Genomic DNA, 461,373 nt, shown 5'->3' with positions numbered 1-461,373 from the left:
GGGTTGACGGGCGAGGGCGGAGAGCAGGGCACAGAGCCCGGTCAGGGAGGCGCTGTCGCCGTCAATCTCATGATAAGACTGCTCGAACACCAGATTGGCTGACAGCGGGGAGGGGTTTTCGGCACCAAACTTGTTGGAGAGGTAGCCGTGAATGATCATCATCGCCTTGGCGTGGATATGGCCAGCCAGCTCCGCCTTGCGTTCGATATCCGCCACATCGCCATCCCCCAGGTGAACGGTGGCGGTGAGGCGCACCGGTTCGCCAAAATCATAGGGGTGGCCGGCGACCTGAATGACGGAGAGGCCATTGATCTGGCCAATCTCTTCCCCTTCGGTCTGCAACAGGATCTGGCCATCGATGACCCCCTGATCGGACTGTTCGACCAGATAGTTGAGGCGATAATCCTGCTCGGCCAGGGCGTGCACAATATGGTCATGGTCGATGATCTGGGCCTCGAACTCCCGGGCCAGGCTGTCGGCCAGACGCATCAGGGCCGTGAGCTGTACCTCTGAGAGAGAGAGCCACTCCTGATGGTCGCAGAGTCGGCTGGCATGGCGACAGAGTGCGGCCTGGGCTGCCGGGGTAAAGTCGAGCAGCGACCAGCGTTGCCGGATCCAGGCCAGATAGCCGAGAAAGTCGGGCAGTTCATCGTCGATTTCGACCTCGGAAACCAAGTCTGCCCGCAGGAAGATCCGCTCGGACATGTCTCTGTCCAGCATCTGGAACTCGGCCACTTCGAGCCTGTCGCCCACCAGGATCAGCTTGAGCCGAATGGGGGTGGCCTCAGGGGTAAAGAAAGGCGTCAGCGTCTTGCCTTCCTGATAGGCATTCCAGTCCAGCTCGCCCTTGAAGATGGCATTCTTGAGCTTGAACCAGAGATGGGGCTGATCGAGCAGCTCATCGAGTTGCAAGATGAGATAGCCACCATTGGCTTCACGCATCAGACCCGGCTCCAGCAGGTGCTGGTTGGCATAGACAGAGCCTTGCTCAGTCTGATAGTTGATGGAGCCAAACAGCGTGTCCCAGTTGAGATCGCGGCCATAGACCACGGGGGCTTGCTGCTCGTCGTGATGGATAAGCAGGTTGATGAGTACAGGGTGCTGAAATTCGAGGCCGAGGGCGACATGCGCCGCCAAGTCCGAGAGAAAATCGGCTATCTTGGGGTCATTTTTCTGCTTGCGCATGATGCGAGTGACGAGGCGCTCGGCATCCAGATGATGGCCCATCAACTTGAGCAGTTCGCCAACCATTTCGCAAAACTCGACCCCGGAGCCAGGTTGTAGGCGCAGCCAGATAGGCTTGTACGGGTTGTTGAGATTCTCGGTGTAGCAGAGGTCAAACAGATCGCCATCCTTGCCATGGGTATCGGCAATCAGGATGCGGCACACTTGCTCGTAATCTGCGCCGGGGAAGCCGTTGATCAGCATCACCGGGCAATCGCCATCGAAACTGGCCAGGCGTTTGATGGCGGAGATGGCTCTGGGTTGCAAGGCGGCGAAGGGAATGGGTTCAAGTTCGCTCAAGGGAACAAAACGGTCAATCGCAAAAGCGGGTTTCAGTTGTTCTGATTTTAATTCAGCCACTTAAGACATCCGGTCGGAGAGAGGAAGCAATTGTTGCCATTATACACAGTTCAGATATACGTAACAGGAAATGGAATATGTGATTTAACATAATATACATTATGCGCAGTTAGGTTAGGCCCGTTCAGGGGGGCTGCAAACACAGCTATGGCAAGGGCTACCGCTGTGCCTGTTCCCTTTGTGTACTTTGCCAGGATGTCGTACCAAGCCTGTTTGAGTTCGGGATCGGTGGCTCTAACAGCGGCAAGACTTAACAGCACCTCTTGCACGTCGAGGCCGATTTCCTTGGCAATCTTTTTTGCAGTGGCATCAGTGAGTTGCACCTTGCCAGTCGTCAGACTTGAGATGTGCGACTTGGTAAAACCTAGCTCTGCGGCGACTTCCTGATATTGGTTGAGCTTTTTGGCCCTCATGTAGGCCTGAATCAGTGCTTTTGAGTCCATTTGACTGCCTCCTCACTTTTTCTCGTGGGCATATAACACACCGAATAGCACTAAAAGTCACCCGTTGTTAGTTAGATATAGTTCTGATTCAATTCAGTCAATTCATAATAAATCTGACTTACACATGACCCACTCTAGCCCACAACACAGCGATCTGCCTGCACTCAATGAGCGCAAGGTCTATTGGCAGGATGAGCCAACCGGCGACATTTCCGCATGTGTGGCGGGCCAGGTCGAGATGTTCCGCGATCTGCATGAGATGCGCATCTATCTGTCAATGACGTACCCCGATACCGCCTTTGAGCTGGTTGAGGTGACTGAGGACACATGGCAAGACTTCTATGATCAGGGAGTGTTTTTCGATGACTGGTCATAAATCGGTAATGCCGATAAATGGGGTTATCGGCAACAAGACCCTGATCGACTATCTGTCCTTTACCTGGGCACCAGATGAATTGCGCCGGATGACCGACCTTGCCAAGCAAGGTGCGCTGCTCAAGGCGATCCCTCGCTTCGAGACGAACAACAAGACTATCCAGGCGGCGTTCTCTGCCAAGCCGGTTGAGGGCCTGCGCTATCTGTGGAAGCGTCCGGCAGGGTTCAATCCCCTCACCCACTTTGACAAGGTCACCGCCCGACTCTGCGAAAAGGTCGCGGCTATGCCACAACCTATCAAGGCCCCCTCCCCTGTGTGCACGCCGTCCATGACACAGATGATGGAAACGGCGCTTAGCTCCGGTTACACCTCCCGGGCTGACATGCGCAAGGAACTCAAAGCGGTCTGCTCTGCCCTGCTCAACTTCTCCGAGTTTGAGGTGGTGCCAGGTGCCAAGTATTGGGAAGCCTACAACGACATGATCGACAGCTACGGCGTCCAGTTCCTGGATGCGCTCTGCTGCGCTGAGTTAGAGCTGTGGCTGCATGAGCTGAATCAGAAGATCGGCGTCCCTATCCCTGCGCCTCGTTTCACCATGCGCGCTCGTCGCTCTGGTCTGCACGGCTATTCCCATTCCGCAGACTTGCTGTGTGATGGCCTCCCCTGTGGTCTGCTCGCCTGGGGTGCGGCAAACCATGGTTGCATGGTCAGTTTCTCTGGGGTGGGTTGTGCGGCCTTGGATTTCCAAGCTCTGCACAATGTTATCTCTCACGTTCCTGGGGTGCGCATCACTCGGGTGGATCTGGCCCTGGATGATTACAGCGGCGAACACATCACTTACCAGGGCGCGATTGCGGGCGCTGAGGCTGGCGAGTTCCATCCGCAGCGGGGCCGAGCGCCGTCCTGGATGAAGATAGAATCCGGTGAGTTCGTCATTGCTGAGATTGCCAAGGGTATCGCCAAGCGGTTTGGCATGGTGCCCAGCAAGGGGTGCAGCTTATATGTGGGTAGCCGCATCAATGGCAAGTGCTGCCGCATATATGAGAAGGGTAAACAGATGCAATCAGCCGAGCACCCGCACTGGGTTCGCGCTGAGGGCGAATTACACAATAAAGACCGTGTTATCCCGCTCGATGTCCTGGTAAACCCAGACCCCTATTTTGCGGGCATGTATCCGCAGTTTGCTAAATGGCTGGCCGTTGTCCAGGAAGGGGATATAACGCCCGTCCGTGTGACCACATTTAAAAATAAGTTCAAAACGTCCAGGGATAACGCCGTTTTTAATATGTCCAAGATGGCGGGTCGCCTTGTCAATTGGTTAGCAAGTGTTGAGGGGCTGTCCCCTGAGAAGATTGTTAACCAATTAACAGCGCATTTAGGGAAAGATGATATTCCTGCGCGGTTATCAATGCCGCTCCCTCCCGATTTGGACGAGTTGCCACTATTTTCGACCTAAATAAGGTTCTTCAACGAGGTAATAACATGTCTATTCTGTCCGGTGTTCTGGTCACTCGCGTGACTCACGGTTATGGCGTTTCCCGTAAATCTGGCTCGCCTGTTCCTTATGACTTTGCCCAGGTCGAATATCTGGCTCCGGCAAATAACGTCAGCAAGCCTGAGTGTAATATCACCTCCTGGGGTTATGAGGTTCGCCAGTTGGCCCTGCGCAATGATGCCGCCACCATTAAGGAGCTGTCTGACTGCCCTAAATTGGTTGCCGTGGATCTTGTCCTGGAAGCCGACCCCAGCAATCCGACCCGCAACGTGGTCGTGGCGTACCAAGCCAGCAAGAAGCCCCTTTAACCCCTCCGCGCTCAAGGAGGAGGAGCGAGGGCGCGCAGCGACCGACGACGGGAGCGTGATATCATGCTCTGTTTAGAAATAACCGTTGAGGGATATACCAAACTCGCTCAACCGGATAGTTGTCAATATGTGCTTCTGACGCTCCAGGAACACACCAAATTAACGGATATATCCAATTGGTTTCAGTTTGATATATCCGATGTAAGCCTTGCCTTTGGTTCTGGAATTATTATCTGGGCTTTAGGTTTAAAACTGGGCGCTATTGCCCGTGTCATCGTAGGTGCAAAAAGAGGATAGTTGCATGAATAAGATCAATACCCTGTTCCGTAATGGCTGCATCGTTGTAGCTGGTTCTGTGTCAGCGTCTGCGTTCGCAGAGGGTACGAATGCGGATGCCGCCAAAGCGGCGCTGGAATCTGCCAAGGCCGATGTGGATGCCACCTCTCCCCTGGTGCTGATGGTTGTCGCCGGGATCGTCGGTGTCGGTGTGCTGATCAGCCTGTTCCGCAAGGTGTGACCAATGTCCCTGCTCATTGGGACACTCTGGTTTCTGTTCTTTGTCGAGGGCTATCGATCATCGTTCTCGATATGACACAAGGCGGCTTCGGTCGCCTTTTTTAATGGGGGTCGTGTGAGAGTCCTTTATTTGCTGTTCCTGGTGCCGCTGGGGGCGTTTGCGAGCTGTCCGGCTGGCCTCCATTTGCAAAATGTGCCGATAGGTACGGCATTGCCTTATTGCGTTAAATGGGAGTCTTCTACCCTGGGAGGCTGTGAGGTTGCGTGCCCTGATGTCTGTGTTGAGACTCCTGCGACGGGTACGATGGGGCCTATATATTCGAGTGGCGTTGAATGCTCTGTGGGCGGTGACGGTGACGGTGACGGAGATACTGGGGGCAGTCCTGGCGGGGATGGTAGTCTTCCTGGTGATGCCGGTAATATTGCTGGTTGGCAGTATTTTAATCATTATGGTTATCAGACGGTCGGTTATACCCTTTCAAAGATTAACACTAATTTAGGTAAGCAGTATGCGGGTGTTAATTCTATGCTTTCTGGTTTGAAGGATTATTCCAATCATATTGCTGACAGTACATTTAAGACGCAACTAGAATTGTCTGTCGTTAATGATAGACTTAATGAGGTGCTGCCTTATATAAAGGAAACATCCGGTCGAATTGAAGGAACTAATCTTTATTTATCTCGTATTGAACCTCAGTTAGAAATTGCGAATGTACATTTAAAGAAATTGGCTGACGCGGCGGATTCGACGGGCTCTGGTGATGGCGATCTGAGTAAACCCTATTGGGATTCAAAGTTGGGTGAAATGTTTGGCCGTATGGATAGAGATTACTTTGGTGGCATTCAAAATATTGACCGTTCTACAAGTAATTCCGCTCAAAATTTAGCTGCAATAACTTCTCAGCTTGGCACTAATGGCGTTAATGGTCATTTAATGGATATTAAAAACATCCTTGAATCTGGTTCTTCTGGTGGCAGTGGAACGGGTCAAGGGAATGATATTGACTATTCAAAGATGCCAGGTTCAAGTAATAACCCATTGGAAGTGGCTAAGTCAGAATATCAATCTACTTGCCAGGGAACTAACTGCTATTTCGATATTGCTGCTGTTGAGAAGGAATATAAAGACAAGCAAGCAGAGCTTACCGATAAGTACAAGGAAATAAAGGAAGACGCAACCAAGGTATTCGATTACTCCCTCTCTGGCACCGCAGAGGTTCCTAAGTGTTTTGAACTGTACTCTTTCAATGGTCAGACGTATTCCATTTGCCCTGATGCGTCTGGTTATTGGGGAACGCTCGCCGCCTTGCTTTTGTTTATGTTTTACATCGTCGCGCTGATGATCATTTTTAGGAGATAGTCATGGAATGGTTGGGTGAGTTTTTTAATAACTTCTTCTCAGATATATATCAGCTCTTGGTGCAGTTTGCCGCTTGGTTTGCCGTTAAGATGGCTGTTTCATGGCTTGAGTTTAAGCTGTTCATGCTCTCTTTTTCTTGGGACATTGCCAGGGAAATCCTGATTAACATCCAATTCAGTGAATTTATATCAAGCGCATTCAATTCCCTGCCACCCATGATGAAGGGGATTTTATTATATGTGCAATTGGATAAGGGGTTGGCGATTATGACCCAGGCTTTCGTTACCCGCTTTCTGCTTAATATGATGGGGTGGTGATGTATGTCTATCAAGATCCACCACGGGGCACCTGGGTCGTATAAGTCCTCAGGCGCGATCCATACCGATGTGATCCCTGCCATCAAGGAAGGCCGCTACATCATCACCAACGTGCGTGGCTTCACTGCTGAACGTTGCCGAGAGGTGCTAGGTAAGGCCGTGCCTGATGGCTTTGAGGTGCTTTACGTCGAGACGGAATCCCAGACGGGCCGTGATCATTTGGCCCGCTTCTATCACTGGGCACCTAAAGGGGCATTCTTCCTGGTCGATGAGGTGCAACGGGTATTTCCGCCTTCCTGGCGGCAGACCGATTTAGACCGGCTTGATTATCCAGGCGGCACTATTGCGGCTCAAGCTGATGGCAGACCGGAAACAATCGACGTGGCCTTTGATATGCACCGTCATCATAACTGGGACTTTGTATTAACGACCCCGAACATCAAAAAGGTTCACCAGGTAATCCGGGCCGCTGCCGAAACGGCCATTCGTCATACCAATATGGGGCTACTGGGTATTGGTGGCCGTTATAAGACCGTTCTTCACCTTGCTGATAACTCCGGCTCTAGTGCTAATGACGTTCTCCAGGCAAAACCCTTTAATAAGGTGCCCAAACATGTTTTCAAACTTTATGACTCGACTACAACCGGTAAGGTCTCGGATACAATCGCGGGTAGCTCGCTGTTTCGAGATCCTAAAATTCTATTTTTTCTGGCGATTATGGGAGGCTGTTTCTTCTTTGGCTTCATCAAGCCTCGCTATATTGACCCTCCTCGCAATGCCCCTCAAACCGCTTCTCCCGCTGTTTCGGCTTCTGCTGCGGTGGGTGATCAGGCCAATCCTGATGTACGTCCTAGCGGCGTTCCTGTTGCGTCTGGTGGTGGGGTTCTTTCTGTAGGGCCGTTTGCTGGGTATCGGTTGATTATCAACTGCCATGTTCTGACCAAGAGTGATCGAGAGGTCTATAACGTCGAGTATTGCTTTGCCCTGCGCAAGGGGGATGACGAGCAAGCCATCTATGCCGAGGAGTGGCCGCAATACTTTGTCGATTTGAAGCCTATGACGGCTTGTCATGCCGTTATTCAGTACCAGGGACAACCAGTGGATGTGTATTGCGACCCTGACGGCGATGCACTGCGTAAGCGGGTCAATGCTGCCCTCTTCGCCGGCGGCAAAAATAATGAGGCTCCTAGCGATGACCGGACATAACAATAATGATGCCCGGACATAAATTCGGTGACTGCGATATGGTATTTCTTATGTTAAATGGCGATCCCTATTAGGGGTTGTAGGGGGTATTTCTTGTTTATCTTCTTCGTTATTTGCCTCGATATTGCCATCCTGGTAGCCCTTGCGAGCAACCCCAGCTATTCAGCCGAGGTTCGTTGGGCCTGTGTTGCCCTGGTGGCACTGTTTTCGCTGCCTCCCCTACTCTGGCTCTTTGCGAGCTATGGCATCGAGCTGGAGACAAAGTGGCAATGCCGCTGCCGGGCAAAACGTCGCGCTCGCGCTGCTGCCGCTCGCCTCATGAATGGCCGCTGACTTCCAGGGGGCTTGAACGCCTATAAGCTGCCGCAGCCCATCAGCATATGGTGAGCTGCGCGAACCATGATAAACGCCCTGCCGCAGGGCGCTTGCGTCCCGAGGACCTATGCCCCCAGGTGTCCGCCTCCCTGGGGTGATTCACGACATTGAGCATCCCCGCTGCAATACCCCCTTCCCTGCAAAACCGGCTCTTGAGGCGTTCCGGTTCTGAGGGAGTAAAGCGCTTCTAGCGGGACAACGTTTGAAGAGGGGAGCTTGATCTTGATCACGATCGATAATTAATGAAATTGCGATTATGCTGTGTGCGCCACTAGGTAGATAAGGTAGTTATTTTATGTTAAAGAAATCCCTTATATCCATATCATTTCTCTCTCTCATCGTAAGCAATATTCTTCTCATTACTAATTCAACTTATCATTCACTGTCTTCTGAACTGTTAGGGAAATTACCGTTTCAGGACTTACTTTCGAATAGCCCTAGTAGCAATCTAAAATCGTTAGAAGCAAAAAACAAAATCCTTCTTGATAAAAATAAAAAGTTAAATATTTACAACAAGAACGTTAAGATTCGGGCTGCGAAAATAACAAAGATATCGAGAAGGATAGCTATTAGAACAGCCAGAAATATTTCTGTCGATCTAGGGGGATTGGTGGCTGAATCTACACCTTATATCGGTATTGGGTTTATCGTAATGAGTACAGCTCTTGATGTAAAAGATGGTTGCGACACCATCAAAGATGTTAATGAAATCATTGATGGCTTCGATGAAGAGGGAGGTCATGTAGATGAAAGCCAAGTGTGTGGTGTTAAAATACCAAATGCGACAGATTTGTTGCTAAAAGTAAACAATAACATTGGTGGTGCTTTAGACGAGATCCTTAATTAGACATATATCGTTTCCTTGTGCTTGGCTCGATGTTCGCCTAGCCCCCCGTGTAGTAATACGGGGGGAATTCTTTGCACAGAGCCTCCTGACCCCCAGGATCACATCTTTAGTGGTTTGTGCTGTTCTGCAGTGTACCTGGTTAGGATTTATCAAAACTTTCTGCTGACCAAGGAGGTACTGCCCACTACCTGCGCTGTTCTCACTTAAGGGGTTGATTCTCGGATGGAAACCCCAATATCTGTCAGATCAACTACAACCACACTAAGACAGAGATGAGGGAATTGGGATGAGTAACAATAATGAGCAAGGTTACAAGCAGATCATGCCTGCAGATGGCTGGCATTTTAGACATGAAACTGCACAGCAGAATGGTGACTTTGTTATGTATCGTTTAGCCGCGTGGGCCTTGACTCATGACGGTAATGTAATCGGTCTTGTAGCTGCCAATTTTCAAGATCAACAGCCTCAGCGTCTCTTCAGTGTGCCGCCTGTACCTGGTGTCTATAAGCATGCTGATGAGCTGACTAAGTACGAGAAACAGTACCTGCTACGACATCAAGTTACCGCTGTGTCTGTTGAGTGACCTATAAATGAGGGGGCTTTAGCCCCCTCCCCTGTCTAGTTGATGCCTAGCTTCTTCCGCCAGTAGAAGGCTTCCTTCTGCTTCTCAGATAGGTCAGCCTGGATGATGGCCATCGCCTCGATCCTTCTTCTATCGAACATCACGCCATTAGGTGCGACAAGATGTACAGATCTAGTTCTCACCTGACACCGGCCTCAAACCGGTGTCTTGTTTACGCTACGTTATCGCGTACTTCCTTCGGTATCAATTTCAGTCCCTTCTTGAACATGCTGTAGGGCGTCTGCCCTTCCATCATTCGGCCCTGATGAGGCCGCTTGGTGTTGTACTGCTCCAGATAGCTATCCAGGTCTGTCTGCATCTGCCCCACCGACTCATACCAGGTCGTCCTCCCCTTGATACGGAAATGTTCATCCAACAGTGTCCGGTGCAGCCGCTCGATAAAGCCGTTGCTCTGCGGCCTGCGTACTTTGGTGGTCCGGTGTTCAATCCCCTCCAGTTGCAGAAACAGCTCGTAGGGATGATGGTCAGGGCGCCCGCAGAACTCGCGCCCGTTGTCCGACAGGATGGTATAGACCCGTGCCTCATGGGCTTCGAAGAACGGCAGTACCGTTTCATTGAGCACATGAACCGAGGTCACCGGCAGCTTGCTGGTGTAGAGCCGTCCCCAGGCGTGGCGGCTGTAGCAGTCCAGCACGGTTTGCAGATACACCTTGCCAACCCCCTTGAGCGCGCCGACGAAGAAGGTGTCGACCGCCACCAACTCCCCGGTGTAGTGGACCTCTATCTGACGCTCGCGAAACTCGGGGCTGAAACGCTCGAGCAGGCGAATTTGCTCGTCATTGAGCTCAATCGTCTGTTCCCGATGGGTTTTCTCGAGACGCAACAAACGGTCATGTTTGGAGAGCAAATCGTGACGCTGCCATACGCCACGCACACCGCCCGCACTGACATTGATGCCTTGCAGGGCGAGCTCCTGCGCGACCCGAAGCGGGCCGTAAGTAGGGTTCGTTAGCGAGTAGTCGAGGATGGCTTGTTCAATCTCGGGAGCGACCCGGTTGGGATGAGCCCCTTTGCAGCCGGGTAACTTATCGAGCAACCCCTCGGCGCCATAGGTCTGGTAATTACGGCGGATCTCGTAGAACTGCTGGCGGCTGTAGCCGATGAGCTTGCAGGCTTTACTGACGTTATTGAGCTCTTTGGCGAGCTCTAGCAGGCTGAGTTTACGGCGTGCTACTTTCTCGTTGGTGGTCATACGGTGACTCCAGATAACACGGTAGGGGTACCGTTTTGTTATCCGGTTTGAAGCCGTATGACCACTCCCTTTTGTGGGCAACTGTCAGGTGAATACCATCTCCATACAGACAAGACAGTCATTCTTCATCCGCCAGCCTTGCCAGTCCTTGCAGATTGTCGGCAGTTCTCGTCCAGATGCCATGCGCATTAGCCGTCGATAGACAGGTGGGATCTCTTTACCCTTATCCCAATATGTGACCTGCCTCACAGAAACGAAACATAGATTTGCCACCTCTTCCGCGGATAAACCGCATTCAAACCAGCGAAAAATGAAGTTTTTGGTCAACTCTCGTTCCATCCAACTAAATACCTGATAAACCAGCAAAATTGCGTGGGCTGGCTTATCGGCAGGTTTCAGATGGGCATTTAACAAAACCGAGCATTATGCGCAGTCAGTGTTAGGGGCAGAACAAAGGGGCCGGAAGCTCCTAGGTTGGCTAGATGGTTGTTCAAAGTTGTTTGGATTGAATAGCTGAGCTGTATTTTCGGTCATCACGGTCTTTCATTGTAGCTATGAGTTCGAATCTTCGGCCCTCAGCACATGCTTTCACCTGGTGATCGATAACAGTGAGTTCGAGGCTCGTTCCATCAAGATCATGAGTTGCTGTCACGCAGCAGCGGTCCTTTTCTGCCTCCTTAAAAAACCGAATCAGCGTGTCTTGAAGCTCTGCAGGAGCAATGATCTTCAATGTAAAGAGACCTAATGACGGGTATTTCGGAAGAATGCTGAAGTTCTGGCACGTATCACCAAAAGGAACGTCTAGCGTGTCACCATATTGGCTGTTATAGGAACGGGTCATGGCTGAATCCTTGGGGTAAGTGAACATTGGTTAATCGAGCACGGGTTTGCTACATCAGAGAGCAAGCACTTGATGAGCTTCTCTACTTATACATCTGCAACCTGAATAAGTAACTGAATTTAAAAGACTTATTATTTTCCCTAGATGACAAAAAAGGGCCTTATAGGCCCCCTTGATCTTTAACGCCGATAACTGGATTTATCGGAATCAACGCTTGTGGCAGGCCGGTGAGCAGTACTTACACCCGTCTACATTCGTGTAGAACAGGCGAGCCTTGGCTACCGCTTCAGTACATGTGGAATAGGCTCCCACGAGCTGCTTGCTTTTAATGCTGGAGAAATAAGCGCACTCATCATGGTGAACTTCATGTTCGCCGGTTGGCTGAGCGGTGTTGTTGACGTAGTAGTTTCTGTAAATAGCCATGGATTAGATACCCCTAAAATGAGCGATATGCTCCCTACGGAGCTTGGGGCTACTGCTCAAAACACAAGCCACTGATGATAGTTTTTTCAACAAGTTAGAGATAACACCCCTGCCCCGTGGCTGAGTTGAGCATGTGAGGATTGAATTCCCCCCGTATTACTACCTGGGGGGCTAAGACCTGTGAGGCGCTGTGGCGCTACCCCTTCCCCAGTCATCGAAACCCTTGAGCCTATTTTTCAGGGTAAAGGATGGAGGTGGCTACTCTTCCCTGCCACGGCTCGTCTAAACCGAATACCGCTCAGCCGGACATCTCTGTTCGCCCTACCCATCTCATCATCTGCACTCATGGCATCATGCTCTGCAGTATCCATTGCTTGAAATGGTTATCTCTCACGGCTGTGTGCATCCCTACTTGTCACCTTGCAGGCGGTCGAGCTGCTTGCTCACCGCGCTCTCATGGCGCTCACTGTTGGCGGTATGCAAATATTTGGAGGTGGTATCTATGCTGTCGTGGCCCGCGTCGGCTTGCACATGGGAGAGAGGCCGTCCATTGAGATTGATGTCATGGGTGATGCCGGTATGGCGAATGGAGTGCGCGGTCAGTACGCGCATTTCGGCGCTATCTTGGGCAAACCCATCATTTTCGGCCAAGTCGGCCGCCGCGCCTATGAGTGCATCGACCAGATCGCGCAGCTGGCGAATGCCGAGGTTGGCATTGAGCTCGCCCTGTTCGCGGCCATGGGCGGCGGCCTTGTGGCGCACAAAGAGCGGTATCTGCTCGTCGGGAGTGGGCAGAGGGCTCAGGCCCAGGAAGCGCCGATAGCGAGTCAGAGCCTCAAGCAGTGCCTGGGAGACGGCCACGGTGCGCCGTTTTCCACCCTTGCTGCGGGGAATAAAGTAACCCCAGACCCCCGTCTTGGTATCCCGTCGAAACTGGCTCATGACCGGGGTGAAGCCGGGCCGGGCCGCGACTTCAGAAATTCGCAGATAGCAGGCATACATCAGGCAGATCAGAAAGCGGGTCCGTTCGTGTTGATCGGGCTGCTCTTGGGCCAATTTATCGACGGCCTGCATCACATAGGACCATTGCAACTCGCTGAATGCCTGAGCCTGCTCGCCAGCATCGCAGGATGTGGGACGCTTGACCCGCTGCAGCAGCAGGGCCGGATTTCTCTCCATGTACTCCTCCTGGATGAGGAACTGGAAGAAGGCCGACAGGATGGCGAGTTTGGTCTTCATGGCCTGCTCGCTCAGGCGGTAAGGCAACTCGCGGCCCAGTTCACGTTTACCGAGAAAGGGGCGCCATTGAGGATTGGGCAACCGCTCCCCCCACTCCTTGTCGCTGACAAACTGCGCCACATTGCGATAGGCGATCAGGGCTTGGGGCGGCGCCTGACAGTAGTCGAGATAGCGCATCATGATGCGGCGGGTCAGATCCTTCGGACTGACGGCAAGCTCGCTGAAGCACCAGTGCAGGAAGGTGGTGAGCTCGCTGCGATAGGTCTTGTAGTTGTTTTCACTGTGACGCTGTTCGAGCAGCCAGTCGACGGCAAGCTCGTAGACGAGGCCCGCATCTGGCATCTGGTTGAGACTGAGCTGAGCCAGGTGGAGATTTACCTGGGCATTACCCGCCTCCAGATAGGCGAGCCCGTCGAACAGGGGCATGGCGGGTGGGAGTGGGATCGGTATCTGCATGTCTTTGCCTGAATGAAGCGGAAATACAACCAACCCTCGCTGAACAGCCGCTTCTGCGAAGCAGACTGCCACTGATATGCAACTTGGTGATTATAAATGCGCCTTGGTTAGAAAATTCTCGGGGTAAATAGTTTTAAAAATGATGATAAATGCAATGGTGTGCATATTCACGGTTGCGAATGGGCGGACTGGCTGCCACAGGACGGCCGCGTGCTGATCGTCATGGGTGAGCGGCCTGGTTCGGCGGCATGAGGGAGGACACTCCCGTCCTGGCCGAAGGGTGGCTCAGTGTTTACTGCTCGCCACCGGTGACTTTCCCGCCGGTTGGCTACTGGGTGTGACATGGCAGCGAGTCAAATGAGTGAGTCATTAAGCGGCAGGGGCGTTAAGCAAAAGAGAGAGGAAGCGGGCCGCTTCTCGAGCGGGTAGCGGGGGACAAGATGAGCATCCCCCTCCCCCCATCCTGTCAGGCGACGCTCTTGAGCGGCTTCTCCTTGCTCTTCTCCTCTTTCGCCACGACTGGCTGGGCCTTGCCGCCGCGCAATATGTTCTGCAGCAGGTCACGCTGTTCGGCCAGGTAGAAAGCCAGACTCTCCTGCTGGGCGGTATCGAGTGCAATCGGTGCGTCCCCCAGCAGTGACATCAGCTCGTCCGCGGTATCGAGCAGCTTGTCATAGGCATCGGCCTCCTTCTTGCTGGCAAAGGTCATCTTCTCTACTCCCCCACGTGTGACAACGTATTTGATCTCAACGGCCATGGTCTTCTCCTCATCGATGGTAGGGAAAGTATATGTATGAATATACAGTGGTGCAACATGACTTTCCAAAAGCGCCTTCATTGAGTCAATGGGGGGAAAGCCTGGATTCAAAAACCCCTCTCCTGCACCGGTTCAGCCGACGTAAAGCGTCAACGGCATCTGTCCACCATCTGTCCACCAGCAAGGAGAGGTGAACCGCAGCGTCATGGGGTTGGCCATGGGCGCCAGCTCAACATTATTGGGACTGGCACGGAGCTCTCGGCCGAAGGGATGGGCTGGCTATCATGGCTCCTTTCCTGTGTTGGCTTCGATTATCTGCGGAGTCCTGTGGGCTGACCTTGATGGTACTTTCGTGGCACTGATGTGACAGGCAAGACAGCAACCCGGTTTTAGGGTAAATTTCACCAACTCCTTCAACAGGTTAAAACGTATGTCGGATCCCAATAACCTGATCGTCTGTCCGGCCTGTGACTTGCTGATCGAACGTAAGTTATTGCCGCTGCGCCGTCACGCCCATTGCCCCCGTTGCCATCAGCATCTGTATGGTCGCTATGCGTTTCGTCCCTCCCAGTTGATGGCGCTTAGCATCACAGGGTTGCTGCTGCTGCCCTCGGCATTTTTCGAACCCCTGCTCTATTTGCGACTCGCTGGCGAAAACTCCCAGGCGACCCTGCTGCGGGGCATTCATATGCTCTGGCAGGCCAATGAGTATCTGGTTGCATCCCTGGTGTTCTGGTGCGCTGTGCTGGCGCCGACCGGGCTGCTGGTCGGCATCTTTGCCCTCGCCTCCGGGCTGGCCACACGGCTTGGCACCATTTCCCCGACCCTCAAAGCGGTGGCGGTGTTTCGTCACTGGGCCATGCTGGAGGTCTATCTGGTCAGCCTGTTGGTGGCGCTGTTCAAGCTGATCGACATCGCGGATGTGCGCCTGGGCGGTGGCCTGCTCAGCCTGTTTATCCTGATGTTGCTCAACATGACGCTGCTGATCCTGTTCAATCCCGCCCCTTACTGGGAAAAAGTCGAGCTCGATAAGCCCCGCACTGAGGTCAAGCATGATGGGGAGCCTTGAATTCGTGGGCATGCCTGCCAGGCAGTTTTGTGCCGAGGGGGAGCGATGACCAGCGCCCGTGAACTCGGCATGTGCCGCTGCCACCACTGCGGACTGCTGGTGCGCTTCGAGGCGGGTCATCTCTGCCCCCGTTGCCACAGTGCCCTGCATGTGCGCACCCCATACTCCCTGCTCTGGTCATGGGGATTGCTGGCCTTGGCGACCTTTATGCTGTTGCCGGCCAACCTCCTGCCCATTACCCACTTCTACAATAAGGGGTTATTGCAATCGGACACCATTTTCAGCGGTATCATGGCCCTCTATCGCAGTAAGATGTCCGGCATCGCCACCATAGTGCTCACCGCCAGCATCATCGTGCCCATCATGAAGATCCTGGGGCTGGGCTGGATCTGCTGGCAGTTGCAGCGCAAGAAACCGGTGCGCCGTCGTCGTCAGTTGGTGATGTATCGCATCATCGATTTCATTGGCCGCTGGTCCATGTTGGACTTGTTTGTCATCTCGCTCATGGTTGCCCTGGTCGATCGCGGCGTGCTGCTCAATGTGCGGGCAGGCCCGGGGGCCACCGCCTTTGCCTGTGTTGTCTTGCTCACCATGTTGTCGGCCCGCATGCTGGATACCCGGCTGCTGTGGGACAAGGCGGCGCGTTGATGGGTCAGTTTTTCGTTGGATGGTCGTCATTGCGGCCCATAAGGAGTCGGTATGGTCGGGGCTGAACCCGTCATCAAGAAACATCGCTGGTTATCACCGGTCTGGTTGCTGCCCTTCATCGCGCTCTTGCTGGCGGGGGGATTTCTCTATCAGCAGTATCAGAGCAGTGGTCAGCTCATCCGTGTCAACTTTGAGCAGGGCAACGGTATTTTGCCGGGCAAAACCCAACTGCGTTATCAAGGGGTCGCCATTGGCGTGGTGCAGGAGCTGGCCCTGGCCGAGGATGGCCGCAAGATAACGGTGCTTGCCAAAATCGACAGCCGGGCACGGGAGCTGATGCGCAAAGGCACCGGCTTCTGGCTGGTGAGCCCCAAGGCGTCACTGACCGAGATCTCGGGACTCGATACCCTGGTATCGGGTAATTACATCAATGTCATGCCGGGCAAGGAGAGCAATCCTCCCGATGACGAGTTCGATGCCCTCGACGGCCCTCCCCCGGGCTATCAGGCTCAGGGACGCACCCTGCACCTGAGCGCCGATTCCCTCGGTTCAGTCGGCATTGGTGCCAAGCTCTATTTCCGCGGTCTGGAAGTGGGCAGCGTCATCAATACCCGCCTCGATGAGGGAGACAAGCAGGTTGTGCTGGATGTGGTCATCGAGCCGCGCTTCGAGCACCTGATCAAGGCCGATACCCGTTTCTGGAACATCAGTGGCATCAAGGGCAACTTCAGCCTGGCTGGCGTCAGTGTCGAGGCGGGCAGCCTCTCCTCCATCCTGAGTGGCGGCATTGCCTTCGACTCCCCCTCGGACTCCCCCCAGGCTGAGCGCGGTCAGACCTTCAGCCTCTACAAGGGGCTGGCCGAGGCGGCCCGGGGCGAGCGCATCACCTTGTCGGTGGGCGATCTGCCGGTCAAAGAGGGGATGCCCATCCTCTATGAGGGAATAGAGATTGGCCGAGTCGATCCCATTCGTCTGACCGATCATGGTCGGGAAGTCAGCGCCCTGATAAGCCCGGAGCAGGCGTTTCGCATCACTCAGTCCAGCCGTCTGGTGTGGGAGAGCGTCAATCTGTCACTGGCAGGGCTTGAACATGGTGACCGCCTGCTGGCGGGCCCGGCCATCCGCCTCGATTATGTGGCAGGTCCCAGGGCCAGGACCTTGCTATTGAGCGCCGAGAAGGCGCCCAGTGGCCAGGCGCTGACCCTCAAAACCGACGACTTGTCCGGTCTGAGCGAAGGGGCTCCCGTCTGGTACAAAGGGTTGACGGTGGGCAACATTCGCACCCTCACCCTGGATGCCAGCGGCAATGCCCAAGTCAAACTGACCATAGAGGAGCCATACAAGGGGCTGCTCAATCGTGCCCGTTTCTACCGGGCCGCGCCCTTGCAGATCCAGGCCGATCTCAGTGGCATCAAGGTGGAGACCAGCCCAGCCGCCAGCTGGCTCGCCGGCGGTATCAAGCTGGTGCAGGCGAGTCAGGGACCGCGCATTGATCTGCTCTATCCGGATGAGCAACTGGCTCTGCTCGGCTCACCCAAGGCCAAGGCCAAGACCTGGTGGTTGACGGCCAGCCAGGCCGATGGCATCTCCCTCGGCACCCCTGTGCTCTATCTGGGCTTGCAGGCGGGCAAGGTGAGTCAGCTCAAGGTCCGTGAGGGCGAGGTGCGCATAGGCCTTGAGATAGACGCCATCTATGCCCCCCTCATCGGCAACCAGACCCAGTTCTGGAAAAAAGCGGCCATCGACACCCATATCGGCCTGGATGGCGTGCGGATCAAGGCGGGCAATTTGGCCACCCTGCTGCGTGGCGGCATAGAGTTTGCGAATTCTCCCGCAACCCGTGGCAATGGCCAGCTGTTTGAAGACAGGGAACAGGCTCAGGCCCTGGTGCGCCCTCTCGCCCTGATAGCCGATCGCAATCCCGGGCTCGGGGCTGGCTCCGTCATTCGCTATCGCGGGGTCAACATCGGCAAAATTGCCTCGGTCAAATTGGATCCGGCCCTGGGCAAGGTCATTTTCCAGGCTCAGCTCGAGGCACAATATGCCGACCGCTTCCTGCAATCTGGCGCCAGCTTTACCCTGGTGCAGGCCAAGTTGGGCTTTGGTGGCGTGGCCAATCTCGATACCCTGGTGAAGGGATCCTTTATCGAAGCGGCGCCAGGCCAGGGAGCGAGCAAGCAGAGCTTCCCCCTGAATGAGTCCCTGCAATCCGGCCTGATGTTGACCCTCAAGAGCCCGGCCCTCAATGGCTTGGCGGTTGGCAGCCCGCTGCTGTTTCGCAAGATGGTGGTCGGCAGCGTGAGCCAGGTGGCACTCGCCCCCGATGGTAGCGAGGTCAGGGTCAAGGTGCAGGTCGAGCCGGAATACGCCTATCTGGTGCGGGAAAACAGCCGTTTCTGGAATGTGTCCGGGGTCAAGGCCGACATAGGGCTGACCGGTGGCAGCATCCAGGTGGAGACCCTGCAGAGTCTGGTGGCGGGCGGCATTGCCTTCACGACCCCCGAGAAGAACGTGGGGGCTCGCGTGCGCAGCGGCCAGAGCTTCCCTCTCTATGAAAAGGCCGATGAAGAGTGGCTAGGCTGGAGCCCCCGCCTCCTGCCCTGATCGGCTATCAGGATCCAAGCCCGGCCCCAGTGCCGGGCTTTTTATTGGCGGTCTGCGGGTAGCCCTGATCGCCGAGGTGATGGCATCGCCGTCATGGCACTGCCGTTCGGTTGCAGCCACGACTTGTGCTATGATGTCGCCCCTGTTTTTGGGCCAGCGAGATGCCAAGTGCACGACAATACCCTACTTCCTGACGCGTTTTTGACTCACATTGCCGCCATCATGCCCGAACATCTCTCCATGGATGAGTTCGTGGCGAGCTGCCGCCGGCCACTGCGCCGCAGTATCCGGGTCAATACCCTCAAGATCACGGTAGATGCCTTCATGATCCGCATGCAGGGCCGTGGCTGGTTGCTCGATCCCGTCCCCTGGTGCGAGACAGGCTTCTGGCTGACCCGCCCCGATGAAGACACGGTGCCCCTGGGTAACACGGCCGAACACTTGCTCGGACTCTTCTATATCCAGGAGGCGAGCTCCATGTTGCCGGTAACGGCACTCTTTGCGGCGGCCGATGTGAAGGAGGCGGAGTTGCTACTCGACGCGGCGGCGGCCCCCGGCTCCAAGAGTACCCAAATATCGGCGCTGATGGAGAACCGGGGCATGTTGGTGGCCAATGAGTTTTCCAGCAGCCGGGTCAAGGTGCTGGCCGCCAATGTTCAGCGCTGCGGGGTGAGCAACATCGGGCTCAGCCACTTCGATGCCAAGGTATTCGGTCAGTGGTTGCCGGAGACCTTCGACGCCATCTTGCTCGATGCCCCCTGTTCGGGGGAAGGCACGGTGCGCAAGGACGATCAGGCGTTTCGCAATTGGAGTCTGGCCAGCATCAACGACATTGCCGAGGTGCAACGAACCCTGCTCGAGAGTGCCTTCCATGCCTTGAAACCAGGGGGCGTCATTGTCTACTCCACCTGTACCCTCAGCCATGAAGAGAATCAGGATATCTGCCATTTCATGGGCGAGCGCTTCGGGGATGCCCTGAGCGTTGAATCGCTGGCGGATCTTTTCCCCGGCGCAGAGCAGGCCACCACCGCCGAGGGGTACCTGCATGTCTGGCCACAAATATATGATAGTGAAGGATTTTTCGTTGCCAGATTGCGCAAGCATCACTCGGTCGCCAACCCCATGTTCAAGCCGGGTCGTCTGGGCAAGTTCCCGTTCACGCCCATGGACAGTCGGGATGCCGAGACCTTGATCGCCGAACTGGAGCGCGATTATGGCCTGATCCCACAGGGGAGCCTGTTCGTGCGTGATGACGAAATATGGCTGTTCCCCCTGCCCTTCGCTCCCCGGCTGATGAACAAGATCAGGCTGGATCGCATTGGCCTCAAGTTGGCGCAGACCCATAAGAAGGGATATCGACTGACTCACGAATGGGCCCTGGCCCAGGGACATCTGGCCAGCAAGGGGTGGGTCGAGCTCGACAGCGAACAGGCGCGGGAGTTCATGATGGGCCGGGATCTGCATCCGGATGGCGAGAGCGGCCAGGGTGAAGTGATCCTGAGGTATCAGGGTTATGCCCTGGGACTGGGCAAGTGGGTCGGCAGCCGTATCAAGAATGCCCTGCCCCGAGACCTGGTGCGTGACGCAAACCTGTTTGAGTCTTAAAAACCTACACACTGGTTGAAAGTTTTTCCAGATCTTGCAAAGCCATCTGCCTTGGCTACGCTTTATTTTATCTGCGACCAGTTAGCGCACGGCTCTGCAAAGAGCCAATTCCCCTATGCCAGGTACATGGAATTCGTACCTGGCTCTTTTTATTCTGCCCTTTGAGATCTGCCAATCACCCCGATGCTTATTTTTATCGTCCCTTCAAGCCGACTCGGGTTCACACTCGGCCAGCTCGACATGGGGCATCTCGGCCGACACGGGGGCTGACTCATGTTGATAGAGCAGATCGATCGCCTGCTCTATCAGTGAGGCTTGATTGTCTTCGAGGCGCGCACCGAGTTCGGCCAGCCTCTCCGCATGGCGTTGACTGATCCAGCATTGCAGGCGGCTATGGGTCTCCTGCTTTCGCTTCACATGTTGACGCTGACGCTGGGCATTATCCAGGGGCTCAGCCTGCTTATCTTGGTGATTCACTGGTGTGGTCATGGGTAGGTTTAAACTCCAAAAACGTAAATGTTATCTCTCACTTCCGGCTACTGCTTTCATGCGCTCCGGTGATCGTGCCAATGCATGGAGAGGCGTGGCTGGACCTCAATCCGGGAGCTGCAATCTCTTTGCCTGGGTCTCAGATAGTAAGGGCTATGGGGATCAGAAAAAAGTGCCGATGGAAAATGTGGGTTGCCCCATGGACTCCCCTGCCAGATGCCGTTACAACAATCTCACTATCACTGGTTATTTAACATAACAAATGGCGTCACGAAGTGACCATGTAAAGATTCAGAGCAACCCTTGCAGGGCATGATCAGAGAACTTGTTGGCATCGTCGAAGTACTCCTGCAGGGTGCGCATGTCCTTGTGCCTGGTGACCTCAATGATCTTGTTCATGGGTTTGCCCGCGGTCACGGCAGAGGTGATAAAACCCCGCCTCAGGCTGTGGCCACTGACATAGAGATCATCGATGGCCATGCCGGTACGCCGCTTGATCATCAGATTGATGCCTTGCGGACCCAGTGGTTCCTGCATGAGCTGCCCCCAGCGAGTCATGCGCCGAAACAGTGCTCCCTGCTGGATACCACTCATCACCAGCCAGTGGCGCAAAGCCCTGACGGGGCAATATTGCTGACCCGGGATCAAGGCTATCTCGGTTTCGTGCAACTGATGTTTGCTGGGTTTGAGCCGCAGCCTCACCCCCTGACCAACGAAATCGAGATCGTCAACCGCTACCCTGGCCGCTTCCGAACGGCGCAATGCCCCGCTGAACATCAGCAGCAGCAGGGTGTGATCCCGCAAACCGGCCAGGGTGGAGGTGTCGATGGAGTCCAGCACTTGTGCCAATGGTTGCAGGGTCAGGGCACCGGTTTTACGTTTCCGGGTATCCCCAAGCCGTACTATGCCACGCATCATCTCCTTGATTTCGCTGTGTTCGGTCGGCATGGGCTCTATCCCCTTCTGACGAAAAGCATACCGAATACCGGCCAGCCGTCGAACCAGGGTCGCGGGTTTTCTCGGTTCACCATTACGCAGTTCTCCCCTGCCCCGCTCCTTGTCGAGCCAGACCCAGTGCGCCAATACGCCATCAGCCTGATCCGCCAGGAAGTTCATGATGTCCAGATGCGTCGTGGCCAAGGGATCCAGCCCCTGCAACTGGCACCAGTACACGAAGATACGGGTGTCTGCCTGATAGGCGTTGAGGGTGGTTTCGGCCTTGGCGCTGCGCAGGAAGCGGCGTGCCCGACTGTTGAGCCGAGTATCGAAGACGGATTGTAATCCCTGGGGAGCTGCCGTTGGCAAAAGAGAAGAGGTCACTGATAACCATATGATTTCATGTGAAGTTTCAGGGATCTTACAGGATCTTCCAACATCATCAAGTATCGATAATGAATATTATCGATACTCATGGGAAGTGATTAATGAGGGCAACTCCATGGTATCACTCAGCCCCATTTCATCATTGATGCGACCACGAAGTGACCTTTGGTATATGCCCGTTTTCCCCCTGATGGTCAGGGCGATGGCAGCTATTGATATTGAATTGCGGGATAGTTCAACAGTAAGTGAGAGATAACGACCCGCTATTCGCTCTTCAATCTGTGACAATGTAGCTGGTATTTGAAGAAACAGGCCCCGATAGTTGGGGCCTGCTGGTCAGGCTTTTGCCAGGGAGAAAAGCGCGAAGAAGTTGCGACTGGTCACCTGGGCCAGTTCCAACAGGGGGATCTGGCGCAGGTCGGCAATAAACTGAGCCACCTCGACCACGAAGGCAGGTTCATTCTCCCTCCCCCTGTGCGGTACTGGCGCCAGATAGGGCGAATCCGTCTCGACCAATAACCGCTCAAGCGGCAGTGCCTTGACCACCTCTTGCAGAGCCGCCGCACTCTTGAAGGTCACTATCCCCGAGATGGAAATATAAAACCCCATGGCCATGGCGGCCTCGGCCATTTCAAGGGACTCGGTGAAACAGTGCAGTACGCCGCCCACCGAGTCGGCCCCCTCTTCGCGCATGATGCGCAACGTATCATCCTGGGCATCACGGGTATGGATGATCAGCGGTTTATTGAGGGCGCGCGCGACGCGAATGTGCTCCCGAAAAGAGGCTTGCTGCACCTCTTTGTTCTCAGGGCTGTAGAAGTAATCGAGCCCCGTCTCGCCGATAGCAACCACCCGGGGATCCCTGGCCTGCTCTAGCAGCAAGGGGCCGTCGACGCCGGGATCCTGATTGAGAGGGTGTACGCCGCAAGAGGCAAATACCTGTGGATAGGGTGCAATGGCTACCAACATGCCGGGAAATTGCTGCTGGGTCACGCTGACACACAGGAAGTACCCAACTTGGCGGGCCGCTGCCTTGGCCAGCACATCGGCCAAGTCAGTCTGCTTGCTGCCATAGCTCAACCTGTCCAGGTGGCAATGGGAATCTACGAGTAACATCAATACTTTCCTCTGTTCACAGCCAATGGCTGAGCCAGTTCATCAAATGTATGGTCGGGTTGGATAACTGCCCCGGTTGACAGGCCGCTTTGAGTTCGACCAGTCGCTGCTCGGCATCGAGCAACTGTTCGCTGGAGTGGCGCTCGGCAAGCTCGTGACTGAAGGTGGCCAGATCCGGCATCGCCAGCTGCTGATGGCCACAGCCCCCCTGAGTCTTGAGCGCATCACACAGCAGCAGCTGTAACCAGTGCAACCTGACCTGGGTATCTTGGCTCAACTGGCTGCAGAGCCCGCTTATTCTGGTCGGCTCCTGTACGAGCTGCACGAAGCCGCCGAGCAACTCCTGGCGCGCCTTGTCCTGATCCTGCTCCAGGTAATGGAGTACCCGCAGCGGGGCACCCTGGCAGATCCGCACCTGGGCCAGGGTCCCTTGATGACCTTGCTCGGCCAGCCAGTTGAGGGTGTCGGCTTCCGGGGGGATGTGGCAGACATGCTTGTGGCAACGGCTGCGAATGGTCGGCAGCAGGCGGGATACTTGCGAGGCAATCAACAGCAGCAAGCTGTCGCCGGCGGGTTCTTCCAGGGTTTTGAGCAAGGCATTGGCTGCCGCCTCCGTCATCCGCTCGGCGTCTGGAATGATCACCACCTTGCCATGACCCAATTGTGCGGAGCGCTGCAACCGTGCACTCAACTCCCGAACCGCATCCACCCCAATGGTCTTGCTCTCGCTCGGCAGGGCCCCCAGATCCGGGTGATTACCCTTGTCGATCAGTTGGCAGGAGTGACAATGATCGCAGGGTTCGCCCCCTTGGGGTTGATGACACAGATGCAAGCGGGCCAGCCGATCCGCCAGCTGCTCCTTGCCAAGCCCGGCATCCCCTTGCAGCAACCAGGCATGACCCAACCGGCCAGCCTCGGCGCTCTGGCTCAGCGCCCGCCAATGGGGGATCAGCCAGGGATACATAGACGGGCATCCAGGGCCGCCTCGATAGAGGCTTTTACCTTGTCCGGGGTCTGGCTGGCATCGATCACCAAGATGCTGGGATCCTCGGCGGCCAGTTCCAGATAGCGAGCCCGGGTGCGCTCGAAGAAACCGATCTGCTCCAGTTCGATGCGATCCAACTCGCCGCGATGGCGGGCTCGCTGCAGACCCAGAGCCGGATCTATGTCGAGGTAGAGGGTCAGGTCCGGCTTGAAGTCACCGAGGACCGCCTGCTTGATGGCCTTGATAAGGCTTGCCGCGATGCCGCGGCCCCCGCCCTGGTAAGCCTGGGAGGAGAGATCGTGCCTGTCTCCCACCACCCAGATGCCATCGGCCAGGGCCGGCTTGATGCGCGTCTCGACCAGTTGCACCCGGGAGGCATACATCAGCAGTAACTCAGCTTCGATGGTCAAGCGCTCGTCATGGATCTCTTTGACAATGGCCCGCATCCGTTCGGCCAGCGGCGTACCGCCAGGCTCGCGGGTAGATTCGATCTGCCCTGCTCCGTGGCGCTTGAGGTAGTCGGTCACATAGCGGACGGCGGAGCTCTTGCCCGCCCCTTCCAGACCTTCGATCACGATAAATTTGGACATCAGGATTTCTTCAAAATGTATTGGCGAACCGCTTGATTATGCTCTTCGAGGCTCTTGGAGAAGTAATGGGCGCCGCCCCCCTTGGCGACGAAATAGAGATAGTCGCTCGCCTTGGGATTGAGGGCCGCCTCGATGGAGGCCTTGCCCGGCATGGCAATGGGGGTCGGTGGCAGGCCATCGATCACATAGGTGTTATAAGGATTCACATCGGTGAGATCGCTGCGGCGAATGTTGCCGTCATAGCGATCCTTGACCCCGTAGATCACGGTCGGATCGGTCTGCAACTTCATGCCAAGACGCAGCCGGTTGACGAAGACGCCCGCTATCTCCGCCCGCTCTTCCGGCACCCCGGTCTCTTTTTCGATGATCGACGCCATGATCAAGGCCTCGTAAGGGGTCTTGTACGGCAGATTGGGCTGGCGTTTCTCCCAGGCATGTTGCAAGACAGCCTCCATGTCCTGGTGCGCGCGGCGCAGCACGGAGAGATCGCTGGCATGCACCGTATAGGCATAGGTTTCCGGCAGGAACCACCCCTCCAGTTTGCCATTGTCGATGCCGAGCTCATGGGCCAGCTCGGTCTCATCCTGCTCCAGGGTGACTCGTTCCAGATAGGGGGCGCTGGCGAGTTGCTTCTGCCAATCCTCGAAGCGGGAGCCTTCGACGAAGGTAAGGCTCAGGTGAAATTCTTTACCGGAGGCGAACAGGGAGAGGGTCTCCTTGAGGGACTCCCCTTCCTTGATTTCGTAGGTACCGGACTTGATGGCCACCAGTTCAGGGTGACCACGCAGCCAGAGCCGCAGTGCCCAGGGAGTGACCTCTCCCTCGGCCAGTTCGGTGATGAGACCGGCAGCATGGGAACCTTTCTCGACGGTATACAGCCTGGTTGGCCCCTTGTTGGCCAGGGTCTCCACCTGCTGCCATTTGTAATAGACGTAACCGCCAGCACATGCGGCGGTCAAGGCTGCTCCTGCGATCAGGGTGTAAAGCCGCTTAAACTTCAATTAGCAAACGCTCCTGTAAACGGCGCACTAACAGCGGTGCGCTGTACTCTTTATGTTCAATTCGGGTAATGGGGACCACGCCCATCAGGGTGTTGGTCAGCCAGACCTCTTCAGCCTGCCAGAGGGATTCCAGCGGTGCTTCGACAATGCGCAGTTCCACGCCCATCTTGCGCAGGGCCGCCATCACCAGGCGACGCATAATGCCATCGACCCCTCCATGACTGAGATCCGGTGTGAACACCGTCATGCCACGGCGCCAGAACAGATTGGCACTGACACCCTCAACCAGAAATCCCCGGCAATTCAATACTATTCCTTCGACCGCGCCTTGCTTGGCAAGTTCGCTCTTGAGCAACACTTGTTCCAGACGGTTGAGGGTCTTGAGCCCCGCCAGCATCGGACTGTCGCCGATCCGCTGCTGGCAGACGCCGATGGCGATCCCTTGCTGTTGCCAGCCTGCATAGTGGTCAGGATAGGGGGACAGCGAGAGGATACGGGTGGTCTGATGGCAATCGGTGCCATCGTAACCTCGCCCTCCTACACCCCGGGTCAACACTATCTTGGCGACCCCAAGGGCTTGATCGGCGATCAGGGTGTCGAGTTCTGCCGCAAGCTGGTGCCAATCAGGAGCTGTGATGGCGAGCCGTTCACAACCTTGCTGCAACCGGGCCAGGTGCTCGGGCCAGGCCAACGCCCTGCCCTCCCGGATCAGCAGAGTCGTAAAGTGACCATCCCCATAGGCCAGACCCCGATCCCGGGCCGATATTAACGTGTCGGACACACCATTGATGAGCAAGCGGGATCCCTCCGATAAAAAAGGCCCGATACGAAATCGTATCGGGCCTATTGAATATTGCCCTGGCGCGAATTATACGCGTTTGAAGATCAGGGAGCCATTAGTGCCGCCAAATCCAAAGGAATTGGACAAGGCGTACTCGAAGTTCCCCGCCTTGGCCACATGGGGCACCAGATCCAGATCGCACTCATCATCCGGGTTATCCAGATTGATGGTGGGCGGCGCAACCTGATCGCGCAGCGCCAGCACGGTAATGATGGCTTCGATGGCGCCCGCCGCACCCAGCAGATGACCCGTCATCGACTTGGTGGAGCTGATCATCAGCTGCTTGGCGTGTTCACCAAAGACCTGCTTCATGCCGCGCAGCTCGGCCACATCCCCCAAGGGAGTCGAAGTGCCGTGGGCATTGATATAACCGATCGCCTCTGGGGCTATGCCGGCATCCTTGATGGCATTGGTCATGGCGCGAGCGCCACCGTTGCCATCGGCAGGAGGAGCCGTCATGTGGTAGGCGTCACCACTCATGCCAAAACCAACCAGCTCGGCATACATCTTGGCGCCACGGGCCTTGGCATGTTCGTACTCTTCCAGCACCAGTACTCCAGCGCCATCACCCAGCACGAAACCATCGCGGTCCTTGTCCCAAGGGCGGCTCGCCTTCTGAGGTTCGTCATTGCGATTGGAGAGCGCCTTGGCCGCCGCAAAGCCACCCATCCCCATCGGGGTAGAGGCTTTCTCGGTACCGCCCACGACCATGACATCCGCATCGCCATAAGCAATCATCCGACCACCAAAACCGATGGCATGGGTGCCCGTGGTGCAGGCGGTGGTGATGGCAATATTGGGGCCACGCAATCCGCGCATGATGGAGAGATGACCGGACACCATATTGATGATGGTGGACGGCACGAAGAAGGGGCTCAGCTTGCGTGGGCCGCCAGCGATCAGGCTGTTGTGGTTCTGTTCGATAAGACCCAGGCCACCGATGCCAGAGCCGATGGCCACGCCAATGCGTTCGGCATTCTGCTCATTGACCTCGAGCCCCGCATCGTCCAGCGCCTGCATGCCGGCTGCGACACCGTACTGGATGAAGAGGTCCATCTTGCGCGCTTCTTTACGGTTGATGCCGTACTGTTCCGGATCGAACTCTTTGATGAGGCCTGCGAAACGGGTGGCGTAATCGGTAGCATCGAAGTGATCGATGAGGCTGATGCCACTTTGCCCTTGAAGCAGGGCTTGCCAGCTGGATTCGGCGGTGTTACCCACCGGGGAAAGCATCCCCAAGCCGGTCACCACGACTCTGCGTTTTGACACTGAGGTAGTCTCCGAGGTGTTTTTAGGAGGGTAGATATAAAAGAAGCGGCCCTTGGGCCGCTTCTTTTAGTTCAGGAACTTATTCCTGATTAGCGGTGATGTAATCGATAGCCGCTTGAACAGTGGTGATCTTCTCGGCTTCTTCATCCGGGATTTCGGTATCGAATTCTTCTTCCAGCGCCATTACCAGTTCAACGGTATCCAAAGAGTCAGCGCCCAGGTCGTCGACGAAGGAGGCAGCGTTCTTGACGTCGTCTTCTTTAACACCCAGTTGTTCGATGATGATTTTCTTTACGCGTTCTTCGATGTTGCTCATGACCTGAATTTTCCTTTAAAAATACGCTATTGCGTCTGGTTGGGGTAGTTTATGCAATTGACGTTAGTTTGCAAGTAGCTTGCTGCTGGTCAAACCACGAAAAGTGCCAAACTTCGGCGTATTATCGCAAATTTGAGCAGAACTGACGACAAATTGATTACACCATGTACATCCCGCCATTAACATGCAGGGTTTCGCCAGTGATATAAGCGGCGTCATCAGATGCCAAGAATACCACAGCGGCGGCAATTTCTTTCGGATCGCCCAAACGGGCGGCAGGCACCTGGCTCATGATACCGGCACGCTGTTCCTCATTGAGGGCACGGGTCATATCGGTCTCGATAAAACCGGGCGCCACGGCATTCACCGTGATACCACGGGAGCCCACTTCACGGGCAAGGGCCTTGGTAAAACCAACCAGGCCCGCCTTGGCGGCGGCATAGTTGACCTGACCGGCATTACCCATGGTGCCCACGACTGAACCAATGCTGATGATACGACCATAACGCTTTTTCATCATGGCACGCAGCACCGGCTTGCTCAGACGATAGAGGGAGGTGAGGTTGGTGTCGATGATCTCGCTCCACTCATCATCCTTCATTCGCATCAACAGGTTATCACGGGTGATACCGGCGTTGTTGATCAGGATATCGATGTCGCCAAAGCGCGCCTTGATGGCGGCAAAGACGGCCTCGATGGATTCGGGGCTGGTTACATCCAGCGCCAGACCGCAGCCATGCTCACCCAGGTAAGCACTGATGGCCTCGGCGCCGCGCTCGCTGGTCGCGGTCCCTACCACTTTCGCGCCACGGGCCACGAAGGTCTCGGCAATTGCGCGACCAATGCCACGACTGGCACCTGTCACCAACACAACCTTATCGGTAAAACTCATGCTCTACTCCTGTTTACTTGGACTGGGCCAGCGCCTGCTCGAATGAGGCAGCATCATTGGCATGAATGCCTTCTACGCGCTTGTCGATACGTTTGGCGAGGCCGGTCAGTACTTTGCCCGGACCCATTTCGATCTCGAGGGTGACACCATCGTTGGCCATCCGCTCGACCGTCTCGCTCCAACGCACCGGGCTGAACAGCTGACGCACCAGCGCCTGCTTGATGGCAGCCGGATCCTGTTCACAGGTAACGTCGACATTATTAATGACGGCGATACTTGGAACCTTGATCTCGATCCCATCTAGCGCCGCGGCCAGCTTTTCGGCAGCCGGTTTCATCAAGGCGCAGTGTGAAGGTACAGAGACGGGCAGCGGCAGTGCTCGCTTGGCGCCGGACTCTTTCATCAGAATATTGGCCCGTTCAACCGCCTCTTTGTGGCCGGCGATCACGACCTGGCCCGGGGAGTTGAAGTTGACCGGCGACACCACCTGACCCTGAGCGGCCAGTTCGCAGTTGGCGGCAATGGCCTCGTTATCCAGACCGATGATGGCCGCCATGGCGCCCGTCCCTTCCGGCACGGCTTCCTGCATGGCCAGGCCGCGCAGTTCAACCAGCTTGACCGCATCGGTGAAGCCCAGGGCGCCGCTGCACACCAGGGCGGAATACTCCCCCAGGCTGTGACCGGCCATGACGGAGGGGACTGCCCCACCCTGTTGCTGCCACAGGCGCCACAGCGCGACTGACGCCGTCAACAAGGCTGGCTGTGTCTTCCAGGTTTTGCCCAGCTCTTCGACCGGTCCCTGCAGGACCAGTTCGAGCAAGTCATAACCGAGTACCTGACTCGCCTCGGCGAAGGTCTCTTTGATTATTGCATGTTGCTCGGCCAGCTCGGCCAGCATGCCGACAGCCTGGGAGCCTTGTCCCGGGAAAGCGATGGCAAATTGGGTCATCATGAATTCCTTTACGCGAAAACATCAATCGGGCGCGAGCGGTTTATCAACCGGTGTCGCACCCTGCTCTTGCAAGAAAATTAGAAACGGATCAGCGCCGAGCCCCAGGCAAAACCGCCACCGAAGGCTTCGAGCAACACCAGCTGACCGCGTTGAATGCGGCCATCTCTCACTCCTTCATCGAAGGCGATAGGCACGGAGGCGGCCGAGGTGTTGCCGTGTCGGTCCAGGGTCAGTATGACTTTGTCCAGCCCCATGCCAAGCTTCTTGGCGGTGGCGCTGATGATACGGAAGTTGGCTTGATGAGGCACCAGCCAGTCCAGCTCGCTGGGCTCAATATCGTTGGCCGCCAGGGTCTCGGTCACTATCTCGCTCAGGCGCGTCACCGCGACCTTGAACACGTCGTTGCCCTTCATATACATGTAGGCTTCGAGCTCTGCGCCCGTCAGGCCACGGCGTGGTTGCGGCAGCTTGAGCAGATCGCCGTAACGGCCATCGGCATGAAGATGGGTGGAGAGAATGCCAGGAGACTCGCTGGCCCCGACCACCACGGCCCCAGCCCCATCCCCGAAGAGGATGATGGTGCCGCGATCTTGCGGATCGCACATGCGCGACAGCACATCGGCGCCAACGACCAGCACATGGCGCGCCGCCCCTGACTTGATGAACTGATCGGCCACCGCGAGGGCATAGGTGAAGCCTGCGCAGGCGGCGGCAATGTCAAACGCCGGGATCCCCGGTACGTCCAACAGATTTTGCAGCTCGCAGGCGGCGGCCGGGAAGGCATTTTCGGCACTGGTGGTGGCCAGCACTATCATGTCCAGATCCGCGGCCTGGATGCCTGCGGCTTCCAGCGCGCGCAGAGCGGCTTGATGTGAGAGGGTCGCGACAGTCTCGCCTTCACCCGCGATACGACGCTCATGGATGCCGGTGCGTGCCACGATCCACTCATCACTGGTCTCAACCATCTGCTCAAGATCGGCGTTGGTACGCACTGAACTCGGCAGATAGCTGCCAGTACCCAGAATTTTGCTATGCATAGAGTTCTTATAGATCCCTGTCGGAAAAGACAGATTCAAGGCGATCTGCTATTTGCAATGGAAGTTGATGCTTGGCCTCTTGTGCGGCCAGCAGGATCGCAGTACAGAGGGCGCGACGTTCGGCCCGCCCATGACTTTTTACCACAATGCCGCGCAATCCTAACAGACTTGCGCCGTTATACTGGTCGGGGTTCAGGTAAGAAAAACGCCGTTTGAGCATAAAGCCAGCGATCAAGCCAAGAAAGGTGCGCTTTTTACGTGGATAGCCGGCCAGTTGCCCCATCATACGGACCACCCCCTCCGCCGTCTTGAGCGCCACATTGCCCACGAAACCATCGCAGACGATGACGTCCGCCTGGCCGGTGAACAGGCAATCGCCCTCGATAAAGCCGGTAAAGTTGATGGCCGGGCACTGACGTAGCAGCTCGGCGCTATGACGGACCAAATCGTTGCCTTTGATCTCCTCCTCCCCCACGTTGAGCAGCGCGACACGGGGCGTCGCGATACCCTCCACCCGTTCGGCCACCACGGATCCCATGACCGCAAACTGCAGCAGGGTATCGGCATCGCAGCTCACATTGGCGCCCAGATCCAGCATGACGGTGCGCTTGCCCGCCACGGTTGGCAACGCCTTGATCAGCGCCGGTCTGTCCACCCCTGGCAGGGATTTGAGCACACACTTGGCCATGGCCATCAGGGCACCGGTATTGCCGGCACTGACGCAGGCATCGGCCGCACCACTCTTGACCAGATCCAGCACGACCCGCATGGACGAATCTTTGAGGGTACGCAACGCCACGATCGGTTTATCGCCCATCCCAACAACTTGGGAGGCATGCACGAAACGAACGCGGGGATGATTGAGCAGGCCATGTTGGCGCAGAAGCGGAGTGACGCTGGTCTGATTGCCGACCAGGATCAGATTGAGCTGGGGCAGAAGAGACAGTGCCTGCACGGCGGCAGGCACTGTTTCAGAGGGGCCAAAATCTCCCCCCATTATGTCTAGCGCGACGTTGAGCGTAGACAAAGGCAATCCTTAAGCGATTACCTTTTTACCGCGGTAGAAACCATCGGCAGTCACGTGGTGACGACGATGAATTTCACCACTGGTCTGATCAACAGTCAGTGCTGCGCTGGTCAATGCATCGTGGGAACGACGCATGCCACGACGGGAACGGGTTTTACGGTTCTGTTGTACGGCCATGGTAGGCTAACTCCTAGATTCACTTACGTTTAAGCTCTTCAAGAACTGCAAAGGGATTTGGCCGCTCATCAGCAGGTTCGATATCACCCCATGTCATCTCCATGTTTCCCCTGGGACAAGCATCCATCGGATGCATGGCGACCTGAGGCAACGAGAGGATAAGTTCATCCTCCAGGATTTTATGAAGATCTATCTCGCCGTTTTCGTCCAACTCAATGGGCTCATAAGCTTCCGGCAGTTCTTCCTCGTTTGTTTTCTCAAACAGCGGAGTGTAGATAAATTCAGCTTCACAAAGGTGTTGAAATGTATCTCCACAACGCTGGCAAACCAGGTCAACCTCGGCATGGGCAGTGCCTTCCATAACGGTCAACTTCTGGACATCTTTGCCAAAGTGCAGTGTTACATCCACATCACTTCGCAAGCCTGCGGTTGATGCTTCCAATCTGGGCATCTGCGACTTTTCCACTATTCCGACATAGTCGAGTAGCTTCAAGGCATTACGGACTGGATCAACCTTAACGGGCAACTTCACCTTTTGCATAGGGCGCGAATATTATAGGTCCAACAAGGGATAGTCAAAGGAAAAAGTCCTTACCACCGATGATTTTAACGACAAAAGTCCTTAACATGGCAGAACTCATCCCCACCGGCTGCGGATTATGACACAAAAGCTGATACTCGCCTCTACTTCTCGCTATCGGCAGGCTCTGCTCGCCAAGCTAGGCCTCCCTTTCGACTACCAGGCCCCCGCGGTCGATGAGGCTCCCCAGCCCGGAGAATCAGCCCGGCAACTGGTGCTGCGACTGGCCATCGCCAAGGCACAGGCCGTCGCCAATCTGCATGATCAGGGTATGATCATAGGGTCGGATCAGGTGTGTGTCTGCCAGGATAAGATCCTCGGTAAACCCGGCACTGTCGAGGGCGCCGTGGCGCAGCTGCTGGCGGCCCAGGGCCGAAGTGTCACCTTCTATACGGGCCTGGCGGTGATCGATGCGGCCACGGGCCAGTGTCACAGCCTGGTCGAACCCTTCACCGTGCATTTCCGCACCCTCGATGAGGCGGCAATCCGCCGTTATGTCGAGGCCGAGCAGCCACTGGATTGCGCCGGTAGCTTCAAGTGTGAGGGGTTGGGCATAGTGCTGTTTCAGGGACTGGAAGGCCGCGATCCCAATACGCTGATCGGCCTGCCGCTGATCGGTCTGGTTGAACTGCTGGCCTGCCACGGCCTCTCGCTCCCCTGACCCATAGCCATAGCCATACATGCCATCACCGCATTTTGATCATTGATGGCGTTGCAGCCTTGATCATGTCGGTTGCCATGGGTCCTGCTGCATGAAGAAGAGATTCGAGACGACCTGAATGACAAGAGAGCGCCGAAGCGCTCTCTTGTCATAGGTCATGTTGTTGCTCAATCCCGTTACCAAGTGAGCCTAATCGAGGGCTGCACGCAACTGCACCATGGTGTCGGCTATCAGGAGAGGCTCAAACTCGGCCAGACGCGCCTTGTCATGGACACCCCAGGTCACACCGATACTCGCCATGCCAAGCGCCTTGGCCATGCCGAGATCGTGAATGGAATCCCCTATCATCACCGCCTCGTCTACCGCGACGCCCAATTCGGCCAAGATCTGATTCAACATCAGAGGATCGGGTTTGGAGTTCGCCTCATCGGCGCCCCGACTGGCAGCAAACAAGGGTCTTAACCCTGTCTCGTCCAGGACTCTGTCCAGCCCTCGCCGTGACTTGCCGGTGGCGACCGCCAGCAAGATGCCGCGCCCGTGCCAGTCATGGAGCAAGTCGGTGGCGCCAGCAAACAAGGGGCTGGGGGTATCGTCATGGAGGTAATGATAGCGATAACGATCAATCAACCGATCACAGGGCTCACTCCCCTCCTCCAGCCCAAACAGCCCTGCCAGCCCCACGCCCAGACTCAAACCAATGATCTGCTGGATCTGCTGTTGCGTTGGCAATGGCAAGCCGCAGTCGCTGGCAGCCAGCTCGACACAAGCGACAATTCGCCCGATGGAGTCCATCAGGGTGCCATCCCAGTCAAAAATGGCGAGCCGGATAGCCATCAGCGAGCCAATTTATTGAGGAAGCTGTCGAGCTCAGGTGCCAGCGGCGCCTCGATCAATACCTCACGACCATCGACCGGATGGGTGAAGGTGAGCTTCCAGGCATGCAAGAACAGGCGTTTTAGCCCTTGGCTGCGCATTTTCTCGTCAAAGGCCGCTTCACCATATTTATCATCGCACGCGATGGGGTGACCTGCATGCTGGGTATGCACCCGGATCTGGTGGGTACGACCGGTGATCGGGCTGCATTCAACCAGGGTGGCCTCGGCAAACTGTCGCGCGATCCTAAAGCGTGTCTCGGAGGGCTTGCCATCGGCCGTGACCCGCACCACCCGCTCGCCGGATTGCAGATCGTTTTTGCGCAGCGGCGCATTGACCACCTTGACGTGAGGCTGCCATTGGCCACGCACCAGCGCCAGATACTGCTTGCGCATGGTTTTGACGCGCAGTTGTTCATGCAGACTGCGCAGGGCGCTGCGTTTCTTGGCGACCAGCAACACACCGGAGGTATCGCGATCGAGGCGATGCACCAGCTCCAGGAAGCGCGCTTCCGGGCGCAGGGCCCGCAGCCCCTCGATGACGCCAAAGCTCAAGCCACTGCCGCCGTGCACCGCCATGCCGGACGGTTTGTTGAGCACTATCATGGCGTCGTCTTCGAACAGGATCTGACTCTCCAGGCGCTGGATGCTGCCAAGATTGGCCGAAGGCAGTTCGTTTTTCTCGGCAACGCGCACGGGGGGCACCCGCACCTCGTCACCGCAGATGAGTTTGTATTCAGGTTTGATGCGCTTCTTGTTGACGCGCACCTCCCCTTTGCGAAGGATGCGATAGATCAGGCTCTTGGGGACGCCCTTTAACTGAGTCTTGAGAAAATTGTCGATGCGCTGCCCTTCATGCTCAGCTTCGATGGTGAGCAGCTGCACTTGTTGTTGTATCTGTGTCATGGCGCGGATTTTAACACCCCACGGGCCCCTTGGCTCCATGCTTTGTTGAAAAATGGCACCTTGCTATAAAAGCCGTTTAAATGGGATAATAAACAAGGTTTTGTCATTGTGTTCAAGCCTTGTACTAAGTGGCCAAGAATTATGCCACCCAATCCCAAAACGCCGTATCTACAAGAACATGACGGTTCCCGGGGGCGAGGTACAGCGCATGGAGAACGCAAACAAAATCGGCTATTTGTCTCCACACCGGCATCCCTTATTCATCCCTTCTCGAGAAGGCTGAACCAGAGCGCCCTTAGTTTGCGCCTCATGCATACCCCAACCGGGAGGTTGCCCAAGTATGCTGAAGACCCGAGGCCGGCGCCGGCGGGATCCTGTGGAGGAAATCAAAATGACAAAATAATGAGAACTCAATGAAAAGAATGCTAATCAACGCGACTCAGGAAGAGGAGTTGCGCGTAGCGCTGGTTGACGGACAACAGCTCTATGATTTGGATATTGAAAGTCCGGGACACGAGCAGAAGAAAGCGAACATCTACAAGGGCCGAATCACCCGCGTAGAACCCAGTCTCGAAGCTGCTTTTGTCGACTACGGCGCCGAGCGCCACGGTTTCCTGCCGTTAAAGGAGATCGCCCGCAATTATTTCCCCTCCGGTTACTCCTATCAGGGTCGTCCCAACATCAAAGAAGTGGTCCGCGAAGGCCAGGAAGTGATCGTTCAGATCGATAAAGAAGAGCGTGGCACCAAGGGTGCGGCCCTCACTACCTTTATCAGTCTGGCCGGCAGCTACCTGGTGCTGATGCCGAACAACCCCCGCGCCGGTGGCATCTCCCGCCGTATCGAAGGTGATGAGCGTACCGAGCTGAAAGAGGCTTTGTCGGGTCTGACCGTGCCGGAAGGCATGGGCCTGATCGTGCGTACCGCCGGTGTGGGTAAATCCCCCGAGGAACTCTCCTGGGATCTGAACGTCCTGCTCAACCACTGGGACTCCATTCACAAGGCTTCCTTGCAACGTAACGCCCCCGTGCTCATCCATCAGGAAAGCAACGTGATCGTGCGTGCCATTCGTGACTATCTGCGTCGCGATGTCGGCGAGATCCTGATCGACAACCCCGTCATCTTCGAGCGTGCCAAGGCACACATCGAACTGGTTCGTCCCGATTTCCTCAATCGGGTGAAGCTGTATCAAGGTGACGTGGCGCTGTTCAACCACTTCCAGATTGAGAGCCAGATTGAGTCTGCCTTCCAGCGTGAAGTGCGTCTGCCTTCCGGCGGCAGCATCGTCATCGATCCGACCGAGGCGCTGACCTCCATCGATATCAACTCCTCCCGGGCAACCAAGGGCGGCGATATCGAAGAGACGGCGCTGCAAACCAACCTGGAAGCGGCCGACGAGATTGCTCGCCAGCTGCGCCTGCGTGACTTGGGTGGCCTGATTGTCATCGACTTCATCGACATGACCCCGGTTCGCCATCAGCGCGAAGTGGAAAACCGTCTGCGTGAAGCCGTACACCAGGACCGCGCCCGCATCCAGCTGGGCCGCATCTCCCGCTTCGGTCTGCTGGAGATGTCCCGCCAGCGTCTGCGCCCCTCCCTCAACGAGTCCAGCAGCCATATCTGCCCCCGTTGCCAGGGTCAGGGTGTGATCCGTGACAACGAATCACTGGCCCTCTCTATCCTGCGTCTTATCGAAGAAGAGGCGCTCAAGGACAATACCGAACAGGTTCATGCCCAGGTGCCGGTGGATGTTGCCGCTTATCTGCTCAACGAGAAGCGCAGCTCCATCGCCAGCCTCGAGCAGCGTAACGAGGTTCGCCTCTACATCATCCCCAATCAGCATCTGGAAACCCCTCACTACGAAGTGACCCGCATTCGCAAGAATGAGATCGCCGAAGCCGTGAGCTATGAGCTGAAAACCGAAGTGGCCAAGCCTGTCTATCAACCCAAGCAGATCAATGTGGTTGAGCGGGAACAGCCGCTGCTGCAAGGCTTCATCCAGCCAGCCCAGCCAGCCCCTGCAGCCGTTGTCCCTCAGGCTGCTGCACCTGTTGCCGCCCCTGCCGTGGCAGAAGCGGGTCTGGTCAGCAAACTGTTCAAGGCCATTGCCGGCATCTTCGCCAGCAGCCCGGCTGCCACCGACGCCAAACCTGCGGCACCGGCGCAGACCGACGCGCGCAAGGAAGAGCCTCATCGTCATCAGCGTGACGAGCGCCGCCCCCGCCAAGGCCAGGGCAACCGCAATCGCAACGACAACAATGAGCAGCGCCGTGACGCCAAGAGTGGCGAGCAGGGTGACAATCGTGCCCGTCGTCCGCGCAAAGAGCGTGAGCCGCGTCAGGATCAAGCTCGCACTGAGCGTGAACCCCGTGTCGAACGTGAACCACGTACCGAGCGCGAACCGCGTCAGGAACGTGAGCCTCGCCAGCCCCGTGAACCCCGTGCCGAGCGTGAACCACGTCAGGATCGCGAAGCCCGTGTCGAACGTGAACCTCGCCAGCCCCGTGAACCACGTCAGCCCCGTGAGCCTCGTGGTGAGCGTGAACCTCGCCAGCCCCGCGAACCCCGCGCCGAGCTGGAGGTTCAGGCCATCAACGCCACCGAACCGCTGCAGACCCCGGTTGAGACTCCGCAAGAGATCCACCAGGAGAAGGAGCTGATTGTTGCCGAGCGTCGCGAGCGTCGCCAGATGCGCAAGCAGATCCGTGTCGATGCACCTCAGAGCGATCTGCCGGTTGAATCGGTAGATGCAGCCCCCGCCGAGCAGGGTGATGAGCAGGACGGCCAGCGCCGCTCCCGTCGCAACCCCCGTGGCTCACGCAGCGAAGGCCAGCGTCGCAAGCGCATCAACGAAGATGCCCGCAGCCAGCGCGAAGAGGAACAGCCCCAGGTCGAGAGCAATGAGCCTCTGACCCAGCTTGCTCCCCTGAGCCATGATGCCGTTGCCGCCGCGACTCAGGCCTCTGCCGCACTGGTCGAGCACACCGTGATCGACAACGATCACCACCTGCCGGAAGTGCCTTTCGTTGATACCAGCAAGGCGGTGATCAACGAGCCGGCCGCCCCGGTGGTCGAGCAGGCAGCGCCAGTTGCCGTCGTTGAGGCTGCCCCGGTCGAGATGGTCGAGGCCACCCCCGTGGTGATGGCAGAGCCAGCGCCGGTCGAGGTGGCTGAAACCGCCGCCCCTGTCGTCACTGAGGCTTTGGTTGAGGCTCCGGTTGTGACCGAGGCCCCTGCCGAGGTGCATGAGGTGACCGTTCAGCCAGCAGCCCCGGCTATGGTTGAGACCGTTCAGGCTGAAGTGACCGCCGACGCTGTCGCCGCTCAGGTGGAAACCAAGGTGGAAGCTCAGGTGGAAGCCGCGCCAGTGGTTACCCCTGTCGAGGTCGAGGCCCCTGCTGTCGTGGCTGTGGTCGCAGAGCAAGCCCCTGTGGTTGCCCCTGCCGCCCCTGTGGCTCAAGCCAAGCCTGCTGCCAAACCGGCGGTACGCTCCGCCGGTGGTCTGCTGGCCCAGGCTCGCAAGGCATCTGCCCCCATGGCCACCCCGGCCGAGGTGCCTGCCCTGCCGGTTGCCGAGCACGTCGACAGCGCTCCCTTGGTGCGCACCGATGTGAACAGCTCGGGTCGTCACGCGGGTAGCACGGCTGCGGTCAACAAGGCCCATAGCCCGGCTGGCCGCCCATAAGGGTTAGCTAGCCATGAAAAAGAGCCGCAGATGCGGCTCTTTTTTTATGTCCCAACTATCGCCACACTAAGCGTTCTGCGCTATTTCAGCGCCGTCATCACCGCCAGCGGATCTCTGCTATGAAGGATGTCGCTGCATGCGGCAGCAGCAGAGAAGGAGCGCGACGCTCCCCATCAGCCCGCCTCAGGGACATGCAACGCCGCCAAGCCCCTCACAGGCGCAACCGTCTCTTCCCTGATCTGACTGCATTACCACCCTCCCCGTGCCACTCTGCCGGACTCGCGACTGCCCACCCATTGCCAGCTCGCGGCCTGTCTTGATAACCCCACGCCAGCAGAGCCTCAGACCTAGATCCTTAGCTAAGAGCCCAGAGTCACCCTCGTGGCATTCGAGCAAACCCGGACGCCAGAAACGGCAAGAGCCACCTGGGTGGCTCTTGCCAATAGCAGAAAGCGGCTGGCTCAGCTGGCCCAGGTGATGATGTGATCTTCCCATTCACCGGCGTCACGCTCATGGATGACCTTGCCGCGCACCGACTGCCCCGCCTGGTGCATGGCGCTGCGGCTGCCGGTGATGAGCGGGTGCCACGCCGGCAGGCTCTGCCCCTCGGCCAGCAGGCGATAGGCACAGCTCGACGGCAACCACTGGTACTCGTCAATCTTGTCCACCGTGATCTGCAGGCAGTCCGGCTCCTTCTTGAAGCGATTGTGATAGTCGGAGCACTGGCAGCTCTTGGTGTTGAGCAGGTTGCAGGCCACGTTGGTGAACACCAGTTCGTCGGTGTCGGCATCGATCAGCTTGTTGAGGCAGCACTTGCCGCAGCCATCGCACAGGGACTCCCACTCGGCATTGGTCATCTGCTGCAGGGTCTTTTCCTGCCAAAAAGGCGTTGGCTGCATATTATCGACTTGCTGCATGGAAGGGGGCTCGCTAAATAGACCAGGAAAGCGCGTGGTTATACCCCTTTTGGCCCGATTATTCAAGGTGAAGGGTTGTAGTGGTCGAATTATCACGGACATTATTTTGTCATCCGGTTTGAAGCCGTATGACCACTCCCCTTTGAGGGCAACTGTCAGGTGAATACCATCACCATACCTATTAAGCGCCATAAAAAATGCCGACCCTAGGGTCGGCATTTTTATCAGAGATAACGGGCTGACAGGAATTACCAGCCGGTTACTTCGCGCAGGGCCTTGCCGATGTCGGCCAGGGAGCGCACGGTTTTGACACCGGCATCTTCCAGGGCGGCAAATTTCTCTGCTGCCGTGCCTTTACCGCCGGCGATGATGGCGCCAGCATGGCCCATACGCTTGCCAGGAGGCGCGGTGACGCCTGCGATGTAGGAGACGACCGGCTTGGTGACATTGGCCTTGATGTAGGCAGCGGCCTCTTCTTCGGCACTGCCGCCGATCTCGCCGATCATCACGATGGCTTCGGTCTGCGGATCGTTCTGGAACATCTCCAGGATGTCGATGAAGTTGGAGCCCGGGATAGGGTCGCCACCGATACCGACGCAGGTGGACTGGCCGAAGCCTTCGTCCGTGGTCTGCTTGACCGCTTCGTAGGTCAGGGTGCCGGAGCGCGACACGATACCGACTTTGCCCGGCTTGTGGATGTGACCCGGCATGATGCCGATCTTGCACTCACCCGGGGTGATCACCCCCGGGCAGTTCGGACCTATCATGCGCACGCCGGTTTCCTGCAGCTTCACCTTGACGTCCAGCATGTCCAGGGTCGGGATGCCTTCGGTGATGGTGACGATGAGTTTGATGCCGGCATCGATCGCTTCCAGGATGGCGTCTTTGCAGAACGGAGCCGGGACATAGATGACGGAGGCTGTGGCGCCAGTGGCTTCCACGGCATCACGCACAGTGTTGAATACCGGCAGGCCCAGGTGAATGGTGCCACCCTTGCCTGGCGACACGCCGCCGACCATCTGGGTGCCGTAGGCAATCGCCTGTTCGGAGTGGAAAGTACCCTGGCCGCCGGTGAAGCCCTGGCAGATGACCTTGGTATCTTTGTTGATCAGAACGCTCATTATTTGGCCTCCGCTGCTTTAACCACTTGCTGCGCTGCGTCAGTCAGACTCTTGGCGGCGATGATGTTGAGGCCGCTTTCGGCCAGTTTCTGGGCACCCAGTTCGGCATTGTTGCCTTCCAGACGCACCACGACGGGCACCTTGACGCCCACTTCCTTGACCGCGCCTATGATGCCTTCGGCAATCATGTCGCAGCGCACTATGCCGCCGAAGATATTGACCAGTACGGCTTGCACCTTGCTGTCAGACAAAATGATCTTGAAGGCCTCGGTCACGCGCTCCTTGGTGGCGCCACCGCCGACATCCAGGAAGTTGGCCGGGGAACCGCCGTGCAGGTTGACGATGTCCATGGTACCCATGGCCAGACCCGCGCCGTTGACCATGCAGCCGATGTTGCCATCCAGCGCCACATAGTTCAGCTCCCACTGGGCGGCGTGCGCCTCGCGGGGGTCATCCTGGGAGGGATCGTGCATCTCGCGCAGCTTGGGCTGACGGTACATGGCGTTGGCGTCGATGTTGATCTTGCCATCCAGGCAATGGAGGTTGCCCTTGTCGGTGATCACCAGCGGGTTGATCTCCAGCAGCGCGAAGTCGCAATCCTGGAACATCTTGCCCAGACCCATGAAGATCTTGGTGAACTGTTTGATCTGCTCGCCGTTGAGGCCCAGTTTGAAGGCCAGTTCGCGGGCCTGATAAGCCTGCGGGCCTACCAGGGGGTCGATGGCCGCCTTGTGAATGAGCTCAGGGGTCTCGTGGGCAATCTTCTCGATATCCACGCCACCTTCGGTAGAGGCCATGAACACCACGCGGCGGCTGCTGCGATCGACCACGGCGCCCAGGTAGAGCTCCTTGGCGATGTCGGTGCAGGATTCCACCAGGATCTTGGTGACCGGCTGACCATTGGCATCAGTCTGGTAAGTGACCAGATTCTTGCCGAGCCAGTGTTGGGCAAAGGCACGGATCTCATCCTTGCTCTTGGCCAGTTTCACGCCGCCCGCTTTACCGCGGCCACCGGCGTGCACCTGGCACTTGACGACCCACATGTTGCCGCCAATCTTGTCGGCAGCTTCCGCCGCTTCTTGCGGGGTAGCGCAGGCATAACCTTCGGAGACCGGCAGGCCATATTTGGCAAACAGCTGTTTTGCCTGATATTCATGCAAATTCATGATGTTCTATCCGTGTTGTCGTTATATCCGTTGGGGTGTTTCTCAATGCCCCTGCGATAGGGGCCCGGACAGGCCCCTATATTCTTGTGTGATCAGACGTCCAGCAGCAGACGGGTCGGATCTTCCAGCAACTCCTTGATGGAGACCAGGAAGCCCACCGACTCACGACCGTCGACGATACGGTGATCGTAGGAGAGGGCCAGGTACATCATCGGCAGGATTTCCACCTGGCCGTTTACCGCCATCGGGCGATCCTGGATCTTGTGCATCCCCAGGATGGCGCTTTGCGGCGGGTTGATGATCGGCGTGGACATCAGGGAACCGAACACACCACCGTTGGTGATGGTGAAGTTGCCACCGGTCAGCTCATCGACGGTCAGTTTGCCGTCGCGGCCCTTGCCGGCCAGCTCCTTGATGGCTTTTTCGATGTCGGCCAGGCTCATGCTGTCGCAATCGCGCAGTACCGGCGTCACCAGGCCACGGGGGGTGGAGACGGCGATGCTGACATCGAAGTAGTTGTGATAGACGACGTCATCACCGTCGAGCGCCGCATTCACTTCCGGGTAGCGCTTGAGGGATTCGACCACGGCCTTGACGTAGAAGGACATGAAGCCCAGCTTGATGCCGTGTTTCTTCTCGAAGATCTCGCCGTACTGCTTACGCAGCTTCATGATCGGCGCCATGTTGATCTCGTTGAAGGTGGTCAGCATGGCGGTGGTGTTCTTGGCCTCCAGCAGACGCTCGGCGATGCGCTTGCGCAGGCGGGTCATGGGCACACGCTTCTCGGTGCGCGCAGCCAGCGGTGCCACCGCGGCGAGCGGGGCAGCAGCCACCGGTGCGGCAGCAGGCTTGTTACCGCCCTTGATAAAGGCTTCCACGTCTTCCTTGGTGATGCGACCACCCTTGCCGGTGCCGCTGAGTTTGGCGACGTCGATGGCATGTTCGGCCACCAGACGGCGCACCGAGGGGCTCAGATCGTCGCCCGCGGCATCGGCCGAGGCCTCGACCGGCTTCTCTTTGGTCTCTTCGCCCGCCACGGGGGCGGCCTTGAGCATGGCGATCAGCTGGCGGGAGAGCACGGTCGCCCCTTCGGCCTGCAGGATGTCACCGAGAATACCGGCTTCCGGCGCCGGGACTTCCAGGACAACCTTGTCGGTCTCGATGTCGACCAGTACTTCATCACGGGCAACCAGATCCCCTGGGCGCTTGTGCCAGGTGGCGATGGTGGCGTCGGCCACTGATTCCGGCAGGTCCGGTACCTTGATCTCGATAGTCATGTAATCAGTTCCTTGTTACTTCTTGTTCAGGGCTTAGGCCAGAGTAAGGGCATCTTCCACCAAGGCTTTCTGCTGCTTGGCGTGGACAGACATGTAACCGACCGCGGGTGAGGCGGAGGCCGGACGACCGGCGTAACGCAGGGTAGCACCGGCTTGCAGCACGCCATCGTAGTGATGACGGGTGCTGTACCAGGCGCCCTGGTTCTGCGGCTCTTCTTGGCACCAGACAAAATCGGTGACGTGGGCGTAATCGGCGAGGATGGCGCGCACTTCCGCTTCCGGGAAGGGATAGAGCTGTTCGATGCGCACCAGGGCCACGTCTTGCTGCTCGGCCTTGCGACGGGCATCGAGCAGGTCGTAGTAGACCTTGCCGGAGCAGAACACCACCCGTTTGACCCCTTTCGGATCCAGGGCATCGATCTCGCCGATGGCATTCTGGAAGGTCCCCTCTGCCAGCTCTTCGAGCTTGCTGACCGCCAGCGGGTGGCGCAGCAGGGACTTGGGCGACATCACGATCAGCGGACGACGCATGGGACGGATCACCTGGCGACGCAGCATGTGATAGACCTGGGCCGGGTTGGAGGGCACACAGACCTGCATGTTGTGCTCGGCACACATCTGCAAGTAGCGCTCCAGACGGGCGGAGGAGTGCTCCGGGCCTTGGCCCTCGTAGCCGTGGGGCAGCAGCATGGTCAGGCCACACATCCGGCCCCACTTCTGCTCGCCGGAGGAGAGGAACTGATCGATCACCACCTGGGCACCGTTGGCAAAGTCGCCAAACTGCGCTTCCCAGATGGTCAGACCGGTCGGCTCAGTGGTGGCGTAACCGTACTCGAACGCCAGCACAGCCTCTTCGGAGAGTACAGAGTCGTACACCTCGAACGGACCCTGTTCATCACTGATGTTGCACAGCGGGGTATAGGTGCTGGCATCTTTCTGGTTGTGCAGTACCGCATGGCGGTGGAAGAAGGTGCCACGGCCGGAGTCCTGCCCGGTGATGCGGATACGGGAACCCTTGTCGACCAGGCTGGCGTAGGCCAGGGTCTCGGCGAAACCCCAGTCCAGCAGCTTGTCGCCGGCGGCCATGGTGCGTCTGTCTTCATAAATCTTCTCGACCTGACGCTGCAACTGATGCGCCACCGGGTACTGGCTGACCCGCTCACCCAAGGATTTGAGTTCGTCGAGGGGCAGACCGGCGTCATAGGGCATGGCCCAGTCGTGACCCAGATACGGGGACCAGTCGACGGAGTGCAGCTCCATGGGGCGCCACTCTTTGACCACCCGCTCCCCCTTGTCCAGGGCATCGCGGTACTCGTTGACCTGAGCGGTCGCCAGTTCCTGACTGACGATGCCTTCGGCAACCAGCTGATCGGCGTAGATCTTGCGCGGGGTCGGATGCTGCTTGATCTTCTGGTACATCAAGGGCTGAGTCGCACTCGGCTCATCGGCCTCGTTGTGACCGTGACGACGGTAGCAGACCAGCTCGATCACCACGTCGCGCTTGAAGGTGTTGCGGTAATCCAGGGCAATCTGGGTGACCAACACCACGGCTTCCGGATCGTCACCGTTGACGTGCAGCACCGGGGCCTGAACGGCCTTGGCGATGTCGGTGCAATATTCGGTGGAGCGCACGTCACGCATGTTGGAGGTGGTGAAACCCACCTGGTTGTTGATGACGATGCGCACTGTCCCGCCGACACCATAGGCACGGGTCTGGGACATGTTGAAGGTTTCCGCCACCACCCCTTGCCCGGCGATGGCCGAGTCACCGTGGATGGTGATGGGCAAGACGCTTGCGCCATCCTTGTCACCCCGTCTGTCCATGCGGGCACGGACGGAGCCGATGACCACAGGGTTGACGATTTCGAGGTGAGAAGGGTTGAAGGCCAGCGCCAGGTGGACGTTGCCGCCCGGGGTCGCGAAATCGGAGGAGAAGCCCATGTGGTACTTCACATCCCCGGTGCCCCAGGACTCGCCATGCTTGCCGGCGAACTCGTCAAACAGCTCCTGAGCACGCTTGCCGAGCACGTTGATCAGCACGTTGAGGCGGCCACGGTGGGCCATGCCGATGACGGCTTCCTTGCAACCCTGCTCACCGGCGCGACGGATCAGCTCCTTGAGCATGGGTACCATGGCATCGCCCCCTTCCAGGGAGAAACGCTTGGCGCCGGGGAACTTGGCACCCAGGTATTTTTCCAGCCCTTCGGCGGCGGTCAAGTTCTCGAGGATGCGGGTCTTCTCTTCCAGGCTATAGCTGCCCTTCCCTTCGATGGATTCGAGGCGGTCTTGCAGCCAACGCTTCTCTTCGGTGGAGGTGAGGTGCATATAGTCGGCGCCGATGGAGCCGCAATAGGTCTTCTTGAGCGAGGCGACGAGATCGGAGAGCACCATGGTCTCGCGACCGATGGCGTAGGAACCCACATTGAAGGTGGCCCCCATGTCTGCGCCCTGCAGGTTATGGAAAGCCGGATCGAGTTCGGCAACGGTTTCCCGGGCCCAGAGACCGAGGGGATCCAGCTTGGCATTCTGGTGACCACGGAAACGGAAGGCATTGATCAGTTGCAGTACCCGCACCTGTTTGGCATCCACTTGCGGATCGGACACGGCGGCACTGAAACGGGAGGGGTCCTTGGCCAGACGACGGAAATAATCGCGGACCTGAGAGTGGGGTTGTTCGACCGCGTGACCATTGACTTGGGGCAGCGAAGCAAAAATGCTGCGCCACTCGTCGGCGACGGATTCGGGATCGTCCAGGAAGGATTCGTACAAATCCTCTATATAGCTTGCATTCGCACCAGCCAGGTGAGATGACTCCAACCAGGCCTTCATCACGCCGTTATGCATGTCTATCCCTTGTACTTCTTGTCACTGCCGCTTGGCAGTTTTTGTAGGGGTCAAACAGCCACCCTTCCAGGGGTTGAGTGGCCATCCAGAGGTCGGGCCCCTGCCCTTGCGGCGGGGCCCTGGCTTATTACACAGCCCGATTAAGCAACATCGACTTGATGTGACCGATGGCCTTGGTCGGGTTCAAGCCCTTGGGACAAACGCTCACGCAGTTCATGATGCCGTGGCAACGGAAGACGCTGAAGGCATCATCCAGATTGCCCAGACGCTCGGTCGCTGCACTGTCGCGGCTGTCGGCCAACCAGCGGTAGGCGGCGAGCAGGCCAGCGGGGCCGATGAACTTATCCGGGTTCCACCAGAAGGAGGGGCAAGAGGTCGAGCAGCAGGCACAGAGGATGCATTCGTACAGGCCGTCGAGCTTGGCACGCTCTTCAGGGGATTGCAGGTGCTCACGCACGGGCGGCAATTTATCTTCATTGATGAGGAAGGGTTTCACCTTCTCCCACTGGGTGTAGAACTGGGTCATGTCTATCACCAGATCCCGGATCACCGGCAGGCCTGGCAAGGGGCGGATCACCACCTTGCTACCCTTCTTCAGCAGATCCGACAGCGGGGTGATACAGGCAAGACCGTTCTTGCCATTCATGTTGATGCCGTCCGATCCACAGACCCCTTCGCGGCAAGAGCGGCGGAAGGACAAGGTGGGATCCAGCTCTTTCAACTGGATCAGTGCATCGAGCACCATCATGTCGGAACCTTCAGGAATATCAAGACGATAATCCTTCATATGGGGGGCGTTATCAACGTCCGGGTTATAGCGATATACCGAGAATGTGACGTTCATTGTGCTTTGCTCCGCAATCAATATGTCCACGCCTTCGATGAGCGATGGGAATGCCTCCCACCTCTTCACAGACCGGCCAGGCGTGGTTCCGCAATCAGCAGGTCCACGGCTCCGATGAGGGCTGGGAATGCCTCCCACCTCTTCACAGTCCGGCCAGGCATGGCTCCGCAATCAGCAGGCCCACGGCTTCGATGAGAGATGGGAATGCCTCCCATCTCTTCACAGACCGGCCAGGCCTGGCTCCGCAATCAGTAAGTCCGCACCTTGGGTGGGAATGCCTCGCGAGTTTTCGGAGACATATTGACCGCGCGACGGGTCATGGACTCAGTGTCCGGATGGTAGAGGCTGTGGCACAGCCAACCCTCATCGTCACGCTCCGGGAAGTCGAAGCGGCTGTGGGCGCCCCGGCTCTCGGTACGGAAGTTAGCCGCAACCGCAGTGGCAAACGCCGTCTCCATCAGGTTGTCCAGCTCCAGACATTCGATGCGCTGGGTGTTGAACTCCTTGGAGGTGTCATCCAGACGGGCATTTTTGAGACGCTCGCGGATGCGCTTCAGCTCGGCCAGCCCTTCTGCCATGGCATCCCCTTCGCGGAACACCGAGAAGTTGCGCTGCATGCAGTCCTGCAGGTCCTTGCGGATCTGGGCGGGATCTTCGCCATCACGGTTGGCTTCCCAACGATTGAAGCGGGTCAAGGCAGCCTCTAGATCGGCTTCTGACGCCTCGCGGCCATGCTCCATGTCGCCCAGGGTATTGACCAGGTGAATACCGGCTGCGCGGCCGAACACGATGAGATCCAGCAGGGAGTTGCCGCCCAGACGGTTGGCACCGTGTACGGAGACGCAGGCGATTTCACCCACGGCGAACAGACCGACCACGGGCACGTCATTGCCGTCCTTGTCCTGACTCAGACACTGACCATTCACGCTGGTCGGCACGCCGCCCATCATGTAGTGGCAGGTCGGGATGACAGGGACAGGCTCGACGACCGGATCCACGTGGGCGAAGGTACGCGACAGCTCGCAGATGCCTGGCAGACGAGATTCGAGCACCTCTTTGCCGAGGTGATCCAGCTTGAGCTTGACGTGCGGACCCCAGGGGCCATCGCAGCCACGGCCTTCACGGATCTCGATCATGATGGAACGGGCCACCACGTCACGACCGGCCAGGTCTTTGGCGTTGGGGGCATAACGCTCCATGAAGCGCTCACCGTCTTTGTTGAGCAGGTAACCGCCTTCACCGCGGCACCCTTCGGTGACCAGCACCCCTGCCCCGGCGATACCGGTGGGGTGGAACTGCCAGAACTCCATGTCCTGTACACCGACCCCGGCGCGCAGCGCCATGCCGACACCGTCACCGGTGTTGATGTGAGCATTGGTGGTGGACTGGTAGATGCGACCGGCACCGCCAGTGGCGAGCACGGTGGCCTTGGCCTTGAAGTAGACGACTTCGCCGCTCTCCATGTCGATGGCGGTGCAGCCAACGATGTGGCCGTCCTGGTTCTTGACCAAGTCCAGGGCATACCACTCGGAGAAGACGGTGGTCTTGCTCTTCACGTTCTGTTGATAGAGGGTGTGCAGCAGGGCGTGACCGGTACGGTCTGCCGCAGCAGCAGTACGGGCGGCCTGCTCACCACCGAAATTCTTGGACTGGCCACCGAAGGGGCGTTGATAGACACGGCCGTTGTCGAAGCGGGAGAAGGGCAAGCCCATGTTCTCCAGCTCGTAGACAGCTTCCGGGCCCGTCTTGCACATGTATTCGATGGCTTCCTGATCACCGATGTAATCGGAACCTTTGACCGTGTCATACATGTGCCACTGCCAGTTGTCGTCATGGGCGTTGCCCAGCGCAACCGTGATACCGCCCTGGGCGGATACGGTATGAGAGCGAGTCGGGAACACCTTGGACAGCAAGGCACAGCTCTTGCCAGATTGGGCGATTTGCAGCGCGGCGCGCATGCCAGCGCCACCGGCGCCAATCACCACGGCATCAAATTCACGAGTTGGAATAGTCACCTTATACACCCCACAGCACGACGAACGCCGTCATCAGATAGACAAACAAGACCACTACCAGGGCAAATTGCAGCGCGCCCCGCAGACCTACCGGCTTGATATAGTCGGTCAGCACCTGCCACAGACCGATCCAGGCATGGATCAGCACAGAGAACAGGGCCAACAGGGTGAACACCTTGGTGAAGGTACTGGCGAAGAAGCCGACCCAAACGTCATAGGTGATGTCGTTGAAGGCGACGAATCCCACCAGATAGAGGGTGTAAAACGTCATGATGAGAGCGGTGGCGCGGATCAGGATGTAATCGTGAACGCCGCTGCGCCCGAAGGTTGCAGAATTGGTTACCATACCAGTACTCCCGCCAATACCGCCAAAACGCCGGTGATCACGAAGGCCACACGGGCGCTCTGTGAGCCGGATTCCAACTCTTCCCAATAGCCCATATCCATGATCAGGTGACGTATACCAAGCACGATGTGGTAGGCGAGTGCCGTCAGGATCCCCCAGAACACGAGTTTGACCAGGATGTTGTCCAGGATGGACATCACTGTGTCAAAACCCTCGGGAGAGGAAAGGGAAGTACCAAGCATCCACAGCAAGATGGAAAGCGCCACAAAGGTGATCACCCCTGAGACACGATGCAAGATGGAAGCGATGGCGGTGACAGGAAAGCTGATAGTCTGTAGGTCGAGGTTTACAGGTCTCTGTTTATTTTTCACGGCTTTGCCCACTCAGCTCCATTGAGCACGTTAGTTATTGTTTTCACAAACTATTGAGGGCACGGAGTGGCATTTGTTAGGTTTTTGTTACCAAAACAACTCGGAAAAGCCAAAAATAACATTTTCATTATCACATCTGGCTTTGCGAAAGCGTTTCAAACACCGACAGCCATCACCCACGAGGCGCAGTATATCGGCGGGCTTAACCAATGACAATCAAATAGCTACAAAGAAAACCCAAAACCGTAAACCAGATCTCACATCCTGTTTAACAAGGCATTAATGATCATTCAGCAAAATTGACAAGGAGTGGGATCTCTGGTTCAAATAAGGCGCTCCAGCCGCCCCCCGGGGAAGAAAAGGGTGAGAAACCCTTTTGCCTGAGTCATCAATCTCGTAATAGAGTACGACTGGAACTAATTATAAAAGAGCAAAGGAGACGTGCTATGGCTGATAAAATAGCCACCCTACACTTACCCGGAAAAGAGCCGGTCGAACTGCCGATCCTGTCCGGAACCTTGGGACCCGATGTGATTGACGTCAGAAAATTGGGCGCTCAGGGCTATTTCACCTTCGACCCCGGCTTTATGGCCACAGGTTCTTGTAAATCCTCCATTACTTACATCGATGGCGATCAGGGTGTCTTGCTGCACCGTGGTTACCCCATTGCCCAGTTGGCCACCCAAGCTAGCTATCTGGAAGTCTGCTACATACTGCTCTACGGCGAAGCGCCGACCAAGGCCCAGTATGCCGAGTTCGAACGCATGGTCATGCGCCATACCATGGTCCATGAACAGATCGTTTACTTCTTCCGCGGTTTCCGCCGTGATGCCCACCCCATGGCCATCATGTGTGGTGTGGTCGGTGCCCTGTCCGCCTTCTATCATGACGCACTGGACATCAACAACGAACAGCACCGCGAGATCTGCGCCTTCCGCCTGCTCTCCAAGATGCCGACCCTGGCTGCCATGAGTTACAAATACTCGGTCGGCCAGCCCTTCATGCATCCGCGCAACGGCCTCTCCTATGCGGGCAACTTCCTGCATATGATGTTTGGGGTGCCGACCGAAGAGTACAAGGTCAACCCCATCGTCGAGCGCGCCATGGATCGCATCTTTACCCTGCATGCGGATCACGAGCAGAACGCCTCCACCTCTACCGTGCGACTGGCGGGCTCCTCTGGCGCCAACCCCTTCGCCTGTATCTCCGCCGGGATCGCCTCCCTGTGGGGTCCGGCCCACGGTGGTGCCAACGAAGCCTGTCTCAAGATGCTCGAAGAGATTGGCTCCGTGGATCGCATCCCCGAGTTCATCGAGAAGGCCAAGGACAAGAACGATCCTTTCCGCCTCATGGGCTTTGGTCATCGGGTCTACAAGAACCACGATCCCCGTGCCCAGGTCATGCGTCAGACCTGCCACGAGGTACTCGAAGAGCTGCAGATCAAGGATCCGCTGCTGGCCGTGGCCATGGAGCTGGAACGCATTGCGCTGTCCGACCCCTACTTCATCGAGAAGAAGCTCTACCCGAACGTGGACTTCTACTCCGGTATCATCATGAAGGCCATCGGCATCCCGATCACCATGTTCACCGTGATCTTCGCCATGTCCCGTACCATCGGCTGGATTGCCCACTGGAACGAGATGCTGTCTGATCCGGATCAGAAGATTGGCCGCCCGCGTCAGCTCTATGTCGGCGCGTCCGAGCGCGAATTCACTCCTCTGGAGCAGCGCTGATCAGCGCAATCCACATCGGGTGATCAACAAGGCGGTCATTGACCGCCTTTTTTTTTCGCGTTTTAATCCTCGCTTGAATTTGTCAACGAGGCCCTATCCCATGAAATTCCCCGTTCTCGCCGCCGCCCTGATCCTGACCGGTTGCCAACAGGCCCCTGCCCCTCAGGGTGAGGCCCTCTTCGTCAATGCCGCCCTGGTGCCCTGCACCGGAGTCGCCCCCATGCAGTGCATGCAGGTCAAAGAGAGCAAGGATCAGGACTGGACGCTGTTTTACAGCCATATTCAAGGCTTTACCTTCGAGCCCGGCTATCTGTACGAGCTGAAGATTGCCAAGTTCAAGGTCGATAATCCCCCCGCCGATGCCCCCAACATCCGCTACGAGCTGTTGCAGATGGTGAGCAAGCAAGCGGCTGATTGAGCCTCATCGTGCATAAAAAAGGCCGCTTCCGCGGCCTTTTTTCATGCTGACATCCAGGTTATCTGACTCAGCTCTTGCTCTCTTCGTGGGCGGAGAACTCAGCCATGAAGGCTTCGGCCCGCTCGACCATGCGGGTCGAGCCCACGAAGTAAGGGGTACGCTGATGCAGGGCGGTCGGTTGTATGTCCATGATGCGACGGAAACCGTCAGAGGCCTTGCCGCCGGCCTGCTCCACCAGGAAGGCGAGCGGGTTGCACTCATAGAGCAGACGCAGTTTGCCGTTGGGTGAGTTGGTGCCGGACGGATAGATGTAAATGCCACCCTTGAGCAGGTTGCGGTGAAAGTCCGATACCAAGGATCCGATATAGCGGGCGGTATAGGGTCTGTGGGTTGCCTCGTCCAGCTCCTGACAATACTTGAGGTACTTCTTCACGCCGTCCGGGAACTTGATGTAGTTACCCTCGTTGATGGAGTAGATCTTGCCCTCTTGAGGGACGCGCATGTTCTCGTGGGAGAGGCAGAAGCAGCCGATGGAGGGATCATAGGTAAAGCCGTTGACCCCGAACCCCGTGGTATAGACCAACATGGTGGAGGAGCCATAGACCACATAGCCAGCTGCAACCTGTTGATGGCCCGGTTGCAGGAAGTCATTCAGATGCACTGGCGTGCCTGGCTCGCTGACCCGGCGGTAGATGGAGAAGATGGTGCCGACCGAGACATTGACGTCTATGTTGGAGGAGCCATCCAGGGGGTCGATCAGCACCACATATTTGGAGTGCGCCGAGAGGGCCGAATCGAAGGCGACGAAGTCCTCCTCCTCCTCGGACGCCATACCACACACCTCTCCCCTCGCTTCCAAGGCCGCCTTGAAGCGCTCGTTGGCGTAGACATCCAGCTTCTGCTGCTCTTCACCCTGCACATTTTCGGCGCCGACCGACCCCATGATGTCGGCCAGGCCCGCCTTGTTGATCTCCCGGTTGACCACCTTGGCTGCGAGGCGAATGGAGCTGAGCAAGGAGCTGAGTTCGCCGGTCGCGGTCGGATAGTCCGCCTGTTTTTTGACGATGTACTCACCCAGGGTGATCATGTTCTTCATTATGTTTCCTTTGAGCGTTTCCGTTGGCGTTGAAAACGTTTGCAGGGCCGCACAAAAAAAGTGCCGAGCCCGGCATCGTTGTTATGTAACCCAATGTAACGTTGAAAATTTGTTTTTGCAGCGAATTAACTCGTTGAAATTATGTTCAAAACTGCCAATCACATGGCGCTTAATCCCGTTTAAATCACTAATTTCAGGGCAGCATTCCCTAGTTAATTCGCTGTGATACATCTCGAGCCCTTGATGACGACGCTTCTTCGTCACCCAGGCCGCCTCTGCGCCTTCCCCTGCCCGGCTGGCTGGCGACTTGCCGCCGTCCGCCGGATGTGAAGGCCATCGGCATCGGCTCACCCCTTGAGCTTTCACCATGGATATCGCACACTGGGGTCGCTTTGGAAGCATAAAAAAACATAAGGATATTCAATGAAGAAGACCCTCATTGCAGGGGCTGTGCTCGCCCTGTTCTCACTGCCGGCCCTGGCGGCTCAGGTTCCCTCTGGGACCAAGTTGCTCCCCCCTGACCAGCAGACCTTTGTCCGCAACATCGGCGCCGAACCCGCCTCCATCGACCCTCAACTGGTGGAGGAGAGTTCCGGTAGCGAAATCGTCAACGACCTGTTTGAAGGCCTCTATACCGTGGATGCGGATGGCAAGCTCAAACCCGCTGGCGCCCTGGGCTACGACATGGATGCCAGCGGCACCGTCTATACCTTCAAACTCAGACCCGATGCCAAGTGGTCCAACGGTGAACCCGTGACGGCGGCGGATTATGTCTATGGCTGGCAGCGGGCGGCGGATCCCAAGACGGCCTCCAACTATGCCTGGTTCATCGAGCTGACCGGGGTGACAGGCGCGAGCGAGGTGCTGGCAGGCAAGCAGCGTCCGGATACCTTGGGGATCAAGGCCATCGACGAGCATACTTTGCAGATCACCCTCAAGGCCCCGGTGCCCTTCTTCCTCAAGACCCTCTCCCACTACACCACCTTCCCGGCCCCCAAGGCGACCATCGCCAAGTACGGCCAGGAGTGGGTCCAACCGGGCAATATCGTCTCCAACGGCGCTTTCATGCTCAAGGAGTGGACACCCAATGAACGGCTGGTCGCCGAGCGCAATCCCAACTACTGGGATAACGCCAATACGGTGCTCAACAAGGTACTCTATCTGGAGATAGTGGCCGATACCGCCGCCTATAACCGCTATCGGGCTGGCAGCCTGCACTACACCAGCTATCCCCTTGAGCAGTATCCCATTTTGAAGAAGTCGACCCCGGATGAGCTGCTCAACGTGCCTATCCTGGCCAGCTATTACTATGTGTTCAACACCCAGCGCAAACCTTTTGACGATCCCCGGGTGCGCAAGGCGCTCTCTCTGGCCATCGACCGTGACACCATCACCGGCAAGATCCTGGGCCAGGGGCAGATCTCCGCTTACAGCTTCACCCCGCCCATCGTCGACGGCTTCGAACTCAAGAAGTCGACCAGCGAGCTGATGAGCAAGGAGGAGCGGATCAAGGAGGCCAAGACGCTGCTGGCCGAGGCTGGTTATGGCCCGGACAAGCCCCTGAATGTGGATATCCTCTACAACACCAACGAGGGTCACAAGAAGATAGCCCTGGCCATCTCCTCCATGTGGAAGCACAACCTGGGCGTCAAGTCCGAGCTCAACAACATGGAGTGGAAGACCATGGTGTCGACCCTCAACGAGGGGGACTTCACCGTGAGCCGCTACTCCTGGAATGGCGACTACAACGATGCCTCCACCTTCCTCGACATCATGACCTCCAGCAGTTCGGCCAACAGCGGCAAATGGGTCAACAAACAATATGATGCCCTGCTCGCCCAGGCCCATGATTCACAAGATCCGGCCGAGCGTAACCAGCTCTACCAGCAGGCCGAGGTGATCCTCGACCAGGAGGCTCCCATCGCCCCCGTCTACTTCTATGTGAAGTCCCGTCTGCTCAAGTCCTTTGTGAAGGGTTACCCCTACCACAATCCGCAGGACTTGGTCTATTCGAAGGACATGTACCTGGTAGCCCAGTAACGGCTCAACCCCGGGTTGACCCTGATACGACACAGCCCCGCATTGCGGGGCTGTTGTTTTACCGGGCCAGATTAGAGCAAGGGCGCGGCCTTGCGACTGACGATGGGTTTGACCATCAGCTGGGCAACCAGTACCCCGAACAGGGTGAGGCTGCCACCGACCAGATGATAGGGGGTGAGCGTCTCCCCCAGCAGACTGACCGCCAATAGCGCCGTCATGATGGGTAACAGGTTCATGAAGATAGCCGTGCGGTTGGCACCAAGGCGCGAGATACCCTGCATCCAGAGCCAAGGGGAGAGGGCCGAGGTGGGGATGCCTGCGTAGAGGATGAGCCAGAGCGCACGGCTATCGGGCAGGGTGCCGTCGCTTAACAGGAAGAAGGGGGTGAGGAACAGCAAGCTGCACAGCACCTGGCCATAGAGCATGGTCCAGCTATCCAGTCCAAGCTGCCAGCGCTTGAGCAATACACTGTAGAGGGCATAGGTGAGCGCCGACATCAACATGTAGAGGGAACCGGCCTGAACACCCTGATGAAGCAGTTGGGCGGGATTACCCTGCCCCAACAGCACCAACAGACCGAGCAGGGAGATAAGACCACCGAGCAGGGCGCCCCAGCTGGGTCGTTCATGCAACACCCAGGCGCTGAGCAAGACCGTCAGCAGCGGCGTCAACCCCATCATCAGGCCAATCTCGGTCGCCCCCAGAGTCTGGGCCGCGTAGTAGCCAAAGGTCTGGTTGAGCACCATGCCAAGCAGTGCCAGCATGGCAAGCTTGCCAAAACCGGCCTTGATCCGGGCTCGTTGCCGCCAGGCGGAACGAGCGAGAAAAGGGGTCAGGATCAAGGCGGCCACCAACCAGCGGGACCAGGCCATGGCCGCCGGCGACAACAACCCTACCGACAGCTTGCTGACGATACCGTTACCGGCCCAGATGGCCATGCAGGAGAAGGGAAAGAGAACCGCCAATGGAGGCATGATGTGTGACACCCAGTTAAACAGGCGCTCATTTTAGGAAGCCCTGCCCATGGTGCAAGCGCTATTTCATCCGGTGTGGCGGGATCCGGACTCATACAACCGGGCCATCATGGCGACCGTGCGGTCCAGACAAACCTGGCGAGCCAAGGCGGAAACAATCAGACCCTCCGAGGAGGGTCTGGGCTGCGCATCGCAAAAACTGACTGACAACACTGTCAAGCCGCGTCCATGTGCAGACGACCTATCATGGCATTGACCTCGATCACCGTCTGACGATGAGGCAAGTCTGCCTGATTTGGCATCATTAACAGCCCGGACTGGAAGTCGAAGCGGCCACGGCCATGGATATAAATGCGCCCCTTGAAGAAAGTCTTGACGTGCTTTGCCACCATCAGCGGCAGGTATTTTTTAAATACTCTCATCGTTGCAACCTCTATGCAGTTGTACCCGTATGACAGCAGTTTCTGCGAAACGGTTCCCTGAAAAATGAATATTCATCCATGAACAACAAGCTCACACACTGAAAAAACCAAATGTTATCAGATTGTTTCGAGCGGTATTGTATGAGGTCCTGACAACCAGAGCAAGTTGCCTTTGTCCTCTTTCCATTCGATACAAGCCAGCCCCGAGGTCGCAAACATGGGCGCCCCTGCTGCCGGACTCAGCATCTGTACCAGATAACCCACCAGAGGCAGATGGCTCACCATGAGGATGCTGTCATGCTGCTCGGCAAGGGCGGTGAGATAGCTGGCCACCAGGGTGGGATCACCGTAAGGAGTGATGTCACCACTCTCCTCAACCTTGCTCGGGGTTGGCAGCACCTGGCTGATTGCCTGCCAGGTCTGACGCGCCCGCAGGTAGTTGCTGTGAATGACCAACCCGAGGCCCACGTCCAATTGAGGAGCCAGCCAGCGTGCCATGTGCAGTGACTCGGCAATCCCTTGTTCAGTCAGGGGACGCTGTTCATCGGTTTTCGCATTCATGCCAGCCTGGCCATGACGCATGATATAAATCTTCATTACAACCTCACCCTGTCGGGCCTGTTTTAACGGCGGGGGGATCTTACCCCGCTCTGCATGGGGAAACAATTGCGCTACCTCTCAGAAAAGGGTTTGCCCATCCTCTATCCGAGGTCGATAATCATCTTTAAATTCAAATAAATCCAACATGAGTCAGCGCCGATGAGCCCCTACGCCAGCCCGAATGACCACAGGCAATATCACTATCTGGAGCTGGCCAACCGGCTCAAGGTACTCCTCATTTGCGACCCTGAGACCGATAAATCGGCGGCCTCGCTGGCGGTCAATACCGGCCATTTCGACGATCCGAGCGATCGTCAGGGCATGGCCCATTTCCTCGAGCATATGCTGTTTCTTGGTACTCGTACTTATCCCAAACCGGGCGAATACCAGCAGTTCATGAGTCGCCACGGCGGCAGCAACAACGCCTGGACCGGCACCGAGTTCACCAACTTCTTCTTCGACATCGACAATGACTATTTCGAACAAGGGTTGGCGCGCTTTTCCCAGTTTTTCATCTGCCCCACCTTCGCACCCGAATGGGTCGATAAGGAGCGCAACGCCGTCGACTCCGAATATCGGCTCAAGCTGATGGATGATGTGCGTCGCAGCTATCAGGTGCACAAGGAGACGGTCAACCCGGCTCACCCCTTCTCCAAGTTCTCGGTCGGCAATCTCGACACCCTGGCGGATCTGCCTGGGCGCAGTTTGCACAGTGACCTCATAGGGTTCTACGAACAGCACTACAGTGCGGATCGCATGGCTTTGGTGATGCTCTCTCCCGAGTCTATTCCTGACCAATTAACTTGGTGTGAACACTTCTTCGGCCCCATCCTGGATCGCAATCTGGGGATCCCGACCGTGGATGTGCCCCTCTATCGACTCGAGGATCTGGGACTGTGCATCGAACAGACCCCGGTCAAGGAGAGCCGCCGCCTGAGCCTCACGTTCCCCCTGCCACCGGTCGATGCCTATTACGACAAGAAGCCGCTTACCTTCCTGAGTCACCTCATCGGCTACGAGGGGGATGGCAGTCTGCTCTCCCTGCTCAAGGAGAAAGGCTGGGTCAATCAGCTGGCCGCCGGTGGCGGGGTGAGCGGCAGCAACTTCAAGGACTTTGGCATCAACTTCGGCCTGACCCCCATGGGGGTTGAGCATGTGGACGACATCATCACGCTGCTGTTTGGCTACCTCAAGCTCGTCAAGCAAGAGGGGCTGGCCCCCTGGCGATACGAGGAGAAACAGCGGGTGCTCGAATCGGCATTCCGCTTCCAGGAGCGCGGCAAGGCGCAAGACACCGTCTCGGGGCTGGTGCTCAATCTCTTCATCTACCAGCCACAAGACTTGCTCCATGGCGACTACATGATGCGCGAGTATGACGAGACGCTGATCGCCCGCCTGCTCGCCAAGCTGACCCCTCATAACCTGAGGATGACCCTCATTGCCCCCGAGCTTGCCACGGACCGCCTCGCCCGCTGGTATCAGACCCCCTACAAGGTGAGCCAGATACCGGAGGCGGACAAGATCCGCTGGCAGCAGAGCGAACCCGATGCCGCCCTGTGCCTGCCCGAGCCCAATCCCTTCATCGCCACTCGGCTGGAAGCCAGGGTGCCAGCGCTGGCCACCGACTTGCCCACCTGCCTCATCGACAGGCCCGGTTTTCGACTTTGGCACCTCCATGAGCACCAGTTCAGCGTGCCCAAGGGCAACCTCTACATCGCCATCGACAGTGAGCATGCGGTCAAGAGCCCGCGCCACATTGCCATGGCGCGGCTCGCCGTCGAGCTATTGTGCGATCACCTCAACGCCCTCACCTACCCGGCCGAGCTGGCGGGGCTGGGTTACCAGATGTATGCCCATCAAGGGGGCTTCACCATCACCCTGAGTGGTTTCTCCGACAAGCAGGCGCTGTTGCTCGACATGATCCTCGCCAATCGCACCCTGGGCTATCCGGATCCGGCGCGCTTTGCCGCCATCAAGCAGCAGCTCATCCGCAACTGGGAGAATCAGGCCAAGACCAGGCCCATCAATCAGTTGTTCAACCAGCTCACCAGTTTACTGCAGCCCAACAATCCCCCCTTCGAGCAGCTATTGCGCCACCTGCGCGAGGTCGAGATCGATGAGATGCCAGCCTTCGTGCAGCAGCTGTTCAGCCAGGTCCATGTCGAGACCCTGGTACACGGCGACTGGCAGGAGAGCGAAGCCCTGGCCCTGGCCGCTCTGCTCGAGCGCCACCTCGCCCCTTATAGCCAGCCGAGCGCGGAGACCCGCCGCCCCCTGATCTCCATTCAGGACAGGGGCACCCTCATTCGCGAGCATGGTTGCGAACACGAAGACTCGGCACTGCTGGTCTACTACCAGTCCCGCACTACCCGCGCCCGGGATCTGGCCTGTTTCACCCTGGCCAACCACATCATGTCCTCCACCTTCTTCCACGAGCTGCGCACCCGCCAACAACTCGGTTATGTGGTGGGGGCCGGTAATCTGCCCCTCAATCGCCATCCCGGCCTCATCTTTTATATACAGTCGCCGGTGGCCGGGCCCCAGGTGCTGCTCGATGCGGTGGAGGAGTTCATCGATCTCTTCCCGCTGGCCATGCTCGAATTTAGCGAGCAGCAGTGGCAAGAGAGCAAGCGCGGCCTGCAGGCCCAGCTGTCCGAACGCGATGCCAACCTGCGCAGCCGTGGCCAGCGCCTCTGGGTCAGCATCGGCAACAAGGATCTCGGCTTCGATCAGCGCGAACAGGTCTGCGAGGAGGTGGGCAACCTCAGCCGCGCCGATCTGGTGCGCTTTATCACCCAGTTGCGCTCACGTACCTCGGACAGGTTGATCCTCTGCAGCTATGGCCTGGGCCATGAGCACGACGAGCGCATCACCGGCCAGTTCATCGACGATACCAGCGCCTTTCGCCTCAATGCCCTGACCTTCGAGGCCTGATCCCGCTGAGCCGCTGGACGCCCGACCAAGAAAAAGCCGACCCAAGAGGGTCGGCTGGAAATACCACCATAAAGACGACCTGGGTCGCCAAACGTGAACATGAGCGTGAAAATCAGGCACTGGGACGAGTCGGCCTGGGCCATTGCCAGCAGTGATTGAGAAACAGGATCATCTTACTCACAACCTGTACTGCCCCGTTGATCTACATCAAAAGAGCTAAAAAAGAGGGGGCATGGTCCAGGACCTTGCCCCCTCTTCTCGTCAATCTGCCTGCCAGATCACAACGCGGCCATCTCTTCGCAGAGATGACTCAACCACGACGGGTCAGTCGATAAGCCACTTCATCAAAATAGGAGAGCTGACCAGCCATGACCCTGGGGTGATCCTGTTCACTGCGTCTACCCAGCACCTCGACCCTGAACGTTCTTTCAAACAGGGCGCGCACCGCCAGCTCCCCCACCGAGAAAGGAGGTTGCTCCTGCTGTTCGGGTTGATACTCCAGGGTGATGAGCAGCACCTCCCCCCCCGCCACCATCAGGCGCGCCATCAAGTCGGCGTAATCCTGACGCATGGCAGTGGGCAAGGCGATGAGCGCCGCCCTGTCATAGGCGAGTCGATAGCGGTGACCCAAGGATGCCGCGGCGAAGAAGTCACCCTGATGAAGGGCTATCTCGCCACTCAGATGGCGCCGGTAAGGACCCAGCACATCTTGCTGGACGCCAAGCCCCTGCTCCTCAAAGAACTGGCTGACGGCAAGCTCCGACAACTCGAAGCCATGCACGGCATGGCCCTGACGGCTAAGCCAGACCATGTCGGCAGACTTGCCACAGAGCGGCACCAACACAGGTCCCTGCTCGGGGCTGCCCTGCCAGCAATCTTGCAGGAAGGGATTCACATCTGCCTGATGAAATCCGATCCGGTTCTCTTCCCAACGCTTGTGCCAGAATGCGGCTTCCATCACTTCTCTCCTTCTCTCGATAGCGTTTTACTATCACCACTTAGGGCAACGGGTGCAAGCGCCATGGCCGTGCAGATCTTTTTTGCAAGTAAGACGCTTGCGAAATAAAACAACATCCGCAGGCGTTTTTTGACAGTGAGTGACGCACTCTGAAGGCGCTGGGCAATCCACCCATGAGCTTCCATGGCACCCGCCACAATGGATATCAGGCATACGTCTGGGCACTCAACATTGCGGCCTGGCTAGCGGCCTCTATCTGCGCCCTGACGTGCGCAAAGGAGGGCCGTAACGCCAGTTCATCAACCAAGCAGGCTTGCACCAATTGCTGAAGTGGCAACAGCACGGCGGCCTCGACGTTGCTGCGGGCAACCAGCTCCTCGAGCAGGCAACCAAAGGCCCTGATCTCTATCCGCTCCAGCCGGGCAGCCAGCACGCCGCTTTCTCTGTCGTAACAAGAGGCGGCGCCAAAATCCCCGAGCAGCACCCGCCCCTGCTGACCGTGCAACAGGTTGTGACCATAAAGATCCCCGTGCAGGATCCCTCTTTCATGGAGGTGCTGCGCGGCAGAAGCCACGCCCTGCGCCATGGCGATCAGGGCGGCCGGGGTGAGCGACAACCCTGCGGGGTAGACGTCGCGGGTGCAGGAGTCCAGGCTAGGCGGCCCCGCCAGATTGACAAAATCGGGGTCTATCAGTGTCATCACCAACGCCGGTATGCCGGAGGGGTGACTGCCGACTCGGCCCGTTACCCCGATGAGATGGGGATGCCTGCCTGCGGCCAGGGAGACCGCCATCTCGCAGCGAGGCAGGCCATCGCTGGTCACGGCCCCCTTGAACAGCTTGACCGCCACTGCCTTCGTTCCTTCATCCGTATCAAGCTCTGCGCGGTGGATAACGCCAGATGCCCCCTGCCCCAGTTGCTCCCCCAGCGTCAACGCCTGCCAGGGGATCTCGGCGGCGGTTGCCCTGTTGCCAAGCTGGCACTCCCATTCATCGGCAAAGGGATTGCCTGCATAGGCCAGCCAGGCGAGGCGAGGCAAATCGAGCAACCACTCGGGAAACGCCTCCAGCCGGTTGGCGGCGATGCGCAGCAGCTCCAAACGGCGGCAGTTGCCAAGGCTCGCTGGCAGCTCACGCAGCCGGTTGCCCGCCAGCATCAGCTTTTGCAGGGCGGCGCACTGACCCAATGTGTCGGGAAGCCGTTCAATGGCGTTGTCGGTCAGAATAAGCCAGCGCAGTGTGGTGGGCAGTGATTTCGGGGATACCACTTCGATCCGGTTGGCCTTGAAGCCCACCATGGTGAGCGACGGGCAGCGTCCCAACACCTCGGGCAACTCGGTAAAGCGGTTCTCGGAGCAGAAGAGGATACGAAGCCGTTTGCACTCTGCCAGCTCATCGGGCAGTTCGCTCAGCTGGTTGCCGGTCAGATCCAGCACCTCCAAGGTCTCTTTGAGGCTGAGGATCTCGGGGGGGAAAACCGCGAGGTTTTCACAAAGCTTCAGATGGCGGGCGCCGCCAAGCTCACCCGCGCGCAGCTGTTCCAGGGTATACATAGCCGTTTCTCAAATATTGGTGACCCAGCCTGATGGCGCAACGTTGCCCTCAGAGCGCGCCGAACCTGCGTCCAGCGGTCTTAAAGGAGGGCATTATAGAGAATTCGGGGCGCAGATCGCCCCTTTTGTTGCCTTGGTGACGGGGCATGGCGATCAGTAACACCACCCCATTTGATTGACGAAACACCTAGGCTGCAATAAGCGCAGCCCATTGCACCGTTTTCAGAGCGGCTTTTGGGCAAGGTATAAGAAGCCAAATTAGCGGTGCGATTCACGTTGTTCACTTGAATTGTTAGGCTGCGCTTGCCGGGAATATGCACTCAAACTCTTGAAAGACGACAGGCATGTCAGGCTGAGGCGCATAGCCAGTTCCTTGGAGTTCATGATGGTAATAGTCCCAGTGAGCCTTGTACCACCAGTCGAGGGAGCCATCCCCCTCACCTTCAACGCTTGCATGAGTCTCAGTGATCTCATTGAGCGGCAAGATATGCACTTTGATTGTGCGAATAATGCATACGGCCTTACCGTTCCAATCCGTCACGATATTCAGATCGCCAATCTGGGGCAACGCCTCATCGCTGCTTTCAAATGACCACAATGATGGTGATGTTGCGCGTTTTTTACCGGTCAAGACTAGCTGAGCACATTCATTGGCATCCGTCTCGTTGTCGCAGAAATGCCAAGCTGCGGGTGCATCGGTAGAGGATCGTGAAGGCGCGGGCTGGCGAGCAAGATAGTCGTCCCACATGAGCTTTATTGATGGATGCATAAGAGTGTCTTACCTGCTTAACGTCAAGTGAACCGGCAGAGCGGAGCCAGCCTGCCGGCGGAGCGGTTTGCAGTGGGCGTAAAATTGCGAAGCAATGCTCCATTGCAGACTGTCCAGTTGAACGACTGGTTATGCGGCACATTGGCCCACTACGGAGAACCTCAACCAGACGTTTTCGCTACTTTTGCTTTCGGCGTAGCCACTCTGCCGCGACCTCGCCCATTGTCTTGGGCTTTCCATTCTTTACCCAAGCCATAAATTCACGGTCAAATTTAAAACCGGGACCGCATGAATCTATTAAAAATCGGCGTACGTTCTGTGTGTTCCGGTAGGTATTGGTCACCGGAGTTTTAATTGTGATTTGATCACTATGCCAGTCGAAATTGTTCATTCCTAGCTCCTGACTCTCCATGCCGCATAACGTTCAAAATTATCGGACTGCGCGTTTTTTAGCGCAAGTCCGGTGGATTGTAGGGTTGGGCATCGAAGCAGCGGGTATCTGGCTCCATTCCCGGTACGGCTCCCGATGGACAGGCTGTGCCTCCCCTCTCCTCTGACTGGAAAACCAATGCATGCCGCCATGTGCGGGAACGTCCGATGGCGCTACGCTGATCGAGTCAGGTACGCACTCACGATGTCGGCAACTCGGCATCCAACCCCTGTGCCCGAGGCAAATTTTCTCGCAAACGATTGAAAAAAGAAAAGACGCCTCAAGGGCGTCTTTTTGACAGTTTTGCGTTATCGGCAGGGATAGGCGCTAGCCGCTTATTCCCATTCGATGGTTGCGGGCGGCTTGCCGGAAACGTCGTACACCACGCGGGAGATGCCGTTGATCTCGTTGATGATGCGGTTCGACACCAGACCGAGGAAGTCATAGGGCAGATGAGCCCAGTGAGCGGTCATGAAGTCGATGGTCTCGACGGCGCGCAGGGCAATGACCCAGTCATACTTGCGACCATCGCCCATAACGCCGACGGAGCGCACCGGCAGGAACACCGCAAACGCCTGGCTGACCTGGTTGTAGAGGTCGGCCTTGCGCAGCTCTTCGATGAAGATGGCATCGGCTTTGCGCAGCAGTTCGCAGTACTCTTTCTTCACTTCGCCAAGCACGCGCACGCCCAGACCCGGGCCCGGGAACGGATGACGGTAGAGCATGTCATAGGGCAGACCCAGCTCCAGACCGACCCGGCGTACCTCGTCCTTGAACAGCTCGCGCAGCGGCTCGACCAGACCCATCTTCATCTCGGCCGGCAGACCGCCGACGTTGTGGTGAGACTTGATGACGTGGGCCTTGCCGGTGGCGCTGGCGGCGGATTCGATCACATCCGGATAGATGGTGCCCTGGGCCAGCCATTTGGCGTTTTTCAGCTTCTTGGCTTCGTCGTCGAACACTTCCACGAAGACGCGGCCGATGGCCTTGCGCTTGGCTTCCGGCTCGTCAATGCCCTTGAGGGCCCCGAGGAAGCGCGCTTCGGCATCGACCTTGATGATCTTGAGACCAAAATGATCGCCGAACATCTCCATCACCTGGGTGCCTTCGTTCAAACGCAGCAGGCCGTTGTCAACGAACACACAGGTGAGGCGATCGCCGATGGCGCGGTGTACCAGCATGGCCACTACCGAGGAGTCGACGCCGCCGGACAGGCCCAGGATCACTTCATCCTCACCCACCTGCTCGCGGATGCGGGTCACGGCGTCATCGATGATGGTGGCCGGGGTCCAGAGGCATTGGCAACCGCAGATGTCTTTGACGAAATGCTCGAGCAGACGGGCACCCTGACGGGTGTGGGTCACTTCCGGGTGGAACTGGACGCCATAGAAGCGCTTGGCCTCATCGGCCATGGCAGCATGGGGGCAGGTCGCCGTCTGGGCAATGGTGGTGAAACCGGCCGGGATCTCGGTGACTTTGTCGCCGTGGCTCATCCAGACGTCCAGCAGGGCGTGGCCGTTGGGGGCGATGGCGTCTTCGATGTTGCGCAGCAGGGCGCTGCTCTGGCCAGACTGACCCAGCACCTCGACCTGGGCATAGCCAAATTCGCGCTCGGTGGAGGATTGCACCTTGCCACCGAGCTGTTCGGCCATGGTCTGCATGCCGTAGCAAACACCAAACACCGGCACGCCGGCGTTGAAGACATAGTCAGGGGCACGGGGGCTGCCCGCCTCGGTCACGGACTCAGGGCCGCCGGAGAGGATGATGCCGTTGGGATTGAATTCGCGGATCTGCGCTTCGGTGACATCCCAGGCCCACAGCTCGCAGTAGACACCGATCTCACGGACACGGCGGGCGATAAGCTGGGTGTACTGAGAACCGAAATCCAGGATCAGAATACGGTGGGCGTGAATATTGTTAGTCATTTTATTCCTGCATCAGGCTGATGTTGTAACAAAAAGCATGGGGATAAAAAATGGTAGCGAAACGGGGCCGAGGCCCCGTTTTATCAGCCCATCCGGTAGTTGGGGGCTTCTTTGGTGATGGTCACGTCATGGACGTGGGACTCTTTCATCCCGGCGCCGGAGATGCGCACGAACTCGGCCTTGGTGCGCATCTCGTCGATGGTGGCGCAACCAGTCAAGCCCATGGAAGAGCGCAGGCCACCCATCTGCTGATGGATGATCTCCTTGAGGCGCCCCTTGTACGGCACTCGCCCTTCGATCCCTTCCGGCACCAGCTTGTCGGCGGCATTGTCGGTCTGGAAGTAGCGATCGCTTGAGCCCTTGGACATGGCGCCCAGAGAGCCCATGCCGCGGTAGGACTTGAAAGAGCGCCCCTGGTAGAGCTCGATGTCACCGGGCGCCTCTTCGGTACCGGCGAACATGGAACCCACCATGACGCAGCTGGCGCCCGCGGCGATGGCCTTGGCCACGTCACCGGAGAAGCGGATGCCGCCATCGGCAATCACGGGGACACCGGTGCCTTCCAGCGCTTCAACGGCATCGGAGATGGCGGTGATCTGGGGCACTCCGACACCGGTCACGATGCGAGTAGTACAGATGGAGCCAGGACCGATACCGACCTTGACGGCATTGACGCCAGCGGCGACCAGCGCCAGGGCGCCAGCGGCCGTGGCCACGTTGCCACCGATGATCTGCAGCTCGGGATAGGCATCGCGGGTCGCCTTGATGCGATCCAGCACGCCCTGGGAGTGACCGTGGGAGGAGTCAATCAGCAGCACGTCCACACCGGCCTCGACCAGGGCGGCGACGCGCTCTTCGTTACCGGCACCGGCACCGACGGCAGCGCCAACCCGCAGGCGGCCCTTCTCGTCTTTACAGGCGTTGGGTTTGCGTTCGGCTTTCTGGAAGTCCTTGACGGTGATCATGCCCATGAGTTTGAAGTCGGCATTAACCACCAGCACCTTCTCGATGCGGTGTTTTTGCATCAGGGCAACCACCTCTTCACGAGGGGCCCCTTCACGCACCGTCACCAGACGATCTTTTTGGGTCATGACCTGTTCAACGGTCTGGGAGAGATCAATCACGAAGCGCACATCACGGCCGGTGATGATGCCGACCAGCTGGTTGCCGTCAGTCACCACGGGGTAACCGGCGAAACCGTTCTTGTGGCTCAGCTCTTTGATCTGGGCAATGGTCATGTCGGGACGCACGGTCACGGGGTCGGAGACGACACCACTCTCGTACTTTTTGACCTTGCGCACTTCGGCAGCCTGCTGCTCGATGGACATGTTCTTGTGAATGAAGCCGATACCGCCTTCCTGGGCCAGTGCGATAGCCAGACGGGCTTCGGTCACTGTGTCCATGGCAGCGGAAATCATCGGAATATTCAGGGAGATAGCAGACGTTAGCTTGGTACGCAGATCGGCTGTATTAGGAAGAACAGTGGAGTGTGCTGGAACCAACAATACATCGTCGAAGGTCAGCGCTTCTTTGGCAATCCTGAGCATGGCAATATCTCACCGTTGAGGAGTGGGGGTGGAAAATATTGCCGACAAATTTTACTCATGGTTTACCGGTTGGTAAAGAAGTATTTTTTAATTTTTTGTGGCACAGCCCGCTTTTAGCGCGCCAAACAGGCAAAACTCTCACAAATTCAGTCATAAAATGGCCCTTTTTACCTCGAAATAATGTAACGGCGCCATCCATCGGCATGGCCTGACTTTTTCAAGGCTGGCATAGGACACACTCAGTACCCTCCCCCGACACTTTTGGCCACGAGGGGTCGAATGGAGCGCTACTTCGGGTGATCAGTCACGCGCGAGACGGCAACCCAATCACCCCTGGTAACGACCAGGTTTGTGCCAGTTCATCAGCATGGCATTCATGGCCAGGGCGCTCAGGGCCGACCAGAACAGCAAGGGGGCAGGTAGCAGGCTCAAGGAGAGGGCAAACAGCAGCAGATCCAGCAACATCTGGGTCTTGCCTGCATTGATGGCAAACCTGGCCTGCAGCCAGAGGGTCACCACGCCAGTGCCACCGACCGAGGCATTGTGACGGGCGAGTGACAGGACCCCCATGCCGATGAAGGTGCCACCGACCAGGGCGGCAAACAGCGGATGTATATAGGTCACCGTCTGCAAATGGGGCACTATCTGGCTGGCAGCAGCGAGGGCAATATTGACGATCAGCGTCTTCAGGGTGAAGGGGAGCCCCATACGGGCATAGCAAAACAGCATGAAGGGGAGATTGGTCAAGATGAACAACACCCCTATGGGCAAGTCCACCTGATAGGAGAGCAGCAGTGCCATGCCCGCCACGCCGCCGGTGATCATGCCTGCCAGCTTGAGCATGTACAGCCCGATAGCGATGAACATCACCCCCAGTGTCAGACCATACACATCATCTTTGAAGTTATGGACAAGCCCGTTGCGGGTGGCTGCTTGCGGTAATGCCACGTCGTTTGCCATGCCGTTTCCCATAGGACTCCTTGTCATGAATGAATAAGCATCAGTCGCCAGGTAAATCCATGGGTGTCAGGCTGGCGCTGATACTGTGCTTGGATTGCTATCACGCAGCAAAAAGAGCGCCAACCATAACAAGACGCTGGGATTTAAATTAAATTCAGATTATAGAACTACTAAAAGAATATTAACTGGCATTTCCATCTGGTTCATGAATCCCCACCTTGAGCCAGGCAGCATGAACAGGATTTCTCTGATGACAAGCACTCAGATCATGGCCGCGCCGTGAAGCCCGTTATCAGTCACAACCCTTGCCCGATAAGAGTTGGCGGTGAGACTGGGAGGCCCGCATTGGGGGGCAACAGGGGGCCAGGACGCGCATTTCCGGCGCAGATGCCTTGCAGAATCCCCCGATCAGGAGCTGGCAGCACAGTGACCACCCAACAGATTGCACATTTTCGGTGCGCAATAGCACCACAACGGTGCAGCATATCCCCCCAATACGTACCCAGATCCAGGGCCAGTTCATCACCCGGGCGCCCTTTGGGCAGTTGCCATCGGCAAGCCAGCCCCCCATGATGGCAGCCCCAGGCTCTCGCCTGGATAGCCGTGATTTCAATCATTTCAAGGAAGTAAGATGAGAGCACCGGATTATGCAAGACTGTTGTTCCTGGCCGCTATCTGGGGGGCCAGTTTCTTGTTTATGCGTATCGCCGCCCCCGCCTTTGGCTCAATCAACACCGCTTTTTTACGGGTCCTGTTCGGCCTGACGGGGTTGGCCGTCATCTTGTTGTTGATGCGCGCCCCGCTGATCTTTCAAGGCAAGCTCAAACCCGCCATGGTGCTTGGCATCATCAACTCCGGCATCCCCTTTCTGATGTACGCCATCGCCGCGCTCTGGCTGCCCGCTGGCTACTCGGCCATCTTGAATGCGACCACCCCCTTGATGGGGGCCCTGATCGGTTTCTCCTGCTTCAACGAGCAGTTAAGCGGCCGCAAGTGGCTGGGGGTCATGCTGGGATTCCTCGGTATCACCCTGATCACCACCACGGGGGACGTCGCGGTGAGCGAGACCATGATCATCGGTGTGATAGCTTGCCTGATCGCCACCGCCTGCTACGGCTGTGCGGGCTTCCTGACCCGGCGCTGGATCACCGAGCGGGGTGGCCTGGATGCCAGGTTGGTGGCCTTTGGCAGCCAGCTGGGCGCCTGCTTGTTCCTGCTCCCCTTCTTTGGCTATTCGGTGACAGCCAGCCCCGTGGCCGACTGGGCCATGCCCGAGGTGTGGGCCAGCCTGTTGGCCGTCGGCTTTATCTGTACCGCACTCGCCTACCTCATCTATTTCAGGCTGATCGCCGACATTGGACCACTGCGCTCCCTGACGGTGACCTTCCTCATCCCGCCCTTCGGCATATTGTGGGGTTATCTGATACTGGGCGAGACCCTCACCGAGGGCTTCGTGGTTGGCGGTGCCATCGTCTGTCTCTCGGTCTGGCTGGTGGTCAGTCCGGCCAGAGCAGTCCCGCGCCAGGTGCTGGACAAGTAATCATCCGACAGTCAGAGCCCCAGAGGTGCTCGGCTCTGACCCTGAACTGCGCTAAGATGGCGCCATCGTCTCCCTCCCGCGTCCACCATGGACAATGGGACAGCAGAAGGGCCCAGCGTGAGCCAGTCCAATCAACAACAAGTGTTTACCGTCACCCGCCTCAATAGCGCAGTACGCATGATACTGGAGCAGGATCTGGGGCTGGTGTGGCTGACCGGAGAACTCTCCAACCTGGCGATGCCAAGTTCGGGGCACTGGTACTTCTCCTTGAAGGACATCTCGGCCCAGGTACGCTGTGCCATGTTCAAGGGCAACAACCGCCGGGTGCCCTTCCGCCCACAAGATGGCATGCAGGTACTGGTACAGGCCCGGGTCTCCCTCTATGAGCCCCGTGGCGAATATCAGCTGATCATCGAATCCATGCAACCGGCCGGGGATGGCGCCCTGGCCTTGCGCTTCGAGGAGCTCAAACGCCGCCTCGCCGCAGAGGGTCTCTTTGATGCAGCCCGCAAACGTCCGCTCCCCACTAACCCCAAGGCGGTGGGCATCGTCACCTCGGCCACCGGGGCAGCCTTGCACGATATCCTCACCGTGCTGGGACGCCGCGCCCCCGCCCTGCCCATCTTCATCTATCCGACGCAGGTACAGGGCAACCTGGCCAGTGGCCAAATAGTGGCCGCCATCGAGTTGGCCAATCGTCGCGCCGAGGTGGACGTGCTGATCGTCGGCCGTGGTGGCGGCGCCCTGGAAGATCTCTGGTGTTTCAACGAGGAGCGGGTCGCCCGGGCCATTCATGGCTCAGCCATCCCGGTGGTGAGCGCCGTGGGTCACGAGGTCGATATCACCATCAGCGATCTGGTGGCGGACTTGCGTGCCCCCACCCCCTCCGCCGCCGCCGAATTGGTGGCGCCGGATCAGAGCGAGCGCATCAATCAGCTCAATCGCCTCACCCAGCGCCTGAGTCAAGCCATGGCGCGTCAGCAGACCCAGCATGTCCACCACTTCACCCTGCTCACCAAGCGGCTCGAACATCAAGACCCCAAACGCCGCCTCGAGCAACAGTCCCAGCGCCTCGATGAACTGGGTAACCGCTTGCAGCAATTGCTGCGTCAGCGCCTGCATCAGGGGGAGCGACGGCTCAATCAGCTCGCGCAACGGCTCCAAGCCCAGAGCCCAGAGCGACGTCTGGCACAGGGTCGGCGGCGCCATCAACTGGCAGAGGCGCGCTTGCATAGCCTGATGAGTAAACGCCATGAGCAAGCGGAGCATAAATTGGCCATGCTCAGTGCCCGCCTCGATGGGGTCAGCCCCCTCGCCACCCTGGGGCGCGGCTACTCCATCACTCGCAGCCAACGGGGTGAGGTGATAAGCCAGGCCAGCCAGGTCAGCGCCGGGCAATCCCTGATCACTACCCTGGCAGAGGGCAGCTTGCAGGTGCGGGTAGAAGAGGTGCACAACCGATAGCTAAAACGGGGGCGCTTCTCAGTGCCCCCTATTTATCCCCTCCTCTTTCATCGACGCAAACCTGTCACCGAGTGCCCCACGATCTCGACCGGGCGAACGGCCGCAGCGTTGGCGTGGGGGCCCCTCTCCCCCGCTCCCGCGAGGGGATTGAGCTGCAAGTACTCGAACAAGCCGGCCTGCAGATTGACGCTCCAAAAACGCCCCGCCAGGGTCAGCTCAAGCCGCTCCTCGGTCAGCGCGGCCAAGCCATGTTGCTGCCAGGCCTGAAAAAGCGGCAACAGCTGCCCTCGCAAGGGATCGGGCAAGAGGGCCAGGGCCAACCGGCCAGTGTCGAGGGCGCCGCGCAGCAGTGCATCCATGGCGGCATTGGGATTGCGCCCCATGACCATGCCAGGAGCCCGATGTCCATCGGCCAGCGCCTGATGCCAGGGCGCCAGATCCCGCCCATACATCAGGCCATGTCCGTGGACATTGCCCCCCGCCCCGGCCCCAAACGGCAAGATCTCGGCCCCCCTCTTGGCCATCTGGTTATATCGGCTCTGCTCCCTGTCACTGCGTCGCCAATGGCTGCAAGAGAGCCGCTGCCAGCCGCCCTGCTCCAGGGTGTGGGCGCCATAGGCATACATGCTGGCCCGCTGCTGACTGTCGGCCGCCCAGCCCGGTTTGCCCTTGGCCTCGGCCCGATCCAGATGGGTGCCCGCCATGGCAATAAGCTGGTAGAGATCCACTCCATGCACCCCGCTCGCCATCACATCCGCGATGTCCTGACGCCAGATGGCATCATCCTGATCGGGCAGACCGAAGATGAGATCCGCCACGATCACGGCCTCATCGTACCGGGTCAGTTCGGCAAGTCGCTCAAGCAGCCGCGCCCTGTCATCGATGCGGGCCGCCTGTTGGCGCACCTGGGTATCGAAACTCTGTACCCCAAACGAGAAGCGGTTGAACCCGCCCGCCAGCGCCGTGTGCCACTTAGGCTCATCGAATCCGTTCAGCCGCCCTTCCAGGGTCAGTTCTGCATCCTGCGTCAGGGGAAACCCCTGTATGGTCTCGGCCAATCGGGCCAGATCATCGACCGCCATGTCGGTCGGTGTTCCGCCTCCCACGTAGACGGCCGAGAAGGGTGCGCTCAGGGCGAACGGCGTCTTGGCAGCCTGCTGGAGATTGTCACAAAGGGCCGCCATATAACGGCTCATCCGCGCCGGATTGGCGCCATTTTCGAAGAAATTGCAGAAGCTGCAGCGCTTCTTGCAAAAGGGGACATGGATATAGAGGGCGCGCTCCTCGGCCTCCGTCGCGGTTTGCCACCAGGCCTGCCAATCCTTGTCATCCAGAGCCAAGGGCCTGGCGCCGCCCCGGCTAGCATGCGCAGATGTTTTGGCAGTGAACGCAAATTTAAGGGGGTCCGGGCTGGGCAGTCCGGTCATGGTGGGCGTCAGTATCATCGGCGGTGGGATCGGCTAGAAAGGATTGGATGCAAATGATAACTACTATCAACAATATGATAGCTTGCGCCAGATCAACTCCCCGACCAATAACAATACTTGGCTACCCGGGGTTAACGCCATTCATGGATCCAGTTAACAGAATCCTTACTAAAGCCAGGGTAATGTGTGCCGATAGAGTACCAAGCTTGGCGACTGGTCATGCGCGCCAAGTGGCAGACCCCTTCCCCGTATCTGGACTCGGCTACCCATGCAAAACCTCTCGCTCAACTGGAAAATCTTTCTCCCCCTCGCCCTGGTCATCGGTGCCAGTTTCGCCCTCAGCTTCGAGCTCTCCGCCTGGTTGCAGCGCGATCTTGCCCTGCGCCTGGCGGGCGAGAAGGTGGAGAGTACCGCCAACAGCTACATGGATCAGCTCAACGTCATGATGATGACCGGGGTCATCGCCAACCGCGCCATCGTGCAGAGCAAGATAATGAGCGAGGCCGGCATCACCGAGGCCCGCCTGATCCGCGCCCCTGCCGTCAGTTCGCTGTTTGGCCCAGGCCATCCGGATCAGCAGATAGTCGACGAGTGGGACAAGCGGGCCATCGAGCATGGGGAGATGCTGCTCGAGCAAAAAGGCAGCCAGCTCACCCTGATAAAACCCTTCAAGGCTTACCAGGAGTACCGCGGCACCCAGTGCCTCACCTGCCATCAGGTCGCCGAGGGGACCGTCATGGGGGCCGTGCGCATCAGCTATGACCTGAGCCATATCTTTGCCGAGATCCGCCACAACAACTGGCTGCTGAGCGGCTGCCTGGGGGCCGTGTTCAGCCTGGGGTTTGGGCTGCTGTGGTGGGTATTGCAGCGTTACGTCAAACGCCCCGTCTATCGGCTGCAGCGCACCATGATGCAGATGGCCAAGGAGCGGGATCTCTCCCTGCCCCTGGTCAATCACAGTCAGGATGAGCTGGGCCAGATGACTCGTGCGGTCAACGACATGGTGCAGGGCTTTCGCCACAGCCTGGCCGAGGTCGAGGGAGCCACGGCCGAGCTATATCGAGAGTCGAACCAGATCCGCCAGGTCGCGACCCAGACGGAGGGGTCGGCCCGGGTGCAGGAGCAGATGACCACCCAGGTCGCCACCGCGGTGAGCGAGCTGGCCGCCAGCTCCTATGAGGTCCGCGAACATGCTCGCCACAGCGCCGAGCTCTCGACCCTCACCAACGACGATGCCGCCAACACCAGCCGCCTCGCCCGGCACTCCATCACCGACATGGGCGAGATGTCCGCCGACATTGCCCGGGTCGACACGGTGATCCAGCAACTCGATAGCCGCTGCCTCGCCGTGGATGGGGTATTGGAGGTGATCAGGGGGATTGCCGATCAGACCAACTTGCTGGCCCTCAATGCGGCCATTGAGGCCGCCCGGGCCGGTGAACAGGGACGCGGCTTCGCCGTGGTGGCTGACGAAGTCAGGGCGCTCTCCAGCCGCAGCCGCACCGCCAGCCTGGAGATAGCCGGGATGATTGCCGCCCTGCAACAGGAAGCCCAGAGTGCCGTACAGGTCATTGGCGATGCCAGGCTCAAGGCGAATGACAGCATTCAGAAGACGGAAGCCACCCTGGCGGCAATGCAGACCATCATAGATCGCATCGCCAATATCAATGATCTCAATGCCCAGATGGCGCAGTCAGCCCAGGAGCAGGACAGAGTCTGTCAGGAGGTCGATGGCGCCGTGCACGAGATCCGCAGCACATCGAACGATACCCTGAGCCAGGCCCACAGCGCCAATCTCGCCAGCGAGCAGCTAGTCGCCCAGTGCCAGAAGCTCGAAGCCCTGCTCAACACCTACCGCTGGTGATGGGTTAAGCCGGGCCTGTGGTTTGCGCCACGGGCGAGGGACACAAAAAAAGCGCGACCTCGGTCGCGCTCTTCGTTGCAAGCCATCAAGAGGGGGATCAGCGTGCGTTGCGCGTCGCCACTGCCTCTGCCAGGGTGCGCAGCAGGCTTTCGGTATCGTCCCAACCGATGCAGGCATCGGTGATGCTCTGACCGAAGGTGAGCTGGCAGCCTTCCACCAGATCCTGGCGACCCTCCACCAGATGGCTCTCGACCATGACCCCGAATACGGCCTTGCTGCCGGCACGGATCTGGCCCGCCACATCCTCGGCCACCAGCATCTGATTCTTGTACTGCTTGCTGCTGTTGGCATGGCTGAAGTCGATCATCACCTTCTGGGGCAGACCCGCCTTGTCCAATCCCTTCACGACCTCATCCACATGGGCGGCGCTGTAGTTCGGTTCGCGGCCACCGCGCAAGATGATGTGGCAATCCGGGTTGCCGGCGGTGGAGACGATGGCGGAGTGGCCATATTTGGTCACCGACAGGAAGTGGTGTGGCGCACTGGCGGCACCGATGGCGTCGATGGCGACCTTGATGGTGCCGTCTGTGCCGTTCTTGAAGCCCACCGGGCAGGAGAGACCTGAGGCCAGCTCACGGTGCACCTGGGATTCGGTGGTGCGCGCCCCGATGGCGCCCCAGCTCATCAGATCCGCCACATATTGCGGGGTGATCATGTCGAGGAACTCGGAGGCGGTCGGCATGCCCAGATCGTTGAGCTCAAGCAGCAGCTTGCGACCGATGCGCAGGCCGTCGTTGATCTTGAAACTGTTGTCCAGGTGAGGATCGTTGATCAGTCCCTTCCAGCCCACTGTGGTGCGCGGCTTCTCGAAGTAGACCCGCATCACGATTTCCAGCTGATCCTGGTACTTGTCACGCAGGGTCTTGAGGCGCTTGCCGTATTCGATGGCGGCGACCGGATCATGGATGGAGCAAGGACCAATCACCACCAGCAGGCGCTGATCGTCGCCGGTCAGGATGTTGTGGATCCCCTGGCGGGACTCAAATACGGTAGAGACGGCCGCCTCGGTCGCCGGAAACTTCTCAAGCACCGCAACCGGGGGCAATAACTCTTTGATTTCACTGATACGAACGTCGTCGGTTTGATGCTGCATACTTCGGCTTCCTGCTTGGCTAGACATATTACTTGCACCAATCTAGCCCGAGCGGGGCCAGGGTGTAAATAGAAAATTACATCGCATAATAAAATATCTTCAAGCAGATCATTGCATGTTACTGAAATGATGCTAGCCAATCGTTCCCGGTGTGCCCAGCCCATGAAAAAGGCCCGCAAGATGCGGGCCTTTGCTCAAGGTGCCAGGGGCGACAGGCCGCCCGTCAAACCACCTGGCTGATGCTGGCGAGCTTCTCGAAGTAATCGGGGAAGGTCTTGGAGGTGCAACCCGGATCATTGATGGTCACCGCCGTATCTGACAGCGCCACCAGGGAGAAGCACATGGCGATGCGATGATCGTTGTAGGTATCGATGGCCGCATGCTGCAACTGGGCAGCCGGGGTCACTGTGATGAAGTCGTGCCCCTCCTCCACCTCGACGCCCAGCTTGCGCAGCTCGGTCGCCATGGCAAACAGACGATCCGTCTCCTTCACCCGCCAGTTGTAGATGTTGCGGATGGAGGTGGGCCCCTTCGCAAACAGTGCCGTGGTGGCGATGGTCATGGCCGCATCCGGGATCTGGTTCATGTCCATGTCGATGCCATGCAGCGGCGCCTGCTCGGCTTCGATGAAATCGTCGCCCCAGGTGATGCGCGCGCCCATCTTCTCCAGCACGTCGGCAAAGTGGATATCACCCTGAATGCTGTGCTTGCCGATACCGGTGACGCGCACCTTGCCCTTGATGGCGCCCGCGGCCAGGAAGTAGGAGGCGCTGGAGGCATCCCCTTCCACCAGGAAGTCACCCGGGCTGACATAGCTCTGGTTGCCCTTGATGTAGAAGGTCTGATAGTTGTCGTGCTCAATCACCACACCGAACTGCTTCATGATGTGCAGGGTGATGTCGATGTAGGGTTTGGAGACCAGCTCGCCCTTGATGTGAATGCGGGTATCACCGGCGGCCATGGGCGCCGCCATCAGGAAGGCGGTCAGGAACTGGCTGGAGACGGAGCCATCTATGTGAACATCCCCGCCCCACAGGCCCTTGGCATCGATGGCGAGCGGCGGGAAGCCATCGCGCTTGAGGTATTGCACATGGGCACCGGCCTCGCGCAGGGCGTCAACCAGATGGCCGATGGGGCGCTCTTCCATGCGCGGCTCGCCGGTCAGCATGTATTCGCCTGACCCCAGGCACAGCGCCGCGCACAGCGGTCGCATGGCGGTACCGGCGTTGCCGAGAAAGAGCGTGACAGGGTCGCTCACCGCGAAGCTGCGGCCCAAACCTTGCACTTCGCACTCCGTCTTGTCGGCGGATAGCTTGTATTTGACGCCGAGCTGGCCGAGGGCCGCCAGCATGTGGCGAATGTCATCGCTGTCGAGCAGGTTGGTGAGACGGGTGGTGCCCCGTGCCAGGGCTGCCAGCAGCAGGGCTCGATTAGAGACGCTCTTGGAGCCGGGTAAGTTCACGACCCCTTCGACACGGGCGATAGGTTCCAAACGCAACGAATTCATAGCCTTCCTGTACTGATATCAAAAAACACCTGCCCGGACGTTATCAGCCAAGGGGAAGGAGGGCAAGGCTCTTGCTTTCGCCCTGCCATCCCCTGGCGCGCAGGGTGGGTGTCAAAGTGAAACGAGACGGCGCCCCGAGGAGCGCCGTTGCATGAAACTGGCGGTAACAACTGAGTGCGCGGTGGGGCCGCAGGGGCAAGCTGCGGCCTCTGCGGCTCAACCGTGCTGCTTGGCGAAGCGCTCCATGAAGCTGACCAGCGCCTCGACCCCGGCCAGCGGCATGGCGTTATAGAGGCTGGCCCGCATGCCGCCGACGATGCGATGTCCCTTGAGCGCCAGCAAGCCTGCGGCTTCGGATTCGGCAAGGAACAGCTTGTCCAGGGCATCATCCTTGAGCTGGAAGGGCACGTTCATGCGCGAACGGCAGGCAACATCCACCTGGTTGGCGTAGAAGCTGGAGTCATCGATATAGCCATAGAGCAGCTCGGCCTTGGCGCGGTTGCGCGCCTCTATTTCGCCTAGGCCACCCTGATCTTTGAGCCACTCGAACACCAGGGCGGCCAGATACCAGGCGTAGGTGGGCGGGGTGTTGAACATGGAGTCATGCTTGGCGGTCAGGGCATAGTCAAACACCGCGGGTACGTCCGCCCGGGCCTGGGTCAGCAGATCGTCACGGACGATGGCGATGGCCAGACCGGAGGGGCCGATGTTCTTCTGGGCACCGGCATAGATGACCCCGAAGCGGCTGATATCGAGGGAGCGAGACAGTATGGTGGAGGAGAGATCCGCCACCAGCGGCACCGAACCTGTGGCCGGAATGTCAAACATCTCTATGCCATCAATGGTTTCGTTCGGGCAGTAATGGACATAGGCGGCATCGCTGCGAAACGCCGGGGTCGGCAGCAGCTGGCTGACGCCTTGCGCCGTCTTGGCCACACCGGCGTGGGTGAGGATGTCGCCATACTTGTGCGCCTCATCCACGGCACTCTGGGCCCAGACACCGGTCAGCAGATAGTCGGCCTTCTTGTTGGCACCGCCGAGCAGGTTCATGGGCACCGCAGAGAACTGACCGCGACCGCCGCCATGCATGAACAGCACCTTGTAGTTGGCCGGGATGGCGAGCAGTTCGCGCAAGTCGGCCTCGGCCTTCTCGGCAACCGCCATGAAGGGCTTGCCACGATGGGAGAGCTCCATGACAGAGGCACCCAATCCCTGGAAATTACAAAATTCGCGCTGGGCGCGTTCCATGACTTCGACCGGCAACATGGCGGGGCCGGCGCAGAAGTTGTAAACCTGTTTGCTCATGACACTTTCCGTGAGGTGGTAAAGAGTGAAGGACTTCCCCGTTTTTACACGAAACCGCGCCCCTTCGGCAAAGGATTTTTGGGAGCTGGCTCAAGGTTTTGCCCCCCTGCCCTTGCCGATCTCAATACCAGATATCAAGCGGCTGCCGCCTCAGGGTCGGGGCACAGAGCGAGCAGCCAGCCTTAAGGGGCCCTGACACAGACCCCGCCGAGGCGGGGTCTGTGGTTGGGAGAACGCGCTGTTCAAGGGATGAAGCCGGCGCGTCGCCCCAGGCTCACAGCTTGGCGGTCAGCTCGGGCAACAGGGTGAACAAGTCCCCCACCAGGCCGTAGTCGGCGATCTGGAAGATGGGCGCCTCGCCATCCTTGTTGATGGCCACTATCACCTTTGACTCCTTCATGCCCGCCAGATGCTGGATGGCACCCGAGATGCCGACGGCGATGTAGAGCTCGGGGGCCACCACCTTGCCGGTCTGGCCCACCTGCAGATCATTGCCGACAAAACCCGCATCCACGGCGGCGCGCGAGGCCCCCACCGCCCCGCCCAGCTTGTCCGCCAGGGCCTCTATCAGGGCAAACTGCTCTTTCGAGCCGAGCGCCCTGCCCCCGGAGACCACCACCCGGGCGCTGCCGAGTTCGGGACGGCCAGACACCACGGCCTGGCGGGAGATCAAGCGGGTGCGCGTGGCGATGGCAAGAGGCGGCAGGGCCTCAACCGGCGCGCTCGCCTCTCCCGTCGCCGCCATGGGGAAACTGCTGGCGCGCAGGGTCATCAGCTTGATGGGGGCATGGCTCTGCACCCTGGCGATGGCGTTGCCCGCATAGATGGGGCGCAAGAAGCTGTCATCTCCCTCGATGGCGATGACTTCGGAGAGCATCTCGACACCGAGCCGCGCCGCCATGCGGGGCAACAGATCCTTGGCCGCCGTGCCCGATGCCATCAACACATGGTGGTAATCCCGGGCCAGGGTCGCGAGGGGGCTGTCCAGGCCATCGCACCAGTCACAGCCAAGCTCGGCCAGCAATACCCGGGTCACCCCTTGCAGGCGGGCAGCCTCCGTGGCCGCCTGGGTGAGTTTATCCCCAAGCAGCAACAGATGGATGTCGCCCGGCAGGGCCTGCGCGCCCCCCACCAGCTGGATCGTGCTGGCAGCCAGGGGGCCCTCTGCTTGCTGCGCAATGATCAATATGTTCATGGCAGTACCTTCGCCTCATGTTTGAGTTTGTCGATAAGCTCATCCACAGAGCCAACCCGTACCCCGCCGCTGCGCACCGGGGGCGCCATGACCCCCAACTGCCGGTTATGACCGAGCGGATGGATGCCCAGGGTGGCAAAGGGTTCCGTCTCAAGGGGCTTGCGTTTCGCCTTCATGATGTTGGGCAAGGAGGCAAAGCGCGGTTCGTTGAGGCGCAAGTCCACGGTCACCACCGCCGGCAGCGCCATCCCCCATGTCTCCAAGCCGCCATCCACCTCCCGGGTCACCCAGATCTCGTCTCCCTTGCATTCGATGGCCGAAGCAAACGTGGCCAGGGGCCAGTCGCACAGCGCCGCCAGCATCTGGCCGACCTGGTTGTTGTCAGAGTCGATGGACTGCTTGCCGAGCAGCACCAGATCCGGCTGCTCACGCTCGCAGATGACTTGCAGGGCCCGGGCCACGGTCAGGGGATCCAGCCGTTCATCGCTACCATCGGGGGTGACGAAATGCAGGGCGCGATCCGCCCCCAGTGCCAGGGCATGGCGCAACTGTTCACTTGCCGCAGCAGGTCCCAGGGTCACCACCACCAATTCGCTGGCAAGGCCCGCTTCGCGCAACCTGACCCCCTGCTCGACCGCTATCTCGCAAAACGGGTTGATGCCCATCTTGACGTTGGCCAGCTCCACGTCGGAGCCATCACCCTTGACCCGGATCTTGACGTTGTAGTCAACGACCCGTTTGACTGCGACCAGCAGCTTCATTCGGCCACTCCTCATCCTGTTGCTCGGTAGGCTCGCGCCGCTACCATCCATGAATAATTCCATAACGAGAGTTTACAGCTAGGTTTACGTTTACGTAAACTAACACCACCCTAGGCCAAGTCGAGCACGGAGGCAAGATGGAACGAGAAGCAATGGAATACGATGTGGTCATCGTTGGGGGCGGTCCTGCGGGGCTCAGTGCCGCCATCGCCCTCAAGCAGCGGGCGCCCGATTGCAGCGTCTGTCTGCTGGAGAAAGGGGCCGAGATTGGGGCTCATCTGCTCTCTGGAGCCCTGCTCGATCCCCGCGCCCTGCAAGAGCTGCTGCCAGCGCGCTGGCAGGAGGCACCGCTCGGCACCCAGGTCAGCGACGATCAGCTCTGGCTGCTGCAAAGTGACAGCCGTGCCAGTCGCTTGCCCCATTGGGCCCTCCCCCCCAGCATGAGTAATCAGGGTTGTCACATCATCAGTCTGGGTACTCTCTGCCGTTGGCTCGCCAGGGAGGCCGAGTCTCTTGGGGTCGAGATCTATCCGGGGTTTGCCGCCAGCGAGCTCATCATCGAAGAGGGGGTGGTCAAGGGGGTGCTGACCGGCGATCTGGGTCTGGACAAGGCAGGTCGGCCCAAGGGGGATCATGTGCCGGGCATGGCACTGCTGGGGCGCTATACCCTGTTTGCCGAGGGGGCCCGTGGCCACCTTGGCAAGCAGCTGATCAACGCATTCGGGCTGGAAAATCATACCCAGCCGCAACACTATGCCATCGGCTTCAAGGAGCTGTGGCAGGTGCCCCCGGCTCAATCCCGGCCCGGACAGGTGCTGCATGGCAGTGGCTGGCCACTCGGTGGTCAAGGGAGCGAGAGCCGCAGCCATGGCGGCTTCTACCTCTATCATCTGGCGGACAATCAGGTCTCGGTCGGGCTCATTGTCGATCTCAACTACCAGAATCCCTGGCTCAGCCCCTTCGACGAGTTTCAGCGTCTGAAACATCACCCTCTGCTCAAACAGACCCTCCAGGGGGGAGAGCGCATCAGCTATGGTGCCCGCGCCATCACCAAGGGTGGCTGGCACTCCCTGCCGCGCATGCACTTTCCCGGTGGTCTGCTGCTCGGCTGCGACGCCGGCACCCTGGATTTTTCCCGCATCAAGGGGATTCACACCGCCATGAAGAGTGGTCTGCTGGCCGCCGACGCCCTGCTGCCCCATCTGGGTCAAGGAGAGCCAGGGGGGCGGGATATCGCCGACTATGGCGAGGCCCTGGCGGCCAGCTGGCTTGGCGCGGATCTGAAGGGGGCCCGCAACTTCGGCGCCGCCTTGCACGGCGCAGGTCCCTGGCTCGGTGGCGCCTTCAATTGGCTGGAGCAGCGGTTATTCAAGGGGCGATCCCCGTTGCAATGGCTGGACAAGGGTGACGATTACCGCGCCCTCAAGGCGGCCAATCGCTGCCAACCCGTTTCCTACCCAAAACCGGACGGGGTGCTCAGCTTTGACAAGCTCTCATCCGTCTATCTGGCCAACACCAGTCACGATGAAGATCAGCCTTGTCACCTGCGATTGCAGGATGCGCGCATCCCGGTCGAGGTCAATCTGCCCACCTGGGCCGAGCCCGCGCTGCGATACTGCCCGGCCGGAGTGTTCGAGCTGGTGACGGTGGATGAACAACCCCATCTGCAGATAAACAGCGCCAACTGCATCCACTGCAAGACCTGTGATATCAAGGATCCTAGCCAAAACATCATCTGGACTCCCCCTCAGGGTGGCTCTGGACCCAACTACCCCAATATGTGATCCGACCAGGGGTGTTTTCTGGACAAACGGGATGAATATCAGCTGAATAAGCCCTGACAATGACGGCGAGCGCCTGTATAGTTCGCCGCAGTCAGGTTGCCCATCGGCCCCGCTATGCTTCATACGATCCCCTTCTTGGGATCGAAGCCGCATGAACCTGTTCAACCATCCCTGATAACCCAAGACTTTAAGGGGGACAGATGATCACCGCCTACATCCTCAATAACAAGGTGCTCGACATCGTCACGCTCGGCCCTGACGATATCCTGCCCGACAACACCGTCTGGCTCGATGCCTACAAGCCTGACGCGGCGGAGCGAGAATGGTTGACGGGACTCTTTCTGGAAGAGGTCCCCGACAAAGAGGAGCTCGATGACATCGAGGCTTCTGCTCGTTTCTACTGGGACACGGATGGTTTGCATATCCACTCCCTGTTTCCCCAGCGGATCGGCCGTGACACCAAGGGTGTCCATGTCTCCTTTACCCTGCGCAACAATCTGCTGATCAGCATCCGCGAGGACGATATCGGCCTGGTACGGCTGATGCGCCACTATATGCGCCAGGACAGACTGGAGGTGGAAGATGCCCTGGATGTCCTGCTTGAGGTGCAGAACCTCAAGGTCGAATACCTCTCCGATCTCATCGAAGATGGCTACAAGACCCTGGAAAATACCGCCGATCAGATCTTCGAGCCCGATCAGATCAACGCCATGCTCAAGGAGCTGATGGCCCAGGAAGAGGCCAATGGCCAGATCCGCCTCTCCCTGCACGATACCCGGCGTGCCCTGCGCTTCTTGAAGCGCAGCCTGCGCCAGAAGATGACCAATGAGCAGAACAAGTGGATCGACGAGATGTTGCACGACGTGGAGTCTCTGCTGCCCCACACCCAGTTCCTGTTCGACAAGATCAACTTCCAGCTCGAGGCCGCCATGGGGGTGACCAATCTGGAGCAGAACAAGGTGATCAAGATCTTCTCGGTTGCCGCGGTCATCTTCCTGCCACCGACCCTGATCGCCAGTATCTACGGCATGAACTTCGGCCGCATGCCGGAACTGCAGTGGGAATATGGCTATCAAATGTCCCTGGTGCTGATGGTGATGTCGTCCCTCGGCACCGGGCTCTTCTTCAAACGCAAAGGCTGGCTGTAGCGCGCGCCGAACAGGGCGCTATGGTACGAGGGGGCCCAGGGCCCCCTTGGTGTTGATGGACGCCCCTGGCCGCTATCCCCCGGGCTTTTTCACTTTCTCCTCTTGCAAGCCGGGTCTCAGCCCCCATATCTGTTGCATCATTTATCCATTGCGGCCTTCTCCTCCTCCATGACTCTCTATCCCGAACACCGTTACGATGATCACGGTCAGTTGCGCCCGCCGCTCTGGTTCTGGCCCATCAGCCTGCTGCTGACCCGCTCCGTCTGGTTGTTCGTGATGGCCGGCGCCAGCCGTCAGGGGGGAAGTGACATCCTGGCCCTGCTCTACCCGGAGCGCTGGAGCCTCTATGTGAGCCTGCTCACCGATCTGCCCGCGCTCCTGGCCCTGCTGGCCTGTGGCGGCACCTTTGCCAATCCCCAGGGATGGCGCGCTCGCCTGCGGCGCTTGAGTCCCAGCCTGCTGCTCAGTTCGGCCCTGACCGGGCTCATCATCCAATGCCATGCCCTGGTGAGCCTGGGTTGGCAATTTAGCTGGGCCAACGCCCTGGTGCTGATCGCCAGCCTCTGGTGCCTCTGGTATCTGCTCAAGAGTCGTCAACTGCGCGAGTACGCGGCGGACAAGCCCCATATAGCCAATGACTGAGAGCGCGCCATCGAGTCAGGACAGCGGCCTGATCAGCCCCGACAGGACAGATCAGCATAGGGTTGCCCGCCCAGGCGGGTGAGACTAGTTGACCGGCGTCACCCGGATGGCGAGGGTCTGCTGCTGGTTCTCCTGGCGGATCTCAACCCCCGAGGTCGTCCCTATCCCCGTCCCCTGACGCTGCTGGCTGTTGGCCAACCCTCCCACCTCCACCCACTGCCCAGGGGCGACATTCAGCTCCGTATCGCTCTGTCCCTGCTCCGGCAATCCCTGACGCAAACTGGTCTGCTCGCTGGAGAGCCGGATCAGCACGTTGTCACCGACCAGGGTCGCGCTGGCATAGAGGCCATTGACGATGGGCAGCAGCGCCGTGACCTTGCCCCCGCGCCAGCGATAGAGGCTGACCGGCTGATAACTGCCCATCTGCAACAGCACGGGTCGCCCCGACAGACCGCGAACCTGCCAGGCTTGCTGGCCCTGTTCACTGCCTTGCTCCAAGGCGCCTCCCCCCTGCCAATCACCACTGCGACCCTGTCTGGCCCCCAGGGCCGTCCCCTGACTATCGCGCTGCTGGGAGACCCGCCACTCGATGAGCAGCATCTGCGGTGGCTGGTTGAGGCGCGTCACCAGCTGCTCCGCCTCCGCGAGCTGCTCTGGGGTGCCGCTGAGCACCAGCTGGTTACCCATGGCACTCACCCCGAGACTCGGATTGAGCTCACGCAAGGTGTGTATCAACCCCTCCGGCTCAAAGACGGTGATCACCTTCACCTCCCCCCGTACCGGGGCGACTACCAGCACCGCCAGTGACATGGTCAACCAGAGGCTCACTCGCACGTGGCAACGTCTCTGCATAGGGCTCTCCTGCCGTGATGAACGTGATCATAGGCTCACCCCTGAGGGACGCTGTTGCCAATGATGGGATGAAAAAAACCGCCGAGATGCGGCGGTTTCAGCATGACTCAACTCAGCATCTGGCGACAAGCCAGGATGCCCGCGCGATCAGAGCCAGGGAGCGGCAGTGGGCCCCTGTCTGAGGCCCAGCTTCCAGACCCGGCCAAAATGCTTGTAGTGACCGGCGGCCACCCCGGCCTTCTCCCCCATGCCATGGTAGAGATCCAGGTGCCCCTTCTTGACCGCCCCCCCCACGTCCAGCGCAATCAGCAGGCGCAGCTGATGCTTGCCGGTCCAGTTGCCCTCTGTATCCAGCAGCGGCACTTCCGCCAGTATGGGCGTGCCCATCGGCAGCAGGGTCTTGTCGGCCGCCACCGCCGCCATGGGCAACAGCGGAATGCCTGCCGCCCCGACCACATCATTGGTGGGGCGCCGTTCGAAGAAGACATAGGAGGGGTTCTGCTCCACCAGCTCCATGACCCCGGCCTCCGGCTGGGCATTGGCCCAATCTTTGATGGCCTTGAGGGACATCTGCGCCTTGGGCACTTCGCCCCGATCGATCAACACCCGACCGATGCTGACGTAGCCGTGACCATTCTTGCCGCTGTAGCCCAGATATTGCAGGCGATCATCGTCCCCGTAGTGCACGAAGCCAGACCCCTGCACATCCATCAGGAAGTTGTCGATGAGGGATTTGCTGTAGCCCAGCTCCAGCCCACGGTTGGCCAGCGCCCCCTGATGGATCTGGGCCCGGCTCGGGCAGCGTCCGGCGCAGTTGGGCATGGCGTAGATGGGGTATTTGAACTCACTGTCCGGCCGGTGGCGCACTTCCAGTACCGGAGAATAGTAGCCGGTGAACAGCACATTCCCCTGTCGATCGGCGCCGCCAAGCTGGGCCAGGCTGATGCCGTACTGGGTGATCAGGGCCGGGTTGCCACCCTGCGCGACCCAGCGGGAGAGCTGGCGATAGAGCTCGCCGTAACGGCGGGTCATCTTGCCGGAGCGCTCCAGCACCAACCGGCTCTGGGGGCCGAACTTGCTGAAATCCGACCCCTGCTGGCTGTTGACGCGCTCCACCCGCACCAGATCATCTGGCAGGGTACCATCCAGATACTGCTTGCCCAGATTTTCTGGCACCTCGCAGTTCAGAAAGCATCTGGCTTCGGACTTCTTCTGGGGCACCTTGGCAGGTTCAGGGTTGCCCGCACAACCGGCCAACCCAACCACAGCGGCAGTCAGCCAGTACGCGTGTTTTTTCATATATCCTCATCTAACCGAAAAACGCTAACACCATGAAAATGGTGATGAATGCAACCAAAGGCCGCGACGGATACCAGCTTGGCTCCGCCTCTCGCCCACAGCCGCCGCGCTGCCATGTCCGCAGCGCATCAGCAGGCGGCGCTATCATACAAAAACAAAGGCCCTGTTGGCCCCTTAAATTAAACAATACCGCTGATTGATCCAACTGCCAGGGTGCAATGAGGGCGACCGGCAATCGGATGACCTGATGACCCGGTGACAGCAAGATGGAGTGATCGGGTGTACGCAAGTGCCTGGCCATATGGTGGTGACGACAGCCGCCCCCTTGATCTCCCCCTCGATTGGCCCTCAGCAAATGAGCAAACACCGCCTCTGCCGGCGCACAGGGATTTTTCCAAAGGCCCATCATTTGGGTTATAACAGAGGGACAAGGTGTGCGAGGTCATGGATGGAACAGCTCGAGATCTTCCCCCTGCAGAGCCCCTGTATCGGGGTCTGTCAGGCAAACAACAAGGGCTATTGCAAGGGATGCTTTCGCAGCAGGGAAGAGCGTTTCAACTGGCTGACCATGAGTCCGGATCAACAGCAGGATGTGATGCGGCTGTGCCGGGCACGCAAGGCCCGGGTCCTGGCTGCCCTGCGCAAAGCTCAGGAGCCAGAGCAAGCGCCGCAGCAACAAGGCTGGGACTTCTGACCCGAGGCTGCTGCGCAGTGGCGACATCCGTCGCTCTCCATGAGGGCTTCTCTCCCCTCAAATAGACAAGGCGGCCCCAGGGCCGCCTTGTTTATCACGCATCGTTACCGCGGGTGCGGCCGAGCTCTGGGGATCATGCCGTGGCCAAGCTGGCCGGTGCCTCGGTACGCTTGAGCATGGCGTAACTCACCCCGGTCAGCAGGGAACCCGCGGTGATGGCCACAATGTAGAGCCACACATGGCTGATGGCATTGGGGATGAAGAGCACGAACAGGCCACCGTGGGGCGCCACCAGCTCACAGGCAAACAGCATGGAGAGGGCACCGGTCAGGGCACCGCCCACCATGCAGGCCGGGATGACCCGCATCGGATCCTTGGCCGCAAAGGGGATGGCCCCCTCGGAGATGAAGCACAGCCCCAATACGAAGGAGGCCTTGCCCGCTTCCTGTTCGGTCTTGATGAACTTCTTGCTGGCCAGGAAGGTGGCAATCCCCATCCCCAGCGCAGGCACCATGCCCGCCGCCATCACCGCCGCCATGGGGGCATAGGTCTTGGAGGCCAGCAGGCCGACCCCGAAGGCGTAGGCCGCCTTGTTGACCGGGCCGCCCATGTCGAAGCACATCATGGCACCTATGATGACCCCCAGCAGCACGGCATTGGCCGAGCCCATGTTATTGAGGAAGGTGGTCATGGCATTCATGATGTCGGCCACCGGGCCGCCAACCACATAGATCATCACCAGACCGGTAAACAGGCTCGCCACCAGGGGAATGATGAGGATGGGTTTGAGCGCCTCCAGAGTCACCGGCAGACGCACCTTGTCACTCAGGAACTTGGCGCAGTAACCGGCCAGGAAACCGGCGACGATGCCGCCGAGGAAGCCGGCGCCCAGGGAGCTGGCCAGCATACCGCCTATCATGCCAGGTGCCAGACCGGGACGATCGGCGATGGAGTAAGCGATATAGCCCGCCAGCACCGGGATCATCAGGGCAAAGGCCGAGGCGCCGCCTATCTTCATCAGCGCCGCCGCCAGGGTGCCCTCCTCCTTGAACGCTTCAATCCCGAAGATGAAGGAGATGGCGATGATAAGCCCCCCTGCCACCACCATGGGCAGCATGAAGGAGACCCCGGTCAGCAGATGCTTGTAGGGACCGGCCTTATCCTCCTTCTTGACCACTGCACCGCCGCTGTGGCGATACGGCTTGGCCTGCTGCCACGCCTTGTCCAGCTCAGCTTTGGTCTTCTTGAGGGCAGCCCCTGTGCTGGTGTGATAGAGCGGCTTGCCATCGAAGCGGGCCATGTCCACCTCGATGTCGGTGGCGAGGAACACCAGATCGGCAGCGGCTATCTCATCGGCTGTCAGGGCATTTTGCGCACCGACCGAGCCTTGGGTCTCGACCCGGATCTCATAACCGAGTTGTTTGGCGGTATTCTCCAGGGCCTCGGCGGACATAAAGGTATGGGCCACCCCGGTCGGGCAGGCGGTGACGGCAACGATGCGTTTGCCCGCACTGGCTGACGCAGGCGCAACCGCAGCCACTGCACTCGCCACATGGTGATAGGGCTCGGCACGCTCGCGGGCAGCCTCCAGCACGGCGGCGGGATCTTGCAATGCGGCATCCATCTCGGCCCGATAGAGTCGCTTGCCCTCATAGGCGGACAAGTCCACCGGTGCGCTGGCCGCGACGATGACCAGATCGGCCTCGGCAATCTGGGCCGCCGTCGGCGCGCTGTGCGCCGCTATGGTGGAGTGGATGTCACCGACCAGCGTCCAACCGGCCTGTTCTGCCTGTTGGGTGAGTCGTTTGGCGACGAGGAAGCTGGTGGCGATGCCCGCCGGGCAGGCCGTTACCAAGATAGCTTTCATTGGGCATCTCCTGTGGGTGTGTGGTGTGTCGCGTCCTGGGAAGCTGCCTGCCGATCATCCATGGCGGTGTCGTCATCCAGTCGCGTGATGGTTATTTGTTCAAGAAGTGGGGTCAGTTGCTGTTGATCCGCAAAACCGACCGCAACCTGGCTCACCGCCAGGGCCGAGACGGCGGTGGCCAGACCCAGGGTCTGCGCCATGGGCCAGCCCAGGCTCATACCATGGGCAAGGCCTGCTACGAGGGAGTCTCCGGCACCGACTGTGCTGACCACCGGCATCCGTGGCGGCTTGGCCTGCCAGGTTTCAGCTTCGCCAAACCAGATCACCCCTTCGGCGCCATTGGAGATCACCACCTGGCTCACCCCTTGCGCCTGCAAGGCGCGGGCGCACTCGGCCTGCTCAGTGAGGGTGCGAATGGGTCGTCCCGCCCACTGACTGAGCTCCTCCAGATTGGGTTTGATCAGGGTGGGGCCTGCGCTGATCCCGGCGCTCAGGGCTGCGCCGCTGCAGTCGAAGATGACCCGCTTGCCACGCAGCTTGAGGGCGGTAATGAGGTGGGCGACGTGCGCTGTCTCGACGCCCTTGGGCAAACTGCCCGCCAGTACAAACCAGTCAGCCTTTTCGGCCAGCTCATCCAGCAGGAGATCGAGGGTCGCGATGGCCTCGGGGGCGATATCGAGCCCCGGCAAGTTGAGATCCGTGACCCGACCCGAGCGCTCGGAGACCTTGACGTTGATGCGGGTGCTGCCCGGGACCCGCACGAAATGATCTTCCAGCCCCTTCTGGGCAAACAGGTCGACGAAGGCTTGCTGATTATCGGCGCCGAGCCAGCCGGTGAGGGCCACCTCGCGGCCCAGATCCTTGAGCACCATGGCGACGTTGATGCCCTTGCCTGCCGCACGCAGGGAGGCGTCACGCACCAGATTCACTTCGCCAGCCTGCAGCTGGTCGAGGGAGGCGGTGAGATCCAGCGCCGGATTGAGGGTGATGGTGACGATGTTCATCAGTGCGCCCCCTCCCCCAGCCCGGCCTTGATCGCCTCGCCGATGCCACGCAGGGCCGCTTCGGCGTCAGCCCCTTCGGCGCGAAACTCGAGTCGGTGACCGCACTTAACCCCCAGACCGATCACTTTCATCAGGCTCTTGGCGGACACGGCCTCACCGCTGCCATCCAGGTTGGCGACCCGGATATCGGCACCATACTCCTTGGCGACCTTGACCAGCATGGCGCCGGGACGAGCATGGAGGCCATGGGGGTTGATGATGGTGAAGGTGTCTGCCAATCCCTTGGCTGGCCCGTTTTGCAGCAGCGCCAGCCCTTCGCTTCCCGCCAGGGCATCGAGTTGACCGGCCGCGGCCAGGGCCGCCAGGTTGTCGAGCTGGGTCAGGTGAGACTCATCCTTGCCGCACAGCAGCAGCAGGGCTTTCACTTGTGCATCCTGATGGCTGATAGCATGACTCGGCGTGGCCAGCACCCAGCCAGACAGCTGCGCCCTGGCACTGGCCAGCCAGATCCCTTGCCCCAGGGCCCTTGGCTGGCTCGCCATCAGAGCCGTCACCATCTCGGCGCCACCCCAACCGGCGGACTTGGCGCGGGCGGCGGCGCCCAGCAGCAGCTGGTCGGCATCATCGGCAGGGAAATCGGCGAGGGTCAGGAATTGCACCTCGGCCGGTGCGCTCGCCCCCGTCAGTATGTCGATGATGGTGGCGGCATCCTTGGCATCTTTGAGGGCCAGGGCGGCCTGCTCGTCCCCCAGTACATGGGTAAGCTGGCGCAAGATGCCGAGGTGCTCATCGGACTTGGCGGCGATGCCAATGGCCACATAGGCGACCTGGCCCTGATCCCATTCAATACCTGCCGGGAACTGGGCCACCATGACCCCGGTCTGCTTCACCAAATGTCGCGTCTCTGTTGTGCCGTGGGGAATGGCGATGCCGCTGCCAAGGTAGGTGGCGTGCTGGGCTTCACGGGCCAGCATGCCGGCCACATAGCCCGCCTCGACCAGGTCGGCCTGGGTCAGTCGCTCGGCCAGCAGCGCGATGGCCTCCTCCTTGCTAGCGGCGGTCTGGTTCAACAGGATCTGTTCTTGCGCCAACTTCAACATACTCTCTCTCCATCCGCTGAGGCGGCCGAGGCGGCCACCTGGATTGCGCTCAATGATAAGGCTCTGTGATAAGGCTCTGTGATAAGGGTCGGTTGACCCCCGCTTGCCCTGCTCACAATAGACCGGATCGCATCCCACTGGGGGATTTGTCCTCTGTTTGCCTTTGCTTACTGACAAGCTGAATCGTTTCACTTACACTCAGACTGAATCGTTTCAGCTATTTGATCAAGTCCCCGCACTTCACCTTGTTCAATGATATGATCCGGCGCACACTTTTCGGGTCGGAACAGGGTAAGGAGGGCGGGATATTGTTGCCAGAGAGAGCCAAACAAGACAGGGCCAACAAGATGAAACTGGATGAAGTGGCCGCCCTCGCCGGTGTCTCGCGCACCACGGCCAGCTATGTGATCAACGGCAAGGCCGATCAACACCGTATCAGTCAGGCGACCCGTGACAAGGTGATGGCCGTGGTCGAGGCCCATAACTATCGACCCGACAGCCGCGCCGCCTCCTTGCGCGGCGGCCAGACCCGCACCCTGGGTTTCATCCTGCCGGATCTGGAGAACGCCAGTTATGCCAAGCTGGCCAAGCGGCTCGAGCAGGGCGCCCGCGCCCGGGGTTACCAGTTGCTTATCGTCTGTTCGGAAGATGAGCCCGACACCGAAAAGGCGTTGTGCGACATGCTGATCAGCCGTCATGTGGATGCCTTGCTGGTGGCGAGCTGCCTGTCACCGGACGATCCCTGGTATCAGACCAAGCAGGGGAGCGGCACCCAGATCATTGCCATCGACCGGACCATGGCGCCGGGGCGCTTCATCAGCGTCGCCAGCGAGAACCGCAAGGCATGCGAGGAGCTGACCGCCTCCCTGCTGCACCCGGGGCTCGCCCATATCGCCTTGATCACTGCACTGCCAGGGTTGACGATCAGCCAGGAGCGGCGGCTCGGCTTCTTGCAAGCCCTGGAGGGGTGCAACGCCGAGCGTCATCTGTGCGAGGGGCAGCATTTCTCCCGCGCCGAAGGCTATCGGCTGATCAGCGCCCTGCATCATAAACTGGGCGCCCTGCCCCCGGCCCTGGTGACCACCTCCTACATCTTGATGGAAGGGGTGCTCGATTACCTGATAGAGCAAGAGGCGAACATGAGCCAGCTGGCCATGGCTACTTTCGGCGATGATCGCCTGCTCGATTTTCTCCCCTTCGGCATCAATTCGCTGCCCCAGCGCCATGACGAGCTGGCGGGTCTGGCCCTGGAACTCGCCTTCCAGGCCATCACAGGGGAGTACCGCTGCGGCCTGCACCATATCGCCCGCAGCCTGAAACGGCGGCGCTGATCCCTCCCTCTTGAGCAAACCCCAGCGTCAGCCGGGTTTGCTCTCTCGTGATCAGGGCCACGCTCTGTCCCGGACGGCAGGGCCCCATGGCGGTGCCAACTGATCAGTGCACCTCATACCCTCCCCGTGCTGACAACGGCCCTATGGCGGTGCCAACTGATCAGTTCACCTCATACCCTCCCCGTGCTGACAACGGCCCCATTGCCGCCGACTAATTCACCACCCCACTCATCACTGTCAGCATTTATTGCCAGTTCCAGCGCAAGAAAATCACTTATCCAGCTATGGCGGGCTTGTTTCCCCCATTTTGATCCGTTAGCTTGGCAATCTCTTTTTACAAACGACAGGTTTTGAGTACAGATGCGTCTGCTGCGATATTGCTAGCCTTCGGATCGGACCCGAAGGCGCACTGCCCCGTTATGCCCTAGCCGCCCGCGCGGCCTTGTTATCCTCAATATCGGATTGGACTCATGAATACCAAGACTCTCGGATGTACCCTGCTCATCGCCGGTACCACCATAGGCGCCGGCATGCTGGCGCTGCCCCTGGCCTCTTCTTCCCTGGGCGGCCCCGCCACCCTGGCACTGATGCTGGGGCTCTGGGCGCTGATGGCCTTCACCGCCATGCTGCAAGTCGAAGCCAGCCTCAGCACCGGCAAGTGGTACCTTCATCAGCTGGCGGATCAGCTGCTCGGCCCCTGGGGCAAGCGCATCGCCTCCTTCTGCATCCTGATGCTGTTCTACTCCCTGGCCTCCGCCTATATCAGCGGTGGCAGCAGCCTGCTGGTGCAGGCACTGGCCGATGCCGGATTCTCCCTCAGTCAGGGTCAGGCCGCCTGGGCCTTCACCCTGCTGTTTGGCGGCATGGTCTGCGTCGGCACCAAGCAGGTGGATTACCTCAATCGACTGATGTTCACCGTGAAACTGGTGATCATGGTGGCCGTGCTGGCCCTGCTGCTGCCCCGCGCCGAAGGGCAACACCTGCTCTCCATGCCGCTGGGTCAGGGGCTGCTGCTGGCGGGCTTGCCGGTCATCTTCACCTCATTTGGCTTCCACGGCTCCATCCCGAGCGTCATGCTCTACCTGGGCGACTGCCCCAAGCGGCTGCGCCGGGTGTTCGTGTGGGGCTCTGCCTTGCCGCTGATCCTCTATGTCTTGTGGCAAGTTGCCATCCTGGGGCTGCTCGGCCAGCAGAGCCTGCTCGACAGTGGCGGCGCCCTGGACAGCCTGCTGGCCAGCGTCGGCAAGCTGGTCAACTGGCCCCTGTTCAACCAGGCCATGCACCTGTTTGCGGACCTGGCCCTGGCCACCTCTTTCCTCGGGGTGACCCTGGGGCTGTTTGACTTCATGGCCAAGGTGAGCAAACGCGACGATAACGCCAGCGGCCGTCTGCAGACCGGGCTCATCACCTTCGTGCCGCCCCTGTTGTTTGCCCTCTACTTCCCGCAAGGCTTCATCATGGCCCTGGGTTACGCCGCCATCGCCCTGGCCATACTGGCGGTACTGCTGCCGGTGGCCCTGGTGTGGCAGAGCCGCAAGCAAGCTGAGCCGCACCACTACCGCGCGCCGGGCGGCGTGCTGGCCCTCGGTGTTGCCGGTGCCATGGGGATATTGATCGTCGGGGTGCAGCTGAGCGTCAGTTTGGGGCTGTTACCCGCCCTCTAAGTCCTCCCCGTGATGAACTGCCGAAAGCCCCGCCAACCCCGTTGGCGGGGCTTTTTCATCAACGGATTTCATCAACGGAGATAGCCGACAGACAACCCCTGCTCGCCCCGCGACGGGTCTGCCATCCAACCACACTGACAACATAAGTGTTTTAATTTGGTATATATGTACATATGTGTACATTACCGCACAACCCTCCTACACTGAGAACAGTGCGCACCAGACCCTTTGAAAGGGGGTGCAGCAAGGAGGAGATATGACCCAAGCCGCCCAACAAACCCTGAACGATAGTGCCATTGACCCTAGCAAGGCGCTGCCCGTGGTCTTTCGCATCCTGGATAAATGGCAGTGCACGACCGATGAGCAGCTGAAACTGCTGGGTATCTCATCCCGTTCAACATTGAACAAATACAAAGAGTCGAGCGGCGGTATCCGCCTGAGTGTGGATATGCAGGAGCGGATGAGCTACATCCTCAACATCCACAAGAGCCTGCGGGTGCTGTTCAGCGTCGATGACAGTATTTACGGCTGGGTGCGCAAGCCCAGCAGCCACCCCTTCTTTGCCGGGCGCAGCGCCATGGACATCATGAAAGGGGGTCGCGTGGCAGACTTGTATGAAGTCGCCACCCGCTTGCACGCCTGGCGTGGGGGCATGGCCTGATGGAAGCGCCATTGATTGCGTTCAAGGGGCAGCAGGCATACCGGATCATTCCGAGTCGCTATCCCACCATCTGCATCTATGAAGATGTGGCCAACGCCGACGAGCTAGAAGCCGTCTGGGCCATTGAGGCGCTCACCAACGATCGCCTGCGGGAAGAGGCGGGCGACCTGACTCGGGTTGCGAAGGAGGATTGGCTGGTCGGCCTGCATGGGGGCAGCTATGTGATGGCCGCCTTTACCCATCTCAATCCGGAAGGGGCCCGCTTCACCACCGGTGATTTCGGCGGCTACTACTGCGCCCCCCTGCTCGACACCGCCGTCAAGGAGACCGTCTATCACCAGGAGCGGATCTTCGGTTACACCAAGGAGCCCGCCCAGAAGGTGCAGATGCGGGTGCTCCATACCGAATTTTGCGCCAATCTTGCCGACATCAGCGGGGAGGATTTTCTCTCCACCCCCCTCTATCACGCCACCGACTACAGCCACTCCCAGGCCTTTGCCAAGATGCAAAAGGGCAAGGCCATGGACGGCATTCACTATCGCTCGGTGCGTCACAGCGGCCACCACTGCCATGTGCTCTATCGCCCCTGCCTGGTCACCAGGATCCACCAGGCCCAGCATCTGGAGTACCACTGGAACGGCAACGCCATCGCCAACGTGCTGGAGATCAAGCTCTATGGGGAGTGAATAACCCTGCCCAATGCAAAAAGCCCCGCCAGATTGGCGGGGCTTTTCTATATCACGCGACAGCGCAGTGAGCGGTGAGGGAGTCCCCTCGCCTGCTTACTGGTTGTGGCTGGCGCGACGGGGGCGACGAGCCTGGGCTGGCTTGCCAGCACCCGCGCCTTCGGGGCGAGCACCGTTACCGGAACGCTGACCACCATTGCTGGCACCGCCGGAGCGGCCACCGCCATTGCCGGAACGGCCAGCGCCTTGGCGCTGCTGCGGGCGCGGCGCACGGCGCTCTTCGCTCGGATCCCGCGGCTCTTTGCGCAGGGGCGCACCGATACCACGGGCGATGTTGTCGAGGGTCTCGCGGGACGCTTCGAAACCGGCAACCTGCTCGCAGGGAATGTTCTGCTTGGTCAGGCGCTCGATGGCCTTGATCAGCTTGCCTTCATCGGCGGCAACCAGGGAGATGGCATGACCGGTGGCGCCGGCACGACCGGTACGGCCGATACGGTGCACATAGTCTTCCGCAACGTTGGGCAGCTCGAAGTTGACCACTTGCGGCAACTTGTCGATGTCCAGACCACGGGCGGCGATGTCGGTGGCGACCAGCACCTTGACGTTGCCATCCTTGAAACCGGCCAGGGCACGGGTACGGGCGCCCTGGCTCTTGTTACCGTGGATGGCGGCGGCGCTGACGCCGTTCTTGTCCAGGGTCTCGGCGACACGGTTGGCCATGTGCTTGGTACGGGTGAACACCAGTACCTGCTGCCAATCGTTGCTGGTCACCAGGTGGCTCAGCAGACCAATCTTGTTGGCCTTGTCGCAGGGGTGAACCAGCTGCTCGATGCGCTCGGCGGTGCTGTTGCGCGGGGCCACTTCGATCACGGCCGGGTTGTTGAGCAGGCCGGTGGCCAGCTCGCGGATCTCTTCGGCGAAGGTCGCGGAGAACAGCAGGTTCTGACGCTGCTTGGGCATCAGGGCCAGGATCTTGCGGATGTCGCGGATGAAGCCCATGTCGAGCATGCGATCCGCTTCGTCCAGCACCAGGATCTCGACTTCGTCGAACTTCACGGCGCCCTGGTTGTAGAGATCCATCAGGCGACCCGGGCAGGCCACCAGCACGTCCAGACCACGGCGAGTCGCCATCATCTGCGGGTTGATGCTGACGCCACCGAATACCACGTGACTGCGGATCGGCAGGTGTTTGCCGTAGTTGCGCACGCTCTCGCCCACCTGGGCGGCCAGCTCGCGAGTCGGGGTCAGCACCAGGGCGCGGATCCGGTTCGGCGACACTTTGCGCTTGCTCTCGGTCAGACGTTGCAGCATCGGCAGGGTAAAGCCTGCGGTCTTGCCGGTCCCGGTTTGGGCCGCCGCCATCAGGTCACGGCCAGCCAGTACGGCCGGGATCGCTTGTAGCTGAATGGGGGACGGAGTGTCGTAGCCTTGTTCGGCGACGGCACGGAGCAAAGGCTCGGCCAGACCGAGGGAAGTAAAACTCATAGTTACCTGCTAGGGATTTGGGGCGCCGGGGATTTGTGGTGGGGCTCCTCTGCCGAGCCGATGCCATCTCACAAGAACTGGGCCTATTGAGAAAACAACGATTTTCCCCGGGGAGCAGAGCAAAGGGGAAAGAATAGAGGCCGCAGTCTAGCGGAGTTGGCGTCCCGAGACGAGAGAAATGTGACAACTATCGCAACATGATTAAAAAACGAGGCAAATAGCATCGACGGCCCTGCCCTTCTTATCTCTGCCCAGCAGCCCGTGGCACACGCCTGGGGGAGGCACATCAGCGGCATCCCGGCCAACCTGAGTCAACCCCCAACAAAACAGGCAGCCAAGGCTGCCTGTTTCAGATCATGGGGCAACCACCGTCAGCGCAGTTGCGGGGTCGCGGTATGGACACCGGCATTCTGGGCACGGTGGCGCAGCAGGTGATCCATCAACACCAGGGCCAGCATGGCCTCGGCGATGGGCACGGCGCGGATGCCGACACAGGGATCGTGGCGACCCTTGGTGATCATCTCGGTCGCTTCACCCCGGGTATTGATGGTCTTGCCCGGCACAGTGATGCTGGAGGTGGGTTTGAGCGCCATGCTCACCACAATATCCTGACCGGACGAGATACCGCCGAGGATGCCACCGGCATGGTTGCTGGCAAAGCCGGCAGGGGTCATCTCGTCGCGATGCTCGGAGCCTTTTTGCTCCACCACCGCGAAACCGTCACCGATCTCCACACCTTTCACCGCATTGATGCCCATCATGGCATGGGCGATGTCGGCGTCGAGCCGGTCGAACACCGGCTCGCCGAGGCCCACCGGCACATTGATCGCCATCACCTGCACCTTGGCGCCTATGCTGTTGCCCTCTTTTTTCAGGGCACGCATGTACTCATCGAGGGCCTCAAGCTTGCCCGCATCCGGGAAGAAGAAGGGGTTCTGCTCTATCTGCTCCCGATCGAAGGCCTCGGCCTTGATGGGGCCAAGCTGGGAGAGAAAGCCGACGATCTCGATGCCATGGATCTGCTTGAGGTACTTCTTGGCAATGGCGCCCGCAGCGACCCGCATCGCGGTCTCCCGGGCCGAGGAGCGGCCGCCGCCACGGTAGTCGCGCTGGCCGAACTTCTGGTGATAGGTGTAGTCAGCATGACCCGGGCGGAACAGGTCCTGGATATCCGAGTAATCCTTGGAGCGCTGATCGGTGTTCTCGATCAGCAGTCCAATGGAGGTCCCCGTGGTCTTGCCCTCGAACACCCCGGCGAGGATCTTCACCTCGTCCGCTTCGCGGCGCTGAGTGGTGTAGCGGGAGGTGCCAGGCTTGCGCCTGTCCAGATCGACTTGCAGATCCGCTTCGCTTATCTCAAGCCCGGGCGGGCAGCCATCAACCACGGCGCCCAGCGCCGGGCCATGGCTCTCACCGAAGGTGGAGACCCGAAAGAGTTGGCCAAAACTGTTCCCTGCCATCTGTGCTCCTTAGTTCTTGTAAATCGCGAAATGAGGCTGATATTGCTCAAGTTCAGCCTTGGTCATCACGAAGACGCCATGGCCGCCATTCTCGAACTCGACCCAGGTAAAGGGCACTTCGGGGAACTGGGTCTCCAGGTGGATCATGCTGTTGCCTACCTCGACCACCAGCACACCATTGTCTTTGAGGAAATCGGCGGCATGGGCCAGCAGACGCTTGGTCAGCTTGAGGCCATCGGAGCCCGATGCCAGCGCCAGTTCGGGCTCATGACGGAACTCGTCAGGCAAGTCCGACATGTCTTCGGAGTCCACATAAGGCGGATTGGAGACGATGAGATCGTACTTGTCACCGGCCGGCAAGTCCCGGAACAGGTCGGAGCGGATCGGGATGACCTGCTGCTCGAGGCCATGATCGGCGATATTGCGCTCGGCCACGTTGAGGGCGTCGACGCTGATGTCGATGGCGTCCACTTCCGCATGGGGGAACTCGTGGGCCATGATGATGGCGATGCAACCCGAGCCGGTGCACAAGTCCATGATCCGGGTCGGCTCTTCTTTCAAGAAGGGCTCGAAGCGATTGGCCACCAGCTCGGAGATGGGGGAGCGCGGGATCAGCACCCGCTCGTCCACGTAGAACTCCCAACCCGCATACCAGGCCTTGTTGGTCAGGTAGGCCGCAGGGACCCGCTCCTGCACCCGGCGGATGATGAGCTCGGCAATACGATGGCGCTCGGTCGGGGTCAGACGGGAGTGGCGCATGCCCGAGTCCACATCCGGCGGCAGATGCAACGCAGGCAGTACCAGCTGCACGGCCTCATCCCAGGCGTTGTCCGTGCCGTGGCCGTAAAAGATACCGGCGTCGTTGAAACGACTCATGGCCCAGCGCAACATGTCCTGGATGGTGTGCATTTCGGCAACCACCTCGTCGATAAATATCTTGTCCAAATCCACCTCCAAGTCGAGTAATATCCGGCCCGAGCATTCTTATATAGCGAGCAAGACGAGTACCTGATGAAAAAAACGCCTTCACTGACAAGCGATGAAAGCCAGCTGTTCCGCGATGCGATAAAAGGTACCCGGAAAATCAAGCAAGATACCTTAAGGGCCGAGTTGCGCCCGGTCAAGCAGAAACGCGAAATGCGTGAGAGCCGCGAAATGCTTGGGGTTGGCCACTTTTTCAGCGATGAATATCAGCCCCATCTGGACGAAGAGGGGCCGACCCGATATGTGCGTGAAGATGTGTCAAAATTTGAGCTGAAAAAGCTCAAGCGCGGCCTCTATCCGCCGGAGATCTACCTGGATCTGCATGGCATGAATCAGAATCAGGCCAAGCAGGAGCTCGCCGCCCTGCTCAGCCTCTGCCAAAAAGAGAATATTCATGTCGCCTCCGTCATGCACGGCATCGGCAAACACATTCTCAAACAGCGGATCCCGAACTGGCTGGCCCAGCATCCCAATGTGCAGGCCTTCCATCAGGCTCCCCGCGAATGGGGCGGCGACAGCGCCATCCTGGTGCTGCTGGACATCGAAGAGTAACCCCAAAGCCCGCCGTCCTTTGCAAGCCACTCGACGGCTCGGGGCGCTTGCCCATCCCAAACCCGGCCTGTTTCCCCTGCTCTGCCCTCGTTGAACAACAGACGTTCAGCTGCGGCCTGCGGCTTTGGATAAAAAACGCCCCCGATGCCTGATGACGTCGGGGGGCGCAGGAGAGTGATGAGACGGGGACCCCCGCCCAACCCTGAGTGACGGCCCCTAACAGAAACAGGGGCGCTCTACCCCTGTGCCAGATAGTGGGCCACCAGGGCGTTGGCATGGCCATGGCCCATGCCGTGCTCTGTCTTGAGCCAGGTCACCAGCGCCATGTGTTTCTTGTGCTCCTGACCTGCCAACAGGGCCAACCAGTGCGCGACCGGTTGGCCATATTTCTGCTCGATGGCCGGGAAATAGGAGGCAGGCCCCTTTACCTTCTGCGGTTCATCCATGTCATGCTCCTTGATGGCCTGCCAGTCCGGGCAGGCACGGCCGATGCTGGACTCAGGGTTTCGGGGCAAACTGCTCGAACACCTCTTGCCCGGTCAGGGTTGGCGTCTCGTTCTTCAGTGTGTAGAAGTCCGGCTTCTCGTCGATGAAGATCTGGCTGGCAAGCTCGAACCTTTCCTCCTGGAACAGGCCAGCGGGGAGAATGTACTCATCCGTTGGCAACAGGTGATAGAAAAGATGGGTGCCACAGGTCGGGCAGAAGCCGCGCTCCGCCCACTCGGAGGAGCGGTAAGCGACGGGAGTCAACCCCTTGAATATGACGCCAGTGCCGCCATGTACCGCGAACATGGGCCCCCCTGACCAGCGCCGACACATGGCGCAGTGGCACAGGCTGACCTCTTTATGCTGCTCGCTCGACACGACGATCCCGCCACACAGACAGCTGCCTTGCATATCATCCTCCTCATATTCAGCGTGGGCGCCGACAGGGTGCCGCCGCCATTTACGGTCAGATGAGTATCATGCAAATCCCGAACTCGGCAACTGACCATGTTGCGCATCGCCATCCTCGGCACGCCACTCTTTTCCGGCAAAGAGCCCACCCACCCCGGTGACTATAAACACGGCGAATGAATTCCATCCATGCATGCATGCACCCGGTGAATAAGGTTATCGCGACTGTTGCAAGGCGATGCGGTTTCCTTCGCAATCCTGGCATTCGGCCACCCTGATGCCATCACTCACCTGGGTGATGGGATAGAGTATCTTCCCCTCGCACTGCAGCACCCTGGTCATGGTCTGTTCGATATCAGCCACGCTCAGATAGATGCGGGTGCCGTCGAGACTGGGCACATAGCTCTCCCCCTTGGCCAGGGCGCCGGAGCAACCCGCCATGCCCTCACACAGCGGAAATAGCGCCATCTCGTTGCCATCTATATCTGCTCGCTCGAATGCGATGCCAAATACTCGGGAGTAGAAGCCGATGGCTCGCGCCATATCCGTCACCGGTATTTCAAAATGCATGGCGATATTCATGTTTGGCTCCCTCCTTGATATATCCCGCGCCGTCATCACTATTTGTCTTATTTATCAACATAACGCCTCTGCACCAGAGTCAGTACCCTTGTGACAACCTCGCCAACAATCAATCGAGGGAGGCTAATGCCTCCCTCTTAGGACTCAATCTGTGAAGCTAACGCTGCCCTTAACTGGTGGGAAGCAGCGCCCAGGGTCCGCCTTTGTTTGGCTCATCACCCTGGGTCCACCACTTCGCCTGATAGGTGGCGCCCTGATAGCTCACCTTGTCTCCGGCAACATAGACCTTGCTTGCCCCCCAGACGGGCACACCGCCAACCGGTGGCGTGCTGGGGTCTGTCGGCGCGGGGGCCAGCTCACTCACGATGCGCACCTTGGGCCAACCGGCATGGGATCCATAGAAGTTGGTCACGCATTTTTGGTAATCCCCCGGCACCAGTGCCGAATAAGCGGTCTGGAAACCGACCAGCTCGCACTCGAAGGAATAACCACCGGGTCGGTCGGCGTAATATTTCCAGTTGCCGTCCCAGTTGGTATAGAGCACATCGGTGGCGCCATTGAGGTTCAGGCTGCCGTAGGGGGTCTGCTGCCAGCAGGTATTCTTCTCATCGCTCGCGACCGGGATCTCGTAATGGGCCGCCAGCCCTTCCCAGTAACGGATGCGGTTGACTGGCTGACCTTTCGTCTTGTTCTGCTCGCCGCACTCTATACCGCCATTGATAACGTTGATGGTGGTGCCAAAGCCATAGCCGATGCCGGCGGCAACCTCGCGCTGGGAGGGTACCCAGGTTCTGTCGATCACGTGCAGCATGGCCGGTTTGGGGGCTTGCGGGGTCAGGAAGAACCAGATGGCGGACGCCAGGTTCAACCAGGAGTCGGCCACCAGGCCGGGGTTGTTGAGCAACACCGAGGCATCGCCATCAAACATCACCTCGGAGAAGGCGCCGTAGTTGAAGTGATAGGAGAGTTGTTTTGCGCCGCGGCCGAAATAGCCCTGGCCGGTGGCGCAGGGCCACTTCTTGTTCTGCCAGTCATTCTGGCCACAACCCGTGGTGTAGCCGAGTTGTCCCTCGGACCAACCCATTTCACGGACATGGACCAGGGCCTGTTGCCACTCCTCCAGCGCCTGCGGGTTGTCGGAGATGTTCTCCTTGGCGATATGGCCCCCCGTCTCCTGGGAGAAGTGGGCGAAGGCGGTGACGATGGATTTCTTGCAGATGGCATCAGCGTTGCGACCATCCATGTATTCACCGCAAAAAGCCGGGAACTTGCCAACCGCCCGCAGGAAGCGCAGATAGGTATATTCCGGTGCCGCCATCTGGGTTAGAAAGTCCCATTCGGACTCGGGGAAGACACGTTCAACCCGTTTGACGTTATCGGGGTTGCTCGCATCTCGTGGGAAGATCGCATCCACCACAGTGTTGGAGCGGGTGGCCAACGCCTTGGACCAGAGCGCATACATGGGATTGGCCGTCTTGGCCTGCGCCACCGCCGCCACGTCGGCGGCAGCGATCACATAGCCCCCCGCGTTGTCAGGATCCGGCTGGATATTCATGGCGGCATGGCCTGGCAAGGCACAGGCCGCGGCGACGAGCCCCGCGCAATATGTGAGCTTCAACATGGGCAACAATCCTTGTCTCTGGGTGAAATTTCATCCCGAGCATAGGCTGCCTGATAACTAAATTTACAGAGAAAATTAAGAAATGTTACCAATATGTGAGCCATTTCACTCTGTGCTATGCCCCATGGGATCGGCCACTCCCACCGTGCGAGCGCCCTTGTGTCCCCTCCCTCATCCCTTCTGACGGCAGACCGTTGTTTTGATCACCAGAGCGTTGCAGCTGCGGATCACTGTGATGGGGGCGATCAAAAATAGCCCCTGTTTTAGGGTGAAATACCAGGAGCGTTGGGGGTTGGCAGTCAGCTCAGGCACCGCCATCTACGATCAAGCACCTACCGCGCGGATCAGGAAGTTGGGGGTGGCAGTCAGCTCAGAAACCGCCATCTACGAACAAGCACCTACCGCACGGATCAAGATGAAGTCGGGGGTGGCAGTCAGCTCAGGCACCGCCATCTACGATCAAGCACATACCGCACGGATCAAGATGAAGTCGGGGGTGGCAGCCAGCTCAGGCACCGCCATTTACGATCAAGCACGTATCGCGCGGATCAAGATGTTGCGCGGCGTCATGGGTTTAGCGCAGAACTCCCCCACTTCCACCCTGTAGCCCTGCTCTTGCAGGAAGAGAGCGCGATCCAGGGCAAGCCAGATCTCGAGCGGGCGGCGGAACAGGTGGCGAACCAGCTCCATGCGGGCAACATCCCCATAACGTGCCTCCCCCTGACCGAGGAGATCATCGTAATGGATGGCCTCGGGCAGCACTATACCCTTGCGCTCGGCGGCCCAGCGGCAGAAGGCCTCGAAGCTGTCGCTCAGCAGGCTCTTTTGGATATTGGGCACCGGCAGATACTCATCCACCCCCCGCACCTGGCGCTGCAGGCAGTCAAAACCCAGCCGCCACACCACTTCCAGCTCGCGCAGTCGGGCGATGCGGGCGCCACTGGTGACCGTCTCTTGCAGGGGCAGGCGCAGGTCGGCCTTGGTCAGTTGGAGGGCACTCTGTTCGGCGGCTCGGGAGAGAGGACGATAATCGTTGCCCCGGATCAGGTGATAACAGCAAGGGGAGAGGGAGACGCCGCTGGCGCCGCGCTCAACCACCCCTTCGAGCAGATGAGTGTGCAGCTCGCCACAGGCATGCAGCGCCATGGCATGGTGTTCGGGGGCGATCAGCGCGGCCGACTCGGCGGCGAAGGCATCGGCCTCGATAAAGTGCATCCGGGCCCCATCGCGCAGCGCCAGGATGCGTCCCGCCTCACACAGCGGCCCCTGCAGCTCCAGGCTGGTTATCGCGGCACTGCGATGGACAGAGACCAGCCGCCCAAGGTGTCCCTTGCCGGCGCACCACTCCAGATAGGGCCCCTGATGGGGTGGCAGACAACCGGTAAAGGCCTCTATCTGGGCCTGTTTTCGCCCCGGCATGTGCAGCGCCATCCCTTTGCCGCAATCGATGGGCTCGGGTTCGAATCTCACCAGCTCGCTCAAGCGGTGCAACTCGGCCCCCCCCGGGATCCAGGGTGCCAGCAGCGTGGCCAGTGCCCCCATGTCACCATCGAGCCCATTGATCTCCTCGAGACTCAAACCATTGAGCAAGGCGGCCAGATCGGGTGCCTGCCCGGCAAACGCCAGGGTCAGGTGATGATAGGGCTGATATTGCCACCAGGCACGGGAAGCGGTCAGCAGGTGATCGAGGCGTTCGAAGCGTTGGGCCAGCACAGGAATCTCGGGAGTCGGGAGGCGAAAAGAGGGCGCCATTGTAACGGCCTTGCCAGAAATTGCACCCGCCATCATAGGGGCGCGTTCACAACGAAAGAGGGGCCCAGGGCCCCTCTTCTTACTCGCTTAGTGGTTCGCTTAGAACGGCAACTTCATACCTGGGGGCAACTGCATGCCACCGGTGATCTCGCCCATCTTGCTCTTGTTCTGCTCTTCGACCCGGCGCACGGCGTCGTTGCAGGCGGCCGCGACCAGATCTTCGAGCAGCTCCTTGTCATCTTCCATCAAGGAAGGGTCGATCTCGATGCGACGCACGCTGTGGCTGCCGGTCATGGTGACCTTGACCATGCCAGCGCCCGCTTCCCCTGTCACTTCCAGCAGGGCCAGCTGCTCTTGCATCTTCTGCATGCGCTCTTGCATCTGTTGGGCCTGTTTCATCAGGTTACCCATTCCACCTTTACCAAACATATGTCGTCTCTCGCGTTGAAATCCGGCGACCTGGCCGGGCGTTAGGCTCGTCTGTCCTAGATGGGGACGGCCGAGCGGCATTTCAAGCGGGGAGCCGGGCTCCCCGCACCAGATTCAGCGATTGAGGGGCTCAATACTGTCCATATGGAGCTCCGCACCAAACCGCTGACGTAAAAACTGTATGTTGGGATCCTGCTCAAGATCCCGTTTCACCTGCTCGCGCACCCCAAGATAGAGGCGCTGCTCTATCTCAAGGGGCGTCTCACAATCGGGCACTGTCCCAAGCGTCACCTCGACCTGCACCTCGCCACCGAGTGCTGGCCCTATGATGGCGGCAAGCTCCATCAGGGCACGATCGCTGACCAGGTGGCGCTGCTCGGGCTTGAGGGTCAGCAGCACCCGGGATCCCTCTTGCACCATCACCCCATTGATGGCGAGCTGCCGCAGACGACCCCCCATCCGAGTGCGCGCAATCAGCTCGCCCCAGGGATCGCCACAATTATCGAGCAGGCTGGCAGGGAGCAGCTTACTGGGTTCATCCCCCGGCTCCTCTTGCGCTTGATCGCTATCAATGGAGTCCCAGTCGATGGTCTCCAGCACCGGGGCCGTAGCCTCCATCTGTGCCGGTACCGCCCGGCTTGGCTCAAGCACGGTTTGCGCTGCGGCGGGGCGAGCGGGCTGCCCTGCGGCAGGGGGGGAAGCCGCCGCCGCGTCACGGATGATGGGCTGCTGGATACCGGTCGAGGGTCCTTGGGGATCCCAGGGGGGCGCTGCCTCCTCAGGTGTCCGTTGGCTCAGCGCCGGGGCTGGTGCCCTGCCGCGCTCGGCCTGGCGCGGAGGTGTAACAACCCCCTGTTCCCCCTGGGCCAGGTACTCCTGATAATCCTGCTGATTGTCCTCTTCGTCGTCATGGCTCGGCAACTCGTCGTAGGACCAATCGTCCGGAACAGAAGAAGCAGGCGCCACCATGGCCGTCTGGGCGGAGCCAGGCCCGGCCTGCTGCGCCGCAGGTGGGCTAACCGGGGCAGCCGTCTGCCCCGCCCCGGCCTTGGGAGCACTCGGTGTTCTAGCGGTGCGCGGCGCAGCATCGGTATCAGAGGCGCGCAAGCGGCTGCGCAGCATGTTGCGCGTACCGAGCAGGCTCAGGATGCCACCACTGCCATCACTGCCCGTCGCTGCCTCCGGGGGCTGTGCCATGGGTTGCGGCACCGGTTGCGCCATGGACACAGGCTCCGCGTCCTGATTGGCCGCGGGATGAACCATCGCAGGCTCCCCATGGGCCGGAACAGGGATGTCCGGGCTGGCCATCGCCCCCGAGGCGCTGATCTCATCCAAGCCGGGATCCGGGGCCGGATCCTCTGCCACAGGGGCAGGAGATGGCTGATAGCCCATCTGATCCGCCGCCTGCAGCAACGCCTCCTGCTCGGCAAAGAGCGGAGAGAGGGCGGGCTCAAACGATTCATCATCGCCATCCTGCTTGACCAGTGCCGCCGAAGAGGGGCTCAGGTCAGCCTGATGTTCAGTATCGTTCTCGGCGGTGATGCCAGCCTGGCGGAGATCCGCCACAGACTCGGTGGCAGCCTCTGCCTGGTCACCCAGGGGGGTCGATGTTGATTCAGTGCCCTGGGGGGCTAGCGTCGGCGAAGCGGTCACCCCCTGGGACTTTCCCAACCCCAGAGGAGCGGCCCCCTGCCCCGCCTGGCTTGGCAAGGGGGCCAGGCTCGCCGGGTGGAGCTGGGCTCTGCGCGGCGAGAAGGCGAGCATCCGCAGGCAGGTCATCTCGAGGGCGGTGCGACCATCCGGAGCCCATGGCAAGTCCTTGCGCCCCCCCAGCACGATCTGGTAGCAGAGCTGTACCTCTTCCGGGCTCATGGCCCCGGCCAGTTGCAGCAAGGCATCGGCATCCGCCCCCTGCTCCTGCACGCTGGCTGGCAGCAGCTGGGCCATGGCAACGCGATGAAGCAGGGCTTCCAGCTCGGCGTGGAGCTGATCGAAATCGGGCCCCAGGGTGGCGATCTCGGTGATCTTGGCCATGGTGGCCGGGGCATCCTGACGCAGGATGGCCTCCAGCAGCTGGTGCAGATGATGATGGTCTAGGGTACCCAGCATGGTCAGCACGCTCGCGAGCCCCACGCTGCCGTTGCCATGGGCCAGCGCCTGATCGGTCAGGCTCAGGGCATCGCGCATGCTACCATCGGCCGCCTTGGCCAATGCCAGCAAGGCGCGGGGTTCGAACGGCTGCCCCTCCTCCCCCAATACCCACTCCAGCTGCTTGGCGATCTGGCTCTGATCCAGACTCTTCAAGTGGAACTGCAAGCAGCGGGAGAGGATGGTGATCGGCAGCTTCTGCGGATCCGTGGTGGCCAGCAGGAACTTCACATAGGGGGGCGGCTCTTCCAGGGTTTTGAGCAGGGCGTTGAAGCTGTGACGCGACAACATGTGCACCTCATCGATGAGGTAGACCTTGAAGCGGCCGCGGGCCGGACGATATTGCACGTTGTCGAGCAGCTCGCGGGTGTCTTCCACCTTGGTGCGCGACGCCGCATCTATCTCCAGCAGATCGACGAAGTTGCCCTGATCGATCTCTTTGCAGGTGCCGCAGACCCCGCAAGGGGTGCTGCTGATCCCTTGTTCGCAGTTGAGACTCTTGGCCAGGATGCGGGCGATGGTGGTCTTGCCGACGCCACGGGTACCGCTGAGCAGATAGGCATGGTGCAGGCGGCCCTGATCCAGGGCATTGGTCAGGGCGGTCAGCACATGTTGCTGGCCCACCACTTGCTCGAATGTATGGGGGCGCCATTTACGCGCCAGAACCTGATAGCTCATAGAACCTTTGGATGCGGGGAAGACAAGGCATTGAGGCAGAATGCTAACACAAATGGCGGGGGTGCTGTCACGGCGATGGCCCAAGTTGCGGCAAAGCCTGGGATAACTGACTGAAATTCAACCCGATAGACGAGGGAGCAGGCTATCTTGCAGGGTTCAACCTGCCCGCGCCCATGGCGCCTGGCGATCGGGGTTATCCCACAACCCCTCATAAAAACAGGGAGCCCGACTCGGCGCGGCTCCCTGTTTCATGCAAGCGGTTAACGCCGCTTATTCGCCAGCCAGTTCGACCAGCGAGACGACCTTGATACCGGCCGCCGTCAGGCGGGCATCGCCCCCCAAGGAGGGCAGCGAGATGATGAAGGCCGCATCGGCAACTTCACCACCGGCACGGCGGATCAGTTTGACGGTGGCATCGACGGTACCGCCGGTGGCCAGCAGATCGTCCACGACCAGCACCTTGTCACCGGGCACGATGGCATCGGTATGCAATTGCAAGGTATCGGTACCGTACTCCAGCGAGTAGGACTCCTCGATCACGGCGCGGGGCAACTTGCCCGGTTTGCGAACAGGGACAAACCCCAGCCCCATGGCGAAGGCGACCGGTGCACCGAAGATGAAGCCGCGGGCCTCGGTGCCGACAATCTTGGTGATCCCCTGATCGCGATAATGTTCAGCCAGCAGATCGATGGTGGCCTTGAAGGCCTCAGCGTTCTCTATCAGGCTGGTGATGTCGCGAAACAGGATGCCCGGCTTCGGATAGTCGGGGATGGTCTTGATGCTAGCTTCGATAAATTTCAGAATATCCGGATTCATTATTTGACCGCTTATTTTTGACCCGGGTCCGGTACGTGAGACCTGGCCCTCGGGAAAACAAAAAGGCCCATCGTGCAGTTCAAGGTGAGACACCCAAAGTGCAAAAACGACAGGCCAACTCCATAGCATGATTGCCGCAGTAGCTTAGGCACTTCACTTCTCCATTGCAACTGGCTCCAGCACGGGCAGGCGCATTAACCAGCCAAGCAGTATCGCCAGGATGGCGAGCAATAATCCACGCACCCACATCATGGGGGTGAGGGCCAGGGAGATGGCGAAGCTTATCAGGATGAAGATAATGGCGCGCCGCCTCGCATCCCGGCGGATCCCTCTGTGTTCCTGCCAGTCCCGGATGGGCGGGCCAAACCAGGGATGATAGAGCAGCCAGTGGTGAAAACGCGGGGACGAGCGGGCAAACAGGGCCGCCGCCAGCAGCATAAAGGGGGTGCAGGGCAACAGGGGCAATACCAGACCAAGCAGGCCAGTGACAAAACTGAGCCACCCCAGGCAAAACAACAACCAGGATTTCATGCGCGCTCGCCTCGCTACCATGGGATCTTGACTCGAGGGTCCATCCTAGCAGACCCGCCCCCCAGACAGATAGGCCATCCCGCGCGAGGTGGCCCTCTGCCCACGCTGCGCCCTGGCAAGCCCCCTTCACCAGAGCCATCCGCTGACTCGCCGCCCCTGGCTGCTGCTTTTGTGCGCCAGCGAGGCGCCTGCGACCATGTCGAAGCTGACAGCCGCAGGCGTTCCCACTACAATCTGGCGTCCTTTTCAGCCCTTGCCTTCGGAAAACCGGTTATGCGCGTAATTTTGGCCCCCATGCAGGGGGTGCTCGATCACCTGATGCGGGAGGTGCTCACCTCGGTCAACGACTATGACCTCTGCGTCAGCGAATTTGTGCGCGTGGTCGATCAGCTGCTGCCAGCCAAGGTGTTCCATCGGCTCGCTCCCGAGCTCAAGCAGGGGGGCAAGACCCGCGCTGGCACGCCGGTTCGGGTACAGCTGCTGGGTCAGCACCCCGAATGGTTGGCCGAAAACGCACTGCGTGCCGTCAGCCTCGGCTCCCCCGGGGTGGATCTCAACTTCGGCTGCCCCGCGCCCACGGTCAACAAGAGCAAGGGCGGTGCCGTGCTGCTCAAGGAGCCGGAAGCCGTCTACCGCATCGTCAAGGCGGTGCGTGAGGCGGTGCCCGCCCATCTGCCGGTCAGCGCCAAGATAAGACTCGGTTACGATGACAAGGCGCTCTATCTCGAGAATGCCCAGGCGGTCTACCAGGCTGGGGCCAATGAGCTGGCGGTCCACGCCCGCACCAAGCGCGAAGGCTATCGTCCCCCCGCCCACTGGGAGTATGTGGATGCCATCCGCCGCGCCCTGCCCATTCCGGTGACCGCCAACGGCGAGATCTGGGACAGGCAGGATGCCCTCACCTGCGCCCGGGTCTCCGGCTGTGACAGCCTGATGGTCGGACGCGGCGCCATCTCCCTGCCCAATCTGGCCAACGTCATGAAGACAGGTTGCGCTCACATGAGCTGGGCCGAGGCACTGCGGCTCATGGTGAGCTACACGGAGCAGGATCTGGCCGGCGAGAAGGCGGACTACTACCCGAGCCGCATCAAGCAGTGGTTCTCCTACCTCAAACGCGAATATCCCCAGGCCGACGTGCTGTTCACCGATATCCGGGTACTCAAGAGCGCAGAGGAGATCCGCGCTCGTCTGCTGCAAGAGAGCGACCGCCACCCCTGAGCCCTCCCCCTGGAGGTCATTCCCCTCTCCTGCCTGCCCCCACAGGCGGGAATAGGGGCCAGAACCCGTCATTTACTTGACGCATGTCATCTTGACTCTCCTATCGACTCCCTATACTGCCCTGACTCTATAACCGTCTGTTGGGGGCATCCGTGTGTGAAATGACGCAAGCTCAGCTGGCGGGCTGGCGAGATCGCCTGCTTGCCGACTGGGCACGAATTCGAGAGGAGCTGATAGGTCAGCTCAAGGCAAGTCGCCAGGGAGACTGGGCCGAACGGGCCAGCCATTGTGAACGGGATCAGCTGGTGGATTTGACGAGTCGGCTGGATCTGCCGCAAGTAGAACAAAACGTGACGGCGCTCAAGCGGATCGACGCGACCCTCTGCCAGATAGAGTTGGGACTGTTTGGCCTCTGCTCCGATTGCGAGGAGCCGCTAAACCTGACCAAGCTGGAGCAAGATCCCACTCAACAACGTTGTCAGCGCTGCGAACTGCGCTATCGCAAGGGCTTTCACGGCCACGAGTTGTAGGGGCATCACTGCCCGCTGCGGGTCCCAACCCCGCCTGTCGTATCGACCAAAGTGTTCGAACGACACACCCCACCAGCGTCACACAAAACGGGCCCCTGCCAAGACAGGGGCCCGTTTTCTATTCATGCCGATCGCGACAAACCCGGCAGAGGGCGCGAGCAGACTCGGCCATCCCTGCGCCCATCACTGGGCCAGCAGGTGACCGACCAGCTCATGACGCCAGCCTTGCAGCAACATGGGCTTGGGCCCGCGTGCCCGCTCCTCTGCGCTCATCCGCCAGCTCCAGGTAAAGTACTGGTGAATGGTCTTCTTGCTGGCCACCAGCTCAGGGGGAATATTGCTGGCCTTGGCCTTCTCTTCCACCAGCGCCTTGATGCGCTTGAGCTCCGCCTTGTACTGGGGGTAATCCACCAGACGACGGATGGGTTCGGGCCACCCTTCAGGGTCGCTCTGCTGAGCCGATGCGACGATGTCGAGCAGCCGCTTGCCGTGGATCTTGATCTCGATGGGAGAGAGATCCAGCTCGTTGAGCTCGCGCAGTGAGGTCGGACGGCGCTCGGCGACCTTGAACAGGTGCAACTCCTTGACCACGAAATTGAGGGCCAAGTCCCGGCGCACCGCTTCTTTTTGCCGCCAGGCGGCCAGCTCGCGCAAGATGGCCAGCTCGCGCCGACCCAGCTGCCAGCCGTTGATGATGTCGAGGTAGGCCTGATAGGGATCGCTCCCCTGGCTCCGGCGGGCGCAGTGGTTCTGACACTCCTCCTCGAACCAGGCAAACTTGCCGCTCTCGTGCAGCTTGGCCATGACGGTGTCGTAGAGCGGCATCAGATAGAGCACATCCGCCGCCGCGTACTCGAGCTGACGATCGGTCAGGGGACGGGCCAGCCAGTCGGTACGGGCCTGATCCTTGACCAGTTCCACCCCGAGAAAATCCTTGGCCATGGCGCCAAATCCAACGGAGACCCCATAGCCCAGGAAAGCGGTGGCAAGCTGGGTGTCATGGACGCGGTTGGGCAGATGACCGGCCTGGTGCTGAATGAGTTCGAGATCTTCCCCGGCGGCATGGAGGATGGAGATCTGGCCATCCTGGCCCAGACGCTCCCACAGGGGCGCGAGATCCAGGGTCAGGGGATCGAGCAGGGCCAGCTGATGGCCATCAAAGATTTGAAAGAGACCAAGTTGGGGATAATAGGTGCGAGTGCGCACGAATTCGGTATCGATGGCCAGTGGCACCCGGGCCAGAGTGGCGAGGTAGGCTTCCAGCTCGGCTTGCTGTGAAATGAGTTGATATTGCATCTTTGCCTGCATCTTGTCGGTTGGCCCAAAAGAAAAAACCGTGGCGTGACCCACGGTTTCGCATCGCCCTAGATAGGTTACTGCTTGGCGATCTCCTCGTCGCGCAGCACGCGGCGCAGGATCTTGCCCACATTGGTCTTGGGCAGTTCGTCGCGAAATTCTACCAGCTTAGGTACCTTATAGGCAGTAAGATGTTGACGGCAATGGGCAATAACTTCCTCTTCGGTCAAGCCTGGATCCTTTCTGACCACAAATACCTTCACCAGCTCGCCGGACACCTTGTGAGGCACCCCGACCGCCGCCACTTCCAGCACCTTGGGATGAAGCGCCACCACGTCTTCAATCTCGTTGGGATAGACGTTGAAGCCCGACACCAGGATCATGTCCTTCTTGCGATCGACGATCTTGAAGAAACCCTGCTCGTCGCACACGGCAATGTCCCCGGTGCAGAGCCAGCCATCTTGCATCACCTCGGCGGTGGCCTCGGGACGCTGCCAGTAGCCAGTCATCACCTGGGGACCACGGACCTGCATCTCCCCGGGTGTATTCAGGGAATGAATGGGCTCACCGGCATCATTCACCAGACGAATATCGGTGGAGCAGACCGGCAGGCCGATGGAGCCGTTGTAATCGGTCAAGTCGTAGGGACAGACGCTGACCAGCGGGGAGCATTCGGTCAGGCCGTACCCCTCCAGCAGCGGCGTCTCCGTCATGGTCTTCCACTGCTCGGCCACCGCCCGCTGCACCGCCATGCCGCCGCCGATGGTCAGGGTCAGCTTGCTGAAATCCATGCTCTGGAACTCGTCATTGTTGACCAGGGCATTGAACAGGGTGTTGACCCCGGTGATGCAGGTGAAGGGGTACTTCTTGATCTCTTTGACGAACCCCGGGATATCGCGCGGGTTGCTGATCAGCAGGTTGTAACCCCCGAGGCGCATGAACAGCAGGCAGTTCACCGTGAGCGCGAAGACGTGATAGAGCGGCAGAGCCGTGACCACGAACTCCTTGCCCCGCTGCAGCACGGGGCCATAGACCCCGAGGCACTGTTCGACGTTGGCAATCATGTTGCGGTGGGTCAGCATGGCCCCCTTGGAGAGGCCGGTCGTCCCTCCCGTGTACTGCAGGAAGGCGATCTCCTCCCCATGGATCTCGGGCTTGATGTACTGCAGGAAGCGGCCCTTGGCCAGGGCATGGCGCATGGTGCTGGCGTGGGGCAGATTGTATTTCGGCACCAGCTTCTTGACGTATTTCACCACGAAGTTGACCAGGGTCCCCTTGGCCAGCCCCAGGTTGTCCCCCATCCGGGTCAAGATCACATGCTTGATGGGGGTGTCGTAGACCACCTTCTCCAGGGTATGGGCGAAGTTGGAGACGATGACGATGGCCTTGGCACCCGAATCCTTGAGCTGGTGTTCCAGCTCGCGCGGGGTATAGAGGGGGTTGACGTTGACCACTATCATGCCGGCACGCAGTATGCCAAACACCGCAATAGGGTACTGCAACAGGTTCGGCATCATGACCGCGACCCTGTCACCCTTCTCCAGCTTCAATTCGTTTTGCAGGTAGGCGGCGAAGGCGCGGGACTGCTCCTCGAGCCGGCGATAGGTGATGGTCTGGCCCATGTTGACGAAGGCGGGCTGGTCGGCAAACTCGCTCACCGAGGCTTCGAACATCTCGACCAGAGAGCCGTAGATATCGGGATTGATCTCGGCAGGCACGCCGTCCGGGTAGCGTGTTAGCCAGATTTTCTCGGCCGGTGTGACGGTCGGCTCGCCCTGCGGCTGCAACATGGCTTGCTCATGCTCATCCATATCGACTGACCCTGTGGTCAAGTCGGACTGCTGCGGCATGATGTTCTCATGCTCATCTTTATGCTCATGCATAACTCGCACCTGTGCGCTCACTGTGTTGCCTCCATCCCTGTCCACGTTCATTTTTAATCATTCGTTTTGAGCTCGAGCTCTAATGCCGGACATCTTTACATACGACAATAGAAATTAACAGCCACTTAACAAGCGTGAAATGTGAGGGACGAGGCAAACCTGAAAGATTGAAAGCGGGGGATTCTAGCGAATTTGACAGAATTTTTCGATAGCAACAGCGGTTTGCACGGGATTATCCATATGAAAGTGGTGATTTCCCGCCACCCAGCGCCGCTGAATGTCAGCGAAGCATCCCTGGCGGGCTTGCCATTGCGCCGTCAGCTGGGCAAAGCCTTGCTCACCCTGAATGAACAATACAGGGCAGGCAATCGCCGCCATCAGCGCCCTCGCCTGCCCCTCACTCATGCGCAGCGGCGAGAGATCCCGCAATCTGGGATCGCTGCGCCAATGCAGCCTGGCAGCTCGCGCAACGAGTTGCCGGGCACAGATGAGCCGCGCCGCCTCGGGGGAGATATCGGCCACCTTGCAACGGGCCGCCACCGCCTCCTCCAGGCTGGTAAAACCCTGACTGGCTCGCTCCCGAGTACGAGAGCGGTTGAGAATGGCACGTCGGATCTGCTCGGGAACGGCGTCATCGGACTGGCTAAGGGGCCCCAGCCCCTCCAGCATGATCAGCCGCGCGACCCGCTCCGGGAAGACCCCGGCATAGGCCGAGGCGATCAAGGCCCCCAGGGAGTGACCGAGCAGGGTGATCTGTTGCCAGCCTCCCGCATCGATGATCTGGTGCAGATCGTCGAGCCAGTCGATAAAGACATAGGGAGAAGACTTGTGATCCGACTGACCATGGCCCGGCAGATCGACGCAGATGAGATGAAAACCAGCCAGATGGGGGGCAAGAGGCAAAAAACTGGCGGCATTGTCGAGCCAGCCATGCAGTGCCAGCAGCAGAGGCTGTCCCGGCTGGCCGGACTCCAGATAGGCGATCAGGCGCCCATCGGCCAGCCGCAACTGCCCCTCTCTCATCAGATTTCCCAGCGCGGCTCTCTCATCCATGGCGCGGTATCACCAGTGGCGCATCGACCGGCGCGGCCAGAAGGGATCGTAGAAGGGGTCATTGAAGTAGGGATCCATGTAACGAACCTCCACCTCTTTGATGGGGGGCCACAGCTTGCTGCCGGTTACCCTGATCACCGAAAACTCATACTTGTGATCGCCAATCTTGCTCTCCACCGGCTTGTCCAGGGTGCCAAGCACCGTCAGGCTGCGCCCCTTGGCATAGAGGGTCGGATCAACAAAACCCTGCATCACCGCCAGGAAGCGACCAGGGCTCTGCTCCGTCTGCTCGGGCACGCCATTGCTCTTGAGGGGCAGATAGACCACCTCGATGAGGCTGCGTGTCTGCTCGTTATGGACAGCGGCAATGACTCCACTCCAGCGGGCCGGCTTGCCCTCCTGGCCCGTCAGGGCAGGTTGATAGGCAACCAAGTCCCCCTGCGGCTCATAGGCCAGCTCCTTGGGCACTGAACTGCACCCGGCCAGCAGCAGACCGGCCAGGCCCAGCAGCAGGCTCTTTGTAAACAGATGGCATGTGTTCATATCCCTCTCCTTTGCTCTGGTTCGACTGCAAAACCGGCTCACTCCCGTCCGGGCAGCTTCTTCCAGGTGACCTTGTCTCTCAGATATACGGGGGTCGCCTGCTCCGGGGCCACCGCTCTGCCAGCCAGCCAGGCGGCCTTGGCCAGTGGCAACATGTCCTGGGCAGCCGGCAGACGAGCCGCCGGGCAGGGTCTCAGGTCATCGGCCAGGCCGTTCAGGAGATCAGCATAGGTCTCGAATCCTGTACCCGTGCTAAACCAGAGACCGGAAAGGGTCTCTTCTTGCGCCACGGCCTCGGGGGCCGTGACCCGCTCTTCGCCGTCCAATACCATGAGACCATCTTGCAACAGATAGCGGCCGATATAGATCTCCCCCATGCGGGCATCGATGGCGCTGACTACCCGCTCGGCCCCCTCCAGGCGGTGGGCCCCCTGGGCCATGGCCGCCAGGGTCGAGATGCCAATCAGCGGCACCCCGGCCCCAAACGCCAGGCCTTGAGCCACGCCAACCCCGATCCGCACCCCGGTGAAAGAGCCTGGACCACGGCCAAAGGCAATGGCGTCGAGCTCGCTCAGGGTGATCCCGGCCTCATCGAGCAACGCCTGTACCATGGGCAATATCTTTTTGGTGTGATCGCGCGGCGCCTCTTCCCAGCGCGCATAGATGGACTCTCCGACCTGCAAGGCGGCGGAGCAGGCTTCGGTGGCGGTATCGAGGGCCAGGATCTTCAACTCGTTCATTCGCAACTCTTCTCTAAAAGGCATCATTGAAACAGATCGGTCTGGGCCAAGTCCGGGCGCGCCGCCTCGGCCAAACCGCTAAAGAATTCGCCAAGGCAATCCAGGTCCCGGGTGCGCGGTATGGCTGGCAGGCTCTTGATAAAGGTGGCGCCATAGGGCTTGTTGACCATGCGGGGATCACAGATGACCAGGACGCCATGATCACGGCGATCACGTATCAGCCGCCCCACCCCCTGCTTGAGGGCGATCACGGCCTTGGGTAGCTGGATATCGGCGAAGGGATCCCCCCCCTTGAGCTTGCAGTCGTCGACCCGCGCCTTGAGAAGGGGATCGTCGGGGCTCGCAAACGGCAGCTTGTCGATGATAACACAGGAGAGTGCCGCCCCCCTGACGTCTATCCCCTCCCAGAAGCTGCTGGTCGCCACCAGCACGGCGCGACCATTCTCGACAAAGGTCGACAGCAGTCGCTGTTTGTTGTCTTCCCCTTGCAGCAAGACGGTGCGCCCTATCTCCCGGCGCAGCACCTCGGCCACCTGACGCATCACCTGATGGCTGGTGCAGAGGAAGAAGCAGCCCCCCGGCGTCTTGTTGATGAGGGGGATGAGCCGCAGTGCCAGCATCTCGCCCCGACCAAAGGCATTGGGCTCGGGCAGCTGGCGCGGCACGCACAAGCGCGCCTGCTCGCTGTAATCGAAGGGGCTCTCGAGCATAAGCTCACGGCTGCCCGCCAGTCCCAGCTCCGCCTTGAAGTGATCGAATCCCATGTCCACCGTCAAAGTGGCCGAGGTAAAAATCCAGGCCACTTTGGGGCGCATCACCTCGGCGCCAAACCGCTCGGCCACCGACAAGGGGGTCAGATTGAGGGAGAAATGGAGCCGGGTACACTCGTACCAGTAGGAGTAACCGGTCTGGTTGATGGCCAGCACCTCCCCGAGTCGCGTCCTGAGCTCACAGAGTCGCTCGAAGCAGTGATCGAGCTGCTCGCCGCGCCCCAAGGCGAGTTTGAGCACCTCATAGCAGAACTCGATGGCATCATTGAGCCGGGCCAGGGCCTGGCCCCATTGGGGCTGGCGCAGCAGATCCCGGCTGTTGCCCCGCCCGCCATCGACCCCGAAGGCGAGGCGCAGATCCTGACTGGCAATACTGAGCCGATCCGCCGCCTTGCCGAGCTGGGCCATGTCATGGGCCTCCGCCCGGTAGGCAAGCTGGATATCCTGAGCCAGATCCTGGATGGTGCGGCTCGATACCGACTTGCCAAAGTAGTTGGTGGCTATCTCGCCGAGCTGGTGTGCCTCGTCGAACACATAGACCTGAGCTTCCGGCACCAACTCGCCAAATCCCGTGTCTTTCACCGCCATATCGGCGAAGAAGAGATGGTGATTGATCACCACCACTTGCGCATCCATGGCGCGGCGCCGGGCGATCACCAGGTGACAATCGTCGTAATAGGGGCAATCCCGACCGAGGCAGTTGTCATTGGTGCTGGTGATCTGGGGCAAGATTTCGGCGTTCTCCTGCAGGCCGGGAATGTCCCCCACATCGCCGGTATTGGTGGTGCTCGACCAGGATTTGACCCTGACCAGGTCGCTCATCACCTCCGGCTTTTGCAGATGGGATTCGCTCATCAAGCGGTTCATGCGCTCGACACAGAGGTAGTTGCTGCGCCCCTTGAGCAGGGCCACGGGCTGGTGATAATCGAGCGCCCCCGTGATGGTGGGCAAGTCCCGGTAAAAGAGCTGCTCCTGCAGGTTTTTGGAGCCGGTGCTGATCACCACCCGCTTGCCCGATGCCAGGGCAGGTACCAGGTAGGCGTAGGTCTTGCCGGTGCCCGTTCCCGCTTCGACCAGCAGACGGTCGTGGTCCTTGATGGTGTTTGCCACCGCCTCAGCCATCTCCAACTGAGGGGCACGGGCCAGGAAACCGTCGATATGACGGGCAAGAGGGCCGCCTTCTGAGAACAGGGTCTGGATGGTCAAGGAGGTTTCCCGCAAGCAAAGGGGCGATTATAGCCAAAAGCGGGGGCAAGCCAAACGCTCAGACGAACAAGTCGATCTTGTGGTCCGGATCCGGCTTGTGTCCCCCTGGCTCATCGGCATCGCCCTGACTGACTGGCGGTGGCGTCCTGGGACGCGGCGGCTCCTGAGGGGTGCCCTGGCCGCCATCCCGCTCAGTGCCTATCTCGTGGGCACTGTGCTTGTGATCGATGGGGTTCACCTCACGGCGAATGGCATCACTGCCCGGGGTGGCCGGGGCCCTCGGCAAGATGGGGAAGAGCAGATCCTGATTAGGCATGGGATATCCTCCGTACTGACATTGTCTTATTATCGACCAGCGGCGACCTTTCCTTACTTTCTTCTTGAAATTTACAATCCCGGGTTGCAATTTTCGTCAAGGTCGGTAATGTAAACCCGGCGTCAGTTACGACATCTTATTTGTAAAGGATTGTTTACATGAAGTTCACCTCACTGAAGACTCATCACCACCATCATCATCCCGAATAGTCTTTCAGGAGGTTAGCTGCTGGAAGACACTTAACAGGTGACTTCCAAAAGGACCGCAAGATTCATAAACCCTCGGAAGCACACACTTCCGAGGGTTTTTTCGTTTTTGACTAGAAGGAAATCGAGCAATGGAAACACAACGTCTGCGCATCGCCATGCAAAAATCCGGTCGTCTGAGCCAGGACTCCCAGGCCCTGTTCAAGAGCTGCGGCCTCAAGATCAATCTGCGTGAACAGCGCCTCATCGCCCACGTCGAGAACATGCCCATCGACATTCTGCGGGTGCGTGATGATGACATCCCGGGTCTGGTGATGGAGGGGGTGGTTGACCTTGGCATCATAGGTGAGAACGTGCTCGAAGAGGTGCAGCTCATTCGCCAATCCCAGGGCCTGCCCTTCGAGGTCAAGACCCTCAAACAGCTCGATTTCGGCGGTTGCCGTCTCTCCCTGGCCGTGCCGGAAGATGCCAGCTACACAGGTCCCCAAAGCTTGGCTGGCAAACGCATCGCCACCTCCTACCCCGGCCTGCTCAAGCGCTTCTTTGACGAGCAAGGTCTCGCGTTCAAGAGCGTCATGCTGGGGGGCTCGGTGGAAGTCGCCCCCCGCGCGGGTCTCGCCGATGCCATCTGCGATCTCGTCTCCACCGGCGCGACCCTGGAGGCCAACGGCCTGAAAGAGGTGGAGGTCATCTACCGCTCCAAGGCGGCACTGGTGCAGGCCCCCAATCCCTTGAACGCCGCCAAGCAAGCCATCATCGACAAGCTGTTGCCCCGCATCCAGGGCATGCAGCAGGCGCGCGAGAGCAAGTACATCATGCTGCACGCCCCCAAAGATAAGCTCAATGCCATCACCGATCTGCTGCCCGGCGCCGAGCGCCCCACCATCATGCAGCTGGCCGGTGACACCAATCAGGTCGCCCTGCACGTCGTCTCCAGCGAAACTCTGTTCTGGGAGACCATGGAGCAGCTCAAGGCCCTCGGAGCCAGCTCCATTCTGGTGCTGCCCATCGAAAAGATGATGGAATAAGGACAGGCACCATGCAGACCCTCATCTGGAACCAGCTCACCCCCGCCCAGCAAGCCGAGGCCTTGACCCGCCCGGCCCTGGACGATGAAGCCAATGTCGGCGCCGTGGTAACGGACATCATCACCGCGGTCAAAACCCGGGGCGATGACGCCCTGCGCGAACTGAGCAAGCGTTTCGAGCGCGCCCCCCGTGAACAGTTGCGGGTGAGCGAAGCGGAAATCGATGCCGCCTGCGCCCGGCTCGATGACGACATCCGGGCCGCCATACTGGCCGCCGCCACCAACATTCGCACCTTCCACAGCGCCCAGGTGCAGCCTGTGCTGCGGGTAGAGACCCAGCCCGGCGTCCTGTGCGAGCTGCGCACTCAACCCATCAGCCGGGTCGGTCTCTATGTGCCGGGGGGCAGCGCGCCCCTCCCCTCCACCGTGATGATGCTGGCCATTCCCGCCGCCATTGCCGGTTGCCGCGAGGTGGTGCTCTGCACGCCGTCGCCGGCCAGCGACGAGATCCTGTTCGCTGCCCGCGCCTGCGGCGTCGAGAAGGTGTTCGCCATCGGCGGCGCCCAGGCCATCGCCGCCATGGCCTACGGCACTGCGTCCATCCCCAAGGTGGACAAGATCTTCGGCCCGGGCAACAGCTATGTGACCGAGGCCAAGGGCCAGGTCTCCCGGGACTGGCGCGGCGCCGCCATCGACATGCCCGCCGGCCCCTCCGAGGTGCTGGTAATTGCCGACGAGAGCGCCAATGCCGCCTTCATCGCCTCGGATCTGCTCTCCCAGGCCGAACACGGCCCGGACAGCCAGGTGGTACTGGTCACCACCAGCGCCGCCCTGGCCGAGGCCGTCAACATCGAGCTGGCAAGCCAGCTGGCGCAGCTCAGCCGCCGGGACATCGCCGTTCAGGCCCTGGCAAGCAGTCTCACCCTCCTGTGTGACAGCCTGGAGGAGGCCTGTGCCATCTCCAATGCCTACGCCCCTGAGCACCTGATAGTGCAGACCCGCAGCCCCCGGGACCTGCTCGACAAGCTCGAAAACGCGGGATCCATCTTCTTGGGACAATGGACCCCCGAATCGGTGGGGGATTATGCCAGCGGCACCAATCACACCCTGCCCACTTACGGCTATGCCCGCACCTGCTCCAGCCTGGGATTGGCCGACTATCAGCGCCGCTTCACGGTGCAGGAGCTGAGCGAGCAAGGCATTCGCGATCTGGGCCCCATCGTCCAGCGCATTGCCCAGGCAGAAGGGCTCGATGCCCACAAGCAGGCCGTCACCCTGAGGTTGCGTGCCCTGTCTGAGGCTTCCCAAACGAATTTGCCGCAAAAGGATCTGCTATGAGCATCGCCAAGCTGGCTCGCCGTGTGGTGCGCGCCCTCACCCCCTATCAGTCCGCCCGCCGCATCGGCGGCACCGGCCACGTCTGGCTCAATGCCAACGAGGCGCCGCTCTCCCCCGCCTTCACGGTGCAGAGCAACAAGTTCAACCGCTATCCCGAGTGCCAGCCAGCCCAGGTGGTCGATGGCTACGCGGCCTATGCCGGGGTCAACGCCGATCAGGTGCTAGTGAGCCGCGGTGCCGATGAGGCCATCGAGCTGCTCATTCGCACCTTCTGCGAGGCGGGTCAGGATCAGATCCTCATCTGTCCGCCCACCTATGGCATGTACGCCATCAGCGCCGAGACCTGCGGAGTGGGCATCGTCGAACAGCCTCTTACCGCTGATCGTCAGCCGGACTGGCCCGCCATTCGCGATGCCCTCTCCGAGGTCAAGCTGGTGTTCCTCTGCTCCCCCAACAATCCGACCGGGGATCTGGTGGGGCGCGATGGCCTCATCGCGTTGCTCGAAGCCGCCAGAGATAGCGCCATTGTCGTGGTGGACGAGGCCTATATCGAGTTCTGCCCGGACGCCTCTGTGGTGGATCTGTTGGCCCGCTTCCCCAATCTGGTGGTGACCCGCACCCTCTCCAAGGCGTTCGCCCTGGCCGGGATCCGCTGCGGCTTTACCCTCGCCTCCCCGCAAGTGATCGCCCTGCTCGCCAAGGTGATCGCCCCCTACCCCATCCCGGATCCGGTGGCGCAAATTGCCGCCCAGGCCCTGACCCCGGCCGGTCTTGCGCTGATGCAGGCGCGCGTCATTGATCTCAATGAGCAGAAGGCGGCGCTCAAGGGTACACTGACAACCCTGCCCTGCGTGCGCGAGATCTTCGAAGACAAGGGCAACTTCATCCTGGTGCGCTTCCATGATGGCGCGCGCGTCTTCACCGCCATGAAGGCCGCCGGCATCATCTTGCGGGACTTTTCCAACAAGCCGGGCCTGGGAGAGAGCATTCGCATCACGGTCGGTTATCAGGATGAGATGGATGCCGTGCTCAACGTATTGCGGGACGTCACTGCCAACAAGATGTCTGCTAGCAACGGCGCGAACGACACTGCGCCCGCCAGCCGCTTATAAGGATGTAGAGAGATGAAGACCCCATTTTTATTTATCGACCGTGACGGCACCCTGATTGAAGAGCCTGTCACCGACAAGCAGGTGGACAGCCTCGCCAAGCTGCGCTTCGAGCCCATGGTGATCCCGGTGCTGCGCGAGCTGCAGGCCGCAGGTTATGTGCTGGTGATGGTCACCAATCAAGATGGGCTGGGCACGGCCAGCCTGCCCCTTGAAAACTTCCAGCCACCCCAGGATCTGATGATGCACATCTTCGAGTCCCAGGGTGTGAACTGGGAGAAGGTGCTCATCTGCCCCCACTTCCCCACCGATGGCTGCAGCTGCCGCAAACCCCATCTGGGGCTGGTAAAGGAGTATCTCGCCTCGGGCCGCATCGACTTTGCCAACTCCTTTGTGATTGGCGACCGGCAGACCGATATCCAGCTGGCCGAGAACATGGGCATTCGCGGCATTCGCTATCAGCCACGCGATCACAACTGGCTCGCCATCCGCGATCAGCTGCTCAGCAAGGGGCGCACCGCCCTGGTGGAGCGCAACACCAAGGAGACCCGTATCCGGGTTGCACTGGACTTGGACAAGAGCGGCGGCAACCAGATCAGCACCGGCATCGGCTTCTTCGATCACATGCTCGATCAGATAGCGACCCACGCCGGTTTCAGCCTGCAACTGGCGGTGAGCGGCGATCTGCACATTGACGATCACCACACGGTGGAAGATGTCGGATTGGCCCTGGGTCAGGCCCTGCGCGAGGCCCTTGGCAACAAGCGCGGCATAGGCCGTTTTGGCTTCGTGCTCGCCATGGACGAAGTGGAAGCGCTGATCGATGCCCGGCCTCGCCTGCCAACGCAAGATTCCCTGCTCGATACCAAGGTGGAGGTAGAAGCACTGATCGATACTCAGCCTCGCCTGCCGGCCGAAGGTTCCCTGCTCGACGCCAAGGTGAGCGCCGCCCTGGATCTGAGCGGTCGCCCCTACTTCGTGTTCCGCTGCGAATCCGGTTTTGGCCGCGACAGCGTGGGCGAGATGGCCACCGAGATGGTGCCCCACTTCTTCCGCTCCCTGTCGGACGCCATGGCCATCACCCTGCACCTCTCGGTGGATGCCGGTAACAGTCACCACCAGGTGGAGGCGCTGTTCAAGGGCTTCGGCCGCGCCCTGCGCCAGGCCATCCGGGTGGAAGGCACGGATCTCCCCTCCAGCAAGGGGGTGCTCTGATGGGCTCGTGCAACCTGACCGTTATCGATAGCGCCGCGACAGTGCCAAGCAGGGGCCTGCCCACAAGAAGGAGCTGCTGATGAGCACACAAAATCTGGTCATTATCGATACTGGCTGCGCCAATCTGGCCTCGGTGCGCATGGCCTTCGAACGACTCGGGGTCAGCCCCAAGGTGAGTTGCGACGCCCGCGATATCCGCGCCGCCGACAAGTTGATCCTGCCCGGGGTGGGCACGGCGGTAGCGGCCATGAGCAACTTGAACGAGCGCGAGCTGGTGCCTCTCATCCGCGAAGCCCGCCAGCCCCTGCTCGGCTTTTGTCTGGGCATGCAGATGCTGGCACAAGCCTCGGAAGAGACCATGAATGAGAGCGCCGAGCTCCCCTGTCTCGGCATCATTCCCGGCAAGATCAAACTGATGGAGGTAGGCACGCTGCGCCTGCCCCACATGGGCTGGAACCAGATAGCGCACGATGAGACACATCCTCTGCTCAAGGGGATCCCCAATGGCAGCTACTTCTACTTTGTGCACTCCTACGCCCTGGAAGTGACCCAGGCGACCCTGGCCAGCTGCGACTATGGGGTGCCCTTCACCGCCATCGCCCATCAGGACAATGTGTTTGGCGCTCAGTTCCACCCGGAGCGCTCCGGCGCCGTCGGTGCCCGTTTACTGCAAAATTTCCTGGAGCTATGACAAGGATGATTATTCCGGCAATTGATTTGATTAACGGCCAGGTGGTGCGCCTCTATCAGGGCGATTACGACCAGAAGACCGAGTATGCCAGTGCCCCCCAGGCACGCTTCGATGAATATGTCTCCCAGGGCGCGGTACAACTGCATCTGGTCGATCTCGATGGCGCCAAAGACGCCAAGGCCCGTCAGCTCGCCCTCATCGCGCAGCTGCTCTCGGCCACCGAAGCCCCGGTGCAGGTCGGTGGCGGCGTGCGCAGCGAACAGGACGTGGCCGACTTGCTGGCCGCCGGTGCCAATCGGGTGGTGATTGGCTCCACCGCGGTCAAGTCCCCCGAGCTGGTCGCGAGCTGGATGGAAAAATATGGCCCCGAGCAGATAGTGCTCGCCCTGGACGTCAACATAGACTCCCTGGGCAATCGCAAGATAGCGGTGGCGGGTTGGCAAGAGGACAGCGGCATCACCATAGAGGCACTCATCGAGCGATTCCTGCCGGTCGGGCTCAAGCATGTGCTCTGCACCGACATCAGCCGGGACGGCACGCTCAAGGGGTGCAACGTCGAGCTCTACCGGGATCTCTGCGCCCGCTACCCGAGCGTGGCGTTTCAAGCCTCGGGCGGCATCGGCGGCATTGGGGACATAGAGGCGCTCAAGGGGTCCGGGGTCAAGGGCATCATCCTCGGCCGCGCCCTGCTGGAGGCCAAGTTCACCGTGAGCGACGCCATCAATTGCTGGGCAAGTCAGGGCGAAGCCGCTTCGTCACTACAAGGAGGCCACTGATGCTGGCAAGACGTATTATCCCCTGTCTCGACGTCAAAGATGGCGTCGTGGTCAAGGGCGTGCAGTTTCGCCATCACGAGGTGATGGGGGGTATCGTTGAGCTGGCCCGTCGCTATGCCCAGGAGGGCGCCGACGAGCTGGTGTTCTATGACATCACCGCCTCGAGCGATGATCGCGTGGTCGACAAGAGCTGGGTGAGCCGGGTGGCGGAAGTGATCGACATCCCCTTCTGCGTCGCCGGTGGCATCAAGAGCGTCGAGGATGCCAAGCGCATCCTGGAATTTGGCGCCGACAAGGTCTCCATCAACTCCCCTGCCCTGGCCGATCCGACCCTGATCACCCGCCTGGCCGAGCGCTTTGGGGTCCAGTGCGTCGTGGTCGGCATCGACTCCTATTTTGATGAACAGAGCCGCCAATATCAGGTCAAGCAGTTCACCGGCGACGAGAGCCGCACCCGCACAACCGCCTGGAATACCCTCGACTGGGTGAAAGAGGTGCAACAGCGGGGCGCAGGTGAGATAGTGCTCAACGTCATGAATCAGGACGGCATGCGCCAGGGTTATGATCTCGACCAGCTCAAGCTGGTGCGCGCCCAGTGCAAGGTGCCCCTCATCGCCTCGGGCGGCGCCGGTACCATGGCGCATTTTCGCGATGCCTTTATCGACGCCGATGTGGACGGGGCCCTGGCCGCCTCGGTGTTCCACAAAGGTCTCATTCCCATACCCGAATTGAAGCGTTGGCTTAGCACCCAAGGAGTCGCTATCCGTGAATAATCCAGTGATTGATCCCACCCTCATCGACCGGCTCGACTGGGCCAAGTGCGATGAGATGATCCCCGCCATGGTACAGCACGCCGCCAGCGGCCAGTTGCTGATGCAAGGCTTCATGACCCGCGAGGCCCTGGCAAAGACGTTGGCCAGCGGCCAGGTCACCTTCTTTAGCCGCAGCAAGCAGCGTCTCTGGACCAAGGGCGAGAGCTCGGGCCATGTCTTGAAGCTGGTCGCCATCAGCACCGACTGCGACAGCGATTCCCTGCTGATTGCCGCAGACCCGGTCGGTCCTACCTGCCATCTCGGCACCGCGTCCTGCTTCGATGGCCACCCGCTGCCGCCGCTGGGCTTCCTGGCCGAGCTTGAGCAGATCCTGGCGGCGCGCAAGGGCGCCGACCCTGCTACCAGCTACACCGCCAGCCTCTATGCCAAGGGCACCAAGCGCATCGCCCAAAAGGTCGGTGAAGAGGGGGTCGAAGTGGCGCTGGCCGCCATGGCGAAAGATCGGGAAGAGCTGATCAACGAATCCGCCGACTTGCTCTATCACCTGACGGTGCTGCTGCAAAACGAGGGGCTGGGATTGAAGGATGTGGTGGCGCGCCTCTATGAGCGCCACACCCAATAGGCGAGGCGTCACTTTCTCACCTATCGACATAGAAACGGGCCCTCTGGCCCGTTTTTTTATCCATGCTGCCGTTGATGAAACCATTGGCAGGCACGGGCGATTGACCAGCAAGAGGGTCGTGAATGAGAGTCCCCTCTCTCGGGTGCAACCCTCAATTGATGCGGCTCCAGAAGCTCATGTTGACCGAGCTCGTCTCCAACAGCGCCAGGTACTCACCCGCTACCTCGTTATGCAGCCACTGCTGACAGTAGGCTTCAGCCAGCGCCTGACTCGGGGCCATCACCAGATCGGCATAAGTGCCATCGGCGCCGCGCAGCAAACAGTGGACGACAAGCGCCTGTTGCTGCACCAGAAACTCGGCCTCGACCCGCTGCGACAAGGCGATCAACGCCTGCTCTGTTACCCCCTCCTTGAGCCTGAAGGTGGCAAACTCCAGACCGCCCACCCCTTGCATACCGCCATTGACTATCATCGCTGCTCTCTCTTCATATTGGTTAAATGGAGAGGGGAGCATAGGGCAGTGCCACTGACAGCACTGTGTCAGTCCTGTTCACCTTTTTTGCCGTTCGGCAGTCCGTTCAGCATCGGCCTGATCCCGGACAAGGTGACCATATTCCCAGATGTCGTCTCGACGCGCCGCTCGTCAAGATAGTGAGCCAGGCTCACCCAAGGGGGCGGGTTGTCACAGTGCGGCACCGAAATCTGGGCGTGAATGCGATCTATCCTGAAATCCCGATAACCCTGGCGCAGGGAGCACCAGGCCCCCAAGGTCCAGCGGCCCCCCCAATAAAAGAGTCCTAGCGGGTAGATGCGTCTGCGGGTCTGTTGACCCGATGCGGCGCCATAATCGATGCTCAACCAGTCTCCTGCCGCAATGGCGCCGTGCAGCTGATCCCAGCGTCCATACTCATCGCTGGCACGGCGATGATCAGGCACCCGCACGGAATGAGGTTGTGATGCAGGGCGCCCCGCCGGCAAGGCTGCCTCTATCTTGGCCAGCAGGGCCCGAGCCGGATCAGCCAGCCCTTTGCCGGTCAGCACAGTCACCAGATTCACTCCGGTGATCAGCGCATCGAGCTCTGCGGCGCACAGCTGCAAGGGGGGCAGCTCGAACCCCTCACTCAGCCGATAACCAACCCCGACCTCCCCATACACGGGGATACCCGCCAGGGAGAGATCGTCCATATAGCGATAGATGGTTCGCTCCGACACGCAGAGCCGCTCGGCCAGCGCGCTGGCGGTCAGCGGCTGGTGGGCGCGCAGCAAGTTGGTCAATTGAAACAGTCGATCCGATTTTCTCACCGCATGCCTCAGGGACGCCATGATGGGGCGGCCATGATAAGTCGGGATGGCTGCCGATGGCAGCCTCTTCCTGACCCATCCCCCCTAGACAGGGAGTCGCCTCTCAATGAGCTCGCGACGATAATGGCCACTGTCCCTTGCCACTTAGCCCCAGGCTCCATGAACAAATACCAGGTTTTTGCCACCCAGGAAGCACCCGAAGCCTTCACCTTGCTCGACATGGCCGCCGCCGACTTTTTCAGGGACAAGCAGGCACTGCTGTCCCAGGGCTTCGAGGTTATCGGGGAACCCATATTGGCCCCCGATCCCCGGTCGGCGGTGCAATCCCACCAGCTCAACATGGCAGAACCCAGCCGCCCCTATGGTGCCCCCACCGCCCACGGCGCCTTCATCTATTTGCTGCTCCATGCCCCCCGGCTATTTGGCAAGAAAAAACCGCGCCAAGGCTGAGTGCGCGCGCCTTAGCGCAGAGCAACACAACCCCGCAGCCATTCACCCGCAGCCTGAAGTCAACCTGAACAACCGACTCCGTTTGACGCCACAGATGGGGCCTGCCAAGGCGGGCTCCCTGCGGGGATAATGCCGCCATGCTATCCAAATCCAGAGGTTGTATGAGCAAATACCAGTTCTTCCGTCAGGGGCAGGATCCCGCCAGTGTCACCTTCTTGCTGATGTCATCGCCGTCCTTTTTGCCGGAAAAGGAACAACTGCTGGCCCAGGAGTTCGAGGTGGTGGGGGATTACATACAGGCAGACAGTGACCAGGAGGCCCTCGAAAAATTCCGAAGCGGCATGATTGAACCTCTGGAGGAGTACACCAAGGCGACCGAAGCGGGGGGACTCTACTACTTCATCAGCGGCCTGTGGGAGGCGCTGAACAAGTGGGTCAGGGGCACCAAGTCGCCCCGCTGAACCCGCTTGCCGGGGCCATGGCGACAGGGCCCCGTTCATCGCTCTCTTTATACTATCCGCAAACACTCTTCCCCCAGAGTTGGCCGCCGCCTCCTTGCCTCTGCACAAGAGAAACCATCTGGTGTCTCAACCCTGGCCGGTCGAGGTAGCAGTCCCGGCTCGTCAACGCCCCCTCTTTCATCGCCCGCCACCGGCCCCACTCCGCCGGATGTTGCAGCTATCCGGGCCTGACTTGTCGCTATTTACAGACACCCTTTGCAGGCGGCGGTTTTTGGCGCAGTCAATCCTTGTCGCAATCGGGGGGCCTTTGCCTTGAGACTATTGCGTAAACTGCCAAGATAGCGGCAAGCCTCATCGCAGGCAGCAACAGACTGTAAGGAGAGAGAGATGAACAAGTCCCTGTTAGCCGGTCTCGGCATCGGTATAGCCTCGGCAGTGACCCTCTCGGCGGTGGCAAGCGGCTCACTGTTTGAGTCCAAGCCCCAGTTCGCCGAAGTGCTGGCCAGCAAGCCTGTCACCGAGACCATCAAGACGCCTCGCCAGGAGTGTCGCAACGTCACGGTGACCCACCGCAAAGCGGTACAGGATCAGCACAAGATCCTCGGCACCGTGGTCGGCGGCGCCTTGGGGGGCGTACTCGGTCATCAATTTGGCGGTGGCAGCGGCAAGACGGTGGCCACGGTCGCCGGGGCGGCGGCGGGCGGCTACGCCGGTAATCAGGTGCAAGGCAACATGCAAAACAATGACACCTACACCACCACCGAGCAGCGCTGCAAGACGGTGCAAGACAGCAGCACCCGCACCCTGGGCTATGACGTCAGCTACAAGCTGGCCGGTCAGGAAGGGGTGATCCGCATGGATCGCGAGCCGGGAAAAACCATCCCCGTCAAGGATGGCAAGCTGGTCATCGACAGCCAGAGCTAAGCGCAACGCCAGCTCAGGCCCAACAAAAAGCCCATCGATTGATGGGCTTTTTGTTGGGCCTGAGTCATGACATGGGCTGCAATATGACCCTTTATCTCTCAAGGGGGTTATTGGTATTCGATAAGAAACGCCATGGTGCCGTTGGCATCGCCAGGCGTCACCTCGGCTTCGGTCTGAATATAGCGGGCTAAATAGGGCAAGTACCGGGTCGGGCTGCCATCCATGCCGGCAATGAAGTCTATCGGCTGGTTGAAGCTGGCCAGGCGGCTTCCCTGCTGAATCGCTATCTGTATTCCGATCCCCTCAGCCTGGCGGCCGGTATCTGCCAGGCCCATGATGGCCAGGCCATCATCGATGATGGTGGTATTGGGCATCAAACTTGCTTTGATGATATTGGGGGATCTTGCCCCCACCCCGGCACTGCCATCATTGCTGTAGAAAGTATTCTGCCCATCGTTAAGGGTGCCATGAAAGGTTGGGCACTGTTGCAACTCAATGTTGAATGGCACCCAAGGCATCCCACTGCCCACCCCTTTAAAAGCAGCGATATCATGACGCCCCAGCTCAACATAAACATCCGGTGTCATGCAAGATTGAGAGACAATATTGATGGCACCACTGAATGACACCGTTTCCACCGGATAGCGGGTACCATCATCCATGACAAATTCGGTTTTAATCGTCGGCAACATATTGCCACTTATGGTACCCGCTGAAATGGGACCAATTTTAATAAAGTTAATATCAAAGGAGGGATCGAAATTTATGGAGTAGTAACTATTTTCAGCCACATTTCTCGTCACCCTGGTCCATGGAAACGCTGTCCCCGAATACCAGGCGGCTACCCCTATACCCGGCACCCCTGTCTCATAGACTCGTCCGCCGAAGGGAGTACCACTCCAGGAGGAGAGTGGCAGCGGCAGCACCAAAAAGTCATCGACCTCGCTATAGCTGTAAGGCGTCGGTGACGGCTCACAGTCATAGTATGCCCAATGGGTTGCCTTGAAATATTGACGAAAAATAATGGTGCCATCCGGCGTATCGGGCCCCACCGTCAAGTTTCCCCCTTGCAATACCGAGGTGGTATCCACCACCGGATTCTCTGGCCGTACTGTGCACTTGGGGGCCGCCATGGCCGGTTGGACAATGCCCAGATAGAGCGCAAAAAAACCAGCCCCCCCTATTTGAAGGGGCCCTTTGATAACATCTGCATATCCCATGCTGATATTTCCTTTTTTATATGATGAGTACCGACGTCTTAAATAACGCTCTTTTGGTATCTCTATCGGTTAAGGGGTCTCCCATCGCCCTGCCTGTTCACCTCGTTATTTATATTCAATCAGGAAAGAGACAGTGCCATTGGCATCCCCCGGGGTGACAGTCGTCTCCGTCTGTATATAACGGGCAAAATAGTTCACCGTCCGAGAGGGGGAACCATCCGAACCCTGGTAAAAAATGGTGGGCTTGCTGAAGGTCGCGGGCCTACTCTCCTGATAAGCCGCAATCTGGATCCCCACCCCGCTAGCCTGGCTGCCGGTGTCGGCCAAGCCCATGATCGCTTGGGCATCATCGATGATGGCGGTATTGGGGGTGAGGCTCACCGTGATGGAGTTGGGGCTCACAGCACCGACCCCGCTGCTGCCATCGTTGCTGTAGAAGTTGTTCTGACCATCGTTGATGGTGCCATAAAAGGTCGGACAATTTTCCATCCGAAGCTGGAAGGGAACCCAGGGGGTGGCACTACCCTGACCGCTAAAGTTGCTGGCAATATCATGGCTGCCCAGATCGACACTGACATCCGGGGTGGTGCACGACTGGGAGACGATGTTGATGCTGCCGCTCATCGCCGCCCTGATGATGGGGTAATGGGTGCCATCGTCCATGACCATGTCGGCCCGCAGGGTGGGCAACTGCCCCCCCTGTATGGTGCCAGGGCTGATGGGACCCGTCTTGATGAAGCTGATATCAAACTCCGGGATAAACGCCTTTGTAAAGACGGAAAGGGCATTGACATCGGCTGGGTTCTTCGACAAGGGGAAGGCGGTGCCAGAATACCAGGCGACTACCCCTATACCCGGCACCCCTGTCTCATAGACCTGGCCCCCGAAGGGGGAGCCTCCCCAAGAAGAGAGAGGCAATGGCAGGCTCTGGTAATCGTCGTATTCATGCAGGCTATAAGGGGTCGGCGAGCTGGCGCACACGTATCTGACGTTGTAGGAGGGCTTGAAATATTGGCGAAAAATGATGGTGCCATCCGGCGTATCCGGCCCCACCGTCAGGTTGCCGCCTTGCAAAACAGCCGTGTAGTTGATGACCGGGGTTGCCGCATCTATGGTGCACAACGGCGCTGCCTGGGCAAAGAGCGGCACGCCTGTATAGAGCAGCAGCGCAACAGCGCCTCGTTGGATCATCATCTTGAAATTACAGCTTGTCATCTTCATGTTCATCTCTTGTTTGCACCCATCAACGGGTAGCCAATATCATTTTCATCGCTTATAACGGGAGGCACTCGGCCTCGAGACGCGCAATCGCGAAAGGTTGGTCTCCCGTCAGGGAGGGGGTCAATGCATACTCGAGTCGACACTCCTTGTTCTTTCCCTCGCCCCAGCTCAGCACCAAAGAGCCCGCAGACTGCGCCACCCTGGCATAGAGCTGTCCTCCCTGACCGACGGCTCCGACGTAATCTCCTGTTTCATCCCGCACCTTGGCACCAAAGGGCACCGGCTTGCCCTGGTAGCGGGCATTGATCAGCAAGGGAGTTCCTTGCCTGGTCTGGTATTGCGCTTTCACCACGGCTCCCGCCCTGGGAACGACTTTCAGCAGGGTGTTTTCCAGACCGACATCCGCTGCGATGCCATTGGGATCCAACTCGATATTATTGATCTGATAGGCGGTCAAGTTCGGCACCAATGCATATCCATTGCCATCGACCCGCACCCCTGGGTATGACGAGACGGAGGCCCCTTCGGCCCCTTTGGCCTCCACCAAGGCAAAGGTGTTAGCGTTATAAGGCGTCGCAGTAATACCCCCCTCATGGGCAACCAGGGTGCCCGTCAGGCCAATTGTTTCGCTGTTATAGTAATAACCCGAATTGATACTCCCACTGAGGTTGGTAACCGGGGTCCGATATTGGCCGTAAGTTGTGACACTGTTTCGACCTCGGTAATCATGCAGCATTGAAAGGCCATAACTCATTTGGTTATCTTCCCCGGCGGATCCGGAAAGCGTGGCCTGTTGTGCCAAATGACCACTGCTGTCACGAGAGAGATCAAGACGCAACTGAGGTGTATTGGCACCTACTCCTAAGGGCATACTGAAATTCAGCAATACGGTATCTTCAGCATCATTATTCTGGTTGTAACTGCGATTCAGGCTAAGTCCATATGACAAGGTTCGATATTGATTGCTATAACCAGCCTGATACTGTTTATCGGTTTCACTTCGGTTCCAATAGTTTTGTACCGAACTGCTGACATACACATGGCCCCAGCCAACAGGGAGACTCTGGCTGGCCGACACGGTGAAGCGATTTTTTGCTCGAAAAACCTGATCACTTTTACCACCACGATCTATGACGTCTCTCGTCTGCATGGCTGTTTGAAAGTCCATGAAACCGTCCGAGGAGAAACGGTTTGCGGCAATGGCAAGATTGCTGCCCGTTGCCTGAAAATCTTTGCTGTAACTGACTCGATAACTCTGTCCGCTCAGTTCATTGCCCATCACGCCGCCCTCCTCTCCCAATTCCGTCTTGGCATAGGAGATGTCAAAAGAGAACGCGCCTACAGGGGTTCCCATGGCAGAGCCAAGCAAACCGGTGTAATAGTGATCGCTCGCCTGTCCTCCGCTATAGAGGGAGAGATAGTTAGTCAAACCAAACTGGTAAGTCATTTCCAATAACGATGGTGAGCTGATGAGGCTGGTCGAATAATATTTCCCGGCCGTAAATGAATATTTGGCCGTACCAGGACGCAGCAATTCAGATACTGCGTTATAGGGTACCTTGAAATGATGTTCTGAGCCGTCAGCCTCATTGACACTCACATCCAGGTCGCCGCCATAGCCCGTCGGATAGAGGTCATCAATGACAAACTCACCTGGAGACACCGTAGTGTCATAAATGGTCTGGTTATTTTGCCGTATGATGACTCTCGCATTCGTGCGCGCAACCCCTCTCACCTCAGGAGCATAACCTCTTAATGAGGAGGGCAGCATGCTGTCATTACTGGCAACACTGATACCGCGATAAGGCAGGCTGTCAAATATTTGGCCTGTGGTGTTTGATTGCCCTATGGTGATGGTGCCGCCGATGTTTGCTGAATCATGACGAACATAATTACTGATCATGCTGTAATCACTCAGACCATAATCGGCCCAATTATATGATCCTTTATGTCTGAAGTACCAAGATCCTATGTTTAGTCCCGCATCAATACCAGCATAGATGGAATTGTTTCTCACACCATGAGATGCACTACTATAGCCATTAATACCATAGCCCAATAACAGCGCAGGTATACCACTTTCCCATAGGTTCTCGTTGACAGCACCACGAGCCACCTTCAGTAAATAGCGTTGCGGAATACTGATATCCAGGCGCTGCTCATTGCTGTCAAAGTTCACCGCAGAAGCAGGAATAAAATTGGCAATATTGATACATGTCGATCTACCATCCAGTTCATCGAGGAACTCTTTGGGCAATGACTGATAGTCAAAATTTATATTTTTAATGATCGTCAAATCGACGCAGGGGAAACTCTCGCCATTATCCCCGCGTATAACTTCAATCTCTTTCCTCATTGAGACAACATCATTGATGTACAGATCTGCCGTATAATGACCGGGTAGTGCCATAGCTCCCTTGCCAAATTGATGCAGGTCAATACTCTTGCCGCCAATTACATGCAAGAAAGAGGGATCGAATTCTACCTCTTCTGAGTCAGTATTATAATCACGATCTGTATCATCCTGACCCGCCAATACCATTGACGAATAAGCATAAAATAACACCATGGACAATTTCGAGATGCGTGTTTTATAAGATGTCAAGTTTCTCATGAAAGTGACAGTACATATATTCATGTTATCGCCCATAGGAATATGCTAGGTCAAGGGAGTTACAAAATAACGCCTGACTAGAGGAAATAATTAATTCAAGACCGACTCAAAAGGGATGATGGCACCATAGTCATTCACATAGGTTCCCTTGACCTGATTGGCACTGCCTTTAAGCTTGAATAACTTACTACTCTTGGGGGGAATCATATCGCCATCGATAGAGTTACCCGCCAGCGACAGACTCGCAAAAGAGATATAATAGGGGCTGCTATTTTTCGCTTCGACGCCATTTTGTCTCTTCTGCCAGCTAACAAACTTTACCGCCTCGTGGGGTAAACCAGACAAACTGGCAGGACGATAAAATATCTTCAGGCGTGAACGAAATGCCATTTGAAGAGAGTTGTTATCTTTTGCCAACTTTTTCTTTGCTGGGATCTCCAACACGTTCAGCCAAAAGACACTCTCCTTATCCATCGGCAACTGACTGCCAACGTAGCGTAATCGCAAAGTCTGCCCCTTGCCTGGGTCGAGGCGATTTATCGGCGGAGTTAAGATAAATGGGCTCTTGATATCATCAGGCCTGGCATCAATATCGCCCTCATCAACCCAGCTTTGGATCAGCACGGGTATTGCTCCCATATTCTCCAGCTTGACGGATACTTCCTGACGATCAGATTTGTATATTACTCGCGTCCCTTTTATAACGACACTCGCTGAAGTGTTCATGCTAAATGTTGTTAAAAAAAGCATGCAAATCAACCCTATCGAACCGGGATAAATCGTTCTCATATATTCCTCTCAAAAGATACAGAGAGAGGAGGCCTCTCTCTGTAATGAATTATTTGTATTGAATTGAATAGGTAACATTGCTGGTGACAGTACCTGGTGTTGCGCCACCGGCCGGGGTGATATATTCAACCAGGTATGGAAGCACGGCACTGCCGCTGGACGTATCGACCATGGTGGTATTGGTCACCTGGCTGCTATTGCCCACCTGGATCACATCCTGAGATGCACTCGAACCATCACGCAGCTGCAAGCTCACATTGGTGGCTGTACCGCCCATGTTATTGAGCAGGCCGCTCGCCAGGTCAACTGAGGTGCCTGCTTCAAAGAAGGCAGATGCCGTTTGCAATGTGCCAGCACAGTTACTCAGGGCCATATTGAATGCAGTAGTCCCAGTGGTGTCATTTGCCGCAGCCAAAGTGTTTGCACTTACGGTTGGCAGTATTACCGTCGCATCGGCACCTTGACCATCAATACTCACATCGCAAGTGGTCGCAGTTAACTCACCATTGAATGTGATGGTGCCAGTGGATGCCGCATTGGCGATACCTACTTGACCAAACAGTGCAACAGCAGTGGCCGAAACCAGGATTGTTTTCTTCATCATTTTATTGCTCCATAAATACAAGAAAAATTAAACAGTAAAAAAGCCTCAAGTAACAAAAAGGCCCAATATCCACCCGACGGTAAAGCAACTAACCGCCCATAACAGAATGTATAAATCCATGGACTAAATCGTTCATTCAATCTTTGTTGTCAGGCAGTCATCACATGATACAGATCCATGTGAGATCATCCCGTACAATCGATGCACCAATGCGTGCATAATGCGCAAGGTAAACTGCAATTCAGTGCTGCTCTAATTAATAATCATGACGCTATCCGCGTAAAATGGCTAACCAGCTCTCTTTAACGGCTTTACCATTTTTCCTCGCCACTGATTTGGCGACATACCCGTCCAGCCCTTAAAGCACCGACTGAATACGGATACATCAGAAAACCCCAAATGGAATGCAATCTGAGTAATAGATTCATTTCCTTCAAGGGCTCGTACGGCCATCTCATACCGAACTGATTTGAGGAGCTCAGAATAGGACTTCCCTTCTGCTTTCAGCCTGTTTTGTAACGTTCTCACACTGATGTTGAGACTGTTCGCAACGGTATAGATAGATCCACTACCAAAGCGAAGGGTGTTTCTGATGACTTCCTCTGTTTGCTCCCAGATAGTAATCACTTTATCATTTCTTAACTCCTCAACCTTGTGGTTGATATAATCCAACACCTCATGTTTTTCTATCTCAAATCCTCGCTCCAGCCATGTCTGTGGAAAGCAAACGCCATTGAACATACCGCCAAAGTCGATGGGAATGTTTTTCTCCTTGAGATTGTGTGGTGCTGGTTGCTCCAACACTATTCTGCATAGATGACTATCACCTAATGATGACAGCTGGATGTAATTGTATAAATATGTCGATATGGCCTGGCAGATACCGGGGTATTGAATACTGTCCGAGTAATCACAACCAATCGAGATGGCACAGTAACCATCACGCGCACTCTCCTGTGAGATATAAGCGCCAGAGACATAAATGCTGATGTTCTCTTTCAAAAAACTCAGGGCATTGGACAAACTGCTTTGCAGTCTGAATCCAAGGGCCAGGGGGCCGGTGAAATTAACACCTGTAGCTTTCGCCAACCAAAAGCCAAACAAAGGGGCATTAGCCACTTCTGCAGACAGATCCAGTAGTCTGACATAGGCTATAAATGGGATCACTCCCTCTGCTGTATCTTTAAGTAAGTTAGGTTCTATCCCAACCGCATCCAACATTGAGTAGTGATCAATTTTGTAATGACTACACAATGCCTTAAAGTCTCTTAACACTGTCACCTTGATGAACTGCATCGCTATTTTTCTCCATGCACATGCAAAAACCGCGTTGCATTAAAACTATTAAATGCGCAAAGACGCGCTTATAAAGTAAACCACGCTCACTCCGCACTGATTTATTCATGTGCAGAGATAGCGGTGGATTAAGGTGGTTTTCATAGGCTTTACAGAGGTTAACTACTCAAGCGCTTGTCCACTCAATTTCTATGGTGGAAAGTCTAGCAGCAAGGTTGCGAGGCATGCTTGACCAATAGCGAAATTCACATGACCAATGACGGAAAGGGCTTCGAACGACCCACACATAGGCATAACAATATGATTTTAAATGATTTTATGTTGAAGAATTTTAGTTTCACTTGATTTTGTGACAGACAGGAAGAGGCTTGAGTAATGGCTTCAGTTGCATCAGACTAGGCGCATATAGATGCTACCTCTGGATATGCTGATGAAACGGAAATTCATCGTAAGGGCGGAATGTTTATTTCACTTTGAGCACTTCGTCAGATCCCATAACGGGAATCCTGTTACATTGATGAAGCAGGTCGGTTTGACCCCGGCCCAGATCAGAAACCCTGATAACTACATCCCTGTAGTATCGGTAGCAGACCTATTTTCTCTCACCGCCAAAGAGTTAAAAATGCCATTGTTTGGCATGCATTATGCGCTGATTGATTATAGGTCAAGGCTGGGTGCCCTATCCGTGGCCTTAACCACTCGTAAGAGCATGCAGGAAATAATTGCGCTATTAAAAGATAAATTTTATGTGCACAACAATAGTCTTGTATTTGATTTCTCTGATAGTAAAGCGCTTGGGATAATCAGTATCATCAACCTTGCTGACCCAGATGGGCGCATGATGCAACAGCTATCTCTCTGTCAAACGCAGTCATTATATAAATTACTCAATACAAGATTGGGTATACCAAAAAAAGATCTGCACATGAATGTTATGATGTCTTCTCCAGAAGAGTATAGTGATGAACATCATAAACACATTCAGTTTTCATCCGGTTTTAATGGGGTTAGCTTCCCAATGAAATATGCCGACAGCTCTCCAGTTATTTATGAGGAAGATGTCAACTCACTCGTAGATAACGTATTAAGTAAAATGGTGTCATCCTATCCTGATAACTTTGAAACAAAATGCAAGCATACTATGATAGAACTTCTTAAAGCGGGAGAATGTAGTGTTGGGCGATTGGCATCCACACTGGGAATATCTATCAGAAATCTACAGGCGGCGTTAAAAAAACTTAATACCAGCTACACAATTATGTTGAAAGAGTGCCGATTTCAACAGGCCTGCTTCCACCTTTCACAGGGGCAAGAAAACATTACCAATATTGCATTTGAATTAGGATTCTCTGACCCCTCTGCATTTAGTCGGGAGTTTAAAAAGTGGACGGGAATGTCCCCTCAACAATGGAAAAATCAACAATTTCCTGAAGGTTAGATTCATCAGCAGCTTTCCATAGCTAGCCACAACTGAACAAGTAGCAAACACTTGTGCCAATATGCCTTTTAATGGAATCACAGGGTTTACATTCAAAAATGTATACATAACTTAAAACTACATGATTACATTTTAGAGTCAATTTTTTTGTTTCTTAAAATTGTTTTCCCAATAAATAATCGCTCGTCAACTTCCATCTGGGAGATATTCAAAATATTTGCAATATCTGCACGACAAAACCTCCCTTTTATCTGCAGCAGCAAGGGTATTTTGTACTTCATCGGAAGGTTTTTCACACTCTCTTTTACACTTTTTCTATTACTTTCTTGTTTACTACAGTGGCTATCTTCCTGAGCAGATAGTGCCACCATATGCTTGATGGCACACAAACGAAACTCTCGATAATCTTTATCGCTAGTATGATAATACTCTTTGAACAATTGGGTTACAGTACCTTCGACGCGCACTCTGTTGCCAAACCAGAACTCAGCATAGGTATACAGTTCGATAAATATCTGACATATCGACAATTTCAAGACCTGCGATGACATATCCGTCTCCCTGAGCGCTCGTTTAATCAGACAATAGTACTCATCTATCGACCCTCAATCTTAACAAGTTGCGAAATAAAGCTGGCAAGTCGCGAAATTAAAATAAGTTTAATCTCTCAATAAAAAGGGGAGCCAAGGCTCCCCTTTATCAATTAGCTAACTTAACTATTTTTGCGGCCAAAGGGCCACCAGGGTTTGTCGTTGTCTTCTATCTGTACCCGGGTCTGGCGTTGCTCTCCCGCCACGGCGCCGCGCACCTGACGCAGGGTGGCGGTGAACTGTTCAGTCCCCTCGACGAACCAGTCATCCAGGATCAGCACCTTGACCGATTTGCTGCCGCCCTCGCCCGCCGCCCAGCTCACGGAAGGGCTGAGCCAGGGCAGGAAGTCCAGACCCCAGTAAGCACTCTGGCCCTGGAAGGCAAGCTGGGCCCGGGCAGGTTGACTCAGGTCGCCGCTGCGTACCAGCGGGATCTCGGCGAACCACTGCCCCTCGCTGACTCGCATCTCCCCTTGTGCCATGGCGATGGTGGCCGCCATCGCCTTGTCCTTGATGGTGACCAGGGTCTGACTCTGCTCACCCAAGGTGGCGCCGCTGGCATCCTGCAACATCAGGGTGAACTGCTCATCCCCTTCATGCAGGCCATCGCTAAAGACCGGGATGCTGATGCTCTTGCTCTCTTCGTCGCCCGCTAACCAGTTGAGGGTTCCGGAAACCGGGGCCACATCGGTGGCCCCTGCGCTGCCAAACACCAGACGGTAGTCGACGCTGGCCGCCCCATGGCTGCCATCCTTGCGGCTCACGGTCAGGGTCAGGGTCTGCCCCTCCTCCACCTGGGCCACGGCGCTGTCGAGGGCAATGACCCCTGCAGGCGGCTCGGGATAGTCGATGGCAATCAGCACGGGATCGTGATCCGAGGCGCTGAAGGGACCTTCCGACTTGACCAACTGGCCGCTGTACTTGACCCCGTACTCGAAGAAGTTGCTCTCCGCCGAGTTGATGTGCCAATCCTCTATGCCCACCACCTTGCTGGCCAGGGAGGGATTGGCCAGGGCGTGATCCAGATTGCCCAGCTCCCCTTCGTAGCTGTAGGAGTAAGTGTCGGTGCCGTGGAACTGGGTATTGAGGTTGACAAGCCCCGCCCCCTTGCCAAGGGCACTGCCTTGCTCTTCATAAGGCTGCCCCGCCAGGGTGGTGAAGGAGGCGCTCAGGATCTGGCGCGCTTGCGCCGCCGGATCATAATCGGTCAGCACCCGGATGGGATCTTCCAGCCCATAGGCGTTCAGGTCGCCGAGCAGCAGCAGATCCCCCGTCTCAGTGGCCAGCTGCTCGCCGAGCACCTTGGCGGCGGAGACCCGCAGGGCATTGCAGTGGCCCTGACCATCGAGGGGATCGGCGCTGGCGTAATCCGGATAATCCTCAAAGCAGGCCGACCCCTTGGACTTGAGGTGGTTGACCACCAGGGTCAGCGGCACATCCCCCTTGGGGGAGGTGAAGCGTTGCAGCAGGGATTCACGCATGCCCTGGCGAATGCTCACCGGCTTGCCCGCCGCGTCCTGGGTCTCGGCGACTTGTCCCGGCAGCGGGATAAGTTCGGCGCCACCGGCAAGTTGCACCTTGGCCGGTTTGTAGATGAGACCGACGGTGATGGCATCGGTGCCGATAGGCTGGCCATCCGGAGAGGCTACCCAGGCATAGTGATCCGCCTCGTCGGGCAGGGCCCCATTGAGCGCCGCCACCAGATTGGCGATGGCCGAGTGTTCGCCATAGCCGTTGTTCTCTATCTCCATCAACCCCACCACATCGGCGTTGAGGCGGGTGATGGCGCTGACTATCTTGGTGCGCTGCAACTCGAACTCAGGGACCGTCAGAGCGCCGCGGTTGCTGCCGGTCGGGTTGGCATCGCCCCCCACCACGCTGGTGAAGAAGTTGAGCACGTTGAAGCTGGCAATGCGCAGATCGCCGGTCATGGCAAGTTCTGGGGTATCACTCCTGTCCCAGCCGCCATGGTCCACGTCGGCACTGCCAATCTGGTTATCGGCCACCAGACGATACTGGCTGTAGGAGTAACCGATGGCCCCTTCGAGGTTGTTGAGCTTGTCGCCGATGCGCAGATAACCCTGCTCAGGATGGAAGCCCGGGTACCAGGGCAGCACGCCATCCGGCGCCTTGGCATCGGTCTCGACCACCAGCTGGTTGGCAAGGTTGCGCGCGGCCCAGTCGCTCGCCTGCTGACTCATGGCCGGGAACTTCTGGGTCGACTTGATAAGTGGCGCCCCATAGGCCAGCACCAGGTTGTTGCGTTTGCCGTCGTAATCGAAGCTGAAGTTACGGGTCACCACCAGGCTGGAGGCTGGCACCAGCCGCACCCGCATCCCTTCGTGGCGCTCGAGCAGTGTCTGCAGGGATTCGCCCCCATCGGGTAGCAGATCCACCGCCCCTGGCGGCTGGACATTGGCATCGGTCACCACCAGATCGGTTGCACCTATCTGGGTCTGGTTATAGTACTCGGCCACCTTGCCCTGCACACAGACCTCGACCCCGGGCTTGATGGCGGGGTTGCTCTGGGTGCTATGGACGAAGAGGCCATCCGAGGTGCGCTCATCGCCATCCCCTTGCATTTCCTGGATGAAGAAGCCTTTGTAGAGGCCATTGACCACCTGGGTCACCCGGCCACGGGTGGCATAGCTGATATCGGATTCGAAGCGACCGGCGGGCACCAGCGGACTGGTGGCGCCACTGCCCTGAATGGCCGGAATGGGGGTCAACCCATCGACCGGGCAGGCAAAGGCATTGGGGGGTGTGCTGTCGTCGCAGGCCGACTCGCCGTTGCAACCCAGGCCGCTGGCGTCATCCTTGGCAAAGGCGCTGAACTCCAGGGCGGGGTCGAAGGGGGATCCGGCATCCATACGGCCCTGGTTCACCGTGGCCTTGCGGCGCAGGGTCATGTCCAGGGTGCTGACCGAACCCGACTGCCAGGCGCTGCCGGGATCGACCCCAATCTGTCCCAGGCTGTCGGCCAGTTCATCACCACGATAGAGCACCAGGCCGTCGTCACCGTTGAAGGTGAGGTTGCCACTGGTCTGGTTGGCCTTGGCGAGGATATCGGCACTGGCGCTCGGGTGGGCCAGTACCAGACTCGCCCCCGGGGCAAGCTGCCCTTGCAGGGTCAGGCTGTTGGTCGGGCCCTGGGCCAGGGTGCGACCATTGGCATAGAGGGCGAGGCGGTAGTCGGCGAGGTTCAGCGCCGTGCTACCCAGGTTGCTCAGCTCGATGGCCTTGTTGTTACCGGTTCCTTCCAGGTACTCGGTGATGAGCAATTGGGCATGGGTTTGCCCTGACAGGGCCAAACCAACGGCCGCCGCTATCAGTGAATGTCGTCCAGACATAAGCCAGTATTCCTTTTTTATTGGTAAATTTGTTAATGACCCGCCAGGCGGGCAGCACCTTATTTCAGCTGTATTGGCTGAGCCAAATACCGCGCTAATGTGCCAGTTTGGCTCCCTTCATGCCGCGAGCTGGTTAACAATTACAGGATTTTGTTGCGCATCAGTGACAGCGCAGGCGCTGACCGATTGAAATAGCGTTGAATAAATCGACAACCTAAGGAATAAGCGTGATGGATAGCATGGGAGCACAGGCCGGTATCCATGGATACACTGGGCAATGGCCGTCTGTCCATGGATAGAAAGGTGAACTTAAATTCAAATAAAAACAGATAGATACATATTTTCTTTGTGCTTGTAAAGATACCTGCTGACTATTTTCATGGCCATCACAAGCGGGCCGATGTGTATTCCACACCTCCGTTTGATGCGGGAAAATAACCGTCAAACCATGACGCACCATGACCCGGTAAAGGGGACTCCATTTTCAGTGGATATATTGTCGACAACACGCAGGAAAAAACCAGCAGGTCATCCTCCTCCATGGGGGATAAATAATGATTCATGTCGCGCCTTATCCAGCTTGAATGATAATTGCAATCCCCTCCCCCCATATAGGGCCCCGGCGGCTGCATGGCCCTGACGCTTTCCCCTGACAAATAGAGGGGATTTATGCTATATTGCGGCCCCTGTTATGGCGTTCGTCCAAGACGCGCCTCGAATCACTTATCAGGCCCAGCGGGCCTCTCATCATCCGGGACTCCTTGATATGACCATCAATGCCATCTTGCAGGGGCGCGCTGGCGCCAAATGTGAACTGTGCAGTGCCGAACAGGCCCTGACTGCCTATCAGGTTCCCCACTCTCCTGCCCAAGATGATGATCACAGTGCCGCCCTGTGTGCGACCTGCCTTGGCCAGCTGGCAGAGCCTGACACCACAGTCGTCAACCATTGGCGCTGCTTGGGGGACAGCATGTGGAGCCAGGTCCCGGCGGTGCAGGTACTGGCATGGCGCCAGCTCAAGTATCTGGCTGGCCAGGGCGAAGTTTGGGCCCAGGACCTGCTCGACATGATGTACATGGAAGAGGAGACCAGGAGCTGGGCCGAAGCCGGTATCAGCGCGGAAGATGACGATAGTGTCGCGACCGTCGACTCCAACGGCGCCGTGCTGGTCGAGGGGGACGCCGTCACCCTGATCAAGGATCTGGAGGTCAAGGGGGGTGGCTTTACCGCCAAACGCGGCACCCTGGTCAAGGGCATACGCCTGACCAACAATCCCCTGCATATCGAAGGCAAGGTCAATGGCGTGCAGATAGTACTGGTCGCCGCCTACCTGAAAAAAGCCTGATAAACCATACTGTTACACTGAAAATAAGCAGCGCCCTCCGGGCGCTTTTTTATTGTCCTCCTCAGCGAGGATGAGTGGCCAGCGCCATAGCGGTTCGCGACACAGCATCCACATCTTCGGAAAGCCAGCGCCACTTGGCACATAGTTCAGGCTTGACGTGGCGGATATTTGCACTACAGTGTATATACATTGGCGATACGCGAGAAACCAGATGGAACAGGTGCCACGCAAGCGGGCCAGCAAGCCCAAGAAGGACGCCCAATTAATCATCCGCCTCTCGGGCGAGGAGCGGGATCAATTTATCGACCTTTGTGAGCAGCAAGACAGCTCGGCCTCCCGAGAGATCCGCCGCTTCATTCGGCAATATATTCGCTCACAGCAAGACGATAATTAACCCTCATCATCAGTCAAGTCGTCGATGGAGAGACAACCCAGGGCACCCTGTGCCGACATTAAGGAAGAATGGAATATGGCTAAGGCATCCAAGAAAGACATCAAGAAGAAAATTGAAGCTCGTCAGGCCAAGATCGCCAAGCACGAAGGCAAGATCAAGAAGCTGAAGAAAGCCCTGAAATAAGGGCTGCCATGATGAAAAACCGCCTGAGGGCGGTTTTTTCTATTCGGCGTTTCATCGCCCGGACCTCATCTCGCATCACCCCGCCCCAAGGCCAGGTGCCAGACAATATTTGTGTGGCAGACGAGAGTTGGAAGTGCCCAGGTGCGGCCCGGATCGAGCCGCCACCTATCTTGCTGGACTATCCCCTTGGCACAGAGGCATGATGCGTTTTTTACAAGGGATAAATATGAACCTGGACACATGGATGTTGTTCCTGCTTGCCTATCTGCTGGCAACGCTGACCCCGGGCCCCAATGTCTTGCTGGTCGTCAAAAATGGCCTGCAACTCGGTTGGCGCGCGGCGCTGCTCACCATCAGCGCGAATCTGCTCTGTCAGGCCATCCTCATCTTGCTGGTCGCCATGGGCGTTGGCGCCCTGTTGCAGACCCTGCCTCCTCTGTTCCTCGCCCTCAAGCTGGCGGGTGGCGGCTACCTCATCTATCTCGGTTACAAGGCGCTGCGGGCCGCCGGCTCGACTCAACAGGGTGTGGTGCTGACCGGCTCAGCGAGCAGACCCAGACAGCACTTTTCCCTGTGGCGTGAGGCCTTTCTGGTCTCTGCCAGCAACCCCAAGACCATTATTTTCCTCTGTGCTCTGCTGCCCCAGTTCCTCGACCATCAGAGCCCGCTGCCGCTGCAGTTTTCTGTCATGTATCTGACCATCTGCCTCATCGTCAGCCTGGTGCATCTGAGCTATGTCGCCCTGGCCAGACGGGCCGGTCGCTATTTCAACCCGGCCCGCAGTCAACGACTCTTTACCCGCCTTACCGGTGGGATCTTTATCACACTCGGTGGCGCCATCTTGCTGAGCGGGCGGCCTTGAGGTTGTGTCCATCCTCTCTGGTCCTTACCTAGTCCCAGCCTGAACCCGGCAACCACCACAGAACATGTCTCTGGGTATTTCCCAAGACGTCGATCACTGGAGCCATTTCCGTGGCGACGCCTTTGAAAAGTCGCGGTAATGGATGCCCCGGAAGAAGTCAGTTTTTACCGTGTAATGACATCGGGGTTTCACGAAGAGACCATGACTTCCAACGTCTGGCCGACACCAGGACTTCCTGTTCCAGCCATGCTTTATGGGTTATCAGATGAGTCAAGGCTTCTATCAACATCCCACTCGACTGAACGCTAGCGAGTCGCCAGGGGATCTTCCCTCTGCTGCTTTTCTGCCCTTCCAACTGGCGGATCAAGGGGCGAGCGTAGCGGCATGCATATTCCATGAGATCCTCTGGCAACCAGAGTGCTAGAGGCCTGTTCATGGCGACGGCCAGCCCGCTGGCAATATCCACGCCACGCTGATCCAGATCGCCAAAGTGAGCCCAGGCAATAGCAGCAGGCAGTAAAGGGATCACTTGTTTGGCCAACACCGTATTGCGACCCGGCACATAGAGCAGCAACTCCCCCTGTTGCAGGGGGTAATCCACAAAGGCACCTTTGTTCTCCACCGTGATAATCTGCTTACCTTGCCACTCGACGCCTTGCAACCTGGCCAAGGCGCGCTCTGGTAAGGCAATCTCACCCAACATATTCAGGCTTTCATCTGCGCAATAACGGCTGCCATCTTTCCATAACAGAGATAGCGATGAAGCACTGCGAAGCCGGATCACTTCATCATTGAATACCCTTACCCCCAGCGCCTCAGCCCGCGCCAAGTGGGCAGGAGACAAGATGGCTTTACAATCTTGCAACCAGAGCCCACTCAGGGTCGCACTGTTAATACTCGCGGGTAACTGCCCCCCTAACGCCGCCAATACCGCCTCACCCGACCAGGGCGACTCGTCTGCTGTTTGCGCGAGCTTTTCTATCAAGAATTCACGCCCCCGCTCGGTCAACTGACGCCGCTCACCCCGCCCTATCGGCTGCACCCCACCAACAATTCTCAACATCTCATCCAGCTCGCAGCCCGCACGGCTGGTGAGCAAGATCCCCTGCCCCGCCGCCAACGCCAGCAGACGTTCACTCAATGCCCGGATCTCGACGCGCTCGAAAAATGTCATCGGCTTTCCCCTCGTTGCTTGGATATAGGGCGGTGGGCTCACATCAGCCGGGCCTTGCCGGATATCCGGATCGAACTGCCTGGCTCGGCCGGGATCTCGGCATGCAGCCGCGATCTCATGCCCATGTCTTCCCCCTGGATCAGATCAATCATGCCACCGTGGGGCCACCGGAGATCACGCAGGTACCCGGCAAAGGCCGCGGTGGCCGCCCCGGTTGCCGCGTCTTCATAGACACCACCATAGGCAAAGGGGTTACGGGTATGAAACAGCTGATGACTCTCTGCGTGGCTCAACAATATGGTCACCCAACCTTCACGGCGCATCAGGATCTGGCCCTGGGCAAATTCATAGTCCATGGCACTGAGCGCCTCACGGCTGTTCAAGGCCAGCACCAGGTGATCGGCACCGCCATGGATAAGTGCAGGGGGAATGCGCGGATCGAGATCTGCCGCGTGATAGCCAAACAGTGCCAGGGCCTCGCGCACCACATCGGCAGGTGCCGGCTGGCTGCGAGTCAAAGGGGATTGCAAGGCCGCGAGCCATTGCCCCGCCTCATCCTGCCAGCCCGACACCCGGATTGCGGCCTGGCTGAGGCTCAATCCAACATCCCCGGCCCCGAAGCGCCGTGCCAGGGCAACCCCCAGGGCTATGGTGGCATGACCACAGAAGGGTACCTCTGCCTCGGGGGAGAAGTAGCGCACCCGCCACTCCCGCGGTGCGGGGTGTGCTCCCCCGGACGACGGGTGTGCAGAGAGGGGCGCCGCGAATGCGGTTTCCGAGAATCCCACCTCGGCGGCGATACGCTGCATCTCGCTCGCCGCAGGCAAGCTTGCGCCAATCCAGACTCCTGCTGGATTGCCACCTTGCTCGCCATCGGCAAAGGCCGCGATGCGGGTCAACTCAGTGGTGATAACCCCGTCCGCCTGGGTCGGGTGATCGGGTTGCGTCATGACAACTCCTTGTGTCCATTGATACGGGGGAGCGAGCAAGCTGGGATAGCTGCAAAACGGTTCCCAATGGGTAAAAACCAGGCAGGGCCCCTGCTTGCGCGGTAAATAACCCTGCCATTGGCGCCGAACGGGCGCCGCGAAGGGCTACTCCAGGGTCTAGAGTTGGGGAGCCGTGTCTGTATATGTGCGAGTTGGAGAGCCATATGTTTTCTTACACCCTGGATTTCAAGGAGCAGGCCGATCAATTGGCGGCCCCCGAACACGAGATGGCGTTCAGCTGCCCGGTCTGTGCTGGCGACATCATAATACTGTCGGATCAGAGCCGTCATCAGGTGATGTTCGTCAGCCACAGCGTCCACCATAGCAGCCTCTATCTCGACACCGGAATGCGGCGAACCCAGAGTTGATCCCGCAGGTTCAGGGGATCCCCGTGGATCGCATCTGTTTATCGGCCACCTGTTCGAGCCCTTTTTCAGGTGCTAACGTGAGAGAGGCCTGCCACCTCGCACCCAGGATATTACCGCGAACCCAGGCTGTTGCTCATGGCAGTCAAGGCTGCGATGAACCGGCAAGACTCACATTTGAGGGATCCACTATGTCCAGGAATGCTGCTCTGATCGCCACCCTGTCCCTGCTTGGCATGGCCCCGGCTCACGCCATCAACGCAAAATATGCCCAGCAGCTGGAGCGCTCCGGCTGCACCCAGGTGAGCGAGGCCCAGGGCTGCGACATTCACAAGACCAAGGCCGAGAACGCGGCAGACGGGTTTGGTGATGCTCCGGCGGCAGCCACCAGCGCCAGCCCCTACGCCGGCAACTGGGTCGCCACCTTCCCCGAGACGGGCGCCACCGTCGCCACCATCCGCATCGATGACAAGGATCAGGTGTGGGTCAACGACAAGCAGGTCAGCGCCAAGAAATCTGACGGGGCCTTGGTGTTCAAGGAGGGCATGGTCATCTACACCATACAGGGGGATCGTCGCATCCAGGGTGAAGATGGCTGGGTCGATAACGATGCGGGCACCAAGGGGCCGATCGCCGCCAAATAGGCGACATGACGGGAATGTGAAGGGGAGCCTGGGCTCCCCTTCTTGTTTGATCTCTTGCCGGCTTCTTCACCAACCCGGTGAGCGACTACCCTGCGCTTCCTCTTGCCATTCACTTACCCCTTTTTCGGATAGTCGAGCACGGCCGTCAGCGGCGTTTGCGACACAGCGGCCGACCAGGAGGGGGCGTCAAAGGTGAAGCGGGCGACGGCGCAGGTCGGCATCCGGGTGATCTTGCCGGAAAAGCGGTGGGCAAGGTCGGTGAACTCGGGATCGTGACCAAAGAGCATGACGCATCTTAACTCGTCACCCAGCTCCCCCATCACCTCAAGCAGGGTCCTCACATCTGCGCCATAGAGCCGCTCGTCCGTGACTATCTCCTCTGGCCGGTAACCGAGCGTCTCGGCGATGATATGGGCCGTCGACAAGGCCCGGCAGGCGGGGCTCGACAGTATAAGGTCGGGTCGCACCTTATCGTGCGCCAGCCGTCTGCCCATCAGGGGGGCGTCGCGCAGGCCACGCTCGGCGAGCGGCCGTGCCCTGTCAGGCAGCCCCTGCTCTTCCCAGCTCGACTTGCCGTGACGCACCAGGATCAGGGTTCTCTTCATGACGCCTCCCATGACGGCCGACTATCGGCCCCGTGTCACTTGTGGCTAGTGACTGCCAGGGTCTGCATGCCCTGCCCTCAGGCTCTGTCACTGCGCCGTCTCAATCATAGCGAAGCCGCACCGTTCGGGAACATGGGGCAAGCGAACGGGCAGGCTCTCAGCCCTGCCCCATGGCCGATGGCGGGCTCACCTCGTCCATGAAGATGAGGCGAAGGGGCTCTGCCAGCAGTTCGTCCGCCTGGCGGGCGAAGCCTTGGAAATAGTCCGTCTCGCAGTGGGCATCCAGGGCGGCCTGACTGACGAAGGCCTCGCGCATATAGAAGGTGCCGGGTTCGTCTTTGAGCTCGAACAGCACATAATCGAGGTTGCCGGGCTCCCGGCGGGTGGGGCCGATCAACGCGAGCAGCGCTTGGCGCAGGCGCTCGCCCATCCCTGGCTTCGCCGTCAGCACGGCGATGGATACCAATTTGTCTGTTGTCATCTTCATTACACTCCGTTATCAAGGGGCTATTCGAAACACCCCTCACTGCGGCTTGTCACCGCGCGAGGAGCACATGTTTCACCATGAGAGCCAGTGTAATCACGGGGGATTGATTCGAATAGACAGACAATCTGGACAGACTATCCATCCTGCTGAACAACGCCCTTGAACAACAGAGCAGATCGGCAACTGCCCATGAGGGCGCCTATGCCTCCCTGAGATTGGCCAGCGGCACCCAGCCGGAGGCGCCATCTTGACCCCTCACACACCAGAGCCAGCCGTTGATAAACCGATCGCCATTGAGCCAGTCACCCGCTTGCACGCTCAACTCCCTGGCCGTGTAATCTTCCCGAGCGAAAGCTGTGCCATCGTCCATCGACCCTATGATCTGGGCCGGTACCCAGCCTCCTTGTTGCCCGTCGCAATGGCAGAAGAACCAGTCGTGCCACTCCTCTTCCCCTTCATAGCGGTCGCCCACGACGAGCGGGGTCCCCTTGCGAAAGGTGATGGGGTCTGGATACTCGCAGCGGTGGGCACTTATCACCAGAAAGGCCTTGCTCTCACTGTTCATATTGCTCCTTGGACATAGTGGTGTGGTTAACCCATGATTCACCGTCACGGGCCCTCCTTGAAGGGCTGCTTCACCTGGCCCCTTGATCACAGGGCGAGCGACGTCGCCATGTCAGGGGGGCAGATGATCACGGCGAGCGATCACGGCCTGCAAACCAGGGTTCAACGTCAAGGCAATAGGTGGTGAAGGAATGCTCGCCCAGGCGCCCTGGCAAGGGGCAGCAAGAGATCAGCCGAGTGCCTTGAGCGGCAGTCACGCAATAACACAGATACGACTGGAGGCTGGAGGCTGTCAATGCTGAGAGGCAATGTCCGGGGCCTTGCCGTTTCCCGCTGTGCAATGGGCCGGGCTTATGGCCCCCTACAACACCTCGACCTTGACCTTGAGAAGGCCGGATCGGGTGTTGCCTATGCTGCTAAATGCCGCTCTTGAGAGATCGATGATCCGGCCTCTGGGGAAATTGCCCCTGTCATTGACCTTGACCACCACACTCTTGCCGTTGGCAAGGTTGGTCACCCTCACCATGGCGCCGAAGGGCAGCGCCATATGGGCTGCCGTGTTGGCGCTCTTCTTGTAGGGCTCGCCGCTTGCGGTGCGCTTGTTGTGGTAGCGATCGGCATAGTAGGAGGCCAGCCCCGTCTGGGTATAACCCCGCCAGTTGCCCGCACTGCCCGCATCAGGCTGGCTGCTGCAGGCCGCGAGTAGCAGGCAGCACGACAACAGCAACCCTCTTTGCACATTCCACTTCATTCTTGACTCCTCGATCCGATGTCCGGCAGACCTGCCACAGCGACCAACCCTTCATAGCCGGTCAGGCTCCCATCACAGGCCGCCACTGTCGCATACTTCCCATATAAAACGGGAGGCCAGGCCTCCCGTTTTGCGTATTGCTCCGTCAGCCCCTGTCAGGGGAAGAGGTCAGGCGATCAGCTTGTCATCGGCAAAACCGAAGCCCCGCAGCCCCACCACGTGCACGTGCTCGTGCTTGCCCTGCACCTTGCGGATGAGCTTGTAGGTGGTGCCCTTCTCGGGACTGATGTTCTCCGGCGCCGCGATAAGCAGTTGCATGTCCTGGCGCTCGCACAGCTCGAACAGGGTGGCGATGGACTTGCCATCCAGCCGTGCCGCTTCGTCGAGGAACAACAGACGGCAGGGGGCTATGTCCTTGCCGCGCAGACGGCGGGACTCCTCCTCCCAGCTGATCAGCACCATCAACAGGATGGCCTGACCGGTACCGATCGCCTCGCCGGTAGAGAGGGCGCCGCTCTCGGCACGCAGCCAGCCATCGGCACCACGCTGCACCTCGATTTCCAGCTCCAGGTAGTTGCGATAGTCCAGCAGCACGTCCCCCATCACCTGATAGTTGCGCTCCCCCTGCTCCACCTGCGGATTGAGGCGCTGGAACAGCTTGGCCATGGCCTCGGAGAAGCTGAGCTCCTTGTCGGCGAACAAGTCGTTGTGCATGGCGCTCTGATCCGCCAGCGCGGTCAAGAGGCGAGTGTGGGCCTCGCGGATATTGACGTTGAGGCGCACCCCGCGCACCAGGCCGAAGGCGATGTTCTGCAGGCCCTGGTTGAGCACCCGGATGCGGTTCTGCTCCCGGCGTATGATGTTGGTTATCTTGGCCGCCACCTCGTGGGAGGAGAGGGACAGATGGTTCTCCCGCTGCTTGAGCTCGTCGGCCAGACGCGCCAGCTCGATCTCCATCTCTTCGATGGCCTCCACAGGATCGTCCGAGCGGATGATGTCGTTGCGGATGCGATCTTTCAGGTAACGGTAGACCTGCACGTAGAAGGCGACCTTCTGCTCCGTGCTGCGGTTGCCTTCAGAGAGGCGCAGCGCATCGCGCAGAGCCTCGTCGTGGGCCACCGCGACGCGCAGGGCGCCGAGGGCCTTGTCCGACATGGAGCGCAGCTCGTCGCTGTCAAGATATGCCAGCTCGCGCTTGTTGAGGCGCTTCTCGACATCGGTCTCCCGCGCCAGCCGCACCACCCGCGACCAGTTCGCCTTGTGGCTCACCAGGGATTTACGAGCGCCGAAGTAGTCCTTGCCTTCCAGCTTGAGACGACCGCCCAAGGATTCAATCTCGCGCTTGGTCACCTGCAACTGGGCCTCGGCGCTGGTGCGACGGGAGCGGGTGCGGATGAGCAACTCTTCGATCTCTTTCTTGTGGGCGCGGGATTTCTCCTCCATGTCGTCCGACAGGGTGAGCCCCATGGCCCCCAGCTCCTGCTCGAACTCCGCCAGGGTCTGGCCCTTGGCCGAGGCGCTGGAATCGAGCGCGGTGCGCAGCTGCAACGCCTCGGTGTGGCGCAGGGCAATCTGCTTGTGCTGCTCACCGGCGGTGCGGGCGGCCAGCTCGGCGGTTTTGAGTTTCTCTTTGAGCCGCTCGCTCATCTCCGAGGCCTTGCCGAGCAGGTCTTGGGCGTCCTGATAGGCAAAGTGCGGCAGACGGGCCACCAGCTGATCGAGGGCATAGCAGCGACGCTTCTGCTCGGCCAGCAGTTCGCTCGCCTCGTCGAACGCGGCCTGCAGGGCGGCGAGATCCTGGGGATCCTGGCGCAGCACCTGCACCAGGGTTTCCAGTCTTTCCAGCCCCTTGCCGTGCTGGGCGATAAAGGCTTCGGCTGTTTTAAGGGCCTCCACATCGGCGCGGGCCGCCTCGAGACGGGCCGCCAGATCTGTCTCGGCAAAGAGGTGGGCGAAGGGCAGCATCCCCTGCACCAGCTGGATATATCGGGTCAGCTGGGCGGTGGCCGCCTTGGCCTCGGCCAGCTGCTTGTCGCACTCGGCTATGGCCCCTTGCAGGGTGCGCAGCTCGGCCTGTTTGGCCTGCACTTCGGCTTCCGGATCGGGGCGGAAGGCGATATCCAGATGCTGGCCGATAAAGTCGCGAAAATGCCCGTAGAGGCGGTGGTACTTCTGCTGCTCGAAGGCGGCCTTGGCGTAGCCCTCGATAAGATTTTCCCGCTCAAGGTCGAGCTGCTCGATGCGTTTTTCCCGGGCGGCGCGGCCAAACAGCGGCAGCTCGGGGTAGCGGGAGAAGCGCACCTGACGCTTGCTGGTACGCACCAGCACGGCATCCCCCAGTTCGTCCGCTTCCACCAGATCCTCGTCAAAGGAGTCGGGGTTGCCCTGAATGAGGTAGATATCCTCCGGGCAATCTTCCAGCTTCTTCAGCCGCTCTATGGCACCTTCCAGGTCGAGCACCACCAGGGCGCTGCGAGCCGGGCCGTAGAGCGCGGAGTAGTAAGGGGCATCGTCGATGGAGATGTCGTCATAGACATCGGAGAGCAGCACGCCCCCCACCTGCTCGGCGACGCGGGCAAGACGCGGATCCGCCTCACCGGCCCCCAGTTGCAGGTTGCGAATTTGCAGCTCCAGGGCCTGCTTCTGGCCCTGGATGCGGTTGCTCTGCTGCTCGAACTCCCGCTCCTTGTCGAGCACGCTCTGCATGCCGGCCGAGAGCGCCTCGGCGGTGGCCAGCGGCAATCCGCTCTGCTCGCGCAGCTGTTCGAGCTTCTCGAACGACTTGAGCCAGCGCGGGGCCAGCTTGGTCAGCTCCGCGATATCGCGGCCCAGCTGGACGCCCTGATGCTCCAGGCTGGCGCGGCGCTGGTTCGCCTCCGCCTGCTGATCGGCGAGCTCCTCCTGACGGTTGCGCTGGGCTTCAAGAAACAGCTCCAGCTCGTCCTGGCTCGCGATCTGCTGGCCGCAAATCTGGGCCAGCTCGTCACGCAAGCGCAGCAGTGCCTGCTGGCTGTCGCGCTCTTTCTCGAGGCGAGCCAGGGCGGCGCGCAGCCCCTGCCCCTGCGCAATGCGGGCCTTGTCTTCGATATGACGCTTGAGCAGCGCCTGGGCCGTGGGCCAGGCGGCCTCGCGAGCGGTCTCGGGGGCAATGCTGAGCAGCAGCGTCAGCGCGGCCTGATGCTCGGCCACCGCCGCCTTGGCCAGCGCCAGCTGCTGCTCGGCCCCCAGCACTCGGCGGGTTAAGCTCTGCTCGGCGGCGCGGAACTGATGCAGGCTTTCATTCGCCTGCTCCATGGTCAACTCGGGCAGTTCGCACTGCGTGCGGGCATTGTCCAGCGCCTGCACCGCCTGACGGTACTGGATGGCGCGGGTCTGCTGGATATCCAGCGCCTGCTGATAGTCGGCGAGCTGGGTCTTGAGGCTGTCAACCTCCCCCTGGGCCAGCTCCTTGCGCTCTTCCACTTCCAGCAGTTGGCCGTGGATCTCCTCCACAATCGCTTGCTGTTGCTCAAGCTTGTCGACCAGCTCCGCCAGATCGGCGCGATACACATCGATTTTCTTTTGCAAACTGACCGCAGCCATCACCTTGGCCAGGTGCTCGGCGGCGGACTCCAGCTCGTCGGTCAGCAATTTTTCGCGGTGGGTGAGCTGCTCCGCCTCGTCCGCCAGATAGATGGCGCGCTGCTTCTCTTCGGCCAAGAGGCGACGCTTGCCGGCCAGCTCGGCACGGGCCTTCAGGGCCAGCTCGGAGAGACGGCTCTTCTCGGCGGCGCCCCGCACATACTCGGCCGCCACATAGTGGGTGGTCTCGGTAATGAGGTTCTTGAACAGATCCCGCTGCCCCTGGGTCTCCTTAATAGCTTCCAGGGTGCGGCGGTTCTCGTAGATGGCCGCCTCCATGTCCTGGAACGCCTTGCGCACCCCTGAGTTCTCCGGCAGCAGGTATTCCCGCAGGGATCGGCTGATGGACGAAGAGATGCCGCCATACAACGAGGCCTCGATCAGCCGATAGAACTTGCCGCGATCCTTCTGGTCGCGCAGTTTTTTCGGGGTGATGCCGAACTCGAACATGAAGTTGTGATAGTCGGTCACCGTATTGAACTTGGCGACCTTCATGGCCCCAAGTTCGGCGGCGGCCCCCTTCAGATCGGCAAAGGCGCGCACCCGTCCCTTGCCATCCTCGAGTTTCTCCAGCAGCAGATCGGTGGGTTGCAGCTGCTCCGGCACATCCACCAGCGCGAAGGGGGTGATGTTGACCTTGTTGTCGCGATTCGCCACCTGCTCCAGGTGGACGCCGACCCAGATCCGCTGCTCGCGGCTGTTCATCACTTCCAGCAGCGAATAACAGTGACCGCGCTGCAGCTTGCCGTAGAGCCCCTTGTCACGGGAGGCGCTGCTGGAGCCCGCTTCCGTGGTGTTGCGGAAATGGAGCAGGGATTGATCCGGAATGAGGGCCGCGATAAAGGCCGCCATGGTGGTGGACTTGCCCGCCCCGTTGCCGCCGGAGAGGGTGGTCACCAGCTGGTCGAGATCGAAGGTGCGGGCGAAGAAGCCGTTCCAGTTGACCATGGTCAGGGATTTGAATTTGCCTCTCACGCCACACGCTCCATCACACCAATAAGCACCATCACACCGGCAGGCTCCGTCAGAGCCCGGAATTTAGGATTGCAGATCATCTTCCACCTCCAGCTCAAGCTGCTCTTCGTCGAGATCCCCCTCGACATCCTCGAACAACGAATCGCTGCTTGGCATCTCGTCGTCGTGGAAGATGGCCTCTCCCTCCTGGATCATGCGCAGCTGCACGGCGCGGGGATCCTCGTCGGAGCGCACATCGGCGGCGAAGCGAAACACGGTCTCGTTGACCCGGAATTTGTCGCTGTTACCCAGGGAGCTCACCATCCCCAAACGCTTGAGACGGCGCATGGCGGTACGAATTTTTTCCAGCAGCTTCTTCTTGTCCAGATCGGTGCCACCGGAGCGGCTGTTGACCATGCGCAGCAGCTGCTTCTCGTCCGCCAGACTCAGCACCTCCTCCTGCAGTTCGCTCATGGTGAACACCCCCTCCGAGGCGAGGCGGTCCGGGCTCAGGAACAGATAACAGAGCACCTTGCCCACCAGCATATCGAGCTCGGAGAGCACTGTGGTGCCGATGTCGGCACTGGGCCGTGGCCGCAGATAGAAGAAGCCTTCCGGCGCCTTGATGAGCTCGACCTGATAGCGGCCGTAGAAATTCTCCAGCTCGCCGTGAAACTCCACCAGCATGGCGTGCTGTTCGAACTCATCGGCACTGAGGTGGCGACCCGAGCGCAAGGCGGTATCGATGCGCGGAAACAAGGGGTTGGCGATGGCCTCTGCGAGCCGCAGCGGCAAAGGAAACTCAGAATTGATCAATGACATAGGCCTGAACCTTGGATCCAGCTTGGTTAATGGGTTTCCATGCGGGTTGACGGTGCAGCATGTGCTCACCGCTGGCATGGCCCAGGCGCACGGCCTGGTCGATCAGAAGACGCGCCACGTCGAAGTGGGCGTGGGCCGGGAAATCGAGCAGATATTCCCGCAGCACATCGGCCAAGTCCAGCTGATGGCCCTGTTCGGGATAACGGGCAAGATAGCGCTCGATGCGCTCGGCCAGCGCCTGGTTGATGTCCACCATCTCCATGTACTCCATCTCGAGCGGCACTTCACCGGTCACATCGTCATCATGGATGGTGATGGTTTCGTCGCGCAGCTCCAGCAGACGGGGCTCCTCGGCGACTCTGAGCAAGAAGTTGTGCTGCTCGAAGTTGCGGATGGATTCGCGCAGTCGCTGACTGAAGGCACGGTTCTTGTCCATGTCGATGGCGTTGCGGATGAACTTGTGAACATGTCTGTCGTAGCGGGACCAGAGCTCGATGCACTGCTGACCCCAGCTGGTAATGACATCGAGCCGCCCCTGCAGGGCGTGGGTCAGCTCCTCGACGTGGAACAAGTCGTCCCTCCCCTGAGCGGCCTCTTGAATATTGAGCAGCCCCGCCTGCAGGCGGTGGCCGGCGGCGTCCAGGGTGTCTTGCAGCTCGCGCAGGGTCTGGCCCGTCTCGCGCAGCAGCTTTTCACAGTTGTGAATGGCATCGATCCAGTTCTGGGTCAGCAGCGCGGCTATCTCGCTCTTGACCTGATTCTGCTGCTCATCCATGGCGCGCTGGGTCAGGTCGATGCGCCCCAGGGTCTCTTCCAAAGAGAAACTCAGCCTGGGCAGCACCTCGGCATCCCACTGTTCACGGGTATCGAGTTCGAGGGCCGCCTTGCGGGCAGTGTCGAGCTCGGATGCCAGGTGTTCGAGCAGGATGGAGAGCTTGATGCTATCGACCTGACGCTGGTCGAGGAAGAAGTCGACGATGCTCATGCCAAGGCGCGACAGGCGATAGAGGCTCTCGCCGGCCACCATGTCGGTGTTGAAACGCGACAGCAGTTGCTGGCGAATGAGATCGTTGATGGCGTTGTTGGCGCGACCGGTCAGGGTCTCATCCATCTGACCGAAGGCGTTGCTCACATAGCCAAAGGCATCGTGCAGCGCCGCTTCCGACAAGTCCGACTCATCTTCGGACAAGGTCTTTATCGCAATCAGAAAGGCCAACCTGTCGGTGGGCAGGCTCAAGGCCAATCCCTCCTGCCTGACCCATGCCACCGTTTCCGGCAGGGTACGGGATGTACTCATCATGACGTTATCATCTCGTTGTTATATCCGAGGGAGCGACCTGCACCTGGTGCATGGCGCACTCCCTCGCTGTGGTATGGGCCACGGGGCACTGTGGATGACCCCGGGCGGCTAGATCCCGCTAGCATAAAAACTGACATCAACTGGCTGGCTTTTGCGCCATCACATGGATGTAACGGCCGAGGGCGACGAAGGGCTCCTGGCGGCAATAGTGCTGCTCCATGGCCAGCAGATCGTCAAACTTCTCGACCTGATCCTGCTTGTGGCGCATGTAGTCATGAATGACTCGCACCCCGGTCTTGCCGATGATCTTGAGCCCCCCTCGCCCAATCCAGTCATAGACCTGCTCAGGCAACTGTGGATTGGTGGGGGTCAAGGCGGTCTGACGCTTCTTGTTCAGCCCCTGGCGCACATAGTCGAAATTGCCGACCACCAGACTCTGGAACAGCAAGCCATGACGGTTGTAAAAAAGCAGCGACAGTATGCCCCCTGCATGGACGAAAGGAAACAGACCTAACAGGGTCTGACGTGGCTCGGCCAGCCACTCTAACACGGCGTGACAGAGCACCAGATCGAAGCTGCCGCTCACATGGGCCTTGAGATCCTGAATGGGGCACTGGATGAGACGAATTCTGTCTTCCAGCCCCTTCTCGGCGATCTGAACCCGGGCCAGGGCCAGCATCTCCTCGGAGAGATCGCACAATTCCACCTGATGGCCCATGGCCGCCAGCTTCTGGGCGAAATAACCGAAGCCGCCACCGGCATCCAGAATGCGCAAGGGCCGATTGCCGAGTCGGGCCAGGCAGGCTTCGATGTCGCTCCACACCACAGTGGTGCGAATGCGCCCCTTGCTGGAGTCATAAATGTTGCGGGCAAACTTGTCGGCGCGGCCGTCAAAACTCTGATCTTGCTTCAAGACAAACTCAGCCTTGTCGATACAGGCATGGGCCACTCTGGGATGGGCCATACGAAAAAAAGAGGGGTATTCTGTCACATCCCGGATTGCCTGAAAACTCAAGGAAGAGTGTCGTGGCAGCCTGGATCGGGTCACCACACCTTGTTGCAACTCCGGTTTGCTCGACCTGTCGCAGACAAGAGCCCGACCCCTGCACCTCTTGGATGGGGATGCCAGAACTACTCGCGCGAGCAAACCACTCTGAGAAGCGCGGTGGGGAGCCATTTAACGGGAGGGATGATGGATGGCGTCAAGCAGAAGACCCCGGTTGCCCGGGGTCTTATTCAGGTTGCTGGTTCAGGTTACTTGCTGCTCTGGACTGTGGTGTAGCTGTTGATCAGATTGCGATAGTCGGGGATGTGGTTGGCGAACAGGGTACCCAGGCCCTCCACATCATTGCGCCAGTCGCGGTGCAGCTCACAGGCGGCCCCAAACCAGGTCATCAGCTGCGCCCCGGCGGATGACATCCGATCCCAGGCCGAGTGACGGGTGATCTCATTGAAGGTCCCCGAGGCATCGGTGATGACAAACACCTCGTACCCCTCCTCGAGGGCGGACAGGGTCGGGAAGGCCACGCACACCTCGGTGACGATGCCGGCGATGATCAGCTGCTTCTTGCCGGTAGCCTTGACCGCCTTGACGAACTCCTCGTTATCCCAGGCGTTGATCTGTCCTGGGCGGGCAATGTAAGGGGCGTCCGGGAAGGTCTCCTTGAGCTCTGTCATCAGCGGGCCGTTGGGCCCGTTTTCGAAACTGGTGGTCAGTATGGTCGGCAGCTCGAAGTACTTGGCCAGCGCGGCCAGCGCCAGCACGTTGTTGCGAAACTTGTCCGGCTCTATGTCACGCACCAGCGAAGAGAGCCCTGCCTGGTGATCCACCAGCAGTACTGCCGCGTTGTGCTTGTCGAGTTTGACGTAGGGTTTAGCCATGATGGTTCTCCTTGGTTGTTGCGGGTATCAGCGCTGGGAATCCAGCACTTCGTTGTTTTTCGCCACGGCTTGTGCCTTGCCGTAGCTCTCGATCAGCAACTGGTAGGCGGGGAAGATCTTGGTGTAGATAGCCGCCCACTCCATCGCATCTGCCCGGTTCCAGCTGCCTTGCAGCTCGGAAGCCACTGCCGCAGTGTCCATGGGAACCACGCCCGCCTGAACCACGCGAGCCAGGGTGATCTCCTGGGCCATCTTGGAGTAGGTGCCCGAGGCATCGACAACCGCAAACACCTGATAGCCCGCGTTGACCGCGCTGATGGCAGGGAAGGCCATGCAGACGCTGGTGATGGTGCCTGCGATGATCAGTTGCTTCTTGCCGGTGGCGTTGACCGCCGCGACGAAATCGGGGTTGTCCCAGGCGTTGATCTCGCCCTTGCGCGCCACATACTGTGCGTGCGGCGCATTCTCGTGGATCTCCGGTATCAGCGGGCCATTCGGTCCTTGCGGGACAGATGCCGTGGTGATCACCGGAATATTGGCCAGCGTCGCCATGCTGGCGAGGGCGGCCGCGCGCAGGCGCAGTTCCGGCATCGGCATGTCGCCCACTGTCTGGAACAGGCCGCTCTGATGGTCGATCAGCAGCATAGCTACGTCATCTGGGTTGAGGACGGGTCTGGCGCCGTCGAAATTGGCTGGGTTGCTCATGATTTTCTCCATTTGTTGGGGCTGAGGTTCAGCGTCCTATCTGGCCGAAACGGCCACTGTTGTAGTCATTGATGGCCTGCACTATCTCGTCCTGGGTGTTCATCACGAAGGGGCCGTGACCGACGATGGGTTCATCGAGGGGGGCGCCATTGAGCAGCAGCAGCGTCGTATCTTCCTCGACATCGATCACCAGCTGGCTGCCGCGGCGCTCCATGACTGCCAGCTCGGCGGTGCGGACAGGGTGGCGGTTGCCGAGGCGAATGGCGCCTTTGAGCACAAACAGCTCCGTGGTGTGTCCTTCCGGCAGTTCGAGCGTCACCCGGTGATGGGCCTTCAGACGCATGTCCCAGACGTTCATCGGGGTGAAGGTGCGGGCAGGGCCGCGGGTATCGCCGAGCTGCCCGGCGATGATGCGAGCCTCTCCTGCGCCCTCTGGCAGTGCCACCCGAGGGATCTCGTCGGCGGTGATGCCCTGGTAGCCAGGGGCCGTCATCTTCTCTTTGGCGGGCAAGTTCACCCACAGCTGCACCATCTCGAAGGCGCCGCCCGTCCTGGCGAATGCCGGGCTGTGGTACTCCTCGTGGATAAGGCCGGATGCGGCCGTCATCCACTGCACGTCACCCGGGCCTATGGTGCCGCCGCCCCCCGAGGAGTCTCTGTGGGAGACGCCGCCCTCATAGACGATGGTCACGGTTTCGAACCCGCGGTGAGGGTGCTGGCCGACGCCGAGTTGATGGGAGGTGGCCGGGAAATTGGCCGGGCCCGCATGGTCCATCAGCAGAAAGGGGGACATCTCTTCGGCGATGTCGTTGTAGGAGAAGATGCTCCTGACCGGGAAGCCATCGCCGACCCAGTGCCTCTCGTTGCTGCGCTTGATAAATGCCAGTTCTTTCATCTCAATGTCTCCGTTGAATCAATGGAGACAGTGTAGAAAGTAGTCATTTACCGGACTAGATGGTTAAATAAGAAAACACTTTCTAATGAGTTGGAAGATGGACTTCAATCAGGTCGTGGTATTCGTCAAGGTCGTGCAAGCGGGCAGTTTCAGCGCGGCGGCGCGTCTGCTGGGCTTGCCGACCTCCACCGTCAGCCATCGGGTGGCCATGCTGGAGAAGCGTCTGGGCGTCACCCTCTTGCAGCGGACCACCCGCAGGTTGCACCTGACCGATGCCGGACAGATCTATTACGACCACGCCTCGGCCGGCCTGGTGCATGTGCTTGACGCCGAGGCGGCGGTGACCGAGGCGCGGGAAGAGCCCTGCGGGCTGCTGCGCATCACGGCTCCGGTGGATGTCGGCAACCAGATCCTGTCGTCCATCCTGGGGCAGATGCGCAGCCAGTGGCCCAAGGTCGATGTGGAGCTGGTGTTGATGAACCGCTATGTGGATCTGGTCGCCGAGGGGGTCGATGTCGCCATTCGCACCGGCCCTCTCAAGGACTCGACCCTGATCGCCAAGCAGGTGGGCATCGCGCGCTGGGCCCTGTTTGCCAGCCCGGATTACCTCGCCAGCGCCGGGGTGCCAGAAGCACCTCATACGCTGCGGCAGCATGCCTGCCTGCAGTTCACGCCACTGGGCAAGGAGGCCTGGGTACTCCACGACGGGGCCGCCAACAGTGTGACCGTCTCTCTGGGCCAGCAGACACTGATCAACGATGTCGGCCTGATCATGACCATGGTGCAGGCTGGCGGCGGGGTGGCACTGTTGCCCTCCTACCTGTGTCGCCAGGCCTGCGAAGAGGGGAGACTGGTGCCTGTCCTGCCCGAATGGCATGGCAAGGCGGATCCCATCCACATCGTCTACCCACGGCAACGTTTTATGCCTCCCAGATTGCGAGCTTTCATTGATCTGGCGTCGCTGGCGCTAGGCAAGTGGCTCGAATAACCGCTCTCTCCAGCATGCTGTGGCCTGTGCGAGTTCGGCATCATTTGGCAATTTGCCCCGCCCCCCTTACTCTCAGCGTCACTTGCCTCTGTGTCAGGAAAAATTGGAGAACTCCATGTTTGAACTCAAAAAGTGGCTGGGCCAGTTGCTGATGCCGCTCCCCTTCTCTCTCTCCCTCTTGCTGCTGGCTCTCTTGCTGCTCTGGTTCACCCGTTTTCAAAAAAGCGGCAAGCTGCTGGCGACCTGCTCGCTGCTGCTCATCGCCCTGATGGGGATGCGGCCGGTGAGCTATGAGCTGGCCAGAGGCTTGGAGCAGACCTATCCGCCCTTCGACGTGAGCCAACATCCGGGCATCGAGGCCATCGTGGTGCTCGGCAACGGCCATGTCAGCGATCCGGCGGTGCCCGAGCGTTCCTGGCAGAACAACATAGCCCTCGCCCGCACCCTGGAAGGGGTGCGGCTGGCCCAGGCCTACCCAGAAGCCGAGCTCATCTTCTCCGGTTATGTGTCCGGGGATCCGCTGTCCAATGCCGAGGTCAACGCCCGCATGGCGGCGAGCCTCGGGATAGCGAGATCCCGAATGACGTTGTTTGAAAACAACAAAGACACCCATGACGAGGCGGTCAGCATCAGTGCCCACCTTAAGGGCAAGCGGGTCGCGCTGGTGAGCTCGGCCACCCATTTGCCCCGGGCCCTGGCACTCTATCGCCAGCAGGGCCTGAATGCGCTGCCCGCCCCCACCGACTACACCGCCAAGCAGAGCCAGCAGCCTCAGCCGCTCTATAGCTACCTGCCCAAGGGGCGCTACCTGATGTACTCGGAAGCGGCCATCCACGAGTGGATAGGTCGGCTCTGGGCCCGGCTGCGTGGTCAGGTCAACGAGTGAACAGTCGGGAGGAGCTTTCCTGATTTGGATCAGGAAAGGGAAAAAAAATTACGTCATTTGCCGCCGGGTCAGCTATCTTGGGCTCGGTTCAATTCATATAATGACGCGCAATCAAACGCCTAGGAGTATTAAAAGATGAGACAGCACCTGGTAATGGGTAACTGGAAACTGAACGGCACCAAAGCTTCTGTCGAAGCGCTGATCAAGGGTCTGATCCCGGCTGCCGCCGCGCACCCTTCCGTTCAAGTCGCCGTCTGCCCACCGGTTATCTTTTTGGGTCAAGTTGAGCAGCTGACTGCCGGCAGCAAGATTGCTTACGGTGCCCAGAACGCCGATCTGCACGAGTCTGGCGCCTTCACCGGCGAGAACGCCCCCTCCATGCTCAAAGCCTTCGGTTGCACCTACTCCCTGGTCGGCCACAGCGAGCGCCGTACCCTGCACGCCGAGACCGACGACCTGGTGGCTGCCAAGTACGAAGTCATCCAGAAAGCGGGCCTGATCCCCGTACTCTGCATCGGTGAAACCCTGGCGCAGTTCGAAGCCGGCGTGACCAAGAACGTGGTCGAGACTCAGCTCAAAGCGGTCATCGACCGTTGTGGCATCGCCTCCTTCGAAAACGCCGTCGTGGCTTACGAGCCGGTATGGGCCATCGGCACCGGCAAGACTGCCACCCCGGAAATCGCCCAGGCCGTTCACGCCCACATCCGCCAGTACCTGGCCGGATTTGATGGCGCTGTGGCTGCCAAGGTACAGATCCTGTACGGTGGTTCCGTCACTGGCGCGACCGCCAGCGATCTGTTCGGTCAGCCGGACATCGACGGTGGCCTGGTGGGTGGCGCGTCCCTGAAAGTGGACGACTTCTCCCAGATCATTGCTGGCGCTGCCAAGTAATGAGCCCAGAGGGGGCCCCAGGCCCCCTCCTTTGCCGGTTTTCGTATGGCGAACCCTTGGCGGTACCAACAAGCCGATACGAAAGCCGATATAGTCAAACAGGCTTATCCATTCGATAACTTGAGATCCAGAGGCACTCATGACCAAGCAAATCAAACGTATTGGTGTTTTGACCAGTGGTGGCGATGCACCGGGTATGAACGCAGCCATTCGCGCCGTGGTGCGCGCCGGTCTGCACCATGGCCTGGAAGTCTATGGCATCTATGATGGCTACCTCGGTCTGCACCAGAATCGTATCGTCAAACTCGAGCGTCACAGCGTCTCCGACGTGGTGAACCGCGGCGGCACCTTCCTGGGCTCCGCCCGTTTCCCGGCCTTCAAAGATCCCAAGGTACGCGCCGAGGCGATTGAGAATCTCAAGTCCCACGGCATCGACGCCCTGGTGGTGATCGGCGGTGACGGCTCCTACATGGGCGCCAAGAAGCTGACCGAAGAGGGTTTCCCCTGCATAGGTCTGCCGGGCACCATCGACAACGACATCGCCGGCACCGATTTTACCATCGGCTTTGATACCGCCCTGAACGTGGTGGTGGATGCCATTGACCGTCTGCGCGACACCTGCAGCTCCCACCACCGTATCTCTGTGGTCGAGATCATGGGTCGCCACTGTGGCGATCTGGCCATGTCGGCCGCCGTGGCCGGTGGCGCCGAGTACGTGATAGTGCCGGAAGTGGCGTTTGACAAAGAGAAGCTGCTGACCCAGATCCGGGAAGGCGAAGCCAAGGGCAAGAAGCACGCCATCATCACCATCTGTGAGCACGTCACCGACGTCAACGCCCTGGCCAAGGACATTGAAGCCATGACGGGCCGCGAGACCCGCGCCACCATCCTGGGTCACATCCAGCGCGGCGGCTCGCCGACCGCCCGTGATCGCATCATGTCCAGCCGCATGGGCGCCTTCGCCGTTGAGCAGTTGCTGGCCGGTCAAGGTGGCCGCTGCGTCGGTATCCAGGGCAACGAGATGGTGCACCACGACATCATCGACTGCATCGAGAATCTGAAGCGCCCCTTCAATCAGGAGCTGTACGACCTCTCCACCACCCTGTTCTGATGACAGCCGTTATCTGAAAAAAACCCTCCAGCCGGAGGGTTTTTTATGTGTGCTGCGCAGACAATGGCGGTTCATGCAAACCGGCAATCCGGCCCACTCGCCTGCCTCCAGACTCCAAGGTTCACTGGGCCCGTCTCAGGGTGAGATTGAAACGCAGCTCACCTTCGGCGCCCGCTTTGACGGGGGCCACCCCATGAAAACGCAGTCGCGCCTCGCCGCCCAATACCAGCAGATCGCCGCTGCGCAACCTCTGCCGCTGCACCGTATCCCCTCGCGTCAGCCCCCCCAGCTGAAATTCGGCGGCCAATCCCAGAGAGACAGAGACGATCGGATGGGCAAAACTGGCCTCATCCCTGTCCTGATGCAGGGACATGCGCGCCCCGGGGAGGTAACGGTTGATGAGGCAGGCATCGGGTTCAAAATCCGCGAAACCTGCCGCCTGTGCCGCGTCGCTGGCCAGGGTGAGCAGCTCCCTCGGCAAGGGGGGCCAGGGCTGCTGACTGAGGGGGTCGAGGGGACTATAGCGATAGCCACGCCGATCCGACACCCAGCCACAGGGACCGGCATTGGTCATGGCCACCGACATGCTCTGCCCTCCCGGCGTCCTGAGGTGGCGAAAGGGTGCCTGGCTGCTTACCGCCCCAATCCAGGCCAATAACCAGGCTGACCCAGGCCCCAGGCTATCGAGGCCCCCTGGCAGATGCAGGGCGCCAGGGGCCAGCCAGCGAGACTGCGTCTCCTGCTCGAACAGATCGCCCATGGCGTTATCCAGCGTCCTCTGTCTGGCCATGTTTCCTCGTTGGTTTGTGCCGCTGATTGGGAACCAGGCGCTCAGTGCTGCGCTGGCCTCTTATTCCACCGCCTTGATATCGCCGCAGTCGTCGCTCAACCACTGGCTCTGACTGGTGCCGGTGAGTTTTTCCATCTTGCCCTCATGTTCGATGTCGAGGCTAAAGCGGCTGTGATAGGCGGTGGGGCTGATAAAGTTCACCTCACCTTCCCCCTGGGCCTTGGGGTCGCTGCAACTGAAGGTGAACTGCATCAAGGTCTCGCTGCGCTTGCGTAACTGACGCTGGCAGCCCTCGCCTTTCTCGAAAGGCAGCCTATCCTGGGCCACCATCTGCGCACTGAGGCAGTGACGCACTCGCACCCCGGCGGCGTCCAGGCCCTGAATGCCAACACCCTGCTTTGCCAACATCTCCTCCATCATCTTGCGCTGTCCCTCGGGCAGGGCCGCCAACTGTTGTTGCATGGCGGCCATGGCCTGGCCCAACTCGCCGGATCCGGCCTCCATCTTGGTCTGCATTTCCCATAAACCGGGTTTCAGGGTATGGGCCAGGGCCCCACTACTCAGTACCATGGCGGCCACCAGGGTCACCTCTCGAAGCGTCAAAGCCATAAGGCCTCCAGCGTAGGAAGGGCGGCACATTGAGCGCCGCACCGTTTTCAAGGACTTTAAGGATGGCACAGGGCCCGGCGGCAGAGCGGTTAGAAGAGATCCAGTTGCTGGCCGCAGATCCGCTCGAAAGATTCACCGATGAAGGGCAGGATGGCATCGGCAATGGGTTTGAGCTGCTTGTCGATGTAGTGCTCATAGTCGATGGCACTGCGCCTGTATTCGAGGGGTTCCGGGCCTGCGAGCGTCATCAGATAAGCAATGCTGCCGCGATGCTGGTAACGCTGAGGCAAGCCGCGGCGCAGGTTCTCCTCATCGGCGAGGCGCGCCGCCCGCACATGGGGTGGCACATTTTTCTGGTACTCCTCCAGCTTCTGGCGCAGCCGCTTGCGATAGATGAGCAGCTCGTCGTGGCGCCCGCTGCGGGTCTCATCCACCATGGTGCGCACGTAGTCGCAAGGATCCTCATCGTGGAACACCAGCTCGTAGAGCCGGGTCTGGAACTGCTTGGCCAGCATGGTCCAGTCGGTGCGAACCGTCTCCAGCCCCTTGAACACCAGATGCTCCGACTCCCCCTGCCCCACCAGCCCGGCGTAACGCTTCTTGCTGCCCTTCTCCAGGCCGCGGATGGTGGGCATCAGGAAACGGCGGTAGTGGGTCTCGTATTCGATCTCGAGGTGACAGGGCAAATCAAACTCAGCCCTGATCAACTGGGTCCAGTTGTGGTTGATCTCCTGGGCCAGTGAGCGGCCTATCTCGTCCGCCTGGGCCGGGCTCATCTCTTCGGGCAGATGCACGAAGGTGGAGTCGGTATCCCCGTAGATGACGCTGTAGCCCCGCGCCTCTATCCACTCCCGGGTCTGCTGCATGATGCTGTGACCGCGCAGTGTGATGGAGGAGGCGAGCCTGGGATCGTAGAAGCGGCAGCCCCCCGAGCCCAGCACCCCATAAAAGGAGTTCATGATGATCTTGATGGCCTGGGAGAGCGCCTTGTTATTGGCCGCCTTGGCCCTGTCCCGCGCCGCCCACAAGGTGGCGATAAGATCTGGCAGGAAGTGCTTGTCCCGGGAGAAGAAGGCACCGCGATAACCGGGAATGGCGTCATCGGGGGCCTTGAGCCCTTCGATCAGTCCCATGGGATCGATGCAGAAGGTGCGAATGATGCTGGGGTAGAGGCTCTTGAAGTCCAGTACCAGCACCTGGCGATAGAGGCCGGGCTTGGAGTCCATCACATAGCCGCCGGGGCTCGCCAGCCCCCCATCGGCGGGCAGGTTGGGGGCCACATAGCCGCCGCGGTGCAAGCGCGGCAGATAGAGATTGGTGAAGGCCGCCACCGAGCCGCCGACCCGGTCAAGCTCCAGCCCGGTGAGATTGGCTCGCTCGATGGCAAAGGGGATCAGGGCGCAGTGTTCGACTATCTCCCACACCAGCTTGCAATCTTCGAGGTTGTAGCGGGCCAGCGCCTCTTTGTCGGAGTGAAACAGCTCGGTGATCTTCTCACCCCGGTTCGCCACGTCTTCAATGTCTTTGCCACGGCCAAGCAGCTCGCTCGCCACCGCATCCAGGCTGTAACTGGCAAACTGCCAGGTCGCACTCTTGAGGGTGTCGATGCCGTCGAGCACCATGCGCCCCGGCAAGATGACGCTGCCGGTCTGGGGATCGCCCCGGGAGGCGCGCCAGAATGCCAGTTCACGGCCACGGCCGAGCCGCAATCGCCGCTTGTGCAGCTCGGCCCGACGCAGCAGCAGGCGAAAGTCGAAGTTGACCACGTTCCAGCCGAGCACCAGATCCGGGTCATGGCGCGCAAACCAGCTCTCGAGGGCGCCAAGCAGCGCGGGCTCATCCGCCACCCACTCAACCTGGGTCTCCCAGGACGCGGCGTCATCGGGGGCCGTCCCTATCATGATGACCCGGGCATCTTGCTCGCTATAGAGCCCTATGGAGAAGAGGGCGCCGTCCATGGCGCACTCCACATCGAGGGAGACCCAGCTGAGGGTTGGTGTCACGGCCTGGGGCGCGCAGCGTGCCTCGCTGACCGACCAGTGATCACCGCGTTTGACCGTCTTGCCGCCAAAGCGCATGCCCGCCGTGATGAAGCGCTCCATCAAGTAACGCTCGGGCAGGCGAATATCCGATTCGAAGTGCGCCAGGCCACGGATGAGCAGCAGCTCGATGGCCCTGTGATAGGCGCTCAGGGTGGAAAAATAACAGCCAACCACCGCCTCACCGTCGAAGGTGTGCATGGGCAGACGACGAAAGCGGCCACGCACCCCGGCTCCCTTGAACAGGGTCACGGCCTCCTCCATCTTCGCCTGGGGCAGGAAGAAGAGTGGCTCCTGATCTGCCACCACCAGCCGCACCGGCCCCTGCTCACTCCACAGCCAGAACACGATCTCGGTGCCATCGCGCCCGTTGCCGCGCCCGCGCACGTCCCGGCTGTGGCGAGTCAGGATAAAACCGTCGGTGGGAGCGAGAGCTGGGGTCATGGTCGAGGCAAGGGACAAAGGGAAGATAAGCTATTGTACGTTCATACAGTAGTTGCTCGCAATGCTGCTGCATGCAGGGCCAGCCGGGGCTGCCCCCCGCTCGGGATTTGGCTTATAGTGGCTCATTGAGTGGGCTGCGGCGCAGCATGCATGGCTCCCATCCCACTGTGCACCCGGATCTGTGCCCGGCTGGCGATTCGCCCTCGCCTGTCCATGACAAGGAGCTTTCATGCGCGTTTCCCCTTCCCTCATGCTCATCCTGGCCGCCCTCGGCCTGGGTGGTTGCAGCAATACCAGCCCCGGCGCCAGTGTCGGCATGGGGTATGGCAGCTACTATGGCGCGGCCCCCTACCCCTGGTGGTATGACGACTACTTCTACTATTGGGACCGTTACTACCCCTGGTGTTGCAATAACGATGGCGAGTTCGATGACTTGATCCAGCACTGGTGGCAGGATCTGGATGAGGGCAAGCGTGACGACATCAAGAACAAGTTCCAGGATTGGCAGGGCGAACGTGGCAAACCGGATGTGGAGGCGCTGCGCACCGATTTTTCCAATCGCTGGAATGCCCTGAGCCCGGAGCAGAAGAACACCCTGCGCGAGCGCCAGCAGGTGCTGCGCAAGATACACCCGGCCGATGCGGGCAGACTCTCGTTGCCAGACGCCACCGAGGCCGCCCGCAGACTCAATCTGGACGGTGGGGGGCTGGACAAGCCACTCCGGCCGGCGACGCTGCCTGCGACCAGACCCGCTACCCTGCCGGCGACGCGCCCCATGCAGCCGATGACCAGGCCCATGGCTCGCCCCGCCACCATGATGAACATGCCGGTGATCCGGCGCCGCTGATCAGATGACCCACCGTTCAAGGAGAGACCCATGACAGACAAGCTGCAACTGATCGATTCGCGCACCACGGACGTGGGTGGCATACCGGTCGCTCGCGCCATCCCGGTCAAGGAGCGGCGCACCATAGGTCCCTGGTGCTTTCTCGATCACATAGGCCCGGCCCGCTTTGCCCCGGGTGAGCCGGGACTGAACGTCGGCCCCCATCCCCACATTGGGTTGCAGACCTTCACCTGGATGCTGGAGGGGGAGATATTGCACCGCGACAGCCTGGGCAGCGAGCAGGTGATCCGCCCGGGCCAGGTCAATCTGATGACCGCAGGCCAGGGGATAGCCCACACAGAGGAGTCGGTGCCCGGCCACCCCAGCGTGCATGCCGCCCAGCTCTGGATAGCCTTGCCGGAGACCCATCAGACGACCCGGCCCCGCTTCGATCACTACCCGGACTTGCCACGCTGGCAGCAGCATGGGGCTTGGTTCACCCTGCTAATTGGCACCTATCAGGACAGGCAGGCCCCCACCCTCAGCTTCGCCCCCATACTGGGTCTGGATCTGCAGGCCGACGCCCCATGCACCCTGACCCTGCCCCTGGCCCCCGAGTTCGAGCATGGCCTGCTCGCCCTGGCCGGTGAGGTGACTGTGGCAGGCCAGACGCTGGCCGCCGAGCAGCTGGCCTATCTGGCGCCAGGTGCCAGTGAGGTGATCATCTCCCTGAGTGCTGGCGCCCGCTTGCTGCTCATCGGTGGCGAGCCTCTGGCAAAACCGCTGCAGATCTGGTGGAACTTCGTCAGCTTCGACAAGGAGGCTATTCGCATCGCGGCCCAGGATTGGCAGTCAGGGGATCCACGCTTTGGCGAGGTGGCAGGCTATGTCGGGGCCCGACTGACCGCCCCCTCTCTGGCCGGGCTCTGAGCCAGTGCCCATGACGCTCCTCCTTTCCCTTCAGCCCAGCGCCCCTGGTGCGGTGAGCGGGGCCCAGCCCCCCTTGCTGATGGAGCTGGTCGCCGAGATCGATCTCTCGCCCCATCAGCATGAGGGGATCACGGCCCTGCGCAATACCTGCTTTCCCGCCTATGCCCTGCCGCGATCCTATTTCAAGCAGCGACCTCATTTGAGGGGGCTGGTGTGGCAAGGAGATCAGTTGGTCGGCCATGTCGGACTGGATCAGCGCATGATTGCGGTGGGCGATCAGCCCGTGGCGATACTGGGGCTGATCGATCTCTGTGTGGCCCCCCAGCTGCGCGGTCAGGGGCTGGCCAGTGCCATGCTGGCCGAGCTGCAGGTATTCGCGCACAGCAAGGCGCTCGACTACCTGTTTCTCATCGCCGAGGATCCCAGCCTCTATCTGGCCAACGGTTTCGTGCAGATAACCCAGTACTGCAGCTGGCTCAGGATCAACGACTTCAAGAATTACGGTGTCGCGGTGGAGCTGCTGGACGATATATTGATCAAGGCGGTCGGTGACGCGCCCTGGCCGGACAGACCCATCGACCTGTTGGGTTATATGTTCTGACGCCCCCGGCAACCCCATCACCGCATATCAACAAACAGGGCGCCCCGAGGCGCCCTGTTTGACATAGCCAGCCACTGGCTAGTACTCATCTTCCTGCTCGGCCTTGGCTCTGGCCTGGCGGGCCATGGCCTCCTCCTCGGCACTCTCTATCTCGTGCAGAACGGCATCGATGTCGATGATGGCGGTGCTCTCGGCAAACTGACCCGTGAGACGACTCTCCGGCGTCAACTCCCCCTCTTCATAGAGGGCCCACATCTCCTGGGCATAACGGGTCTTGAGCAGCTCCGGGGCGTACATGCCGTAGTAGTTGCGCATGTTCTCCACATCGCGCACCAGCATGGCCTTGGCCTGGTTGTTGGCGGCGGCATCGATCACCTGGGGCAAGTCGATGATGACGGGCCCCTGATCATCGACCAGGACGTTGAACTCGGAGAGATCCCCATGGATCAGACCCGTGCATAGCATGCGCACCACGTAGCCTATCACCTTGTCATGGTCCGCCAGCGCCTGCTCGGGGCTCAGGGCCACGTCGTTGAGACGGGGGGCAACATTGCCCTCATCATCGGTGATGAGCTCCATCAGCAGCACACCATCCAGGCAGACATAGGGCGTCGGCACGCGCACACCGGCGGCGGCCAGCTTGAACAGGGCGTCGACCTCGGTGTTCTGCCACACCTCTTCATGCTGGCGGCGCCCGTAGCGCGAGCCTTTCTCCATCGCACGCTGGCTACGGCTGTTGCGCACCTTGCGCCCTTCCTGATAGACCACGGCCTGTTTGAAGCTGCGTTTGGCCGCTTCTTTATAGACTTTCGCGCAGCGAACGTGTTCGCCGCAACGCACCACATAGACGTCGGCTTCTTTGCCGCTCATCAGCCGACTGATGACCTCGTCGACGAGGCCGTCGTCCACCAGAGGCTGGATTCGATTTGGTATTTTCATGGCCGAACTTTTACCCTATTTGCGCACCCGGCGCCAGTGGTGCCGTGCATTCCTGTCAGTTTTGGGGGGCTTGACTGCATGGCTGCTCACGTCATCGCCGACGCGCGTTCAGATTGCAGCCAAGGCTGGCCCCGTATAACCCCTTTCGCCAGCGCACCCGGTTCAAGGCTCGGGCGGCAATCCCTGGCGAATGCGGCGGATCCCGTTCTCATACAGGCCCTGATGACGGCCGCCATCGGGCTGGGTCTCAAAAATCTTGAGAAACCACATGTACTGTTCGGGGCGCCGGTCTATCTGCTGTTCCACCATATTGTTCATACGCAACACATCGGCCTCCAGATCCGGGGTGGGATAAGGGTCGAAGGGAGGCTCTATCTCGAGGCGATAGCAGCCTTGATCCTCGTCATAACTGCCCAGGATGGGCACAGCTTTGGCACCGGTCAGCTTCACCAACTTGGGCAGGGCTGGCAGGGTTGCCTTGGGGTGGCCGAAGAAGGGTACAAAAATGCTGGCCTCACGGCCATGGTCCTGATCCGGTAAATAGAAAAAACTGTCGCCGCTGCGGATCGCCTTGATGGCGGGCTTGATGCCGACACTGCGTTCGTATACCCGGCCGCCCTTGGCTCGCTCGCGATTGATATACCAGTCAAACAGCGGATCCTTCGGGCTCTTCATCATGGTGCACAGCGGCAAACCACGCAGCGTGAGCAGGCGGCCTATCACATCCACCGCCCAGGTGTGCGGCACCACCAGGATCAAGGGGCGCCCCTGTGCCTGCTGCTCGGCAATGTGTTCCCAACCGCTCACCTGGACCCGGGATGCCAGGTAGCGGTTGCTGCGCCAGGTCAGCTCGCCAAAGCCCATGAAGGTCTTGAGACCGACTCGCACTGATTTGAGCAACAGCGCCTGATGCTGCGCCTCATCAAGGCGCGGAAAGCAGATGTCGAGGTTGGTATTGGCGATATAGGCTTGCTTTTCGGAGGCCCGCAAGATGAGCGGGGCCAAGCCGTTGGCCAGGCCATCGCGCAGCCGGACGGGCAAGAAGGCCAACAGGCTCAGCAAGGCAAGGGCGAGCCAGCTGAGCCAGTGCCTTGGGTGAAGCAGAGCGAGGCGAAATGAGGTGTCGAACACCGGATCTTGAGGGGCCATGTTTCGGCTCTTGTCATCTAAACAAGGAGGTTATTTTAGTTATCTCAACGTATTTTTCTAGCCTGACCAGCGAGAGGATCAGATCCTGTTCAGGTTCCGGACAAGCCTTGCTCTCGACTCACGCCATGAAAAATGGCCCCTAGGGGCCATTGGCTAGCAGAAATACAGCGCCTCTTCCTCAAGAATGAGGGGAGAGACCACGGCGAATGCGTTTGATCCCCGCCTCGTAGAGGCCGTGCTTGTCCACCGGGTGCTCCAGGGTCTCGAAGATCTTGAGGAACCACATGTATTGGCCGGGATGACGCCTGAGCTGCTGCTCCACCGCCTGGTTCATATGCAGGGTGTCAGCTTGCAGATCACCGCTCGGGTAGTCAACGAAGGGGGCCTCTATCTCGAGGCGATAGCAGTGCTGTGCCTCGTCATAGCAGGCAAGCAGCGGCACGGCCTTGGCGCCGGTCAGCTTCACCAGTCTGGGCAAGGCGGGCAGTGTGGCCTTGGCACGACCGAAGAAGGGGACGAAGATACTGGCCTCGCGACCATGATCCTGATCCGGCAGATAGAAGAAGCTGCGCCCCGCTTTGACCGCCTTGATGACCGGCTTGATGCCAGCCTGGCGCTCATAGACCCGACAACCGCTCTTGGCGCGTTCACGATTGATGTGCCAGTCAAACACCGGGTTGCGGGCGCTCTTCATCATGGTGCACATCTCGATGCCACGCTGGGCAAAGTAGTAACCGGCCGCATCCACCGGCCAGCTGTGAGGCACCACCAGGATGACGGGACGCCCCTCGGCCTGCTCCGCCTCGATATGATGCCAACCACTGACCTGGATGCGTTTCATCAGGTAGGCGGGGCTGCGCACCGTGAACTCACCGAAGCCGAGCAGGCTCTTGAGCCCGATACGTACCGATGTTCGCAAGATGACCTGGCGCTCGGCCTCGCTCAACTCGGGAAAACAGATATCGAGGTTGGTATTGGCGATATAGACCTGCTTTTTGGAAACACGCAGCACCAGGGGAGTCAGCCAATCTGCCAGTTTGTCACGCAGGCGCACTGGGACGAAGGCCAGAACGAAGAGCAGGCCAAGTGCCAACCAGCTGAACCAGTAGCGGGGACTGAGCAGGCGAGCTTGAAATGAAGTATCGAAAACAGGATCTGACACAGACATGAAACGGATCAAAGAGTGGGGGGACACTTATTGTAAAGCGACTGACAGGTTATACCAGTTAATTCATCACGATCCCCGATGGTGACGACACTTCCCTGCTATTTGCTGGCCTCAAGAGGCCCTTTTAACCTGCCTCATCGGTCCCCCGATGGCCTTCAGGCGTCCCTGCCCCACCCTCTGACGGGCCAGCCTGCCATCCCGCGTCTCCCCTGCACAGCGTTGGCCTCCCGGGTTGGCGAGATCGGTGTTTAACCGTAAGATGGCAGCCTCTAACGACCATCTCTGGATACCCCATGTCAATCAGCCTGTTCCGCACCCTGTTATTACTGCCATTGACCCTGCTGCTTGGCGCCTGCTCACTGACGCAATACAGCGTCAGTGAGGGCGAGATCAATGACTATCTGAAGAACCAGGTGGCCTTCGAGAAGCAACTCGGCATACCGGGCATCATGTCGAGCAAGATCCGCCTGGACGAGATGCACAGCCGCATCGGCCGCAGCAAGGCCGACAGAGTGGAGCTCGATGCCGCAGGGGATCTGCAGGTCTCCAGCCCGCTGGGTAGCCAGCAGATGAAGATCCGCCTCACCCTGAGCGCACGCCCCGACTACGTGGCCGAGCAGGGTGCCATCTATCTGCGTGACCTTGAGCTGCTCTCGGTCAAGACCGAGCCAGCCGATATTGGCGCGGCCCTGAGCCCGGTGCTGCCGACCTTCAATCAATCCCTCAGCCTCTTCCTGAACCAGACCCCCATCTATCGCCTGGATGGCAATCGCCAGAACGAGGCGCGCATCAAGGACAAGGTGGAAGCACTCAAGGTCGAGCCGGGACGCCTGGTCATCCCCTTCAAATTGTTGTGATTAATTCGGCCGCTCCTTAGAGCGGCTTTTTTCTTCTCATGGCTGAGACCATGTCGCATAATGCACACCATTCTCATTTAGATTGATGAGAAGCGTCACCGCAACATCACAGATAAGAAGAAGGGACACATGAAAAAAACCGCACTGGTACAGGGGATCACCCTGGCGCTGCTGGGCAGTGCTGCCCATGCCGCCGTCAAGGTTGAAGATGCTAGCTTCAATACCGCCGCCAGCATGCTGGCCTACACCGAATTCGAACTCTCCGGCGAGCCCCTGGCCGAAGCCCTGGGACTGGATCTGGATGTGCTGGATCCCAATCGTGCCGATGAGCCGACCCCCTTCGACTTCGCCGCAGGTATCGAATCCTACGAGTATTCCGAAGAGGCGATGTACGCCCTCAACTACCAGTCCGGCATGGGTCCCCACCTGGTCAATGGCCCGCAGAACCAGGCCCGGGGTGGCACTCTGGCCGACCTTGGCAAACGGGTACTGGCCATGGCCGATGCCGTGGGCTTCCCGGCAGATGAAGTGCCACAAGGCATGTATCCCCTCTCCCTGCCCTACTCGTCTGCCAAGCCGCAGTTTGCTGGCGCCGTCAATGCCAGCCCGGTCAATGGCGACGAGCTGACCATCAAGACCGCCAAGGGCGTCGAGAAGAGCGTCAAGACGCAAATACCGGCCTACTTCCGTGATTACACCAGCCTGCGCTGGAGCGGCTCGGACAATCTGCTCAATCCGGCCGCCGTCGGCGGCATCCTGCTCAAGGAAGTGATGTGGTCCCAGGACTTCCTCGGCGGCATGCACGTCGCCGCCACCGATGAAGAGGTCGAGGCCAGCTCCGCCACCCTGGATCAGGATGGCAAACACAAGCTCGGCGTCTCTGCCGCCGATGGCTTCAATGGCATGATGCTGACCGAGCAATCCATCGACAAGCTCGCCATCTTGCAAGGCCAGCTTGGCTATGACGGCAAGCAGTTGGGCGCCGCCATCACCCCGCAATACGATCCTGCCAAGGGCGTTGTCTACTTCCCTCATCAGGTGAAAGTCACCGAGACCGCCAAGCATGACGTCGGCGCCATCGGCAAGCTTGACGTGGTCGATGCGTCGGCCCAGTTGCGCGACAGCTGGATGCTGCTGTGGCCACTGTCTGAATTCTTCGCCTACAGCGATCAGCGCAGCGCCAACGGCAACGGCAATCAGAATCCGGCCTTCCACGCCGTGTTCGATGGTCAACCCTTCGCCGCGGCCCCGGTTGCCAATCAGAGCGGGGATCTGAGCAAGGCCAGCGCCGGTCAGGATGCCTTCTCCCTGGCCCTGAACCTCTCCAACATGGTGTTCAAGAACCTCGATACCCTGCATTTCAATAGCAAGGCAGGCACCCTGGTCGACAGCTGGCAGGGTGGTAAACAGGGTCAGCATGTCACCACCTTCGATGCCGCCTACGCCCTGGTCGCCCTGCAAATCTTCCAGCGCGCCCAGGACGCCCTGCCGGTCGGTTATGCCGCCGGTGACAATGGTGAGTTGAACCTCAAGACCCCCCAAGGCAAAGCAGCCCTGGTACTTGTCCGCAAGCAGGCCGACTTCATCCTGAACCAGCTGATGGGCAAGAACGGCCTGGTCTATGACGGTCTGACCCTCGGTGGCAAGCCTGATGCCGGACAATCCGTGGATGCCCAGTTTGCCGCAGTGCGTGGCCTCAGTGCCGCCTTCCTGGCGACCCAGGACACCAAGTACCGCACTGCCGCCCGTGAACTGTTTATCGCCACCGACAAGGCTTACTTCAATGCCAAGGCGGGTACCTGGCTGGTGGGCAAGCAGGGGGAATATACTCCCTGGACCCAGGCTGCCATCTCGGGGGGATTGCGCTCGGCCATGCTGAACCTGCGCAATACCGGCTCCGAGAAAGCCCCCGCCCTGGAGCTGGCCCAGCTGACCCAGCGTTATGTGAGCTGGTTCCGTGGCACCGTCAACGGCGGCATGCAGATGGCCGAATGGGTGGGTGACTCTGGCGAGAACATCATCCAGGGCGCTGGCAGCGACACCGATGAAGATGGTGTGCCCCAGGTGACTGCCGCCGGTGGTCAGCACGGCACTGCCATGGTGATGGCGGCCAAGGCGCGCATCAGCGAATAGCAGATCCCCTTAGCCGAGTAACGAGAAGGGAGCGCATTGCGCTCCCTTCTCTATTGGGGGTTGTTAACCTCGACCTACTTCTTGGCAAGGGCCTGCAACATCGGCTTGGTCACCAGCACGATACCGTTTTCAGAACGATAAAAACGACGGGCATCTTCATCGGCATTCTCCCCTATCACCATGCCATCGGGCAGCTGACAGCCCTTATCGACCACCACACGGCGCAGACGACAGCCACTGCCTATTTCGACCCCAGGGAAGATGATCGACTGATCCAGGGTACAGAAGGAGTGGACCCGCACGTTGGTAAAGAGCACCGAGTTCAGCACGAAGGAGCCGCTGACGATGGAGCCCCCGGCAAAGATCGAATTGATGGTCATGCCATGCTGACCATTTCTGTCCTGCACGAACTTGGCCGGTGGCGTCATGATCTGGCTGGTCCAGATAGGCCAATTCTGATCATAGATATCGAGATCAGGCACCACTGAGGCCAAGTCCATGTTCGCCTCCCAGAAAGAGTCCAGGGTACCCACGTCACGCCAATAGGGTTTTTGCCCCTCACGCGCCCCGACGCACGACATGCTGAAGGGGTGGGCATAAGCCATCCCCTCGCCGACGATGCGCGGGATCACATCCATGCCGAAGTCGTGCTTGGAGTCCAGGTTGTTGATGTCCTCCTCCAGCAGTTGATAGAGGTACTCGGCATCGAAGATATAGATCCCCATGGAGGCAAGGGAGGTGTCATCGCAACCGGGCATGGCGGGGGGATTGGCCGGTTTTTCCACAAAGTCGAGGATCTTGCGCTGCTCGTCTATGTCCATGACCCCGAAGGCGGATGCCTCGCTGCGCGGTACTTCGATGCAGGCCACGGTCACCTTGGCCTCCAGCCGCACGTGATCGAGCAGCATGGCGGCGTAATCCATCTTGTAGATGTGATCCCCCGCCAGCACCACTATGTATTTGGGGCCGTAATCCCGGATGATGTCGACGTTTTGATAGATGGCATCGGCGGTGCCTCTGTACCAGTGCACCTCATCCACCCGTTGTTGGGCAGGCAGCAGATCGATGAATTCATTCATCTGATAGCGCAGGAAAGACCAACCCGATTGCAGGTGACGCAACAAGCTGTGGGACTTGTACTGGGTGACCACCCCCACTCGCTTTATTCCCGAGTTGATGCAGTTGGACAATACAAAATCGATGATCCTGAACCGGCCACCGAAATGGACTGCCGGCTTGGCGCGATTATCGGTCAATTGCTTGAGACGACTTCCTCGCCCCCCTGCCAAGACCAAGGCCATACTCTGGTTTAACAGCTGCCGTGCCTTGGCAGTATTCATGGGCTCTAACGACATATTCACCTCGACGTCTCTGTCTCTGTTTCCATCCCATACTCCCTCTTTTCGGGGATCGTGAAAGTGGTTTCACTCACATTTACGGGATCCCAATTCCCCTTATGAGAAGGCATATGCTCGAACTTAATACAGCATCCATACTGACTGCATACTTTACTCTAAGCGAACCAAGCGCGGGATCATAGGATGCATTTAAAGCCGTCCAAGAGCATTACACCCTATCCCCTGATGACGGGGCTGATCCTGCTGGCGCAGTGGAGCCTGCTCCCTGCCGATCACCCCTTCTTGTCGACCCTGGCGCTGCTCGCTTGTACCTTGCTTGCCCTTGCCTATGGCCGCTATCGCCGCCATAAGGCCGATGAGGCGAGACGGGTGGCCCTCATCCAGGCGCTCGAGCAAGGCTCGGCGGAGCCACTTCCCCTCTCACCGGAGCGTCAGGCCCTGCAACAGCTCTTCAATCGCCAGCACCTTGAGCAAGAGCAACTGCGTCTACAACTCAGCGATCTCAAGCACCGCACCGAGAAAGACCCCCTCACCCAGCTCGCCAATCGCCAGCGCTTTCGTCACGATATCACCCATCTGTTGCAGGAAGACCAAGGCACCCGCACCGCCATCCTGGTGCTGATCCGGGCTACGGCACTGGAGAGCCTCAATCGCCAGCGCGGATTTGTGTCCGGCGATACCTACCTCAAAGACGTGGCGACCCTCATTCAACAGGCAGCCCAGCGCTGGCCGGAGCACAGAATTTATCGCATCTCAGGTGCCGACTTCGCCGTGCAGATCCATGCCATCAACAACACCCCCCTGCCCCTGCTCGGCCGGGATCTCAAGCTGGCATTCGATCTCTACCAAAACAGCCAGAAGATAGAGAGCGTGGCGTGCTGCGGTATCACCACCATCTGCAGTGGCCAGCGTATCGAGGCCATATTGGCCAGAGCCGATCTGGCTCTGGCTCGTGCCCAGACCCAGGAGATCAATGGCTGGTCCATTCAGTTGGAGGACGAGTATGAGGAGGGGCTGGGACAGCAGCAGTGGCGCCAGGTGCTCGAGCAGATCTTGCAACAGGAGCGCATTTCGCTCTCCTACCAGCCCATCGAGTTGCTCAATGGCAATCATCCGGCCTATTACAGCCTCTACCCCCAGTTTTATGGGGAAGATGGGGCTGTGCTGGCCTCGGATAGCCTCTTTGCCATGGCCCAGCGTCTGGATCTGCTGATGCGCATGAGCCAGCTGATGATCCTGCACCTGATCCGCGAGCACAGAACCCTGGGGGCACAGCAGAGTCGCTGGGGCATCAAACTGTCCCCCCATCTGCTCCATAACAGCGCGTTTCTCATCTGGCTGGAGCGTCAACTCAGCATGGAACCCGATATCAGTGCCCATCTGGTCTTCGAGCTTGATGAGGAGCACCTGTCTCGGCAACTGACCGGGGCTCGCCGGCTGTTTGAGCTGCTACGCCGCTGTGGCAGCCGCTCGGCCATCTGCAACTTCGGCCAGGGAATACGCTCTTTCTCTCTTTTCCAGGAGATCAAACCTGACTATCTGAAGCTGGATCCGGCGCTGCTGCTCGATCTGGAGCAGGACAGTACCAATCAGAAATTTGTGCGCATGATAGTGGAAGTGGCGCACCGCATGGGGAGCCAGGTCATCGCCGAAGGGGTCGAACAGTCGAGTCAGAAACAACTGCTGGCAAGCATGTACGTGGATGGGTTGCAGGGTTACCTCATTGCCCACCCGATGCCCGCGCCAGTCGGCACGGCTCACTGAGTGTGTTTCAAACGCAACAAGGTGAGAATGACATCGTTGAGCTGACGATAGCGCTCCAGCTCTTTCTGATCGTAACGCGTCGCCAGCAGAGTGGGATTGTGGCGATGCTTGAGGTAGCGGTTGATCTGCAATCGGTTGAACCCGGCGACCCGGTAGATCTGACCGAGCAAGGCATTGAGCTCCTCGTTGCTCAACCCGGCGCTGGCAAGATAATCTGCCTCGGCGGGGCTGCGCTGCTGACACACGACCTTGGCAAGACGGCCACTCTCCTGCAAATAGCCGAGCCACTGCTCAACATAGAGCGGCTTGCAGCCAGCCAGCAGATTGAAGAAGCCCACGGCATCGCAGCGGCACTCACTCAGTAGCAGAATGGCCAGATTGTTGTCGGTACACGTGAAGCTGACCGGGCCACTCTGGCTCCAATCCAGCGCCTGCACCCGGATCTCGCCGCACTCCCCCTCCACTCCCGTCACCTCGAATACAAACATGGTGCTTCCCTTGGCAAAACGTTCATGATGAACCATAGGAGGCAGCGCTGCAAAGGCAAAACGCCCATAAAAAAACCTGCGACGGATCGCAGGTTCAATGCAGGTAAGGTGAGGGGGTCGCTAACCTTCAGGCGTCCAGTTCAACCAGTACCTTGGCCAGCTCGATAGGCTCAAGCTCCTGGCCTTCCAGCTCCGCATTCCAGTTCGGTCCGACCAGGACATCATCTTCGTCCAGATCGCCAATCCAGATATCGAGAAACTCTTCCAGATCGATCAGCTCAGGCTCATAGTCGGCCCACTCATCGACACAATGCAGACGGGCATCCCCTTCTGCAGACCAGAGTGGCATCACATCGGCATCTTCAAATTCGGCTGAGCGGCACACCACCCAATCCTCACCGTAGCGCAAGCCCCACAGCTGACCCGACTCACGGACCTCTTCGATAAACAGTTGGAAATTGGCGTCAAGGTTGTCAGTTAGCTTGCTCATGGTGCTCTCTCTTTCGGGCTGCCGGGGCCAGTACTGGCCAGGTTGGGCAAATGGTGTCCCAAAAGCGCAGCGGACTCAAGTCAAATCCCTAAAAAGGGGGGATCCGGGCCCGAACCCCGCCACTGAGGCCAGGTAACGTGCAGATCCACACCCTGATGACGCACGACCGGCCAAGATCCCGCCCCATTGGAGATCAGGTGCGGTACTGACTGACCAGCGCACTCAACTCATCGCTCGACTGTGCCAGCGCGCGTGTCGCCTGCTCCGTCTGGCGGTTCTGGGCCTGGGCTTCCCCCGCCTGTTGGGAGATGGAGACCAGGCGGTGATTTATCTCATCGGCCGCCTTGCTCTGCTCGTTGGCGGCATTGGCTATCTGGGCATTCATCTCGGTGATGGTATCGACCACCCTGGTGATGGCATGGATGGCGCCCCCCGCATCGGTGGCCTGGTCGGCGGTCGCCCGCGACAACTGCTGCAACTGATCAATCCCCCCCGTCACCGTACTCACCCCTGCCTGCAACCGAGATATCATCTGGCGGATCTCGTCAGTCGAGCTGTGGGTGCGATTGGCCAACGTTCGCACCTCATCGGCCACCACCGCAAAGCCTCGGCCCTGCTCACCGGCCCGGGCGGCCTCAATGGCTGCGTTGAGCGCCAACAGATTGGTCTGTTCGGCGATGCCACGGATCACATCCAGCACTGAACCTATCTTCAGGGTCTCCTGCTCCAGGTGAGTGACGGCACGCACCGTCTCCTGCATCTCATCGGCCAATCGGGCTATGGTGCCTATGGTCTGCTCCACCACCTGGCAGCCATCACCGGCCAGGCGTTTGGCCTCATCGGCGGCGACCGCCGCCTGGGCTGCATGATCTCCCACCTCGCGACTGCTCACCGTCATCTGCTCCATGGCGCTCGCCACCCGCAGGGTATCCTGCTCCTGGCTGGTCACTATCTGGCTGGTGCGTTCCACCACCTGACCAAGCTGGCTCGCCCCTTGCCGGTTCTGGCTGGCGATCTGCTGGGTGCGTCCGACCAGCAGGGCCATCTGATTGGCAAAGTCATTGAAATTGGTCGAGAGCTGGGCCAACTCGTCACGGCCCTCGGCCGGGAGACGAAATCGCAGATCCCCCTCTCCCCGCGCTATGTTGCCAAGGGCCGTGACCGACTGGGTCAGCGGCGCCACTATGCTGCGCACTATCAGGCTCACCAGGGCGATGAGCAGCAGGGCCAGCACCAGGCCGATGGCGAGCTGGGTCTTCAGCACCCCCTGATATTGGGCCTCGACGTCGTCCACATAGACGCCGGTGCCGATGATCCAGTCCCAGGGGGCGAAACGCTTGACGTAAGAGATCTTGCGCACCGGCGCATCGACCCCCGGTTTGGGCCAGTAGTAAGCCTGCTCGCCCCCCTCCGGCTGCTGCTTGACCACGTCGACAAAGGCGACGAAGAGCTTGAGTCCCTGCTGATCCTCCACTCCGGAGAGATCCTTGCCGTCCAGCTCGGGCTTCATGGGGTGCATCACCATGGTCGGGTGACTGTCATTGACCCAGAAGTAGTCGTTGTCGCCGTATCGCAGCCCCTTGAGGGCAGCCAGGGCCTGAGCTTTCGCCTGGGCCTCATCGAGCTTACCGCTGCGCACCTGCGCCTCGAAGCTCGCCACCAGGGTGTAAGCGGTTTCAACCTGAGCCCGGGTCTGGCGACTCTTCTCCGCCATCAGGCCATCAAAATAGAGGTGCAGGCTGCTGGCCAGCAGCAACGCCAGGATCAACAATACGCTCAGGGTCACCAGCAACAAGCGCCGGCCTATGGTCCATCGTCTCAACATTCCTTCATCCTTGCCCTGAAAACACTTGATGACCAAGGTATGACGGCTCCGTTGACGCTGTCTATTCATGAGCCAAATGGGGCACCAAAAACATGATCCAGACCAGAGAATGCAAAAAGGCGCCCGCAGGCGCCTAAAGTTTTCCACAACGCAGGATCAACGCTCCCAGTACACCTCTTCCAGACTGTCTTCTTTCTCGGGCAAGCCCCGGGACAGGCGCGGGCTGCTCTGGGCCAGCACCTCGTAGCTCACCCGGTTGGCGTACTTGCACACCTGGGCCAGGGAGGAATAGGTCAGAAACTCGGAGGCATGCTTGGCGGAGTTGGGCACATTCATGCGGTGGTAGGCGTTGGCCACCATGTCGTGCAACACGGCAGACAGGGCACCGTCACCGGCACCATTGGTGTTCTTGATCTTCTCCGGACCGCCCATGTAGGGGGAGATATGGGAGTAGATCCGTGCCGGATTGCGGCAACTGTTCCGAGCCATGGGACGACTGAACTCATACATGTTGAACTCGGGGATCTGGCCCGGCAGCAGGGTATGGGTGGTCTCGCGCTTATGGTCCTCGTCGGTGTAGCTCGCCATGTAGAGGCCGATAGGGCCCGCGGTGCAGAGCACCATGTCGGCCCAATCCAGCGCCTTGTCGGCAGCCATCAGCGGATCGGAGAAACCGGTCAGCGCCTCCCCCTCATCTTCGTTCATGGCGAGCACGGTCACGTTCTCGGCAATAAAGTCACGCCACCATTGGGGGTTTTCATCGATGACGAAGCGGGTGCCCAAGGTCAGCACCACAGGCACATTGGACTCTCGGGCATAACGCACGGCGGCCATGGCGGCCTCTTTCATCGGCGTGCCATCTTCGCCACGCACCAGATAGGCGGTGATCACCAGGGCTGAGGCCCCCTTGATCACCTCCTCCGGGATATGAGCCACGTCCAGGTGATCCATCTTGCCGGCATTGATGCCAAAGCTGCGCTCGCCGCATTCGGTAATGAAGGTGAAGCAGCGCCCGACCGGGCCACTGACCGGCTGCAGGTAATCAAGATTGACCCGCGACGAGGTGTTGCACAGATAACGGTAGGCGTAGCTGCCGATGCGGATGTCCTGGCTCATGACGCCGAGCAGGATAGAGTGGGAATCGGCCAGCACCGAGTAGTTGTGCATGGTATTGCCTATGGTGCCGCCGGCGAATTCGCTCACCACCATGTTGTTGGTCTTGAGTTCCTCATAGACGCGCTCGGCCACATCGTCGCTGATCACCACTGAGTGACCCTTGCTCAGGCCGTAGCGGGTCAGAAAGGCCTCATCAACATGGGCTTCAATGTCCACCAGGGTCTGATCTATCCCCACCACATAAGCCTGACCCAGCTCGGTCATCTGCGGATTCTGGGTGATGAGGGGATCGCGCCTGTCGACCGGAAAATAGTGTTTTGACTTGCGCTGACCGGGAAATTTCATGGCTGTGGCCTTGACTCTGGGATGAACGAGGGGCGGGATTTTAACACAATCCGAAGCGGCGAATAGACGCACATTTAAAATATGAAGTCAGTATAGACAAGGCTTGCAGGGCGAAAACGTTTGCCATGCAGACCTGAAAAACCACCCGGCCATGGGGTGGTCATTAACAATCCGGCCCGTGCGCTGGGCTAACCGACAGTCTCTGTCGGCCGCCAGGAGAAAATGGCTGGCGTCAGGACTAGCGCGCCGAGATCCCCGCCTGCAAGGCCAGCAGACTCAGCAGCGCAAGCGACCCCCAGAACAGCAGCGTGCCGAAGAGTCGTGCCGGATTGGGCGCCTTGGGCTGCTGAATGCCGATGGCATGCAGTATCCGTCCGAGCAGCAGCATGCCCCCGCCCAGATGCAGCCAGAGCGGCGCCGAGCCCGCCAATTCACACAGCGCCAGCAGCAACAGGGTCAGTGGCACATACTCGGCAAAGTTGCCGTGGGCACGAATGGCCGCCAGCATTTGCGGGGCCTCCCCTTCTCCTATCATCACTTTGAACTGGGCACGGCGCTTGACGACCCAGACGGAGAGCAGCAGAAACAGCAAGCCGAGCAGGCCGGCGTAGGTCAGGGTGATGGGTAACAGCATGGGCGTGTCCCTCTGGCGTGGATCGGGTATCAGGATGTGAAAACAGCCAGGCTCTGCCCCTGAATATCAGGGCAGCGCCTGGCCCACTCAGGCCAGCTCGCGGCAGATCAGCGACACCATCATGCGGATGTGGGCCTGATCGCTGTTGAGGGCCGGAATATAGTGGAACTGCTCCCCCCCCGCCTCAAGGAAGACGGCGCGGTTCTCGACCTGGATCTCTTCCAGGGTCTCGAGGCAATCGGCCGAGAAGGCCGGACAGATCACATCGAGCCGCTTGACCCCCTGCTCGGCAAGCTGGGCTATGGTGACGTCGGTGTAAGGCTTGAGCCACTCCTGCTTGCCAAAGCGCGACTGGAAGCTGGCGTTCCACTGCTCAGGCGCAAGACCCAGCGCCTCGGCCAGCAGAGTCGCGGTGCGGCGGCACTGGTGACCATAAGGGTCTCCCTCATCTTCACAGCGCTGGGGGATGCCGTGGAAAGAGATCAACAAGTGCTCACCCTGGCCCTGCTGCTCCCACTGGCGGCGCACGCTCATGGCCAGCGCCTGAATGTATTCCGGGTGGTTGTGATAGTCGCGGATGAGGCGCATCACCGGCAAGTGACGCTCGCCTCTCATCACCTTGGCCCAGCCATCAAACACGGCCGCCGTGGTGCTGGCGCTATATTGGGGGTAAAGCGGCAGTAATATCACCCGGTTGACCCCTTGCGCCTTGAGCGCCTGCCAGCCGTCGCTCAGGGAAGGCTTGCCATAGGTCATCGCCAATACCACGGGCACATCGACGCCTTCGCGCTTGAGCTCTTGTTCAAGGGCCGCGCGCTGACGCTGACTGATGGCCATCAAGGGCGAGCCCTGCTCGGTCCAGATCTGCTGGTAGAGCTTGGCCACCCTGGGGGCGCGAATGGGTAAAATGGCGAGATTGAGCAGGGGCGACCACAGCAGGCGCGGCAGTTCTACCACCCGAGGGTCTTGTAAAAATTGGCGGAGAAAAGCCCTGACGCCGGCGGGGGTCGGAGCGGCTGGGGTGCCCAGATTGACAAGCAGGATCCCGGTTTTGGTGGTCACGTTTGCTTCCTGTCACATGCAAAGAGGGCCCAGTATGGGCCCTATTTATATGGCAATGATCCCGATGGCGGGATCAGGCCAGAATGGCGGCCAGCTGCTGGCTCACCTGATCAACGGGCTGAGTGCCGTCGATCTTGACGTAACGGGTGTGGCCGGCTTCGGCCTCTTTGCCGTAGAAACCGATCAGCGGCGCAGTCTGCTGATGGTACACATCCAGACGCTTGCGCACCGTGGTCTCTTCGTCATCGGCACGGATCACCAGATCCTCGCCGGTCACGTCATCCTTGCCTTCCACTTTCGGCGGGTTGAACACCACGTGGTAGGTTCGGCCGGAGCCGGAGTGCACACGACGGCCGCTCATGCGCTTGACGATCTCTTCGTCCGGCACGGCGAATTCGAGCACGAAATCAACAACGACGCCAGCATCCTTCATGGCTTGTGCCTGAGGAATGGTGCGGGGGAAGCCGTCCAGCAGGAAACCGTTGGCGCAATCAGCCTGAGCAATACGCTCCTTGACCAGACCGATGATGATGTCGTCGGAGACGAGCTGACCTGCATCCATCACAGCCTTGGCCTTGAGGCCCAACTCGGTGCCCGCCTTGATCGCCGCCCGCAGCATGTCGCCGGTGGAGATCTGGGGAATACCGTGTTTTTCCATGATGAACTGAGCCTGGGTGCCTTTACCGGCACCCGGAGCCCCCAACAGAACAATGCGCATACACGCTCCTATTGATTGGTTATTCAAATCTTGAGAAGGCAAAAAACTACACGGTTTCCCGCTTTTTAACAAGCAAACCGCGAGCGAGTGCCGATTTTACCACCAGTATCCCCACACTCCCCTTAGGGTGAGGAGAGGCAGATGGAAACCGGAAGTGAGTGAAAATGCAGCAGCTGTCGTAGCTGTCGTAGCTGTCCGGCACGACAGCTGCCAAGGGATCGGCAAAAAAGAGGCCCACTCGCCAGAGTGGGCCAACTCATCAGGACTGAAGCAACAGCCGGTTGATACGGGAGACGAAGCTGGCCGGATCATTGAGGCCGCCCTGCTCCGCCAGCTGGGCCTGTTCGTGCAGCAGGCTGACCCACTCGCCGAACAGGTTGTCGTCGGTGATGGCGCCCAACTTCTTCACCAGCGCATGGTCGGGGTTGAGCTCCAGGATGTACTTCTGCTCCGGTACCGGCTGGCCGGCGGCGCGCATCAGCTTGATCATCTGGGTGCTCATGCCGCTGTCATCGGTGACGATGCAAGAGGGTGAGTCGGTCAGCCGGTGGGTGACCCGTACCTCTTTCACCGCCTCGCCGAGGCTGCTCTTGACGCGCTCAACCAGACCGGCGTTGGCCTTTTCGGCCTCCTCCTGCGCCTGCTTGGATGCCTCATCTTCCAGATCCCCCAAGTCCAGCTCGCCACGGGTGACGGAGACCAGCTGCTTGCCATCGAACTCGTCGAGGTGGCTCATCAGCCACTCGTCGACCCGCTCCCACATCAGCAGCACTTCGACACCCTTCTTGCGGAAGATCTCGAGGTGCGGGCTGTTCTTGGCAGCGGCGAAGCTGTCGGCGGTGATGTAGTAAATCTTCTGCTGACCTTCCTTCATGCGGCCAACATACTCTTCCAGGGAGACGGTCTGGGCTTCACCCTCGCCCGCCGTGCTGGCAAAGCGCAACAGCTTGGCGATCTCTTCCCGGTTGGCATAATCCTCGGCAGGCCCCTCTTTGAGCACGTTGCCGAACTCGCTCCAGAACTTGGCGTACTTCTCGCTATCGTCCTTGGCCAATTTGTTCAGCATGGTCAGGACGCGCTTGGAGCAAGCCTTGCGCAGGGAGGCGGTGACCTTGTTGTCCTGCAAAATTTCGCGGCTGACGTTGAGCGGCAGATCGTTGGAATCCAGCACCCCTTTGACGAAGCGCAGGTAGGTCGGCATAAACTGCTCGGCGTCATCCATGATGAAGACGCGCTGCACGTAGAGCTTCAGGCCATGCTTCTGCTCGCGGTTGTAAAGATCGAAGGGGGCGCGGGCCGGGATGTAGAGCAGGCTGGTGTACTCCTGGCTGCCTTCCACCCGGTTGTGACCCCACAGCAGCGGATCTTCGAAGTCATGGGCGACGTGCTTGTAGAACTCCTGATACTCCTCGTCCTTGATCTCTTTCGGATTGCGAGTCCAGAGTGCGGTGGCGCGGTTGACCTGCTCCCACTCGCCAGTAGTACCCGCATCGGAGCCGACGATGGTCTCGCCGTCCTCTTCGCTGTCCGGGGTGCCCTCCTTGTACATCTCCACCGGCACGCTGATATGGTCGGAATACTTGGCGACCACGGCGCGCAGGCGCCAGTCGTCCAGGAACTCCTCTTCCTCGGCGCGCAGGTGCAAGATGACGTCGGTACCGCGACCGGCTTTGGTCACGTCGGCGACGGTGAAGGAGCCTTCACCTTCCGATTCCCACTGCACGCCCTGGCTCGGCTCGGTGCCGGCGGCGCGGGAGATCACGGTCACCTTGTCGGCGACGATGAAGGCAGAGTAGAAGCCCACCCCGAACTGGCCGATCAGCTGGGAGTCTTTACCCTGATCGCCGGAGAGGTGCTTGAAGAAGTCGGCGGTGCCGGACTTGGCAATGGTGCCCAGGTGTTCAATCACCTGGTCACGGGTCATGCCGATGCCGTTATCCGAGATGGTCAGAGTCTTGTTCTCTTTGTCCACCACCAGACGCACGCGCAGCTGGCCGTCGTTTTCGAACAAAGAGGCATCGGAAAGCGCCTTGAAGCGCAGCTTGTCCGCCGCATCGGAGGCGTTGGAGATAAGCTCGCGCAGGAACACTTCTTTGTTGGAGTAGAGGCTGTGAGCCATCAGGCTCAGCAGTTGTTTGACTTCGGTTTGAAAGCCGTGGGTTTCGGCATGAACACTTTGGGTCATCGACCAGTCCTCAAAACATCGGTTGAACGGTTACCCAACCTAGATGGGGCTGGCCTTGCAAATATCAAGGGGCGAGTGTGCAATCTTGCTCACTCGCCCCTGGTCGTGGCGGTCACATTGTCGGGTGTCGGCGCGGGTGAGCGCCAAGACCCGGGTCACGCCGAAGCGCTACTTCAGACGCTGGCGCCCCATCAGGGAGTGGGAAAGCGTGGTGCCATCCACCAATTCGAGCTCGCCGCCCACCGGCACGCCGTGGGCGATGCGGCTCACCTCGACCCCGGCGCTGCGCGCCATGTCGGCGATGTACCAGGCGGTGGCATCCCCCTCGATAGTGGGGTTGGTGGCGAGGATCAGCTCGCTGATGGACTCATCCTTCAGGCGGCGCTCAAGGATCTCCAGCCCCAGCTCTTCGGGTCCGATGCCATCGAGGGGGGAGAGATGCCCCATCAAGACAAAGTAGCGACCGGAGAACTGGCCGGTGTGTTCGATGGCGGCCACGTCCGCCGGACTCTCCACCACGCACAGCAGACCACTCTCGGCCCGTTTGGGGCTCTGACAAATCTCGCAGCGCTCCTGCTCGGTAAAGGTGCGGCACTGGCTGCAATGACCAATCTCGGTCAGGGCGCGGGTCAACAGCTGGGCCAGACGCAGGCCACCGCTGCGCTCGCGTTCGAGCAAGGTAAAAGCCATGCGCTGAGCAGACTTGGGGCCGACCCCGGGCAGAACCTGCAAGGCCTTCATCATGTCGTCCAGCAGGGGACTGAATTTCATCTCGCACTCCTCAAGGCGTTTCCTGGCGCAGGACTATACCCGAGGCAGGGACGGGCGTCAGCCCATGAGTGAGACAGCGTGGGGTTGATGGGCAAGGTAGCGTTGGCAGAAGGCACGAAAATCGGCAGCGGGCATCGGCTTGGCGTAGAAGAACCCCTGGATCTCATCGACGCCGAGATCGTAGACCACCGCCAGCTCAGCCGCCGTCTCCACCCCTTCGGCCACCACGGGCACCGCCAGCTTGTGGGCCAGATCCGTGATGCTGCTGACGAACAGCTGTTGGCGGGCGTGGCTGTCGATATCGCATATGAAGGACTTGTCTATCTTGATCTTGTTGAAGTTGAGCTCTTTGAGGTAGGCAAAGGAGGACCAGCCGGTGCCAAAATCATCGAGGGCAATGCGCACCGTCAGCTGCTGCAAAGCGGTCAGAATACGCTGGCTGAGCTCGAGATCGTCCAGGGCTATGGTTTCGGTCAACTCCAAAATCAACTGATCGGCACACAGTGGACTCGTCAGCAGCATGCGCGCCACCCGCGAGGGCAACTCCTCATTGAACATGGAGCTGGAAAGGTTGATGGAGATCTCCAGCTTCATCATCTTGCTGGGCGGCAGTGGTGCCAAGTCCTGGCTGACCTGATTGAAGATCCAGTCGCCGAGGCGCTCTCCCAGGCCATTGTCTTCGGCCAGGCTGATGATGTCCGGCGGGCTGATGAAGCCGTATTGAGGATGTTGCCAGCGAAGCAGGGCCTCGGCGCCGAGCAGGTGACGCCCCTCCCGCTTGATGATGGGTTGATAGTAGAGACTGAGTTGATCACTCCCATCCCCATCCAGATGATCACGCAACTCGGCCGCGAGTTGACGGCTGCGCTCATAACGGCTCAGCATGGCCTGATTGAACAGCTGGCTGCGGACCCCTTGCTGGCGGGCATTGTCCAGTGCAATGTCGGCAAACAGCATGATCTCTTCAACCTGGTGGCTGGCAGTCAGGCCCTGGCTGATCCCCATGCTCACCTTGACTCTGTGGGCCGGATCGGCCTGAAACACCAGTTGCTGCAGGTGAGCCAGCAGGCGATCCGGGTAATCCGGCTCCTGTTCACCGAAGTACGACAGGGCAAACTCGTCACCGCCAATGCGCGCCACGAAGGCCCTGCCTGCGACGAACTCCTCGATGGCCCGGGCCACCGTCATCAGCAGGGCATCCCCCGCCGCATAACCCAGGCTGTCATTGACCTCCTTGAAGTGATTGAGTTCGAGCAGGCAGAGCGTCAGCGGGCGCTCCTGATTGACATCGCGCCGCGCCGCCTGCTCCAGCTCCCGGATAAAGGCGGCGCGATTGGGCAATCGAGTAAGAGGATCATTCCAGGCCAGGAATTGATGGCGGCGGGTTTCCCGGAAAAGCATGTAGAGCATCACCAGGCCCACCAGCAACAGGCCGCTCAGCAACCAGAAATTGCTCTGCTTGGATTGCAATAATGAGACTCGCTGACGAATGGCGCTCGGGCCGGTGAAGTTCTCCACCATGAGGCCGCGAATGTCCGGCATCATCTCCTTGAGTCCCAATGCCAGCTTATCAAGGCCCGCAGACCCCGGATGGGGATCCAGCACATCCTGCTCATGGGCCTTGATCAGCGTGAAGATGCGCCCCACCTTGCTTTGTGCGTCAAAGTGCTGGCGGATGGTACTCGATTCGTCCCCATTGAGAAAAATCTCCAGCCGATTCCAGGCCAGATCGTAACGCTTGTTCAGCTCGCGCTCATCCAGATCCCCGCTCTGGTAGAGGGTGACCCCTTCCTGGAAGCTCTGCATTTCAAACTCCAGCTGGGCCAACGACCAGGCAGAGAGCTGGGTGTAGCGCACCAGCAGGGTGAAGGCGCGATCATTGCTCCAGGCCGACCAGATAGTGACCCCGAGAAAGGCCACCAGGATCAGGGCCAGGGAGGCAAACTTGCCGCGCACCATGCTATTGGGTCTCGCGCTGAGTCATTTGCCGCCCAATCTGACGATGGCAGGGGTGCTTGCCAGGCACAGGGCCAGCGCTGCGAGTCTTGAGCAAGAGGTGCCCATCGTCCTCCTTGCCCCGCGTCGCGAGGGGCCCGCCCCCGGTGTTCATCTGAGGCAGTCTTGCCAAGGCCCTGGCCAAACACTGCACCGCGACCGTGCGCGCGCGGCCGCTCTCGTCACTGAGCATGATGCTCATCTCCTGCTCCTGGTGCCCCTGGCTCGCTCCTTGCCTGCGGCCGTGTCCCGCCCACAGCCCCCCTGCGTGCGACTCTGCTCATCATGCGGTTTCCTCCGATCATGCGGTTTCCTCCGATCATGCGGTTTCCTCCGAGCCTGAACACACCCTATCGATTTGATATTTCAACTTATAGTAAACCATAGTCGAATGGCAATCAGCGTCTCGAATGAGAGAGAACGGCGACCAATAATGCAGCAGACGCCCTCCCCTTGCCCCGCCAGCGTTGCAGTGGGTTCCCCATCTGTGCCAGCATTGGCGGCCCAAGGCCTCAGGGGCCATGTTTCACCGTGCAGCACCAGTAGAGACCCATGACACAGCCAACATTTTACTTCCACGATTACGAGACATTCGGGATAAGCCCGGCCCGGGATCGACCGGCGCAATTTGCCGGAGTGCGCACCGATGCGGATTTCAATCTGATTGGCGATCCCCTGGTCATCTACTGCAAACCGCCTGCCGATTACCTGCCAAGCCCGGAAGCCTGCCTCATCACGGGGATCACGCCGCAAAAGGCGATGAAAGATGGCCTGTGCGAGGCGGACTTCATCGCCCAAATTCACGCCGAATTCGCCAAGCCGGACACCTGCATTCTCGGCTACAACAGCATCCGTTTCGATGACGAGGTGACGCGCTACACCCTGTATCGCAACTTCTATGACCCTTACGCCTATGCCTGGCAAAACGGCAACTCTCGCTGGGACATTCTCGACATGCTGCGCGCCTGCTACGCGCTGCGGCCAGAAGGGATTGAGTGGGCCTTCGATGAGGAGGGCAAACCGAGTTTTCGCCTGGAGAAGCTGACCGAAGCCAATGGCATCAGCCATGCCAATGCTCACGATGCCCTTTCGGATGTGCTGGCCACCATCGCCATGACCAAGAAGGTGAAGGAGGCGCAGCCCAAGCTGTTCGATTACCTGTTTGCCCTGCGCAACAAGAACAAGGTGAAGGCGCTCCTCGATCTGGTCACCATGAAACCCCTGGTGCACGTCTCGGGCATGTTTTCCCCCTGGCAGGGCTGCGTGAGCTGGGTATCCCCCCTGGCGTGGCATCCCCATAACCAGAACGCCGTCATCATGGTCGATTTGACCCGGGATCCCACCCCGCTCATCACACTCAGCAGCGAGGAGATCCGCGAACGGCTCTATACCCGCAAGGATGAGCTGGGAGAGTTGGCAGGCATTCCGGTCAAGCTGGTACACATCAACAAGTGCCCGGTGCTGGCCCCCGCGGCCACCCTGACTCCGGAGCGGGCCGACGCACTGGGGATTGACAGGGAACAGTGTCGCAAGAGCCTTGACCTGCTGCGTGCTCACCCACAAGTGCGCGAGAAGCTGGTCGAGGTCTTCAATCAGGAGTTTGAGGGGAGCCACGACCACGACCCCGACACCCAGCTCTACGCCGGTTTTTTCGGTCAGGGTGACAAAGCGGCCATGGACATGGTGCGCGCCACGGCCCCGGAGCTACTTGGGGAACGGGAGTTTGCCTTCAGCGACAAGCGCCTGCCCGAGTTGTTGTTCCGCTATCGCGCCCGTAACTGGCCACAGACCCTGAGCGAGCCTGAACTTAAACGCTGGCGCCAGCATTGTAGCGACTATTTTGAATCCCAACTGCCGGACTATCTGCCCAGGCTAGAGGCACTGGCGGAGCAGAATCAGGGTAACGAACGGAACTTTATCATCCTGAAGTCCCTCTACCATTACCTTGAAAATCTGTAACTTGTGACTAGTTTCACAGTTAAAGCCCTGTCGCACAGTCCTGCTCACGCCATAATGGCAACAGGCCTTGATGACAGGGCAACCAGATCCAGCCAGAGGGATACCCCATAACAAGATGCGCGCTAACCTGCTTATTGCCAGCCTGTTTGGCCTGACACTGCTGACGCCCACCGTCTTCGCAGCCCCTCGCTTCGAGGTGCCCGAATACCTGTTGCAGCTGCCACGCCAGAGCTATCAGTTGATACAGCAGAGTTTCAGCTCCCTCTACCAGCAGACCAACTTCACGCCCTCCATCACCAACAGTTACTTCAACTATTCGGATCTCTACAAGTTTGTCGGGGTGCCCCTGGCCATCACCCCCCAGGCCGGTTTTCAGCTGGAAGTGTTTGGCCAGCTCTATAACCTCGCCTCTCAAAGTTATGTGCACATGAGCCAGGACATGTCTCTCTATCGCATGCTGCGGGCAGATATGATAGGCAACCCGAACGATCAGATGGCCGTTGGCATGGGTCTGGGTGTCCCGCTCAGCCCCATGCTCACCGTCAAGGCCCTCGCCTCCACCAATCAGATCCCCGGTTACGGTCAAGCCAACTACGCCCTCGGCATCGAGTGGCGCTACTGAGTCGAATACCGCTCAGCAATCAGGCTCCCACGGGAGCCTGATGTCATCCTGGCGCGGGTTCAGGTGTAGCGGATCACTCTCCCCTGACCGGCCTCCAGAATAAGCCTCTCATCCACCCCGCTCGCTTGCCAGAAATCCACGCCCCCTGCCGGCACAGTCACCCTCTCTGGCTTATCGCGCCAGTTGAACAGACAGAGCAACCTGCCTCCCCCGGGCAAGGCGACCCAGCCGCGGCGAAATGCCATGGTGTCGAAGCAAGCGCCGGGGGCGCGCATCGCGCTCAGCGCCAACAGTTTTTGCAGGGCTGCCGCTTGTTGCTGGTCAAGATCCTGTAACCGGTCGCCAGCCAGCACCAGGCCACCGCTGGCCACCAGGGCCGCCAGGTGGAATTCATAGTCATGGGGCTTTGCCTGCTGCCCCGGCAGATCCCGCAGACAGACGCAGTCGGGATCCAGTGCCCACAACCTGTCATTTTGCCAGCCACGGCAGAAGCTCTCCCTGGCTATCTGGCGAAAACGGTGACCACTGCGCTCCACGTCATCGCCCACCCGCATGCCATGCACCAGCCCCAGGCTCGGCCACAGCGGCGCATTGCAGCCAAGCAGGAAGGCTCCCTCCCCGGCACCCGCCAGTATGGCCGTCATGCCACGGCGATAGGCCTGGATGCGGGTCGCGGCCTGGTCAAAGAAACGGCCGCCATGAATGGCCCCCCAGAAGTTGGCATCCAGCTTGAAGTACTGGATCCCCCACTGCTCGCGCAGGGTGCGAAAGAGGTGCTGGAGATGAGCCTGTACCTCGGGATGAGTGCCATCGAGTACATACCAGGGGGTACAACGCCAGCCGCCATAGGTCACCCGCTCGGCAGGGAGCGGTCGCCCATCCTCTCCTTGCACGAACCACTCAGGGTGCTCTTGAAACACCCGGGAGCCTGGCTCGGCGATAAAAGGGGCGACCCAGAGCGCCGGCTCACAGCCGCTGGCGCGGATCTCTGCCGCCAGGGTGGCAACCCCTTGTTCGAACTTGGCAGAAGGTGTCAGCCAGTCTCCCATCCGGGCCTGATAGCCGTCGTCGATCTGCACGTATTTCAACGCAGGGAAGCGCGCGCCCCGCACCGCCAGGTTCTCGCGGATGTCCTCGGCACCCACCTCGCTGTAGTAGTGATACCAGGAGCACCAACCCGTTGGCCGCGCCTGCATCGGCGAAACCAGGGTGCCATGCTCGGCGCAGATCCTGTCGGCCAGCTCCACCAGCAGCCGTTCGCGATCCGGCCCCGTCAGGCAGAGCAGCCCCTCACTCTGCCAATGCTGGCCGGGCCCCAGCGCCCGCCCCTCGGCCCGCATCAAGATCTGCAGGCGACCGTCGGGGTAGAGGCGAAATTCGCCACCAAATTGCATGCAGCTGGTAAAGGCCAGCAGCAGCCACCCCTCGGGATGGGCAACCAGCAAGAGATTATGAATGGTGTGAAAGCCGTCATCCTGGGTGATGCGATAGACATCGGCATCCGGGCAGCGCCCCACCGGCTCGGGCGACTGCCAGCGACCCATCGTCTGGGCCAGCATCTGGAACCCCTCACCATAGATGGCCGCATCCAGCGAGATGCCGAGGGAGCCATCAAACAACAGCCACTCATCGACTGCCGCAGGCTCAGGCCCCAGGTTGTCCAGCCGTACCCGGCACAGGGGCCCCTCCCACTGCCGGGTCTGCAGCATGCTGTCGGATTGGGCCAGATCCGCGGGCAGCGCCCGTAACCGGGCGAGGAGTGATGATGACATGGCGGTTTCCTTGGATAAGTGCAGGGAGTGGCACTCATGGTGCTGCGCCAAAGGTCGTTCAGCATGCGCGGCGTGAGAGCCCAACCCTGCTTGTACCATAAGTGGGTCAGTTGGCCCTGTCCTGCGGCCCCTGCACTCTGCTAAACTGCGACCTCGCTCACAGCTATCCAATGAGGCTCAAGTGCTAGCCCAACGCGCCTTGATCTACCTTCGCGACTTCATGGTCATCATCGCCTGCCTGCTGACAGGCAAAGCCCTGGCGGCCCTGCTGCCCTTCGCCTTCCCCGGCAGCATACTGGGGCTGCTGATCCTGTTCGTGCTGCTCTCCCTGCAAATCGTCAAACTAGGCTGGGTCGAGCAGGGTGCCGGCCTGCTGCTGCGTCATATGGGCGTCCTGTTCGTGCCCGTGGCCGTCGGTCTGGTCGCCTGGCTAGCGCCACTGAGTCAGTCCATCGAACTTATCTTGCTGTGCGTCGTGGTTGGCATCGTGCTGATCCTGGCCGTGGTGGGACGCCTCTATCAGCACATGAATCGACAGATGAATCAAAAAATCAAACAGGGGGTGGACTCATGATCTGGCTGGCCCTGCCCCTGACCCTCGCGCTCTACTTTCTGACCCGGGTCCTCTATCGCCGTCTGCCCTGGCCCATCATCAACCCTGTGCTGATCCCGACCCTGGTGATCATGGGGATCATCCTCGGATTCGACCTCCCCTTCAGCGACTATCAGCAAGGCACCCGCCCCATCACGGCCCTGCTCGAGCCCGCCGTGGTGGCCCTTGCCCTGCCGCTCTATCAACAGGCACGCCAGATCCAGGCCAGGCTCAAGCCCATTCTGATCTGCACCCTGGCCTCGGTCTTGATCTCGGTGTGTACCACCTTAGGGATCGGTTACTGCATGGGGGCAGAGCCGGCCCTGCTGGCGTCGCTGGCCACCAAATCGATCACCACCCCCCTGGCCATGAGCGTCAGCCAATCCTTGGGGGGCATACCGGCCATCGCCGCCGCCGTGGTGGTGGTGGTCGGCATCATAGGTGCCCTCATCGGCTATCCCCTGCTCAAACTGCTGCGCGTTACGGATCCCGAGGCTCAGGGACTCGCCATGGGGGCCTGCGCCCATGCCATCGGCACCGCCGCATCCGCCGAGCAGGGCATTAGCCAGGGTGCCTTCGCCTCCCTCGCCATGGTGATGTGCGGCATTCTGACTGCCGCCGTGGCGCCGCTGCTGTTCGCCCTCTATCACTGGCTGATCCCTTAAATCTGATGGCGGCTTGCCAGGCCGCCATCGCTGTTCCATAACCCCCAATGAGTCGCGGCGGCTCTCCCCCCGTCATTCTGTCCAGACTTGTCTGCCCCACTCTTAGCACGCTTTAGAGGCACGTTAACCCTGGCCGCCGACAAACCACTGGCAAAGCAAACGTTTCCCCTTCCCCGTAACCCTGGCAGCACGAGCAAGCTGTGAGTTAGTTCACACAAATGACCTCAACCACTCCCTACAATGTCCTCCCAATTGGCCCATGAGGACAGATAGATGCATCCCCGCTTTGCCAAGATACTCGACCAGCTGCCGACCTCTCTGAGAGACGCCGTGACCCCCATGCTTGGGGATGACTTTACCGCCAGCTTCAGCCCGGCGCAGATCCAGCAGTTATTAGCAGCCAGCCAGCTGGCCGAGCGCGAGCTGCGCCTGGCCCTGTTGCCGCTGGCCGCCGCCTGTTCGGTGGCTCCCATCTCCCGCTTCTTCGTCGGCGCCATCGCCTGTGGCCTCAGCGGTCACTGGTATCTGGGTGCCAACATGGAGTTTGCAGGGCAAGGGCTGTTCCACTCGGTCCACGCCGAGCAGTCTGCCATCTCCAATGCCTGGTTAGGTGGCGAGACCGGGATCAGCGAGATCACGGTCAACTACACCCCCTGCGGCCACTGCCGCCAGTTCATGAACGAGCTGAGCACCGCCAAGGAGATGAAAGTTTCCCTGCCCGATGCCATCAGCACCCTGCAGGCCTTCCTGCCCCACTCCTTCGGCCCGGCAGATCTCGAGATCAGCGATGCCCTGATGAGCCCCCAGCATCATGATCTGTCCCTCTGCAGTGACGATGCCCTGGTGCTCGCCGCCCTGACCGCCGCCCGCCAGAGTTATGCTCCCTACAGCCAGGGCTACGCCGCCGTCGCACTGGAGTTCAATGACGGACGCATCTTCTGTGGTCGCTATGCCGAGAACGCCGCCTTCAACCCCAGTCTGCCCCCCATGCAGATGGCCTGCGCCCATGCGGTGCTCAATGGCGCCGATCTCGCTGAGGTGCGCCGGGCCGTCCTGGTGGAGAACAGCAAGGGCCAGATCAGCCAGCAAGATGCGGCCAGATCGGTGCTCAAGGCCCTGGGCAAGGTCGAGCTGGAATACCAGGCAGTCTAACCCCCGTCACAACCTGTCAAAAGGGAGCCTGATCCGCTATCAGGCTCCCTTTTTTGGTTCTGCCCCGCAGTATCTGTCAGCATAAAAAAGGGCCCGCTATTGCGGGCCCTTTTCATGTTGTCCGAGGCGGGTGATTACTCTACCGCAGACTCCACATCAGTGAAGTACTCAATCTTGGCGGACTTGCGCAGCCCATCGACCAGAGACTTGTAGCTCGCCTGCGCCTTGCCCTGACCGAGCTGCCCTTGCAGCATGGTCAGCATCTGGGACGCCTCGGCAGGTACGTTGACCTGGTCCAGAGCAACGATGACACGGTCACCATTGGCCTCGGTCACCAGATCCACACTCGGCTTGCCGTCGGTCGGATGGGGCAGACGGAAGGCATCGGCCAGCAGGTTCTGATCCAGATCCTGAGCGAAACGGGCGACACCCTTGTGGGTTTCAGACTTCAAACCCAGCGCCGTCAGTTTGGCACTGATCTCTTCCCCGGCCTTGATCTGCTCGAGCAGACCCTGGGCCTTGCCACGGGCAATCTCGCTCGCCTTGTCGTGGGTGATGGCAGCAACGACCAGATCCTTCACCTCGGCCAGCGGCTTGGCAGCCTTGGGCTGATGACCGGTCACATGCAGCACCAGCGCTTTGCCATCGGCCAGCTCGATCACGTCCGAGTTGGTGTTCTCCTCGCGCAGCTGTTCGGAGAAGGCGGCATTGAGCGCCTTGCCATCATTGAGCGGCGCCGGGGCATCGGCCTGGCTGAAGTAGTCAACCGACTGCACCTTGAGACCCAGGGCATCGGCTGTCATGTCCAGCGAGTCCGGGTTCTCGAAGCTGGTATCGGCCATCTTCTGCTGCAGATTGAAGAACTGCTCCTTCGACTTGTCTGCCTGCAGACGAGTGATGGTGTCGCTCATCACATCGTCAAACGGCTTGGTCTGTGCGGCTTGCACGCCCAGCAGCTTGATGATGTGGAAGCCAAACGGGCTCTTGACCAGGTTGGAGAGATCCCCTGCCTTGTTCAGGGCGAAGGCGGCTTGCTCGAAGGCCGGATCCATGACGCCTTTCTCGAACCAATCCAGTTCGCCGCCCTGTTTGGCGGAGAAGGTGTCAGAGGAGTTGGCCTTGGCCAGGGCTGCAAAATCGGCCCCGCCCTTGAGCTCGGTCAGCAAGCCCGCGGCTTTCTGCTCGGCGGCTTTCTCATCCTTGCCAAGGGGGATCAGGATATGAGCCACATGGCGACGCTCGGCACGCTGGAACAAGTCCTGATGCTGATCGTAGTAATCCTTGGCTTCCTGCTCGGTCACCTTGATCTCTTTACTCAAGCTGGCGGCATCGAGCAGCAGATAATCGACCTTGACCTTCTCATCGCTCATGAAGCGGTTGCTGTTGCTCTTGTAGAACTGTGCCACCTCTTCATCGCTCACCTTGACCTCGCCCAGATACTTGTCGGCGGCCAGGCGCACCAGACGCAGATCCCGGGTCTGGTTATAGAGTTTGTCGAGCTGCTCGGCTTCACTCTTGAGGGCGAATTCAGTGCCCAACAAGGCGCCGACCAGTTGCTGGCGTACCATGTCCTGGCGCAGGGAGTCGCGGAACATCTCGGGCGTCATGTTGGCGCGGCGGATGAGTTGCAGATAGAGGTCGTTATCGAACTTGCCCTCTTTGGCAAATTCCGGCATGGCGACGATGGCCTGCTTGATCTGTTCGTCACTGACTCGCAAACCCAGCTCATGGGCCTTGGTATCGACCAGCGCCTGATCGATCAGGCGATCAAGCACGCTGCGGCGGAACTGTTTCATGTAGTCAGGGTTGGCGGCCAGCTGGCTGAAGGCTTCTCCCATCTGGGATTCCATGCGGGCCCGCTCGTTGCGATAGGCATTTTCCAGCGCCTGCTGGCTGATTTCAGTCCCGTTGACGATAGCGGGTGCGGTACGAGCAGGGCCATTGAGGTAGCTGCCTACCCCGGCCAAGGCGAAGGAGAGGATGATCAGGCCCAGGATTACCTTGGCGACCGTGCCCTGCGCGCCTTCGCGTAGTTTGTCCAACATCATGTGTGTACTTATGCTCCCGAACTCGATGGGCATGAATAATGAAAAGGCGCACCGATTGCGATGCGCCTTGGTCAATCAGTATGAGGGAGAGCCCTCTAACTTTGTCTGGTCTGCGACCAAGGACGGAGCCGACAGGATCAGCAACCGACTCAGTTTACAGCGTCTTTCAGAGCCTTACCGGCCTTGAAAGCAGGCACTTTGCCTGCAGCGATCTCGATGGTCGCACCAGTTTGCGGGTTGCGGCCAGAACGGGCAGCACGCTCACGGACAGCGAAAGTACCGAAACCAACCAGAGCAACCTGGTCACCCTCTTTCAGGGCTTCGCCTACGGCATCAATGAAAGCATCCAGCGCACGGCCAGCGGCGGCTTTGGAGATATCAGCGCCGTCTGCAATTTTGTCAATCAGTTGAGATTTATTCACTCTTATATTCCCCTTTTATCGAACATCGCTGCGGCAGTGATTTCCCTGGCCACAACAAGTGGAGGTTTTATAGCAAGCCTCCTGGCCAGTTGCAAGTGACAATATGGCGCAAACCCGCGCCACATCACGCATTGCGACTGATCATGAGTACCGGATCGGGGGTCAAGGCTACTGCCGTTATCCGGCGCTTGCAAGCCTTAACCCCCGAGCACGTGCGCCAAGTTTGCGGCGCATCAACTTTTATATGACAGAAACGCGTTCGAAACCCTGTGGATTGTCCTGCAACGCCAGTTCCAACACCTCATCAATCCAGCGAACCGGATAGATTTCAAGATCTTGTTTGACGTTGGCCGGGATCTCTTCCAGGTCTCGTTCGTTATCTTTCGGGATCAGCACCCGCTTGATGCCGCCGCGATGGGCTGCCAGCAGCTTCTCTTTGAGGCCACCGATGGGCAGCACTTCGCCGCGCAGGGTGATCTCCCCCGTCATGGCCACGTCGGCGCGGACCGGGTTGCCGGTCAGGCTGGAAACCAGCGCCGTGCACATGGCGATACCGGCGCTCGGACCATCTTTCGGGGTTGCCCCCTCGGGTACGTGCACATGGATATCGCGCTTCTCGTGGAAGTCGGCGTTGATACGCAACTTCTCGGCGCGAGCCCGCACCACCGTCATGGCGGCCTGGATGGACTCTTGCATCACATCACCCAGGGAACCTGTGTAAGTGAGCTTGCCCTTGCCTGGCACATTGGTGGTTTCGATGGTGAGCAGATCGCCGCCCACTTCGGTCCATGCCAGACCACATACCTGACCAATCTGGTTCTGATCGGCGGCCTTGCCGTAATCGAAACGCTGCACCCCCAGGTACTCCTTGAGGTTGTCCTGATTGACCAGAATATGCTTGATGCTCTTGTCCAGCAGGATGCGTTTGACCGCCTTGCGGCAGATCTTGGAGATCTCGCGCTCCAGGCTACGTACCCCGGCTTCGCGGGTATAGTAGCGAATGACACCGACCAGCGCGGAATCCTCTATGGTGATCTCCGCCGGTTTCAAGCCATTGCGCTGGATCTGCTTGGCCACCAGATGCTGCTTGGCAATGTTGAGCTTCTCATCCTCGGTGTAACCGGACAGACGGATCACTTCCATCCGATCCAGCAAGGGCCCCGGGATGTTCATGGAGTTGGAGGTGGCCACGAACATCACGTCCGACAGGTCATAATCCACTTCCAGATAGTGATCGTTGAAGCTGTTGTTCTGCTCGGGATCCAGCACTTCCAGCAAGGCGGAAGCGGGATCACCGCGCATGTCCGAGCTCATCTTGTCGATTTCATCGAGCAGGAACAGCGGGTTCTTCACGCCGACTTTCGCCATCTTCTGGATGAGCTTGCCGGGCATGGAGCCGATATAGGTGCGACGGTGACCGCGGATCTCGGCCTCGTCTCGCACGCCGCCCAGCGCCATGCGCACATATTTGCGGCCGGTCGCCCTGGCAATGGATTGACCGAGCGAGGTCTTGCCCACACCGGGAGGCCCAACCAGGCAAAGGATGGGACCCTTGAGCTTGTTGACTCTCGCCTGTACCGCCAGATATTCGAGGATGCGATCCTTGACCTTCTCCAGGCCATAATGATCCGCATCCAGCACCTCTTGCGCCTTGCCAAGGTCTTTCTTGACCTTGGAACGGGTACGCCAGGGCACCTGCACCATCCAGTCCACATAACTGCGCACTACGGTGGCTTCGGCCGACATCGGCGACATCATTCTCAGCTTGGCAAGTTCAGCCTGAGCCTTGTCATGGGCATCGGCAGGCATGCCCGCCTCTTCAATCTTGCGACTGAGCGCCTCGAACTCATCCGGCGAGTCTTCCAGCTCACCCAGTTCTTTCTGGATGGCCTTCATCTGCTCGTTCAGATAGTACTCGCGCTGGCTCTTTTCCATCTGCTTCTTGACCCGGGAGCGGATGCGTTTCTCGACCTGCAACAGGTCAATCTCCGACTCCATCATGGCCATCAGAAACTCGATGCGCTCGGACACAGAGGCGATTTCCAGCACCTTCTGCTTGTCTTCCAGCTTGAGCGGCATGTGGGCCGCCATGGTATCGGCCAGGCGCGCCGCATCGTCGATCGCCGAGATCGAGGTGAGCACCTCGGGCGGGATCTTCTTGTTGAGCTTGATGTAGCCTTCGAACTGACCGATGGCGGAGCGCACCAGCACTTCCTGATCCTGCTCTTCGATAGGCGTGGAAGCGATGTATTCGGCCTCCCCCACGAAGAAGTCCTGATCATCGATCATCTGTTCGAGACGCGCACGCTGGCCGCCTTCGACCAGTACCTTGACGGTACCGTCCGGCAGCTTGAGCATCTGCAATATGTTGGCCACAGTCCCGACCGAGAAGATCTCCTCGACGGTTGGCTCATCGGTTGACGCATCTTTCTGGGCTATGAGCAGGACTTTCTTGTCTTGCTCCATGGCCGCTTCAAGACAGCGAATGGATTTTTCCCGCCCCACGAAGAGTGGAATGACCATGTGGGGGTAAACCACCACGTCACGAAGAGGCAGGACGGGAATCTTGATGCGTTCTGAACGCTCTAGGTTCATATATGTCCTCTCGGCTTGTTATACCGTTGGCAAAGCGCTTGGCTGAGTATATGGGGGCGTAAAGATGAGATTCAATCGCCTTGGCCGTAAAAAGCAAGAAAGGGGCTAAATGCCCCTTTCATCTGATTAAAAATCAGTCTGTTACTCTGATGCAGCCGCCTGGGTATCGTTATTTTCGTAGATCATCAGGGGCGCAGAATCCCCCTTGATCACCGTCTCGTCGATCACCACCTTGCTGATCCCGTCCAGGGAGGGCAAGTCATACATGGTATCGAGCAACACGGCTTCGACGATAGACCGCAGACCCCGGGCACCGGTTTTACGCTCCATTGCCTTGCGCGCAATGGCGTTCAAGGCATCGTCACGAAACTCCAGTTCCACCCCTTCCAGATCGAACAGGGCCGCGTACTGTTTGGTCAGCGCGTTCTTCGGCTCTTTGAGGATCTGGATCAGGGCCGCTTCATCCAGTTCGGTCAGGGTCGCCACCACCGGCAGACGGCCGATGAACTCGGGGATGAGACCGTACTTGATCAGATCTTCCGGCTCCACCTTGGCAAAGGTCTCGCTCAAGGAAGCCTTGGCATCCTTGGATTTGACCTCGGCGCCAAAGCCGATACCCGCGCCCTTGTGGGAGCGCTGCTCGATCACCTTGTCCAGACCGGCAAAGGCGCCGCCACAGATGAAGAGGATCTTGGAGGTATCAACCTGCAGGAACTCCTGCTGCGGATGCTTGCGACCCCCTTGCGGCGGAACAGAGGCAACGGTGCCTTCGATCAGCTTGAGCAGGGCCTGCTGTACCCCTTCCCCGGACACGTCGCGGGTGATGGAGGGGTTGTCCGACTTGCGGGAGATCTTGTCGATCTCGTCGATGTAGACGATGCCACGCTGGGCCTTCTCCACGTCATAGTCGCACTTTTGCAGCAGCTTCTGGATGATGTTCTCCACGTCCTCCCCCACATAACCGGCTTCGGTCAGTGTGGTGGCATCGGCCATGGTGAAAGGCACATCCAGCAGGCGGGCCAGGGTCTCGGCCAGCAGGGTCTTGCCGCTACCGGTCGGGCCAATCAGCAGGATGTTGGACTTGCCGAGCTCGACACCACTGCCATCGCCGCTATTACGCAGACGCTTGTAATGGTTGTAGACGGCAACCGCCAATACCTTCTTGGCATACTCCTGACCGATGACATAGTCATCCAGGTGCGCACGAATTTCGTGAGGGGTCGGCAGGGCATCGCCATCACGCTTGGGAGAGATCTCACGGATCTCTTCACGGATGATGTCATTGCACAGCTCGACGCACTCATCGCAAACGTAGACGGAAGGGCCAGCGATCAGCTTGCGCACTTCATGCTGGCTTTTGCCGCAAAAAGAGCAGTAGAGCAGCTTGTCACCTTCACCCTTGCGTTTCTCTGTCATTCAGCAACCTCGTTGTATCAATAGAGGATGATCAGTCTGCTGAGTTTACAACAGACCGGTGTACCCTGCTTTAGGCGCGCTGGTTAAACACGCCATCCACCAGGCCATAGGCCATTGCCTGCTCTGCCGACATGAAATTGTCACGGTCGGTGTCACGCTCTATGGTCGCCATGTCCTGGCCGGTGTGGAAAGCCAACCGCTCGTTCAGGGTATTCTTGATCTTGAGGATCTCCTGGGCATGGATCTGGATGTCCGATGCCTGGCCCTGGAAACCGCCCAGCGGTTGATGGATCATCACCCGGGCATTGGGCAGGCAGAAACGCTTGCCCTTGGCACCACCCGCCAGCAGGAAGGCGCCCATGGAGCAGGCTTGCCCCATACAGACGGTGCTCACATCCGGCTTGATGAACTGCATGGTGTCATAGATAGACATGCCTGCCGTCACCGCGCCGCCTGGAGAGTTGATATAGATGGAGATGTCTTTATCCGGGCTCTCGGACTCGAGAAACAAGAGCTGGGCCACGACCAGATTGGCCATGTGATCTTCAACCGGACCGGTCAGGAAGATGACCCGCTCCTTGAGCAGACGGGAGTAGATATCATACGAACGCTCGCCCTTGGCAGTCTGCTCGACCACCATGGGGATCAGGGCATTGCGGGGAGAATCTGTCACGTCGTTATAGTTTTTGTACATAAGGCATTGTCCCTAAAATAAAATGGCCCGAGTGGACATCACACGAGCCATTATACTTAACAGTGTTGACCTTAAGTCAAATCTTCTTAGGCAGCGGCGCCAGACTTGTTGATCACGTCGTCAAAGGCCACTTCTTTTTCGGTCACTTGCGCCTTGGAGAGGATCAGGTCGATGGCTTGATCTTCTACTGCCAGGTTGCGAACGCCATTCAGCATCTGCTCATTCTTCTGGTAGTACTCGATCACTTCCTTCGGATCTTCGTAGGCGGTGGCCATGGACTCGATCAGTGCGGTAACGCGTGCGTCATCAGCCTTGATCTCGTTGGTGCGGATGACATCACCCAGCAGCAGACCGACGCGCACGCGGCGCTCAGCCTGAGCCTGGAACAGCTCAGCCGGCAGCTCGGGCGCTTGACCACCCTGGAAACCACCGAAACGCTTCAGTGCCTGCTCACGCAGGGCATCGATCTCTTGCTCGACAGCTGCTTTAGGCAGATCGATCTGGTTGGCTTCAACCAGGCCGTTCAGCACTTGCTCTTTCACGCTGTTTTTCAGGGCTTGAGTCAGTTCGCGTTCCATGTTTTTACGCACTTCGGCTTTCAGGTCGTCCACGGAACCGCTTTCGATACCGAAACGCTTGACGAACTCTTCAGTCAGCTCAGGCAGCACCTGCTCTTCAACCTTGTTAAGCTTGGAGGCAAACTTGGCCGCCTTGCCTTTGAGGTTTTCAGCGTGGTAGTCAGCCGGGAAAGTCACCTCGATGGTGAACTCGTCGCCCGCTTTCTTGCCAAGGATGGCGTCTTCGAAGCCAGGGATCATGCGGCCAGCGCCCAGCTCCAGGGTGAAGCCTTCAGCCTTGCCACCGTCGAACTCTTCACCGTCGATGGAACCGACGAAGTCCATGGTGACACGCATGCCGCTGGCGGCCGCTGCGTCAACGTCAGCCCAGGTGGCGTGCTGCTTGCGCAGGGTCTCGATCATGTTGGCCAAGTCGGCGTCCTTGACGGAGGCAACCGGCTTCTCAACCTTGATGGCTTCCAGACCGGCAACTTCGAATTCCGGATAGACTTCGAAGGTGGCGGTGAATTCGAAATCTTCGCCTTCCTTGATCTCTTTCGGATCCATGGTCGGGGCACCGGCCGGGCTCAATTTGCTCTCGATGATGGCTTTGATGAAGTTGTTCTGCATCATCTCATCGGCAACGCGGGCATGAGCCATGGCACCGAACATCTTCTTGATGATGGCTACCGGAGCCTTGCCAGGACGGAAACCGTCGATGCGACGAGTCTTGGCCAGGCCATTCAATTCTTTACGCACGGCGGCATCAACAGCGGCAGCCGGTACAGTGATGGTAAGACGGCGTTCCAGACCTTGGGTTGTCTCTACAGAAACTTGCATTCTTTTACCTCGTTCAACTCAGCACTGTGTGCTGACCCTTTATTGCCCCTGGGTCGAGACCCGGAGTCTTCCTGTTTATAAAGACAACGACTGTCTTTGTGATGAGAAAATATGACGCGACATTATAGCGGCGCACTTTGGTCACGTCGAGCCGCAGAGCCCCACATCCCTGCCCCTGATGCGGCAATGAGTGCAATTCTGTGGTGGATATGGGGCAAGCTGGGGCCAACTTCAAGGGTAAAGGGTGCAAGAATTTGCACTGGCTCACTTTTTCTTCGATAAATCGAACGAAAATGCCCCCGCTGCGCCACAGGCTGCGACTCTAATTGACCGTTCACTATGGCGAGGCGCCTATTCACATATTGCGTCCCCCGCCCCGCGCGGCTATGGTGGCAGCCAATCTGGATTTGGAGTCAAACTGATGGGCTTTTTTCGCGTTGTGTTCAACCTGCTGTGGTTCTTGCTCGGTGGTGTCATCATGGGACTGGCCTGGTGGCTGGCGGGATTGATCTGTTTTATCTCGCTCATCGGCATTCCTTGGGGCCGCTCCTGCTTCGTGATCGGCACCTTTACCTTCTTCCCCTTCGGCAAGCAGGCCGTGAGCCGCAAGAGCATGATGGGCCAGGGAGACATAGGCACCGGGACGCTCGGCCTCATTGGCAACATCATCTGGTTCCTGGTGATCGGCATCTGGCTCGCCATCGGCCACATCGCCTCGGCGCTGGCTTGCTTCGTGACCATCATCGGCATTCCCTTTGGCATACAGCATCTGAAGCTGGCACTGATTGCCCTGGCCCCCATAGGCCAGATGGTGGTCACCAACCAGGAAGCGGAATCCGGTCGTTATATTCGCTGATGAAGAATCACCATGCAGGCGATGCCTGCGGGGTAAAAAAAGGGCAGACTAAGGTCTGCCCTTTTTTATTGCCATAGCTCGAGGTCATCCATGCTGCCCAGCCACTTCTTTGCCAATCTCTCCCGCATGAAACTCATCTATCGCTGGCCCTTGATGCGCAACATACAGCCGGAGAACATCGCCGAGCACAGCTTGCAGGTCGCCATGGTGGCCCATGCGCTGGGGCTCATCCATAACCGCCTGTTCGACGGTCAGTTCGATGCCAACAGCGCCGCCGTGATGGCGCTCTATCACGACAGCAGCGAGGTGTTGACCGGGGACCTGCCCACGCCAGTCAAGTACTTCAACCCGCAGATAGCCAAGGAATACAAGAAGATAGAGCTGGCCGCCGAGCAGAGACTGCTGGCTCTCTTACCCCCCGAACTGGTCGAGGATTTTCGTCCCCTGCTCGATTCCGCCGCCCAGGACAGTGCGCTCGGTCGGCTGGTCAAGGATGCCGATACCCTCTGTGCCTATACCAAGTGCCTGGAGGAGATCAACGCCGGCAACCGGGAATTTGAGCCCGCCAGAAAACGCCTGGAACAGATGCTTGAGCAGCGCATGAGCCCAGCCATGCGCTACTTTATCGATGTGTTCGTGCCCAGCTTCTCCCTCCCCCTCGATGAACTCAGCGGCCACTGACCCGCCTGCGCTGCAAATAGAAGAAGGGCCCTGCCAGGCCCTTCTTCATTTCCGTCATTGCTATTCGCGAGCAACGCGGTTCATCACGTATCGTTCTATCAGTGCCCCAGCTCCCGGGACGGCACCAGAGCGCTCGCCCGCCAGGCGGGATAGAGGGTCGCCAACAGGCTCATCAAGATGGCCGCCCCGGTGACGATGGCCATGTCCTGCCAATGCAGCTCGGTGGGCAGAAAATCGATGAAATAGATATCGGGGTTGAGGAAGCGATGGCCGATCACCCCCTCGATGGCACTCAGGATCTGGGTCAGCTTGCTCGACAGCAGGCCACCCAGCAGCGCCCCCAACAGCGCCCCCAGCACCCCGTTCACCATGCCCTGGATGACGAAGGTGAGCCGGATCTGGCCCGGGCTCGCCCCCATGGTCTTGAGGATGGCAATCTCGCTGCGCTTCTCGTTCACCGCCATCACCAGGGTGGAGACGATATTGAAACAGGCCACCGCCACCACCATCAACATCACCACATACATGACGGTGCGCACCATCTGGATGTCCTGATAGAGATAGCCCTGGCTGTTCATCCAGCTGCGGATATAGACGTGATGGGGGAAACGCTGGGCCGCCGCCACCGTGATGGACTGCGCCTTGAGCACATCATCCACCTTGAGGCTGAAGCCCTCTACGTTCGTGCCCATGCCGGAGATGGCCTGGGCATCATTGAGGTGCATGAAGCCGAGCAGGCCGTCGAGCTGACCGCCGAGTTCGAGCAGGCCGACCACGTGCAACGCTTCGCGCCTCGGGTTCTTGATGCCGGCGGCGTCGCCGCCCTGGGGCAGCAAGATGGCCACCTGATCGCCGATGCCGACCCCCAGCTTGTCCGCGATGGTCTTGCCGAGGATGACCCCACGCTCACCGGCCTTGAGTTCGCGAAAACCCCGCCCTGTCATGAAGTTGCCCGCATCGGAGAGATTGGCTTCGAGCTCGGGCAGCACGGCGCGCAGCTGCACCCCCTTGAGGGCGCTGCCATGTTCGAGCAGGCCGTTGAGGCGAATGACCGGGGCTGCGGCCTCGATGCCGGGCTGAGCCAGCAGATAATCGCGCAGCCTGGGCCAGTCGGGCAGCGGTGTCTCCACCGCATCCAGCTCCCCATGGGGAATGACGGCCAGTACCCGGTCTTTGAGCTCACGCTCGAAGCCGTTCATGGCAGAGAGCCCCAGGATGAGCGCCATCACCCCCAGGGCGATGCCGATGAGCGACGAGGCGGAGATAAAGGCAATAAAACCGTTGCGACGGCGGGAGCGACTGTAGCGCAGGCCCAGAAACAGGGGCAGCGGCTTGAACATCAGGCGACCTCCGCCATGACGCCGTTCACCAGATCCACCCGGCGGTGCAACTTGGCCGCCAGGCTGAGATCATGGGTCACCACCACAAAGGCGGTGCCGAGTTCGCGGTTCAACTCGCACAAGAGCTCATAGACGGCGGTGGCACTGGCGTGATCCAGGTTGCCGGTCGGCTCATCCGCCAACACCAGGCTGGGCTCATTGACCAGGGCACGGGCGATAGCCACCCGTTGGCGCTCACCACCCGACAGCTCGGAGGGTCTGTGATGCAGACGATGGGAGAGCCCGACCCGGGCCAGCATCTTGCTCGCCTTGTCACTGGCCGTGGCAACGGATTCACCGGCGATGAGCAGCGGCATGGCGGCGTTCTCCAGGGCCGTGAACTCGGCAAGCAGGTGGTGGAACTGGTAGACGAAGCCCAGCTCCTGATTGCGGAATTTCGCCTGGGTACGACTGTCCCAGTGATGAATATCCTGCCCCTTGAACTGCACTGAGCCGCTCGACGGGTTGTCAAGGGCGCCCATCAGGTGCAGCAAGGTGGTCTTGCCCGAGCCCGAGCTGCCCACCACGGCCAGCATCTCGCCGGGGGCGACGCAGAGATCGATCCCCTTGAGCACCTGGGTCTCCAGCTCCCCCTCTTGATAGACGTGATTGAGCCCCTGGCAACGCAGCAGGGGTTCTTGCAACAAGGGCTCATTCATAACAGGGACTCCACTCACATCGGGGGTAGGTACAGAAGATGAATTATTCATAACGCAGTGCCTCGGCCGGACGCACCCGTGCCGCGCGGGCAGCAGGATACAGGGTGGCAGCAAAGCTCAACAAGACGGCGCCACCGAGGATGGTGACCACCTGCATCGGCTCGACGATGACGGGCAGGCCACTGCCCCCCGCCGCCATATAGAGGTTGAGTCCCAGCCCGTTGAGCAACGGATTGAGGCCCAGGCAGAGGCCAATGCCCGCCAGGGCGCCGAACAGGGCACCAATCATCCCGCTGGACGCCCCCAGCACCATGAAGATCTTGACGATCCCAGACTCGTTCATGCCCATGGTACGCAAGATGGCCACCTCCCCTTCCTTGTCGGTGACCACCATGACCAGGGCAGAGAGGATATTGAAGGTCGCCACCGCGATGATGAGCACCAGCATCAGCCCCATCATGCGTTTTTCCATGGCCACCGCCTGGAACAGCTCGCCACGTTCCCGTCGCCAATCTTGCCACTGGTAGCCCGCAGGCAGCGGCGTCTTGATCACGGCATCGGCCGCGAAGGGATCATCGAGCCAGAGCCGCAGACCGCCAACCTGATGTTCAGGCAGACGGAGCAGTCGCTGGGCATCCTGGATGGCGATCAGGGCGATCTGGTCATCCACATCGGCACCGACGCCGAAGATGCCCGAGACGGTAAAGAGCCGCTGAGCGGGCACCCGGCCAAAGGGCGTGAAGCGGGTGCCTTCGGTCAGGATGAGTCGCACCTCATCCCCCAGCCCCACCCCGAGGCGACGCGCCACCCCCTGACCCAGGACAATCTGATACTCACCGGCCTTGAGAGAGGCGAGGCGCCCCCCCAGCATCTGGGAGTGCAGAATGTCATCTTTGGGCCAGTGGGCGGGATCTATCCCCTGCACGCTCACCCCGGTCAGCTGACCGGGGCTTTGCAGCATGCCCTCGCTATCGAGCATGGGGGCCACCGCCACCACATGGGGTAATTTGGCAAGATCAGGCAGCCCCTCGGGCGCGGCATCGATGCGCCCGGTCTCGCTGGTCAGCACCACATGGGGGATCACCCCCAGGATGCGGCCCTTGAGCTGTCCCTCGAAGCCATTCATGACGGAAATCACCACCATCAGGGCAGCGACCCCGATGGCAATGCCAAAGGTGGAAAACAGAGAGATGAAAGAGACGAAGCGATTACTGCGCCGTGACCCTGCATATCGCAGGCCAATGGCCAGCGAAAGGGGCTGAAAAAGTCCGGTCTTCAAGGATATGCACGTTGCCAACAAAATAAGATACCGGATAATAAAGGGAAACCGTCCATGACAACAAGGGATAGCCTCCATGCAGGAACAGTTCTTCAGCGTCACCCATGCCACGCCGGTCAATGTTATCCTCCTGCCGGATGATTACAGCTTGCCGAGCGAACAGGCGCTGGAGGCCGAGCTGCCCGAGCCCTTTCGCATCGCCGCCGCCATCAGCTCCATCGACATGGCGACCACCCGGCTCATTCGCAGCCAGAATGACGCCATGCAGGATCTGATCGAGATCATCAACCAGCAGTCGCACAAGATCGACATGATCATGAGCTATGTGCTGGCCGCCCAGGATCACCCGGAGCAGCGCTTCCACACCCTGACCTTTGGCGCGGGTCAGCTCACCTACCTGCACCCGGCTCAGGGGCATGGCCAGGCACCCGCCAAGGCGCAGCTGGTGCGCCTCAAGATTTTTCTGCGTGACGAGGCCTCCGCGGTCTACTGCTACGCCAGGGTACGCGAGGTCACGGCCGGCGAGCATGGCCAGCATGTCGCCCTCGACTACGCCCGCATACGTGAGGAAGATCGCGAACTGCTGGTGCGAGCCAGCCTCCATGTGCAGTCCCGCCAGCTCAAGGCTCGCGCCCAGGAGCGACGTCGTTAACCTGCGCGCCAGTATGTGGCCCGAACGATGTGACATCCTTCGAGTCGACCAGACACCGAGCCCGAACGGGCCAAGGCTAAAGACAGAGTGATGAGATCCCTAACCCTACCCGTCCTGCCCGCCAAAGCGGGCCAAAAAAGTACCTTGGGCCAACTGCATGGCAGTGCCCTGGCCCTGGTGGCCGCAGAGCTTACCCGGTCAAACGATGGCCCCACCCTGCTGGTGACCGCCGATACCCCCAGCGCCCTGCGCCTCGAGCAGGAGCTGCGCTATCTGCTCAGCCAGGCAGCACCCGACGAACCAGCCTGCCCGGTGCTGCTGTTCCCGGACTGGGAGACCCTGCCCTACGACACCTTCTCTCCCCATCAGGACATCATCTCCCAGCGGCTCGAGACCCTCTACAAGCTCCCGCAGATGCAACGCGGCGCCCTGATAGTGCCCATCTCGACCCTGATGCTGCGCTGTGCCCCCCGGGTCTATCTCGACAAGTACAGCTTGATGGTCAAGGCGGGGCAGCGCCTCAATTTGCAACAGTTGCGCGGCCGTCTGGCCGAGGCCGGTTATGTGGCGGTGGAGCAGGTGCTGGAGCATGGCGAATTTGCCGCCCGTGGCTCCCTGCTCGATCTCTTCCCCATGGGTAGCACCGCGCCCTATCGCATTGATTTCTTCGATGATGAAGTGGACTCCATCCGCCCCTTCGACCCCGAGACTCAGCGCTCCCGGGAGCCCGTTCCTGCCGTCAGCCTGCTGCCGGCACGAGAGTACCCGACCGACGAGGGGGCTATCGAGCTGTTTCGCGGCCAATTCCGCGAGCTGTTCGAGCTGTCGCGGGCCGACGGATCCATCTATCAGGAGGTGAGCAAGGGGCGCTGGCCGGCCGGTATCGAATATTATCTGCCGCTCTTCTTCGAGCAGACTGCCAGCCTGTTTGACTACCTGCCCGCCCAGACCCAGCTCATCACGGTCGGCGACATCTACCCCGCCGCCCAGGGGTTTTGGAACGACATCGGTCAACGCTTCGAAGATCGGCGCTGGGACACCAGTCGCCCCCTGCTCGAGCCCGCCCGTCTCTATCTGCCGGTGGAACAGCTGTTCCAGGCCCTCGGCCAGTATGGCGCCGTACGTCTGCAAGAAGAGCCGACCCCCCAGGGCGCCGGCCAGATCAATCTGCCGGTCGAGCCCCTGCCCGAGCTGCAACTCGACAACAGCAAGGAGCGCCCCCTGCTCGCCCTGGAGCAGTTTCTGCAAGACTTTGCGGGGCGAACCCTCTTTGCGGTCGAAACCGAGGGGCGGCGCGAGGTATTGCGCGACTTGCTGGCCCGTATCGGTCTCAATCCGCCGGAATTTGCCAGCCTAGGCGAATTTCTCGCCAGCCACAGTGAGCAGGGTATTCTGGTCGGACCGCTGGAGCGTGGCTTCCTGCTGCGCGAGCCCAAGGTGGCCCCCCTTGCCTTCATCACCGAAGGCGAGCTGCTCGGCGGCAAGATCCGCAGCAAGCGCCAGCGCGACAAGAGCAAAAACTTAAGCTCCGATGCGGTGATCCGCAACCTCGGCGAGCTGACCCAGGGTCAGCCGGTGGTGCATCTGGATCACGGGGTCGGCCGCTACCTGGGCCTGGAGACCCTGGACGCCGGCGGCCTGCCCACCGAGTTCCTCACCCTGGAATACGCCGGTGGCGACAAGCTGTTCGTCCCCGTCACCAACTTGCACCTCATCAGCCGCTACACCGGTTCCGACAATCCCCCCAGCCACAAGCTCGGCGGCGAGGCCTGGGTCAAGGCCAGGCGCAAGGCGGCCGAGAAGGTACGCGACGTGGCGGCCGAACTGCTCGATGTCTATGCCCTGCGCGCGGCGCGCAGCGGCTTCGCCTTCAAGCACGACAAGGAGAACTACCGCCAGTTCGCCGCCGGTTTCCCGTTCGAGGAGACCGAAGATCAGCTCAACGCCATCAATGCGGTGCTGGGGGACATGTGCCAGGCCAAGAGCATGGATCGGCTGGTGTGCGGCGATGTCGGCTTTGGCAAAACGGAAGTGGCGATGCGCGCGGCCTTCGTGGCGGTCCATGGTGGCAAGCAGGTCGCCGTGCTGGTGCCCACCACCCTGCTGGCCCAGCAGCACTATGACAACTTCCGGGACCGCTTCGCCAACTGGCCGGTGCGGGTCGAGGTGCTGAGCCGCTTCCGCTCCGCCAAGGAGCAGACCGCCGTGCTCAAGGAGCTGCGCGATGGCAAGGTCGACATCATCATCGGCACCCATAAGCTGCTGGGATCCGATCTCACCTTCAAGGATCTGGGGCTGCTCATCGTCGATGAGGAACACAGATTCGGAGTGCGTCAAAAAGAGAAGATCAAGGCACTGCGCGCCGACGTGGATATCCTCACCCTCACCGCCACGCCGATCCCCCGCACCCTCAACATGGCCATGGCCGGGATGCGGGATCTGTCAATCATCGCCACCCCCCCTGCCAAGCGGCTCGCCATCAAGACCTTCGTGCGCCAGCAAGAGCCCGCGGTCACCCGCGAGGCGGTGTTGCGTGAGCTCAAACGCGGCGGCCAGATCTATTACCTGCACAACGACGTGGCCAGCATCGACAAATGTGCCAGCGACCTTGCCGAGCTCATCCCGGAGGCACGCATCGGCATCGCCCATGGCCAGATGCCGGAGCGCAATCTCGAACGGATCATGTCGGACTTTTATCACCAGCGTTTCAACCTGCTGGTCTGTACCACCATTATCGAGACCGGCATAGACGTGCCGAGCGCCAACACCATCATCATGGACAGGGCCGATCACCTGGGGCTGGCCCAGTTGCATCAGCTGCGGGGCCGGGTCGGGCGCTCCCATCATCAGGCCTATGCCTATCTGCTCACCCCGCCTCCCAAGCTGATGACCAAGGATGCCGCCAAGCGGCTCGATGCCATTGCATCCCTGGAAGATCTCGGTGCCGGTTTCGCCCTGGCCACCCACGACCTGGAGATCCGGGGCGCGGGCGAGCTCTTGGGAGACGATCAGAGCGGCCAGATAGAGTCGGTCGGCTTCACCCTCTATATGGAGATGCTGGAGCAAGCGGTCGAGGCACTCAAGAGTGGCAAGGAGCCCTCCCTCGAGCAGCTGATGAGCAATCACACCGAGATAGAGCTGCGCCTGCCCGCGCTCCTGCCCGAAGGCTATATCCCGGACGTCAACATGCGGCTCTCCATGTACAAACGCATCGCCAGCGCCAGTGATGAGGCCGAGCTGCGCGAGCTGAAGGTGGAGCTTATCGACCGATTCGGCCTGCTGCCCGATGCCGCCAAGACGCTGTTCGACATTGCCAGCTTCCGCCAGCAGGCGGCGGCGCTTGGCATCAAGCGTCTGGAGATGAGCGAGCGCGGCGGCTACCTGGACTTCAACCAGGACACCCGGGTCAATCCCGGCTACCTGGTCAAGCTGCTCTCCGAGCAGCCCCGCGTGTTCAAGATGGACGGGCCGACCCGCTTGCGCTTCCAGGTACCGACCCAGGACAGGGTCACCCGCCTGCAGCGGGTGGAAGGCTTGCTAAAAGATCTGACGGCTAATCAGAGCGGTTAGGCAGGGTAACAGAGCACCGCATTCGTGCCGCTCGACTGCCCCATAAAAATGGACGCCTTGGCGTCCATTTTTATGGGGCAGTCTCTAATGGGCGGATACGGATCACATTACCATCTTGGCGACCAGATCCCGGCGTGAGGGTGTCCAGCAGGTCAGGACTTCACCTTTCCCATCCAAAGAGCGGATGCTGTGGGGAATATGAGGGGCAACCCGAATGCAATCCCCTGTCGTCGCCTGGTAAAAAGCCTCCCCCACCTGTACCTCGAAGCGACCCGCCACTATCACATTCACCTCTTCATGAGGGTGATGGTGAATGGCCGCCGCGACCGGCGCCGCAAACAGGATCCGTGCCACCGTCATGTCATCGCTATTACTCAGCAACTCGATATCGATATTGTCCGCCAGCGTCATCTTTCCCAAGGTATTTACAGCCATAGTGAGTGTCATATGTTTCCCTTATAGACGAGTGTGATTGATGAATATCCCTGCATAATAAATTAAAACATGACAGCTACGCCTTATACCGTCAATAACCCCTAGGGGAAATTTAATATACTGATAAACAGCAACCGACATTTCACGAATAACTTTGGCGCGAAATGCCAAATAAAATAATTCACCAAATATTAATTATTAATGACGTCGTTTAAAAGTATGAACTGGCTCACAACACACGACATCCATTGCCTTTTTACCTAGATCCGACCATCCGCAACAGGGAATATTATCAATTAGCAAATGGAAGCTATTAATCCACAACAACAAGGAGCTTGTTATGAGCAGAGCAACCACCCGCGCTGTATCAAAACACATGAGCAAACCAGGGCCTGGTTATTGTCTTATTACCCCCTTGCTTTTGATATTAGGCACCAATCTAGTTATGGCAGAGGACAATGGCTATCAGGCTCGTGGGGCGCACTTCACGGCAGATGGCAGTGTCGAGCTTCCCCAAGGCTACCGCGGCTGGATACACGTCGGCAGCAGGCTGAGCCCCTCACATGTCAGCATTCTCGATAACAAAAAGACCCCTACACCAGAGTTCTATAATGTGTATGTCGAGCCCTACACCTATTCCTATTTCAAGCAAACAGGGACATGGCCCGATGGGGCTCAAATAGTGAAAGAGTTCTCCTCTACCCAGTCTGGAGCCAATTGCGATGCCGCGACGGGTATTTGCCAGCGACCAGAAGGAAGTGCGTTCTTCCAACAAGACTTTATGGGTATTGGCTATATGGTAAAAGACAAAAAACGGTTTAAAACGTTAGAAGGCAACTGGGGTTATTTCAGCTCAAGCCACAAAAAGCCCCCCTATGAGAAGACATCTCCACTCCGCTCGAAAGAGCAGTGTGCTGGTTGCCATATTGCCAACAAATCGCAAACAGTTGATTACGTGTTTACCAATGCGATTATCGGTTTAAGATAATTATTCTTGACAACTCTATCATGCGATAAAAGCACTTAAACGCATCTCAATTAACTCTCAGGAGCAAACATGAATAAGAGAAAGTGGCTAAAATCTGCACTCACCGCTGGCATTTTGATGGGGATGTTGCCTCTGACCAATAACGCCATGGCCAGCCACCATTTCGAAGCTGCTGCCGTTATCAAAAACCCGGCACTGGCCCAGCTTGATAACTATGTTTTTCAGTCCTCCCGCCCCGACCACACCGCCGTGATCATGACCCTCAACTACGCCCCAACCAAGGCGGTGGGTGGCGTGTTCATGCCAGGAGCGCTGTACAATATCCACATTGCCAATGATGCAGACTTCAGCAAGGGCCATACCTTCAGCCTGCAATTCAAGGAAGACAACAGCTTCACCCTCTATGATCTCGATGCCCCCAACGGGGCCGTGGGCACCATGGGCAAGGCCATCGGCCAGGGCATGATGAACCAGGCGAGCGCCATGACGGATGGCATTCAGGCTTGGGCTGGCGTGGCAACGGATCCCTTCTATGGCAACTCGCCAGCCTTGCATGTCTATCGCACCCAACTGAATGCCGGTCAGCAGTATGATCCCGGGCTGTGGACGTCGAGCAAGGGCAACAACATCTTTGCCGGTCGCAACAGTGCCGCCATAGTGTTGGATATTCCCAACAAGCTGCTCGGCAAAGAGGTCAAGGTCTTCATGACCACGGCCGTCAAGGAGCAGGACAAGTGGCAGCAGGTGCAGTATTCGGCCAACCCGCTCTTCTCTCACGTCATGCTGTTTGAAAGCGATGCGCTCAAGACCCTGCATGACGCCAGCCGCCCGGACAAGGATGATGGTATCAAGCAGTTTGCCTCGGCGCGCACCGCTCGGGCCAGCGCCCTGGCCCATAGCCAGAAAGATCCCATCGCCTATGGCGACATCGTGGCCAACATGCTGACACCGGATGTCCTGACGTATCAGGTCGGCAGCAAGGCAGACTATACCGGCAAGGTCCGCAACGGCCGCGCCCTGGATGATGATGCCATGAGTACCATGCTGGGCCTGCTGATAGGTCAACCGACCAATCAGGGCATCGCCAATCCCAAGGCGCACACCCAAAGCTTCCCCTATGTGATCCCCGCTGTACTCAAATAAATCGCAAGGATAAGGAGTCGCCGCTCCCGCTAACAGGATGCCGGCCTTGGCACCGGCATCCTGATTTGTTCTCTTCGAGAAGGATCTTGCCTTTGAATTTGCTTTCTCACGCAATGAAATGCAGTCAACGCCTGCTTGCAGGCTTTGTCATGATGGCCCCCCTCTACTCAATCAGTGCCTTGGCCCATGAGTTTTGGCTGGTACCTCACCCCCATCATCCCGAGCAACGAGAAAATGTCTCGTTCGAACTGCGCATAGGACCGACTTGGCCCGGCACCCAGACCCCCCGGCTACCCAATCTGGTGGCCTCGTTCAGCTCAATCGACGCCCTTGGCACTCAGGAGATTGCCGGACGAGACGGATCCCGGGTTATCGGGCATCTGCGACCCCGCACAGCGGGGGCCACCCTGGTCGCCCTGCGCACTCACGAGGCCGCGATCTCCTTGACCGGGCCCGAGTTTAATCAGTATCTGGCCGAAGAGGGGCTGGACAAGATCCTCGAGCAGCGCCGGGTCGATGGCAGCCTGTCGGCACCTGGCAAAGAGCGTTTCTCTCGCTGTGCCAAGAGCATCTTGCTCGTCGATGGTCAGAGCCAGGGGTTTGATCGCGTCGTTGGCATGCCGCTGGAATTGGTGCCGCTGACCGAGCCGTTGCACTATCAGGCAGGAGAGCCGTTCTCGGTCAAGCTGCTGCACCGTGGTCAGCCTCTGGCCGACACCCTGATCAAAGCCCAGCTCAAGACCACTCCGCCCGTCGAGCTCAAGGCGCGCAGCGATGCCGATGGCGTGGTCATTTTTCAGCTTCCCCATCCCGGACTCTGGCTATTCAACGCCGTGGACATGAGCCCGGCCGCCGATCTCGACAGCGATTGGCAGAGTCTGTGGGCCTCTCTCACCTTCTGGGTCGGAACAACAAAAATAAGGTATAAAAATGAATAATATCAATGTCATAAGCAAAGGTGGCTACTGGCTGTTCATCGCGGCCCTGCTGCTCGGGGCCGCCCCTGCCCGCGCCCATGCAGGCCTCTCTGCCGGTTGGCTGCATCCCCTCTCGGGTCTGGATCATCTGCTGGCGATGATCGCCGTCGGCGCCTGGAGCTGCCAGATTGGGGGGCGCGCCGTCTGGCTGGTGCCCATCAGCTTCGTCTGCTTCATGGGGCTCGGGGGCTTCATCGGTTTCGAACAACTGGAACTGCCCGGCACCGAATTAGGCATAGCGCTGTCAGTGGTACTGCTGGGCGGAGCCATCGCCCTGGAACAGCGCTTTCCTGCGCTGATCGCCGCCGCGACCACCGCCATCTTCGGCATCTTCCACGGCTATGCCCACGGCTACGAGATGCCGGTCATAGAGCACAAGCTCGCCTACATGTCCGGTTTCCTGGCCACTACGGCGTCCTTGCATCTGCTGGGGGCCATGGGTGCCTACCTGCTGCTCAAACGAACGGAGGGCAAGCTGGTTCTGCGCCTGCTGGGGGCCAGCTGTGCGCTCTGCGGCCTCTATCTGCTCTCGCAGGTTATCTAATGAGAAGGGGAGCCATCGGCTCCCCTTGTTGCATTAAAAAACGCCGAGTCTGACCGCAGCCACTAAGCGGCCAGGCTACGCAGCCAGCGGATCTCGTCAGCCCAGATGGACTCGTCGATGGTCTCCAGGATCAGAGGAATGCCGTCGAAGTGGGCGTCCTGCATGATGTGATGGAACACTGCCTCCCCCAGATTGCCCTGCTGCAGGCTGTGGTGCCTGTCGACCCGGCTGCCAAAGCTGCTCTTGGCGCCGTTGATGTGCATCCCCTTGAGATATTGAAAACCCACCTGACGGTCAAAGTCCCCGAATACCTGGGCACAGCCCTCAGGGCTACGCAGATCATAACCGGCGGCAAAGGCGTGGCAGGTGTCAAAGCAGATGCCCACCCGGCTCTTGTCCTCGACGCCCTCGATGATGGTGGCCAGATGCTCGAAGGACCAGCCGAGGTTGGTACCCTGCCCCGCCGTGTTCTCGATCACCGCCGTCACCCCCTGGCTGCGTTCCAGCGCCCAGTTGATGGACTCGCTCACCAGCTTCAGGCTGACAGCTTCGGATATCTGCTTGAGATGACTGCCGGGATGAAAGTTCAGATAACAGAGCCCGAGCTGCTCGCAGCGTGTTATCTCATCCAGAAATGCATCACGGGATTTGGCCAGCGCATCGGGATCCGGGTGGCCCAGGTTGATGAGGTAGCTGTCATGGGGCAGGATCTGCGTTGGGCCGAATCCCTCCCGCTCGCAGGCGAGCTTGAACGCATCGATGGATTGGGTGGTCAGGGGGGCGGCCTGCCACTGACGCTGATTCTTGGTGAACAGGGCGAAGGCGTTGGCCCCGATGGCCTTGGCGCGGGCTATGGTGTTCTCTACGCCGCCAGCGGCACTGACATGGGCTCCGATATACTTCATTGAATGTCCTCTGTTCTGTGGATTCTCATCATGCAACACCACCCCGCCTTATCAAACCAGGGCTGAGAGGGTCGCTGGGCGCCTCTCCTCTATCGGGGCACATTATGCCCAAGAGGCGCAGTCGCGCCAAACCGGGTTTGTCGATAGCGACCATAGAAAAGGCGCCCGCAGGCGCCTTGAATGTCTCTGTTGCTGGGCTTAATAGGCCAGACCCGCGCCATAGGGATAGAGCGGATTGACCGAGTCACTCGCCACATCCGGGTGCTGGTTCAATACCGCCTGCCAGTTGGAAGGGAGTTCGAATGGCAACTTGCCCCGCGCCTTGACCTTGCCGCTGATGACGTCAAACAGGGCCTGATCCAGGGCGCCGAAGTTGGCCAACAGCACCTGGGCGGCCGGAGCCACCTCGGTCAGGATGGCGGGCCTGTCCAGATAGACGGAGAGTACCAGGGGCACGCCGGCTTGCTGTATGGCCTGGATGGCGGCCAGATCCTCGCTGCCATGGTAGACCCCCTCATGGGCCGTCTCCTGCTCCGCCTGACCGGCACTGGCAAAGCCAAGCTGACCGAAGTGGATGCTGCCAAAGGGGAAGCGCGGATCCTGCTCATTCGGGGTGTTGACCCGGGCGATGGCGAGATCGGCCTGGGCCAGATCGGTCACGACGGTAAAGCCGTTGGCCGTCGCCACCGCCTCATTGACCTGATAGAGATAGACCCGCTTGCCCTGTGCCTGGAGTGGCAGCATCTTGCCCTCATTTTTCAACAGCACGTGGGCCGCCGCCTGAGCCGCCTGAGCTGCTTCCTGGAACGCGGGTTTGCCCACCAGCGCCACCGCGGCCTGGGCATCGACATAGGGGTTTTCAAACAGTCCCAGCTCGAACTTTTGCACCAGGATGCGCAGGGCAGAGGTCGAGAGCGCCGCTTCCGTCACCAGCCCCGCCTGCACCGCAGCCAACAAGGGCGCGGGATCCTCGACGCCGCCAAACTGATCCACCCCGGCGTCAATCGCCTTGGCGTAACGCTCGGCCTTGGTCAGGCTCTCGACCCCCCAGGACATGCCAAAGGGCACCGTCCAGGGACTCACTCCTGCGGTGACCTGTTCCGCGGTCAGGCCATCCTCGCAGGCGGTGTCGCAGTCATTGACGATGCCCCAGTCGCTGAGCACCACACCGTCAAAACCAAAGTGGCCGCGCAGCAAGTCGGTGAGGATCTGGCGGTTGAAGCCAAAGCCCACCTCTTCGATGGCCTGCCCTGCATAGGTCAACCCCTCCGGCTTGGCATAGTAGGGCATGACAGCGCCGACCTTGGCCTCGAAGGCACCTTCAAACGGCACCAGGTGATAGGCAAACTGATCCCCCGGATAGACCTGCTCCTTGCCCCAGGGGTTGTGGGCATCCAGTCCATCCTTCTGGGGGCCTGCGCCGGCGAAGTGCTTGACGACGGTGATCACGCTCTCTTTGCCTATTCCCTCGCTGCCGTGCTGGAAGCCCTCGATGTAGGCACGCACCAGTGACTTGGCCAGCAGGTTGTTGTCGCCAAAGGTGCCGTTGATGCGGCCCCAGCGTGGCTCGGTCGCCAAGTCGGCCTGTGGGGAGAGGGCTTCGTGGATGCCGACGGCCCTGTACTCCTGGCGGGCGATGTCACCAAAGTTCTGCACCAGTGCCGCATCCCCGATGGCGGCGAGCCCCAGAGTCTCCGGCCACTGGGAGAAGGCGCCAGCACCGACGCTGGTCGCGTTGGGATCGTGGGTGAAGTGGTTGCGGGGATCCGTACTGATGGTCAGGGGAATGCCCAACCCCACCCCTTCCAGCACCGCCTGCAGCTTGTTGTTGTCCTCGGCGATGGCCGCCGGATCCCCGGCCATCCGGGTGATGTAGGTGTTGACCCCATCGATGCGCAGCATCTTGTCCATGGCACTCAGATTGACCCGCCCCTTGTCGTCGAGCACCAAAGTGCCATGCATCATCAGGCCGGCCTTCTGAGCCAGGCTCAGTCGGCCCAGTAGATCCTGGGCGCGCTCGGCGGCGCCCAGACGCCAATCTTCATAAGGAGTCAAGGTGCCGCTGCCATCCAGATCCTTGAATTGCAGGCCATCTTGTTCAATCACGCTCACTGTGCGGTGGCCCAATTCGGGTTGGCTGGGTTTGGGGGAGGAGTCGTTGTCGTTACAGCCCGTCAGCAGCAGGGCGCTGATTGTCAGGGCGAGACTGGAGTATTTCATTATTGTGGCCTTCCTTGTGTGTATGAGTCTGGCCACTCTATGCAAAGGCCGCCGCCCACACTTGCCCGCAGGGTGCAGGAACTTGACGGTTGGGAGCAGGTTGCAAAAGTGTGAAAAGCCTTGCAGGGTTACCTTTGGTTACACAAGCAGGATGAGAACTTGCGCCGGGATCACGGCAATGGATCCCCAACCGGGGATGATGGCGGGCCATGATGAACAGGCACCGCCGACAAGGAGATCAGCCGTGAAAAGTGTTTCCAACCGGATTGCCCTGCACTGCCTCGCCCGCTGGCAGGCCCAGGGCCGGGATCCCGCCTCGCTCCTCCTTGCTGCCGGGATAGCCCGGGAAGAGCTGCATATTCCCCAGGGACGCATCGATGCCCAACGCCACTTCCGGCTGCTGGCCCACTGCGCACCCCATGCCGATCTCTCCAACCACTGGGTGCCCCCCTCATTGACGGGGCTGTTTTCCGATTATCTGCCCCTGGCCAGCCTCTGCTGCAACGCCGCCACCTTGCGTCAGGCCCTGCAATTTTTCCTGCGCTATCGTCCCCTGATCGGCGAGTGCGACCGGATCGTGTTGCAGGAGCAAGATGGCGTGGCGCGGCTTAGCTACTATTCGGACTCCGATCACCCGGATGTGATCGCCATGAGCAGCCTGGTCAACCTCTGCTATCTCTATGCCCTGGTGCAGTTCTATCAACCGGGCCAGGGTCAGCTGGTGCTGCCCACCCCGGTACGCCCAAAACTGTGGCGGGAGCTGGCGGCCTGGCTGGCAGGACAGGTGCGCCTGGGGGATGGCTATCAGCTGACGTTCCCCGCCGCCCTGCTCGATCAGCCCTATGGCGGCCACAATGCCGCCCTGCAGCCGCTGTTGTTGGGGGAGCTGACCCAGCAGATGGCGCAGTTGCAACCGCCCTCCCATTATCGCGAGCAGGTATTGACCCTGATCCGGCGCCAGCTCTGGTTGGGAGATGCAGATCCCCGCACCCTGCTGGCCGGGATCTGCACGACCCTGAACGTGACTCGCTGGACCCTGAACCGCCATCTGCGCGAGGAGCAGTGCCACTTCTCGGCCCTGCTGGAGCAGGTACGGCGAGAGGAAGCCTGCCGCTTGCTGCTCGACTCCTCGTTGCAGTTGCAAGAGGTGGGGGGACGGCTCGGCTTTGCCAGCCAGAGCAGCTTCACCCGCTTCTTCAAGGAGGCCTTTGCGCAATCCCCCAGCCAGTATCGTGCCCGCCGCTACCGGGAGTGAGCGTGCTGGCTGAGAGTGCTGGCTGAGAGTGCTCCCATGCCCCCTCACCGGGCCCTGTCTTGCCCATCATCAATGGCCGGCAAGCCTGAACAGGGACCCTCTGATGAGCGCGAGGCCGCGATCTCGCTCACAGGGGGTAAACCATCTGAATTTATTAAATTTAGTTACAGCATGACATTGGCTATAGTAGCGCCACTGGCATCATAAGAACCGATCAACGGATTGAACATACGCTTAGCTCCCCTCTCCCCGTCCTGGCGGACTCGGTTCGCCCTGGCACTGGCCTGTCTCTGCTATTGCCTCACGGGCTGGCTGGGGCAGACGCTATTTAGCCTGCAACCCGCCAACATCACCCTGATCTGGCTCCCCTCCGGGATTGCCCTGATCATGCTGCTGAACTGGGGGATGAGGGCGCTGCCCTGGATATGTTTGGGCAGCTTCATGTTGAACGTAAAAGGCATGATGATGGAGGGCGCCCTGCTCCCCTCCCTGTCCCATACCGCTATCGCCGCCCTGATCGATGCCCTGGCCCCGGCACTTGCCCTGCGCCTGCTACAAGGTTTCCTGCCCCTTGGGGTGCACAATGCCAACGATCTCATCAAGTTTGTGGTGCTGGCTGGCGTGCTTCCCATCTCGCTCTCCAGCCTGCTGCTCGCATGGAATCTGGTGCTGGGTCACTACATTCCCGGATCCGCGCTGCCCGGCATGGTCAAGATGCTCTTCCTTGCCGATATCCTCGGCATCCTGTTGATGTACCAGATCTATGTCGGCTGGCAGGAACCGCATGCCCTGCGCATTGCCCAACTGCGTCACATCATACTGCCCGGGGTGGGCCTGTCGCTGTTCGCCCTGCTGGGACTGGGTCTGCAGGCCGGCTGGTTGTTCTACCTGCTCCCGCCTCTGCTGATCGTGCTGGCCTTCGAAGTCAGCCGGTTTTATCTGGGGATATTTAGCAGCCTAGCCATGCTGTTCATGATCCTGGCCACGGCGCACGGACTCGGCCCTTTCATCCATCTGACCCAGGAGGAGACCAACACCGAGATGATGGCCTTCGTGCTCTCCTCGGCGCTGACCATCTTCGGGGTCTCATTGCAGCGGGCCCAGTTGCGCCGCACCGAGCAAGACAAGCAGACCGCCGAGAAGGAGGCAAGTTACGATCCCTTGTCGGGACTGCTTAACCGCCGCGCCTTCATGCCGCAGCTGGCGCGGCTTGCTGGCCAGGCGCGCCCCTATTGCGTGGCCATGCTGGACATAGATAACTTCAAGTCAATCAATGACACCCATGGTCACAGGGTGGGCGATCGGGTGATCCAGACCCTGGCCCAGATCATCCATAACCATTGCCGCAGCCAGGACATCACGGCGCGGATCGGGGGAGAGGAGTTTGCCCTGGCGCTGATCGATATATCGCCAGCGGATGCCTTGCCGGTGCTGGAGCGGATCCGCAGCACCCTCGCCAACATGTCCATCGTCGCCGAGCAGCAGACCCTCTATTGCACCCTCAGCATTGGCTGGGCCGAGAGCGCGCCCACCCTTGATGGGGATACCCTGCTGCACCACGCCGATCTCGCCCTCTATCAGGCCAAGGCGGCAGGCAAGAATTGCATCGTGAAATTCGCCGGCTGATTTTCCTGCCGCGTCAGTTTGCCTCCCTGCCGCGCAACCCTTGTCACTCAGCGCCATCCGTCCCTGGCGCCGGGGCATTCCCCAGCACGCCTTCGAGCCACTGGATGAAGGCCTGCACCCTGGGCGCCAGTTGGCGGCGATGCCCATAGAGCACATGAATGGGCAGCGGTGGCGCCTGCCACTCGGGCAAGAGGGCGACCAGCTCTCCCCTGGCCAGCAGCTCAGCGACGCCCTGCTCCGGCAACTGTATGATGCCAAGCCCGGCCAGGGCCGCGGCCAGGTAGCTCTCGCTGTCATTGACGGTCAGGGCGCCCGCCATGGGATGGCGCTCGACCCGGCCATCCGACCCCAGCACCTCGAATCCCGTCTGCTCACCGCCAAGATCGCTGCCATAGTGGATCAACTGGTGTTGAGCCAGATCCGCCAGTGTCCCCGGTAGCCCGTGCCGAGCGAGGTAGGCGGGACTGGCGCAGTTGATCTGCCGATATTGACCCAGCCTGCGCGCCACCAGGCTGGAGGATCCCAGCGTCCCGACCCGTACCACGCAATCGAACCCTTCCCGCACCAGATCGACCCGCCTGTCCGTGGTGCTCAGCATCAGGGTCAAGTCCGGGTGCTGAGCCAGAAACGCCGATAAGCGAGGGATCACCTGTAGCCGAGCCAAGCGACTCGGCATGTCGACCCGCAGTCGCCCGCTCAGGCGCTGCGCGGGCTGAAACAGGCTCCGCAACTCGTCCACATCCGCCAACAGATCCAGGCAACGCTCGTAACAGAGCCCCCCATCCGCGGTGAGTTGCACCCTGCGCGTGGTGCGTTGCAGCAATCGGGTGCCCAGTTGCTCCTCGAGACGACGAATGGTGAGCGAGAGGGTCGCCTTGGGCACCGCCAGCTGTTCGGCGGCGCGGGTAAAGCTTTCCAGCTCGGCTACCCTCACAAACATACCCATGGCATCCAGTTGATCCATATCGGCTATTGTTTATGTAAATGGAACATTGCATTCAGTATGACCATCTTTATCCAGTTTCAAAGATTAAATACAGTCGTGACACCGCATCTCCTTACCGCCAACCAACCCAGGAGTTCACCATGTACCAACCCATTGCCCTCATCACGGGCGCTAGCCGAGGCCTCGGCCGCAACACGGCCCTGACCCTGGCAGCCCGGGGGATCTCTCTCATCATCACCTATCGCAGCCAGGCCGAAGAGGCCGATCTGGTGGTTGAAGCCGCTCGCACCCTGGGAGTCCAGGCCCATGCGCTGGCGCTGGATGTGGCCGACAGCGCCAGCTTCCCGGCTTTTGCCGAGCAGGTGCAGCTGCTCGGCAAAAGCCAGTGGCAACGGACCCAGTTCGATTTCCTGGTCAACAATGCGGGCATAGGTATCAACGCGCCCTTCGAGCAGACCACTGAGCAGCAATTCGATACCCTGATGAACATCCACCTCAAGGGCACGTTTTTCCTGACCCAGCAACTATTGCCCCTGCTGTGCGATGGAGGGCGCATCGTCAACCTCTCCACCGGTCTGACTCGGTTCGCCCTGCCGGGTTATGCCGCCTATGCGGCCATGAAAGGAGGCATTGAGGTATTGAGCCACTATCTGGCCAAGGAGCTGGGGCCGAGGGGCATCGCCGTCAACGTGGTGGCCCCCGGCGCCATAGAGACTGACTTTGGTGGGGGTGTCGTGCGCGACAATCGGGATGTGAACGATTTTATTGCCAGCCAGACGGCGCTCGGCCGGGTGGGTCGTCCTGACGATATCGGTGGTGTCATCGCCGCCCTGCTCGCGGACGATTGCCGCTGGATCAATGCCCAGCGCATCGAAGCCTCCGGGGGCATGTTTATCTGAGTCGATCGCCACGACGCGCTAAATAACATCGCGGCACAGGGGGCTCATCAAATGGCCTGTTTGCCACGGGGACGCCACTCCCCCGCTGACGCCGGGGGATAACGCAGACCCTGCAGGCCACAACATCCACTGGCCGCGAGAGTGGATTACCAGCACAGCCGGTAAACCCTATGCAACGCAGAGGCGCCCAAGCCAATGACTTGGGCGCCTCTGTAATAGCGATGCTTATTTCGTGGCGGGTGCAGGCTCAGTTGTAATGATTTTCGGGGTCGTTAGCGTACTTGCGGCCCCACTGGCCTTGCCTGCATCTTGCTCCAACGCGGCGGCAGCCTGGTTTTTTTGTTCGATCTGCTCCATCACCAGCTTGTAGGCGATATAGTACTTATAAATGTTGCCCACATAGGTCACCGTCTCAGGGCCTATCTTATCTGCCGCCACATATTCGACATTCTGGAACCAGATATTGGGATCCAATCCCCGCTTCTTGGCTTCTGCTCGCAAGCGCGCCACCCGGGCTGGCCCCGCATTATAAGAGGCGAAGGAGAAGAGCGCCTTGTCCAGATCGGTCATGGGCTCGTCTGCATAATAGTGATCTATCATCCAGCGCATGTATTTGACCCCACCGTGAACGTTGGGCTCAGTCTGGCGAATATCCCCCACCTTCATCTGCTTGCCAGTGGCGGGCATCAGCTGCATCACACCGATGGCGCCCACATGACTACGCGCCTTCTGGTTGAGGCCCGACTCTTGATAGCCCTGGGCCGCAATGAGCAACCAGTCCACCTCATAGCGTGCTCCGTATTGGCGAAACAGGTCGACCAATTGCAGAAACTTCTTGCGGTCCGCCTCGGCGGCTGCGCTCTTTACATACTTATTCTGCTTGAGATAGAGGGCCAGCCGCTGAGATCCAGTCTGCTTGCCCCGCAGCGCCGCGATCTGTTTATTGAGCATCGCCAACAACTGGGTGCTCTCCTTGCGTACCGCCCAGGCGATGACACCCCCTTCACGAAATACCGGCTGCTCATGAACGTTGATATCGGGAAAAATCTGCTTCCAGAAGCGCGCCTTGTGCTCATCCACGATGATGAACGGCAGCAGACCGGCATTGACCATTTCGATCAAGTCTTCATCTTCCAGGGTCTCAGGTACGGCACGAATGTCAATCAACGGCTGCCCGGCGGCCTTGCGCGCCTGGTTATCACTGAGCAGGCTCTCGAAATAACTCGATGAGGGGCGCACATAGATGGCCTGTCCACCGAGATCCCCCGCCCCTTCCACCTTGGGGGAAGCCGGGCCAGAGACCAGCAGTTCACGCACATCCTCAAGCAAGGGGTCGGTGAAATTAACCCCCTGCTTGCGCTGATCCGTGATGGTGAGATTGGCGGCGGCGATATCGCCTTTACCGGCGATCAGATCGCTGAATAACTTGTCCCGCGCGACCGGAATAAAGACGATATGTAATTTGAGGTGACGCTTGATGGCTTTCTCTTTTCGCAACTGGCCGTTGTAGCGCTGCTCCAGCTGCATAAAGCCATCATAGGTAACACCCCGTTGCACGCCCTTGTTGATGAAATAGCCAGTCTTGTTGTAAGTGGTCAGCACCCGGATGCGGCCCCGTTCCAGCATGGCATCGAGATCCCCCAAGGCGGGCTTTGACAGCTCAGCACTGTTAAAGTCCAGCTGAGCACGCTCCTCTTCCTCCTCCTTGGGGTCGGCCCCCCAAACCTGCGACCAAGGCCCCATAAAGAGCCCCCACATCATCACTATCCATAACCCTTTCATAGTGGCTACCTCACCCATTTTATTGAGTGTAGTGCCGCCCGGATCGCCACTTAGCTTATTGCGTTTGATCTTATGGAGGGGTAGTAACCAGATGGTATTGAATCAGACGGCTTTGCTGGGATGTCGCCGCTGGCGATGTGGCAGAACCCGCTCGATAGTGATATCGATTCCTGCTGTGGGGAGATAGGCCAATCCCAGCGCCCGCACTGTAACCTCGATCACCTTTGCCCGCCTGATAACGAGCCAGATCCTTTTCGCTGCGTACTGACGCCATCTACCAGTTTCGTTGAACGATTGGTTTTCCTATCAAACTGTTATGTCGCGCTTGGATTAGGCATGCTGGGCGATGATCCTGACTCTTTGAACCATCCAATCAAGAAGCCGATAAACGTGAATAAATAGATTGCAGCTAGGATTATATTCACCCATATCTTGTAGTAAATACTCTCAACTTCCTCTTTCTGCGTTGGGGTAAACGCCCTATTCAAAGTGATAAATACATTTCCATTAGATTTTATTTCTTTCTTAACAACCAAGCCATGAATAGAATTTCTAACCGGTAATTCATTCCCATAAACATACCCTGAAATACTCTTTTTTACTAGTTCAGAGCTAATCATAGCATTGGCTGTCATTTTTATTTTTTGCGCTCGTTCAGACAAATATGTGATAATATATATAGGTGATGTATCAAAGTCATATATTCTTTCACCTGTCATAGTCATTGTAATAGGGCAATTAACCTGATTCCTGGATTTTATATTTATAAGGTACTCATAAGCCTCAGGGTACATCTCGAAGAGAGATTTTTTCTCATCCAATTCTACACTGTAGTCCATGTCTATAAGGTGCTGTACGGCATCCTTGAAATCGTCTTTTTTCAGTTCCGACTTATCACGAAGGCACAACGTATCATCAAAATCATGATTGACTACCAAAACACTGTTTATATGAATAAACTCTTTTGGCAACACCTCGTATAATGCGGAAAAATGCTCGCTATCAATCACTTTCTCCCTTACATATTCTATATAGCCATTATGAATCAGGTACGCTGGCGAGTGGTATAAGTTATGAATAAAAATAAAATGTGCAACAAATAGCACCAGCGCCAAGGCGCAGTTCCACTGGCGAGAGCCAAAGAGTAGGAATTGAGCTCCATCTACATACTCCTTGTTATTTAGTCGTTCCGGAGAGAGAAACACCTCATGGTGGGAACGCACGCAATGCAATGTGTAGCGCTCCCCCGGCTGCAACTTCTTTGCGGGGTCGCTGACCATACACTCATTGATGACTTTCCTTTCACCAAATGCGCTATTGGCAGACATGAGTGAGCATTCCCCCTCGATCAGAAATAGACGATGCTGCTTTTGGATCAACCATAAATAAGCACCGAGCATACCGAGGATTAAGGTGGTTAATATTGACAGCATGGGGATGCTGCTCGACAAAGAAGCGATGAAAGTAAAAAGTGAAAATAACGGCATGATGAAGTGCAATCCCTCAAGATAGACGACATCAAATTCTCTAGGCACCCACTGCCTGGGCAGGTTTTCTAACCTCTTGGTTTCAGGAATAAAGAGTGCATCATCGGCACTGATGGCGTAGAGCGCATCTTTATAGATAATTCCTCGGATATAAACGGTATGGGATTCATCCTTGCTGGAAGGGGGCGCTGGCCAATAAATAGACTCCACCCTCAGGTCACCAACACAGGTATCTTGCCACCGCTGACGCCATCCAGGCGCCAGCTGGCGAATGCTATAGATCCCTTCATGCTGATAGATGGTACCGTCGATAAATCGTCGCCTATATATCTTTCTCAGCAAAACCAGATCGGTATCAGATAGCACATCGGCTGTCATGCCTTGTTCTTTCAATCTAGAAATGGCCTCATCCCTTTCCTTCTGGCGCAGGGTATTGTCTGACCACCAGCAAAGCAACATCATGATCTTGATGATAATCATTAATAGGGGTAGGAAAATGTACAAAAATAATGCTCCTAACTTAGAGGGTTGATCAGATAATTCTTCCCTGATGGCAAAGTGTCAAGGGAGGCAGTGAACTCCTCATACTCCTGCAACTCGATTGCTGGCGTCCACTCCAGATTGGGCTCGCTGCCCCAGGTCGATTGCAGCAGCCAGCGCTCCAGGGGGATGCGGCCGTAACGGCCCAGCAATATAGTGGCGACCAGATAGGCGATACCACCGAGCGCGACCGTCATGTAGAGAGCCGTCCTAAAATTCACGCCAACTATTAACCTCTCTCACCTCATGATTAGGTAAATATGGGTATATATAATTCAGCACTTTATTTGCCTCGCCTTGCTGGCAATATAGATAGATGAAGCAGCTAGCCATAGGCCAGTGTGATGGCGATGACATACTATTCAACTACCAAACTCCCGCCAAGTATTTACTTCCTCAATCTCATAGGTATCCAAATATGGATATATCAATTTCAGAACTTTGTCACACTCGCCAGGAAGGCAATATATATTGATAAACCCGTGTACATCTTTCGAAAAAAGGTTGATACACTCTTTGGCTTTGAAAAGCTTTATCACACCATGACGAGATGAAAACAACGCTATATCTTTGATTTGTTTGGGTTTCATATCCTTTATTTTCCAGGCCAACAGGGCGCTGGCACCGGCGCCGATAAAGGCGGCAGGGCCCAGCATGCCCGCGGCCAGCACACAGACACCACAGCCAAACCAGCCCAATCCACGGGCTATAGTAAAGGCAATGTCGGGAATATTATCCTGCTGGGTATAGAAGATACCCTTGGCAGTAATGTGGTAGTGATAGAGTTGGTTAGGTGTAAATAAATAGCGGCTAATGGCCATGCCGAAAAAGGTAAATATCAGTAGTCCAAGATGGGCAGAACTCAACGCCATCCCTTGTGATGAAAGATACCAAGTTCCGCCCCCACCAAAAAACACCAAAACAAGGAACACTGAAAAAATAGCATGCCCTTGTTTTATATTTATTCTCCACTGGTAGAGCACAGATTCTTTTTCTAGTGCTTGATAGCTGTCGCTAATATAACTGCGCAAAGCCTCCCCTTGCAGGGGAGACAGGTTATCGGTGTGCTGTTCACTCATGGTGCTATTCCAATCATTATGCCTTCGATGGGCAGGCTGGCATCACGCTCTGCGGTGAGCACGGCGCCATCAACCAGATCGCCGCGCACCACGAAGCGCTGCGCTGTGCCGCTCAAGCTCTCGTCCGCCGGGTAGGTGATCCGTGCGATGAGCTGATCGTATGGGTTCAGGGTATGAGGCACGCGGTACTCTCCGCCCTGCCCCTTGCTGCTTGCCAATGCAATGGCCTCGGGCCGGGGGTTGATCGGGATCAGGTCCGGTTGCCCTGATGTTTTAGCAAGGTCTTGAGCGCGTCACTCTGCGTGCGCCTGAAGCTGCTCGCCACCCAGATGAACGCCCCCGCGATGGCGAGCATCATCACCACGTTGAATGGCGTCTCCTGGACCATCAGCATAAACCCTATATTGAGCAACCCGACCAGGCAGATAAACATGCTCCACACCCGCATCATCTTGACCGCCTTGACAGCAGCCCCCTCATCGGAGGCCACAACGGCGTCGGCCACCAGTTGCTGGCCCCGTGCCACGGCGTCGGAGAAGACGGCCTCCAGCTCGTCGGCATCTTGCTTCTCAATGGCCATCAATTGGCGTTTGTCCTGAATGATGTAAAACGTCTTCATAATGTCCTCGTGAAAACCTTGGGATACTGAGGCCGCCGCTTGGAAAAATGGCGGGCGGCGGTGCCAAATTAGGTGGGCAGACCAGCGTTTTCACGGTTTAGCACGCCAACGGAATGCGACCATAACGGCCCAGCAGGGTGGCGGCCAGACAAGCAATACCGCCGGCCGCCAACACCATTGAGATAGCCAGCCTAAAATTCACGCCAACTATTAACCTCTCTCACTTCATGATTAGGTAAATATGGGTATATATAATTCAGCACTTTATCTGCCTCACCTTGCTGGCAATATAAATAGATAAAGTTTCCCGCATCAAAAGGTTCACTGCAGACTATCAAGGCATCTTTTCTCTTGAAAATCTTCAAATAACCATTTGGTGTAAACAAACATCCTCGGTGTTTTTTTACCGGTCGCATATCCTTGATTTTCCATGCCAACAGTGCACTTGCACCGGCGCCAATAAAGGCAGCAGGGCCCAACATGCCCGCGGCCAACACACAGACACCACAGCCAAACCAGCCCAATCCACGGGCGATGGTAAAGGCGATATCGGGAATATTATCCTGCTGGGTATAGAAGATACCCTTGGCAGTAATATGATAGTGATAGAGCTGATTGGGAGAAAATAAGAAACGCCCGCCAAGGCACATGATGAATAGCATCACCAGTATCCATGTATCAATTTTTAAAAAAGTGTGTAAATCATGACCCCACCCAACCCATAGACTCGAAAGAAACGCAAATACGATAATGGCTGCTGGCCAAGCAAAATGATACTGGTGATTTATTTTCCATTGATAGAGCACAGGCTCCTTTTCCAATGCTCGATAGCTGTCGCTGATATAGCTGCGTAACGCCTCCCCTTGCAGAGGAGACAAGTTGTCGGTTTGCTGTTCATTCATGGTGCTATTCCAATCATTATGCCTTCGATGGGCAGGCTGGCATCACGCTCTGCGGTGAGCACGGCGCCATCAACCAGATCGCCGCGCACCACGAAGCGTTGCGCTGTGCCGCTCAGGCTCTCATCTGCCGGGTAGGTGATCAGTGCGATGAGCTGATCGTACCGGTTCAGGGTGTGAGGCACGCGATACTCTCCCCCTTGCCCATTGCTACTTGCCAATGCAATGGCCTCGGGTTTGTCGCCGCGCGGCATCAACCTCGGGCTGCCATCGGGGTAGGACATCTTCACCATGCGCCTGGCGCCGAGTTTCAGGCTGATCTTGTGAATGTGGCTCGGCAGCCGGATCACCAGCTCAGTGTTCGTCATCTCTATCTGGGGGGCCGCAGTGAGCCGCTCATACTCCTGCAACTCGATTGCTGGCGTCCAAGCCAAGTTGGGCTCGCTTCCCCAGGTCGATTGCTGCAGCCAGCGCTCCAGGGGAATGCGGCCATAACGGCCCAGCAATATAGTGGCGACCAGATAGGCGATACTACCGAGCACGAACGTCATGTAGAGAGCCGTCCTAAAACTCACGCCAGCTATTAACTTTTATAACGTCATAAGCAGCGATATAAGGTGATAATAACTGCATCACTTTTCCAGACTCGCCCTCCTTGCAGTATATAAATGCATAGGTATATGGAGATAAAGGACTGACAATGAACTTAATTGCACTCTTCCTTTCAAATAGTCTGATTGTCATTTTCTTTTCATTTTTAACGAAGAGGCATACATTTTTCTTTTCTACTGGCTGCATATCCTTAATTTTCCATGCCAACAAGGCGCTGGCACCGGCGCCAATAAAGGCGGCGGGGCCCAACATGCCCGCGGCCAGCACACAGACACCACAGCCAAACCAGCCCAATCCACGGGCGATGGTAAAGGCGATGTCGGGAATATTATCCTGTTGGGTATAGAAGATCCCTTTGGCAGTAATGTGGTAGTGATAGAGTTGGTTAGGTGTAAATAAATAGCGGCTAATAGCCATGCCGAAAAAGGTAAATATCAGTAGTCCAAGATGGGCAGAACTCAACGCCATCCCTTGTGATGAAAGATACCAAGTTCCGCCCCCACCAAAAAACACCAAAACAAGGAACACTGAAAAAATAGCATGCCCTTGTTTTATATTTACTCTCCACTGGTAGAGCACAGATTCTTTTTCTAGTGCTTGATAGCTGTCGCTAATATAACTGCGCAAAGCCTCCCCTTGCAGGGGAGACAGGTTATCGGTGTGCTGTTCACTCATGGTGCTATTCCAATCATTATGCCTTCGATGGGCAGGCTGGCATCACGCTCTGCGGTGAGCACGGCCCCCGCCCGTAGATCGCCACGCACCACGAAGCGCTGCGCTGTGCCGCTCAGGCTCTCATCTGCCGGGTAGGTGATCAGTGCGATGAGCTGATCGTACGGGTTCAGGGTGTGAGGCACTCGATATTCTCCCCCTCGCCCGTTGCTGTTTGTCAATGCAATGGCCTCTGGCTTGTCGCCGCGAGGCATCAACCTCGGGCTGCCATCGGGGTTAGACATCCTCACCATGCGCCGAGCGCCGAGTTTCAGGCTGATCTTGTCAATATGACTCGGCAGCCGGATCACCAGCTCAGTGTTCGTCATCTCTATCTGGGGGGCCGCAGTGAGCCGCTCATACTCCTGCAACTCGATTGCTGGCGTCCAAGCTGGGTTGGGTTCACTGCCCCAGGTCGATTGCAGCAGCCAGCGCTCCAGGGGAATGCGGCCATAACGGCCCAGCAACAGGGTAGCAACCAGATAGGCGATACCACCGACGGCGATGGCAACCACCATCCAGGGGGCGAAAATAGCCCCTATAGAAACCGAGATTCCCAGTCCATTGGCTAACAGTCCGCCAAGACTAACTAAAGATGCCAACCCTTGGACCCCGAGCCCCGCCAGTTTTAGCCAATTAGCGAATGTTTCCACATCCGAATTGGTACCATCCCTAGCCTTCTCGAACGTCTCCACCCCTTCCAACACCGCCGCCACCAATCCCAGCCCCGCCATGGCGCCCATGGAGAGGGCAAAGCGGCTGGCCAGTACGGGAGCATCGGCCATGGCATCCTTAAGCACCATATTGAGCAAGCCCCCCTGTGAGGCCAACTGCCCATAGGCCTTGCCCTGATAGACCCCAGCGATGGCGCTGCCAGTCCAGGCGGCGGTATAGGCCAGGGCACGGGCCTGATCCGACTGGGCCTTGGCATCCCCACGCGCCTTGCGCTGGTTCTCTTCAAAGCCATTGAGGGCGCAGGCCAGATTGGCCATATTGACCAGGGCCGCCACACCACCAAAGTTGCCCCAGTCGCCCCACACCTGGCTCGCCGCGCGGGCCCCCTGGGCCCCGCCTTTGGCCAATGCGCCCTGATAGCGGATCACTCTGGCTTCGAATGCTTCCTGATTGCCGCCACCCAGCAGCAATATCCGTGGGGTGCGCGCCGCCTTGATCTGCTCACTCATCTCCTGCAGGCGCTGGATCTGCAAGGGCGTTACGGCTTGCCCTGTGTTACCGAGCAAGCGGCTTTGGGAGCCTGCCGCATCTCCCACCTTGAGTGCCCAGAGCTGCAACTCGCTGGCAAAGTTCGGGTTGAAGCGGGCTGACTGACCGGTGTGAACCGCCTCCAGTGCTGCCGCTGCGACCCAGGCCGAGCCCTGCTGCCCCTTGAGCAGTGCCGGGTGCAGCGCCATGGTCAGCCGCTCCCAAGCCTGCATGCCAGGCCCGGTCACCGCCTTGTTGAGGGCCGTCATGGTCGCCTGGGCACTCTTGCCAAGACCGGCAAACAGCGCACTATCGAGCAAGCGGCCATCCGCCGCCAGTGCGCTCCAACCGGCACTGGCATTGGCCAGGGCCGTGCCGTTGCCGATGTTGAGCCAGGGGGTATCCTTGATGACGTCTTCCTTCGTTTGGGCGGAAAAACCGTAATAGACCAAGGCTGGCAGGGCGCCCTTACCCAGCAGCTTGTGCAGTTCTGCGGCCTGCTTCTCCCCCGGCGCAGTCATCGCCAAGATGTTCAACCACTCCCCGTTGGCGCTCAGCAAGAAGGTCTGCCCCTCGGGGCTCTCGGGATCTATCCCCAGCGGCAGGGGCTCCTTCCCCACAGCGTCCAGCCCCAGCAAGGCATCGGCAAAACTCAGTTGCCACTGCTCCCGCAACTCATCCAGCAGCGGCTGCTGCGCGGCTATCAGGGCTTCCAGCCCAGTCCAGTTGACCTCATCGGTCAGCCGGGCCCCCGACCATTGGGCCAGCGCCCGGCTCGGCGTGTAGCCCGCTTGCTCCAACTCATCGCCCATGGCTTGCAGGCGCTGCTCCTCGGCAAGGGAGTAGTTGTTGCCCGAGCCATTCATCACCTTCTCATTGAAGGCGTGGCGCGCCGCCAGATAGCCCTGTACCTTCCGCTTGAAACGAAAGCTCGCCAGACGATTGCCCCGCGCGGCGGCGGGCAACTCGGCTTCGCTCAAGGGGGGCAGGGCCAGCATCTCGGTGATCCCCGCCATGCTCCAGCGATGGCGATCGCTATCGGTTTTGAACGGCGCCTCCTGCCTGACCCAGATATCGCTCAGGCGCAACGTCAGATCGTGCATGTCAGAGATGAGATCATCCAGCGCCACCATCAGGGCACTTTGCGGATCCGGTATCCCCGCCTGATAAGCACTCGCAGCCTGGGCGGCCTTGTCACACCAGAGCAGACCTGGCTCGGCTCCCGCAGTGGCTTTGAGGGGCGCACAACTCAAGGGGAAGCCTTGATTGGCCTGCGCCATATCTGCCACATGGCTCTCAAGCAGGCTCAAGAGCCCGGCGTGCATGCCTCCCAACTTGCTAGCCAGAGGCAACAAAGAGAAACTGCGCATCCCTTTACTACGCAAAGAGCGCTGTTCGCCATAGGCCACCTTGAGTCGGTCAGTCCAAGGCTGATGGGCAAACATCATCGATAATTTGTGCGTCGCCGGGTAGAGCAGGTGTCCCTTGCTCCCCTTGCTGGCGCTGATAAATTGCGCCCCCTTGATCTCGTACTCATCGAGCACCTTGGCCGTCTCGTCATAGACATAGAGCCAGCCATCACGCAGTTGGCGCAGGGTGTAGGCACTGCCCTTGAGCGTCAGAGGGCCCTTGAACTCCTTTGCTGGCAGCGGATGGGGTTGCTTGGCACCTGTCTCAAACACCTCATCCAGGGCATAGCGCACCGGTACTATGGCTATCTCTTTGTTCTTGAATGGACAAGCCCCGTTTGGGTTCTTTCCATCGTTCGGACTTGCGCACTGGGCAGCCTGATTGGGGGTGCTCATGCCACTCTCTCCTTCTTGTTCTGCACGCGGGTCTGGGCCAGTTCGGCGGCCCGTTCAATTCGCTGGGAGGGGGTCTGACTGGAAGTGGACAGGATCAACTGCCGGATATCGGCATGCTCATCCTCGCCAGGCTGGGCTGACGCAACATCGGGGGCCTGCATTGCCCCCAGGCCCAGATAACCCAGCACGTTGAACATCAGCAGCAGATCCCGCTCGCTCTGAAACCCCTTGTCATAACCCCACTGGGCCCACTGGGCGACCCACTGGGAAGCATCAGGCTGCTCGGCCAAACGCGCGGGAAACCATGTGTCCATGTGGCGCGAGATGGCGTCCAGGGTGTGCTGCCAGCTCACTTCCCCCAAGCGCGTCCACTGTTCATCGGTCAGTCGCAGGCGATCCCCTTGTCTGGGCGACAGCGGCGATGGCACCTGTTTGTGTTGCCACCCGGCTCTGATCGGGATCCAGACCTGACTCACCCCCTGCCATAGCCAGCCGTCATCGCCATCAAACAGCCGCCACGCCGTCTCCGGCATGGCCAGCTTGAGCAGTACCCGGCTGCCGTAGGGGCTCTCGACCTCGATGAGCGTGCGCAGACTCTCGGCCAACGGCAACAATGAAAGGGGGGAAGATAACAGGTAACCCCATGATGGTTCACGCTTTTCCATAAACCACTCTAACAGGGCCGCACTGACACTGACCAGACAGGGACTCGCCTCCCTCAGGCTGTCCCAGGGTTGATAGAGGTAGAGCGGCTGGTAGTCAGGTGAACCCTCCACCTCGAACAGGCTTTGCTCAAGTGCGGATATCTGGCCGCCATCGAGCAGTAAATAGAGCCGTTCTGAGTCAGATAACTGTATATCCGGCCGAGTCTGGGTAAGGCAGGATTGCATCAGGCCCCTCCCTCCTTGGCCGCCAATTGCTCACAGATTTCGCAGACGGGCTCGGCCGATTTGAGCGTCGCAATCTGACGAACGGGATCCATGGGTGCAGGGGGCGCCACCACTTCCACCTCACCAGGCAGGGTCGGCATCTTGCCCGCCCAACCGGAGCCATTGCCTGGGCTGCCACCGGAGTTTAGCTTGATGCTGCCGCCGCTGAGGGTCACGCCACTCGGATCTATTTTGACGAAGCTGCCACCCACTTTGAGCGTCAACTCGGCGCCCGCCTCCAGCACTATCTTCATGCCCGCCTTGTGGTGGACCTCGGAGCCCGCCTCGACCAGCAGGGATTGCCCCAGCGTCTGGTGCAGGGAGCCATCCACGCTGAGCGACAGATCGCTCTTGATGTGGTCGCGCTTCTCGCCATTCACAGTGAGATGGTCATTGGCCTTGATGCGGGTCACCCGCTCATTGTCGATGTCGCTGTGCTGGTCGTGCTTGATGTGCCAGGCGGCATCGTTCTCTATCAGCACATTGAGGTCTTTCTGACCGTGAATGTAGATCTCCTCCTGCCCGGCCTGGTCTTCGAAGCGCAGCTCGTTGAACCCCTCCCCCTGATGGGTCTCGGTGCGCAGCACGGTGCGGGTCTTGTGGGCAGGCAGCTCGTAGGGGGGCCGGTTGGTGGCGTGGAAGGTGCGACCGGTGACGATGGGCTGGTCGGGGTCCCCTTCCAAAAAGCTGACGATGACTTCGTGGCCGATGCGCGGGATGGCCATCATGCCGTACTGGCCACCGGCCCAGCCCTGGCTGACCCGCACCCAGCAGGAGCTCATGTCATTGGAGCTGCCATAGCGGTCCCAGGGGAACTGCAATTTGACCCGGCCATGCTGGTCGCAGTAAATCTCCTCGCCCTCCGGCCCCACCACGAAGGCGATTTGCGGGCCATCGACCATGGGCTTGTGGGGGATCTGGGGGCGCCAGCTCTGCTGGGCCTTGACCACGCTGAAGTTGTTGCTGAGGGTGGTAGCGCCATCGCCACCCTCCTCTTCCAGGGCCTGGGGCTGCTTGCCGGTGTGCTGGATGCTGACCAGTTGCCAGTCGTCGTTGAGGGCCGCGTTGGGGTGTTCGCTCAAGGTAAAACGCTGGCCCGGCTGCAAGGCGGCGCAGTTGGACTGACCCCGGCCGGTCACGGCGTCATTGCGCAGGGCATCGAGCCGGTACTGGCTGAACGCCTTGCCGCTGGGGTCGGCCTTGAAGCGGCCCGGGTAATCGAAGTGCTGATAGGCATCCCGTTGATGGTCGAGGGCGCTGGCTATGGTTTGATGGGAGAGGCCATAGGCCGGGGTCTGGAAGTGGTAGTCCTTGAGCTCAACATCGCTGGTGCGCACCGATTCGCGGTAGTGGAACTGGCGCACATAAGGGCCCTGCTCCAGGGAGCGGTTGCCGAGATTGAAGAACAGCTCGGGGCCCGCCACAAGGGCGGCGGCATCGTCGGCGAAGACGATGCGGTGCTTGCCCTGCTCAAACTCGTGGAAGTAGAAGATGCCCTCTTCGGCGGCGAGGCGGTTGACGAAGTCCAAGTCGGATTCCCGGTACTGGACGCAATATTCCCGCTGGCCATGGTCATTTTTCAGGGCGAAGGCGTAGTCGGTGATGCCCGCCTCCTGCAGCAAGATGCTGATGATTTCATCGGGCTTTTGCGCCTGGAAGATGCGGGCGTTGCGGCGAAGGCCAAGGCGCCACAGGGCCGGTTTGACCTCCAGCTGGTAGCGAGTGCGGCGAAAGCCGCTGTCTCCCTGGGCCGCGTCGCTGACCACGCCGCTGACCCGGCGTTGCAACTCGCCGTTGTACCAGACCAGCAGCTCGCAGGGCTGGTCGAGCAGGTCGGCGAAGGGGACGTCGGCCTGATGGCTGGCGAGATCGAGCCGCAGGTTGAAGGGGCGACTCAGCTGCTCATCGAGGTTGAACTCGACCAGGGCGAAGGTGGATTCGGGCAAGGCCCCTACCTTGATGGTGAACTGAAGTCCTGTGCTGTCTGCCATGGGGGGCTCCTTATCCTGCCAAACCGCTGCCGGTGCCGATGACGACGCCACCACAGCCTATCTCTGTGCCGGTCACAGCAATGGGCTTGCCGTTGACCAGTACAGAACCGACCCCGCCCGCGATGCTGCGCGGATGGGGGGGATTATTGGGTTTGTCATGGGGCGCCAGGGGATCCCCCTGACGCGCGACCGGTTTGCCGTCGAGCAGCACATTGGGACTGGCCGCAATGATGGGCGATGGTACGAAGCCATCATGATCGGTACCGAGATCTCCGAGCAGGGCAATGGTAGGGCACATATGATTCTCCTTGCATGGCGGCACCAGACAGCGTCCGGCACCGCCTGATATTCAACCGGGTGGCTGGACGCCATCGTTCTGGCGCTCGGCCAACTGTTGTAGCTGATAGAGGCGTACCGTCAGCGACTTGAGCTCATCCTCCATGCTCTTGAGCTGAGCCGGAGGCACCTGCCCTCCCCGCGTCTCCATCTCGCTCAACCTCGCGTCCAATGGCACCTCCACCAGCAGATCTTTCTGGATCTCGTAGAGGCGGGACTTGAGGTAGGAGATGGTGACCGATTTACGCTGACGCTCCAGTTCGAGCAGGGTGCCGAGCAGACCATCGATCCCCTCCCTGACCCCCAGATAAGCGGATCCAGTCTGTGCGGCATTGCCACGCTGACGCAGCAGGGCATCTTGCCACTGGCGGGTCATGGCCTGCACCTGGGCCGTCTCCGGGTAGAGGCGTTGCATGGAGTTCGTGAGCTCGTCACCAAAGCCATACCAATAGAGGGGTGAGACTTGCTCCAGCTGGGCGAGCCGACGCTGGTAATCACCGATCAAGGTGGGCGCCAGATCCTGAAGGGACTGCTCGCCAAGCAGGATGCGCGCCTGGCGAATATCGTCCCGATCCAGCCCCTTGGGCATGGGTTGGGCGGGCAGTTGCAAGCGGGCAATCATGGCACTGCGCTTGGCCTGCTCCACCTGCTGTTGCACGCTGGCCGGCTGCTGACTCAGCTGCCAACCCCACCCTGCCAGCACAGGCAGCGCACAGCAGAGCACCCCGAGACCGAACCACTGCCAGGCCGGACGTCGCTTGTGCTTGGCTTCGATTTTCAGCACTGTAGGTCTGAGGGTACCGGGTTCTCGTCCCACCAGTATGCTGCCCTGAACCTGGCTGCTCGCGGTGTTTCCAGAGGCGCTCTCGGACCCGGCGGCGACCTGGGCGCCCTGCTCGCCGTGGAAGAACACCATGGGCGGGATCTGCAGATCGTCGCTCAGTCCCGCTTCATCCGAGACAATCACGACTTCTGCCTCATCGAACAGATGGGTATAACCCTCGATGAAGTGCACCAGATTCTCGACCCTGGGAATGCGGCTGAGCCCGCTGTGGTGCAGCTTCTCGCTGATGAGCTGCAAGGCCCGCTCGCAGCGATAGACTAGCCGCTTGTCGTCATGGCTTATCTGGTATTCACGGATGATGGGGCTGACACGAGCGATGAACCAGTCCAGCATCTCGACCCGGGCCCGCTCCTGATGCACCGGCGGCCAGACGCTCTGCCACTGGCTGACGATCAGGTTGGCCATGAACTCGCACCCCTCGGCGAACCCCTTGAGGCCCTGCAGGCGCGAGCGTGCCAACACGAAATAGATGGCCGTCTGCAGATCCACCCCGTGCCGTTCGAAGATCTGGCTCGCCAGCTGATGGATCCGGGCCCAATCCACCTCGGGACGAGAGGCATGACTCAACTTGTTGATTTCGCTGCGCAGCGCCTCGTATTCGGGCAGCATGCGGGGATCCGAGCCTATCTTGAGTGCCTGTTGTGCGTCTTGCATATCAATATTCCACTCGCTGGGAGCACACCGGGGACTCGCCCCGGTGTCTCGCCATTAGCTATCAATAAAGGGATTCAGGCAGGCTGAACTGGCTGAACAGGCCCCCGGCAAAGGGATTGTGAGACGCATCCGTATAGACCCTGTAGGTCATGGCGCCCTGATCCACCGGGAAGCGCACGTCGAAGGCGGCCTCCTTGACCTGAGTCAGCTCCCCCTTGTCCATCAGCCGGAACATGGCCCAGGGCCCCACGAAGCCTTCACTGCGCGGCGATCTGTCCCGGGCGGCAGGCACCAGGGTTATCTTGCTCTCGGCCCCGTCCCGCATGGTGTTTGGCCACACCAAGGGCACCTTGCTGCGCCGACCATGGGCATATTCCAGCAACTGGCCGTCCAGATTCAGCACGCTGCGCCGCTTGTTGGCGGTCAGCTCGATGGGTTCGAGCACGAACTGCACCTCCAGATTGCCCTTGGGGGTGAAGAAGGTCTGACGGATCCGTGCCGCCCGCTCGAGCTGCTTGAGCAACTCGGCCTGCACTGGCGAGCCGTAATCGCCATCCATCAGACCGCTCTCCACCATGGGCTTGAGGTTGCTCTGATAGAAGCTGTCCAGGGTGCCGCCCGGCGCGAAGAAGCGCTCCATCTCGGAGAGCGGAGCATCCTTGGCCGACACCGGATTGAAGGGATAACGCCCCGCCAGCTCGGTGTTGAAGGGGGTCACCACCCGGTCTTGCCACTCCTGATTGAGGGAGGACATGGCCAGGTCCACCACCAGGCGGGAACTCTCCTCGGCCAGCTGGCTCACCCAGCGATCCAGGGGCATCGGCAGGCCAGTGGCGTATTGCTGCAGGGCAAACACCGGATCCGCATACTTGTTGGTCAATCGCATCTGCACCGCTTTCAGCGCCGCCTGGCCCGGGTCCGTGGCGTTGACGATGAGCTCGAGGTAGTGCTGCAAGTCGGTCAGCTTCTGGGTCACCTCGGAGATGAGCGGCCCCTGCTCACCGCGCCCGCTCAGCACGGCGTTGGTGGCCAGGAAGGGGCGACCTATCCGGGCCGAGATGGCCTGGGTGGGATCCCCTTCCTTGTCCGACAGCTGGCGGATGCGGGTGTTGTCGTCCAGGGTCGAGATGACCCGCTGGAACGGCTGATCGTTGCCCGTGATGGCCGCCAGCACATCCAGGGCCTGCTGCGGGTTTTGCAGGGGTTGCACATCCAGGTTGGTCAGCAGGTTCTGCCACTGGCCCACATAGTTGGTGACATAGCGATCGTTGACCTGACGGGTGATCTCCCGCCGATCCGCCTCGCTCAACCGGGTGTTCTTGCGCTGACCCAGCACCCAGGCATCGGTCGCGGTCAAGTCGATGAGCGCGGTATCCTGCTTGAGGAAGAAGGTGCTGAACCCCGGATAGGTGAGCAGCCGTGGCACCAGGCCCCGCTTCTCGTCCCGCAGCACGAAGACGCTGTCGAAGGTCGGCCCCACCTCGTCGCGGATATTGAGATCCGGCGCCAGGGTTTCGTCGGCCTTGAGCACCAGATTCTGGTAAACCCGCTGATAGAGCGGCAGCTTGCCGAGCTCACGCTGGGCGCCATAGACGCTCTGCTGGAAAGGGGCGAAGGCCGTGATGGCCGCCTGATCCTTCTGCACACGGCTGCCATACCAGTCGGTATGGTCCAGGGCGTAATCCAGGTGACCCATCAACTGATCCTGCGCCACTCCCTGACCCGGGAAGGCTTGCTGCCAGCGGCTGCCCATAAACTGCTCGACCTGAGGCTTGTCACGGCCGGAGGCATCATCGAGCATGCGCATCACCCGCAATATCGCGAATTTTTCCTCGCTACCGGCCGGGGCCTGCTCAAGATCCTCTTCCAGTCCCTGCATCAGGGCCGGCAGGAAGCGCAGCCGCAGCAGTTGCAGATAGGAGCCCTCCACATAGGGGCCTATCTCGTCCCCCTGATAGAGCCCCAAGTCCGCCAGCACCGGGGATCGCTCCCGATAGTTGCCAAACGACAGGGTCGCCTCGCGAATAAGATTGAGGCGGGGCAGCTGGTTGAAGCCCAGGGCATCCTGACCGCTCAGATCCCGGGTCTGCATGAAGTCCTGAGCCTTGGCCAATACGACCTGCCCCGCCGCCTCGTTGACTCGGTAGTAGTAGTGCCAGCCACCAACCAACCCGGCGCACACCAGGGCGATGGCGCCGATGCCCACCGCCATGCGACGGCGGCGATAGAGGGTATGCAGGCGATTCTCCCCGGCCAGATGGGCCTCGGGGAAGATGATGGCGGCGAACAGATTGCGCACGAAATAGGTGGTCGACTCCCCGCGCAACGAGGAGTAAATGGGGTCGGGCAGCTGATAACGGCGGGCCGATGCCTGAGCGAACGCATCAAACGGTACCCCTTGCTGGTAAACGGAGCTGACATAGACGCCGCGCACCATGATGGGCTTGCCCTCTTCCAGGGGGGCCAGGGTTTCGCCCAGCAGCGCGGTCACATAATCCTTGAGCCCCGCCAGTTGGCGCACGAAGGCGAACAGCGCATTGCGCTGCTTGTCGCCGCGCCCGGCCAGCAACATCTCCGGCAGGTTGTCATTGAGATTGACCAGCCACTGATCCCAGAACAGTTCCAGATCCTGCAACCACTGCTTGCCCTGGCTGGTGCCGGGTTCGAAAGTGACCCCGAGCACCGCCTCGCGAGCCTCTTTATCCAGCGCCTCGTACACCGCATCGAAGCCGTGCAGCAGATCCAGCTTGGTGAAGGCCACATAGAGCGGCAAACGGGTATTGAGGGTGCCCACCAGCTCCTGCAAGCGCGCCCGCATCAGCTGGGCATAGGCCTTGCGCTCGGAGACGCTGGCCTGGGACAGCCAGGCGAGATCCACCGTCAGCACCAGGCCGTTGAGGGGCTGGCGACCCCGATTGTCCCGCAACCAGCCAAGCAGGTGATGCCAGCGCCGTTGCGCCGGCGAGTTCATCTCATCCGCGCCCGGCTGGGCAAACAGCTGGCCATCGGGATCCAGCATCACCGCCTGCTCACCGAGCCAGCAGTCGATCTGCTGGCCCTGGGCGTCATCGCGCAGCTCGTTGTCTAGCCTGGGGTTGAGCTTGTTGGCCGGGTTGGCCCTGTGGATCAGGCTGCTCTTGCCGCTGCCAGGCAGGCCCAGCACCAGATACCAGGGCATGGCATAGAGCGCCTGCTTGCCGAGGTGCTGACGCAAGGCGTCCAGCCAGCGGTCGAGGAAACGCTGCTGACTGTCCACCAAGGCTTGGGCCGGATCCTGCTCCAGCACCACCTCTTTCTCGCGATCCAGGCGATCGGCCTTGAGCCCCTGATAGAGGCGCCAGGCGAGGATCCCCAGCGCCAGCCAGAGCCAGATCATCGTGAATACCACCCGAGCCCAGACGGAGGCAAGCGGCTGGCTCTCCCCCAGGGTCAGACGCGGGCCGAGCCACCAGGCCAGGATCAGCACGACGACCCACACCAGTCCCCCCAACAGGGTCCAGGAGGGTTTCAGCTTGGGCAGCTGTTGCCGTAAAAAACTAAATAGGGTCTTGAACATAGGATTGTGATTCAACTCCGACTCGATGACTCATTTCGACCCAGGGGTCGCGTGCTGTTCCAGGCGATTGACCAGGCTTGGCTCCCACTGGGCCAGACCCAGCCGGACCGTGGTTTGCCACAGATGCTGATAATGTTGCCGTGCCAGGCTCCCCATGCCGGCCTGCGCCAGCAGATCGGCCTGGACCAGTTCGGCATAGAAGCGCGATCGGGGCTCGCTGAGCCCCTGCATCTGCTCCTCGAGCCGCTGCAGGGCCAGATCCAATCCGCCCTCGTCCAGATCAAGCTGCGCCAGGGATCCCAGCTCTGCCCCCCCTTCACCGGCCCGCGCCTGCTGCAACCAGCTCGCGCAAACCGCTGGCAGAAAAGGGGTCCCATCGCTAAAGCTCAGGGCCTTGAGCCCGGGCAGACGCGCGAGAAAGGCCTGGGCCTCCTCCCGGATCCCCTGGGCGGCCTCGTTGAAGCCCAGGGCCCTGGCCAGCTCGAAGGAGAGTTGGTGACCCTCCAGCCAGTACGGCGCCAACGTCAGGCTCTGCTCCACCTTCTGCCAGAGCGCCTGGGTCGGCTGGCCCATGGCGGCGCGGTACTCATCCACCATGTCGGCGGAAACCGGCGCTAGCTGGGTCTTGCCATTGGCCCCCGCCAACGGCGGCGTCGCTATCCCGGACCAGATGGCGTGGCGGCGTAGCCGATATCCCACCGCCGCCTCGCTCTGGCGCTCGATCAGCAGTTCGGCCACCTTGAGCTGGGTCTGGCGCCAGGCCCTGTCATTGCTGCTGTCTATCTCCAGAGGCGCAGCAGGAGATGGCGTGGCCGTCAGCCCCATAGCGGTCGCGCTGCTCGCTCCCGATGGGGCCGTCTGGGCACGCTGACCACCCTCGGCCTGCTGCTGGGCCGCTTGCTGGCTCTGGGCCCGGCGCAGGGCGCTGCCCAGACTGGCCAGGGTGTCGATCTTATCGGGGCACAGGGCAAGCCAGCGGGAAGAAAGCCTGTCCCAGCGGCCAAGCAGCTGGCTCAACTCAGCGGCACTGGCCGACTCGCAGCTACGCTCAGCCGCCGCCTCGAAGCGCTTCACTATCTGAGTCATCAAGCGCTGCTTCTGCGCAAGATTGTGCGGCCAGGCCGTCAACCAGTAGGCACCCAGCCAGGCCTCCAGTAGATCGAGGGCCGTCGCGAAGGGCGCCAGCTTGGCCGGTTGTTGCAGGCAGCGCAGCAGCTGAGCCAATACCCGCATGTCTTTGGTATGCAACTCAAACAGTTGCAGGCAGGACTCGGCGACCGCATCGAGATCCACCTGGCTGTGGGCCAGGGAGCCCAGCTTGACCAGTTCGGTCTCCACATAGTCCCACTTGCCATTGTCGGGGGGCACAGGCTCGCGGCTGCGTTCCTCAGGGATCGCGGTCAACAGGCGTTGGCACCAGGGGTGAATGTGACTCATGCGCCCCCCTACCAGCGACACTGCTGACGCAAGGGTGACAAGGCCTTGCCCAGACCCGTCAGGTCAAACTGCAACATCACCCCCTTGGGCGCCGTCAGGGTGAGCTGGCGATGACCGACCCAGCCCTTGAGCTCATCGATGGCGGGCAGGCCGCGGCCATACTCCAGCAGCATGCCCTGCTCGCGCACGAACCAGTTGCCCTGGCGAAGCGCGTCATCGAGTCGGGTCTCGACGCGGTTCCCCACCCAGGGTTCATCCAGACGCAGTCGCAAGCTGGTGATGCTGTTGCTGCAACTGATGGCCAGGGTGGCGCCACGCAAGGCGGGTCGAGTCAGCAACAGACTGGCCTGCTCAGCGTCCGTTTCAGCATCCTGGCCGAGCAAGAAGGGCTCGCTTTGAGCCGTTCTGCCCTGCTCCTGGCGCCAGATGGCTTGCCAGAGTTCGGACTGGCGGGCGGGTTCGGCCAGGGCGACGGCACCGCTGCCGATGGCGTCGTAGCAGGCCAAGCGCACTAGCGGAGACGCTTCGGCACGGCACTGTTGCAGCTGAGGCGCGAGCGCATCGCCCTGAGTCGTGACAGCGAGCAGCAAGGGGATCAGGCTAAGGGACATCAGTTCACCTCCAGCGGGTTAAGAGGCATCAGTTCACCTCCAGCTTCTGGCATTTGTGATCCAGGGTGCGCTTGGGAATATTGAGGCTCTGGGCCACCAGCAGGCGATTGCCCTGGTAGTGGCGCAGCCTGGCTTCGATCACCGAGGCCTCGTATTTCTGCATGGCCATGCGCAAGTCCCGGATGTGGTTGTAGTCATCGAGCAGGCCCGGCAAGCTGGCGCACACCCGGTTTTGCAGCTCGGGAGGCAGCGCCTCCAGGCCAATCTCCTCACCGGCCAGGGTGTGGGCACAGGCGACTTCCAGCAGGTTGCGCAGCTCGCGCACATTGCCCGGGAAGTCGTAACCCTGTAGCTGGCGCAGGAAGCTGCCCTGCAATTTGCCCAGCACCTTGCCCTCGGCGGCGCCAAACTGGGCCAGGAAGTGCTGAGTGAGGGGGGCGATATCTTCACTGCGCTCGCGCAGAGGCGCTATGTGCAGCAGACACTGGCAGAGCCTGTGGTAGAGATCGCTACGAAACGTCCCCTCCTCCACCCGACGCTCAAGGGGCTGATGGGTGGCGGCGATGAGGCGAAAATCGGAGTGACACTCCTTCTCTCCCCCCAGGGGTCGGTAACTGTGGGTTTCCAGCACCCGCAGCAGCTTGACCTGCATGGCGGGGGGCATGTCGCCCACTTCGTCCAGAAACAGGGTGCCGCCATGGGCCTGAGCCACCAGGCCCGCCTTGTTGTGCTGGGCCCCGGAGAAGGCGCCTTTCAGGTAGCCAAACAGTTCGCTCTCAATCAGGTTTTCCGGGATGGCGCCACAGTTGATGGCCACGAAGGGCTTGTCGGCGCGATCCGAGCACTGGTGCACCAGGCGAGCGACCACCTCCTTGCCGCTGCCCGTCTCCCCCTGAATGAGCACAGTCAGCCTGTGCTGGCCCCCCTGATGGATCTGCTGGCGCAGGCCGCGGATTGCGGCAGACTGGCCGACCAGCCGCTCATCGAGCAGCTGTTCATGCTGGCGCTGGCGCTGACCCTCTCCCTTGATCAAGCGCAGGGAGTCACGCAGCACCGATTGATCCCGACGACTGCGGCCCAGCTCGCGAATGAGGGTCAGTTGATTGCAAAACAGTTGCGCCAGGGCCGTGAGGCAAGGCTCCGCGCTCCAGGCTTGCAGCCGGGCCCCCTCATCGAGCAGGGCCAGCACGGCGAACGGCTTGCCTTGGCTGTCAACCAGCGGCATGGCGTGCAGCCCTGTGCCTTGACCAAGGGTGGTCAACAGTTGGCGAAACCCTTTATGCTCGATGCGCGCACCGCCATAGAGGGAATCCCAGGTGCGCGACTGCGCCTTGTGCAGTACATAAGCGAGGGGATGGGCGAAATCATCCGCTCCCAGCACCATGGTGACCGGCTGCCCTTGCACCCGTCCCTGGCAGTGCAGCTCGCGACCGCTGACATCCAGCATGGCCAGCAGCACGCCGCTGGCCTGGTAGCGGGTCGCCAATTCGGCCAGCCACCAGTCACACAGACTCTGCTCATCACGGGCGCGGGTCAGGGCCAGGGCAAACTCGAGGGCTTGTAACATGGCTTAGCCCTCGACCTCGGCGATGAACTCACCCGACTCGACCCGGAAGCTGACGCGATTGATGGCCTGACCCGCCCCAAGGCGTTGCAGCAGTTGCAAAGAGACCGGTGGCAGCAGGGCCCCGTCGATGACGGATTCGAGCATGCGGGCCCCGTTCTCGCTGCGATTGGCCCGGCGCAGAATCTCCTCGGCCACCTCGGGCTCGAGTACCACCTCGGCACCGAACCGCTCCTTGAGCAGGCTAACCAGTCGCGCCAGCTTGCCCTGCACTATCTCGACCAGGGTGTCGTGACCGAGCGGCAGATAGGGGATCACCTCCATGCGCGCCAGCAGGGCGGGCTTGAAGAAGGCGGCCAGTTCCGGATAGAGGGCGTCGAGCAGGGCATTGGGCTGCTCGGCATGGTCCACTATGGTCTGGAAGCCCAGGTTGGAGGTAAGGAAGAACACCACGTTCTTGCAGTCGATGACTCGTCCCTCGCCGTCGGCCAGTTCGCCCTTGTCAAAGCCCTGATAGAAGAGATTGAGCACGTCCGGATGGGCTTTCTCCACCTCGTCGAGCAGCACCACTGAGTAGGGTTTCTGACGAATGGCTTCGGTCAGCACGCCCCCCTCGCCAAAGCCGACATAGCCGGGAGGCGAGCCGATGAGGCGAGAAACCGTGTGCTTCTCCTGGTACTCGGACATGTTGATGGTGGTGAGATACTGACGACCGCCAAACATCAGCTCGGCAATCTGCAGCACGGTTTCGGTCTTGCCGACGCCGCTTGGCCCCACCAGCAGGAAGGCGCCCAGGGGGCGACCCGGCCTGCGCAAGTCGGCGCGGGCGGTGAGCAGATGCTTGTGCAGGTGCGCAACCGCAACCCCCTGCCCCTTGATGGTGTTGCCCAAAAACTCCGGCAGACGGGTCACCACATCCAGTTCCCCCTGGGAGATACGGTTGAGGGGCACCCCGGTCCACTCGGCGATCACCGCCGCTATCTGGCCCTTGTCCACGTGGGCAGAGACCAGCACGGCCCCCTGTTGCAGGGCGGTGAGTTCGGCATCGAGCTGATTGAGACGGGCGATGGCGACCTGGGGGTCCATGACGGCGTCGGCCAGATCCACCCCAGCCTGGGGCTGCTCCGCCTGAGCCTGTTCATGCTGGCCATCGAGCAGCGCGGCGCGCAGCGCCACTATCTCGTGCACCAGGCTCTGCTGCTGCTGCCAGTGCGCCTCCTGCTCGCCCAGAGCCAGGGTGCAGGCTTGCTGTGCCTCGTGCAGCTCGGCAAGGCGCTCGGCGTTGTCGCCCAGGCCAATCATGGCCTGGCGCTCGAGTTGGCGAATTTCCAGCTCCCGCTGGCGCAGCGCGTTTTGCAGGTGACTGACGGCGCGCGGCGGCGTGGTCAGGTTGATGGCCACCCGGGCACAGGCGGTATCGAGCACGTCGATGGCCTTGTCCGGCAACTGGCGACCCGAGATATAGCGGGCGGAGAGCTGGGCCGCAGCCTGCAGCGCCTCCTCGTCGATCAGCACCCCATGGGCTTGCTCGTAGATGCTGCGCAGGCCGCGCAGGATCACGGTCGCCTCCGAGGCCGAGGGCTCACCCACCTTCACCAGCTGGAAACGGCGCGACAGGGCCGCGTCTTTCTCCACGTACTTCTTGTATTCGCTCCAGGTGGTGGCGGCTATGGTGCGCAGCTCACCCCGGGCCAGGGCCGGTTTGATCAAGTTGGAGACATCCAGACCACCGGCCTGGTTGCCAGCCCCTATCAGGGTGTGCGCCTCGTCGATGAACAAGATGATGGGACGCGTCGACTCCTTGACCTCCTGCATCACCCCCTTGAAGCGCTTCTCGAACTCCCCCTTGACCGAGGCCCCGGCCTGCATGGCGCCGAGATCCAGACTGAGCAGCTCGACCCCCCGCAATTTTTCCGGCACCTGACCCGCGATGATACGCAGCGCCAGTCCTTCGATGAGGGCGCTCTTGCCGACCCCGGCCTCCCCCACGACGATGGGGTTGTTCTTGCGGCGGCGGGAGAGGATGTCGATCATCAGATCGATCTCGTGATCCCGGCACAATACCGGATCCAGGCTGTTCTGGCGGGCCTGTTCGGTCACATTCTGGGTGAAGCGGGCCAGCAGACTGGCATCGGCAGGCAGGGCGCCCTGGGTCGCGGCGCCGCTGGCATTGACGCTGACCTGGGTTTCGGCAGACTCTTTCACCCACTCATCGAACTGCTGGCGCAGCAGTTCGCGGTTGACCTGGGCCAGCAGACGGCTGATACCGGCGCTGAGATAACGCTGGGGGGTCATCAGGAGCACCAGCAACAAGACGCCGCTGCGCAAGCGGGCATGGCCAAACTCGGCGGAGGCCAGCAGCCAGCTGTCTTGCAGCCACTCGACCAGCAGCGGTGAGAAGGAGGGGTAGCCCGGATCGGTACTGGCATCCCCCGCCCGGGGTTGCAGCAGTCCCGTCAGCTCATCGACCGGTACCTCGGCCCGCTTGAGAATTTGGCGCACATCGCACAGGGGCGTCTCCAGCATCTTGAGCAGCAGATGCTCGATACGGATCTCGCTGCCTTGCTGGCTGACACACAAGGCGGCAGCCTCTTCCAACATGTGGCGACAGATGGGGTTGAGTCTTTCCACCAGTACTGGCAGTTCTATACGGATCAAGGCGTGCTCTCCTTAGTAATTATTTTAATAATTCGCCCAGTTGACGCAGCACGTCCTGGGTCTGGTTATCGAGTTGGTGATGGTAGAGACCGAAGATGAGGGCCAATACCAGGGCGCTGCCGATGCAGAGAGTGCGCAGGGACCATTGGCGGGGTAACTGATAACGGGATGCCTGCTGGCCCAGATCCAGGTGAAAGACCCGGGGCGCCTCGGTCTGTGCCTCGCCCTTGAGCTGGCGATGGAGCTGGCTCACCACCCGCTCGAACTCGCCCTTGCCCTGGGTCATCACCTTGTAGCGCCCTTCAAACCCCAGGCAGAGGCACAGGTAGATGAACTCCAGGATGTCGCGATAGCGCACCGGATCCTCTTGCAGACGAGCGAGCAGCACGAACACCTTCTCGCCGCCCCAGGTCTCGTTATGGAAGCGGGTCAGCAGTGAGTGTTCCGACCACTCGCTCTGACTGCCCCAGTCGCGGCCCATGACGGCCTCATCGATGAAGGTGCAGAGGATGTAGCGAAACGACAAGACCACCCCGTTCTCGTAGCCATGGGCCGTCAGCTCCTGCTCGATGGCTTGCACTTCGGTGACCACCCGTTGATAGAGCTCTGGCACCCGATCATGGCGGGTCAGTTGGCGCACCCGCTGCACCAAGCCCAGCAGCGGGGTCACCGCATCTATCATGGGGTTGATGCTCTGGCCCCGCAGGCGGAACCAGTAATCCGAGTCCATGTCCAGCTGCTCGGCATGGTCGAACAGCAGGTCCTGCATCTGGTCGCTGTGAATGATGTCCATGGTCATCTGTGATACTCCTCCCTTCGGGGGCTCATTGGCTGCGGATGGCCCAGAGCTGCATGTCGAGCTCCGGGAAATCCCCTGCGATGTGGAAGCCGATGGTGTTGCCCTTGATCAGCATCTGCCAGGCCGGGCTCTGCCGGTCGAGCTGGAAGTAGCTGTAACCGGCGTGATAAGGCAGCTGGCGCGGCGCCACCGGCAGTGGCAGCAGCGGGATCCCCGGCAGCTGCAAGCTGATGAGTTCGCGGATCTTCTCGCTCGACGCCACCTTGATCTGTTGCAGCAACTGCTTGCGCAGCTGCTCCTGGGGCATGCGGGCCCGCACCGCCAGCACGAAATCGGCGCTGGCCATGAGTTCGCTCTCGCCCACCATGGCCACCATGACCCCGTATTGATGCTTGTGCAGCTGAATGGAGACGGCGCGCGGCGACAACACTGTGCTGAGCGCCTGGCGCAGGGCCAGGATCACCGGCTCGAAGCTCTGTTGCTGATCGTCGTGACGATAGGCACCAAACAGGGGCGGCAGGCGGGACTCATCGGTGAAGGTCATCAACTCGCCACACAGCTGTACCAGTGCCTCGAACAGCCGTTCGGGGTGCAGGGTGCCAAGCCGGGCCAGATGGGCGAGCTGGGGCTGGGCGCGGTTGAGCAGTTGCAGCATCATGAACTCGGCCACATCGGCCACCCCTTGCTGACCGGGGGCGGCGATACGCTGGGAGAGGCTGCGAGCCCGCTCCCCCACCAGGCCCGCTATCTCGCCCAGGAAGCGCTTGAGGCTGGGGATGGCGGAGACGCTGATGCTGCACGGCATGAAGTTGCTGTCCAGCACCAGGCTGCCATCCGGGCGCTTGTCCAGGATGCGGGCGATGGCGAGCGAGGCGTAGGCGCTGCGATCTTCCCGTTCGAGCATGAGCCGCAGGCTCACCTTGCCTATCTCCAGGGAGACCACGTCCCCCCCGTCGCTGTGCAGATCCCGCACATCATGGCGCTGGGCCTGCAACCGGGTGGCGATCCCCTGCTCGGGGTCACTCACCTCGTTGACCCCGCTCACCGACAACGGCAGTGCCAGATAGACCTTCTGGTTGGCCAAGGAGGCATCGAGGATCTCGAGGGGGGGCGGCAACAGATCATCGTTTGGGATATTGAACACTGTGCCATCGGGCAAGATGCCGCTGGCACCGACCAGGGCGATGCGGCCAAAGCCCAGATAATCCTCATTGATGCTCAAGGATTGCAGGCCGAAGAAGTAGTCGCTGAGCGCGCTCAGCCTGGCCTGGAGGCTGTAGTCCCCGTGACGCTGTTGTTGTTGAAAATGCTGGGGTTTGATGAACAAACCCTCACGCCAGATAACCCGATTTCGACTGGACATAGTTATTCTTCTTCTTTCTGTATTTCGACTTCATCGAGTCGCAGGTGAACCAGCAACTGATAAGCCCGCCCCTTGCTGCGCACCTTGATGACCTTGCGCCATTCGGCGCTGTTCGGGTCGGCATAACGGGCAATGACGCCGATGTAGCGGGTCTTCTCGTCAAGCTCGATAGGCGGCAGATATTTGAACTGGTTCGGCAGCAGGGTGTAGTCCTGATGATCCAGGTAGTTCTTGCCCAGCGCCTTCTCCGGATCCGCCGTCACCTGGTCATAGTCGGTGGCCAGCAGCTTGGAGTCTTCGGCCAGCAGCACTATCTGGAACTCGATCGGCGCAGCCTCTCCCCCCTCGTTCGGATTGACATCGGGCTCGGCCAGCAGGCTGAGCCCCAGGGTTGAGGGCTGGCTGTCATGACTGCCGACCTGGATATCCGGATCCATGGCCACGTCAGCCATCTTGCCCATGGTGGTGCAAGCGGACAGCCCGAGCAGCAACAGCAGGCAGAGCACTGAGCGCATCAGATAAGTCCTTGTTGCTCGCGCAGGGCCTTGTCATAGGCCTGGGCATATACCTGATGGAACAGCTTGTCGAAGCCCTGCTGACGAGATGAGGTGAGCTCCTGGTAGTAGTGCTGATACATGATCCAGCTCCAGGCCTCCTCGCTCATGTCGTCGGGCTTGCGGGTACGGCGATAGTGCTCGAAACGCGAGCGCAGTGCTTCGGGGGAGAAGGCGTGCAGTATGCTATCCAGCGCCGCCTTGATGGCGGTCTGGTTGGCCACGTGGTGGACCCGGATATTGCGCAGGCTCTCGGCAACCGCCGCTGGTGCGGCCAGATGGACCGGGCTCTGCTGTTCGGCGAACAGGAGCGCCAGGGTATCGTCATAACCCAGTCCCAGACGCAGGGGGTTATCTTCGATGGGCCGCAGATGCTTGTCGGTCAGGGCGGTCTGATCCGCCTGCAACAGCAGGAGCCCCTCGACCAGCGCCCGCAAGGTTCTGCCCATCTCCTCGAGCATGTCGTGAGCCTGCATGCTGTCTGCGGCGCGCAAGGATTGGCCAAGGCCACGCATCAGCGGAGTGAGCGCCACATGGCTCGCCTCGTTGTGCAGATCCTGATAATCATGCCCGGCCCCTTCGATGGTGGGGATGTCGAGATATTCCTGACTCATGGTGTCCTCGCTAACGGCGGAAGTAAAAGTGGGGGGGACCCGGTCGGTCCAATGCTTGGGGGCGCTGGCATCCGCCTCGGCAAACAGGGCGGCAATGCCCTGCCGCGGCGAGGGGCGGCTGTCGATGAGCGGGCTCTGCTGGCGCTCCTGTTGCAGGGCAGCCAGGGGGTCGAGCGCCAGATCCTGGGGACCGGCATCGGCCTGGGAGGCCGAAGTGGCGTCCCCGTTCAACCAGTCGTCGAGCTGCTCGGATGGCCGGTTATGCAGCACCTGATGCAAGTCCGGCTCGACGCGGACGGCACCGAGATAAGCCTTGAGGCGAAACGGCCCCACCACCAGCTCATCCCCTTGCTCCAGGTGAACCTTGCGAGCCCGCCCTATGGGCGAACTGGCCCCATTGATATAGGTCTGGCCGCTCAGATCGCACAGGCAGAAGCGGCCATCGTGCTGCTCGATTCGGGCATGACCCGGCATGACGACACCGAGCCGGTCCCGCAGTTGCCAGTCATCCTGCTCGGACGCGCCCAGGGTGCCACCCAGCTCGTCAAAGCTGTATTGCACCCTGTGATTGCCATCGAGCTGCTCGCTGTTGAGCACCACCAGGGACAGCTGTTGATTTATGGTCTCCACTTTCACTCCTGCACACAGATGGTCACGTAGGGATCTTCCGGCGGCTGGCCGAGAAAACTGCTCCATCCCAGCCGACCGCTCTGCTCCTCGCCGAGCTGCATGCCGTGGGCCTGGGCCGGGGCGAAGCCCAACCGCAGATCCCAGGCAAGCTGATCGCGCAAGATGAAGGAGACGAAGGTCACCAGGGGTTGGAAATGCTCGCCGTTCGGAAGAAAGGTGAGAAACTCTTCATGAGTTAAGTTATTTATTTTCAACAAAAATTTACCTGCACAATCCTTGACGCCCGCACCTATGACCAGATCGCTGCCCAGGGAGGCATTGGCACGGCCGAGCCGGTTCTGCTGTTCGCCGTGAATGGCAACCCGGCGCGGCTGCCAGGCAACCACCTCGACATCGAGCAGGTCGAAACAGTGGGCCACCAGACCCGCCACCACCTCGGGGGAGCGACTGGGGCTGGCCAGCATGCCGGCGTAGGAGAGCATCTTGGCGCGGTTGACCGGCAGGCTGTGGCACAGCTCGTCGTTGCCCAGCCCCACCAGGGCAAACATCAGCCGGGAGAAGCCATCCTCACCATCGTTTTGAAAGCGCACGTGGTAGCGATACTTGCGCCAGATGCGATGGAGCAGGGTCAACAGCCGGTGGTGGAAGAAGTCCAGGAACAGGCCGAGCTTTTGCTCCCCTTGGGCATACTCCCAGGCCAGGGAGTCCAGGTAGTAACCGGGCATGGGGGACTGGCTGCCGTGCAGGCCGAGGAAGGCGACTTCCAAGTGGTGACGCCCCTCGTCATCGCGATCCACCGTCAGCACATCGCTGGTCGGAAAACCCAGCGAAGCAGACGACTTGAAGCGGATCCGCTCCCGCTCGGGCAGGTAATCGAGTCCGCTCTCCTGATCCAGGCCATCCTGCTGGCGCAAGAGCTCCACCAGCTGGAAGAAATTGTAGCGAGCCGCCTCCTGGGCGGGCCTCACATCAGGGAGTGCTGACCTATCTGTACCGGCCACTTGTAGCACTCCTTGTTGTCCAAATTGACCACCTCGAGCAGATGGAAGGCGTTCACGCTGGCGTAGAGCGAGAGGAAATGTGCCAGCACAGTGCTGAACAGATAGAGCTCGCCCTCGCTGCCAAAGGCCGACTGACGAATGGAGAGCACCGACTTGAGTCCTCGCACCGGCATGCCCTTGACCAGACGATCGACCGGACTGGTGGTTATCTCCTCAATGCCGGCCAGTCGCTTGCGCGATGCCTGCTCCGCCTGCTTGTCTTGCAGCGCGGGAAAATCGTAGGTACGCAACACCTGCACCAGGGCATCCCGGCGCAGCAAAGAGACGTAGTTGAGGGACAGGTTGGAGATGAGGGTCCAGTGCAGGCTGCCATCCAGAGCCGGATGCAGGGGCCGGGTTGGCCGCATCAGATTCCTGAAGGTGGCAAAGGAGGGGGAGCTGCCGGTCGGCACGCAGATATCCCCGACCTTGAGCCGCGCCGCCTTGCCTCTGTTGGTACAGGTCAGGGTCACAGAGATGGACTCATCGAGCTGCACCATGCTGGTCTCGTCGCCACGCACGAAGGAGAGTTGATGCTCAAAGCCCTCCCCGGCCACCGACTCCTTGACCCGCACCCGGTAGTAGAGCGCCAGGCGGCCCTTGGCCCGCTCAATCTGATGCTGGAAACTCTCAAAAGGCTGATAGAGTCGCGGCGCTCCCCGGGCACGGCCCAGATTGCCCTCGGCCCAGCCTTCCACCTTGTCCACCGAGAAGATCTCGAAGCTGTCGCTGTGGCGATAGCTGGCCTTGAGGGGATATTCGGTCTGGCGGCCATTGAGGTTGATGGGCTCGCTGTCGTGCTGGAACAGGTTGATGGCCGGCACGCAGTTGAGCATGAAGGAGTCGGGCCGGATCTTCAGATCCGCTGGCAGCGGTCTGGTGAAGCAGAAGTGGATCTTGAACGCGCTGACCGGCAAGGGCTGGCGCGGCCAGTCGCCACCGGAGAGCTCGAAAAACAGGAAGCTTTGCGGGAAGCAGAAGAACTCCTGCAAGATCCGGTAGCCGGAATAGACGTTGTTCGGGTAAGGCAGCAGCGCATCATCACGCTCAAAACCGACGCTGCGCAGGGCTTTGGCATCCTGGCGAAAGCGCTTGCCCTCGACTTCCAGCTCGATATGGGAGAGCTGGTGCGAAAGCCAGAAATAGAGCTCATAGGCGGTGTAACCATCCCCCCCCAGATAGAGCCGCAACTTGTCCAGTTGCAGGTCGCTCAGGGGCAGCGGGCCATGGAGTGAAATGTCCAGGCTGATGGTGGAGAGATCCGTGCCGCTCTGGGCATCTATCCGCGCGATGTCGGCGGGGTAGATCCAGGCATCCCGGCAGGTCTTGAAATGGCAGCTCACCCCATCCTGGGGGCGGCTATCGAGCAGGCAACCCTGGCTGACCAGGGCGGGTTGGGCAATGGAGCCCGGGATCACGGAAAACTGCATCATGGTCATGCTGGGCACGGGACGCAGGTAGTTTGGCCAGAGCATGCCGAGCAGGCCATGGGTCAGCTCGGGGAACTCATCTTCGATCTTGGCCCTCAGATTGCCCGTCAGGAAGGCAAAGCCTTCCAGCAGGCGCTCGACGTCGGGATCGGTATTTTGTTCCGACAGAAATCGGGTCAGTTCGGGATGGGCATCGGCAAATTCGCGACCTTGCAGGCGCAAAAAAGCGAGTTCATCCCTGAAGTAGTGTTCCAGCGGCATTGATCAGACCATGCGGTAGTGACGGTGGTTGTCCATGTGGACATTGAACGAGGCAATCTGCTCCAGATTTTCCAGTCGTATGTGGGCGGTCACCTGAAAAGACATCTCCAACGGATTGTCCTGATAGTCGGGTGTCCTGACCTCCACATGGGTGATCCTCGGCTCATAGCGTCGGATGCACTGCCGGATCGCTTCCCGGACCCGCCCCTTGATGTCCGCCTGACCCTGGGTCGCATCGTTCAAGTCGATGACACCCAGTTCCGGGGAACTGGCACAACTGCCGGGACGGGTGTTGAGCACCTGATCGAGCTGGCGTTTCACCGAGCCTATCAATTGCTCAACATCCGAAGCGGGGGGAGTTGCAAGCCCCTCCCCCCGTATACGATCGAACAGACTGGCCGCATTTCCTCTATCCCAGGAAGAGAGATACGGCATGGGTCATTATTCCTTGTCCAGGCGCCCTACCAGAGAGAGCTCGAAGCTGGCACCCATGTACTTGAAGTGCGGACGCACCGACATGGCAACCTGATACCAACCCGGCTCCCCTTCCACGTCCAGCACCTTGATCTGGGCGGCACGCAGCGGACGGCGGCTACGCACGTCTGCCGGCGGGTTTTCCTGATCCGCCACGTACTGCTTGATCCAGCCATTGAGTTCACGTTCCAGATCCTGACGCTCTTTCCAGGAACCGATCTGCTCGCGCTGCAGCACTTTGATGTAGTGGGCCAGGCGGTTGATGATGAACATGTAGGGCAGCTGGGTACCCAACTTGTAGTTGGTCTCCGCTTCCTTGCCCTCTTTGGTGTTCGGGAACACCTTGGGCTTTTGCACCGAGTTGGCAGAGAAGAAGGCCGCATTGTCGCTGTCTTTGCGCATGGTCAGGGTGATGAAACCCTCCTCGGCCAGCTCATACTCACGGCGATCGGTGATCAGCACTTCGGTCGGGATCTTGGCCTGCAACTGACCCATGGCCTCGTAGACGTGCACGGGCAGGTCATGGATGGCGCCACCGCTCTGGGGACCGATGATGTTCGGGCACCAGCGGTACTTGGCGAAGCTGTCGGTCAGGGAAGAGCCCATCAGATAGGCGGTATTGCCCCAGAGGTAATGATCATGATCCGAGCTGATGTCTTCTTGATAATTGAAGCCCTTGATGGGGTTTTCAGTCGGGTCGTAAGGCAGACGCGCCAGGAAACGCGGGGCTGTCAGGCCCAGATAGCGTGCATCTTCGGATTCACGCAGGGAGCGCCACTTGGTGTAGGAAGGCCCTTCGAATACCGACTTCATATCCTTGATCGACGGCAGATCGGTGAAGCTGTCCACCCCGAAGAAGGCGGGGGCGACCGAGGAGATGAAAGGTGCGTGCGCCATGGCGCCGACCGCACTGACATACTGCATCAGCTTGATATCGGGGGAGCTGTGGGTGAAGGCGTAGTCGCCGATCACGGCACCGATCGGCTGGCCACCGAACTGGCCATAGCCCGTCGAATAGACATGCTTGTAGAGGCCAGACTGAGTGATTTCTGGTGAAAATTCAAAATCTTCCAGCAGCTCTTCCTTGGTGGCATGGAGCAGTTGGATCTTGATGTTTTCACGAAAATCGGTGCGATCGACCAAGAGCTTCAGGGAGCGCCAGGAGGACTCCAGCTCCTGCAGTTCACCGGCGTGCAAGATGACATCCATCTGTTTGCTGAGCTTCTTGTCGAGTTCGACAATCATGCTGTCAACCAGTGCCTTGTTGACGGGTTCTGCCGTTGAACCATTGTCCAAGATATTGGCAATGAGGGCGGCAACCCCTTGTTTCGCAACGCTATAACCTTCATCAACCGGGCTGATGCGGGCCTGCGCCATGATTTCGTCCAGCAAGGACCCAGAGGCGCTGCTGGCCCCTGCCTGTACCTGTTCTTCGACCAAAGACATGTCTATTTCCCTTCTCGTCAATCAGTTCCGCCGCGTTACTCGGCAGGCTTAATCACATCCAGTTCCTTGAGCAGTTGCTCACGGGCTTCGTCGCTGGACAGCAGATCCTGCAGGCGGTTGCGGAACGCCGGGATATTGCCGAGCGGTCCCTTGAGGGCCACCAGGGCTTCTCGCAACTCCAGCAACTTGCGCAGTTCGGGCACTTGCTGGGCAACGCGATCCGGGGTGAAGTCTTCCAGAGACTGGATCTGGATGGTGACAGGCAGTTCATCCTGGCTGTCTTCTTCCAGACGATTGGCCACGGAGAATTTCAACTCCAGACCGGATTCCTTCATGACAGAAGAGAAGTTGTTCTTATCGATGGAGACGGTCTGACGCTCTTCAATGGGCGTGTCTTCAGTCCGTCCCTTCATATTCCCAACCACCATCATGGTCAACGGAAGTTCTATTTCCGCCTGCTGACCACCGGTTGCCGGGACATATTTGATATTGATACGTTCTTTGGGCGCTACTGTGGCGCCGTCGATTCCCTTTCCCATGCTATAAGTACCATCTTGGATCCACTTAGGTGCACTAGGTTGGTCTCGATATAGCCCGATGGCAACCTGTCAAAAATAACAGTTGACGCTCCACCTCATAAAAATCCTTTTTCAAAAAACACTGATAGCCAAGCCTAAGCAACTGAATTAACTAAAAATATCAAACAAATATATTAAACAGCTCGTCATTTATCATGCACTCATTAACTGGGTAGATAGCGACAGTTTTTTATAATACCTGTCAGATCTGACAGGTATTATCAGGCGACCAATTAACCAGCAAAAATAATGTGTCATTAAAATGTCATGTATTGTTCGCAATTCATCAAAATCATCATTACGGAATAATTGATGTGCGATCCCGGGGCATGTCGTTCAGATATATCGTCGTGCAGGCTCAGCGAGGGGTTATCGAGAATGGAGTATGAACATCACTATTTCCCGTGGATCGCCTGCCGCGAGGCAAGCTGGGGCAGCCCTGTATCACCCAGGCGACTGGCACGCGATAATTGGCCTCACCCGCTGTTTGGCCAGGGTCAGAATGGCAAACACCGGCAGCGTCACCGTGATGGCATCACGGACCTTGGCGATGAACGGGTTGCTGGCGCTGCCACCCCATTCGACGAACCAGATGCCTTGCGAACAGAGCCAGTGAATCACTTGAAAGAGCCCTGAACCATCCAATGGATGACCAAGCGCTCTGTAAGGGAATATCGGCCGTCACTGATTGATTTGCAGAAACAGGGGCCCCTCCCGCCACAAGAATCGACCCTTGAGTCGCCCTCCCTTATCTAAAGTTGACAATATAATCAACGCTTTGCACCAAAAAGTGCCGGGAGGGACGCTAGCGTGCCGACACATTCACAGCCAATGGAAAACGCACGGCACACTCACACGGCCGCCATCCTGAGCTGTGCAGGTTTTTCATACACTTTCGTGTTTTGTAGCAAGCTGCCATTCAGCCAATCCCGGGTAATTTACCGTTGTTTAATTACCATGACTTAATCAGGGGAACATCATGACAAATCTCGCACCTTTCCAGGCAGTGCTCGGGCAGGGTTTAACGACGATTAGAGAGTCAGTGGTGAAGATATTTGGCAACGAAGGGGGCCTTCTACTTTACTGCAACCTGAACCACAGTGACATCCTCTGGTATCCGACCGTGGTGTCGTCGCTAGGCGAACACCGTGTCGTGAATGATGCCGGGATAGCTCAAGGCTTCACCACCAGACACGAAGCCGAGGAGTACATGCAGAGAGTGTGCAGGGTACTTCCCATTGAAATTGTGGAGAACACCGCCTCCTCGCGGACTCTCTTGGGCTAAAGCCCTCATTCATAATGGGTTGTCTCCCGGTGGCCCTCATGGCACCACTGACCCCGGAGATGGCTGTAACCGACTGGTCGGTGAGGTCATTCAGAGAACAAAGCCTGCTGCCCTCTCCCGCACAAAGCCGATAGAGCAATCAGTGAGTGATAGATTTGGATCAGACGAGCACTGTTAGCCGTCTTGCGCTTCTGATCTGGGCGGTTGTCCTGATGTTCAGGCACCAGACTCCAGTTGGCGGCGAACCGCGCCACCAACCGTCTGTCATCTCCCGACGCCATTGCTGATTGCCCTTGTCAGACGTCGAGCTTGCGCCGGGTCAACCACTCCACCATGGCGGGGTCGCGGTGAGAGAAGAAGGCACTGGTTGCCGTATCCAGCGCGGCTATCTGCACCATCTCATCCTGACTGAGCTCGAAGTCGAGGATATCGAGGTTCTCCTTCATCCTCTCCTTGCGCACCGACTTGGCCAGCGACGCTATGCCGCGCTGGAAGATCCAGCGCAGCACGACTTGCCCCACGCTCTTCCCCCGTTTCGCGCCGATGGCGGTCAGCACCGGGTGCTGGAACAGACCATTTCTGCCCTCTGCGAAGGGAGCCCACGCCTGTGGCTGTATCTGCCGACTCTGCATCCAGGGCGCGGCATGCAACTGCTGATTGAAGGGGTTCACCTCTATCTGGTTGACGGCAGGCACCACCTTGTTGAACGCCATGAGATCCGCCAGCCGATCCGGCTGGAAATTGCTGACGCCGATTGCCCGGATCTTGCCGGCTTGCTGCAACTCCTCCATCGCCCGCCAGGCGCCGTGGACATTCCCGTAGGGCTGATGGATGAGATAGAGATCCACATGATCGAGCTGCAGGCGATTCAAGGAGCGCTCGAACTGCGCCTTGGCTCCCTCATAGCTGGCGTCTTGCAGCCAGAGCTTGGTGGTGACAAAGAGCTCGTTGCGCACGATGCCGCTCTGCCTGATCCCGTTCCCGACCTGGGTCTCATTCTGATAGGAGGCGGCGGTATCGATCAGCCGATAGCCACTGTCGATGGCCTCGATGACGGCACGCTCGCACTCTGCCGCGTCTGTCATCTGAAAGACACCAAAGCCCAGCAGGGGCATCTCGATACCGTTGTTGAGTCTGACTGTGTTCATCTCATGTTCCTTTCGCGGTGGTGTGACTGGCGCGACAAAGGGATCCCAGAGGAGACAGATCCGCTGCCAGGCACGAAGGCGACGATGTCTTTCACCTTGGTGATGAATGGTTCGAGCCGCCTGGCCGCCAGATCATCTACTCAGGGAGTGTTTGATCACGGGGGAACTCTCATCCCGGTCAACCTAGTGTGTTGTCTTCAAATACTGGAGTTCGCCGAACCAGTAGCTGGCGGTGGTGCCGCCATCGATCAGGAAGTCGGTCCCCGTCATGAAGCGTCCTTTGTGACTCATCAAGAACTCCCCCAGCTCCCCGACCTCGTCAGGTGTACCCGCGCGGCCTGCGGGACACAGGCCCAGCATGGTCCGGTACCCCTCGCCACGGGGTCCTTTCAGTTCATCGTTGGCCAGCGGCGTGATGATGATACCTGGACTGATCGAGTTGACGGTGGCACCACGCTTGCCCCAGGCCGTCGCCTCATACATGACCCGCAACACATTGCAGCGCTTGGAGTATTGGTAGGCTTTCAGGGTATCGTCGATGCCTTGTATCAACGGGAGTGCCAGTAGCTCCTCCGTGGGTGTCATGGCAAGTTGCTCGCTCTCCTCGGGTGGAATGTTGCCGAGCCTGTGCCCCGATTGGGACGAAATGACAATCCCTGAGCCCCCTTCGCCGATGATCTTGCCGAACTCTTCCAGCAAGACCGCAGTGCCATACAGGTCAACCTTGAGGATGGTTTCCACGGAGGCTTGGGAAGGGGAAACGCCGGCCGCATTAATCAGATTCATGACGGTGCCATGGCCCTGGGCGTGTTGCACCAGCTTGATGATCGACGCCCGTGACGACAGGTCCACGACCAGCACGCTGGTGTCAAAACCGGCCTCTTCAAGGGTCTTGGCCGCTGTCTCTGCATTTATCTGGCTGATGTCCGCCAGCACCACATGCTTGCCTGCCCCTACCCGCCTTGCAATGGCTTGCCCAATGGACCCGGCCCCAACCAGCACAACCACTTCTTTTTTAGCCATGATATTGCCTCTCTCATTCATCCCCCTTGGTGGGGTAAGGTTCACTCTCAAATTTATAAAGCGTCGGTGCCAGGCCTTGGACTGTACCCGCCACCTCCCGGGGCACCATCTGATGCTGCCCCCACTTGCACCCGGTCCTGCTGTTATTGATGTGAAGGCATCGCGCTCTCATCGCACCGGCTCGGGTTGCGACATCGGCTCGCAAGACACCTCGGGCTCGGTGCTTCGCCACAGTGCAAAGACGAGGCAACCCACTCCCCCGACCGCCACTATCCAGCCCATGGTCCAGGGGGTTCCATCGGTGCACCAGCCGAGCAGGGCCGCACTGAACACCCCGCTGCCGTAGTGCATGGCGCCGACCAGGGAAGAGGCCGCGCCCGCCTGCTTCGGGAAGAGCGCCAGGGTGCTGGCCACCGAGTTGGCGACGATGAAGCCACTGACCGACATGTAACAGAAGATAGGTATAGCCAGCCCGGCGACCCCACCTAATCCCCACCAGGCATCGAGGGCCAGCCAGAGAGCGGAGGCGGCGGCAGCCCAGGCGCCATAACGAAACAGGCACTCGGGCCCCCACTTGGCCACCAGGCGCGTGTTAACGAAATTCAGCACCATCAGCCCCAGGATATTGGCGCCAAAGAGCAAGCCATAGGCCTGCGCCGACACCTGGTAGTAATCGACGTAGGCAAACGGCGTCCCAGCGATAAAGGCATAGCAACCGCCGTAGTAAAAGCCGCCGGCCAGGGCATAGCGCAGCAACCGTCTGTCCATCGCCAGGGCGGCATAGTCTTTCATTGTCACGGCCAGAGACGCCTGGCTTCGACTTGCCGGTGCCAGGGTTTCGGGCAGGTAGCGCATGGCGATCAAGGCCACGACGCCCATGCTGGCCAGCACCCAGAAGATCCCCCGCCAGGACCAGTACAGCAGCAGTTGTCCCCCGAGCAACGGCCCGAGCAGCGGCGCGACCGCCATCATCAGGATCAGGGTCGACAGCATCTGGGCCGCCCGCTCCCTGGCATAGAGATCACGGACCATGGCCCGAGCCAGCACGGGACCGGCGCAAGCCCCCAGAGCCTGAATGACGCGCCACACCAGCATCTGAGGGGCGGTCTCGGCCAGAGCACAACCCACTGAGCCCAGGATGAAGAGTCCGATACCGAGCATGATGGGCAAGCGCCGGCCATAGCGATCGCTCGCCGGTCCCCAGAACAGCTGGCCCAGGCTGAAACCGATCAGAAAGGTCGAGATGGTCAGCTCGACCTGGGTCATGTCTGTGTTCAAGTCATGGACCAGCTGCGGCAGCGCCGGCAGGTACATGTCGGTGGAGATAGAGGCAAACGACATCAAGGCGCTCAGGATGATCAGGATCCTGAGTTCCTGGGCATGAGCGCGTTCGGGCTGGCTACCAAGGTGTGCGGCTCCGGCTGCGGGCTGACTGTTATTCCCCCGCATGCTCAATTCCGGCCCCCGGCGACGGAGGCGCGATAATCACCCTCGCTCACCTGCGCAAGCCAAGTCACCACCTGGCCATCCTGCCGTTCAGCCAGCGCCAGGTGGGTCATGGGAGTATCAGGTGCCGCACCATGCCAATGCTTCACGCCAGCCGGGATCCAGACCAGATCCCCTGGCCGGATCCCCTGGACAGGACCTGCTGCCATCTGCACCCGCCCTACCCCGCTGACCACGTAGAGGGTCTGGCCCAAAGGATGGGTATGCCAGGCGGTGCGCGCCCCCGGCGTGAAGCTGACCAGGCCGCCAGAGATGGCGGCGGGCGCCGTGCCCTGATATAGCTGATCCACATAGACATCCCCGACGAAGAACTCGCTGGCACCCTGGGTTGCAGGCACCAGTCCCGGGGAAAATACCTGTATCGTCTGGTCTTTTGCCTCGGCCTGGGCGAGCGTGGTTGCGGATATTGGGTTCATTGTCGACTCCTGCGTTTTAAAAATGTGTCACTCGCGCCACCAGGCGCTGCCCTCATGGGGGGCCAGCACGTTCAGGGGCTCGCCCATCATCGGGGTGGTCAATGGGATCTGCTGCTCGGCGGCCAGATGGACAATCTGCTCGAGCGGGTCATCCCACCCATGCATGGCCAGATCGAAGGTGCCGTTGTGGATCGGATAGAGCCACTGCCCGCGCAAATCGTGAAACGCCTGCGCCGTCTGCGCCGGCAACATGTGCACGTACTCCCAGCGCTTGTCGTAGGCCCCGGTCTCGAGGAAGGTCACGTCGAACGGGCCGAAACGCTTGCCGATCTCCTTGAAGCCATCGAAGTAACCGCTGTCACCGCTGAAGAAGAGAGTGGCTCCCTCCCCACGAATGACCCAGGAGGCCCACAGGGTCTGATTGCCATCCCCAAGGCCACGGCCGGAGAAGTGCTGGGCCGGGGTAGCGATAAACTCAATGCCGCTGACCCGGGCCTTCTGCCACCAATCCAGCTCCCTGACCTTGTGCCGGGGGATACCCCAGGCAACCAGGCGCGCCCCCACGCCGAGCGGCGTGATGAAGTGGCTGACCTTATCCTGCAGCGCCAGGATGGCGTCATGGTCGAGGTGGTCGTAGTGATCATGGGAGAGGATCACCGCCTCTATGGGGGGCAGCGCATCCAGGGTGATGGGCGCTGCGTGCCAGCGCTTGGGGCCAAACCATTGCACCGGCGAGGCGCGCTCGCTGAACACGGGATCCGTCAGCCAGAACTTGCCCTGCAATTTGAGCAGCAGACTGGAGTGGCCGAGGCGCCACACACTGTTGTCCGGGGCGGCTATCAGCCCTTCACGGCTCATGGCTTGCACCGGGATGGCGCGATCCGGCACAGTGCCATCAGGCTTGGCGAACAGAAAATCCCACCAGAGCCGTACCCCTTCCCAGGTGCTGCGCTGCGGCAGTGCCACGACATTGCTGAATTGACCCGCCTGATACTGGGAAGAGTCAGGGTGCGCGGGCAGGCCCGGTTTCAATACATAGGAAAAGATGCCTGCCATCACGGCTCCTGTTAGCAACCAGAGAGAACGCCGGCCCCTTGGAACGGCGCGAGAGAGTACAGAAGGGTTCTGCATTCATGAGACTCCTGTTGACGATCCGACCTTAGCGACCCACGTTGTGCTGCAGGTGTGACGGATAGCGATCCCCCTCCACCTTGATCCCGACCAGGGCACGCTGGATGTCTCCCAGATCGGTGGCGCTCAGTGCCACCCGAGCTGCGCCCAGGTTCTCCTCGAGCCGATGCAGCTTGGTGGTGCCGGGAATGGGGGCAATCCAGGGCTTTTGTGCCAGTAGCCAGGCGATCGCAATCTGGGCAGACGTCACCCCCTTGCTGGCCGCAAGGTCGCTCAATACCTCGACCAGATGCTGGTTGGCCTGACGCGCCGCCTCGGCAAAACGTGGAACTATGTTGCGAAAATCCGCGTCATCGAATCGGGTATCGGCTTTGATGGTCCCGGTCAGGAAGCCCTTGCCGAGGGGGCTGAACGGCACAAAGCCGATGCCCAGCTCCTCCAGCAGCGGCAGGATGGCCTGCTCCGGCTCGCGCCACCAGAGGGAGTATTCGCTCTGCAGCGCCGCCACCGGCTGCACGGCGTGGGCGCGACGAATGGAGTCGACACCGGCCTCGGACAGACCGAAGTGGCGTACCTTGCCCTCCTGGATAAGGTCTCGCACTGTGCCAGCCACCTCTTCCATGGGGACATCGGGATCGACGCGGTGCTGGTAGAAGAGATCGATCACATCGGTGTTGAGGCGGCGCAGCGACGCCTCCGCCACGGCGCGGATGGTGGCCGGGCGGCTGTCCAGCCCCTCCGATGTCTTGCCGTGCTTGAAACCGAACTTGGTGGCGATCACCACCTTGTCCCGGAACGGGGTCAGTGCCTCCCCCAGCAGCAACTCGTTATCGCCAGGGCCATAGGCCTCGGCGGTATCGAAGAAGGTCACCCCCAGTTCATGGGCACGGCGGATCAGGGCGATGGCCTGCCCCTTGTCCGTGGCCGGGCCATAGCCAAAGCTCAGCCCCATGCAGCCCAGACCGATGGCCGACACTGCCAGCCCGCTGTTACCCAAAGTACGTGTTTGCATGATGGATCCTTTTTCCTGAAAGGCGCTCTCCTTGGAGAGCGCCATGGTGTGATGGCTGGCGACGCGCGGTTCAGTCCTGACGCAGGACCGGGAGGCACCGCCACTCACATGGCATTGCGAAGGATGGTGGCCAGCACGTCCTGGGTGTAGGTTTCGGCCAGGCCAAACCAGCGGGCGTTGCCCTTGAGGTTCTCCAGGATGGCAGGCAGGTCCGCCTCCGTGATGCCGAGCTGGGAGAGGCGGGTCGGCGTGCCTATCTTGTCGAACCATTTTTCAAGGGCGGCAATGCCTTCCTCGGCGGTGTTCAAGCCAAACAGCTGCTGGGCGAAGCGCTCGAACTGAGCCGGATTCTGGCCCTGGAACCACTTCATCCAGGCGGGCATCACCACCGACAGGCCGGCGCCATGGGGCACATTGAACAGGGCGGAGAGCGCGTGTTCGATCATGTGGTTGGGGTAACCAAAACCCGACGTCCCTGCATAGGTCAGACCATTCAATGCCAGGGTCGCAGCCCAGGCGAACTCGGCGCGGGCGTTGTAGTCGGCGGGATCCGCCAGCAACTGCTCGGTGGTCTCCAGCACGGTGGCGATGACGGACTCCACCAGGCGGGACTGAATTTTCGGCTGCACCTTGGCGGTGAAGTAGCCCTCGATGGAGTGGGCTATGATGTCCGCCGCCGAGTAGACCAGATAGTCGCGAGAGACCGTCTGCATCAGCGCCGGATTGACGATGGAGACTTTCGGGAAGGTGTGCACCGAGTTGATGGCAAACTTCTCTTTGGTGTCATCGTTGGTCACCACGGCGCCGCTGTTCATCTCGCTGCCGGTGGCAGCCAGGGTCAGGATGGCAAACACCGGCAGCGCCGCCTCTATCTGCCCCTTGCCGACGAACAGATCCCAGACATCCTCTTGATATAAGGCCCCTGCGGCAATGGCCTTGGCGCTGTCGAGCACGGAGCCGCCGCACGCCACGAACGGGATCCCCTGCTCGTTCAGACTGGCGCTCACGGTGGCGAAGAGGCCATCACCCTTGATCCGCTCGCTGCCATAGGCCAGCAGCACCTTCTTGATGCCGTGCTGGGCCAGGATCTCGCCGATGAGGCGCTCCTTGCCGGTGCCGAACTCGATCCGGGTCGGGTTGTAAAAGCTGAAATTGTCCATCTTGCCTGTCTCGCTATCTGGGTGCATGCCGGGTGGCATGTCGATGAGCTGAACTATAAATGGGCAACAAACATCGAACTAGACGGCAAATGGATGAATCAGTTACAACTAAATGATGTAAATCGACGAGCAAGACCATGATCAGCGAATTGAGATCCATCACCACCTTCGTGCGCACGGTGGAACTGGGCAGCCTCAGCAAGGCCGCCGAGGCCCAGCAGATCTCCCCTCAGGCCGCCAGCAAGGCACTGAGGCAACTGGAGACCTATCTCGGGGTGCGGCTGTTTCATCGCACCACCCGCAGCATGTCGTTGACCGAAGAGGGCCAGCGTTTTCTGGAGGCAGCCCAACCCGCCCTGCTCGGCCTGCAACAGGCGCTGTCAGCCGCGAGGCAGACCCGGGAAGCATTCGCCGGCCCGCTGCGGATCGTGGGGCCACGCTCGGTCGCGCAGATGATCATCGGCCCAGTGCTGGACGAGTACTGCCGGCTCTACCCCGAGGTCCAGCCGGATGTGCAGCTCGATGACCGCATCGGCAACTGGGTGGAGGAGCGCGTCGATGTGGGCCTTAGGATCGGCCTTTCGCCACAGGATGGGCTGATCGCACGCCGCCTGTTTCCCTTGCAGCTCATCATCTGCGCCTCCCCCACCTATCTGCGCAAACATGGGGTGCCGCACACGCTGCACGATCTGGGCGTGCACCGCTGCAGCGTGTTTCGTCATGCCGGCACCGGCCACCTTATTCCCTGGCATGTGAAGCTTGGGGAGAGCGTGCAGGATCATCTCGTTCGTCCGGCAATATCGACCAATGATGAGACGGTAGAGCTGGGCGCCGTGCTGGCGGGAGAAGTGATAGGCCAAATTGCCGGGCCGACGGCGGCGGCGCACATCCGGGCCGGTCGCCTGGTTCCCCTGCTGCTCGACCACATGACAGACATGTACAGCCTGTTTCTCTACTACGGCAGCCGCGCGGCCCAGCCCGCCCGGGTACGCCGCTTCATCGATCTGGCAGTCGAGCGTCTCACCGACAGCCCGGAGTTCGTGCTCGGCGCCGAGGAGCTGCGCCTTGCCCATGCCAAGGGCATTGCCCCGACGGCCTGAGGCTCATGATGGGTTTATCCTGGCGTGGATCCCAGGATGAGGATTGCCGCCATGGACGGCAGGAATGGCGAGGGAGCCAGGACAGTAGAGGCCAGTTGATATTGGGCAGAGGGCCAACGAGCAAGGAGACAGGCAAGGCCGCAGCCTGTGTTGACGGGGTAGGCACGCTAAAGCTGACAGGGAGGCGAAACCAAGGGGATTGAGGGGATAACAGGGGATAGTACGGGCAAGCAGCTTGGCAACAGCCGCACGGGCGGTCAGCTTGTCTCGGGTTTGCAGGGATTGTTTGATCTCTTTACGGCGACCGCTCTTTACAAACACCACAGGGGAGCGTGGTGACTTTCCGGTAATACCAGATGCCGTGGGGACTGAGCCAGAGATTCATTGACGAGCGCCTCATCGTCCCACGCACTTTTGTAGTCAATTGTCGGGCGAATACTATTTCCATAAACAGTGGATGAGTATCCTCATATTTTTAATGCATCAATAACCACTCTTAATGCCGGTGAGACATTACGGTGGGGATAATAGAGGTACTGTCCAGCCAAACGGTGACTATAGGGTTTTAATACCTGGATTAAGGTGCCGCGCTCAAGTTCATCGCTCACCAATTCCTCTGGCACATAGGCCAGGCCCAGCCCCATTTTGGCGGCAGTCGCCTCCATGTAACTGTCAGAGAAGACCCACTGCCCCTGTGGTCGATGCTTAATCGGCTTGCCCTCTTGCCATAGTTCCCATTGATAGAGGCTGCCATCAGCAAACTGGTAGGCGATACAGGGATGTCCCGCCAGATCGGCCGGCGTCTGGGGAAAACCGTATTGAAGAAAATGATCCGGTGTGGCCACCATCACCATCTCCAGATCGGGCGTAATGCGCACGGCCACCATCCCCTCATCCACCTCATCGCCCAGCCGCATGCCAGCATCAAACCGCTCATCGATGATGTTCACGAAGCGACTTTCATTGATGAGTTCCAGCCGAATATCGGGATAACGCTGCCTGAAGATGGCCAGTTTGGGCAGCAGCACCTTGTCGATGGCGTGCTGGCTGGCGTTGATCCGTACCGTGCCTGAAGGGGTATCACGATAGTGGGCGAGCGTGGCCAGACCCGCATCGAGGGACTGAAAACAACCCTGCGTCGTACGGTACAACTGCTCACCCACCTGGGTCAGGGAGAGGCTGCGGGTGGTGCGCATCAGAAGTTGCACCCCGAGCCGGGCCTCGAGATCCCTAATCGTACGGCTGACCCCAGACTGGGCCAGCCCCAACCTGGCGGCGGCCTTGGTAAAACTCCCTTCCCGAGCGACCAGCATAAAGACGTGAAGATCGTTGTAATTCTCGCGGCCTGTCATCTTGTTCACCCCACTATATTCCTACCCGCCACGACCTGAGTCAGATGCGCGTCAGGCACCTTAATTCAGAACAAAAACGCATTAATGTTATCAAGAAACCGCCTCTAATCATCATTAATTGTTCTAACTAGAATGTGTGTCGTGGGTCACAAAACCAGCAACCCCACCAGGACCACGCATCAGAAATCCGATTTAGAGGAACTTTGCCATGAATGTTCTCCCCAAAAAACTAACCGCTATCGCGTCTGCCCTGCTGCTGGGCGCCGCCTTAACCGGAGTCTCAACAATGAGTCATGCCGACACGACCAACCCCACTGAACCTGTTTCCATGGTCACCCAATGGGACAAGACCTTTGCCCAAAGCGACAAGGTTGATCATCGCAAGGTCACCTTCAAGAACCGTTACGGCATCACTCTGGTAGCTGACCTCTATCTGCCGAAAAACCGGGGTGACGCCAAGCTGGCGGCCATTGCCCTGAGCGGTCCATTTGGTGCCGTAAAAGAGCAGTCGAGCGGCCTCTATGCCCAGACCCTAGCCGAGCGTGGTTTTGTCACGCTGGCGTTTGACCCCTCTTACACCGGTGAGAGTGGCGGCCAGCCGCGTGATATAGCCTCGCCAGACATCAACACCGAAGATTTCAGCGCCGCCGTCGATTTCCTCGGCCTGCAAAAAGAGGTCGACCGCAACCGCATCGGTCTGCTGGGGGTTTGCGGCTGGGGCGGCATGGCCCTCAATGCCGCCGCCGGCGACACCCGCATCAAGGCGGTGGCAACCAGCGTGATGTATGACATGAGCCGGGCCATGGGGCATGGGGTGGGCGATGGCAAGGATCGCTATTCCACCGCCGATCGCCGCGCCGTGCTGGCATACCTGAATGAACAGCGCTGGAAAGACGCAGAAAGTGGCACCTATGCCCATAGCAATCACGACCTCTATGTCGATGACAAGGGCAATGTCACGGCTGCCGCCCGCACCCTGCCAGAGGTGCTGCCGGAAAACCCGCACCCGGTACTCAAGGAGTTCTTCGATTACTACCGTGTACCACGTGGTTTCCATGCCCGCTCGGTGAACTCCAACGGGGCCTGGACCACGACCATGCCGCTGTCATTCATGAATATGCCGCTGCTGAGCTATGCAAGCGAAATATCCATTCCCACCCTGATCGTGACCGGTGAGCAGGCCCACTCTCGCTACTTTGCCGAAGATGCCTTCAAGGCCGTTGGCAGCAAGCAAAAAGAGCTGGTCGTTGTGCCTGGCGCCAATCATGTCGACCTTTATGACAACCAGGCTGGCAAGATCCCGTTCGCCAAGTTCGAGCAGTTCTTCAAGACCAACCTGAAGTAAGCGTTGAAAACGCGGCGGCCTCTTCGCCGCGTTTTCTCACTGGTTTCGACGCTACCTTTCACGCCGCATTGGGAGAAGAGCAATGACCAGAGGAGTGTTTGTCAGCGCAATGGCCCTGTTGCTGGGGGTGAGCTACACAGCAACCGCCACAAGTACTGAGGCTCAGAACAAGGCAGATAGTATGAACATCAAGATGACGATAGCCGGCCAGATCATCACGGCCACCTTGGAAGATAGTCACAGCGCCAGGGACTTTTTTGCCATGCTCCCCCTGACGCTGCCCCTCGAGGATTACGCCGACACCGAGAAGATTGCTTATCTGCCCCGCAAATTGACCACACTGGGCGCCCCAAAGGGCATTGACCCGGACGTGGGGGATCTCGCCTATTACGCCCCGTGGGGCAATCTGGCGATCTTTTATCGGGACTTTGGCTATTCGAGCGGACTGCTCAAGTTGGGGCGCATTGAGTCGGGTCTCACCCATCTCACCACCACCTCGGCCGCCAGCATCACGATTGAAGCAATCGAATAAGCCCATGTTTTACTTTCAGGTCATGCCATGAACACAACATCGTTATCATCACATACACCCACTGTCATCAACGAACACTGGTCTGCGGTTGCCGCCATGTCCCTGTGTGTGGCGCTGCTCATTGCCGCCGAGTTTATGCCGGTCAGCCTGTTGACGCCGATCGCCACCGATCTTGGTGCCAGCAACGGCATGGCCGGTCTTGCCATTGCCATCTCCGGCTTGTTTGCCGTCCCGACCAGTTTGCTGATCGCCACCCTCTCTCACAGGCTGGACCGACGTCATGTGCTCATGGGGCTGGCCGTTGTGATGTTGACCTCTTTAATCGTGATAGCCCTTAGCCCCAACTTTACCGTGCTGATGGTGGCACGCGCCCTGCTCGGGATCGTCATCGGCGGGTTTTGGGCATTGGCAACGGCCACCATCATGCGCTTGGTCGCCAGCCAATCCGTCCCCAAAGCGTTGGGCATCCTGTATACCGGCAATGCGGTCGCAACCGCCTTTGCGGCCCCCATTGGCAGTTATCTTGGCGGGCTGATAGGCTGGCGGGGCGTGTTCTGGCTGCTGGTACCGCTGGTAGTGATCAACCTGCTGTGGATGGCACTTTGCCTGCCTTCTATGCGTTCCCAAGCGCGCCCGCACAGCGCATTTCGCCTGATGCGCAGACCCAACGTCGCCATTGCCATCATGGGCGTGACGCTGACCTTTGCCGGCGCCTTCAGTGCCTTTACCTATTTTCGCCCCTTCCTGGAGACACGCACCCAGGTCGACCTGCCACAACTCTCGGCGCTGCTGCTGGCGCTGGGACTGGCCGGTTTTGTCGGCACCACGGCGGTAAGCTTGCTGCTGCGCCGTCATCTTTACCGGATGCTGCGCTGGTTGCCGCTGGCGCTCGGCGTCATCACCTTGGCGCTGCTGACGGTGGAGCATCACTTCTGGGGTGTGGCCCTGATGCTGATCCTCTGGGGGACGCTTAACTCCGCCATTCCGGTCGCCTGGTCAGCCTGGATCACCCAGGGCATCGCAGATTCACCCGAGAGCGGTGGAGGCCTGATGGTGGCTGCTATTCAACTGGCCATCACGTTGGGGGCTGCCGTGGGGGGATGGTTACTGGATTCCCTTTCTATCAGTGCCACCTTTATGGGCAGTGCCCTGTTACTTGCCGCTGCCTCTCTGATAGTCGGCAATGGCAGCCGGCTCAGGCCCGCCATGCTTGGTCAGTAAGTTGATCAATCCGTTAGCCAATCCATTCGTCGTCACACACAACCGAGCCAGCACCTGACGCTCCCCAGAGGGCACAAGCAGGCCAAAACAAGAAAAGCCGGCATCCGATGCCGATTCACAGGAGACAGCCATGATCAAGTCCGTCAAAGCCTATGCCGCCACCTCGGTCACGGCGTCTCTGGCGCTATACCTCATCACTCGCCGACCACAGCGCCCCGATGATGTGGAGATCGACATTCTTTATTGCGGCGTCTACCACTCCGATCTGCACACCGCTCGCAATGACTGGGGCTGAGCCCACTATCCCATCGTGCTGGGTCATGAAATCATCGGCCGAGTGGTGGCCGCTGGCAGCCAGGTGAGCAAATTCAAGGTGGGTGATCAGGTCGGGGTCGGCTGCATGGTCGACTCTTGCGGCCATTGCGATGCCTGTACCGAGGGCCATGAGCAGACAGGGAGGCGAAACCAAGGGGATTGAGGGAATGACAGGGGATAGTACGGGCAAGCAGCTTGGCAACAGCCGCACGGGCGGTCAGCTTGTCTCGGGTATGCAGGGATTGTTTGATCTCTTTACGGCGACCGCTCTTTACAAACACCACAGGGGAGCGTGGTGACTTTCCGGTAATACCAGATGCCGTGGGGACTGAGCCAGAGATTCATTGATGAGCGCCTCATCGGCCACACAAAGTGGATGACCAAGGCTCTTGGAGGATAACTGATTGAATGGCAGAAACAGGTGGTGGCCCCACCAGCCACATCCCGGCACTCGAGTCCCCCACCTTGGCTGCTTCCTTCCGGATCTGACCAGGTCGACGGGTTATCAATGCGAGAGGACCAATGGGACCACCGGCGCTGAGTCTACCAAAGCAGAGGGTCATTGCAACGGCTTTCTGCCCTGCCAGGGTGCGTTTGCCTGCTTTTTCGGCAACCCGCACAAAGAGTCGGCAATCTAGCTAAAAATCATGAATTTGGCGCCGACGCACAGCAGCAGCAGGGCAAATCCCATACGCAGTCGCTGGGGAGACAAACGGTGAGCCAGACGGGCGCCGAGTCGGGCGAACTGGGTACTGGTCAACACTATGCCTAACCAGGCAGGCAGATAGATGTAGCCCAGGCTCCACTCGGGTAACTGGCTATGACCCCAACCGGTATAGAGGTAACTCAGGCTGCCCGCCAGGGCGATAGGGATGCTGCCCGCCACCGAGACGGCCACCGCCTGCTTCATGGGCACGCTGTTCCAGGTGAGGTAGGGCACGGTCAAGGAGCCACCGCCGATACCGAACATGGCGGAGAGCCAGCCGATACAGGTCCCCGCGATCCCGGTGCCAAGGGGGCCGGGCAGATGGCGTTCTGCCTTGGGTTTCAGGTTCAGCCCCATCTGCAGGGCCATGATCCAAGCGAAACAACCGATGATGATGTTGAGGGTTGTGGCGCTGAGCAGATTCACCGTCAGGCCGCCTAGCCAGGCACCGACCATCATGCCCCCCGCCAGGCGGCGAATGAGAGACCAGTCCACCACGCCCTTGGCATAGTGCACCCGCAGCGAGCTGAGTCCGGTGAAGATCATGGTGAGCATGGAGGTACCAAGGGCCAGGTGAGTCACTATTTCGGGGGCTATGCCCTGGGCATGAAAACTGACCACCAGCACGGGTACTATGATGAGACCGCCCCCTATGCCGAACAATCCACCCAACACACCTGCGAAGGCCCCCAGCAACAGATAACCCAGAAACAGCATCTTGCATCCTTATCAGAAGCCCTTGGCACGAGTCTGCTGACCCTGCTGGCTCGATCATCATCGGCAAAAAAAGAGGTGGCCCATGGGTCACCTCGCTATTGTGCCGATTAACTCAGGGGAATGGTACCGTCCATCACCTTGTAAAACGCTAGCACCGCGAAGCCGAGCAGGGCCACCGTCATCCCCTGCTCCAGTCGGTTGAGACCACGCAGGCCGTGATGTTGGCGCGCCTTCCAGTAGATGAAGATGCCCGGGCTATAGAGCAGGGCCACCAGCAGCAGGTACTCCACCCCGGCGGCATAGACCAGCCAGCAGCCATAGAGGGTCGCCACCAGGGCCAACAACAGATCTCGCTTGCGCTGATATGGCTGCCCCTCATAGGTCTGGCCACTCAGGGCTAGTTTGAGGCCATAGGCCCCCGAGAAGACATAAGGCACCAGGGCCGCCGCCGTGGTGATGTTGACCAGCGCCAGATAGGTGCTGTTCTGGAAATAGATGATGATGAGGAAGGCCTGCACCAGGCAGGTGGAGCACCAGAGGGAGACGCTGGGAGATCCCCGCTTGTTCTCCCGGGCAAACCAGGCCGGGAACACCCCCGTCTTGCCGGCGATGAAAGGCACCTCGGCGGCCAGCACTGTCCAGCTGAGCAGGGCCCCCATCACCGAGATAACCAGGCCGATATTGATGAGCCAGGCCCCCCAGGGCCCGACCACGGCCTCCAGTATCATGGCGGTGGAGGGATTCTTCAGGGCCGCCAACTCAGGCTGGCTCATGACCCCCAGGGAAAAGAGCGTCACCATCACGTACAGCGTCAGGGCGCCGAGCAGGGCCAGCACAGTGGCGCGGCCCACGTCCTTGCGCTGGCGGGCCCGGGCCGAGACCACCACGGCCCCCTCGATACCGATGAAGACCCAGAGGGTCACCTTCATGGTGGATTTCACCTGATCCATCACGGATCCCAGCTCACCATTGCCCTGCCCCCAGAAGTCCAGGGTGAAGGTGTCCAGATTGAAGGCGAGCAGCACCGCGACGCAGAACACGATGAGGGGCACCATCTTGGCGATGGTGGTCACTATGTTGACCAGGGCCGCCACCTGCACCCCGCGCAGCACCAGCGCATGCACCGACCAGATGAGCAGGGACGCCAGCAGGATGGCGGTGGGGGTATTGCCATTGCCGAAGATGACATTGTCCGGGGTATCGAAGAAGTAGCTCAGGGCGCTGAACACCACGACGGCGTAGGAGACGTTGGCCAGCAGCTGGCAGATCCAGTAGCCCCAGGCGGCATTGAAGCCGATAAAATCGCCAAATCCGGCCTTGGCATAACTGAAGATGCCGCCATCGAGATCCGGGCGGCGCAGGGAGAGGCTCTGATAGACCAGGGCCAGGCAGATCATGCCAAGTCCGGTGATGGTCCAGCCCAGGGCCACGGCCCCGGCGCTGGCATGGGCGGCGATATTTTGCGGCAAACTGAACACACCGGCTCCGATCATGGAGCCAATCACCAGTGAGATGAGGGCACCCAGCCCGAGTTTCTTGTCCATCTCTATCCTGTTGCTTGTCTTGGCGGCGGTTGAGAGTCCCTGCTCAATTCGACTCGCATCATGATGGAGCGACTGTCCCTGCCCCCTGAAAAAGGCGGCAACTATATTGCATGACTATACGGCTCGCAATCCTTCGCCATATCAATCGTTGGCCGCCTTGACCGGGCGCAATTTTACAGAAGTCACGGGCACGGCCTGTGAGCTGGCTCAAACTCTGCCGGATTGTCGCCACTTTCAGGGAATACCATGATCTGACCCCGGATCCTGGTGCCTTGCATAAGCACGCAAGCCAGGGTCGTCATGGTGCATCTGGGGGAAGAGCCGTGCCTCGCTCGCTGTGCGGGCCACAAAGCAGACCACAAGGCGGGGCCTTCGCCCCGCGCTCACTGGTTTGATGATGCTGCCCCGCTACAAGCGCAGGCCACCATCGAGATCTATCATGCGCCCGGACAGGTAATCATTGCCGAGGATGAAGCGCACCGCATCGGCGAGCTGGTGCGCCTCCCCCAGGCACGCGGCGGGGATGGCGTGCAGCATGCGATCCATCGCCTCGGGCTTCATCGCCGCCGTCATCTCGGTGGCGAAGACCCCGGGGGCGATGCCCATCACCCGGATGCCATGGCGCGACAGCTCCCGCGCCCAGGTGACCACCAGGGACGCCACCCCCGCCTTGCTGGCGGCATAGTTGCTCTGCCCCATGTTGCCGACCCTGGCAATGGAGGAGATGTTGATGATGACGCCCCCCTGGCCATGGCGCGCCATCAGGGCGGCCCCCTCACGGCCACACAGGAAGGTGCCGGTCAGATTGACATCGATCACCGCCTGCCACTGGGCCAGGGAGAGTTTGTCGGTCAGCACCCCCTCTTTCATCTTGATGAGCAGACCATCGCGCAAGATCCCGGCGCAGTTGATAAGGCCAGCAAGGGGCCCCAGGTCATGGATGGCGGCGAAGCTTGCCTCCACCTCGGCCTCATCGGCCACGTTGCAGACATGGAGTGAACAGCGGCCACCCCGGCTCTGCAACTCGGCCTCGGTGATCTCCAAATCCGCTCGATTGACATCGATGAGTGCCAGGCTGGCCCCTTGTTCGGCCAGGGCCAGCGCAATGGCCCTGCCGAGGCCCCGTCCCGCCCCTGTCACGGCAATCAATTTATTATTCAGATCCATCAAGGCTCCTCGTTATCTCTGTGGAGGGGCCCAGTGCGGCCCGCTCCTTGGGGATGTCGTCTCAATCGGGTTCCCGATAGAGGTTGAGGATGCTGGAAAAATCGCGATCCCCCTCCCCTCGACTGGCGTGCAGATTGAACAAGTTACGCGCCAGCGCCCCCATGGGCACGGCGCTGTGGGCATGTTCGGCCAATCCCATGGCCAGTCCCAGATCCTTGACCATGAGCCGGGTCATGAAGCCGCCGCTGTAACCGCGGGACGCCGGGGCACTCTCCATCACCCCGGGCCAGGGGTTGTAGCGCTCCAGGCTCCAGTTATTGCCCGAGCTCTTGGCCATGATGCCGGAGAGCACGGCGGCATCCAGCCCCTCCTTGACCCCCAGTGCCAACGCCTCGGCGGTACCCGCCATGTGGATGGCAAGCAGCATGTTGTTGCACATCTTGGCGATTTGACCCGCGCCAAGGGGACCGGCATGAAACAGGTTCTGCCCCATCAACCCAAGCACAGGGCGGGCGGATTCAAAATCCGCCGCCTCGCCACCGACGATAAAGGTGAGGGTACCCGCCGCCGCCCCCACTACCCCGCCTGAAACGGGGGCATCGATGAAGCGATGGCCCAGCAAGCGGGCTGCCCCCCCCACGGCGCGGGTCGAGGCGACATCGATGGTGGAGCAGTCGATGATAAGGGTATTGGGGGCCAGGGCGGGGAGCAGGCCAGGATTGCCTCCCCCGTCACCGAGCCAGAGCCCCATCACGTGCTCCCCGGCAGGCAACATGCTGATCACCAGCTCGCAGCCGGCTGCCGCCTCGGCGGCACTGGCGGCGCAGTGACAGCCCGCCTGCTTGGCCGCAATCAGATGATCGGGCAGCAGATCGAACACCTGTACCCGCAGCCCCGCCCTGGCCAGGTTGGCGGCCATGGGGCCGCCCATGTTGCCAAGGCCGATAAAACCTACCCCTGTCGTCATATGCTGCTGTCTCCATGAGTCGCTTGTCCCTTGAGCTCGCGCCAGAGGGGATTGCTCGCCCCCGCGCAGGCGGGCCAGCGATAGAATTCCGCGATAGCGGTCTGTTCGGCGTCTTGCCAGCGGGGCTGCTTGTCCTTGTCGATGAGCAGCGCCCTGACCCCTTCGATAAAGTCTCCCTTGAGGACGCAATTCACCGACAGGGTCAGCTCATTGGCGAAGGATCCCGCCAGTGATTGCTGACGCCCCTGCCAGTATTGGCGCCACAGCAAGGCGCGGCTCAAGGGGCTGCCGCTGCGACAACTGTCCCGCTGCTGTGCCAGCGACCCTGTCAGAGGGGCGTCGAATAGCCGATCGAGCACCCGCACCAGACTGCGGCCCAGCAAGAGGGATTCAATCTGCGCGAGATGAGGCAGCAACAGCGGCTCGGGCAGCGGTGCTGCCGCCCCCAACGCCGCCAGCATCAACGCCAGGCTGTCATCGAGCTCCTCTGCCGGCTGCCGCCAGTCGAGCCGCAGCAATGCCTCGATCAGCTGAGGGCGAGCGGCTCTGCTCAGCGCCCCATCGGCCAGCCCCAGCCCCAGGGCGTCGGCACCATTGATACGGGCCCCGGTCAGGCCGAGCCAGAGCCCGACGCGGCCCGGCAACCGGCTCAAGAACCAGCTGGCCCCCACATCCGGATAGAGGCCTATGCTCACCTCCGGCATGGCCAGCAGGCTACACTCCGTCACCAGCCGAAAACGGGCCCCGGCAAACAGCCCCATGCCGCCCCCCATGCAGATGCCATCTGCGACGCAGATCAGCGGTTTGGGGTAGTGATGGATCAGCAGATCGAGCCGGTACTCCTGCTCGAAGAAAGCGCAGGCGTAATCCGCCAGCTCAGGGTCTGTCATGCGCTGGCGCTCATGATAGAAGGCGCGAATATCCCCCCCGGCACAGAATGCCTTCTCCCCGGCCCCCTCCAGCAGCACGCCACACACTGTGTCATCGTCTTGCCAGTCAGCTAACTGCTGTGCCAAGGCCTGGATCATCGGCAGGCTCAAGGCATTGAGGGACGCCGGACTGTCCAGGGTCAGCACCCCCAACCGTTGGCCATCCCGGGTCGGCAGTAACGCGACCTTTACCCCATCACTCATCTCGTGCTCCTCACTCAAAGCGGCTGTGGTTGGCTTGCTTGCGGCCATCACTGCGTCTGTTTGCCTGGCTCGCGCTGGCCATGACCCTGGATGTCATCACTTCGACCGTAGTGCCAACGCGGCGCCCGCTTCTCCAGAAAGGCCGCCACCCCCTCTTGCTGATTCGCATCCTGAAAAAGGTCGAGGAAGAGGGCGCGCTCCATGGGCAGTGCTTCATCACGAGGACGGCGACGCCCCTCGTTGATGAGCCGTTTGCAGGCGCGCAGGGCGGCAGGACTTTGGCGCTCGGCATGGCTTGCCATCTGCCGGGCGGCCTCCCAGGCGCAACCCACCTTGACCACCTCTTCCACCAGGCCTATCTCGTAGGCCAGGGTGGCATCGACCTTCTCGGCGCACAAAATGAGGCGCTTGGCCCAACCCGGCCCCACCAGTTCGGTCAGGCGCTGGGTGCCGCCTGCGCAGGGCAAGAGTCCCACCGACGCCTCAGGCAGCCCCATGATGGCCTGCTGCTCGGCGATGCGAATATCGCAGGCCAACGCCACTTCCAGCCCGCCCCCCATGGCAAACCCCGTGATGGCGGCGATGCTGACCCCGTGAAAGCGAGCCAGGGCCTCGAACGCTTCGCCAAAGGCCTCGGCCACCTGCGCGGCATGCAGGCTGTCGCCGTCGGCAAACATCTTGAGATCGGCGCCGGCGCAGAAGAACCTGTCACCGGCCCCGCGGATAACCAGGGCCACTATCTCGGGTTTGCCGTCGAGTTCGGCCATCATCTGCACGAAGGCGCGCAGGCTGGCCAGGGTCCAGGTATTGGCCGGTGGGTTGTCCAGGGTGATGTAGGCCACGTGGCCATGGTATTCGAGCCGTATCCTTGTCATGGGATCATCCTTGTGTGCGGGCAACGTCATGGCATCGCCCCTATAGCAGATTCAGTGAGGGAGTGGCCAGCAGGCGACGGGCGATGATGAGTCGCATCACCTCGTTGGTTCCCTCCAGGATGCGATGTACCCGGGTATCGCGCAGATAGCGTTCGAGGGGATATTCGCGGATATAACCATAGCCGCCAAAGAGTTGCAGGGCCTCATCGCAGATCTGATAACCGATGTCGGTGGCGAAGCGCTTGGCCATGGCGCACCAGGCGCTCTTGTCCGGGCTGTTCTCGTCGAGCTTGGCCGCCGCCTGACGCACCAGCAGCCGGGCGGCGGCCAGTTCGGTCGCCATGTCGGCCAGACGAAACTGCACGCTCTGAAACTCGCCGATGGGGCGGCCAAATTGCTGACGCTCGGCCACATAGGCCAGGGCATCATCCAGGGCCTGCTGGGCCGTGCCCAGGGAGCAGCTGGCGATGTTGATGCGACCGCCATCCAGGGCCTGCATGGCAAACTTGAACCCCTCCCCCTCTTCCCCCAGCCGATAGTTGGCGGGAATGCGCACCCGGTTAAAGGCCACTTCCCGGGTCGGTTGACTGTGCCAGCCCAGCTTCTCTTCGGCCTTGCCGTAGACGATGCCCTCGCTGTTTGCCGGCACCATGAAGGCGGAGATGCCCCCGGCCCCCTCACCGCCGGTGCGGGCCATCACCACCAGCACATCGGTGCTGCCCGCCCCGGAGATAAACACCTTGCTCCCCTCGATGAGGTAATCATCGCCGTCGCGCAGGGCGCGGCTCTTGAGGGCGGCGGCGTCCGAGCCCGCCCCAGGTTCGGTGAGGCAATAGGAGCCGAGCAACTCGCCACTGGCCAGACGTGGCACCCACTCCCCGGCAACCTCGGCGGGCAGCCAGCGCCCCAGCATCCAGCTCACCATGTTATGGATGGTGAGATAGGCGGTAGTAGAGGTGCAGCCCATGGCGAGGCGCTCGAAGATGAGGCTGGCGTCGAGCCGGGGCAGCCCCAGGCCGCCATATGGCTCCTGGGTATAGAGGCCGCAAAAGCCGAGCTCGGCCGCCTGTTTGATGGTCTGGATGGGAAACTCATTATCCCTGTCCCAGCGGGCGGCATTGGGCTTGAACGCCTCGTTGGCGAAGGCGGTGGCGGCATCGCAGTAAGCCTGCTGATCCTCGGTCAGATTGAAATTCATGGGCAAGAGTCCTCACTCAACGCAGGCTGATGGTCATGTTGGGGCCAGTGGGAATGTCTTCGTCAAACCAGCGCTCGGTCACCGTCTTGGTCTCGGTGTAGAAGCGCACCGCCTGTTTGCCGTAGGCGTGCAAGTCCCCATAGAAAGAGCCGCGCCAACCGGTGAAGGAGAAGAACGGCAGCGGCACCGGGATGGGCACATTGATGCCCACCTGGCCCACCGCCACCTCGTGGCGAAAAGTACGGGCCGCGGCGCCGCAACCGGTGAAGATGGAGGTGCCATTGCCATAGGGGTTGCGATTGATGAGGGCGAGCGCCTCAGCCAGGCTGTCGACCTCCATGCAGCAGAGCACAGGGCCGAAGATCTCCTCCCGATAGAGTCCCATCTGCGCCGTCACGCCGCGAAACAGTGTGGGGCCCACCCAGTTGCCGACCGGGTAACCCGCCACCTCGCACAGGGTGCCATCGAGCAGACACTCGGCCCCTTCCTGCTTGCCCGCTTCAATCAGATTCTCCACCCGCACCCTGGCCTCCGGGCTGATAAGAGGGCCATAGGCGGCTTGCGGATCGTCCCACACCCCGGGGCGCACGGCGGCGAATGCCTCGGCAAGTTCCGGGATCCAGTCGCGGGCACTGCCGACGAACACCGCCACGCTGATGGCCATGCAGCGCTGACCGGCGGCGCCGACCCCGGCCCCCACCAGGCTGCTCAGCACCTGCCCCTTGTTGGCATCGGGCATGATCACCATGTGATTCTTGGCGCCGACGAAGCACTGGGCGCGTTTGAGCTGTTCGGTCGCGGTGCGATAGACATGAGCCCCGACCCGGGCCGAGCCGACGAAGCTGACCGCCTTCACGTCCGGGTGGGTCAAGAGCGCATCCACCTGCTCGGCACCGCCGTGCACCACGCTGAGGATGCCTGCCGGGGCCCCCGCCTCGGTGAACAGCTCGGCCAGACGCATGGGGGTGAGCGGATCCTGTTCGGAGGGCTTGAGCACGAAGCCATTGCCGCAGGCGATGGCCAGGGGAAACATCCACAGCGGGATCATGGCCGGGAAGTTGAATGGGGTGATACCGACGCAGACCCCCAGCGGTTGCACCCAGGAGTGGCCATCGACCCGCCGCGCCACATTGCCCATGGTCTCGCCCATGGTCTGGCTGGCGATGCCGCAGGCCTGTTCAACCACTTCGATACCGCGCCACACATCCCCCTTGGCATCGGCAAAGTTCTTGCCCGTCTCCTGAGCCAGCAGGGTGGCCAGCTCGTCATGATGGACTTTAAGCAGATGCTGATAGTTGAACATGACCCTGGCCCGCTCCGGCGCAGGCACATCCCGCCACAGCAGATAGGCTTGCTGGGCGCTGCGCACCGCCAGCTCAACCTCCTCTGCCGTGGCCCTGGGGGCGCGGGCCAGCAGACTCTGATCCGCCGGATTGGTCACCTCTATCCACTGCTCCGTCGTCGAGGCATGGGGCCCGCCGTTGATGTAGAGCGGCAGATCCCCGTACAGGGTGGCATGGCTGGTCATGTTCTTAACTCCTTTGAGTCTGGTCAGACGACTGGATTGCACAGGATTGAGCGGGCGGCAGCGCGGCCAGCTCCCTCACCACAAGGGATTTTACCTTAGACTAACAATTGATTTACGTTTACGCTAACGTAAACTAACTCTGGAGATGGACTGACCAGTCAGGACGACAGCAAGGTGCCCATTATTGCCTGCCGTCCCCGCACTCAGACCCCTCCACCCTCGTGATGACAAGGAGACAGCTATGCCCCCATTGATGGATGAGACCCTGCTGGCCCTGACCGACCAGGTCGGCGCTTTCTGTCGACAAGTGATAGCGCCGCGCGCCGCCGAGATAGACAGCAGCAACCTCTTTCCCCGGGATCTCTGGCCCTTGATGGGAAGTCTCGGCCTGCATGGCATCACTGTCGGCGAGGAGTATGGCGGCGTGGGCCTGGGCTACCTGGCTCACGTGCTGGTGATGGAGCAGGTGAGCCGGGCCAGCGCCTCGGTCGGGCTCTCCTATGGCGCCCACTCCAACCTGTGCATCAACCAGATCCACCGCCACGGCACCCCCGATCAGAAGGCGCGTTACCTGCCTGATCTGGTCAGCGGCGCCAAGGTGGGCGCCCTGGCCATGAGCGAGCCTGGTGCCGGATCCGATGTGGTGAGCATGCGCCTGCTGGCCGAGGCGAGGGACAATCACTTCGTGCTGAACGGCAACAAGATGTGGATCACCAATGGCCCCGATGCCGAGACCTTCGTCATCTATGCCAAGACGGATGCCAAGGCGGGGGCCAAGGGGATATCCGCCTTCATCGTCGAGGCGGGCACCCCGGGATTTCGCACGGCCCAGAAGCTCGACAAGCTGGGCATGCGGGGCTCCAGTACCTGCGAGCTGGTGTTCGACAACTGCAATGTTCCCAAAGAGAACCTGCTCGGCCCGCTGCACGGGGGCATCAAGGTGCTGATGAGCGGTCTCGATTATGAGCGGGTGGTGCTGGCGGCGGGTCCCCTTGGCATCATGCAGGCCTGCATGGACGTGGCGTTGCCCTATGTGCGCGAGCGCAAGCAGTTCGGCCAGGCCATCGGTGAATTCCAGCTGGTGCAGGGCAAACTGGCCGACATGTACACCCGCCTGGCCAGCAGCCGGGCCCTGGTCTACTCGGTGGCCAACGCCTGCGATCAAGGGCAGACCAGCCGCAAGGATTGCGCCGCCGCCATCTTGCTTGCCGCGGAAAATGCCACCCAGATGGCACTGGATGCCATCCAGCTGCTCGGCGGCAATGGCTACATCAACGAATACCCGACCGGGCGCCTGCTGCGGGACGCCAAGCTGTACGAGATAGGTGCCGGCACCTCGGAGATCCGCCGCTGGCTCATCGGCCGCGAGCTGATGGGAGAGTCTGCATGAAGCCGTTGCACGCCCAGCTAGCACGCCATAACGCCGGTCGCTCTGTGACTCACCGGGCAGACCTTTTCCCTCACACCTTTTTAGGGGAGCCCGCATGAGCCAGATCCACTCCCAGCTCGACACCCATAGCCCCGACTATGAGGCCAACAGGGCCGCCATGCAGGCTCTGGTCGAGGATCTGCACGATCGGCTGGAGGAGATAACCCTGGGGGGCGGCGCCGTCAATCAGGCCCGCCACACCGGGCGTGGCAAGTTGCTGCCCCGCGAGCGCATCGACCGGCTGCTCGACCCCGGCTCCCCTTTCCTCGAGCTCTCCGCCCTGGCGGCCTGGGGGGTCTATGACGAAGCCGTCCCCGCCGCCGGTATCATCACCGGGCTTGGTCGCATCAACGGCAGGCTCTGCCTGCTGGTGGTCAACGACGCCACCGTCAAGGGCGGCACCTATTACCCCCTCACGGTGAAGAAACACCTGCGCGCCCAGGCCATCGCCGAGCGGCTGCGCCTCCCTTGCCTCTATCTGGTGGACTCTGGCGGCGCCTTCTTGCCGATGCAGGACGAGGTGTTTCCCGACCGGGATCATTTCGGTCGCATCTTCTACAACCAGGCTCGCCTCTCGGGCCAGGGCATCCCCCAGCTCGCCGTGGTGATGGGGCTCTGTACCGCAGGCGGCGCCTATGTGCCCGCCATGGCGGACGAGTCCATCATGGTCAAGCAGCAGGCCACCATCTTCCTGGCCGGCCCCCCCCTGGTCAAAGCCGCCACCGGCGAGGAGATCAGCGCCGAAGCGTTGGGGGGGGCCCTGGTGCACTGCGCCCACTCTGGCGTTGCCGATCACCTGGCCAGAGATGACGACCATGCCTTGCAACTGGCCCGCACCCTGGTCAGCAATCTGGGGGGCGACCAGCCAGCCAACCGCCCCCTCTATCGGGAGCCTGTCTATCCCATCGAGGAGCTCTATGGTCTGGTCGGTACCAGTCTGAAGCGGCCGGTGGAGGCGAGGGAGATCATCGCTCGCCTGGTCGATGGCTCGGACTTTGACGAGTTCAAGGCGCTATACGGCACCACGCTCGTCACCGGGTTCTCCCGCATCCAGGGCATGGCCGTCGGGATCCTCGCCAACAACGGTGTGCTGCACAGCGACAGCGCCCAGAAGGGCGCCCACTTCATCCAGCTCTGCAACAGACGCGCCATCCCGTTGCTGTTTCTGCAAAACATCACCGGCTTCATGGTGGGCAGCCAGGCCGAGCGCGAAGGGATCGCCAAACACGGTGCCAAGCTAGTTACTGCCGTTGCTTGCAGCCGGGTGCCCAAGCTCACCCTGATCACCGGGGGCAGCTTTGGCGCCGGCAACTACGGCATGTGTGGCCGCGCCTTTGACCCCGACTTCCTGTTCAGCTGGCCCAACAGCCGCATCTCCGTCATGGGGGGCGAACAGGCGGCTGGCGTCTTGGTTCAGGTGCGCCGCGACAAGCTCGCCGCAGCGGGAAAGCCCCTCGACGAGCAGGAGGCGCAGGCTATCCGCACCCCTGTGCTCGACCAGTATGAACGCCAGGGCCACCCCTACTACGCCAGTGCCCGGCTCTGGGACGATGGGGTCATCGACCCGGCCCAGAGCCGCACCGTACTCGCACTGGCCCTGGCCGCCTGCCAGGATGCCCTGGCCCGCGCCCGAGTGACCCCCGAGCAATATGGCATTTTCCGGATGTAAGGAGCCCGTATGAAAGCAGACATGAGGTCATCCCCTGCCGCCCCCGACAACAGGGCCGCCCCGGATGCCGGATTTCGCCTGGAGCAGGCTGGCCCCCTGGCTGAGCTGGTGCTCTGTCGCCCGGCACGCCATAACGCCTTTGACAAGGCGCTGATCCAGGGGCTGCTTGGCGCCTTGCGCGAGCTGGCTGACCGCACTGAGCACAGTCCCCGGGCGCTGCTGCTGCGCGCCGAGGGCAAGCACTTTTGCGCCGGCGCCGATCTCGACTGGATGCGGGATCTCTCCCATGCCGATGTTGAACACAACAGGGAGGATGCCCGCCAGCTCGCCCTGCTGATGCAAACCCTGGACGAGCTGCCCTTCCCCACCCTGGTCCTGGTGCAGGGCGCCGCCTATGGGGGGGCACTTGGTCTCATCTGTGCCTGCGACATCGCCCTGGCCAGCGACGATGCCCGCTTCTGCCTCTCCGAAGTGGGTCTGGGATTGGTGCCAGCGGTGATAAGCCCCTATGTGGTGCGCACCCTGGGGCAGCGCCAGGCACGGCGCTACATGCTCAGTGCCGAACCCTTCGATGCCATCACCGCCTGTCGGCTCAACGTGATTCATCAGCGGTTCAGCCCCGACGCCTTGCTGGAAGAGGGCCGTGCTCTGGCCCGAACGCTGTGCCAGAACGGCCCGGCGGCCATGGCCGACACCAAGGCACTGCTCGATAAGCTCGCCCACCTGCCCGCCAGTCAACACCAGGCGCTGACCGTGGATACCATTGCCCGGGTGCGGGTCGGCGCCGAGGCCCAGGAGGGGATGCAGGCTTTCTTTGACAAGCGCCCGCCCGCCTGGCGTCCCGAATGCAAGGAGAAACCATGACTGAGCTAGTCCCCATCAAATGGCAGATGATCGCCAATCGTGGCGAAAAAACCGGGGTGCGCCTACTGCCGCTTTTCACCGTCGCCGTCTCATCCCCGGAGCAGATGTCATGACAGAAATAGTCCCGATCAAACGGCTGCTGATCGCCAATCGTGGCGAAATAGCGGTGCGTATCATCAAGACCGCGCGCCGCCTCGGCATTCACACCATCGCCCTCTACTCGGATGCCGACCACCAGGCCATGCCCGTGCGTGAAGCCGACGAGGCCTGGTATCTGGGGCCGGCACCTGCGCGGGAGAGCTACCTCGACGGTGCCAAGGTGCTCGCCATCGCCAAGCAGGCTGGCGCCGACGCCATCCACCCCGGCTATGGTTTTCTCTCTGAGAGCAGCGATTTCGCCCTTGCCTGCGAGGAGGCCGGGATCCGCTTCATCGGCCCCTCGGCGGCCGCCATCCTCGCCATGGGGGACAAATCCGGCGCCAAAGCGCTGATGGAAGCGGCGGGCGTGCCGGTGCTGCCCGGCTATCACGGCGCAGATCAGAGCCTGCTCGCCCTCAGAGCCCATGCCCAGAGCGTCGGCTTTCCCCTGCTCATCAAGGCCGCCAGCGGCGGCGGCGGCAAGGGGATGCGCCGGGTCGAGGCGCTGGCCGATTTCGATGACGCCTTGGGGGCGGTCAAGCGGGAAGCCCTGGCGGCCTTTGGCGATGACAATGTGCTGCTCGAACGCTACCTGGCCGGGGCAAGGCACGTCGAGGTGCAGGTGTTTGCCGACAACAGCGGCTACACCCTCTCCCTCGGGGACAGGGACTGCTCGCTGCAGCGCCGTCATCAGAAGGTGATCGAGGAGGCGCCAGCCCCGGATATCGCCCCCGAGCTGCGCCGCGCCATGAGCGACGCCGCGGTGGCCGCCGCCATGGCCATCGACTATCGCGGGGCTGGCACCATAGAGTTCCTGCTCTGCGAGGGCGCCTTCTATTTCATGGAGATGAATACCCGCCTGCAGGTTGAACACCCTGTGACCGAAGCGGTCACGGGTCTGGATCTGGTGGCCTGGCAGCTCGCCGTCGCCGAAGGACGCCCGTTGCCCCTGAGCCAACATCAGGTTCAGTTGCGCGGCCACGCGGTAGAGGCACGCCTCTACGCCGAGGATGTGGCCGCCGGTTTCCTGCCAGCCAGCGGCCCCATCCACTGGCTGCACTGGCCGACAGGAGTGCGCATCGATACCGGGGTGGCCGCGGGTGACGCCGTGAGCCCTTATTACGACCCCATGATCGCCAAGCTGGTCGCCCATGGCGAGCACCGCGCCCAGGCCCTGGCCAGATTGAGCGAGGCCCTCACGGCCCTGGAGATAGGCCCGCTGACTCACAACGGCGCCTTGCTGGCACGCCTGTGCCAGGAGCCGGACGTGCTGGGAATGCGCCACCATACCCAGTGGCCACTCCCCACCGATCCTCAACCTCTGCCCGAGCTCGCGGGGCCCCTGGCCACCCTCTGGCTCGCCCACAGTGCCGCCAGCAGTGATCCCTGGCACAAGGCGACCGGATTTCGGCTCGGACGACACCAGACCTGGACGGCAGCCGTGACCCTGGCCGGGCAGCGTCATCAACTCACCCTGCACTCATCCGAGGGAAAACTGAGCTGGCAGGGCCAGTCGATCCCCTACGTCATGGCCGAGGATCATATTCGCCTGCAGTGGCAGGGGCGCTGGCAGCGCTACCCTGTCCGAACCTTGCGCCAGGGGGATCAACGCCAACCAGGTTTCGTGCTGACCTTGGCGGGACAACAGATCCCCTTCGGCCCGGCCCAGGAGCTGGCGCAACAGGATCACCACGGGGATGAGGCGAGCGGCAGGTCCGTCACCCTGGCCCCCATGCATGGCCTGGTGGTCGCCCTGCTGATAGAGGCCGGTCAAGCAGTGAGCCGGGGCCAGCCACTGCTGGTGCTGGAGGCAATGAAGATGGAACACCAGCTGCGCGCCCAGCAAGATGGCGTCATCGCCGAACTGCTCTGCCGCGAGGGGGATCAGGTCAGCCAGGGGGCTCCCCTGGTGCGCTTTTTGGAGAGTACAGAGGCCGCCAGCTAGCCATGACAGGGCTCACAGCAGCCTTCTTGCCACCACATAGTGGTTGGCCGCCACCAGAGTCATAGAGGGGATCAGCATGACGCAGATAATGGAGCAGGATGACAGGGTCAGCCTGGTCGAGATGGGGCCAAGGGATGGCCTGCAAAACGAAGTGGTCCAGCTCACGCTGCCCCAGAAGCTGGCGCTGATCCGGCGACTCGGCGAGAGCGGCTTGCAGCGCATCGAGGTCGGCGCCTTTGTCTCCCCGAAACGGGTGCCCCAGATGGCAGACTCCGCCGCCCTGCTGGCCGCCCTGCCCCGGGGCGCCATGCCGGGCAGAGCGCCGGTTCGATATGGCGCCCTGGTGCCCAACCTGCAAGGGCTGCAGGGGGCCATCAACGCTCGGGTCGATGAGATTGGCCTGTTCACCGCCTGCACGGATGGCTTCACCCGGGCCAATATCGGCATCAGCGTGGAGGAGTCCCTGGTGCGCTTCGCCCCTCTGGTGCAGGAGGCGCGCCGTCTGGGCATCCGGGTGCGCGGTTATCTCTCCACCGTCATCGCCTGCCCCTTCGATGGCCCGACCCGTCCCAAGCGGGTGGCGGCCATGGCCGAACGGTTGCTGGATCTGGGCTGCCACGAAATATCCCTCGGGGACACCACTGGGGTCGGCACCCCAGGCACTGTGGTGCCCATGCTCGACGCCGTGCTGCGGGAGATCCCCGCCGGGCGCCTGGCGGTGCACTTTCACGATACCTATGGTCAGGCCCTGGCCAATTTGATGCCAGCCCTGGAGCGTGGCATTCGCACCATCGACAGCTCGGTGGCCGGGCTCGGCGGCTGCCCTTATGCACCGGGGGCGTCCGGTAATCTGGCCAGTGAAGAGGTGGTCTATCTGTTGCGAGGGCTGGGCATGCAGACCGGGGTGGATCTCGATAGCCTCGCCGCCACCGGCCAATGGGTGAGCGAGCTGCTTGGCCGACCCAATGCCTCCCGGGTCGGTCGCGCCCTCGCCGCCCGGCGAGAAATGGACAACCACCAGGGGGGCTGCCATGTCAGATAATCACGCCGGCAAGGAGGTCACCTACAGCATCTCGGAACTGGCGCAGGAGTTTGACATCACGGCCCGCACCATTCGCTACTACGAAGATGAGGGGCTCATCTCCCCGACCCGGGAGGGCCAGAATCGCATCTACAGCCACAAGGACAAGATCCGTCTCAAGCTGACCCTGCGCGGCAAGCGCCTCGGCTTTAGCCTGGCCGAGATCCGCGAACTCTTTGACATGTATGACACCGACAGATCCAGCCGCACCCAGTTGCTCTCCATGGTTCAGCTCATTGAGTCCAAGCGCGAGGCGTTGCGCCAACAGCAAGAAGACATCCAGATGGTGCTGGCCGAGCTGGAAAGCGCCGAGCGACGTTGCGCCGGGGCCCTCGATAATCTCGGTGATCAGGGGGGATTGGGCCAGCTGGGCTGATGCGCAATAAGAGGCGGGTAATTGCAGGCCTGGACCAAACGGACGTTGGACCAGCCTGCCTGCGATCCCCTGCCCCGACGTGAAGAGCAGTAGGAGGCGATTGACGCTGCCTATGGCCCTTAGCCCCAAGGGCATGTTATAGCTAGCGCGTCTCGCCCCTTCAGGAGAATTCGATGGCTCTGCCTTCCCGCCGCCTTGTGCTGTCGCTCATCGCCGGCCTGCTACTGCTGCTCTTCATCGGAGTCATCGTATTGCTGTGGCAAGCCCCCGCCCTGACGGTGCGCTATCTGCCCGGCTGGTTGAAACAGGAGTATGGCCTCAACCTCACCCTGGGCAAGATCCAGGTCAATCTGCAACAACCCTCATTGACCCTGGGCCCCAGCGCCCTCACCGATGAGAACGGCAATCCCCTGCTCAGCCTGGCCGAGCTCAGCCTCAGACCCGATCTCAAGGCAAGTTGGCACCAAAAGGGCCTGGTACTCACCGAGGCGACCCTGCTCGCCCCCAAACTGGCGTTGCAGCGGCTGGCCCCCGACCCCAAACAGCCAGGCACGCCCCGCTTCAATTTGACCGATGCCCTGAGCCAGTTGCTTGCCCCCTCCCCCAGGGCCGCCAGTGAGCCACCCGGTTCTCCCCCCTTGTTCGAGATAGCCAGGCTGACGCTGCAGCAGGGCAGCCTGACTTATCGGGACAGCCGTCCCGCACAGGCCGATGGCTGGTTGCCGCCCCAAACCCTGACGGGGCTGACGCTCACCCTGACCAATATCCGCTCGCTTCCCGATCAGAACACGCTCTACACCCTGACCGCCAATCTCGGCAAGAGTCCGCTAAAGGCCGAGGGCAGTTTCAATTTGAGTGGCGCCAGCCAGGGCACTCTCAGCCTGGCCAAGCTGCCCCTCAAGGCTTTTTCCCCGCTCTGGGCCCCCTATCTGACGCTGGATTTGAACAAGGGTCAGGCCAGCGCCCGGGCCAGCTATCGCCTGACCCTGGGCAAGCAGGGACTGGATTGGCAACTGAGCAAGGGCAAGTTGACCCTGGATGGGTGGCAACTGACACACCCCAAGGGGGCAGAGTTTGCCCGCTTCACGCAACTGGCGCTGAGTGATATCAATCTGGATAGCCGGCAGCAACTGCTGAAAATTGGCACCCTGAACCTGCAGCAACCTGTGCTGCGCGCCGCCCTGGATGCTCAGCACAACCTGGACTTGAGCAAGGTATTGGCGCCCCGGCTTGCACAGACGAAGCCCAAGCCCGCCACCACCAAGGGGGGCAAGGCCGCCAAGCCACAGAGTGCTCCCTGGCGCTGGCAGCTCGGCCAGATTGCGCTGCACAAAGGCAGTCTCAACCTGCTCGAATCGAGCAGCGGCAAGCCGCTGACCCGCGAGCTGACGAGCCTCGAACTGACCCTGAGCGGACTCGATAACCGCCTGGGCAAGGCAAGCCCCCTCACCCTGAAGAGCAGCCTCAACCAGCAGGCTCAGATCGCCTTCGAGGGCAAACTGACCCCCATGCCCTTCGCCCTGGAGGGGGAGATCAAGCAGCAAGGATTGCCACTGAGCTGGGCCCAGCCCTATCTGCAGGCGCGCGCCCGCGTCAAGGTACAAGAGGGAGTGCTGTCGAGCCGGCTCAAGCTCGCCCTCGCCACCAATGACAAGGGTGACCTCACCAAGTTTGACCTTGGCGGCGGGCTCGACATCGATGGACTCAATGTGTTGAGTCGCGCCGACAACCAGCGCTTGCTGCAGATAGCCCGACTCGAGCTGACCGGGCTCCACTATGAGGGGATCAGCCAGCAGGTGAAGATAGATGACATCTTGTTGCGTCAACCCTTCGCCCGCATCGAGATCAACGAGGATGGCACCACCAATGTTCAGCAGCTGATCTTGCCTGCCCCTGCGGCTGGCGAGGGCTCAGCGACTACCCATGCAGGCCCGGAGCCTCGCTTGGTCATCGATCAGATCCGTGTCCAGCAGGGCAATCTGCGCTTTGCCGATCGCAGCCTGAGCCAGGAGTTCAATGCCGATATCGCCGATCTGAACGGTCAGAGCCGCCACATCACCAATATTCCCAACCAGCGATCCGACATCGCCTTCAACGGCAAGGTCGACAAATATGCCCCCGTGACCATCAGGGGCGGCGCCAACCTGCTCATCGATGAGCCCGAGCTGGACTTGGCCGTCGCCTTCAACAATCTGGAGATGACCAGCTTCAGCCCCTATTCCGGCACCTATGCGGGCTATGCCATCGACAAGGGGCAGCTCACCATGAAGCTCAACTATCGCCTGGTCGGTAACCGCCTGGAGGGCGACAACGACATCATCATCAAGAAGCTGCAACTGGGCGAGAAGATAGCCAGTGACAAGGCCAAGGATCTGCCACTGGGACTGGCTGTGGCCCTGCTCAGCGATGCCAATGGCGTCATCAGGCTCAACCTCAAGGTGAAGGGCAACCTGGATCAGCCTGATTTCAGCCTGGGGAGCATCTTCTGGAATGTGCTGGGCAACACGCTGCGCAAGGCCATCACCTCCCCCTTCTCCCTGCTTGCCTCCCTCGCGGGAGGGACGAAAGATCTCGATGAACTCTCCTTTGCGCCCGGCGAGTATGAGCTGACACAGAGCCAGCAGAGCAAGCTGGCCAAGCTCGCCGAGGCGCTCAAGGCCAGACCCCAGCTCAGCATGAATATCCGCGGCAAGGTGAATTTCAATGAGGAGCGCCCCCTGCTGCAACGCCAGAAGCTGGAGCGGGTACTGGCCAGGATCACCGGCAGCCCGGTTGACCTGACCCGACTTGGCCAAGATGAGGCCATGCAGACCGCCCTGGCCCAGGCCTATCAGGAGCGCTTCAAGGAGGATGTCGCGGCCCTGGCGGACCGGCTCGGCCTGGCGGTCACCAGCATGGCGCTGCGGGATCAGGCGGTCATCTTGCTGCGGGATCAGCAGCTCATCACCGCCAAGTCACTGCGCAACCTTGCCATGGCCCGGGCCCGCAACACCAAGAGCTATCTGGTCGAGACACAAGCCATTACCCCGGATCGCCTGTTCGTGCTCGACAGCCAGGTCAAGGAGACTGACAAGACCGCCAGGGTGGTGCTCACCCTGGATGAGTGAGCTGCCCACTCGGCTGGGCAAACACATTGGGGATGGCTCCTCTGTCTCTGCCCTTCACCCTGTGATGCAGGCAACCAGCGCACAGGAGCGACCCGCGCGACTTGCGCGGCATCCCCGGCGACGCCTCCGCACGGGGTCCTCCTCTCCCCGATCAGCCCCTTCTCCGGGATGGATGTCAGGCCGTCTCTGAGCGAGGCCGCGCTGATGGCCAGCGTGAGCACCGCCTGCGACAGGGGCTCACTCTCCCTTCAATGGGGGCTGAATAACCCCCCGTTATCGCCAGCTGCGGCACCCGGTTCGTCACTGCCATCCCACCTATGAGCCTGCCAATGCGCGGGCATGAGCCCCGTTCAAGTGGGCTTCACACGGGAGGTGCCCGACGCCGAACCGCTGCTAAACCAATTGGCGCTGAGCTCTGTCACACTGTGTTTCAAACATGGCCATCAAACTCTGGTTTGATGGCATATTCGTTTGAAATGCAACCATCTCTTTGTCGGCTCGTGTGGAGACAATCCTGACGGCCCCGGACCAGTCAATGATCCCGGCAGCCCCAGTTGCCCTGCCTCGCCGGTTGTGGGAATGAGATCCCGTATCTCGAGAGAGACGACCCCACCTGGTGCCCTCACCTGCCGAGGCTAGCGATACCTGCGGCGGACACCGTACCTGGCATCTCATCAACAGTTGATGAAGAGAGTGGCCTCCTTGTGGCGGCGAGGGATGCGCTGCGGATGCTGCACTTGGCATCACATCAACGGCGCAGAGAGATAGCGACGCCCAACGGCCCCCTCCCCCGACCGACCAGACCAGATCAGGTCAGGTCAGACCTGATGGCATCCAATCTGGTAATAAACACAAAAAAACAACCTGTTCCCTACCTTTTATTTACCAATTAACCACTGATTAGCCACGATTGAACCCTGCGCTGGTCTGAGTTGTAGTTTTTTTACTATTTAACTGCCCTTTCCCCTTGCGAGGGCGTGGAGCCCTGCCTAAAATCCCGCGTCCTTTGAACAACCCCCACACATTTTTGGAGAACACCACGTGAGCGTGAGCGAAAAACTGGCCAACCCTGCCCCCCTCGGTCTGATGGGCTTCGGCATGACCACTGTCCTGCTGAACATCCACAATGCGGGTTTCTTCCCCATCAGCGCCATGATCCTGGCCATGGGCCTGTGCTATGGCGGTCTGGCCCAGATCATCGCCGGTATCATGGAATACAAGCGTGGCAATACATTCGGCGTCACCGCCTTCATCTCCTACGGCACCTTCTGGTGGAGCCTGGTACTGCTGATGGTCCTGCCGGCAATGGGCCTGGCCGAAGCCACCCCCGCCGCCTTCATGGGTTGGTACCTGCTGATGTGGGGCATGTTCACCCTCTTCATGATGGTCGGGACAGTCAACTACCCGCGCGCCAAACAGTTCGTGTTCGCCTCCCTGACCGTGCTGTTCTTCCTGCTGGCTGCCCACAACTTCACCGGTAGCGCACTGATCGGTCACATCGCCGGTTTCGAAGGCATCATCTGCGGTGCCAGCGCCATCTACCTGGCCATGGCGACCGTGATCAATGAGCAGTTCGGTCGCACCGTATTGCCGATTGGCGATCACAAGAAAGCCGCCACCGTGCAGCTTAAAGCCGCCGCCTAAACGCCCGCAGGCAAGGGCCAGCCTCAGGTTGACCCTCGCCACGGCGATGAAACACAGAAGGCACCCCCAGGGGTGCCTTCTTGCTATCTGTCCCTTGCCAACCGCACGCCTCTGCGCAGTCCGCTTCTCTTGTACGCGGACTAAGGTGACGGCGAATCCCGCTCCCCCTCGTCAGCCTCCGGCTGCCGTTGCAGGGGCTCCTGGCCATAGAAGCGGGTGAACAAGCCATACACCGCCGGGAAGGCGTGATGCAGCTGCCGGGGTTGGCTGAAGAAGAGCTCGCTGCACACGGCAAAAAACTCGGCCGGATGACTGGCAGCATAAGAGTCTATCAATGTCGTCTCCCCCCGCTCGCACTGGCCCTGAAGCTGGTCGAATGCCTGCTGGCAGGTGACGGCCCACTCAGATCCTGTCAAACCCGCTGGCAAAGGGGGCGCGCCGTCGGCCTCTCCCCCCAGCATGTCGAGCTTGTGGGCAAGCTCGTGGATGATGAGGTTATAGCCATCCCAATCACCGTCCTGCTGCAGCTCGCTCCAGGCCAGCACCAGCGGCCCCTGTGGCCAGGCCTCGCCGGCATTCTCCTCCTCCCACTCGCTCACCAGACCGAACTCGTCCTGCACCTGCTGACGGCGAGCGACGGGCTCGGGAATGATGATGATCTCATGAAAGCCCCGATACCAGTCGAGACTGAGCGCCAGAATGGGCAAGGCACCTTGCAGTGCCAGGGCACGCCGTTGACGCTCACTCAGCTCGACACCGAGCAGGGTCCAGCTCTTGCGCTCGAGCAGGCGGCGCGCCAGAGTCACCAACTGAGCCTGCTGGGCCTCACTCAAGCCATGGAGAATAGGGATGGCAGCAAACAACCCCTGCCACTCCTCCTCCATGGGTCTGCCCGGTGATTGGGCATCTGCGACGGCCTTGCACTGACTCGGTGCACCCAACAGGGTGCAGAGCAAGCGACTTGCCCTGATAGCTGACCACACGCTCGCCACTCAATACCTCGACCATTGGGATGTCATTGTGATAGCAGGGATTTGACGAAGCGCGTTGGCTTTTCCCGATAACCCTGCTGCTGATAGAAGTGATGGGCCCGCTCACGGTGCGGGCTGCTGGAGAGTTCAATCTGGCCACAACCGGCCTCCCGGGCCACCTGTTCGGCGGCCGCCAGCAAGGCGGCCCCCCAGCCCTGACCGCGAGCCTCTTCATCGACCACCAGCGCCGAGATCAATGCCCAGCCTGGCGCCAGATGCAGAGGCCGCAACAGATGCAGCACCAGCACCCCCGTCACGCCGTGCAGGTTTTCACTCACCAGCACCTGTCGTCCGGGCTCCATCGCCAGCAGATCCGCCACCAGCCTGCCGGGTTCATCCCCATAGCCGAGCTGGACAAAGAGCCTCGCCATCACCTCCGCATCGGCGACCCCTGCCAGGCGTATGCCCTCACCGGGACCGATATCTTCCATCTGCTCGTTCATGATTGGCCTCAAAATTGCTCTATCACTGCCAAGGCACTGTTTCAGGAGAAAATAACGCCGTTTCATCCCGTTAATCAAGCCGTGAAAAGCGCGCCACCATATCGAGTTCACAAATTGGCAACATTAACGCAAATTTCACTGGGAAGCGCCGAAGCAAGTCGATATGTTAAACGCCTCGGCCGAGGCCGACAGCAGAAATGACTGAATAACAAAGATCGAGTGGGCAAAAGCCCGCCGGAAGTCTCACAACAAAGGAGTTGTTGTACATGAACGAGATCGTCAATGCCATCAATGGTGTGATTTGGAGCCCTGCGCTCATCTATCTGTGCCTCGGGGTAGGTTTCTATTTCTCCTGCCGCACCCGCTTCCTGCAACTGCGCCATATCAAGGAGATGGTGCGGTTGATGATGGACGGCAAGGCAACCGATGCCGGTGTCTCCTCCTTCCAGGCGCTGACCATGACCCTGGCAGGCCGAGTCGGGACAGGTAACATCGCAGGGGTGGCCACCGCCATCACCTTCGGTGGCCCCGGCGCCCTGTTCTGGATGTGGATGGTGGCCTTCCTTGGCGCCAGCTCCGCCTTTGTGGAGTCCACCCTGGGTCAGGTTTATAAAGAGAAGATCAACGGTGAATTCCGTGGTGGTCCCGCCTTCTATATCGAGAAGGGTCTGGGGATGAGCTGGTATGCCTGGACCTTCGCCATCGCCACCATCTTCGCCTGCGGCGTGTTGCTGCCTGGGGTGCAAGCGAACTCCATCGGCTCCAGCCTGCAGACCGCCTTTGATATTGACCCCAACGTCACCGCCGCCGGTCTGGCTCTGCTGCTGGGCTTCATCATCTTCGGTGGCGTCAAGCGCATCGCCCACTTTGCCTCGACGGTGGTGCCCTTCATGGCACTGGGCTACATCATTGTGGCCTGCGTCATCATCGCCCTCAATATCGGCCAACTGCCAGGTGTCATCCTGCTTATCTGGAAGAGCGCCTTCGGTCTGGATGCCGGTTTCGGTGCCATTCTGGGTCTGGCCATCATGTGGGGGGTCAAGCGCGGTATCTATTCCAACGAAGCCGGTCAGGGTACTGGCCCCCATGCCTCGTCCGCAGCGGCCGTGAGCCACCCGGCCAAACAGGGTCTGGTCCAGGCGTTCTCCGTCTACATCGATACCCTGTTTGTCTGCTCCGCCACCGGTTTCATGCTGCTTATTACTGGGCTTTATAACGTACAGGGTCCGGACGGCGCCGCCCTCTATACCGGCATCGCCGGCATCGCCGCAGGCCCTGGCTATGTGCAGACCGCCATGGAGAGCATGATGCCCGGCTTTGGCAACATCTTCGTCGCCATCGCGCTCTTCTTCTTCGCCTTCACCACCATCGTCGCCTACTACTACATCGCCGAGACCAACATTGCCTTCATCAACCGCAAGATCAATCGCCCCTGGTTGACCTTCGTGCTGAAGATTGGCTTGATGGCCGCCACCGTGTACGGCACCGTCAAGACCGCCGACTTGGCCTGGGGACTAGGTGATATTGGCGTCGGTCTGATGGCCTGGTTGAACATCATCGCCATCCTGCTGATGCAAAAAACCGCCTTCATCTGCCTGAAGGATTACGAAAGCCAGAAGGCTCAGGGAGTCGACCCCGTCTTCCACCCCGAGAAGCTTGGCATCAAGAACGCCGACTACTGGACGGGTCGCCGCTCCGAGCACAATCTGGAGCAGGAACATAACGGCCACGAATTCGAGCCAGACCGCGAGCCAGGTGCTAGCAAGTAAGCCCGATATTCACTCATCAAAATGGCAGCCTCGGCTGCCATTTTTCATGTTGTCTGCTGCCCGGCGTGGGCTCGGCTCAGTGCCGGTCACGGCGTGGCCCAAAGCGCAGTCGCCAGCCAAACAGCCCGTTGAGGGTGGCCCGCCACTGATTGGGGCGTCCCAGGATCTGCCTCTGCAAACGGGTCTCTTCGTTGAGCATCGTCTCGTCACTGTGCGCCCAAGCCTGACGGTAAAGGTGTTTGATCCCCGCCAGTGCATCCGGTGATTTACCCAGCAGGCTATTGGCGAAAGCACGGGCCTCGGCCAGGGGATCCTCGCAGACCCGGCTCACCAGCCCCAGCGCCTTGGCCTCGGGGGCCAGCAACTCGCGTCCGCTCATGGCAAGCTCCATGGCAGTATCGACGCCCATAAGGTTGCGCAGGGTGACGCTGCCGCTCATGTCCGGGATGATGCCCCACTTGATCTCCATCACCGAGAAGCGGCAATCCGGCGTGCTGAAGCGAAAATCGGCGCCCAATGCAATCTGCAGGCCGCCACCGAAACAGACCCCCTGGGTGACGACGATCACCGGCACCGACAGCTGACGCCAGCCATAGGCCACCCGCTGGGCCAGATTGGTCGCCTCGTCCGCCTCGCGCTTCAAGATATCCAGCGCGGCCAGCGGCTGCTTGAGCATGGCCTTCACATCCAGCCCGGCGCAGAAGCCGCGCCCCTCTCCGTGCAGGATCACGGCCCTCAGCCCGGGCATCTGCCGCAGACTCTGCAGCGTCTGATCCAGGGCCCTGAACATGGGCAAGTCCAACGCATTGAGCTTGTCTGGCCGGCTCAGCATCACCTCGGCGATGCCGTCCCGGATCTCCCATTTGACCCTTGGTTTATCCATGTCCCCTGCCCTCTCCTTAGTCGATACTGGTCATACCACCAAATTATCAGAGTGTTACCGACGGGTACAGGGAGGCGAGAGCCTCCGTGCGACTAAAGTCGGCTGGCCCCGCTCCGGCCGCTTTGTCAGACTGGCCTCACGCCCCCGGCCGAGACCCGCCATGACCATCTTGTTCAACTTCAGCCGCCCGCCGTTTGACTGCCTCGGGGAAGCGGCGCGCCAGCGGCTCGGACAGAGCCTCAGCATCTGTTACTTTCGGGCGGGCCAGACGGTACTGAACCCCGGTGAAGCCCCACCTGGGCTCTATCTCGTCATCAAGGGGGCGGTGGAGGAGTCGAGCACCCACCAGTCATTCGGGGATTATGGCGAGGGGGATCTGTTCGACGTGCGCGCCCAGTTCGATGGCCACTGCCGCCATGGCTTCAGCGCCCTGGAGGACTGCCTCTGCCAGCTCATTCCCCGCGCCGTGTTTCAGGTGCTCTGCACCGACAACCCCGATTTTGCCCACTACTTCACCGCCACCCTGACGGAACGCCAGCGCGAGCAGGATCGGCGCAGCCAACTCGGCCAGCAGAATCTGGCGGAATTCATCCTGACCCGGATTGAGCCCTGCCACCTGCAGCCACCGCTCCTCGTCGAGAGCCGACTCAGCCTGCTGGCCGCGACCGAAGCCATGGCCAGCCAGAGCAGCGATTGTCTGCTCTATCCCGCCGCCGACGGCAGTCTGAGCCTGGCAACCCGCAAGACCCTGCTCCATGCCCTGACTCTCAAGGGACTGCCTCTGACGGCGCCGCTGGTGGTACTGACTCCGGCGTCGCTGATCGGCCTAGCGCAAGGCAGCTATTTGTTCGACGCCCTGCTGCTGATGACCCGCCACCGCATCAAGCGGCTGGTCATCTGGCAGGGGCAGGAGGTTGCAGGGATACTGCACCTGACCCAGGTGCTGGGGCTCTTCTCAACCCACTCCCATGTACTGACCCTGCGCATCGCCCGGGCAGACAGCCAGGCCGCCCTGGAGGCCGTCGCCCGGGAACAACAACAGCTGACCCGCTCGCTATTTGCCCAGGGGATCCACACCGCCTTCCTGATGAGACTCATCGCCACCCTCAACGAGCAGCTGATCGCCAAGGCCTTCGCCCTGGTGATCCCCCCCGAGGTGCAGGATAAGGTGTGCCTGCTGATGCTGGGATCGGAGGGTCGTAGCGAGCAAATCCTCAAGACCGATCAGGACAACGCCCTGATCCTGCCCGCCAGCCTGCAGTGGCCAAGCCAGCAGGCAGACCTTGCCGCCTTCGGCGCCCTGCTGGAGCGGCTCGGTTATCCCCCCTGTCCGGGCCGGGTGATGGTCAACAATCCCGCCTGGGTGAAAGAAGCAACGCAATGGCAGCAAGCAATAGAACGGGCCTGCCTCGAGGCCAGCGAAGCCGACTTGCTCTGGCTCGCCACCTTGGCCGATGCCCAGCCCATCGCCGGTGATCGCAGCCTGCTGCCCCCCATCGCCCACAGGCTAAGGGAGCAGCTCGCCGATCGGCCCGATCTGCTGGCGGAGATGGCCCGCGCCGCGGTCGCCTTTCACACCCCCCTCACCCTGTTTGGCCGGCTGGCCCAGGAGCCCGAGGGGCTGGATCTCAAGCGCGGTGGCCTGTTTGCGCTGGTACACGGCATCCGCCTGCTGGCGCTGGAGGCCAAGATCCTGGAGACCTCCACCCTGGGTCGCATCGAGGCGCTGGTATCTGCGGGCCGGCTCAGCAGCGATTACGGCGCCAATCTGGCGGAGGCGTTTAGGCTCTTCGTGCGCTTGCGCCTGCGCAGCCAACTCAAGGAGGGCGACGATCGGGTGCGAGTGGCGACACTCAGTCACGGCGAGCGGGATCTGCTGCGCCATGCCCTGCATCAGGTGAAGAAATTCCAGCAGTGGCTCGGCTTGCACTTTCGTCTGAGGCAATAACATGTGGAATCGCTGCCGACGCCGTTGGATTGGCCGGGCTTTTCGTCACGGGGAGTTCGCCCCGCTCTTTGCTACGCCCCCAAAGGAGGAGTGGGTAGCCCTCGATCTCGAGACCACCAGCCTGGATCCCGCGCAGGCGGAAATCGTCGCCATCGGCGCGGTGCGTATCCAGGGTAACAGGCTGCTCACCGGCGAGGCACTCTCCCTGCGGGTGCAGGCGCCCGCCAGCCTGAGCGAACAATCGGTGGCGATTCACGGCCTGCGCCATCAAGATTTGCAGCAGGGCATGGCGCTGGAGGCCGCGCTGCGCCAGCTGTTGGCCTTCATCGGCCCACGTGAACTGGTGGGCTACCACATAGCCTATGACCTGCGCATCCTCAACCTCGCCTGCCAGAAACAGTGGGGGCTGCAGTTGCCGCAACGGGGGATAGAGGTGAGCCGGCTCTATCACGATCACCTCTATCGGCGCTACCCGGGTGCGGTCATCAATCTGCACCTGGCCGCCATCAGCAGCCATCTGGGGCTGCCTGCCCTGCCCGCCCACGACGCCCTGGCGGATGCCATCACCGCCGCCCTCATTTTCCTGCGTCTGCGCTTGGGTGGCCCCCTGGCTTATCCCAAAGTCTAATTGCCGATCAATAACATTTAATTCACATTTCCATTACATGAGCGGGCGTCCTGCTCGGTAGAGACATCCTTCATTCACAGCCGACATTCATGTCATGGAGAAATGCAATGGAACAGCAACGTTATCTGAGGATCCAGCAAGATCCTGTCTTCCAGGAGTTGGTCAGCAAACGCCAACGCTTCGCCTGGACCCTCTCCATCCTGATGCTGGGGCTCTACCTGGCGTTTATCCTGCTCATCGCCTTCGCCCCCGGCTGGCTCGGCACGCCGCTGAGCGAAGGCTCCGCCATCACCCGTGGCATTCCCGTCGGTGTGGGGCTGATCCTCTCCTCCTTCGTGCTGACCGGCATCTATGTGTATCGCGCCAACGGCGAGTTTGACGAGCTGAACAACAAGATCCTCAAGGGAGCCCAATCATGAAAGGCAAGTCTCTGCTGCTGCTCGGCAGCCTGATGTCCACTCCCCTGCTGGCGGCCGATGCGCTGACCGGCGAGGTGCAACGCCAGCCCTTGAACGTGCCGGCCATCGTCATGTTCGTGGCCTTCGTGGCCGCCACCCTGTTCATCACCTACTGGGCCTCCAAGCGCAACCGCTCGGCCTCCGACTACTATGCCGCCGGCGGGCGCATCACCGGCTTCCAGAATGGCCTGGCCATCGCCGGTGACTACATGTCTGCCGCCTCCTTCCTTGGCATCTCCGCCCTGGTCTATACCTCGGGCTACGACGGCCTGATTTATTCCATCGGCTTTTTGGTGGGCTGGCCCATCATCTTGTTCCTGATCGCAGAGCGGCTGCGCAACCTCGGCAAGTACACCTTCGCCGACGTGGCCTCCTATCGCCTCAAACAGACCTCGGTGCGCACCTTGTCTGCCAGCGGATCCCTGGTGGTGGTGGCGCTCTACCTGATCGCCCAGATGGTGGGTGCCGGCAAGCTGATCGAGCTATTGTTCGGCCTGCAATATCACATCGCCGTGGTGCTGGTCGGTATCCTGATGGTGCTCTACGTGCTGTTTGGCGGCATGCTGGCCACCACCTGGGTGCAGATCATCAAGGCGGTGATGCTGCTGTCCGGTGCCTCTTTCATGGCCATCATGGTGATGAAATCGGTCAACTACGACATCGGTGCTCTGTTCAGCGAGGCCGTCAAGGTCCACGCCAATGGCGCCGCCATCATGAGCCCGGGCGGCCTGGTGGCCGACCCCATCTCCGCCATCTCGCTCGGGCTGGCGCTGATGTTCGGCACCGCCGGCCTGCCCCACATCCTGATGCGTTTCTTTACCGTGAGCGATGCCAAGGAAGCGCGCAAATCGGTGTTCTACGCCACCGGCTTCATCGGTTACTTCTACATCCTGACCTTCATCATCGGTTTTGGCGCCATCTTGCTGGTCAGCACCAACCCGGACTTCAAGGACGCCACCGGCGCCCTGCTCGGCGGCACCAACATGGCGGCAGTCCACTTGGCCGATGCGGTCGGCGGCAGCCTGTTCCTCGGCTTCATCAGCGCCGTGGCCTTCGCCACCATCTTGGCGGTGGTTGCCGGCCTGACCCTGGCGGGCGCCTCCGCGGTGTCTCACGATCTCTATGCTTGCGTGCTGAAGGACGGCAAAGCCAACGAAGTCGATGAGCTGCGCGTCTCCAAGATGACCACCCTGGTACTGGGTGTCGTCGCCATCGGTCTTGGCATCTTGTTCGAGAAGCAGAACATCGCTTTCATGGTGGGTCTGGCCTTCTCCATCGCGGCGAGCTGCAACTTCCCGGTGCTGTTCCTCTCCATGTTCTGGTCACGCCTGAGCACCCGTGGCGCCGTCTATGGCGGCTGGCTGGGGCTGGTGAGCGCCGTGACCCTGATGATCCTGGGCCCCACCATCTGGGTGAAGGTACTGGGTCACGCCGAGGCGATTTTCCCCTACGAATACCCTGCGCTCTTCTCGATGCTGCTGGCCTTTGTCGGGATCTGGTTCTTCTCGGTGACCGACAAGTCCCAGAACGCCAGCGAGGAACACCAGAAGTTCTTCCCGCAGTTCGTGCGCTCCCAGACCGGGCTCGGTGCCTCCGGCGCCAGCTCCCACTGAGAGGATTGAGTTTCTTGACAAGCCGGCCCTGGGCCGGCTTTTTTCATGACCCGTTCCCCCCATGCAATAGCGCCAGATCACAGTTCCTGCTAAAACTTTCGGCAGATCTGTGCCATAATGCGCGCCATTTGACAGATCAACCGGGACATTCCAGTGCTTTCGAGTAATAACATCACCATGCAGTTCGGCGCCAAGCCGTTGTTTGAGAACATCAACGTCAAGTTTGGCGGCGGCAACCGCTACGGCCTTATCGGCGCCAACGGCTGTGGCAAGTCCACCTTTATGAAGATCCTCGGCAGCGATCTTGAGCCCACTGGCGGTAATGTGAGCCTGGATATCAACGAGCGGATCGGTAAGCTTCGCCAGGATCAGTTCGCTTACGAAGAGATGCGCGTGCTGGACGTGGTCATGATGGGCCATGGTGAGTTGTGGGCCGCCATCGCCGAGCGCGATGCCATCTACGCCAATCTGGAAGCCACCGACGACGACTACATGAAGGCCGCCGAGCTGGAAGGTCTGGTCGCCGAGTATGACGGTTACACCGCCGAGGCCCGTGCGGGCGAGCTGCTGCTGGGTGCCGGCATCCCCATCGAGCTGCACAACGGCCCCATGAGCGAAGTGGCGCCGGGCTGGAAACTGCGGGTGCTGCTGGCACAGGCGCTGTTCTCCAACCCCGACATCCTGTTGCTGGACGAACCGACCAACAACCTGGACATCAACACCATTCGCTGGCTGGAGCAGGTGCTCAACGATCGTGAAAGTACCATGATCATCATCTCTCACGACCGTCACTTCCTGAACTCCGTCTGCACCCACATGGCGGATCTGGACTACGGCGAGCTGCGGGTCTACCCGGGCAACTACGACGAGTACATGACGGCGGCCACCCAGGCCCGCGAGCGTCTGATCTCCGACAACGCCAAGAAGAAGGCCCAGATTGCCGACCTGCAATCCTTCGTCTCCCGATTCAGTGCCAACGCCTCCAAATCCAGCCAGGCGACCTCCCGCCTCAAGCAGATCGACAAGATCAAGATTGAGGAAGTGAAGGTCTCCAGCCGTCAGAACCCCTTCATCCGCTTCGAGCAGGAGAAGAAGCTGTACCGCAACATCCTGGAAGTGGAAGGGGTTGCCAAAGGCTATGGTGAGGCGCCGCTGTTCAAGGATCTCAGCATGATGCTGGAAGTGGGCGAAAAGGTCGCCATCCTGGGTACCAACGGCATCGGTAAATCCACCCTGATCAAGACCCTGATGGGCGAGCTGGCGCCGGACAGCGGCACCATCAAGTGGTCCGAGAACGCCCAGATCGGCTACTACGCCCAGGATCACGCAGACGATTTCGACACCGATCTCAACGTGTTCGACTGGATGGCACAGTGGAAACAGGCCAACGAAGACGAGCAGGCGGTACGCTCCATTCTGGGTCGTCTGCTGTTCACCCAGGACGACATCAAGAAGCCGGTCAAGGTACTCTCCGGTGGCGAACAGGGCCGCATGCTGTTCGGCAAGCTGATGATGCAGCGTCCCAACATCCTGATCATGGATGAGCCGACCAACCACCTGGACATGGAATCTATCGAATCCTTGAACCTGGCGTTGGAAATGTATCAAGGGACCCTCATCTTCGTCTCCCATGACCGTGAGTTCGTCTCGTCGCTCGCGACCCGCATCATGGAACTGACCGAAAACGGCATCCGCGACTTCGGCGGCACCTACGAAGATTACCTGCGTACCCAAGGCGTGGTGTAACCTCACCCCGCTTTGCGATACAAAAATCCGGCGCCCAGTGCGCCGGATTTTTTATGGCCTTTTGTCGCGGTGCGGCAGCTGCGCAGCTCGACCCCCCCTCCCTCTCGCGGCTCATCGGCCCCACAGACCCGCCATCAGCAACGCTATAGAAGCGTGCCTCGCCCTGTCTGTCGCTGGCGTCTTCACCTCGACGCGCTCCTGCCCCATCAAACCTGGGACTTGATCAGCCCCATCGGAATGTTGTCGTCATGAGATCTTGCCCGGATCCGTGAGGAGGGCAACCCGCGCCCTGTGGGCGCTTTGTAGCACCGAACAGGATAGTTGTCATATGTAACCGGTCTACTCTCGGCTATACTGGGTTTTCGCGCAGGCTCCCATGATAAAAACCAACAGAAATCACCTCTTTAGGGGGATCCTGAAAGCCGAGCTTAAAATGGGGACAGAGGCAAACGGCATAGCCAGGCTCATCCAAATTGTAATTTTATAACCTGACTAAAATCATTTAGTTATAAAAACATAATTTATATATCAGTTGAAACTACCAACTACCAGTGAAGGCCAGGGTAGCCATTAAAACTGTAGTAAAATTACATTCACAATCAGCCAATCTTGATCGGCATCAATTTTGGGGATCAACCCCTTTGTTATGATTTCCACAGGCAAAATTTGCAGGACAATGACAATTGAAAGCAGAATCCCCCTTTGACTGTCTCAAGCCCGAAGCCATAGCCGCACTGGCTGAAGACATCACCTATGCCAAGGCCACCAAGCCCGCATATAAAGTCATTCCCCTCGCCATCACCGCTGGCGCCTTCATCGCTCTCGCCTTCATCTTCTATATCACCGTCACCACAGGGGCAGGTGACATGGCCTGGGGCATGAGCAAGCTGATTGGCGGCCTCTGCTTCTCCATGGGGCTCATTCTCTGCGTCTTGCTTGGCGCCGAATTGTTCACCTCCACCACCCTGACCCTGGTGGCCAAGGCGGCCGGACGCATCAGCTGGGCGCAGCTGTTCAAGAACTGGGGCCTGGTGTACTTTGGCAACCTCATCGGCGGTCTGCTCATGGTGGCGCTCATCGTCATCTCGGCACAGTACACGGCCGACAATGGCCAGTGGGGGCTCAATGCCCTGAATGTGGCGCAGCACAAGCTTCATCACAGCTTCTTCGAAGCCGTGGCGCTGGGCATCCTCTGCAACTTGATGGTCTGTCTGGCGGTGTGGATGTCGTTCGGTGCCCGCAGTGCCACCGACAAAGTCATGGTGATGTTGCTCCCGGTGGCCATGTTCGTCGCCTCAGGGTTTGAGCACAGTATCGCAAACATGTTTATGATCCCGGTTGGCATCGCTATCCACGCCATCGCCAGCCCGGAGTTTTGGCAGGCCATCGGCCAGAATCCGGCGCAATATGCCGACCTGACCGTTTCGAACTTCGTCTTTCACAATCTGATCCCCGTGACCATTGGCAACATCATTGGTGGCGGCGTCATGGTTGGTCTGACTTACTGGTTTATCTTCCGTCGCCATCATTAAGGACGGCGACAGACACATAAATACCTTGTGAGGTAATGAAAATGGCAGAACGTAACGAGCAGTTCCAAGCAGCATGGGAAGGCTTCGCTCCTGGTGAGTGGCAGAACAGTGTCAACACCCGCGACTTCATCCAGAAGAACTACACCCCCTATGAAGGTGATGAGTCCTTCCTGGCTGGCGCGACTGAGGCGACCTCCAAGCTGTGGGACAAGGTCATGGAAGGCATCAAGATCGAGAACCGCACTCACGCGCCGGTCGATTTTGATACTGACCTGCCCTCCACCATTACCGCTCACGATGCCGGTTACATCGACCAGGGCCTGGAGCAGATCGTTGGCCTGCAGACCGACAAGCCGCTCAAGCGTGCCATCATCGCCAATGGCGGTATCAAGATGGTTGAAACTTCTTGCAAGGTGTATGGCCGCGAGCTGGACCCCATGGTCAAGAAGATCTTCACCGAATACCGCAAGACTCACAACCAGGGCGTGTTCGATGTCTACACCAAGGACATCCTGAACTGCCGTAAATCCGGCGTCATCACCGGTCTGCCCGATGCTTACGGCCGTGGCCGCATTATCGGTGACTACCGTCGTGTCGCCCTGTACGGCATCGACTTCCTGATGGCCGACAAACTGGCTCAGTTCAAGTCCCTGCAAGACGACCTGGAAAATGGCGTCAACCTGGAAGCCACCATCCGTCTGCGCGAAGAGATCTCCGATCAATACCGCGCCCTGGATCAGATGAAAGAGATGGCTGCCAAATATGGCTGCGACATCTCTGTACCGGCCAAAAACGCCAAAGAAGCGGTGCAGTGGACCTACTTCGCCTACCTGGCGGCAGTCAAGTCCCAGAACGGTGCCGCCATGTCCTTCGGTCGTACCTCCAGCTTCCTGGATGTCTACATCGAGCGTGACCTGAAGAAAGGCCTGATCACCGAGCAAGAAGCCCAGGAGCTGATGGACCACATGGTCATGAAGCTGCGCATGGTTCGCTTCCTGCGTACCCCTGAATACGATTCACTGTTCTCCGGCGACCCGATGTGGGCCACCGAGACCCTGGCGGGCATGGGCGTGGATGGCCGCACCCTGGTCACCAAAAACAGCTTCCGTATGCTGAACACCCTGTACACCATGGGCCCCTCCCCCGAGCCGAACCTGACCATACTCTGGTCCGAGAAGCTGCCGGTGGCGTTCAAGAAGTACTGTGCCAAGGTCTCCATCGAGACGTCTTCCGTCCAGTACGAGAACGACGACCTGATGCGTGCCGACTTTGACAACGATGACTATGCCATCGCCTGCTGCGTCTCCCCGATGATCGTCGGCAAGCAGATGCAGTTCTTCGGTGCCCGTGCCAACCTGGCCAAGACCATGCTGTATGCAATCAACGGCGGCATGGACGAGAAACTCAAGATCCAGATCGGCCCCAAAACCGAGATGGTGACCTCCGAGTACCTCGACTACAACGACGTGATGGACAGACTGGATCACTTCATGGACTGGCTGGCCAAGCAGTATGTCGCCGCCCTGAACATCATCCATTACATGCACGACAAGTACAGCTACGAAGCCTCCCTGATGGCGCTGCACGACCGTGACGTCTATCGCACCATGGCGTGCGGCATCGCCGGTCTGTCCGTGGCCGCCGACTCCCTGTCTGCCATCAAGTATGCCAAGGTCAAGCCGGTTCGTGACGAAGATGGCGTGGCCATCGACTTCGAGATCGACGGTGAGTACCCGCAGTTCGGTAACAACGACGCCCGCGTCGATGACATCGCCTGTGACCTGGTCGAGCGCTTCATGAAGAAGATTCAGAAGCTCAACACCTACCGCAACGCCGTGGCGACCCAGTCCGTGCTGACCATCACCTCCAACGTGGTGTACGGCAAGAAGACAGGTAACACCCCGGATGGCCGTCGCTCCGGTGCGCCGTTTGGCCCAGGTGCCAACCCGATGCACGGTCGTGACCAGAAGGGTGCCGTTGCCTCGCTGACTTCCGTGGCCAAACTGCCGTTCGCCTACGCCAAAGATGGTATCTCCTACACCTTCTCCATCGTGCCGAACGCACTGGGCAAGGACATGGAGTCCCAGAAAGCCAACCTGGCGGGCCTGATGGATGGTTACTTCCACCATGAAGCCAACCTGGAAGGCGGTCAGCACCTGAACGTCAACGTAATGAACCGCGAGATGCTGCTCGATGCCATGGAAAACCCGGAGAAATATCCGCAGTTGACCATCCGCGTCTCCGGTTATGCCGTGCGCTTCAACTCTTTGACCAAAGAGCAGCAGCAAGACGTCATCACCCGTACCTTCACCGCCTCTCTGTAACAGAGTCGATGTGAACAAAAACCGGCGCCCAGGCGCCGGTTTTTTTATCTGTCGCTATCCAGCCGTCTCCCCTTCCATCTTTGACGCCCCAGTGCCTGTGCCCTGTTCACCCATCCAGCCCCCATCCTTGCCATGGCGTGACTCGGTCGTTGCCGGGCCAGTCAGCGAGTCCAAGACCCTGGTTGATCCCGCTAGCATGGCCCCGTCACACACTGAAAACAGAATGAACAAAATAGCCACAAGAGCCTAAATAGCCATTTCGGTCACAATCTTTTCCAATGCACCACCCACCGTTAACCTTCCTGCAACAATCACAAGGAGAGCACCATGTTGCAAGGAACCTTCAAACGCACCCTGATCGGTAGCCTGCTCGCACTGAGCTTCGGCGCCCATGCCCAGATTGATGAACTTCACATCCTGATCCCGGGTGGTGCAGGTGGTGGCTGGGATACCACGGCCCGCGGCACCGGTGAGGCACTCACCAAGTCCGGCCTGGTGGAGACAGTCTCTTACCAGAATATGTCTGCCGGTGGCGGTGCCAAGGCGATCGCCCACCTCATCGAGACCTCGGCCCAGTCAGACAAGACCCTGATGGTCAACTCCACCCCCATCATCGTCAAATCCCTCTCCAAGGAGCTGCCGCAATCTTTCCGGGATCTGACCCCTGTTGCCGCCATCATCGCCGACTACCAGGCCCTGGCCGTCAAGGCGGACTCCCCCTACCAAAACTGGCCCCAGCTGCTGGCTGCCTATAACGAAAATCCCGCCAAGGTAAAAATTGCCGGTGGCTCGGCCCGTGGCAGCCTGGACCATCTGGTGGCGGCCCTGACCTTCAAGAATGCTGGCGCCGATGCCAGCCAGCTTCGCTACGTCGCCTATGATGCGGGCGGCAGCGCCATGGCCGCCGTGTTGGCCGGGGAAACTCAAGCCATCTCCACCGGATTTGGCGAGGCAATGGAGGCAGTCAAATCCGGCCAGATGCGTATCCTGGGGGTCACCTCGGACAAGCGTCTGCCAGGGGCCGATCAGGTGCCGACCTTCAGCGAGCAGGGCAACCCCACCGTCTTTGCCAACTGGCGTGGCTTCTTTGCCTCCCCCAGCATCAAGCCGGAGAAGTCGGCCGAATACGCCACCCTGCTCAAGCAGATGTATGACAAACCGGAGTGGGAAGCCGTCAGGACCCGTAACAGCTGGACCAACCTCTACAAGGCTGGCCCCGAGTTCACCGCCTTCCTCAATGCGCAGGAGCAGCAGATTGGTGGTTTGATGACAGAACTCGGTTTCATCAAGCAGTAAGTGCTGGTCAAGGTGGCGAATCATCATTGTCGCCACCTTTGTAGGAGAAGAAGAAGATGAATATCACCAAGGAGCGGTTCGGGGGATTGCTGTTTTTGCTGATCTCCCTGATCTATGGATTTTATGCCACCCAGATCCCAAGTTCCCCGGGAGATGAGTTCGAACCCTTTACCGCCAGCACCCTGCCCTATGCACTCGCGGCTATCGGCGTAGTGCTGTCCATCGTGTTGCTTGCCTTTCCCGGTGGCGAACGCCTGGGGAAAGAGGAAGGTAACTGGCGGCTGGTCTTTTCCCTGTTGCTGCTGATGGTGGCCTATGGGTTTGCACTGACCTGGCTGGGCTTCCTTATCTCCACCATCTTGTTCGTGATGGTCGGGATCCGTTTGATGGGCGAGCCACGCTGGAGTTATGCCATAAAAATCAGTCTGCCGTTCACCCTGTGCTTCTGGGCCTTGCTGACCAAGGGTCTGCATGTCTATCTCGAGCCGGGCCGGCTGTTTACCCAATTGATGGGTTAAAGGAAACGTTATGTTAGACGGAATCTTACAAGGTTTTGGCACCGCCATGATGCCCATCAACCTCTTCATGGTGGTATTGGGTTGCTTCGTCGGTACCTTTATCGGCATGTTGCCGGGCCTGGGCCCGGTCACCGCTATCGCCCTGATGATCCCCCTCACCTATGGGCTGGATCCCTCCTCCGGCATCATCCTGATGGCGGGGGTCTATTACGGCTCCATGTTTGGTGGTTCGACAGCCTCCATCCTGATCAACACCCCCGGCTGTGCGGCCAGCATGATCACCGCCATCGATGGCTATCCCCTGGCTCGCAAGGGTCATGCGGGCAAGGCGCTGGCCATTGCCGCCTATGCTTCCTTCGTCGGCGGTACCCTGTCTGCCATCATATTGATGGTGGCGGCCCCCTTGTTGGCACAGGTCTCACTCTCCTTCCAATCGGCGGACTACTTCGCGCTCATGGTATTGGGCCTCTCCGCCGTGGCGGCCTTTGCTGGCAAGGGCCAGGTGCTCAAGGGGCTGATCATGGCGCTGTTTGGCATCATGATCTCCACCATCGGCATAGACCGCAGCGTCGGGGTGGACAGATTCACCTTCGGGCTGCCAGATTTGCGCGATGGTTTCTCCTTCTTGTTGCTGGCCATGGCCACCTTCGCCCTGGCCGAAATCCTGATGGCGGTACTGCGTCCGGGCAAGGACAGCAGTGCTGAAGAAGCCAAACAGATGCAGCAACTTGGCTCCCTCAAACTCAGCAAGAGTGAAGTCAAAGAGATAGCCACTCCGACCATTCGCTCCTCAGTGCTTGGCTTCTTCATTGGTGTGCTGCCGGGCGCCGGTGCCACCATTGCCTCCTTCATGGCCTATGGTGCTGAACGTAACTTTGCCAGCAAGAAAAAGCGGGCCGAATTTGGCCATGGCAGTCTTACCGGTATTGCGGCCCCGGAAGCGGCCAACAATGCCGCCTCCAGTGGCGCCTTCGTGCCCTTGCTGACCCTCGGCATCCCGGGTTCTGGCACCACGGCCCTGATCCTCGGTGCCCTGATAGCCTATGGCATACAGCCCGGTCCACGTCTGTTCATGGAGCACCCGGAAGTGTTCTGGTCGGTGATCATCTCCATGTATCTGGGTAACGTGGTGCTCTTGATCCTCAACCTGCCGCTGATCCCTTACCTGGCCAAGATCCTGCAAGTGCCACGCCCGGTGCTGATCCCCATGGTGCTGCTCTTCTCGCTGATCGGGGTCTATCTGGTGTCATTCAACACCATAGATATCTATGTCATGGTCATCGTGGCCCTGGCGGCCATCGGCCTGCGCCTGCTCAACTTCCCCATGGCGCCCATGCTGCTCGGTTTCATCCTGGGCGGCATGCTGGAGGACAACCTGCGCCGCGCCCTGCTGATCAATGACGGCTCCATGAGCTTTATGTGGGAGCGCCCCATCACCCTCGGCTTCACGGTCATCACAGTCGCCATGCTGATGATCCCGCTCTGGCAATGGTGGCAAGGCCGCAAGGAGCCCAAAGGTGAACCGGTGACTCATTCCTGAATCGATGGCACTCTGCCGCCTCAGTACCCTACCCATAACGAGCAGAGACCTTGATAAACCAGAGTGATAACAAGCAGTAATAAAAAGAGCGCCATGATGGCGCTCTTTCTTTTCTGCTAGCGATGAGTATGAGATTAGCGGCGACGATAACGGCGCTCGGGTCGCCCGACGGTGCCATATTCGAGCTCGGGGAACGCCAGCTGCTGACCCACCAGAAACTCCAGGTAGCGACGGGCCGTGGTACGGCTCACCCCCACTCTCGCCCCTATCTCTTCGGCATTGGCCCCCTCGCCGGCCAGGGCGCTCAGGATCCGCTCAAGGGTCAGGGCATCGATGCCCTTGGGCAGGGTCAGCGGGTTGGCACTGCCTGCGCTGCTGCCAAGCAGGGCATCCACATCCTGCTGGCTGATATCGGCCAGACTGGCCAGGGCCTGGCTGCTCTGCCGGTATTTCTCCAGAGTGCCCTTGAGCCGCTCGAACACCACGGGTTTCAAGATGAAATCCACCACCCCCAGCCGCATCGCCTCCTGCAAGGTAGCCGCTTCCCGCGCGGCAGTGAGCAGGATGACATCCACTTCGGCCCCCTCCTGGCGCAACTGCTTGAGCAGACCCAACCCCTCGCCATCGGGCAGCCAGACATCGAGCAGCACCAGATCGGGTTTGAGCACGGCTATCTGTTCGCGGGCATCCGTTAGGGTGAGCGCCAGACCGCACAGGACGAAGCCGGGCAGCCGTTCGACGAAGCGGCGGTGGATCTCGGCGATGGCCGGGTCATCCTCCACTATCAATACCTTGATCATTCACACATCCTTGGGAATGTAACAGACAAAACAACTGCCCTGTTCGGTCGCCTCGATGACGATGTCGCCCTTGAGCGCATCCAGGGTCTTGCGCACCAGGGCCAGACCTATGCCATGACCTTGTTCGGCCTTGCTGCTGACGCCGGGTTCAAATAGCCGATCCTGCAGCGCGGGGGCCACACCGCCAGCACCATCCTCGACCTCCAGAATAAGGTCCTGACCGAGATCCGTCATCGACACCCGGATAGGGGCATAGGGCGCACCGTGGCGACGGGTCGCCTCGAAGGCGTTGTCGATGAGGTTGCCAAGCAGGGTCACCAGCTGGGAGCCCGACACCCTGGCGGGAATATCGTGCAGGTGAGAATCCGGCTCGACGATGAGCTCCAGTCCCAGCTCATGGGCCCGGTGATACTTGCCGAGCAGCAGCCCTGCCACCTTGGGTTTGGCGATCGCCGCCATCAGGAAGCTGAGCAGAGTCTGCTCTGTGCCAGCCTCACGGCCAATGAAGGCGAGCGCCTCCTCATGGGCACCGAGTTCGATAAGCCCGGCGATGGTGCCCAGCTGATTGTTGTGTTCGTGGGTCTGCACCCGCAGCAGGTCGCTGTAAGCCTGCACCTGGCTGAGCTGGGCACTCAGTTCGGCCAGCTCATCCTTGCGCCTGAAGCTCGACACGGCCCCGATGAGTTCGCCATCGCGCACCAGCGGCAGACGGTTGACGATCAGATGTTGGCCGTTGAGCCAGATCTCCTCATCATATTGCGGCTTGGGATCATGGATGAGCGACAGCATGCGAGTCTCTGGCAGCAGATCGTTGATGGGGCGGCCTATGGCTCCCCTGGCCTGCTGTTCATCGAGGTGCAACAGCTTGATGCCATTGGGGTTGATGGAGGTGAGTCGCCCCTCGCCATCGATGGTGAGTATCCCCTCGCGCACGGTGCGCAGGGTACAGTCGAGTTCGGCATAGAGGCGCCCTATCTGTTCGGGCTCAAAGCCAAAGATGGCTTTCTTGTAGCGCCGCGCCAGCCAGCCTGCGGCCAGGCTGTTGAGCAACACGATAAGCAGGGTGATAAGGAGGCCAAAGCGCAGAAAACCGCGCAAGTCCGCGTCTATGTCGCGCACCAGATATCCGACCGAGACCACCCCGATGATCTGGCCCAGCTCATCACGGATCGGCGTCTTGCCGCGCACCGATACCCCGAGGGATCCCTTGGCATGGGAGACATAGGACTCCCCATTGACCAGGGCCCGGGTCGGATCGTCCCCCACCATCGGCTTGCCAATACGATCGGCCTGCGGATGCACCAGCCGCAGGGCGTTGCGATCGCCAATGACGATGAAGCTGGCGCCAACATCGACGCGGGTCTTCTCAACCAGCTGGTTGAGGCGAGCACTGTCTGCACGGCGCACCCCGGTGATCACCGCGGGATCCCGCGCCACCAACTGAGCCACGTCCAGAGCCTGATCGCCGACCTCACGATAACGCTGCTCCGAGACATAGTAATAGCTGGCGGTGCTGAGCAAGATCAGCTGCAACAGACTGATACAACACAGAATAAGAAGGAAGCGTCCCTGCAGTCCCAGTTTCATGAGGGGCGTCCTGCGCCGCGCCCTCTGACCATCATCCCCGCCATCATGACTCGTTGCCACCGCCCCGCAGCAGATCCAGCAGCAGGCTGCCGTCTCGCAGCGCCTTGTGTACCTGCACCGAGGTCGGCTTGGTGGGATCTTCGTAGAAGTGGGTCGACTCTATCTGCAAGCGCACCAGGTATTCTGAGGGCAACTGACTCGCCAGCGCCTGATGCAGCATGGGGAACAGCAGACGGTCGGCGCGGGTGATCTCGCCACCGAGCAGCAATTTACCCGGGTTGAGCAGGCAGATGAGATTGGAGAGCACCCGGGCGAGGCGGCCTGCGGCCTGATGCAAGATGTCCTGACACAGGCCATTGCCCGCCAGGGCCAGCTCGCACAGCTCACGAATGGTGACACTCTCGGGCAAGTCGGAGTTCGACCCGCCTATCCGCTCGCGCAGCTCACGGTATTGAGCCTCCAGCGCCTGATTGGTGACCAGGGTGCAGGCACAGCCAAAACCACCGCAATAGCAGCGCTGGCCATAGGGTTCGAGTTGCAGGTGGCTGAGATCCCCCAGCATGGCGGATTCGCTCTCCATCAGCTGACCATTGACCACCATGCCCACCCCGATGTCGTTATGGACGAACACCAGCACGGCATCGGCGCAATTTTTGGCCGCCCCCCACTCGCGTTCGGCCTGGATCCAGGTGCGCACATCGCCGCTGACCAGCACGGGCACCGCGAATGCCTGCTGCAGGGTCGGTCCCAGGGGCCAGTTGCGCAGATCATAGAAGGGGAAGTGACGTACCATGCCGGAATGGCGCTCCACCTGACCCGGCAGGCAGAGGGCGATGCAGGCCAGACGCAGGGCCCGCTTGGGCAAGAAGCTCTCTATCGCCTTGATGAGGCTGGCCAGCAGATCCCCCCGCTCGGTTTCGCTGAATTGGTGACGATGGCGTGCCAGAGAGCGGCCCGCCAGATCGAACAGCGCCATGTCCACATAGCCACGGCCCAGACGCATGGAGAGAAACTGGAAGCGACGCTCATTGATGCGCAGCAGGATCTGGCGCCGACCCCGACCGACAGAACTTTCGCCACAGGTCACCACCAGGCCGCCATCGAGCAGCTCCCGGGTGATCTTGGTGATGCTGGCGGGGGAGAGTCCGGTCAGGCGGGAGAGATCGGTGCGTGACAGCTCCTTGTGCTCCTCCAGACTGGCGTAGACCAGCCCATAGTTGAGCTGCCGGATCAAATCGATACTGCCTTTCACGATCTCATTCATAGGGTCTTTTAACGAAACGGCGAACAATGGTTAATTGTTCCATATTCTCGGCCAATCCCCAAACTGCACTGTCAGATCCCCGGCCCCGATCACTGATTATGCTGTGGTACTGGTCTGTGGCCCCCTCGCTTGGCTACAATCCCCGCACATTTGACTCAAAGACGGCCTATCACCATGACCCCTTGCCCTTGCGGTTCCCCCCTCTCCTACCAGACCTGCTGCGCGCCTCTCCATCAGGGCCAGGCTGCCGCGAGCTGCGAACAGCTGATGCGCTCGCGCTACAGCGCCTTCGTGCTGGGACTGGGTGACTATCTGGTACTGAGCTGGCACCCGGACTTTCTGGGGGACCTGACCGCCCGCGAGCTGAGTCGTATGGATACCCGCTGGGCGGGGCTTGAAATAGTGACCACCCAAGCTGGCACCCCGGATGATGAGGAGGGCCAGGTCGAGTTCAAGGCCTGGTTTATTCAAGGGGGGCAGCGTCACTGTCTCCATGAGCGCTCCCGCTTCACGCGCCTGGCAGGGCGCTGGGTCTATACCGAGGGTGTCCAGTTTCCCCATGACGCGTGCCCTCTGCCCGGACGCAACGATCCCTGCCCCTGTGGCAGTGGCAAGAAACACAAGAAATGCTGTGGCTGATGGGTCTGCCCAATCCCGAGAAAGAACAAGGCCGCCCGAGGGCGGCCTTGTTGCATCATGACTGGGCCAGGATGAGGTGCTGGTTATCGATGAGCGAGGTGAGGATCTCGCTCTGACTGCCGCCCCCCATGTCGAGGCTGGAGAGATCCACGCTCTTGACATCGATGGACTGGGTTACCTGACCATCCCCGGCGGGAGAGATATCCAGATGCAAGTCACTCACCCCGTTGGCACCCGCCGTCACCGATACCTGGATATGGGAGAGCAGGCTGTTGATGTCATCCCCGCTCACCCCACCCAGCATGTCGCTGAGATCCAGCTTGTCCCCTTGCTGCAGGTTGAAATCGGTGATGGTATCGACCGCTGGCTGACTGGCTGATCCCGCATCCGGCAAGCTCCAGGCGAAGGTATCGCTGCCCAGCCCCCCGGTGAGAATATCACTGCCTGCGCCGCCATAGAGGATGTCATCCCCCAGGCCACCGACCAGATGGTCATCACTGCCGCTGCCATGGAGCTCATTGCCCGCCACCGTATGGACTTCCAGAATATCCGGGGTTGAGCTGATGATGCTCCCCCCGGCGCTGGACTCGGCCTGCACGGCGATACTGTGGTCACCCACACCAAAGCCATCCAGGAACAGCGGCAAGCTGTTATCCCCGGGCAGCAGCCAGTCGCCATTGCCCAGATCCTGCCCCACCTGCTGGCCATGCTGATCCAGGACCTGGGCGCCATCCAGACCACTCAACCGGATGCTCAGCTCACCCGGCTCGGGGTTGGCAACCCAGGCACTCAGGCTGAGCGGAACCCAACCCCCCACCAGGGCCGTCACCCCATGCGTGTCGAGCTGCAAATTGGGCATATCGGCCTGGGCGGCCACGTTGATACCGAGCTGGCCGCTCTCTTCCAGGGCGCCACCGGAGCCCGTGTTACCGAGATCCGAGATAACCAGACTCAGGTTGTCGTCCCCCCAGTAGTCAGGGCTCGGTTGATAGTGGACGGCGCCAGCCAGGAAGGCGTTGAGGGCATCCTGAGCCCCGGTCAGGATCAGGGTATTGCTGTTGCTACCCAGCACAGTGACCCCGGCCCCGGCCGCCGCGACCAGCAGGCCATGCTCGACCTTGAGGGTCAGCTGCATGGGCGTGGTGCCCGCATCGACATCCTTGACGCTGATGCCGCCGAGGATGATGTCGCCATCTTCATCCACGCTAAAACCGCTGCCAGGCAGGGTCAGCTCGGGTGCGTCATTGGCCGGCTGCACGGCGATGTCCAGGGTGCTGCTGACATCCTGCCCGCCACCGCTGCCGGTGTTGCCCAGATCGTTGGTCACCATCATCAGCTGATCGGTGCCAGTGAAGTTGGCGTCCCCCAGATAGTTGATGCCACTGCTTAGCAGGGCATTGATCGCATCCTGGGAGCCCAGCAGCGTCAGGTTGCCGCTGCCATCCCCCGTCACGGTGACCCCTGTGCCATCAACCACGGTCAGGCTGCCGTTGCCCACGCTCAGGCTAACCCGGATATCAGCGCCAGCGGCGTCCAGATCCTGCACCTGCAAGCCCTGGATCAGGTGGACGCTATCCTCCTCTGCCACCTGGGCCGGTGGCAGGATATTGACAGGATCATCGTTGACCGGCTGTATCTCGATGGGCAGCACATCGGTATCACTCAGGGCGCCGCCACTGCCGGTATTGCCAAGGTCATTGGTGACCATGGTCAAGGCGTCACTGCCATTGAAGTTGCTATTGCCCAGATAGTCGATGCCGCCACTGAGCAAGGCATTGATCTGCGCCAGGGTGCCGCTGAGCAACAGGGAACCACTGCCGTCGCCGGTCACCGTCACTCCAGCGGCATTGAGCACCGTCAGGGAGCCGTGAGTCACCGACAGACGCACCTCTATGTTGCCACTGCCCGCGTCCACATCCTTGACCTGTAGACCCTGGATGGTGAAGGGCTTGTCCTCCTGGGCTACCTGAGGATCCCCGGGCAGCACGTTGATGGGGGCGTCGTTGACCGCATCCACCACCACCTGAATGTTGCCACTGACCTCGGGGCCGAGGGCGCCGTTGTCCAGGCTCTGGGCCGTCACCTTGAGATCCAGGGTGCCATTGGCGTCGTTGGTCACCAGTTCGATGGTGTCCAGCTTGCCGCCCGTCGTGGTCACTTGCCAGACGCCGCCGCCCAGATCCACCACAGTACCGGTCACCCCGCTCGGCAGACGGATCTCTGCCCCATCGGGTACCCCTGCTATGGTGACCCGCACCTGCTCCGGGCCGTTCTCGTGAATATTGCTGGCGCTGCCGCCGGTGGCCTGGGTGTCCTTGGTCTCCAGCCCCAGGTTGAGGGTGACCACGTCCCCCTCGGTGCCACTCGCCTTGTCCTGAATGTCGGCGATGATGACATCCCCCACCGGCTTGACGGTGACGGTGAAGCTGTCGCTGGTCTCGAGGGGGATGGTGATCCCCTTGTCCAGGGTGAAGGCGCTCAGGGTGAGCTCCAGGTTGCCGCTGAAGTTGGCGGGCGGGATCAGGGTCAGCTTGGAGAAGTCTGTGCCCACAGGCACCTGCCATACGCCACCGCCGTTGTTGACCGCCGGTGCCGACAGGGTGAAGCCATCCGGCACCCCCTTGATCTGCAGCGCCACTATCTGTTCGGAGCCATCATTGTCGACCAGGGTCGCGCCTAGCCCGCCGAGGCTGACGCTGCCATCCTCGTTGCCGCTCACATCCTTCACCGTGAGCTGGGCCGGATCATTGACCGGCAGCACCTCGAAGCTCGCATTGCCGCTCCAGCTGGCCCTGTCCGTCCCCGTGGTGGCACTGTCCAGAATGTCGACCTTGATGCCCAGGGGTACCTGACCGCTGAAGTGCTCCCTGGGTACGAACACCAGATCCTTGAGATCATCGGGATCCGTCACCACCAGGGTATTGACCGGCTGGCCGTTGCCATCGAGGAAGTGGCCGTACTTGGCATCGACGGTCAGGGTTACCCGCTCCACCGTCTCCAGGCCGCCGTTGGCCACTGTGGGGCTGATGTCCGCGAGTTTGACCGAGAGATCGAGGTGGATCTGGGTGTCTTCCAGGTTGCTCGGCTGACCGTTCACCTCCTTCACCTGCAGGTGCAGCTCGGGCTGGCCATCCGCGCCGCCCTTGATGTCCACCTCGGGGGTGATGGAGAGGGAAACGACCTTCTCCACCGTCTTGGTGTCGCCGCTCACGGTGTCTGTATTGACCAGACGCACGTTGAAGCTCAGGTCGCTGCCAGCGTAATCCTCCGGCAGGGTCAGGGTCAGCTTGTCGAGGTCACTGAGGCCACCCGGCAGCTTGATAAGGTACTCGCCGTTGACGAAGTCGAAGGTGAGCCCCTGCACGCTCACGCCGGGAGGCAGGCCGGTGAGGACTATGCTGAGCTCGTCATCACCGATGTTTGCCGTCCCCAGGGTCACCATGCTCTTGAGCTGGGTGCCAAAATTGACGCCGTGATCCTCCACCCCTGTGATGGGCTGGTTGTTGTCGAGATCGACGCCGGCCGCAAGCTGGCCAGAGTGGGTTGCACCTTTGAACTCGGCGCTGGCGGTGATCTCCCGATAAGCCGGTGCGCTGACATCCCCTTCGTTGTTATCGCCAAGATCGATCACCTTGGCGCTGACCTTGAAGGTGGCAGTGCCGGTGAAACCATCCGGTGAACGCAGGGAGAAGCTCCCGAGGGCGCTGTTAGGCACTGTCCAGTTGCCCTGGCCGTCGTTGATCCCGCCCACCACCACGAAGCCCGGCGGCAGATCGCTGATCACCAGATAATCGATGGTTTCGACGCTGCTCGGATCCAGATCCTCGAATACAAAGACATCTTTGAGCGGGATGTCATGACCATCCGGGCTGACCAGATCCCCACCCTGCTGCACCAGGTTGCCATCGGGTTCGATCACGGCCTGGATATCCACGTGCAGATTGCCGTCTATCACCTTCTGGGCTGTGACGCTGGAGTCCACATCGACCTGCGTCACCGTGACATGACTCTGGATGGTGGTGTCCCTGTCGCTGTCTTGTGGCGCCTTCACCAGCAGCTGACCGCCGCCGAGCAGGCTCTTCAGATCCGCGTCACTCAACTCCACCTTGCCGCCCGTCACGTTAAGCTGGGTCTCGACCCCGCCCACCCGGATCCAGATCTCGTAACCCGGCTCTATGCCGGATAGGCTGAGGTGAGTCACCTTTTCGGCGCTGTCGGTCAGGTCCGGCTGCCAGTCGAGCACGGCGAACTGATCCTCCAGACCATGGCTGGTCTTGGCATAGTCACCGGCATCGATGGCAGGCTCTACCTTGATGGTGAGCGGCACGTCGAAACGCTGGTGATCCCCGTCGTTCTCGGTCACCACCACGTGGGCGATGAGGTGGATGTCGGCGGTGCTGTTGGGGGGCGGCTGGATCTGCAGGTTGCCCAGACTAGAAACGTCGACCTGATAGGTCGGCTTGCCCTGAGCGTCGAGCCCGGCAAAGGTCAGGGTGAGCTCCTTGCCGTTGCCATCGAACACCTTGGCCCCTTCCGGCAAGCCTTCCAGCACCAGGTTGAGGGATTCGGAGCCATCGCCCGTCGTCTCCCCCGACGCCAGTTTGAAGTCCAGCGGCGCCTTGCCATCTTCCCCTATGGTGATGGTGTAACCGTCATTGCTGTCCTGGGTCCAGCCGGTGCTGTCCAGATTAAAATGAGGCTCATCCACCACCCCCACCAGATCCACATGCAAACCCTGGCTGCCGGTCACCTTCTCGTTGACCACTGTCTGGGTCTGACCATTGGCATCGGTCAGGGTGGCGGTGTCTTTTACCACCCCCTGGATGTTGAGATCGAAGTCGAGGTTGCTGTCCTTCGGCGGCTCGAGCTTGAGCTCGCCGATGCGGTCATAGGGCACTTCGTAATAACCGTTCGCATCCAGGGTGACCGCCACGCCGCCGAGCCAGAGGGTGGCACCGGCGGGCAGGCCGCTGATGCGCACGAACATACTCTCGGAGCCATCTGCGCTATCCCCCAGATGGGCGAGCACTATCTTGCTGCCCAGATCCAGCAGGCTGTCTTCCTTGCCCTGGATGTCACGAATGGTCAGTTTAGCGTCATCCGCCTGCGGGTTGACGTTGATCACCAGTTCGATGGGATCCCCAAGGGCAGTCTCCTGCCCGGTGACTACGGGGGTTTTCTCGGTGCTGACCGGGGTCACGACCAGCTTGATGTCACCGCTGTAGTCCTTGCCGGGCACCACGATGATCTTGTTGATCTCCCCCGCAGAGACGGTCACCAGGCCGTTTGCGTCGGGCGTGAGCACCTTGCCGTTCAGGGTCAGGCTGCCTTCGCCTGACGCCCACTTGATCTGGTAGCTCAGGGTCTCGGAGCCGTCCGTGTCGGTGAGGTTGGCCTGCACGTTGAGAGCGATGCCGGTGCTGTCCTCATTGGTGCTGTAGTGCTTATTCGTGCTGCCATCATCCCAGAGCGGCTTGTCGGCAATGCCCTGCACAGTGATGGCCAGGTTGCCGGTCAGCACGGGGGGCTTACTGCCTTCTGTGACACCGACCTGCAACTGCACCGGGAAGGACAACGGCTTGCCGCCATCGTTGTAGCTCGAGTAGTCGTGATCGGGCACAAAGGTCACGCCCTTGAGTTCGAACTTGTCGTTGGTACCGACAACGGCTTGCATCGCCGCTGGCGGCACCTGATACCAGGTCTTGCCACCTTGGGTGATGGTGGTGAGCGCCACACCGTTGAAGTAGAAGGTGCCATGGGCATTGGCCGGGGCCTGGATCAGCAACTGCTCCACATGCTCGCCCCGATCGAAGTCGCCTATGTCCAGGTTCATGGTAATGGGGATGCCCTGAGTCGGATCTGTCGCGCCAGCATCCTCTTTCCCCGGCACGGCTTCGACCACGAGTTTGCCCGCCTCATCCCTGATGGTCAGGGTCAGCACCCCATCATCGGTATCCCCATCCCCGTCCACCAGGTGGAAGTCGACCTTCTGCACCAGGGTGTTGTTGCTGTGATCGATATCCGCCCGGGCGGTGAAGCTGTAATTCCCCTCGGCGTTGATCACCAGGGTGCCTATGGTCTGCCCAGTGCTGTCTGTGACCGCAATGGTGGTGTTGCCGCTGGCGGAAATGGAGTGTTCGACCCCGTTGATGGTGACCGATTTTATCACCGCATCGTCGGCTCCCTCGCTGGCGGTAGCCAGCAGATCGCCGCTCACTTTCTCCCCCTGGTTCTGGGGCTTGTCGGCATCCACCGCGACGGGCACATCGTCCCGCACGCTGACGTGACCTATCACCTCGCCGCTGAGATCCCCATCGCTGTCCAGGGCCTGCAACGGCAGCTGAATATCGAGCAGATCATCGCCCTGAGCACTGTGATCCAGATTGCCGGTCAGCTCGAAGGTATAACTGCCGGAGACATCCAGGGTCAGCTTGAAGATGAGCTTGCCCCCACTGTCCTTGCCCAGATAGACACCCGGCTGGCTGTCGGCACTGATGCTGACGGCCTTGCCCCCGGAGCTGAGCTGGTTGAGGGCGTTGAAGCGGGCCACATCCAGTTGCAGGGCCACCACCTTGTCGCTACCCGCATCGATGACCACCTGCCCTGTGGCTTTATCCCCTGTACCCGCAGGGTTGGTGCCCCCGTGCTGACCAGTGCCGCCATTGAGATCCGACTCATTGACGGTGACACTCCCGATGGAGCTGATCACGGGGTCGGCGGCATCGGTGATCACTGCCGTTGTGTTGCCGGTGATCACAGAGCCGTCGCTGTCGGTCACCTGGACCGGCAGGGTCAGGTTGAGCTTGTCGTCGGCGCCGTGATCCAGGTTGCTGTGCACAGTCACCTGGTAATCCAGGGTCGCCGAGCTGTGGGCCGCTATGCTGCCCGGCACGCTCGGCAGGGTGACGCTCAGCACCAGGGTACCGTTCGCGGTCACCCCCAGGAAGCTGTGACCGTTGCTGCCCGGCACCTCCTGCCAGGTCAGGGTCTCACCGTTATGGGTGATGGCCTTGCCGCTGGCATCCACGACCTGGCCGGAGAGGGTCAGGCGCACGTCCACCACGGGGTCGGAATCCGCCTTGATGGTGAGGGTGCCGCTGGCCTGCTGGTCGTCACCGGTCTGGTTGCTCGCGACCCCATCGAAGCGCCCCTCGGTCAGGGTCACCCCGGTCAGGGTCAGCACTGGCTTCTCCCCTTCCGCAATGCTGATGTTGAGGGTGCCAGAGGTGGTGTCGTTGTTGCCTGATCCCTTGTCGCTGTCGACGACGTTGACCTTGAACGGCAGCTCTGTGCTGTTGCCATTGCTCTGGTGTACCCCCTCGAACAGGGTCACCTTGTAGTCAAAGCCGTTACTGGCGGCGTTGTCGAGCTTGCCGCTGATTTCGACCTGCAGCACCTCGACCCGCACCCCGTTCACTTCCACATAGCCCTTGAGGATCTGGTTGCCCGGGATGCCGGCATCGCCGTCCACCAGTTCGTATTTCACGCTCTGGCCCAGGGCGGTCAGGGCCGGCTGCTCGGCGATATCGGCGAACGACACCTCGTTCACCCGATCCGAGCCGGCGTCCACGGTGAAGTGACCTGTGCCGGTCAGGGGTGTACTGCCATCGAGGTTGCCCTCGTCCAGGCTCACCCCGCTGCCCGCCACGAAGCCGGGGGCATTGCCGTCCTTGATGGTCAGAGGCAACTGGGTGGAGACCCTGTCCCCGTCCTTGTCCGTGAGGGTGATGGCAAGAGGCAGGTCGAGGGACTCGCTGCCCTGGTGATCCAGCTCACCGCTTAAGACAACCTTGGTGGTGACGCTCCAGTTGCCGTTGTTGTCCACCAAGTCCAGCTCGGCGCGCAGCACCTCGCGGCCGTCCGCGCTGGTGCCCACCAGATCCCCGTTGGCATCCAGGGTAAAGGTAACCGGGCTGCCGTGGCTGCTGTATTTGCCATCCAGACTGCTCTGGATCGCCGCAATATCGAACTTGAGACTGTCGGGCGCCAAGGCATCAGCACCGTGGCTCACGGTGAAACTCATATTGCCCACCACGGCGGCGTCGCCCTGGTTGGCCTCGGTCAGGCTGGTGCCGGTCACGGCGCTGATCACCGGGTTGGCTCCATCGCCGATGGCGACGCTCAAGGTGGAGGAGACGGTGTCCCCATCCGAATCAGTCAAGGTGAAGCCCGCCTTGAGCAGGCTCTCCGCACTGCCCTGATCCAGCGGCTGGTTCAGGGTGAAGACGTAGTGACCTCTCTGATCAATCGTGAGGGTAAAGACGTTCTGGCCGTTGACGGCGCCGCTGATGCTGTTGCCGCTGATGGTGATGACAACGGGCTGGCCACCGCTGGTGAGCCCCTGCAGGCCCGGCTGGCTGGCATCGAAGCTGATGTTGGCAAGGGGGTCGCTGCCGGCGGTGATGTTGAGATCCCCGGACAGGGTCTGGGCCGCGCTCCAGTTGCTGTCCTCCACCAGGGTCAGGGAGACGGGGTCGACCTGGGGCAAGGCGCCGTCGGTGATCTGGATGTTGAGGGTGCCGAGGTTGCTCTGGTCGCCGTCAAAGTCGGTGCCTTGCACCTGCAGCCCCAGATTGACGCTATTGGTGCCCACAGGTTGATCCAGCACGCCGTCGAGCGTCACATGGTACTTGCCATCCAGATCCAGGGTCACGGTCAGCACCGTCTTGCCACCCGCATCCAGCAGGGTGATGACATTGCCGTTGACCTGATAGCTGGTCGGCTTGCCGCCGCTGGTGAGACCATCCAGGGCGGGCTGATTGGCCTCGAAGTTGAGGGACACCAGGCGATCGCTGCCCACATTGACCGGCAGTTGGCCATCCAGGCTCTGACCGGCGGCCCCTTCCTGCAGGCTGATGCCGGTGTCGATGCCAAGGCTGGGGTCGGCCGCATCGGTGATCACTGCCGTGGTATTGCCGGTGCTCACAGAGCCATCGCTGTCGGTCACCTGGACCGGCAGGCTCAGGTTGAGCTTGTCGTCGGCGCCGTGATCCAGGTTGGTGTGCACAGTGACCTGGTAATCCAGGGTCGCCGAGCTGTGGGCCGCTATGCTGCCCGGCACGCTCGGCAGGGTCACGCTCAGCACCAGGGTACCGTTCGCGGTCACCCCCTGGAAGCTGTGACCGTTGCTGCCCGGCACCTCCTGCCAGGTCAGGGTCTCCCCGTTGTGGGCAATGGCCTTGCCGCTGGCATCCACGACCTGACCGGAGAGGGTCAGGCGCACGTCCACCACGGGATCCGAATCCGCCTTGATGGTGAGTGTGCCACGGGCCTGCTGGTCGTCACCGGTCTGATTGTTCGCAGCCCCATCGAAACGCCCTTCGGTCAGGGTCACCCCGGTCAGGGTCAGCACTGGCTTGTCCCCTTCCGCAATGCTGATGTTGAGGGTGCCCGAGGTGGTGTCGTTGTTGCCTGATCCCTTGTCGCTGTCGACGACGTTGACCTTGAACGGCAGCTCGGTGCTGCCGCCATTGGCCTGGTGTACCCCCTCAAACAGGGTCACCTTGTAGTCAAAACCGTTGCTGGCGGCGTTGTCGAGCTTGCCGCTGATTTCGACCTGCAGCACCTCGACCCGCACCCCGTTCACTTCCACATAGCCCTTGAGGATCTGGTTGCCCGGGATGCTGGCATCGCCGTCCACCAGTTCGTATTTCACGCTCTGGCCCAGGGCGGTCAGGGCCGGTTGCTCGGCGATGTCGGCGAACGACACCTCGTTCACCCGATCCGAGCCTGCATCGATCTGGAACTGGCCCGTGCCGGTCAGGGGAGCGCTGCCATCGAGGTTGCCCTCATCCAGGCTCACCCCGCTGCCCGCCACGAAACCGGGGGCATTGCCGTCCTTGATGGTCAGCGGCAACTGGGTGGAGACCCTGTCTCCATCCTTGTCCGTGAGGGTGATGGCAAGAGGCAGGTCGAGGGACTCGCTGCCCTGGTGATCCAGCTCACCGCTTAAGACAACCTTGCTGGTGACGCTCCAGTTGCCGTTGTTGTCCACCAAGTCCAGCTCGGCGCGCAGCACCTCGCGGCCGTCCGCGCTGGTGCCCACCAGATCCCCATTGGCATCCAGGGTAAAGGTAACCGGGCTGCCGTGGCTGCTGTATTTGCCGTTCAGGCTGCCTTGAATGGCCGCAATATCGAACTTGAGACTGTCGGGCGCCAAGGCATCAGCACCGTGACTCACGGTGAAGCTCATATTGCCCACCACGGCGGCGTCGCCCTGGTTGGCCTCGGTCAGGCTGGTGCCGGTCACGGCGCTGATCACCGGGTTGGCCCCATCGCCGATAGCGACGCTTAAAGAAGAGGAGACTTTGTCCCCATCACTGTCTGTGAGGGTGAAGCCCGCTTTGAGCAGGCTGTCCGCACTGCCCTGATCCAGCGGCTGGTTCAGGGTGAAGACGTAGTGTCCTTTCTGATCAAGCGTGAGGGTAAAGACATTCTGGCCGTTGACGGCGCCGCTGATGCTGTTGCCGCTGATGCTGATGACAACTGGCTGACCGCCGCTGGTGAGCCCCTGCAGGCCCGGCTGGCTGGCATCGAAACTGATGCTGGCAAGGGGATCGCTGCCGGCGGTGATGTTCAGATCCCCGGAGAGGGTCTGGGCCGCGCTCCAGTTGCTGTCCTCCACCAGGGTCAAGGAGACGGGGTCGACCTGGGGCAAGACGCCGTCGGTGATCTGGATATTGAGGGTGCCGAGGTTGCTCTGGTCGCCATCAAAGTCGCTGCCCACTACCTGCAGCCCCAGGTTGACGCTGTTGGTGTTGACCGGTTGATCCAGCACCCCATCGAGCGTCACATGGTACTTGCCATCCAGATCCAGGGTCACGGTCAGGATTGTCTTGCCACCCGCATCCAGCAGGGTGATCTGATTGCCATTGACCTGATAGCTGGTCGGCTTGCCGCCGCTGGTGAGACCATCCAGGGCCGGCTGATTGGCCTCGAAGTTGAGGGACACCAGGCGATCGCTGCCCACATTGACCGGCAGCTGGCCATCCAGGGTCTGGCCAGAGGCCCCTTCCTGCAGGCTGATGCCAGTGTCGATGCCAAGGCTGGGATCCATGCCGTCATTGATGGCGATCTGCAAGTCGGCCGCTGACGTCCCATCGCCATCAATCTCGACGGCACCGACCTTCAGCCCCAGGATCAGGGCATCCGAGCCCTGGTGATCGAGTGGCCCCGTCAGACTGACGTTGACCTCTCCTTTGACGTCATCGCCGTTCTGGGTGGCGCTGAGCTTGGCCTGAAGCACCTCGACCCGTTGGCCATTGCCATCCAGGTAATAGCCACTCAGGGTCAAATCATCAACGAATTCAAAGGTCAGCGGATGACCGTCGCTGCTGTACTGGCCTTGCAGCGCCGCCAGGACGCTGCTCTGTTCCACGAAGCCCAGGGTGTCGGCGATGATGGGATCCGCGCTGTGCTTGACCTCAAACTGAGCCACTCCCACCACGGCGCGGGCATCCTGGAAGGCATCTTCGGTCAGGGTAATGCCGGGTATCTGGAAATCGGGGGGGGTGCTATCGAGCAGTTCAATGCGCAGCGGCGCCTCGACCAGATCCCCATCGCTATCGCGATACTCCAGCCCAAATGGCAGCACCAGCTTGTCTTGGCCATGATCCAGACTCTGCTGCCAGGTCAGGGTATAGGTACCGTTGTTATTGACCGTCAGGGTGAATACCGGCTGGCCGTTGGCACTGGCCACCAGCTGCTGGCCACTCTGGCTATAGGTCAGGGGAGCACCATGGCTGGTGAGGCCCAGACTTTCGAGGGCGGACTGATCCGCCGCCAGTGTCACCTTGAGGCCGCCATCGCTCCCCGAGCCTGTGTTGAGCTGGCCGGTTTGGCTGATGGGTCCATTGGCGAGATCGGCTTCCGATAGCACCAGGGTTTCACTCTGACCGATCAGAGGCACCCCATCGCTCACCTGATTGCCTGCCAAGTCCGTCACATTGGCCTTGATGGTGATGGGTCCCTTGAAGCCGGACAGATCCAGACCATCAATCTGCCAGCGGCCATCGGCCCCGACCTTCCCCTGCACATTGAGCACCGGCTGACCGGCGCCGCTCAGGCTGATAAACACGGTCTGACCCGGTTCAACCTGCGTCACTGTGCCGCTCAGGGTTGCGTTATTGCTACCCCAGAGCCGACCGGCATCCAGATCGTCGATGTCGATGCCGGCCTGGGTGTCGACGGTGACCGTCAGGGTATCGCTCGCCTTGTTGCCGGCGATATCGACCGAATCAACCTTGAAGTCATAACGGCCATCGGCCAGGGTCTGGGGAATGGGGAACTGCCAGTTGCCGGCACCATCGACGGTGAGCACCGCCAGCACCTGATTGCCCAAGGTCAGCGTGACGGTGGCACCGGGCTCCCCCTTGCCTTGCAGGAGCGGCGTGGTGTCACGGGTCAAGTCGTCCACCTGGCTGGCCCCCGAGTCGCTCTCATCGGCCAAGTCGAGGGTGATGGTGGTAATAGTATCGAGCAGGGTCAGGCCATCATCGACCGCCTCGTTGCCGAACAGATCGACGGTGTGGGCATGAATGGTGAGCGGGCCATCGACCAGCTTGCCGGTCACGTCGCCAAAATCGGCCTCCCACAGATTGCCGGGCAGCACCACTGTGGTCACCGTCAGGCTGTTGCCTGCGCTGTCGGTCAGGGTAACGGTGACGGGTTGCCCCACCTCCACGTCTTCAACCTGGCCGCGAATGATGAGCCCTGTCACCTCCTCGGCATTGATGATGTTGTCGCGGGTCTGGGGTTCGAAGACGGTGATGGCGGCAAAGGTATCGATATAGTCGCCAGCCAGGGGGCCCCGGGGCTGATCGAGGGCAGCCCGGTGATCGGTATCAAACCCGGCATCGGCCAGGGTGGCATCATTGGTACGGTCTACCACGATAAAACCAGCGGCGCTCGAACCGGCGCCCGCCACGCCGCCCCCAGCCGTTGCGGCAGGGCCTGCGGCGGTTTCGGCAAAGACGGCGGTCGGGTCGGCACCGGCGCGGATGGCTTGTTGCAGCGCCTCGAGATCCACATTGGTCGGCTCTTTTTCAGGCTGACCATTGAGGGTCAGGGTATGCTGGCTCGATACCCAGTTGCCCTGCTCATCGCTGCAGGTGGCGCAATCTGGACCAATATCGACAGCTTGGCCATCAACGCCTATTACGGCCTGGCCATTGCGGCCGGTGAGCATGACCTGACCCGCGGCGATTTGCCCCTCGGGCGGCATCTGGGAGACAGTGCCATCCTGGTCGATAATGAACACCTCTCCTTGAACCTGTTTGACCTGCGTCGGAGTATCCACTCGATTACCTTCCATACTGTCCCCTTGCTGCTCATCACTTCTGTAAAGTTTCATATGGAAACTCATGCCGATATACTAGCCAACCCGGCAGGGCTTCTCATCAATACGCACATAATAAAGCAATCGTTCAATCCTGGGTAGCATGTGTGATTTCACCCACAAAACCACAAAAACCCCCCTCATAGCTTTCGATATCGAACATTAACTTGGTCTAAATCAAACATTCCCACTCTGCTTCCCACCACACTGCCCCATCAGGCAGGGAATGAGGATCAGAAAGATGAACAGGATCACGACCAGGGTAGTCATCATCGGAGGGGGGGCAACCGGTGCCGGCATCATGCGCGATTGTGCCCTGCGCGGCATAGATTGCATCCTGCTCGAGCGCGACGACATTGCCGCTGGCACCACGGGGCGCAACCATGGCTTGCTCCATTCCGGCGCCCGTTATGCCCTGACGGATCCCGAATCTGCCCGGGAGTGTATCCAGGAGAATCGCATCCTCAAGCGCATCGCCAACCACTGCGTCGATGATACCGGCGGCCTCTTTGTGACGCTGCCCGAGGATGACATCGGTTTCCAGGATCCCTTCATGCAAGCCTGTGCCCAGGCCGGGATCCCGGCCCGCCAGCTCGAACCCAGAGAGGCGCTGCGCCTCGAACCCAATGTCAATCCCGCCTTGATTGGCGCCATACAAGTACCGGATGGCACCGTCGATCCCTTCCGGCTCGCCACCGCCAACGTGCTCGATGCCAAGGAGCATGGCGCGCGCATCTTGACCCACTGCAGCGTCGTGGGGCTGTTGCGCCAGCAAGAGAGGGTACATGGGGTCAGGGCCATCAACCTGCGCACCGGTGAAGGGTTCGAGATAGAAGCCGAGCAGGTGATCAACGCCGCCGGCATCTGGGGCCAGCAGATCTGCGAGTATGCCGAGCTGGGCATCCGCATGTTTCCGGCCAAGGGTTCCCTGCTGATCATGGATTACCGCCTCAACCAGCTGGTGCTCAATCGCGCACGCAAACCAGCGGACGCCGACATTCTGGTGCCCGGGGACACCATCTCCCTCATTGGCACCACCTCCAGTCGCATCGACTATGACAAGATTGACCAACTGCGCGTCGAACCCGAGGAGGTCGAGGTGCTGCTGCGCGAGGGCATCAAGCTGGCCCCCGCCATGGCCCAGACCCGCTTGCTGCGTGCCTATGCGGGGGTACGCCCCCTGGTCGCGGTGGATGGCGATGAGTCGGGCCGCAACATCAGCCGCGGCATAGTGCTGCTCGATCATGCCAGCCGGGATGGTCTGGAAGGCTTCATCACCATCACCGGCGGCAAGCTGATGACCTACCGGCTGATGGCAGAGATGGCCACGGATCTGGTCGCCAGCAAGCTTGGCAACAGCAAGCCCTGTCGTACCGCCCTGCAGGCCCTGCCAGGCTCCCGGGATCCCGTGCCCACTCAGACCTTTGGTCTGTCGGCGCCGGCGCAAGGATCCGCCGAGTCACGCCACGGGGAACGGGTCATCGCCTTCTTTCGAGACAACACCAAGGCCAACGCCCTCATCTGCGAGTGCGAGATGGTGACCGCCGCTGAGATTGAATATGCCCTGCGCGAGCTGGACGTGGACAACCTGGTGGATCTGCGCCGCCGCACCCGGCTCGGCATGGGCCCCTGCCAGGGTGAGCTGTGTGCCTATCGCGCCGCCGGTCTGATGCACGAATATGGCAAAGCCGATGGCCGCGCCGCCTGCGCCATGCTGCGCGACTTCCTGGAGGAGCGCTACAAGGGGGTACGCCCCGTGCTGTGGGGGGATGCCCTGCGCGAAACCGAATTCACCCACTGGATCTATGAGGGGTTGTTCGGTCTTGGCAATTTGACTGGCCCCACCGACATCACAACGCCGCAGGATCCAGAGGATTCCCCCACCCCCCTGCGCCATGAAGGAGTATCCCCATGAGATTCGATACCATCATCATTGGCGGCGGCATGGCCGGTCTGTGCGCCGGGCTGCGCCTCGCCGAGGCGGGCCAGAAAACGCTGATCATGGCCTCGGGTCAGAGCGCCCTGCACTTCTCCTCCGGTTCGGTGGACGTGCTCGATTGCCAGGGGGATCCCTTCGCCGCCCTGCCCGCCTTCCTGGCGACCCATCCGCTCCACCCTTATCAAAAGGTCGGGCTCACTCATATTGCGGCCAGCCTGGTCGATCTGCAGCGCCACTGCGCCGAGCAGGGATTGCCGCTGTTCCATGAGTCGCACAATCACCTGCGGCTCACCCCCATCGGCACCCTCAAGCCGACCTGGCTCTCGCCGACCAGCAGCGCCTGCCTGGGCGAGGCGCCCGCCCCGGCCGTCCTGCTGCTGGCGACTCTCGAGGGATTTCGCGACTTTCAACCGGCGCTGGCGGCGGCCAACCTGGCCCTGCATCCGCGTCTGGCCCAGAGCCGCATCCTGACCGGCGAGATATGCCTGCCCCAACTCGCGACCTTTAACCGCAATCCTCATGAGCTTCGCTCGGCGGACATCGCCCGCCTGTTCGACAAGCAGGGTAAGGAGGGGCAGGCTCTGCTGGGCGCGCTGGCCGAGGAGATCCGCCGCCTGCTGCGCGAGAGCGACGCCCCCGACTGCCGTCATCTGGTGCTGCCCGCCTGCCTCTCCCTGGGGTTGGCGGGGCCACGGCTCGCGGAACTGGAGCGGCTCACCCAGTGCACCCTTCGCGAAGTCGCCACCATGCCCCCCTCCCTCATCGGCATGCGGATGCAAGATGCGCTCAGGCGCCGCTTCCAGGCCCTGGGCGGCACCTTCCTCATCAGTGAGCGGGTATTGGGCGCCACCCTGGATGACGACAGGGTCACGGGGGTGCATAGCCAGAACGGCGCCGATCAGCTCTTTGAGGCCGAGAATTTCGTGCTCGCCAGTGGCAGCTTCTTCAGCCGTGGCCTGATCTCGCGTCTGGGAGGGATCAGTGAGCCCATCTTCGATGCCGACGTGATCAGCCTGGCCGAGCGCGATGCCTGGGCCGGTCGCCGCCTGTTCGACCAGCACCCCTTCATGGGTTTCGGAGTCAAGACGGATGACAGGTTGCGGGTCATGCGCGGCGGCAAGCCCCTCGCCAACCTCTATGGTGCCGGCAGCGTGTTGGCACACTATGACCCTGTGGCGGAAGGCTCAGGCTCCGGGGTGGCGGTCGCCACCGGCTGGCACGCCGCCGATCAGATACTCGCCAATGTTGTCGCCCGAGACTCAAAGACCGGTTCCCCCTTCACTTCATCGCTCGCCCGGGAGGCTTAACCATGCCCTTGGATCATGCCAACCAAACCTTCGATCAGTGCATCAAATGCACCGTCTGTACCGCCTATTGCCCGGTGGCCAAGGCCAATCCCGCCTATCCGGGCCCCAAACAGGCCGGGCCCGACGGCGAGCGGCTGCGCATCAAGAGCCCGGCCCTCTATGACGAGGCGCTCAAACATTGCACCAACTGCAAACGCTGCGAAGTGGCCTGCCCGAGCGGCGTGCGCATCGGCGACATCATTGCCAAGGCCAAGCACCAGTACAGTGGTTTCAAGCCGGGGGTGCGTGAGTTCGTGCTCTCCCACACGGACTTGATGGGCAGCATGTCCACCCTGATGGCCCCCATCGTCAACTTCACCACTGGACTCAAACCGGTGAAGCAGGTCCTGGAGAAAGCGCTCGGGGTCTCCTCCCACCGGGACCTGCCCAAGTATTCTCAAGGCACCTTTCGCGGCTGGTTCAAGAAGCAGCAAGCCGTGCAGGCCAGCTATCGCCGGCAAATCGCCTATTTCCACGGCTGCTACGTCAACTACAACCATCCCCAGCTCGGCAAGGAGCTGGTGCAGGTGCTCAATGCCATGCACATAGGGGTGCAGTTGCTGGCGCGGGAGAAGTGCTGTGGCGTGCCGCTCATTGCTAACGGCTTCATGGCCAAGGCCAAGCAACAGGCCGCCTTCAACATCAAACAGCTCGAAAACAGCCTGCTCGGCAACGAGATGCCCCTGCTGGCCACCTCCTCCACCTGCGGTTTCACCCTGAGGGACGAATACCCGCACCTGCTCGGCCAGGATAATCGCAAGGTGCGAGATCGCATCTCGCTAGTGACCCGCTTCCTGTGGAACGAGTTTTACCAGGGCAACAAACCGGCCATGAAGCCCCTCAACCTGCACATTGCCTATCACACCCCCTGTCACCTGGAGAAGATGGGGGGCGTCATCTACACCCTGGAACTGCTGCGCGCCATTCCCGGGGTCAGGGTGACGGTGCTCGACTCCCTGTGCTGCGGCATCGCCGGTACCTACGGCTTCAAGTCGGAGAACTACCAGACCAGCCAGACCATAGGTGAGGGGCTGTTTGAGCAGATCAATCAGCTCGAGCCGGACCTGGTCATCACCGACTGCGAGACCTGCAAGTGGCAGATTGAGATGAGCACCCCCTTTCGCTGCGAGCACCCCGTGCATCTGCTGGCTCTGGCGCTGGCCTGAGATCGGCGCAGCCCAATAGGCGCAGCCCAATATAAGCGGGGCGAGCTTGCAGGCTCGCCCCTCCCCACCATGGTCCAGGTTGCCCTGAGAAAGGCTGCGTCAGCTCCCCCTGCACCCGGTGCTCGCCTTGCCCTCAACACTGTCTCCGTTCGGACATAATCGGCGACTTGGCCGTCAAGATGGGCCCCCCATCAGCAGCCGTCGCTGCCATTGGCCCCCTAGCCAAACAGGGCCTCAAAAAAGCCCCATTCATGAGGTTATCAACCGAAGGGGTACCAATAGACACTCATCCATCCCCCGACAAGCATAAAATCTTATCAGTTCAAGGTGATGGGGATTGCGGCGCGTCAGAACCCGACATATAACTGAGAGGTTGTTTTCGGTTTTTAACGCGGTAGAGACCACCACCATGATACGTCCCCTTGCCAGCTTGCTGTTCGGTGCCTTGCTCCTTCCCGTCAGCCTGGGAGCTTTGGCCGCTCCGTTTCTCAATGCTCCCTCCCCCAGCATGCTCGAGCGACGCAGTGACCCCACCTTGAGTTCGGCCGCCTTCGTGGTCGCCAATCCGCGCACCGGCGAGATCCTTTCGGAGCGCAATGCCAATCGCGTCATGCCCATCGCCTCCATCACCAAGCTGATGACAGCCCTGGTGGTACTCGATGCCAATCCGCGCCTGAACGAGATGATTACGGTGAGCAATGCCGACATAGATCGCATCAAGGGCACGGGATCCCGTCTGGCCATCGGCTCCCGTCTGAGCCGGGTCGAGATGCTGCACATCGCCCTGATGGCCTCCGAGAACCGCGCAGCCTCTTCCCTCGCCCGCTACTACCCGGGCGGCCAGCGCGCGTTCATCTCCGCCATGAATGCCAAGGCCCGCATGCTCGGCATGTGGAACACCCAGTTTTCGGACAGTACCGGGCTCAACCCCCGCAACGTCTCCACCGCCCATGACCTGGCCAAGCTGGTCGCTGCTGCGTCTGCCTATCCACTCATTCGGCAGTTCACCTCGGCCCAGCAGCACTATGTGCGCACCGGCAAGCGTCAACTGCACTACCGCAACTCCAACCGCCTGGTCCACGATGCCGATTGGCAGGTGCTCATCTCCAAGACCGGCTATATACGCGAAGCGGGCCGCTGCCTGGTGATGGAGGCCAACATCAACCGCGAGCCCATGATAGTGGTGCTGCTCAACGCCGACACCACCGGGGCCAGGGTCGCCGATGCCAAGCGGATCAAGACCTGGCTTGAGAGTGGCAATCGCAGTGCCCTGGCCCGCACCACGGCCTTCAACGGTCAGTGATGAGTCCGTCATGAGAGAGCCCCTCCCGGGGCTTTTTTATTTTCTGTCACGGCGAAATAGATAGCGCCCTCTGCCCCACATACCTCATGGAGCCATAGCCCGGCCTGGCGGACACAGACCAGTCGCACAGGGCAGAGCGTTTCATGTCCGCAGGATCCCTCGCGCCCCTCTCATCGGATAGACTTATTCGCTGGCAATAAACAGAAAAGCAGCGGTATATCATATTTTTGTGATGGCTCATTTGCCGATTTCGCTGCCGATGATAACGTGATGCCTGCCGGTGCCCATCAAGACGGTGTCGGCTGGTTTTGCCAGAGGAGCCAATCTGGGGCGTCTCGGTTATTGCATGAACAAGTGCAGTTAAAACAAGGATGTAGAAATGAATATTGTGGTTCTGGGTGGGGGGGTTATCGGGGTGGCCAGTGCCTGGTATCTGGCCAAGGCGGGGCACAAGGTGACCCTGCTCGAGCGGCGCAGCCATGTGGCCCTCGAGACCAGCCATGGTAATGCGGGACAAATCTCTCCCGGTTATGCGGCGCCCTGGGCCGCCCCCGGCATTCCCCTCAAGGCCGCCAAATGGCTGCTGCAAAAACACGCCCCCTTCACGGTGCGCCCCACCTCGGATCCTTTCCAGTTACGCTGGATGCTGAAGATGTTCGCCAACTGCACCCCGGCGGCTTACGCCACCAACAAGGGGCGCATGGTGCGCCTGGCCGAATACAGCCGCGACTGCATGAAGGGCTTGCGTGACGAGCTGGCGCTGGACTATGAGGGGCGCCAGCTCGGCACCCTGCAACTGTTTCGAAGCCAGGCCCAGCTCGAGGCCAGCAAACGGGACATCGCCGTGCTGGCAGAGTATGGCGTGCCCTACCAGTCCCTCGATGCCAGCGGCTGTGAAGAGGTGGAGCCCGCCCTGGCGCGGGTGCGCGGCAAGATAGTGGGGGGCTTGCGCCTGCCGGGGGACGAGACGGGGGACTGCTTCCGCTTCACCCAGGCCCTGGCGACCGAAGCGCAGCGCCTCGGGGTGGAGTTCGTGTTTGACTGCCCCCTGGATGAAATTGAGCGACAAGGCGGCCGCGCCGTGGCGGTGCGGGCCGGGGAGCGGCGCTGGCATGCCGATGCCATCGTCTGCGCCCTGGGCAGCTATTCCACCGGCCTGCTACGCCCGCTCGGACTCGACTTACCCGTCTACCCGGTCAAGGGTTACTCCCTCACCCTGCCGATGAGCAATGCCGAGGCCGCGCCGCGCAGCACTGTGCTGGATGAAACCTACAAGGTGGCCATCACCCGTTTCGATGAGCGGATCCGGGTTGGCGGCATGGCCGAACTCAGCGGTTTCAATCTGGCGCTCAATCCCAAGCGTCACGACACCCTGGCCATGGTGGTGAGGGACCTCTTCCCGGATGGCGGCGATCTCCCCCGGGCCGAGTTCTGGACCGGGCTGCGCCCCATGACCCCGGACGGCACGCCCCTGGTGGGCCCCAGCCCCATCCCGGGCCTCTGGCTCAACACAGGTCACGGCACCCTGGGCTGGACCATGGCGGCGGGCTCGGGCCAGTTGTTGGCGGATCTCATCAGTGGCACGCCAGGCGCCATCAGCGACGAGGGGCTGACCCTGGCCCGCTACGGCTAGCCCGCAGGACGCAATGCCAGATGCAAGAGAGGGAGTGCCTGGCACTCCCTCTCTTTATTCGTCCCTCTTCTATTCGCCACTCTTCGTGGCGGCTTGGCAACCCGGCGCCAGTCCCGGCATCGACTGCCAGACCCGGGCGGGATCCGGCTCCTCGATGGCCGCCATCATCAGCTGCTCGCTCCAGCGTCTATGCAGTTGCCACAGGTGCGCCCCCGCCTCCCCCTGCCCCTTGGTGCACTGCTTGGCCACGTCTGCGGTGCGGTAAAAATAGCGCACCAGGGTGGTGAGCTCGGGCTCGGGCCAGCGGCAGCCAAAGTGGCGCAGCCGCTCGGACCAGAAGGCTACCTGACGCCCCTCGTGCTCCTGCTCGACCCCGTGCAGGGCGGGAATGAGATCCATCGCCTGCCACAGCGCCCCATACCCGACGTAGCGCTCATCCAGCTCCTCCAGCGCCTCGTCCAGCATCAGCAGGGTCTGCGGCCAGCTGTCGGCCTGCTCGCGGATGACCTCCTGCGCCTCGCACACCGCCGCCAGCCAGGCCAGGGCCAGCCGGCAGATGATCGCCTCCTTGTTGGGAAACAGGTGGTAGAGCGACTTGATGCCCACCCCGGCGCGGGCGGCGATGGCGTTGGTGTTGAGGGCCGCAAACCCCTGCTCCTGCAACAGGGCCAGGGTGGCCTGCTCGATGCGGCTCGCCACCTCCTGGCTACGCTGCTGCCTGGGTTGGCGCCGCATGCACAGTTCGGCCGGCAGCACATGTTGTGACATTCTCTTCCCCCGATGCGGTCTGCGCCCCCAAGGGGCGACTGGTTGTCATAACTACATGATGAGACAAGGTAAACACAAGTCAAAAAAAGTGCAGTAATCACTGGCATTTTTCAGAATAGCTGCAATAACCATAAGTGCTCATATCTGCAGTAAAAACTGCAATTAACCCAAGGAGAGCGCGCTATGGATAGCAAACACCCCCGTCTCAGGCTGGGCGCCATCGCCCTGCTGGTGAGTGGCCTGCTCGGCTGCCAGCAAGACAGCAGTGAGCCGCCCCCCGGCAACACCCTCTATCTCAACGGCAAGATCCACACCCAGGATGGGCAACGCAGCCAGGCCGAGGCCATGGTGGTGCAAGGGGGCAAGTTCACTTACGTGGGCTCCCGCGCAGGAGCCGAGGCCCTGAAGAACAGTGCGACCCAGGTGGTGGATCTGCAAGGGAGGATGGTGATGCCTGGCCTGCACGACAACCACATCCACCTGCTCGGCACTGTTGCGCTCGACATGTGTGATCTGGACGGCCAGAGCGTCAACCTGGATCAGCTCGCGGCCAAGATCAGCGAGTGCCTGCCCCGCTACGCCCCGGCCCCCGGGGAGTGGCTGGTGGTCAACCAGTGGTCGCCCTATGACGGCAACACCCCCACCGCCACCCATGCCACCCTGCTGGCGGCCCTGGATGCGGCGGCGCCGAACAACCCCGTGATGCTGGCCGGGGTCGACGGCCATGCCGGCGGCTACAACTCTCAGGCGCTGGCGCTGGCACAGGACGAGGACGGCAATGTGGTCGGCTTCAATGCCACCACTCTGGCCCCGGACGGCGTGTTCGAGGCCCTCATTCCCTATGTGGATCTGGCAACCGGCGTGATCCGGGACGCGGCCCGCAGCGCCATTGCGGTCCCCGACACCGGGGTGCTGAGCGCAGAGGGGGAACAGGCGGCGGCCCAGTATGACAAGATACTCCCCGCCATCTCCGAGCTGATGGCGTCCCGCGGCATCACGGGGGTGCAGGATGCCTGCGCCAACGACTTCATCCGGGAGCGGCTGCGCAAGATGCAGGACCAGGATCTGCTGCACATGCGCGTCACCGCTGCCACCTGCTTCAACCAGGATGACTACAGCGGCAAGCTGGACATTGACGGGCACCTGGCCAAGGCGAACCAGGTGCGGGACGCCTTCGCAGGCAACCCCCTCATCAAGGCCGATGCGGTCAAGATCTTCCTCGATGGCGTGCTGGAGGGGGATCCCTTCACCAGCCCCCCCTTCCTGCCCAATGCCGGCATGCTGGGGAATTACCTGCATCCCCATCTGGCCCTGGATCCCGACAGCGGCGAGGTGAGCATCACAGCGGACAGCGAGGATGCGGGCAGCAACGGCATCGTCAACTACAAGGAGGCGGATCTGACCCGCTACGTCACTGCGCTGGATGGGGCCGGGTTTGGCATCCACATGCACAGCATCGGCGATCGCAGCACCCGGGTGGCCCTCGATGCCCTGGAGGCGGCCCGCGCCAGCAACGGGGAGAGCGGCATCCCCCACACCCTGGCCCACCTGCAGGTGGTGCACCCGGACGATCAGAAACGCCTCGGCGAGCTTGGCCTCTACCTCACCTTCACCTATGCCTGGACCACGCCCCAGCTTGCCTACGACATGCTGGTCAGCCCCTTCATCCAGCCAACCAGGGTGGGACAGTCCCTGAGCGAAGCCATCTACGACCCCATGGGCTATCTCCATGACGCCCTCTACCCGGTCGAGAGTTCGCGCCAGGCTGGCGCCGTGCTGGTGGCGGGCAGTGACGCCCCGGTGGACAGCCGGGATCCACGCCCGTTCGAGAACATGGCCGCCGGCATAGTGAAGGCGGCCGGCAGCGGCGACGACTTCAGGGCCAGTCAGCGCACCTCCCTTGCCGAGATGCTGGCCGCCTACACCATCAACGGCGCCAGGGCAGTACGCCAGGGGGACATCACCGGCTCCATCGAGGCGGGCAAGTCGGCGGACTTCATCGTGCTGGACCGGGACTTGTTCGCCCTGGTCAAGGCCGGCACGCCGGAGCAGATCGCACAGACCCGGGTCGAGCAGACGGTGTTCATGGGGGAGACCGTCTACTCGCAATAACCGATAGCAGGCCCGGCGAGGGAAGCCTCCTTCACCCGATGGCTCCACCACATCATCACCAGCAATACTGGCTGTCATGGGGGCCAAACACAGAAACTTTCATGACATAGCAGGAGGAGCGGCCCAGGTTGCTCCTCCTTGCATTGATCTCCTGCGTCATGGTCACGCATGGGAGCAATGAGATTGCGGCGCGGTACGGAACACCATAGGCTGGGATGTTCCCAGAGGAAAAGGAGTGCCTATGCCGTTCATCCCCTCCCGCGATCGTTGCCGCTTCCTGGTCAATCGCCTTCGCGAGCGACTCTGGGTAAAGCCCCTCGCTATCTGCCTGATCTCCATCCTCTGTGCCCTTGCCGCCCGTCTCGCCGATCACAGCGGCCTTGGCCACTATCTGCCCGTCATCACCAATGAGGCACTGCTCTCCTTGCTCTCCATCATGTCCGCCAGCATGTTGGGGATCGCCACTTTTGCCGTCGCCTCCATGGTGGCGGCCTATGCCTCGGCCAGCAGCGCAGCCACCCCGCGTAGCGTTACCCTGGTGATTGCCGATGATGTGTCACAAAATGCCCTGTCTACCTTCATCGGGGCCTTCATCTTCAGCGTGGTGGCGCTGATCGGGGTCAAGAACGACTATTTCGCCCTGGCCGGTCGCTTCACCTTGTTTCTGCTCACCCTGATAGTGCTGGCTATCGTGATCCTGATGTTTGTCCACTGGGTGGATCGCATTGCCCGGCTGGGGCGGCTGGGCACCACGGTCAAACGGGTCGAACAGGCGACCCATGCCGCCCTGCAACGCCGCCGCCAGGCCCCCACACTGAGAGCCCGCCCTGCCGATGAGGCACTCATCGGTGGCCTGTTGATCAGCAGTCCCGAGATTGGTTATGTGCAGCAGATTGATGTGGCGTACCTCAATGCTCTGGCGGCTGAGATGGACACCCATATACAGGTCCTGGCACTACCCGGCACCTTTGTGGCGCCGGGTCAGGGAGTCGCCCTGGCATATGGTTGCCCGGATCCCACCAGACTCGATTTGAGTCGTCTCGCCACGGCGTTCAAGGTCGGTGCTGAGCGATTGTTCGATGAAGATCCCCGCTTTGGCCTGATCGTGCTTGCCGAGATAGCCGGACGCGCCCTCTCCCCCGCGGTCAACGATCCTGGCACCGCCATCGGCATACTGGCTACCCTGGTGCGCTTGTTCGTGAACTGGGATGCGCCCCTCTCCAGCGACGAGCAAGCCAACAACGAGGCTTCACTCTGCGATCGCGTCACTGCCCCGCCACTGGCAGTGATTGATATGTTCGATGATGCCTTTACCGCCATCGCACGGGATGGTGCCGGTACGCTAGAGGTGGCCCTGCGGCTGCAAAAAGCCCTGCAGGCGCTCACCCATGGCAGCCAGGCCATGAGTGATGCGGCGCACCATCACGGGCGCCTTGCCCTGGCACGCTGTGAGCTGACCATGACGCTGGAAGAAGATAAGGTGCAAGTGCGAGCGCTGGCTCGCGCCTTGCTCGGTAACGATGAGAGGGGAACAAGCCCAGGCTCGACGCTCGGCACGCACTCCCCCTAAGATGTCACTGCCCTGAACATAGAGTCCGGCTACTCTCCCTCGTCCGTGCTGGCCGCAACCGGACGCAGTGCCAGGTTAAACAGCGCCGCCACCATATCGGACTGGGTGATGATGCCCACCAGCTGCTCCCCCTCCACCACGGGCATATGGTGCAGGCCCCCGTCGGAGAAGGCATCGACCAGCTCGTAGAGCGACTGATAGCGGCGCGCCGTGCGCACCTCCCGGGTCATCAGGTTCTCCACCCGCAACTGTTCGAGACTGGCCGCCTCCCTCGGCAACTGCCGCTGCCTGTCGATCATGAGATCGTGCAGGGTGAGGATGCCGACCAGCCGCTGCGCCTCATCGACCACGGGCAGCGCCTTGACCTGATGCCGGGAGAGTCGTTGCCAGGCCACCATGGCCGACGCCTTGGGCGAGACGACGATGAGATCCCGTGACATCACATCCTGGCAGAGCACTGTCCCGACCCGCTCGCGCAGGGCATGCAACTGCGCCTCTTGCAGCAGCGCCTGCAGATCCTGGCGGCTGATGTCGAGCAGCTCGCCGTGTTTCTCCAGGGCAAAATCGATATCCGTCGCCTGGGTCGCCAGCCGCTCGCTGGGTTGGGGATCCGCCGTCTGATGGCGATTGGGCTGCGCCCGACCACCGTTGGGATAACGGCGACCCAGCGCCCGGTTGTAGATAAGCCCCATGGCCAGGAGGAGCAAGGAGTTGATGAACACCGGGATCAACACATACCAGAGACCCAGCTGGCTGATGGCCTCACCCCCGATGACGGCGGTCAGGGCAACTGCCCCCCCTGGCGGGTGCAGGCTGCGGGTGAGGAACATGGCGGCGATGGCCAGCATCACGGCCACGGCGGAGGCCAGCGCCAGATCCGGGATCCAGCTTGCCGCGATTACTCCCATCAAGGCCGAGACACTGTTGCCCACCAGAATGGACCAGGGCTGGGCCAGGGGGCTGGCCGGGGCGGCAAACAGCAGCACGGCTGACGCTCCCATGGGGGCAATGAGCCAGTGGGGACTGACGCCGAGCCACCATTGGCAGAGCCATTCGGTCATCAACAGACCGATGAGGGCCCCCAAGGCGCCATAACAGCTCTCCTTGAGGCTGGTGTTGGTCGATACCGGATAAAAGTCGCTGATCTGCATCCTGTTCCCGTGGCTGATAAGGTTCATTTAAAATGCGCAATTCTACCGGCATCCCTTCCCTCAATGCCAGCGCCCCTTGCCAGGCTCATGACCAACGGGAGGCTGACCCCGGCATGAGCTATCTGCCAACGAAAAAGGGAAGGCTTGCGCCCTCCCCTTGTTCATCAGTGATACCTATCAACTAGTCGCGAGCTTGCAACCCCTGCTCCGTCAAGCCAGCTCGGCACGCAGTGCCTTGGTGGCATCGACCATCACCTTGAGCGCCGCTTCGGTCTCTTCCCAGCCGCGGGTCTTGAGGCCGCAATCCGGGTTGACCCAGAGCCGCTCGGCCGGGATCTGCTGGGCCGCCTTACGGATGAGGTCCTCAATCCAGCCCTGGCTCGGCACGTTCGGGGAGTGGATGTCGTAGACGCCCGGGCCGATTTCGTTGGGGTAGTTGAAGCGCTCGAACGCCTCGAGCAGTTGCATCTGGCTGCGGCTGGTCTCTATGGTGATCACGTCCGCATCCAGCGCCGCCACCGCCTCTATGATGAGGTTGAAGTCGCTGTAGCACATGTGGGTGTGGATCTGGGTGCTGTCCACCACCGGGCTTGCGCTCAGGCGGAAGGCGCGCACCGCCCAGTCGAGATAGGCCTGATGATCCTGCTTGCGCAGGGGCAAGCCTTCGCGGATCGCCGGTTCGTCAATCTGGATGATCTTGATGCCGGCAGCTTCGAGATCTGCCACCTCGTCGCGAATGGCCAGGCCAATCTGCAGGGCGGATTGCTCGCGGCTGACATCTTCCCGGGGGAAGGACCAGCAGAGGATGGTCACGGGCCCGGTCAGCATCCCCTTGACCGGCTTGTCGGTCAGGCTCTGGGCGAACTGGGTCCACGCCAGCGTCATGGGGGTCGGGCGGTCGATATCCCGGGTGATCACCGGCGGCTTGACGCAGCGGGAGCCATAGCTCTGTACCCAGCCGAAGCGGGTGATGGCAAAGCCGTCCAGCAGCTCGCCAAAATACTCAACCATGTCGTTGCGCTCGGCCTCGCCGTGCACCAGCACGTCCAGCCCTATGGCCTCCTGGCGCGCGATGGCATCCTTGATCTGGGCCTGAATGCCCGCCTCGTAGGCCGCGTCGTCGATGCGACCGGCCCGCCAATCCTGGCGCAGCACCCGGATGTCGGAAGTCTGCGGGAAGGAGCCTATGGTAGTGGTGGGCAAGAGCGGCAACTTGAGATCCGTGCGCTGGGCCTCGGCGCGCACCGGATAGGCGCTCTGGCGATCAAAATCGCTGTTGGTCAGGCTGGCGAGCCGAGACTGCACCGCCCGCTTGTGAACCCGGCTGTCGGACTCCCGATCGACGATGGGCTGGCTGTAGGCGCTGATCTTGTCCAGATCCCCCCCGTCCAGGTAGTCGGCCAGCAGCCCCAGCTCGTAGCACTTTTGCAGGGCGAAGGCGAACCAGCTGCGGGTCTGGGGATCCAGCTCGTGCTCCAGGGTCAAGTCCACCGGGCTGTGCAGCAGGGAGCAGGAAGAGGCAACCCAGAGCCGCTCGCCGAGCTTGGCTTTCAATGCTTTCAGGGTCGGCGCCAGCTTGGCCAGGTTGGCACGCCAGACGTTGCGGCCGTTGATGACGCCAGCGGAAATCACCCACTGGGCTGGCAGATGCGGGACCAGGGTCTCGAGCTGCTCGGGGGCGGCCACCAGATCCAGGTGCAGGCCGTCTACCTTGAGGCTGGTGATGATGTCGCGCTGATGGGCCACGGAACCAAAGTAAGTGGTGAGCAGCAGCTTGCAGGGGCCGCTCAGGCGCTCATAGGCATTCAGATAGGCCAGGCGCCACTCGTCCGGCAAGTCCAGGGCCAGGGCCGGCTCGTCGATCTGCACCCACTCCACCCCTTGCGCGGCGAGCCTCCCCAGGATCTCCTGATAGACGATCAGCAGGCGGTCGAGCAGTTCGAGGCGGGAGAAGCCGCTCTCTTTCTCCTTGCCGAGCCACAGATAGGAGACCGGGCCCAGCAGCACCGCCTTGACCGGCAGCCCCAGCGCCTTGGCCTCTTCGACCTCTTCAAACAGCTGGCTCCAGCCCAGCTTGAAGCGCTGGTCGCGGCTGAACTCGGGCACCAGGTAGTGATAGTTGGTATTGAACCACTTGGTCATCTCGGCGGCGGCGGCAGCCGGGCCGGTCGGCGCACGGCCACGGGCCACCCGGAACAGGGTATCGAGATCGGTGTCGCCGTGGCGGTGGCGGGCAGGCACGGCGTCCACCAGCAGGCTGGTGCCGAGCACTTGGTCATACCAGGCGAAATCGCCCACCGGCAGCAGGCTGACCCCGGCTTGCTGCTGCGCCTGCCAGTGGCGCTGACGTAGGCTCTTGCCCACCGCGACCAGTTCATCTCGGGTGGTTTCACCACGCCAGTAGGATTCGAGGGCAAATTTCAACTCGCGCTTGGCGCCGATGCGGGGGAAGCCCAGGGTGTGTGCTTGTGTCATGGCCGTTTTCCTTGATCTCATCTCTGTCCTATGGGGAACTGGATGATTTAGCCATCCAGATGTTTACACATCTAGAATGTCGAGATAAGGTGGCCTTGGCTATTGAATCCTCTTCAACTGGCTCTCAAATAATCCTCAACTGTCCTTCAAGGGAGATGTGCCATGGCGGTGCCAAATAATTCAGGCTTGGAGATCAAGCACTTGAAGACGATAGCGGCCCTGGCCGAGCAGGGCTCACTGGCCGGGGCGGCGCTCACGCTCAACCTCACCCAGTCTGCCCTCTCCCATCAACTCAAGGAGCTGGAGACCCGCCTCAATCTGGAGCTTTTTCTTCGCAAGAGCCGCCCCCTGGTGTTGACGGCAGCGGGCCAGCATCTGCTGACCCTGGCCCGCCAGGTGCTGCCCGCTCTGACCCAGACCGAGAAGCAGTTGCAGGCCCTGCACAGCGGTGACGCGGGCCGATTGCACCTGGCGCTCGATTGCCACAGCTGCATCCAGTGGCTGCTGCCGCTGTTGCCGGACTTTCGCCGCCAATGGCCCGGGGTAGATCTGGAGGTGGAGTCAGTGCCCGGCTTCGATGCCATCAGCGCCCTGCTCGGCGGCCAGCTCGACTTGCTGCTCACCTCGGACGTGCAGGCCCGCGGGGATCTCCACTTCGAGCCCCTGTTCGCCTTCGATCTCACCCTGGTGATGGCGCCGGACCACCCCCTCTGTCAGCAGACCAGGATAGCCCCGGAGGATCTCAAGCAGGAGGTGCTGCTGGTCTACCCGGTGGAGCGGGCCCGCATGGACGTGTTCAGCCGCTTCTTGCAACCGGCTGGCGTCGAACCCAAGCGCTGCAAGCCGGTGGACAACACCTCGGTCATGTTGCAGATGGCCGCCGCCGGGCTTGGGCTGGCCGCCCTGCCGCGCTGGGCCAGCGAGGAGTTCGTGCGCCAGGGCTTGCTCGAGGCGCGCCCCCTGGGCAGCGGGGTGCGCCGCCACATGTATGGCGCGGTGCGGGCCGCGGATCGGGATCAGCCCTGCCTGCAGAGCCTGTTCGAGCGCATTCGTGTCAAGATGGGGGCCTGACTCGGGACATGAAAAAGCCGCCCCTTGGGCGGCCTTGACCAGCACTCAACACACTTATTCCAACCCTTGCCCCGTCTCATCATCGCAACGAGCCGCTGCATCTTGCCGCCGGGGGCAATTCTCACACAGCGAGCCATCACGGCGCTTGTAGTGCAGGCAGCAACGCTGGCGGACATAACCGGGCGAGGCGCTCGCCACCTCCGCCACGCCTGACGCCTGGCGCCACCCGGCCAGATGCTCGGCGGGCAAGCCACAGGCGGCCAGCCAGAGCGGCGCATGGGCCGCGACCACCTCGGGGCTTATCTCCCCGAAGAAATCCGGCACTCGTATCAGGGCAGCCAGCAGATCGTCCGCCAGGAGCGGGCGCACGAAGCCGGGCCGCAGCCGTATCTCACTGGCAAGCATCTCGAACAATCCCTGCCAATGACGACGCAGTCGCCTGCCCGCCGCCTCGATCAACAGCTCCTGCTGGCCCCCGATCAGTGGGTCAAGGGGCAAGCTGAATCCCGATACCAGACCGGCGCTATAGCCCAGCCCCAACTTGTCCAGCGCAGGCACGGTTCCCACCCGATAGACGGCCACCATGGCGAGGTAGATGGACTGCCAGCTGAGCATGCCCCAACTGCGGGTCAGCCAGTAGGCGGGGCCCGCCTCCGGGTGTGCCAGCCGCCAGTGATCATGCAGGGCCAATGCCGCCGCCGCAGGGGCCATGGTGCCGTCGGCCGTGACCAGCAACGGCCTCTCTCCCTCCATCAGCTGCCCCTTGAGGGAGGGAATGAGCTCCCCGGCGGCAAGGAACAGCCGCTCATAAGCCGCCAGGCCAAGTGCCCGCTCCTGTGCGGCCACGCCGCCAAGCCCCGGCTCACCCAGCGGGCCGGCAGAGGGGTTGTCATGGGGTGGGCTGCCCTGATAAGAGGGCCCCGGCGTCCGGCCGGGGCGCAGGCTTAGAATACGTATTTGAGTCTGGCCTCCACGTTGCGCTCAGCCCCGAACCAGCAGTTGCTCTGGTCGTAGCAGGAGTAGTAGGTGGTATCGAACAGGTTGCTGGCACTGACGGAGGCTTCCACCCCTTTCAGGCTCTGGCTCAGCCGGGCCAAGTCGTAGGAGGCGGCCATGTCCATCAGCACATAGTCGGGCACCTTGTCGCTGTTGGCGGCATCGAGCTCGGCCTCCCCCACGTAACGCAAACCGGTTCCCAGGCGCAGACCGGCCGCAGGGCCCTGTTCGAGGCGGTAGTCAGCCCACAGGGAGGCCGTCTGATCCGGTACCCAGACCGGGGTCTTGCCTTGCAAACTGGTGGTATCCTTGCTGATCACCATGTCGAGCAGGGTATAGGTGGCACTCAACTCCAGATTGCTGGTGACGTCGATGCGCCCCTCCAGCTCCAACCCCTTGGAGACCATCTCGCCGGTCTGCAGCTTGGGTCCGTAGACGTTGTCCGGATCCGTCACCAGGGCATTTTTCTTGGTGATGCGAAATGCCGACAGGGTCAGGGTCTTGCTCATCTCCTCAGACAGGTACTTGACACCCCCCTCCCACTGCTCACCGGTGGCGGGATCAAACGCCTCGCCATGCTTGTCCGCCCCCGGCACCGGCTCGAAGCTCTCGGCATAACTCACATAGGGCGAGATACCGTAATCGAGCTCATAGAGGGCGCCCAGACGGAAGGAGAGATTATCCTGATCGATCTTGGCCAGGGTGTGGCTGGCACTTCCGCTGTAGAGCGTGTCGCTGTCGGTGTCCATCCGGTAGCTGTCATAGCGCAGACCACCGATGGCCACCAGTCTGTCGAGGCGCAGCTGATCCTGCAGATAGACCCCCGTCTGGTACTGCTTGATCTGCTTGCGATCCTGATAGATGAAGTTGAGGCTATCGGGGTCAATCTGGCTGTGATCGGGATTGAAAATGTCGATACTGGGGGCCGAATAGTCGAGGGTATCCCGATAGAGCACCTGGGCATCCAGATACTGGTAGTCGACGCCGAGCAAGAGGTTGTGTTCCATCGATCCGGTCTGCAGCTTGCCAGAGAGCTGGTTGTCGATGACGAACCCCTTGGACTCCTCGTCGGTCAGATAGGCGTTACGGGCCAGGGTACGATCGTCTGCCGCCAACGCCGCGTTATAGGTGTTGTGCTGCCTGGCTGACGCATCCATGTAGCGGGCATTTTGCAGGAACTGCCAGTTGGCATTGAAATCGTGGCTCAGCTTGTAACCAAACAGCGCCACTTCCCGGTTGTACTGATTCCAGTTTTCGTCACCGAGGAAGGTGTCACTATCGAGCTTGCCGAGGGGGTTGTCATTGACCGAGCCCTTGGCCGGGACTGTGGTATAGATGCCCGCGGCCGGATCCTTCTGGTAATAGACATTGAGGTTGAGCAGGGTGCGTTCGCCGAGCTGCCAGTCCAGGGAGGGGGCCAGCACATAGCGCTCCTCTTCCGAGGTCACCGCCTGGCCATCCTTGTGACGGGCCAGGCCCACCATCCGGTAGGCAAAGGTGTCATTGATGGGGCCTGTCGTATCCAGGGTCACCTCACGCAGATCCCCCGTTCCCCCCGCTACGCTGACGCTGTGCCTGGCCTCGCGCTGTGGCCGCTTGGCGATCAGATTGACCATGCCGCCCGGCGGCATGCTGCCATAAAGCACGGAAGTCGGCCCCTTGAACACCTCCAGCTGCTCGATGGCAACAGGGTCTATCTGGGGCTGCAGGTTCCAATCGTTATATTGCAACAGCAAGCCGTCATAGAAGTTCTGGTAGTTGTCAAAGCCGCGAATGTTGAACAGATCCAGGCGATTGACCGAGCCCCCCCGCAGTTCGGTATTGACCCCGGGCACATAGCGCAACGCCTCGCTCACCGAACTGGCCCCCCGCTGCTCCAAGGTCTGGCTATCGACCACGGAGATGGCCTGCGGCGTTTCGATAGGGTCTAGCTTGGTCTTGGTCGCCGTGTTGCGATAGGTCTGACCCAGTACCGTCATGGTGTCAGCACCGGGAGCCAGTGCTTCCGTCTGGGCTGCCAGTGTCTGTCCCGCAAACAGGGTGGAGAGGGTCGCCGCGACCAGGGTCAATGGGGGGTGAAGTGGGTACATCTGATCCTCGAATGCCAATGATTGAATAGTAACAAATATCATTTGCATTTTAATCAGCTATTTTGCACCAGACTTAACATTTTGGGGCATCTTGCCCAGGAATCTCCCCATAATCAGTCTCTTACGAGGCTTTATTATGTTGTTCAGGGTCAATGTCGGGCAGCCTCAATGGCAGAGAGGGCGTTCCCCCTTGCGGCGGGGCAATAGAAAACAGAGGGAGAGAGGATGCCTGGGAGCGAGGGGAAAGGCTGACCCCATAGGTTGGACAAGGGGCAAAGTGCTGCCAGCCATGGCGGCACCGGATCGAGATCCCGGCGGCCAGTGCCAGGTTTGCAGGATCAGGGCCGCTCCTCTGGGCTATGAGCTATGGGCTATGGGCTATGACAAGGGGACAATGGGCAGCCAGTAGCTCATAGAGGCCTCTGGTGCCTTGCCCTGATAGTTGGCGGGATAGACCTCCAGCTCCAGGCCATCCAGACCCCGATAACCGGACTGGGGTAACCACTGCTCGATAAACCAGCTCAAGGTGTGTGGCAACAGGGCGATGGGCCCGCGATGGGTGACCACCCCATAGGTCTGGCTCGGCACCCGCAGCAACTCGGCACCCGCCAATATGAGGGGCTCATCCGGTTGCGATTCAGGCAGCTCAATCCCGGCCCAGTAAGGGAAACGGTGCGCCTCATCCTGATGGACACGCAGATCGCTCACCCCAAGCAGGGGCTCGCCGTGCAACTGCTCTCCCCCAGGCAGGGCCTGTACCCTTTGCCAGATGGCGGGTACTTGTTGTTGAAAATCGGGCTGCTCGGCAAAGAGGCCACGGATCTCGCCACGCAGTCCCAGCAACCTGAAGGCAGGCCGCGTCTCGACTCGCACTTGCAGCCACTTGCCCTCCCCCAGACCCCGCGGCCCCAGCTGACTGATGGGCTGGCGCAGCCCGACCCTGACCCCCCGCTTGCGATAGGCGAGTGGCGAGCAACCAAACTGCTGCTTGAAGGCGCGACTGAAACTCACCTCCGAGTCATAACCGTGGCGCAGGGCCAGATCCAGTATCCGATCCCGACCGCCAAGCAAGGCGACAGCGGCCTGACTCAACTTGAGTTCGCGCACATAAGCCGCCACCGTCAGGCCTGTCTCACTCTGGAAAACCCGTTGCAACTGCCAGCGTGACCAGCAGCTGAGCGCCGCCAGCTCGGTCACCGAAAGCGGCTCATCCAGGTGCTGATGAATATGACTCAGCACCCGTTCTATGCGGGTGAAATGCGCAGGCTCACTGGGAGTCTGGCCGCAGGGGGCTGTGGGATGAGCGAGATCTGGCATGGCGTCTGCCCTGACAACAAGGGGGGTCAGTGTGGCATATTCCCCAAGGGCGGGTACAGGATCATCAAGGCGTGGCGGCCCTGGCAATCGAGGCAATCGAGGCAATCGAGGCAATCGAGGCAATCGAGGCAATCGAGGCAAGGAGCCAAACATCTGCAGGAACCAGAAAGCAAAAAGCCCGACCTGAGTCGGGCTTTTCAATATGGCGGTGAGGGAGACCGCCTGAATTAAGTCCAGCCAAAACCAGTTACATCCTAAATATCCAATTGCAATCAGCACCTTACAGAAAAAACCGTCCAACATCGTCCGACTGTAAATGACTCTATCCCGTATTAAATGGCACAATGGATGGCATAGTCCATGGCATGCCACATTCTCAAGGAATCTTCCTTATGGCACTTCTTACCGATACTAAAGCACGTAATCTCAAGCCAGATGACAAAGCGATTGCACATGGTGGCGTAACAGGCCTTGCACTTCATCCGTCAACGGCGAAAGGCCGTGGCAACTGGGTGCTTCGTTATGTCAGCCCTGTGACCGGAAAACGCCGAAATGCAGGGCTTGGCTCCTACCCCGAGATATCCATAGCCGATGCCACCAAGCAAGGACAGAAGATGCGAGAGCAACTCGCCAATGGCCTTGACCCACTCGAACTCAAACGTGCTGAAGAGAGTAAACCCTCTATCCCAACTTTCGAGGCGGCTGCTCGAGAAGTTCACTCCAAACTGCTACCTGGATGGAAAAATCCCAAACACGGCAAACAGTGGATCTCGACGCTCGAGCAGTATGCATTCCCCATTATTGGCCAATACGCAATCTCTGCCATCACTCCTGCACAGATCGCTGAGGTCTTAATGCCGATCTGGTTGGAGATCCCTGAAACTGCCAGCCGAGTGAAACAACGGCTGCATGCGGTCATGGCTTGGGCCTGGGCGCATGGTCATTGCCAAGCAAACCCGGTCGATGTGGTAAATCACTTACTCCCACTACAACCCAGTAAAGCCGTGCGTACAGAGCATCAGCCAGCCATGCCCTGGCGTGATATTCCAACCTTTGTTCAGCAGCATCTGCTGACAGTAGAGCGTTACGATGTGACCCGCTTAATGCTGGAGTTCTTGATCCTGACGGCTTGCCGCTCAGGTGAAGTTCGAGCAATGAAATGGTCAGAGGTAGATCTGGAAGCAAAGATTTGGGCCTTGCCAGCAGAACGAATGAAGGCCAGACAAATGCATCGCGTCCCGTTATCTCTTCGAGCTGTCGAGATCCTGATGGGATTGCAGGGGTTGCATGAAAAATTGGTTTTCCCTTCGCCACGCGATCAAGTCCCCCTATCAGATATGGTTCTAACGACATTTTTGCGTCGGGTAAAAGCGCCAAGCTCTACTCCTGGCCGTCTGGCAACGGCACATGGCTTTCGTTCCAGCTTTCGGGATTGGTGCAGCGAGCAGGGTTATGCACGGGATCTCGCTGAACGAGCGTTAGCCCATACAGTACAAAACAAGGTAGAAGCTGCATACCACCGTACCGACTTGCTAGACCAACGTCGACCTATGATGGATACATGGGCGCAGTTTGTGGCTGGTGATTTGCCAACTGAATAGAAGGAAGCGGCCATTTGGCCGCTTCCTTCTATGTTCTTTTTTTTACGAGCCAGATATCAAAGAGTATTTACATGAGGTGCGAGGCCCCTATGCAACAACATAGTCAAAAAGCACACAACAGCGCAGTGTAGGGCCAGTTCTTGTACGCGGACAGTTCTATCTGGATTAGATCTAATCGCCTGTACTAAAATGCCCACTTTCTCAAACTGAACACTTCGAATAAAACCAGATATGGTTCTGGTGAACAGGCAAGTAGGCCGGAGCGAAGTAATGCAGTTTTTCACAAATAAAATATGGGCTTTTATGCGTTTATTGATTTGGTTGGCCATTTGTTTGTCTCTCACGGGATGCGCAACAATAACATCAAGAATGGGAAAAGATTCAACTTGGGCCACCCTTACTCCAGTGTCTAGACCGCGGTGGATAATGGTGAAGAGTGCATGGTTATATCTACGTTAGCAGCCCCCCCTTTGCTACTATTTACCATCCCGTTGACACTAGTGGATATAGGGAGCTCACTGCTCGTGGATACTGTCATGCTGCCTGCAGACCTAGTAATCACTCCCAACAATTCCAAGCTCAGTACACCGCGCCCTATGCTCTGCCGTTATGACTACAAGATTTGAGCGTGAATACGCCCAACAAAAAACTGCTTGGTAGTTTTTGTTGGGCGCCAGTTCGCCCCGACGAGACAATTCCACTACCGTGAAGCTGTATTCTTTGGGGTCCACCTGGAGACCATCACTTCTGCCTCATTTAACGTCCAATCCGATAGGTCACTTCTGCTATATGGTTACCTCGTGCACGAATCCGGCCGCTTCCTTCGGTAATCCCCCCGAAAATCCGGGGTGCTCATAAGTAGAATTTTCTCGTATCTTGCACGCAGGAGGTTCTACATGAAAACATCACGCTTTAGCGATGCCCAAATCATCGCCATCCTCAACCAGGCCGAAGCAGGTTCACCCGTCCCCGAGCTATGCCGCGAGCATGGCATCAGCAGCGCCACCTTCTACAAGTGGCGCGCCAAGTTCGGCGGCATGGACGCCTCCCTCATGGCCCGTCTCAAGGACTTGGAAGAGGAAAATCGCCGTCTCAAGAAGATGTATGCCGAGGAGCGCCTCAAAGCCGACATCCTCCAGGAGGCCATGGCAAAAAAGTGGTGACGCCATCTACCCGACGCGAGATGGCCACCCAGGCCGTTGCTCACTGCGCCATCTCCATCCGGCTCGCCTGCCGGGTGTTCGGGGTCAGCGAAGGCTGCTATCGCTACCAACCGGTACTGGCCGAAGAGAACCAGCTCATCGCCGACTGGCTGCTGCGCATCACGGCCAGCCAGCGCAACTGGGGCTTCGGGCTCTGCTTTCTCTATCTGCGCAACGTCAAAGGGTTTGGCTGGAACCACAAGCGGGTATACCGGATTTATCGGGAACTGGAGCTCAACCTGCGGATAAAACCCAGGAAACGGCTGGTGCGTGAAAAACCGGCAGCGTTGGCAGTGCCTGAAAAACCCAATACCTGCTGGTCGATGGACTTTATGCACGACCAGCTCAGCGATGGCCGCTCGGTGCGGTTGTTCAATGTGATAGATGATTTTAACCGGGAAGCGTTATGTATCGAGGTGGATTTTTCGCTCCCCGCCTCGCGGGTCAAACGGGCATTGGAGCAGGTGATAGCGTGGCGTGGCAAACCTGCGGCCATCCGCTGTGATAACGGTCCGGAATACATCAGCGAGGAGCTCAAACGCTGGGCGAAGCAGCATAACATCGCGCTGAGTTACATCCAGCCAGGCAATCCGCAGCAGAATGCCTATATCGAACGGTTCAACCGCACCGTGAGATATGACTGGCTGGGGCATTACCTGTTTGAGTCGTTGGGTGAATTGCAGGAATTTGCCACGCAATGGCAATGGGTTTATAACCATGAGCGGCCCAATATGGCGCTGGGTGGCTACACGCCAAAGCAGCATCTGGCGCGGGCCGCCTGACCTCTACTTTTGAATGCCCCTGAATATGGGGGGATTACCGATGGACTTTATGCACGACCAGCTCAGCGATGGCCGCTCGGTGCGGTTGTTCAATGTGATAGATGATTTTAACCGGGAAGCGTTATGTATCGAGGTGGATTTTTCGCTCCCCGCCTCGCGGGTCAAACGGGCATTGGAGCAGGTGATAGCGTGGCGTGGCAAACCTGCGGCCATCCGCTGTGATAACGGTCCGGAATACATCAGCGAGGAGCTCAAACGCTGGGCGAAGCAGCATAACATCGCGCTGAGTTACATCCAGCCAGGCAATCCGCAGCAGAATGCCTATATCGAACGGTTCAACCGCACCGTGAGATATGACTGGCTGGGGCATTACCTGTTTGAGTCGTTGGGTGAATTGCAGGAATTTGCCACGCAATGGCAATGGGTTTATAACCATGAGCGGCCCAATATGGCGCTGGGTGGCTACACGCCAAAGCAGCATCTGGCGCGGGCCGCCTGACCTCTACTTTTGAATGCCCCTGAATATGGGGGGATTACCCTTCTATGTTGTTTTTTTAGCTGCCCCAGTGAGGTCCTATTTCTTTAACGAGAACGGAATCGCTGCAGCCATTTAGGTAATAGGCAAAAAATCTTCACCATGAGATGTAGCTGCCAGGGAAATATGTATATTGTCACCTTCCGCTTGATCGCCGAAGCCATAAGTTCAACCGCTTTATTCTCACTTAGTAAAAAAGGCTTATGTTCGGCACAACCTGCGTTAAGTTCCCTCAAACGCAAGGTATCGACATACCCCGGCATCAATGTCGTCACGGTGATGCCCCTTCGCGATAGTCCAATCCGGTAAGCATCACTGATGGCAATCGTTGCTCGCTTACTTGCCGCATATATCGAGATCCCTGGATAGTCCGGCAGCAAGCCAGCTATCGATGCCACTACAACTAACTGACCAGGCCCAAACTCAACAGCAAGTTCGAACGCATTACTAACGCCTTGAATATTGGTTGCAAGTAACGCATCAACTAAAGAGCTGTCTTTCGCTTGCTCGGCACTAACATACTGCCCAGCTGTCACGATGACGATATCGAGTCCTGCAGGCTCTTCCTTGGTAAACTGCTCCATCGCATGCGACAGCATCACCCGCTCTCTGATATCTGCTTTATAGATGTATACTCGCTCATTAGACTGTAATTGATGACCCGCCAACCGGTCCGGATGTCGACCACACAGAGCTACTTTTGCGCCTTCACTCGCATAATGTTTGCCGAGAGCCAACCCTATACCGCTTGTTCCCCCGATGATCATCACCTTCATTTTTTACTCCAGTTATGACGGTTACATACTCGCGGACGAATCAAATTGGCTTGTTTCTGTTCATAACCTTCCATTCCGCGCGAAAAACCGTACTGCCACTGTCTCTCGACAATGGAAACATACTCGTCATAAGAGGGAGGGCTTACCATAACTCGATTAACCAATAACTGCGCTCTCTTAATAAGACTGGGGGGAATGGCATGTTCCATGTCACTTGTGTCGATACGTACGTCCAGCAGTTGGTCATGGACATGGCGCAGCCGCTCATTGCCATCAAATCCAAAGACAGCTCGGAGAGCAGGGCTCGCCATATAGCGACTAAACGGCGGCTTGAGCTCCATCGTCACGTCATGAGCCAAAGCTCGGGCCAACTCTAACGGGTAGAGATCGATCACTCCGCCGCAGTAATGATGTGCCCCATATGGCTGACAGGGAGTATAAAAAATGTCCGCCAACGATATGCGCACTGCGTCTGCAACTGGCACTCCTGTCATCACTTCTACTTCGGTGGCTATCGCTGACTGACGCCTGTCTTTACTGCTCACAGGAGATGACACATTGTCTAACAGTCCTCGGATACGCTCATTACCAAACAGCACTTCGGTAAAAAGGGGTCTACCATTTCGGAGCGAACCAATCTCGCACCGTTCATACAGCAGGCGCCCACCAACAATGGCTATTGCGGGACCATCCTGAGAGGGTGGAGGCAAGGGAATTGTGGGGGGGAAATCGACTAAATAATCTGAGTAAAGATCCGGTATTCGTGTTACCCCCTTCAGCTTGGTATAGCAAGCCATATAGCGAGATAAGGCTTTGAGCAGTTGTGGAAAAAGTCTCACATGAGGGGCAACCTGCAAGTGATGCAGATAGTCGTACATCTTACGTGATAGAACCCATTGCTTGCGAGTATAGCTATCTGGTAATCCCTGGATGATGGCGCCAGCTATTGCTCCCCCACAACTTGCCAAAAGCAGATCCGGTGCCTTCTGACAAGCTTCAGCTGCAGCATGAATGCCTAGATAATAGGCAAATCGGCTACCACCGCCCGACAGCACTAAACAGCGCTCAAATTTTTGATGATCATTCATAACATGACATAATACATTGATTTTAAACTGCAACAGTCAGGACTTTGGATGAAACGACGATCGCTGGCTCAGCAGCGTGGACTATATATTTTTATCAATGGCCTCTTGTTTGTCTTGTGTTATCCATTGACCAATTATCTGGCTCACCAAGCAGGCGTACAGACCAACGTTCTGATGTCCTTCGAGCCCCTTGCCCCCTTTATCCCCTGGATGATTGTGCCGTATGCGAGTTCCTCACTCCTTCTTGCAGCCAGTTTTTTTATGGTCAATCGACCAACAGAATTACAGACACTCAACCACCGGATGATATTTTGTACCCTACTGGCATGCCTGATTTTTGCAGCCATACCGTTGCATTTTCCCCTTGTTAGACCAGAACCAAGTCAGCCAGCACTCGCAATCAGTTATCGACTACTCGATATGCTAGACCAACCGTACAACCAGCTACCATCGCTGCATGTAGCCTACTGTGTCATGCTATGGCGAACCTTACCAAGATCCTCTTGGCTGACCCTCTGGCTCAGTATGATCACTGTCAGCACCATATTGACTTGGCAACATCTGCTGGCGGATGTCGCTGGGGGTGTCGTGCTCGGTCTGCTTGCTTGCGCGATGGTGCCTCATGTGCAAAATACTCGGCAGATTGTGGCCTGTTACTATCTAACAGCCGCTATTCTGGTGTTATTGTTGTCTTGTGCCATTAACTATATTTGGCTTGGTAGTTACCTTGCCTTATCACTGGCTCTCGTTGCACGAGCTTACATCTTGAACGATACCGGATTTCTGGCCAAGCAAGCCGGACGCCACACGGCATGGATTTGGGGATGCTACTGGCCTTATCTCATCGGATATCGCTTTTGCTGGCAAGTTGTCCACCATTACCGACCCCTGGCGTGGGGAAAAAAATTACCGAGGTTACTCGTTGGACGACGACTCTGTGCATCTGAAGCCAAAGAACTTCCCAGCGGTTGTTCCGTTATCGATCTGAGCCCAGAGCTGAGCGAACCATGCGAGCTTTGGAAAGCCTACTGGCACTTTCCGCTTCTGGACATGTGTGCGCCGACGCCTGCACAACTGCGCCCCCTTCTAGAGCGGCTTCAAATTGAACTTCAGGCCGGTCACACCGTGTATTTACACTGCGCTATGGGCATGAGCCGCAGCCAATTTGTCGCACATCTGTATTTAAAAAAGACCAGCGCCTAATAAAATAAAGAGAACTCCATGAGCATTTCTATCTATCAACTCAAGCCGCGTTTCCAGCAGTTACTAAAACCAAGCCTCTGCTGGCTAAATAACAGGGGTGTCACGCCCAATCAAGTAACCATAGCGGCAATACTACTGTCTATTGGATATGGCGGGGCGTTGACCTTTATACCATGGCATGGATTCTGGCTGGTTCTGCCGCTTATTTTGTTATTGCGAATGGCCCTCAATGCCATTGATGGCATGTTGGCTAACCACTCTGGCAAAAAAAGCAACTTGGGTGCGCTGCTTAATGAAATTGGCGACCAGATCTCCGACCTGGCGCTCTATTTACCGTTTATCGTGTTGCCTGCGATCAATCCGTTGTTACTGCTTGCTACCCTGTTTTGTGCTCAGTTAGCCGAGTTTGCGGGTGTGCTAGCACACAGCCTAAATGTGACACGCCGCTTTGACGGTCCAATGGGGAAAAGCGATAGAGCAGTAGCTTTTTCCCTATTGGCGTTCATGCATTGGTATCAAGCTGAAGCAATCTGGCTTAACATTATTTTGATGTTGGTACTGCTACTTTCTGTGGTGACAATCTTCAACCGTCTGCACAAGGCATTGGTTGCTTCTCGGCCAGCGACACCGTAAATATTCCATCAAGACCAATACTGGTCGTCACTTTATAGCAACCGCATAATGCCACCAAAGCATCTATCTCACCCTGGGGCCGTGGACGCATCTTCCACGCTTCTCCCCTGTGGTTAGTCAGGGTATGGGCGATTGTGTGTAGCTGTGGATGCCAAGGCTGAGCCGTGTAGAGTAATGCTCCAGCCGCACACAGTGACGAGCTAATGCCCAGGAGAGAACGCCGCACCAACGCATTGTCACTAAAGAGTTCATACAACCCAGAGACAATCGCAAGCTGATACCGCCCTTCTTCACCTTCGTAGCTCACAGGATCAAACGCATCGCGTTTCAGATAGCGGATACTCGCACACAAGCCCAACTGCTCGGCTAGTGCCTGTGCTTGATCTAGGTTAAACTGGTTCGCATCGCACAGGGTAACCTCAATCTTCTTGTGCTGAAAACGCTTGAGCGTCTCTAACACATAGCGACCAGAACCCGCTGCAACATCAAGGATCCTAAACGGTTCTTGACCATCATACGCTTCTATTCTCCGCGCCAGCATTTGCTGAAGTTGTATCTTGCGCATCCGGATCCCCCTCCAACCAATGGCATCGAGATAGGCCCGATCAATAATCTTACCGACTCCCCAACGCCCGCTAGCCTGATTACGATAGATGTAATCCAGTGATGCACCTGAATCAAAGCCGTGCTTTAGGCCAATTTTCATACCATCGCTCAAATGACCGAAGCGCCGAAGCATATTTCGTTGTAGAGCAAACCAGTGACGCTGCCAGATATTGTCGCAATACTCTTGTTGCAATAACTGGTAAGCCTCAGCGCTAGCGCCTGCTTGATCCGCCGTCACATAACGCTCCGGTGAGCTGATTTGGGTAGCAAAACACTCCTCGATAAAGCGGCGACTTTCACTAAATGCCATGTCGGTATTCTTTTCATAAAACACGGCATGATGGCAGGTAGGGATCTTCACATATCGTTTGAGTGATGATGAAAGCTGCTCAAAGAACCGCCACTGGGGCTTTTCACTAACGACATAATCTTCGCTCGCTACCAACATTAAAATGGGTGTATCAATAGCGGCGGCATCACTGACAATCCGTTTTGCAGTATCGGCTAACTGCAGCAATATCTTGGCGGAAATTGCCTTGGCAATCAGAGGATCTGCATCATAGGCCAGAGCCTGTTCATGTGAATGGGTCAACATGGACGACCGAATATAGCTCGTCACAAACAAGTCCGGTTTAAAGGCTCTCATCAAGCGAAGCGCTGGTTTGGCAAAGGGCACATAGAGCTTAATGCTAAATGCAGCTGCCGCCATGATGACTCCGCGAATCTGGGGGGCATAATCATGTAACCAAGTGGCCGCCACCACCGCGCCTACACTGTTGGCCACGACCAAAATCTCGTTCTTTGTAAAACCGTACTTACCACAAAGATGACTCACAAACGAATCCAGATCAGCAGTAAGACATGCAAAATCGGGAGCATCGCCACGCTCGCCAGGAGTATACCCATGACCCCGTGCATCGTATGCAAAAACCCAGTCTTCTGGGCGACAGAGCTTGGGTAGTAGCGATCTAATACGGCCAGAATGTTCGTGCCCACGATGCAAAAATACAATCACTCGCGTAGTTGTGACCCGGAGTGATTCATCAGGTGCCCAGGCTCGATAAAACAGGTAGGAGCCATCGTGAGAGCGGAAGCATGTCTCTTGCTCACACCATGTAGTTGATTCATCTTTCATGAGTTCATAGTTCTTAGTAGAAAATGGATAAAATGCCGTAAAAGACCGGCGCGGTCAAAATCAGGCTATCGATGCGATCCAGGATGCCACCATGACCAGGGAGCAAGTTGGAAAAATCTTTAACCCCGATAAAACGCTTGGCAGCAGAAAATATAATGTCCCCTAAAAAACCTGAAAGTGCCAATATAATAGCGATGATAATGAGGAGAAAAGGGCTCCCCAACTCCAACCATAATCCAAGCAACAGTGATACAAACACCGAAGCGCCAATACCACCAAAGAGCCCCCCCCATGTCTTATTAGGACTAATGTTTGGTACAATTTTACGCTTGCCAAATAGTTTACCAAATACAAACTGACCAATATCGTTGAGCGCGGTCAACACAAAAAGAAAAAAAATCCAAGAACGAGCGGCACTTTCTTCGAGAGAGAGGACTGTCAATTGCGTTAGGATTATTCCGCACAATAGCGTGGAGCCGAACAGCATCCAAAGCAGCACTATACGGCTATGAGATACCCATAAAAGCACTCCCAGCGAGCCAATGCCCACTATCAAAAAAAATAAAATTACCGGTTGTACATAGCCGCAGGGAATAATAAAAAGTACCAGAACAGTGGCCTGAACTCGAAAACGATTGGCCAAATCACCTGCATGTAACGCTAACTCCCGAATGCTAAGCATACAGACAAGAATGGCCAATGCAGCCAGTCCAAGCGGATAGAAGAGCAAAGCGCCAGTGACAAATGGAAAGATCCGCCACCATGAATTAATCTGCGCACAAAGCTGCTGGCAATCGTTTTTATTCCTCAGCGGCATGGTGGTTAGTGAAACTAACGCCAGCATACCGTATAGGGTACCCATGGCAATGCCAAGAGGGTAATCAAACATCATAGTCGTGATACCAAGTAGATAATTACATTACATATTTCGTCAAAAGCCTTCATTTATCACAAGGCACCATAAAATCCACATGATAGTGCTCATCATGTCTTACCCAAGGTTTTTTGGTCGAAAATCTTATCTGATTTTTTAACAATTTCCTTTTGCCATTGGCAAAAAATTTTTTTGTAATTCATTATCAAAAACAACGCGCCATATTTTTATATCATGATGTTCAGCTGCTTGCTTCAAAGTCAATAAATGTTCAGCAAGTGCATCAAAATCAATGGTGTATTCCTCAAAGTTACCTTCATCCGTAAACTCTATATTGTAACCCAGCTTATAAAAGACTTCTATTGGAAGAGGAACTGATTTTCCATTTTTGTCGATGACAGGAACGAAGAAATAAACAGACAAACAAACTATTCTGGTTTGTTTTATGTGGCCGAAAGCGCCCACCTGTTGCCCAACCAGTTTCACCATAAACATATTGTTTTTCTGGGGCAGTAATATTTAAGTTTGTGTAAGTATCTAGTACAGTTTTGTATACAGAGCTATGAACATAATTACGCCCCAATGCAGTGCCGATTACACTATAGGCGCTAAAATTACTTCCAGAACTTGGTAGCTGCCATCCATTCATCAACCTTCCTCTATCGGTGTTACCAAAGCAGCGACTTGGTTCTGATGCTTCTCCAGACATTGAAAAAACAATAAAAATTGGACGCATTACTTTCTCTCTTTTAATACACTGTAAAATAAAACATCACCTTGACTTTTCATACCCACAAACAAGCAGATAAAAAACTACAGTGTAGGCTATTAAATCCAACCAATCGAAGTGAGTTCCAATCAAAATTCTTATCGTTTTATTGTTTACCCCTAATAGTTCAACAAGATTGAAATATTCACTTAGCTCAACAAGGTAACTAAAAGCAAGCACAGATAGTGAGACCTTCAAAGTTGATGTGGCGCCTTCCCTGGCCATTAGCCTTGCCTATCAGATGGTCTGTTGCATGTGTTCCCGATAGACCTTCTGCCATTTTGCATGCTCGGCCTTATCGCCTCTGGCCTGCCAAAACTCACTGATGCTCTCGGCCAGGGCGGCAGACATGGCGTGGTCGCCATCGCGGCGACTCACCAAGTACTCAGCCAACCAATTTTGATACTGCTTCACGCTGCAGCCTCCTCATCGTCTTCCACCGTCTCAATGCCACGGGGGACGAAGAAATTGTTGCTGCGGAGCATGGTGTTGGCCTGAGCGTCGAGGGTGGCGTACTTGAGCTCCTGTGAGCTGAAGTCATGCATAAAGTAGTTGAAGAAGGCATCCACCCCCCGTGGCACCCGTTTCGACTTGTTAAAGTGCTGAACGTATTTGGCGGCTTGCACCGTCTTGCTCCAAGCCGCTTGATGCGCCACTATGGCGTCAGCATCTTTGCCAACCTGCTCGAGCCAGCCCCAACGCGCCTTGAGTTCATCGCGTTCACTACCACGCGCCACCTCCAGACGAGCCTCGTAGTCGAACCGCTTTTCCCCCAGCCAGGTGCAGTAACAAGTCATATGCCGCTCGAAACCTGCCGGAGTCGGGTCAAGTCGACCGGCCCACTGCTGGTAATAGTCGCTGAAATCCTGCACTGAGTATCCGGCCAGGTTATCCAGCATGACGAAATAGCTCGCCACGTATGGGTCTTTCTTGTTCAGCGTGCGGAAGTTAGGGAACGGCACCTGAGCCCGACGAGCGGTATCAAACATCTTTCTCAGCGGCACCCGGCAAAGCTCGGCACTGGGTCGCTGCTCGTTGGGCAGCAAGCCCCCAGTAACATCTTCGCTGATGCCAGGGCAGAGCTCCTCCCGCCAACCTGGCTTGAGCGGCCCAAGGGGCAGCAGTGGGCGATAGTCTCGCCGCTCGTGGGCGGCCACCAGATGCAGGGCTCGCTTGACGGCTGAGTGAAGGGGCTTGTCATAGTCAATCACCTTGGCCCCCGCCACCACGCCCAGCGGCACAGCCACCGGGCTCTTGGTGAACAGGCTGGCCCAGTCAGATACCTCGGCCACCGTGTCCCCCATATCGAGCAGGCTACGCCGTGAGCAGTCGAAGAGACCCGCGAAGATCACCTCGACCTTGCTCTCCTCAAAACGGTACTCGTTGCCCACCTTGGTACAGACCGACTCCAGCAGCTCCTCGATAAAGCGGCGGGCCAGCGCCGCCCCCAGATCGGCCCCGAAGACCGACACCTGGATCAACTTGATGGGAAGCTGGTTAAGCTTCTTCACATCAGAAACGGCCAGTTTGAAATTGTTCTTGGCATAATCGACTCTGGCATCCACCCCGGTCATCAGCAGGTCAGCGACCAACGGATTATCCCGGATGGGTGCCACGGCTTCGACCAGTGCTCGCTTGGCCGCATTTTTGGCCGCCGAGACGGATGCCTCGAAACTGCTCTTCAGGGTCAGCATGTCGCCCAGCTTATTGGTCAGAACCTTGCTCCAATCCTCCTTGACGGCGTCAACCACGGTTTCTTTGGCCTGACCTTTCAAATCGTCAAGGTAATCGCCAGCCAACGCCTGTTGCCTTGCATCCAGAATGCTGTCCAGTCGCTCAGCGGTCGTATCGTTGAGCTCTGTGCCCAAGCCGGGAATGTAAACCTTGGCGTATGAATAAGAGGAGGCGAGTGGAGCCTTTATCTCAAGTGGATGGGCTCGAAACAGACGTCCCACATTGGTCAGCCGCTGGATCTCTTCATCGGTGTAGATATTCCGCTTGGTGCCATCGAAGAAGAAACCAATCTGCAACGCCAGCGAACAGGTGCCGATCCCCGCCTGATGGAGGCTCTCTTCTCGATCAACACGGCACTTCAGGTCATCCCTATCCACCATCACTATTTCCTCGTCCGATAGGTATCAACAATGCTATCCAGTTCAACCGGGCAGCTATCGGCCCAGCGAATCATAGGGGTATTGTCAGGCAGCATCAGTACACAAAAATCATCCTGCCCCTTCTCCCGCTTGGGCATGGGCAAAGTGACCGAGTGTTTTTCTGGCCGCAGCCCTTCCTTGTCCAATTGGTCCCGCGTGGTGCTCAGCAACCAGTCAATCTTTACAGTATCACCATCGATCTTATAGGGGCCCGCACGTCCACCCCCGCCAGCACCGAATCCATCAAACGCAAATGTGTTGCTGCCCATCTTGCCATTGACATAGACGTAACTGATGGGGCGGTCGATTACCGACATGAGCACGATAGAGGCCCCGCCATGACGCTCCTGCACCAGAAACGTCCATCCCAGCCAGAGCACCAGCACAATGGCACTCAGCCAGCGTCCCCAGCGAGGCATCAAGTCCCACGCAGCCGTGGCCATGGTGGAGATAAATTGTGTCAGGTTTCTTTCTACGCTCATGCTTGTCTCTTTTGTTCTTCCTGGGCCGAACGCCCCGCCAGCGAGCAACTACTGATGCCCGCCTGATGGAGGCTCTCTTCTCGATCAACACGGCACTTCAGGTCATCCCTATCCACCATCACTATTTCCTCGTCCGATAGGTATCAATCACATCATTCATCACAGGTTCTGCCCAGCCTCCCCATCGCACAATCACCTTGTTGTCGGGCAAAAAGAGGACATGAAAGTTATTCTGCCCTTTTTCCCGTTTGGGCATGGGCAGGATGGTCGAGTGCTTTTCAAATTGGTAGCCTGCTTTTTCTTGCTCCTCGGTCATATCGAGTTCCCAGTCGATCTTCACCTTATCGCCGTCGATCTTATAGGGGCCCGCACTGCCGCCCCCGCCTGCACTGAATCCGTCAAACGCAAAGGTGTTGCTCCCCATCTTGCCATTGACGTAGACGTAACTGATTGGGCGGTCGATTACCGAATGGACCACGATAGAGGCCCCGCCATGTCGCTCCTGCAACAGAAACGTCCATCCCAGCCAGAGCACCAGTGCAATGGCACTCAGCCAGCGCCCCCAGCGTGGCATCAAGTCCCAGGCCGTATTTATCATGGAAAGCCCCATGAACTAGTCATGATGTGCTCTTGCCCTATACCAGTTGATCACCTCGCCGACTCGCCGCAATTCATTATTTTTCAACATGGCGAACACGCACAAAAAGGCGGCTGCACGCAACAGTTCGCACAGGGCGCGAAATATAAACTCGGCAATATAGATCAACTTTATTTTGGGGTCATGAAGGTTCACCCAGCTATCGATGCATTCCTGATATTTCAAGTCCAAGGTGTCGGCCTGCTCCTGAATATCGGCACAGACCTCTTGGCTCTCTGCCTGCTTTCTTGCCTGCTGAAACCCATAGCCAGAAAGGGCGGAGCTAATATAGGTACTCTCTAGCAATAGAAATAGTGCAGCCAGAGCGATCGCAACGTATGCACTGCGCCCCCTTGCCATCAGCCATAGACTGAGGATGAAGAAGGTGGCATAGAGCCAGCTTTCCCACGACCAGTTGTCTGGCCTCAAAGCCCATAAAATCTCATTGAACATGGGGCCTCCTTTTTAGCAGGACCAGCGACCCCATGACGATCACCATAAGGGTCACCCATTGGTAAATACTTTGACTCAGGGTAAAGAGTGCCCAGAAAGAAGGGATATATTTGGCTGAAAACAGAGCGTATATGCTGGGAAAGGCCATCAATAGCTGTAGACAGGATAACAGCCACAATCTGCGACTTCGCCTGGCGCAAAATAAAAAACACAAGGCCAAGGTCAGCCAAACAAATACATATAAACCATTATAAGGGGACATAAATCTCTCTTTTCCTCCGACTAGGCGCAGCTCTGTTCAATCTCTTCATTGAGGGCTTTATTACCCCCCTCCAGCCATATCAGGGCCCAAAGTAGCCGGTCTGCCGCCGAGGCGCCGCGCTTATCTGCCTTGCCCAGGGCCTTGAGCGCCTGAGCGCTACGCAGGCAGGCCGGGAATTGCGAAAAGGTGTGCCCTTCCCGCCACTGATTTAGCAATCTGGGCAGATCCTTATCTCCCATCAGTGCTGCAAATAGGGGCTCGCTAAGCTGGATAGGCAACAGAGGCGAGACAATAGCTTCAATCTGATGCTCGGCCCAATTATCCTCACACTGCCATGTCCACCAACACTCTATTCCACCAAAGAGAGCGCCATACCAGGGCGCCTGGCGTTCGGCCAGCATCAGAGGCAGCGCCTGCGCCGTATAAAAACGCAGCAATTGGCTATGACGCTCTTTGGGCTCTACAACCATGCACCCCATGGCAAGCTGCTGTTGGAGTTCTTCCAGTGAACGCTGACTGTGGATCAATCCTTGTACCACTCCTTGCTCAATCATCTGCTCAAGCAAAGGGGCGGATGCTTGTTGGCAGTGCCAAAGCCAGGGGCCTAGATTAATCAGTTCAAATACATCCGGGTGGAGCAGCAACGGGCGTAAGAGACCGCTCTGGTTGGCTATCAATGTTTCTCGCAATTCACCTTTAAGCTCTGCGCCTTCAAACAGCACATAACAGGCATCTTCGGACCACAATTTCTCAGGTAGCATCATTATTCCCCCTGTACGACAGCATCACCCTGCCTCATTGCTCGCAGCATGCAAGGGATACAAACGGGTTTCTCCATTGGCGGCAACGTCTTTAGCAAGGCTTCTGCACTCGCCTGCGTTGGAGTCATAGGGACGATAGTGACGTGCTCAGGAGAAGGTTCAGTCGCGACAGCTTTCGGCAACGAGGGGGCCTGTCCGCCCCAGCCCGTGCCATTACCTGGACTGCCGCCCGAGTTCATCTTGATGGTGGGGCCAACCAGGGTGACGCCGCTGGGATCCACCTTGACGAAGCTGCCGCCTACTTTGAGCGTGATCTCTGCACCCGCTTCCAGTACCACCTTTTGGCCTGATTTGAAGTGAATTTCCTGGCCCGCTTCCACCAGTAGCGCCTGCGCAATTTTCTGATGCAGGGAGGCATCGACGGTCAGCGAGTAATCCGCTTTGATATGGTCGCGCTTCTCGCCATCAACGCTCAGGTGGTCATTGGCCTTAATTCGGGTGATACGATCAAAGTCGATGTCGTTATGTTCGTCATGTTTGATATGCCACGTCGTATCATTCTCGATGAGCAGGTTCAGGTCTTTCTGGCCGTGGATATAGATCTCTTCCTGACCTGCCTGGTCTTCGAAGCGCAGCTCGTTGAAACCTTCCCCCTGGTGGGTTTCGGTGCGCAGCACGGTGCGGGTCTTGTTGGCGGGCAGCTCGTAGGGTGGCCGGTTGGTGGCGTGGAAGGTGCGGCCGGTGACGATGGGCTGGTCAGGGTCCCCTTCCAAAAAGCTGACGATGACCTCGTGGCCGATGCGGGGGATGGCCATCATGCCGTACTGGCCACCGGCCCAGCCCTGGCTGACTCGTACCCAGCAGGAGCTCATGTCATTGGAGCTGCCATAGCGGTCCCAGGGGAATTGCAGCTTGACCCGGCCATGCTCGTCGCAGTAAATCTCCTCCCCCTCGGGCCCCACCACGAAGGCGATTTGCGGGCCATCCACCATCGGCTTGTGTGCCGCATCCCGGCCAAGCCGGGGACGCCACTGGTTGCTGGCCTTGACTACCTCAAAGCTGTTGTCGATGGTGGTAGGGCCATCGCCCCCTTCCTCTTCCAGGGCTTGCGGCTGCTTGCCTTCGTGGCTCACGCTGACCACTTGCCAGTCAATATTAAGCGCCCCATTGGGATGCTCGCTCAAGGCGAAACGCTGACCGGGCAAGAGGGCGGCGCAGTTGGACTGGCCCGTGCTGATGGCGGCGTCATTGCGCAGGGCATCGAGCCGGTGCTGGGCAAAGGCCTTGCCGCTGCCGTCCTGTTTGTAGCGGCCCGGGTAGTCAAAATGCTGGTAAGTGTCGCGCTGGTGCTCGAGCTCGCCCCCCATCTTGTTATGAGAGAGACCGTAGGCCGGGGTCTTGAAGCTGTAGTCCTTGAGCGCCACTTCGCTTGGGCGTACCGATTTGCGGTAGTGGAACTGGCGAATATAGGCGCCCTGTTCCAACGAGCGGTTGCCGAGGTTGAAGAACAGCTCGGGGCCAGCGGTTAATGCGGCAGCATCGTCGGCAAACACGATGCGATGCTTGTCCTGCTCAAACTCGTGGAAGTAGAAGATGCCCTCCTCGGCAGCCAGGCGGTTGACGAAGTCCAAATCAGACTCGCGATACTGAACGCAATATTCCCGCTGGGCATGGTCGTTTTTCAGCGCAAAGGCGTAATCGGTGATGCCGTGCTCTTGCAGCAGGATGCTGAGGATTTCATCGGGCTTTTGCGCCTGGAAGATGCGGGCGTTGCGGCGAAGGCCAAGGCGCCACAGGGCCGGTTTGACCACCAGGCTGTAACGGGTGCGTCGAAAGCCGCTGTCTCCTTGTTCAAACTCGCTCACCACGCCACAGACCCGGCGCTGCAGCTCGCCGCTGTACCACACCAGCAACTCGCAGGGCTGGTCCAGCACATCTGCGAAGGCGACATCGGCTTGATGGCTGGCAACCTCAATCAGCAGCTCAAAGGGGGCACTTAACGATTCGTTGAGCTTGAAAGAAGCGACGACGAAGGTGGTATCGGGCAGCGCCCCGACCTTGACGGTGAATTGTAATCCGGTGTGGTTGGCCATGTAATAATCCCTTTATGCTTTGTCATGGTGCCTAGCCACATGGCATCAGCGCCATCATAGCACCATGACAAAATACAAAAGCCCGACCCGAAGGTCGGGAAAACGCACAGATTTCAAGCGGAAATCCAGTTGTGCCCCAAGGCACAGAACAAGGAAAACATACTCTAACTCAATCGAGGTTTAGGCCTCGATGGGGGCGCGCCAGTCGTCAGCACCAGAGGTACCGGCCACGGTGTGCTCCCAGTCAATCTTGCGGTAGGCCAGAGAGACCTGAATAAGCTGGGTGAAGTCGGATTTTGCCGGGTCTTGGCAGTGCGGCATCTGACAGTCGATGTCGACGATGGTGGCGTCGGTCAGCACGGTAGAGAAGAAGTGCTCCTGCTTGCCTTCCACGGAAGTGCGATACCACTTCAGGGTCACGGTCGGCAGCATCTCGCCGGAGGCCAGGGAGTTGTACATCAGCGGTACGGCTTTGTTCAGAGCCACGGTGAACTTGAACGGCTTGTGGACACGCTGACCAGCAGGCTGGCCGGATTGCGGGTCGGTCGGCACGGTGACGATGTGCTGGAACTCTTGGACCAGCATCTCGTCTTCATGACCTTGTACGAAGATGTTGCCGACGGAGTCGGAGGTGAAGGCACCGGCAGTGATGTTGCCCTGGGTTTTACCTTCAATGCTGATATAACATGGAGTTGGCATGGGTATGCTCCTAAATAGGTTGGTTAAACGAGATAGCACTCAACCAGCCTCTAGCAGCGACCATGCCACTTTTTTCGATCTGTTATTTATCAGTTACTTACCGGCAATCCATAGCCTCAACCGCACAATTCTGAGCAAGTTTTCGCTCAAGCAGTGCACATGTCTCGGTAAATATTGTTCAGGCAGTGATTTAACCTAGCGGGTGGGCAATAAATTGCGTCAGTCAGAACTATTGACCACCCTAATCAACATTTCCCACTAACGCAGCATCGATATTGAGGCGCACCAGCCCCTGCTTGAGCGCCCAGGATATCGCCTGGCTTTTATTGCTGGCTCCCAGCTTCTCGGCAATACGCTCCAGGTGAAAGGTCACCGTTCTAGGGGGGATGCCCAGGATTTTGGCGATATCACTGACTTGCTTCCCCTCGGCAGCCCACCGACAGACCTCCAACTCCCGCAAGCTCAAAGAGCCACGAGGTTACATGGCTGACGCACACACCCGTGCGACAGCTTCGAAGAAATGACTTGATAACCAGCGCAGAAATCGGATCGCGCTGAACCATTGATGTTTAGTACGGGGTGTTCGGGTAATGAATGGCAGCAACCCCACATAGCCGTTGGCCCCATGCCATTGCGCAATTCCGCTTCATGAGCCAACAGCATGACCTCCACCAAATATGTCCGCATGTATAGAGATGGTATTCACCTGACAGTTGCCCACAAAAGGGAGTGGTCATACGGCTTCAAACCGGATAACAAAACGGTACCCCTACCGTGTTATCTGGAGTCACCGTATGACCACCAACGAGAAAGTAGCACGCCGTAAACTCAGCCTGCTAGGGCTCGCCAAAGAGCTCAATAACGTCAGCAAAGCCTGCAAGCTCATCGGCTACAGCCGCCAGCAGTTCTACGAAATCCGTCGTAATTACCAGACCTATGGCGCCGAGGGGTTGCTCGATAAGTTACCCGGCTGCAAAGGGGCTCATCCCAACCGGGTCGCTCCCGAGATTGAACAAGCCATCCTCGACTACTCGCTAACGAACCCTGCTTACGGCCCGCTTCGGGTCGCGCAGGAGCTCGCCCTGCAAGGCATCAATGTCAGTGCGGGCGGTGTGCGTGGCGTATGGCAGCGTCACGATTTGCTCTCCAAACATGACTGTTTGTTGCGTCTCGAGAAAACCCATCGGGAACAGACGATTGAGCTCAATGACGAGCAAATTCGCCTGCTCGAGCGCTTCAGCCCCGAGTTCCGAGAACGCCAGATAGAGGTCCACTACACCGGAGAACTGGTGGCGGTCGACACCTTCTTCGTCGGTGCGCTCAAGGGGGTTGGCAAGGTGTATCTGCAAACCGTGCTGGACTGCTACAGCCGCCACGCCTGGGGACGGCTCTACACCAGCAAGCTGCCGGTGACCTCGGTTCATGTGCTCAATGAAACGGTACTGCCGTTCTTCGAAGCCCATGAGGCTCGGGTCTATACCATCCTGTCGGACAACGGGCGCGAGTTCTGCGGGCGCCCTGACCATCATCCCTACGAGCTGTTTCTGCAACTGGAGGGGATTGAACACCGGACCACCAAAGTACGCAGGCCGCAGAGCAACGGCTTTATCGAGCGGCTGCACCGGACACTGTTGGATGAACATTTCCGCATCAAGGGGAGGACGACCTGGTATGAGTCGGTGGAGCAGATGCAGACAGACCTGGATAGCTATCTGGAGCAGTACAACACCAAGCGGCCTCATCAGGGCCGAATGATGGAAGGGCAGACGCCCTACAGCATGTTCAAGAAGGGACTGAAATTGATACCGAAGGAAGTACGCGATAACGTAGCGTAAACAAGACACCGGTTTGAGGCCGGTGTCAGGTGATAACTAGATCTGTACAAGCGATTTGTTGAGGTAATCACAGTACACTTCTTGACTAACTGTTTGTCAGCAAGGCTTGTGCTTCGTCGCGTATCGCACAATATCGCTGCGTGAGGAGGGAACGCTTTTCAACTCGCCAACCGCCATATTTAGCTAGCCAGCGTCTGGGACGACGTGGCTCCCAACTATCAATGGCTTCACGTAATCGCGCATCCAAATCGGTACGTTCTGCGTCTAGGTCTTTTATGGCTGGCATCGGGATCGGCTATGAGGAATTCGGTGGTGATCGTGGTGCTGGCTACCGGAATCAAACTGGTGACCTACTGAGCTAATGAGCTAAGCCAGCATCATGCGCATGCTGAAGGATGTTGTGGAGGATGTCATTAGAGCTGACTTCAGTCATGCGACAGATCATTACCGAATATTACTGGTTCGTAACAACGAGAGCTGACATTAATTGGCCACGGAGCGCGTAAACAGAAAGGCCACACCGTGAGGGCATGGCCTTGTCTATTTAGATGAGGAAGTCATCCAGCTGACGACCTTGCTCGAGTTGCTCAGCCAGGAACTTGGGTGTACGGCCCTGACCGGTCCAGGTTTTCTCTACGCCATTCTCAACATAACGGTATTTCGGGGGCCGAGGTGCTCGCTTAGCTTTAGCCGCAGTCGCAGCTGCTGGGGCACTGCCTACCAACTCAGTCGGGTCAATGCCAGCTTGAGCCAACATCGCTTGGAACTCAGCCAGCTTTTGCTGATGCTCAGCATTGGCTGTTTGCTCTTTTTCTGCCTGCTCTAAACGCCCCAGATAAATCGATTCAATCTTCTCGTGGGCTTCTTTTACTTGTTCAAGAGACAACTCGCGCATTGCTGCACGTAGACTGCGGATGTTCAGCAGCACTTTTAGAAATTCACTCATAGATATCCTTTAATTAAATATGCAGAGATTGTTCTATAGCATACTAATGAGCACTGATGTGCTCAAGCATATTATCGTACTTGACTGCAACCGAAGTTGCGTTGTCCATCAACAACCTTCGTTCTTTGTTTACTCAGGTAAGCCATACGAAATAGAAATGCGCTGAAATTATCATCTAAGTTTCGCGCTGAGTTACGGTCAAACCTGTATTGTGGATTTACAGGGAAGTTAACCAGCGTTGCATTATCAGGGTATGGGAGGTCCAACGCGCTGCACCACGCCTTCTGGATCCGAGTCCCCATATTGTTGGCATCATAATCCCGATAATTTCCCAGGAAGGCATACACGTCTTTGTTAAATAGCAGCATCAGGTGGTAATGGGGTAATGCCGATGACTCCTGCTCCCGACACCAGATAACGGTTGGTAATGACGGAGACCCACGCCATTTTTGACGGTAATGGTCTGCACGTAATTGGCTTTTAAGTGATTCCATAAAGCGGGTGATCACTGATGAATCTGAACGCTGTAAACAAGTCAGCGTATCAGTATCATCTTCAGGCGACTCACTAGCAAAGCGAAGATCCACACGCAGAGCATAAACACGAGGATACCTAGCCAGGGTACCAGACACAACATCTAAGCTACGCCTCAAATAAGTACTATTCATAGGGCCATAACTGTATGCGTATAAACTAGTAAGCGCTTTCATCTTCAATACTGAATTTTTTAAGTGATTCCACATAGGAGTCCCTACCTTGGTTAATAAATACAGGGGTATAGTTCTATTGGATTAAATAAATAGATATATTTTTTCTTAAGCAAATACACCATGCTCTGGATGCTATCCATAGTGGTACATGCTTAGAGGCATGTAGTCTTCATGCTCCTCTCATCGTTAGATTGCATAGCGTATGCTGCTGAGCGTTAGTAGTGTGCATGGCTATGGATGTATATAAGAGTGTATGTATTGCTATATATAATACATATACCGCACCATGTCTTATTTAAATAACCTAACTCACAACTCAATTAAATCGATATATACACTAAAATATAAACATAGGGTTCCTGATTCAGATGCAGTAATGATACATCCATATATAACAACACTCTTAAGTTACTTAAGGCGAGGTATCGCAATAGTTAATGCTGAACTATCAATAAAAGGTCATGGAGCAAATATTAATTTCGCAGTTTATTTCTCATGTCCATCAACGACCTTTTAAAAAGATCAATTGATGGTATCCCTAAGTGGCGTTTCCCTTGATACTCTACGAGATCGCTAACATAAATCCTATCGCTGGTGCGTACCAAAGAGCGCCTAACAAGCCTAGGGTATTTCTTCCAAGATAAAGAAATATAGATTGACTGTTTCTTTTTAAAGCAAATGATATCTCCTCGAGCAATAAGAACTTCTATTGCATCTTCTAGCTTATCCAAATTACGAGCGCAATGTGGGCCACTTCGTCTAATATCACCTTTCAAAAACAGCTCATTATTCCAGTTATGAATAATCCACTCCAGTAGCTTATTAACATGTGTCTCGTCCACGAACTCCCTAGCCTCGGGCGATCTAAATATTATCAATGCTTGATGTAAGTATATTTCAGCTAGTTCAATAGCAGTCTGCATAGTTTCATGAGTCACAAGCGCGGTTCTGTAGTTTATGTTTTTAAACACATGAAGTGTCGCCGCAATTCTTGACGCCTGCTCCATAAACTTTGAACCAAAATCTTTATAGTGTTCCAAATACTCCCCACACCTCATTGCATATTCAATGTCATTGAACTTGTCATTCCAAATTTTCTTAGCACTTTCTGTTAAATTCAGGCAATGACGCTTCTTGTCTTGTGCTCTCATCTCGAGCCCTTCTTTCAGTAAAGAATTAATCCTGGAGTTAAATCTACCTAATTTAATTCTATCCTCTAGTGATGCGCTCTCATCTCTATCTTCTTGACGATAGCCAATCTCTGACTCAGGCTCACAAAGTAGAATTCGAGCGTCTAATCCAGAGCTCCTCATCGCATCACCATTACTATCTCTGAATGTTCTATATATATCAGGCTGGATTTGCATGCTCAAAGTCAAACGTGCACCTTCAATATGAACTTCAGTGGCGTTGGCTCTGTCTACCCGTATAGTTTGACCTGACCACAATGAGTTGAACAATGCATTATCCTTCATCAAGTCACTCGACAGCAGTGTCCCTGCTTCGTCTGACACTAGGGCTAATGACGTATTATGTCCTGCTAACATTGATTTCAGCTTTGCGACGGTTACGTCTTCAGCTAGAATTCTATTGGCTATTGGTGACGTTGGCTTATTCATATTGTGAGTATGCAATGAATCTATCAGAATAGCCTGCTCCTCACCTTTTCTATACATATCATCTAACTCCTTGCTTAACACTTTCTTCTTCATATTCCACAACTCCAGTTCAGTCTGATATTTTTGCTGTGTATTTTCTGCTTGCTCAGCCAACCATTTTTCAAATTCACGAACTGGTTTCATCAGTAGCTTATCGACCGTGCTTTTTCTCTCGCCAGAAGCAGCTAGAATTAGAGTGTAAAGTGATGCTGGTATTTTCATCTCACTTTTGGGGCTAATATCTACCAACTGCTGCGATGCGATAGCTATAACAGACAAGATTTGAGTCAAGATCATAAATCTCGGGGCCTTTGTTCTATAAGCGACGACATCCAGTGGATCCCAAAGGGACTGATCTAACCGCTCAATGACAGCTTCAATGGCTCTGTGTTGATTCATTATTGACCTCCATTGCTTGACTACTTTGCGACCTGGTTGCTATCCATTGATTGACCTCGCTCTGACGCCAGCCGATCGCTGACTTGCCAAGCTTTATCGCCTTGGGAAAGCTGGGATCATGCCGGGAAGACCTGGCGTTCAGCTTGTCATAAATTGTTGATCTAGCGAGGCTAATCATCTTTGTAAGCTCCGGCATCCTAATGATGCGGTCTATTGCTTCTTGCATTATGTGATGTCCTTCTAACGTCTGATTGGATGAGCTCGCATTATGGTGGACCTGGAGGTAACGTGTTAGGGGGACAAATTACGAACCCAAGAGGTAAATCATGATGACGCACTTTTTCGCAGCATTTCTCTACTTTGTAGAAAAGACCCTTGGGCTTAGTAAGCCAGTCCGCTCATCCGAGAAGCCCAGTAGAGATGGCGAAAATTCATACAAAAATACACTGTCAGACGATGACAAATACAACTACCAGTTAACACTGGATAAAATATGCCAGCGGCTACATATTGGCAGCAGTTTGTCACAAAATATCCTTTCCAATCATATTGATATATTAGAAAGTATATGCAATGTATTGGTTCGAAAAGACATAATAATCAGGGAGCCATTAGAGGATGCATTAAATGTCTACACTAAAAATTCAATAATTCCATTAATCTGCACAGATATATGTATATTTAAAGAACAATCTAGTGAAGAGTCTATTTATTATCATCTCGACGAAATACTAAGACAGGAAAACTTAATATTAATAAAGGAGGGGCAAGAGAGGTTCCGAAAACTAACAGCACAAAAATACATACGAGAGTTAATTAAAAATAATTATATATTAAAGTTTTGCGAATCAAGAAAATATAACAACCCTGAATTACTCATTCAAGAACTATTGGACTATTTAAATGAATTACACAAGAAAGGAAATCAAACCTGTAAAACATTAAATGAAAAAATAAGTCTCTGTCAAAAAAGACTCTCTGATTGTAACCTTAATAGTTATAATCTGAATTCAATTTCCGCAGCTTACACTGCTGTTATAATCCTGCAAGATATAGACAATAAAACAGGCATGTTTGGTCATTTTCACAAGACTTACAACCAGGTTGTGATTGGTTCAAACCCATTACTAAATAATTTGAAAAAGACCTTAAGATTCGTCCTTGACGATAATTACGATGAGTTCAATGAAGAAGACAAGGCACTTGGGAAATTACTCGGACTGCCCCCGTTACTGCTAGTTAAAGAAAGACGCATAGAGCGAATAAATAATGTTGTTGATTGTGTTTTACGACTGTTTGACACACCTTTAATGCCTCCTTTCAAAGAGAAATTTGGTTTTGCCAAACTGAAAGAGAATTTGGATTTATTGTCACACATGGTATATCCACCACCTGCACTTTATTTTTATAGCCTAGACATTGATAATGGGCATATAAATTTTGAACACAACCCAAGTGAAAATCCTACTCACGCCAATTATATTGTGTTTAATAGGGATTATTTCTCTACTATAGCTGAACTCGCAGATGACCCAACTAACCAATATCAACATTATTTTTCCCAATATATCCTTCTACTAGAAATACTTGATTCCATTCAAAAGGAATTACCAGAAAAAGCCCTGAATGTGATCGATAACATAAACGAATTCAGTTTATCAACATTTGGATTCAATAAGTATGCATTGGCTGTACTGACCATTGGATTATTGTATAATCAAAGAGCGAACGAAATAAAAAACATCTCGTTGTTACCACAAGTGAGCGATACTCTTAATCATGAAGGGAATATATCCATTCTTTTACCTAAATCCCGTTTTTTAGCGTTATGGCTTTCAGAAGATGCGTACAATAAACATTCTGTGATTTCTAGCGAAAACAAATATTGCCATTACAACTTGTACCTTGCAAAAGCTATCTATTGTTATAACTTTACTATTGCGCGACATACTACACCAACTAGTGACATTCATTATAATATATTTGGCCAACCTTTTTTGACTGTGGATATACATAATTTAAACTATGACTCAAAACTGATTTGCCATAATTTACTTGAACGCCTTAATATTGTGTGCGGCAAAATATTATCTGGTTTAGATAAAGTTAGCGCCGATGTAGATCTTAATGATCCTGACGCTATTATAAATTTCGTATATGACTTGAATAGAGCTAGAATTATTTCAAGAGAGGAGTTCATGAGTAATCTAATCCATTGTATTACCGGGTCCTCACTCGGAGCATGCCTTCTAGACTACTTAACTATCACAATGCTATTTTCTGTCCCTGGTGATAATGTTAATAACATTATCACGCTTGGGGAGAAAAATGATGTTGTGCGGTTATTATTTCTAGCATACGAAGAGCTATCATTTAGAATGTCGAAAAATTAACTTGCTATTAAACTACTTTCAATCTATGCCTGATGGTTTGGATTGATGTACAATGACCAACAACTGCATCGAATCTTGAGTCGGTTTGCGCTCCTGTTCCAACTAAGTTCCTGCAGCCTATGAAATACGATCACCCCAAGTCCTCTCCAGATACTTTCAGATACAAATATCAAAAGTATCTGGGATTTTCCCTAATAGCACCTCATTAAATTAGAACCATGATTCTCACATGAAACACTACAGCATCTATCTATTTAAATGTATTTTGTGGCAACCTGACCTTATTGCTGCGGTTAAGGTCAGCCTAAAATATATTTTTCATCTACACAGCGATCACCACCAATAATATTCCTTATAGCTTCAGAACATCCTACTTCCACAACTATTTTTGATGTATTTATTCAATACTGAATACATCGCCAAAAATCATTTAATATCTCATGCTTCTCAATATACTAACCTATACGGTGAGAGTAACTTGTTCCGTTCTCCCTCTACCTAACGAATCAGCGTCTAACGTGATTCAGCACCATGAGGCTCTACACCTTTATAGATACTCAGCGAAATAAATTTAAGCTGAAAATGGAGACCTGCTCAGAGATGGTTGAAAACTTTGATCTCAGACTTGCATTGATAAATGCTTAAACGCGAAGCGAGGATGTTGTGAAATATCATTTTCGTTGACCATCGAACTGTAAATTGCTTGATTGATAAGTGAGCAGCCCTTAACTGTCGGCTCTTTAATGTGTTCGCATCAATAACAATACTGCACCTCAATCACCGAGCAATCGCTAAATTAAACGCCAATAAAATGTAGTTAGCTTTGCGACTAGATGTCATGCTTTTTATGCGAATAGCACCCTCTCAGACACGCGAACAGGAATAACTCACATATAGCTGAAGAGACCAAGCAACATGGTCACTAGACATTTCCCCATTGAAATAGATAAATGGGTGAGGCTTCCTAGTTTCGTCTTGGTAGCTCAGGGTTGTCGCTTTTCCGGTCCGATTGAAAAGTAACTCAGATAGATATTATCAAGGGAGAGTAAACACATATCGCTGTGAAGCTGCTTGGGAGCGCCATCGCGGCCTCCCAAGTTATCGGTCCATTGGCATCAGTCTGTCATCAATGCGCACTGCAAGCCATTAAGGGGCCAGTCGTGCCACCAGTTTATCAACCACCTCCAACAGCAGCGCCCTATCTGCTGTATTGAGTTTGGCCAACTGTTGGCTGAGCACAATGCCTTGTTCGGTGGGGCGGTTGCTGGTCTCACGCAGGAAGTCTGCAAGCTCACAATCAAACAGCTGAGCGAGCTCTGCCAATCGCACCACTGTCGGCACCACGAGGCCTCGCTCCATCCGGGAGATGGCCTCCATACCTATCCCCAGGTGTTCTGCCACTTGCTCCTGAGTCAGCCCCACCTGCTGTCGTTGACGTCCTATCGCTTTACCTACGCTCTTGGCTAGCTCTTCAAAGTTGATGTCAGTCATAAGTCCTCCAGTCAACCTGTATGGTTGACCATGGACCCATTGACATTAAGGACCCTTTGCGACGAGGATCACCTCAATAGATCTAATTCATTCAAATACTCACACCAACATCGAAAGGAGTTCAACACGACCTAACCCTCATCCCCCTTCAGTAGTGTTTGGCTATCGGCCAGCACCACCATTAACCCATTGCGTTAATCACTGTTAACCCGACAGGCTTGCTTCGTCGGCCAGGTATCCCTTTGCCATGTTTACCCAGGAGACATCATGAATCGCACACTGCTTTATCCCTTACTGCTGGCCTGCGGCCTATCAATGAGTGCCTGCAATGCAGAGTCCACCGATAGCCCCGAATTCGACCTTGATGTGTACTACACCGCTATTGGGCGAGCGCAGCTTCGAGCCACCTCGCTTAACGACAACCCGATCCGCATCAGCAAGATCATCGTCAATGACGGCCAGAGCCAATGCCAGGTGCTGGTGAAAAATCTCGGTAGCGGGGAATTCGCAAATGTCTACTACTTACCACGCAGGCTTAATTACATGGAAAGTGCCGTATTCACAATGACAGACCCTTGTCGATTAAAGGACGTCACGTTCATCACCGACCAAGGCAACGCGTCCTACACCTTCAATTAACCCCCATCAAGAGATATCACATGCTCCTCAATCTCAGCAGAACAATCATTTTGGCCAGCACACTTTGTTGCCCCTATTCCTTTGCAGCCCTGTCCCCGTCAGCACCCACTGTGGTGTCGAGCAAACAAAGTCAAATCGAAGGCACGTTGCAATATGCCAGCCTAAAGTACTGGGTAGAGACCGTCTCGGGACAGCAGGTGGAATTGCTTGCTAAAGAAGCAGACGAACCGCACCTGATGAATTTGGTAGCCCAGCACATCACGCTAACCGGCACGCTGAAAACATACTCAAATGGGAGTGTCTATTTCGAGCCAACACTCTCGGCTCCAGCCTCAGCAGACATTGCCATCAACCCACAGGACGATGGCACTATCGTGGTAGCTCATGGCGAACAGGTTCTGTTGAGTACTGATATGTATCATTCCATTACCATCAATCATGAGCAACCATTGGCGCAGGGAAAAGCCGTGTTGCTCGAACTCAACTCCGGTGGCATCGCCTGTCCGGTGCTCTATCAGCTGGCCGTCATCCGACCGGATGCACTTCCCCTGCTCACTCCCACCTTCGGCACCTGTAGCGACCTGGGCAAGCTGAAGCATGACGCCAACGGCTTCACGCTGGTCCTGCCAGGCAACCCCGCCGAAACCTGGGCCTGGGATAGCCGCACCATGGCACTGAGCAAGCAATCCTGACCTGCCGGGTAATCATCTCTCACCTTCCATCATCAAGGGCACCCTCGCGGTGCCCTTGGTCTTTATGCCGTTTGCCATGTAAGGAGTCATGCATGCCATTACCACAATCGGGGGACCACCTCGTGTCACCCCGTATCGGCTATCAGCACCACGGGTTGTTCCTGGGTGACCATCAGGTTATCCACTACCGGGGTGTCAGTGCCGGTGAACGCTCAGGTCAGGTTGCCATCACCTCACTGGCTGAGTTTTGCCAACGCCAAGGCTACCACGTTCAGCACCACGGGATGCGGACCTATAGCCGAGAAGAAAGCATCGACCGGGCTTACTCCCGCCTCGGGGAAGCGCACTACAGCACGCTCTTGAACAACTGTGAGCACTTCGTGCGCTGGTGTATCGACGGCTTTCACTACAGCAAGCAGATTAACCAGCTGATTGCCACGGGGTGTATCGCACATCAGGCGCTTCGCACTGTGGCTCGGCAGCCTACCCTTGCGGCCCTGCCTGGCATGGCCACCAGCACGGCACTGAACCCATCAGCAACTACCGCTGTGACCGCAGCAGTCGGTGTGCTGCTTGGGAGCTCGGCCACCTCGCTGGCGGCCCCCTTGGCAGCCACCTACGGCCTCTACCGCGCCTGGCGCTGGTTCAGGGATTAACGCGTCTCACATTCGATACGAAAGGACACACCATGATGACCATGCCATTTCACTTGGTAGGGATGGCCCTGCCGATTTCGCCCGAGCTACCTGACTTGCTGCGCAACATCGTGCGGGAACAGCAGCTCAGTCTCGCCGACCTCTCGACCCTGACTTTTAACTTTCGCAGCCCCGGCTACAGCGCCGCAACGGGTGGCGTCCACCCGGTAGAGCTGCGGCTTATTCGGGGATTACACGGCTGGGTCTTCGATTACATCACCGACTTCAGCTACCAGGGGCTCGGCCAGGATGCCGAGCTCTGCAAGGAGCTCGACTTCAACCTCTCCTGCGACGAGCACTATCTGCAGGGGTGGGGACCACTGCCCGGCGTGGAAGCACGCGAACTGTTCGCCCTGTGGCAGAACAATTTCATTGCCTATGGCCAGATGGGGTATTTCACCGTCACAGTCAGCGGGGAGTAGGAGGTGTGTGATGACTAACGAACTGCCGCTCTCCCACACCTCACGTCAGTGGCTGGGGCTGGTTGCGGCCAAGGCTAAGCTAACCCCCACCCACAGTGGCCAACGCTGGTTGCTGCACCTTACTCCTGATAGCCCACATGCCCGCACTGTCACGCTGCATCTGCGCTGGTCTGGCGTGCAGTGGCAACTGCGCTCCCTCACCAATGCTGATGACTGGCGCACCATGAGTCAGCCCGTGGATGAAATCTGCGTGGACCCCACTCGTCGCTGTTTCTGGCGCAGCCAGGCAGGACCCGTCCCACTATCTGAGCGGCCCCGTGTACTGGGCAGCTTTTTGAGCGATCTGCAGCGTACCTGCATTCATCACGGCTATTGCGTGGAGAGTGACCCCTTACCCCAAGAGGAGGCACATGATGCCCAAAAAACCGATAGCCGTTGAGCTTGAAGCGATTAACCGAGAGGGGGAAACTCAGGTGGTGCGTGACAGTGGCCTGACCGTTCAGGGCTACAGCGTCTATCTGCGGGCGGTAGAGACCAGTGGTCTAGCCTTGGCTACCTGGGTAGCTGACTACGACACTATCGGCCCCGCTTACGAACTGGCAGAACGATTAAGCCTGGCACTGGCCATACCGCTCACCGTGCAGGTCCCCGGATCGTTGATGCCGATGAAGCGTGAAACCGCAGCCACGGCAGGCCCCATCACAACGGACACCTGAACTACCCTGAAAGAGAGCCAACAACCTCTCTACCTTTGACCCCGACATGCTTCATGCGTGTCGGGGTTTTGTTTATTTGGAGAATTCCACTATGCGTTACCACAAGCTGAAAGCCGGGGAATGCCCCGGCACTTATGTCGTCACCGAACCTGTGACCGAACAAGACCTGCTGCGTATTGCCAACCAAATTGCCCGCAAGCGCTTGGCTAAAGGCACAGCCATCACCAGCACCACGGAGGCCGCCGAGCGACTGCAAACCCTGCTGCAGGACCGGGAGCATGAAGTGTTTGGCGCTCTGTTCCTCAACTCACAGCATCGCGTGTTAGCCTTTGAGGAGCTGTTTCGTGGCACCCTCGACAGTGCCAGCATCTACCCACGGGAAGTGGTCAAGCGTGCCCTGCTACTCAACAGTGGTGCCATCATAGCTGTGCACAATCATCCAAGCGGTGACCCGGAACCCAGTCACTCAGACCGGGTCTTTACCCAGGTCCTCAAAGAGGCGTTGGCACTGGTCGATGTGCGGTTGCTTGACCACTTGGTGGTCGGGGCTGAGGGCGTGGTGTCACTGGCAGGGCGAAACCTGCTATGAACATTCCCCCTGGCAAATCACACCTCACCGTCCTCGATATCCATCGAATTACGTTGCTGGCTTGCAGACAACGTCCAGATGCAGGCAGCGCCCGCTATCATGGCCCACCTGCCCAACGGCTACCAGCTCACCCAAGCCGACTGCATAGAGGCCATTGATGCACTGCTGCATCAGCTACGCCATTAGCCGTGCCAAGAAGGGACAAACACCGTGCGATTACCTAACCCCTATTCCCTGGAAGAAACCCTGGGCAAGCTGCGCGATGGCCTGGCAGCCGCCAGCAACGAAGGGGCGCTGGCGTTGTTGGATAAGGCGGTTACCAAGTCTGGTGACGATCAGATTTATGCCAAGCAGTTTGAAGAAGCTTTGCTGCTGGGCTCCACCATCGAGATACGCGAGTGTCTCAGCTGCTTTGGTGACTACTTTGAGCGCTCCAGAGACGCGCCGCCCTATTACCCACACCACGATGCCGTCAACGGCATTGATTCCACGCTCTACGCCATCCTGTTCGATGCCGCTCACCCCGACACTGAGCAGGCGTATGAATAACGCCAACATCCCCAAACCCGGATCATCAGCGCCAGCTCCATGATCCGGATATCACGACATCACCCACAGGGCCACCTCACTGCATGTGGCCCTGTTCATTTCAAGGATTCATTCCCATGTCTGCCTTCATGATTGACCGCCAGGATTACCTGGCCTTTGCCGTACAGTTACACCGCTTTTGCAATGCCCCGATGCCACCGCACTACACCCTGGAGCTACTGCGCACCCTCTGGTGGAACTCATCAATGGATGTCACCAGTACCTGGACGTGGCGGGTAGATCGGCTGGTTCGGCTGATGATGCTCGCCAACCGGCGGGCAGTCTGGCATCGCTATCAGTTAGGACGCCAGCAAGATCAGAAGGAACCACGCCAGCGTGGCTCAACCAAACTGGGATCGCTCAAACCTGCCCACCGTTATCACCAGGGACCACTCACCGATGCCGAACTGGTCGCACTCTACAAATTTACCTGCTGCGCCCTGTACCAATCGAGCGAATGGAGCGGGAGCCCTGAGCAGGCTCCCCGGCTGGTGAAGGTGATTCAGCAGTTGCAGCAGGCGCTGGCGCAAGATGTGTTGACCCGGCTGTCACTGTGGGAGCAAGCCCCTTGGGGGGAGATGTGATGAACCTTTCCATCACTCTGACCATAACGAGTTCACCAGCGGACGGTACAGCCCAGATAGCCCAGCGTATCGCCGATGACATGGCACACCTGCATCATCGTCTGGGTGATGGGGTCAGTGATGAACTGGGCATCAGCATCAGTTACCTGGTCGAGCAGTTTGCGCTGCTGGCAGCGGCTTACCGTTCACCTGCAGAAAGAGAGAAACACCCATGATCGAATTCAACGATAGCTTCACTCAGGTCGCAGTAGCTCAGGCAATGAGCGCACATGGCGATTTGCATAGGCTCATTACCTATCAGCTCATCTTCCCGAAGTGGGCGCACGACTATGACGAGACCGGCAAGCGCACTGGCCCCGACAAGATCAAGCCCGTGCCAACGATGCACAAGACCTCGCTGTTCGTGAGTCCACTGGACATGGTGGACAACCTGCCCCGCGAGATTAACTTTGCGTGGTGGGATCGTGAGTGCAACGACCTAGGCTATCCCGTTGGGGAGTGGCGACGCACCATTGTGGGTGCCTACGTCAACCACGGCAGCAACGATGCGCCGGATTGGAGTAGCCATACATGACCATGACAACGCCGACAGCACACATATGACCCCATGCAGCCCCTCACCCCGAGGGGCTGTTTGCATTTGAAGGAAGCCCAACCATGCATGACTTACGTGATTACAAGACTCTGTCCGCCCGACAACTCACCGCCGCTATCGGCCAGCTCAACCACAACACCGCACCGAAGATAATGACCCATCTGGCATTGCGGGCCAGGCAGCCGCAACCGCTCGGTAATGGCCGCAGCAGAGCCAAGGCCCTCGAGCTACTACGCCGGGTCAAAAAGGCTCACAAAGCAGGGCGTATCCCGTTCGAGCTCACCGTGACGGGTTGCCGCATCGACCGGGGGAGTCATCAGGCTGACCGCTACTACTACGACCGGACGCTGCTGGCTCAGGGCTGGCAGCAGTACGATACCGAGGAGGGCGCTTGGTACTTCGGTATCTGGATTAACACCGAGAAGCTGGAGACCTTTACCTATGCCGAGGGGGATACCAGCCATGTGATTGCGCCAAACGTCGAAGCGTTTCGTGCCGAACTGGCGCGGCTCTATCAGTACCACCCGCAAGCCCCGGCCTTTATCAGTATCGACCCGGAAGCGGGCGTTGTAACCCGCCACTTTGAACCCAAACCGGAGGTGTGAAATGGCGAAAAACATCACCATCAAGGTGCCAGGCAAACATCCGCAAACCAGCGAGCTCACCACCTTTGAGCTAAAGGGCCAACGCATGGATATCGACATCGGCGGCCAAGCAGTGCCCTTCCTCATTCACGGGAGGGGGATAGAGACGTCGCTCACCCATATCCCGAGTGGCTACCGGATAGCACTGCTCGGTGGTTGGCTCACCGCGCGTTACGCCATACCTGAGAATAAGCCCAGCAGAACGGCCTGTGCCCAGATGGTCATAGACCGGCTGGTAGCCCAGTACGGCTCGCTGCATCTATTGGGCCGGCTCAATTGCAAGCCGGTTATCAATCAGCTGTAACGCACAGCCCAGACAACAAGGAACGATGCAATGACCAACACCCTCCCTGCAACACCTGACCCACTGGCAGGCCATACGGTGATGCAGATGCTGGATGTCGCCATGAGTTCCATCATCGGCGATTACGATGACGCAGACCTGGCGCCAGAATGGCAATGGGTCAAGCAAAGGGCCTCCCATGAACATGTCGGTGTGAAGGATGACTCCGCCTATGAGTACACACTGAACCTGGCCATGGAGCTCGATGCCATCCCGCCAGCACTGCAACTCTTACTCACTGCCGCCCAGCAGGCAGGAGTGAACTACATCTTGTTTTACAACGGCTAGCCACCGCGAACATCTCATCGCTCATCCACAAACAGCATAAAGGGCCAGCCCTCACAGGCTGGCCCTTTGCATCATTGGAGTCACCGAACATGACCCGTCTTATCACAGGGCTCGAGGTGCATCGCTATGCCCCCGAGCTCAACAAACTGCATCTGCGAAACCGGCAAATGCTACCCGCCCCCGGCATCACCACCATCAAAGAGGCCAAAGCACGCCTGTTTGGCCGCTGGCAGCTAGGGCATCAGGTGACCATCACCGTGAGTCACCCTGACTACGTCAATCTCTCCCGGCTCTACCGAGGGCGACTGGCAAGCCTGACAGACCTGCCCGAGCACCTAGCCAGACTACGCCTGCGCCACAACGTGCCAGGCACCATCATCCACATCCAATTGAGGTATCGCTAATCATGACCACGAAAACCACACACACCAACAACCAACACCCCGTAGCGCCAGAGCACCCCAATCGGATTTTTGCACAGTGGGGCTTGCCTCATACCGTTACACCGCGCTTTGGTGCCCGTCTTATTCAAGAGCATCACCGGCTGCACTTTTTGTCAGATCGGGCCTCATTGATTGGTGAATGGGAGGAGGAAGCTATCGACCAGCTTGAAGTTGGCTTCCCGAGCATCGTCAAGGAACTGGAGGCCAAATTGCTGACAGGCGAACTGGATGCTCAGCGCCAGCAACGTATCACCGTCCATCACGGTGGTTTCACCTGCGAAGCCGATACCCTCGGTAGCCATGGCTATGTCTACGTGGCGATTTACCAAGCAAGGTAGATGGCAGATCTATTAGGCTCACAACTGGCTGCAATTTTAGTCAGTTGAAGAGATTTACCCAAAACGTAGCTTTATAAAGACAATTATATCGTGACGTATCATTTAAAAAATGGTACGTCACGGGAAAATCGAACTCTCATTAATTGATGGCCAGAACCGAGTTAGCAAGCCTTTTTTCATGGCTAAAAGGAGTCGTATAAAAACGCTGCTCAATGCCGTATAGTAGAATTTTCAACTCATCATCATTTGATATTTCAAATTTCTGCTTTTCTCTGTCGAGTTTTAGCATCTGCTCGCCACAATAGCCGTCGATGTAATCGAGCATATTGGCTTTATCATCAGCTGACATGGCCTCAAGCGTTGCCATGGCAAGACCAATACGTTTGCGATTTGGTTTTGAAACCTTATCCAGGCTGTAGTCATCACTCAATTCGATGAATGGCTCATCTAAAAACTGCTCCACTTCCTCGTTGGTCGCTTCTTTATACAGCTCGTCAATTCCAGTGAAGATACTTGAAATGGTTGCCAGATTTCTAAAAATCAAGGTATCTGCCGCTTTAAAATATACGGCATCAGGCAGTGAATTTATTACTAATCGTGTTTGGTTTTGCTCAAGCTTTGCAATTTCGCCAAAAACTAGTGTTTTACGTTTAACAAAAAGGCTTGGTGTGATTTTTTGAAAATAGAAATCATCACCCTGAACAGCAAACAAGAAGGCAATTTTAGAAAAGTTATCTTTGGTCAGATCATTATAATCTTTAGAGTCGAAATCTTGCTTTAGAAGATCAAGGCAAAAACCTTTATGACTAAAACCTTCAATTTTGAACCATGCATCCTCATCCAGATTGTGGTCTGGGTTGTAAGGTATGCAAGCATCCAGATTGATGGCTGCAATATCAAATAGCGATTGATCAGAGACCATTTTAAAATATGGTTTTTTGCGTAACCCTTTAACTCTGGCCAATATGTGGTCCATTTTATCCTCGCTCTATAAATGTGTAGTTATTAATTCTATAAGCCACTTTTATTTTAATGTCATCTGGCTTTTTGTACCGTTGACGACTGATCAGAAAAATTGCAGTTCCATTCTTAGTTGTTATGTTGTAAAACTCGTAACCGAAAAACAAAAATAGGGGGTTAAAGTAAAGAGCTTGAGACAGAAAGGTGAATACAAATAACACGCCATAAACAAACCACAGGGTTTCCCAGTTACCAATACTTAGTGCCACAAAAAAGTAGCCTAAATAACTAGGCAAAAAACTATTGTTCGCATGCTCGATGCTTCCCACATCACCAGATTTAAATTCATCCTTCCCTAGTTTATTGCTTAGCAAAATACTAACCCCTGTGGATAACATAGTGATCAGAAAATAAAACATGTAAGACACTGCATTCGGGAGTATTGCTGTCCAACTTAGCCAAGAAACACCATTGACAAAGTGACTCAATACATACCCTTTCTGTACCAAGAAAATTATCACCAATAGTGACGTGGCATTGAAGGTCAGCAAAACTCGGAACGCAGTGTTTAAGATCATTTGACTGTAACCTGGCCGTTCATTAGCATAGGAAGAAGCCAATCACGAAGCCTAATTAGCTCTCTATTTTCCAGGCTTCTATCAAATATCATTTTGTTGTAATTTGTGACTAGTTCATCATACTTCTCAAGCAAATCAAGTGTTGGATATGCCAGTGTCAGGGAGTACAAATCATTTTTCGTGATAGATCCGAATGTAGTACCTTCAGCGTTCCGACGATCAAAAATCTGTTTGAAATACTTCATTACATAAAACAAAAATCCATCAAATCCTGTTTTACTGTTCAGTGCAGCCAAACCTCGGCCGATACAACAATCTGTGTTTGCAATATTCATATCACCAACAGGCGCGCGGACACTCAAAAGAATGTCTCCTTTCTTCGCCATACGGCTCGGCTCTGTCGTGTATTGCCTAGTGCAGGGGAATAGCCAACCGAAATCTGTGGAACCTTGATAAAAAACCGTTCCTACACCTTCATCGTTATAGGAGCTACCTTCTGGAGATTGACCCATCGTAATATTAGCAATCTGTGAGAGAGTCCTATCGCACCATCCCTTAGGTATTTCCCGCTTTAGGGTTGAGTTGTAGACCATTTTCCCACCAGAGGTTTTGTAGGGCTTGCCATTGGCATCGGGGAAGTCGAACTGTACAAACCAGTAGTCGTACAGGGTCTTGGCCATGGCCTCCAATTCAGTGTTTATCCTGTTATTGAGTTCGATCTTATCATCAAAAGCTTTTAATACTCTCGAGATACTCTTCTGAGTATCTATATTATCAGGTAAACGAATTGGATAAGTTTTGATATCATTCGAGTTTAAGTTTTTACGGACACCAGATGAAAGGTTTCTAAGCTCATCGTACTGAGTCTTTAGAAAATAGTAAACATACTCGTAATCTGCCTTGTTAGGATCAATAACAACATTACAACAAGCCTGATTGGTAGCCATTGCCTTTTTCAGGATAGAAATATTTCCTCGTGTCTTCCCTTCGCCATACATTGCGATTGAAAGTGCGTTTTCAGGAACGATTTTTATACTTGTCTTCTCTAGTGCAGCATTTGATATATGCTCGTTGGTTTCATAAATATACTTTTCACCAAGTTGCTCAGTCTTTAGCCATGGAATAGTTCCATTGTCCCAGAACTCAGCATTGCTGCGCAGTGGAGTCAAACCACTTGATATATTTTTTGAAATATCAGAGAGAGATTTAGACTGCATATTTCAACCCTGCCAACTGCTTTTTAATCTCAGTTTCCAACTTATAAGACTCATTAAAAAAACTATCTAGATTGCTGGTAAAGCTCTGCATTTTTTCAGTAAACTGCTCTGAGGTGATATCCATATATTCGATTTTTACATCAAAATACTGGCCTGCACTAAATGAATAATTTTTCCCTTCGATGTCGTCATAACTCACTACAACAGAAAAATCTTCTTCGACTTCTTTGAAGTTGAACACATCGATAATGCGTTGTTCTTCATCAAGGTTCAGCACAGTTCGTTGGTTTTTGCCGTCTTTGATTTTTTCGCCCAGGTTAGAAGCGTCAATCAACACCACCTTGTCTTTATTACTGTCATCCATAAACAGGATGGAGACATTGGTACCTGTAGTGGCAAAAATATTGGAGGGCATGGAAATGACGCCAGCCAGCATTTTGTGCTTTACCAGATATTCACGGATGCCCTTATCGATGCCAGATTGCGTCGTAATAAAGCCGGTTGGCACTACTACCGCCGCTTTACCACCCGGTTTAAGAGAGTAGATGATGTGCTGCAAGAACAATTGGTAAATTTCCATCTTGTCCTTGACTTTGGCTTTAATCTTGGGAATCCCGGAAAAGAAGCGTTCTTTGTTTTCTTTGTTGTCCAGCTCATCGCGAAAATCGCTGAAATCCATCTTGAACGGTGGATTAGAGACGATGTAGTCAAATTTTTTCAGGTCCTTGCCGTCTTTGTGATAGGGGTGCAGCATGGTATTCCCCTGAATTACATTCGGGATTGAGTGCACCAGGTTGTTCAGGATCAGGTTAAGACGCAGCAGGTTGGAGGATTTTTGAGATATGTCCTGAGTGTAAATGCTGCACTTATCTTCGCCAATGGCATGGGCCACATTCATTAACAAGGTGCCGGAACCTGCGGAGGGGTCGTAGCAACTAACGTTCCTGACTTTACCTTGCTGCGATTTTGGTACCAAGATCGCTGCCATAATGCGGGCTACAGCATGGGGTGTGTAATACTCAGCATATTTACCACCTGCGTTACTGTTGTAGTCTTTGATCAGGTATTCAAAGATGGTGGCGTAAAAATCGAATTTTTGGGTAAAGATGCGCTCGAAGCTGAACTCGACCAGCTTGTTGATGATGGCGCGGCAGAAAGCATCACGCTTGGATCCATCGGCAATATATTCACTCACGCGATCAAACAGCACCACCTTGGCACCACCGTCGGTCTTGACTGCGAATACGTCGTTGTTGTTTTGGGCAATGTCGCGCAGGGTGTCGTCGAACAGCTTGGCAAAGTCTGGCGCGTTCTGCTCACTAAAGAGATAGCTGATAAAGTGATGGGGCTTTAAACGAGCGGTGTCCCCCCCCATTTGCAACTGAAGCATTTCCAGTTCGTCTTCGCTCATGGAGCTCAAGACTTCTTCCCATTTCTCGGCATTGGCTATCTTTTCGTCAATCTTCTTCGCCTCATAAGCGAACTTATCATTCAGAAACTTATAGAGGAAAGTCTGGGTAATGATTTTGAATTCATTACCATCATTACCCAAGCCATAGTGGGCGCAGATGTTTTTAAGGCTGTCGATCAGCTCTTTGGTTTTATGTTGAAACTCTAGTTCTACCATGTGTTTAATGCTCTTTTTGTTTACCAGGCTCTACTGCCGGTATTAAATTCTTTCAGGTATTCGGCGACCACCAAATGATTGATAAATCTGGATGCATCTGGGTTGAGCTTGATGTTTTGCTGCTTCATGAAACGATTGATGACTTTGGGCATCATCTGACGTTCGAAGTAGCCTTCGTTATCCAATATCTGGCTATTGTTCAGTACCTGCTCGTCTGCGTCCTGTTTGACACCAGTCAAGGCTTCAAAAATCTTGCGCTCGTTTTCAGAGATATCACCACGCTCCAGTAGGCGTTTGTGAATTCGGGTGTATTTGACATCGCCTAGGTACTTCTGACGAAGTTGGTTGTTCTGGCGGTTTAACTCTTTAACGCGCTCATAGATTTTGTTGAGTGCATCGATATTGGCCACCATTTCATTCTGGGTGACTTCGCTGAGGTTCTTTTTCTTGAAGAGCCTTTCCAGCTCTTCTCTGAGGCCAATAAACTTAGGGTCTTGTTGGTCGAAGTTGCTGGCCAGGGCTTCGCGAGTTTGCCTCAGGGTGTTCTTTAACTGATCGGCAAGAACCAGCTCCTCTTCACCCACTTTGATAAAGCGGAAGATCACATCCTCAAGGGCAACATTCAGCAGGTTGGTGGTGTCGGAGCCATTCTCGATGCTCTCTTTAAGGTTAAGCATATCGAGGTGATTGCAAGTTTCCCGATAGAGGATATTAAGTTTGGCGAAGTCCAACTGTTCCAGTAACTCGTAGTCGCCTTGTAAACGGATAAGGTTGTACAAGCTCTTGGCATTTTCTAGGACCTTTTTCAGAGCCAATACTGTCTCTCGGTCTTGGATCTGGCTGACCTGGTCGGCAAATATTTCGGCATTTTCGGTATTAAAGCGGAACAGCACATCCTTGATATTATCGATTTCTTGCGCGATCTCTTCCTGTGATTTGAACAGGTTGGAGTAGTGCTCCATTTCATCGCCCAGCTCTGCCTGAAGCTCGTCGAAGTAGGCTCTGTTGGTTGCATCAAACTCTTTACGAATATCGGCAAAATCCACCACATAACCGTAGCGGAAGTCGTTATAGGTGCGGTTGACCCGTGTTAGCGCCTGTAACAGGTTGTGCTTGCGGATCACTCGGCCTAGATAGAGCTTTTTCAGGCGCTTGGCATCGAACCCTGTCAACAGCATATTGTACACAAACAGGAGGTCGATCTTGCCTGCTTTAAAATCTTCTACCCACTCTTTTCGCTCATCCTTGCTGCCAATGTCATGCAGGATCAATACGGCACTCTTTACTTTGTTATTCGCTGAGCTTGGTAGCTTTGAATTAGGCTTTTTATTAGATGAAACACTTGGATTTTCATACTCTGGAGACTCTTCGGCCACCATAGGAAGATCGTAAGCTTGCTGATTGGCTTCTTTCACACTCGCATCTAGCGGCTCTTGTTCGGCATATTTCTCGCCGAAGAGCTTGAACATCTCCTTGGCTTGATCTGAGCTGTCACAAATGACCATGCCGCCGATACTGGTATCATTAAGCGCCCCACGACTTTTCTCAAAGTCGGTAACGATGTAATCCAGCATGGGTTCAACAAAACTCGGGTGTGCGTAAATGAGCTTTCGATCTATATCGCCCATTTTCACTTCCACATCTTCTAACGCTTGTTGCAGCACCAATTTGTAGTTGGTGGCGATCTCTTCGCGGATCAAGCGCAAGGTGTAACCATCGGCGATAGAGGCGTTGTAGTAGTACTTGTGGATGTAGTCACCAAAGATCTGTTTAGAGCTGATGGCCTTGGAATCCGGGTTCTTCTTGGCTTTATCTTCATCCACAATCAGCGGTGTGCCTGTTAGCGCAATCTTGATGGCGTTGGGATCGGACTGATAAAGGTTGGCCAGAAAACTACCTTTCGGATTGTAGCTGCGATGAGCTTCGTCCAGAACGAAGATACGCTGGATATTAATGTCGTAGTCTTTGGTGGACAGGACATCCGGGTCATCCTGAAACTTCTGAATATTCACCACCGTGATTTCCGGCTTGCCGGAATGGTTGTGAATAACCTGTGTTGCTTTGATATCTTTGGCGAAGGCATCACGGGAGTTAATAGTGTGTACCGTCAAACCGCGGGCGGTGAATTCCCGCTGGGATTGTTGCAGCAGATCAAGCCTGTCCACAATGAAGTAGAACTTGGGAATGACCCGCTGCTTCTGAAAGTAATCCGTCAGAAAACGCACATTGAAGTAGGTCAGTGCCGTTTTACCGCTACCCTGCGTGTGCCAGATGATGCCCTTTTTCATGCCTTCATTCAGCTTGCGCTCGATGGCTTTCGTCGCGAACAGCTGAGGATAACGCATGATGTGCTTTTGCAGTCCGTCGGTTTCGGACACATATGCCAGTGCATAGCGCAGGATGAACGCCAGACGGTCACGACTTACCAAGGAGGTGCAGACACGGTTAGTTGGGCGTTCGGGGTGTTTATTAGTCTGAAACTCAGGGTTACTGCGGATCACTTCCAGATTGTTGTCTTTGAGTACCCGCAGCTCTTCTGCATCTGATACAGATTTCAGCAGGGCTGTCAGGTTAAGTATTTCTTCTTCACGGAAGTAGTTGAACACGGGGTTGTGATAGGAACTGCTGGCATAGAACGCACCCTGCACTGGTTCAGGATCGCCGTCGTCATACTCCATGTTGTTGGAGAAAATCATGAACTGGGTAATATTGACGAAGCGCTTGAATTTGGGGTTCTGGAAGCGTTTATTGATACGATCGCGCTCGGCCAGTATGCCTTCCCGATTGTTCGGTTTTTTCACCTCAATGAAAACCAGCGGCATCCCGTTGATCAGCAGGGTGATATCAGGGCGGAATTCTTCATCTCCGTTCTGGCAAGTCAGCTCGGTGACTACGTGAAAACTGTTGTTGTTAAAGTTCTCAAAGTCGATCAGCTTGGTGTTGGAGCGATCCGTCAGTCGTTCGAAAAAGGCTCGCCCAAGATCTTCGTAGTCCAGCTCTAGCTTGATGTCTTCAAGCAAGCGACTTACATCATCAGGCTCAATACCCGGATTGATTTTGAGAATCGCCTTGTTAAACAGGTCAGGGAAAATATTTGTATCCAGATCCCAGCATTGACCCTTAAGTGACAGATACTGATAGCCCAGCCTCATGAGGTGAAGAATGGCTGGGAGCTTTACACGGGTGTCTTCGTTAAACTTCATAGTGTATCCCGTTTATTGGTGGATCAGCTCTAGCAGGTCACCTATCTGGCACTCAAACAGCAAACACAGTTTCTCAATGGCTTCCAGATCCACTTTCTGCGCCGTTTCTTTGTAGAGTAAGGTCAAGGTAGCTCTGCTGAGCCCAGTCTCTCTGGCAACGTCGGCAATACGCATCTTACGTTCACCCATCATGCGGGCGAGATGGCAGCGGATCATGGCGATGCCTCATATTGGATGGTCTTGATGATAGGGAGGGAGAGTACCACAAACCTTGTAATGACGTAACATTTTGCGACTTGAGACAACATTATGTCATTCAAAACGCAAATTACTTTTACGAAGATTTTGACAAACTCTACGCGTGGCGGTTTCGAACAACAAGACTACACAGCGTGTAAGAACATGGAAAGATTGTCCAACGGGGTACGAGATAGTTCCGTACCAGCCAACATCAGATGGCATAGTGAATGGCATAACGAAAATTGCACATAAAGAAAAAGCCCAAGCAATTCAATTGCTTGGGCTTATCATTTGGCGGTGAGGGAGGGATTCGAACCCTCGATACGTTGCCGTATACACACTTTCCAGGCGTGCTCCTTCAGCCACTCGGACACCTCACCAAATTTTCGACTGCTGCTTTACCTGTTCAATCACCAGGGTTGCTCACGGCCATGGCGGCGACAACGGGGCGTAATGTAAGGGATGGGCCTGCATGGGTCAACGCAATTTATTGCTTTTTATGTCGCTTGCTCAAGATTCACACCAATTGGTGAAAATCTTGGCAACTCCCCCATTAAACCCCGTTTATCTGGCTTATCCGGGAGCCTGCTCTTCCGCCAACGCCTCTTCCAAGGAGCCGTAAAATGCCAGTTGGCCTGGGACGGGTACCACCTTGGCCCGCGCCAGGGTCTTGAGGGGTTGAAATTGCAACTCGGCAATGCGCAGCTCCACCCCGGTATTGGCCATCTGCTGCTTGAAATGGAGAAATGCCGACAGTCCTCCCGCATCCAGGATGGAGACGGCATCCATCTGCAACACCAGCACGCGGTGGCCCTGTACCTGCTCGGCCAGTTCGCCAAATACCCGATCGGCGGCGGCGAAGAAGAGCGGGCCGTTGATGCGGTAGAGCAGGCCCTGCTCTGGCAGCTGATGCTGATGACGCTTGTGCTGCCCCAAGTCCTGCAACAGGGTCATTCTGGCAATGTCGCGCATGAAGAGCAGTGAGGCCAGGATCACCCCGAAGGTGATGGCAATCACCATGTCGAAGATGACGGTGAGCGACAAGCAGACCAGCAGCACCAGCACATCCGCACCGGGCGCACGACGAATGAGCTCTACCGCCTTGTGCGCCTCGCTCATGTTCCAGGCGACCAGCAGCAGCAGGGCGGCCATGGCGGACAGCGGCAGCCAGGAGAGCCAGGGGGCCAGCACCAGCACGGCGGCCAGTACCACCAGGGCATGGATCACCGCCGAGATGGGCGAGGTAGCCCCGGCTCGCACGTTGGCGGCTGAGCGCGCAATGGCGGCGGTGGCCGTGATGCCCCCAAAGAAGGGCGCCACTATGTTACCCAGCCCCTGCCCCACCAGCTCGGTGTTGGAGCTGTGCTTGCGCCCCGTCATGCCATCGAGCACCACGGCGCAGAGCAGGGATTCGATGGCCCCCAGCATCGCCATGGAGAAGGCCGCAGGCAGCAGTTGCTGGATGGCGGCCAGATCCCAGTTCACCGGCTGGCCATCGGGTCCTGGCAGGGACCATGGCATCAGCAGACTGGGCGCCAGAGGGGGGATCCCCGCCCCCTGACTGCCATCAGGCAACAGATAGTGGAACTGGCTGCCGATGGTCGCTACCTCGACACCGCAGCCATGCAGGGCAACCCCAAGCCCGGCCCCCACCAGCACGGCGGGCAGATGGCCCGGCACCGGCAACTTGAGCCTGGGCCAGAGCAGCAAAACCGCCAGCGTGGTCACACCGATGAGGGTATCCCCCCACTGCCAGCCAGGCAGAGCGTGGGCCAGCGCTTCCACCTTGCCCAGATAGGTTTCCGGCATCTCGGGTACCTGCAGGCCGAAGAAGTCCTTTATTTGCAGGGTGGCGATGACGATGGCGATGCCGCCGGTAAAACCGAGGGTGACCGAGGGGGGGATGTACTCGATGAGGCGACCCAGGCGCGCCAACCCCATGGCGACCAGGAAGAGACCCGAGATCAGGGTCGCCACCAGCAGGCCGCCGACCCCGAATTGCTGGGCGACCGGATAGAGGATCACCACAAACGCAGCGGTAGGGCCGGAGACGGAGTAGCGCGAGCCACCGGTCAGAGCGATGACAATACCGGCGATGATGGCGGTGTAGAGCCCATGCTGGGGCGGCACGCCGCTGGCGATGGCCAGGGCCATGGCCAGCGGAATGGCGATGATGCCGACCGTGATCCCGGCCACCAAATCGCGCCCCAGGCGGGTCATGGTATAGGGTTCATCCAGGCAGGATTGGCGTAACGCCACGGCGAGCCTCACGGGGAGTGGTGCTTTTTTAGTATGCATTGGTGTCGTAATACCAGAACAGAGAGACAAAGGCCGACGGAGCCGGCACCCGATCATCATCAAGGGCCGGCAAGAGCGTCGACGCGGCGATGGTATCTCATGCAACCTTAACCGATAGCCAATCCGATTTCGATGGCCGGGATCAATGAAAGGGTACACTCTTCGGTGAATGACCAAGATAGCCGCCATATTGCCGATTTTTGCCTCATTGGGCGGATTTTCGGTTGACTCAGCACCCAATGAGCCTTAGTTTCTGCGCCGATGTTTTTGGCCGGAGTCGGTGGCTGCGCGGTGGGATCCTCTCCCCTCCCCTGTCACCCCGATAAGAAGCAGTACTGCCCCTCGACATCACCTTGCCGGGCACTCTCTTTTAGTATGCCGGCCAAGGCCGGTTCCGATAAAAGGACCCTATGCGCATGTCCGAACCGACTGCCCTGAGTCTCATCCCTCCCATCGTCGTACTGGTACTGGCAATCTGGCTGCGCCGCCCCATTCTCTCCCTTATCATAGGGACGGTTGCGGGTCTGCTGCTGCTCAGCGCCAACCCCTTCGATGCCCTCGATACCTTCGCCGAGGTCTCCCTGCGTACCATGCAGGATGAGACGATCGGCTGGCTGATCCTGGTGTGCGGCAGCTTTGGCTCCCTCATCGCCCTGCTGGTGCGCACCGGCGGCGCCATGGCGTTCGGTCAACAGGCGCTCAAGTTGGCCAAGGGGCCGAAATCCTCCCTCTTCATGACCTTCATGCTGGGGCTGGTCATCTTCATCGATGACTACCTCAACGCCCTGACCGTGGGCGAGACCATGAAGAGAGTCACCGACCGCTTCAAGGTCTCCCGAGAGATGCTGGCCTATGTGGTGGACTCCACTGCGGCCCCGGTCTGCGTGCTGGTCCCTCTCTCCACCTGGGCCGTCTTCTTCGGTGGTCTGCTGGAAAATAACGGCGTGGCCGCAACGGGCGAGGGGATCAACGTCTACTTCCAGGCGATTCCTTACATGCTCTATGCCTGGCTGGCCGTGCTCATGGTGCTGTTGGTGATCCTGGGGATCGTGCCGGCCATAGGCCCCATGAAACGGGCAGAGTTGCGGGCACAGCATGGCAGCGTCGGCGCCATGCGAGTCAGCGATAGTGAACTCATGCAAGATGCGGGTCTCACCCCGGACAGCTATGCGGTCAAGTCCATCGAGGAGGAGTTTGCCCAGGCCGATCGCGCCGGCAAGCTGCACAACTTCCTGGTGCCCATGGCCATGCTGGTCGGTTTCACCGTCTATTTCGACATCGACATCTGGAAGGGGCTGCTGGTCACCCTGCTGCTGACCATCCCCTACTACATGGCCCAGCGGCTGATGCCCCTTGCCGAGATGATGGAGCAGATGATTGACGGCTTCAAAACCATGTTGCCCGCCATCGGCACAGTGATAGCCGCCTTCGTGTTCAAGGACATCTGTGATCAGCTGCACCTGCCGCAATACGTGATCAACAGCCTGACCCCTTACATGACGCCGCAGATGCTGCCTGCCGTGGTCTTCGTCTCCATGGCGGTGCTGGCCTTTGCCACCGGCTCCTCCTGGGGGATTTTCGCGGTCACCATCCCCATCGTCATGCCCCTGGCTCACTCGGTCGGCGCCGATATTCCGCTGGTGATAGGCGCCCTGCTGTCAGCCTCCTCGTTTGGTAGCCAGGCCTGCTTCTATAGCGACTCCACCGTACTGGCCGCCCAAGGTTCAGGTTGCGATCTGGTCAGTCATGCGGTGACCCAGTTGCCCTATGCCCTGCTGACCGCAGCCATTGCCTTCGTCGGCTTCATCATCATCGCCTGATTGCAGGCGGGCCAGTTGCCCGCCTGTCCAGGTAGTTGATAGTTGAGGGGTATTCGCTGGCAAATTGCTGATTGTGCTGAAAATACCCCATAACGACCAAGTTTTCGGCAAACAGCATCAAAAGTGATATTTGTAGCCGAGCGCCAGCTTGACACCCGGCGCCCGGCTCTTTAATATGCGCGCTGTCTCAACGAGACAGGCAATTCCTCCTTAGTTCAGTCGGTAGAACGGCGGACTGTTAATCCGTATGTCGCTGGTTCAAGTCCAGCAGGAGGAGCCAATTCCCTCGTAGTTCAGTCGGTAGAACGGCGGACTGTTAATCCGTATGTCACTGGTTCAAGTCCAGTCGAGGGAGCCACATTCGAAAGCCCGCTTAGGAAACTAAGCGGGCTTTTTCATGTCTATCCCTTCATTGTTTCACCCTGAGCCAGCCCTCTCTCACTGCATGCTCTCCCACATGCCTCGCACGGTGAACAATCGGCACGCCCCGTTCTCGCTCGGCTCAAATTCGACAAGCAATGACTTCGGTCCCGTTCTCGCTCGGCTCAGCTGGGTGAGTTGTTCAGGCTCTCGCTCAGCAGACCAGATCGTTAACCGGCATGTTTTATGGCCGCCATCTGAGTCATAATCCCCACCCCTGCCCCCGCCAAGGAATCACCATGGGCCGCTTCAATCTCTTGCTCACTGGCAGCCGTCTCATGATGCTGCCTTTTTATGTCTGCATGCTGCTCAGCGTGTTGCTGCTGATGGTCAAGTTTGCCCTCAAGCTCTACGAACTGTGCCGCGACATCCTCACCATCCACTATCTGGACTTGGTGACCGGGGTGCTGACCCTGGTGGATTTTGTACTGGTGGCCCAGATGCTGATCCTGGTTGCCCTGTGCGGCTATGTGCAGTTCATCAAGACCCCGGAGCAACGGGAGACCCTCGGCGACAACTGGCTATACAAGATCAACTTCGCCTCCCTGAAGCTCATTGTCATCAACTCCCTGGTGACCATTGCCGGGATAGAAGTGCTCAAGGCCTTCCTCGAAGATGGGGTCGGCAACGAGACCGAGATGAAGTGGTCTGTCATCGTGTTTCTCGCCTTCTCCACCGCCGCACTCATCTACGCCATCACCGAACGACTGGCGGATCACCATCCCGAAAAGCCCTGAACAGCAGGGCCGTAATGGGGATGGTGTATCCTGGCTGGACGAGACGGCGGGCATCGACGGCGGGGTCACAGACGGCAAGCAGAGAGGCTGAACTGGCCCAGGGGTTTTATTCAGCTTCTATTCATTGATTAACGAATTGATAATTCTTTTCATTGCTCTTACCCCATTGTAGACTTGCTCCGCCTGGGGTCATTCCCCGGCAGTGGAGCCGTTATGACCCGTCTTTCCCTCTCACCACGATACCTCTGGCAGTGGTTGGCCTATCACCATCAGGCCGCCGAGGGCAGCCTCTATCTGATGTTCTTCTCCGGCCTGCTGTTGTGGGAGCCGCTGACCCCGATCTGGTCCCTGGCGCGCTGGAATCTGTTTCTCCACGTCATGCTTTCGCTCTCCCTGTTCCCCCTGCTGTTTGGTGCCTTCTGGCTCTCTCATCGCCGGCTGCTGCGCCATAGCCGCAAGCCGTTCTTGCGCGCCACGGGCCGCATCATCGAAGGCCTGCTCCTGACTTGCCTCGGCAGCGGCCTGCTGCTGCTATTGCATGGCACCCCGGGGGACAGCCTGGGCTCCCTGGCAAGCTGGGCCCACTGGCTCAGTGCACTCTCGCTCACTCCTCTGGTCTTGCGCCACGCCTGGCGCTGGACCCTGCTCAGATGGCGTTCCTGATCCCATGTTGAAGTTGCTGCTCACCTGCCTGTTCACCTGCCTCTTGCTGCTCGGCGCCCCCCAGGCCCAAGCCCAGCAGATGGGCTCGGCCCTGGCCGCTTATGAGGAGGGGAATGCCCCCCGCCTCGTCACGGCCAATCAGAGTGGCGGCTCCGTCACCCTGCTCGCACGGGGCAGCGGTGAACGGCTCAAAGAGGTGCACTTTGGCGGGGATCTTCGTCAGCTCGCAAGAGCCGATAACGGCAACCTGCTGGTCACCGACTACAGCGGCGATCGCCTGCTGCTGCTGGACGAAGATCTCGACTTGGAGAGGGCGATCCCCACCGGCCATAGACCCTATGGCGTCATCTTCGACCCCAAGCGGCGCTGGTTCTGGGTCACCCTGTTTGAGGCGGCGCGCCTGCAAGCCTACGATCTCGACGGCGCCCTGATGCTGGATGTGGCGACCGCCGAGACCCCGCGCGGGCTGGCGCTCACCGATGACGATCGCCTGCTGCTGACCCATGCCATGACGGGCCAGCTGGCCATCTACGACCTGGCCACGCTCAAGAAGGATCCCGCAGCCCCCTCTCTGGCAGAGCCCCGTATCATTACCCTGGCCGAGACCCACAGCGACACGCCAAGCGACTCCCAGGGCCTGCCGCGCCTGCTCGATGGCATCGCCCTCTCCCCCGATGGCAGCGAGGCTTGGCTGCCCCATGTGCTGTGGAGCTTCGGTCACCCCTTCCAGTTTCAGAGCACCGTCTTCCCGGCGGTTTCCATCATCGATCTCGATGAAGAGAAAGAGCGGGTGGATGAAAGAAAGCAGCTCTTCTTGCAGATCAATCTGCCCAGCGTCGGCAACCGCAGCCAGATCGTCTCCAACCCCTTCGCCGCGCGCTTCGCCGCCGATGGCAAGCGGGTCTACCTGACCCTGGCGGGCTCCGAAGACCTGCTGGTGTTTGACCTGTCGCGCAGCGGCAAATCCAACAGCAACCGCCACAGACGCAAGAAGTTCCAGGGAGGCGCCAAGGCGACCCAGTTACTGCGCCACCTGCCGGGCCAGAACCCGCGCGACCTGCTCATCGATGGCGACCATATTCTGGTGCAAAACGCCATGAGTCAGGATCTCACCCGCCTTAATAGTGGTGGCCCCGGCCCCTTCGCCCGGGTCACCGTCGACAAGCCCCGTTTCGCCAGGCTGGTCGACAGCGACCCTCGCCCCGAGCCCCTCAAGCGCGGCGAGCGGCTGTTCAATCTGGGCAACACCGCCGCCAATGCCCGCTTCCCCATGGCCGGGGACAACTGGATGAGCTGCAACTCCTGCCATCTGGATGGTTTCAACTTCACCAACCGCTTCCTGATGCAGGCCCACCGTCAATCGAGCAAAGATAACGCCATCAACGGCCACGCCAATCTCACCAACATGGTGGCGGGAGATTTTATCGGTGAATACCTGCGCATGACCCAGCAGACCCAGGGCGGCATGGGCCACGACCCCCGTGACGGCGCAGAGGCGGTGGATCCCGCCAATCCCCCGCCCGAGGTGAAGGCGATGATGGAGGATCTGCACGCCTTCGTGACCAGCGATGGCAACCTGCCCTACCTCGCCAGCTGGTTGCGGCTCGATGCCCCCCGCACGGATCCCGCCAGGGCGCCCACTACCCACCCGAAAGAGTGGTTGAGCTCCGCCTCCTGTCAGAACTGCCACCAGCAGGCTTTCGCCGACTGGAGCGATAGCAATCACCGGCTGATGGGCAACTCTCACCCCTACTACAAGGTGGTGCAGCAACTGGCCCGGGAGACCGAGGGGGAAGCCTTCGGTCAGTGGTGCCAGAGCTGCCACATGCCCCAGCAGGTGCTGAACGGCCAGACGGAGCTGCCCAAGGGCTCCCACCTGTTCGAGCGAGGGGGCGCCTCCCTTGTCAAGGCGCATCAACAGGGAGAGCCCGTGGTGGAAGAGGGCACCAGCTGTCTGTTCTGCCATCGCATCACCCGATTGGAAGACGCGGGGGGCAATGCCGCCGTCACCGTCAATCTCAAGGACAGGGAGAGTTACGTCTTCGAAGATGCCCCCGGCGGCAGCGTCCGTCACTGGCTAGGGTCGCGGCAGATCAACGCCCGCCCGGCCATGCACAAGGCCTCCTACCAGAAGGATTTCTACCAGGATGCGGCCCTGTGCAAGTCCTGCCACAACGAGTTTGCCCCGGGCAGCGGTGCCAACATCGTCAATACCTGGGACGAGTGGGAGAACTCCAGCTTTGCCAAGGCCAAGGATCCCGCCAGGCGGCGCAGCTGCATCGACTGCCACATGAACCCCGAGCCCGGCAACGGCGGTGCCCCGGTGGCGGGCCGCTCCACCGAGAATGGCACCTATAAACAACGCCTCTATCGCCACAACTTCACCGGTGCCCAGCACCAGCTGGTGGGGCTGCGCAATCCCGAGCTTGAGCAGGAGAGCCTGGCGCTGCTGCGCTCCAGTGCCACCCTCAGCGCCCGTATCGAACAGGCTGCCGATGGGCAGCAACTGGTGGTGCGGGTGACCAACGTCGGCGCAGGCCACGCCCTGCCCACCGGGGTCGCCGATTTTCGGGAGCTCTGGCTGGAGCTGACCGTCACCGATGCCAGCGGCAAGACGGTGCTGCGCAGCGGCCAGCCGGTGGATGGCGCCGTGCCTGAGGATGCGCGGCTGTTCAGAAAAGTGTTTGGCGATGCCGAGGGCAAGCCGGTAGGGCTCAAGTTCTGGCGCTACGCCAAGCTCTTGGAAGATACCCGCATCCCGGCCGATGGTTGGCGCGATGAAGCCTGGCCCCTGCCTGCGGACGCACAAGGCCCCTTCAGCGCCGACATCAGGCTCAACTTCCGCACCTATCCCAAGTGGGTCAATGAGGCGGTGCGCGCCGCCGAGCCGCAATTGCCCGAACCACCCATAGTGCTACTCAACCGGCTGCAGCTGTCTCAGTTAACGCCGACTCCTCCCTCCCCTGACACGGAGCATGAACACTGATGTTTGCAAGTTTTCTCATTACCCTGCGCGAGGGGCTGGAAGCCTTCCTGCTGGTGGGCATCTGTCTCTCCTACCTCGCCAAGCTTGGCGCCAGTCGCCACAACAAGTTCATCTATCTGGGGGTGGGGCTTGGCCTGATTGCCTCGCTGGTGGTGGCCTTCCTGTTCCAGGTGGTGGTGAGTCAATTTGAGAGCGAACGCTACAACCACCTCTTGATGGCGGGGATCCTGATCTTCGCCACCCTGGTGCTCACCTACATGGCAATCTGGATGCAAAAACAGGCCAAGTCCCAGGTGGGGGCCATGACGGCGCGCATCGATGCCGCCATCGACGGCGGCAACCTGTTTGGCCTGGTGCTGCTCGCCTTCCTCGCAGTGATGCGGGAGGGCTTTGAAACCGTGCTCTTCTTCTCGGCCCTGGTCTATTCCGGGCAAGGGGTGGATCTGCATGAGGGACTGATGGGGGCGCTGGCGGGGCTGCTGGTCTCTGTGGTGCTGGTGTGGGGGCTGCTGCGCTCCACCCGCAAGGTGGCGCTGGCCCCCTTCTTCCGCTGGACCGGGCTGCTGATCATCATCATAGCCGCGGGGCTGCTGTCGTCCGCCATCAACATGTTGCAGGCGGCGGACGTCATCACCTTCTGGACCACGCCAGTGTTCAACATCAGCCACATCCTCGACGATCAGGGGGTGTTCGGCACCTTCCTGCGCGCCCTGTTTGGCTACAATGCCTCACCGGCTGGCTTGCAGTTGCTGACCTGGGCCAGCTATCTGATCGTCTTTGTCACCCTCTGGCATCGCAGTTACAGGCCGGTCGACGCAGGCAAGGCCTGAGTCAGGCGATGGATGTCGCGGGGCCTGCGGGCCCCCTTTTCTCCTCTTCGGACAGGTATTGATGGGCGATAACATGAAGAAAATTGCAGTGCTGGGGGCCGGTCCCGCCGGTCTGATGGCCGCCTGGCGCCTGTGCCAGGCCGGTTTTGCGGTCACCCTGTTCGAGCAGGAGGCCGTGGTCGGCGGCATGTGCGCCACCCAGCGCTTCGCGGGCAAGGATGGCGACTACCGCTTCGACTACGGCGGCCACCGCTTTATCACCAAGAACCCCGATCTGCTCGCCTTTATCGACGAGCTGATGGGGGACGACCTGCTGCACGCCGAGCGCAAGAGCGTCATCCGCTTTGGCGGGCGCACTTATGACTACCCCCTCAATCTGACCAACCTACTCAAGACTGCCCCGCTAACCCTGATGGCGGGGGCGGTGAAAGACTTGCTGCTGTTGCCCTTTGCCAGGAAGCCGGACGATTTCGCCAAGGCGAGCTTTGCCGAGTGGATCCAGAGCCACTTCGGCCCCACCCTCTATCGCCAGTTCTTCGAGGGTTACACCGCCAAGCTGTGGGGCATCAACCCGGACAAGCTCTCCGCCGACTGGGCCGGTCAGCGCATCAGCCTGATCGATCTCAAAGACGTGGCGCGCCGCCTGCTGCCAAGACGCAAGGGCAACCTCTCGGTGCGCACCTATGCCCGCAAGTATCGTTATCCAAAGTATGGCTTCGGCCAGATCTTCACCACCCTGGGAGAGCGGCTAGTGGCAGAAGGCGTAACGGTCAAGACAGGTGCCACCATCAGCCGCCTCGAACAGGCTGATGGTCGGATCGAACGGGTTTATTGGTCACAAGATAACGTTGAGCAGAGCGAGCTCTTCGATCAGGTGATCTCCACCCTGCCACTGCCGCTCACCTGCCAGCATCTGGGGTTACCCTGCGACTTGCACTACCGCGCGCTGCGCTTTATCAATATGCCCCTGGCGCAAGAGAACCTGTCGGACAACACCTGGCAGTACCTCTCCGACCCCCATATTCTGGCCACTCGCTTGCAGGAGCCGCGCCGGCGCAGCCCCTTTATGGCGCCACAAGGCCAGACCTCGGTGATGCTGGAAGTCCCCTGCAATCCGGGGGATGCCACCTGGCAAGCGCCGCTGGCCGAGCTGCGCGGCCGGGTGACAGAGGATCTGGCAACGCTTGGTGTAGATACCCAGAAGCTGGGCGATGAGACCTTCGAGGCGCGCAGTGAATATGCCTATCCGCTGATGGATCTCGGTTATCAGGGCCGACGCGACGCGGCCATCCAGGCGCTGATGCCAATTGGCAACCTCATCATGACTGGCCGTCAGGGAACGTTTCGCTACATCTTCACCGACACCGCCATGGAGATGGGGATGATGGCTGCGGACATGGTGATCGACGGGGTAGACAGACGCCATGCCATCTTCAATCATCGCAATGAAAATACCGTCATTGAAACCCAGAGCGTGGCCTGATGGATGGTGACAGGTGTTCAACAGGCAAACCGACGCCGCAACACCTTCAATCATCGCAACGAAAATACCGTGATCGAAACCCAGAGCGTGGCTTGAGCCCGGCTGAATACATCAACGAAGGAGAACTGGATGACCATACGCCCGGGTTTACTTGCCCTCACTCTGCTGCTGACCCTGAGCGGACAGGCCCAGGCCTACTCCTACGCGGCGGCGGGCAAGGAGCCGCTGATCGATGCCCGCGAGCAGTTGCTCACCGCCGCCAGCGAAGGCCAGGATGGCAGCGCCATACTGGCCAGCCTTGCCGAGGAGCTCGGCTACCTGGAGCAGCACCACAAGGTGACACTGCAAGCGCCCCTGGCGGCCGCCATCGCGGCCAAGGATGCCAAGGGCACGGCCGCCCTGCTCAACCGCGCCTACAAGGCGGAGATCGAGCGTCGCCTGGAAGGTGCCAGCCAGAATCTGGGGGACTATCAAACCGCCAAGGTGCTGGTGGTCAAGAGCAAGCGCTTCCTGGATTTGATCCTCCCCTCCCTGAGTGAAGGGGATCGCAAGGCCGCCGATCAGGCGCTGGCCCAGGTGCTCGATGCCATCGGCAACCCTGGGGTGTTCGGGGTGGGTGCCAAGCCCGCCGATGCCGCCGCCTTCGCCGAAGCGGAAAAAGCGCTGATGGCCGTGCTGGTACCACTTTGATGACCACCTGCCAATCATTGCGCCATCTCGCTGTGACAAACCGTGGGTGTCGCTTCGTGCTACCCACCCTACCCACAGCCTGCCGATAGATGCCCCCGAACGCCGGTTTGCCTCCTTCTCCCCTTGCGGGAGAAGGGGTGGGGATGAGGGGGACGATAGCGTCTCGGCATTGGGCTTCCCCCTGCACAACCACCATTTGGCTGCTTGCCCTGCTGCAACTGGCTTGGCTCGGCTGGCTATTTTCCTTCCCGGTGGCCCTCGATTCCGACGATGCGCTGAACTTTGCCCACGGGGTGACGCGTTTCAGCGTGCTGGAGTTTGCCCCCCACTTTCCGGGCTACCCCGTCTTCATCTGGCTGGCCCGGTTGCTCAATCTGGGGCTGGCAGACCCCATTGCCGCCGTGCACTATGCCAGCCTGCTGGGAACGGCACCTATCCCGCCCCTGCTCGCCTGGCTGGTGGTGCGTCGCTGGCAGGCTCCCGCCTTGCTCGCTCCCCTCTGGTTGCTTGGCCTGGGTCTGCCGCTGGTGCCCGCCCTGGGGCTGGCAGGTTTGTCCGATGGCCCCGCACTGGCCGCCTGGCTCGGCGCCCTGCTCGCCTTGACGCCAAGCGGCCACTCTCCCTTGAGCGCGCGCAGACTCATGCTGGCCGGGTTGCTTGTCGGCATCATGCTGGGCCTTCGCCCCTCGTACTTTGTGTTGGCCCTGCTGCCAGGGCTGCTCGGCTGGCAAGGAGGGCGCATCCGGCTCTTGCTGCTGCCCATCCTGCTGGTGGGGCTGCTCTGCCTGGCCTTTGTCTGGCAGGGGGATGGCTGGGCCTATTTTAGCGAGGGGCGTCGCTTCACCAGCGGTCATTTCACCCTGTGGGGCAACACGGCGGTGGCCCATGGGGATCGCCTGCTGAGCTGGGCTCAGACGCTCAATACCCAGTTCAGCCCGCTCTGGCCGCTGGCCTTGCCCCTCATCGGCTTAGGTCTGCGCAACATGGCGGCGGCGAGCGGGCGGGCACTGACCAGCCGCTATGGCCTGAGTTGGCTTGCCCTGCTGCTCTGGACGCTGTTTGGCCAAAATCCGGATAACCCCCGCCATCTGGCCCCCCTGTTACTGCTCAGCCTGCTGCTGGCCGCAGGCGCCTTGGTCACGCCCGGCAAGACGGGAGCAGGATGGGGGCGCCGCCTTGCCCCAGGGCGCTCCTCTCCCGGCCATCTTGCCCCCCCCTTCCCCCTGCTGCTCTGTCTGATCGGCCTCTGGCTGCTCTGCACCACTCTGACCCCGGCGCGGCCTGCGGCCCTGTATGCGGCGAAACAGCTGGCCGAGCAGCGCTGTCCGGCCCTCGTCACCCAATGGGGGGTACGACTGCTGCGGGAAGAGAGCTCCCTGGCCATCACGGATGCCTGGTATGAGGGGGATGCTCGTCTGGCCCTGGCCGAGGGTGCCTGTCGGCTCAGCCGTCGTCCCCTGTCCGAGCTGACCACCCGCAATCCCCCTCTCACGCCCCTCTGGTTCGCGCCGCGTTTTCGGGCTGAGCCCGGGCTCTGGCTCGGTATCCCCCCCTCTTGAAGCGATCCAGAGGATCTGTCTCAGACAGAGCTCGACTACACTCAGCCCGCATCCCCCACTACCGAGATCATGCTGGATGACATACCGCCTCTGCCTGGTTCCCCTCACCCTGCTCATGGCGACGGGCGCCCTGCTGATGCCTCTCTGGTTGCAGGGGGGCAGCCAGGGTCATGATCTCTTCCATCACCTGCTCTCCGGTCACTATTTTGCGGCGCAGCTCTGGCAGGGTGAACCCTATCCTCGCTGGTTGATGGCCATGAATGGCGGTTTTGGCAGCCCGACCTTCTTCTTCTATCCGCCGTTGCCCTACTATGTCAGCGCACTCTTTGCGGGCCCCGATCTTGCGCCCCACAGGGCCATCTATCCCCTGCTGGCCAGCGCGACCCTTGCGCTGTTTCTCTCCGGGCTCTTCGCCTATCTCTGGCTGTGCCGTCTGACCTCTTGCGGACGGGCCCTGGCCGTGAGTCTGCTCTATCTCGCCCTGCCCTATCACCTGGCCATCGATCTCTATGCCCGCTTCGCCCTCGCCGAGTTTTGGGCCTTCGTCTGGGCCCCCCTTGCCTTGCTGGGCCAGGAGCTCATCTGCCGCAACAGGCCCATGGGCCCCACCTTGCTGGCCCTGGCCGTGGCGTTGCTGGCGCTCTCCCACCTGCCCAGTCTGCTGTTGACTCTGGGGCTCATCACCCTGCTGGGGTTGTTGCACGCCCGCCAGACAGCGGCGCTTGGCGCTCTTTGGCAATCCCTGTCCGCCCAAATGCTGGGCATGGGGATGGCGGCCATGTTGCTGTTTCCTGCATTGCTCGATCAAGGTGCCATCTCCATGGAGCTGATGCGCGGTGGCATCTTCGATTTTCGCCGCAACTTCCTCGACCGATTACCCAGCGGATGGCATGACTGGTATTTTCGCGGCCAGCTGGCCTGGCTGACCATCCTGACCCTGGGGCTGCTGCTGCTTGCCTGGGCCGGGGCGGCCGATCCCAGGCGAACCAGCCTGCAGTGCTGGGGCGTGGTGGGGGTGCTGGCCTTCCTGATGATGCTGCCGGTGAGCCAACCCCTGTGGTGGCTGCTGCCCCCCCTGCAACAGGTGCAATTTCCCTGGCGCTGCAATCTGATCCTGACCCTGGCCACCCTGGCCGTGGTGGCATTGGCGACACCGGCGCAAGGCCTCTGGCGTTATGGCTGGTGGGGGTTGTTGCTCCTGACGCTGGTCTCCTCCCTGGCCTATGTGAAGCATGCCCCCCTCACCCAGGCCCCCGACAAGGCGGTGCTGGACGCCGAATTCGACAGCAAGCGCAGCGCCCGGGAGTACAGGCCCAGCCAGGTGCCCAAGGGGGAGTTCACCCCCACAAGGCTCGCCTGGAAGGAGGAGTTCCAGCCCCCCATCGTCACGCAGCAAGCCGATGTCCAGTGGCAAGTCAGGCACTGGCAGGCGCGCCACCTCGAACTTGAGGTGACGGCCAAGGCCCCGGCCCGGCTGCTGCTGCACCAGTATGACTATCCCGGCTGGCAAGCCTGGCTCGATGACAGTCTCCCCCTGGCCGTGAGTGCCAATCACCAGGGGCTGATCCAGGTCTGGGTGCCGGCGGGTCATCACCGCCTGACCCTGCGCCTCGCACCGCGCTGGCCGGAGCTAGCTGGCTATGGCGTCTCCTTGCTGGCCTGGCTGCTCTGGCTTTACCTGAGCTACCGCGCCCTGGTGCATGCCCGCCCCATCTCCGAGGGGGGCTAAGCCACAACCGATGTGCCAACACTCAATGGGCGGCCATATCCGGTCTGGATGTGGCCGCTGCCCGGGCAAAGCTGCTAGACTCACCCCTTTGTCACGCCGTCATCCCAACCCCGGACTCTCTATGCCACAGACGCCCCTCTCGCCACGCTTCCTGTTTATCCTGCTCGGTGCCCTCGCCGGTCTCACCCCGCTGGCGGTGGACATGTATCTGCCCGCCATCCCCAACATCGCTCAGGACTTGGCCACCAGCATTGATGGCGCCCAACTCACCATCAGCGCCTTCCTCGGCGGTTTTGCCATCGGCCAGCTGTTCTATGGCCCGCTGGCCGACAGCTTTGGCCGCAAGCCGGTGATACTGGCGGGTCTGGTGATGTTCTCCATCGCCTCGGTCGGTTGCGCCATGGCGGACTCCCTGCCCGAACTGCTGGCCTGGCGCATGGTGCAAGCCGCGGGAGGGGCGGCGGGCTCTGTGGTGGTCAATGCCCTGCTCCGTGACATGTTCGAGAAAGATGCCTTCTCCCGCGCCATGTCTTTCGTGATCCTGGTGATGACCCTCGCCCCCCTGGTGGCTCCCATCATTGGCGGCTATATCGGTGCCCATGCCAGCTGGCGCCTCATCTTCTGGCTGCTGGTCGCCATCAGCTTGCTGATCTGCGTGGTGATGCAGTGGAAGATCCAGGAGACCCTCAAGCCCGAGCTGCGCCAACCCCTGCGTCTGGGTCAGATCTTGCGTAACTACTGGGGCGTGCTGAGCCACCGCCGCGCCATGGGCTATGTGCTGTGCGGCGCCCTCTCCAGCTCGGGGATGTTCGCCTTTTTGAGTGGATCCCCTTATGTCTATATCGAATATTTCCATGTGCCGACCCAGCACTATGGCTGGCTGTTCGGCCTCAATATCTTGCTGATGATGCTGGTGACCTTTGCCAACAGCCGACTGGTGAAGGGGGTGGGTTCGGAGCGCATGCTGCAATACGGTCTGACGGTGCTGCCCCTGGCCGGCCTCCTGCTGGTCTATAACGCCTGGAGTGAGAGCGGCGGCCTCTGGGGCATCGTCATCCCCATAGTGCTGTTTGTCGGCCACATCAGTCTGGTGGGAGCCAATGCCATGACGGGCCTGCTCGGCCACTTTCACCAGGCGGCGGGTACCGCCTCTGCCCTGGCGGGCACCCTGAGATTCGGGGTCGGCGCCCTGGTTGGCATCCTGGTCAACCTCAACCCGCCGCAATCTCCCCTGCCCATGGCCATCGCCATCGCCGGCTGTGGCCTGGGGGCGACCCTCTGCTACTGGTTGCTGGCCGGCAGACGTCCCGCCACAAGCTGAGGCTTGTCTCTCCCACGAAAAAGCCCTGTCTGTTCAGACAGGGCTTTTTCGTGCTCCTGTCACCGGGTTTTAGCGGTAGCAGAGCGGGTTGGCGCGGGGAGCGCGCTGACTTATTGCTCGGGGTCTTGCACCGCCGCCAGGCCGCTGCGGGCCACTATCTCGCTCTCAAAGCCATCCAGACTCTGCTGGTTCTTCTTGCGCCAGTAGGCTTGGATACCCTCCTCGCCCTGACGCGTCGACCAGTTGGCCAAGTCCACCCTGTCAGCCTGATAGTCGTACAGCGGCACCGACATGCCGCAAGAGGACTGCACGCTATCGATGTCGAGCAAGAAGATCTGCCGGGCCGCCACGCTGGGGGGAAACAGCGCCATCGCCTCATCCCAGTCCAGATCGCCGCGATGCAGTACCCGTGCCTGGCCATAGGCCCGCAGTATCATGGGCGCCCCCTCGAAGGCGCAGAACATCACCGTCATGCGCGGGTTCTGCAACACATGGGCCGCCGACTCGTTGCCACTGCCGGTCAGATTGAGCCAGGCCAGGGTGTTGCCATCAATGACCCGCACAGAGTCACCCCCCTTGGGCGAGAGATTGACGGTGCCCTCCTCTGCCGCCGTGCCGACAAAAAAGATCTTCTGCGCCTCGATAAAGGCACAATGACGCGGTGAAAGCGCCTCGAATAACTGTCCCATCTGCTTGTTCCCTCAGCTTTATCAGGCGATGACGCAGCGCTCCTGATGAGCGCCTTTCCTGGGGACGAGCATATCAAAACAGGGCGCTATTGAGCCACAGGTGAGCACCTATGCTCGCCAGATAGCCAAGCAGGATGACAGGCAGCCATTTGAGGTGGCCAAAGAAGGTATACATGCCGTGAGCCTGCCCCATCAGCGCCACCCCGGCGGCCGATCCGATGGAGAGCAGACTCCCCCCCACTCCCGCCGTCAGGGTCACCAGCAGCCACTGCCCCAGGGGCATATTCGGATCCATCGACAGCACGGCAAACATCACGGGGATGTTGTCGACCATGGAAGAGAGCAGCCCGATGGCGATGTTGGCCCAGGTCTGCTGTCCACCCTCGTAGAGGAAGTGGGAGACCAGCTCCAGATAGCCCATGAAGCCGAGCCCGCCGACACACATCACCACCCCGTAGAAGAACAGCAAGGTGTCCCATTCGGCTTTCGCTATCTTGTTGAATACATCGAACGGCACGACCGATCCCAGGCGCCGCAAGCGTTCATGATCGCCGGTGCGCTCGTAGAGGGCGCGCTTACGCGCCAGGGAACCTGGCAGCGTCTTGCGCAGGTAGAAACCGAAAAATTGCAGATAACCCAGCCCCATCATCATGCCCAGCACAGGGGGCAGCAGCAGGAAGTGATAGCAGAGGACGGCGGTCACTATGGTCAGGATAAAGAGCAGCACTATGGTGCGGGCTCCCCGCTTGAGCTCCACCACCTCACGGAGGGCATTGGGGGCATGGCGCGGCACCATGAGGCTCATCAGCAGGGCGGGCACCAGGAAATTGAGCAAAGAGGGAATAAAGAGCAACAAGAACTGGCCGAATTGCACCTTGCCAGCCTGCCACACCATCAGGGTGGTGATATCGCCAAAGGGGCTGAAGGCCCCGCCCGCATTGGCCGCCACCACTATGTTGATGCAGGCCAGATTGACGAAGCGGCGATCGCCATTGGCCACTTTGAGGACCACGGCGCACATCAACAACGCCGTGGTCATGTTGTCTGCCATCGGCGAAATGAAAAAGGCCAAGCCACCGGTGAGCCAGAACAAGGTGCGCAGCCCGAAGCCCGATCGCACCAACCAGGCGCGCAGGGCGTCGAACAGCAGCCGGTCCTCCATGGCGTTGATGTAGGTCATGGCCACCAGCAGGAACAGCATCAGCTCGGCATATTCCAGCAAATTGTGGCGAAACCCGTCGTGGACCAGGGTACTGAGCCCCTGCTCGGCGTAGACGATGCCTATCAATATCCAGATGATACCGGCCGCGATCAACACAGGTTTGGATTTGCGCAGTTGCAGGTACTCTTCGGCCATCACCAGGGCATAGGCAAAGACGAAGATGGCCACGGCAAACCAGCCAACACCGCTGTCGGTCAGGGGAATGCCGCCACTGTTGGCGACGCTGGCGCAGGAAAACAGACTGAGCCCAAGCAGGGCCATGAGGCGTATAAAACCAGACATAACTGCTCTTCCGTTGAGAACTGTCGGCCTTGATGCTAGCAGCCGATACAAAAATAAATTGTATCCATATCAAGCTTTTCAGTATTGCTGCCCGAAAACACGCACCTCGTTGAGCCCTGGGAAAAGCAATTGGCCAGGCTCCAGAAAAGCCCGGCATCCTGGCTATTTTTTTCCGAAACCTGACTGTTTCAGGGTATGACCGCTGCTGTTGTGCCAGGCATCCAGGCCGCTGCGGTTATTGCCCGCCACCAGGCTGGCCGCGAGACTCGGGCTATTGAACAGTTGATCCTGGGTGAAGAGGAAGCCCTGCTCCTTTGGGGCAAGCACGCCCTTGGCGAGCAGCTCTTCACGCAGTTCGATCACCGCCTCGCGCAGGGAGGCCGCATCCACCCCATTGGCAGTGGAGCCCGCCAACACCATGAAGCCCGGATTTTGCCGCTTGCCGACCGGGTAACCGTGGGCCTCTGCCCCCTTGCCGCTGAAGTGATAAATTTCCCGCTCGCCCGGCTTGGTCTCTGCCAGGGCTTTTTGCAGTGTCATCAGCTCGTTATAGATGTCGATGGGCACCACCGCCGCTTGCTTGTTGCCCTTGCCATCGACGATAAAATTGACCTGCTTGTGTAACATCCTTGCCATCCTCTAAGCCACGATGCCCTATTCTACCCAGCTCTGCCAGGCAGGATCCAGACAGGATCCCGCTCCGTTTTGCTGCCCGGATCACGCCTCGCCCAAGACGAGCGCCTCCCCCTTGGCCTATAGTGGCCCCAGACTCGGATAACGCGCCGCCGAGTCAGTCGGCGGGCTCAGGGAGAGTAACATGCCAAGGCTCAACCAGATCCACAAGAACAGGATCAAGGAGGTCAGTCTGTTAAAGGTTGTCAAACTCCACAAAGGGTTCGAGGGGGACGGCACAAGGCAGCCCCTGCTGCAGGGGGTGGATTTTTGCCTGATGCCGGGGGAGATCTGCCTGCTGCTCGGCCAGAGTGGCTGCGGCAAATCGACCCTGCTCAACCTGATTGCCGGTCTTATCGCCCCCGACAGCGGCGAGATCTGGCTCGGCGATACCCGGCTCGATCTGTTGTCTTCCCACGCACTGGCGCAGCTGCGGGGCCGCGAATTTGGCATCGTCTATCAGGATTTCAACTTGCTGGCGACCCTGACCGTGGCCGAGAACCTGCGACTGCCCAGGGAGATCAACGGTCAGCCCCAGGATGAGGCGGCGCTGACGCAGCTGCTCGACGAGCTCGGCCTTGGCGCAAAACGCCACGCCTGGCCCGAGCAACTCTCCGGCGGCCAGCGACAACGGGTGGCGCTGGGGCGGGCACTGATCCACCATCCTGCTTGGCTCCTGGCCGACGAACCCACCGGCAGCCTGGATGAGGAGAACGCCGATCAGATGATGGCGCTCATGGTCGCTGCGGTGCGCGAACGCGGCACCGGTTTGCTGCTGGTGAGCCACAACCCCGCCTACGCCGCCCTGGCCGATCGCGTGTTGCGGCTGAGTGCGGGCCGCTTGCAACCCGTCGAGCGCCATCCACCTCAACCTGCCTCCCCATGCTGATCTTTCTCTCCTTGCTGAGGCTTTACCGCCGTCATCCCTGGCTATTGCTGATGAGCCTGTGCGGGCTGCTGCTCGGTAGCGCCCTGGTGGTGGCCATCGACCTGCTCAACCAGAGTGCACGCAGCAATTTCCTCGCCGCCCGCAGCCAGCTCGCGGGGGAGGCCAACTACCGGCTCTCTGCCCCGCCCGGCGCCCTGCTCGATGAGGCCCTCTACGTCAAACTGGTGCGCAGTCTGCCCGGACTCGAGGCCATGCCCCAGACCCGCGACTGGCTCAAGGATGAGCAGGGACGCAGCCTGCAACTGCTCGGCATGGACTTGTTCAACCCGGGCCCCTTGCGATCCCTCTTCTCCCAGGATGCGGCTCAAGCACTGCCCGGCCTCTCGCTGCGCCCAGGGGAGAAGGCCCTGGTGCAAAAGGGCGTCTGGCTGGCCAACAGTGAGGCCGAGCGACTGGGCTGGCGAGTCGGCGAGACGCGCGCTTTTCACCGCTTCAACCAGGGGGCGGCGCCACTGCGCCTCACCCTGGCCGGTACCTTTTCACCCGGCGCCCTGCCCATGGAGCAGCTGATCATCACCGACATCGGCATCGCCCAGGAGCTGACCGGCAAGCGTGGGCGACTCGACGCCATCTTGTTCAAATTGACGGCCCCCCAGGTCGCCGCCGTGCAGGGGTTGTTGCCCGCCCCGCTCTGGCTGGTGCCCATCAGCCCGGCCCTGGACGCCAGTCAGCTCGGCGATGCCCTTGGCCTCAATCTCAGCGCCCTCTCCCTGCTCGCCATGGCGGTGGGGCTCTTCCTGGTGTTCAACGCCATGAGCTTCGTGCAGAGCGTGCGCCGCCCGCAACTGGCCCAGTTGCTGATGCTGGGGGCGACGCCCTATCGGCTGCTGCGCCTGCTCGCCCTTGAGCTGTTGCTCATCGCCTCGGTCGGCACCGGCCTTGGCATATTGCTGGGCATGGTGCTGGCCGAGGCGTTGATGGGCCAGGTCTCCCAGAGCCTGGCCAGCCTCTATGGCCCCAACCCCATCGAGATGCTGCGCCTCTCGCCCTGGGTGCCCCTCAAGGCCGCCGCTATCGGTATGGGGGGCGCCCTGCTCGCCGCCCTCCCCGGCTGGTGGCAGCTGCTGCGCCAACCGCCGCTGACCTTGCGAGACAGCCCCCCGCAACCCCCTGGCCGCACCCGCTGGCGCCGCACGGCGGCCTCTGGGTTATTGCTGCTGTGCGGGCTCTGCGCCGTCTGGCCAGCAACTGGTCTTATCGGCGCGCTCTTGATGGCGGCGGCCTGGTTGCTGGCCATGGCGCTCTGGCTGCCTGAGGGACTGCGCTGGCTGCTTGGGCTCCTCAGCCGCTTCGCCAACCGGGGCTCCCACTCCTGGCCCCTCTCCCTGCGTCTGGCCATGGCCGAGACCCGCTATCACCTGAACCGCACCGCCATCGCCCTGATGGCCCTGCAACTGGCCATCGCCGCCGCTATCGGCATCGGGGTCATGGTGTCGAGCTTTCGCACCAGCGTGGAGCTCTGGCTCGGCCAGCGGCTGGTGGCGGATCTCTATGTCAGCCCCCCCGCCCGCGGCCCCGGTGAGCGGGGCTGGTTTACCGCAGATGAACTGGCCGCCATTCAAGCCCTGCCCGAGCTGACACAGCTATCCCGGCGCAGCACCACCTTGGCTCGCGTCGGCGAGCACGCGATAGAGTGGGTACAGATGGACCTGATCCCTCCCATGCGTCGCGCCTATCCCCTGCTGGCCGGTCACTGGCCCACGGGGAACGATCAGGTGCTGGCCAGCGAGCCCTTCGCCAACCACTTTGCCGCGACGGTCGGGGAGAGGCTCTCCGTTGAGACATCAAGCGGGCCCAGAGAGGTACAGATAAGCGGCATCTATCGCGACTACAGCAGTGACAAGGGCCAGTTGCTCCATGAGTTCGAGGCGGGCGCGGCACACTCCCTGGCGCTGTTCACTGCCACCCCTGAGGCCCTGAGTCAGCGGCTGCGGGCCCTTGAGCCCAGTGCCAGCCAAGTGTTCGCCCCCGCCATTCGCACGGCCGCCCTCAAGGTGTTCGAGCAGACCTTCGCGGTGACCGAGCTGCTCAAACTGTTGATCCTCGGCATCGCCTTTATCGGCATCGCCTCGTCACTCATGGTGCTGGGGCTGGCGCGGGCCCCGGAGTTTCGCACCCTGCAAAGCCTGGGCTTCACCGCTGCCCGCTGCCGCCGCTTGCTCATCTTGCAAGGGGCGGGCCTTGGTCTGCTCACCGCCCTGCTGGCCCTGCCGGTGGGTTATGGCCTGGCCTGGATCTTGATTGAGGTGGTCAACCCCCGCGCCTTTGGCTGGACTCTGGTGTTTGAACCCGCCCCCCTGCACGCCGCTACTGCCCTCTCGCTAGCGCCGCTCACCTCGGCCCTGGCCGCCTGGCTGGCGGCAAGGAAGGCCATATGAACCAGCCCCTCGAAAACGGCAAGGAGAACCCCATGGATCAGCCCCTCGACACTGGCCGACTCATCGCGGGTGGCAAGGAGAGCCAACTGTGCAAGACCCGCCATGCTCATCCGCTGGCCGGGCTCGTCACACCGACCAACAAGCAGCTTGGCTCAGCGGTGATGGCGCTCTGGCTGGCATTATTGGCCCCAAGCCTCGCCCGGGCCGATCCGTTAAGGGAGGTGCTCGGCGCACAAGAGGATGGCGCACGAAAGGTCAAACCGGGGGAGATCGTGCAACTGCCCCGGGATCACGGGGCCCACCCGGACTACAGATCCGAGTGGTGGTATCTCACCGGCAACCTCAAGGATGAACAGGGGCGTGACTATGGCCTGCAATGGACGCTGTTTCGCCACGGCGTAGCTGGCCAGGGCATATCCACCAACAGCGAGGGGGCCAGCGGCAATCCCTGGCTCAGCCCTCAACTCTGGCTCGCGCAGTTTGCCATCACGGATCTCGCCACAGGCAAGCACCTGCAGGACGAGCGCAGCAGCCGCCAGGGGCCGGGGCTGGCGGGGGCCAGCAAGGGGGAATATTGGCTCAGGGAGTGGTCACTGCGCTCCCACAAGGCAACCCGAGGGGCTGATCTCTTTCCGGCAACCCTCAGGGTCGATAGCAAGATTGGTCAGCTGGATCTGCGAGTAAACGCCCTTAAACCCATGGTGCTGCAAGGCAAGGAGGGCTACAGCGAAAAGAGCCCGGGTAACGCCTCCCTCTACTACTCCTACCCCAGACTGGCGCTGACCGGCACTTTGACCCTCGACGGGGAGGCGCGCATCGTGACGGGGCAAGGCTGGTTCGATCACGAATGGAGCAGCTCTGTACTGGCCGACTGGCAATCGGGCTGGGACTGGTTCTCCCTGCAATTAAACGATGGCCGCGAGCTGATGCTGTTTCGCCTGCGCACCAAAGCGGGCCGCGCCAATCCAGAAAACCAGCCCGAGAACCGCTACGGCATCTTGATCGAACGGGACGGCAGCAGCCGGCTGCTCGCCCCGGAATCCATTGTCCTCACCCCGGGTAAAACCTGGCGCGGCCCCAAGGGCCAAGACTACCCCGTCGAATGGCAGCTGGAAGCCGCCGATTTGAATCTCGTTATCAAGGCGCGTCAGCCCAATCAGGCCATGACCGGCCGCTTCGACTACTGGGAGGGGGCTGTGACTGTGGAGGGCGATGCCCAAGGGCTCGGCTATCTGGAGATGACGGGGTATTGATGGCCGCAGGCCAGACAAGGGGCTACCCTCTAATTCCCTCTTCTGCAGAGGAGCAAGCTGGCTACCCACCACCCGCCCATCGGGATGCAATCCAAGAGATGACAGGAGCTTGATATGATGCGTGATATTCGGCATTCGTTCTGGATCGAGGTCCCCCTGGAGAGGGTCATGGCCGCCCTGATGGAGCAGCAGCAGATCCAGGGGTGGTGGACCACTGAGGCCCGCATAGTGGCTGGCAGGGGGGTATTTGGCTGGAGTGGCTATGGTTGGTGCGTCGAACTCGATATGGAACAAGACAGAGTGAGTCACAGGGTCCTGTGGCGCTGCACCAGCTCCAATATGCAGGATACCGATGCCTGGGTAGGCACCACCATCAGCTTCTCCCTAAGCCCAGAGCAGGGGGGCACCCGCCTCGCCTTCGCACAAACCGGCTATCGCGCCTCCCCCTGCTTCGAGATCTGCCAGCAGGGATGGGCCTACTTTATAGGAACCAGTCTCAAACGCTACCTTGAGACAGGTAAGGGTCTGCCCTATCCCGACACCCCGAACACCTGAACGACCAGCCCCAGGATATGGGAAGTGGCGGCCTGAGCGCCTCGCCTGCGCACCAAAGCGGGCCGCGCCAATCCAGAAAACAAGCCGGAGAACCGCTACGGCATCTTGATCGAGCGGGACGGCAGCAGCCGGCTGCTGTCGCCTGACTCCATCGTCCTCACCCCGGGCAAGACCTGGCGCGGCCCCAAGAGCCAGTCCTACCCCGTCGAGTGGCAGCTGGAAGCCGCCGATTTGAATCTCCTTATCAAGGCACGCCAGCCCAATCAGGCCATGACGGGCCGCTTCGACTATTGGGAGGGGGCTGTGACCGTGGAGGGGGATGCCCAAGGGCTCGGCTATCTGGAGATGACGGGGGATTGAGCCAACGGCCTACCCTGTTTTCTGCTGTACCTTGTTCCGAACCGCCAGCACCCTCCCCAATTTCTGATCCCCATCAAAAATGCGCTTAAATTCCCCGCTAAGGCAAACGTTTCGCTCAACAACGAGATACACACTTGCTACCCTACTCATCCGGCCCTCTGGGCACCAAAGGCAGACAGGGAGCGACTATGGTTTACCCCTCTTCAATCCGGTTAGAAAAAGTACAACGGAAGCTTAATCCGTGCGGTAGCTATCTTGTTTGCTGACATTGGAATAAAGAATGGGTACCAGTGAGAGCTGTGGTCGGATAATAAGGAACTATTCCATACATCCATAATGTGGATCAAACGGGGTAGCCTAGGAGATTAAATTCTTCGTGATGTTTAAATATCATTTGATATATTAAAAATAGAAATTACTTATTTCATATAAATTATCCATATAATAACCAGCCAAACAACTGTTTTATAACCAGGAAAAACGTGAATAAAAATTCATTTATAGTGGTTTTTGGATCGGTTGCAAGAAGAGACTCACACAAGAATAGCGACCTTGATATTTTACTCATTGAAAGTGACATAGATAAAGCAGACTCTATATTAAAAAAATATGATTTTCCTGATTTACCTATCAATTATATTAAGTACGATTACGCTTTATTTAAAAAATATTACGACATGGGAAGTTTGTTTCTTCATCACATTTTTGAACAGGGAATATTATTATCTGGGAATGAGGTTGAATGGTCTGAATGCAAAAAACAATTCAGACTAAAAGATAACTTTGATGATGAGATAAACAGGATAAAATCTGACATTGAGATATACAGTGACATTTCAATTTTCAATGGGATGTTTTATTCTCCATTAGCAAATGCTTTCCCAATGATGAAGAATTACTGTATCTTTATGTTAGCTAATGCAGGTGTCTTTGAGTTTAACAAAGTTAAATGTATAAAAATGATGATAGAATCTAACGATGCAACGTCTGACTTTTTATTATTACAATCATTTTATGATTCTAGCGTAAGGGGTTTAAATGTTGACTTGGGTGTAGACCCTCACTCAATAGATGCTGGTTTATTACTTCAAAAATTATACAATAATATATCCAAAGGAAAAATATGATCAATGACAATATGATTGCAGCGCTTTCAATTATTTTTTATGAGTATTACGATAGTGAAAATAGACAGAAAAAATCATATGAAATGAGAAAGAAAATAAAAGTAATATTCGACTCAATATATGAGCAAGCGATAACTTACTTCTTTAACGAAAGAGCTAAAAATGAAGCTCATGCATTGATGATAATTAATTCAAACTATAGCTACACTCTCCCAGAATATAAAAAATCTGTTTTGTAAAGCCTCAGAGCGTCACTAAACCATTATAATATTTTATCCGATAAAGATTATACGGATGATTGTAATGAACTAGTATATTTCATTGAAAATGATCTCACAGACCTTATACTAAACATACTCAGTAGTGGTTTTGATAGCAATGAAAAAGCCATAGCTCTTATAACATACTTAGAAGATTAGCCATGGATGATAACAGTAGAAAAGATGTACTTTTAAAATGTTGGGAACTGACTCAAAGTCTTGCAAATAATAATGCTGAAACTGCATGGAAAGTGAGGATGTGGGGCGTTGCCATTTGGAGTGCACTTATAGCGTATGCATTTGAGAATAACTCATGCGGAATTGTTTTACTATCAGCATTCATATTAATTCCGATTGCATGGTTTGAATTTGGCATTCGTACTGTGGAATATAAACTTATATCTAGATCTCATGAAATAGAAAGTAGCTTAAACTCTTTTTTTCTTGGTGGAGATTTTATTCCCCCTTCAGAAGGATTAAAAATAAAAATTGAGCCTCCATCTTTGTCAGATTATTTATCATTATTTGATAAAAAACGATGGCTTGTATGGGGGCCCTATATAACTTTGTTTACCTCAAGTTTTTTAACTCTTTTAGTTGTATTGATTAAATCCTCATCCACAGTCACCTAAAAATAGGTTTAAGGAAGACTATCAGCCAGGGAAATATGAACCATCCACACTTATGAGCAAACGGATGTCAAATTAATTAATAATGTTGCGGCAACATTTTAGCCAAAAGACTTGAAAGAGAAATCAGATGTTCAGATACTGCCATGTCAAACATCTGATGGCATATCAAGAGTTGGTAGCAAGACAAGAACGAACAAATCAAGATCCAAAAGGGCGAGAATCACCGCGCTTCTTATCAATTATTATATGCCAGAGATAGAAGGCAAATGAAGATTAAAGTTCTTGGAAGAGAGTTATTGGTATCTTTTATATTAGGAGGTATCCCTTGTTTGATTGCGTTTGAACGCAGTGGTGTAATAGGTATTACAGATTACTTGAGGGCAATAGATACATCTCACACGACTGTGTATTACTTTTCTATATTGGCTCTCACGCATTTTCTGGTTTCACATATAGGATTTTTTTCACCAAGATATTATGAAAAGATAAAAATATTATTTCACTCAGTTTATCCCATATTGAATGATGTAGGAACTAGCTTAGCTTGCTTATATAGGGTTATCACCGGCTCAACATTGGCTTGTGGTCTTTTAGGAACAACATTTTACCCAGTACTTGGTGAATTAAAGTCTCCATTGTGTTTGTTTATATTAACAGTTCCATTTCTATGGATGTCCGTTATCGTAAACGACGGCTATAACAATGCCAAAAGTAAGCAAGTGTAGGGCCTTATGTTAGAATGGCAGAGCATATTCGGACGTCGTGGATTAATAAATATCACCATAACAGCGTTGAGATAATACTCGGGGCGGTTATCTATTCTTGCCTGATGGCAGTTATCGAATCCTGTTACAACGAGGTCTTCCCGTGTTGGGTTTCGCTTCGCTCAACCCAACCTACGCCCAACCTTCTCCATTAATTGGCTTATGCCGCGATCGTTTGGCTGGATATAAACGCCAACGACTGCCGGTTAAAGTGCTCCGGCTGCTCAACATTGCAGACATGGCCGCAGTTCTCGATGATGGCGAGCTGGCTGTAGGGGTCGCGGGCGACCTGCTCGCGCACCGGGGAGAGGAACATGTGATCCTCCTGCCCCATCACATAGAGGGTCGGGATCGGCAGGGCGCGCTCCTTGAAGTAGCGCATCAAGGGGTTGACCTCGGCGGCGAGGCGGAACCAGCGTTTGAACTCCTTCTGGCACAATTTCCGCGCCTCGCGCACGAAGAGGTTGCGGGACTCCTGATGGTGCTGGCGCGGCATGATGATGAAGGCGAACAGCCGGTAGAGCCACATGTAGGGCAGTATGTGCTGGCCGACCCGGCCGAGCTGCACCAGCACCCTGGAGCGGATGTCGAGGCGCAGTATGGCGCCGCCGAGCACCATGCTCTTGACCCGCTCGGGGCAGAGCTCGGCCAGGTGGCGAATGAGGATGGTGCCAAGGGAAATGCCGACAAAATGGGCGCGGGGAATGCGCAGGTGATCGAGCAGGCGCTGGATGTCCTCGGTCACGGCCCGAAAGCTGTAGTGCCCCTTGACCACTTGCTGCAACTGGTGGGATTGGCCGTGGCCGCGCAAATCCAGCAGCAGCACGTTGAAGTGCTCCCGATAGGCGCGCAGTTGCTTGAACCAGATGTTGGAGCTGCCACCGGCGCCGTGCACGAACACCACCCAATCCCGATCGGGGCCAAGCTCAAAGGTCTTGTGGTACAACATCTTATGGGCTCCCGGGGGGTTGAGGGATATACTCGGCGAGCATATTAACAGAAGGGGCGCCCCGCTGAATATGCTGTCACTCATCATCGGACCAGCACGGAGCCCCGCATGACCCTCTCTCTTTTGCGTGAATTTCTGCTCAGCCTGCCCGGCGCCCAGGAGGATACCCCCTTCGGCCCGGAGTTCCTGGTCTATCGCATCGCCGGCAAGATGTTCGCCCTGGTCAACTGGCAGGCCGAGCCGCTGACCATCAACCTCAAGTGCGAGCCTGAGCTGGCGCTCTTGCTGCGCGAGATCCACCCCGAAGTGAAACCCGGCTGGCACATGAACAAGCAGCACTGGAATACGGTGACCCTGAGCGAGAGTCTGGACGCCGCGCTCTGGCAGGGCTGGATCCTGCACTCCTATGAGCGGGTGGTGGCGGGTTTGCCCAAGGCCAAACGACCGCAGGCGGTGAAATCATGACGATATCGCAACCATCATCAGGCAGCCAAGAGCGTGATACCTTGCGCTGCGTGCCACTGTGCGCCGCCCACATCCCGCGCCTCGCAGACCTGTTCGAGCGCACTGTGCGCGAACTTGGCCCCGAGCACTACAGCCCGGAGCAGGTCGAGCAGTGGGCCCGGGGGGGCCAGCATCCCGGCTTTGCCGACCAGTTGCAGGCTCATCTCGGTTGGGTACTGGAGCAGGGCGACACCTTGCAGGGCTTTATCACCCTGAGCCCGGATGGCCATCTCGGCCTGCTCTATGTGGCGCCGGAGCTGCGCAGACGGGGACTGGCCAGTTTGCTCATTCGCCGCCTGCTGCAAGAGGCCAGGGCCCTGGGCCTGACGTGCATCGACACCGAAGCGAGCCTGTTCAGCTATCCGCTGTTCCTGCGCCATGGCTTTGAGCTGGACGGATTGGAGCAGGTAAGCCGGGGCGGTGTCAGCTTCACCCGTCACCGCCTGCACTTGAACTTACACGGATGAGCTTGCCAAGCTGAGCCTGGCCACTAGAATACGCCCTGATTTTTTCGATGAGGTAGAGACCCCATGGTGGTTGAGAGTGATGGCTACATAGCACTGATTGAATATCTGGTTGAACGGCTCAGCCTGTTCGAGGGCCACCAACAGGGGCCAGGGAGCCTGACCATAGAAGATCTGGTCAGCGAGCGAGTCGCCAGCAGTCTGATGACCCTGTGCGAGCAAAACCCCCAACTCGATGCCACCTTGCGTTTCGTGATGATGCAGGAGGCCGATGCGGTGGTCGCCGATCTGGAAGAGGTGCTCTCCGCCGTCTGGCTGCAGGCCCCGACCGAGCCGCAACTTGCTTTTTTGAACGAATTTATTGACCTTATCAAGAACCTGTTCGACAGCGCCATCAACTGACCCCGACCCGCAAAGGGTGTCAAATGAAAGGGGGGCTCTGGCTCCCTCACGCGCTCTGATCTTGGAAACTGACCCGGCAAGTGGCTCGCAATGTTTTGATTGATAAGCGGAAATGAGAAGGGCCGCCCCCTGGAGGGCGGCCCCGCTTGCTATCATGGTTGGGAGGCTCATCATGTGTCTGGCATCGCGGCCATCCTTGGCTGCTATCTAGTTAGTCTACTCCTGTGGCCGCAAGTTCCTTTTTTGTTCCACTTTATTTCAACTTTTTTGCAACCCCTGATAACAAGCTCCGAAGGGAAACGTACCTGGCATTAACGGGCCAGACTGGGGGGCAGACAGACGCCTATGCCACCGAGGCCGCAATAGCCTTCCGGATTTTTATGCAGATATTGCTGATGATAATCCTCGGCGTAGTAGTAGGGCGCAAACGGCACTATCTGGGTGGTGATGGTGCGTGTATCACCGCTCGCCACCATGGCCTCCTGATAGGCGGACAGGCTCGCCTCGGCCAGCGCTTTTTGCTGCTCATCGGCATAGAAGATGACGGATCTGTACTGGCTGCCCACGTCCCCGCCCTGGCGCATGCCCTGGGCCGGATCATGATGCTCCCAGAACAGGCGCAGCAGATCCTGGTAGCTTATCTGCGCCGGATCGAACACCAGTTGCACCGTCTCGGCGTGCCCAGTCTGACCGCTGCACACCTCTTTATAGGTCGGATTGGGGGTATGCCCGCCCTGATAGCCAGCCGTGCTCGAATAGATGCCTGGCTGCTGCCAGAACAGGCGCTCGACTCCCCAGAAGCAACCCATGCCAAACCAGGCCCGGGCCAGGCCCTCGGGCCAGGGACCCTGGGTCGGGTGACCGTTGACCGCGTGCACCTGACCAATCACCATGGCTTCATCGCGACCCGGCAGGGCCTGGTCGGCTGACAACATCTGTTCCATCTGTTCATCCTTAAATAGCGAGGCAGGCTCGCGCCGCTGGCACGCCGCCTGTCCCTGACATCGGCAAGAGCTGTGAAGATAAGGAGTTTGCCCGTTTGGATCAACCGCCCTCGCCTCCCGGGGGCCACTCTCCTTGGCGCCCATCCTGCCCCTGTCATCTCCCTCAGGTAGATCAGCCCTGCCTCCCCATCGGCAATAAATCGCACAAAATCAATATTTAGTCTTGATTTGTGAATTTATTTTCATATATTGGGCCCATTGCTGTTTTTTTATGGATGTATCTCGAGTGCGTGAACGTGAACCCAGCCTGGTCCATGCCTTTCGGCAGTCCACCCCCTATGTCAACGTACACAGGGGCGCCACCTTTGTGCTCATGATGGGGGGCGAGTCGGTCGCTCATCCCAACTTTGCCAATATTGTCAGTGACATCGCCCTGTTGCAGACCCTCGGGATCCGCCTCGTGCTGGTGTTCGGCGCCCGCCCCCAGAACGATGAAGCCCTGGCCCGCGCCAACATAGACGCCCAGTACCACAAGCGGATCAGGGTCACCGACGATCAGAGCTTCGCCCTCATCAAGCAGGTCAGTGGCGGTATGCAATTCGACATTACCGCCAAGCTCTCCATGGGCTTGGCCAATACCCCCATGCAGGGCGCCCGGATCAGCGTGGTGAGTGGCAACTTCGTCACCGCCCAGCCTCTGGGAGTCGATGACGGGGTCGACTACTACCACAGTGGCCGGGTGCGCCGCATCGACGTCGAGGGGATCGTTCGCCAACTCGATCAGCAGAACCTGGTGCTCATCTCCCCCATCGGCTGCTCGGTCACCGGCGAGAGCTTCAATCTCACCTCCGAAGAGGTGGCCCGCCGCATCGCGGTGGATCTCAAGGCCGACAAGCTGATCTGTTTCAGCTCAAGCCAGGGGGTCATGGACCGTCATGGTCAGGCCGTCTCCGAGCTCTTCCCCGAGCAGGCGGAAGAGTATCTGATTGAGCTGGAGCAGGCGGGTGAGGAGATGTCCGGCACGGCTCGCTACCTGAGAGCGGCCATCGCCTCTTGTCGCGGCGGTGTGCCCCGCTCTCACCTGGTCAGCTACCAGGAAGATGGCGCCATGCTGCAGGAGCTGTTCAGCCGCGAGGGGCTGGGCACCCAGATAGTGCGCGAGAGCGCCGAACAGGCCCGCGCCGCCACCATAGAGGACATTGGCGGCATCCTGGATCTCATACGCCCGCTGGAAGAGGACGGGATCCTGGTGCGCCGCTCCCGGGAGCAGCTGGAGATGGAGATCGACAAGTTCACCATCATAGAGCGTGACGGCCTCATCATCGGCTGCGCCGCCCTCTACTGCTTCATGGAAGAGGCCATGGCCGAGATGGCCTGCGTCGCCATCCATCCCGAGTATCGCAACTCCAACCGGGGGGATCAGCTGGTCGCCAAGGTGGCTGAGCGGGCCAAGCGGCTCGGCATACGCCAGCTGTTCGTGCTGACCACTCGCTCCATCCACTGGTTCCGGGAGCGCGGTTTCGAGCCCCTGGAGGTCGAGGCCCTGCCGGTGGAGCGTCAGCGGCTCTACAACTGGCAGCGCCGCTCCAAGGTTTTGTCGAAGACTATTTTTTAAGCTGTTGATTTTGTGCTGTCTTCGATGGGAGATTGAACTTTTTTCGAAACTCGATTGACAGTGCAATCCAACGCGGGTTATTTCTAATTGCACTCCATCCCCAGCGGATGGAGCCAGAAGAGGAGCGTTGCCCAGGTAGATCGGAGCAGGACACCAGCGTCCTATGATGCCGATTGAGGGGGAGCAGCGCCGAGATGGTGCAGGAGACTGGTCTCCTCATCGTCGGCTACGGGGGCTGAATCCCCCGGGTTGTCATCGGTAGTGTTCATCCAATACCCGCACCAGACTCTGGTCGGGTACTGGATGGGTTCTACAGGTGGAGCGCTTCTGGCCGGGATCCTTCGCTATTCCTGCCATTTTCTGCCCTCCCCTGTCTATTTCCCCCACGGATCCGGATTTCGATATTTAGACAGGAGCATGCAATGAACCCTTTCAATGTCGCCAAGTTTGGCGGAACCAGCGTCGCCAATGCCGCCGCCATGAACAACTGCGCCAACATAGTGCTGGCCAACCCGGCAACCCGTCTGGTGGTGCTGAGCGCCAGCTCTGGCGTGACCAACCTGCTGGTCTCCCTGGCCCAGGGCGAGCTCGATGAAGGGGAGCGCGAGGCACAACTCGGCAAATTGGCCGATATCCAGCAGAGCATATTGCAAGACCTCGGCCAGCCGAGCGAAGCCTCTGCCATCATCCATGGCCTGCTCGGCGACATTCGCAAGATGGCGCTGCAAGCCACCCAGCACACCGATGCCGAGCTGGCCGATCGCCTCATCGCCTGTGGCGAACTCATGTCCACCCGCCTCTTTACCGAGCTATTGTGCCAGCGCGGCGTCAAGGCCCAGTGGCAGGATGCGCGCCAACTGCTGCGCACCGACAGCCGCTTTGGCAAGGCGAGCGTGGATCTGAATGCCAGCCGCGCCCTGTGCCAGCAAGCGCTGGCCCCTCTGCTCGGCGACACCCTCGTCATCACCCAGGGCTTTATCGGCGCCGACGGCGATGGCCGCACCACCACCCTGGGCCGGGGTGGCTCCGACTACAGCGCCGCCCTCTTTGCCGAGGCCCTGGACGCCGCCGCCATCGAGATCTGGACCGATGTTCCCGGTATCTACACCACGGATCCACGTCTGGTGACCCGCGCTCGTCCCATTCCCGAAATCAGTTTTTCAGAGGCGGCCGAGATGGCGACCTTCGGCGCCAAGGTGCTGCACCCCTCCACCCTGCAACCCGCCGTGCGCTGCGATATCCCGGTGTTTGTCGGCTCCAGCAAGGATCCCCAGGCCGGTGGCACCTGGATCCGCGCCAGCACCCAGAGCAGCCCGCTGTTTCGCGCCGTGGCCCTGCGCCGCCAGCAGGTGCTGGTCACCCTGCACAGCCTCAACATGTTCCACGCCTACGGCTTCCTGGCCGAGGTGTTCGGCATACTCGCCCGTCACCGCATCTCGGTGGATCTCATCACCACCTCTGAGGTGAGCGTGTCGCTGACCTTGGATCACACCGGCAGCCAGAGCAACGGTGAGCCCGTGCTCGGCGACAAGGTACTGGCCGAGCTGGGTCAGCTGTGCAAGGTGAAGGTAGAGACGGGGCTCGCGCTGGTGGCCCTCATCGGCAACCGGATGAGCGAGGCAACCGGGGTCGGCAGCCGGGTGTTCGACGCCATGCGCGATCACAACATCCGCATGATCTGTTACGGCGCCAGCGCCCATAACCTCTGCTTCCTGGTCAACGAAGGCGAGGCTAACCAGATAGTGAATCGCCTGCACCAGGAGCTGCTCGACTGAGCCAGCCGGGCTGGACGACAACAAGGGCGCCATCAGGCGCCCTTGTTGTTTGTGGCCAGCGCCTCAGAGGGGCGGTGTCACGCTGTGACTCACACCCGCTCAGGGGTGAGCTGCCAGCCCTTGGCCTGCTCGCGCTGGCTCGCCAGCAGGGCGAGCAGCTCACTCTGGCTCTGGCTGACCTGAGTGCCCCCGGCAAGCAGCTCCTCATAACAGTGGCCCAGGGCATGCTCCAGCCAGTCGAGGCGCTTGAGGGTGAGCGGGGTACAGCTCTGACCACTGAGGTCGTCTTGCACGTCCAGCCAATGGCTGCGGTACATGTCCTTGAGCCAGTTGGCCGCCAGCCCCTCCTCGCTTGCCAGGGCGGTGCGCCACTCCTGCCCGAGGGCCACCAGCCGCGCGAGCACGGGCTCGCAGGCCCCCTCCCGGCCAAGGCGCGCCAGCTCCTGCTCGGCCCAGGCCAGGGTGAGGCCGCGCCAGTAGGCAAATTGCGGCAACGGATTGGCAACCCCGAGCCAGAGTCCCGACAGGGTGCGGGTCTCGAGCCTTTCCACCACATGAAACGCCGGATCGCACAGGCCATTGGAGTTGAACTCGAAGCGGGGGTCGAAGGGCCACATGTAGCCAAAATCGAACACGCTGATCTGCTGACCATCATCGAGCAGGTTGCCCGGGCTCGGATCCCAGTCAAACCATCCCCAGCGCGCCAGCTCCCCCTGTACCGCCAGCATCTGGGCCAGATTGCGCTCATTGAGGCGCTGTACAGGGTCGCCACGCAACCAGGGGGAGAGCAGTATGCCGGCCCGGGCCGATCCAAAGCTGGTGCAGACCACATGGGGCAAGAGGGTGGGGTGTTGTTCGCGCAGGGCCTCTATCTCCCGCCTGCGCTCCAGCTCGGTGAGAAAGGCGGTCTGGCCATCGATGTTGGCCACTCGCGACTCGGGAAGGCGCCGCTTGAGGCACCAGTGATGCCCCTCGACCTTGAGGTGGAACACCTGGGCGGTGAGGCCACTGTGATACACCTCAAGCACGGCGGGGTGCCCCTCGTGCAGGCTTTGCAACTGTGCGAGGGTCAGAGGGCAATCGCGCTCACGGCCGATCTGGATCTCTTCATCACGCTGCAACATCTGCAGCAATCTCGCCTGGCGTCCAACAACCTTAGGATTCATTGCAGCCTCCCCCATCGTTATTGAGAGAGTAAACAGCTCTGTGCTTGGCCCGCCAGCCCCTTCATCTGATGATGCCGCTTTCATCACAGAAAGAACCACCGCCAGCGGACCCCGATCACACAAGCGCCATCCAGGCTTCAGCATCAATTCATTTATCTGTCATTAAATTGACAAGCTGGAACAAGCCCAGCACCATCGGGTCAAAATTAAAACAAGCCAAGTCTGCCTCGCAACGCTCAAAGGATGAGCCCTTATGTCTCTCTCTCACCCCGGCCGCCATTCCCTACGGGTTTCTCTGCTGCCAGCCCTGACCCTGGCACTGCTGTTTGTGCTGCTGCTGTTTACCCTGCTGCTGCCAAAGCTGGGCCCGGCCAATCTGTTGAGCCCGGCCACGCCGCTGATACTGGGCCCGGCCGACAACCCGGTCGCCACCCTGGTGCGCCACTCCCTGCTCTACAAGAGTGACAATCGCGGTCTCTATCTGGTGGTCCACAGCCAGTGGCAACTGAGAAAGCCGTTGCAAGCCAGCGATCGGGTACTGGTCGAGCTGCTCGGCGAGCAGGGCCAGCGTATCGACCAGCTGCGCCAGCGGGCCGACAAGAGACAAAAGTGTGGCAAGCAAGGCTGTACCCTCGACATCAACAGCACGCTCAGGGCGCCGGACGATGCGCTGTCTAACCACTATCAGCTGAGGGTCGGCCTGCTGCTGGCAGACCGGGAGGAGAGCGGCGAGTTTCGCCAGATCTTGCAGCCCCTGCCGGAGCAGGGCTTCAATCTCAGCTACCTGTTGATAAGCCTTGGGCTGGCCTTGCTGATCTGCGCCGCTATCTTGCGCATCTGCCTGCCCTTGCTGCGCCAGAACCTCTGGTGGCGCCTGCTCGGCTGCCTGCTGCTCGGCAACCTCACCTTCGTGTTGCTCCATGGCTTCGTGGTGTTCAGGGTCGGTGAGTTCCTGCTCTGGTCCGGCTTTCGACCCGAGCACTACTACCTGGCATGGGGCAGCATGGTGCTGGGCTGGGGGCTGTGCGCCCTTGCCGGTTTCAATCTCTACATGGGGCTGATATTCACCCTGTTATGTGCCGTGGGTCTGCTCGCCAATTTCATGAAGATTGCCATCTACGGCGTGCCCCTTGGCGGGGACGATCTCGGCAATCTGCTGGCCCTGGCGCGGATCCTCACCGAACAACATCCCGTGCTGCCCTGGCTGGCAGGCCTGGCGCTGATCGGGCTCTGCTGGTATTTCGCCCTGTCCCGCTGGGTGCTGCGCGCCCTGGCCGCCACTGTCGCCTTCTTCGCCCTGTGCGTGTTCGCCACCCAGGCGGGCAATCTGCTGCTCGGTGCCAACATCCGCTACGTGGACAGGGCGGTCAACTATCACAGGGACATCATCCGCTCGGGCCCCGGCCTCTACCTGTTCAACCTGGTCAACGAGATGCTGCAAAGCGGCAATATCTTCCGTTATCCGTTGCAGGCCAATGATCTCACCCCGCAGCTGAGCCAGCTGCCAAACCAGACGGCGCCACGCTGGGATCTGGTGATCGTGCTGCAATACGAATCCCTCTGGCTCGACTGGAAGGCCAACATCTGTGCCCCCGCCCCCACCCTCAACCTGCCCGCCAGCGTGCAGCAGTGGCAAAAAACCATTCACTCCCCCACCACGGGGGGCATGACGGTGCTGGCGGAGTTCGAGATGAATACCGGTTTGCCGGTCGGCCTGCTCAAGCAGGGCATAGTGCCTTACTACTACTTGCGTGACCAGGTGCCGGGCCTGGCCCAGACCGCCAAGGCGAGCGGTTATCGCACCCTGTTCGCCCACCCCTATACCGAGAAATTCTGGGGGCGGGAGAAGGCCATTCCTGCCCTTGGCTATGAGGAGCGCTGGTTTATCGATCGTTTCACCAGCCTGGAGCACAAGGGACTCTATGTCTCGGACCATGCCCTCATCGATCACCTGCTAAGGCGCAGCGAGCAAGACAGCCAGCCGCTGTTTGCCTATGCGGTCACCATGCAGGGCCATGGCCCCTTCGATGCGGCCCGCTATCAGGCCCAGGAACTCGACAAGGCCTGCCCGGACATGGCTCCGGCCCAGCGGCAACTGCTCAATACCTACTACACGGGGGTGGTCGATGCCATGGCTTCCCTCGAATACCTGCTCAAGGTGCTCGATGGCAGTGACAAGCGCTATCTGGTGCTCGCCTTTGGCGATCATCAGCCCTTCCTGATGTCGGCCAGCGAGGGCATTCATGGCAAGCAAACCCCCCGGGATGCCGGCTACCAGATCCCCATGATGGCCTTCACCCGGGATGATGGCAGCATCGAACTCGAACGCCAGTTTGGCGCCGTGCGCCAGCTCTATCAGATGGGCCAGGAGACCCGGGCCCTGCTGGCCGGGGATCTCACGCCGCTGGCCGACAAGCCGCTGCTCCATCCGGTATTGGGGGAAGAGAAGGGGTTCAAGGCCGCGCCCCTGGTGCCGCAGATCCGCGAGAGCTTCCGCCCGGACAGCCTGCCCTGACGGCCAGCGCCGTTGCCAAGGGCCCCTCTCGCCGTGCTCCTTGATACCGGGCCGGGCGAGATGCATCAGACAAGAGGCCGCCCCAGGCGGCCTCTTTCTCACCTCTCCATGGGGTCAAGCGCGCTCAAGAGCACCAAGGCTCAAGCAGTCGCAACTGCTGGCGGTCAAGATCCAGCTCGGCCTGGATCCCCAGGGGCAGGGTCAACATGGGGTGGGTATGGGCACAATCAAACTCAGCCAATATGGGGAAGCTCGGCTCGCCAATCACCTCCAGCAGGATATCGAGGGGGCCCTTGCCGCTGCCCTGGCTGTCGAACAGCTCGTGCTTGCCGAGAATGAGGCCACCTATGCGCTCGAATACCCCGCACAGCTTGAGGTGGGCAAACGAGCGCTCCACCGTCTCGGCGGATTTGAGGCTGTCTTCGAGCAACAAGATGTCCCCCTGCTCGATGGCAGGCATATAGGGGGAGCCCCAGATGCCTGCCAGGGTGTTGAGGTTCCCGCCGATCAGCCTGCCCCGCACCCGGCCGCCGCCCACCGAGATCAGCCGGTTTGGCTGGCACTGCTTGGCGCGGCTCTGGTTTTCCCAATCGAGCCGCTCGTCGGTCCAGTGGGTTGGGGTCGGCAGGAGATAGGGCAAGGGACAAGCCTCGCCAACGCAGATCCCAAGGAAGGCAGCCAACGTCTCATCGACCAGGGGTGGCCACTCCCCGAAGGAGGCGACCAGGGCGGGACCGTAGAAGGTGACCAGCCCCGTCTTGGCCTGAATGCCCAGCAGCAGCGCCGTCACATCCGAGTAGCCGATGATTATCTTGGGATCCCGGCGCAGCGCCTCGTAATCGAGATGGGGCAGCAGGGAGTTTGAGTTGCTGCCACCGATCACCGACATGATTGCGCGCACCTGCGGGTCGCGAATGAGGGCATTGAGCTCGGCAGCTCTCGCCGCGATGGAGCCGGATCGCCAACTCTCCTGCTGACCCGTCAGGCTGCCCGCCTTAAGCACAAAACCCTGCCCCTCAAGATACTCTCTGGCCCGGGCGAAACGGGCCGGCGCCCAGGCGGTTGCCGCGCTGGAGGGCGAAAAGAAGCCGATGCACTCCCCGCGCTTGAGTCTGGGAGGAAAAAGGGGGCCCATCAGATCACCACGGCAGTGCCGCTGACGCTCACCATCAACATGCTGCCGTTCTGACCGACCACTTCATAATCGAGATCGATGCCGACCACGGCGTTCGCGCCCAGCGCCTGGGCACGCTCTTTGAGCTCATCGAAGGCAATCTCCCGGGCCCGGGCCAGCTCTTTCTCATAGGCGCCGGAACGCCCGCCTATGATGTCGCGAATACCGGCAAACAAGTCCTTGAACACATTGGCGCCGAGGATGGCCTCGCCGACCACGATGCCGCGATACTCGCGAATGGCTTTACCTTCCAGGGTGGGGGTGGTTGAGAGGATCATGGGATCTCCTTGTCGTGGTGATCGCGCACCGTGCGCAGAGCCCTCAGAGTAACAGGCCGGTATCAAAACGACACCCCTCACCGCTTCCCATGGGCAAATCATGAATGGGCCAGAATAGAACAAGACATTGATTTACCATGAAAATATGATTTTACATGCCTCATGGCATACTCATTGGCCTCACTCAAACTCAACGAGGTCAGCACAGGTTGTGCGAAGCGCCACGCGGATCATCAAGATTGACTCAACAAGGATATGGATGAAACCACAGCGACTGCGTCTGCCCCTCAGCCTGCTGGTGACTGCCCCCAGCAACAGACAAAAAAAGGGAGAGGCCTGGCCTCTCCCTTTCTTAATCGTGCCCACTGCCGTGGGCGACGTGCAATGACTCAGTGCAGCTTCAGGGTCGGTCTCAGCACCCGGTTGATGCGACCCACCAGCATGATGAGACCGGTCTTCACATAACCGTGCAGGGCGACCTGGTGCATCCGGTACAGGGAGATGTACACCAGACGGGCGATGTAGCCCTCGACCATCATGGAGCCGCGCATCAGGTTGCCCATCAGGCTGCCGACGGTGGAGAAGCGGCTCAGGGAGACCAGGGAGCCGTGATCGTGGTAGAGATAAGGCTTCATCTCGCCACCTGCCAGCTTGGCCAGGATGTTCTTGTAGGCCTGGGTTGCCATCTGGTGGGCAGACTGGGCGCGAGGCGGCACGAACTTGCCATCGGGCTGCGGACAGGCCGCACAGTCGCCGATGACGAAGATGTTCTCGTCACGGGTGGTCTGCAGGGTCTGGTGCACCACCAGCTGGTTGATGCGGTTGGTCTCAAGCCCGGCGATCTCCTTCATGAAGTCCGGCGCCTTGATGCCAGCGGCCCACACCATCAGATCCGCTTCGATAAGCTCGCCATCCTTGGTGTGCAGCCCCTCGGCCGTTGCCTCGGTGATCATGGTGCCGGTGCGCACATCCACCCCCAGCTTGGCCAGCTCCTGGTGGGCTGCGCCGCTGATGCGCTCTGGCAGGGCAGGCAGTATGCGCGGGCCCGCTTCGACCAGGCTCACCTTCAGGCTGTCGGTGGTGAGGTTCTTGAAGCCATAGGCATAGAGCTGCTCCACCGCGTTGTAGAGCTCGGCGGAGAGTTCGACCCCGGTGGCGCCGCCACCGACGATGGCAATCTTGACCTTGTCCCCTTCCTTGTATTCCGTCGCGAACTGCAAGAAGCGGTTCATCATCTGATCGTGGAAGCGGTGTGCCTGGGAGGGGCTGTCCAGGAAAATGCAGTGCTCCCGGATCCCCTTGGTATTGAAGTCGTTGGACACTGAACCTATTGCCATGACCAGGATGTCGTAAGGCACTTCACGCTCATGCACCACCAGCTTGCCGTCCTCATCGTGGATGGGGGCCAGTACGATGCGCTTCTCATCACGGTTGATGGCGGTCAGGCTGCCGAGCTGGAAGTCAAAACCGTGGTTCTTGGCATGGGACTGGTAGCTCAGGGCATCGATGCCCGCATCCATGGAGCCGGTGGCCACTTCGTGCAACAGGGGTTTCCACAGGTGGGTGCGATTGCGATCCACCAGGGTTACCTGCGCCTTGTTCTTCTTGCCCAGCTTGCGGCCCAGGCTGGTCGCCAGCTCCAGTCCGCCAGCCCCGCCGCCGACGACAACGATATTGGTCATGGTGAATTTCCTCAGTCTCATTTAAAGCTAAGGGAGCCGGCGGCTCCCTTGAAGTTGAATTCCATGACGTGACTGCATCAGGCCTCTTTGAAGGCCTTCATCCGCTGCAGGTGATGAGAGATGTTCTTGAACTTGTGGCTCTCTGTCTCATCCCACACGATGTTGTAATAATTCTTCAATTCACGCTCAATGTCCGCATTATTACCCACTTCATCCTGGACGGAAAGGATGCACAGGCAATTTCCTGAGTTTTTATTACGAAATTCTGACACACATTTGGTGCCTATGTCCTGATACTCCTCAGGCCGGTCGATGCGCCCTTCCATGTTGATTTCCGGGTGCAAATTGGGGTTGAAGATGACCTGCTTGATGCCACACAGGAAACCGATCCGCTCGCTCCAGTATCCTCCCAGGCCCACGCCGCAGATGAGGGGCTTGGGATCCGAACTCATGTCGAGCTGTTTCTTCACCTCTTTGAGCAGGTGACTCATGTCGTGACGGGGATGAACGGTGCTGTAATGAACGAAGCGCACATCATCATCGATATACTGCAACTGCAGCACTTTCTCATGATTGCCAAGGCTAGTGGCATCAAAGCCATGCAGATAGATGATCATGGTAAGACCTCAGACTCTGTGTCGGTTCTATCGAAACTACCGCAGCAGGCGGGCCCCACGCCACCAAAACATGCGGCTTTCTTGCTTTGGATCACGCCGGCCATCGTCAGCTGCGTCCGCCCTTCCCGTCACAACTTGCTACTCTTCAAACACAAAAAGACCACGGATGGGGTCGCTGTGAACGCCATTGCTCTGAGTTATCTGCTACTGGCGGCCCAGATGGGGCTGTATGGGATCCTCTGGTCCCTGACCGCCTGTCTGGTGCGCAGTGAGCGGCTCACCGGCCTGCTCGGCGCCGCCTACTCCCTGTGCTGGGCCGGTGCCTTGGCGCTGTTTGCCCTGCGGGGCACCCTGACCCCCTGGCTCACCTACACCGGCGCCGATGTCTTGGTGCTCTGCGGCTTCACCCTGTTGTGGGGCCGCGCTTACTGCTTCGACAGAGGCCGTTTCCCCTGGCGCCGCTGGTCACTGGTGACCCTGTTCGGCGCCTTGCTGCTCATCTGGGCCGGACCTGCCCCAGAGCACATGGACCTGCGCCTGCTGCTGCTCGCCCTCTTCTCCGGGGTCAGCGGCTTCCTGATGATCTGCTACTCGGCCCGCCCCTTGCGCCAACAGCTGGGCACGCCGCTGAGCTGGCTGATCTGCCTGCTGGGGCTGGCCGCCATCCTGGCCTGGGGAGAGCGGATCATGATGGCCCAGAGCCTGCCGATCCCGGCCCAGGATTTCGTCTACCCCTCGAGTCACAACATCCTGGCCTTGCTGGTGATCTGGCTGCTCACCATCGCCCTGCAGCTGGGGCAGTTGTTCATGGTGGTGCTGCGCAACACCCGCAAGCTCAACGACCTCTCGGTACGTGATGTCCTGACCCAGCTCCTCAACCGACGCGGCTTTGAGGCCAGATGGCGCGAGCTGCCCGCGGCATCCAGGTCGCTGCTGCTCATCGATGTGGATCACTTCAAGCAGGTCAACGATCGCCACGGTCATGATGTGGGCGACAGGGTGCTGTGCCACCTCGCCCGGCAGTTCACCGATCACATGGGGCCATCCGCTACCCTGGCCCGCATCGGCGGTGAAGAGTTCGCCATCTTGTTGCCGGGGGAGGATATCGCCAATGCCCATGGCCGCGCCGAATACCTGCGCAGCCAGATAGCCGCCACACCACTGCCCAGCGAACAGGGCGCACTCCATGTCACGGTCAGCATTGGGGTGGCCACCAGTCAGGGGGAGTGCCTCTTCGAGCTGCTCAAACAGGCCGATCTCGCCCTCTATCTCGCCAAACGACGCGGTCGCAACTGCGTCGCCAGTCAGCAGGATCTGGCCGCGCAGATGAGTTGAAAGCCGGCCTCCCAGGCTATCGCGCCCCGGACATTGCAACCTCGGTGGCCCCGGACAGCTCCTGACTCAAGTCGGCAAAACGGTTCACCGCCTCCTCCACTCTGTCCAGACTCTGCTGCCAGAAGGCGGTGGTGCGAATATCCAGCCCCAGATGTTCCAGCACCAGGGCCTCGGCGCTCATGCGCCCCGTGTCGCGCAGCAGGGCGCGATAGGCCTGCGCCACCCCCGCCTCCCCCCGCGCCTTGCGCGCCATCAACTGGCCATAGACCCCCAGGCTGAACAGGTAACCAAACAGATAGGGGTAGTTGTAAAAACCCAGCCCCGGGATGGCGAAGTGCCCCTTGGCGGCCCAGAACAGCGGGAAGTACTCCCCCAGACTCTGCTCGTACCAGCGCCCCCACGCCTCATCCATCAGTTCCTTGAGCCGGGCGCTGCCCACATAGCCCTGGGCCCGCTCGCGCACCAGGGCCTGCTCGAAGTCGAAACGGGCCGGGATATTGAGCAAGAAGGTCGCGGCGCTGTCGGCCTCCATCCAGGCGATGGCGTCCCGATCCCCCGCCTCGGCGCGTTCAAACAGGGCGCCACGCACCAGGGTCTCGGCGAAGATGGAGGCCGTCTCCGCCAATGTCATGGGATAGGCTCGCTGGCTCATGGGCAAGTCGCGCAGCAACCAGTTGTGCCATGCATGCCCCAGCTCATGGGCCAGGGTCACCAGGTTTCTCATGCTGCCCTCATAGGTGAGGAAGACCCGGGGCTCGACGGGATCGGCAAACTTGGTGCAGTAGGCGCCGCTCTGGCGACCAGGGCTCGGCGCCGCATCAATCCAGCCGCGTTCGGCCATCATGCGGGCAAACTCCCCCATCTCGGGATCGAAGCTGGCAAAGGCCTCGGCTATCCACTCGATGGCCTGCTCAAACGGGATGCCTGGCCCCGAAGCTGCCGGTGCGGGGGCGGCCAGATCCGCAGCGCTCATCCGGTTGATGCCGAGCCGACGCCCCATCACCCCCAGCGCGCGCTGACCCAGTTCACGCCGCGCATAGGTGGCGCTCATCATGGCCTCCAGGGTCACGGGTTCGATGCGGCTCTGATGGCAGGAGAGAGCCAGGGCATCCAGAGGACGGCCGGCTTGGGCGCCGCGCTGGCGAGCCAGCTCCAGGCGCCAGCCATTGATGGCATTGAGGATGGCGGCCACCGTCTCCTGCTCTGCCTCCCAGGCGGCACTGATGGCCGCCTGGGCTTGCAGGCGCACGGCGCGATCGGCGCTGCCGAGCAGGTTGCTGGCCTGGGCCAGTCCCAGCTCGCGGTCATCGACGCGCAGCCGCAGTCGGCCCGCCAGCTCGTTGTAGAGGTTGCCCCAGGCGTGCAGGCCATCGCTGCCCAGACCAATGACCAGCTGCTCCGCCGCCACCGGCAGCCGTTGATCCGCCAGGCGCCGCTCGTGGCGTAGCCGAAAGGCCTCCTCCCCCAGCAGGGGGTCTCTCATCAGCGCCTCGAAGTCGACGTCCGGCAGGGTGAGCAGCAACTGCTCCATGGGCGCCAGGGTCTTGAACAAGTCGGCATTGAGGGCGCGGGCGCGAGAGGCCTGGGTTTTGGCCAGCGGGTCCCGGCTATTCTGGCTGGCGGCACTGGCTGCCAGCACGGCGATATTCCAGCCGATGTTGCGAATGCCCTGGGCGCGCTGGCGCACCTTGCGCAGGAGTGCCAGCCGCGCCGCCGGCTCCTCGCACGCCGTCTCCAGCTCGCCCATCACATCAGCCAGTTCGATGAGACGGCTGCGAGCCTGGGCCAGATCGGCCTCCAGTTCCAGGCTATCGAGGCCGGGATAGATGTGTTGATTGTCCCAGCATTGGGGATAGACGGTATCTTGGCGCATCGATTCTCTCTTTTCAGGCGGGTTGCGGGCACACATCCGCTGGTGAAGGGGCACCCAAGCAGGGCTGCGCCCCCTCTTCAGCGGGCGCAGCCCACCCATAGGTTGGCAAGGGAGGCAGGGCTCAGATCAAGCGCTCGAAGCGCTCGACTCCCTCCTCCACGTAGTTCAGGCTCTCGTGCCAGAAGTCGGGCTCCCGGATGTCCACCCCCAGGTGTTTGGCAATGAGATCTTCGGCGCTCATCCTGCCGGTGTCGGTGAGCAGGGCGCGATAGGTCTCGGCAAAGCCGCTCCCTTCCCGCACCTTCTGGGCATAGAGACTGAGGGCAAACAGGTAGCCAAACAGATAGGGGTAGTTGTAAAAACCCACCTCGGAAATGGAAAAATGACCCTTGCTGGCCCAGAACAGATCGTCATGGCGACTGAGGCTGTCACCATACCACTGCTCCATGGCCGACTTCATCAGGCTCCTCAGCTGACTGGCCCCGACATAGCCTTCGCGGCGGGCCGCCACCAGAGACAACTCGAACTCAAAGCGTGCGGGGACATCGACCAGCAGCGAGGCGGCACTGTCGGCGTCCATCGAGGCGATGTTGCGCCGCTCGCTCACCTCCTGACTGCGCTCGAACAGGGCGTCACGCACCAGGGTTTCGGCAAACAGCGAGGCCGTCTCCGCCAGGGTCATGGGGTAGTCACGCTGCTCCAGCGGCAGGTCACGCAGCAACCAGCTGTGCCAGGCGTGGCCCAGCTCATGGGCCAGGGTCGTCAGATTATCCACTGTCCCCTCATAGGTGATGAAGACCCTGGGTTCGGCGGGATGGGCGTACTCCGTGCTGTAAGCCCCGCTGCGTCTGTGCTCGCTCGGCGCCGCATCTATCCAGCCGCGCTCGGCCATCATCAACACGAAGGCCCCCATCTCGGGGTCAAACTCGGCGAAGATCTCCGCAATCAGGGTAATGGCCTGCTCAAAACCGATCAGCTTGGGCTCGCTCACCGGCGCCGGTGCATAGAGATCCCAGGGACCATAATCGCGCAATCCCAATGCCAGTGCCTTGCCCTTGAGGGCGCGCTGACCCAGGGTGCGGCGCTCCCGCGTCACGCTCAAGAGGGTATCCAGGGTCTGGCGACTGATCTGACTCTGGTGACAGGAGAGATCCAGGGCATCGAGCTGGCGCTGCCCTCCCCGCTGGCGGGCGAGCTCCAGGCGCCAGCCGTTGATGGCATTGAGGATGGCGGCCACCGTCTCCTGTTCCTCCTCCCAGGCGGCGCGAATACCAAACCAGGCGGCCTTGCGCCGTGCCTGCTGCGGATGACTGAGCAGGTTGCTGGCCTGGGCCAGCCCCATGCACTCCCCCGCTATCTGCGGCATCAGCTTGGCAACCAGGCTGTCGTAGAGCTCGCCCCAGGCCTGCAGGCCATCCACCGCCAGCCCCTCCAGCAGCTGTTCGCAGGCCAGACCCAACTGCTGATCTTGCAGCTCACGCTGATGACGGACCTGGTGCGCCAGCTCGAACAGTTCCGGATCCTGAAGCAACGTCTCGACCAGCGCCGGCGCAGCCTCCAGCCAGAACAGGGTCACCGGTTTGGTAACCTGCGCCAGGCGCGACGAGAGACGAGTACTTCGGGATAACAGGGTCTTGGCCGCCTCGTCCTGGCCGTTGCGACTGAGTAGGTTATAGCCATAGACGCCGCTATTCCAGGCAAGTTCAGTCAGCCCTTTCGTCTGCGCGCGAATGGCGCGCAGCAGCGCACGCAGGGCGGCCGGCTCATGGCGGTGGGCCAGTTCGGCGATCAGGCACTCCAGACGATGAAGGGCCGGTTCGGCGTCGGCAAACTGCTGGTCAATGGCCGGGCAGTCGGGGGCGGCGAAGATGTGCTCATCACGCCAGATCATGCGGTTCATAAGGCTCCTTGGTTGTGTCGCGTTGTCTGCATCCATGACAAACCTCTTCTGACGAGAGGCTGGCCAGCATGCTAGGAGAAGCCCGGCCCCCTGACCATCCCCCATATATGCGCGCCACCCGCCCCTGATAGCCAGGGAACGCCAGCAAGCAGTGCGCCCCGACCAGCGGGGCGCACTCTGTACTGTTTGATCACGGCGTGACTGAGTATGGGGAGGCGCAAGAGAGGCAAGCGCCACCGCCTCTCTTGCTGGCGGTGTTATTTGGCGGGCTTGAGCCTGCTCACCATGCTCATCAGCGCCACCAATGCCAGACCGGCCAGCACACCGATCAGGGCATTGAGCAGGGTCGGCGTCAGGGCACCCAGTACGCTGCCCATCGTCGGCAGGGTCTGCACGCTCGCCGCCGCCCCCTCGACCAGGTGGTGCACGAAGGGCCAGCCATGGACCAGGATGCCGCCACCGACCATGAACATGGCAATGGTGCCCACCAGCGCCAGCAGGTGCATCAACTTGGGGGCCACCGCCAGCAAGCCGCGGCCCAACCCCTGACGCAACAGGCCGCCATCCGGTTTCTTCAACAGGTGCAAGCCGATGTCATCGAGCTTGACGATGAGGGCCACCAGGCCATAGACCCCGACCGTCATCAAGAGCGCTATCCCCGCCACTACGGCAATCTGCAAGCTCAGGCTGGTACCTTGCACCGTGCCAAGGGCAATGACGATGATCTCGGCGGAGAGGATAAAGTCGGTTCGAATGGCCCCCTTTACCTTCTGCTGCTCATAGCCGACCAGGTCCTCGATAGGAGGATGAGATGCGGCGCTCCCCTGCACATCCTCACCCGCCGTCTCCTGGTGGGGCAGAAACTTGTGCACCAGCTTCTCCGCGCCCTCGAAACAGAGATAGGCGCCCCCCAGCATCAACAGCGGAGTAATGAGCCAGGGGATCAGGGCACTGATGGCAATGGCGGCGGGCACCAGGATCAGCTTGTTGCGAAACGATCCCTTGGCCACGGCCCAGACCACCGGCAGCTCACGCTCGGCGCGCACCCCAGAGACCTGCTCGGCATTGAGGGCAAGATCGTCCCCCAACACACCCGCCGTCTTCTTGGCGGCGACCTTGGTCATCAGGGCGACATCATCGAGCACGGTCGCAATATCATCGAGCAGGGTCAGCAGACTGGCTCCGGCCATATCAATTATTCCTCATGTCAGTGGCGGGGAAATCCATCGGTAGCGAGACACTCTTCTTTGTCACTCCCTTGGTGATCTGCGCCATCTCGGCCAACGAGCGGGTTCCAGGCATCATGGTGGCTTCCTTATTTCGGACTAAAGATGGCACAGTGTAACGAGAAGCCGCCGTTTCGGCAGCACCCCTGAGTCGTTTGTCCTTTGCTGCATCCGCACTCACTCCCCCTCTAGCCCAAGGAGTTTCCATGCAACCCTGGCAGCCTCTGCTCGATTTCTGGTTTGGCGATGACACCGACGATGCCAGCCGTGCCAAGCGACAAGCCCCGCTCTGGTGGGGTAAAAGCCGCGACACCGACCTCCTGATCCGCCAACGCTTTGGCGCGCTGGCCGAGCAAGCAAGCGCCGGTACCCTGGCCCACTGGGCCGAGGTGCCCACCGGGCGGCTGGCGCTGATCCTGCTGCTGGACCAGTTGCCGCGCAACATTCACCGCGGCACCCCGGGCTCTTTTGCGCAGGACGCCAAGGCCCTGGCCCTCACCTTGGCCGGGTTGTCCCTGGGGGTGGACAAGGCACTCTCCCCCCTGGCGCGGGTGTTTTACTACCTGCCCCTCGAGCATTCGGAGCAGCGGGAACATCAGGCGCGCAGTGTCGCCCTGTTCGACGCCCTGGCCGCCGAGCAGCCCGGCTCGACCTTCGCGGGCTACCTCGATTTTGCCCGCCGCCATCAGGTGATAGTGGACAGATTCGGTCGCTTCCCCCATCGCAATGCCATTCTGGGCCGCCCCAATACGACCGAGGAGAGCGCCTTTCTCACGCAGCCGGGCTCGGGCTTCTGACTGGCCGCCCCTCATTGCCATTGAAAAACGGGCCAAAGGCCCGTTTTTCGTACGCATTGGATTGCAGCTCGTTCAAGCCGCCTCGGGCAATGCCTCCTTCTTCTGGTAAGCCGCAGGGCTCAGCCCCAGCAGCTCCTGCACCGTGGAGGCCACCGTGATGGAGGAGAGGGTACCGGTCAAAATGCCGGCGAACAGGGTGAAGGCGAAGCCATGGAGGGCATCGCCGCCAAACAGCAGCAGGGCTCCCACGGTAAAGAGGGTGGTGCCCGAGGTGATCATGGTGCGGCTGAAGGTCGCCTTGATGGCGATATCGCTGCACTCATGCATCCCCAACCGGGTGCGGGAGCTCAAGATGTCCCTCAGCCTGTCCGAGATGACGATGCTGTCGTTGAGGGAGTAGCCGATCACCGCCATCAGGCCGGCGATCACGTTGAGGTCGAACTCGATATGGAACAGGGCAAGCAGCCCCAGGGCGACCACGGCATCATGCAGCACCGACAGCAAGATGCCGACGGCCTGACGCCATTCGAAACGAAACGCCAGATAGACGGAGATGGCGATAGAGGCCACCAGCACCGCCATCATCCCCTGCTGGAACAACTCGGCGCCCACCTGGGGGCCCACTATGGTGGTGCGCAGCAGTTCGACCGGCAGGCCAAGCTGAGTCGCCAGCCGATCAGCCAGCTCCTGGGCAGGCATGGTCAGCCCCTCGGGGGGGAGCTTGATCAGCCACTCACCGGGGACCCCGGCCGGTTGCAGGCTCACCAGGGCGCGCAGAGACTCCCCGAGCAAGGCATTGATCTCATGGGCATCCTTGAGGGTCTGGATCTTGAACTCCAGCAAGATGCCCCCGGTGAAATCCAGTCCCAGTTGCAGGCCGTTGATGGCCAGCAGCCCGAGACTGGCGAGGGTGAGCAGCACGGAGAGGCCCAGCCCCAGATAACGCCAGCGGGTCAGGCTCATGGAAAAGAAGCGATGAAACATGATTAAACCCTCTGCAGCCGTTGGCTGCTCTTGCCCCAGATGGGATTGATGATGGCGCGCGTGCCCCAGATACCGGTGATCATGCTGGAAACCAGCCCCAGGATCAGGGTGATGGAGAAGCCTTGCAGCGGGCCTGAGCCGATGGCGTAGAGCACCACGGCACTGATCAGGGTGGTGATGTTGGCGTCGAAGATGGTGCTGAAGGCCGAGCGGTAGCCAAAATCGATGGCTCCCGCCAGGCTGGCACCTTCACGCAACCTGTCCTTGACCCGCTCGAAGATGAGCACATGGGTATCCACCGCCATGCCGACCGTGAGTACCAGACCGGCGATGCCGGGCAGGGTCAATACGGCGCCGGGCAACACCGCCAGCATGCCCACCTGCATCAACAGGTTGCCAAACAGCGCCGTGATGGCGACCCAGCCAAACTTGCGATACCAGCACAACATGAACACCATCATGCCGACCATGCCAAACACCAGGGCGCTAAAGCCCGCCTCTATGTTCTGCATCCCAAGAGTGGGGCCTATGCTGCGCTCTTCCAGGATCTTGAGGGGCGCGGTCAGGGCCCCGGCGCGCAGCAGCATGGCGAGCTCTTGTGCCTCCGGCATGCTGCCAAGCCCGGTGATGCGGAACTGGTTGCCGAGCGCCGTCTGTATGGTGGCCACGTTGATCACCTGACTGTGAGCCCGCAACTTGCCGCTGCTGCCCGTCTTGTACTCGGTGAACACGGTTGCCATGGGGCTGCCCACATGCTGGCGACTGAACTGGCTCATCTTGCTGCCCCCCAGGGCATCGAGCACTATGCCGACCTGAGGCTGCCCCATCTCTCCCATGCTGGCACGGGCATCGACGATGTGATCGCCGGTCAACACCGGTTTGCGATCCAGCCCGACGCTGCGTCCCTCCTTGTCGGTCATGACAAAGCGGCTGTCCGGCTTGGCCTGATAGAAGGCCAGGGATGCCGTGGCGCCAATCACCTCCTTGGCCTGACGGGGGTTGTGGACCCCGGGCAGCTCGATGCGGATACCATCCTGACCCTGGCGCTGCACCGAGGCCTCGACGATGCCGAGCTCATTGATGCGCTTCTTGAGGATCGACAGGTTCTGGGTGACGGCGTTATTGGCGAGCAGAGTGCGCTCGGCCTCGCTCATCTTGAGGGTCAGCTGCTGGCCCGATCGAGTCAGCAGCCACTGGCCCTGACGCACACCGCCACTCTCCTTGACGAGGGTGAGCCAGGCGCCCTGCTCCGTCCCCTCTGGCAGCACTATGCGCACCTCCCCGGTCGCTACCCGGCTCACATTGCCCCCGCGCAAGTGGGCTTCCCGCAGACCGGTGCGCAGGTTATCCACCAGATTCTTGGTCTGATTCTCCAGCACGAAGTCCAGATCGACCCCGATCAGCAGCTGCGAGCCACCCCGCAAATCCAGCCCCAGCTTGATGGGGGTGGCGCCGAGCTGGCTGATCCAGGTCGGCGCCTTGGCATGAAACTCCAGGGTCAGGGCGGCGCTGTCATGGCCCTGCTGCTCGAGCAACTGCTTGGCTCTTTGCTGATCCCCCTGATCGGAAAACACCAGCTCCAGCTTGTCCGCCGAGGCGATGGTCTGCTGCAGCACTATGCCCTCTGTGGCCAGCAGCTTGGCATCGCTGGCACTCAGGCTCGACTGGCCATGCAGGCCGAGGGAAGGCTGCTCACCGAAGAAGGTGGGCAGGGAATAGAAACCGAAGGTCAATAACATCAGCAGCAACAAGGCGTACTGCCAGGCGCTGGTGCGGTTGTGCAGCAGGCGCGGTTTTTTTCTCACACTGTTCATGGCAAGGATCCAATTCGAAACAGGCATGGCGATCGCCGCGATAGTCGCAGCAGACGCAGAAAATCAATCGAAATGGGGGCTGGCGTCCGATGGACGAGCCCGTCGGTCAGCGAGGGAAACTACCCTGATGTGACCGAAGATCAGCCGTGAACGGCGCTCTGGGAGAAGCGGTATTGCAGGTGTCGGCGGGAGAGCCAGCGGCGATGTATGCCCCTGAACTTGTCTCTGAAGCTGTGTTTCTGATAGAGCAGCGGGAGGCAGAGCAACAGGCCCCCCAGCAGTAGCAGGCTGACGGCAGCTGACCAGTCATGGATGAGCTGATAGTCGCGATCTTGCCTGTCGCCATGGTTGCGCAGGGAGTGTTCCAGCCGCTGCAGATGGCTCTGATGGGTGCCGATAAACTTGACGGCTCCCTCCTCAGGTGTGCTCGCACCATGGAAGGCGCTCTGGGAGAGGGATGTTTCCTGGGGAGCAGCCACCAGATGTCCATCCACTCGAAGAGTAGAAAACAGCAGCATGAAGGCGATGAGCAGGCTCATCACTATCCATTTCACTGTATTTGGACGATGGGACGACATAAGGCTCCGAAAAAAGTGTGAGCTGGCGCCCACTGTGGGCAAGCTATCACAGGGGCTCGTCGGCAGCAAGGGCTGAACGGACCGGCCTTTGCCCTACCGACCCGAGCAACCCTGTGATAAATGGCGCTATTTACCTTGGGTCATCTGTTCGAAGTCGCTGGCATAACCCTTGAGCAAGCTGTAAAGGTGGGCACGCTGCTTGAGATCCAGGGAGCCACTCAAGTCACTCAACCACTGGACGGTACGTTGGCGGGACTGCTCGGTATAACCGGTGAAACGGCCGTCCATCAGACCATCCCCCTCGGCCAGCAGCTTGGTGAGCCGCTGCTCGAAGTCGGGGCTGGCACGCTGCCTGAGCAGCTGATCCAGCTCGCCGACCCAGGCTCTCTGGTACTCAATCCAGGGCGGCATCATCTCGTATTGCCACTCAACCCAGCGGGCCACCAGGGGCGCCTGGGCGGGTTTGACCTCGCCTATCCAGAATACCAATCGCTTGTTCATCTTCTCGGTCGACTCGCGCAGCACCTTCTCCTTGGGATCCTTGGCAAAATCCTGCTCCCGCTCCTGCTGTCGCGCCAGCCTGTCTTTCATGAAAGCATCGACCTGGGCATCGGTCAGGGTGCGAGCCAGCCGCACCGCCCGCGGTATGGTGTTCTCCAGGGTACGGGTCAGGCTCTGTTGGGTGACATCCAGATGTCGGGAGACCTGAGCCGGTGTCATGGGACTCGCCACCGCCCGGGAGAGGGCGGCAAGATCCTTGGCATAGCGCGGCAACTCATGCTGACGGTGCCAGCTCATCAACCCCTTCACCTCCTGATCGAGCAGCCTCTTCTGGCTGCTGCTCAGGGAAAAATAGTCATCGAGCTGCCAGACGATGCCGACGTCAAGCCAGTAGTAGATGACCCGGGTCGAGCAACCGACCAGCAGCAGGCAGGCCAGACCCGCCAGCCAGACTCGTGTTTTCTTGCGCCAAGGGTGTGTCATCAAGATGGGTTACTCCAGTCGTTGGCGATGATGGGCTATCAGCTCGGCATAGGCCGCATCGGGAGCCTGCTCGGCCATGAGCAGGGCCCACAACAGGGCGATGTAATCGACCCAGGGCAGAAAGGCCGCCCCCTGAAAATCCAGGGGACGTGGCGTCTGGCCCAGGGCAAGCCGTTCAATTTCTTCAAGATAGCAGTCTTCAAGCGCTGCCATCTCCTCCAGACCCCAACCATGGGTGCGCACTATGCTGGCCAGTTCGAAACCGGGGTGACCCGCTGCGCCATATTCCCAATCGATGACCCAGGGTCGCTCTCCCAACAAGTTAGCCGGATTGAGATCGTGATGGCAAGGGAGCCAGCAACCGTCCGGCTCCCGGCTGGCGAGCAGAGGCGCCTCCAGCTTGTCGAGCCAGGGAGGGGGTGCCTTGAGCCCCTCGCGGTAGCCCCGGGCATGGGCGCGCACCGCCATCCTGACGGTCGGCAGCGGCAGTTGATGAAGCCGAGCCAGCAGCCGAGCCAGGGCGGGCAACGCCTGACGCTGCGGGAGGGGAGCCTGCGCCCAGCTCGGCGCCTCGCACCAGTCGAGCAGCAGTATGCCGCGATCGGGGTCCCCATAATGGCAAGGCAGTGCCAGCCCGGCGGCCATGGCCCCCCGATAGAGCTGCCATTCGGTCGCCCTGTCGATGCCAAGGCGTGCCGGTTCTGGGTGACCCTGCCTCAAAAAGTAACTGCGCCCCGAGGGGAGGCGCAGTCGATAGTTGCTATTGGTCAGCCCGAGCCCCAGTGGTTCGAGCCGCCCCTCCCGCCAGGGAGCGGGCAGGCTCGCCAGCAGGCGCTGTTGTTCATTACCAGCCAAAGGTCGATGTCTTCGCCTGTTTGCGGATCTCTTTCTGATCGGCCCACTCCAGCTCGCCGCTCTCCAGATCCATCAGGTTCATGGTCATCTGGTAGTAGACATCCTTCACCTTGCCGTTGTCCTTGACGATGCTGCTGAGGTTGCCATAGACCATGTAGCGGGCACCGGTCTGCTTGCCAAGCCGTACCATGGCAGCGGGATCCACCATGCCACTGCTCTGCTGATATTCGAGCTGCTGCTTGACCGCCGCCACCTTGCTCATGTCGACGAAACGGAACTTGCCGGAGCGCAGCAACTTGGTGCGGATGGTGTCGCTCACGGCTTCGGTATCGATGTGCTCCGAGGTCTTGTTGCGGATGGAGTCCATGAACATCACAGGGCGGCCCCCTGCCGTGATTTCACTGGTCGCCGGCGAGCTCAACATGGAATCCGCCATCTTGTCGGCGATGGCTTGCAAGTCGCTCGAGCCGTAATCCACGGTCACCGTCTCGGTGGCCGTCGGATCGCCATAGCTGACGGTGGTGCTGGAGCAGCCGCCCAGCAGCAGGGCGCCGCCCAGGATAAGCAAGGCATGATTCATCTTCATCGATTCGTTTCCTCAATCACTAAGTACATGCAAGGTGTCAGCACCCCTGGTGCCTGACACCTCAAGCCACCGCCGCACGGCGGCAGGAGCTCATCAGTTCGATTCTTCAATCACTTCACGGACGGAGAGCCGATAACCCTTCACATCCAGGGTCGGCGCCAGGGCCGACAGTGTCCGAACCTGCTGGCCATGGAGCACGAGTGGCGTCCAGCCGCGGCCATCAGACGCGACCTCCTGGCCGCTGGCATCATACCAGTAGAACAGGTATTGCAGAGGATTGTCGCCACGGCGCTCATTGACTATCTCCACGTTGACCTGCATCAGGCCATTTTGCTGGCGCCTGGCCAGCTCGCGCAGGTGCAGGTCAAGAGTGCTGTTACCCACTTGCATCTGGGCCGCGCCGCCACTTGGCGCCGACAGGGCAACACCGCTGGTGTTGGTGGCACAGGCCGACAGCCCCAAGGCGAGGCCGCAAGCCAGGACGATTCGTTTCATCTTCTACTCCTCATATGAATATCTCCCCCCCAGGCACCCGGCCTGGGGGGGATTAGAGCATCATCACCCGGGTGACGAGATTGGCACCGAGCCGGTTGACCCACACCAGGGTGGTATGCCCGGCACGCACCTCGATGGGCAGGGTCTTGCTCCCACTGCCTGATCCTAACTGCAACTGCTGCGAGCCCGGGGGAAGCGTCGCGTCCCAACTCGATGCCTGGGCAGGCAGGGTCAGCCAGCTGCGGGTGTCGGCCCGCTCAGACAAGGTGTTGAAGATGCCGACCACCAGGTTGCCCACATCGCCCCCCTCCTTGGCGGCGCTGCGGCGCAGTTGCTCCTTGGCGACCAGACGCAGCGCCTGACGGCTCAACATGACGGGCAGTCGCTCCTGCAGATCCTTGGCAGCCAGGGCTTCGAGCCGCACCAGGGGCGCCGTGCTGCCTGCCTGGTTGCCCACCCCGACACTGAGCGGCCCCACCTCGGCGCCGCGATTATCGTAGTAGGGGATGGCCACGGTAAAGGTGCGAAAATCCCCCCTTGAGGTAAAGAGCGGCAGTGGCAGGAAGAGTTCGCGGCGGGCCGGGATCAGCCCATCTTCGAACAGCACCACCACCCTACCCTGCCCCCGCACCAGAGGCGGAGCCTTGCGACCGAGGCGCTGCTCGGTGGCCGCCAACTCCGCAGCCGAGCCGCGCAGCCGTGCCAGACGCAGCATGGCCCCTTGCAGGGCCGGGTTATCCGGGGCTATCTCCAGGCCGCGACCATAGTCTACCCAGGCATCGTTGAGATCCCCGCTCGCCTCATAGAGCACCCCGGACAGATAGAAGGTATAGGCATTCTGGAAGCCGTTCTTGACCTGGCCGGTGAGGCGGTCGAGATCCGGCGCCCGCGACAGCGCCTGGCGCACACTGGCCTCTTGCTTCGCCTTGGCAACCTCATCACCCCGCTCGCGCAGGGCCCGCTCCTGCACCTGATTGGCGCGGCGCACTTCGACCAGGGCCCCTTCCAGATCCCCGCGCTGCAGATAATCCAGCGCCAGATAGTGGTGCAGCATGGTGCGCTCGTAATCTGGCGTCTGATAGCCGAGGGTCTGATCGTTGGTCAGCAGACTGCCGGCCTGGGCCAGCCCCTGGCTCACCCGAAAGCGGGCCTGCTCATCGTCGGCCTTGAGGGCCAGGTCCGCCGCCTCCCAGGCCCTGCGGCTTTGCGGGGCCTGATTGGCGAGCGAAGCGATACGCCCCAGCTCCAACCGGCTGAGCACATAGCCATCATCGCCGGGTTCGAGCTCACGCACTTCCCCGATGGCGTCGAGTGCCTTGCCCTGCAGCAGGGCATTGCGCACCGGAGTCATCTGCACCGAATAGGAGACGAACAGGTCTTGCCAACTGGCGCAGCCGCCCAGCCCCAAAACGGCGCAGAGCAGCAAGGGGCGCAGCCCGGTCAACCGCATCCTCACAGGGTGAGCAAGGGGCCCAGGGAGTGACCGCCAACCAGATGCATATGGATGTGATACACCTCCTGCCCGCCATGGCGGTTGCAGTTCATGATGAGGCGATAGCCATCCTCGGCGATGCCCGCCTCAGAGGCCAGCTTGCGCGCCACCGTGAACATGCGGCCAAGGGCCAGCTCGTGTTCGGCTTCGACGTCATTGACCGTCGGGATCAGCACATTGGGAACGATGAGGATATGCGTCGGCGCCTTGGGGAAGATGTCGCGAAAAGCGGTGACCAGATCGTCCTGATACAGGATCTCGGCCGGGATTTCCCTGCGGATGATTTTGCTGAAAATGGTTTCATCGGCCATGGATAACTCCTTGCGTTAAAAAGAAAAATTCAAATTAAGACTCTAAAGAGCCCATTCCATCCCACTGGGCTTCGCCAAGTGTGACACAGGGCGATTTTTGCGACAGCCGTTGTCACAAAGCCTTCAGTTATTGTTAAAAATACCGATAGCGAGAACAGTAAGGATCCCCGGTGCCCACCACGAAGTCCGTAGGGTAACAAAGGGACGGGGGATTCAGGCAAGGGACTTTTGCATCACAGCGGGACAATAATGAAACTAAGTATGTCTGACCTCTCCATCTTGCAGCGGGTCTATCTCGGGTTTGCCATCCTGGTCGCCGTGATGATAGCGAGTTCTGCTTTCACCTTTCACAGCCAGCGCGCACTCGGCCAGGCCCTGCATCAGGTCACCCAGCAATCCATGCCCCTGGTGCAGGCCAGCAGCCAGACCCAGATCAGCCTGCTGAGCGCCAACAAGCGGCTCAACGACGTGCTGACCGAGCAAGATGCCAAGGCGCTACCCGAAGAGATCAGCGCCCTTGAGGCCGCCCAGACCGAGGTCGAGGGTCGCCTCCAGGCCCTGAGCAGCCAGGCCGGCAATGAGCCCCAACTGCAAGCACCGCTCAACGCCCTCAAGGAGCAGGTCGCCAGCTATCAGGCGCTGACCCAAACCCTGCCCACCGAACACCAGGCCCTGCTCAGCCAGCTGCACAAGGTCAATCAGGCCAAGGGACAATTCCAGGTCACCCTGCCCCAGTTCAAGAAAAACCTGAGCGACATGATGGCGGGACAAGAGGACAGCTTTATCAAGATGCTCTCCGAGAAGCTGACCACCCAGCTCTCCACCATCGAGCTCTCCACCATGGATGCCCTCAATCAGAGCATGACGGGCCCCATCGAAGCGGCGCTCAAGCGCAACAAGATGCAGATTGGCGGCTTCAACGGCACCATCGCCGATCTGGAAAAAGAGCTGCCCAGCTTCGACAACGACGTCGGTCACAACGTGCGCGCCTTCGTGCGCGACACCACCGCCAGCGACGGCCTGCTCGGCCAGTATCAGGCCCTGATGACGCAACAAGCCGCCCTGCTGGAGAAGAGCAAGCAGGCCAGCCAGCTCATCATCGCCATCCAGGAACAGCTCGATGCCATCACGGCCCAGAGCCAGCAACTGATGAATGCCAGCATTGCCGCCTCGGAACAGGTACAGCAGCGCAGCACCCTCTCCCAGGGGGTCAGCATAGTGCTCGCCATCCTGGTCGCCATCCTGGTCGCTCTCACCCTGGGCCGGGCCATCCGCCGCCCACTCAAGGAGCTGCTGCGGGTACTGACCGACGTGACCCAGGGGGACATGACACTGCGGGTCGGCTTCAAGAGCCGCAACGAATTTGGTCAGCTCGGCAGTCAGGTCAACCTGCTGATCGCCCAGATGAGCGAGGTCCTCACCCAGCTGAGCCAGGCCTCGACCCAGCTCAATGATGCCGCCCACGGCAACCGCCACACCACGGAGTCGGTGCGTGCGGATCTGGAGACCCAGCGTCAGGAGACCGCCTCGGTCGCCGCCGCCATGACCGAGATGGAAGCCTCGGTGCGCGAGGTTGCCCAGGCGGCCAACCAGACCCTGGAGCGGGTGATGGATGTGGAGAAAGCCTCCGAAACCGGACGCCAGGTGATGGCGGGCAATATCAGCACCACCCACCAGCTGGCGGGCAAGTTGCAGCAGACCGGGGCTGTCATCGCCGAGGTCAGCACCATGAGCGGCCAGATTGGCAACATTCTCGACGTCATTCGCGGCATTGCCGATCAGACCAATCTGCTGGCGCTCAATGCCGCCATCGAGGCAGCCCGGGCCGGCGAACAGGGCCGTGGCTTCGCCGTGGTGGCCGACGAGGTGCGCAGTCTGGCGGGCCGCACCTCCCAATCCACCAGCGAGATCCAGACCATGATAGAGAACCTGCAACAAGGGGTCGCCAAGGCGGTGACCGTGATGCAGGAGTGCTCCCATGAGATGGACAGCTGCATGAGCCAGAGTTTCCAGGCCAACAACGCCATGGAGGAGGTGCAGGGGATAGTGGTGCTCATCAGCGACATGTCGAGCCAGATAGCCTCGGCCGCCGAGCAGCAGCAGGCGACCAGCGCCGACATCGCCACCAACCTCAATCGCATCTCGGATATCTCGGATCTCAACTACCAGGGCATCGCCCGGGTGGCCGAGACCAGCCAGCAACTCGATGCCCTGGCCGAGCAGCAGGAGAGCCTGGTCAAGCGGTTCCGGCTCAGTGCCTGATCGCCTCTGACGGCGCCCCCAGCAACAACAAGGCCCCTTTCGGGGCCTTGTTGTTTATCCATGGCGCATCAGGCGTAGGCGATGGCGCCCTTGCCCACCCCTTCATAGGCGACAATCTTGACGAACTTGTCCCCCACCTGCTTCTTCACTTCACGGGCAATATGGTGGGCAAGCAGTTCGATGGTGGTGTCGGTGTCGATCATCTCCACCTCGCTTCTGACCATGGCGAGCTGGAACAGCCCCTGGGGGGCCACATACTTGAAACCGATGTGCTGCTCGCCAAGCAGTGGCGCGGCGACGGCGCTCAGGGCCAGTTCGGCCAGGGGAACTTCGTCCTCGGCGGTGCCGAGGTAGATATCGGCCCACCCCTCGGCCCAATTCTGTTCAAGCTCTTCATCACGCTCCCCTTCCACCTCTATCTCGATGGGAGAACGATGACCGTGGGCGATGCGCTGGCAGTTGCCATCGTGTTTCTTGAGGCCATGGCTGTAGTGATAGAAGGCACCGGCAATGGCTTCGTGGCGCAGGGTCAGCGACAGATCCCGGATATTGCCCGGCAGCTCCTTGGCCAGTACCGCCAGCAGGTAGCGGGTCACCGACTCCTTGTCGACCTGGGCACCGGGGATAAAGGCAAAGGCCTCCCCCGGACAGCGCAGGTGGATGGAGCTGCCCTGGCGCAGCAAGTCGACGCACTGCTCGCCCCCGGCCAGACTCTCGATGCGCACCAGGGCGTTGTCTGCCGGGACCAGCAGTTTGTGGTCCACTTCGCGGTCGATGATCGCCTTGATAAGCTTCTTCACCCGCCCAAAATCGAGCAGCATGCTCATCTCGTTGAGCTCGCCGCCCAGCTCCACGTCCACCAGCCAGCTCTCACCCACCATGCCACGGCGTTCACACAGGTAGCTGGAGTCGATCACGGTCAAATCTCTTACAAATAACTTCATTACTCAGGCCTTGCTACAGAGTAGGGACAGATTGCGCTATTATGACCCGCGCTCACCGACAAAGGAACTGGACCCGCCATGAACACATTGCTTATCAAGAACGCAACCCTGGTCAACGAAGGGCGCATCTACGCCTCCGATGTGCTGATCGAGGGCGAGCGTATCAAGAAGATCGCCCCCCAGATCGATGCCCCGGACGCCGTGGTGATCGATGCGGCAGGCCGCCATCTGATCCCCGGCATGATTGACGATCAGGTCCATTTTCGTGAGCCGGGTCTGACCCACAAAGGCACCATAGCGAGCGAGTCCCGCGCCGCCGTGGCCGGTGGCACCACCAGCTTCATGGAGATGCCCAACGTCAATCCCCAGACCACCACCATCGACGCCCTGGAAGCCAAGTACGAGATCGCCGCCAAAGGCTCTGCCGCCAACTACAGCTTCTATCTGGGTGCCACCAACGACAACCTGGAAGAGATCAAGAAGCTCGATCCCAAGCAGTCCTGCGGCATCAAGATCTTCATGGGCGCCTCCACCGGCAACATGCTGGTCGACAACCAGGAGACCCTGGCTGCCATCTTCCGGGAGAGTCCGGTGATGATAGTGACCCACTGCGAAGACACGCCGTCTATCAAGGTGCTCGAAGACGAGGCCCGCGCCAAGTGGGGCGAGGATGTGCCGATGCGCGAGCACGGTCGCATCCGCAGCGCCGATGCCTGCTACAAATCCTCCAGCATGGCGGTGGGCCTGGCGAAAAAATACGGCGCCAAACTGCACGTGCTGCATCTGACCACGGCAAAAGAGCTGTCGCTCTTCACCGCCAGCCCGGACTTGAAGGAGCTCAAGGACAAGAACATCACCGCCGAGGTGTGTGTGCATCATCTGTTCTTCAACGAGGCGGACTACGACACCCTGGGCAGCCAGATCAAGTGCAACCCGGCGGTGAAGAGCGCGGCCGATCAGCACGCGCTGCTCGATGCGGTGCGCAACGATGTGCTCGACATCATCGCCACCGACCACGCCCCCCACACCTGGGAAGAGAAGCAGAACAGCTACTTCAAGGCGCCGTCCGGCATCCCGCTGGTGCAGCACTCCATGCAGGCCCTGCTCGAGCTCTACCACAACGGCGTCTTCTCCCTGGAAACTATCGTCAAGAAGACCTCCCACGCGGTGGCCGAGCGCTTCCAGGTGCAGGATCGCGGCTACATCCGCGAAGGCTACTTCGCCGACCTGGTGCTGCTGGATCTGGGCAAGCCCTATGTGGTCAATGACGACAACCTGCTCTATCTGTGCGGCTGGTCGCCCTTCAACGGCTATCGCTTCCAGAGCAGCATAGAGATGACCCTGGTGAATGGTCAGATTGCCTGGCAGAACGGTCAGGTCACCGACCAGGTATTGGGCAAACGGCTGACCTTTAACCGCTGACAGCGAG

At 59.2% G+C, this 461,373-nt stretch carries 399 protein-coding genes, 3 tRNA genes, 1 other RNA gene, 3 pseudogenes, 1 riboswitch and 1 other annotated feature (1 of these 408 cut by a window edge); of the genes and pseudogenes, 168 read left to right on the top strand and 238 right to left on the bottom strand.

From position 1 onward, the window contains the following. Nucleotides 1-1,584, bottom strand: the 5' portion of a protein-coding gene (locus M2367_RS06260) for a Lon protease family protein (protein ID WP_042042464.1). Its footprint begins 393 nt before the window's first position; only the first 1,584 of its 1,977 coding nucleotides appear in the window; the start codon lies at nucleotides 1,582-1,584; its stop codon lies beyond the left edge, outside the window. A 50-nt stretch (nucleotides 1,585-1,634) separates the two neighbouring features. Then, complete coding sequence (locus M2367_RS06255) at nucleotides 1,635-2,027, bottom strand: helix-turn-helix domain-containing protein (RefSeq protein WP_259236155.1); 393 nt, start codon at nucleotides 2,025-2,027, stop codon at nucleotides 1,635-1,637. Nucleotides 2,028-2,151: 124 nt separating this feature from the next. Here M2367_RS06255 and M2367_RS06250 point away from each other — a divergent pair, with 124 nt between their 5' ends. The 11 genes from M2367_RS06250 (at nucleotide 2,152) to M2367_RS06200 (ending at nucleotide 9,410) form a co-directional block, all read left to right on the top strand. Continuing rightward, nucleotides 2,152-2,403 carry a hypothetical protein gene (locus tag M2367_RS06250; RefSeq protein ID WP_259236154.1) on the top strand — a complete coding sequence of 84 codons (252 nt, stop codon included), beginning with the start codon at nucleotides 2,152-2,154 and terminating at the stop codon, nucleotides 2,401-2,403. Then, nucleotides 2,390-3,859 (top strand): replication initiation factor domain-containing protein, encoded by a 1,470-nt coding sequence (locus M2367_RS06245; protein WP_259236153.1) that lies wholly within the window; start codon nucleotides 2,390-2,392, stop codon nucleotides 3,857-3,859. The genes M2367_RS06250 and M2367_RS06245 overlap by 14 nt, the downstream gene beginning before the upstream one ends. 26 nt (nucleotides 3,860-3,885) lie before the next feature. Then, nucleotides 3,886-4,206 (top strand): hypothetical protein, encoded by a 321-nt coding sequence (locus M2367_RS06240; RefSeq protein ID WP_259236152.1) that lies wholly within the window; start codon nucleotides 3,886-3,888, stop codon nucleotides 4,204-4,206. 63 nt (nucleotides 4,207-4,269) lie between these two features. Next, nucleotides 4,270-4,503 (top strand): hypothetical protein, encoded by a 234-nt coding sequence (locus tag M2367_RS06235; protein WP_259236151.1) that lies wholly within the window; start codon nucleotides 4,270-4,272, stop codon nucleotides 4,501-4,503. A 4-nt stretch (nucleotides 4,504-4,507) separates the two neighbouring features. Then, nucleotides 4,508-4,723, top strand: a complete 216-nt coding sequence (locus tag M2367_RS06230) for a major coat protein (protein ID WP_310504052.1) — start codon at nucleotides 4,508-4,510, stop codon at nucleotides 4,721-4,723. Nucleotides 4,724-4,837: 114 nt separating this feature from the next. Next, on the top strand, nucleotides 4,838-6,082 hold the full coding sequence (locus M2367_RS06225) for a hypothetical protein (RefSeq protein ID WP_259236150.1): 1,245 nt from the start codon (nucleotides 4,838-4,840) through the stop codon (nucleotides 6,080-6,082). A 2-nt stretch (nucleotides 6,083-6,084) separates the two neighbouring features. Continuing rightward, on the top strand, nucleotides 6,085-6,399 hold the full coding sequence (locus M2367_RS06220) for a DUF2523 family protein (protein ID WP_259236149.1): 315 nt from the start codon (nucleotides 6,085-6,087) through the stop codon (nucleotides 6,397-6,399). A 3-nt stretch (nucleotides 6,400-6,402) separates the two neighbouring features. Beyond that, nucleotides 6,403-7,605: a zonular occludens toxin family protein gene (locus tag M2367_RS06215; protein WP_259236148.1), complete on the top strand. Its 1,203-nt coding sequence runs from the start codon at nucleotides 6,403-6,405 to the stop codon at nucleotides 7,603-7,605. Nucleotides 7,606-7,698: 93 nt separating this feature from the next. Next, entirely contained in the window at nucleotides 7,699-7,938 is a 240-nt protein-coding gene (locus tag M2367_RS06210; protein WP_259236147.1) for a hypothetical protein, read from the top strand. 337 nt (nucleotides 7,939-8,275) lie between these two features. Beyond that, nucleotides 8,276-8,827 (top strand): hypothetical protein, encoded by a 552-nt coding sequence (locus M2367_RS06205; protein ID WP_259236146.1) that lies wholly within the window; start codon nucleotides 8,276-8,278, stop codon nucleotides 8,825-8,827. A 286-nt stretch (nucleotides 8,828-9,113) separates the two neighbouring features. Continuing rightward, on the top strand, nucleotides 9,114-9,410 hold the full coding sequence (locus M2367_RS06200) for a hypothetical protein (RefSeq protein WP_259236145.1): 297 nt from the start codon (nucleotides 9,114-9,116) through the stop codon (nucleotides 9,408-9,410). Nucleotides 9,411-9,621: 211 nt separating this feature from the next. Here the strand turns inward: M2367_RS06200 and M2367_RS06195 are convergent, their stop codons facing one another. From M2367_RS06195 to M2367_RS06180, 4 genes are all read right to left on the bottom strand, one after another. Beyond that, nucleotides 9,622-10,662, bottom strand: coding sequence for an IS481 family transposase (locus tag M2367_RS06195; protein WP_259236144.1), 1,041 nt, complete (start codon nucleotides 10,660-10,662; stop codon nucleotides 9,622-9,624). 490 nt (nucleotides 10,663-11,152) lie between these two features. Beyond that, entirely contained in the window at nucleotides 11,153-11,503 is a 351-nt protein-coding gene (locus M2367_RS06190) for a hypothetical protein (protein ID WP_259236143.1), read from the bottom strand. An 831-nt stretch (nucleotides 11,504-12,334) separates the two neighbouring features. Continuing rightward, nucleotides 12,335-13,591 (bottom strand): site-specific integrase, encoded by a 1,257-nt coding sequence (locus M2367_RS06185; RefSeq protein ID WP_259236225.1) that lies wholly within the window; start codon nucleotides 13,589-13,591, stop codon nucleotides 12,335-12,337. A gap of 496 nt (nucleotides 13,592-14,087) precedes the next feature. Continuing rightward, nucleotides 14,088-14,378: a YebG family protein gene (locus M2367_RS06180; RefSeq protein ID WP_224432904.1), complete on the bottom strand. Its 291-nt coding sequence runs from the start codon at nucleotides 14,376-14,378 to the stop codon at nucleotides 14,088-14,090. 430 nt (nucleotides 14,379-14,808) lie between these two features. On the opposite strand from M2367_RS06180, the gene M2367_RS06175 reads away from it, so the two are divergent. From M2367_RS06175 to rsmF, 4 genes are all read left to right on the top strand, one after another. Beyond that, nucleotides 14,809-15,447, top strand: a complete 639-nt coding sequence (locus M2367_RS06175; protein ID WP_042042476.1) for a paraquat-inducible protein A — start codon at nucleotides 14,809-14,811, stop codon at nucleotides 15,445-15,447. Between the two features lie 45 nt (nucleotides 15,448-15,492). Then, nucleotides 15,493-16,095 carry a paraquat-inducible protein A gene (locus tag M2367_RS06170; protein ID WP_224432905.1) on the top strand — a complete coding sequence of 201 codons (603 nt, stop codon included), beginning with the start codon at nucleotides 15,493-15,495 and terminating at the stop codon, nucleotides 16,093-16,095. 51 nt (nucleotides 16,096-16,146) lie between these two features. Then, complete coding sequence (locus M2367_RS06165; protein WP_259236142.1) at nucleotides 16,147-18,699, top strand: MlaD family protein; 2,553 nt, start codon at nucleotides 16,147-16,149, stop codon at nucleotides 18,697-18,699. Between the two features lie 168 nt (nucleotides 18,700-18,867). Further along, on the top strand, nucleotides 18,868-20,304 hold the full coding sequence (rsmF, locus tag M2367_RS06160) for a 16S rRNA (cytosine(1407)-C(5))-methyltransferase RsmF (RefSeq protein WP_259236141.1): 1,437 nt from the start codon (nucleotides 18,868-18,870) through the stop codon (nucleotides 20,302-20,304). A gap of 204 nt (nucleotides 20,305-20,508) precedes the next feature. On the opposite strand, the gene M2367_RS06155 is transcribed toward rsmF, so the two are convergent. From M2367_RS06155 to yceD, 15 genes are all read right to left on the bottom strand, one after another. Beyond that, the gene (locus M2367_RS06155; RefSeq protein ID WP_259236140.1) at nucleotides 20,509-20,793 is read right to left on the bottom strand and encodes a RepB family protein; all 285 of its coding nucleotides are present in this window, start codon (nucleotides 20,791-20,793) and stop codon (nucleotides 20,509-20,511) included. 291 nt (nucleotides 20,794-21,084) lie between these two features. After that, nucleotides 21,085-22,026 (bottom strand): site-specific integrase, encoded by a 942-nt coding sequence (locus tag M2367_RS06150; RefSeq protein WP_259236224.1) that lies wholly within the window; start codon nucleotides 22,024-22,026, stop codon nucleotides 21,085-21,087. A gap of 426 nt (nucleotides 22,027-22,452) precedes the next feature. Continuing rightward, on the bottom strand, nucleotides 22,453-23,232 hold the full coding sequence (locus M2367_RS06145; RefSeq protein ID WP_259236139.1) for a TatD family hydrolase: 780 nt from the start codon (nucleotides 23,230-23,232) through the stop codon (nucleotides 22,453-22,455). A gap of 16 nt (nucleotides 23,233-23,248) precedes the next feature. Then, entirely contained in the window at nucleotides 23,249-24,196 is a 948-nt protein-coding gene (gene holB / locus M2367_RS06140; RefSeq protein ID WP_259236138.1) for a DNA polymerase III subunit delta', read from the bottom strand. Continuing rightward, nucleotides 24,181-24,807, bottom strand: a complete 627-nt coding sequence (gene tmk, locus M2367_RS06135) for a dTMP kinase (protein WP_042042485.1) — start codon at nucleotides 24,805-24,807, stop codon at nucleotides 24,181-24,183. The genes holB and tmk overlap by 16 nt, the downstream gene beginning before the upstream one ends. Continuing rightward, on the bottom strand, nucleotides 24,807-25,808 hold the full coding sequence (mltG, locus tag M2367_RS06130; protein ID WP_259236137.1) for an endolytic transglycosylase MltG: 1,002 nt from the start codon (nucleotides 25,806-25,808) through the stop codon (nucleotides 24,807-24,809). Before mltG ends, tmk begins: the two co-directional genes overlap by 1 nt. Further along, nucleotides 25,798-26,604, bottom strand: coding sequence for an aminodeoxychorismate lyase (pabC, locus tag M2367_RS06125; protein WP_224430432.1), 807 nt, complete (start codon nucleotides 26,602-26,604; stop codon nucleotides 25,798-25,800). Before pabC ends, mltG begins: the two co-directional genes overlap by 11 nt. A 72-nt stretch (nucleotides 26,605-26,676) precedes the next feature. Next, nucleotides 26,677-27,918, bottom strand: coding sequence for a beta-ketoacyl-ACP synthase II (gene fabF, locus M2367_RS06120; protein WP_259236136.1), 1,242 nt, complete (start codon nucleotides 27,916-27,918; stop codon nucleotides 26,677-26,679). Nucleotides 27,919-27,997: 79 nt separating this feature from the next. Beyond that, on the bottom strand, nucleotides 27,998-28,234 hold the full coding sequence (gene acpP / locus M2367_RS06115; protein ID WP_042042492.1) for an acyl carrier protein: 237 nt from the start codon (nucleotides 28,232-28,234) through the stop codon (nucleotides 27,998-28,000). A gap of 157 nt (nucleotides 28,235-28,391) precedes the next feature. Beyond that, entirely contained in the window at nucleotides 28,392-29,126 is a 735-nt protein-coding gene (gene fabG / locus M2367_RS06110) for a 3-oxoacyl-ACP reductase FabG (RefSeq protein WP_042042493.1), read from the bottom strand. Between the two features lie 13 nt (nucleotides 29,127-29,139). Then, entirely contained in the window at nucleotides 29,140-30,075 is a 936-nt protein-coding gene (gene fabD, locus M2367_RS06105; RefSeq protein WP_259236223.1) for an ACP S-malonyltransferase, read from the bottom strand. A gap of 80 nt (nucleotides 30,076-30,155) precedes the next feature. Continuing rightward, nucleotides 30,156-31,115 (bottom strand): beta-ketoacyl-ACP synthase III, encoded by a 960-nt coding sequence (locus M2367_RS06100; RefSeq protein WP_259236135.1) that lies wholly within the window; start codon nucleotides 31,113-31,115, stop codon nucleotides 30,156-30,158. A gap of 7 nt (nucleotides 31,116-31,122) precedes the next feature. Next, nucleotides 31,123-32,142, bottom strand: a complete 1,020-nt coding sequence (gene plsX / locus M2367_RS06095) for a phosphate acyltransferase PlsX (protein ID WP_042042497.1) — start codon at nucleotides 32,140-32,142, stop codon at nucleotides 31,123-31,125. A gap of 9 nt (nucleotides 32,143-32,151) precedes the next feature. Beyond that, on the bottom strand, nucleotides 32,152-32,319 hold the full coding sequence (gene rpmF, locus M2367_RS06090; RefSeq protein WP_005908717.1) for a 50S ribosomal protein L32: 168 nt from the start codon (nucleotides 32,317-32,319) through the stop codon (nucleotides 32,152-32,154). A gap of 19 nt (nucleotides 32,320-32,338) precedes the next feature. Next, nucleotides 32,339-32,860, bottom strand: coding sequence for a 23S rRNA accumulation protein YceD (gene yceD, locus M2367_RS06085; RefSeq protein ID WP_084218212.1), 522 nt, complete (start codon nucleotides 32,858-32,860; stop codon nucleotides 32,339-32,341). A gap of 118 nt (nucleotides 32,861-32,978) precedes the next feature. On the opposite strand from yceD, the gene M2367_RS06080 reads away from it, so the two are divergent. Further along, complete coding sequence (locus M2367_RS06080) at nucleotides 32,979-33,560, top strand: nucleoside triphosphate pyrophosphatase (RefSeq protein ID WP_259236134.1); 582 nt, start codon at nucleotides 32,979-32,981, stop codon at nucleotides 33,558-33,560. 189 nt (nucleotides 33,561-33,749) lie between these two features. Here the strand turns inward: M2367_RS06080 and M2367_RS06075 are convergent, their stop codons facing one another. Together M2367_RS06075 and rluC are read right to left on the bottom strand one after the other, a co-directional pair. Next, entirely contained in the window at nucleotides 33,750-34,397 is a 648-nt protein-coding gene (locus M2367_RS06075) for an HAD family hydrolase (RefSeq protein WP_259236222.1), read from the bottom strand. Further along, complete coding sequence (gene rluC / locus M2367_RS06070; protein ID WP_232301982.1) at nucleotides 34,394-35,338, bottom strand: 23S rRNA pseudouridine(955/2504/2580) synthase RluC; 945 nt, start codon at nucleotides 35,336-35,338, stop codon at nucleotides 34,394-34,396. Before rluC ends, M2367_RS06075 begins: the two co-directional genes overlap by 4 nt. Before the next feature lie 413 nt (nucleotides 35,339-35,751). Here rluC and rne point away from each other — a divergent pair, with 413 nt between their 5' ends. Next, nucleotides 35,752-39,021 carry a ribonuclease E gene (rne, locus tag M2367_RS06065; RefSeq protein WP_259236133.1) on the top strand — a complete coding sequence of 1,090 codons (3,270 nt, stop codon included), beginning with the start codon at nucleotides 35,752-35,754 and terminating at the stop codon, nucleotides 39,019-39,021. A gap of 461 nt (nucleotides 39,022-39,482) precedes the next feature. Here the strand turns inward: rne and M2367_RS06060 are convergent, their stop codons facing one another. From M2367_RS06060 to sdhC, 9 genes are all read right to left on the bottom strand, one after another. Then, nucleotides 39,483-39,920 carry a YcgN family cysteine cluster protein gene (locus tag M2367_RS06060; protein WP_259236221.1) on the bottom strand — a complete coding sequence of 146 codons (438 nt, stop codon included), beginning with the start codon at nucleotides 39,918-39,920 and terminating at the stop codon, nucleotides 39,483-39,485. 266 nt (nucleotides 39,921-40,186) lie between these two features. Further along, the gene (gene sucD, locus M2367_RS06055) at nucleotides 40,187-41,059 is read right to left on the bottom strand and encodes a succinate--CoA ligase subunit alpha (RefSeq protein ID WP_042039826.1); all 873 of its coding nucleotides are present in this window, start codon (nucleotides 41,057-41,059) and stop codon (nucleotides 40,187-40,189) included. Continuing rightward, complete coding sequence (gene sucC / locus M2367_RS06050) at nucleotides 41,059-42,225, bottom strand: ADP-forming succinate--CoA ligase subunit beta (RefSeq protein WP_042039825.1); 1,167 nt, start codon at nucleotides 42,223-42,225, stop codon at nucleotides 41,059-41,061. Before sucC ends, sucD begins: the two co-directional genes overlap by 1 nt. Nucleotides 42,226-42,317: 92 nt before the next feature. Then, a complete protein-coding gene (gene odhB, locus M2367_RS06045; RefSeq protein WP_259236132.1) occupies nucleotides 42,318-43,502 on the bottom strand; it encodes a 2-oxoglutarate dehydrogenase complex dihydrolipoyllysine-residue succinyltransferase in 1,185 nt (394 codons plus the stop codon). Nucleotides 43,503-43,535: 33 nt separating this feature from the next. Then, the gene (gene sucA, locus M2367_RS06040) at nucleotides 43,536-46,346 is read right to left on the bottom strand and encodes a 2-oxoglutarate dehydrogenase E1 component (protein WP_259236131.1); all 2,811 of its coding nucleotides are present in this window, start codon (nucleotides 46,344-46,346) and stop codon (nucleotides 43,536-43,538) included. 127 nt (nucleotides 46,347-46,473) lie between these two features. Beyond that, the gene (locus M2367_RS06035; RefSeq protein WP_005896885.1) at nucleotides 46,474-47,190 is read right to left on the bottom strand and encodes a succinate dehydrogenase iron-sulfur subunit; all 717 of its coding nucleotides are present in this window, start codon (nucleotides 47,188-47,190) and stop codon (nucleotides 46,474-46,476) included. Nucleotides 47,191-47,438: 248 nt separating this feature from the next. Further along, nucleotides 47,439-49,205 carry a succinate dehydrogenase flavoprotein subunit gene (gene sdhA, locus M2367_RS06030; protein WP_042039819.1) on the bottom strand — a complete coding sequence of 589 codons (1,767 nt, stop codon included), beginning with the start codon at nucleotides 49,203-49,205 and terminating at the stop codon, nucleotides 47,439-47,441. Between the two features lies 1 nt (nucleotide 49,206). Then, nucleotides 49,207-49,551, bottom strand: a complete 345-nt coding sequence (gene sdhD, locus M2367_RS06025; protein ID WP_005896890.1) for a succinate dehydrogenase, hydrophobic membrane anchor protein — start codon at nucleotides 49,549-49,551, stop codon at nucleotides 49,207-49,209. Beyond that, a complete protein-coding gene (sdhC, locus tag M2367_RS06020; protein ID WP_042039818.1) occupies nucleotides 49,545-49,934 on the bottom strand; it encodes a succinate dehydrogenase cytochrome b556 subunit in 390 nt (129 codons plus the stop codon). The genes sdhD and sdhC overlap by 7 nt, the downstream gene beginning before the upstream one ends. Nucleotides 49,935-50,368: 434 nt before the next feature. On the opposite strand from sdhC, the gene M2367_RS06015 reads away from it, so the two are divergent. Both M2367_RS06015 and M2367_RS06010 read left to right on the top strand, forming a co-directional pair. After that, a complete protein-coding gene (locus M2367_RS06015; protein ID WP_224430441.1) occupies nucleotides 50,369-51,655 on the top strand; it encodes a citrate synthase in 1,287 nt (428 codons plus the stop codon). A 100-nt stretch (nucleotides 51,656-51,755) separates the two neighbouring features. Beyond that, nucleotides 51,756-52,073: a DUF4377 domain-containing protein gene (locus M2367_RS06010; protein ID WP_259236130.1), complete on the top strand. Its 318-nt coding sequence runs from the start codon at nucleotides 51,756-51,758 to the stop codon at nucleotides 52,071-52,073. Between the two features lie 67 nt (nucleotides 52,074-52,140). Here M2367_RS06010 and fbp read toward each other — a convergent pair whose 3' ends face one another. Together fbp and M2367_RS06000 are read right to left on the bottom strand one after the other, a co-directional pair. Next, nucleotides 52,141-53,169 carry a class 1 fructose-bisphosphatase gene (gene fbp / locus M2367_RS06005; protein ID WP_259236129.1) on the bottom strand — a complete coding sequence of 343 codons (1,029 nt, stop codon included), beginning with the start codon at nucleotides 53,167-53,169 and terminating at the stop codon, nucleotides 52,141-52,143. A gap of 81 nt (nucleotides 53,170-53,250) precedes the next feature. Then, nucleotides 53,251-53,538: a hypothetical protein gene (locus M2367_RS06000; RefSeq protein ID WP_259236128.1), complete on the bottom strand. Its 288-nt coding sequence runs from the start codon at nucleotides 53,536-53,538 to the stop codon at nucleotides 53,251-53,253. Nucleotides 53,539-53,592: 54 nt separating this feature from the next. On the opposite strand from M2367_RS06000, the gene M2367_RS05995 reads away from it, so the two are divergent. Further along, nucleotides 53,593-55,209: a peptide ABC transporter substrate-binding protein gene (locus M2367_RS05995; RefSeq protein WP_259236127.1), complete on the top strand. Its 1,617-nt coding sequence runs from the start codon at nucleotides 53,593-53,595 to the stop codon at nucleotides 55,207-55,209. Nucleotides 55,210-55,280: 71 nt separating this feature from the next. Here M2367_RS05995 and M2367_RS05990 read toward each other — a convergent pair whose 3' ends face one another. The 3 genes from M2367_RS05990 to sixA all read right to left on the bottom strand — a co-directional run bounded on the left by M2367_RS05990 (nucleotide 55,281) and on the right by sixA (nucleotide 57,202). After that, a complete protein-coding gene (locus M2367_RS05990; protein ID WP_042039813.1) occupies nucleotides 55,281-56,183 on the bottom strand; it encodes a DMT family transporter in 903 nt (300 codons plus the stop codon). Between the two features lie 215 nt (nucleotides 56,184-56,398). Beyond that, nucleotides 56,399-56,605 (bottom strand): DUF1107 domain-containing protein, encoded by a 207-nt coding sequence (locus tag M2367_RS05985; protein ID WP_042039812.1) that lies wholly within the window; start codon nucleotides 56,603-56,605, stop codon nucleotides 56,399-56,401. A gap of 117 nt (nucleotides 56,606-56,722) precedes the next feature. Beyond that, nucleotides 56,723-57,202 carry a phosphohistidine phosphatase SixA gene (sixA, locus tag M2367_RS05980; RefSeq protein WP_259236126.1) on the bottom strand — a complete coding sequence of 160 codons (480 nt, stop codon included), beginning with the start codon at nucleotides 57,200-57,202 and terminating at the stop codon, nucleotides 56,723-56,725. A 162-nt stretch (nucleotides 57,203-57,364) separates the two neighbouring features. Here sixA and M2367_RS05975 point away from each other — a divergent pair, with 162 nt between their 5' ends. Next, nucleotides 57,365-60,139 (top strand): insulinase family protein, encoded by a 2,775-nt coding sequence (locus M2367_RS05975; protein WP_259236125.1) that lies wholly within the window; start codon nucleotides 57,365-57,367, stop codon nucleotides 60,137-60,139. Between the two features lie 310 nt (nucleotides 60,140-60,449). Here the strand turns inward: M2367_RS05975 and M2367_RS05970 are convergent, their stop codons facing one another. The 7 genes from M2367_RS05970 to M2367_RS05940 form a co-directional block, all read right to left on the bottom strand. Beyond that, nucleotides 60,450-61,097, bottom strand: a complete 648-nt coding sequence (locus M2367_RS05970; protein WP_259236124.1) for a thiopurine S-methyltransferase — start codon at nucleotides 61,095-61,097, stop codon at nucleotides 60,450-60,452. A 205-nt stretch (nucleotides 61,098-61,302) separates the two neighbouring features. Continuing rightward, the gene (locus tag M2367_RS05965) at nucleotides 61,303-62,649 is read right to left on the bottom strand and encodes a leucine-rich repeat-containing protein kinase family protein (RefSeq protein WP_259236123.1); all 1,347 of its coding nucleotides are present in this window, start codon (nucleotides 62,647-62,649) and stop codon (nucleotides 61,303-61,305) included. Between the two features lie 292 nt (nucleotides 62,650-62,941). Beyond that, nucleotides 62,942-63,397, bottom strand: a complete 456-nt coding sequence (locus M2367_RS05960; protein ID WP_259236122.1) for an ASCH domain-containing protein — start codon at nucleotides 63,395-63,397, stop codon at nucleotides 62,942-62,944. Nucleotides 63,398-63,596: 199 nt separating this feature from the next. Beyond that, a complete protein-coding gene (locus M2367_RS05955; RefSeq protein ID WP_259236121.1) occupies nucleotides 63,597-63,809 on the bottom strand; it encodes a DUF6434 domain-containing protein in 213 nt (70 codons plus the stop codon). Nucleotides 63,810-64,183: 374 nt separating this feature from the next. Beyond that, nucleotides 64,184-65,773 (bottom strand): glutamine-hydrolyzing GMP synthase, encoded by a 1,590-nt coding sequence (gene guaA / locus M2367_RS05950; RefSeq protein ID WP_259236120.1) that lies wholly within the window; start codon nucleotides 65,771-65,773, stop codon nucleotides 64,184-64,186. Nucleotides 65,774-65,856: 83 nt separating this feature from the next. Continuing rightward, complete coding sequence (gene guaB / locus M2367_RS05945; RefSeq protein WP_042039799.1) at nucleotides 65,857-67,320, bottom strand: IMP dehydrogenase; 1,464 nt, start codon at nucleotides 67,318-67,320, stop codon at nucleotides 65,857-65,859. A gap of 327 nt (nucleotides 67,321-67,647) precedes the next feature. Beyond that, nucleotides 67,648-68,292, bottom strand: coding sequence for a YitT family protein (locus M2367_RS05940; RefSeq protein ID WP_259236119.1), 645 nt, complete (start codon nucleotides 68,290-68,292; stop codon nucleotides 67,648-67,650). A gap of 619 nt (nucleotides 68,293-68,911) precedes the next feature. Between M2367_RS05940 and M2367_RS05935 the strand changes: the two genes are divergently transcribed. Beyond that, nucleotides 68,912-69,820 (top strand): DMT family transporter, encoded by a 909-nt coding sequence (locus M2367_RS05935; protein WP_259236118.1) that lies wholly within the window; start codon nucleotides 68,912-68,914, stop codon nucleotides 69,818-69,820. Between the two features lie 117 nt (nucleotides 69,821-69,937). Further along, nucleotides 69,938-71,284: an exodeoxyribonuclease VII large subunit gene (xseA, locus tag M2367_RS05930; protein ID WP_259236117.1), complete on the top strand. Its 1,347-nt coding sequence runs from the start codon at nucleotides 69,938-69,940 to the stop codon at nucleotides 71,282-71,284. 47 nt (nucleotides 71,285-71,331) lie between these two features. Here xseA and hutW read toward each other — a convergent pair whose 3' ends face one another. Next, nucleotides 71,332-72,711, bottom strand: a complete 1,380-nt coding sequence (gene hutW / locus M2367_RS05925; protein ID WP_259236116.1) for a heme anaerobic degradation radical SAM methyltransferase ChuW/HutW — start codon at nucleotides 72,709-72,711, stop codon at nucleotides 71,332-71,334. Between the two features lie 268 nt (nucleotides 72,712-72,979). Here hutW and M2367_RS05920 point away from each other — a divergent pair, with 268 nt between their 5' ends. Further along, a complete protein-coding gene (locus M2367_RS05920) occupies nucleotides 72,980-74,575 on the top strand; it encodes a methyl-accepting chemotaxis protein (RefSeq protein WP_259236115.1) in 1,596 nt (531 codons plus the stop codon). Between the two features lie 97 nt (nucleotides 74,576-74,672). Here M2367_RS05920 and aroG read toward each other — a convergent pair whose 3' ends face one another. The 5 genes from aroG to M2367_RS05895 form a co-directional block, all read right to left on the bottom strand. Next, a complete protein-coding gene (gene aroG / locus M2367_RS05915; protein ID WP_259236114.1) occupies nucleotides 74,673-75,728 on the bottom strand; it encodes a 3-deoxy-7-phosphoheptulonate synthase AroG in 1,056 nt (351 codons plus the stop codon). 223 nt (nucleotides 75,729-75,951) lie between these two features. Further along, entirely contained in the window at nucleotides 75,952-77,235 is a 1,284-nt protein-coding gene (gene aroA, locus M2367_RS05910) for a 3-phosphoshikimate 1-carboxyvinyltransferase (RefSeq protein ID WP_259236113.1), read from the bottom strand. Between the two features lie 216 nt (nucleotides 77,236-77,451). Then, nucleotides 77,452-78,540 carry a 3-phosphoserine/phosphohydroxythreonine transaminase gene (gene serC / locus M2367_RS05905; RefSeq protein ID WP_259236112.1) on the bottom strand — a complete coding sequence of 363 codons (1,089 nt, stop codon included), beginning with the start codon at nucleotides 78,538-78,540 and terminating at the stop codon, nucleotides 77,452-77,454. 274 nt (nucleotides 78,541-78,814) lie between these two features. After that, nucleotides 78,815-79,735 carry an electron transfer flavoprotein subunit alpha/FixB family protein gene (locus M2367_RS05900; protein ID WP_259236111.1) on the bottom strand — a complete coding sequence of 307 codons (921 nt, stop codon included), beginning with the start codon at nucleotides 79,733-79,735 and terminating at the stop codon, nucleotides 78,815-78,817. After that, nucleotides 79,732-80,496 (bottom strand): electron transfer flavoprotein subunit beta/FixA family protein, encoded by a 765-nt coding sequence (locus tag M2367_RS05895; RefSeq protein WP_259236110.1) that lies wholly within the window; start codon nucleotides 80,494-80,496, stop codon nucleotides 79,732-79,734. Before M2367_RS05895 ends, M2367_RS05900 begins: the two co-directional genes overlap by 4 nt. Nucleotides 80,497-80,633: 137 nt before the next feature. On the opposite strand from M2367_RS05895, the gene M2367_RS05890 reads away from it, so the two are divergent. The 3 genes from M2367_RS05890 to M2367_RS05880 all read left to right on the top strand — a co-directional run bounded on the left by M2367_RS05890 (nucleotide 80,634) and on the right by M2367_RS05880 (nucleotide 84,070). Beyond that, nucleotides 80,634-82,280: an electron transfer flavoprotein-ubiquinone oxidoreductase gene (locus M2367_RS05890; RefSeq protein ID WP_259236109.1), complete on the top strand. Its 1,647-nt coding sequence runs from the start codon at nucleotides 80,634-80,636 to the stop codon at nucleotides 82,278-82,280. Between the two features lie 200 nt (nucleotides 82,281-82,480). After that, nucleotides 82,481-83,428 (top strand): magnesium/cobalt transporter CorA, encoded by a 948-nt coding sequence (gene corA, locus M2367_RS05885; protein WP_042043254.1) that lies wholly within the window; start codon nucleotides 82,481-82,483, stop codon nucleotides 83,426-83,428. Between the two features lie 168 nt (nucleotides 83,429-83,596). Then, complete coding sequence (locus tag M2367_RS05880) at nucleotides 83,597-84,070, top strand: DUF2919 domain-containing protein (protein WP_042043278.1); 474 nt, start codon at nucleotides 83,597-83,599, stop codon at nucleotides 84,068-84,070. 84 nt (nucleotides 84,071-84,154) lie between these two features. On the opposite strand, the gene M2367_RS05875 is transcribed toward M2367_RS05880, so the two are convergent. Both M2367_RS05875 and mltA read right to left on the bottom strand, forming a co-directional pair. Further along, the gene (locus M2367_RS05875) at nucleotides 84,155-84,922 is read right to left on the bottom strand and encodes a hypothetical protein (protein ID WP_259236108.1); all 768 of its coding nucleotides are present in this window, start codon (nucleotides 84,920-84,922) and stop codon (nucleotides 84,155-84,157) included. Nucleotides 84,923-85,069: 147 nt separating this feature from the next. Further along, on the bottom strand, nucleotides 85,070-86,221 hold the full coding sequence (gene mltA, locus M2367_RS05870; RefSeq protein ID WP_259236107.1) for a murein transglycosylase A: 1,152 nt from the start codon (nucleotides 86,219-86,221) through the stop codon (nucleotides 85,070-85,072). Between the two features lie 448 nt (nucleotides 86,222-86,669). Between mltA and M2367_RS05865 the strand changes: the two genes are divergently transcribed. Then, on the top strand, nucleotides 86,670-86,915 hold the full coding sequence (locus M2367_RS05865; protein ID WP_042043252.1) for a DUF1289 domain-containing protein: 246 nt from the start codon (nucleotides 86,670-86,672) through the stop codon (nucleotides 86,913-86,915). Between the two features lie 133 nt (nucleotides 86,916-87,048). On the opposite strand, the gene fruA is transcribed toward M2367_RS05865, so the two are convergent. From fruA to fruB, 3 genes are read right to left on the bottom strand one after another with little or no spacing between them, the layout of a single operon-like run. Continuing rightward, entirely contained in the window at nucleotides 87,049-88,782 is a 1,734-nt protein-coding gene (gene fruA / locus M2367_RS05860; protein ID WP_259236106.1) for a PTS fructose transporter subunit IIBC, read from the bottom strand. Further along, nucleotides 88,779-89,786, bottom strand: a complete 1,008-nt coding sequence (gene pfkB / locus M2367_RS05855; protein ID WP_259236105.1) for a 1-phosphofructokinase — start codon at nucleotides 89,784-89,786, stop codon at nucleotides 88,779-88,781. Before pfkB ends, fruA begins: the two co-directional genes overlap by 4 nt. Beyond that, complete coding sequence (gene fruB, locus M2367_RS05850; RefSeq protein WP_259236104.1) at nucleotides 89,786-90,886, bottom strand: fused PTS fructose transporter subunit IIA/HPr protein; 1,101 nt, start codon at nucleotides 90,884-90,886, stop codon at nucleotides 89,786-89,788. Before fruB ends, pfkB begins: the two co-directional genes overlap by 1 nt. Nucleotides 90,887-91,233: 347 nt before the next feature. Here fruB and cra point away from each other — a divergent pair, with 347 nt between their 5' ends. From cra to M2367_RS05830, 4 genes are all read left to right on the top strand, one after another. Beyond that, nucleotides 91,234-92,217: a catabolite repressor/activator gene (cra, locus tag M2367_RS05845; protein ID WP_259236220.1), complete on the top strand. Its 984-nt coding sequence runs from the start codon at nucleotides 91,234-91,236 to the stop codon at nucleotides 92,215-92,217. Nucleotides 92,218-92,687: 470 nt separating this feature from the next. Continuing rightward, the gene (locus tag M2367_RS05840; protein WP_259236103.1) at nucleotides 92,688-93,881 is read left to right on the top strand and encodes an aromatic amino acid transport family protein; all 1,194 of its coding nucleotides are present in this window, start codon (nucleotides 92,688-92,690) and stop codon (nucleotides 93,879-93,881) included. 256 nt (nucleotides 93,882-94,137) lie between these two features. Further along, nucleotides 94,138-94,542 carry an MbcA/ParS/Xre antitoxin family protein gene (locus M2367_RS05835; RefSeq protein ID WP_259236102.1) on the top strand — a complete coding sequence of 135 codons (405 nt, stop codon included), beginning with the start codon at nucleotides 94,138-94,140 and terminating at the stop codon, nucleotides 94,540-94,542. Next, the gene (locus M2367_RS05830) at nucleotides 94,539-95,228 is read left to right on the top strand and encodes an RES family NAD+ phosphorylase (RefSeq protein WP_042043244.1); all 690 of its coding nucleotides are present in this window, start codon (nucleotides 94,539-94,541) and stop codon (nucleotides 95,226-95,228) included. Before M2367_RS05835 ends, M2367_RS05830 begins: the two co-directional genes overlap by 4 nt. A 96-nt stretch (nucleotides 95,229-95,324) precedes the next feature. Here the strand turns inward: M2367_RS05830 and M2367_RS05825 are convergent, their stop codons facing one another. From M2367_RS05825 to prmB, 3 genes are all read right to left on the bottom strand, one after another. Beyond that, nucleotides 95,325-96,713, bottom strand: a complete 1,389-nt coding sequence (locus tag M2367_RS05825) for a DEAD/DEAH box helicase (RefSeq protein WP_259236101.1) — start codon at nucleotides 96,711-96,713, stop codon at nucleotides 95,325-95,327. A 371-nt stretch (nucleotides 96,714-97,084) separates the two neighbouring features. After that, entirely contained in the window at nucleotides 97,085-98,173 is a 1,089-nt protein-coding gene (gene aroC, locus M2367_RS05820; protein ID WP_042043237.1) for a chorismate synthase, read from the bottom strand. 9 nt (nucleotides 98,174-98,182) lie between these two features. Next, entirely contained in the window at nucleotides 98,183-99,118 is a 936-nt protein-coding gene (prmB, locus tag M2367_RS05815) for a 50S ribosomal protein L3 N(5)-glutamine methyltransferase (protein ID WP_042043271.1), read from the bottom strand. A gap of 66 nt (nucleotides 99,119-99,184) precedes the next feature. Here prmB and smrB point away from each other — a divergent pair, with 66 nt between their 5' ends. After that, on the top strand, nucleotides 99,185-99,709 hold the full coding sequence (gene smrB / locus M2367_RS05810) for an endonuclease SmrB (RefSeq protein ID WP_259236100.1): 525 nt from the start codon (nucleotides 99,185-99,187) through the stop codon (nucleotides 99,707-99,709). Between the two features lie 236 nt (nucleotides 99,710-99,945). Here the strand turns inward: smrB and M2367_RS05805 are convergent, their stop codons facing one another. From M2367_RS05805 to M2367_RS05765, 9 genes are all read right to left on the bottom strand, one after another. Further along, entirely contained in the window at nucleotides 99,946-100,155 is a 210-nt protein-coding gene (locus M2367_RS05805) for a DUF4287 domain-containing protein (protein ID WP_259236099.1), read from the bottom strand. Nucleotides 100,156-100,207: 52 nt separating this feature from the next. Further along, nucleotides 100,208-100,606: a GFA family protein gene (locus M2367_RS05800; protein WP_259236098.1), complete on the bottom strand. Its 399-nt coding sequence runs from the start codon at nucleotides 100,604-100,606 to the stop codon at nucleotides 100,208-100,210. Between the two features lie 216 nt (nucleotides 100,607-100,822). Further along, nucleotides 100,823-101,188 (bottom strand): VOC family protein, encoded by a 366-nt coding sequence (locus M2367_RS05795; RefSeq protein WP_224430475.1) that lies wholly within the window; start codon nucleotides 101,186-101,188, stop codon nucleotides 100,823-100,825. Between the two features lie 169 nt (nucleotides 101,189-101,357). Further along, on the bottom strand, nucleotides 101,358-102,809 hold the full coding sequence (locus M2367_RS05790; protein ID WP_259236097.1) for a chitinase: 1,452 nt from the start codon (nucleotides 102,807-102,809) through the stop codon (nucleotides 101,358-101,360). Between the two features lie 528 nt (nucleotides 102,810-103,337). Beyond that, nucleotides 103,338-104,561 carry an SAM-dependent methyltransferase gene (locus M2367_RS05785; RefSeq protein ID WP_259236096.1) on the bottom strand — a complete coding sequence of 408 codons (1,224 nt, stop codon included), beginning with the start codon at nucleotides 104,559-104,561 and terminating at the stop codon, nucleotides 103,338-103,340. Between the two features lie 99 nt (nucleotides 104,562-104,660). Beyond that, nucleotides 104,661-104,990, bottom strand: coding sequence for a YbaB/EbfC family nucleoid-associated protein (locus M2367_RS05780; RefSeq protein ID WP_005898824.1), 330 nt, complete (start codon nucleotides 104,988-104,990; stop codon nucleotides 104,661-104,663). 114 nt (nucleotides 104,991-105,104) lie between these two features. Continuing rightward, nucleotides 105,105-107,816: a DNA polymerase III subunit gamma/tau gene (dnaX, locus tag M2367_RS05775; protein ID WP_259236095.1), complete on the bottom strand. Its 2,712-nt coding sequence runs from the start codon at nucleotides 107,814-107,816 to the stop codon at nucleotides 105,105-105,107. A 270-nt stretch (nucleotides 107,817-108,086) separates the two neighbouring features. Beyond that, nucleotides 108,087-108,632 (bottom strand): adenine phosphoribosyltransferase, encoded by a 546-nt coding sequence (gene apt, locus M2367_RS05770; RefSeq protein ID WP_042043225.1) that lies wholly within the window; start codon nucleotides 108,630-108,632, stop codon nucleotides 108,087-108,089. 153 nt (nucleotides 108,633-108,785) lie between these two features. Beyond that, nucleotides 108,786-109,163: a DUF454 family protein gene (locus M2367_RS05765; RefSeq protein WP_042043224.1), complete on the bottom strand. Its 378-nt coding sequence runs from the start codon at nucleotides 109,161-109,163 to the stop codon at nucleotides 108,786-108,788. Nucleotides 109,164-109,436: 273 nt separating this feature from the next. Between M2367_RS05765 and dusC the strand changes: the two genes are divergently transcribed. Next, nucleotides 109,437-110,381 (top strand): tRNA dihydrouridine(16) synthase DusC, encoded by a 945-nt coding sequence (dusC, locus tag M2367_RS05760; protein ID WP_224430479.1) that lies wholly within the window; start codon nucleotides 109,437-109,439, stop codon nucleotides 110,379-110,381. Between the two features lie 161 nt (nucleotides 110,382-110,542). Beyond that, nucleotides 110,543-110,911, top strand: coding sequence for a conjugal transfer protein TraR (locus M2367_RS05755; protein WP_259236094.1), 369 nt, complete (start codon nucleotides 110,543-110,545; stop codon nucleotides 110,909-110,911). Between the two features lie 183 nt (nucleotides 110,912-111,094). Here the strand turns inward: M2367_RS05755 and rnd are convergent, their stop codons facing one another. The 7 genes from rnd to M2367_RS05720 all read right to left on the bottom strand — a co-directional run bounded on the left by rnd (nucleotide 111,095) and on the right by M2367_RS05720 (nucleotide 118,718). Continuing rightward, nucleotides 111,095-112,207, bottom strand: a complete 1,113-nt coding sequence (gene rnd, locus M2367_RS05750) for a ribonuclease D (protein ID WP_259236093.1) — start codon at nucleotides 112,205-112,207, stop codon at nucleotides 111,095-111,097. Between the two features lie 77 nt (nucleotides 112,208-112,284). Beyond that, nucleotides 112,285-113,997 carry a long-chain-fatty-acid--CoA ligase FadD gene (gene fadD / locus M2367_RS05745; protein ID WP_259236219.1) on the bottom strand — a complete coding sequence of 571 codons (1,713 nt, stop codon included), beginning with the start codon at nucleotides 113,995-113,997 and terminating at the stop codon, nucleotides 112,285-112,287. Nucleotides 113,998-114,273: 276 nt separating this feature from the next. Further along, a complete protein-coding gene (locus M2367_RS05740; RefSeq protein ID WP_404972858.1) occupies nucleotides 114,274-115,143 on the bottom strand; it encodes an alpha/beta fold hydrolase in 870 nt (289 codons plus the stop codon). A 9-nt stretch (nucleotides 115,144-115,152) separates the two neighbouring features. Next, complete coding sequence (locus M2367_RS05735) at nucleotides 115,153-115,686, bottom strand: Slp/YeaY family lipoprotein (RefSeq protein ID WP_404972793.1); 534 nt, start codon at nucleotides 115,684-115,686, stop codon at nucleotides 115,153-115,155. 38 nt (nucleotides 115,687-115,724) lie between these two features. After that, a complete protein-coding gene (gene tsaB, locus M2367_RS05730; protein ID WP_259236092.1) occupies nucleotides 115,725-116,426 on the bottom strand; it encodes a tRNA (adenosine(37)-N6)-threonylcarbamoyltransferase complex dimerization subunit type 1 TsaB in 702 nt (233 codons plus the stop codon). Between the two features lie 23 nt (nucleotides 116,427-116,449). Further along, nucleotides 116,450-118,402: an ATP-dependent DNA helicase gene (locus M2367_RS05725; protein ID WP_259236091.1), complete on the bottom strand. Its 1,953-nt coding sequence runs from the start codon at nucleotides 118,400-118,402 to the stop codon at nucleotides 116,450-116,452. A gap of 58 nt (nucleotides 118,403-118,460) precedes the next feature. Further along, nucleotides 118,461-118,718 (bottom strand): hypothetical protein, encoded by a 258-nt coding sequence (locus tag M2367_RS05720; protein WP_224430484.1) that lies wholly within the window; start codon nucleotides 118,716-118,718, stop codon nucleotides 118,461-118,463. Between the two features lie 184 nt (nucleotides 118,719-118,902). Continuing rightward, nucleotides 118,903-119,027: a sequence feature (His leader region), on the top strand. A gap of 28 nt (nucleotides 119,028-119,055) precedes the next feature. Between M2367_RS05720 and hisG the strand changes: the two genes are divergently transcribed. From hisG to hisIE, 8 genes are all read left to right on the top strand, one after another. Then, on the top strand, nucleotides 119,056-119,952 hold the full coding sequence (gene hisG, locus M2367_RS05715; RefSeq protein WP_259236090.1) for an ATP phosphoribosyltransferase: 897 nt from the start codon (nucleotides 119,056-119,058) through the stop codon (nucleotides 119,950-119,952). Nucleotides 119,953-119,963: 11 nt separating this feature from the next. Beyond that, nucleotides 119,964-121,289 (top strand): histidinol dehydrogenase, encoded by a 1,326-nt coding sequence (gene hisD / locus M2367_RS05710; protein WP_259236089.1) that lies wholly within the window; start codon nucleotides 119,964-119,966, stop codon nucleotides 121,287-121,289. Then, nucleotides 121,286-122,401 (top strand): histidinol-phosphate transaminase, encoded by a 1,116-nt coding sequence (gene hisC / locus M2367_RS05705; RefSeq protein WP_259236088.1) that lies wholly within the window; start codon nucleotides 121,286-121,288, stop codon nucleotides 122,399-122,401. Before hisD ends, hisC begins: the two co-directional genes overlap by 4 nt. Before the next feature lie 12 nt (nucleotides 122,402-122,413). Continuing rightward, nucleotides 122,414-123,613, top strand: a complete 1,200-nt coding sequence (gene hisB / locus M2367_RS05700) for a bifunctional histidinol-phosphatase/imidazoleglycerol-phosphate dehydratase HisB (protein WP_259236087.1) — start codon at nucleotides 122,414-122,416, stop codon at nucleotides 123,611-123,613. Between the two features lie 79 nt (nucleotides 123,614-123,692). Beyond that, nucleotides 123,693-124,304, top strand: coding sequence for an imidazole glycerol phosphate synthase subunit HisH (hisH, locus tag M2367_RS05695; RefSeq protein ID WP_404972857.1), 612 nt, complete (start codon nucleotides 123,693-123,695; stop codon nucleotides 124,302-124,304). Nucleotides 124,305-124,309: 5 nt separating this feature from the next. Further along, the gene (gene hisA / locus M2367_RS05690; protein ID WP_259236086.1) at nucleotides 124,310-125,080 is read left to right on the top strand and encodes a 1-(5-phosphoribosyl)-5-[(5-phosphoribosylamino)methylideneamino]imidazole-4-carboxamide isomerase; all 771 of its coding nucleotides are present in this window, start codon (nucleotides 124,310-124,312) and stop codon (nucleotides 125,078-125,080) included. Further along, entirely contained in the window at nucleotides 125,080-125,853 is a 774-nt protein-coding gene (hisF, locus tag M2367_RS05685) for an imidazole glycerol phosphate synthase subunit HisF (RefSeq protein WP_259236085.1), read from the top strand. The genes hisA and hisF overlap by 1 nt, the downstream gene beginning before the upstream one ends. Further along, entirely contained in the window at nucleotides 125,846-126,475 is a 630-nt protein-coding gene (gene hisIE, locus M2367_RS05680) for a bifunctional phosphoribosyl-AMP cyclohydrolase/phosphoribosyl-ATP diphosphatase HisIE (protein ID WP_259236084.1), read from the top strand. Before hisF ends, hisIE begins: the two co-directional genes overlap by 8 nt. A 151-nt stretch (nucleotides 126,476-126,626) precedes the next feature. On the opposite strand, the gene M2367_RS05675 is transcribed toward hisIE, so the two are convergent. Further along, the gene (locus tag M2367_RS05675) at nucleotides 126,627-126,947 is read right to left on the bottom strand and encodes a hypothetical protein (protein WP_259236083.1); all 321 of its coding nucleotides are present in this window, start codon (nucleotides 126,945-126,947) and stop codon (nucleotides 126,627-126,629) included. A 68-nt stretch (nucleotides 126,948-127,015) separates the two neighbouring features. Further along, the gene (locus M2367_RS05670; protein WP_259236216.1) at nucleotides 127,016-127,750 is read right to left on the bottom strand and encodes a YafY family protein; all 735 of its coding nucleotides are present in this window, start codon (nucleotides 127,748-127,750) and stop codon (nucleotides 127,016-127,018) included. A gap of 186 nt (nucleotides 127,751-127,936) precedes the next feature. Between M2367_RS05670 and M2367_RS05665 the strand changes: the two genes are divergently transcribed. The 3 genes from M2367_RS05665 (at nucleotide 127,937) to M2367_RS05655 (ending at nucleotide 129,612) form a co-directional block, all read left to right on the top strand. Next, nucleotides 127,937-128,227: a hypothetical protein gene (locus M2367_RS05665; protein ID WP_259236082.1), complete on the top strand. Its 291-nt coding sequence runs from the start codon at nucleotides 127,937-127,939 to the stop codon at nucleotides 128,225-128,227. Nucleotides 128,228-128,388: 161 nt separating this feature from the next. Further along, complete coding sequence (locus tag M2367_RS05660) at nucleotides 128,389-128,688, top strand: hypothetical protein (RefSeq protein ID WP_259236081.1); 300 nt, start codon at nucleotides 128,389-128,391, stop codon at nucleotides 128,686-128,688. Nucleotides 128,689-129,075: 387 nt separating this feature from the next. Beyond that, entirely contained in the window at nucleotides 129,076-129,612 is a 537-nt protein-coding gene (locus M2367_RS05655) for a glycine zipper 2TM domain-containing protein (protein WP_042043201.1), read from the top strand. A 107-nt stretch (nucleotides 129,613-129,719) separates the two neighbouring features. On the opposite strand, the gene M2367_RS05650 is transcribed toward M2367_RS05655, so the two are convergent. From M2367_RS05650 to M2367_RS05625, 6 genes are all read right to left on the bottom strand, one after another. Then, nucleotides 129,720-130,832, bottom strand: coding sequence for a fimbrial protein (locus M2367_RS05650; protein WP_259236080.1), 1,113 nt, complete (start codon nucleotides 130,830-130,832; stop codon nucleotides 129,720-129,722). A 105-nt stretch (nucleotides 130,833-130,937) separates the two neighbouring features. Next, a complete protein-coding gene (locus tag M2367_RS05645) occupies nucleotides 130,938-132,047 on the bottom strand; it encodes a fimbrial protein (protein WP_259236079.1) in 1,110 nt (369 codons plus the stop codon). 58 nt (nucleotides 132,048-132,105) lie between these two features. Continuing rightward, a complete protein-coding gene (locus M2367_RS05640) occupies nucleotides 132,106-134,622 on the bottom strand; it encodes a fimbria/pilus outer membrane usher protein (protein ID WP_259236078.1) in 2,517 nt (838 codons plus the stop codon). Between the two features lie 135 nt (nucleotides 134,623-134,757). After that, nucleotides 134,758-135,456 (bottom strand): molecular chaperone, encoded by a 699-nt coding sequence (locus tag M2367_RS05635; RefSeq protein WP_259236077.1) that lies wholly within the window; start codon nucleotides 135,454-135,456, stop codon nucleotides 134,758-134,760. A 49-nt stretch (nucleotides 135,457-135,505) separates the two neighbouring features. Beyond that, nucleotides 135,506-136,060 (bottom strand): fimbrial protein, encoded by a 555-nt coding sequence (locus M2367_RS05630; protein WP_224430496.1) that lies wholly within the window; start codon nucleotides 136,058-136,060, stop codon nucleotides 135,506-135,508. A 288-nt stretch (nucleotides 136,061-136,348) separates the two neighbouring features. Beyond that, entirely contained in the window at nucleotides 136,349-137,356 is a 1,008-nt protein-coding gene (locus M2367_RS05625) for a helix-turn-helix domain-containing protein (protein WP_259236076.1), read from the bottom strand. A gap of 430 nt (nucleotides 137,357-137,786) precedes the next feature. Here M2367_RS05625 and M2367_RS05620 point away from each other — a divergent pair, with 430 nt between their 5' ends. Beyond that, nucleotides 137,787-138,794: an AraC family transcriptional regulator gene (locus M2367_RS05620; protein WP_259236075.1), complete on the top strand. Its 1,008-nt coding sequence runs from the start codon at nucleotides 137,787-137,789 to the stop codon at nucleotides 138,792-138,794. 125 nt (nucleotides 138,795-138,919) lie between these two features. On the opposite strand, the gene M2367_RS05615 is transcribed toward M2367_RS05620, so the two are convergent. Further along, entirely contained in the window at nucleotides 138,920-139,345 is a 426-nt protein-coding gene (locus M2367_RS05615; RefSeq protein WP_259236074.1) for a hypothetical protein, read from the bottom strand. Between the two features lie 161 nt (nucleotides 139,346-139,506). Beyond that, entirely contained in the window at nucleotides 139,507-142,734 is a 3,228-nt protein-coding gene (locus M2367_RS05610; RefSeq protein ID WP_259236073.1) for an ExeM/NucH family extracellular endonuclease, read from the bottom strand. A gap of 766 nt (nucleotides 142,735-143,500) precedes the next feature. On the opposite strand from M2367_RS05610, the gene M2367_RS05605 reads away from it, so the two are divergent. The 3 genes from M2367_RS05605 (at nucleotide 143,501) to M2367_RS05595 (ending at nucleotide 145,518) form a co-directional block, all read left to right on the top strand. Beyond that, nucleotides 143,501-144,079 (top strand): PhnA domain-containing protein, encoded by a 579-nt coding sequence (locus M2367_RS05605; RefSeq protein ID WP_259236072.1) that lies wholly within the window; start codon nucleotides 143,501-143,503, stop codon nucleotides 144,077-144,079. 211 nt (nucleotides 144,080-144,290) lie between these two features. After that, nucleotides 144,291-144,473: a hypothetical protein gene (locus M2367_RS05600; RefSeq protein WP_042043195.1), complete on the top strand. Its 183-nt coding sequence runs from the start codon at nucleotides 144,291-144,293 to the stop codon at nucleotides 144,471-144,473. A gap of 409 nt (nucleotides 144,474-144,882) precedes the next feature. Continuing rightward, nucleotides 144,883-145,518, top strand: coding sequence for a LysE family translocator (locus M2367_RS05595; protein WP_224430503.1), 636 nt, complete (start codon nucleotides 144,883-144,885; stop codon nucleotides 145,516-145,518). Between the two features lie 157 nt (nucleotides 145,519-145,675). On the opposite strand, the gene M2367_RS05590 is transcribed toward M2367_RS05595, so the two are convergent. Then, nucleotides 145,676-146,692, bottom strand: a complete 1,017-nt coding sequence (locus M2367_RS05590; RefSeq protein WP_259236071.1) for a Wadjet anti-phage system protein JetD domain-containing protein — start codon at nucleotides 146,690-146,692, stop codon at nucleotides 145,676-145,678. A 38-nt stretch (nucleotides 146,693-146,730) separates the two neighbouring features. Next, a complete protein-coding gene (locus tag M2367_RS05585) occupies nucleotides 146,731-147,642 on the bottom strand; it encodes a PhzF family phenazine biosynthesis protein (protein WP_259236070.1) in 912 nt (303 codons plus the stop codon). A 203-nt stretch (nucleotides 147,643-147,845) separates the two neighbouring features. Between M2367_RS05585 and M2367_RS05580 the strand changes: the two genes are divergently transcribed. Together M2367_RS05580 and M2367_RS05575 are read left to right on the top strand one after the other, a co-directional pair. Further along, nucleotides 147,846-148,049, top strand: coding sequence for a hypothetical protein (locus M2367_RS05580; RefSeq protein WP_042043189.1), 204 nt, complete (start codon nucleotides 147,846-147,848; stop codon nucleotides 148,047-148,049). 188 nt (nucleotides 148,050-148,237) lie between these two features. Next, nucleotides 148,238-148,690 (top strand): hypothetical protein, encoded by a 453-nt coding sequence (locus M2367_RS05575; RefSeq protein ID WP_259236069.1) that lies wholly within the window; start codon nucleotides 148,238-148,240, stop codon nucleotides 148,688-148,690. A 113-nt stretch (nucleotides 148,691-148,803) separates the two neighbouring features. Here M2367_RS05575 and M2367_RS05570 read toward each other — a convergent pair whose 3' ends face one another. The 11 genes from M2367_RS05570 to M2367_RS05520 form a co-directional block, all read right to left on the bottom strand. Continuing rightward, nucleotides 148,804-149,295 (bottom strand): histidine phosphatase family protein, encoded by a 492-nt coding sequence (locus M2367_RS05570; RefSeq protein WP_224430507.1) that lies wholly within the window; start codon nucleotides 149,293-149,295, stop codon nucleotides 148,804-148,806. A gap of 157 nt (nucleotides 149,296-149,452) precedes the next feature. Beyond that, nucleotides 149,453-149,782 carry a putative quinol monooxygenase gene (locus tag M2367_RS05565; protein ID WP_042043183.1) on the bottom strand — a complete coding sequence of 110 codons (330 nt, stop codon included), beginning with the start codon at nucleotides 149,780-149,782 and terminating at the stop codon, nucleotides 149,453-149,455. Between the two features lie 199 nt (nucleotides 149,783-149,981). Continuing rightward, a complete protein-coding gene (locus M2367_RS05560) occupies nucleotides 149,982-150,347 on the bottom strand; it encodes an SH3 domain-containing protein (protein WP_042043181.1) in 366 nt (121 codons plus the stop codon). A 360-nt stretch (nucleotides 150,348-150,707) separates the two neighbouring features. Beyond that, a complete protein-coding gene (locus M2367_RS05555) occupies nucleotides 150,708-151,097 on the bottom strand; it encodes a septal ring lytic transglycosylase RlpA family protein (protein ID WP_259236068.1) in 390 nt (129 codons plus the stop codon). Between the two features lie 168 nt (nucleotides 151,098-151,265). Next, nucleotides 151,266-155,693, bottom strand: coding sequence for a chromosome partition protein MukB (gene mukB, locus M2367_RS05550; RefSeq protein ID WP_259236067.1), 4,428 nt, complete (start codon nucleotides 155,691-155,693; stop codon nucleotides 151,266-151,268). Nucleotides 155,694-155,756: 63 nt separating this feature from the next. Next, nucleotides 155,757-156,494 (bottom strand): chromosome partition protein MukE, encoded by a 738-nt coding sequence (gene mukE, locus M2367_RS05545; protein ID WP_042043179.1) that lies wholly within the window; start codon nucleotides 156,492-156,494, stop codon nucleotides 155,757-155,759. Further along, nucleotides 156,475-157,794 (bottom strand): chromosome partition protein MukF, encoded by a 1,320-nt coding sequence (mukF, locus tag M2367_RS05540; protein ID WP_042043177.1) that lies wholly within the window; start codon nucleotides 157,792-157,794, stop codon nucleotides 156,475-156,477. The genes mukE and mukF overlap by 20 nt, the downstream gene beginning before the upstream one ends. Nucleotides 157,795-157,930: 136 nt before the next feature. Continuing rightward, a complete protein-coding gene (cmoM, locus tag M2367_RS05535; protein ID WP_042043267.1) occupies nucleotides 157,931-158,707 on the bottom strand; it encodes a tRNA uridine 5-oxyacetic acid(34) methyltransferase CmoM in 777 nt (258 codons plus the stop codon). Nucleotides 158,708-159,048: 341 nt separating this feature from the next. After that, entirely contained in the window at nucleotides 159,049-159,675 is a 627-nt protein-coding gene (ycaC, locus tag M2367_RS05530) for an isochorismate family cysteine hydrolase YcaC (protein ID WP_042043175.1), read from the bottom strand. Between the two features lie 27 nt (nucleotides 159,676-159,702). Beyond that, nucleotides 159,703-160,380: a hydrolase gene (locus M2367_RS05525; protein WP_042043172.1), complete on the bottom strand. Its 678-nt coding sequence runs from the start codon at nucleotides 160,378-160,380 to the stop codon at nucleotides 159,703-159,705. Between the two features lie 28 nt (nucleotides 160,381-160,408). Further along, the gene (locus M2367_RS05520; RefSeq protein WP_259236066.1) at nucleotides 160,409-161,275 is read right to left on the bottom strand and encodes a pirin family protein; all 867 of its coding nucleotides are present in this window, start codon (nucleotides 161,273-161,275) and stop codon (nucleotides 160,409-160,411) included. 97 nt (nucleotides 161,276-161,372) lie between these two features. Here M2367_RS05520 and M2367_RS05515 point away from each other — a divergent pair, with 97 nt between their 5' ends. From M2367_RS05515 to pfkA, 4 genes are all read left to right on the top strand, one after another. Then, the gene (locus tag M2367_RS05515; RefSeq protein WP_259236065.1) at nucleotides 161,373-162,263 is read left to right on the top strand and encodes a LysR family transcriptional regulator; all 891 of its coding nucleotides are present in this window, start codon (nucleotides 161,373-161,375) and stop codon (nucleotides 162,261-162,263) included. Nucleotides 162,264-162,378: 115 nt separating this feature from the next. Further along, nucleotides 162,379-163,149 carry an envelope biogenesis factor ElyC gene (gene elyC, locus M2367_RS05510; RefSeq protein WP_259236064.1) on the top strand — a complete coding sequence of 257 codons (771 nt, stop codon included), beginning with the start codon at nucleotides 162,379-162,381 and terminating at the stop codon, nucleotides 163,147-163,149. Nucleotides 163,150-163,284: 135 nt separating this feature from the next. After that, a complete protein-coding gene (gene tpiA / locus M2367_RS05505) occupies nucleotides 163,285-164,040 on the top strand; it encodes a triose-phosphate isomerase (protein WP_042043165.1) in 756 nt (251 codons plus the stop codon). 139 nt (nucleotides 164,041-164,179) lie between these two features. Next, nucleotides 164,180-165,151 carry a 6-phosphofructokinase gene (gene pfkA, locus M2367_RS05500; RefSeq protein WP_042043164.1) on the top strand — a complete coding sequence of 324 codons (972 nt, stop codon included), beginning with the start codon at nucleotides 164,180-164,182 and terminating at the stop codon, nucleotides 165,149-165,151. 121 nt (nucleotides 165,152-165,272) lie between these two features. Here the strand turns inward: pfkA and alkB are convergent, their stop codons facing one another. The 3 genes from alkB to M2367_RS05485 form a co-directional block, all read right to left on the bottom strand. Further along, a complete protein-coding gene (alkB, locus tag M2367_RS05495) occupies nucleotides 165,273-165,941 on the bottom strand; it encodes a DNA oxidative demethylase AlkB (RefSeq protein ID WP_232302027.1) in 669 nt (222 codons plus the stop codon). Nucleotides 165,942-166,001: 60 nt separating this feature from the next. After that, nucleotides 166,002-166,550, bottom strand: coding sequence for a DUF3617 domain-containing protein (locus M2367_RS05490; RefSeq protein WP_042043162.1), 549 nt, complete (start codon nucleotides 166,548-166,550; stop codon nucleotides 166,002-166,004). Nucleotides 166,551-166,639: 89 nt separating this feature from the next. Continuing rightward, a complete protein-coding gene (locus tag M2367_RS05485) occupies nucleotides 166,640-169,033 on the bottom strand; it encodes a DNA polymerase II (RefSeq protein ID WP_224430516.1) in 2,394 nt (797 codons plus the stop codon). Between the two features lie 229 nt (nucleotides 169,034-169,262). Here M2367_RS05485 and M2367_RS05480 point away from each other — a divergent pair, with 229 nt between their 5' ends. From M2367_RS05480 to M2367_RS05470, 3 genes are read left to right on the top strand one after another with little or no spacing between them, the layout of a single operon-like run. Further along, a complete protein-coding gene (locus M2367_RS05480) occupies nucleotides 169,263-169,880 on the top strand; it encodes a hypothetical protein (RefSeq protein ID WP_259236063.1) in 618 nt (205 codons plus the stop codon). 30 nt (nucleotides 169,881-169,910) lie between these two features. Beyond that, a complete protein-coding gene (locus tag M2367_RS05475) occupies nucleotides 169,911-170,789 on the top strand; it encodes a pirin family protein (RefSeq protein WP_259236062.1) in 879 nt (292 codons plus the stop codon). A gap of 10 nt (nucleotides 170,790-170,799) precedes the next feature. After that, nucleotides 170,800-171,390 carry a GNAT family N-acetyltransferase gene (locus M2367_RS05470; RefSeq protein ID WP_224430519.1) on the top strand — a complete coding sequence of 197 codons (591 nt, stop codon included), beginning with the start codon at nucleotides 170,800-170,802 and terminating at the stop codon, nucleotides 171,388-171,390. Between the two features lie 78 nt (nucleotides 171,391-171,468). On the opposite strand, the gene M2367_RS05465 is transcribed toward M2367_RS05470, so the two are convergent. The 3 genes from M2367_RS05465 to M2367_RS05455 form a co-directional block, all read right to left on the bottom strand. Continuing rightward, complete coding sequence (locus tag M2367_RS05465) at nucleotides 171,469-172,329, bottom strand: PA4780 family RIO1-like protein kinase (RefSeq protein WP_042043156.1); 861 nt, start codon at nucleotides 172,327-172,329, stop codon at nucleotides 171,469-171,471. 162 nt (nucleotides 172,330-172,491) lie between these two features. Then, nucleotides 172,492-173,478 (bottom strand): lipid A biosynthesis acyltransferase, encoded by a 987-nt coding sequence (locus M2367_RS05460; protein ID WP_042043155.1) that lies wholly within the window; start codon nucleotides 173,476-173,478, stop codon nucleotides 172,492-172,494. Between the two features lie 178 nt (nucleotides 173,479-173,656). Further along, nucleotides 173,657-174,646: a lipid A biosynthesis (KDO)2-(lauroyl)-lipid IVA acyltransferase gene (locus M2367_RS05455; protein ID WP_042043153.1), complete on the bottom strand. Its 990-nt coding sequence runs from the start codon at nucleotides 174,644-174,646 to the stop codon at nucleotides 173,657-173,659. Nucleotides 174,647-174,951: 305 nt separating this feature from the next. Here M2367_RS05455 and M2367_RS05450 point away from each other — a divergent pair, with 305 nt between their 5' ends. Next, nucleotides 174,952-175,503 (top strand): lipoprotein, encoded by a 552-nt coding sequence (locus tag M2367_RS05450; protein WP_259236215.1) that lies wholly within the window; start codon nucleotides 174,952-174,954, stop codon nucleotides 175,501-175,503. 129 nt (nucleotides 175,504-175,632) lie between these two features. Further along, a complete protein-coding gene (locus M2367_RS05445; RefSeq protein ID WP_259236061.1) occupies nucleotides 175,633-177,636 on the top strand; it encodes a hypothetical protein in 2,004 nt (667 codons plus the stop codon). 74 nt (nucleotides 177,637-177,710) lie between these two features. Here the strand turns inward: M2367_RS05445 and glgC are convergent, their stop codons facing one another. Beyond that, nucleotides 177,711-178,991, bottom strand: coding sequence for a glucose-1-phosphate adenylyltransferase (glgC, locus tag M2367_RS05440; protein ID WP_042043149.1), 1,281 nt, complete (start codon nucleotides 178,989-178,991; stop codon nucleotides 177,711-177,713). Between the two features lie 186 nt (nucleotides 178,992-179,177). Between glgC and M2367_RS05435 the strand changes: the two genes are divergently transcribed. Then, nucleotides 179,178-180,758 carry an EAL domain-containing protein gene (locus tag M2367_RS05435; RefSeq protein ID WP_042043148.1) on the top strand — a complete coding sequence of 527 codons (1,581 nt, stop codon included), beginning with the start codon at nucleotides 179,178-179,180 and terminating at the stop codon, nucleotides 180,756-180,758. On the opposite strand, the gene M2367_RS05430 is transcribed toward M2367_RS05435, so the two are convergent. The 10 genes from M2367_RS05430 to M2367_RS05385 all read right to left on the bottom strand — a co-directional run bounded on the left by M2367_RS05430 (nucleotide 180,752) and on the right by M2367_RS05385 (nucleotide 192,351). Continuing rightward, nucleotides 180,752-181,246 carry a hypothetical protein gene (locus tag M2367_RS05430; protein ID WP_259236060.1) on the bottom strand — a complete coding sequence of 165 codons (495 nt, stop codon included), beginning with the start codon at nucleotides 181,244-181,246 and terminating at the stop codon, nucleotides 180,752-180,754. The genes M2367_RS05435 and M2367_RS05430 overlap by 7 nt on opposite strands. Nucleotides 181,247-181,373: 127 nt before the next feature. After that, complete coding sequence (locus M2367_RS05425) at nucleotides 181,374-181,736, bottom strand: DUF2750 domain-containing protein (protein WP_042043146.1); 363 nt, start codon at nucleotides 181,734-181,736, stop codon at nucleotides 181,374-181,376. A gap of 193 nt (nucleotides 181,737-181,929) precedes the next feature. Beyond that, nucleotides 181,930-183,561 (bottom strand): methyl-accepting chemotaxis protein, encoded by a 1,632-nt coding sequence (locus M2367_RS05420; protein ID WP_042043145.1) that lies wholly within the window; start codon nucleotides 183,559-183,561, stop codon nucleotides 181,930-181,932. Between the two features lie 156 nt (nucleotides 183,562-183,717). Continuing rightward, nucleotides 183,718-185,022 carry an inosine/guanosine kinase gene (locus M2367_RS05415; protein ID WP_042043144.1) on the bottom strand — a complete coding sequence of 435 codons (1,305 nt, stop codon included), beginning with the start codon at nucleotides 185,020-185,022 and terminating at the stop codon, nucleotides 183,718-183,720. Nucleotides 185,023-185,260: 238 nt separating this feature from the next. Then, a complete protein-coding gene (locus M2367_RS05410; RefSeq protein WP_259236214.1) occupies nucleotides 185,261-185,653 on the bottom strand; it encodes an MAPEG family protein in 393 nt (130 codons plus the stop codon). Between the two features lie 90 nt (nucleotides 185,654-185,743). Beyond that, a complete protein-coding gene (hemH, locus tag M2367_RS05405; RefSeq protein ID WP_259236059.1) occupies nucleotides 185,744-186,718 on the bottom strand; it encodes a ferrochelatase in 975 nt (324 codons plus the stop codon). A gap of 73 nt (nucleotides 186,719-186,791) precedes the next feature. After that, nucleotides 186,792-187,436 (bottom strand): adenylate kinase, encoded by a 645-nt coding sequence (gene adk / locus M2367_RS05400; protein ID WP_042043142.1) that lies wholly within the window; start codon nucleotides 187,434-187,436, stop codon nucleotides 186,792-186,794. Nucleotides 187,437-187,695: 259 nt separating this feature from the next. Beyond that, nucleotides 187,696-189,621, bottom strand: a complete 1,926-nt coding sequence (gene htpG, locus M2367_RS05395) for a molecular chaperone HtpG (protein WP_042043141.1) — start codon at nucleotides 189,619-189,621, stop codon at nucleotides 187,696-187,698. A gap of 168 nt (nucleotides 189,622-189,789) precedes the next feature. Further along, entirely contained in the window at nucleotides 189,790-190,392 is a 603-nt protein-coding gene (recR, locus tag M2367_RS05390) for a recombination mediator RecR (RefSeq protein WP_042043139.1), read from the bottom strand. A 57-nt stretch (nucleotides 190,393-190,449) separates the two neighbouring features. Further along, nucleotides 190,450-192,351, bottom strand: a complete 1,902-nt coding sequence (locus M2367_RS05385; protein WP_259236058.1) for a bifunctional diguanylate cyclase/phosphodiesterase — start codon at nucleotides 192,349-192,351, stop codon at nucleotides 190,450-190,452. 588 nt (nucleotides 192,352-192,939) lie between these two features. On the opposite strand from M2367_RS05385, the gene sbcB reads away from it, so the two are divergent. Then, nucleotides 192,940-194,346 carry an exodeoxyribonuclease I gene (gene sbcB, locus M2367_RS05380; protein ID WP_259236057.1) on the top strand — a complete coding sequence of 469 codons (1,407 nt, stop codon included), beginning with the start codon at nucleotides 192,940-192,942 and terminating at the stop codon, nucleotides 194,344-194,346. A gap of 115 nt (nucleotides 194,347-194,461) precedes the next feature. Continuing rightward, on the top strand, nucleotides 194,462-194,968 hold the full coding sequence (locus tag M2367_RS05375; protein WP_259236056.1) for a hypothetical protein: 507 nt from the start codon (nucleotides 194,462-194,464) through the stop codon (nucleotides 194,966-194,968). Nucleotides 194,969-195,027: 59 nt separating this feature from the next. Here M2367_RS05375 and M2367_RS05370 read toward each other — a convergent pair whose 3' ends face one another. Continuing rightward, complete coding sequence (locus tag M2367_RS05370; protein ID WP_259236055.1) at nucleotides 195,028-196,740, bottom strand: glycoside hydrolase family 36 protein; 1,713 nt, start codon at nucleotides 196,738-196,740, stop codon at nucleotides 195,028-195,030. 181 nt (nucleotides 196,741-196,921) lie between these two features. Here M2367_RS05370 and M2367_RS05365 point away from each other — a divergent pair, with 181 nt between their 5' ends. The 3 genes from M2367_RS05365 to cdd all read left to right on the top strand — a co-directional run bounded on the left by M2367_RS05365 (nucleotide 196,922) and on the right by cdd (nucleotide 199,149). Further along, nucleotides 196,922-197,314 carry a CidA/LrgA family protein gene (locus M2367_RS05365; RefSeq protein WP_042043133.1) on the top strand — a complete coding sequence of 131 codons (393 nt, stop codon included), beginning with the start codon at nucleotides 196,922-196,924 and terminating at the stop codon, nucleotides 197,312-197,314. Next, nucleotides 197,311-197,997 carry an LrgB family protein gene (locus M2367_RS05360; RefSeq protein ID WP_224430531.1) on the top strand — a complete coding sequence of 229 codons (687 nt, stop codon included), beginning with the start codon at nucleotides 197,311-197,313 and terminating at the stop codon, nucleotides 197,995-197,997. Before M2367_RS05365 ends, M2367_RS05360 begins: the two co-directional genes overlap by 4 nt. A gap of 273 nt (nucleotides 197,998-198,270) precedes the next feature. Then, entirely contained in the window at nucleotides 198,271-199,149 is an 879-nt protein-coding gene (gene cdd, locus M2367_RS05355; protein ID WP_224430532.1) for a cytidine deaminase, read from the top strand. 134 nt (nucleotides 199,150-199,283) lie between these two features. Here cdd and ppiD read toward each other — a convergent pair whose 3' ends face one another. The 6 genes and pseudogenes from ppiD to tig all read right to left on the bottom strand — a co-directional run. Beyond that, nucleotides 199,284-201,197: a peptidylprolyl isomerase gene (gene ppiD, locus M2367_RS05350; protein ID WP_259236054.1), complete on the bottom strand. Its 1,914-nt coding sequence runs from the start codon at nucleotides 201,195-201,197 to the stop codon at nucleotides 199,284-199,286. A gap of 149 nt (nucleotides 201,198-201,346) precedes the next feature. After that, nucleotides 201,347-201,619 (bottom strand): nucleoid-associated protein HU-beta, encoded by a 273-nt coding sequence (gene hupB, locus M2367_RS05345; RefSeq protein ID WP_005315375.1) that lies wholly within the window; start codon nucleotides 201,617-201,619, stop codon nucleotides 201,347-201,349. Between the two features lie 240 nt (nucleotides 201,620-201,859). Then, entirely contained in the window at nucleotides 201,860-204,214 is a 2,355-nt protein-coding gene (gene lon, locus M2367_RS05340) for an endopeptidase La (protein WP_259236053.1), read from the bottom strand. Between the two features lie 141 nt (nucleotides 204,215-204,355). Continuing rightward, a complete protein-coding gene (gene clpX, locus M2367_RS05335; protein ID WP_042043128.1) occupies nucleotides 204,356-205,630 on the bottom strand; it encodes an ATP-dependent protease ATP-binding subunit ClpX in 1,275 nt (424 codons plus the stop codon). A 70-nt stretch (nucleotides 205,631-205,700) separates the two neighbouring features. Then, nucleotides 205,701-206,324 (bottom strand): ATP-dependent Clp endopeptidase proteolytic subunit ClpP, encoded by a 624-nt coding sequence (clpP, locus tag M2367_RS05330; RefSeq protein ID WP_042043127.1) that lies wholly within the window; start codon nucleotides 206,322-206,324, stop codon nucleotides 205,701-205,703. Between the two features lie 86 nt (nucleotides 206,325-206,410). Beyond that, nucleotides 206,411-207,682, bottom strand: a pseudogene (gene tig, locus M2367_RS05325) (trigger factor); the annotation flags it as partial. A gap of 460 nt (nucleotides 207,683-208,142) precedes the next feature. On the opposite strand from tig, the gene M2367_RS05320 reads away from it, so the two are divergent. Both M2367_RS05320 and yfbR read left to right on the top strand, forming a co-directional pair. Next, nucleotides 208,143-208,577: a YccF domain-containing protein gene (locus M2367_RS05320; RefSeq protein ID WP_042043125.1), complete on the top strand. Its 435-nt coding sequence runs from the start codon at nucleotides 208,143-208,145 to the stop codon at nucleotides 208,575-208,577. A gap of 90 nt (nucleotides 208,578-208,667) precedes the next feature. Further along, nucleotides 208,668-209,258: a 5'-deoxynucleotidase gene (gene yfbR / locus M2367_RS05315; RefSeq protein WP_042043124.1), complete on the top strand. Its 591-nt coding sequence runs from the start codon at nucleotides 208,668-208,670 to the stop codon at nucleotides 209,256-209,258. Nucleotides 209,259-209,356: 98 nt separating this feature from the next. Here yfbR and lolE read toward each other — a convergent pair whose 3' ends face one another. Genes lolE through M2367_RS05300 form a run of 3 tightly spaced genes read right to left on the bottom strand, consistent with a single transcriptional unit; the run spans nucleotide 209,357 to nucleotide 212,575 of the window. Beyond that, nucleotides 209,357-210,598, bottom strand: a complete 1,242-nt coding sequence (gene lolE, locus M2367_RS05310) for a lipoprotein-releasing ABC transporter permease subunit LolE (protein ID WP_224430535.1) — start codon at nucleotides 210,596-210,598, stop codon at nucleotides 209,357-209,359. Further along, nucleotides 210,598-211,296 carry a lipoprotein-releasing ABC transporter ATP-binding protein LolD gene (gene lolD / locus M2367_RS05305; RefSeq protein WP_042043120.1) on the bottom strand — a complete coding sequence of 233 codons (699 nt, stop codon included), beginning with the start codon at nucleotides 211,294-211,296 and terminating at the stop codon, nucleotides 210,598-210,600. The genes lolE and lolD overlap by 1 nt, the downstream gene beginning before the upstream one ends. Before the next feature lie 43 nt (nucleotides 211,297-211,339). Then, entirely contained in the window at nucleotides 211,340-212,575 is a 1,236-nt protein-coding gene (locus tag M2367_RS05300) for a lipoprotein-releasing ABC transporter permease subunit (RefSeq protein ID WP_259236052.1), read from the bottom strand. Between the two features lie 76 nt (nucleotides 212,576-212,651). Here M2367_RS05300 and M2367_RS05295 point away from each other — a divergent pair, with 76 nt between their 5' ends. Continuing rightward, complete coding sequence (locus M2367_RS05295) at nucleotides 212,652-213,227, top strand: PilZ domain-containing protein (protein WP_259236051.1); 576 nt, start codon at nucleotides 212,652-212,654, stop codon at nucleotides 213,225-213,227. Between the two features lie 90 nt (nucleotides 213,228-213,317). Next, the gene (mfd, locus tag M2367_RS05290; RefSeq protein ID WP_259236050.1) at nucleotides 213,318-216,797 is read left to right on the top strand and encodes a transcription-repair coupling factor; all 3,480 of its coding nucleotides are present in this window, start codon (nucleotides 213,318-213,320) and stop codon (nucleotides 216,795-216,797) included. Between the two features lie 102 nt (nucleotides 216,798-216,899). Here mfd and M2367_RS05285 read toward each other — a convergent pair whose 3' ends face one another. Then, complete coding sequence (locus tag M2367_RS05285; RefSeq protein WP_259236049.1) at nucleotides 216,900-217,244, bottom strand: cupin domain-containing protein; 345 nt, start codon at nucleotides 217,242-217,244, stop codon at nucleotides 216,900-216,902. Nucleotides 217,245-217,572: 328 nt separating this feature from the next. Here M2367_RS05285 and M2367_RS05280 point away from each other — a divergent pair, with 328 nt between their 5' ends. The 4 genes from M2367_RS05280 to M2367_RS05265 all read left to right on the top strand — a co-directional run bounded on the left by M2367_RS05280 (nucleotide 217,573) and on the right by M2367_RS05265 (nucleotide 220,884). Continuing rightward, the gene (locus M2367_RS05280) at nucleotides 217,573-218,220 is read left to right on the top strand and encodes a cytochrome P460 family protein (protein WP_259236048.1); all 648 of its coding nucleotides are present in this window, start codon (nucleotides 217,573-217,575) and stop codon (nucleotides 218,218-218,220) included. Between the two features lie 69 nt (nucleotides 218,221-218,289). Further along, nucleotides 218,290-219,363, top strand: a complete 1,074-nt coding sequence (locus M2367_RS05275; protein WP_259236047.1) for a DUF4331 domain-containing protein — start codon at nucleotides 218,290-218,292, stop codon at nucleotides 219,361-219,363. Between the two features lie 149 nt (nucleotides 219,364-219,512). Then, nucleotides 219,513-220,301 (top strand): DUF4198 domain-containing protein, encoded by a 789-nt coding sequence (locus M2367_RS05270; protein WP_259236046.1) that lies wholly within the window; start codon nucleotides 219,513-219,515, stop codon nucleotides 220,299-220,301. After that, nucleotides 220,294-220,884: a HupE/UreJ family protein gene (locus tag M2367_RS05265; RefSeq protein WP_259236045.1), complete on the top strand. Its 591-nt coding sequence runs from the start codon at nucleotides 220,294-220,296 to the stop codon at nucleotides 220,882-220,884. The genes M2367_RS05270 and M2367_RS05265 overlap by 8 nt, the downstream gene beginning before the upstream one ends. Nucleotides 220,885-220,946: 62 nt before the next feature. Here the strand turns inward: M2367_RS05265 and nfo are convergent, their stop codons facing one another. Together nfo and M2367_RS05255 are read right to left on the bottom strand one after the other, a co-directional pair. Next, a complete protein-coding gene (gene nfo / locus M2367_RS05260; RefSeq protein ID WP_259236044.1) occupies nucleotides 220,947-221,789 on the bottom strand; it encodes a deoxyribonuclease IV in 843 nt (280 codons plus the stop codon). A 198-nt stretch (nucleotides 221,790-221,987) separates the two neighbouring features. After that, nucleotides 221,988-224,009 carry a glycoside hydrolase family 3 protein gene (locus M2367_RS05255; RefSeq protein ID WP_259236043.1) on the bottom strand — a complete coding sequence of 674 codons (2,022 nt, stop codon included), beginning with the start codon at nucleotides 224,007-224,009 and terminating at the stop codon, nucleotides 221,988-221,990. Nucleotides 224,010-224,253: 244 nt separating this feature from the next. Here M2367_RS05255 and M2367_RS05250 point away from each other — a divergent pair, with 244 nt between their 5' ends. Both M2367_RS05250 and M2367_RS05245 read left to right on the top strand, forming a co-directional pair. Beyond that, nucleotides 224,254-225,264, top strand: coding sequence for an AraC family transcriptional regulator (locus M2367_RS05250; protein ID WP_259236042.1), 1,011 nt, complete (start codon nucleotides 224,254-224,256; stop codon nucleotides 225,262-225,264). A gap of 222 nt (nucleotides 225,265-225,486) precedes the next feature. Further along, complete coding sequence (locus tag M2367_RS05245) at nucleotides 225,487-226,890, top strand: diguanylate cyclase (protein WP_224430540.1); 1,404 nt, start codon at nucleotides 225,487-225,489, stop codon at nucleotides 226,888-226,890. A 43-nt stretch (nucleotides 226,891-226,933) separates the two neighbouring features. On the opposite strand, the gene M2367_RS05240 is transcribed toward M2367_RS05245, so the two are convergent. Beyond that, nucleotides 226,934-227,854, bottom strand: coding sequence for a LysR family transcriptional regulator (locus M2367_RS05240; RefSeq protein WP_259236041.1), 921 nt, complete (start codon nucleotides 227,852-227,854; stop codon nucleotides 226,934-226,936). Between the two features lie 122 nt (nucleotides 227,855-227,976). On the opposite strand from M2367_RS05240, the gene M2367_RS05235 reads away from it, so the two are divergent. After that, entirely contained in the window at nucleotides 227,977-228,735 is a 759-nt protein-coding gene (locus M2367_RS05235) for an SDR family NAD(P)-dependent oxidoreductase (protein ID WP_259236040.1), read from the top strand. 225 nt (nucleotides 228,736-228,960) lie between these two features. On the opposite strand, the gene M2367_RS05230 is transcribed toward M2367_RS05235, so the two are convergent. From M2367_RS05230 to M2367_RS05090, 29 genes are all read right to left on the bottom strand, one after another. Next, nucleotides 228,961-230,517, bottom strand: coding sequence for a lytic transglycosylase F (locus M2367_RS05230; RefSeq protein WP_259236039.1), 1,557 nt, complete (start codon nucleotides 230,515-230,517; stop codon nucleotides 228,961-228,963). 314 nt (nucleotides 230,518-230,831) lie between these two features. Then, the gene (locus tag M2367_RS05225) at nucleotides 230,832-232,508 is read right to left on the bottom strand and encodes a hypothetical protein (RefSeq protein WP_259236038.1); all 1,677 of its coding nucleotides are present in this window, start codon (nucleotides 232,506-232,508) and stop codon (nucleotides 230,832-230,834) included. Nucleotides 232,509-232,519: 11 nt separating this feature from the next. Beyond that, nucleotides 232,520-232,741: a hypothetical protein gene (locus M2367_RS05220; RefSeq protein ID WP_259236037.1), complete on the bottom strand. Its 222-nt coding sequence runs from the start codon at nucleotides 232,739-232,741 to the stop codon at nucleotides 232,520-232,522. Nucleotides 232,742-232,906: 165 nt separating this feature from the next. After that, a complete protein-coding gene (locus M2367_RS05215) occupies nucleotides 232,907-233,623 on the bottom strand; it encodes a hypothetical protein (RefSeq protein ID WP_259236036.1) in 717 nt (238 codons plus the stop codon). Continuing rightward, on the bottom strand, nucleotides 233,620-233,805 hold the full coding sequence (locus tag M2367_RS05210; RefSeq protein ID WP_224430548.1) for a hypothetical protein: 186 nt from the start codon (nucleotides 233,803-233,805) through the stop codon (nucleotides 233,620-233,622). The genes M2367_RS05215 and M2367_RS05210 overlap by 4 nt, the downstream gene beginning before the upstream one ends. A 68-nt stretch (nucleotides 233,806-233,873) precedes the next feature. Continuing rightward, a complete protein-coding gene (locus tag M2367_RS05205; protein ID WP_224430549.1) occupies nucleotides 233,874-234,242 on the bottom strand; it encodes a hypothetical protein in 369 nt (122 codons plus the stop codon). Nucleotides 234,243-234,433: 191 nt separating this feature from the next. Continuing rightward, a complete protein-coding gene (locus M2367_RS05200) occupies nucleotides 234,434-235,144 on the bottom strand; it encodes a hypothetical protein (protein WP_224430545.1) in 711 nt (236 codons plus the stop codon). Next, nucleotides 235,141-235,692, bottom strand: a complete 552-nt coding sequence (locus M2367_RS05195; protein WP_259236035.1) for a hypothetical protein — start codon at nucleotides 235,690-235,692, stop codon at nucleotides 235,141-235,143. Before M2367_RS05195 ends, M2367_RS05200 begins: the two co-directional genes overlap by 4 nt. A 13-nt stretch (nucleotides 235,693-235,705) precedes the next feature. Beyond that, nucleotides 235,706-236,428, bottom strand: coding sequence for a hypothetical protein (locus tag M2367_RS05190; RefSeq protein WP_259236034.1), 723 nt, complete (start codon nucleotides 236,426-236,428; stop codon nucleotides 235,706-235,708). Further along, the gene (locus M2367_RS05185; RefSeq protein WP_259236033.1) at nucleotides 236,425-239,472 is read right to left on the bottom strand and encodes a toxin VasX; all 3,048 of its coding nucleotides are present in this window, start codon (nucleotides 239,470-239,472) and stop codon (nucleotides 236,425-236,427) included. Before M2367_RS05185 ends, M2367_RS05190 begins: the two co-directional genes overlap by 4 nt. Further along, complete coding sequence (locus M2367_RS05180; protein ID WP_259236032.1) at nucleotides 239,469-240,362, bottom strand: DUF4123 domain-containing protein; 894 nt, start codon at nucleotides 240,360-240,362, stop codon at nucleotides 239,469-239,471. Before M2367_RS05180 ends, M2367_RS05185 begins: the two co-directional genes overlap by 4 nt. Then, nucleotides 240,362-242,392 carry a type VI secretion system tip protein VgrG gene (locus tag M2367_RS05175; protein ID WP_259236031.1) on the bottom strand — a complete coding sequence of 677 codons (2,031 nt, stop codon included), beginning with the start codon at nucleotides 242,390-242,392 and terminating at the stop codon, nucleotides 240,362-240,364. Before M2367_RS05175 ends, M2367_RS05180 begins: the two co-directional genes overlap by 1 nt. Before the next feature lie 10 nt (nucleotides 242,393-242,402). After that, on the bottom strand, nucleotides 242,403-242,690 hold the full coding sequence (locus M2367_RS05170) for a type VI secretion system PAAR protein (protein ID WP_224430554.1): 288 nt from the start codon (nucleotides 242,688-242,690) through the stop codon (nucleotides 242,403-242,405). A 51-nt stretch (nucleotides 242,691-242,741) separates the two neighbouring features. Further along, complete coding sequence (locus M2367_RS05165; protein WP_259236030.1) at nucleotides 242,742-244,226, bottom strand: VasL domain-containing protein; 1,485 nt, start codon at nucleotides 244,224-244,226, stop codon at nucleotides 242,742-242,744. Nucleotides 244,227-244,287: 61 nt separating this feature from the next. Beyond that, nucleotides 244,288-247,782, bottom strand: coding sequence for a type VI secretion system membrane subunit TssM (gene tssM / locus M2367_RS05160; protein ID WP_310504056.1), 3,495 nt, complete (start codon nucleotides 247,780-247,782; stop codon nucleotides 244,288-244,290). Between the two features lie 30 nt (nucleotides 247,783-247,812). Next, nucleotides 247,813-249,219, bottom strand: a complete 1,407-nt coding sequence (gene tssA, locus M2367_RS05155; protein WP_259236028.1) for a type VI secretion system protein TssA — start codon at nucleotides 249,217-249,219, stop codon at nucleotides 247,813-247,815. A gap of 8 nt (nucleotides 249,220-249,227) precedes the next feature. Further along, on the bottom strand, nucleotides 249,228-249,830 hold the full coding sequence (gene vasI / locus M2367_RS05150; protein WP_042043852.1) for a type VI secretion system-associated protein VasI: 603 nt from the start codon (nucleotides 249,828-249,830) through the stop codon (nucleotides 249,228-249,230). 28 nt (nucleotides 249,831-249,858) lie between these two features. After that, nucleotides 249,859-251,397, bottom strand: coding sequence for a sigma-54-dependent Fis family transcriptional regulator (locus tag M2367_RS05145; RefSeq protein ID WP_259236027.1), 1,539 nt, complete (start codon nucleotides 251,395-251,397; stop codon nucleotides 249,859-249,861). A gap of 3 nt (nucleotides 251,398-251,400) precedes the next feature. Then, on the bottom strand, nucleotides 251,401-254,052 hold the full coding sequence (gene tssH / locus M2367_RS05140) for a type VI secretion system ATPase TssH (RefSeq protein WP_259236026.1): 2,652 nt from the start codon (nucleotides 254,050-254,052) through the stop codon (nucleotides 251,401-251,403). Nucleotides 254,053-254,071: 19 nt separating this feature from the next. Beyond that, nucleotides 254,072-254,851 (bottom strand): type IVB secretion system protein IcmH/DotU, encoded by a 780-nt coding sequence (gene icmH / locus M2367_RS05135; RefSeq protein ID WP_259236025.1) that lies wholly within the window; start codon nucleotides 254,849-254,851, stop codon nucleotides 254,072-254,074. A 25-nt stretch (nucleotides 254,852-254,876) separates the two neighbouring features. Further along, entirely contained in the window at nucleotides 254,877-256,214 is a 1,338-nt protein-coding gene (gene tssK / locus M2367_RS05130) for a type VI secretion system baseplate subunit TssK (protein WP_259236024.1), read from the bottom strand. Nucleotides 256,215-256,216: 2 nt separating this feature from the next. Then, entirely contained in the window at nucleotides 256,217-256,729 is a 513-nt protein-coding gene (tssJ, locus tag M2367_RS05125) for a type VI secretion system lipoprotein TssJ (protein WP_259236023.1), read from the bottom strand. Then, nucleotides 256,729-258,012, bottom strand: coding sequence for a type VI secretion system-associated FHA domain protein TagH (gene tagH, locus M2367_RS05120; protein WP_259236022.1), 1,284 nt, complete (start codon nucleotides 258,010-258,012; stop codon nucleotides 256,729-256,731). Before tagH ends, tssJ begins: the two co-directional genes overlap by 1 nt. 2 nt (nucleotides 258,013-258,014) lie before the next feature. Beyond that, nucleotides 258,015-259,013 (bottom strand): type VI secretion system baseplate subunit TssG, encoded by a 999-nt coding sequence (gene tssG, locus M2367_RS05115; RefSeq protein ID WP_042043865.1) that lies wholly within the window; start codon nucleotides 259,011-259,013, stop codon nucleotides 258,015-258,017. Continuing rightward, entirely contained in the window at nucleotides 258,977-260,743 is a 1,767-nt protein-coding gene (gene tssF / locus M2367_RS05110) for a type VI secretion system baseplate subunit TssF (RefSeq protein WP_259236021.1), read from the bottom strand. The genes tssG and tssF overlap by 37 nt, the downstream gene beginning before the upstream one ends. A 3-nt stretch (nucleotides 260,744-260,746) precedes the next feature. Beyond that, nucleotides 260,747-261,178: a type VI secretion system baseplate subunit TssE gene (tssE, locus tag M2367_RS05105; protein WP_042043868.1), complete on the bottom strand. Its 432-nt coding sequence runs from the start codon at nucleotides 261,176-261,178 to the stop codon at nucleotides 260,747-260,749. A gap of 6 nt (nucleotides 261,179-261,184) precedes the next feature. Next, nucleotides 261,185-262,663 carry a type VI secretion system contractile sheath large subunit gene (gene tssC / locus M2367_RS05100; protein ID WP_224430561.1) on the bottom strand — a complete coding sequence of 493 codons (1,479 nt, stop codon included), beginning with the start codon at nucleotides 262,661-262,663 and terminating at the stop codon, nucleotides 261,185-261,187. Between the two features lie 35 nt (nucleotides 262,664-262,698). Continuing rightward, on the bottom strand, nucleotides 262,699-263,202 hold the full coding sequence (gene tssB / locus M2367_RS05095) for a type VI secretion system contractile sheath small subunit (protein WP_042043873.1): 504 nt from the start codon (nucleotides 263,200-263,202) through the stop codon (nucleotides 262,699-262,701). A gap of 483 nt (nucleotides 263,203-263,685) precedes the next feature. Further along, nucleotides 263,686-263,862 carry a hypothetical protein gene (locus tag M2367_RS05090; RefSeq protein ID WP_259236020.1) on the bottom strand — a complete coding sequence of 59 codons (177 nt, stop codon included), beginning with the start codon at nucleotides 263,860-263,862 and terminating at the stop codon, nucleotides 263,686-263,688. Between the two features lie 358 nt (nucleotides 263,863-264,220). Here M2367_RS05090 and M2367_RS05085 point away from each other — a divergent pair, with 358 nt between their 5' ends. Beyond that, the gene (locus tag M2367_RS05085; protein WP_259236019.1) at nucleotides 264,221-264,526 is read left to right on the top strand and encodes a hypothetical protein; all 306 of its coding nucleotides are present in this window, start codon (nucleotides 264,221-264,223) and stop codon (nucleotides 264,524-264,526) included. 296 nt (nucleotides 264,527-264,822) lie between these two features. Here the strand turns inward: M2367_RS05085 and M2367_RS05080 are convergent, their stop codons facing one another. From M2367_RS05080 to M2367_RS05050, 7 genes are all read right to left on the bottom strand, one after another. Then, nucleotides 264,823-265,674 (bottom strand): aldo/keto reductase, encoded by an 852-nt coding sequence (locus tag M2367_RS05080; RefSeq protein WP_259236018.1) that lies wholly within the window; start codon nucleotides 265,672-265,674, stop codon nucleotides 264,823-264,825. A gap of 183 nt (nucleotides 265,675-265,857) precedes the next feature. After that, entirely contained in the window at nucleotides 265,858-266,697 is an 840-nt protein-coding gene (locus tag M2367_RS05075) for an SDR family oxidoreductase (RefSeq protein WP_259236017.1), read from the bottom strand. 168 nt (nucleotides 266,698-266,865) lie between these two features. After that, on the bottom strand, nucleotides 266,866-268,146 hold the full coding sequence (locus M2367_RS05070) for a Bcr/CflA family multidrug efflux MFS transporter (protein ID WP_259236016.1): 1,281 nt from the start codon (nucleotides 268,144-268,146) through the stop codon (nucleotides 266,866-266,868). Between the two features lie 2 nt (nucleotides 268,147-268,148). Beyond that, nucleotides 268,149-268,619: a cupin domain-containing protein gene (locus tag M2367_RS05065; protein ID WP_259236015.1), complete on the bottom strand. Its 471-nt coding sequence runs from the start codon at nucleotides 268,617-268,619 to the stop codon at nucleotides 268,149-268,151. Between the two features lie 27 nt (nucleotides 268,620-268,646). Continuing rightward, nucleotides 268,647-269,675, bottom strand: coding sequence for an MBL fold metallo-hydrolase (locus M2367_RS05060; RefSeq protein WP_259236014.1), 1,029 nt, complete (start codon nucleotides 269,673-269,675; stop codon nucleotides 268,647-268,649). A gap of 103 nt (nucleotides 269,676-269,778) precedes the next feature. After that, complete coding sequence (locus M2367_RS05055; protein WP_259236013.1) at nucleotides 269,779-270,762, bottom strand: aldo/keto reductase; 984 nt, start codon at nucleotides 270,760-270,762, stop codon at nucleotides 269,779-269,781. Nucleotides 270,763-270,866: 104 nt separating this feature from the next. After that, nucleotides 270,867-271,922: an iron-containing alcohol dehydrogenase gene (locus tag M2367_RS05050; protein ID WP_259236012.1), complete on the bottom strand. Its 1,056-nt coding sequence runs from the start codon at nucleotides 271,920-271,922 to the stop codon at nucleotides 270,867-270,869. Nucleotides 271,923-272,059: 137 nt separating this feature from the next. Here M2367_RS05050 and M2367_RS05045 point away from each other — a divergent pair, with 137 nt between their 5' ends. Beyond that, entirely contained in the window at nucleotides 272,060-273,022 is a 963-nt protein-coding gene (locus tag M2367_RS05045; protein ID WP_259236011.1) for a LysR family transcriptional regulator, read from the top strand. 467 nt (nucleotides 273,023-273,489) lie between these two features. On the opposite strand, the gene M2367_RS05040 is transcribed toward M2367_RS05045, so the two are convergent. After that, a complete protein-coding gene (locus M2367_RS05040; RefSeq protein ID WP_259236213.1) occupies nucleotides 273,490-274,374 on the bottom strand; it encodes a LysR family transcriptional regulator in 885 nt (294 codons plus the stop codon). Nucleotides 274,375-274,582: 208 nt separating this feature from the next. Here M2367_RS05040 and M2367_RS05035 point away from each other — a divergent pair, with 208 nt between their 5' ends. The 5 genes from M2367_RS05035 (at nucleotide 274,583) to M2367_RS20475 (ending at nucleotide 277,950) form a co-directional block, all read left to right on the top strand. Next, on the top strand, nucleotides 274,583-275,719 hold the full coding sequence (locus M2367_RS05035) for an alpha/beta hydrolase (RefSeq protein WP_259236010.1): 1,137 nt from the start codon (nucleotides 274,583-274,585) through the stop codon (nucleotides 275,717-275,719). A 181-nt stretch (nucleotides 275,720-275,900) separates the two neighbouring features. Then, nucleotides 275,901-276,251: a cyclophilin-like fold protein gene (locus M2367_RS05030; protein ID WP_259236009.1), complete on the top strand. Its 351-nt coding sequence runs from the start codon at nucleotides 275,901-275,903 to the stop codon at nucleotides 276,249-276,251. Nucleotides 276,252-276,347: 96 nt separating this feature from the next. Then, entirely contained in the window at nucleotides 276,348-277,472 is a 1,125-nt protein-coding gene (locus M2367_RS05025) for an MFS transporter (protein ID WP_259236008.1), read from the top strand. A 130-nt stretch (nucleotides 277,473-277,602) separates the two neighbouring features. Then, nucleotides 277,603-277,767, top strand: a complete 165-nt coding sequence (locus M2367_RS20480) for a hypothetical protein (RefSeq protein ID WP_404972856.1) — start codon at nucleotides 277,603-277,605, stop codon at nucleotides 277,765-277,767. A gap of 15 nt (nucleotides 277,768-277,782) precedes the next feature. Next, a complete protein-coding gene (locus tag M2367_RS20475; RefSeq protein WP_404972855.1) occupies nucleotides 277,783-277,950 on the top strand; it encodes an alcohol dehydrogenase catalytic domain-containing protein in 168 nt (55 codons plus the stop codon). A gap of 265 nt (nucleotides 277,951-278,215) precedes the next feature. Here the strand turns inward: M2367_RS20475 and ffs are convergent. The 9 genes from ffs to M2367_RS04975 all read right to left on the bottom strand — a co-directional run bounded on the left by ffs (nucleotide 278,216) and on the right by M2367_RS04975 (nucleotide 287,622). Then, an RNA gene (gene ffs / locus M2367_RS05015) (signal recognition particle sRNA small type) lies at nucleotides 278,216-278,312 on the bottom strand. A gap of 109 nt (nucleotides 278,313-278,421) precedes the next feature. Next, the gene (locus tag M2367_RS05010; RefSeq protein WP_042042107.1) at nucleotides 278,422-279,210 is read right to left on the bottom strand and encodes a sulfite exporter TauE/SafE family protein; all 789 of its coding nucleotides are present in this window, start codon (nucleotides 279,208-279,210) and stop codon (nucleotides 278,422-278,424) included. Nucleotides 279,211-279,317: 107 nt separating this feature from the next. Next, nucleotides 279,318-280,754: an arginine-ornithine antiporter gene (gene arcD / locus M2367_RS05005; protein ID WP_042042108.1), complete on the bottom strand. Its 1,437-nt coding sequence runs from the start codon at nucleotides 280,752-280,754 to the stop codon at nucleotides 279,318-279,320. Between the two features lie 408 nt (nucleotides 280,755-281,162). Then, complete coding sequence (locus M2367_RS05000) at nucleotides 281,163-281,921, bottom strand: SDR family oxidoreductase (protein ID WP_259236007.1); 759 nt, start codon at nucleotides 281,919-281,921, stop codon at nucleotides 281,163-281,165. Between the two features lie 61 nt (nucleotides 281,922-281,982). Further along, nucleotides 281,983-282,888, bottom strand: coding sequence for a 3-hydroxyisobutyrate dehydrogenase (mmsB, locus tag M2367_RS04995; protein WP_259236006.1), 906 nt, complete (start codon nucleotides 282,886-282,888; stop codon nucleotides 281,983-281,985). Further along, the gene (locus M2367_RS04990) at nucleotides 282,885-284,021 is read right to left on the bottom strand and encodes an enoyl-CoA hydratase/isomerase family protein (RefSeq protein WP_259236005.1); all 1,137 of its coding nucleotides are present in this window, start codon (nucleotides 284,019-284,021) and stop codon (nucleotides 282,885-282,887) included. The genes mmsB and M2367_RS04990 overlap by 4 nt, the downstream gene beginning before the upstream one ends. Before the next feature lie 47 nt (nucleotides 284,022-284,068). Next, a complete protein-coding gene (locus tag M2367_RS04985) occupies nucleotides 284,069-284,896 on the bottom strand; it encodes an enoyl-CoA hydratase (protein ID WP_259236004.1) in 828 nt (275 codons plus the stop codon). Between the two features lie 40 nt (nucleotides 284,897-284,936). After that, nucleotides 284,937-286,094, bottom strand: coding sequence for an acyl-CoA dehydrogenase family protein (locus tag M2367_RS04980; protein WP_259236003.1), 1,158 nt, complete (start codon nucleotides 286,092-286,094; stop codon nucleotides 284,937-284,939). Between the two features lie 16 nt (nucleotides 286,095-286,110). Continuing rightward, nucleotides 286,111-287,622 (bottom strand): CoA-acylating methylmalonate-semialdehyde dehydrogenase, encoded by a 1,512-nt coding sequence (locus M2367_RS04975; protein WP_259236002.1) that lies wholly within the window; start codon nucleotides 287,620-287,622, stop codon nucleotides 286,111-286,113. A gap of 241 nt (nucleotides 287,623-287,863) precedes the next feature. Between M2367_RS04975 and M2367_RS04970 the strand changes: the two genes are divergently transcribed. From M2367_RS04970 to M2367_RS04935, 8 genes are all read left to right on the top strand, one after another. After that, complete coding sequence (locus M2367_RS04970) at nucleotides 287,864-289,012, top strand: isovaleryl-CoA dehydrogenase (RefSeq protein WP_042042115.1); 1,149 nt, start codon at nucleotides 287,864-287,866, stop codon at nucleotides 289,010-289,012. Nucleotides 289,013-289,106: 94 nt separating this feature from the next. Next, the gene (locus M2367_RS04965) at nucleotides 289,107-290,720 is read left to right on the top strand and encodes a carboxyl transferase domain-containing protein (RefSeq protein ID WP_259236001.1); all 1,614 of its coding nucleotides are present in this window, start codon (nucleotides 289,107-289,109) and stop codon (nucleotides 290,718-290,720) included. Between the two features lie 21 nt (nucleotides 290,721-290,741). Continuing rightward, nucleotides 290,742-291,584: an enoyl-CoA hydratase-related protein gene (locus M2367_RS04960; RefSeq protein WP_404972860.1), complete on the top strand. Its 843-nt coding sequence runs from the start codon at nucleotides 290,742-290,744 to the stop codon at nucleotides 291,582-291,584. 109 nt (nucleotides 291,585-291,693) lie between these two features. Then, nucleotides 291,694-293,667 (top strand): biotin carboxylase N-terminal domain-containing protein, encoded by a 1,974-nt coding sequence (locus M2367_RS04955; protein ID WP_259235999.1) that lies wholly within the window; start codon nucleotides 291,694-291,696, stop codon nucleotides 293,665-293,667. Nucleotides 293,668-293,743: 76 nt separating this feature from the next. Further along, entirely contained in the window at nucleotides 293,744-294,709 is a 966-nt protein-coding gene (locus M2367_RS04950) for a hydroxymethylglutaryl-CoA lyase (protein ID WP_259235998.1), read from the top strand. Then, complete coding sequence (locus tag M2367_RS04945) at nucleotides 294,699-295,124, top strand: MerR family DNA-binding transcriptional regulator (RefSeq protein ID WP_224430583.1); 426 nt, start codon at nucleotides 294,699-294,701, stop codon at nucleotides 295,122-295,124. Before M2367_RS04950 ends, M2367_RS04945 begins: the two co-directional genes overlap by 11 nt. A gap of 173 nt (nucleotides 295,125-295,297) precedes the next feature. Beyond that, nucleotides 295,298-298,231: a DUF748 domain-containing protein gene (locus tag M2367_RS04940; RefSeq protein WP_259235997.1), complete on the top strand. Its 2,934-nt coding sequence runs from the start codon at nucleotides 295,298-295,300 to the stop codon at nucleotides 298,229-298,231. Nucleotides 298,232-299,278: 1,047 nt separating this feature from the next. Further along, nucleotides 299,279-299,875 (top strand): acetate uptake transporter, encoded by a 597-nt coding sequence (locus M2367_RS04935; RefSeq protein ID WP_042042287.1) that lies wholly within the window; start codon nucleotides 299,279-299,281, stop codon nucleotides 299,873-299,875. A 140-nt stretch (nucleotides 299,876-300,015) separates the two neighbouring features. Here the strand turns inward: M2367_RS04935 and M2367_RS04930 are convergent, their stop codons facing one another. Continuing rightward, complete coding sequence (locus tag M2367_RS04930) at nucleotides 300,016-300,759, bottom strand: zinc-dependent peptidase (RefSeq protein WP_259236212.1); 744 nt, start codon at nucleotides 300,757-300,759, stop codon at nucleotides 300,016-300,018. Between the two features lie 131 nt (nucleotides 300,760-300,890). Then, complete coding sequence (locus M2367_RS04925; protein ID WP_259235996.1) at nucleotides 300,891-301,349, bottom strand: GNAT family N-acetyltransferase; 459 nt, start codon at nucleotides 301,347-301,349, stop codon at nucleotides 300,891-300,893. 266 nt (nucleotides 301,350-301,615) lie between these two features. Between M2367_RS04925 and M2367_RS04920 the strand changes: the two genes are divergently transcribed. Next, the gene (locus M2367_RS04920) at nucleotides 301,616-303,118 is read left to right on the top strand and encodes a sodium:alanine symporter family protein (protein ID WP_224430586.1); all 1,503 of its coding nucleotides are present in this window, start codon (nucleotides 301,616-301,618) and stop codon (nucleotides 303,116-303,118) included. 76 nt (nucleotides 303,119-303,194) lie between these two features. Here M2367_RS04920 and M2367_RS04915 read toward each other — a convergent pair whose 3' ends face one another. Beyond that, the gene (locus M2367_RS04915) at nucleotides 303,195-304,001 is read right to left on the bottom strand and encodes a crotonase/enoyl-CoA hydratase family protein (RefSeq protein WP_224430587.1); all 807 of its coding nucleotides are present in this window, start codon (nucleotides 303,999-304,001) and stop codon (nucleotides 303,195-303,197) included. A gap of 160 nt (nucleotides 304,002-304,161) precedes the next feature. Here M2367_RS04915 and M2367_RS04910 point away from each other — a divergent pair, with 160 nt between their 5' ends. The 10 genes from M2367_RS04910 to M2367_RS04865 all read left to right on the top strand — a co-directional run bounded on the left by M2367_RS04910 (nucleotide 304,162) and on the right by M2367_RS04865 (nucleotide 317,604). Then, nucleotides 304,162-305,949, top strand: coding sequence for a putative nucleotidyltransferase substrate binding domain-containing protein (locus tag M2367_RS04910; RefSeq protein WP_259235995.1), 1,788 nt, complete (start codon nucleotides 304,162-304,164; stop codon nucleotides 305,947-305,949). 1 nt (nucleotide 305,950) lies between these two features. Continuing rightward, on the top strand, nucleotides 305,951-306,577 hold the full coding sequence (locus M2367_RS04905) for a 3'-5' exonuclease (protein ID WP_224430589.1): 627 nt from the start codon (nucleotides 305,951-305,953) through the stop codon (nucleotides 306,575-306,577). 107 nt (nucleotides 306,578-306,684) lie between these two features. Further along, nucleotides 306,685-306,996 (top strand): DUF485 domain-containing protein, encoded by a 312-nt coding sequence (locus tag M2367_RS04900; protein WP_050720192.1) that lies wholly within the window; start codon nucleotides 306,685-306,687, stop codon nucleotides 306,994-306,996. Continuing rightward, on the top strand, nucleotides 306,993-308,648 hold the full coding sequence (locus tag M2367_RS04895) for a cation acetate symporter (RefSeq protein ID WP_224430590.1): 1,656 nt from the start codon (nucleotides 306,993-306,995) through the stop codon (nucleotides 308,646-308,648). The genes M2367_RS04900 and M2367_RS04895 overlap by 4 nt, the downstream gene beginning before the upstream one ends. Before the next feature lie 153 nt (nucleotides 308,649-308,801). Beyond that, nucleotides 308,802-310,394 (top strand): ABC-F family ATPase, encoded by a 1,593-nt coding sequence (locus M2367_RS04890; RefSeq protein ID WP_224430591.1) that lies wholly within the window; start codon nucleotides 308,802-308,804, stop codon nucleotides 310,392-310,394. A 683-nt stretch (nucleotides 310,395-311,077) separates the two neighbouring features. Continuing rightward, nucleotides 311,078-311,926, top strand: coding sequence for a formate transporter FocA (gene focA / locus M2367_RS04885; protein WP_224430592.1), 849 nt, complete (start codon nucleotides 311,078-311,080; stop codon nucleotides 311,924-311,926). A gap of 41 nt (nucleotides 311,927-311,967) precedes the next feature. Beyond that, nucleotides 311,968-314,250, top strand: a complete 2,283-nt coding sequence (pflB, locus tag M2367_RS04880) for a formate C-acetyltransferase (RefSeq protein WP_042042129.1) — start codon at nucleotides 311,968-311,970, stop codon at nucleotides 314,248-314,250. A 327-nt stretch (nucleotides 314,251-314,577) separates the two neighbouring features. After that, nucleotides 314,578-315,546 carry a tripartite tricarboxylate transporter substrate binding protein gene (locus M2367_RS04875; RefSeq protein ID WP_224430593.1) on the top strand — a complete coding sequence of 323 codons (969 nt, stop codon included), beginning with the start codon at nucleotides 314,578-314,580 and terminating at the stop codon, nucleotides 315,544-315,546. Nucleotides 315,547-315,602: 56 nt separating this feature from the next. Beyond that, nucleotides 315,603-316,064 (top strand): tripartite tricarboxylate transporter TctB family protein, encoded by a 462-nt coding sequence (locus M2367_RS04870; protein ID WP_224430594.1) that lies wholly within the window; start codon nucleotides 315,603-315,605, stop codon nucleotides 316,062-316,064. A gap of 10 nt (nucleotides 316,065-316,074) precedes the next feature. Then, nucleotides 316,075-317,604 (top strand): tripartite tricarboxylate transporter permease, encoded by a 1,530-nt coding sequence (locus tag M2367_RS04865; protein ID WP_224430595.1) that lies wholly within the window; start codon nucleotides 316,075-316,077, stop codon nucleotides 317,602-317,604. Nucleotides 317,605-317,738: 134 nt separating this feature from the next. Here the strand turns inward: M2367_RS04865 and M2367_RS04860 are convergent, their stop codons facing one another. Genes M2367_RS04860 through M2367_RS04850 form a run of 3 tightly spaced genes read right to left on the bottom strand, consistent with a single transcriptional unit; the run spans nucleotide 317,739 to nucleotide 321,255 of the window. Further along, nucleotides 317,739-318,404 (bottom strand): response regulator, encoded by a 666-nt coding sequence (locus M2367_RS04860; RefSeq protein WP_259235994.1) that lies wholly within the window; start codon nucleotides 318,402-318,404, stop codon nucleotides 317,739-317,741. Next, the gene (locus tag M2367_RS04855; protein WP_259235993.1) at nucleotides 318,405-319,991 is read right to left on the bottom strand and encodes a sensor histidine kinase; all 1,587 of its coding nucleotides are present in this window, start codon (nucleotides 319,989-319,991) and stop codon (nucleotides 318,405-318,407) included. It abuts the gene before it with no gap. A gap of 43 nt (nucleotides 319,992-320,034) precedes the next feature. Continuing rightward, nucleotides 320,035-321,255 carry an ROK family transcriptional regulator gene (locus tag M2367_RS04850; RefSeq protein ID WP_224430597.1) on the bottom strand — a complete coding sequence of 407 codons (1,221 nt, stop codon included), beginning with the start codon at nucleotides 321,253-321,255 and terminating at the stop codon, nucleotides 320,035-320,037. Between the two features lie 174 nt (nucleotides 321,256-321,429). Between M2367_RS04850 and M2367_RS04845 the strand changes: the two genes are divergently transcribed. Then, complete coding sequence (locus tag M2367_RS04845) at nucleotides 321,430-321,894, top strand: YchJ family protein (RefSeq protein ID WP_259235992.1); 465 nt, start codon at nucleotides 321,430-321,432, stop codon at nucleotides 321,892-321,894. A 55-nt stretch (nucleotides 321,895-321,949) separates the two neighbouring features. On the opposite strand, the gene M2367_RS04840 is transcribed toward M2367_RS04845, so the two are convergent. Next, entirely contained in the window at nucleotides 321,950-335,245 is a 13,296-nt protein-coding gene (locus M2367_RS04840; protein ID WP_259235991.1) for a retention module-containing protein, read from the bottom strand. Nucleotides 335,246-335,471: 226 nt separating this feature from the next. Between M2367_RS04840 and glpA the strand changes: the two genes are divergently transcribed. The 5 genes from glpA to M2367_RS04815 all read left to right on the top strand — a co-directional run bounded on the left by glpA (nucleotide 335,472) and on the right by M2367_RS04815 (nucleotide 342,617). Further along, complete coding sequence (glpA, locus tag M2367_RS04835; RefSeq protein WP_259235990.1) at nucleotides 335,472-337,145, top strand: anaerobic glycerol-3-phosphate dehydrogenase subunit A; 1,674 nt, start codon at nucleotides 335,472-335,474, stop codon at nucleotides 337,143-337,145. Beyond that, nucleotides 337,142-338,476 (top strand): glycerol-3-phosphate dehydrogenase subunit GlpB, encoded by a 1,335-nt coding sequence (gene glpB, locus M2367_RS04830; RefSeq protein ID WP_259235989.1) that lies wholly within the window; start codon nucleotides 337,142-337,144, stop codon nucleotides 338,474-338,476. The genes glpA and glpB overlap by 4 nt, the downstream gene beginning before the upstream one ends. Before the next feature lie 2 nt (nucleotides 338,477-338,478). Then, nucleotides 338,479-339,681, top strand: a complete 1,203-nt coding sequence (gene glpC / locus M2367_RS04825; RefSeq protein ID WP_259235988.1) for an anaerobic glycerol-3-phosphate dehydrogenase subunit GlpC — start codon at nucleotides 338,479-338,481, stop codon at nucleotides 339,679-339,681. A 409-nt stretch (nucleotides 339,682-340,090) separates the two neighbouring features. Then, a complete protein-coding gene (locus tag M2367_RS04820) occupies nucleotides 340,091-340,984 on the top strand; it encodes a serine hydrolase (protein WP_259235987.1) in 894 nt (297 codons plus the stop codon). A 379-nt stretch (nucleotides 340,985-341,363) separates the two neighbouring features. Next, nucleotides 341,364-342,617: a D-amino acid dehydrogenase gene (locus tag M2367_RS04815; RefSeq protein ID WP_259235986.1), complete on the top strand. Its 1,254-nt coding sequence runs from the start codon at nucleotides 341,364-341,366 to the stop codon at nucleotides 342,615-342,617. A gap of 69 nt (nucleotides 342,618-342,686) precedes the next feature. On the opposite strand, the gene M2367_RS04810 is transcribed toward M2367_RS04815, so the two are convergent. Beyond that, entirely contained in the window at nucleotides 342,687-343,385 is a 699-nt protein-coding gene (locus M2367_RS04810) for a TetR/AcrR family transcriptional regulator (RefSeq protein ID WP_259235985.1), read from the bottom strand. A 183-nt stretch (nucleotides 343,386-343,568) separates the two neighbouring features. Here M2367_RS04810 and M2367_RS04805 point away from each other — a divergent pair, with 183 nt between their 5' ends. Beyond that, on the top strand, nucleotides 343,569-345,497 hold the full coding sequence (locus M2367_RS04805) for an amidohydrolase (RefSeq protein WP_259235984.1): 1,929 nt from the start codon (nucleotides 343,569-343,571) through the stop codon (nucleotides 345,495-345,497). A 241-nt stretch (nucleotides 345,498-345,738) separates the two neighbouring features. Then, a complete protein-coding gene (locus M2367_RS04800) occupies nucleotides 345,739-347,067 on the top strand; it encodes a DUF2254 domain-containing protein (protein ID WP_259235983.1) in 1,329 nt (442 codons plus the stop codon). A 29-nt stretch (nucleotides 347,068-347,096) separates the two neighbouring features. Here M2367_RS04800 and M2367_RS04795 read toward each other — a convergent pair whose 3' ends face one another. Both M2367_RS04795 and metE read right to left on the bottom strand, forming a co-directional pair. After that, nucleotides 347,097-348,218: an HPP family protein gene (locus tag M2367_RS04795; RefSeq protein ID WP_224430608.1), complete on the bottom strand. Its 1,122-nt coding sequence runs from the start codon at nucleotides 348,216-348,218 to the stop codon at nucleotides 347,097-347,099. A 210-nt stretch (nucleotides 348,219-348,428) separates the two neighbouring features. Then, entirely contained in the window at nucleotides 348,429-350,693 is a 2,265-nt protein-coding gene (gene metE / locus M2367_RS04790) for a 5-methyltetrahydropteroyltriglutamate--homocysteine S-methyltransferase (protein WP_259235982.1), read from the bottom strand. 162 nt (nucleotides 350,694-350,855) lie between these two features. Between metE and M2367_RS04785 the strand changes: the two genes are divergently transcribed. Then, nucleotides 350,856-351,764, top strand: coding sequence for a LysR substrate-binding domain-containing protein (locus M2367_RS04785; RefSeq protein WP_042042148.1), 909 nt, complete (start codon nucleotides 350,856-350,858; stop codon nucleotides 351,762-351,764). Between the two features lie 54 nt (nucleotides 351,765-351,818). On the opposite strand, the gene M2367_RS04780 is transcribed toward M2367_RS04785, so the two are convergent. From M2367_RS04780 to M2367_RS04770, 3 genes are all read right to left on the bottom strand, one after another. Next, nucleotides 351,819-352,610, bottom strand: coding sequence for a siderophore ferric iron reductase (locus M2367_RS04780; protein ID WP_259235981.1), 792 nt, complete (start codon nucleotides 352,608-352,610; stop codon nucleotides 351,819-351,821). A gap of 98 nt (nucleotides 352,611-352,708) precedes the next feature. Continuing rightward, nucleotides 352,709-354,850 (bottom strand): TonB-dependent siderophore receptor, encoded by a 2,142-nt coding sequence (locus M2367_RS04775; RefSeq protein WP_259235980.1) that lies wholly within the window; start codon nucleotides 354,848-354,850, stop codon nucleotides 352,709-352,711. Nucleotides 354,851-355,228: 378 nt separating this feature from the next. Continuing rightward, nucleotides 355,229-356,167 (bottom strand): AraC family transcriptional regulator, encoded by a 939-nt coding sequence (locus M2367_RS04770; protein WP_396021338.1) that lies wholly within the window; start codon nucleotides 356,165-356,167, stop codon nucleotides 355,229-355,231. Nucleotides 356,168-356,559: 392 nt separating this feature from the next. Between M2367_RS04770 and M2367_RS04765 the strand changes: the two genes are divergently transcribed. The 4 genes and pseudogenes from M2367_RS04765 to M2367_RS04755 form a co-directional block, all read left to right on the top strand. Further along, complete coding sequence (locus M2367_RS04765; RefSeq protein ID WP_259235979.1) at nucleotides 356,560-357,768, top strand: phage integrase central domain-containing protein; 1,209 nt, start codon at nucleotides 356,560-356,562, stop codon at nucleotides 357,766-357,768. Between the two features lie 440 nt (nucleotides 357,769-358,208). Then, nucleotides 358,209-358,394: a YceK/YidQ family lipoprotein gene (locus M2367_RS20470; protein ID WP_404972854.1), complete on the top strand. Its 186-nt coding sequence runs from the start codon at nucleotides 358,209-358,211 to the stop codon at nucleotides 358,392-358,394. A 270-nt stretch (nucleotides 358,395-358,664) separates the two neighbouring features. Beyond that, nucleotides 358,665-359,752, top strand: a protein-coding gene (locus tag M2367_RS04760; protein WP_259235978.1) for an IS3 family transposase whose coding sequence is annotated in 2 segments (ribosomal slippage) — nucleotides 358,665-358,917 and nucleotides 358,917-359,752 — 1,089 coding nt in all. Because the reading frame shifts where the segments join, the coding sequence is not laid out codon by codon here. 40 nt (nucleotides 359,753-359,792) lie between these two features. Then, nucleotides 359,793-360,251: pseudogene (locus tag M2367_RS04755) on the top strand (integrase core domain-containing protein); the annotation flags it as partial. Between the two features lie 83 nt (nucleotides 360,252-360,334). On the opposite strand, the gene M2367_RS04750 reads toward M2367_RS04755, so the two are convergent. Together M2367_RS04750 and M2367_RS04745 are read right to left on the bottom strand one after the other, a co-directional pair. Beyond that, entirely contained in the window at nucleotides 360,335-361,063 is a 729-nt protein-coding gene (locus M2367_RS04750; RefSeq protein WP_259235977.1) for an SDR family NAD(P)-dependent oxidoreductase, read from the bottom strand. Next, entirely contained in the window at nucleotides 361,060-362,184 is a 1,125-nt protein-coding gene (locus M2367_RS04745; protein ID WP_259235976.1) for a patatin-like phospholipase family protein, read from the bottom strand. The genes M2367_RS04750 and M2367_RS04745 overlap by 4 nt, the downstream gene beginning before the upstream one ends. Nucleotides 362,185-362,199: 15 nt before the next feature. On the opposite strand from M2367_RS04745, the gene M2367_RS04740 reads away from it, so the two are divergent. Next, on the top strand, nucleotides 362,200-363,354 hold the full coding sequence (locus M2367_RS04740; RefSeq protein ID WP_259235975.1) for a phosphatase PAP2 family protein: 1,155 nt from the start codon (nucleotides 362,200-362,202) through the stop codon (nucleotides 363,352-363,354). An 18-nt stretch (nucleotides 363,355-363,372) separates the two neighbouring features. Then, nucleotides 363,373-363,987, top strand: coding sequence for a CDP-alcohol phosphatidyltransferase family protein (locus M2367_RS04735; RefSeq protein WP_259235974.1), 615 nt, complete (start codon nucleotides 363,373-363,375; stop codon nucleotides 363,985-363,987). On the opposite strand, the gene M2367_RS04730 is transcribed toward M2367_RS04735, so the two are convergent. The 13 genes from M2367_RS04730 to M2367_RS04675 form a co-directional block, all read right to left on the bottom strand. Further along, nucleotides 363,938-365,728, bottom strand: a complete 1,791-nt coding sequence (locus M2367_RS04730; protein ID WP_259235973.1) for a bifunctional alpha/beta hydrolase/class I SAM-dependent methyltransferase — start codon at nucleotides 365,726-365,728, stop codon at nucleotides 363,938-363,940. The genes M2367_RS04735 and M2367_RS04730 overlap by 50 nt on opposite strands. A gap of 13 nt (nucleotides 365,729-365,741) precedes the next feature. Then, a complete protein-coding gene (locus tag M2367_RS04725) occupies nucleotides 365,742-366,620 on the bottom strand; it encodes a phosphatidate cytidylyltransferase (RefSeq protein ID WP_259235972.1) in 879 nt (292 codons plus the stop codon). Nucleotides 366,621-366,758: 138 nt separating this feature from the next. After that, complete coding sequence (locus tag M2367_RS04720) at nucleotides 366,759-367,097, bottom strand: hypothetical protein (protein ID WP_259235971.1); 339 nt, start codon at nucleotides 367,095-367,097, stop codon at nucleotides 366,759-366,761. A gap of 277 nt (nucleotides 367,098-367,374) precedes the next feature. Next, nucleotides 367,375-367,596: a DUF2809 domain-containing protein gene (locus tag M2367_RS20465; RefSeq protein ID WP_404972853.1), complete on the bottom strand. Its 222-nt coding sequence runs from the start codon at nucleotides 367,594-367,596 to the stop codon at nucleotides 367,375-367,377. Nucleotides 367,597-367,608: 12 nt separating this feature from the next. Further along, a complete protein-coding gene (locus M2367_RS04715) occupies nucleotides 367,609-367,785 on the bottom strand; it encodes a hypothetical protein (RefSeq protein ID WP_259235970.1) in 177 nt (58 codons plus the stop codon). Further along, a complete protein-coding gene (locus M2367_RS04710; RefSeq protein WP_259235969.1) occupies nucleotides 367,782-369,485 on the bottom strand; it encodes a DUF2235 domain-containing protein in 1,704 nt (567 codons plus the stop codon). Before M2367_RS04710 ends, M2367_RS04715 begins: the two co-directional genes overlap by 4 nt. Nucleotides 369,486-369,487: 2 nt before the next feature. After that, nucleotides 369,488-370,006 (bottom strand): hypothetical protein, encoded by a 519-nt coding sequence (locus M2367_RS04705; RefSeq protein ID WP_259235968.1) that lies wholly within the window; start codon nucleotides 370,004-370,006, stop codon nucleotides 369,488-369,490. Between the two features lie 121 nt (nucleotides 370,007-370,127). Further along, nucleotides 370,128-370,604, bottom strand: a complete 477-nt coding sequence (locus M2367_RS04700) for a DUF3304 domain-containing protein (RefSeq protein WP_259235967.1) — start codon at nucleotides 370,602-370,604, stop codon at nucleotides 370,128-370,130. Nucleotides 370,605-370,619: 15 nt separating this feature from the next. Then, entirely contained in the window at nucleotides 370,620-371,096 is a 477-nt protein-coding gene (locus tag M2367_RS04695) for a hypothetical protein (RefSeq protein WP_259235966.1), read from the bottom strand. A gap of 282 nt (nucleotides 371,097-371,378) precedes the next feature. Beyond that, nucleotides 371,379-372,122, bottom strand: coding sequence for a DUF4123 domain-containing protein (locus M2367_RS04690; RefSeq protein ID WP_259235965.1), 744 nt, complete (start codon nucleotides 372,120-372,122; stop codon nucleotides 371,379-371,381). Next, nucleotides 372,122-374,212: a type VI secretion system tip protein VgrG gene (locus M2367_RS04685; protein ID WP_259235964.1), complete on the bottom strand. Its 2,091-nt coding sequence runs from the start codon at nucleotides 374,210-374,212 to the stop codon at nucleotides 372,122-372,124. Before M2367_RS04685 ends, M2367_RS04690 begins: the two co-directional genes overlap by 1 nt. A 180-nt stretch (nucleotides 374,213-374,392) precedes the next feature. After that, nucleotides 374,393-374,911, bottom strand: coding sequence for a type VI secretion system effector Hcp1 (gene hcp1 / locus M2367_RS04680; protein WP_259235963.1), 519 nt, complete (start codon nucleotides 374,909-374,911; stop codon nucleotides 374,393-374,395). Between the two features lie 241 nt (nucleotides 374,912-375,152). Then, nucleotides 375,153-375,371: a response regulator transcription factor gene (locus M2367_RS04675; RefSeq protein WP_259235962.1), complete on the bottom strand. Its 219-nt coding sequence runs from the start codon at nucleotides 375,369-375,371 to the stop codon at nucleotides 375,153-375,155. A 334-nt stretch (nucleotides 375,372-375,705) separates the two neighbouring features. Between M2367_RS04675 and M2367_RS04670 the strand changes: the two genes are divergently transcribed. Next, nucleotides 375,706-376,746 (top strand): IS481 family transposase, encoded by a 1,041-nt coding sequence (locus M2367_RS04670; RefSeq protein WP_259235961.1) that lies wholly within the window; start codon nucleotides 375,706-375,708, stop codon nucleotides 376,744-376,746. A 544-nt stretch (nucleotides 376,747-377,290) separates the two neighbouring features. Here the strand turns inward: M2367_RS04670 and M2367_RS04665 are convergent. From M2367_RS04665 to M2367_RS04650, 4 genes are all read right to left on the bottom strand, one after another. After that, a complete protein-coding gene (locus tag M2367_RS04665; RefSeq protein ID WP_259235960.1) occupies nucleotides 377,291-377,692 on the bottom strand; it encodes an H-NS family nucleoid-associated regulatory protein in 402 nt (133 codons plus the stop codon). A gap of 71 nt (nucleotides 377,693-377,763) precedes the next feature. Continuing rightward, nucleotides 377,764-378,435, bottom strand: coding sequence for an inovirus Gp2 family protein (locus M2367_RS04660; RefSeq protein WP_259235959.1), 672 nt, complete (start codon nucleotides 378,433-378,435; stop codon nucleotides 377,764-377,766). Between the two features lie 440 nt (nucleotides 378,436-378,875). After that, nucleotides 378,876-380,459, bottom strand: a complete 1,584-nt coding sequence (locus M2367_RS04655; protein WP_259235958.1) for a YfjI family protein — start codon at nucleotides 380,457-380,459, stop codon at nucleotides 378,876-378,878. Further along, on the bottom strand, nucleotides 380,437-380,685 hold the full coding sequence (locus M2367_RS04650; protein ID WP_259235957.1) for an AlpA family transcriptional regulator: 249 nt from the start codon (nucleotides 380,683-380,685) through the stop codon (nucleotides 380,437-380,439). Before M2367_RS04650 ends, M2367_RS04655 begins: the two co-directional genes overlap by 23 nt. Nucleotides 380,686-380,785: 100 nt before the next feature. Between M2367_RS04650 and M2367_RS04645 the strand changes: the two genes are divergently transcribed. After that, the gene (locus M2367_RS04645) at nucleotides 380,786-382,852 is read left to right on the top strand and encodes a hypothetical protein (RefSeq protein WP_259235956.1); all 2,067 of its coding nucleotides are present in this window, start codon (nucleotides 380,786-380,788) and stop codon (nucleotides 382,850-382,852) included. Nucleotides 382,853-383,998: 1,146 nt separating this feature from the next. Here M2367_RS04645 and M2367_RS04640 read toward each other — a convergent pair. Beyond that, nucleotides 383,999-384,343, bottom strand: a complete 345-nt coding sequence (locus M2367_RS04640; protein ID WP_259235955.1) for a helix-turn-helix domain-containing protein — start codon at nucleotides 384,341-384,343, stop codon at nucleotides 383,999-384,001. A 267-nt stretch (nucleotides 384,344-384,610) separates the two neighbouring features. Here M2367_RS04640 and M2367_RS04635 point away from each other — a divergent pair, with 267 nt between their 5' ends. The 16 genes from M2367_RS04635 to M2367_RS04560 all read left to right on the top strand — a co-directional run bounded on the left by M2367_RS04635 (nucleotide 384,611) and on the right by M2367_RS04560 (nucleotide 391,919). Beyond that, nucleotides 384,611-384,982: a hypothetical protein gene (locus tag M2367_RS04635; RefSeq protein WP_259235954.1), complete on the top strand. Its 372-nt coding sequence runs from the start codon at nucleotides 384,611-384,613 to the stop codon at nucleotides 384,980-384,982. 20 nt (nucleotides 384,983-385,002) lie between these two features. After that, a complete protein-coding gene (locus tag M2367_RS04630; RefSeq protein WP_259235953.1) occupies nucleotides 385,003-385,674 on the top strand; it encodes a hypothetical protein in 672 nt (223 codons plus the stop codon). Between the two features lie 92 nt (nucleotides 385,675-385,766). After that, nucleotides 385,767-386,330 carry a lecithin retinol acyltransferase family protein gene (locus tag M2367_RS04625; protein ID WP_259235952.1) on the top strand — a complete coding sequence of 188 codons (564 nt, stop codon included), beginning with the start codon at nucleotides 385,767-385,769 and terminating at the stop codon, nucleotides 386,328-386,330. 35 nt (nucleotides 386,331-386,365) lie between these two features. After that, on the top strand, nucleotides 386,366-386,791 hold the full coding sequence (locus M2367_RS04620; protein WP_259236211.1) for a DUF2787 domain-containing protein: 426 nt from the start codon (nucleotides 386,366-386,368) through the stop codon (nucleotides 386,789-386,791). A gap of 10 nt (nucleotides 386,792-386,801) precedes the next feature. Continuing rightward, the gene (locus tag M2367_RS04615) at nucleotides 386,802-387,230 is read left to right on the top strand and encodes a hypothetical protein (RefSeq protein WP_259235951.1); all 429 of its coding nucleotides are present in this window, start codon (nucleotides 386,802-386,804) and stop codon (nucleotides 387,228-387,230) included. A gap of 37 nt (nucleotides 387,231-387,267) precedes the next feature. Continuing rightward, on the top strand, nucleotides 387,268-387,507 hold the full coding sequence (locus M2367_RS04610; protein WP_259235950.1) for a hypothetical protein: 240 nt from the start codon (nucleotides 387,268-387,270) through the stop codon (nucleotides 387,505-387,507). Nucleotides 387,508-387,598: 91 nt separating this feature from the next. Then, the gene (gene radC / locus M2367_RS04605; protein ID WP_259235949.1) at nucleotides 387,599-388,096 is read left to right on the top strand and encodes a DNA repair protein RadC; all 498 of its coding nucleotides are present in this window, start codon (nucleotides 387,599-387,601) and stop codon (nucleotides 388,094-388,096) included. Nucleotides 388,097-388,306: 210 nt separating this feature from the next. Next, nucleotides 388,307-388,645, top strand: coding sequence for a hypothetical protein (locus M2367_RS04600; RefSeq protein WP_259235948.1), 339 nt, complete (start codon nucleotides 388,307-388,309; stop codon nucleotides 388,643-388,645). Nucleotides 388,646-388,761: 116 nt separating this feature from the next. Beyond that, a complete protein-coding gene (locus M2367_RS04595; RefSeq protein WP_259235947.1) occupies nucleotides 388,762-389,268 on the top strand; it encodes a hypothetical protein in 507 nt (168 codons plus the stop codon). Further along, entirely contained in the window at nucleotides 389,268-389,483 is a 216-nt protein-coding gene (locus M2367_RS04590; protein ID WP_259235946.1) for a hypothetical protein, read from the top strand. The genes M2367_RS04595 and M2367_RS04590 overlap by 1 nt, the downstream gene beginning before the upstream one ends. Then, nucleotides 389,480-389,842, top strand: a complete 363-nt coding sequence (locus M2367_RS04585) for a hypothetical protein (protein WP_259235945.1) — start codon at nucleotides 389,480-389,482, stop codon at nucleotides 389,840-389,842. The genes M2367_RS04590 and M2367_RS04585 overlap by 4 nt, the downstream gene beginning before the upstream one ends. A gap of 83 nt (nucleotides 389,843-389,925) precedes the next feature. Further along, nucleotides 389,926-390,468 carry a hypothetical protein gene (locus tag M2367_RS04580; protein WP_259235944.1) on the top strand — a complete coding sequence of 181 codons (543 nt, stop codon included), beginning with the start codon at nucleotides 389,926-389,928 and terminating at the stop codon, nucleotides 390,466-390,468. Between the two features lies 1 nt (nucleotide 390,469). After that, nucleotides 390,470-390,811 carry a hypothetical protein gene (locus M2367_RS04575; RefSeq protein WP_111901682.1) on the top strand — a complete coding sequence of 114 codons (342 nt, stop codon included), beginning with the start codon at nucleotides 390,470-390,472 and terminating at the stop codon, nucleotides 390,809-390,811. Between the two features lie 30 nt (nucleotides 390,812-390,841). Beyond that, complete coding sequence (locus tag M2367_RS04570; protein WP_259235943.1) at nucleotides 390,842-391,138, top strand: hypothetical protein; 297 nt, start codon at nucleotides 390,842-390,844, stop codon at nucleotides 391,136-391,138. 89 nt (nucleotides 391,139-391,227) lie between these two features. Continuing rightward, the gene (locus M2367_RS04565; protein ID WP_111901680.1) at nucleotides 391,228-391,542 is read left to right on the top strand and encodes a hypothetical protein; all 315 of its coding nucleotides are present in this window, start codon (nucleotides 391,228-391,230) and stop codon (nucleotides 391,540-391,542) included. Between the two features lie 2 nt (nucleotides 391,543-391,544). Next, nucleotides 391,545-391,919 carry a type IV toxin-antitoxin system YeeU family antitoxin gene (locus M2367_RS04560; RefSeq protein WP_111901679.1) on the top strand — a complete coding sequence of 125 codons (375 nt, stop codon included), beginning with the start codon at nucleotides 391,545-391,547 and terminating at the stop codon, nucleotides 391,917-391,919. 139 nt (nucleotides 391,920-392,058) lie between these two features. Here M2367_RS04560 and M2367_RS04555 read toward each other — a convergent pair whose 3' ends face one another. From M2367_RS04555 to dauA, 8 genes are all read right to left on the bottom strand, one after another. After that, nucleotides 392,059-392,895 carry an ATP F0F1 synthase synthase gene (locus tag M2367_RS04555; RefSeq protein ID WP_111901678.1) on the bottom strand — a complete coding sequence of 279 codons (837 nt, stop codon included), beginning with the start codon at nucleotides 392,893-392,895 and terminating at the stop codon, nucleotides 392,059-392,061. Nucleotide 392,896: 1 nt separating this feature from the next. Then, the gene (locus M2367_RS04550) at nucleotides 392,897-393,298 is read right to left on the bottom strand and encodes a hypothetical protein (RefSeq protein ID WP_259235942.1); all 402 of its coding nucleotides are present in this window, start codon (nucleotides 393,296-393,298) and stop codon (nucleotides 392,897-392,899) included. A 155-nt stretch (nucleotides 393,299-393,453) separates the two neighbouring features. Then, on the bottom strand, nucleotides 393,454-394,674 hold the full coding sequence (locus M2367_RS04545; protein WP_171275896.1) for a restriction endonuclease subunit S: 1,221 nt from the start codon (nucleotides 394,672-394,674) through the stop codon (nucleotides 393,454-393,456). Further along, nucleotides 394,664-396,301: a class I SAM-dependent DNA methyltransferase gene (locus tag M2367_RS04540; protein WP_259235941.1), complete on the bottom strand. Its 1,638-nt coding sequence runs from the start codon at nucleotides 396,299-396,301 to the stop codon at nucleotides 394,664-394,666. The genes M2367_RS04545 and M2367_RS04540 overlap by 11 nt, the downstream gene beginning before the upstream one ends. Nucleotides 396,302-396,321: 20 nt before the next feature. After that, nucleotides 396,322-399,504, bottom strand: a complete 3,183-nt coding sequence (locus M2367_RS04535) for a type I restriction endonuclease subunit R (protein ID WP_259235940.1) — start codon at nucleotides 399,502-399,504, stop codon at nucleotides 396,322-396,324. A gap of 12 nt (nucleotides 399,505-399,516) precedes the next feature. Continuing rightward, on the bottom strand, nucleotides 399,517-399,720 hold the full coding sequence (locus M2367_RS04530) for a helix-turn-helix transcriptional regulator (RefSeq protein ID WP_111901748.1): 204 nt from the start codon (nucleotides 399,718-399,720) through the stop codon (nucleotides 399,517-399,519). Nucleotides 399,721-400,036: 316 nt separating this feature from the next. After that, a tRNA-Ser gene (locus M2367_RS04525) sits at nucleotides 400,037-400,124 on the bottom strand. A gap of 193 nt (nucleotides 400,125-400,317) precedes the next feature. After that, the gene (gene dauA / locus M2367_RS04520) at nucleotides 400,318-402,042 is read right to left on the bottom strand and encodes a C4-dicarboxylic acid transporter DauA (protein ID WP_259235938.1); all 1,725 of its coding nucleotides are present in this window, start codon (nucleotides 402,040-402,042) and stop codon (nucleotides 400,318-400,320) included. A gap of 416 nt (nucleotides 402,043-402,458) precedes the next feature. Between dauA and M2367_RS04515 the strand changes: the two genes are divergently transcribed. From M2367_RS04515 to M2367_RS04460, 12 genes are all read left to right on the top strand, one after another. Then, nucleotides 402,459-403,862: a Na+/H+ antiporter NhaC family protein gene (locus tag M2367_RS04515; RefSeq protein WP_224430615.1), complete on the top strand. Its 1,404-nt coding sequence runs from the start codon at nucleotides 402,459-402,461 to the stop codon at nucleotides 403,860-403,862. A gap of 204 nt (nucleotides 403,863-404,066) precedes the next feature. Beyond that, nucleotides 404,067-404,142: transfer RNA gene (locus M2367_RS04510), tRNA-Asn, on the top strand. Between the two features lie 2 nt (nucleotides 404,143-404,144). Beyond that, nucleotides 404,145-404,220 (top strand) — tRNA-Asn (locus M2367_RS04505). A gap of 301 nt (nucleotides 404,221-404,521) precedes the next feature. Beyond that, nucleotides 404,522-405,019, top strand: a complete 498-nt coding sequence (locus tag M2367_RS04500; protein ID WP_042042154.1) for a YqhA family protein — start codon at nucleotides 404,522-404,524, stop codon at nucleotides 405,017-405,019. Between the two features lie 213 nt (nucleotides 405,020-405,232). Beyond that, entirely contained in the window at nucleotides 405,233-405,682 is a 450-nt protein-coding gene (locus tag M2367_RS04495) for a hypothetical protein (protein WP_224430616.1), read from the top strand. Nucleotides 405,683-405,686: 4 nt separating this feature from the next. Further along, entirely contained in the window at nucleotides 405,687-408,668 is a 2,982-nt protein-coding gene (locus M2367_RS04490) for a YncE family protein (RefSeq protein WP_259235937.1), read from the top strand. Continuing rightward, a complete protein-coding gene (locus M2367_RS04485) occupies nucleotides 408,668-409,498 on the top strand; it encodes an FTR1 family protein (protein ID WP_259235936.1) in 831 nt (276 codons plus the stop codon). The genes M2367_RS04490 and M2367_RS04485 overlap by 1 nt, the downstream gene beginning before the upstream one ends. A 61-nt stretch (nucleotides 409,499-409,559) precedes the next feature. Beyond that, nucleotides 409,560-410,981, top strand: a complete 1,422-nt coding sequence (locus tag M2367_RS04480) for an FAD-dependent oxidoreductase (protein ID WP_259235935.1) — start codon at nucleotides 409,560-409,562, stop codon at nucleotides 410,979-410,981. Between the two features lie 129 nt (nucleotides 410,982-411,110). Continuing rightward, nucleotides 411,111-411,671, top strand: a complete 561-nt coding sequence (locus M2367_RS04475; protein WP_259235934.1) for a hypothetical protein — start codon at nucleotides 411,111-411,113, stop codon at nucleotides 411,669-411,671. A 143-nt stretch (nucleotides 411,672-411,814) separates the two neighbouring features. Further along, nucleotides 411,815-413,230: a hypothetical protein gene (locus M2367_RS04470; protein ID WP_404972852.1), complete on the top strand. Its 1,416-nt coding sequence runs from the start codon at nucleotides 411,815-411,817 to the stop codon at nucleotides 413,228-413,230. Between the two features lie 76 nt (nucleotides 413,231-413,306). Beyond that, a complete protein-coding gene (locus tag M2367_RS04465; RefSeq protein WP_259235933.1) occupies nucleotides 413,307-414,959 on the top strand; it encodes a hypothetical protein in 1,653 nt (550 codons plus the stop codon). A gap of 121 nt (nucleotides 414,960-415,080) precedes the next feature. Then, a complete protein-coding gene (locus M2367_RS04460; protein WP_042042162.1) occupies nucleotides 415,081-416,280 on the top strand; it encodes a Bcr/CflA family multidrug efflux MFS transporter in 1,200 nt (399 codons plus the stop codon). 110 nt (nucleotides 416,281-416,390) lie between these two features. Here the strand turns inward: M2367_RS04460 and M2367_RS04455 are convergent, their stop codons facing one another. The 3 genes from M2367_RS04455 to M2367_RS04445 all read right to left on the bottom strand — a co-directional run bounded on the left by M2367_RS04455 (nucleotide 416,391) and on the right by M2367_RS04445 (nucleotide 419,100). Beyond that, nucleotides 416,391-416,969 (bottom strand): pyridoxamine 5'-phosphate oxidase family protein, encoded by a 579-nt coding sequence (locus M2367_RS04455; RefSeq protein WP_224430623.1) that lies wholly within the window; start codon nucleotides 416,967-416,969, stop codon nucleotides 416,391-416,393. Between the two features lie 73 nt (nucleotides 416,970-417,042). Beyond that, the gene (gene nhaD, locus M2367_RS04450; RefSeq protein ID WP_224430624.1) at nucleotides 417,043-418,473 is read right to left on the bottom strand and encodes a sodium:proton antiporter NhaD; all 1,431 of its coding nucleotides are present in this window, start codon (nucleotides 418,471-418,473) and stop codon (nucleotides 417,043-417,045) included. Between the two features lie 162 nt (nucleotides 418,474-418,635). After that, the gene (locus tag M2367_RS04445) at nucleotides 418,636-419,100 is read right to left on the bottom strand and encodes a DUF4357 domain-containing protein (RefSeq protein WP_042042166.1); all 465 of its coding nucleotides are present in this window, start codon (nucleotides 419,098-419,100) and stop codon (nucleotides 418,636-418,638) included. Between the two features lie 238 nt (nucleotides 419,101-419,338). Here M2367_RS04445 and M2367_RS04440 point away from each other — a divergent pair, with 238 nt between their 5' ends. From M2367_RS04440 to M2367_RS04400, 9 genes and pseudogenes are all read left to right on the top strand, one after another. Further along, on the top strand, nucleotides 419,339-420,034 hold the full coding sequence (locus tag M2367_RS04440) for an ABC transporter ATP-binding protein (RefSeq protein ID WP_396021397.1): 696 nt from the start codon (nucleotides 419,339-419,341) through the stop codon (nucleotides 420,032-420,034). Then, complete coding sequence (locus tag M2367_RS04435; protein WP_259235932.1) at nucleotides 420,028-422,472, top strand: FtsX-like permease family protein; 2,445 nt, start codon at nucleotides 420,028-420,030, stop codon at nucleotides 422,470-422,472. Before M2367_RS04440 ends, M2367_RS04435 begins: the two co-directional genes overlap by 7 nt. 161 nt (nucleotides 422,473-422,633) lie before the next feature. Beyond that, nucleotides 422,634-423,725, top strand: a complete 1,092-nt coding sequence (locus M2367_RS04430; protein ID WP_259236209.1) for a lipocalin-like domain-containing protein — start codon at nucleotides 422,634-422,636, stop codon at nucleotides 423,723-423,725. A 114-nt stretch (nucleotides 423,726-423,839) separates the two neighbouring features. Next, nucleotides 423,840-424,280: an SRPBCC domain-containing protein gene (locus M2367_RS04425; protein ID WP_259235931.1), complete on the top strand. Its 441-nt coding sequence runs from the start codon at nucleotides 423,840-423,842 to the stop codon at nucleotides 424,278-424,280. A 42-nt stretch (nucleotides 424,281-424,322) separates the two neighbouring features. Next, a pseudogene (locus tag M2367_RS04420) lies at nucleotides 424,323-424,640 on the top strand (lipocalin family protein); the annotation flags it as partial. 482 nt (nucleotides 424,641-425,122) lie between these two features. Continuing rightward, entirely contained in the window at nucleotides 425,123-425,767 is a 645-nt protein-coding gene (locus tag M2367_RS04415) for a nucleotidyltransferase domain-containing protein (protein WP_259235930.1), read from the top strand. Beyond that, entirely contained in the window at nucleotides 425,764-426,006 is a 243-nt protein-coding gene (locus M2367_RS04410; protein WP_259235929.1) for a hypothetical protein, read from the top strand. The genes M2367_RS04415 and M2367_RS04410 overlap by 4 nt, the downstream gene beginning before the upstream one ends. A gap of 182 nt (nucleotides 426,007-426,188) precedes the next feature. Next, nucleotides 426,189-426,659 carry a hypothetical protein gene (locus M2367_RS04405; protein WP_259235928.1) on the top strand — a complete coding sequence of 157 codons (471 nt, stop codon included), beginning with the start codon at nucleotides 426,189-426,191 and terminating at the stop codon, nucleotides 426,657-426,659. Between the two features lie 266 nt (nucleotides 426,660-426,925). Next, nucleotides 426,926-427,384: a hypothetical protein gene (locus M2367_RS04400; protein ID WP_259235927.1), complete on the top strand. Its 459-nt coding sequence runs from the start codon at nucleotides 426,926-426,928 to the stop codon at nucleotides 427,382-427,384. Nucleotides 427,385-427,583: 199 nt separating this feature from the next. Here the strand turns inward: M2367_RS04400 and M2367_RS04395 are convergent, their stop codons facing one another. Then, the gene (locus M2367_RS04395; RefSeq protein WP_259235926.1) at nucleotides 427,584-428,372 is read right to left on the bottom strand and encodes an alpha/beta fold hydrolase; all 789 of its coding nucleotides are present in this window, start codon (nucleotides 428,370-428,372) and stop codon (nucleotides 427,584-427,586) included. 108 nt (nucleotides 428,373-428,480) lie between these two features. Between M2367_RS04395 and M2367_RS04390 the strand changes: the two genes are divergently transcribed. From M2367_RS04390 to M2367_RS04380, 3 genes are all read left to right on the top strand, one after another. Next, on the top strand, nucleotides 428,481-428,837 hold the full coding sequence (locus M2367_RS04390; RefSeq protein WP_224430630.1) for an MmcQ/YjbR family DNA-binding protein: 357 nt from the start codon (nucleotides 428,481-428,483) through the stop codon (nucleotides 428,835-428,837). After that, nucleotides 428,834-429,343, top strand: a complete 510-nt coding sequence (locus M2367_RS04385; protein WP_224430631.1) for a GNAT family N-acetyltransferase — start codon at nucleotides 428,834-428,836, stop codon at nucleotides 429,341-429,343. The genes M2367_RS04390 and M2367_RS04385 overlap by 4 nt, the downstream gene beginning before the upstream one ends. A 63-nt stretch (nucleotides 429,344-429,406) precedes the next feature. Next, nucleotides 429,407-429,742, top strand: coding sequence for a DUF3802 family protein (locus M2367_RS04380; protein ID WP_224430632.1), 336 nt, complete (start codon nucleotides 429,407-429,409; stop codon nucleotides 429,740-429,742). A 311-nt stretch (nucleotides 429,743-430,053) separates the two neighbouring features. On the opposite strand, the gene msrA is transcribed toward M2367_RS04380, so the two are convergent. Continuing rightward, entirely contained in the window at nucleotides 430,054-430,686 is a 633-nt protein-coding gene (gene msrA, locus M2367_RS04375) for a peptide-methionine (S)-S-oxide reductase MsrA (RefSeq protein ID WP_224430633.1), read from the bottom strand. Between the two features lie 286 nt (nucleotides 430,687-430,972). Between msrA and argA the strand changes: the two genes are divergently transcribed. Both argA and lysC read left to right on the top strand, forming a co-directional pair. Next, entirely contained in the window at nucleotides 430,973-432,301 is a 1,329-nt protein-coding gene (argA, locus tag M2367_RS04370; protein ID WP_042042178.1) for an amino-acid N-acetyltransferase, read from the top strand. Nucleotides 432,302-432,410: 109 nt separating this feature from the next. Then, nucleotides 432,411-432,636: riboswitch (Lysine riboswitch) on the top strand. A gap of 87 nt (nucleotides 432,637-432,723) precedes the next feature. Then, complete coding sequence (gene lysC, locus M2367_RS04365; protein WP_259235925.1) at nucleotides 432,724-434,076, top strand: lysine-sensitive aspartokinase 3; 1,353 nt, start codon at nucleotides 432,724-432,726, stop codon at nucleotides 434,074-434,076. A gap of 89 nt (nucleotides 434,077-434,165) precedes the next feature. Here lysC and M2367_RS04360 read toward each other — a convergent pair whose 3' ends face one another. Then, complete coding sequence (locus M2367_RS04360; RefSeq protein ID WP_259235924.1) at nucleotides 434,166-435,242, bottom strand: hypothetical protein; 1,077 nt, start codon at nucleotides 435,240-435,242, stop codon at nucleotides 434,166-434,168. Between the two features lie 253 nt (nucleotides 435,243-435,495). Here M2367_RS04360 and M2367_RS04355 point away from each other — a divergent pair, with 253 nt between their 5' ends. Beyond that, the gene (locus M2367_RS04355) at nucleotides 435,496-437,757 is read left to right on the top strand and encodes an LTA synthase family protein (protein WP_259235923.1); all 2,262 of its coding nucleotides are present in this window, start codon (nucleotides 435,496-435,498) and stop codon (nucleotides 437,755-437,757) included. A gap of 124 nt (nucleotides 437,758-437,881) precedes the next feature. Here the strand turns inward: M2367_RS04355 and M2367_RS04350 are convergent, their stop codons facing one another. The 4 genes from M2367_RS04350 to ycfP form a co-directional block, all read right to left on the bottom strand. After that, complete coding sequence (locus M2367_RS04350; protein WP_259235922.1) at nucleotides 437,882-438,892, bottom strand: S66 peptidase family protein; 1,011 nt, start codon at nucleotides 438,890-438,892, stop codon at nucleotides 437,882-437,884. Beyond that, complete coding sequence (locus tag M2367_RS04345; protein WP_224430638.1) at nucleotides 438,892-439,209, bottom strand: heavy metal-binding domain-containing protein; 318 nt, start codon at nucleotides 439,207-439,209, stop codon at nucleotides 438,892-438,894. The genes M2367_RS04350 and M2367_RS04345 overlap by 1 nt, the downstream gene beginning before the upstream one ends. 389 nt (nucleotides 439,210-439,598) lie before the next feature. Beyond that, a complete protein-coding gene (locus M2367_RS04340; RefSeq protein ID WP_259235921.1) occupies nucleotides 439,599-440,891 on the bottom strand; it encodes an NAD(P)/FAD-dependent oxidoreductase in 1,293 nt (430 codons plus the stop codon). Between the two features lie 77 nt (nucleotides 440,892-440,968). Next, nucleotides 440,969-441,508, bottom strand: coding sequence for an alpha/beta hydrolase YcfP (ycfP, locus tag M2367_RS04335; protein ID WP_042042189.1), 540 nt, complete (start codon nucleotides 441,506-441,508; stop codon nucleotides 440,969-440,971). 177 nt (nucleotides 441,509-441,685) lie between these two features. Between ycfP and M2367_RS04330 the strand changes: the two genes are divergently transcribed. Continuing rightward, a complete protein-coding gene (locus M2367_RS04330; RefSeq protein ID WP_259235920.1) occupies nucleotides 441,686-442,843 on the top strand; it encodes a diguanylate cyclase in 1,158 nt (385 codons plus the stop codon). A 16-nt stretch (nucleotides 442,844-442,859) separates the two neighbouring features. On the opposite strand, the gene M2367_RS04325 is transcribed toward M2367_RS04330, so the two are convergent. From M2367_RS04325 to M2367_RS04315, 3 genes are all read right to left on the bottom strand, one after another. Beyond that, nucleotides 442,860-444,716, bottom strand: coding sequence for a M3 family oligoendopeptidase (locus M2367_RS04325; protein WP_259235919.1), 1,857 nt, complete (start codon nucleotides 444,714-444,716; stop codon nucleotides 442,860-442,862). 121 nt (nucleotides 444,717-444,837) lie between these two features. Continuing rightward, on the bottom strand, nucleotides 444,838-446,616 hold the full coding sequence (locus M2367_RS04320) for a M3 family oligoendopeptidase (RefSeq protein WP_259235918.1): 1,779 nt from the start codon (nucleotides 446,614-446,616) through the stop codon (nucleotides 444,838-444,840). Between the two features lie 257 nt (nucleotides 446,617-446,873). Further along, entirely contained in the window at nucleotides 446,874-447,806 is a 933-nt protein-coding gene (locus tag M2367_RS04315; RefSeq protein ID WP_042042192.1) for a DUF808 domain-containing protein, read from the bottom strand. Between the two features lie 242 nt (nucleotides 447,807-448,048). Between M2367_RS04315 and M2367_RS04310 the strand changes: the two genes are divergently transcribed. Beyond that, the gene (locus tag M2367_RS04310; RefSeq protein WP_259235917.1) at nucleotides 448,049-448,639 is read left to right on the top strand and encodes a DUF924 family protein; all 591 of its coding nucleotides are present in this window, start codon (nucleotides 448,049-448,051) and stop codon (nucleotides 448,637-448,639) included. A 72-nt stretch (nucleotides 448,640-448,711) separates the two neighbouring features. On the opposite strand, the gene secF is transcribed toward M2367_RS04310, so the two are convergent. The 9 genes from secF to hinT all read right to left on the bottom strand — a co-directional run bounded on the left by secF (nucleotide 448,712) and on the right by hinT (nucleotide 456,738). Further along, entirely contained in the window at nucleotides 448,712-449,623 is a 912-nt protein-coding gene (gene secF / locus M2367_RS04305; protein ID WP_259235916.1) for a protein translocase subunit SecF, read from the bottom strand. A 2-nt stretch (nucleotides 449,624-449,625) separates the two neighbouring features. Next, complete coding sequence (gene secD / locus M2367_RS04300; RefSeq protein ID WP_259235915.1) at nucleotides 449,626-451,437, bottom strand: protein translocase subunit SecD; 1,812 nt, start codon at nucleotides 451,435-451,437, stop codon at nucleotides 449,626-449,628. 140 nt (nucleotides 451,438-451,577) lie between these two features. Beyond that, nucleotides 451,578-451,976 (bottom strand): hypothetical protein, encoded by a 399-nt coding sequence (locus M2367_RS04295; protein WP_259235914.1) that lies wholly within the window; start codon nucleotides 451,974-451,976, stop codon nucleotides 451,578-451,580. A 165-nt stretch (nucleotides 451,977-452,141) separates the two neighbouring features. Next, nucleotides 452,142-452,999, bottom strand: a complete 858-nt coding sequence (locus tag M2367_RS04290) for a DUF6279 family lipoprotein (RefSeq protein WP_259236208.1) — start codon at nucleotides 452,997-452,999, stop codon at nucleotides 452,142-452,144. 9 nt (nucleotides 453,000-453,008) lie between these two features. Beyond that, entirely contained in the window at nucleotides 453,009-453,854 is an 846-nt protein-coding gene (locus tag M2367_RS04285) for a phosphotransferase (protein ID WP_259235913.1), read from the bottom strand. Then, a complete protein-coding gene (lpoB, locus tag M2367_RS04280; RefSeq protein WP_042042199.1) occupies nucleotides 453,844-454,440 on the bottom strand; it encodes a penicillin-binding protein activator LpoB in 597 nt (198 codons plus the stop codon). The genes M2367_RS04285 and lpoB overlap by 11 nt, the downstream gene beginning before the upstream one ends. Before the next feature lie 93 nt (nucleotides 454,441-454,533). Next, on the bottom strand, nucleotides 454,534-454,935 hold the full coding sequence (locus M2367_RS04275) for a YcfL family protein (RefSeq protein WP_259235912.1): 402 nt from the start codon (nucleotides 454,933-454,935) through the stop codon (nucleotides 454,534-454,536). Nucleotides 454,936-454,987: 52 nt separating this feature from the next. Further along, entirely contained in the window at nucleotides 454,988-456,385 is a 1,398-nt protein-coding gene (locus M2367_RS04270; protein WP_259236207.1) for a COG3014 family protein, read from the bottom strand. Between the two features lie 2 nt (nucleotides 456,386-456,387). Continuing rightward, the gene (gene hinT, locus M2367_RS04265) at nucleotides 456,388-456,738 is read right to left on the bottom strand and encodes a purine nucleoside phosphoramidase (protein ID WP_224430650.1); all 351 of its coding nucleotides are present in this window, start codon (nucleotides 456,736-456,738) and stop codon (nucleotides 456,388-456,390) included. Nucleotides 456,739-456,999: 261 nt separating this feature from the next. Here hinT and M2367_RS04260 point away from each other — a divergent pair, with 261 nt between their 5' ends. Next, nucleotides 457,000-459,000, top strand: a complete 2,001-nt coding sequence (locus M2367_RS04260) for a methyl-accepting chemotaxis protein (RefSeq protein ID WP_259235911.1) — start codon at nucleotides 457,000-457,002, stop codon at nucleotides 458,998-459,000. A gap of 68 nt (nucleotides 459,001-459,068) precedes the next feature. On the opposite strand, the gene M2367_RS04255 is transcribed toward M2367_RS04260, so the two are convergent. Beyond that, complete coding sequence (locus M2367_RS04255; RefSeq protein WP_259235910.1) at nucleotides 459,069-459,944, bottom strand: 6-carboxytetrahydropterin synthase; 876 nt, start codon at nucleotides 459,942-459,944, stop codon at nucleotides 459,069-459,071. 78 nt (nucleotides 459,945-460,022) lie between these two features. On the opposite strand from M2367_RS04255, the gene M2367_RS04250 reads away from it, so the two are divergent. After that, entirely contained in the window at nucleotides 460,023-461,366 is a 1,344-nt protein-coding gene (locus tag M2367_RS04250) for a dihydroorotase (protein WP_259235909.1), read from the top strand. The last annotated feature ends 7 nt before the right edge of the window (nucleotides 461,367-461,373 follow it).

This window comes from Aeromonas sp. BIGb0445 (assembly GCF_024809075.1).
GTDB classification, from domain to species: Bacteria; Pseudomonadota; Gammaproteobacteria; order Enterobacterales; family Aeromonadaceae; genus Aeromonas; species Aeromonas rivuli.
The sequence above is the reverse complement of the archived record's forward strand: the minus strand, read 5'-3'. Positions and strand labels throughout refer to the sequence as shown.

Excerpts from the sequence above, each read along its gene's own strand:
- M2367_RS05235 (WP_259236040.1), top strand. The coding sequence starts at position 227,977 with ATGTACCAACCCATTGCCCTCATCACGGGCGCTAGCCGAGGCCTCGGC.
- lolD (WP_042043120.1), bottom strand. The coding sequence starts at position 211,296 with ATGAATGAGCCCTTGTTGCAAGAACCCCTGCTGCGTTGCCAGGGGCTC.
- M2367_RS05145 (WP_259236027.1), bottom strand. The coding sequence starts at position 251,397 with ATGTTACAAGCCCTCGAGTTTGCCCTGGCCCTGACCCGCGCCCGTGAT.
- nhaD (WP_224430624.1), bottom strand. The coding sequence starts at position 418,473 with ATGTCTGGTTTTATACGCCTCATGGCCCTGCTTGGGCTCAGTCTGTTT.
- lpoB (WP_042042199.1), bottom strand. The coding sequence starts at position 454,440 with ATGAAGATGAATCATGCCTTGCTTATCCTGGGCGGCGCCCTGCTGCTG.
- M2367_RS04930 (WP_259236212.1), bottom strand. The coding sequence starts at position 300,759 with ATGGAGGAGGAGTGGCAGGGGTTGTTTGCTGCCATCCCTATTCTCCAT.
- M2367_RS04340 (WP_259235921.1), bottom strand. The coding sequence starts at position 440,891 with ATGACCAATATCGTTGTCGTCGGCGGCGGGGCTGGCGGACTGGAGCTG.
- M2367_RS04530 (WP_111901748.1), bottom strand. The coding sequence starts at position 399,720 with ATGATCCGCTGCCATCTCGCCCGCATGATGGGTGAACGTAAGATGCGT.
- M2367_RS04515 (WP_224430615.1), top strand. The coding sequence starts at position 402,459 with ATGTCCGAACCGACTGCCCTGAGTCTCATCCCTCCCATCGTCGTACTG.
- M2367_RS04960 (WP_404972860.1), top strand. The coding sequence starts at position 290,742 with ATGAGGTCATCCCCTGCCGCCCCCGACAACAGGGCCGCCCCGGATGCC.
- hisB (WP_259236087.1), top strand. The coding sequence starts at position 122,414 with ATGAAGACCCCATTTTTATTTATCGACCGTGACGGCACCCTGATTGAA.
- M2367_RS04550 (WP_259235942.1), bottom strand. The coding sequence starts at position 393,298 with ATGTTTTATTTTCTGATCACTATGTTATCCACAGGGGTTAGTATTTTG.
- M2367_RS04590 (WP_259235946.1), top strand. The coding sequence starts at position 389,268 with ATGAACCTTTCCATCACTCTGACCATAACGAGTTCACCAGCGGACGGT.
- mmsB (WP_259236006.1), bottom strand. The coding sequence starts at position 282,888 with ATGACGACAGGGGTAGGTTTTATCGGCCTTGGCAACATGGGCGGCCCC.
- M2367_RS04270 (WP_259236207.1), bottom strand. The coding sequence starts at position 456,385 with ATGCGGTTGACCGGGCTGCGCCCCTTGCTGCTCTGCGCCGTTTTGGGG.
- secD (WP_259235915.1), bottom strand. The coding sequence starts at position 451,437 with ATGAACAGTGTGAGAAAAAAACCGCGCCTGCTGCACAACCGCACCAGC.
- hinT (WP_224430650.1), bottom strand. The coding sequence starts at position 456,738 with ATGGCCGATGAAACCATTTTCAGCAAAATCATCCGCAGGGAAATCCCG.
- ppiD (WP_259236054.1), bottom strand. The coding sequence starts at position 201,197 with ATGATGTTGGACAAACTACGCGAAGGCGCGCAGGGCACGGTCGCCAAG.
- M2367_RS05765 (WP_042043224.1), bottom strand. The coding sequence starts at position 109,163 with ATGAAATCCTGGTTGTTGTTTTGCCTGGGGTGGCTCAGTTTTGTCACT.
- guaA (WP_259236120.1), bottom strand. The coding sequence starts at position 65,773 with ATGACTAACAATATTCACGCCCACCGTATTCTGATCCTGGATTTCGGT.
- M2367_RS05890 (WP_259236109.1), top strand. The coding sequence starts at position 80,634 with ATGGAACGAGAAGCAATGGAATACGATGTGGTCATCGTTGGGGGCGGT.
- M2367_RS06100 (WP_259236135.1), bottom strand. The coding sequence starts at position 31,115 with ATGCATAGCAAAATTCTGGGTACTGGCAGCTATCTGCCGAGTTCAGTG.
- icmH (WP_259236025.1), bottom strand. The coding sequence starts at position 254,851 with ATGACCATGGACATCATTCACAGCGACCAGATGCAGGACCTGCTGTTC.
- M2367_RS05735 (WP_404972793.1), bottom strand. The coding sequence starts at position 115,686 with ATGAACACATGCCATCTGTTTACAAAGAGCCTGCTGCTGGGCCTGGCC.
- M2367_RS05375 (WP_259236056.1), top strand. The coding sequence starts at position 194,462 with ATGCGCGCTAACCTGCTTATTGCCAGCCTGTTTGGCCTGACACTGCTG.
- M2367_RS05255 (WP_259236043.1), bottom strand. The coding sequence starts at position 224,009 with ATGAAATACTCCAGTCTCGCCCTGACAATCAGCGCCCTGCTGCTGACG.
- hutW (WP_259236116.1), bottom strand. The coding sequence starts at position 72,711 with ATGACCGGACTGCCCAGCCCGGACCCCCTTAAATTTGCGTTCACTGCC.
- M2367_RS04575 (WP_111901682.1), top strand. The coding sequence starts at position 390,470 with ATGGCGAAAAACATCACCATCAAGGTGCCAGGCAAACATCCGCAAACC.
- M2367_RS04805 (WP_259235984.1), top strand. The coding sequence starts at position 343,569 with ATGGATAGCAAACACCCCCGTCTCAGGCTGGGCGCCATCGCCCTGCTG.
- M2367_RS04645 (WP_259235956.1), top strand. The coding sequence starts at position 380,786 with ATGATGACGCACTTTTTCGCAGCATTTCTCTACTTTGTAGAAAAGACC.
- M2367_RS04540 (WP_259235941.1), bottom strand. The coding sequence starts at position 396,301 with ATGGTAGAACTAGAGTTTCAACATAAAACCAAAGAGCTGATCGACAGC.
- M2367_RS05635 (WP_259236077.1), bottom strand. The coding sequence starts at position 135,456 with ATGAGAACGATTTATCCCGGTTCGATAGGGTTGATTTGCATGCTTTTT.
- M2367_RS04670 (WP_259235961.1), top strand. The coding sequence starts at position 375,706 with ATGACCACCAACGAGAAAGTAGCACGCCGTAAACTCAGCCTGCTAGGG.
- M2367_RS04405 (WP_259235928.1), top strand. The coding sequence starts at position 426,189 with ATGGATGATAACAGTAGAAAAGATGTACTTTTAAAATGTTGGGAACTG.
- sdhD (WP_005896890.1), bottom strand. The coding sequence starts at position 49,551 with ATGGTAACCAATTCTGCAACCTTCGGGCGCAGCGGCGTTCACGATTAC.
- M2367_RS04495 (WP_224430616.1), top strand. The coding sequence starts at position 405,233 with ATGACCCGTCTTTCCCTCTCACCACGATACCTCTGGCAGTGGTTGGCC.
- M2367_RS05430 (WP_259236060.1), bottom strand. The coding sequence starts at position 181,246 with ATGTTTGTATTCGAGGTGACGGGAGTGGAGGGGGAGTGCGGCGAGATC.
- mukF (WP_042043177.1), bottom strand. The coding sequence starts at position 157,794 with ATGATGAGTACATCCCGTACCCTGCCGGAAACGGTGGCATGGGTCAGG.
- M2367_RS05650 (WP_259236080.1), bottom strand. The coding sequence starts at position 130,832 with ATGGGATATGCAGATGTTATCAAAGGGCCCCTTCAAATAGGGGGGGCT.
- tssC (WP_224430561.1), bottom strand. The coding sequence starts at position 262,663 with ATGTCTTTGGTCGAAGAACAGGTACAGGCAGGGGCCAGCAGCGCCTCT.
- M2367_RS04315 (WP_042042192.1), bottom strand. The coding sequence starts at position 447,806 with ATGGCCGGAGCCAGTCTGCTGACCCTGCTCGATGATATTGCGACCGTG.
- M2367_RS04470 (WP_404972852.1), top strand. The coding sequence starts at position 411,815 with ATGAGGGGGACGATAGCGTCTCGGCATTGGGCTTCCCCCTGCACAACC.
- M2367_RS06230 (WP_310504052.1), top strand. The coding sequence starts at position 4,508 with ATGAATAAGATCAATACCCTGTTCCGTAATGGCTGCATCGTTGTAGCT.
- M2367_RS04720 (WP_259235971.1), bottom strand. The coding sequence starts at position 367,097 with ATGTTTATGGTGAAACTGGTTGGGCAACAGGTGGGCGCTTTCGGCCAC.
- M2367_RS05570 (WP_224430507.1), bottom strand. The coding sequence starts at position 149,295 with ATGAAGAGAACCCTGATCCTGGTGCGTCACGGCAAGTCGAGCTGGGAA.
- M2367_RS04840 (WP_259235991.1), bottom strand. The coding sequence starts at position 335,245 with ATGAAACTTTACAGAAGTGATGAGCAGCAAGGGGACAGTATGGAAGGT.
- M2367_RS05025 (WP_259236008.1), top strand. The coding sequence starts at position 276,348 with ATGTCCCTGTGTGTGGCGCTGCTCATTGCCGCCGAGTTTATGCCGGTC.
- sucA (WP_259236131.1), bottom strand. The coding sequence starts at position 46,346 with ATGCATAACGGCGTGATGAAGGCCTGGTTGGAGTCATCTCACCTGGCT.
- M2367_RS04735 (WP_259235974.1), top strand. The coding sequence starts at position 363,373 with ATGAGCATTTCTATCTATCAACTCAAGCCGCGTTTCCAGCAGTTACTA.
- M2367_RS05490 (WP_042043162.1), bottom strand. The coding sequence starts at position 166,550 with ATGGCTTTGACGCTTCGAGAGGTGACCCTGGTGGCCGCCATGGTACTG.
- M2367_RS04895 (WP_224430590.1), top strand. The coding sequence starts at position 306,993 with ATGAAAGGCAAGTCTCTGCTGCTGCTCGGCAGCCTGATGTCCACTCCC.
- M2367_RS05985 (WP_042039812.1), bottom strand. The coding sequence starts at position 56,605 with ATGAGAGTATTTAAAAAATACCTGCCGCTGATGGTGGCAAAGCACGTC.
- M2367_RS05645 (WP_259236079.1), bottom strand. The coding sequence starts at position 132,047 with ATGACAAGCTGTAATTTCAAGATGATGATCCAACGAGGCGCTGTTGCG.
- M2367_RS05010 (WP_042042107.1), bottom strand. The coding sequence starts at position 279,210 with ATGCTGTTTCTGGGTTATCTGTTGCTGGGGGCCTTCGCAGGTGTGTTG.
- M2367_RS05085 (WP_259236019.1), top strand. The coding sequence starts at position 264,221 with ATGACAAATCTCGCACCTTTCCAGGCAGTGCTCGGGCAGGGTTTAACG.
- M2367_RS05825 (WP_259236101.1), bottom strand. The coding sequence starts at position 96,713 with ATGAGTTTTACTTCCCTCGGTCTGGCCGAGCCTTTGCTCCGTGCCGTC.
- M2367_RS04865 (WP_224430595.1), top strand. The coding sequence starts at position 316,075 with ATGTTAGACGGAATCTTACAAGGTTTTGGCACCGCCATGATGCCCATC.
- M2367_RS04400 (WP_259235927.1), top strand. The coding sequence starts at position 426,926 with ATGAAGATTAAAGTTCTTGGAAGAGAGTTATTGGTATCTTTTATATTA.
- M2367_RS04395 (WP_259235926.1), bottom strand. The coding sequence starts at position 428,372 with ATGTTGTACCACAAGACCTTTGAGCTTGGCCCCGATCGGGATTGGGTG.
- yfbR (WP_042043124.1), top strand. The coding sequence starts at position 208,668 with ATGCTGCCCAGCCACTTCTTTGCCAATCTCTCCCGCATGAAACTCATC.
- aroA (WP_259236113.1), bottom strand. The coding sequence starts at position 77,235 with ATGAATTCGTTGCGTTTGGAACCTATCGCCCGTGTCGAAGGGGTCGTG.
- M2367_RS05270 (WP_259236046.1), top strand. The coding sequence starts at position 219,513 with ATGATGGCCCCCCTCTACTCAATCAGTGCCTTGGCCCATGAGTTTTGG.
- M2367_RS04475 (WP_259235934.1), top strand. The coding sequence starts at position 411,111 with ATGACCATACGCCCGGGTTTACTTGCCCTCACTCTGCTGCTGACCCTG.
- M2367_RS05780 (WP_005898824.1), bottom strand. The coding sequence starts at position 104,990 with ATGTTTGGTAAAGGTGGAATGGGTAACCTGATGAAACAGGCCCAACAG.
- M2367_RS06190 (WP_259236143.1), bottom strand. The coding sequence starts at position 11,503 with ATGACCCGTTCCTATAACAGCCAATATGGTGACACGCTAGACGTTCCT.
- M2367_RS05640 (WP_259236078.1), bottom strand. The coding sequence starts at position 134,622 with ATGGTGTTATTTTATGCTTATTCGTCAATGGTATTGGCGGGTCAGGAT.
- M2367_RS20470 (WP_404972854.1), top strand. The coding sequence starts at position 358,209 with ATGGTTATATCTACGTTAGCAGCCCCCCCTTTGCTACTATTTACCATC.
- M2367_RS05955 (WP_259236121.1), bottom strand. The coding sequence starts at position 63,809 with ATGAACAATTTCGACTGGCATAGTGATCAAATCACAATTAAAACTCCG.
- M2367_RS05280 (WP_259236048.1), top strand. The coding sequence starts at position 217,573 with ATGAGCAGAGCAACCACCCGCGCTGTATCAAAACACATGAGCAAACCA.
- dnaX (WP_259236095.1), bottom strand. The coding sequence starts at position 107,816 with ATGAGCTATCAGGTTCTGGCGCGTAAATGGCGCCCCCATACATTCGAG.
- aroC (WP_042043237.1), bottom strand. The coding sequence starts at position 98,173 with ATGGCAGGGAACAGTTTTGGCCAACTCTTTCGGGTCTCCACCTTCGGT.
- M2367_RS05800 (WP_259236098.1), bottom strand. The coding sequence starts at position 100,606 with ATGCAAGGCAGCTGTCTGTGTGGCGGGATCGTCGTGTCGAGCGAGCAG.
- ycfP (WP_042042189.1), bottom strand. The coding sequence starts at position 441,508 with ATGATCATCTATCTGCATGGCTTTGATGCCACTAGCCTTGGCAATCAT.
- hisG (WP_259236090.1), top strand. The coding sequence starts at position 119,056 with ATGGAAACACAACGTCTGCGCATCGCCATGCAAAAATCCGGTCGTCTG.
- M2367_RS05995 (WP_259236127.1), top strand. The coding sequence starts at position 53,593 with ATGAAGAAGACCCTCATTGCAGGGGCTGTGCTCGCCCTGTTCTCACTG.
- M2367_RS05660 (WP_259236081.1), top strand. The coding sequence starts at position 128,389 with ATGAGCAAATACCAGTTCTTCCGTCAGGGGCAGGATCCCGCCAGTGTC.
- rluC (WP_232301982.1), bottom strand. The coding sequence starts at position 35,338 with ATGACACAGATACAACAACAAGTGCAGCTGCTCACCATCGAAGCTGAG.
- M2367_RS04295 (WP_259235914.1), bottom strand. The coding sequence starts at position 451,976 with ATGAGCCTGCTCATCGCCTTCATGCTGCTGTTTTCTACTCTTCGAGTG.
- M2367_RS04445 (WP_042042166.1), bottom strand. The coding sequence starts at position 419,100 with ATGTTACACAAGCAGGTCAATTTTATCGTCGATGGCAAGGGCAACAAG.
- M2367_RS05790 (WP_259236097.1), bottom strand. The coding sequence starts at position 102,809 with ATGTTGAAGCTCACATATTGCGCGGGGCTCGTCGCCGCGGCCTGTGCC.
- M2367_RS05055 (WP_259236013.1), bottom strand. The coding sequence starts at position 270,762 with ATGCAAACACGTACTTTGGGTAACAGCGGGCTGGCAGTGTCGGCCATC.
- M2367_RS04485 (WP_259235936.1), top strand. The coding sequence starts at position 408,668 with ATGTTTGCAAGTTTTCTCATTACCCTGCGCGAGGGGCTGGAAGCCTTC.
- acpP (WP_042042492.1), bottom strand. The coding sequence starts at position 28,234 with ATGAGCAACATCGAAGAACGCGTAAAGAAAATCATCATCGAACAACTG.
- M2367_RS04870 (WP_224430594.1), top strand. The coding sequence starts at position 315,603 with ATGAATATCACCAAGGAGCGGTTCGGGGGATTGCTGTTTTTGCTGATC.
- fabG (WP_042042493.1), bottom strand. The coding sequence starts at position 29,126 with ATGAGTTTTACCGATAAGGTTGTGTTGGTGACAGGTGCCAGTCGTGGC.
- M2367_RS05370 (WP_259236055.1), bottom strand. The coding sequence starts at position 196,740 with ATGTCATCATCACTCCTCGCCCGGTTACGGGCGCTGCCCGCGGATCTG.
- M2367_RS04660 (WP_259235959.1), bottom strand. The coding sequence starts at position 378,435 with ATGTGGAATCACTTAAAAAATTCAGTATTGAAGATGAAAGCGCTTACT.
- M2367_RS05220 (WP_259236037.1), bottom strand. The coding sequence starts at position 232,741 with ATGACGGTCGCGCTCGGTGGTATCGCCTATCTGGTCGCCACTATATTG.
- rne (WP_259236133.1), top strand. The coding sequence starts at position 35,752 with ATGAAAAGAATGCTAATCAACGCGACTCAGGAAGAGGAGTTGCGCGTA.
- odhB (WP_259236132.1), bottom strand. The coding sequence starts at position 43,502 with ATGACTATCGAGATCAAGGTACCGGACCTGCCGGAATCAGTGGCCGAC.
- M2367_RS05515 (WP_259236065.1), top strand. The coding sequence starts at position 161,373 with ATGGACTTCAATCAGGTCGTGGTATTCGTCAAGGTCGTGCAAGCGGGC.
- M2367_RS04490 (WP_259235937.1), top strand. The coding sequence starts at position 405,687 with ATGTTGAAGTTGCTGCTCACCTGCCTGTTCACCTGCCTCTTGCTGCTC.
- fruB (WP_259236104.1), bottom strand. The coding sequence starts at position 90,886 with ATGTTGAAGTTGGCGCAAGAACAGATCCTGTTGAACCAGACCGCCGCT.
- M2367_RS05580 (WP_042043189.1), top strand. The coding sequence starts at position 147,846 with ATGTTTTCTTACACCCTGGATTTCAAGGAGCAGGCCGATCAATTGGCG.
- sixA (WP_259236126.1), bottom strand. The coding sequence starts at position 57,202 with ATGAAGATTTATATCATGCGTCATGGCCAGGCTGGCATGAATGCGAAA.
- M2367_RS05265 (WP_259236045.1), top strand. The coding sequence starts at position 220,294 with ATGAATAATATCAATGTCATAAGCAAAGGTGGCTACTGGCTGTTCATC.
- M2367_RS04970 (WP_042042115.1), top strand. The coding sequence starts at position 287,864 with ATGCCCCCATTGATGGATGAGACCCTGCTGGCCCTGACCGACCAGGTC.
- M2367_RS04425 (WP_259235931.1), top strand. The coding sequence starts at position 423,840 with ATGATGCGTGATATTCGGCATTCGTTCTGGATCGAGGTCCCCCTGGAG.
- radC (WP_259235949.1), top strand. The coding sequence starts at position 387,599 with ATGCGTTACCACAAGCTGAAAGCCGGGGAATGCCCCGGCACTTATGTC.
- M2367_RS05880 (WP_042043278.1), top strand. The coding sequence starts at position 83,597 with ATGACTCTCTATCCCGAACACCGTTACGATGATCACGGTCAGTTGCGC.
- M2367_RS05080 (WP_259236018.1), bottom strand. The coding sequence starts at position 265,674 with ATGAACACAGTCAGACTCAACAACGGTATCGAGATGCCCCTGCTGGGC.
- M2367_RS04705 (WP_259235968.1), bottom strand. The coding sequence starts at position 370,006 with ATGAGCGTAGAAAGAAACCTGACACAATTTATCTCCACCATGGCCACG.
- M2367_RS06195 (WP_259236144.1), bottom strand. The coding sequence starts at position 10,662 with ATGACCACCAACGAGAAAGTAGCACGCCGTAAACTCAGCCTGCTAGAG.
- fbp (WP_259236129.1), bottom strand. The coding sequence starts at position 53,169 with ATGAAGAACATGATCACCCTGGGTGAGTACATCGTCAAAAAACAGGCG.
- M2367_RS04910 (WP_259235995.1), top strand. The coding sequence starts at position 304,162 with ATGACCATCTTGTTCAACTTCAGCCGCCCGCCGTTTGACTGCCTCGGG.
- M2367_RS06010 (WP_259236130.1), top strand. The coding sequence starts at position 51,756 with ATGAAATTCCCCGTTCTCGCCGCCGCCCTGATCCTGACCGGTTGCCAA.
- M2367_RS06200 (WP_259236145.1), top strand. The coding sequence starts at position 9,114 with ATGAGTAACAATAATGAGCAAGGTTACAAGCAGATCATGCCTGCAGAT.
- adk (WP_042043142.1), bottom strand. The coding sequence starts at position 187,436 with ATGCGCATTGTTCTGTTGGGGGCTCCGGGTGCCGGTAAAGGCACCCAG.
- M2367_RS05200 (WP_224430545.1), bottom strand. The coding sequence starts at position 235,144 with ATGAATGAACAGCAAACCGACAACTTGTCTCCTCTGCAAGGGGAGGCG.
- M2367_RS04850 (WP_224430597.1), bottom strand. The coding sequence starts at position 321,255 with ATGAATGAGATCGTGAAAGGCAGTATCGATTTGATCCGGCAGCTCAAC.
- M2367_RS04700 (WP_259235967.1), bottom strand. The coding sequence starts at position 370,604 with ATGATAAATACGGCCTGGGACTTGATGCCACGCTGGGGGCGCTGGCTG.
- fruA (WP_259236106.1), bottom strand. The coding sequence starts at position 88,782 with ATGAAAGCTATCTTGGTAACGGCCTGCCCGGCGGGCATCGCCACCAGC.
- M2367_RS05865 (WP_042043252.1), top strand. The coding sequence starts at position 86,670 with ATGGAACAGCTCGAGATCTTCCCCCTGCAGAGCCCCTGTATCGGGGTC.
- M2367_RS04980 (WP_259236003.1), bottom strand. The coding sequence starts at position 286,094 with ATGAATTTCAATCTGACCGAGGATCAGCAGGCTTACTGCGATGCCGCC.
- holB (WP_259236138.1), bottom strand. The coding sequence starts at position 24,196 with ATGTATCCCTGGCTGATCCCCCATTGGCGGGCGCTGAGCCAGAGCGCC.
- tssE (WP_042043868.1), bottom strand. The coding sequence starts at position 261,178 with ATGCCGTATCTCTCTTCCTGGGATAGAGGAAATGCGGCCAGTCTGTTC.
- M2367_RS05295 (WP_259236051.1), top strand. The coding sequence starts at position 212,652 with ATGCAGGAACAGTTCTTCAGCGTCACCCATGCCACGCCGGTCAATGTT.
- M2367_RS04500 (WP_042042154.1), top strand. The coding sequence starts at position 404,522 with ATGGGCCGCTTCAATCTCTTGCTCACTGGCAGCCGTCTCATGATGCTG.
- ycaC (WP_042043175.1), bottom strand. The coding sequence starts at position 159,675 with ATGGCTAAACCCTACGTCAAACTCGACAAGCACAACGCGGCAGTACTG.
- M2367_RS04795 (WP_224430608.1), bottom strand. The coding sequence starts at position 348,218 with ATGCAGATCAGCGACTTTTATCCGGTATCGACCAACACCAGCCTCAAG.
- hisF (WP_259236085.1), top strand. The coding sequence starts at position 125,080 with ATGCTGGCAAGACGTATTATCCCCTGTCTCGACGTCAAAGATGGCGTC.
- M2367_RS04810 (WP_259235985.1), bottom strand. The coding sequence starts at position 343,385 with ATGTCACAACATGTGCTGCCGGCCGAACTGTGCATGCGGCGCCAACCC.
- htpG (WP_042043141.1), bottom strand. The coding sequence starts at position 189,621 with ATGACCCAAAGTGTTCATGCCGAAACCCACGGCTTTCAAACCGAAGTC.
- M2367_RS05565 (WP_042043183.1), bottom strand. The coding sequence starts at position 149,782 with ATGAAGATGACAACAGACAAATTGGTATCCATCGCCGTGCTGACGGCG.
- tssJ (WP_259236023.1), bottom strand. The coding sequence starts at position 256,729 with ATGCGCTCAGTGCTCTGCCTGCTGTTGCTGCTCGGGCTGTCCGCTTGC.
- M2367_RS05575 (WP_259236069.1), top strand. The coding sequence starts at position 148,238 with ATGTCCAGGAATGCTGCTCTGATCGCCACCCTGTCCCTGCTTGGCATG.
- aroG (WP_259236114.1), bottom strand. The coding sequence starts at position 75,728 with ATGCAGCATCAAACCGACGACGTTCGTATCAGTGAAATCAAAGAGTTA.
- M2367_RS04730 (WP_259235973.1), bottom strand. The coding sequence starts at position 365,728 with ATGAAAGATGAATCAACTACATGGTGTGAGCAAGAGACATGCTTCCGC.
- M2367_RS20465 (WP_404972853.1), bottom strand. The coding sequence starts at position 367,596 with ATGGCCAGGGAAGGCGCCACATCAACTTTGAAGGTCTCACTATCTGTG.
- mfd (WP_259236050.1), top strand. The coding sequence starts at position 213,318 with ATGAGATCCCTAACCCTACCCGTCCTGCCCGCCAAAGCGGGCCAAAAA.
- M2367_RS06060 (WP_259236221.1), bottom strand. The coding sequence starts at position 39,920 with ATGCAGCCAACGCCTTTTTGGCAGGAAAAGACCCTGCAGCAGATGACC.
- M2367_RS06145 (WP_259236139.1), bottom strand. The coding sequence starts at position 23,232 with ATGTTACTCGTAGATTCCCATTGCCACCTGGACAGGTTGAGCTATGGC.
- M2367_RS04350 (WP_259235922.1), bottom strand. The coding sequence starts at position 438,892 with ATGGGCCCCCTTTTTCCTCCCAGACTCAAGCGCGGGGAGTGCATCGGC.
- sucC (WP_042039825.1), bottom strand. The coding sequence starts at position 42,225 with ATGAATTTGCATGAATATCAGGCAAAACAGCTGTTTGCCAAATATGGC.
- M2367_RS04455 (WP_224430623.1), bottom strand. The coding sequence starts at position 416,969 with ATGGGACAGTTATTCGAGGCGCTTTCACCGCGTCATTGTGCCTTTATC.
- cdd (WP_224430532.1), top strand. The coding sequence starts at position 198,271 with ATGCATCCCCGCTTTGCCAAGATACTCGACCAGCTGCCGACCTCTCTG.
- M2367_RS04260 (WP_259235911.1), top strand. The coding sequence starts at position 457,000 with ATGTCTGACCTCTCCATCTTGCAGCGGGTCTATCTCGGGTTTGCCATC.
- M2367_RS04965 (WP_259236001.1), top strand. The coding sequence starts at position 289,107 with ATGAGCCAGATCCACTCCCAGCTCGACACCCATAGCCCCGACTATGAG.
- hisC (WP_259236088.1), top strand. The coding sequence starts at position 121,286 with ATGAGCATCGCCAAGCTGGCTCGCCGTGTGGTGCGCGCCCTCACCCCC.
- M2367_RS04625 (WP_259235952.1), top strand. The coding sequence starts at position 385,767 with ATGCCATTACCACAATCGGGGGACCACCTCGTGTCACCCCGTATCGGC.
- M2367_RS05590 (WP_259236071.1), bottom strand. The coding sequence starts at position 146,692 with ATGACATTTTTCGAGCGCGTCGAGATCCGGGCATTGAGTGAACGTCTG.
- M2367_RS04250 (WP_259235909.1), top strand. The coding sequence starts at position 460,023 with ATGAACACATTGCTTATCAAGAACGCAACCCTGGTCAACGAAGGGCGC.
- M2367_RS04665 (WP_259235960.1), bottom strand. The coding sequence starts at position 377,692 with ATGAGTGAATTTCTAAAAGTGCTGCTGAACATCCGCAGTCTACGTGCA.
- M2367_RS05835 (WP_259236102.1), top strand. The coding sequence starts at position 94,138 with ATGACCCAAGCCGCCCAACAAACCCTGAACGATAGTGCCATTGACCCT.
- M2367_RS05065 (WP_259236015.1), bottom strand. The coding sequence starts at position 268,619 with ATGAACCCAATATCCGCAACCACGCTCGCCCAGGCCGAGGCAAAAGAC.
- M2367_RS06155 (WP_259236140.1), bottom strand. The coding sequence starts at position 20,793 with ATGACCACACCAGTGAATCACCAAGATAAGCAGGCTGAGCCCCTGGAT.
- rnd (WP_259236093.1), bottom strand. The coding sequence starts at position 112,207 with ATGCAATATCAACTCATTTCACAGCAAGCCGAGCTGGAAGCCTACCTC.
- M2367_RS05965 (WP_259236123.1), bottom strand. The coding sequence starts at position 62,649 with ATGTATACCCTGGAACAGCTGCGCGCGGGTGAGCTTGGCGGCGCCCGC.
- hisA (WP_259236086.1), top strand. The coding sequence starts at position 124,310 with ATGATTATTCCGGCAATTGATTTGATTAACGGCCAGGTGGTGCGCCTC.
- M2367_RS04985 (WP_259236004.1), bottom strand. The coding sequence starts at position 284,896 with ATGACAAGGATACGGCTCGAATACCATGGCCACGTGGCCTACATCACC.
- M2367_RS04655 (WP_259235958.1), bottom strand. The coding sequence starts at position 380,459 with ATGAATCAACACAGAGCCATTGAAGCTGTCATTGAGCGGTTAGATCAG.
- M2367_RS05795 (WP_224430475.1), bottom strand. The coding sequence starts at position 101,188 with ATGAATATCGCCATGCATTTTGAAATACCGGTGACGGATATGGCGCGA.
- hisD (WP_259236089.1), top strand. The coding sequence starts at position 119,964 with ATGCAGACCCTCATCTGGAACCAGCTCACCCCCGCCCAGCAAGCCGAG.
- M2367_RS05035 (WP_259236010.1), top strand. The coding sequence starts at position 274,583 with ATGAATGTTCTCCCCAAAAAACTAACCGCTATCGCGTCTGCCCTGCTG.
- M2367_RS05185 (WP_259236033.1), bottom strand. The coding sequence starts at position 239,472 with ATGAGCACCCCCAATCAGGCTGCCCAGTGCGCAAGTCCGAACGATGGA.
- pfkB (WP_259236105.1), bottom strand. The coding sequence starts at position 89,786 with ATGAACATCGTCACCATCACCCTCAATCCGGCGCTGGATCTCACCGCC.
- M2367_RS05445 (WP_259236061.1), top strand. The coding sequence starts at position 175,633 with ATGAAAAAAACCGCACTGGTACAGGGGATCACCCTGGCGCTGCTGGGC.
- M2367_RS04925 (WP_259235996.1), bottom strand. The coding sequence starts at position 301,349 with ATGAACGAGCAGATGGAAGATATCGGTCCCGGTGAGGGCATACGCCTG.
- M2367_RS05520 (WP_259236066.1), bottom strand. The coding sequence starts at position 161,275 with ATGAAAGAACTGGCATTTATCAAGCGCAGCAACGAGAGGCACTGGGTC.
- mltA (WP_259236107.1), bottom strand. The coding sequence starts at position 86,221 with ATGAAAAAACACGCGTACTGGCTGACTGCCGCTGTGGTTGGGTTGGCC.
- M2367_RS04950 (WP_259235998.1), top strand. The coding sequence starts at position 293,744 with ATGACGCAGATAATGGAGCAGGATGACAGGGTCAGCCTGGTCGAGATG.
- M2367_RS04770 (WP_396021338.1), bottom strand. The coding sequence starts at position 356,167 with ATGCCAGATCTCGCTCATCCCACAGCCCCCTGCGGCCAGACTCCCAGT.
- M2367_RS04990 (WP_259236005.1), bottom strand. The coding sequence starts at position 284,021 with ATGAGTGATGGGGTAAAGGTCGCGTTACTGCCGACCCGGGATGGCCAA.
- M2367_RS05525 (WP_042043172.1), bottom strand. The coding sequence starts at position 160,380 with ATGAGCAACCCAGCCAATTTCGACGGCGCCAGACCCGTCCTCAACCCA.
- M2367_RS05195 (WP_259236035.1), bottom strand. The coding sequence starts at position 235,692 with ATGACGTTCGTGCTCGGTAGTATCGCCTATCTGGTCGCCACTATATTG.
- M2367_RS05320 (WP_042043125.1), top strand. The coding sequence starts at position 208,143 with ATGGGCTTTTTTCGCGTTGTGTTCAACCTGCTGTGGTTCTTGCTCGGT.
- M2367_RS05560 (WP_042043181.1), bottom strand. The coding sequence starts at position 150,347 with ATGAACAGTGAGAGCAAGGCCTTTCTGGTGATAAGTGCCCACCGCTGC.
- M2367_RS04975 (WP_259236002.1), bottom strand. The coding sequence starts at position 287,622 with ATGACCAGCCATGCCACCCTGTACGGGGATCTGCCGCTCTACATCAAC.
- M2367_RS05720 (WP_224430484.1), bottom strand. The coding sequence starts at position 118,718 with ATGCCTAATCAGGATCTGCTCTTCCCCATCTTGCCGAGGGCCCCGGCC.
- M2367_RS04360 (WP_259235924.1), bottom strand. The coding sequence starts at position 435,242 with ATGAATCCTAAGGTTGTTGGACGCCAGGCGAGATTGCTGCAGATGTTG.
- M2367_RS05275 (WP_259236047.1), top strand. The coding sequence starts at position 218,290 with ATGAATAAGAGAAAGTGGCTAAAATCTGCACTCACCGCTGGCATTTTG.
- M2367_RS05665 (WP_259236082.1), top strand. The coding sequence starts at position 127,937 with ATGAACAAATACCAGGTTTTTGCCACCCAGGAAGCACCCGAAGCCTTC.
- M2367_RS05165 (WP_259236030.1), bottom strand. The coding sequence starts at position 244,226 with ATGCAAGACGCACAACAGGCACTCAAGATAGGCTCGGATCCCCGCATG.
- arcD (WP_042042108.1), bottom strand. The coding sequence starts at position 280,754 with ATGGACAAGAAACTCGGGCTGGGTGCCCTCATCTCACTGGTGATTGGC.
- M2367_RS05740 (WP_404972858.1), bottom strand. The coding sequence starts at position 115,143 with ATGGATGAGAGAGCCGCGCTGGGAAATCTGATGAGAGAGGGGCAGTTG.
- M2367_RS05900 (WP_259236111.1), bottom strand. The coding sequence starts at position 79,735 with ATGAACATATTGATCATTGCGCAGCAAGCAGAGGGCCCCCTGGCTGCC.
- M2367_RS04685 (WP_259235964.1), bottom strand. The coding sequence starts at position 374,212 with ATGGCCAACCACACCGGATTACAATTCACCGTCAAGGTCGGGGCGCTG.
- fadD (WP_259236219.1), bottom strand. The coding sequence starts at position 113,997 with ATGTTGCAGCCGCAGGGCGAGCCGACCGTCACACCGGCCGAGAAAATC.
- M2367_RS04815 (WP_259235986.1), top strand. The coding sequence starts at position 341,364 with ATGAATATTGTGGTTCTGGGTGGGGGGGTTATCGGGGTGGCCAGTGCC.
- glpC (WP_259235988.1), top strand. The coding sequence starts at position 338,479 with ATGCCCTTGGATCATGCCAACCAAACCTTCGATCAGTGCATCAAATGC.
- M2367_RS06205 (WP_259236146.1), top strand. The coding sequence starts at position 8,276 with ATGTTAAAGAAATCCCTTATATCCATATCATTTCTCTCTCTCATCGTA.
- M2367_RS05170 (WP_224430554.1), bottom strand. The coding sequence starts at position 242,690 with ATGTGCCCTACCATTGCCCTGCTCGGAGATCTCGGTACCGATCATGAT.
- M2367_RS05935 (WP_259236118.1), top strand. The coding sequence starts at position 68,912 with ATGAGAGCACCGGATTATGCAAGACTGTTGTTCCTGGCCGCTATCTGG.
- M2367_RS05625 (WP_259236076.1), bottom strand. The coding sequence starts at position 137,356 with ATGCAGTTCATCAAGGTGACAGTGTTAAGAGACTTTAAGGCATTGTGT.
- yceD (WP_084218212.1), bottom strand. The coding sequence starts at position 32,860 with ATGCAAAAGGTGAAGTTGCCCGTTAAGGTTGATCCAGTCCGTAATGCC.
- M2367_RS06175 (WP_042042476.1), top strand. The coding sequence starts at position 14,809 with ATGTCGGATCCCAATAACCTGATCGTCTGTCCGGCCTGTGACTTGCTG.
- M2367_RS05805 (WP_259236099.1), bottom strand. The coding sequence starts at position 100,155 with ATGGATGAACCGCAGAAGGTAAAGGGGCCTGCCTCCTATTTCCCGGCC.
- M2367_RS05060 (WP_259236014.1), bottom strand. The coding sequence starts at position 269,675 with ATGGCAGGCATCTTTTCCTATGTATTGAAACCGGGCCTGCCCGCGCAC.
- tssF (WP_259236021.1), bottom strand. The coding sequence starts at position 260,743 with ATGCCGCTGGAACACTACTTCAGGGATGAACTCGCTTTTTTGCGCCTG.
- M2367_RS04560 (WP_111901679.1), top strand. The coding sequence starts at position 391,545 with ATGACCACGAAAACCACACACACCAACAACCAACACCCCGTAGCGCCA.
- tssA (WP_259236028.1), bottom strand. The coding sequence starts at position 249,219 with ATGAGTCACATTCACCCCTGGTGCCAACGCCTGTTGACCGCGATCCCT.
- tmk (WP_042042485.1), bottom strand. The coding sequence starts at position 24,807 with ATGTCCAAATTTATCGTGATCGAAGGTCTGGAAGGGGCGGGCAAGAGC.
- M2367_RS04595 (WP_259235947.1), top strand. The coding sequence starts at position 388,762 with ATGTCTGCCTTCATGATTGACCGCCAGGATTACCTGGCCTTTGCCGTA.
- M2367_RS05240 (WP_259236041.1), bottom strand. The coding sequence starts at position 227,854 with ATGGATCAACTGGATGCCATGGGTATGTTTGTGAGGGTAGCCGAGCTG.
- M2367_RS06185 (WP_259236225.1), bottom strand. The coding sequence starts at position 13,591 with ATGCCCCTGTTCGACGGGCTCGCCTATCTGGAGGCGGGTAATGCCCAG.
- M2367_RS06165 (WP_259236142.1), top strand. The coding sequence starts at position 16,147 with ATGGTCGGGGCTGAACCCGTCATCAAGAAACATCGCTGGTTATCACCG.
- tssK (WP_259236024.1), bottom strand. The coding sequence starts at position 256,214 with ATGTCCAGTCGAAATCGGGTTATCTGGCGTGAGGGTTTGTTCATCAAA.
- M2367_RS05175 (WP_259236031.1), bottom strand. The coding sequence starts at position 242,392 with ATGGCAGACAGCACAGGACTTCAGTTCACCATCAAGGTAGGGGCCTTG.
- M2367_RS04620 (WP_259236211.1), top strand. The coding sequence starts at position 386,366 with ATGACCATGCCATTTCACTTGGTAGGGATGGCCCTGCCGATTTCGCCC.
- M2367_RS04435 (WP_259235932.1), top strand. The coding sequence starts at position 420,028 with ATGCTGATCTTTCTCTCCTTGCTGAGGCTTTACCGCCGTCATCCCTGG.
- M2367_RS05360 (WP_224430531.1), top strand. The coding sequence starts at position 197,311 with ATGATCTGGCTGGCCCTGCCCCTGACCCTCGCGCTCTACTTTCTGACC.
- M2367_RS04635 (WP_259235954.1), top strand. The coding sequence starts at position 384,611 with ATGAATCGCACACTGCTTTATCCCTTACTGCTGGCCTGCGGCCTATCA.
- dauA (WP_259235938.1), bottom strand. The coding sequence starts at position 402,042 with ATGCATACTAAAAAAGCACCACTCCCCGTGAGGCTCGCCGTGGCGTTA.
- M2367_RS06000 (WP_259236128.1), bottom strand. The coding sequence starts at position 53,538 with ATGGTGAAAGCTCAAGGGGTGAGCCGATGCCGATGGCCTTCACATCCG.
- sucD (WP_042039826.1), bottom strand. The coding sequence starts at position 41,059 with ATGAGCGTTCTGATCAACAAAGATACCAAGGTCATCTGCCAGGGCTTC.
- M2367_RS04325 (WP_259235919.1), bottom strand. The coding sequence starts at position 444,716 with ATGCGCCAAGATACCGTCTATCCCCAATGCTGGGACAATCAACACATC.
- pfkA (WP_042043164.1), top strand. The coding sequence starts at position 164,180 with ATGACCAAGCAAATCAAACGTATTGGTGTTTTGACCAGTGGTGGCGAT.
- M2367_RS06180 (WP_224432904.1), bottom strand. The coding sequence starts at position 14,378 with ATGGCCGTTGAGATCAAATACGTTGTCACACGTGGGGGAGTAGAGAAG.
- M2367_RS04855 (WP_259235993.1), bottom strand. The coding sequence starts at position 319,991 with ATGAAACTGGGACTGCAGGGACGCTTCCTTCTTATTCTGTGTTGTATC.
- M2367_RS05050 (WP_259236012.1), bottom strand. The coding sequence starts at position 271,922 with ATGGACAATTTCAGCTTTTACAACCCGACCCGGATCGAGTTCGGCACC.
- M2367_RS05465 (WP_042043156.1), bottom strand. The coding sequence starts at position 172,329 with ATGAAAATACCAAATCGAATCCAGCCTCTGGTGGACGACGGCCTCGTC.
- cra (WP_259236220.1), top strand. The coding sequence starts at position 91,234 with ATGAAACTGGATGAAGTGGCCGCCCTCGCCGGTGTCTCGCGCACCACG.
- M2367_RS06170 (WP_224432905.1), top strand. The coding sequence starts at position 15,493 with ATGACCAGCGCCCGTGAACTCGGCATGTGCCGCTGCCACCACTGCGGA.
- M2367_RS05600 (WP_042043195.1), top strand. The coding sequence starts at position 144,291 with ATGGAACAGGTGCCACGCAAGCGGGCCAGCAAGCCCAAGAAGGACGCC.
- M2367_RS04955 (WP_259235999.1), top strand. The coding sequence starts at position 291,694 with ATGACAGAAATAGTCCCGATCAAACGGCTGCTGATCGCCAATCGTGGC.
- M2367_RS05215 (WP_259236036.1), bottom strand. The coding sequence starts at position 233,623 with ATGAGTGAACAGCACACCGATAACCTGTCTCCCCTGCAAGGGGAGGCT.
- M2367_RS05180 (WP_259236032.1), bottom strand. The coding sequence starts at position 240,362 with ATGCAATCCTGCCTTACCCAGACTCGGCCGGATATACAGTTATCTGAC.
- M2367_RS04875 (WP_224430593.1), top strand. The coding sequence starts at position 314,578 with ATGTTGCAAGGAACCTTCAAACGCACCCTGATCGGTAGCCTGCTCGCA.
- M2367_RS06255 (WP_259236155.1), bottom strand. The coding sequence starts at position 2,027 with ATGGACTCAAAAGCACTGATTCAGGCCTACATGAGGGCCAAAAAGCTC.
- M2367_RS06235 (WP_259236151.1), top strand. The coding sequence starts at position 4,270 with ATGCTCTGTTTAGAAATAACCGTTGAGGGATATACCAAACTCGCTCAA.
- M2367_RS04630 (WP_259235953.1), top strand. The coding sequence starts at position 385,003 with ATGCTCCTCAATCTCAGCAGAACAATCATTTTGGCCAGCACACTTTGT.
- M2367_RS04800 (WP_259235983.1), top strand. The coding sequence starts at position 345,739 with ATGCCGTTCATCCCCTCCCGCGATCGTTGCCGCTTCCTGGTCAATCGC.
- M2367_RS04640 (WP_259235955.1), bottom strand. The coding sequence starts at position 384,343 with ATGACTGACATCAACTTTGAAGAGCTAGCCAAGAGCGTAGGTAAAGCG.
- alkB (WP_232302027.1), bottom strand. The coding sequence starts at position 165,941 with ATGGCCAGACAGAGGACGCTGGATAACGCCATGGGCGATCTGTTCGAG.
- fabD (WP_259236223.1), bottom strand. The coding sequence starts at position 30,075 with ATGACCCAATTTGCCATCGCTTTCCCGGGACAAGGCTCCCAGGCTGTC.
- M2367_RS05070 (WP_259236016.1), bottom strand. The coding sequence starts at position 268,146 with ATGCGGGGGAATAACAGTCAGCCCGCAGCCGGAGCCGCACACCTTGGT.
- M2367_RS04725 (WP_259235972.1), bottom strand. The coding sequence starts at position 366,620 with ATGATGTTTGATTACCCTCTTGGCATTGCCATGGGTACCCTATACGGT.
- M2367_RS05970 (WP_259236124.1), bottom strand. The coding sequence starts at position 61,097 with ATGGAAGCCGCATTCTGGCACAAGCGTTGGGAAGAGAACCGGATCGGA.
- M2367_RS05960 (WP_259236122.1), bottom strand. The coding sequence starts at position 63,397 with ATGTGGGACGACTATCTTGCTCGCCAGCCCGCGCCTTCACGATCCTCT.
- M2367_RS04345 (WP_224430638.1), bottom strand. The coding sequence starts at position 439,209 with ATGATCCTCTCAACCACCCCCACCCTGGAAGGTAAAGCCATTCGCGAG.
- M2367_RS04615 (WP_259235951.1), top strand. The coding sequence starts at position 386,802 with ATGACTAACGAACTGCCGCTCTCCCACACCTCACGTCAGTGGCTGGGG.
- M2367_RS05285 (WP_259236049.1), bottom strand. The coding sequence starts at position 217,244 with ATGACACTCACTATGGCTGTAAATACCTTGGGAAAGATGACGCTGGCG.
- serC (WP_259236112.1), bottom strand. The coding sequence starts at position 78,540 with ATGAGCAAACAGGTTTACAACTTCTGCGCCGGCCCCGCCATGTTGCCG.
- apt (WP_042043225.1), bottom strand. The coding sequence starts at position 108,632 with ATGAATCCGGATATTCTGAAATTTATCGAAGCTAGCATCAAGACCATC.
- M2367_RS05840 (WP_259236103.1), top strand. The coding sequence starts at position 92,688 with ATGAATACCAAGACTCTCGGATGTACCCTGCTCATCGCCGGTACCACC.
- M2367_RS04410 (WP_259235929.1), top strand. The coding sequence starts at position 425,764 with ATGATCAATGACAATATGATTGCAGCGCTTTCAATTATTTTTTATGAG.
- M2367_RS20480 (WP_404972856.1), top strand. The coding sequence starts at position 277,603 with ATGATCAAGTCCGTCAAAGCCTATGCCGCCACCTCGGTCACGGCGTCT.
- vasI (WP_042043852.1), bottom strand. The coding sequence starts at position 249,830 with ATGTCCCTTAGCCTGATCCCCTTGCTGCTCGCTGTCACGACTCAGGGC.
- M2367_RS05610 (WP_259236073.1), bottom strand. The coding sequence starts at position 142,734 with ATGTCTGGACGACATTCACTGATAGCGGCGGCCGTTGGTTTGGCCCTG.
- glpA (WP_259235990.1), top strand. The coding sequence starts at position 335,472 with ATGAACAGGATCACGACCAGGGTAGTCATCATCGGAGGGGGGGCAACC.
- smrB (WP_259236100.1), top strand. The coding sequence starts at position 99,185 with ATGAAAAAAACGCCTTCACTGACAAGCGATGAAAGCCAGCTGTTCCGC.
- M2367_RS04255 (WP_259235910.1), bottom strand. The coding sequence starts at position 459,944 with ATGAAGTTATTTGTAAGAGATTTGACCGTGATCGACTCCAGCTACCTG.
- msrA (WP_224430633.1), bottom strand. The coding sequence starts at position 430,686 with ATGGAACAGATGTTGTCAGCCGACCAGGCCCTGCCGGGTCGCGATGAA.
- elyC (WP_259236064.1), top strand. The coding sequence starts at position 162,379 with ATGTTTGAACTCAAAAAGTGGCTGGGCCAGTTGCTGATGCCGCTCCCC.
- M2367_RS05000 (WP_259236007.1), bottom strand. The coding sequence starts at position 281,921 with ATGGATCTGAATAATAAATTGATTGCCGTGACAGGGGCGGGACGGGGC.
- M2367_RS06250 (WP_259236154.1), top strand. The coding sequence starts at position 2,152 with ATGACCCACTCTAGCCCACAACACAGCGATCTGCCTGCACTCAATGAG.
- M2367_RS04310 (WP_259235917.1), top strand. The coding sequence starts at position 448,049 with ATGCAACCCTGGCAGCCTCTGCTCGATTTCTGGTTTGGCGATGACACC.
- M2367_RS04785 (WP_042042148.1), top strand. The coding sequence starts at position 350,856 with ATGGCGGTGCCAAATAATTCAGGCTTGGAGATCAAGCACTTGAAGACG.
- M2367_RS04765 (WP_259235979.1), top strand. The coding sequence starts at position 356,560 with ATGGCACTTCTTACCGATACTAAAGCACGTAATCTCAAGCCAGATGAC.
- M2367_RS04390 (WP_224430630.1), top strand. The coding sequence starts at position 428,481 with ATGACCCTCTCTCTTTTGCGTGAATTTCTGCTCAGCCTGCCCGGCGCC.
- M2367_RS05075 (WP_259236017.1), bottom strand. The coding sequence starts at position 266,697 with ATGGCTAAAAAAGAAGTGGTTGTGCTGGTTGGGGCCGGGTCCATTGGG.
- M2367_RS06220 (WP_259236149.1), top strand. The coding sequence starts at position 6,085 with ATGGAATGGTTGGGTGAGTTTTTTAATAACTTCTTCTCAGATATATAT.
- dusC (WP_224430479.1), top strand. The coding sequence starts at position 109,437 with ATGCGCGTAATTTTGGCCCCCATGCAGGGGGTGCTCGATCACCTGATG.
- M2367_RS05675 (WP_259236083.1), bottom strand. The coding sequence starts at position 126,947 with ATGATAGTCAATGGCGGTATGCAAGGGGTGGGCGGTCTGGAGTTTGCC.
- tssM (WP_310504056.1), bottom strand. The coding sequence starts at position 247,782 with ATGTTCAAGACCCTATTTAGTTTTTTACGGCAACAGCTGCCCAAGCTG.
- M2367_RS06080 (WP_259236134.1), top strand. The coding sequence starts at position 32,979 with ATGACACAAAAGCTGATACTCGCCTCTACTTCTCGCTATCGGCAGGCT.
- M2367_RS04480 (WP_259235935.1), top strand. The coding sequence starts at position 409,560 with ATGGGCGATAACATGAAGAAAATTGCAGTGCTGGGGGCCGGTCCCGCC.
- M2367_RS04535 (WP_259235940.1), bottom strand. The coding sequence starts at position 399,504 with ATGAAGTTTAACGAAGACACCCGTGTAAAGCTCCCAGCCATTCTTCAC.
- M2367_RS04905 (WP_224430589.1), top strand. The coding sequence starts at position 305,951 with ATGTGGAATCGCTGCCGACGCCGTTGGATTGGCCGGGCTTTTCGTCAC.
- M2367_RS04920 (WP_224430586.1), top strand. The coding sequence starts at position 301,616 with ATGAACGAGATCGTCAATGCCATCAATGGTGTGATTTGGAGCCCTGCG.
- M2367_RS05755 (WP_259236094.1), top strand. The coding sequence starts at position 110,543 with ATGACGCAAGCTCAGCTGGCGGGCTGGCGAGATCGCCTGCTTGCCGAC.
- M2367_RS06240 (WP_259236152.1), top strand. The coding sequence starts at position 3,886 with ATGTCTATTCTGTCCGGTGTTCTGGTCACTCGCGTGACTCACGGTTAT.
- M2367_RS04860 (WP_259235994.1), bottom strand. The coding sequence starts at position 318,404 with ATGATCAAGGTATTGATAGTGGAGGATGACCCGGCCATCGCCGAGATC.
- M2367_RS04740 (WP_259235975.1), top strand. The coding sequence starts at position 362,200 with ATGAAACGACGATCGCTGGCTCAGCAGCGTGGACTATATATTTTTATC.
- M2367_RS04355 (WP_259235923.1), top strand. The coding sequence starts at position 435,496 with ATGTCTCTCTCTCACCCCGGCCGCCATTCCCTACGGGTTTCTCTGCTG.
- lysC (WP_259235925.1), top strand. The coding sequence starts at position 432,724 with ATGAACCCTTTCAATGTCGCCAAGTTTGGCGGAACCAGCGTCGCCAAT.
- M2367_RS05940 (WP_259236119.1), bottom strand. The coding sequence starts at position 68,292 with ATGGGAAACGGCATGGCAAACGACGTGGCATTACCGCAAGCAGCCACC.
- mukE (WP_042043179.1), bottom strand. The coding sequence starts at position 156,494 with ATGTCATTGATCAATTCTGAGTTTCCTTTGCCGCTGCGGCTCGCAGAG.
- hisH (WP_404972857.1), top strand. The coding sequence starts at position 123,693 with ATGAGCACACAAAATCTGGTCATTATCGATACTGGCTGCGCCAATCTG.
- corA (WP_042043254.1), top strand. The coding sequence starts at position 82,481 with ATGATCACCGCCTACATCCTCAATAACAAGGTGCTCGACATCGTCACG.
- M2367_RS05630 (WP_224430496.1), bottom strand. The coding sequence starts at position 136,060 with ATGATGAAGAAAACAATCCTGGTTTCGGCCACTGCTGTTGCACTGTTT.
- M2367_RS05230 (WP_259236039.1), bottom strand. The coding sequence starts at position 230,517 with ATGAAAGGGTTATGGATAGTGATGATGTGGGGGCTCTTTATGGGGCCT.
- secF (WP_259235916.1), bottom strand. The coding sequence starts at position 449,623 with ATGTTTCATCGCTTCTTTTCCATGAGCCTGACCCGCTGGCGTTATCTG.
- M2367_RS05990 (WP_042039813.1), bottom strand. The coding sequence starts at position 56,183 with ATGCCTCCATTGGCGGTTCTCTTTCCCTTCTCCTGCATGGCCATCTGG.
- M2367_RS04820 (WP_259235987.1), top strand. The coding sequence starts at position 340,091 with ATGATACGTCCCCTTGCCAGCTTGCTGTTCGGTGCCTTGCTCCTTCCC.
- M2367_RS04585 (WP_259235945.1), top strand. The coding sequence starts at position 389,480 with ATGATCGAATTCAACGATAGCTTCACTCAGGTCGCAGTAGCTCAGGCA.
- M2367_RS04460 (WP_042042162.1), top strand. The coding sequence starts at position 415,081 with ATGCCACAGACGCCCCTCTCGCCACGCTTCCTGTTTATCCTGCTCGGT.
- M2367_RS04570 (WP_259235943.1), top strand. The coding sequence starts at position 390,842 with ATGACCAACACCCTCCCTGCAACACCTGACCCACTGGCAGGCCATACG.
- glgC (WP_042043149.1), bottom strand. The coding sequence starts at position 178,991 with ATGTCGTTAGAGCCCATGAATACTGCCAAGGCACGGCAGCTGTTAAAC.
- hcp1 (WP_259235963.1), bottom strand. The coding sequence starts at position 374,911 with ATGCCAACTCCATGTTATATCAGCATTGAAGGTAAAACCCAGGGCAAC.
- M2367_RS04650 (WP_259235957.1), bottom strand. The coding sequence starts at position 380,685 with ATGCAAGAAGCAATAGACCGCATCATTAGGATGCCGGAGCTTACAAAG.
- M2367_RS04565 (WP_111901680.1), top strand. The coding sequence starts at position 391,228 with ATGACCCGTCTTATCACAGGGCTCGAGGTGCATCGCTATGCCCCCGAG.
- M2367_RS04465 (WP_259235933.1), top strand. The coding sequence starts at position 413,307 with ATGACATACCGCCTCTGCCTGGTTCCCCTCACCCTGCTCATGGCGACG.
- M2367_RS04320 (WP_259235918.1), bottom strand. The coding sequence starts at position 446,616 with ATGAACCGCATGATCTGGCGTGATGAGCACATCTTCGCCGCCCCCGAC.
- lon (WP_259236053.1), bottom strand. The coding sequence starts at position 204,214 with ATGAACCTAGAGCGTTCAGAACGCATCAAGATTCCCGTCCTGCCTCTT.
- M2367_RS05555 (WP_259236068.1), bottom strand. The coding sequence starts at position 151,097 with ATGAAGTGGAATGTGCAAAGAGGGTTGCTGTTGTCGTGCTGCCTGCTA.
- M2367_RS04580 (WP_259235944.1), top strand. The coding sequence starts at position 389,926 with ATGCATGACTTACGTGATTACAAGACTCTGTCCGCCCGACAACTCACC.
- M2367_RS05895 (WP_259236110.1), bottom strand. The coding sequence starts at position 80,496 with ATGAAGCTGCTGGTCGCAGTCAAACGGGTCGTTGACTACAACGTCAAG.
- recR (WP_042043139.1), bottom strand. The coding sequence starts at position 190,392 with ATGAAATTCAGTCCCCTGCTGGACGACATGATGAAGGCCTTGCAGGTT.
- M2367_RS05040 (WP_259236213.1), bottom strand. The coding sequence starts at position 274,374 with ATGACAGGCCGCGAGAATTACAACGATCTTCACGTCTTTATGCTGGTC.
- M2367_RS04385 (WP_224430631.1), top strand. The coding sequence starts at position 428,834 with ATGACGATATCGCAACCATCATCAGGCAGCCAAGAGCGTGATACCTTG.
- M2367_RS05620 (WP_259236075.1), top strand. The coding sequence starts at position 137,787 with ATGAAACGGAAATTCATCGTAAGGGCGGAATGTTTATTTCACTTTGAG.
- M2367_RS05485 (WP_224430516.1), bottom strand. The coding sequence starts at position 169,033 with ATGACCCCAGCTCTCGCTCCCACCGACGGTTTTATCCTGACTCGCCAC.
- M2367_RS05875 (WP_259236108.1), bottom strand. The coding sequence starts at position 84,922 with ATGCAGAGACGTTGCCACGTGCGAGTGAGCCTCTGGTTGACCATGTCA.
- M2367_RS05415 (WP_042043144.1), bottom strand. The coding sequence starts at position 185,022 with ATGAAATTTCCCGGTCAGCGCAAGTCAAAACACTATTTTCCGGTCGAC.
- M2367_RS05385 (WP_259236058.1), bottom strand. The coding sequence starts at position 192,351 with ATGGTGCGCGGCAAGTTTGCCTCCCTGGCCCTGATCCTGGTGGCCTTT.
- M2367_RS04690 (WP_259235965.1), bottom strand. The coding sequence starts at position 372,122 with ATGATGCTACCTGAGAAATTGTGGTCCGAAGATGCCTGTTATGTGCTG.
- M2367_RS06015 (WP_224430441.1), top strand. The coding sequence starts at position 50,369 with ATGGCTGATAAAATAGCCACCCTACACTTACCCGGAAAAGAGCCGGTC.
- M2367_RS04750 (WP_259235977.1), bottom strand. The coding sequence starts at position 361,063 with ATGAAGGTGATGATCATCGGGGGAACAAGCGGTATAGGGTTGGCTCTC.
- M2367_RS05455 (WP_042043153.1), bottom strand. The coding sequence starts at position 174,646 with ATGTCTGTGTCAGATCCTGTTTTCGATACTTCATTTCAAGCTCGCCTG.
- pflB (WP_042042129.1), top strand. The coding sequence starts at position 311,968 with ATGGCAGAACGTAACGAGCAGTTCCAAGCAGCATGGGAAGGCTTCGCT.
- M2367_RS05470 (WP_224430519.1), top strand. The coding sequence starts at position 170,800 with ATGACGCTCCTCCTTTCCCTTCAGCCCAGCGCCCCTGGTGCGGTGAGC.
- M2367_RS05460 (WP_042043155.1), bottom strand. The coding sequence starts at position 173,478 with ATGGCCCCTCAAGATCCGGTGTTCGACACCTCATTTCGCCTCGCTCTG.
- M2367_RS05045 (WP_259236011.1), top strand. The coding sequence starts at position 272,060 with ATGATCAGCGAATTGAGATCCATCACCACCTTCGTGCGCACGGTGGAA.
- M2367_RS05655 (WP_042043201.1), top strand. The coding sequence starts at position 129,076 with ATGAACAAGTCCCTGTTAGCCGGTCTCGGCATCGGTATAGCCTCGGCA.
- tssB (WP_042043873.1), bottom strand. The coding sequence starts at position 263,202 with ATGGGAAAGGGAATCGACGGCGCCACAGTAGCGCCCAAAGAACGTATC.
- tpiA (WP_042043165.1), top strand. The coding sequence starts at position 163,285 with ATGAGACAGCACCTGGTAATGGGTAACTGGAAACTGAACGGCACCAAA.
- M2367_RS05475 (WP_259236062.1), top strand. The coding sequence starts at position 169,911 with ATGACAGACAAGCTGCAACTGATCGATTCGCGCACCACGGACGTGGGT.
- nfo (WP_259236044.1), bottom strand. The coding sequence starts at position 221,789 with ATGAAGTATATCGGAGCCCATGTCAGTGCCGCTGGCGGCGTAGAGAAC.
- M2367_RS04945 (WP_224430583.1), top strand. The coding sequence starts at position 294,699 with ATGTCAGATAATCACGCCGGCAAGGAGGTCACCTACAGCATCTCGGAA.
- M2367_RS06215 (WP_259236148.1), top strand. The coding sequence starts at position 6,403 with ATGTCTATCAAGATCCACCACGGGGCACCTGGGTCGTATAAGTCCTCA.
- M2367_RS05615 (WP_259236074.1), bottom strand. The coding sequence starts at position 139,345 with ATGTCATCGCAGGTCTTGAAATTGTCGATATGTCAGATATTTATCGAA.
- clpP (WP_042043127.1), bottom strand. The coding sequence starts at position 206,324 with ATGTACAAAAACTATAACGACGTGACAGATTCTCCCCGCAATGCCCTG.
- M2367_RS06245 (WP_259236153.1), top strand. The coding sequence starts at position 2,390 with ATGACTGGTCATAAATCGGTAATGCCGATAAATGGGGTTATCGGCAAC.
- M2367_RS04430 (WP_259236209.1), top strand. The coding sequence starts at position 422,634 with ATGGCGCTCTGGCTGGCATTATTGGCCCCAAGCCTCGCCCGGGCCGAT.
- M2367_RS04775 (WP_259235980.1), bottom strand. The coding sequence starts at position 354,850 with ATGTACCCACTTCACCCCCCATTGACCCTGGTCGCGGCGACCCTCTCC.
- M2367_RS05595 (WP_224430503.1), top strand. The coding sequence starts at position 144,883 with ATGAACCTGGACACATGGATGTTGTTCCTGCTTGCCTATCTGCTGGCA.
- M2367_RS05920 (WP_259236115.1), top strand. The coding sequence starts at position 72,980 with ATGCAAAACCTCTCGCTCAACTGGAAAATCTTTCTCCCCCTCGCCCTG.
- M2367_RS04710 (WP_259235969.1), bottom strand. The coding sequence starts at position 369,485 with ATGGTGGATAGGGATGACCTGAAGTGCCGTGTTGATCGAGAAGAGAGC.
- M2367_RS04940 (WP_259235997.1), top strand. The coding sequence starts at position 295,298 with ATGGCTCTGCCTTCCCGCCGCCTTGTGCTGTCGCTCATCGCCGGCCTG.
- lolE (WP_224430535.1), bottom strand. The coding sequence starts at position 210,598 with ATGTTCAAGCCGCTGCCCCTGTTTCTGGGCCTGCGCTACAGTCGCTCC.
- M2367_RS04545 (WP_171275896.1), bottom strand. The coding sequence starts at position 394,674 with ATGCAGTCTAAATCTCTCTCTGATATTTCAAAAAATATATCAAGTGGT.
- M2367_RS05785 (WP_259236096.1), bottom strand. The coding sequence starts at position 104,561 with ATGGCGCCCTCTTTTCGCCTCCCGACTCCCGAGATTCCTGTGCTGGCC.
- M2367_RS04695 (WP_259235966.1), bottom strand. The coding sequence starts at position 371,096 with ATGTTCAATGAGATTTTATGGGCTTTGAGGCCAGACAACTGGTCGTGG.
- M2367_RS04555 (WP_111901678.1), bottom strand. The coding sequence starts at position 392,895 with ATGGACCACATATTGGCCAGAGTTAAAGGGTTACGCAAAAAACCATAT.
- tsaB (WP_259236092.1), bottom strand. The coding sequence starts at position 116,426 with ATGAACGAGTTGAAGATCCTGGCCCTCGATACCGCCACCGAAGCCTGC.
- glpB (WP_259235989.1), top strand. The coding sequence starts at position 337,142 with ATGAGATTCGATACCATCATCATTGGCGGCGGCATGGCCGGTCTGTGC.
- M2367_RS06035 (WP_005896885.1), bottom strand. The coding sequence starts at position 47,190 with ATGAACGTCACATTCTCGGTATATCGCTATAACCCGGACGTTGATAAC.
- M2367_RS05975 (WP_259236125.1), top strand. The coding sequence starts at position 57,365 with ATGAGCCCCTACGCCAGCCCGAATGACCACAGGCAATATCACTATCTG.
- M2367_RS05480 (WP_259236063.1), top strand. The coding sequence starts at position 169,263 with ATGCGCGTTTCCCCTTCCCTCATGCTCATCCTGGCCGCCCTCGGCCTG.
- M2367_RS04380 (WP_224430632.1), top strand. The coding sequence starts at position 429,407 with ATGGTGGTTGAGAGTGATGGCTACATAGCACTGATTGAATATCTGGTT.
- M2367_RS04915 (WP_224430587.1), bottom strand. The coding sequence starts at position 304,001 with ATGGATAAACCAAGGGTCAAATGGGAGATCCGGGACGGCATCGCCGAG.
- M2367_RS04900 (WP_050720192.1), top strand. The coding sequence starts at position 306,685 with ATGGAACAGCAACGTTATCTGAGGATCCAGCAAGATCCTGTCTTCCAG.
- clpX (WP_042043128.1), bottom strand. The coding sequence starts at position 205,630 with ATGACAGAGAAACGCAAGGGTGAAGGTGACAAGCTGCTCTACTGCTCT.
- sbcB (WP_259236057.1), top strand. The coding sequence starts at position 192,940 with ATGACACAGCCAACATTTTACTTCCACGATTACGAGACATTCGGGATA.
- rpmF (WP_005908717.1), bottom strand. The coding sequence starts at position 32,319 with ATGGCCGTACAACAGAACCGTAAAACCCGTTCCCGTCGTGGCATGCGT.
- metE (WP_259235982.1), bottom strand. The coding sequence starts at position 350,693 with ATGACACAAGCACACACCCTGGGCTTCCCCCGCATCGGCGCCAAGCGC.
- M2367_RS05425 (WP_042043146.1), bottom strand. The coding sequence starts at position 181,736 with ATGAGCAAGCTAACTGACAACCTTGACGCCAATTTCCAACTGTTTATC.
- M2367_RS05605 (WP_259236072.1), top strand. The coding sequence starts at position 143,501 with ATGACCATCAATGCCATCTTGCAGGGGCGCGCTGGCGCCAAATGTGAA.
- M2367_RS05585 (WP_259236070.1), bottom strand. The coding sequence starts at position 147,642 with ATGACGCAACCCGATCACCCGACCCAGGCGGACGGGGTTATCACCACT.
- M2367_RS05420 (WP_042043145.1), bottom strand. The coding sequence starts at position 183,561 with ATGTTGAGACGATGGACCATAGGCCGGCGCTTGTTGCTGGTGACCCTG.
- M2367_RS05030 (WP_259236009.1), top strand. The coding sequence starts at position 275,901 with ATGAACATCAAGATGACGATAGCCGGCCAGATCATCACGGCCACCTTG.
- M2367_RS05205 (WP_224430549.1), bottom strand. The coding sequence starts at position 234,242 with ATGAAGACGTTTTACATCATTCAGGACAAACGCCAATTGATGGCCATT.
- M2367_RS04845 (WP_259235992.1), top strand. The coding sequence starts at position 321,430 with ATGACCCCTTGCCCTTGCGGTTCCCCCCTCTCCTACCAGACCTGCTGC.
- M2367_RS05190 (WP_259236034.1), bottom strand. The coding sequence starts at position 236,428 with ATGAGTGAACAGCACACCGATAACCTGTCTCCCCTGCAAGGGGAGGCT.
- M2367_RS05435 (WP_042043148.1), top strand. The coding sequence starts at position 179,178 with ATGCATTTAAAGCCGTCCAAGAGCATTACACCCTATCCCCTGATGACG.
- M2367_RS04275 (WP_259235912.1), bottom strand. The coding sequence starts at position 454,935 with ATGAAACGAATCGTCCTGGCTTGCGGCCTCGCCTTGGGGCTGTCGGCC.
- guaB (WP_042039799.1), bottom strand. The coding sequence starts at position 67,320 with ATGCTCAGGATTGCCAAAGAAGCGCTGACCTTCGACGATGTATTGTTG.
- M2367_RS04290 (WP_259236208.1), bottom strand. The coding sequence starts at position 452,999 with ATGACACACCCTTGGCGCAAGAAAACACGAGTCTGGCTGGCGGGTCTG.